We start from the raw sequence: 461,373 nt of genomic DNA, 5'->3' as shown, positions 1-461,373 counted from the left end.
TCTGCACCTGTTGTATAACTGCTGCTGGCGTTAATGTACGTATTGATCAGTGCTGTGTTGCCGGTAATCGGATCCGTCTGACGGTCGATAAAACTTGTGATGGTGTTATCGGTGTGTTTGTAGTACACCGAACCCAGGAAGGTGTGGTTACCCTTGAATGTTTTCAGGTAAGACAGTTCAAGGGACTGCGTGAATTCTGGCACCAGACCCGGGTTACCTTTGGTGATATTGAATTTGTCGGTAGAATCGGCAAATGGTATCAGCTGGAAGAAGTTCGGGCGGTTGATACGACGGGTTGCACTTATCTGTACTTCCTGCTCGTGTTTCAGTTTCTGGCTCAGGAAGACAGTCGGGAACAGGCTGATAGGGTAGCTATTGCTGAATTTCTGACCCGTTTGTACCAGTTCGCCCGTATACTCTGAACTTTCTCCACGCAGTCCTAATTTATAGCTGAAGTTGTGGATGCTGCTGCTGAAGGTAGCATAGGCAGCGTACACACTTTCATTGTTTTTATAGTTGCTGGTATTGCCGGAAGTAAGGTCGTACTGGCTGGTCGCCTCGTTGAACAGGTAATTGTAGTTATTGTTCTCGATATGGCGGAAGGCCGCACGTAAACCGGCTTCCAGTTTACTCTTGGTACCCAGTGGTTTTACATAGTCGGTCTGTGCGGTGATGTTGCGCATCTTACCGCTACCGTTGATCTTTTCCAGTTCGTTGCCGGTCACAGCGCCACCTTTGATATTGTAGTAGTCGGTGCTGTAATCGGAGCTGTTATCACTCTTACCACCGAAGTAGTTAGCGTCCATGGTCAGCTCTTCCCCTTCGTGCGGGAAGAGGTGTTTTAAACCTAAAACCAGACCCGTACCGTTGAAGGTACGTTCACCTTCGGTTGTTCTGCGGCTGAAAGATGTCATTGGCGTGCCGGAGTAGAGGGTATCACTGTTGATATCTAATATGCTGGAAGGTTTGAAGGAACCGTGTACTTTGAGACCGGATACGGATAAAGTGGTACGGTTGGTAGCGAAATAGTCCATTCCGAGACGGCCAAACATGAAACCACCATTTGTTTTGGAGGTGTTTTCCTGCAGGGTATGAATATTCGGATCATCTGCGATATCCAGCCTGTCGGTGTGACCGTTGGTACGATCGCGCATCTGGTTGATCATACCGCTGGCGGTGATATTTACTTTACCCTGGCGTACGTTGAAGTCCAAGCCGCCATTGATACCGCCACGTTTGTCCACACCTGCACGGATATTACCATTATAACCGGTTTTACGGTTCTTTTTCAGCACGATGTTCACGATACCTGCGCCACCACCTGAAGCATCGTATTTAGCGCTCGGAGCGGTCATTACTTCCACGCTTTCGATCGCGTCCGCAGGGATCTGATCGAGGGTGAGGGTAGTCGGACGGCCATCTATCAGCAACTGGGGGGCTGCATTACGCATGGTCATCTTACCGTCGATATCGATGTTTACGGAAGGTACGTTTCTCATGACGTCCTGTGCGGTACCACCGGCGCTGGAAATATTCTGTTCAACGTTGAATACTTTCTTATCCATGTCCACTTTCATCAGTGGTTTGGAGGCGGTAACGGTGACGCCCTGCAGCTGACTGATATCGCTGGTCAGTTTGATATTGCCCAGATCTTTGTCAAAGGAAGGCATGGTACCAGGCGCAGGTTTCTTTGTCAGGAAAGAAACGGTCTGTGCGTATGGTTTGAAACCGGTAGCAGATATTTTCAGGATCAATGGCCCCATTACCGGCAGATCTTCCAGGTTGAATTCACCATTGTTCTGCGTGATAACACCTTTCAGGAGGATATCTTTTCTGGTATTGGTAGCGGAATCAAGTTTGTTCTGGAACACGATCACAGAGGTATAAGGCATTGGCTTCCCTTCATTGTCGAGGACTTTTCCATAGATACGTCCTATACTCGGTGGTTTGGCGCCGGCAAATCCACCCGGGCCGGCTCCGCCTCCAGGGCGCTGCTGCGCGGATACATAAAAGGAGAAGGTCAACATGGCAAATAGCCAGAGAATTCTTTGCATAAGTAACATTCTTATAAACACAAAACTAATAGCGCGGTTCCATTATACATAGCAAATGAGACAATGCAAGGAAATAACGCGACAAAAAACGTGAATAATGGTGTTGGTCGTACTACATGATAAGCTGGTAATGACCTATTTAGTACCTGTCAGCGCTGCTACAGCTTCCCGGTAGTTATCACCTACAGGCAATTCCATAGTACCGATAAAAACGCTGTTTTTACGAATGGCCGTGATGTGGGCAACTGCGATGATATAAGATTTATGAATACGGATGAATCTGGCCGGTGGCAGCTGTTCTTCTACCTGTTTCAGTGGCATGCGTGTCACTACAGGTTTGGCGGTGCCGGTCAGATGGATCCTGATGTAGTCTTTTAAGGCTTCTATCCAGATGATATCGGCCACATTGATCTTCAGCAGACTATAATCTGAATTCACGAAGAAAAACTCAGGTGTGGTACCCGGAGCGGCGGTCAGCTGCTGATGTTTGAGCTGATGCAGTTCTCTGGCTTTATTACATGCTTTGATAAAGCGGGGCAGGCTGACGGGTTTTACCAGGTAATCGGTAACATCCAGTTCAAATCCTTCCAGTGCATATTTTTCGTAAGCAGTAATAAGGATGATCATCGGTTTATGGGCCAGGCTCTGTATGAATTGCAGGCCGGTCAGTCCGGGCATCTGTATATCGAGGAAGATCAGATCAACGGTGGTTTCCTGTAATACTTTGATAGCTTCGAAGGCGTCCGCACATTTGGCCACCATTTCAAGGAAAGGTACCTGGCGGATATTGTCTTCGAGGAGGTCAAGCGCGAGTGGTTCGTCGTCGACGGCTATGCATCTTAAAGTCATAATCAATTAGGAATTAGGAATTACGAATTAGGAATTGGTTAGCCGTCAGTGATGATATGAGTGCTTTATTATCAATGGTGTATTGAGTTGCTTTTATATTCTTAAATAATATTCTCATGGTCTTATTGTGTAAAGCTAAATCTTAATCTTTAATTCCTAATTCCTCAATGTAAATGGAGCTGCAAAGATACCACAAACCATCCCTCTTTTTTACTGATCAGCAGCTGATAATTGTCTTTATACAACAGGTTGAGTCTGCGTTTGACGTTTGTCAGTCCGATGCCGGAGGTCTTATCCTTGATCTCTGTGTACTCAGGATTGTACTTATTCATGACGGAGAACTGGAGTAAGCCTTGTCTGGCGCGGAGCTCGATATCGATGCGGGCATCGGGAATGAGTCCGGTACCGTGTTTAAAGGCATTTTCCACGAAGGGGATCAGCAGCATGGGTTCTATTTCGTAGCCGTGCTCGGGCAGCTGCATGGACACATTGACCTGTACTTTGGCGCCAAAACGCTGTTGCTGCAGGTCGATATAGCTTTGCAGATAGTCTGTTTCCTTATCCAGCGCCACGGTATCTTCATCGGCCTCATACAGCATATAACGCATGAGGGACGATAATTTAATCAGGGAAGGTTCCAGCTGATCTGACTGTTTTCTGGCCAGCGCCACCATGTTGTTCAATACATTGAACATAAAATGGGGGCTTACCTGAGAACGCAGCAGAGAAAGCTCTGTTTTCAGATTTTCATTCTCTTTGTCACTGGCCAGTTTATCCGCATTCATCTTGTCCCGGATCATCCGCCAGGCGGTACTACAGGCCAGTATGAATAACACCGTAAAGAAGGTGAAGAGGATGGTCGGCTTCAGTTCTGCCTGTTTATGTGTAATAAACGACTGTACAAAGAGGTAGCGCAGGTAGATCAGTGCTGCAAAAAGGACCAGCAATACGCCGCCGAATTGCAGGTATTTCTTACGATAGATTAGTTTCGGTATCAGAATATTTGAATTCAGATAGAAAAAGAGCGTAAGCAGGATGGCATTGATGATGAAATGGATATGCCAGTAGCGCTCATCAGGATCGGGTCCTCTGTGCTGATCAGGAGAAGGACGCAAAAGATAAGGCAATGAAAAGAGCGTGATCCAGGCTACGGCGTGCAGGAATACCTGTGCCCATTTCCTGGAATACCAAGCCTGTCTGGTATCGTTAACAAGTGTAGTCATTCCGGTGTGTGACATTAAACAACCTCAAAAGAACCAAAAAAATCCATCATTAAGGGAAATATTGAGATGAATGCCGGTTTTTTGGCGGCAAACTTGTACTTTTCTTTTATATTGCTGTTTATTAGCGAATTAGAAAGCATATCATATCCTGAACCCCGGAGAAACTATTATTAACCGGCTATACCCGCAGCCGGTGTGTCAATATAACAAGTATTGATAAAAATCGATTCTGCAAGCAAAGCAGGCATGGGAATAACGGTGTGGAACATGCTAAGTCCGCAGATTGTTGAAAAAAATGCCCAGTCAACATATAATCTGACGGTACCCGCTATAAATTACGGGAAAGTATATTTCGATTTTTTTTTATTTAATTTGACCAATAATGCAATAACGGACATGTGGTTCGGGATAGTAACCGACACGGAATAAAGCGTATGTTTTACTGTTTTAAGGGATACTGGCATAAGGATTGGGCGTTAAACATTACGAAACACTATTCCGAATATCAGTAACAGTAGACACCGCGGTTACGAATGCTATGGCGTAAGCCTTTAAATCAAAAACCAGGTCCGGACGTAGGAGCAATTTTGTAGTCAGGCGCGTATAAAGAAGGAAGAGGAGCTCTACGTTTATTTTAATAACCGCGATACACCTTACAGCAGATGAGTAAAGTAAAGAATGTTTGCATTGTCGATGATGATGAATTATTCCAGTTTGTAATGCGGCAGCACTTTGAGCGGCTGGATCTTGTAGAACGCGTTCATAAGTTTACAGACGGCGAACAGGCGCTTCATCACATCAAGTCTCACCTTGACAATCCGGATGAACTGCCGGACCTGATCCTCCTGGACGTTAACATGCCTTATATGGATGGCTGGCAGTTTATGACCGAATTCGTACGACTACAACTACCTACGGAAAAACATATCCGGGTATATATCCTTACCAGTTCAACACATGAAAGTGATCTGCAGAAAGCCAGGGAGTTCCCAACCTTATCCGGTTACCTGGTGAAACCTATCGGAAAGAATATGATCCGCGAAATCCTTGTCGGCGCAGAACAACACTAAGTCTTTTCCTGTATCAGTATCAGTATATGGTCTGATGACCGTCATCTGCCTGCTTATGCAGAAGGCAGACCTTTGTCGTACAAGCACTGATTTATGAAAATAGAACAGCTTTACACAGGTTGCCTGGCGCATGGCGCCTACTATATTGAAAGTAATGGCGCCGCCGCTATTGTTGATCCGCTACGCGATGTAGCGGCTTATATCAGCAGGGCACAACAGGATGACGCCGTGATCAGATATGTACTGGAAACCCACTTTCACGCTGATTTTGTGTCCGGACACCTGGATCTGGCGGCAGCTACGGGCGCCAATATTGTCTATGGTCCGGGTGCAACGCCTGCCTTTCCGGCCTATATCGCAACAGACGGCGAAATACTCACACTGGGAGATATAAAGATCAAAGTATTACATACGCCAGGGCATACTATGGAAAGCAGCTGTTTCCTGCTGATCGATGAAGCAGGGAAGGAGACGGCGCTTTTTTCAGGAGATACCCTGTTTATCGGGGATGTGGGCCGGCCCGATCTGGCGCAGCAGGCTTCCGGTAAAACCCGGGACGAGCTGGCGGGTATCCTGTTTGATTCCCTGCGCAACAAGATTATGCCTTTGCCTCCGGAGATTACAGTGTATCCTGCTCATGGCGCAGGTAGTGCGTGCGGAAAACTGATCAGCGGTCAGCGGACGGATACCCTCGGCGGACAATTACGTACCAATTATGCCCTGCGCGCTGATATGAGCAGGGAGGAATTTATAACAGCCGTTACGGACGGACTTACACCACCACCAGCTTATTTTCCTTTAAATGTACAGATGAATAAACAGGGCTATGAAAATGTAGACAATGTGATCACACGTGGTACCCGGCCCTTGTCACCCGAAGCATTTGAAGCCCTGGCAAATGAAACAGGGGCGATCCTGCTCGATACCCGGGGACCGGAACTATTCGTAGACGGTTTTATACCCGGTGCTGTGAATATCGGTCTGGATGGTAATTTTGCGCCCTGGGCAGGTACCCTGATCCCCGGACAACAACCGATTCTGTTCATTGCCGATCCGGGAAGGGAACAGGAGGTAGTGACGCGGCTGGCCCGTATTGGTTTTGATAATACCCTGGGCTATCTGAAAGGTGGTTTTGAAGCCTGGCGGGCTGCCGGACGTACGGTGGACGATATCGTGACGATAACACCGGCGGAATTGGCCGAACGGTTGTCCTGGATACCGGTGCAGTTACTCGATGTACGCAGAAGAAATGAATTCAGCGGCGAACATATTGCCGGCGCGGTCAATATACCACTGGAGTATATCAATGATCATATTGGTCAGCTGGATAAGCAGCAGTTGTATTACGTACATTGTGCCGGTGGCTATCGTTCCGTGATCTTTATTTCTATCATGCGTATGCGGGGTTATCACAATTTTGTGGACATAAAAGGAGGAATGAAGGCATTAAAAGAAAGCGGCCTTTTTCAGCTGAGCGATTACTTTACGCCTTCTTCTACTTTATAGGATGGGCTGGCATGTGTCTTGTTTAATCATCAGTATTAAATCTACAACACATGAAAACATTTGGTCTCATTCTTATCGTAGCTGGTATCGCAATGATTGTCGTTCGCGGCTTCTCTGTAAAAACACAAAAGAAAGTAGTGGATCTTGGTCCGGTAGAGGTAAATAAAACCGAAAATCGCTGGATCGGATGGCCTACCTATGCAGGCGGTATCATTGCTGCTGTAGGACTGGTACTGGTATTGAGCGACAGGAAAAAATAAGGTCAAATAAGCAGGCGAATGGTTATTTTTGAAAAAAAAGTTTCGTATGCCTGAATTAATGAACGATAAGCTACAGGTAGTTGTTGCAGAGAAAGGAGCCGAATTACAGAGCATCGTCCGTAAGGACCTTCAGCAGGAGTATCTGTGGCATGCAGGACCAGAATGGGCTAAAAAAAGCCCCGTATTATTCCCGATAGTGGGAACATTGAAGAACAATACTTACACATATAAAGGGAAAAGCTACACGCTGGGCCGCCACGGTTTTGCCCGTGATAAGGTCTTTACCCTGACAGAACAGGCGGCGGATAAGCTGGTGTTCACCCTGACGGAGTCGGAAGATTCTTTGCAGGTATATCCTTTTCATTTTCGTTTCCAGGTAGTGTATACCATACATGACACTTCCCTGCAGGTCTCTTATATCGTAGAGAATACCGGTAAGGAGACCATGTATTTTTCTGTAGGTGCACACCCTGCATTTAAGGTGCCGCTGACAGAAGAGACGACTTATGAAGATTATTACTTGCATTTTAATGAAGAGGAGAATGATGGCGTATGGCCATTGTCAGCCGACGGACTGATAGAACTGACACCGGAACCATTCCTGGTAAAGACGCATAAACTGGCACTGAAGCACCACCTGTTTTATAAAGACGCACTGGTATTCAAGACCCTGGCTTCTACCGTAATGGAACTGAAAAGTGACAAGTCGCCACGTGGCCTGAAAATGCAATATGAAGGATTCCCTTATATGGGTATCTGGGCGGCAAAAGACGCCAACTTTGTCTGTATTGAGCCTTGGAATGGTATTGCTGACAGCGTAAATGCGACGGGTGATATTACCGGCAAAGAAGGTATTCATATACTGGATGCAGGCAAACGTTTCGAAAGAAGCTGGGCGGTCACACTGTTTTAAGCAGTGGTAATATATTAAAGACGGGGTACTGGTATTAACTGGTATCCCGTTTTTTATTCTTCTTCTGACTGTTCTTTTTTACGCTGATAATAGCGTTTGGATTTATCGGCAGTACCACAGCTACTAGGGCTGCACCAGCGTTTTTTATTGTTTTTCGTCTGATCAAGAAAGATCCATCCACAGGTCTCACATTCTTTGATACGTGTATGCTCTTCCGTAGTGAGTACGTCGTAGGCCGATTTCATCACCGTCCATAAGGGTGTAAGGAGGTCGGCATATTCCTGTTTCAGGATGGCACGTATACCTGTAGGGGAGGACTCAAACTGAAGTTTAGATAGTCCGCTACTCAGTGCTTTATTGAATTTCTCCAATACACCGGCAGTCAGTGTGCTGCCATCATTTTCCGCGATACCGGAAAAGAACTGATACAGCGTTTCTCTTGTTTTCTTCAGTTTCTGCAGGGCGAGGCCGGCAGCCGTTTCATCCTTCGCAGCTTCCTGTAAGAGGGCGCTGCGTTGTGCTTCATCAAGGATGTCCACCTTTTTACACCATTCGATGACTTCCTGATAGCTGCCCAGGTATTCATGCAGGTTGATGCCTCTCCATGCATTTACCGTATTGATAAAATGGAAACAGAGGGCGCCGCCATCCAGGGATAATGTTGCTATTGATCTTTCCTTACTCATTTACGTACTCAAAAATACGATTTTTGATATTATCACTATCAAAAATTAGTTTGCTGGTAATAAAAAATTACTATTTTTATACCAGTAAATACGATTTAACAGGTAAAAACGGAGACATGAATGCTGAACGGAATGCGCCGCAGTGGTTGATCATACTGGCTTTTATGGCGGTGTATATCGTCTGGGGTACGACGTACCTGGCCGTGATCTATGGATTGCGGGGTTTCCCTCCGTTTATGCTGTCCGGACTCCGTTACCTGCTGGCGGCTATTTTGTTGCTGGGATGGTGTGGTATCAGGAGGGTAGCCTGGCCGGGATGGTCAGTGGTAAAGGTGTGTGTAGTCAGCGGTATCCTGATGCTGGTAGGTGGTAGTGGTATTGTGGCCTGGTCAGAGCAGTATATTACTTCCGGACAGGCAGCTATTATGATTGCTACAGAGCCGTTTGTGTTTCTGCTGGCAGACAGGAAGCGTTGGCGGGAATACTTTGGGAACGTATTTATCATTACGGGACTGCTGGTCGGCTTTGCGGGCATTATCCTGTTTTTCGGAGGAGGAGAGGCTGCTGCACAACAGGACGCTGATAATGTGATGCAATGGGTTGGATACGGGGCGATCCTGGTGGGAACGGTGTTCTGGGTAGCCGGCGCCTTACATGCAGAGGGAAAACTGGATAAGCGCACACCTAATATACTAAGCAGTGCCATTCAGTTACTGGCGGCAGCTATTGCCAGTGGCTTACTGAGCGGTATGACGGGAGAGTGGTCCCGTTTCAGGATAGAACAGGTACCGGCTGCCGCATGGGCCGGATTATTATATCTCGTTTTCTTCGGCTCCCTGATAGCCTATATGGCATTTACCTGGCTCATAACAGTGCGTCCGCCGGCATTGGTCAGCACCCATACCTACGTTAATCCCGTAGTGGCGGTGCTGATGGGCTGGGCTTTTGTAAATGAGCAACTTAGCTGGATGCAGTTATTGGGTATGTTTGTCATACTGGTGGGCGTATTGTTAACTAATTTCCCCAACTACAAACTATCTTTTAACAGGCAACGTGCCTGAACATTTTTTAAATACCTTTGCCCGTAGTTTATTAAAAAAGGAAGTAAACGCAGCAAAACTTTAGGAAAATGAATTTTAACCTGGACAAAATTCCTGAACGTACGAAACAACCTCGTTCATTTGGTATTACAATGGTGACTGACAAGGGGCTGAGCCTGCAGGATACAAAAGACTTCCTGTCTGTATCTTCAGCACACGTAGATATGGTGAAGCTGGCTTTCGGTACGGCTTATGTAACGCCTAACCTGGATGAAAAGATCAAAGTATATCAATCATATAATATCCCTGTTTATTTTGGTGGTCTGCTGTTGGAGGCTTTCATTATCCGTAATCAGTTCGATGATTATATCGATGTGGTAAAAAAGTACGGCATCAATTACTTTGAAGTATCTGACGGTTCTCTTTCCATCCCACATGCAGAGAAATGCGGGTATATCGAGAAACTGGCAAAATTAGGCACTGTACTGAGCGAAATCGGTTCAAAAGATAAAGACCGAGAGCATATCACGCCGCCTTATAAATGGATAGAACTGATCAAAGCGGAGCTTTCTGCCGGTTCTGAGTATATCATTGCAGAAGCAAGAGAAACGGGTACGGTAGGTCTGTACCGTGATTCCGGTGAGGTAAGGGAAGGGCTGGTACAGGAAATCCTGACGCAGGTATCCGGAGAGAAGATTATCTGGGAAGCGCCCAGAAAGGACCAGCAGCTGTATTTCCTGGACCTGATGGGTTGTAATGCCAACCTGGGTAATATCGCTTATAATGAGGTGATTTCACTGGAAGCGATGCGCGTAGGTTTACGTGGCGATAGTTTCCATTTTTACCTGGACGGAACAAAATAATGTGGAAGTGGTAGCATAGGACCAGATTCCCGCACAGAAAGTCACAAGTTGGCTATATCAAGAAGTAATCATCTCTCGATGAATAAAAGAAGCCTTCCGGAGGTAACATTCCGGAAGGCTTCTTCTTATTTTATAACATCAATGTCTTTCCTGTACGTAGTAAGTAACCCCGGGCGGAAACACATTGATATTGCGATATGGGGGGGGATATTACCGTGCATTGATCGGCAGATCCGATGTTTATCGCAGGATGTTTTCAATTTCCTGTAATTCTGCTGCGTCAAACTGCACCTTGTGTAATGCACCCAGGTTATTATCCAGTTGTTCTACAGAGCTGGCCCCTATCAGTACAGTGGTCACACGTTTGTCTTTCAGTATCCATGCCAGTGCCATTTGTGCCAGCGTCTGACCTCTTTGCAGTGCGATGGCATTCAGCCGCTGGATCTTATCCAGTTTCTCTGGGGTGATATGATCCGCTTTCAGGAATCCGCTTGGCTTGCTGGCCCTTGACCCTTCAGGAATACCTTTCAGGTAACGATCAGTCAGTAAACCCTGTGCCAGGGGAGAGAATGGAATACAACCTACGCCATTCGCTTCCAGTACATCGAGCAGACCACCTTCTACCCATCTTTCAAACATAGAGTATTTCGGCTGATGGATCAGGCAGGGAGTGCCTAATGATTGTAATACGGCCAGTGCAGCTTTTGTCTGTTCTGCAGTATAGTTGGACAGACCGACATATAAAGCCTTACCCTGACGAACGGCAGTATCCAGAGCGCCCATGGTTTCTTCTATCGGCGTTTCCGGATCGGGACGGTGAGAGTAGAAGATGTCGACATAGCCGAGTTTCATACGACGCAGACTCTGATCGAGGCTGGACAGCACATATTTACGGGACCCCCAGTCTCCGTACGGACCAGGCCACATATGATAACCGGCCTTCGTAGAGATGACCAGTTCATCGCGCAGGTTGCCTGTAAAGTCTTTCTGTAAGATCGCGCCGAAATTCTCTTCTGCAGATCCGGGTACCGGACCATAGTTGTTGGCCAGGTCGAAATGGGTAATCCCTTTATCGAAGGCACGACGTACGATAGCACGGCCATTTTCAAAGTTATCGATAGACCCGAAGTTATGCCAGAGACCCAGTGAAACCGCCGGGAGGCGGATACCGCTTTTACCGCAACGGTTGTATATCATCGTATCATAGCGTTCACTTGCAGGAACATAAGCACTCATAATGTGGTTTTTTTTGGACGTACAAGATAGTGCTATTTGTAAGAAAAACAGCAATGGCGGGAATAGCGGTAATAAATGGCAGGGCAACTATTAAAAAAGAGCGTAAGGAGGGGTATCCGGGGAGAAAAAGTGGGGGAATCAGGAGGAGGAGGTGTCCTGGTATTAGTCGGACTATACTTATCCTACGCTAATGCTGCGTAAAGAACGGCGCACTAAGGCAGGATAACTATAGTCTGACTATATATAGAAAAGAAAGCGCTACAAAAATAACATGATTGGCTGTCAACAGACTTCAGTTGAGCTGTCTTTTAATCCTGCGAAATGCCGGGTGCCTGATAAGTACTTAAACACTCTGGAAATAACTGTTCATATATTCACTGGGGGATCGCTGGGTGACAGACTTAAATACCCGGTTAAAATTGGTGATACTGTTAAATCCGCAGGTATACGCCACGGTAGCAATATTATCATAACTGCCATCCGTCAGTTTTTTACAGGCTTCATTGATTCTTACTTCATTCAGGAAGGAAACGAAGGTATGCAGCGTATGCTTTTTGAAGAAGCGGCAGAATGCCTGCGGCGTCATACATGCCTGTTTGGCGGCGTCTTCCAGGGTGATGGGTTTATCATAATGATGCATGATATAATTGTAGATATTCCCGATACGGATCCCTTCATGTTCGCTGACAGGCTGTGCACGCTGGCCGGAGGCCAGTGGTGTAATATCCGGGCAACCGGATAACTGTTTCAGCAGTTCGACAAACTGCAATAATTGTTCGGTTCCGGAGCTGTTGGTGATCTTCAGCATACGGCTGGAGATCTCCGTGGCATGTTCGGGAGGTACTTTAAAGCCTGACTGGTGTTGCTGGATAAAGTTCTTCAGAACTTTGATTTCCGGCAGATTGAAGAAGCCTGCCAGTTCGCCGTCCGGATTAAAGAATATTACCAGCGCCACTATTTTTTTCCGGCTCTTGGGTTGAAAATAAGATGCCTCGCTTTTGAAAATATGCGGTTGATTAGCCCCCAGCCAATAAATCTCACTGGGCCGGAACGGATGCATATTATTGTCGGCCACCAGGGTACCTTCACCCTGCTGTATCCAGGTGAGCTGGATCTCCTGGTGTCTGTGCAGATGGGGATAGAAGTAAGGCAGTACGTCTTTCTGTACAATAATGGATTTGTCCAGCGGAACAGGTATGGTAAACTGTAACACTTTCATCTGGTAGCAATTTTAATAGTAAGCGCAAGTTGGCTTGCAGGAATGTATTTACAGGTCTTGAATCTTTCTTGCGTAGTAATTACGCGTTATACTGGTTGATACTTCTGACACTAATGAGTGTGAATTTTACAATTATTCACTGTGTACCAATATTACAGATTTTAACCCGGATTTTGTGAAAAAATATAAGATCAGGTCAAAAAAAGGTTAAGTGCCGGTATATATGCCCCAGGCCCTATGAAAACAGGTTAATATCAGGTAATAATTGATTACTATCAGATAGGCGCTCTTTCTCTCTTTCTGATACTTTTGAACAAAAAATTGTTCTTCTATGGCTATTGAATGGAAAGGAATATTTCCCGCATTTACCACAAAGTTTACAGCCGCTGATGAACTGGACCTGCCGCTGTTCGGTAAGAACCTGCAAGCCCAGATCGCTGCCGGTATTGATGGGGTTATCTTGGGCGGTTCACTGGGTGAGGCCAGTGTCATTACTACTGCAGAAAAAGAAACACTGACGAAGTATGCAGTAGAACAGGTAGCGGGGAAGATCCCGGTTGTCATGAATATTGCAGAAGGTGCTACTGCGGAAGCGATCAGACAGGCAAAGCTGGCAGCTGCCTGGGGGGCTAAAGGTTTAATGCTGTTGCCACCGATGCGTTATAAAAGCGATGAACGCGAAACAGCGGAATACTTTAAGGCAGTCGCTGCTTCCACAGAACTGCCCATTATGATCTATAACAATCCTGTTGATTATAAAGTGGAAGTAACACTGGCCATTTTTGATCAGTTGCAGGCGTATAGTAATATACAGGCAGTAAAAGAATCTACCCGTGATGTATCCAACGTGACTCGTATGATCAGTCGTTTCGGTGATCGTTTTAGTCTGCTGTGCGGAGTAGATACACTGGCGATGGAAGAAATGATATTGGGCGCGAATGGTTGGGTCGGCGGACTGGTATGTGCGTTCCCGGCGGAAACCGTGGCTATCTATAAACTGACGAAAGCAGGTCGTATTGCAGAAGCACTGGCTATTTACCGCTGGTTCCTGCCCCTACTGGAACTGGACCTGCATCCTAAACTGGTACAGTATATCAAACTGGCAGAACAGCAGGCAGGATTGGGTAGTGAACTCGTAAGAGCGCCCCGCCTGGCACTGGTAGGAGAAGAGAGAACAAGGATCCTGAAGGTGATCGACTCCGCTATTGCTACAAGACCGGTATTACCTGATTATCTTTCACTTTAACGAGCTATCCATGCAGACAGATGAAATCATGCAGCGCGCAGCGGCTGCTTTTGAGGAGTACAGGTATACGACGGCTGTTGCCAGGGCTGCGTTCCTTGAAGCGATAGCGGCAGCTATTGAAGCACAAAGGGAACCATTGGTTGCAGCGGCACATGCAGAATCCAATCTACCGCTTCCCCGGTTAAATGGAGAGCTCACGCGTACCACTTCGCAGTTACAGCTTTTTGCCACGCTGATCAAAGAAGGTAGCTGGGTAGAAGCAGTGATCGATACGGCAAAACCGGAGGCTACACCGGCTAAGCCGGATATCCGTAGAATGCTGTTGCCTGTTGGTCCGGTAGTGGTCTTTGGCGCGAGTAATTTCCCATTTGCTTTTTCTACCGCAGGTGGAGATACGGCCAGCGCGTTAGCGGCCGGCGCTACTGTTGTAATCAAGGGACATCCTGCGCATCCGCGTACCTCCCAGTTAGCGTTTGAAGCCATGCAAGCCGCAATTAAAGAAAGCGGTATGCCGGTATATACCGTACAACATGTGACGGGAGACGGGAACGCCATCGGGAAAGAATTGGTCATGCATCCGCTGGCGACAGGCGTCGGTTTTACCGGTTCTTTCCAGGGAGGAAAAGCTTTACTGGATTATGCGGCACAGCGGGAAGTACCGATCCCTGTATTTGCAGAAATGAGCAGCATCAATCCTGTGGTGTTTTATCCGGATGCACTGGCTACACAATCGGCGCAACTGGCGCAGACCTTCGCTACTTCCATTACACTGGGTATGGGGCAGTTCTGTACCAATCCTGGTATTCTGATCGGACTGAAGGGAGAAACGCTGGAATTATTTATACAGCAACTGGGAACGGCAATAGCAGCTGTCGCCCCGCAGAAGATGCTGCATAAAGGCATCTGCGAAGCATATGATAAAGGCCGTACCCGTATGCTGACAGAACCAGCCGTGACCCTCGTCAATGAATCAGCTGTTCCGGCAAGCATGGAAGCCTGGCCGGCATTGGCAAGAACGACGGCGAATGCTTTCCTGATTAATCCGGCTCTGAAAGAAGAGCTCTTCGGCCCTTATTCACTGATCGTTGAATGTACAGATAAAGCGGAGCTGATTGCGGTGCTGAAAAGTCTGCATGGACAACTGACGACTACCATCGTTGGTACACCGGCAGATACCGCACAATGGAAAGATGTTATCACCATACAATCGACCCTTGCGGGCCGTGTTATTCTCAATAACCCGCCTACCGGCGTGGAAGTATGTGCAGCAATGGTACACGGCGGACCGTTCCCCGCTACTACCGACCAGCGTTTTACTTCGGTGGGCACGAGTGCTATCCGCCGCTGGGTGAGACCTGTATGTTTTCAGAACTTCACAGATGATATGCTGCCGGATGCATTGAAGGCAGCCAATCCCCTGGGCATATGGCGCCAGGAGGACAATCAGTTTGTGCGATAAACCCAGTACCCTATGTCAGATCAACCAACATCTTTCCGGCGGTCCTTCGGACTGCTGGACGCTACGATGATTGTAGCCGGCTCTATGATCGGTTCAGGTATTTTCCTGGTAAGCGCCGATATTACCCGTAATGTAGGCTCCGCCGGCTGGCTGGTGTTGATATGGATTATTACCGGTCTGCTTACACTGACGGCAGCGCTGAGTTATGGAGAGTTAAGCGGCATGTTCCCACATGCCGGCGGACAGTATGTATACCTGAAGGAAGCGTTTAACCGGCTGACGGGCTTCCTGTTTGGCTGGAGTTTCTTTACGGTGATACAGGCAGGTTCTATTGCCGCAGTAGGAGTGGCATTTGCCAAGTTCTCGGCGTATATGTTTCCTGTATTGAGTGAGAAGCATATTGTGGCAGATCTGGGCTTTATGACCATATCTGCCGCACAGCTTACTTCCATTCTGCTGATCGTATTACTCACCTTCATCAATACACTTGGGGTAAAGGAAGGGAAGCTGATACAGACCGGTTTTACACTGGCGAAGATTGCCGCCCTGCTGGCATTGATCCTGTTCGGTTGTTTTGCGGCGAATAAGACGATCTGGGATGCCAACTGGCGAAGCGGATTCGTATTGCAGCAAATGAGTGCAACAGGTGGCATGACCCATCTGAGTGCTTATGCCGGTGCAGGGTTTGCCGCTTTGGGCGCTATAGCCGGTAGTATGGTGGGCAGTCTGTTCAGCAGTGATTCCTGGAATAATGTCACCTTTATTGCAGGTGAGATCAAACGACCGGAACGTAATATCGGGAGAAGTCTTTTCCTGGGTACATTGATCGTTACCGTGATTTATGTCGCCACCAACCTGGTTTATCTTGGGGTATTACCTCTCCGGGAGATCGCATTCGCAGAAAACGAAAGGGTAGGTGTAGCTGCGGCTGTAAAGATCTTTGGGGCAAGGGGGACGTATATCATTGCCGGACTGCTGATGGTGTCTACTTTTGGCTGTAATAACGGACTGATACTGTCCGGAGCAAGGGTGTGTTATACGATGGCAAAGGATGGCGTTTTCTTTAAACAACTGGCTACGCTGAATAGAAATGCGGTACCAGGTAAAGCCTTATGGATCCAGTGTATCTGGGCTTCGCTGTTATGCCTCAGCGGCAAATACGGTCAGTTGCTGGACTATGTTATCTTCGTCGTACTGATTTTTTACATCCTCACCATCGTCGGTATCTTCCGCCTGCGCCGTAGAAGACCTGAGCTTCCAAGGCCATATAAAGCCTTTGGTTACCCTGTATTGCCATTAATGTATATTATATCGGCCAGCATCATTTGCGTGGCGCTATTGGTCTATAAACCGCTTTATACATGGCCCGGGCTATGCATTGTATTACTGGGTATACCGGTATACTATGCGGTATGGAAAAAAAAGGATTAGCTATTGCTGACCGGAAAACGGTTCTATTGACATTTCGGTTACGCCGTGCAGGTGTACGTCATTGGTTTCTTCGAATACTTTACCGTCTTCATAGGCAACCGCCACAAATACGGAGAGTTTTTGTCTGGCGGGCCCTTTGAAGGTGCCTTTCACCGGACTGCAATCATTGAAATGCCTTCCGACAGATAACTTCACATGCTTATTGGTTACCCAGATATTGTTGGTCGGGTCGATACCTGCCCAGCCGTATCCGGGTATCCATGCTTCCACCCAGGCGTGTGTGGCGCCTTCTCCGCGCATACCATCCTTATTCGGACAGATATACCCGCTGATATAACGGCAGGGAATGCCGCAGGAACGGAGTATGTGCAGCATCAGGTGTGCAAAGTCCTGACATACGCCTGCCCGGTGTTGCAGGATTTCGTCTACGGTTGTTTCGATATTGGTAATACCTTTCAGGTATTTGAAGTTTTTGAAGATGTATTCGCTGCAATGTTCTGTCACAGCGGCTACGCTTTTCTCCGGCTGACGGATCACTGTGAGGATATTGTCTATAGCGCTCTGATTAGTGATCATATCCGGACGGGCCAGTTCCAGCAGAAGGAGGCTGTCGGCCATTTCCTGTTGCAGCTGTGCGAAACCTGAATGGAAATTGATCTGTAACTGGGAAGAAGCGGTGGTGCGTACCAGCAGTTTACTTTCAATGCTCAGCACTTTATGTGGCTGCAGCAGATTAAAGTTGCCCACCTTATTACCAAAGTAGTCTGTGAAGGTATGGATCTCCGGCTGACCGGTAATCAGCAGTTCATGCTGCAGGATCTCCTGGTCGTGACATTGAAAGGGAAAGATCCTGATTTCATTGACGCTTTCTTTGACCGGTCTGTCGTACTCGTACCTGGTAACATGATGTATTCTGAAAATGGCCATATGCTGATTTATGCGTAGGAGAAAAATTTTTGCGTCAGAAGGTTGGTGAAATGAAGGAGATCATGCCGTAAGGTTTCCAGGAATGGCTGGAGGCTCTTGTTGGTCAGATCATCAATTTCCATGTGTTTCACTTTGCTGTGCAGGCGTCCGAAATTACGGATCAGGGCTGCATTCTCTTCAGAAATATGACCTTTGGTCACATCCTGCAAATGACGGTCAATTCTGCCCAGCGAATATATAACGGAATGCGCAAAATCTTCATTAAATAATACCTGGTGTAATACATCATGTGTATACTGATAGGAGCGGTAGGTTTTGAGGTGCAGTTCATATCCGGATAGTGACATCAGCAGGTGCCGCCATTGCATAATATCCTTGGTATCGTCTACCCGGTAATGGTTCAGGGCGTATTGTTTGTCAGTCAGTACGATTGTTTCTGTACAGCGTTCAATGTATTTACCCAGGTTCATAAAGCCCCAGCCTGTTCCCCTCGCCATCGTGATATCCGTGATACCGGTATAAAGCACAGAATGCCGGGTGAAGAGATCGAGTATGTCAGCAGCTTCATAATTGGAAAGGCGGCTGTCCAGTGAAGGCTGATTGATCAGGTGATAGAATGAATTGACTTCCTCCCATACTTCTTTCGTGATATAATCCTGTATACCACGCGCATTTTCCCTGGCTTTGCCGATGATGGCTTTCAGGGAATTGCTGTTGGCCGGGTCCGTCAGTAGTTTCTTCAGGGCAGCACCGCTGTTGTGGGAAATCTGGTTGATTTCTTCTGCGTTGGTGCTGGTGAATGTTTCCAGGACCGGTCTCCAGGTGAGGGGACCGTTCACGTCTTTATCCAGCGAGAGGAGATTATGAGTAGCCGTAACGCGTAGTAAGCTTTCGGCCCGCTCCATATAACGGGCGAGCCAGAACAATGAATCAGCAATCCTGCTTAGCATGTATATGAGTTCGTTTTAAAGGTCAATCTATAATCCAGGTATCCTTACTGCCTCCGCCCTGGGAGGAGTTAACGATCAGGGAGTCTTTCCGCAGGGCGACACGGGTGAGACCGCCGGGAACGATCTGTACGCCCTGCGGACCACAAAGCGCATAAGGGCGCAGGTCCACATGCCGGGCCTGGAAGGTACCGTCTATAAAACAGGGTACGGTAGACAGTCTGATGATAGGCTGCGCGATAAAGCTACGCGGATCAGCTTCGATTGCCGCTTTGGCTTTCAGCCATTCTTCCGGCGATACATTATTGCCCATGACCATCCCATATCCACCGGACTGATTGGTGCGTTTGATCACCATGTTGGTATAATTTTCAAACACATAGTGTCTGGCGTCCGGATTACTCATTTCGTAAGTCGGCACATTGGGCAGGATAGGTTCCTCATTGAGGTAGTACCGGATCATAGCGGGTACGTAAGCATATACGGCTTTATCATCAGCGACCCCGTTGCCGATGGCATTGACAATAGCGACATTGCCCATCCGGTAGGCGCTCATTAAGCCGGGAATACCCAGGGCGCTATCCGGCCGGAACATGAGCGGATCCAGGAATTCATCATCTATTCTGCGGTAGATGACGTGGACCTGTTCCAGACCATCGGTGGTCTTCATGTACACTTTATGGTTATTGACCAGCAGATCCCTGCCTTCTACCAGGGTAATACCCATCTGTCTGGCCAGGAAGGTATGCTCGTAATAGGCGGAGTTATAAATGCCGGGTGTCAGCAATACGACCCGCGGATTGGATATTTGTCCGGGCCCCATTTGCTGTAATATCTCATGCAACATGAGGGGGTAGTTACTGACCCTTCTGACATGGCTGGCGGCCAGCAGTTCGGGGAAGATTCGTTTGGTGACTTCCCTGTTCTCCAGCATATAGCTCACGCCGGAAGGCGTCCGCAGATTGTCTTCCAGTACATAAAAATGGCCATCCTCGCCCCGTATCAGGTCAATACCGGAGATATGGACATAAATATCATGCGGTACCCTGATACCGAATACTTCCCGGGTATAATGCGGACAGGAAGCGATCAGGGAAGCAGGTACGATTTTGTCTTTCAGGATCTGCTGTCCGTTGTAGATATCCTTGAGGAAGAGATTAAGGGCTTTGAGCCGCTGTTTGATACCGGCTTCGATATGTTCCCATTCTTTACCGGTGATGATGCGGGGAATGATGTCAAAGGGAAAAATGCGCTCGATACCGGCATCTTCACTGTACACGGTGAAGGTGATCCCCTGATTCATAAAGAGCTCATCGGCCAGTCTGTCTTTCCGTTGCAGATCGTTGATACTGAACTGCCGGAGGGTGGCAATGACCTTGTTGTATTGCTCCCGTATCTGCTGGCGGTCGCACATTTCATCCCAGGTGCCTGTGCCCTGATCATAGTGTTCTAATAAAGTGGGCAGACTCATTCCAGTGGATTTAATGGGTTAGAAAGAATAAGGGTGACAGCTACAATTTAACGTTTTAGAGGGATAAATGCCAGGGTTTGCTACAAAAAATTGTAGAAATAAGGAGTTTGATCCAATAAAATGTCAGTTTTATGGATAATAATAATCGTATTAGTTTTATTTTAATGTGTTTGGTCTGATGTACAGAAATCCCATTTGTACCCGGTGGCATAGATTGTTTTCAGGTAATTACCTGCGCCGCCTTCCTGTAGTTTCTTCTTGAGGTTTTTGATATGGGCGTAAATGACATTATGGTCATCCCGGAGCCCGGCAATATCGCCGGAAAGTTGTTCGGCCAGTTCCTGTTTGGAAAGCACCTTGTTTTTATTGCCGATGAAATAAATCAGGAGGTCAAATTCCTTGCGCGTAAGCAGTACCGGCAGCTCATTAATGTAGACGGTTTTTGCGAGCAGGTCGACAGTCAAAGCTCCCTGTCTGATAATATTGGAGTTATTGTATTTTCTTCTTCTGATCACTGAGAAGATCCTGGCGCCCAGTTCCGGCAGATAAAACGGTTTAGTAATGTAATCGTCAGCGCCGTTCTGTAAAGCGTGGATTTTATCTTCATACGATTGTCTCGCGGAGATAATAATAACGCCTTCCTGTTTGTCTCTCTTCTTGATTTCCTCCAGCAGCTTGCTTCCATCACCATCGGGCAGGTCCAGGTCCAGTAAAATGCAATCATAGTCATATACTGCGATCTTCGACTGTGCTCTTTTGTAAGTATTGGCATACTCACATATATAGTTTTCGGCTGATAAATAGGAGATCATCACCTGCGATAAAGACAACTCGCCATCAATGATCAGTATTTTCATACCACAATATTATTTCCGAATTCTAAATCAATTTTGAATTTGATGCCCCATTATGGACAAATAATGTCATTATCTACCTGCTGTAGCTTTAGAATAAAATGTTATGTGATGCTGTATTGTCGTATGGTAAAGGCTTTGATTGAATCTGTATAAATTCTGAATATATTTTTTCTTTTGGCGGACTATTCAAAATCATAGTGCTGTTTTTTTCCGGATGCGTCTCGGCAGAGCGGTGTATACATTTTTTCTTTGCAAAAAATTCTACCACCTAGTGAAACATATATACCTGATTCTGATCTTAGCTTTATGTCATCTCGCTGCCTTTGCACAAAATGGCAATATTAAAGGAAAAATAACTTCTGCAGATGGCCATCCGGCCGCATTTGTCACCGTCGGACTGAAAGACACTAAAAAAGGTGCTGTTACCAGCGAAGACGGAGCGTTTATACTGAAGAACGTCCGACAGGGTGAACATGTACTGATCATCTCCTGCACAGGTATGAAAACAGTACAGCAACCTGTAAGTGTGACCGCCGACCAGACCACCGATATTTCCCTGGCACTGGAAGCGACTTCCGCCCAGCTGAATGAAATCGTAATAGAAGGCAGCAGAACACGTACGATCAACAAACGTCCTGTTACTGTAAGCAAGTTGCCGGTAGCGGCGATCGATCTGCCACAGGGTGTTGCGGTGATTGGTCATGAAGTGCTGGAAGATCAGCAGGTACAGCGTATGAGTGATGTGGTGAAAAGTGTGAACGGTGTTTATATGGCTTCCAGCAGGGCAGGTACCCAGGAGTCTTTTAATGCAAGAGGTTATGGATTCTCCAGCACCAATATGTTTAAAAACGGCGCTCGTGTGAATTCCGGTGTAATGCCGGAAATGAGTTCCCTGGAAAGAGTAGAGATCCTGAAAGGCAGTGCGGCCATCCTGTATGGTAACGTTGCACCAGGTGCGGTGATGAACATGGTGACCAAACAGCCAAAGTTTAACTTTGGTGGTGAAGTAAACGTTCGTGCCGGTAGCTACGGACTGTTCAAACCCGCTTTTGATGTATATGGTCCGCTGTCCTCTAAAATAGCTTACCGTGTTAACGGCACTTTTGAAACGACTGACAGCTATCGTGATAAAGTACATTCTAAACGTTATTATGTTAATCCGTCTTTACTCTTCAAATTAAGCGAACGTACAACACTGATCGTACAGGGCGATTACCTGAAACATGATTTCACTCCTGATTTTGGTATCGGTTCACTGGATAATACAAAGATCGCTGATGTACCACGTAACAGCTTCTATGGTACGTCATGGCAATATGCGCATACTCAGCAATCATCTGCCGGCGCTTCTATCAAGCATCAGCTGAACGACAACTGGACCCTCAATGGTATGTTTACTTACCAGCGTTATAGCAGGGACTATTATGCCATTGAAAGAATTCAGGCAGATGCAAATGGTAAATGGGCTCGTCCGCTGAACAGGGCATATAACTCCGAAGATTATTATATCGCACAGCTGGACCTGACCGGTAAATTCAAAACTGGAAGTCTGCAGCACAATGTACTCGCAGGCGTTGACGGCGACCGCTATTATACAAAAGCATTTTCTTACAATCAGCCAACTACTTACGATACGATCAATATCCTGAACCCGGACCTGTACACACCACGTACAGACATGCCGGATGCTTCCAGGATCAAGCGTGTTACTACCCCGATCAACCGTCTGGGTGTATATGTACAGGACCTGATCAAAATCAACAGTAAACTGAACTTCCTGGCAGGCGTACGTTTCTCTTATCTGCAGAATGAAGCGCCTGTCACCCTTGATCTTAAAACCAATGGGTCGACACAGACCAAGGCAAAATATGATCATTCATTCTCCCCGCGTTTCGGACTGGTATATAAACCGATCGAAAGCACCGCGGTATTTGTCAGCTACGCTAACTCCTTTACACCTAACAACGGTTTAGATGTTGACAGCAATGCGCTGAAACCATCTGTGATCGATCAGTATGAGGTGGGTATTAAAAACGACTTCCTGAAAGGTAAACTGTCTGTAAATGTGACTGCTTACCAGATCAGAAATAATAACTACGCACAGACGTCTCCTTTCCAGAAAGATGGTGTGACGCCAAACAATAACGCTAACCTGAAAGCGCTGATCGGTAAAACCCTCAGCCGTGGTGTGGAAGTGGATATCGCAGGCCATCCGATGGCGGGTCTGGATGTGATCGCAGGTTATAGCTACAACAATATCACTATCGAAAGCACCAGTGGTGTTGTAGGTGGTGCGGTGGAAGGCGAGCGCCTGGTAGGTAATCCGAATCATACTGCGAATGCCAGCGTGTTCTATACCTTGCAGCAGTCAGCATTGAAAGGTGTGAAATTTGGTGTAGGTTATTACTATATCGGACAACGTTTCGCGGGTTGGAACAATACTATCAATCAGTCGCAGAAATATAACCGTCTGATCTCCGTACCAGGATTCTCTACACTGGATCTGAGTGCCGGTTATTCTTTCAAACGTTTCGGTGTGATGGCAAAAGTATCCAACATCACGAATACTTATAACTACTACGTACACGAGAACTACAGCATTAATCCGATACCACCGACCCAGTTTGTCGGTACGGTATCTTATAAATTTTAATTGTTGCTATTCCCAAAGCAAGGATGACAGCCGGCGCATTGCAGCGCCGGCTGTTTCTGTTAAAATCCTGTCTGTCTTTCTTCCTGTCTGATCTGATTCTCATATGCTCAGTGTGTTGTGCCCAGTAGTCGCTCCATCTCTATCTTCGCAGCCTCAAAATCAAATACCGCTTCCAGGTACGCTGATCTCGCGCTTGTCAATGACAGTTCCGCATCTACCAGCTCAAGCCTTGTAGCGGCTCCTCTTTCGTAACGGTATTTCGTCAGCCGGTAACTGCTTTCAGCGGTACTGGTCACCGTAGCCTGTGTTTGTATACGCTGATAAGTCTCATTCAGATTGGCGACAATCTGTTTTACCTGACCTTGTAGTTTGTCTGTTGCATCAGTGTATTGAATACTGGCCTGCTGTTGTTCTATCTGTGCTTTTTTGATACGTTCATTATGTCTGCCACCTGTATAGATTGGCAGGGTGATTTTTGCGCCCACAAAAGAAGTGGAAGGATAGTAGGCGTCATAGTATTTAAAACTGTTGGCCTGTGTCTGCAAGAGGTATTGTCCTACACCTGTGATAACAGGTAGTCTGGCATTCTTTGCGGTGGCTACTTCCTTTTGACTGATATCCCGCTGTAATGAAAGTAACTGCAGTTCGGGTCTTTCCTGTAGGGAACGGGCAAACAGCGCAGGTTCGTCCGGCAGCGTATCATTTTCAGGGGCCTGCAATGTGTCAGCAAGACTGATGTGTGCAGCGGGATCTGCTCCCATCAGGATATTGAGTTGTTCCTTGCTGACGTCGATCGCGTAACTGATCCGTAAGAGATCCGGTTCCAGGTTCTTCCAGGAGGTATAGGCCCGGAGTGTGTCTACCAGTAAAGCCTTCCCCTGTAAGAAGAGGGATCTGGCATCCGCGAGTGCACGTTTGTTTCGTTCGATACTTTCCTGTTGTAACTGTTTCCTTTTTTCCAATACGAGTATGCGCAGATATACCTGTTTGACAGCAGCTGTAACGTCTGCCGCTTTCATACGGTATTGCAGGCGACGCTGTGTTTCTTCCAGTTTGTTCTTTTCGATGGTAGATCGCTGCAGCGGACTATATATCGGTACGCTGATATCCAGGGATGCATTTGCCTGGTCTTTACCACCAAAGCGGCCGTATCCGATCTTATCAGCAGGAGTTGTACCGGCGTCGCCAAAACCAAAGAAGAGGGGTTGCTGGAAATAATGATTCACAGCGGAAGAGAAACCTACTTCGGGCCTGAGATAACTTCTGGAAATGATGGTTTGCGACTGTGCACGGTCAATATTGAGCGCATCGGCTTTCAGACTGTTATTGTTCTTTTGCGCTTTGCTGATAACGCTGTCCAGACTGATATCCTGTGCTTTCAGCTGGCTGCCGCCTGCACTCAATAGATAGAGTGCAAGCGTACCAGTAAATATATATCCTTTTAAATGATGATACTGTTTCATGATCTGTTTATTTTAAATCCTCATACCGCTGCGATACTTTCATTTGTTTTTCTTGCATGTGCAGCTGGTTTTTTATGAGCGGAGAAGTAAGAATAGACTGCAGGGATAACATAGAGCGTCAATATACCTGCGAATACTAATCCGCCTACTACCACGATACCCAGTGACTTACGGCTGCCGGAAGACGCGCCCAGTGAAAGCGCAATCGGGAGTGTACCTAAGATCATAGCGAGGGTGGTCATGAGGATAGGTCTGAACCGGGATACCGCACTGGCCCTGGCTGCCTCTAACGGAGAAGCACCTTCCTGTTTGGTATGGTTGGCAAATTCTACGATCAGGATACCGTTCTTGGTAATCAGACCAATCAACATAATGATCCCGATCTGACTGAAGATATTGACCGTCTGTGCGGTGAACCAGAGACTCATTAATGCACCTGCGAGTGCCATGGGGACGGTCAGCAGGATGATGAAAGGATCCCGCAGACTTTCAAACTGTGCGGCCAGTACCAGGTAGATCAGCACGATGGCAAAGAGGAATGCGTACATCAGACTTGAACTGCCTTCTGCGTAGTCGCGGCTTTGTCCGGCGAGACTGGTACGGAAATCTTTGGGCAATACCTTTTTCGTGATCTGGTCCATTTCTTTGATCGCTTCCCCCAGACTGACACCCGGGGCAGGTGTTGCAGAGATCGTAGCACTGTATGCCTGATCATAACGATAAATGGCAGACGGACTGATCGCATCTTTCAGCTGTACGAGATTGTCCAGTGATACCATCTCACCCTTTGGTGTTTTTATGTTCAGGGAACGCAGATCGGTAGGTGCGGAGCGGTCCTTACGGTCCAGTTGTCCGATAACCTCATACTGTCTGTCGTTGTAAATGAAATACCCATATCTCCTTCCGCTCAGTGCCAGTTGCAGCGTACGGCCAATTTCTTCCGTAGAGATGCCTAATTGCGCGGCTCTGTCACGGTCGATGCTGATACCTACCTCCGGACGATTGATCTTAAAATCGGGGTCAGAGAAGACCAGTTTTTTACTCTTATAGACTTCTTCCATCAGCTTCGGCATGAGGTCTGTCAGTTCTTTCAGTCCGGGCGCCTGTACCACATACTGTACCGGTTGTGTATTGTCTCCTGTACTGATGGTAGGGAACTGAATCGGGATGAACAACACATTACGGAACCTGCCGGATGCTGCTACCAGTTTATCATAAACCTGTGCCTGTGTCAGTTTACTTTTCCGGTGTTCCGGTTTCTCCAGGAATATCCAGTGGAAGCCACTGTTCACCGGTTGTTCCAGGTCACCCAATGCACCCGCAGTAACGGCATAGGTGATATCATCTTTATGATCGGGAATAGAATCTTTAATATACTGACCTATTTCTTTCATGGAGGCTTCCATACTTTCGAAAGACGTTCCTTCCGGCGCAATCACGGCGATACCGATACTGGAACGGTCTTCCAGCGGCGCCAGTTCAGAAGGCAGTTTGGGGAGTAAACAGAAGGTTAGTCCGAAGGACGCTGCCAGTAGTATAAACGCTACCCAGCGTACCCGCAGAAACGCGTTTAAGGATCTTTCGTAGGCATTGTTGAAGGCGATGAAATAGGGTTCTGTTTTACGGTATAACCAGTTATGACCGGTGTGTGCTTTCAGCAGATAGGCGCTCATCATCGGCGATAATGTCAATGCCACGAATGCGGAGACCATAACGGAACCGGATACAACTACTGCGAATTCACGGAACAATTGACCGGTTACACCTCCCAGGAAAAGGATCGGAAGAAATACGGTCGCCAGTGTGATTGTGGTAGAGATGACGGCAAAAAAGATTTCATCCGATCCTTTAATGGCCGCTTCTTCAGGTGTCATACCTGCTTCCACTTTGCTGTAGATATTTTCCAGTACCACGATCGCATCATCTACTACTAAGCCAATGGCCAGTACAAGTCCCAGCAAGGTCAGTACGTTGATGGAGTAGTTGGCCACATACATGATGAAGAATGCAGAGATAATAGACACCGGGATAGCCACTAATGGAATGATGGTACTACGCCAGTCACGCAGGAAAATGAAGATGATCAGGGATACCAGCATAAAGGCCAGGAAAAGCGATTCTTCTACTTCTTCCAGCGAGTTACGTACAGGTTCGGTAAAGTCTTTACCTAATGTGATCTCGTAGTCTTTAGGGGCTGTCTTTTTGATCTCTTCGAAACGTTTATTGAATTCATCTACGATCGCGAGTGAGTTAGCGCCACGCTGCGGACTCACATTCGTACCTACGCTGAAATTAGCGGTTGGTCCGCTGAAGGTAATCATGGAGGTACGCTCGTTTTTAGAAGACATGACCGCTGTGCCGATATCCTTGAAACGGATCATGGCGCCGTTTTTCTGGCTGATGATCATGTTATTAAAGTCTTCTTCGGTCACCAGTCTTCCTTTTGTACGCAGGGATACTTCTGCATTTTGCCCTTCAATCCTGCCACTGGGTAGTTCTACGTTTTCACGCTGTAAGGCTTGTTGTATATCGGCGGGCGTCAGACCGTAAGCGCTCATTTTAACCGGATCCATGCGCAGGCGCATAGACCTTTTACGGCCTACATATACATTGACTAATCTTACGCCGGGAATGGACTGTAATCTTTCCTTAATATTAGTATTAACAAAGTCGGTGATATCTTCCAGGCTTTTCGTCTTACTCTGCACGATCAGAAACACGAGCGCTTCGGAAGGGCCGGACTTCTCTACTACAGGCGGTTCAATGTCCGTCGGCAGTTGCATCCTTGATTTGGATACTTTGTCACGTACATCACTGGCAGCGGCTTCCAGGTCAGTATTCAGGTTGAATTCGACAGAGATGACGCTGACCTGTTCACGGGAAACGGATTTGATCGTACGGATACCATTGGCTTCCGCAATTGCTTCTTCTAATGGTTTGGTAACCTGTGAAGCAATCACGTCGGCACTGGCGCCGGGATATACGGTGGTGATCGTGACTACCGGAGAATCGACTACCGGATATTCCCTGGTACCCAGGAAGAAGTAGCCGACGATACCCAGCAGCAGGATCAGTACTGACATGACGGCGGCCAGTACCGGGCGGGTGATACTTATTTTAGATAAAGATGCCATGATAGAGAATTATTTAATAGAAGTAAATTGAACAGCTGCGCCAGGTGAGAGGCGCAACATGTTACTGGTGACTACTGTATCGCCAGCGCTCAGTCCTTCGGTGATATGAATGGTATTGGCATTCCGTTCGCCTGTTTTAACAGTTCTGATAGCTGCCTGGCCATTTTTTATCACAAATACACTGTAGCCGGCTGCTGAAGGCATCAATGCCTGATTAGGTACCATTACAGCGTCTTTTACGTTATGCAGACTCACAGATACCCTGGCGCTCTGACCGGGGAGCAGTTCACCGTCTGCATTGCCGGTAATGGCGCGGAGCAGCAGGGTACGGGTATCATTGTTCAGTTTTGCTTCCTGTGCGATGATGGTACCGTCATATTCTTTGTTGCCGGACTCTACTTTGAAGTGAATCGGATCGCCGGTTTTGAAATTGGCGGCATATTTTTCAGGGATATAGAAGTCCACTTTTATCCTGCTTTTATCTTCCAGGGTAGTGAGTGTCTGGCCCGGTGTGACCAGGGCGCCGGGATGTATATTCACTAAGCCTATTTTACCGGCAAATGGGGCCGTTATACGCGTTTTCTCGATATTCACCCTGATCTGTCTGATCTGTGCCTGTAATACGCGTAAACTGGTCAATGCCTGGTCGTAGTCCTGTTGTATGGCTGCCTGATTGGCGATCAGATCTGCAAGGCGGCGTTCATTGATGATCGCCAGCTTTTCCTGTTGCAGATATTGGTCGAGTTGTGCCTGTAAATCCGCATCATCGAGTTTGAACAATAGTATACCGGCAGCTACCTGTTTACCTTCTGCTGCGTATACCGTGCTGACTTTTTTGCTTAGTTCACTCATGATATTGACTTCCTGTACGGCCGCCAGTGTACCGGAAATCTCCATGTTTTCGGAAAGGTTTTCCGGTTTGAGTATCATCGCATCCACGGGAATACCGGGAGCGGCTGCTATCGTATTGTCCTGTTTTTTGTCAGATGCAGACGTTGCACAGGCGGATAGCGTTATCACAATACCTGCGAATAATAGTAGTGTTTGTTGTTTGATAAGATCGTTGCTCATCGTATTGTATTTTATGTTTTATGGTGATGTACGGACATGACAATGTCACACCGGCATATGGATGCCGGTCATTTCCCTGGCTGCATGGTGATCATGTATGCTTAGCTACGGTAAGACTTAGGTGTTACCTGCACATTCTTTTTAAAGAAATTAATGAAGTGTGGTAGTTCTTCGAAACCAAGACACCAGGAAATTTCCGAGATGTTCCAGTCCGTATACTTTAATAAAGAGCGGGCTTCCTGCAGTATCCGTTGTGAGATTAGTTGTGAAGTGGTTTTGCCGGTAGTTTCTTTCAATGCCCTGTTCAGTGAATTGACATGCACGGAGAGTTGTCCGGCGAAGTCAGTTGGAGAACGGAATTTCACCCGCTGCATAGGAGAGGAGATCGGGAATTGTCTTTCGAGTAGTTCCATAAAAAGGGACGAGATACGTGCGAAGGCATTGCTACTGGTAAATAAGGTGGTAGCAGGTTCCATTTTCATGGCTTCGTGTATGAGTTCGAATACGAGGTTTCTGATGACATCATATTTGTACGTATACTCCGAACCAATCTCGTCAAACATACGATTGAACAGCTCCGTGATGCGTTGTTTTTGTGTGTCGGAGAGAAAATAAATCGGATGACCACCAGGTTGAAATACCGGGTATTCATTGAACTTTGCCGCTCCGAACTGATGAAAGAAAGATTCCGTGAATATACAGACGTAGCCGGATAGTGCATCATCCAACGGTTCCCAGTGATAGGGAATATTGGGATTGCCAAAGATCAGCGCGTTGTTTTCTATCTGGATGGTCTTGTCTGCATATTCATATTTATGCCGTCCGTTAATCAGACTTACCTTAAAGTATTCTTTTCTTACGTAGGATCCGCATTTGGTACTGTTGTGTACAAAATCACTCAGCCGGAATACATTAAAATGACCCAGTTCGTTCTTCAGATTCTCCGGCATCCAGTTCAGTTTGGCGCGGTAGAAATCCTCAACGGTATATATTTGGTCCATGATGTAGAAATTGAATGATGATGATGCAAAATTAGATCGTTTGATAAGGAGGACGGCTACCATATTCAATCCATTTGCTGCAAAAATCAAACATAGCAATGTGGGATCCGTTTTGAGATGCTGGTATTAGTGTGTAAGTTTGTTGAAGCGATCTATGCCTTTAAAATGAGCCTGTTAACGGATTTTGGAATTACCTATGGATACAGCTAAATGGACAAACCTGATTTTTGTTCCTACGGAAGATGTAGACGAAGAAACAACCGACTATTATGAACTTGTAGGCTGGGGCCACCAGCATATAGATCATCCGAATGTGCTTTTATTGGAGATAAGTGATATATATCTGATGGAGGATGTGTGGTGGATTGTCAATGATGAAAATCATAGCAGATCGGAGAAGGGGAGGATGATATCGTCTTTTCAGCCGAAGCGAAAGTAATTATTTTGCAGCATCTGAAAGAATACAGAGATGCCAGACGCTGGTATGAAAATGCAAGGAGCATGGAAATGCTTAGTCGGATTATAGCGCTGTTTGAGTTGGCAATCGCTACAAACAGAGGCGTATATTTCCGTTTTTAGTGTAGGCATCTGTTCTCCGTATAATACCGTTATTACACCGCCATTATGCCGTTATCTCTTCGTTCATGAACGGACAAATAACGGCATAATGGCGGTGTAGTAAGGGTTTAATGGTAGAAATAAGCCAAAAGAACGGAGCGGACGGGCGTTTGCGCCGAAAAGATCATCTTCCTACAGACCGTTTTGTAAGCCATTTTTCAAACACTGCGACCAGATTACTCTCAACAAAAGGTTTGGTGACAAAATCATCCATACCAGCCGCCAAACATTTATCGCGTTCTCCTTTCACATTACCGGCTGTCAGTGCGATAATAGGGATGTGTACATGCGGACTCAGCTCCCTGATCCTGCCGGTCGCTTCATAGCCATTTACAATAGGCATCTGGATGTCCATAAAGATCATATCCGGCAAATGTTGTTCACAGCTTTCCACCGCTTCCCGGCCATTTTTTGCTTCTACGATCTGGGACGCCGGCGCGATTTTCCGGATAATTGTGGTGGCCAGCAGCATATTGATAGGGTTATCTTCCGCAATGAGTATTCTGATATTACCTTTTATTTTTCGGGATTCTTTATTTACCTGTAGTGTATTCTCCATATCTTCTTTCGTGTACAAATGAGACAGGGCATGAAACATCTCCTGTATTTTGATGGGTTTGAGCAGCCGTTGACTTACATGCAGTTCTTCGCAGGCTTTGATCAGCTTTTCGTCGTCAGCCGAACTGTGTAACAGGATGATGGCGGGATCTTTATCGAGTTCGCTGAAATTCTCCCTGATTTTACGGATGGTTTCGATGCCATCCATGACAGGCATATGGTAGTCCATCAGGATGACGTCATAATGCTGTTTGGTCATCAGGAATTGTAGCGCTTCAATACCATTGGCGGCTTCGTCAAAACGGATGTTTTTGAGTTGCAGCATGGTTTTGAGGATCGTACGGTTGTTGATATTATCATCTACGATAAGTACATCCCTGACAAGATCCATGTTCCCCCATTCGATTGGTTGGCCGTCTTCCGTTCTGACATTGAGATCAAAGAAGAAGGTACTGCCTTTGCCGGTGGTGCTTTCCAGTTGCAGCTTGCTGCCCATCAGGGCCAGGAGTTTGTTGGAAATGCTTAGTCCGAGTCCGGTGCCGCCATATCTTTTAGTAGTGGAAATATCTTCCTGGAGGAAGGCTTCGAATATCTTTTCCTGCTTGTTTTTACGGATGCCGATACCAGTATCCCGCACTTCAAAACGGATGGTCGTCATACCAACGGAGGGGTAAGCGATCGGTTTTATTTCCAGCTCGATTTCTCCTTTTTCGGTGAATTTAACCGCGTTGCTTAAAAGGTTCAGTAAGATCTGTTTCAGCCGGACGATATCTGCCCACATAAAACGCGGTAGTTCAGGGGATACGTTCAGCAACATTTCCAGTCCTTTTTGCTGCGCCTGAAAACTTAATATATCACTGGCCTGACTACTAAATTCATAGATATCGCATTTGCTGATATCCAGTTCTATTTTGCCGGCTTCGATCTTGGAGAAGTCGAGTATGTCATTGATGATACTCAACAGGGAATTGGCGGATTGATTGACGATGGCTACATATTGCTGCTGAGTTTCATTTAGGGCGGTTTTGAGCACTAGGTCAGTAAAGCCGATGACGCCATTGAGCGGCGTACGGATTTCATGGCTCATATTGGCCAGGAATTCAGACTTGGCTTTACTGGCATATTCTGCCTGTATTTTGGCTTCTTTCAGGTCGCGTTCTGCCTTCTTTCTTTCGGTGATATCCACGGCAATACCCAGATAACCGGTGATCACTGCATTGTCCCTGATGGGTGTTACGACCATCGATATGATGATCTGTGAGCCATCTTTACGGATATAAGTCCATTCCCGGCGTTCAGAGCCTTCCAGTTCGGGTACATACGTGAATACCTCAAAGCCTTCGATATGCTGTCCGGATAGGGCTGATAATTCAATGCTCCGGTTCATGATTTCTTCTTCTGCATGGAGGATGGTCCAGGATTCTTTTCCGGTGACTTCACCTGCTTTATAACCCAGCAATCTTTCCGCGCCTTTGTTAAAGAGGGTGATAATGCCTTCGTGATCAGTCGCGATGATGCTGACTTCCGACGCAGATTCCAGGACATCTTCCAGTAGTTGCCGGGACTGTTGAATAGCGAGGTCCGCTTTTTTCTTTTCGTCGATATCCTGGAAGGTGCCGTACAGTCTTTTACACACACCGTCTTCAAACTCTGCATGTCCGATGGATCTGACCCATAACTTTCTGCCCCGCCAGGTAGTGATCTGTAATTCTATCTGCCAGGGGGAGCCGTTAGTGATGGCTTGTTCTACGACGGCGTCCAGTAGTATGCGGTTGTCGCCGGTATAAAAAGACATGGCATTATCTGGTGTGAGGTTGAAGTCTTCGGGAACTTCATGGATCTCACAGGTGACGGTCGACCAGTGTAATTGCTGCGTGCCAAGATCAACCTCCCATCCCCCGATGCGGGCTACCTGGTTGGTACGTTCCAGCAGTTCCTTTGTGCGTTTGAGATCTGTTTCCAGTTCGTGTCTTTCTGTGATATCTGCGGCATTGCCTATGACATAAGCGCTGCCTTTGCCATCATTGATCAGTACATTGTTAAACAGCCAGATACGGATATGTCCTTTCTTATGCTGTGTATGCATCAGGCCCGTTATTTTACCTTTGATCCTGATATTGATGAGGTATTGGTCGAGATCAGCATGGTATTGTTGCGGGATCAGCTGATAGAGGTTCATTTGCAGCAGTTCCTCGATGCTGTATCCGACGCTGTCGGCACTGGCCTTATTGACGTAGGTGATATGACCGTCCAGGTCATGCCGGCACATCATACCCAGCGAATTTTCGAAGAAGGTACGGGCATTGGTTTCACTTTCGATCAGGGCCTGTTCCTTGAGTGTTTCGCTGGTGATATCCCGGCCCATGGCAAAGATGTTCCCGGTGTGTGGTTCGGGCGTAGCCACCCATTGTATCAGGCGGTAATCGCCTTCTGCCGTCCTTACACGGTGAGTGAAAGAGATGGTTGATGCTCCTTCTCCCATTTTAGCAAGTTCTTTTCCTGTACTGGCGGTATCGTCGGGGTGTACCAGGTCCAGTGCGGACATTGTTTGCAGGTCTGCTTCCGGCCAACCCAGTACAGTGGTAAATGCTTTATTGAATTGCCATAGTCTGCCGGAGAAATCAGTGATACATACCAGTCCTTCGGAAAGGTCAAACAGTCTGGTGAAATAATGCATTTCCTGTCTCCGCCGGTTGGTCTGTATAGTATCTGAGATCTTTTCTGCCAGGATGGATAAGGCTGTTTGTTCGTTGCTGGTCAGCCGGGCAGGTTCGGTATGCAGGACGATGAATGCCCCCAGCAGAAAGCCTTGTTTATCCCGCAGGGGAAAGCCCGCGAATGCGCGTATATGGGGTGCTGTCACGACCGCTTTGTTATCGCGGGTGAGGGGATCGTTCAGGGTGTCAGTTACTTCGGTGAATAAGCCTTTGTGCAGGATCTGCTGCATAAAGCCCCAGTCAGGAGACGTTTCCTGTATACCAGGTACATCGGTTGCGGAAATGATCAGTTGCTGGTCATTTCCGGCAATACAGATTGCGGAAAAGGGAAATTGACAGATAAGGGGGGCCAGTCTGCAAAACTGATCGAGGGACGGCTGGGGCATGAGTTGCAGCAACCCGTACTCCTGGAGCGCTCTTAACCTTTCCATCTCACTTTTGGGGGCAGCATTCTCATTCATATGGACATGGAACTATAAGTGCAATATAGTCAGATAATCAATACATACTGATTTTCAATAAAAAAGCCTTGGATAGAGAGTGAAACTTATCCTGTGAGATGTTACTTATTTATGTTAATTTCTGCACACCATTGGTGAAAACCTGCAATCTCCTATTCAACCTCAACTGGTATTTTTGAAAAAAGGGTGATCAACCAAATCTTGTTAAACAGAACCAAAAGGACTCGTGAAGAAAACATTTTTTTGCATCGATGCGCATACCTGTGGGAATCCCGTCAGGTTAGTAGCCGGAGGAGGACCTGCGCTCCACGGAAATAATATGAGTGAAAAGCGGAATCATTTTCTGAAAGAATATGACTGGATCAGAACGGGACTGATGTTCGAACCCCGTGGTCATGACATGATGAGCGGTAGCATCCTGTATGCGCCGCATGATCCTGCCAATGACGTGGGGGTACTGTTTATCGAAACCAGTGGCTGTCTGCCGATGTGCGGACATGGCACCATTGGAACGATCACTATTGCCATTGAGGAAGGCCTGATCCAGCCAAAGACGCCCGGACTGGTACGTATGGAGGCGCCGGCAGGACTGGTGCTGATTGAATACAAACAGGAAGGTAAGAAAGTGAAAAGCGTCAAGCTGACTAATGTGGCGTCCTATCTGGCAGCGACGGATCTGGTTGTAGAGTGCCCGGATCTGGGACCACTGACAGTGGACGTTTCTTATGGAGGCAACTATTATGCGATTGTAGACGTACAGGAAAACTTTCCCGGATTAGAGCACTATACTGCTTCTCAGCTGATCGGCTGGGCCAGGGAATTGCGGAAACGCATCAATGAAAAATACACCTTCATACACCCGGACAATCCTCATATAAACGGATGTTCACACGTATTATGGACCGGCGCGGTCATGGACCCTGCGTCTACTGCCCGCAATGCTGTTTTTTACGGTGATAAGGCCATTGACCGTTCACCCTGCGGTACCGGTACTTCGGCACGTATGGCGCAATGGTATGCCAAAGGCAAACTGAAAAAGGGCGACGACTTTATTCACGAGAGTATCATCGGATCCCGCTTTATCGGTACGATAGAAGAAGAAACGACGGTGGCCGGTGTACCTGCTATCAGAACAGGTATCGAAGGCTGGGCAAGGATTTACGGATATAATACCATTACAATAGACCCGGAAGATGATCCGTATGCATATGGATTACAGGTGATTTAAACTACAATATGGAAGTACTCATTATCGGCGGAGGAATTATAGGTCTGAGCAGTGCCTTTTATCTGCAACAGGCAGGATATGCAGTGACTGTGATCGACAGAACGGATATGCAGCAGGGATGTTCCTATGGCAATGCGGGATACATCTGTCCCAGTCATTTTGTGCCACTGGCGACGCCTGGTATTGTCAGACAAGGCTTAAAATGGATGCTCAACGCTAAAAGCCCCTTTTATATCCGGCCCAGTCTGAGTCCGGATATGATCAGCTGGGGGTGGCAGTTCATGAAAAGTGCGACTCGTGCACATGTGGAGCGATCTGCGGTACCGTTGAGGGATATTGCACTATTGAGCAAAAGGCTGTATGAGGAGTGGACACAGACACCCGGACTGGACTTTTCCTATGACCCGCAAGGGATGCTGGAATTATTCAATACGGAGGAGAACGCACATCATGCGGAGGAGACGATAAAAGAGGCCAAATCGCTGGGATTGGACGCCCGGCTGATAGATAAGGCCACTCTACAAAATATGGAGCCGGATACGGCTATAAATGCCTTAGGAGCGGTTTATTTCCCTGGTGATGCACAACTGTATCCGAATCAGCTGATGAATAGTCTGAAAGACTGGTTACGGACACATGGTGTACAGTTCAGGGGCAATGAGGAAGTAACAGGGTTTATTACGGATGGGAATAAGGTAAAGGGCGTCAAAACAAAGACTGCCGTCTACGCGGCTGATCATATTGTAGTGGCGGCAGGTGTATGGAGCCGTGACCTGGCCAGGGAATTACAATTGAAGATCCCGATGGTGGGAGGCCGGGGCTACTCTGTTACCTTTGAAAATGGGCCCTATAAGGTAAGACATTCGGTTATTCTCAGTGAAGCCAGGGTGGCAATTTCTCCGATGAACGGGAATAAGATCCGCTTTGGCGGTACGATGGAAATTACCGGACTCAATGCCCCTCCGCGTATGCAGCGGGTACAGGGCATCCTGGAGTCTGTAAAAAGATATTTTCCGGCTTATGATATCCCTTTACCGGCAGCGGAGGATGTCTGGTATGGATACCGTCCGTGCAGCGCAGATGGACTGCCGCATATCGGAACACTGGAACGTTATCCGAATGTGACAGTAGCTACGGGGCATTCCATGCTGGGGATCAGTCTGGGAGCAGCGACGGGTAAGCTGGTCGGCGAACTGGTGACCCGGGCGCCATTATCCATGGATATCTCACCTTTTAAAGTTGAAAGATTCAGTTAAACGAACTTATGATGAAAGTGATTTACTGCTTGTTAACAGCTGGCTGTCTGATAGCCGGCCGGAGCTTTGCGCAGGAAAAGGACATGCCCGCTCTTCAACAGCATTATAATGCTGACAGGGGGAGTTTGCTGCGTTTCTACCGGATAGAAAATGCGCCGGAAAGAAGAGACCGGTTAAAGGTTTTTTACAACGATTATCTGCAACAGCTGAACGGGCTGGATTTTGATCAATTGTCCGTCGGAGAACGCGTAGAATACGTGCTCTTCAAACGGAAATTACAGGATGAAGTACGGCAGCTGGAGATAGAAGAGACGGAGTATAAACAGGTGGCGGACTGGTTTCCGCAGGCGGATAAGATCTATGCATCAGAGAAGCTGAGAAGGAGAGGAACGAAACAGGATGCACAGGCATTGGCGTTGACACTAAGGGAGATGTCTATCGGCTTGCAGGAAAAGGCGAAACAACTGAGTACGGCAAAAGGATTGAATATTGTCCAGCTCCGCAGAGGCGCGGCGATTACCAGAGGGTTACAGGCTGCTTTGCATAGTGTGCATGAATTTTATGAGGGTTACGATCCGCAGTTCACGTGGTGGATCCCGGCTCCCTACAAACAACTGGATAGTGTGTTAAAAGCCTATGGAGAGATCTGGCAGCAACAGATTAAGACCATGCCGGGAGGTAAAGACGATGGTAGCGGTATAGCCGGTTATCCGATTGGAAGAGCCGAACTGGTGCGGCAGTTGCAAAGTGAGCTGATCCCTTATTCTCCGGAAGAATTAATTGACATTGCCAATAAGGAATTTGCTTTCTGTGATGCAGAAATGCTGAAGGCAAGTGAGGAAATGGGATTCGGAAAGGACTGGCATAAGGCGATGGAGAAGGTGAAGAATACGTATGTGCCTGCCGGAGAACAACCGGATGTCATCATGAAAATATATGATGAATCGATGGCTTTTCTGAAGGAGAAGAACCTGATTACGATTCCGCCGCTGGCGGCTGAGACCTGGCGGATGATCATGATGACGCCGGAAAGACAACTGGTGAATCCTTTCTTTACAGGCGGAGAGGTGCTGAGTATTTCCTATCCGACCAGTGATATGGAAGAGGCGGATAAGCTGATGAGTATGAGAGGGAATAATCCGCATTTTTCCCGCGCTACGGTACACCATGAACTGTTTGCCGGTCATGCGCTGGAAGAGTTCATGAACAACCGTTATAAGACGTATCGCAATTTTGATACACCTTTCTGGATTGAGGGCTGGTCACTGTACTGGGAGATGTTATTGTGGGATATGAAATTTCCTCGTTCACCAGAGGACCGTATCGGGATGTTATTCTGGCGGATGCACCGTTGTGCGCGTATCCTTTTTTCGCTGAACTATCACCTGGGGAAATGGACACCGCAGCAATGTATTGATTTTCTGGTGGACAGGGTCGGGCATGAAAGGGCAAATGCGGCAGGAGAAGTGCGCCGTTCATTTAAAGGCGATTACAGCCCTTTGTACCAGGTGGCGTATATGATTGGCGGATTACAGTTTATGGCGCTTAAAAAGGAGCTGGTAGACAGCGGTAAGATGACTTATCAGCAGTACCATGATGCGGTGATGAAGGAGAATTCGCTGCCGGTAGAAATGGTACGTGTAATACTGACGAATCAGCGGATCGGAAAGGATTTCAAAACGAACTGGCGTTTTTACAAGTTATGAGGGATGTTCTTATAATAAAAACGGGCCTGCCACCTAGTGCAGGCCCGATAATATCGTACAATACGGATGATAAGGAGATGCTTATTTAAAAGCAACGCCTATTCCCAGTGTAATCTGATGTGTCTTCCAATCGTACTGAGGCGCCGGAATATTGTTGATGTTGGTCAGGCCCAGCACGTAGCGGCCAATGAAACGAACATTACCAACATTGATCTGGGCACCGGCAACAGCACCGATATCGCTCTTCTTAAAGGCGTCTCTGTTAGCTTTCAGCAGATTTTCATCGATGAAGTACATGTAAGTGTACTGTGCACCGAGATTAAAGGTCAGCGCCTGGATCGGTGAGTAGCGTACCATTAATGGAATACTTACTGCACTGATCTTGATCTTGTCTCTGCCTTGTGTATTGTGATAGGTCACATATTTCTGGGCAAAGTCATTTCCTTTTTTAGCTGAAGTCTGTGTAAAAAGCAATTCCGGCTGGATACCCCATTTTTTGTCCTTTGACAGGTCGAATTCGAAGAAAGCTCCTCCCTGAAATCCTGGTTTATAGTTCGGATTAATGCCCTCACCCTTAACGTTAGAGAACATTAACGTGGCCTTTAACCCGTAATTTACACGTTGTGCAGTAGCTGCCGTTCCTGTAATTACTGCAAGGATCCCTGCCAGTAATAATCCTTTTTTCATAGATACTAATTGACGATTACAGATGATCAAAAATGAATTACGTCGCTCGTCCGCAATTCAGGCTAAAAAATTCGCGGGCAAACATACGTAATTCATGCTAGATCATAATTATTATGTCCTAAAAGTTTTGTCAGATCTTAGATGTAGTTTAGGGGCAGGGGTTTAAAATGACCTGACACTAACAGGACAGAACCGCTGTAATTATCGACGAACTGCAAAAAAGTGTCTTTTATTGCCTGCCGAACGCCGCTCTTCTTTTTTTATTTATTATTGTTTTCCAGTAACATTGTGGTCGAATATGGACCATCTTATCGTAATAATTTTCGCTTTGATCTCCTGTGCCGCACTGGGAGCGGTTATAAAGGTTGTCATCAGGAGTAATCAGTTAAAAACCAGCATTGCCGTTCTGGAAACTCAATTGTCAGCCCTCCATGAGACAGCAGGGGGCCTGCGTACCCAGGTGCAGGATAAACAATCTGAAATAGGGCAGTTGCATACCCGTCTGCAGATCATGCAGGAGGAGACGATCCGCATTGAAAGTAACGGGGAGGCCCGGTACCGGGAAGCGGAGAACCGTCTGCGTGAACAGCAGGAATTTATCGATCATTCTAATGAGAAGCTGAAAGAAGCCTTCAATTCCATTTCTGCGGAAGCGCTGAAGCACAACAATGCCTCTTTTGTGGCGCTGGCGAAATCGGTGCTGGAAACGCAGGTAACGGATGCTAAAGGTGACCTGGAAAAGCGGCAACAGGCAATAGATGCACTTGTAAAGCCACTGAACGAGACCCTGCACCGCTTTGACGAAAATATGCGTCAGCTGGAAAGCAACCGTCAACAGCAGTACGGCCAGATCAACCAGTTTATACTCGGCATCCAGCAAAGCACGGAAAAGCTGCAAAAGGAAACGCATAACCTGGTGAGCGCGCTGAAGACCTCGCATATCAGGGGCCGTTATGGAGAAATTGCGCTGCGCAGGGTGGTGGAGTTTGCCGGTATGACGGAACACTGTGATTTCAATGAACAGGTGTCTGTTCAGTCGGATGACGGTGTATTACGTCCGGATATGATTATCAAGTTGCCGGAAGGAAAGACCATTATTGTTGACTCTAAAGTGCCGCTGAGCGCTTATATGCGTGCTTTTGAAACAGAGGATGAAGAGGAGCGCAAAGTATTCCTGAACCAGCACGCCGCAGCGGTACGCGATCACCTGAAGAAGCTGAGTGCCAAAGCTTATTGGAGTCAGTGGCAGCATTCGCCCGACTACGTGATCCTGTATATGCAGATCGAATCTTCCTTTGGCGCAGCCCTGCAGGCAGATCCGACCCTGATAGAGGACGGTATCCGCAATAAGGTGGTATTTGCCACCCCGACTACCCTGATCACCTTGTTACGTACGGTAGGATTTGTATGGCAGCAGCTGCATGTGGCGGCCAATATCGAGGATATACGCATGGCAGGGATAGAGTTGTATAACCGTACAAACGTCTTATTAAGACACTTCACTAACATAGGCGGCAGTCTGAAAACGGTACTCAATCACTACAACGATGCCGTGGCCTCCCTTGAAAGCAGATTTGTGCCACAGGCACGGAAATTGTACAGTCTGGGACCAGCGCTGAAGCATCCGCTGCCTGACGTAAAGCCAATAGAGGCGGGTGTCAGATACAGTGCCCTGCAACAGGAAGAATCGCTGCCGGAAGAGGGAGAGGATAACAAGTGAAACAATATTGATTATTTTGTGGCTGATTTTTAATTTGTATTAAACAACAACCACGTAATTAATGGTCCACTCTACTCAAGGTCTGAAAAGAACTGTGGGCATGCTATGCCTGTCCCTTTGTACACTGCCGGCGCTGACACATGCGCAGCAGACAGAAACGATCACCCGTAAAGGCTATACGCTGGAGTATACGAACAAAGCGCCTGATTTCGACACTGCTGTCGGAAAACGGCTGATCGAGGCTTTCTTTGAGGTTTATCCGAAAGAAGCTGCGCGCTACAACAAGAAAACTGCAAAAAAGGTAACTTTTGTGATTGATCCTGCCTATGACGGCGTTGCTGCTACCAGCGGAGATGTAGTTACTTTCAATCCTGCCTGGTTTCGTAGTCACCCGGGAGACATTGATGTCGTAACGCATGAAGCCATGCACATCGTACAGGCTTATCCTCACCGTGCTGGTCCAGGCTGGATCACAGAAGGTATTGCTGATTATGTGAGAAATGAAATGGGTGTAGATAATGCCGGCGCTAAATGGGCTTTGCCTGAATTTAACGAAAAACAGCACTACACACAGAGCTACAGAATCACTGCACGTTTCCTCTTATGGCTCGAAAAGCATAAGAACAAGAACATAGTGAGGAAACTCGATTCCTCAATGCGAGAAAAAAAATACACAGCTGAGATCTGGAAGGAGCTTACCGGAAGCACACTGGATGAACTGTGGAAAGAATATGCTGCCAACCCGGCCATTTAATTCCAAAAGGTCCTGTCTCGCAAGGGGCGGGACCCTTTTGATGATATACACGGCTAAAGTATTTACAGGTATTAACTATAATGGATGAAAGTGAAAGCTACTTTTAAAAGGAATCTGCTGATTGGATTTGGGGTGTCACTGCTACTGCTGGTGGTGAGCTCCGTCGCCTCTTTTTTTAGTATTCGCAATCTCCTGGCCAGTGCCTACTGGGTGGATCATACTAATACGGTGATCCTAAAACTGGAAAATACATTGTCCTTTATGAAGGATGCGGAAACCGGGCAGCGTGGTTTTCTGCTGACAGGAGACGACCGTTTCCTGGAACCCTATAAAGGCGCCTATGACAGTGTACAGGCCACACTCAACAACCTGAAAGAACTCACACAGGACAATAACGAGCAACAGGTAGCCGTCGAGCAGTTGCGCCTCCTGGTAGTACGCCGTCAATCTTTGTTGCGGGAATCCATCCAGGTCCGTAAGGCCGGACAGATAATCAGCTTCGATACCTTACAGAGCGGACGTATTATTATGGATGATGCGCGCAGACTGGTAAGTACTATGGAAGACAGAGAGAAGAGACTACTGGTCATCCGTACGGCCAACCTTAACCGTATTTCCGGCTATACGCCTCTTCTTATCGTGATAGCCGCATTGTTAGCCCTGCTGATCACTTCCGTCTTTTATATACGTGTCAAACGCGATTTTGATGAACGTTCCCGCCTCCAGGAAGCCCTGGAAGAGAAGGACCGTGAGATCACACGACGTATTGATATTATACGAAGTATTGCAGAAAAGATCTCTGCAGGTGATTACAGCATCCGTGTAAGGGATGAAGAAAAAGACGGTCTGGGTAGCCTTTCAGTATCATTGAATAAGATGGCGCTATCCCTGGAAACCTCCTTCAACGAACTGGCTGATAAGGAATGGCACCAGACAGGAGTGGCTGGCCTGAACGACAGGATGGTGGGAGAGAAGAACGTGGAAACGCTGACCGGGCATATCGTCGAATTCCTTGCTGAATATACACACAGCCAGGTAGGTGCATTGTATCTCACTGGTCCGGATAACAGATTATACCTGTCTGGCAGCTTTGCGTTGGCCAACACCGCCAACCGCCGGGAAATTCCTATCGGACAGGGAATGGTCGGACAATGTGCTATCAGTGGCAAAACATTGCTGTTACAGGATATTACCCCTGAAAATATTACCATCAGTTACGCCAGCGGCGAGATCCGTCCGCGGAATATAGTGGCAGTGCCCATCCATTATGAAGGATATGTAAGAGGTGTGATCGAACTGGCTTCACTGACTGCTTATACCCCTAATGACCTGGCATTCCTGGAATCAGTGATGCATAATATCGGACTGTCGATCAATACTTCAGAGAACCGCCGTCGTGTGCAGGAATTGCTGGAAGAAACACAGGCACAGTCGGAAGAGTTGCAGGTACAACACGGAGAACTGGAAAATATCAATACCGAACTGGAAGCACAGGCGCAAAAGCTGCAGGCATCCGAAGAAGAATTGCGTGTACAGCAGGAAGAACTACAACAGGCCAATCAGGAACTGGAAGAACGTTCCCGTTTGCTGGAAGACCGCAACCAGGTGATTGTAGAACGTAACCTGGAAATACAGAAGAAAGCAGAAGAGCTGGAAATCAGCACGAAATATAAATCAGAGTTCCTGGCGAATATGTCCCATGAACTGCGTACCCCGTTGAACTCTATTCTGTTGTTGAGCAGATTGATGGCGGAGAACAATGAAAAGAACCTTTCAGATGATCAGATAGAATCCGCGCAGGTAATCCAGAGTTCCGGTAAGGGCTTACTGAACCTGATCGACGAGATCCTGGATCTGTCCAAGATAGAGGCCGGTAAGATGGACCTGGAATATGCGCCGGTACCGGTACATGAGATCTGTAATGATATGGAGGCGCTGTTCGGACCTATTGCCCGCGAAAAGAACCTGGCACTGAATGTTCAGGTGATGTCAGATGCGCCGGCATTGATAGAGACGGACAAGATGCGTTTGGAGCAGATCCTGAAAAACCTGTTGTCAAATGCGTTGAAGTTTACCGCTAAAGGCGCTGTTACCCTCCAGGTGACGGCGGTTGCGCAGGATCCTTCCATCGTGAGATTTGCAGTGAGAGATACGGGTATCGGTATACCGGTTGAGAAACAACAGGTTATATTCGAAGCCTTTAAACAGGCCGATGGTTCTACCCGTCGTAAATATGGTGGTACAGGATTAGGATTGTCCATCAGCCGTGAACTGGCGAAACTGCTGGGCGGAGAGATCCGTTTGGAAAGTGAGCCTGGACATGGCAGTGAGTTCGTTGTAACGATTCCGCTTCGTCCACAGGAGAACAGGGAACAACCCGTGCAGGAAGCCACACAGCAACAGGCGGAGGAAGTGTATCATGAAGCGGTAAGGGCGAAAGAAAAGAGAGACGATTATATCGCAACGGAAATACCACAGGAAATACCGGATGACAGGGAGAACCTGAAGGCGGAAGATAAGATCATCCTGATCGTAGAAGACGATACCAAATACGCAGGTATCCTGCTGGATTTCACCCGTAAGCGTGGTTATAAAGGAGTTGTGGCGGTACGTGGAGACTATGGTATTGAGATGGCGCAACGTTACAGACCGGCGGCTATCCTGCTGGATATCGTATTGCCGGTACAGAGTGGCTGGCAGGTAATGGAAGCGCTCAAATCCAATCCGGTGACCCGTCCGATTCCGGTGCATATTATTTCTTCACTGGAAGCGAAGAAGGAGAGCTTGCAGAAAGGCGCGGTAGATTTCATCAACAAGCCGATGGCACTGGATAAGATGCCGGAGATCTTCCAGCAATTAGAGAATGCATTGACAAAGAATCCGAAGAAAGTGCTGATCGTGGAGGAGAATCCGAAACATGCAGAAGCACTGGCTTACTTCCTGGAAAACTTTAATGTCAGTACGGAGATCACGGGCAATATCAGCAGCAGCGTTGCGGCTTTACAGAAGAAGGACGTCAATTGTGTGATCCTGGATATGGGGGTACCTGACCAACATGCGTATGAGACCCTGGAAACGGTGAAGAGCAACCCCGGACTGGAAAACCTGCCGATTATCATCTTCACGGGTAAGAACCTGTCCCGTGCGGAAGAAAACCGTATCCGTCAGTATGCAGATTCAATCGTGATCAAAACAGCGCATTCCTATCAGCGTATGCTGGATGAGGTAGCGTTGTTCCTGCACCTGGTGGAAGAAAAAGCAGGACATAACAAGCCGGCAAGAAAACAACAGGCGCCGCTGAAAGAAGTATTACAAGGCAAAACCGTGCTGATTGCAGATGACGACGTGCGTAATATCTTCTCCCTGACAAAAGCGCTGGAGCAGCATAAGATGACGATCGTTTCTGCGCTGGATGGAAAAGAGGCAATGCAGCAGCTGGAAAATAATCCTAAGATAGATATCGTACTGATGGATATGATGATGCCGGAAATGGATGGTTATGAGACGATCCGGACCATCAGGGACATCCCTAAATACAGACACCTGCCGATACTGGCGGTGACCGCTAAAACGATGCTGGGCGACCGTGAGAAATGTATTAAAGCCGGTGCTTCCGACTATATCTCCAAACCGGTAGATATAGACCAGCTGGTATCGTTGTTACGGGTTTGGTTGTATGATAATGCAAGAGGTTGATCATTAAAGACTAAGAATACAAACAGCATGGGATCCTCTTCAAAGAAAGTGCTGATCATCGATGATGATACCAGGAATATATACGCACTGCGTATGGTATTGAAAGCCAAGGGATACGACTGTATCACAGCAATGGATGCACAGACGGGGTTACAATTACTGGCAGATCAGCCGGACATTGGTATGGTACTGATGGACATGATGATGCCTGAAATGGATGGTTATGAGGCACTTGGCAGAATACGCGGAGATGCTCGTACTGCCGCCATACCTGTTATTGCCGTTACAGCACAGGCGATGGTGGGGGACCGTGAAAAATGCCTGGCAGCAGGCGCCTCCGAGTATGTTTCCAAGCCTATAGACCAGGATATACTGCTCGACATCCTGAAAAATAAATTCAATATGTGATAAAGCCCAAATATTATTTATCTTTCACCTGTGAAACAATGCATAATATATGCGTGTTAACATGTAATTAACTCTTTTGCGCTGCGGGAAAACGGATATTTACGTTAACAACTGTTAACGTACCCCAAAACAACTCTTATGCAGCAAATGGATGATTCGGCAATGCTTATTGCGCTTAAAGAGGGCGAAATAAAAGCTTATCAGTATTTCTTCATGAAATATTATAAGCCGCTCTGTTTGAAAGCACGGATGATGCTGAATAATATGGAAGATGCGGAGGGGCTGGTAAGAAGTGTTTTTGTGAAGGTATGGGAAGAGAAATTATATTTGGAAATAGAACATTCAGTTGGAGGCTATTTTTACAGACTGGTACATAACAATTGTGTACTAATACTGAAAAAAGGGTCCAATAACCGTCTGACAAACGATCCGGGGTTCTTACTAATGCAGCAGGTTCTTGTACCTTTACAGGGATTTCTGATGCTGCGAAGGAGACAGGTGTCGATGGACTGTAGTGAAGGAATCAGTTTGTCTTTATTATCAGACGATAGATTTCGACCGGATTTTTCAACTATATTACATAGTATTCAGGTGTTGATAAGCAAAAGTACAGCAGCCCTAAGATCCCTGATACTCCGGACAAGACTATGAGTGCCAACGAAAAACCTATTGCCCAGAACGAGTAAGAACTTTGTTTTTCCCACATGAGTTACAATCAGGAACATATTTTCCAGCTGATACTGGAGAAATTAAGCGGCGATATCAGCGATGAAGACAACCGTTACCTGGAGCAGATGGCCCAGGTGGATCCCAACGTCAAACGTTGTCTTGAAGAGCTGGAAGGCGCACGCGACGTGGCCGGCCCCGAGTTTATGAATGACCTTCATAACGAACGGGCGTGGAGCAGCGTACTCTCCTTATTACACGCAGACAAGGAGAAAAAAGACCCCGAAAAGAAAAATACAATCATTATACCTGCCGCCGTGGACGAAACACGGGTAGTTTCCTTACAGAAAGATGGCAGACCCCGTTCCCGCAACAAATGGTGGCTGGCAGCAGCGATCACCTTACTGATCGCTACCGGCGGATATTATCTGCTGGGTGGCCGTTCAGCAGCCGTGAAGGGTGACAGGGGAACTGAGATCGCCGCTATTCCTGCATGGGGCGATGTACGTCTCTTACTGGAAGAAGGAGATACCGTACGTCTTGCTACCAATACCGCCGCCGATATCAATACACAGAATGCGCTCCTGCACCAGCGGGATGGTATGTTGTCATTTCAGCCGGGAGACGGTGCGGGTGGCTGGAATACACTCTTCGTTCCTACCGGTAAAGATTACAAAGTACAATTGTCCGACGGTTCTGTCGTACACCTGAACGCCTTTTCACGTCTCCGCTTCCCGTTCTCCTTTGATGGCAATAACAGGGAAGTATACCTGGAGGGAGAGGCGTATTTCGATATCGCAAAGAAAGCAGATCAACCATTTATTGTACATACTGCCGGAACTTCTGTGAAAGTGCTGGGTACATCCTTTAACGTGAACGCTTATAATGACTCCCTGATTGTTACCTCACTGGTATCAGGAAGCGTAGTGAGCGATACGGAGGAGAATGACAGCCTTTATCTGAAACCTGGTATGGCCTCAGTATACCGTAAGGGCTACCGCCAGCAACAGCAAAGCTTTGACGAAGCGATCACACTGGGCTGGAGAAAAGGAGAATATGCCTACTATAATCAACCATTAGGTACGTTGGAAGCCGTTATTTCCCACTGGTACGGCAAACAGTTATTATTTGACGATCCGGCGCTGGCCAACAAAATGCTGACGGGTGTGATCGAACGTGATCAGCCGCTTACAGATTTTTTGGAGAGCCTTGATAAAACATCCGGTGTAACGTTCAGAATTACGAATGATAAAATATATCTTAGGACAAAATAAGCCACATCTGAGTCGAAAGCCAGCTATGATATACGTACCATAAATTGAAAAAATGGTAAAGCATGTTTGTAAGGCGATCAGGATCCTATTGATACTGTGCTGTCTGTTGTTTCCAGCTACCCGAATGATAGCACAGGGCACAACGGATGGGGCGAGGGTTACTATTACCGGTAAACACATTCCACTCACTACTGTTTTCAAAAGTATTACCCGGCAAACCGGGTATTTTTTCGTTTTTGATAATGCCATTATCGACGGCAACGAAAAGATCTCTCTCAATTATAAAAATGCCTCCTGGGAAGAAGTACTCACCTATGTCTTACAGAACAGGAATATCAGTTGGCTGAAACAGGGAAAACGCATTTATCTACAGGTTGCAGAACCAGATAAAAAGGCAGAACTGAGCAATACGGTAGAAACGATGGTCACTATCCGTGGCCATATTACGGATATCGGCAATCAGCCGGTACCCGGCGCTACTATTCTTGTAAAAGGGACTTCCCGTGGGGTCACCACCGGGGCTAACGGAGAGTTTGTACTGGCTGGCGTATCGCCGGGAGCCTTATTGCGTATTTCTTCACTGGGTTACCGTCCGATAGATACCATATTGCGCAGCGAGCCTCTGCATGAAATAAAGCTCGGAGATGCTGTCAATACCCTGGATGCGACTGTAGTGATCGGATATGGTTCCAGTAGTCGCAGGAGATTAACGGGAGCTGTCAGCCGGATGACGGCGGAGCAGTTAGCCAATCAACCGGTAGCCAATGTATTATCCGCTTTACAGGGGCAGATTCCGGGCATACAGGTGACCAGTACCAACGGATTACCCGGTGCGCAGATAAAACTGTTTATCCGTGGCCGGAACTCTATTGCTGCGGGCAATGATCCCCTCTTCATCATTGATGGTGTACCATTCGATATTACACCACTGAATAATACAGAAGACCTGTTCGGCGCAGCCGGACGTATCAGTCCTTTTACCAGTATCAATCCCGCCGATATTGAAAGTATCGACGTACTGAAAGATGCAGATGCGACTGCCATTTATGGGTCCAGAGGGGCCAATGGCGTTATATTAATCACGACAAAAAAGGGAGAGGCGGGAGATCCCCGCTTAGACCTGAATATACGTACAGGTATTGGCGTCACAGCAGGACAGATGTCCCTGCTGGGGATCAAAGATTACCTGACCATCAGAAGGGAGGCTTTTCTGAATGATGGTGTACAGCCGACAGTGGCCAATGCCCCGGATCTCCTGCTCTGGGATACGACACTGTCTACCAACTGGTTCAAAAAACTCATGGGAGGTACAGCGCCTGTAACCAATGCACAGCTGGGTTTTTCGGGTGGCAGTAATTACAATACCTTCCTTTTGAGCGGGAATTATTACAGAGAAGGAACCGTATTGCCGGCCGACCTGGGATATCACCGGGGTGGTTTTCATCTGAGTTTTCAGCACCATCATCCGGAGCAGCGTCTGGAAGCCGCTTTTTCAGCGAGCTTTGTGGCAGATAATAACCGGAGTATTGCGAATGATATTTTCGGATTTTATACGCTCCCACCTGATTATCCTTTATACGACAGCAGCGGTCATTATTATTGGGGCTCTTCTTTTGACAATCCGCTGGCATCGCTGCAGCAACAGTCAAACAGCAAGACCAATAATCTGTTAAGCAACCTGGTATTGCGGTACAGGGTATTGCCCGGGCTTATTCTGAAAACCAGTCTGGGGTTGTCCGATATACGGATGAAGCAGTTTTTTTCCTTTCCACAGTCTACCCAACATCCGAATAATGCACCTACCAGTTTTATCCGCGTTGCAAACAACAACCGGGAATCTTTTATTGTCGAACCACAGGCAGATTACAACCTGCGTCTTGGAAAAGGTAATATACATGCATTAATTGGCGGTACCTGGCAACAAACAACCCGTAAAGGTACACAGGCTATTGGTCAGGGATACGCGGATGAAGCCGTGATGGAATCCCTGGAAAGTGCAGATACGATTATATACCGGCCGGACTCTTATGCACTGTACCGTTATGTGTCTTTCTTCAGCCGTTTTACTTATGACTGGAAAAGAAAATACCTGTTGAATGTGAGTTACAGGCGTGATGGTTCTTCCCGTTTCGGACCGGGAAGACAGTTTGGTGATTTTGGCTCTGTCGGACTCGGTTGGGTATTTACAGAAGAGTCATTCGTACGCCGTTTTTCCTGGCTGAGTTTTGGTAAGCTAAGAGCGAGTGGTGGTTTTACTGGTAATGACCAGATCGCGGACTATCAGTATATGCGTAACTACGGCACGAACGGCAATTATACAGGCGATAATACCCTGGCGCCTTTACGGCTGGCAGACGACAGGTACAGCTGGGAGGCCAATAAGAAGATGGAGGCGGCGATAGAACTGGGTTTCCTCAATGATAAACTTTTCTTTTCGGCAGCAAAATATTGTAACCGCAGCAGTAATCAGCTGGTAGGTTATCAGTTGCCCGGTGTGACCGGTTTTACCAGTTACCAGGCTAATCTGCCTGCAGTAGTGGAGAATACCGGCTGGGAACTGGAGGTACGGACAAATAATTTCAAACGGCAGGATTTTAGCTGGACGACGGCTGCGAATATTTCTTTTTTCAGCAACAAACTCAGAAGATTCAATAGTCTTGCTGTATCATCTTATGCGAATGCTTTTGTAATAGGGCAGTCGCTGAATATCAAAAGAGGTTATCATTTTACAGGTGTAGATCCACAGACAGGCGTTCCCCGGTTTGAAGATGTGAATCATGATGGTAAACTATCCTCGCTGAATGATTATGTGACGATAGCTAACCTGGATCCGAAATTTTATGGAGGCATACAGAATGATCTGCACTATAAAAATATCAGCCTTGGTTTTTTCTGGCAGTTTGTAAAGCAAGAGGGAACATTTCCTTCTGTTCGTCCGGGGCAGTTTGCCAACCAGTTGACAGAGAGCCTGGAGCGATGGCGTAAACCAGGAGACGTTACGGATATTCCCCGTGCAACGGCGACTGCAGGTAATACGGCATATGATATGAGCAGTATGTTACCCTTGTCAAATGCCGGGTATCAGGATGCTTCGTATGTGCGGCTGAAGAACGTTTATATTTCTTATACCATGCCTGAAGCGGTATTGAGAAAGGTGCGGCTACAGTTGTGTAAATTTTATCTGCAGGGGCAGAACCTGCTGACCATCACCGGTTATAAAGGCGCTGATCCGGAAACGCAGATCCTGACACCTGTGTTGCGGGTTATTACCAGTGGGATTCAGTTAACATTATAAGCAGAGAAGCGCATGTCGTATCGTGTATTGTATTTTATCATTTGCTGCTTTTCACTCACAGTTTCCTGTAAGAAGCTGATAGAGGTGGACTCGCCTTCTGACGAGATTCCCGCCGAAGACATATATAACGATGATCGCCTGGCAGATGCTGCGGTGGCAGATCTTTATTTTCAGTTGTCTGATTATTTCCCGAGTAATGTATTGCCATTGATTAACGGCATGACAGCAGATGAACTTTCTCCGCTGAACAGCTATCAGCAGGTATATGCCAATAATGCTATTCCACCGGGAGATGTACAGCTGTTATCCTGCTGGAGAAGAATGTACCAGGTGATATATGGCGCCAATGCGATACTGGAAGGCATCAGCGCCAGCAAGGGGGTGTCCACTGAAAAGGGCCGGCAACTGAAAGCAGAAGCCAGTTTTTTAAGAGCATTCTGTTATTATTACCTGGTGAACTGCTGGGGAGAAGTACCATTAGTGACTACGACTAACGTCAATGAGACATCACTGGCGGCGAGAACGCCGGAAGTGGATATCTACAGACAGATCATTGCCGATCTTTCTGCTGCTGCTGCCTTGTTGCCGCCCGCTTATGTAAGCAGTGAAAAGGTAAGGGCAAACAGATGGGCTGTCATGGCATTACTGGCGAGGGTCTATCTGCAACAGGACAGATGGGAGGATGCCCTGGCCTTATCTTCCGCAGTGATTAATTCCGGTGAGTATACCCCGCTGATTGCTGTTGACAGCGTCTTTCTGCGGAATAGTCGTCCGGCGATATTACAGTTGTGGCGTAATGAAGGATATACTTTTGCCGGACAAACTTTTCTGCCTTTAACAGTCGTAGGTGGTTTTTCACTTTATCCATTCACGGCAGATTTTATGCGCACGTTTGAAGCGAATGATAAGCGAAGAACCAGCTGGACCAGTCCGTTTTTCTATGGCGGTGCGCTTTATTATAACAGTAGTAAATACCGTAACCGTACGGCTGCTTTACCCGGAAAAGAGGAATATGTGATGCTGCTGCGTATAGAGGAGCAGTATCTTATCCGCGCGGAAGCGGCGGCCAGACTGGATAATACAGGCAGTGCAATTGCAGATCTCAATGTGCTGAGAGCGAGGGCTGGATTGTCTCCTTTGTCCGCAGGCACTATGAGAGATTCCTGTCTCATGTATGTTGAGCGGGAACGACGCATGGAACTTTTCACGGAATGGGGCGACCGCTGGTTTAGTTTAAAACGAACCGGCAGCATTGATTCCGTGATGCGCATATTAAAGCCTTCCTGGAAAACGACGGCAGCGCTTTATCCGATACCACAGGAGGAACGAAACAGGAACCCTCATCTTACACAGAATGACGGGTATCAGTGAGCCAGTTGTATGGCATAGATATTATCCGCACAGTGTACTACCAGTTTATCTCCCTGTACGAAGAGCTGATTGACTTTTGTATGGGCAGGAATATCAAGATAATAGCTACCCAGGTATTTACCTGAGCTGATTTCATACACATCGATCACACAATGTTCGTTAAATAGTTTTTCGTCTTCATTGTCCGCTTTTAATTTAGCCTGTACATATAGTTTGTTGTTATCAGCGCAGCTGAAACCATTCACCATCTGATCAGGTCCGGCATTTGTATACACCTGTTTGTTTTCATCTTTATTAGCGGCTACTTCAAATCTTGATACGGTAAAAGTATCGATGGTATGACTGTTACTGATACGTTGCAGACTACTGTCAAAGGTGAAAAATCTGTTGCTGTAAAAATGGATGTAAGTCAATAGTCCTGTCTGCCTGTCATATGTCAGTGTACCGTCTGTGCTCATGCCACCATCTCTGTGCAGTTCAGACAAACCGTTTTCAGTAAGGATGCTGTCATTCTCAGTATTGGCGCGTATGAACAGCTGATCTTTTTCGCTGATATTCAGTTTCCGCAGTATAAAATGTTTACCGTCACGCAGTAAATAACCCTGTGAAAAACCGCCGGCAGATAGGTTGGTAAAGGTATGCAGACTACTATCTGTACGCGAAGTATTGTAGATAACAGGCAGGTTATAACCAAACACGGTAATGTGCCTGTTATTGACCTGTGTAAAGAAATATGCGCTGACTGCATTACTGAAGGATGCCTGCAAGGGAATGTTCAGTGTATCGGTTTGCGCGCCTGGATGGAATGATGTGGCGATGACGCCGGATGGTTGTTGTACGATTGAAAAATAGAACAGACTATCGTCGGCACCGACGATATCCAGGATATTGGTGGCGGGTATTGTTCCGATGGCAGGTAAAGGTAATGGGTGCAGATAATACCGGTTGAAGCCATTGGCTTGTTTGTTAGGCGCCGGCGCGATCCATACTAATACTGCAATAATTAAAAATGCCGCTACCAGGAGCGACAACAAGGTATAAATGCTCTTTCTCATAATGGTTTGGTAGTATGGCAGGAAGATTACATAAGTGCTTCCTGCCATAATATGTTATCAGCTCTTTCTGATGATGGTGGTAGGACCGGTGAGGCTTACCGCACATTGAACAGTATTTGCTGCGCCGCAATAGATGATTTTAACTTCAGTGGAAGTTCCGGTTACAACGGAACCATCGTTCAGTAACCACTCAGTGTCAGCCTGCAGTTTGCCGGCAAATGCAGTTCCTGCTGCGCACAGGGCAGCGAAAAACGCTAATGAAAGTGTCTTTTTCATGGTGTGTTTTATTAAATAAAATAAATGCCTACTCTGTTCTGAAGGTTTTCGGCTTCCCCCTATAATAATGCCGTTTATACCGGAAATCAGAAATCAGTTGGCTGGTTGTGCACTTTGTTGTTTTGCGTGCAGCAGTACCCCGATAGTTGATAGTATGACAAAGACGATATTAAAAACAATGTGTGCGTTCCATGAAAGATGTTGTAAAACACCTCCGCAGGAACAAGGAATAAAATAACTAAGCCGCAGCATAGCTACCAGATAAAATGTAAAAAGGCTTAAAAGAAAAAAAGAAAGATAAAACCCCATTAAACGTGTGCGGGTATAGAGTAGTAGTCCCGCAATAATTATTTCCCCCAATGGTAGTGCCCAGACGATAACAGGCGCGTACAAAGTGATAAAAGGCGATTGTCCCAATTGCCGCCGGAATGTATGATAGTCGAGCAATTTACTCATACCGGTATAAATAAAAAGGAATACCAGTAGAGCAGATAGAATGTCTGATAACAATTTTCTTGACATAGGATATAACGCTTGTCTAATATAGGATATTTTTCTAAATCATATAAGTATTTTATCCCGGGGAGATAAAGTATTGAAGAAAATCAATGTGGGTTTATCAGCCATTATTTTTGGATATAGCGGGAAAATGTTCCTGCAGATAATTCAGGAATATGGTCATGAGTTGTTGCAGGTCTGTTTCCATGCTTTTCAGGCGGGACCGGATATGTACCTGGTGGGTGCGGATATTTTCATAGTTGATGGCATTCATGTCGGGTTCGCTCACCCATACCTGCTGGAGGGCGAGTTCTCCGCGCAGGGCTTCAAACCGTGTATCCTGCTGGAGGAAGGCGGTATGGAAATATTCCAGCCTGTCCAGCAGGGAGCGGTCAAAATGATATTGCAGTATGTGAGCGAGTTGCGTCTTGAGTGCGATATTGCGATTTTCAAGCGCCGCCAGTTCTTTTTTAAATGCAGTTAATTCACGCAGGAGATCTTCCATTACTAAAACTATCTTATCTGACGTAAAGATAGTCAGCTGCCTGCGGGCAGCACAGGATGCGCATCAGCGTAAAAACTGATTTTTATCATTAATTCACCAGGTTGGCGAGTTTCTGTTCATTCAGGATGGTGATGACGCCCTGTTTTATTTCCAGTAGTTTCTCGTCTCTGAAGTCGCCCAGTGTACGGATCATGGATTCCGTAGCGGTACCTGCGATGGTAGCGAGGTTTTCGCGGGAGATATCTATGGAGAACGGCTGGTCAGTTACGTGATGGTATTTCTTTTTCAGGAAGAGCAATGCTTCTGCTACTTTTTTACGCAGTGAACTATAGGCAAGGTGCAGCAGTTGCTGTTCTTTTTCTGTGATATTTTTAGCGAGCAGGCGGATGAATTGTTGTGCTACTTCGCGGTTATTATTGATCAGCGTTTCAAAATCCTCTCTGGGAATAGCGGTCAGTTCGCAAGCTTCCAGTGCTTCGGCGTTTTCATGGTAGTTGCTGCCTTCGAGCAGGGCGACGTATCCGAGGAATTCGCCGGCGCTGTACAGATTGACAGCGAGCTCTTTTCCGTCGTTGTTCACCTTATAGGTTTTCACACGGCCTTTCTGGATAAAATAAAGGCTGGTCGGACGATTACCTTCCTGGTAAATCAGTTGTTTCTTTTTGTACCTGTCTGTATTACCCTCTTCCATCAATGTTTTCAGAGGATTAGCGCCTGTAGCTGTCAACAGCAGTTGTTGTACTCCTTCCATATCTGCAGGTAACACCTGTTTTTTAAGTTCTGACTTTTTTAATCTGCTTTCTACTGCATTTAAAAGGTCTGTACCGCTGAAAGGTTTGGTGATATAATCGTCTGCGCCCATTTCCATTCCTTTGCGGAAGTCTCCGCGTTCGCTTTTGGCGGTGAGGAATATGAAAGGGGTATCTTCGACTTCCGGGTGTTTTTGCAACAGGTGCAGTACGCCATAACCATCCAGCACAGGCATCATAATATCACATACGATCAGGTCGGGCAGTTCTTCCAGAGCCATTTCCACGCCGGTTTTCCCATTTTCAGCCGTCAGGACCCTGTAATTGGCAAGTTCCAGTATTTCGGCAGTATTTTCGCGAATATCGTCATTATCTTCTATCAGCAGGATCGTTTTCATTTATAGTACTATTCCTTTTAGTTATAATTGCCTGAAAGTGACGATGAAGGTGGTGCCTTTATTCAGTTCGCTTTCGCAGGTGATGTATCCGTTCATCAGTTCAGCGTATCTGCTAACGATATGTAAACCAAGACCAGTACCCTGGATATTGCTTACGTTGGCGCCCCTGAAAAAACGTTCGAACAGGTGTTGCTGGTCCTCCTGGGATATGCCGATACCGCTGTCTTTCACCCTCAATATTACATCATTTCCGGTATGTTCTGTATGCACCTGTATAACAGCGTGTTTTCCAGAGAATTTGATAGCATTTCCCAGCAGGTTTAACAGAATATGTTTCAGCAGGGAAGGGTCGAGCTGCGCTGCTGTTGCGCCGATGTGTTCATACTGAATACGTTGTCCTTCCTGTACAATATCCTGCATCTCCTGTATGATAGCCGTGACATGTTGCTGCAGATCAAAAGTGCTGGTGCGTACCTGTACGCCGCCTTCTTCGATCTTGCCCACAGACAGAAAATCGTTCAGTACTTCCGTCAGCAGGGTCACGGAAGAGATGATACGTTGTATATGTTTACTGCGTTTCGGTTGTTCAGCTTCTGTCGTATACTGATTGACCAGGAATGCAGATGACAGGATGGTACTGAGTGGTGTACGGAACTCGTGAGAGGCCATCGATACGAAACGGGATTTCAGTTCGCTGAGCTCTTTTTCTTTATTGAGCGCGGTCATGACCTCCTGTTTCGAATGTTCCAGTTGTTCAAGGGCAGTGGTCAGCTGTTGCGTACGTTCACTGATCTTGTGTTCCAGTTCATTGTTCAGTTTTTCGATCTTTTCTTCCGCCTTTTTTCTTTCTGTAATATTGTTGATATAGGCGATCACAAAAGCGCCTTCTTCATGTTCATACTGACTGAGACTGATCTCCACAGGAAATTCCGTACCGTCTTTTTTAACGGCAAAAAGATCCAGGCCAATACCCATCGGGCGGCTTTGCGGATGATGATTGTAATGATCTCTGTGATCCACATGCCGGTGACGGAAGCGTTGCGGCATGAGTTTTTCGATACGGTCACCCATGAGTTCTTCCCGTTCGTAGCCGAACTGTCTGAGGGCGAAGTCGTTGATCAGCACGATCTGGCCCTGCTGGTTGGTCACGAGTATACCGATACTGGCGTAATTGAACAGGGCTTCAAAGCGCTGGAGCTCCTTGTTATATTCTTTTTTGTAAACGCTATTGCCAGAGAACATTGTTGTCAGCTTGGTGATCCACTTCTTCATACTTGATACTTACCGTTAAAAGAATATGCGGTAAATATACTTTATAGGTTGTAAAATTCCACCTAAGCAGTATGTCCTCATATGACGGCGGTCAGCAGAATGGCTGATAATGCTCATTTTTCCCTGACATTCCTTTCCAGCCAGTGGGAAGCGAGGGTGGTCCAGGCGAGTCCGGCTTTATTATCAGGACGGAGGCCATAGCCGTGCCCGCCTTTGGCATAGAGGTGCAGTTCAACATGCACCTTGGCTTCCCGTAATGCGCCGGCCATGATTAGTGCGCTGTTGGCATATGGATCGTCGGCAGTGGCGAACAGGAAAGTAGGAGGGGTATGGTTATCTATCTCTAATTCAGGTGTAATGCTGTGATTGGGGCCCAGGTCAAGATAAGCGGGATAGATCAGCAGGGCAAAGTCGGGACGGGCGGAGGCACTATCGGCTTTGTCGATAGGGGTGTAGCTCTGTTTGTTATACAGGGTGCTGGCACGGGCACTGAGGCTGCCACCGGCAGAGAAACCCAATACGCCGATTTTTGACGGTTGCAGCTGCCATTCTGAAGCTTTGGAGCGTACGAGGCGTAAAGCGCGCTGTACGTCCTGTAAAGCGCCTTCCTGCTTCTGTGGTACCCGGTATTGCAGTACAAAGGCGGTATAACCCAGTCCGTTCAGCCATTGGGCAATTTCATAACCTTCCAGGTTGATGGCAAGAATCTGGTAGCCGCCTCCCGGACACACAATTACTGCTGCCCCATTGGCCTTGCTTTTCTCCGGCAGGAATACCTGCATGACAGGATCGGTTACATCTGTTAGTCTGATGACGCCTTTGCTGCTGTCGCTGGTCGGAACAGCCGGTTTTTTAGGCGCTGTTTCTCCTGGTACGGCGCCTGGCCACAGGTGAATGATGTCTTTTTCCTTGTTTTGCGCAAATGCCTGCATAGCGAACAATGAGAGTAAGAGTGTACACAATGTCGTTTTCATACCGGGACGGGTTTGGGGAACAAATTAACTAAAACGCAGGGCAAAAAAAAGAGGGAAAAAAGCGGGGTTAATTTTGGGGTTAAATTTTGGGGCTAAATAATAAATTAATGGGGCTAAAGAACAATAGTGTAGTGTAGTGGTGCTTGGTGTTAACGGGTACAAAATTATATACAGGAGCTATGCAGCGCAAGCGTAGTTCTACGGAATCTGCTGCTTGCGGAAATAACGTATGAGTATAAACGCAGCAGGATTCCGCCCCGGGAATGCCGGCTGCTATCCTATAGGAGGTTTTTTTATTATATTTGCCCCGACTCAAAATAATCATCGTACCGCCGGGTACACAACCCACTATGCTATGAAAACTGCACGTTTCATTGTCTTCCTATTGCTATGCTGTATGTCCACAGCTTTCTCCCAATCGATTACTGATGTTATCACCAGTGCTGAATGGGATGTTTTATTTCCACATCGTTTTAATCCTGATGACCGTACCGGTAGTGGTACTTTACCCACTACAGCCGCGAAGGATTTCTATTCTTACGCCAATTTCAGAGAAGCCGTAAGACTGATGTCCAACATCAAGATTATTTCTGAAAGACGTTGTGCGACCAATGCCTACAAACTGACCCGTGTGGACAAAACCACCGGCGCTTCAGTGGTAATCCGTCAGGATGCGGATTTCAGCGTTTCTCCTAACGCTATTATCCGCGAGGAGATCGATTATGCCACCTTTGCGGGCGAGGGCGACCTGATTGTCCGTAAAAGGGAGCTGATGGCATTCCTCGCCAATATCTCCCAGGAAACCACCGGTGGCTGGCCTACGGCACCTGGCGGTCAGTATGCCTGGGGATTGTATTTCCGCGAAGAAGTAGGTTATGAAGGTACCAGCAACATCGGTTACCGCGAAGCCAGCACACAGTATCCGCCTGCTGCGGGTAAATCCTACCATGGCCGTGGTCCGATCCAGTTAAGCTGGAACTATAACTACGGTCAGGCAAGTGAATTTATCTTCGGTGACAAGAACGTATTACTCGCTAATCCGGAGAAAGTGATCCAGGATGGCGTGATTGCTTTCCAGACAGGTATCTGGTTCTGGATGGCCCAGCAGTATCCCAAACAGTCCTGCCATGATGTAATGATCCCTGGTAAATGGGAACCTACTGCTGCACAGATAGCCGGTGGCCTGAAACCCGGTTTTGGCGCTACGGTGAATATCATTAACGGCGGACTGGAATGTAACAAGGGAACAGAGAACACGAAAGTACTCAGCCGTATTGCGCATTATCAGCGTTATACCGGTATCAAACAGGTAAGCATGGAGCTGAATGGCGGTAATAATGCGGTTAACTGTGGTTGCGCGAATATGGCTCCTTTTGCCATCGACAACACGGAGTGTTCACAGATCACGGCATTGACCTTCACTTCTCCTGCGAATGGTATTCTCAGTGTGACTTCCCTGTCTCCTGTGACACTGACGGTTGCGAAAAGCGATCCGAAGAATGAGATCACCCAGGTATTCATCAAAATCGGCGGTCTGAGGCTGGCAGGTACCAGCATACAATGGACGCCGACTGCTTATGGTCAGCAAACGGCGACTGCTGTCGGGCTGAGAAATGGTAAGGACTCCATCGTGACCACCATCAATTTCACGGTATGGAACAGCCAGACTTTCGCCGGTTGTGCTTCTCTGCCAGCCTGGGAATCAACGAAGATTTATGAAGCTGCCGGCAATATCGTTCGTTATAACAGCGTGATCTACCGCAACCTATGGTGGGCTGGTAGCGGCGATGTACCAGGTACTAACAGCACCTGGGCCGTTGTAGGCGCATGTAACGGTAATGGCGGCGATGGCGGTGGTACCGGTCAGCCATGTGGTGGCGTACAGGGATGGACGCCAGGCGGTATCTATACCCAGGGCGTGAAAGTGGCTTATGGCAATAAGATCTATCAGGCAAAATGGTGGACACAGGGCGATCAGCCGGATACCAATACCGGAGATGCGAAACCCTGGACTTTTGTAAGTAATTGTCCGGTAGCTTTGGCGGGTGCGATAACAACAGCGGCGGTTCTCAGTCAAACATCAGCCACTGAAAACACGCTGAAGGTTTATCCAAACCCGGTGAATGGCAACACATTGACGGTGACCATAGACGGTAAAGGCAAGGAGAGACTGTTGGTATCATTGCTGCGTGCTGAAACCGGTCAGCCGGTATTACAGCAGATCGTTCAGCCAAATGGCAGTGGGGCCCAACAGGTACAGCTGGATATCAGCCGTGTACCTTCCGGTACCCTGATCCTGAAAGTTGACAGCGGCAGATATGGTGTAATGGGCACTAAGAAGATCATCCGCATAAAATAAAATATTAAATTTTTGAGGGAACTGTAACCAATGGCATATCTTATGCGTTAAGGTTACAGTTCCCTTTCCGTTTTTAGGAGAGGGGTATAAATCAATTTTCATGAGAATACCATTAACCTTTATTTTCCTGGCGACGATTGCCATGACAGGATGCAGTAAAAAAACAACTTCCGGCGCTACAGAGGACTGTATCAAATACAGTAAAGTGCCTGTTAGTCAGATCGACAAAGCATCTGCAGGTACAAGCGGTAAAACTACCGTTTATTTCCAGGTGAACAGTGGCTGCGGACAATTCAGTAAATTTATTGAAAAGAAGAGCGGTAATACGATCACGGTAGAAGTAGAAGCTGTTTACAAGGGATGTATGTGTACAATGGATATTCCTACCCGCCAGGCTGCTTATCAGTTAAAAGAAAAGGCTGCGGGCACTTATTATCTGCAATTTGTATCAGGAGAGAATACGTTTATTACAGATACTGTGATCGTGAAATAAATTAGGAATTAGGAATTAAGAATTAGGAATTTTTGGCAATATTGTACAGCATACTTAAATAGGTTACTATTTTAATAGCTTATATAATAAACGAGTCTGATTATAGTGTTCCTTGTGGTTATACAATTCTTAATTCCTAATTCTTAATTCCTAATTTTTTTAAAGGGATAAGGTGCAAAACCTCATCCCTTTTTTCTTCCATCTTAAATCCCGAAAACTAATAGTTAAATCCCTTTCTTTTGTACATCCAGATGTTTCTCCAGCCATCGCCTTGCTGTGCAAGGGTCAGTTCATCAGCGGTCAGTTTTACGATCACGTAAGTCACTTTTCCGCCGAGCGGAATATCTGCACCTGTTATCTTTAAAGTTCTGTTCAATGTGTCCAGCTCAAACAATGCCTTTTTTGCTGTGCCGGCATGTGTGAGTGAGTAGTTTTTAGCACCATTGAGATCGAAGGTCATCTCGTCGGCAGCAACGCCCTGTTCTGTCAGGTAAGCGATACCATTCTGCCACCATTCAGGCGCTGTTGCGCCACCGGATCCGTTACCATAACAGATACCACCAGGGATATCTGTCGCCCATACCCAGGTCTTACCGGTCTGTTCGTTGGTAAGCAATTTCCATAGCGGACTGGCAAAATATTCCGGGTCATTTTTTGACACGGTAATATCGCTGGAATCAGCTAATGGTCCGCCGGGTGTATAGATCGTATAGCGGATGGTATACTTGCCTGCGAAGGGCAGGTTGATTGTATCCTTCTTATTCTTTGAAAAGCCGCCGGTATATTCCCAGAATGGGATATAGCTACCTGCTGTGAGGCTGTTCAGCATAACGATATTGTCGTGTCCCTGTTCCTGTGTAACGGAAAATTTCAGGTTATCTTTTGATATGCTTGGTCCATCCAGACTTTCTTCATCCTCCTTTGTACAGGAAACCAGCAGTGCAGATAACGCGAGCAGGGATAAGGTGATAAACTTTTTCATGATGCAGTTTTTTGTGGAATGATTCAACATTAGTTAGCCCATCCTGGATTTTGTCTGTAAACGCCGCTGGAGAGATTGATCTCCTGCTCTGGTATTTTGAAAAGTCCCTGTGTTTCTGTACGGAAAGAGACATTGAACTGTGCATCTGAACTGCTGTTGTCGATAGCAGCTTTTGCTACGCTCATACCCTGGCGCAGCAGGTCCCAGTAGCGTAAACCTTCCAGTGCAAATTCCAGTCTGCGCTCCTCCATGATCAGGCTTTTACCGTTGGTAGCAGTCAGCGTTTTTCTGCTGGTGGTATTCAGGAAAGCCCTGTCACGCACCTGGTTGTAATACCCCTGCGCTTTGCCCAGATCAGTACCCAGATTCAGTTCAGCTGCCATTAGCAGTACATCTGCATAACGGATGATAACATCATCAAAATAGTTGTCGATCTGGAAATTACCACCTTTGCTATCCGCATTGCCATCATTAAGTGGCATATATTTTTTCCAGAAGTAGCCGGTATATTGTGACTGATCACCGATTGCATATGCTGTCAGGTTTTCATCTTCAATAGAGATGATAGAGGCATTTCTCCTGGTGTCAGCGCCATCGTAGGCATTCCACAGTTTGCTGTTCACGGTACCGGCGCCCCATCCTTTGTAGTAAGGATTCAGTACCTGGCTACGGATGCCGATATCTACCTGCATACGGTTACCATTGTGCTGATCCCAGTTACCCAGTCCTTTATGCGTAAACTTGATCGACCAGATCGTTTCTTTATTGTCTTCACCAACAAAGGAAGCAGCAGAAGCCTGCCATAAACGCGGGAAGCTGTCTACAAGTCCATAGCCACCTGCATTGATGATATTTTCCAGGTAACTGGCTGCCTGTGCTTTAGTCACGACACCTGCCAGGTCATTCTGGTTATAATAGCCGGTATAATAGAGGAATACACGACCGATTAATGCCTGTGCCGCCCATTTGGTTACGCGGCCGTAGTTAGAGGTTGGAATACCCTGATAGGCCACAGCAGGTAATTTCTCCGCTGCATATTTCAGGTCTTCCGCGATCTGTTTGTATACATCCGCCGGCGTAGCCTGCGGCATGTTGTATTCTGATACGGTCAGCGGTTTGGTGGCTAATGGAACATTTCCGAAGAAGCGGGCCAGGTCGAAATAGAAGTAAGCTCTGAGGAAGCGTGCTTCTGCGACGTAGGTGTTTTTCAGTGTACTGTCAGTACCCCAGTTGACACCATCTATTTTAGACAATAATACATTCGCTCTGTAGATACCCGTATAGTATTTCTGCCAGAGGCCCAGGTTCATATTGGATGCTTCCTGGAAGCGATCCCATTGTTTCCAGACGAGGTCAGAGGTACCACCACCGCCGAAGCAATTGTCACTGGCCAGTTCTGACACGAGGTGAATATTATCATAGTCGCCGATGTTAAGCTGATTGTACACTGCTACCAGTGCCTGCAGGGCCTGATCGGGAGTCTGATAAAAGGAGGTTTCTGTCTGTTCGTCAACAGGAGAGCGCTCCAGGAAATCCTTGCTGCAGGCAGCAAAGAGTGAGATAGCTATAATGGAAGCGAAGATCTTTTTCATGTGGAATGATTTACCGGATTAGAATTTAACGTTCAGACCTACCAGTACGGATTTTGGCTGCGGATAGGTTCCCAGGTCAATGCCGGAAGCCCATCCTGTAGGACCGTAACCTACTTCAGGATCTACACCTTTGTAAGGTGTGAAGGTGAACAGGTTGGTAGCAGAAACGTATAATCTCAACTGTCCCAGCGGCAGTGTATGTAAGAGCTGTTTGAAATCGTATCCCAGGTTGAGGCTCTTAACACGCAGGAAGGACGCATTGTGTACATAGAGGTCGGAAGAACGGATCCAGTTCTGGTTCAGTTCTGCGCCATCAGTGACACGAGGCAGGCGGTTGGAACTGCCTTCGCCAGTCCAGCGGCCGAGTATTTCAGTGGTGTAATTACTCAGCGGACGGGAGAAGTCATGTGTACCATCCCAGATCTGGTTGCCGTAGTTACCATATAAAGAAGCCGAGAAATCAAATCCTTTATAACCCAGGTTGATGTTCAGACCGTAGGTGAATTTAGGATAAGGGTTACCGATCTGTGTCTGATCTTTACTATCAATTACGCCGTCGCCATTCAGGTCCTGGAAGCGTACATCACCCGGCTGTGCATTCGGCTGTATTTTCTTGCCATCTTTGGATACGTACGCTGCCACTTCCTGGTCATTCTGGAAGATACCAGCGGTCTTATATCCGTAGAAATAACCCATCGGGAAACCTACCTGTGCGCGGTAGAATTCAGGCATACTAGGGTAGGTAATAGCGGTAGCGCCGTTGATGATCTTTTCTTTATTGGGAATGTCAGTGATCTCGTTACGGTTGATGCCCATATTACCATTTACACCTACACTCAGGTCATGGAAAGTGTGGTGATAACCGAGAGAGATCTCCACACCCTGGTTGCGTACATCACCACCATTGATCAGCACTGTTGCAGCACCTGATACAGCAGGTACATTGACAGGTACGAGCCAGTCTTTGGTGGTCTTGCGGTAGATGTCAACAGTCAGGTTGAAGTCTTTCAGGAAGTTCGCATCAAAGCCGATGTTCGCCTGTTCGGAAGTTTCCCATTTCAGGTCCGGATTAGATATTTTGATAGGCGCTGCGCCGATAGCAGGTGCGTCTCCGCTGCCGAAATAGTAACCCAGGTATTGTGTAGAAATGGTAGACAGGTATTGGTAATAGCCGGTAGGCAGGTTGCCGTTCTGGCCCCAGCCTGCGCGGATCTTCAGGAACTCCAGCCAGGTAGGTTTGAAGAAGTCTTCATTGGTCGGTACCCAACCCACGGAGAAGGACGGGAAGTAAGCCCTGCGGTTGTTCGGACCGAAGCGGGAAGATGCATCTGATCTTACTACAGCGGTGAACATATATTTATCTGCGTATGAGTAGCTGATACGTCCGAAGTAAGAATAGATGGTGGCAGCGCTGTCTGCACCGTAGATGCGTTGTGTACTGTCTGTCGTACCATTATCGATCACCGCATTATCCAGACCGGTTTTGGTCAGGTCCTGCTTATATCCGTAAAGATAATTTGCTTTTGTTTCATTGGCGTTCATCCCTACGAGTACACCTATATTGTGTTTGCCGAAGTCGCGCTGATAGTTAATGGTATTATCCCAGTTCCAGGAGTTGGTACGATAAATACCCTGTGTTGCACGGGAGTGTTCGTTGATCACATTGGTGGACAGGTTATAGAGCGGTGTATAGCTTCTGGAATCGGTACTGCTGATATCGATACCAAAGTCAGTACGGATGGACAAACCTTTGACAGGAGATATCTGTAAGTAAGTATTCCCCATGATACGGTTTGTTTTATCCTTGTTCTGGTTCTGGTAATCCATCAATGCTACCGGATTGGCTTCTTCTACGTTAAAGGAAGACTTTGCGTAGTTGCCGTTCTCGTCGTATACAGGGAACAGCGGACTGGTACTGAATACGGAGCGGATAGCGTTGTTATAGATATTGCCTACACCGATGCCTCTTTTGCGCGATTGTGTATAGGTCAGGTTTTCTCCGAAGATGATGATGTCCTTGTACATTTTATGCTCGCTGTTCATGCGGAAAGAGAGCCTGTCATACCTGGACTGATCATTTACACCGATGATCCCTGCCTGTTCGGTATATGCGATAGAGGAAGAGAATACAGATGCATCATTACCACCAGCGAAGCTCAGGGAATGATTCTGCATAGGTGCATTCTTATTATAGATAGCTTCCTGCCAGTCGGTGCCTTTACCCAGTTTTGACAGCTGATCTATGGTGAAGTATGGCTGACCACCGGAATTGATGGCCATCTCATTCATGATCACACCATAGTCGTGTGCATTGAGTACAGATACTTTATGAGAAGGGTTCTGGGTACCGTAGTAGGCATCGTAGGCGATCTTCATGGTACCTGCACGGCCTTTACGTGTAGTGATCAATACTACGCCATTCGCTGCTCTTGCACCATAGATAGCGGAAGATGCGGCATCTTTCAGTACGTCCATGCTGGCAATATCGGAAGCATTCAGGTAGCTGATATCATATGTGGGTACACCATCCACGATGTACAGCGGATCTGCATTACCGACAGTACTTGTACCACGGATACGTACTTTCATGCTTTCACCCGGTTGAGCAGAGGTAGCGGTGATCTGTACGCCGGGCGTTTGTCCCTGTAATGCCTGGTCCACGCGCAGGGCATGGTTTTGTTCCAGCTGTTGTGTGTTTACGTGATCGATAGCGCCGGTAACCAGTTTTTTCTTTTCGGTACCGTACCCTACTACTACGATTTCATCAAGGCCGGTGGAGCCTTCACTAAGATTAACCGTCAGGGAGGATTTTCCTCTTGCGGAGATGACTTGTCTGGTGAAACCTACAAGTGTAACTTCGAGCGAGTCGGCGTCGCCTACCTGTAGATTGAAGCTGCCTGTACCATCTGTAATGGCGCCGTTGTTGGTGCCTTTGATGCGTACACTGGCGCCGGGAAGCGGGCTGTTATCTTTACCTGTGGTCACTTTACCGGAAAGTGCCCGTTTCGGAGTCTGCGCCATTGCCACGTTGCCGGATAACATGGTTAATAGCAGCGCGCTGCTCAATCCGCATGATACGGGGATCATGCAGGCAGTCACAAAATCTCTGATTTTGTAAGCAGTTTTCATAATGTTAGAATGTTAGTTACGGGATGTGTTTGTCTGATGGTCGAAACGTGAATTACAATTCACAACGTGTTAGTGTTATTGCTTAGCTATTGCTTTGTTCATGTACGTGGTTAATTTTTAAGTGATATCTTTTTTTCTGTTCCCTCATACTTCATCACTATCGCATCCAGCTTGTCGAGATTCAGGCTTACCGGTTTTTCTTTTCCTGCATGAACGATGCGGAACGTACGCTGTTGCAGCATACCGGAGAATTTACCTTCCCGTTTGCCGATGGTCAGTGTTTTGCTGGCGTCGTCGTATGTGAAAGGAATGGTACTGTATTGTCCTTTTTCGTAGTTATAGTTTATGCCCTCGTCTTCGTAGAGGGTGAATTTGCCGTTGCTGCCGGCATATACATACAATGTGATGGTATCGGCAGGACGTTGTGCGGTGTACTGCATCGCAGGGCCGAACGGAATGATACTACCTGCTTTTGCGTACAGCGGAATCCTGTCCAGCGGCGCATCCACGGTAATATGTTTACCACCTTCTGTATAAGTACCGTCATACAGGTTATACCAGCCGGTGTTAGCAGGAAGGTATAACTGACGTTGGCGTGCTTTGTAAGTATAGACAGGATTGACCAGCAGTGACGGACCAAACATAAACTGATCGCCAATGCGCTGTACGGCGGTGTCTTTACCGAAATCCATTACCAGTCCGCGCATGATCGTGTAACCATTGTGGTAAGTATGACCGGCGAGGGAGTAGATGTACGGCATCAGGCGGTAACGGAGTTTATCGTAGTAGACCATTGAATTGAATTCAACACTGTTATCCGGTGCGATATTGAATGGTTCGCGGTAAGGGTATTGACCATGAGAGCGGAACAGCGGACAGAAGGCGCCGTACTGGAACCAGCGGGTGTTTAACTCTCTCCATTCTTCCAGGTCAGCCCCTTTGGGATCAGGTTGATCGTATTTGTCTTCTACATAGAAACCACCGATGTCTGTCGTCCAGTAAGGCATACCAGACATACCAAAGTTGAGACCTGCAGGAATTTGTCTGGCCAGTTCATCGAAACGGGCGGCGATATCACCACTCCAGGTAGCAGCTGCATAACGCTGCATACCGGCATAAGCAGAACGGGTGAGAATGAATACGCGCTGATCGGGTTTTTCCTGGCGCTGACCTTCATAAATACCTTTCGCGTTCAGCAGTGCATAGGTGTTAAAATATTGGGTAGATGGCCCTAAAGCGGTAGGGTTCATCAGTTGTTTACGGTAGTCGATGGTTGCGTTGGAGAGTACGTCTGGTTCGGTTGCATCCAGCCACCATGCATCTACGCCTTTGCTGAAGAGGTGCCGGCTCAGTAACTGCCAGAAGAGTTTACGTGCGCCGGGATTGAAAGCATCGTAAAAGGTAGATACATAACCTTGTCCGATCCAGTCTCTGATACCATCATTGATGCTTTGTTTATACAGCCAGCCTTTATCGTTAAAGAGATTATAGTTATGAATGTCTTTGTAGAATTTAGGCCATGCAGAGATCATGAAGTGGGTATGATAGATGTTGTGCAGGGAGTCTATCATGCCTTTTGCGTCCGGGAACCGGGCGGGATCAAATTCCTGGCTACCCCAGGCATTTTCCTGCCAGTAGGACCAGTCCATGACGATGTTGTCCAGGGGGATCTGTCTTTTACGGAATTCCTGTACGGTGCTGATGACGTCACGCTGAGTTTTATAGCGTTCACGGCTCTGCCAGTAGCCTAAAGCCCATTTGGGAACGATGGCGGCTTTACCGGTGATATTGCGATAGCCATTGATCACATCATCCATCTGCTGACCGTATACAAAGTAGTAGTCGATCTTCTCTCCGGCTTCTGAGGAGAAGGCCGCTTTATTCTGTAAAGAGGCGGGTGTAGGAGAGAGATGTCTGACAGCAACAAATGCCTGGTCAGATTCCGGGATCCATTCTACTTTGATCTTATGTTGTTTCCCTTTTTCCAGCTGATGACGGAATACGGAAGGACCAGGGTTCCAGCCTTCTCTCCATTTATCCAGTTTCAGTTCACCGTCGATCCATACTTTCACATAGCCGGAGGCGGTCATATAAAACTTCTCCTGGCCACCTGTTTTGGAGGCGATATTGCCTTCCCAGGTAATGATGCCTTTACCCATCGGGAAACCCGCGGGCATCTTTTTCAGGTCAGGCAGGAAAGTAAAGTCGATAGCGGATTCCTGTTTTTGGAGGAAGATGCTGTCTGGTTTATTCCGGAGGGCATAGGTAGCGGTGAGACCACCCGGTTTGCCATTTTTGTCTGTCAGTTCGAGACTGGTTAATTCTTCATAAGGACGGTCATCCCCGAAGCGGGTGATGGAGTAGTTGTCCCAGAGGATACCATAATGATTGCTGGACACCAGGTAGGGGATGACAGCGATCGAGTTGTATTGCGTCAGGTCTACATCCTGGTCTTTGTAGTTCATCAGACCGGTCTGGTGCTGACCCAGGCCATAAAATGCCTCTCCAGCAGGCGATTCAAATACCTGTTGCAGTTTATAGAGCGGTTTACCATCTATAATAGCAGGTGTGAAGGTCTTACCACCTCCTTTTTTCTCCTGTAATATAACATGGCCGCTTGCATCTTTAAATACCACTTCACCGGTACTCAGATCGATGCTGGCAGTTAAGGTGCTGGTTTTCAGTATGATCTGGTTGTTTTTCTCTTCGCTGGTCCATTTTACCTCCCGGGTACCGGTGACGATAGCCATCAGGCTGGGAGTGGTGGAAATGGAGTCCGCAGGACTGGCGGTCACCCGGATAATATTATCCGTGATCACCTGTAGTTTTACCTGTTTTACTCCTCCGGCGGTTGTTTTTTCTAACCTTACCAGTAATCCGTCTTTGAGTCTTTCGATTTTTCCTGCATAGGCAAAATGTATGCAGCATGTAAAGGCAAGGACTGAAAAAAGTCGTTTTTTCTTCATATCGATGGAATTGATCTGATGGTTGTTTGTTGGCTACAAATGGTATATTTTCTTGCTAACGTGTGCTGACAAATTTAACAGTCCGCTATAAGACCGAGGGGAGGGGATTGTTTTAGAATAGGGTAGCAAATGTTAACTGAGGGGTTTTTTGGAGGGGATGGATGTTAAAAGAGGGGTATGATTTGTTAAATTTTATGGCGTAGGTGTTCAGTATGTAAGCCGTATGTAGTCCGTATATAGCGGATGATATACGGCTTATATACGGAGCAGTTACGGGAAAGTGGTGATTTATAATTAGTTAGGACGTGTGGGTAGGTTTAGTTGTCCTGAATGCCCCCTAAAAGGGCAAAAAATGGCTTACACACGAAGTATATACGGCGTATATAGGGAGTATCTACGGGGAAGCTATACTTGAGTGATATAAGAAAAGGAGGAATAGTTGACAGCGTCAATATTGATTAGTAGCTAATCATATTGAGAAAATGATTTATTTAACCGGGCATTAACGACAGAGGGCGAGGTATAGATATTTTAAGGTGAGAGAAAAAATCAGGCATCAGGAATTATCGCAACATACAACATGACAATTCCTGATGTCTGCTGATCAATTGCCATTGGCAGCCTCTTCCAACATGCCGATATCAAGTTTCTCCATCTGCATCATCGCCATTGTCGCACGTTGTGCTCTGCCCGGATCTTTATCCTGTAACAGTTCCTGCAGGCCTTTAGGCACCACCTGCCAGGACAGTCCGAATTTATCCCTGCACCAGCCGCATTTATCTATACTGCCGCCAGCTGTTAATGCGTCCCATAGTTTATCTACTTCCTCCTGTGTCTCACATTTAATGAACATCGATACGGCTGGTGTAAAGGAATAGTGCGGACCGCCATTCAGGGCGATGAACTCCTGTCCATCCAGTGTAAATTCCACCGTCATTACCTTTCCTTCCTGGCCGGGAACACCTGGTGGATAACGGCTGATCTTTCCGATGGAGGAATTTTTAAATAAAGAGGTGTATAGTTCTGCTGCCTCTTCCGCCTGATCATTGTACCACAAGAAAGGAGTGATCTTTTGCATAATAAATGTTTTTGGGTGTTTTGATGAAACAAACTTACACTGCATCGGGCATTCGGAAGCGGTGTGAAGAAGACTTCCTGAAGGGGGATTTGGGACGGGCGATGGGATGGCTTGTATTCCGGGTAAATTCCGGTATTTTGCAATATGCCTCAAACTATGGGAAGTACATTTACACGCATTGCACTCAGTATACACCGGCGTCTGGCGCTGGAAGCAAATCCGGTCAGTATTGCAGAACTGGCAGACGGTGGTTATATCCTCAACTTCAACAAAGATCCGAAGGTTCTGCGATTGGATAAAGAGCTGCAACAGGTGTGGCAGAAAGACCTGCAGGCACAGACGACGGATTATGTGAACTGTATTATCACGGCTAGTCCTGCTGGCAATCAGATGGCGCTTTCATGTATGGAAACCATCCGTATACTGGATATGGACGGCAACCTGAAATGGATCTTTCCGCATGACGGCTGGGAGAAATTCCTGGGATCCTCATGTACCTTTTCTAATGATGGCGCATTGATCTGGTTTATTGTACCGGCCAGTTCGGCATTGGAAAATGATATCCTTTATGCGGTGAGTATGTCAGATAATAAGGTGCAGGATACCTGGATGATGGAGGGGAACCAGGAGTATAATTATGTGATCCATGCTGCACCGGATAAGACAGGCGTACTTATTGAGGCTGCTGCCGGACAGGATAGTAATCTGTTGTATCAGGCTTCCCTGACTGAGGGTAAAATAGTCGTGCAGGAACTGAAGCAGTGTGATGACAGGATTATGGGGAATTTTGCGCCTGACGGACATGAGTTTGTTACCGCACCGCATTACGAGGATGGGATCACTATATATAGTTATCCTGCAGTCCGTGAAATAGCCACACTTGGAGAAGAGAAACTATTCGCAGAAAGAAATGAATACCCGTCTGAAGAAGATACTGACAGTCTGGAGTATGTCGTACAATATATCAGTAATAAAACCCTGCTGGCATTTTCCCGTTTTGGCCGATTGCTGCTGATAGACCGGAAGACGATGCAGTGCACTGGAGAATTATTGCCGGAGGGCTGTGAGATCAGGGCATATGATATGGCAGGAAGGCCCACAAAAGACCCTGGCCAGATCGTAGACTACGCCGGCGAAATTGTTACGGTATGTGTGAATAAACAGCGCCAGCTGCTGCTGACGCATAATGCAGGAGAAGTAAGGCTGTATAACCTGCCGGATGAACTGTTTTAACGTTTCCCTGGTTCTCCGGCAAAATTGCCTTTAGGATATCCATCCGGAGTTTTTACTTCAAAATATTCATCGAAGTCTTTTGGGGCCGTAGTCGCGTACAGCTGATTAATGGAATTGATAAAAGAGGTCAGATCCGGGGCAATCGTATCACGGTCATTATCCGCGTGCCAGAACTCTATCAGCTGTCCTTTGATGCCGGTAAATACACCCGCTGTATCATAACAGATATAATCGCCGCCGCCATTGTGCCATAGTGGGATCCAGGAAGGATGCCACCAGTTTTCCATTTCAAAATCGGTACCTATCATGCCTGTCAGTTCGCTGGCGGTGTCCAGGGCATATTGCAGGGAGAGGAACATGGAATTGTTGACAAATGCCTCGTAGGTGTCTTCCTGTTGTCCGTTCTTCCATTGATACAACGCACGGAGATCAGCGGGGAGTGTCACCTTATATGTTTGCTCAAGGGCCATAATGGCTTCAGCAGATAATCCGGGCTGTAAAGCTGCATAGTAGTCTGCCCGTTTAGTACGGAGGTGTTCGTCAAGTTTGCTCAGGAATGCCTGCATAAGTTCGTTTTAAGTGTTCTTATAAGCTGAAGGCAAGACGCCGTATTCAAGTTTGAAATACTTTGCAAAGTACTTAGGATTATTGAATCCTACTTCATATGCTACTTCGGCTATTGTCAGCTGACTTTTACCCAGCAATTGAGCGGCCCGTTTCAAACGGATGGACCGGATGAATTCAAGCGGTGTTTTACCGGTAATAGACAGTAGTTTTTTATAGGCAGATACGCGGCTCATATGGAGGCCACGGCTGAGTTCTTCTACAGAAAAATCAGGATTTGAGATGTTCTTCTCCACGATCTGTAATGCCTGTTGCAGGAAAAGTTCATCCTGTGAAGAAATGGCGATTTCCTCCGGATGTGCATCAATGTGCTGCTGGAAGGTCTTTTTCAGAGATACCTGCTGAGAAACAATGTTGCGGATACGCGATAATAGCACCTCATAGTTGAAGGGTTTGGTGATATAGTCTGTAGCTCCGTTATCCAGTGCTTCCAGCTGATCTTCTTCCGAAGCGCGGGCGGTGAGCAGGATGACCGGTAAGTGTGCAAGCCGCTGGTTTTGTCTTATCCGGCGACAAAGTTCCAGTCCGTCCATTTCAGGCATATTAACGTCGCTGACAATGAGATTGGGAACGGTATGTTGGAGGATCGCCCAGCCCAGTTTACCGTTGGCGGCATCAATGATATGAAAATGGACACCAAGGTTGTCTTTAAGATAGAACCTGAAATCTTCGCTGTCTTCAATCAGGAGCAGGACCGGTTTTTTGCCTGTGTAAGGTGCAGGTGTAAGGGCTGCCGGCGCTGGCACGGATAGGATATTCGTGCTGACAGGATCCGTTACTACCAGTTGACTGACGAGCCCTTTTAGCGGCAGGAGGATTGTAAAGGTACTACCCATACCAGGAGCGCTGTCTACCGTGATAGTACCGCTATGTAGTTTGACAAACTCCCTTGTAATACTCAGACCAATACCGCTGCCCTGATTCAAGAGGGAACCGGGAATGTCATGCTGGAAGAACCGTTCGAAGATACGTTCCTGCTGTTCCAGCGGAATACCGATACCATTGTCTTTGACGATAATCGCTAAGGTAGATCCGTGTTGTACCTGTACATCCACAGAAATATTTCCCTGCTCCGGTGTAAACTTGAAAGCATTACTCAGCAGGTTGAAAATGATCTTCTCAATTTTATCCGGATCATATAACATGTTGAGTGCTTTCACACTGCTATGAAAGTCCAGGTGAATCTGTTTCTTTTCTGATAAGTCGGAGAAGGAAGTGGTCAGGTCTTTTACAAAGGCAACGATATCGCCTTCACTGGTGTGTAGTTTGATTTCCTGTACTTCCATTTTACGGAAATCCAGGAGCTGATTCACCAGGTTAAGGAGGCGACGGGCATTACGTTGTACAAGTATCAGCTGTTGCTGGATATTGGCTTCCACGCCTTTGCCGAGTATCTTTTCCAGGGGTGTGATGATCAGACTAAGCGGTGTTCTGAACTCATGACTGATATTCGTGAAGAACCGTATTTTCAGTGCATCCAGTTCGTGAATGCGCTGTGCTTCCTGTTTTTCCTGTTCTATGCGTGAACGCAGTCTTTCTCTTTCCAATACCACTCTTCTGGCCAGTATCAGTGCGCCAATGATCAGCAGTATATAAAGAAAGAATGCCAGTGGCGTACGCCAGAAAGGAGGAAGGATAGTGATATGTAATTCCAGTGGCGCAGGCGTCCAGATACCGTCGTTATTGGAGGCACGCACCCGGAAGATATAATCACCGGGATCGAGATTGGTATATGTGGCTTTACGCACGCTGCCATCTGTTGTTAACCATTCATTGTTGAAGCCTTCCAGCATGTAGGCATACTGGTTTTTCTCCGGATGAAAATAGTTCAGTGCTGCGAAGGAGATGGAGAATACGTTCTCCCGGTACTTCAGGGTGATTTCCTGTGTGCGCGTAATAGATTGTTGCAGTAGGATACGACCGTTAAAATGTTCACCAGGTTCCATGCTTTTGTTAAAGACCTGGAAGTCGGTCAGCACGATGGGTGGTACGGTCGTATTGAGGGCAATGTTATGCGGATTGAAGATATTAAAGCCGTTGCCACCACCGAAGATAAATTCTCCCTTACTGGTTTTCAGCGCAGCGTTTTCATTGAATTCGCGGCCTTGCAGACCGTCAGATTCATCGTATTGTTTACAACTGATTTTATAGACAGGGGAGCGTTGTAAGAGGGTGAGGTTGACGATGCCGTTAGCTGTGCTCATCCAGAGGGTGCTGTCACGGTCTTCAAGGATATTCAGGACGGTATTATCCGGCAGCCCATCTTCTTTGCGCAGGATGCTGATCTTCTTAGTGGTGGGATCGTAGATGTTCAGTCCTTCCCGGGTACCGATCCATATGAGACCGCGTTTGTCTTCATACAAGCAGATGACGTTACGGTTGCTGATACCACCGGCCTGTTTGTCGATACTCTCGTAATGCGTAAACTTGCCGGCATTATTCATGACATCCAATCCATCGGCGGTGCCGATCCATATATTACCGGCTTTATCTTCCAGGAAGGCAGATACATAAGGCGACCGGATGGAATTAGGCGCTCCGTTGGCATAGTGTTTAAAATGGCCGGTTGTCCTGTCGAGGATATTGAGTCCGCCACCAAGCGTGCCAACCCAGAGTCGTTGTTTGCTGTCTTCGAATATCTCCCATACGCTGTTATCACTCAGGCTATTTTGATCGGCTGCATCGTGTTTATAATGGGTGAAGCGGTTGCCATTGAAACAATCCAATCCACCGAAATAAGAGCCTATCCATAATTGCTGTTGCTGGTCTATCCACAGACTGACAATGACATTACCGCTGGGTGAATTGGGATTGCCGGCATCATGCAGGTATTGTTTGTAGGTATTATGGTTGCGATCGTAGTAGATCAGTCCTCCACCATTGGTTCCGATCCAGAGATTACCATGGGCATCTTCCGCGAAGCGGTTCACATCATCATAGGGAAGACTACTGGCTGTAAATGCTTCGTGCTGGTATAAAGGGAACTTAACGATGTTTTCATGATAGTAGCAGATACCTTTCTTGTAAGTGCCGATCCATATAATACCGGTATTGTCACGATAGAGTGCATTGATACTATTTTGACTCAGGCTTTTAGGATTTTCACTATTGTTGACGAGGTACTCGATACTTTGTTTTGCTTTATCGATGATATTGATGCCACCATGGTCGGTACCGATCCATATCAGGCCCTTGTTATCCTGCACGATACCGCGCACGATGTTGTTATTGAGGCGGAGTGTACCGGTATTCTGATTATAGTGAGTGAATGCTGCAGTATGTTGATTATAATAATAGACGCCTTGTACATCGGAGTTACTGAATATCCACAGATCACCGTCACTATCGGCCATCATCTGATAGTCCTGCTGACTGTTGCTACCGTTCTGTTCAGGCAGGGATGTATGCCAGGAGATGCGGTGAGTATGTGCATCCATTTTCTGTAATAATCCATCTGTCTGCAGTATCCATATGTTGTCATTATTGTCTTGCGCAATCGCAGCAATGGCGCTGTTCTTCGCTTGCATAATCCTTTTAGCAGAATGCGTAGTTGGCGTATAGGTAAAGAGGCCGTTTTTAGGGACGACGAACCAGTAGGTACCACTTTTATCTTTCATGATCTGCCCAACAGAATCGCCGGGGATTCCGTAATGACGGAGGGTATTGCGGGTATCGCGTTCGAAGTGGCCTGTTTCAGGATGATAGATGTTCTGTCCGTTGCGATGTGTCACCCATAGGATTCCGTCAGGACCTTCCATGAGACTGGTAATAAAGTTGTCAGATAGCGTAGTCGAGTCGCTGAGTATCTGGCGGAAGACTTTAAAGTTATATCCATCAAAACGATTGAGTCCTGACATGGTACCAAACCACATAAAGCCCTGACTATCTTTGAGAATGCAATTCACCTGGTTTGCAGAAAGTCCCTGGGTTAAATCTATTCTGCTTAGCTGATACTGCGAAGACGTGCTTTGTCCCCTCAACAGCACTGGTAAGTATACCAGCAGAAAAAGAATGAGTAATCTTTTGTTCACTTGTGTAATAACGCGGATTTGTCTGCAAATAAATGTCTATGCTACAATATAGACCCTCTGTTGTAAATAAAAAAAGAAAGGTCGAAAGAATTCGACCTTTGTGCTAAAATTCCACGTTATGGTACTCAGGTCCATAAAAAGTTTAGCGTGTATATGCTGTAATGTTATTTTAACTAAGTCTGATGAAATTATGTCTGATGTGTGCTGTTGATTCCTTGTCTGATCTGCTTTTCGCCGGTATTCGTTCACTTCTCGCTTACCAGGGTCAACGCTGTTATAATCGGCAAATATGATTACAAAGCAAATGTAATGCCCCGCTGAGTGATAACCAAGGTTTTATTTGCTTTTTTTGCGCAATCGTTTGCATCCTGCCCTTAAAAAGGCTAAACTTGCTTATTAATATATTTTTTTTATTCTTCACGGATATGAAAAGAACAGGTCTCTCTTTAATGCTGATCATCGCCTTAGGAGCAGGGCGATCGCACGCACAGCAAAGGAATAACAACTTAAAGCTTTGGTATAAGGAACCGGCAATTGAATGGTCACAGGCGCTTCCATTAGGCAACGGACGTGTTGGAGCGATGGTGTTTGGCGGAACAAGCGAGGAACTGATCCAGCTGAATGAAGCTACTTTATGGTCGGGCGGTCCGGTCAGTAAGCAGGTGAATCCGGCGGCAGCGTCTTATTTACCGGCAGTACGCGCTGCGTTATTCAGCGAAAAGTATCATGAAGCGGATAGCCTGCTGCGTAAAATGCAGGGCGCTTTTTCGCAGTCATTCCTGCCATTGGGTGATATACGTATACATCAGCAATTGAAGGATACCCTGGTGTCGCAATATAGTCGAGACCTGGATATAGCGAATGCGAAATCGATTACGCGATTTGTAAGCGGCGGCATTACCTATACACGTGAGCTATTTATCTCTGCACCTGACCAGGTGATCGTGATCAGACTACGTTCCAGCAAGAAAGGTGCGTTGCAGTTTAAAGCCGATCCATCCAGTCAGCTGCATTATCAGAATAGTGTTACAGGTGCAAAGGAAATTGCAATGCGAGGTAAGGCGCCTTCGCAGGTAGATCCGAGTTATATTAATTATAATGCCGAGCCTATTCAGTATGAAGCGGCAGGTAGTTGTAAGGGCATGCGTTATGAACTGCGGATGCGGGCGATCAGTCCGGATGGCACCGTGACAACTGATGCCACCGGGATTACTGTGAAGAATGCTACGGAAGCGATTTTATTACTGACCGCAGCAACCAGCTTTAATGGTTTTGATAAATGTCCTGACAGTGAAGGACTGGATGAGAAAGCGATTGCCGGCGGACAAATGAAAAAAGCCGCTGCATTGTCTTATGCTAATCTGCTGCAACGTCACGAGCAGGACTATCATAAATATTTTAACAGGGTTAGTCTGAATCTGTCAGGTGATGATCAATCAGCACAGCCAACAGATGAAAGACTGCGGAGATATACTGCGGGCGGCAAAGATCAGGCGCTGGAGAGTCTTTATTTTCAGTTTGGCCGTTATCTGCTGATCTCCTGTTCCCGTACGCCATCTGCGCCAGCGAATCTGCAGGGTATCTGGAACAAGGAGCTACGTGCGCCCTGGAGTTCCAATTACACGATCAATATCAATACGCAGATGAACTACTGGCCTGCGGAGGTCTGTAACCTGATGGAGATGCAACAGCCGTTGTACCAGTTGCTGAAAGAACTGTCTGTGACAGGCGCCGCTACCGCAGGAGAGTTTTATAATACGAGAGGATGGGTAGCACACCACAATACGGATATATGGGCGATTGCCAATCCGGTAGGCGATAAAGGAAAAGGTGATCCGCAGTGGGCTAACTGGATGATGGGAGGGAACTGGTTATGTCAGTTCCTCTGGCAACATTACTGTTATACCGGCGATGAAAAATTCCTGAGAGATACGGCTTATCCGATCATGAAATCAGCGGCGCTTTTTAGTCTCGATTTCCTGGTGAAAGATCCTGCTTCCGGTTACCTGGTGACTGCACCTGCTACTTCACCAGAGAATAAATTCCTGCTGGCGAATGGTACACAGGAATCCGTTTCCATTGCCAGCACGATGGACATGACGATCATCCGTGAGTTGTTCAATAACGTGATTAAAGCAGGAGAAGTACTGAAAGTAGATAATGGACTGCGTGACTCTTTACAGGTTGCTGCGGATCGTCTTTATCCGTTTAAGATAGGAAAGGATGGCAGTTTACAGGAGTGGTATAAAGACTGGCCTTCCGGAGAAACAGAGCATCGCCATATTTCACATCTGTATGCGCTGTTCCCTGGCGATCAGATTTCGCCTTCCGCTACACCCGAACTGGCTAATGCGACTAAACGTACTTTGGAGATCAGGGGAGACGGTGGTACCGGTTGGAGTAAAGCCTGGAAGATCAATACCTGGGCAAGACTGGAAGATGGCAATCATGCTTACAAACTCTTACGCGAGTTGCTGACATTGACAGGAAAAGGTGCTGTAGATATGCATAATGCAGGTGGTACTTACGCGAATCTGTTTTGTGCGCATCCGCCTTTCCAGATAGATGGTAACTTTGGCGGTACTTCCGGTATCGCACAGATGTTACTGAACGGACAATCCAACATGATCCGTTTACTGCCTGCTTTACCGGATGCATGGGCAACAGGTGATGTAAAGGGATTACTGGCATATGGTGGTCATACCATCGATATGAGCTGGAAAGAAGGTAAGCTGGTACGTGTAACGATCTATGCGAAGAAGGCAGGTACCTGCTATTTACTGGCAAAGAGCAGGCTGAAAGCAGGCGCCAATGCACAGTTGGCGCCGATGAAACCAAAAGATCCGTCAGCAGGTTATCCTTATGCGCTGAAAACAACGGCAGGAGGCGTATATACATTGCTGGCAGCAGAATAACAACAGAAAGAAAAAGACATCAATATGCCGGATAAGAAATTAGCGCTCATCTGCGAGGATCCTGCCAATCTGTTTGACATGGCGAAGACAGAGGATCGTCGTCTGCTGGAAACATTACAGGCAGCAGGATGGGATGCAGAAAAGAAAGACTGGAAAGACAGCGATACAGACTGGACAAGTTACGAACTGGTGATATTAAAATCGCCTTACGATTATCATAACAGACTGGACGAGTTCAGGGTATGGTTACACAAACTTGCTACCGCAGGCGTACAGTTGCTGAACCCTGTAGAAACCGTGTTATGGAATGCGGATAAACATTATCTGAAAGAGATCGCGGATGCAGGCTTTGATATTATTCCTTCTTTATTCCTGGAAAAAGAAACACCGACTGATCTGGCGTCCCTGTTTGAAAGACTCGGTACAGATAAGATCATTGTGAAACCGTGTGTAAGCGGAGGTTCTAAGAATACCTTTACACTGGTACGTGGAGAAACGGCACTGGACAAACATCCGCTGCAACAGTTGTTGCCAAAGGAGGCATTTATCGCACAACCCTTCATGAAAGAAATCCAGGAAGGAGAATGGTCGATGCTTTTCTTCGGAGGTGTGTACAGTCATACGATCGTGAAGAAACCTAAAGCAGGTGATTTCAGGGTACAACCACAATACGGCGCTACTATTCATTCGGCTACGCCAGCTACCGCTGTGATTGAGAAAGCGACAGCTTTAGTGCGTCGTTTTGCCGGCGGTGCATTGTATACAAGAGTAGACGGTGTTCTGGTCGATGGCCAACTGGCGCTGATGGAACTGGAGCTGATAGAGCCGTTGTTGTACACCGCGTTTGAGGAGCAGAGTTTTGAACGGTATGTGAAAGCATTAGATAAAGTACGGAAATAAATACTGAAATTGATTATTGAAAAGCACTTCGCTACGGCGGAGTGCTTTTGTATTAAAATTGGCGATCCGGTATTGGTGAAGGTATACTATAACGGTAACGTCATTGCAGAACCAGCTTTTTAAAACGATATATGACATTAAGTAGCTGTATTTTTGCGTATGCACAATATCGACTTTTTTAATATTGACTATCTGCAACAGGGGAACGCCGTGCAGCGAGCAGTCTATGCAGTATTGAAGGAGACGGCTGTTTTACAGTTGTTATCTGCTTATGATCCGGTGTTGGCAGGCACAATTCCTATTGCTGTAGATATACCCGGCAGTGACCTGGATATTCTATGTTCCTTTAAAGAGCAAGAAGTGTTTAAACAGGATATGATCACGTTGTGGGGTGAGGCTTCAGGATTCAGTATAAAGACCTTTGAAATATACGATCAGGAATGTGTGGTTATTAATTTTGATAAAGCGGGTTATCCTTTTGAGATCTTTGCACAGCAGTTACCGGTACGTGAACAGATGGGATACAGGCATATGTTGATTGAACATCATTTACTCCAACAGCATGGCGAAGGTTTGCGACAGGAAGTGATCCGCCTGAAGAAAGAAGGGTACAAAACAGAGCCTGCTTTTTGCCTGTGTTTAGGGATCGATGGAAATCCTTACGTGGAATTACTAAAGCTCGAAACGGAGCAATAAAGATAGTATAAAAACAAAGCGAGCTGCATATATGAAGTGTGCAGCTCGCTTTGTTTTATGAAATATTAAAGCATTTATTTTTTCAGATTCTCATTCATTTTCTGTACCAATGCTACTGCCTTTTCAAGATCAGCTACCTTAATACCGTTGGTGGCTTGCTCATAGATCTCTTCTACCCATGGATGCAGGGTCTGCTTCATATGCTTACCGTTTTCTGTAAGGTATATGAGCTTATTACGCCGGTCATTTTCGTCCTCTTTTCTTTCAACAAGATCCCGCTTTGTGAGACTGTCGATAAGATAAGTAATACTGGATTTATCCTTGATCAGGATATCGGCGATTTCCTGCTGATTGATACCATCTTGTCTGTACAATACGCCGAGTATTTCCAGGAGTTCGAATGATACATCTATATTATTCTCCTTGATCCTTACCTGTAAGTGCTGGCGCATATAGTTTCGCATTTCCATCAGTGCCCTGCTCAGATCACGCGCCAGTTCCAGTGTTTGTTCCATAGCCATAGTGCAATATAAGTTTAATGTGCAGCATCCGCCATATTAATCTTATTCTTCGCATTTTTCACAAACAATAGTACGAACGGTACGCAGACGAGGAACATGACACCTACCCAGAGGAATACATCCATGTAAGATAATACCGTTGCCTGTTTCATTACAGCGCCATCCATCATTGCATACGCCTTACTTTTTGCGACTACCATGTCAAAGCCCTTCGCACGCATTGCGCCTGTCATATCGGAAATACGTTGTTGTACTTCCGGATTATTTACGTCAAGATGACTTACCAGGTTACTTCTGTGCAGGTCTGTCTGGCGTGTCATAAAGGTGGAAATCAATGCGATACCAAAAGCGCCTCCCAGTTGACGCATCATACCGGAGAAGGCTGCGCCTTGTCCGATCTCCTTGCCTTTGAGGGTAGAGAGAGACATGGTACTGACTGGTACTGACAGCAGACCCAGACCGAAACCGCGGATAATCAATACCCAGAAGAAGTCTTTTGAACTGGTATCCGGAGAAAGGATCTCGTATGACATATAACTATAGATGAAGAAGACGAGCATACCAATGGCAATCAGATACTTCTGCGGAACGCCTTTTTGTATGAGAATGGCAACCACCGGCATCATGACGGCTACAAAGATGGTACTGGGTAATTGCAGCATACCGGACTGCTGTGCTGTCCATCCCAATAAAGACTGTGTATAGAGCGGAATGACGAAAGTCGATCCGAAGAGACCAAAACCCATTATAAAAGAAAGGATTACGCCTATACGCAGGTTGCCGTTTTTCAATACCCTGAGTTCCACAATGGGATAGGCGAAGGTGAGTTGTCGCCAGATGAAGAAGAATAGTCCGAATACCGCAAGAACAGTCAGTATGATGATCAGCGGACTACTAAACCAGTCTTCTTCCTGTCCTTTTTCCAGTACGAACTGTAAAGAAGAAATACCGATCGCCAGGAGGGCAATACCGAGCCAGTCTACCTGACTGGCATCTCTTTTTTCTTCGTACTGCGGACTTCTCACGTATTGTAGTGTAAGCAGCGCCGCAATGACGCCGATCGGGATATTGATATAGAAGATGTAGGGCCAGCTGTAGTTGTCGATGATATAACCACCCAGCGGCGGACCTAATGTCGGACCCACGATCACCCCCAGGGTATAGATAGCCTGTGCCGTGGCGCGTTTCTCCGGTGGCCAGCTTTCTGTAATAATAGTTTGAGAGGTGACCAGCAGGGCGCCTCCACCAAGCCCCTGTAAGAACCTGAAAAGGACCAGTTCCCAGATGTTGGTGGCATTTCCGCAGAGAAAGAACAGATGGTGAAGATGACAACAGAAACCGCGAAGTAGTTCCGGCGGCCGAACTGTTGGGATAACCAGCTGGTCATGGGTACAACGATCACATTGGCGAGGGAATAAGCAGTAATCACCCAGCTGACTTCATTTAAGGTAGCGCCCAGACTACCCCTCATATCGGGCAGGGCGACGTTGACAATGGTGGTGTCTATAATTTCCAGTAATGCACAGACAACAGCGGTGATGGTGATAATAACCCGGCGGGATCCATATTCTACTAAAGAAGGTAATTGCTCCATGCGTATAATTAATAATACGAAGGTAGAAGTTATTGGTTTGATTTCAAACTAATAATAGATTGAATTCAAACTATTTTCTGGTTGCTGGTATTGACAGGTATAGGGGTAATATTCAAAAAATTCATTATCATGCCGTTCGAAATTTCAGCCTACATGATGGATACTATCAGCTCCCTGTTCAAACGACCTTATCCCTTACCAGAAACCTGGCGCAGGCAATGGACCATGACGATTGCCCTGAGCGGGGCGGTATTCCTGTTCCTTTTTCTGTTCCGGCCTTTTAATGGTCAGCGGGATACGCTGGACGCTTTCTGGGGAAGTCTGGAGGGAGCCGCTACGGTGTTTGGGGTAGTTATATTGTATTATGGACTGGTATTCCGCTTGTTTCCGGCTTATTTCAGGGAAGATAAGTGGACGACCGGCAGGGAGTCGCTCTGGACTCTGGTCATTATCGTCGCCATTGCGCTGGCTAACATAGGAGTAATGGCGCTGAGTGGTCAATGGCGTTATTCCTGGAAAGAAGCCTTACTGATGGTTATCTATACGGCTGTGATCGGGATTGCGCCGGCTACGACCAGTATTATGATCAACCAGGCCCGTTTACTAAGGCGTTATCGTAACAGGGCGGTGGGGCTGAATCAGACCATAGCCGCGCCTGTGATAGAGGAGGAGGTGTCCCCGGCCTCTGTGGAGGCAGAAGTGCTTTCTTTTACAGCGGATAATGGAAAGGACTATATTTCTCTGCATCCAGGACAATTACTGGCGGTCACGTCGGCAGATAACTATGTCAGGCTGTATTTCATGGAAGGAGATGATCTGAAACAGGAGTTGCTGCGTTCCAGTCTGCAGAAAATTGAGGCCAGTCTGAACACCCATATCAACTTCTGGCGTTGTCACCGGACTGCCATTGTTAACCTTTTCCTGGTAGAAGAGGTCAGCGGTACCGCCCAGGGATACCGGCTCCATATCCTGCATTTACCCGACACGATCCCCGTATCCAGAAGTCTGAATACCGCCCTGAGGGAAAAGCTGGCCAATCGTATGACCATGCCATTCACCCCGGCAGCTGCAGCGGTTCAGGCGACCCGTCCCTAAGCGTGCAATTCGCCCCAAATGCCATGCAGATGGCCACTTCCAGAAAATTCGTTGCCGGTCTGCCAGTACTTTTACACCAGTTCCGGATGATCCGGATCGGTCTTTAAAAAGTATTGCAACATGAAAAAAGCCTTCTTTCTGCTCGCCGTTTTATTACTGAGTACCCATCTGCTGAAAGCACAGTTTGATGATAAATTCTATTTCCCTAATAAAACCTGGAAGGCGCTGGACTCATCCATGCAGGTGGAAGAAGTGAATCTGCCGGTAGATACCGTTACCCTGAACGCCTTGTTTTTTAAACCGGTGGGACAGCCTAAGGCGACCGTATTGTTTTGTCATGGGGCAGGCGGGAATGTCACCTTTTATCAATATATGGTAAAGCCGTTGGTCGAACATGGCTACCAGGTCTTTATGATCGATTTCAGGGGCTATGGTAAGAGCAGCGGGAAACCGACACACCTGAATATAGCATGTGACGGACAGGTGGTATTTGATTATCTGCTGGGCAGACCGGATGTAAAGGGAACCAAAATGCTGTTATTCGGTGCTTCTATCGGTACCCAGGTAGCCACCAGGCTGGCCAGGGATAATGGAGACAAAATACAGGCATTGGTATTAGATGGGGCCATCAGTTCTTTTACAGACCTTGCGGCCGCTTATGCACCTGCGGAGCAACAGGCAATGATAAAACAGTATCTGACGTCCCCCTATGCGGCGAAAACGGATATCCCGTTTGTGAAATTACCAGTACTGATTGTGCATAGCAAAGAAGATAAAGAGGTGCCTTTTGCACTGGCGGAAGCAGTTTATAATGCAGCCATTGGTAAGAAGGAATTGTATATATATAGCGGCACACATCTGGCTGCTATGAAGGAGAATGCAGGGGAGTATGTGAATAAAATTGATCGGTTAATTTATTAACGGTGATGAACAATCTGTTCCGCCATCCTCACCTTTGCCCTGTTTAAAGACAAGGAGCTTGTCTATTTTATTCCGAAGCATCGGATAGAAGGCAGGGATGCACACGCGCTTGCCAATGATCTGTTGAGCGTGTTCGGGGAATATGCATGATATTAAAAGAAAATCCCCCGTTAGACTGGCTTCCGGGGGATTTTTATTTTTGCTACGGAGATACTAACGTACCCGTACATATGTTTCGATGATCACATGGTCTACATTCAGACTATCGATTTTTTCCTCTCCACTCTGAATGATCGTATCATTCCTGATCTCCATTTTGAAGGAGAAATCCTGGTTTTCCCATCCTCTGTAACTGCAATACTCCAGGTGTTCGCTGTATTTATCACCTACCAGGGTATAGGTACCGCTACCTGCACCAAATGCGGCGCTTGCTGTATCTGCACCATGGTTCAGGTCATGGTTGAAGAAGGCAAAGTAACTGTCATTGAAGATCTTGATGGTCTCCTGTCCGGGTACAGGAGCCGTTACCGTCGTATCCGTATTCTGGATAGACTTGGCGCTAATAAGTTTCCAGGTACCGGAAAGCGGAGATTTTTCTGTTGTTGTTGCAGGTGATGCGTCCTTTTTGGTATCACAGGACATCAGCAATGTAACAGCTACGGCGATAAGCGAAGCACATTTCATGTTGAGATATTAAATGTTTGCATCAAATATAATAAATGGGGTAAAATCTTCACAGAACAGGCAAATTATTTACAGGTTTATTTATCAAGCACACCTGTCCGGTGGCGCTCATAAAAAGGGTTTGCACTGATAAGACCGCTTTGATGACCCAACGGCACAGTTTTTTAGGTGTTTCTGGTATGAGTACGCATGAAGAACAAAAACAGGAAGCGCAAGTTTTTTACCGGGAGGCGCTGGCATTGCTGGTGGACAGCAAACTTGATTTTATGCTGGGTGGGGGATTTGCCTTATTCAGTTATACGGGCCTTTACAGGGACACCAAAGACCTTGATATATTCTGTATGCCCACACAATATGCGGATATCCTGAAACTTTTTGCATCTAATGGATATGAAATTGAACTGACAGATGTAAGGTGGCTGGCGAAGGTTTTTAAAGGTGAATATTATATAGATATCATCTTCAGCAGTACGAATAACATTTGTATTGTAGATGAAAGCTGGTATGAACATACTACTGATGCCATCGTCATGGACCATCCTGTAAGACTGATAGGTGCGGAGGAACTGGTATGGAGTAAAGTGTTCATACAAAACAGGGAACGCTTTGACGGGGCAGATGTCAATCATGTCTTTCTGAAGTATGGACAAAAACTCAATTGGGAAAGACTATTGCATCGCTTAGATCCACACTGGCACCTGTTGTTATCGCAGATACTGAATTTCCAGTACGTGTATCCGTCAGATTATGCTGATATCATTCCCCGCTGGTTATTTGACGAACTGATGAGACGCGCCAATGAACAATATGACCTGCCGCCTTCCCTGGAGAAGGTTTGTCGTGGACCAATTATTGATCAGACACAATACGCTGTCGATATTACCGACTGGCATTATAAAGGGATGACTATAAAAACGGTTTAATATGGATGCAGAAAACAAGAAAGTGCGTATTGCCGCAGTGGCTGATATTCATGTAACAGATACCGATAAGAACAAGTGGGTAGATTATTTTAAAGAGGTATCTAAAAATGCAGATGTATTATTAATCTGCGGCGACCTGACGAATACCGGTGATGAAAGCGAAGCGCAGATCTTGTGTGATGAACTGAAGGCCTGTACGATTCCGGTCATAGCCGTGCTGGGTAATCATGATTATGAGAAGGGGCGGCAGAAGCTGATCCGGCAGACATTGCAGAATGAAAATGTACATATCCTGGATGGAGAGGCAATCGTGATCAAAGACGTCGGATTTGCCGGTGTGAAAGGTTTTGGCGGCGGATTTGACAACTATATGCTATCCATGTTCGGAGAAGATGCTATGAAAGCCTTTGTACAGGAGGCCGTGGATGAGGCATTACATTTAGACAGGGCGCTGGCCCGGATCGATCAACAGCATGACAAGCTAAAAAAGATCGCCTTACTACATTATTCACCACTGAGAGAAACCGTCGTAGGCGAACCTGAAGTAATCTTTCCTTTCCTCGGATCTTCCCGTCTGGCAGAGCCATTAATACGTCGTGAGGTGACGGCTGTATTTCATGGTCATGCACATATGGGTACCCTGGAAGGCACCCTAACAGGGGGCGTACGCGTGTTTAATGTAGCTAAACCTGTATTGTCGAAAGCAGGATATGAGATCCCTTATTATATACTGGAAGTCTGAATATTGTCTTTATGCAGTCAATAGCCACTGGTTCTGCGGAGGGCTGGCAATGAGTACTTGCGACATAACGATAGCAGTATCACCTATAAAATTGTATTGAGTATAGTCATATTAATTTAAAAACAATATTTTGTTTTAACTTTTTGTTCCCAGAAAAATTATGAGAATTAGCGAAACCTTTCTATATTTATCATGATAGCGATATCACCCAAAACCTAAAAGGAAATAACCAGATAAATCGGCGGAACATTAGCTTGGAAAACCCAGGAACCACACTCGTACCAAAATCGATTTTTTATTGTGTCGGCCCGGCTCCCACAGGAGGATTGTGCGGTTTGTAATTGCACCTGTCCAGTTGTCTTTTACTGGCTTTTTTAATTGAACCAACTTATTGAAATGGGAATAGTATGTATTGGCGACAGTACATGCAAGGCTTGTTAATGATGCGCCTTGGGGACGCGCCAGTGAACATGCATGAGCTATCATTATTATAACCCGGTTTGTGTTGCAGAATGATTACACGGTCTTATTCCGTCATATTAAAACACCTCTATGACAAAGAAAACGCTACTATGCCTGCTGGTATTGTTATGCCATGTCCTTACCAGTTCTGTGAAAGCCCAGTCCTTATTGAAGATCACCGGTACTGTGTACGACGAATCAGGCATACCCGTGCCTGGAACGAGTATACAGATAAAGGGTGGTGGTGCGACGGTATCTGATGCGCAGGGCGCTTTTCAATTGAACGCGGAAAAAGGCCGTAAACTGATATTTACTGCGATCGGTTACGAAACGCAGGAAGTAGTAGTCGATGGTACAGCTATACACATCAAGCTGGCTGTTGACAGAAAGGTATTATCCGAAGTAGTAATCACCGGTGTGGGTACTGCTACCAGTAAAAAGAAGCTGGGTATTTCAGTGGAGTCCGTCACTTCGGAGAAGCTGGTTACCGGTCCTACTTTCTCTGTGGACCAGGCCCTGATCGGTAAGATACCAGGTGCGCAGATATCTTCTGTCAGCGGTAACCCGGGAGACCCTGTCAATATCCTGTTAAGGGGCGTTAATACCGTGCAGAATGGCACCCAACCCCTGATCATGCTGGATGGTGTACAGGTAGGCGCTTCTGACCTGGCTTCCCTCGATCTGAGTACCGTAGAACGTACTGAGATCGTACAAGGGGCCGCTTCTGCTTCTATCTATGGTGCACAGGGCGCCAACGGGGTGATGCAGCTCTTTACCAGGAAAGGAAAGAAGGGCGCTATAGCCGTGAACTATACAACGAACTATTCTGCGAATAGTTATATTAATAGCGGTCATGTAGAAAAGGCGCGTTTCCATCCTTATATGACAGATGCGAATAACAATATCATCGATGCCGCAGGGAATATCCTTGATTATAATGATGTAGGCTCCATAGAGGGCATTTCCTACGCTTATGGCGGCGCTACCCGCTATGGTGTACTCGACCCGCGAAACATCGCTAATAAGCCTTATAATGCGAATCTGAAATATTACGATCACTTCAAGCAGGTATTCCAGACAGGTTCTGTATGGAATAACAGTATTAACTTCTCCGGTGCCACTGATAAAACTGACTTTATGTTTGGCGTGTCCAATAATCATACGGTGAGTCCTGTCATGAAGAATGGATCGGTAGACCGCACCAATCTGACCGCCAATATCGGCATGGAGCTGTTTAAAGGCTTCAGACTACGCTCCAATACACAGGTGATCTATACAAAGAATACCACCGTACCCAGTTTAGGTGGCGCAGGTGGTTACCTGTATGGTAAAGGGGGCAGGGCAGGTAATATCAACAATATCTTCAGCTTTCTCAATACATCGCCATTCTTTGACCTGACCTATAAAATGAAAGACGGCAATGCACCTGCTTTCCAGACCGCCGACTTTCTAAGCATCAACGCCTTTAATCCCTACTTCGTTAAACAGTATGGAAGCGGACTGGATAATAAGATTGACATCCTACAGAGCTTTAATGCCAGTTACCAGGTCAACCGTTTTGTAGAACTGGACGCCAAGTATGGTATCAACTACAGGAATGAAAATGCGAAATGGACTTACCTCAACCAGACGCAGAATGCAAATACCATGTATTATGATGCCTGGTCTTATAACTTTGCCAGTAACGCAGAAGGAGAGATAGATAACTGGGATTACAACACTACTTTCCAGAACTTCCTGGGTAGTGCCTATATCAGAACCGATTTTGAAAAGGATTTTAATATCAATTTCCCTATTCAGACCACTACACAGATTTCTTATGATTACCGGAAACGGAAGTATAAGGAAGAAGATGTCTACGGACTTGGATTACCATTATCTCCGCCAGTGAGTCTGGCGACTGCCTCACAATTATTTGTAGCGCCTTATTCTACAGTTACAAAGACGACCGGGAAATATGATGAAACATTTATTACCTACGGGTACCTGATCAATCAGAAGATAGAATTCGGGGACTATGGCGGTATCAGCGGTGGATTCAGGAGCGACTGGTCTTCTGCTTTTGGTAGCGGCGCCTCTCCGTTTACCTTTCCGAATGTAAATGGTTATGTATTGCCCTCTGCTTTCAATTTCTGGTCCAGACTGGAAGATGCAGTGCCTTATTTCAAACTGAGAGCGGCCTATGGTGAAGCGGGTATTCAACCTGGTCCTTTTGACCGGTATCCGACGCTTGATCAGAGTACAATCGGATCTGAAGTCGTGTATTCCGTACCGATTACCAGCCAGAATCCTGACCTGCAGGTAGAAGTATCGAAGGAGTTTGAAGTAGGTACGGATTTTACCTTCAATGCAGGGAAAGGCAAGTGGCTGCGTGCAATCAATGCCTCTTTTACCTATTGGAAACGGAAGAGCGAAAACGTGATCTATACAGTGAGTGCGCCGTTGTCTTCCGGGGCGACAGGTATCCTGAACAATGCGATTGATATGTCGTCCAATGGTTATCAGTTCCAGTTGAATCTACCCGTATATCAGTCGAAGAATTTTGTCTGGGACTTTACGACCAATTTCGGTCACCAGACCTCTATGATCGACCGTATCAAAGGAGGTGCAGATATCATTCTTACTTCCTATGCCGGCAGCACGGCACTGGTGCTGACGGGTGGTCAGAAGATAGGGCAGATCTACGGTTATAAAGCACTGACCAGTGCTGCTGCTACCCGTAAAAACGGGGAGAAATATATCTCAGAACAGGATGCAGGTAAATACCAGCTGGTAAACGGTATGCTGGTCGATACGGCAACAAGGGGCATACAGTTCTCTTCTGAGGCTTATCCTTTGGGTGATCCTAATCCCAAGTTCAACGCTTCTTTCATCAGTTCATTCGCTTATAAAAGTTTTCTGACATTTTCCTTTCAGTTTGACTGGGTATATGGGGCACATCTGTACAATCAGACAAAAGAGTGGATGTACAGGGATGGTATCCACGGCGATTTTGCAAAACCGATTACACTCAATGGGGTGACGGCTGCTTATACCGCGTTTTATCAGAGTGCTTACTCTTCCTCGTGGGGTAGTTTATACGGACCGGGTAACAATGCTACCAAAGACTATTTCTATGAAGATGCTTCTTTCCTGCGACTCCGTAATATTTCTATCGGATTTGATATTGCGAAGGTGCTGAAGACAAAATACTTCCATAAACTACAGCTGATACTGACCGGCAGGAATATCCTGACGGTAACGAATTATACCGGTTTTGATCCGGAAGCCAGTTCGGGTGCGATTGGTTCTTCCTTTGACAGAGGCGTTGACAACAGTACGATCCCGAACCTGAAATCTTATGCCATCGGCTTAAACGTAGGCTTCTAATGTTTACCAAAAAGAGAACAATCATGAAGAGATATATCATCGGAATTATCGGTTTGTTGATAGTAGGTGTCAGTGCATGTAAGAAGGAACTGAACGTAGGAAATCCTAATCTGCCTACGGTAGATCAGAACGTGAACAATGAAGCCGGACTTGTTTCCCTGGCAATAGGTGCGGTGTATGTAAATGGTTTTCAGAAAGGAGATGTATGGCTGGGAGACAGTTACTTTTCCCTGCCTTACGGCTACCTGGAATTACTGGCAGATATGGTGGGTGCACAGTCTTCCAATCAGCTGGTCAGTACGATCAGTATACCTGAATATTTTGTGCTGGATAACAGTACCAAGGTGACCACTTCCATTTCCAATATCAGTCAGTTAAGGGCCAATAACACCCGTGCACAGACCGGCTCCGGGTATAATCCATTGTATTATCAGTGGCTGAATATGTATGCGATGAATGGTGCTTGTAATAAGGTACTGGGATTGATTGATAATATTCCTTTCAGCGGAGATGCGACCACACGATCTAATACGGTGAAAGCCTGGTGTTATTGGTGGAAAGGCTATGCTTATGCGGCCATTGGTTCCCTGTATTATGCAGGGTTGATCGTTGACCAGGATGGGGTAGGTAGTAATAAGTATGTGCTAAAGGATTCCGTGCTCGCTGCGTCTGATAAATATCTGCAAATGGCGGCGAGTCTTTTGTCAAACGGTATCGCCAGTAATGAAGATTACAATGCTGTATTGGGCAAACTGATTCCTTCATTTTGTCAGGTAGGTAAAGGTGGTGTGCTGACGACAGATATGTGGATCAGGAATATCAATACGATGCTGGCCAGGAACCTGCTGATCAATAAACTTGCGCCTTTTGTCAACGGGAATCCTGATGCAGTGATCGGGAAGGCGTCTACAGGTGTGATGACGGCTGCCGACTGGAACCAGGTGCTGACCTTATCCGGGAAAGGGATACGGAATAGTGACCTCGTATTTACGGGTAGATCTGCTGCCGCCAACGGCTTCTTTACAGCTGCTTTAGGTAGTGTTGCGGCATTATCCACAGGTGTTAATACGGCTGCTACGTTTAAAGTGGGGGAACGCCTGGTGCAGAACTTTAAAGCGGGTGACAAGCGATTGACCAATAATTTCAATACGGCAACGACTTATCGGGATGACCTTTCTTTTGGTAGTCGTTATAGCATTACAGATGGTGGCGCCGGCGCCGGCGGTGTGTATGTATATGGTACGAAAACGACTGGTGCGTATGAACTTTATATCGGACCAAGCTATGAGGAAAATACGCTGATGCAGGCAGAAGCGAATATTCGTTTGGGAAATATCAATGAAGGATTGACCGCGATCGATGCTGTCAGGGCTTATATGGGTGCAGGTGTTCCTGCAGTAACGGGGACAGGATTGACGAAGGCAGGCGCATTGAAAGAACTGGTAATGGAAAGGCGAGTGGCGCTGGTGTTCAGGGGATTGTCTTTTTATGATAGCAGGAGATGGGGATGGACCTATGACGTAGACAATGGTGGCGGTAGTTATGGAAATACTTTCCTGACGTCAGCTGGTGCAGTGAATACCCATGTACTGATCAACTATGATTTCCTGGATTACTGGGATGTACCTGCGGATGAATCAGATATCAATCCGCCGGGAGAGGGAAGTGTACCGGTCACGAATCCTAACTTTTAAATATATCATCCCCCTTACATAAAAAGAGACCGGTGTGCCGGTCTCTTTTTATGTATTATTCCTTTTTGTGTTCCGATGACAGTGCGATAATCTCTTTTATTTTCGCATCCAGCCTGTTTAAGCCTTCTTCCAGCTTCCTGGTATAGATCAGGTCCATATCGCCGTATTCGTCTTTAATAAGCTCTATAAGGCTCTGTACGGAGGTCAGTGGTCCCCGTAGTTCATGGGCCTGCATGAAGGCGATCTTTTCCAACAGGTTATTCTTACGTTCTATCCTGAGCCGGTAGAGATAAGCGTCTGTGATATCTTTCATGACGATGGTCACGCCGATGATATCTCCCGTTCCGTTACGGGCGGGATTAAATGCGATCTGCCACCAGGTTTCCTTAACGGCATATTCCCTCCGGAAATCCAGTGCGATGGTCTCTCCCGACAGGGCCGTATTAAAACCCTGGCGGAAAGATTTTTTATTGGATTCGTGTATGTACTGTTCGATGGGTTGATTAGCTTCGAATGCTTTACCATATTCCGTGATAGAAAGATCGAGGGCGGCTTTATTGAAATAGATGACCTTCATCTCCTTGTCGAGCAATATGAAATTGTCGGACAGGCTTTCAAAAAATGCCTGCAGGCGGATACCATATTCCATCAGTTCTGCGCTGCCTTTTTTCTCCCGTTCGTGTTGTGCTTCCAGTTCGCTTTTAAAACTGTAACTGGCAAAGACAATATATACTAAGGCAAGTAGGTAGCAACCAAACAGGTCAATCGTCTTATCCAGTTTATTATCATACATGCCGCCGATGGCTTCCGGAAAATAAAACTCGGAGAAGATCAGTCCACCGGGAATGATTATACCGAGTATCATCCAGAGGATGTATTTTTTCTTCGCAGAAACATTCAGCGCCAGCTGAAACGTAGTATAGAACAGTAGCAGACTGGGACCATTAATGCCCGCATTCAGGTAATAGTTACAGATCAATCCGCCGTAAACAGCTATTACATACCATACGATGATGCTGCGGTACTGGCGGAATCTGCGGGATAAGACGTAAAAGAAGATTTGCAGACAGAGTAAGCCGGTTACCAGCAGGGCGGCCTGCATCTCCTTGATCAGCAGATTGATACAAACGAAGGTGGAAAGAATGGCGAGCGTGATAACGCAGGTCATATTGAATATCCTATGCCCAAAGGAAAACTCGTCTTCCGAACCCAGGAGGGTAGTCCGGAGAGAGAAACCTGTAGCTGTAGATAATCTTTTGCTTGTGGGCATATCGGATGATTCAAGCGAAAAGATAACAAATTAATTAAATAAACATATTGATTATTACGCCAATAGGTAACTATTTGCAGGGAAATACCTGTTTTCAGGGGTGAAACCTATTTTAAGATGAGCACAGGTTCCTGTGCGTTACGACAGATGGCGTCGGAAATGCTTTTATGTGTCAGATAATAAAGAAAGCTATGTTTGCCGGGCAAGGAGATGATCAACTGGACGGGGGTGCGTTGTGTGAAACTCAGTATACCGTTGATGATGTTTTTGTCGTTGCTGTAGCAGATGTCGTGCGGGTAGTCTTTCAGGCGTTCGTGTACGTGTTGTTCGGCTGCTTTAAGGTGATCGTCGGGATTCAGGTAACGTTCTTTCGGATCGACATTGAGTACCAGTAGTTTACTATCTTTCCATTGCGGCGGTATCTGCAGATTACGCACTTTGTCCAGGGAGTCAAGTGTTTTGTAGTCCGCCGGTACCAGTATTTTCTCTACGCGCTGGTACTGGTAAGTAGACGGTACAATGAGTACCCTTACCGGACTGGCTTTTGCGATGGAGATCAGGTTGCCGGCAATGAAACTGCCGCTGGAATAGCGGTAGTTGTCACTACCCAGGACGATGAGCTCGGGAGATTCTTCACGGACTACTTCCATAATGGCACGCAGTAAAGGCGCTTCGCTGACCATGGAAATGACGTCTACACCGCGTGTTTTGATAGCGATTTCCCTGGACAGGTTTTCCATCCGGTGTGCAGCTTCCTCGCGTTCCCTGGCCATATAATGAGGGCTTACAGGGGCGTATTCCGCAGAAACAACAATATGATCGAATACAGTATCGTAGAAAGTTTTGAGCAGGATAATCCGGTTATAGCTGTAGGCTCTGGCCCATTCGATGGCAAAATTCACTGCATTGTCAGAGGTAGCGGAGAAATCAACGGGAATCAGTAATGTTTTCATAACGATTTCATTTTTCTCTTATACTAAGTTAAGTTTGTCCTGCTTAAATCTGAAAAAAATATACCAGTATCCGGCGTTTTCTGTGGAATAAACAACAAGGTCCGGATACATAAAGTTTAAGATATGAAGATATTCCAGGAATCGTTGGTATTACAGCAAAGAAGGAGAGGATTTCACTTGATAACCGCAGAGGTTTTACAGGTTATTCCGCAGCTCCGGGACATCCGGGTGGGTATGTGCCAGGTATTCATTCAGCACACTTCGGCCTCGCTGACGATCAACGAAAATGCCGATCCGACAGTGAGAAAGGATTTTGAAATGTATTTCAGCAAAGCAGTGCCTGAAAACGATCCTGATTATGAACATGATGATGAAGGTCCGGATGACATGCCTGCACATCTCAAGGCTGCGATGTTGGGTTCGTCTGTGATGATACCTGTCCGCAATGGTAACTTTGCCTTTGGCACCTGGCAGGGAATTTATCTCTGCGAGCATCGTAATTATGGCGGTAACAGAAGACTGGTAATCACCGTCTGGGGAGAATAACAGAAAAGCTACAGATATCATATGAATATTTATAAAAAGCTGTTGGCGGCTCTGCCGCTATTGTTGGGAACGGGTGTTGCGGCCATTGCACAGGATATTAAGGCAGATGTACAACACTACGATATATCCCTTATATTAAACGACAAGACCGATAAAATACAAGGTGTCACGGGTATCACTGTACGTTTTAAGGAAAATGCTTCCGAATTGCTGCTGGACCTGGTAGGACGTAGTACAAAAGATACCGGTATGGCCGTATCCGCTGTAACAGAAGGAAAGGTGCGTATCCCTTTCAGGCAAAATGACCAGCACCTCAGGCTGAATATCCAGGTAAAGAAAGGGGAGACGCATACTTATCGGATCGTTTATAGCGGTATTCCAAAGAATGGGCTGATCATTTCCCATAATATGTTTGGCAAGCGTACTTTTTTTACGGATAACTGGCCCAACAGGGCACACTACTGGTTACCCTGTATAGATCATCCTTCTGATAAAGCGGCTGTCGATATTACTGTAACAGCACCTGCGCATTATTCCTTAGTTGCGAACGGATTAAAAACGGAAGAAGTGCGTTTGCCCGGGAAACTGAAAAGGACGCATTATAAGGAGACCGTTGTATTGCCGACCAAGGTGTTTGCGGTAGGCGTGGCTGATTTTGCCATTGATCATCCTGGTGATGCAGATGGTATTCCGGTATATAGTTATGTATTTCCTGAGAATAAGGAAAGGGGGTTTAAAGACTATGCAATTGCCGTAGATGTACTGCGTTTTTTCATCAACAGACTGGGACCATTTGCCTATAAGAAACTGGCGAATGTACAATCAAGGACGATGTTTGGCGGGATGGAGAATGCCGGCGCAATATTTTATGAGGAAGAGTCTGTAGGACTGAAATCGCTGGAAAGTCTGATAGCACATGAAATCGCTCACCAGTGGTTTGGCGATGCGGTGACGGAGACCAGCTGGGAGCATGTATGGCTGAGTGAAGGTTTTGCTACTTATATGACGAATGTCTACATGGAACAGCAATATGGCGTCGATACGCTGCATGCCGGTTTGCGGGCAGACCGTAAAAGGGTCGTGGCTTTTGCTGAACGCAGACATACGCCTGTTGTTGATACTTCCCGCCAGGGTGGCTATATGCAGTTGCTGAACGCGAACAGTTATCAGAAAGGTGGCTGGGTGTTACATATGCTGCGTCGTCAGGTAGGAGATAGCCTTTTCTGGAAAGGTGTGCGCGCTTATTTCGCGGCTTATAATGGCCGTAATGCCAATACGGAAGATTTTAAAAAGGAAATGGAAAAGGCCAGCGGACAGGATCTGGGTGCTTTTTTCCAGCAATGGTTGTATACGCCGGGGGTGCCGGTATTGTCCGTACACAAGGGTACGGAGCCGAATACGCTGGTCGTTGAGCAACAACAGGAGCACCTGTTTACTTTCCCCTTGGAATACAGGGTAGAAGGTAATCCGGCGTTACAGCGTATTACGATTAAAGATCGTGTGACGGTGTTACCCGTACCCGCGGGACAGCAAATACAGCTCGACCCGGAAACCAATTTATTATTCAATTCCTGACCCATAAATCACGTGCATCTTGCTGAAACGTTCCACACTGCTGCTATTACTGGCAATGTTTACCCATCTTCTTTCCTATAGCCAGGATACTTATTTATTTGTTGGTTCTTATAATGGGGCGAAGGATAAAGACGGTATTTATATCTACCGGATGAATATGCAGACCGGTCAGCTGACTAAAGTATGTACGTATTCCGCCATCCTGAATCCTTCTTATCTCATTCTTTCCCGGGATGGGCAATATATTTACGCCTGTAGTGAAACCCGTACGCCTGGTATGGGAAGTGTGAGTAGTTACACGTTTGACAGGCAGCAGCAAAAGATCACTTTACTGAGTAAACAGGATAGCGGTGGAGAAAATCCTGTCTATCTGACAACAGATAAAAGCGGGGCCTGGCTGGTGAACGGGAATTATACGGGAGGTAGTATCGCTGTGTTTCCTCTAAAGGCAGATGGGACGATTGCACCTGCGGTAAAAGTAATCCCGTTTACGGATCATAGTATTGATACCGGCAGACAAAAAACTGCACATATCCATTCCACCGTATTTTCTCCGGATGATCGCTATGTCTTTTCCCCTGATCTGGGCGCGGATAAAATCAGGCGTTACCGTTTTGAGGCTGCACAATCACAACCTTTGCAACCGGATAGTTCTGTACGTGCCGTGCCTGGCAGCGGACCACGTCATTTTACCTTTCATCCCAACGGTAAATATGCTTATTGTATAGAGGAAATGGCGGGTGCCGTAAGCGCGTATCGTTATGCAGACGGACAACTGGATAGTATCCAGCGCCTGATGACGCATGGTAAGGAACCGTATGGTTTTTACAACAGCGCGGATATACATATTGCGCCGGACGGACGTTTTTTGTATGCGTCTAACCGGGGCGATGAAAATAATATTGCTATTTATCGTATTGGTGATGACGGGCGTCTTACCTTTGTGGCGTATCAGTCAACTTTAGGAGAGCACCCACGTAATTTCCTGATCGATCCTTCCGGTAAATTTTTACTGGTGGCAAATCAGATCAGTGGCGACGTGGTCGTATTCCGCAGGAATATACAGACCGGCCGCCTGACCTATACCGGTGTTAAAGTAAAGATGACAGGTCCTTCCAGTTTACAGATAAAAACATACCATAACTGATCCCTTTACATGAAACGCCTCTTTCCTTTTGTTTTTCTTTTATTACCGGTAATTGTCCGCGCACAGTCTATTGTTACTTTCGCTGATAGTGTGCGTCAGCAACACAAGATTCCTGCACTGGCTTTTGCCGTTGTTGCTTCGGATAGTGTACTGGCCTGTAATACGATGGGTGTAAGACGGTTGGATACGGACCTTGCAGTAAAACCAGGAGATCGTTTTCATATCGGATCAAATACCAAAGCCGTCACCGCTTTTATTGCAGCGATGCTGGTGAAGGAAAAGAAGATTGCCTGGAATACGACTTTCCTGACATTATTTCCTGAGTTACGCTGGCGTACGCGTTATGTATATGATACGGTTACGCTGGCAAATCTCCTGACTTTCCGGGGAAGGGTGCAGGGGTATAGCTATACAACGTCTACACCTACCTTTCGCGACCTGCACGGTGATTATGCCAGTCAGCGGAAACAGCTGGCCGCCAACTTTCTGACCCAGGAACCGATGAAACCGGATGCCAGCGGACTGACACCTTCCAATGTAGATTATATTATGGCCGGACTGATGCTGGAAAAGGCTTCAGGTAAGTCCTATAGGGAGCTGGTAGCAGATCTGGGTAAACAGCTGGATATCGATTTTCGCTTTGATTATCCGAACCTGATAGATACTACGCAGCCCTGGGGCCATGATGATCAGCTGCGACCATTAGGACCGGCGGAGAACTATAAAATGAACTGGCTGCTGGCGGCAGGGAATATCAATGTGTCGCTGGAACAGTATATCCATTTTATACAATTACAATTAAAAGGGTTGAAGGGAAAGAGTGAGCTGTTGCCCAAAAAGACTTTTGAGCAGTTGTTGTATGGGATGCCGGCGTTCTCTTATGGCTGGTTTAATGTGACGGATAAAGAGACCGGGCATCATATTGCCACAAACGAGGGGAATGCGGGTGCATTTATTACGAAGGTACAGGTGATCCGGGAGGCAGACAGGGCATATATCATTTTTACCAATGCAGCCGCTGCTGCAACACAGGAAGGGATTGCTGCACTGCTGGAAGAGCTGCGGCAGCGTTATGGCAGATAACGGCTGCGAAAGCGTATATTTGATATGATACGAATCAATAGCAGCTATGGAATATGTCCTGAATCCGGCTTTGCCCGGCATGCAATTACCTTTTGAATGGAAAGGAACACCTGTCGATGATCACGGCAGATTTGTCAACTATGAATTTCCGCACCATTATTCCCTGATGGAACTGTTGAAATGGAAGTTCCAGCGTAATCCGCAGAAAGCAGCCAAACAGGCAGAAGTATGGAACCCACCCGTTGATCATGATGACTCGTTCATTCATTCTGCAGAGGATTGTATTGTGTGGCTGGGACATGCGACTTTCTTCATTCGCCTGGGTGGTGTGAATATATTGATCGATCCCGTTTTTTATAATATTCCCCTGATAAAAAGATGCGTACCGTTTCCCATTGATCCCGGTCATTTAACCGGACTGGATTATGTGCTGATATCGCATAATCACCTGGATCATTGTGATAAACACAGTCTGCAGCTGGTCGCTAAACAAAATCCTGCTACAACCTATCTGAGCGGTTTGAAAATGGAGGGGCTTTTATCCCGTTTCACCGGTAGTGAAAAGATCCAGACGGCAGGCTGGTATCAGCAATATCATACCGACGAACGCATCCGTATTTATTATCTGCCTGCCCGTCACTGGACGAAAAGAGGATTGCGGGATGAAAATGCACAGTTATGGGGCGCTTTTGTATTACAGGCTGGCGGAAAGACTATTTATTTTGCAGCTGATTCCGGCTATGGCAGTCACTTTGCGGATGTGGGCCGGATATTTCCCGAAATAGATTATTGTATTATAGGTATTGGCGCTTACAAGCCTGAATGGTTTATGTCCCCAAGCCATGTTTCCCCTGCCAATGCGGTAAAGGGTGCAAACGATATGCACGCCCGAGTGATGATTCCGATGCACTATGGCACCTTTGACCTGGCTGATGAACCGATGGGAGATCCGATTGCTGTTTTACATGAACTGGATGGGCAGAGGTCGATAGATGGACGCCTGGAAAGCAGGAAGATCGGAGAAAAATTACCAATCTAATACCCTATGCACTTGTTTTGTTAAGTAATTCGCACTTTCTTTACGGCTCACGAAGTTCAAGATGTTCGAAAAGCATATCAGTGACGGGGACTTGCTACAGCTGCTTAAAGGAGATGATACCGCTGCTTTCGAGACCCTGTACAACCGATACTGGAAATCACTCTATACCAGGGCCTGCCAGCGGGTCGATGCAGACGATGCAAAAGACCTCGTACAGGAGGTGATGCTGAGCCTTTGGCGCAGACGCCAGGAAATACCTGTATTTAAGGAAGGAGAATTCGCAAAATACCTGCACGCCGCTATCAAATACCGGGTGATCAGTCACTATGCCTTTAGTACGGCAGAAATCAAAAAACTGGCCCTCTTTGACGTACTGGATAGCCAGGAATCTACTGACAGACTGGAAACAAAAGAATTAACTGCTAAGATTGCCGCAGTCGTGGCGCAATTGCCTGCCCGTATGCAGCAGATTTTCCGGATGAGCCGGGAAGAAGACCTTTCCATTGCTGAAATAGCCCGTAAACTGAATCTTTCTGAACAAACGGTCAAAAACCAACTGACCGAGGCCCTGCGCAGGATGCGTAATTCGCTGAAAAATAGCTCCTCAGGCGATTGGGCGTTTATTGTGGCTTATATTTTCTGCCATCTGAAATAACCCGTTTCCTCTTATAATGTATTGATTTGTAATGTTGTAGGTGTTAATCTATAGTTAGGCTATAGTTATCCTCCGTTCGTGTTGGCTTTTGAAGGTAGCATTAACGCAGGATGAGTATAGTCTAACTATAGCCAGACTATTTTCTCTCTTTTTTATCGCCGGAAAATTTTTTTTTTCGGGAGGCTAGTACCAAACCCCTTTTTTTCGGATAAGCTATTAAAACGTCCACATTTTGGAAACTGAGAAACTGAAACGCATACTCCGGCAATATCTGTTGGGGCAGGCGAAGGAAAAGGAAAACAACGTTATTGAAAATTGGTATCAATCCTTTGACAATGAGCCTGTAACATCATTAAGTTCCACGGAAGAAGAGCATATCCGGCAGGAGATCTGGGGTAAGATACAGCCAGAGATCCGTACACGTAAGGTACATTATCTGAAAAGAAACCTGGCTGCAGCTGCAGCGGTCGCTTTACTGCTTGCAGGAGGCATTACAGGCTATCTGCTGACCAGGAAGTCGTACGGATCAGCCTATATCACCGTTACCACCGCTATTGGTCAGAAAAAGACCATCCAGCTGGCAGATGGCTCCAGCCTGATGCTGAATGCCGGCTCTACCGTCCGTATACCGGAAAATATGGACCGGGAAAGAAGACTGAACATCGTGGACGGTGAGGTCTTTTTTGATGTAAAAGGGAACCCGGATATACCCTTTATTGTGGAGAGCGGTCCGCTGACCACGACGGTACTCGGTACCTCTTTTAATGTCAGCGCCTATAAATCCCTGAACAGAATGAGCGTAGCCGTAACGGACGGTAAAGTAAGTGTAGCAAGGGAAAATAACAAAGCCGACATATTAGTAAAAAATGAAGCACTGACCTATGACCGACAGCAGGGTACCGTTTCTGTAGATCCGCTGGATAACAGTCTGCTGGGATGGCAGCAGGGCACATTAGTGCTGAATGACGCCTCCTTTGAAGATATGGTTGTCCTGATGCAGAAAAACTACGGTATTACTCTGACAACAGCTGTACAGCGCATACGGGAGACGAGGTATACTACCGAATTGTCGACCGCTATGGAACCTGTGAAAGCCGCGGAAGTACTGGCAGCCATCCACCATCTGAAAATAAAAGTGACCGGCCACGAGGTCACACTCTATGAATAAAAAAAGCGATCAGCATCAGCAAAAATCACAAAGCAAAAACTGTAAGCAACCACTGTGACGTGAGTTCCAACTAACGTAACACTCTAATGCCAAAACTACGTATGAAAAAAATTGCCACGACCTTCAGAAGACGGGCACTGTCCATCGTCTTTCTAGTACTCAGTGCGTCTCTTTTCCTGCCGGTATATGCAGGTAAAGGGCAAATCCTGAAAGAAACCAACGTTACGATCCGGCTGAAAAGCGGATCACTGGAGTCAGCGATACAAGATCTGCACTCCTCCACCAAAGTCGCTTTTGCGTACGACAAACAACTGTTAAGATCATTCCCTGTGTCCGACTGTTCTTTCTCTAATGAAAGACTGGACATAGTATTGGAGCAGCTGCTGCGTAATAAGCAATTAGGTTTTGAAGAAGTAAATAATGTGGTTGTTATCAGCAAGGCTAATAACAACGCGTCTGCTAATGCTCCTAAGAGTATCCGCGAAGACATCGTTGTGTCAGGCGTGGTGAAGGATGAAAGCGGTAATCCTATGCCGGGTGTAAGCGTAGCTGTACGTGGAACCAGCACGATGACGTCTACCGGTGCTGACGGTAAATTTAAACTGATCGTACAATCACGTGATGCGGTGATCGGCTTCAGCTTTATCGGTTATGAAACCGCTGCTGTTACTGTCGGTACACAGACGAGCGTAGAGGTACATATGAAAATAGCGAGCAAGTCCCTCGGTGAGGTTGCCGTTGTAGGTTTCGGTACGCAGCGCAGGGTAAGCCTGGTAGGTGCGCAGTCCGAGATCAAACCTGCGGAATTCAAACAACCTACGGCTAATATCAGTACGATGCTGGCAGGTCGTATCGCCGGTGTGGTAGGCGTACAACGTTCCGGTGAGCCGGGTAGAGGCGCTGCCGATCTGTGGATACGTGGTATCTCCACTTTCGGTAATGGTAATAATTCCGGTCCGCTGGTACTGGTAGATGGTGTGGAACGTTCTATCAATAACATCTCTCCGGAAGATGTAGAATCATTCACCGTACTGAAAGATGCTGCCGGTACAGCGGTATATGGTGTACGTGGTGCAAATGGTGTTATTCTCATCAAAACAAAAACAGGTAAAGTAGGTAAACCACAGATATATCTGGATTATAATGAGGGTGTAAATACATTTACCCGTCGTCCGGAAATGCTGGACGGTATCTCTTATATGCGTCTCGCAAATGAAGCGTTGACTACCCGTAATCAGAATCCTAAATATTCTGAAGAATATATTCAGAACACCATCAGCGGAAAAGATCCTTTGTTGTATCCGAATGTAGACTGGATGGACGCTGTATTCAATAAATACGGCCATACCCGCAGCACGAACCTGAATGCGAGTGGTGGTGTGGAGAATGCACAATATTATGTGTCCCTGGGTTATTACAATGAATCAGGTTTCCTGAAGACGGATGACCTGGCAAAGTACAATTCATCCCTGAAGTATAACAGGTATAACTTCACCAGTAACCTGAATCTGCGTGTTACTAAAACAACAAAACTGGATGTAGGTTTACAGGGATATTTTTCCAATGGTAACTATCCCGGTATATCATCCGGAGACATTTTCCAGAGTGCAATGGACGCTGCTCCTGTCGCATATCCGATCATGTATCCAGGCGGCTTCGTACCCGGCCAATCATCAAACGGAGGTTTCCGTAACCCTTATGCCGATCTCACCCGCAGAGGTTATACCAACGAGTTCCGCAATCAGCTTTATTCCAACATCAGAGCTACCCAGGATATGGACGCACTGACCAGGGGTTTGAAAGCTAGTGTGATGTTCGCGTTTGATTCTTACAACCAGAACAACATTATCCGTTCAAAGAGAGAGGATACTTATTATCCTGACCAGACCAATCCTTACAAACCGGATGGTTCACTGAACCTGGTGAAAACATACACCGGTAACCAGTACCTGGGATTTGATAATAGTCCTGGCAGTCGTCAGACCAGCCGTAAGTTCTATACAGAGGCATCGCTGAACTATGACAGAAGCTTTGGTAAACATCGCGTGGGTGGCCTGGCATTGTTCTATTCAAGCGATAGAACGAACGCACTGGCAGGAGATTTCATCAGCTCTATCCCTGAGCGTTCACTGGGGCTTGCAGGTAGAGTGACCTATTCTTACTCAGACAAATATTTCGTTGAACTGAATGCAGGTTATAATGGTTCTGAACTGTTTGCACCTGGTAACCGTTTTGGTTTCTTCCCTGCAGTAGGTATAGGCTGGATCGCATCCGAAGAGAAATTCTTTGAACCATTGAAAAATGCGATCAACTTCCTGAAATTCCGTTATTCAAATGGTAATACTGGTTTGGGTAGCGCAGGCGACCGATTCCTGTATATCACGAATCTGAATACTTACAACGATGCTTATAAATATGGTCAGGTGCCACAGTTTGTAGGTGGTATCAATATTGACCGTTATGCAACAAATGTAAAATGGTCTGTGTCTAACAAGCAGGACTTGGGCATTGAGTTCCGCACCTTGAATGATCAGTTGTCTGTTATTGTTGATCTGTTCAAGGAACACCGTACCGGTATCTTTTTGCAACGCGCTTCAAGCGTAGACTTTATGGGGCTGCAGAATCAACCATATGCTAACCTGGGTATCGTGGATAACAAAGGTTTTGATGCAACACTCGAATACAGCACACGTTTTGGAGCAGTAGACTTAAAACTGAGAGGTAATATCACCTATACAAAAGATAAGCTGATAGAAGATGATCGTCCGCCGCAGAATTATCCATGGATGGAGCACAGAGGAAACAACGTGCTGGCGCGTTACGGTTATATCGCTGAAGGATTATTTGGAAGCGAAGATGAAGTAAATAAGAGTGCAGTACCTGGAGATAGATCTAAAGTTAAACCAGGTGATATCAAGTATAAAGACCTGAATGGAGATGGTCTCATTAATAATTATGATGTAACGAAGATCGGTCGTGGCGATGTACCAAGCACGGTATATGGTTTCGGTTTCGACCTGGGTTATAAAGGCTTCAGCTTTGGTTTATTGTTCCAGGGTATTTCGGATGCAGATAGAATGCTGAGAGGTTCCGGAATTGTACCATTTAACGGTGGAGGTGGTGTAACCAATGCTTATGCGATCGCTACTGACAGATGGACGGTAGACAATCCGAACCCGAATGCATTTTATCCGAGACTTGCTTATGGAGAATCTGAGAATATCAATAATACGCAAGCAAGCTCCTGGTGGATTAAAGACGTGAGCTTTGTGCGTCTTAAATCGGCACAGCTGGCGTATAACTTCCCGGCAGCGATGATGGGCAGAACAGGTATCCGCGCTGCCTCTGTTTATTTGCAGGGCATTAATCTACTTACTTTCAGCAAATTCAAACTGTGGGACCCTGAATTGAACACAGACAATGGTTCCGCTTATCCGAACATCAGGACTATTTCCCTGGGTATGAATCTGAAATTCTAACGTTACAAGAAACTGATCATGAAAAAGCTAGTATATACATTCCTCGTTTTGGCACTCATGTCCACTTCCTGCTCAAAGTACCTGGATCAGGTACCTGATGATAGGCTTACTATTGATGAAACTTTCAGGACCTGGGCAACCGCAGAGCGTTTTCTGGCGGACGTGTATCGTCGCGTCCCGGACGAATACGGTCAGCGTGATGCAGGTTCTGAAAGCAACCGCGGGGTATGGACCGGCGGCTGTGATGAAGCTGAATTTTTATGGAGCTTTGTAAGGTCCAATGATATCAATATTGGTAACTGGGATGCGAATTCCGGTTTTGTAGGTGACTACTGGCGTAATTTTTACCGTGGTATCCGTGGCGCCAGTGTGTTCATGGAGAATGCAGATAAGATCACAGACCTTTCACCCGATCTGATCAAAAGATATAAAGCAGAAGCGAGAGCGTTGAGAGCGATGTATTATTTCTACCTGATCCGTATTTATGGACCAGTAGTGATACTGGGGGATCAGGTGCCTTCTGTCGATATGAATATCCAGTTACCACGTAATTCTTTTGATGAGTGTGTTGCTTTTATTACCAGTGAACTGGAAAAAGCCGCGACAGACCTGCCAACTATACAGGGTAGAACAGAAGACTATGGCCGTATTACCAAAGGTGTGGCGATGGCTTTCCGTGCAAATGCATTGATGTATGCGGCGAGTCCATTATACAACGGTAATACCGATCTGGCGGATATGGTTAATAAAGATGGTAAACACCTGATCAGTCAGACCTATGATGCCAATAAGTGGAAGGTAGCTGCGGATGCTTATCAGAGTTTCCTGAGCACCTTTGTTCCAGGCACTTATGAACTGTACAGGGAAAATGATGCCAGCGGAAATTATAGCCCATATCTGTCTTGTCGTAATGTAATCCTGAAGGACTGGAACAAGGAAGTGATCCTGGCACGACCAGGTAGCTCTATTGGTCCGAGACAATATGAACTGACGCCTTATCATGCCGGCTCCGCTTCGCGTGATGTAAAAGGAAGTGGTGGCCTGGGTGCTACGCAGAACATGGTGGATGCCTTTTTTATGAAGAATGGCAGAAATATTGATGATCCACAATCAGGTTATGTAAAGACCGGCTATTCCCAGTTCCAGACCCCTTATGATACACATCCGATTGAGGTGTATAATCAATGGGTAGACAGGGAGCCGCGTTTTTATGTAAATATAACTTTTGATGGCAGTACCTGGCTCAATACCTCTTTTGGGGAGATCACAACACGTTTGTACAACACGGGAAACTCCGGTAAACAGACAGGTGGAGGAGACTATTCTCCAACCGGTTATATTGTACGTAAGGCGATGGGTACTGGTAAATGGGATGTAGACAATCGTTCTGTTATCCTTTTACGTCTGGCGGAAATATATCTGAGTTATGCAGAGTGTCTTAATGAAGCAGAGCCAGGTAGCGCAGAAGCACTAAGATACCTTAACCTGATCCGTGAGAGAGCAGGCATACCACAATACGGTTCTGAATCACTGCCAGCGCCTGCAGGACAGGATGCATTGCGTGAAGCGATCCGTAAAGAGCGCAAGATAGAGATGGCATTCGAGAACAATCGTTTCTTCGATGTACGTCGTTGGAAGATCGGGGAGCAAACACAGAACGGACCGATGTACGGACTGAATATCGCCAGCGATTTACCGGATTTCCTGAAGGTAGTGGTGTTTGAAACCCGTGTGTTTAACAAGCGTCATTATTTCTTCCCGATTCCTACCGATGATGTTAACAATGATAAACAGTTAGTACAGAATCCAGGCTGGTAATTACAAAGTTTTCTATCATGCTAACATATACGACTATTATGAAGCGTCTCACCTGTCTGCTGACGGCTACGGTTTTGCTGATAAGCATTTCCTGTAGCAAGAGCAACCCACGGGGGCCGGTTAATGAAGAGCCACCTGTGCTGCCGCCTGTATCTTTTACATCGAAAGATGCTACGGCTGCATTTAACACGTTCAATCAGTACTTCTATAGTACGACGGACAAACTGTATTATTCCAATACAGAAAAAAAAGATATCGGCGCCATCTGGACACAGGCGGTGTACTGGGATCTGATCATGGATACTTACAAGCGTACGGGAGATGCGGCACATCGCAGGATGATCGATGATCTGTACCAGGGAGGTTACAACCGTTATGACAAGTATAACTGGCGTAACAAAGTGGTATGGTTTATTTATGATGATATGATGTGGTGGATCATTTCACTGGCACACGCACATCAGATTACCGGTAACCAGGAGTATCTGACCCGTTCTATAGAAGGATTCCAGTATGTATACCAGGAGTCTTATGACAAGGAACATGGTGGTATGTGGTGGGATTTCAATCATACAGGTAAGAATTCCTGTATTAATTTCCCGACAGTTATTGCTGCGATGACTTTGTATAATATTACGAAGGAGACTGCATATCTTGACAAGGCGAAAGACCTGTATAGCTGGTCGCTGGCGAATCTGACTGACAGTACAACCGGCCGCGCCGCTGATAACAATATCAGGGGTAACAAAGGCTGGTCTGATTATACCTATAACCAGGGTACTTTCATCGGCGCTGCGGTGATGCTGTATAAGGCGACCGGTCAGCAATCTTATCTCGATAATGCGAAGAAAGGAGCTGACTATACGCAGCAGAAAATGTCTGACGCTGATGGCATTCTGCCGGCAGAGGGAGACTGGAATGAACAGGGCGTATTAAAGGCGATCCTGGCACATTATCTGCTGACATTGGTGAAAGACGCCAATCAGCCGCAATATCTGCCATGGATCAGAAAGAATATTAATATGGCATGGGGTAACAGGGATGCTGCGAGGGGGATCATGCACAGGAACTATAAGATACCTTGTCCGACAGGGATCGTACAGTCCTACGAAGCCAGCAGCGCTGTTGAGTTCATGCAGGTTTGTCCACCAGAGAAGTAATCCATATCCTATATGTCTCTATTCCAGGGTGCATCACACGTCCGCTCCACGGCGTTGGTGCACCCCTTTTTAAATTAGGAATTAAGAATTAAGAATTGATCGATTCATGTCTTCTTATTAAGTTAAAGGTTGTATTATTTAATGGAGGGTATATTATTTAATAGAAGAGAATTTTACCAGATAGAGGGTCTAAACCAACGTGCGGCTAACCAATTCTTAATTCTTAATTTTTAATTCTTAATTAATTTATTGTCGTTGTCCGGGAATGGCTAATCCTCCATCTGCTAGTATACTTTCACCAGTGATAAAAGAAGAAGCGGGACTGCTTAACCAGAGGACCAGTTCACCGATTTCAGCTGATGCAGCGAAACGACCGATAGGAGCCTGTTTCTTCACCGGTTCTTTTTTAGCTTCATCACCGGCAGGGAAGAAACGATCAAACATAGGCGTCTGGATATAACCCGGACGGACGTTATTCACCCGGATATTAGCGGAGGCTGTTTCTACAGCTAATACGCGTGTCAATGCATCTAGGGCAGCCTTACTGGCAGAATAAGCCCCTGAGCCAGGAAATGCGCCTACAGAGAGCCAGGAAGAGGTGTTTACAATGACGCCTCCGGAGCCTTGTTTTCTGAATTGTTCGATTTCATGTTTACAGGAGAGCCATATCCCTTTCAGATTGATGTCGATAATGGCGTCGAAATCTTCTTCACTCATGTCATCAATAGGAGCGAAATTACCTTCAATACCAGCGTTGTTGAAAGCAATATCAAGACTGCCGTGGATGCGGACGGTTTCACTGATCAGTCGTTTTACATCTGCTGCTTTGGAAACATCTGCCTGGATAAAGGTAATATCAGGACTGATTTGTCTGAGGGTAGCCAGGGCTGTTTCGCCTTGTTCCTGTCTGCGTCCTGCGATGACTACTTTAGCCCCGTTTTCAAGGTATAGTTTTGCTGTTGCGAATCCGATGCCTGTTGCTCCGCCGCTCACCAGTGCGACTTTTCCTTTTAAGATGTCTTGTGCCATAGTATTTGTTTTTATGGCGTAAAGGTCGGCGTCGTAATTCCCCCAAAATTATGCGGATCAAACGAATGACTATGAAATAGCAACAATGTCATTTTCTTTCCTGAAATGGAGCGGTGTCTGTGAGGTATGTTTTTTAAAGAAGATGTTAAAGTTAGAGGCATGTTCAAATCCGAGGGTATATCCTATTTCGGCGATATCCCAGCGGTTAGCGTGTAAGAGGGCTTTTGCTTCCTGTATAAGACGTGCTGCGATCAGGTCGGTGGTAGTTTTGCCTGTACTTTCTTTCAGCGCCCTGTTGAGGGTGTTGGTATGTATGTTGAGTTGTGCGGCAAATTCTTTGGCTGTTTTCAGTGGGATTGTCTCGTGGGGTGCTTCGATGGGAAACTGCTGTTCAAGTAATTGGAGGAAGAGCGTTGTGATCCTTTCGGAAGCGTTTACCGGTGGGTAATAAGTATCCGGCGGATCCATCTTGATGGCTTCGTGCATGATCAGCTGCAGATAGCTTCTTAGAAGATCGTATTTATTGGCATAGTCTGATTGCATTTCGGTGATCATGTTTTCGAAGAAACCGCTCAGGCGTTTCATACTTTCTTCATTGGGGAAGAAGATGTGATTGCCGCCGGCTTTAAACAGGGGGGATTGAGAGAGTGCTTCCTGTTTCAGGTTAGCGGTCACGAAGTCTTCTGTAAAGAGGCAAAAATAACCTGTCTGGTCTTCGTTTGCCGGTTCCCATGCATAAGGTATCATGGGATTGGTGAACATGATTGTACTGTTCTTTGAATGGATGGTTTTATCGGCGAGGGAGATGGTACCTTCTCCTTTTACCATCAATGATATTTTGTAGAAGTTCCAGCGGCTGACCGGTAAGGCCACGGTATCACAGCCGAATTCTTCTCTGCGATAGATATGAAACTGACCAGAAAGAGGATATGCCTGTTGATGACGGGTATAGAACTCTGTTATGTTGTCTTTTGCTTTCATGAAACGCTTTTTATTCGCTGATACGCATGATCAGTTTATGGCCACGGGTTTCATTGTTTTCCAGCATGGTATGTGCTTTCCTGACGGTGTCTACGCTGAAGTCGCCGAGTACGTTGACAGGTGAAGGTGTGATAATACCTTTTTCTACCAATGATCTTACCCGTTCGAGCAGTTCGCCGTAATAGGAGAAGTTGCCTTTCAGACTATAAGCATAATTGGAAATGTTCATGACTACTGCGCCGATATTAAAGAGGTTTTCCCTGGCTTCTTCGGTGGCGAAGTTGGTCACATCCACATAGGTGCCGTTGAGTCTTACGAGATTGCTGCACAATTCAGACATTTTACGGCCGACGAGGTCGATGCTATAGTCGAACAGCTGGTTGTTATTAGCCTGTATGATCGCCGGGATGACGTTATCTGCTTTATAATCGGTGATTTGTCTGGCGGAAAGTCCGGCGTTGAGCAATTGTTGTCTGCTATCTTCATTACCGGCGGTAGTGACTATCTTACTGATGCCCTGTGAAAGGAGGAGTTTGATCAGTACCAGTCCGACGCCACCTGCGCCACCGCTGATGAACACGGATTCTTCCGTAGATATCTTCAGCCGGTTACAGCACTGTAAGGCGGTCAGTGCGCTGATCGGCATGGCGGCTGCCTGGTCGAAGCTGATATTGGCGGGTTTCTTAGCGAGGATCTGTTGCGGTACTCCGATATATTCTGCATAGGTACCATTGGTACCCATACTGCCAGAAGCGCAGAAAACATCGTCGCCGATGTCAAAGTTTCTGACAGATCTTCCTTTGGCGGTAATGACGCCGGAGAATTCCCTGCCTAATATGGGCGAGTGTATACGTTTGCTTTCGTTAGCGCCGGACCGCATCTGGTAGTCGATGGGATTGAAGGCGGTGGACGAGATTTTTATGAGGACTTCATTGTCGTTGATATGCGGGAGATCGGTATCTGCCAACGCGAAATTATCGACGCTGCCGAGCTGTTTCAGGACTATTGCTTTCATGTGATGTCTTACTGAAACAAATGTAGGCAATTTAGGGGCCAATTATGATCGTCCGCCAGCAATGCACACTGTTGCCTGTAATTTCAGGAATTGGGCCGGAGAAAGGCCTAAAAAGTGGTTAAAATCGTGAATCAGGTGACTCTGATCATAGTATCCGCCTTCATGAACCAGTTCAAACCAGTCAATATTACCGGTTACTGCCTGTTCCTGCAATCGTGTCAGGGTCTTTTGGAAACGCTGGTAGCGGTTCATTTCCTTGGCGCTGTAGCCAAGGTACTTTTTGTGCTTTAACTGGATATTCCTTTCGCTTTGGCCCTGTTTGTCCGCGATGTCTTTTATAGGGTTGACAGCACCGTCGGCTTCACTGGCCGTAATGATGTCTCCGGCGCCTTTATCTCTTTCGCGCAGATAATCGGCGGAGAAATCAAGAATAGCGTCTACACGTTCCTGCATGGTGGCAAATGCTTTAAGGGTATCCCAGAAGGCCGCGAAACAGTGTTCTCCCAGGATTTCATCCGGGTGAAGGAGGAAGTCTGTATAGGATTGTAGGTGTTTGCCGAAAAAGCGGTAAAAAGCGTCGCGTTTGAAATTGGCGACGAGCATTTCGCCATTGGCAGGGATGGTGTATTGATGGGCGAGTTTAATAGGACCAATGACCATGCTTTTATCGATGGTGATCGGAATGTTTTCTTCGATGAAGAACAGGCCGGGGGCGGAGAAGTTGAAGATGAGTATGGTCTGGAAGGTAGGGGAAAGGATTTTTGTGACGGGGGAGGAGGTGTGGTTGTGGATGAAGTAGAAAGGGTCGAATATGTCCTGCCATTCGGGAGGAACGGGAAGATGGCCGGTGATGTATGCGTTGGATGGTTGCATATGGTGAAGGTAAGGTATCTTCCCGTTTGGCACAAATTGTATCATTTATGGCATTTGTGCCATCCCGAAACAATGTTACCTTTATCCTGTTCAAGCAATTATATGTCTCCGAAACATAAAAAACTGATCGTCATTGTACCTATGCCTGGTACTTATATGCTGGACATTGCAGGACCGCTGGACGTCTTCGCAGCTGCCGACAGAATGCTCTGCGAAACCGCGGGGAAAGACGATGTCGGATACGAAATCGTCACAGCGTCTCCACTCAGTACAAAGAAGATCACCACAAAGAGTGGCGTAGAGATTACCTGTCCGACGAAAGTGGATGAATTAGACCGTCCGATAGACACACTGATTGTAGCCGGTTTTTCTATCAGGAACCAGGAGACAGGCAAACGTTTCTGTCAGTGGTTAAAGAATGCCTATCCCGGAATGCGCCGGATTGGATCTGTATGCGTGGGAACTTATGCGCTGGCAGAGGCAGGTATACTGCACGGTAAACAGGCGACTACGCACTGGGAATTCAGCCAGGACTTCCAGCGCCGTTATCCGGATATCAAGGTGGATACAAACCCTTTCTATACGAGAGACGGGAATGTGTATACTTCCGGCGGGGTAGCGTCAGGTATTGATCTGGCGCTGGCATTGGTGGAGGAAGACTATGGAAGGGATGTGGCCCTTGCGGCAGCACGCAAGCTGGTATTGTTCCTGAAACGCACGGGGTATCAATCACAGTTCAGTACCCTGTTGCAGGTGCATTCCATGGAGAACTCCATTGCCGGTAAACTTCAACCCTGGATGATGCAGCATTTACAGGATGACCTGAGCGTCGAAGAACTGGCAGTACATAGCAATATGAGTCTGCGCAACTTCAACCGGATCTTCCAGAAGGAGACGGGAATGACGCCAGGGAAATTCGTAGAAAAACTGCGGATTGAAATGGCGAGGAAATACCTGGAGGACAGTGACCTGAGTATGGAGCAGATTGCGGAAAAATGCGGACTGGGAGGAATCGTATCTATGCGGCGCACCTTTATGCGGCATATGATGGTATCGCCCAGCGATTACCGCAGAACATTCAGAACATCATTACAAACCGTTCATTGATCACCTAAAAATATATTACGATGAAAGTAGCTATTAATGGATTCGGACGTATCGGCAGAATGACACTCAGAGCGTTACAGGACAAAAAAGGAGTGGAGGTAGTGGCTATTAATGACCTTACTGAGATCGGGTTGCTCGCGCACCTGCTGAAATATGATACTTCACATGGTAAGTTTCCCGGTACTGTTACACATGATGATAAACACCTTGTTGTAAACGGGAAAAAGATCCTTTTACTGAATGAAAGATCACCTGAGAAACTGCCCTGGGGCGAACTGGGTATAGACGTTGTGATTGAGTCTACCGGTCGTTTTACACAGAAAGAGCTTGCACAGCAGCATATTACTGCAGGAGCAGGCAGGGTATTGATCACTGCGCCGGCAACAGGTAATGTGAAGACGATTGTCGCAGGTGTGAATGATGACCTGATCACGGATGAAGATGAGATCCTGTCTACTGCATCCTGTACGACGAACTGTATCGCGCCGGTATTATACCTGCTGGATAAAGAGTATGGTATTGCTTCCGGTTATATGAGTACCGTACATGCATTTACCATGGACCAGATGTTACAGGATGGACCGCATAAAGATTACAGAAGAGCACGCGCAGCGACGCAGTCAATTATACCAACAACTACTGGTGCTGCAAAGGCGATCGGAGATGTATTGCCTGCACTGAAAGGTAAGATGGATGGATTCTCTTATCGTGTACCGGTGATTGACGGTTCTATTGCAGATATGTCACTGAACCTGGTAAAACCTGCATCCGCTGCAGAGATCAACGCGCTGTTCAAACAACATGCAGACACGAATCTGAAAGGTGTACTGGAATATACAGAAGAACCGCTGGTATCAGCTGACATTCTGGGAAATACCCATTCTTCTATCGTAGATGCGAGTCTGACACGTACGATCGGCAACCTGGTGAAGGTAGTGGCCTGGTATGATAACGAAGTGGGCATCTCCAACAGGATTGCAGAACTGACTGTACAGATGGCACAACGGCTGACGGCTGCGCAGGCATAATATCAGGAAGACGCCTGTACGATCAGGCTTGTATTCAGAATTTTTCTTTCAAATTCCTTCACAGGCTTTTTACTTTCTATCAGTTGCAATAGCAGGTTCGTAGCAATCTGTCCCATTTCAAAGGCTGGCTGCCGTACAACAGTCAGCGGTGGATGCAGCAATTCTATCAGATCAGAGTTAGAGAATCCCACCAGGGCAATGTCCTGTGGGATGCGTATACCTTTACTCTTCAATACCCGCATACAATTGGTGGTCAGCTTATCTGACGCCGTGAATATAGCATCAGGTCGTGGGCGCAGTTTCAGCAACTGACTCACGGCCTGTTCTACTTCCTGCAGGTGCAGACCGGCATAACGGCTGTATTTGATCAGGGCTTTACCTGGTTTTACTTTTGTCTGGGCCAGCGCTTCACGATAACCGGCAATACGTTCCCTGCTGATAGACAAACTTTCCGGTCCGGCGATAACCGCAATGTGTTTGTACCCCTTATTGATCAGGTGCAGGGTCGCATCATAAGCCCCCCTGAAATTGTCTACCATCACTTTATGCGTCTGGATCTCTTCCACGATACGGTCAAAAAAGACGATCGGGAACCCTCTTTCATGTAAGGCTTTCAGGTGGTCCAGGTTCTCTGTACCACTGGATACGGAGATCAGTAGTCCGTCGATGGAACGGGAGGCCAGGTATTGCAGGGTCATCACTTCCTTGTCGAAAGACTCATGCGTCTGGGAAATCATTACATTATATCCCTTATCCTTAGCGACAGACTCAATACCATTGATGGCCTGGGAGAAAAAGCTGTTGGCAATTTCTGCAACGATCACCCCGATAGAGCGGCTTCGTTTTTCCTTGAGACTGAGCGCAATAGGATTAGGATGGTAATTGATCCTTGTGGCATATTCCAGTACCAGCTGTTTGGTAGCAATACTGATCTCGTGACTGTCCCGTAATGCACGGGACACGGTAGAGGTAGATAACCCCAGCGCAATGGCTATATCTTTTATAGTGGCTGCTTCAAATTTCATAACGTAGTGAGTAAATATACTTATAATTTATTTTATACTATATTAGTGTCATTCTTACACGTATGAAAAACGCTTTGCAGATGAAGGAAAAGCTGCTGTTTATTTTGGCCGGTTTGTGCCTCCCAACGCTGTTTTATGGTCAGCAGCGCTCCCTTTCCTGGGTAGCTGATCTCGGAAATGGATCCTATAAAAATCCTGTATTAAATGCCGATTATTCTGATCCGGATGTTTGTCGGGCGGGTAATGAGTTTTATATGACGGCTTCCAGTTTTAATGCAGCCCCGGGATTGCCCATTTTGCAGTCGAAAGACCTGGTTAACTGGCAACTGGTGGGACATGCACTGTTACGGCAGCCTCCTTTTGCGCATTTCAGCAAGGTACAACATGGCAATGGTGTATGGGCGCCTTCCATTCGTTATCATAAAGGAGAATTTTATATCTATTACCCTGATCCTGATTTCGGTATATACATGATCAGGGCGAAAAATGCAGCAGGTCCCTGGTCTGATCCTGTAATGGTAAAAGCTGGTAAAGGACTGATAGATCCTTGTCCGCTGTGGGATGATGACGGCAAAGCCTATCTCATACATGCCTGGGCGGGTAGCCGCGCCGGTATCAAGAGTATCCTGACACTCAATCGTATGAATGAAACGGGTACGGCTGTCACAGATGAAGGTGTACTGGTTTTCGACGGACATGGTGCACACCCCACCCTGGAAGGTCCCAAATTGTATAAACGCAATGGTTACTATTACATTTTTGCACCAGCCGGAGGTGTGAGTACGGGTTGGCAACTGGTATTGCGCTCCCGGAACATTTATGGTCCATATGAAGAGAAAATAGTGATGGATCAGGGAAGGAGTGTTGTGAATGGTCCGCATCAGGGAGCCTGGGTAGATATGCCTTCCGGTAGTAGCTGGTTCCTGCATTTTCAGGATAAAGGCGCTTATGGTCGTGTGGTGCATTTGCAAACTATGCAATGGGTGAAAGACTGGCCGGTGATAGGTATGGATGCAGATGGTGATGGGAAAGGAGAGCCGGTCATGACTTACCGTAAACCACTGGCGGGTATGCCCGTGATGACACCGCCTGAGTCAGACGAATTCAACAGTGCGACATTGGGATTGCAATGGCAATGGCAGGCTAACCCGGTATCTACCTGGATGATGATGTATCCGGCGAAAGGCGTATTGCGATTGTTTTCTGCGAAAATGCCTGATTCTTCGCGTAACTACTGGCAGGCGCCGAACCTGTTGTTACAGAAATTTCCGGCAGATAGCTTTACTGTGACTGCTAAATGCACATTTACACCGAATCCTGCGCTGGAAGGAGAGCGGACCGGCTTGATTATTATGGGTGTTGATTATGCGGGTATCTCATTGATGAAGAAAGATAATCAACTGCAACTCTTATATGCGTCCTGTCTGAAAGCGGATAAAGGTGCGGCAGAAGAACAGGAAGTCCTGAAGACTATTGATGGTAATACCTGTTGGTTTCGGGTGAAAGTAGATAAAGGAGCGGTGTGTCAGTTTAGCTATAGTACCGACGGTACGAAGTTTGTTGATGCGGGGAAACCGTTTACAGCGCAGCCTGGAAGATGGGTAGGAGCCAAGGTAGGGATCTTTTGTATGCGTAATACACAGATCAATGACAGCGGGTTTGCGGACTATGATTGGTTCAGGGTAGATTAAGTACTGATATTTATAGCGGGAAGCATAGCAATAACAGCTGCTCCCTGCTATAAATTACTATAATGCTGCAAAGATTTTAGCAAGTGCACGTCCTTCCCAGCCTCCGATAACACCGGGCCCCACAGGCTCTCCGCTGTACAGGATTATGTTGTCAAATTCTCCGCCCCGCACATGCGCTCTTCTTACTACTTTGCCGGCATGGGGTTTATGAATATGCACAGTGAATGGGTCGATACAACGGTCAATGCCGTTGAGAGAGGCAGGCAGTGTATATGCGAAAACTCCCAGGGCAGAAGGGCCATGGCCCCATGTTCCTTCATTATGTAAATCTGTGCAAACTGGTTGTACACTGGTAATCACATCCTCAAAATACCGTTCTTTTTTCCGCCTGTTAAGCAAAGCCTGCTCGTCATCCAGTTTCTTAGTGGCCGCTATTACTGCCGCAAGCAGATCTGCTACCGGTAAATCGGCAGTAGACCTGGTTTGTTCTGCCAGTCTTGAGATTCTGGTTGCCGTATTTGTTGCCAGGTTATCGTTCAATGCTTTCCAGCTTCTGTGTGTTGCCGCCACTGGTCCCCACATCGTACCTGCCGGAGGTCTTGCCGGTTCTACAGCAGATCCTCCTGCAATATCTGCATCCAGCCTGGTGATTTCACCAGGTAACGCCGCGAGTCTGGTTTTGATATGTGCTGCGGATTGCATTGGCTGGGTAAAAGTGCGCTGGGCCATGTATTCATCTTTCTTCTCGTCCACTTCCACTACAAATGCATCTAATGCAGTGCGTTTCTGTGTAATCAACGTTTGCCGGGCTACAATACTGGCAGCGGATGCCCAATCCGGTAAGACCGGCATTGCCAGATTCTTTAATGCATCCAGGTCGGTTTGAATCACCGGAATCTCTCTTCTTTGTACGGGCGCTGCGTGATTGATATGTACCATCCGCAAGGCTCCTGCCTGTGGAGCAGGTTTTGCCTGTAACACATTGCTTTCCGCCATGGTGGATTTTTGTTGCAGTTGTGCTGTCAACTTCGGACTGTTACTGATGGCATCCGTCTGCCTTCGCTGCAGGAGCTGCTGAGGACTGGTATCTGCCATCTGCTGTTGCTGTTTTAATTGCTGCACCTGTGAACTGTTATCAGCAATATTCTGCCACTTCCTTTGCAGGGTGTCTTCGGGGCGATCGCTCACGAGCTGGCTTACAGCCGTATTGTTAGTGGTCCGGGATGTATGGCCGGCAATAGATTTGCTTTTCTGCGCTATTGCGGTGTCAGCATGTGTGTTCATGGTAGCTGATTTAGGTACAGGGATTGAACGGTAATATTAGCCTTGTTGCAGGGATTTGTCTCTTAGATGGATCTAAAGATATAGTTTTATTTATAATTTATCAATTGTTCTGTTTCACCCGTCTTCCTGGTAGCTTTTGACTAGTCTGTTTTCTCCGTCTGGCAGCTTGCTGCTGATCGCTTTTCCGCAAACGTTTGCGTAAATAAATACTTCCATTCCTTTCCGTATTAATGAATATCGGCGTAGAATTGTTTCGGGGAGACCCAAAGGATGAACTGAAGAGGAACAGTGCCACAATATATTGCCACTGTAGCAATATCGCTATTTCCATTGCGGACTAACAAATTACCCAATTTTAGAAGACAGATACAACACGTTACGTTATGAAAAAACTACTCATCATCTGCTGGTTTTTGCTAGTAAGTGTCAGTGTGACATTTGCGCAACGCCAGACAATCAAAGGGCGGGTATCCGACGCAGCAACCGGAGAACCGCTGGTTATGGTCAATGTGCAACTTAAAGGATCCACAACAGGCACACAGACCGACGCCACAGGCACATTTTCCCTTACCGTTCCAGATGCCCAGACTGGTGTACTGTTAATCAGTTACCTCGGCTATCAGGCTTTGACACAAAACATTCATGGTAACAGCAACATTGTAGTGAAACTGGAAAAAGATAATAAGCAATTGGATGAAGTCGTGGTAGTCGGTTATGGTGAAGTAAAGAAACGTGACCTGACAGGCGCCGTTACATCTGTGAAAGGTGAAGAACTCAGAAAAGTACCTTCCACCAACGTAATGGAATCCGTACAGGGTAAACTGCCAGGTGTCGATATCACCAAAAGCAATGGCGCCGCTGGTGCAAAGATCAATGTTACCGTACGTGGTAACAGGTCTATCCGTGCGGATAATGGTCCGCTGTACATCGTAGACGGTGTGCAATACGAAAATATACAGGATATTAACCCCAACGATATTCAGTCGATGGAAGTACTGAAAGATGCTTCCTCCACCGCCGTATACGGATCCCGCGGTGCAAACGGTGTTATTATCATCACCACCAAAAAAGGCGCTTCGGGTAAACCACGTGTTTTTGTGAATACTTATGCAGGTATCTCACAGGTAGCCGGCTATCCTGCCATGTCTACCGGTCCGCAGTATGTTGCACAGAAACGTGAAGCGAACCGTACCACCGGCCGCTGGAAAAGTGAAGCGGATGACCCGCTGATCTTCAATGCTGCCGAAGTAGCATCTATTCAGAACAACCTCTGGACCGACTATGCAGACATGCTGATCCATGATGGTTTACAGCAGGATTACCAGGTGGGTGTTTCCGGTGGCTCTGAGAAAACGAAAGTCTATCTCTCGCTGGATTATTTCGACGAAAAAGGCATCTTCAAACTGGATCACCTGAAACGTTATTCTGCCCGATTAAATATCGATCAGACGATCAACGATTACCTGAAAGCAGGTATGCAGAGCCAGGTGACTTACTACAACCAGGACAATCGTCGTGATCCGCTGAACCAGGCCAATAAGATTGTACCGCTGAATCTTCCCTATGATGAAAACGGCAACCTGATCCTGTTCCCGAATATGGGCTCAATGATCAATCCGCTGGCGGACGAACAACCCAATGCCTATCAGAACAATGGTCGTGTAACCCGCACCTTTGTCAATGCCTATGTAGAACTGACACCTTTAAAGGGGCTGTCCTTCCGTTCCAACCTGGGTGTTACTTTGGATAATGCCCGCACAGGGATCTTCGCTTCCAAAAACACGATCGAACGTTCTACGGCATCGGCTTCCAGATCACAGTATAACAGCGGCAATAAACGGTATATCAGCTGGGAAAACGTACTGAACTATACCCAGAAACTGGGAGACCATACTTTCGGTCTGACGGGTGTAGCCAGTTTACTCTCTGATCAGCGGGATTCCAGTTTTTTACAGGGTGAAGGCCAGTTGCTGCCCGCTCAGTTATATTACGCAATGCAGAACAATGTAAGCGGTATCGCAATCCGTTCCAGCTACATGGCGAATAAACTGATCTCGTTTACCGGTCGTATCAACTACAACTATAAAGGAAAATACCTGTTGTCACTCACAGGTCGCTCGGATGGTAGTTCCAAACTCGCGCCAGGAAATAAATGGGCTTTCTTCCCTTCTGTAGCAGGTGCATGGCGTGTCTCCGACGAACCCTTCATGAAATCACAGCGTGTGTTCAGCGATCTGAAAATACGCGCCAGCTATGGTCTTGCGGGTAATGATGCGGTACCGCCCTATGCAACCGCCAGTTACCTGACCAAGATCCCATTCTCTTATGACGATACTAATTCCGCACTGGCATATGGTATCGGTAGTCAGATCGGTAACAGGAACCTGAAATGGGAGCTGTCTGCCACTACAGACATCGGCCTGGATATGAGTTTCTTTGATGGCAGAATCGGTGCTACGATCGATCTGTATGATACGAAGACCAAAGATCTGTTACTGCAAAGAACACTGCCATCTTCCTCCGGTGTAAGTACTGTGATACAGAACATTGGTAAGACCAGGAACAGGGGAATAGAAATCGGTATCAATACCGTCAATGTCAGAGGCAGAAACTTCAGCTGGAATTCCAATATCGTATTCTCCAGAAACAAAGAAGAGATTGTGGCCTTGGCGGATGCAAATACCAATGATGTGGCGAACGGATGGTTTATCGGCTACCCGGTGCGCGTGTTTTACGACTATGAAAAGACAGGTATCTGGCAGACCAAAGAAGCAGATGCCGCCAGTGCCTTTGGTTATAAACCCGGCGATATCAAAGTGCGCGATCAGGATGGAAATGGTGTGCTGAATTCACAGGATCGTGTGATACTCGGAAGACAGGTACCTACCTGGAGTGGTGGTCTGAATAACGATATCCGCTTTATGAATTTTGACCTGAACGTTTATGTGTTCGCCCGTATTGGTCAATGGATCAATTCAGAATATGCAGCGAAATATGATCCGCAGGGCCTTGAGAATAGTGCACCGCTGGATTACTGGACGCCTGAGCACGAGACAAACGCTTATCCGCGTCCGAATGCCAGTGTTTCCAAAGATGGTACACCTTTCATCAGAACACTGGGTTACAAAGACGGTTCTTTCGTGAAGATCCGTAACATTTCCCTGGGTTATACATTGCCGGGTTCAGCTTTGAAGAACCTGCACCTGACCAATCTGCGTGTCTATGTAACGGGTAAGAACCTGTTTACCTTCAGTAAAGTGAAGGACTATGATCCGGAGAGAGGAGGAGACCTGAGTAATCCGCTGACGAAAATGTATGTAGCCGGTCTGAACGTAGAATTCTGATTTCATTCAAATTAACCTTACAAGCCATGAAACGCTATATAAATCTTTTTATACTATTGATTGCAGGGGCTGGTCTGCTGGCTGCCTGTAATAAACAACTGGAAGAATACAATCCTTCCGGACTTACCGTAGATCAGGTATTCAGTACACCGGAGGGTTTTGAAACACTGGTGAGTGCCGCCTATTCCTATAACCGCTGGTGGTATGGGAAAGAAGAAGGTTACAGTATCTCAGAAATGGGTACAGATCTCTGGACCAGCGGTACCGGCGATAAATATCCTGACCTGACACAGTATATCAATCTGCAGGCGAGCAATGGTGTGATGAGTGTGTTGTGGAGACAGTTGTACTCCGCAATCAATCTTTGCAATACCGGTATCGGCAGAATCGGTAATGCCGGGTTTACGGATGAAAAACGAGCTATGCGTGATGCAGAACTACATTTCCTGCGTGCATTCTATTACTGGCATATCGTAGAAATGTGGGGTGGCGTACACTTTACTGTTACTGAAACGGCGGGAGTAGAAACAACGGCTAACCGTACGCCGGTAGACACGTTCTATGCACAGATCTTTCGCGACCTGGACATTGCGGTTCAGCACCTGCCGGTCAGTACCAGCGATTATGGCCGTGCTACCAGACCGGTAGCGCAGGCTTTCCTGGCGCGTATGTACCTGACCCGTGGCATGAATGACCGTGCAGCGGCACTGGCTGATTCCGTAATCACGAAATATGGTTTCTCCCTGGTACCGAAGTATGCAGACCTGTGGAAGATGGACAACCTGCAAAACAAAGAGATCGTATGGGCCGTTAACTATATGAAAAATCTGGTATTTGACGATAGGATCGACGCTACCTTATATCCGAACGGCCACTCCCGTGGTGCGAATAACGGTCACCTGATGTTTGGTATGAAATATGACGATTTACCGGGTATGCAGCGCGACATCCTGAATGGCCGTCCTTTCAACAGATATATGCCTACGCTGTACCTGCTGGACCTGTTCAATGAGAAGGCGGATGCCCGTTATGATGCGACCTTTAAAAGCGTGTGGCTGTGCAATAATACCAAGACGGCTCCGGCAGGTATGAAACTGGGCGATACAGCGGTTATCTGTACCAAATATGTCGTTTCCAATGCAGACACCGCTGGTAAGAAATACCGGGTATATGACAGGAATATCTGTTATTATGCCAACGAGGGTGGTAAAGACCGTACGCGTTATGTTTCCTTACAGAAATTTGATGACCCGAGCCGCGCTTCCATGAATGAAGAACAGAGTGCGAAAGATGCTTATATTATCAGACTGGCCGAAATGTACCTGATCGCCGCGGAAGCACAGATCAAACTGGCTAATCCCGGGAAGGCGGCAGAATACATCAACGTGTTGCGTATGCGTGCAGCTATTCCGGGACATGAGGCAGATATGCAGGTATCTGCCGCAGATATGACCCTGGAATTTATCCTGGATGAAAGAGCCCGCGAACTGGCAGGAGAACAGCTCCGCTGGTTCGACCTGAAACGTACCGGTAAACTGTCTGCACATATTATTGCGCATAATCCGGATGCCGCAAAGAACTTCCGGGAATTCCACAATGTACGTCCGATCCCGCAGGACCAGATAGACGCTGTGACCAACAAAGCTGAATTTACACAGAATCCAAACTATCAGTAATACCATTAAACCGAAAGCTCATGAAGTTGTATCTATTGGCGCTGCTTTTTCCTTTGATCAGTTGGATACCGACAGACGATCCGCCGCGCGTGTTTATGATCGGAGATTCCACCATGGCCGATAAACCCCTCGCTGACAATCCCGAAAGAGGATGGGGACAGTTGTTCCCCTTGTTCCTGCAGAAAGGCGTGACGGTAAAAAACTATGCCGTGAATGGTCGCAGTACCAAAAGTTTCATCAATGAGCATCGCTGGGATAGCGTTTTAGTGCAATTAAAGGCCGGAGACTGGGTTATTATCCAATTCGGGCATAATGACTCAAAAAAGGATGATTCGACCCGTTTTGCGGCTCCCAGGGGCGCTTATAAGGATAACCTGATCCGTTTTGTGAAAGAAGCCCGGGCCAAAGAAGCTAATCCTATCCTGGTTACGCCGGTAATGCGCAGGAAGTTTGATGAAAAAGGCGCTTTTGTTGACCAGCATGGCGAATACCCCGGGGTAGTACGCGAGATTGCCGCCAGTCTGAAAGTACCGCTGATCGATCTGCATAAAAGCAGTGAAGCCTTACTGGTACAGCAGGGCGTACAAGGTTCCGAAAAGCTGTTTAAAACCACTCCCGCAGGGCACTATACAACCCTGCCTAATGGCGTAACGGATAATACCCATTTCAATACTTATGGCGCTACCCTGGTTGCCGGACTGGTAGCCAGAGAGATCAGGGATAAACATATCGGGCTGGAGAAATATCTGCAGGAGACCGGATTCGAAGGCAAATACCGTTTTGACCTGCCCGAAATCTATGAGCCGCATTTCAGAAGAGATACACTCAGTATCGTCGCATTGGGGGCGAAAGCAGACGGTGTGACGCTGAACAGTAAAATCATCAATGCTGCCATTACCAAAGCTAGTGAGAACGGCGGAGGTGTGGTGATGATACCGGCGGGATTGTGGCTGACCGGTCCTATCGTCATGAAAAGTAATGTAAACCTGTACCTCGCACCTAATGCCCTGTTACAGTTTACAACTGATTTTGACCAGTATCCGCTTGTAGAGACGACATATGAAGGGTTAAAAGCCATGCGCTGTCAGGCGCCGATATCTGCTGTAAACGCAGAAAATATCGCTATTACGGGTAAAGGGATCATAGATGGTGGCGGCGATGCCTGGCGCATTGTCAAGAAAGATAAACTGACAGAATCGCAATGGAAGAAATTGCTGGCTTCGGGGGGGATAGAAGGAGAAGACAAAAAGACCTGGTACCCTTCGGCAAAGTCCCAGAAAGGATCGCATACCAAACTCGCCGGTGTGATTGAATCAGGTAAAACGGCTGCGGATTACAACGATATCAAGGACTTTCTCCGTCCTAATATGCTCAGCATCACATCCTGTAAATATGTATTACTGGAAGGGGTGACTTTCCAGAATTCACCGGCCTGGTGTCTGCATCCGCTGCTGACCGAACATATTACTTTAAGAGACGTATACGCTAAAAATCCTTGGTATGCCCAGAATGGCGATGGTATTGACCTGGAATCCTGTCGTTATGCACGTATTGAAGGTTGCACCTTTGATGTGGGTGATGATGGCATCTGTATCAAGTCCGGTCGTGATGAACAGGGTCGTAAGCGTGGTGTAGCTACAGAAGACGTGATCGTCAATAACTGTACGGTATATCACGCACATGGCGGTTTCGTTGTGGGCAGTGAAATGTCCGGCGGTGCGAGAAACCTGTTTGTTTCCAATTGTTCTTTCCTCGGTACCGATATCGGTCTGCGTTTTAAAACAACCCGTGGCCGTGGTGGTATAGTAGAAAAGATCTACGTCAATAACATCAACATGAAGGATATACCGGCGGAAGCGATCCTCCTTGACATGTATTACATGGCGAAAGATCCTGTGCCATTATCCGGAGAGAAACGCGAAGCGGTAAAAGTTGAACTCTTTCCTGTAACAGATGCTACTCCACAGTTCAAAGACTTCCATATCAGCAATGTGGTATGTCACGGTGCGGAGAAAGCCATTTTTATACGCGGATTACCGGAGATGCCAATCAGCGATATCCATCTGAAAGATATCACCATCAAGGCAAAGAAAGCGGGTGACTGTATCGTTGGCAGCAATATCAGTATGAGTAATGTGACACTGATCACGGAAGACAATGGCAAACTTAATGTACAGGATAGTAAACAGGTTAGTATGAAATGAAATTAGGAATTAACAATTAGGAATTAGGAATGGGTTAGCCTTCATATTGAAAGTGACCATTTCGCTTTTGAATCAGAAAGTATCGTGGAAGGCATTTGCAAAAGCGTAATTCCTAATTCGTAATTCCTAATTCCTAATTGAAAAAATAAATAGGGCACTATGAAAAAACTACTGGCTTTTCTCCTCCTCCTCCCTTCTGCCGCTTTTGCGCAATCGGCAAAGATGGCGGAAACCATGATACGCATATGGGGAGATTCTTTACAACTGGCAGGAAGAAATGCACACTGGACATATGATCAGGGTGTAGTACTCGAAGGTTTTACCGGATTGTGGAAGAACACCGGCGACGGCAGGTATTTTAAATTCATACAGACAGGTCTTGATCATTACATTGAGAAAGACGGTACGATCCGGACTTATAAGGCGGAGGATTACAACATAGACAATATCAAAAATGGGCGCTCATTACTCTTGCTATACAAAGTGACAAACGAAGAGAAGTATAAACTGGCGGCCGACAAACTAAAAGCACAGCTGGATAAAATGCCGCGTACGAAAGAAGGCGGCTTCTGGCATAAGAAACGCTATCCCTTCCAGATGTGGCTGGACGGCTTGTACATGGCAGAACCTTTCTATGCGGAATATGCTGCGATGTATCATGACGAAACAGCCTTCAAAGACATCACCCGTCAGTTTGTACTGATGGAAGAACACTCCCGTGATAATAAAACAGGGTTGCTGTATCATGGTTATGATGAATCCCGTGAGCAACGCTGGGCGGATAAAACCACCGGTCGTTCTCCTAATTTCTGGGGACGTGCAATGGGCTGGTACGGGATGGCGCTGGTAGATGCACTGGAATATTATCCTGCCGGACATCCGGGAAGGGATAGTCTGCTGAAGATCCTGAACAGGATGGCAGTAGCCGTTAAGAAATACCAGGATCCTGCCAGTGGTTGCTGGTATCAGGTGCTGGACAAAGCAGGGTCTAAAGGTAACTACCTGGAGGCTTCGGGTTCCTGCATGTTTGTGTATGCACTGGCCAAAGGTATAAGACTGGGTTATTTGCCTGCAAGCTACCGGACGGTAGCTGAGAAAGGCTATAAAGGGATTACTAAACAATTTGTACGCACTGCGCCGGAGGGAGGCGTTAACCTGGAGGGTACCGTAAGTGTAGCTGGTCTGGGGGGAGATCCTTACAGGGATGGCAGCTATGCTTACTACCTGAGTGAGAAAGTAGTGACCAATGATCCTAAGGGTGTCGGCGCTTATATGCTGGCTTCAAATGAGATGGAGCAGGCGGCTATTCCGCAGACAGGTAAAGGACTGACAGTAACTATCGATAACTTTTTTAATAACGAATTCAGGAAAGGGATTACGGGGCAACCCGAATCATGGCATTACCTCTGGAATGAGATGGATAATGGCGGCTTTTCGCTCTGGGGACATATTTTCCATAACAGAGGCGCAAAGACCAACATACTATCAGCAGCACCCACCGCGGCCAATCTGGCCAAATCCGATATCCTGATCATCGTAGATCCTGATACAGAGAAGGAAACGGCAAAGCCTAATTACATGACAGAGGCTCATGCTACGCAATTGGAAAACTGGGTGAAGCAGGGTGGCGTATTGGTGATACTACAGAATGACGCCGGCAATGCAGAGATCAAAACTTTCAATACACTGACAGATAAATTCGGTATTCATTTCAAGGAAGACAGCCGTAATCATGTGGAAGGAAAACAATTTGAACAAGGTGCACTGTTCCTGCCGGCAGAGAATAGTGTATTCTCACATACAAAGAAGATCTACATCAAAGAGATCTCTACACTTGAATTAAAACAACCAGCCAAAGCAGTCTATACCGATAAGGGAGATGTAATCATGGCGACCGCCAAAGTGGGCAAGGGAGCCGTATTCGCCGTAGGTGATCCCTGGTTTTATAATGAATACCTGGATGGACGCCGTTTACCGGCTTCCTTTGAAAATTACCAGGCAGCGATTGATCTGACAGCATGGTTATTCAGACAGGCGTCGCATAAATAATTAGTAAATACTGTCGATGAAAGTGGTGCATTGACGCATTAAATAAGAAATATGCAATTGAACAAACAGTTTTTGACAGGCAAAGCGCGTGCTGTATTGCCCGAAAAAGTACTGCAATTCGGTACCGGTGTGTTACTGCGTGGTCTGCCTGATTATTTCATTGATAAGGCCAATAAGGCCGGTATTTTCAATGGGCGTATCGTCGTGGTGAAATCCACTGATAAAGGCAATACCGATGCTTACAGTGAACAGGATTACCTGTATACGCATTGTATCCAGGGGATCATGCAGGGAAGAAGAGTAGAAGAGTATGTTGTCAATGATGCGATCAGCAGGGTATTGTCTGCTACCGGTGAATGGGAACAAATCCTGGAATGCGCGGCTGATCCGGAGATGGAGATCATTATTTCCAACACGACAGAGGTGGGTATTACACTGACGGCGGATAACATAGATGCTGCTCCGCCGGCTTCTTTCCCGGGTAAACTACTGGCATTTCTTTTACGTCGTTATCGGCATTTCAAAGGAGATATCAATAAGGGAATGGTTATCATTCCTACAGAACTGATCCCTGATAACGGGACTAAATTGCAGCACATCCTTTTAGAGCTGGCGCAACAGCATCAGCTGGAAGCTGCTTTTATCAACTGGTTATCTGCTGCGAATCATATCTGTAATTCACTGGTGGACCGTATCGTTCCGGGCGCTCTTCCGGCAGCTGCACAGGCTGCGGTGGAAGCGCAACTGAGGTATTCAGATCAACTGATGATCATGTCAGAACCTTATGCTTTATGGGCGATAGAGACCTCCAGTGAGCGGGTCAGGAAGGTGTTGTCATTTGCACCTGCGGATAGCGGGGTCGTGCTGGCGCCGGATATTAATATCTTCCGCGAACTGAAACTACGGTTGCTGAATGGTACGCATACGCTTAGCTGCGGACTGGCCGTATTGGCAGGATTTAATACAGTAAAAGAGGCAATGGAAGACACCGCCATGGAAAGCTGTATCTCTGCGCTTGCGCAACATGAAATAGTACCTGCTATTACGGATGTAACGATCCGGGAAGATGCGGCTTTACGTTTTGCCGGCAGTGTGCTGGATCGTTTCAGGAACCCCTTTATCGAACATCGCTGGCAGAGTATCACCATGCAGTATACCTCCAAAATGAAGATGAGGGTGATACCTGTGATCGTACGACATTATCAGCGCCTGGATGAAGTTCCTGCACTGATGGCCTTAGGCTTTGCAGCTTACCTGTTGTTCATGCGCGATGGAGAGGTGACGGATGACTATGCAGCCTATTTTAAAGAAAAATGGCAAAAACTGGAACCAGCTGTACTTGTACAGACCGTGTTGAAAGATACCGCCCTTTGGGGAGTAGATCTTACGCAGTTACCGGGTTTTTCACATGCCGTTACTATCATGATGGGCGCTTTGCTCACAGAAGGAGCACCGTCACTAATCAGACGGGTATCAGAAGAAACAACGATCGCTTAAATAAAACAGCATATGACGGGATTGAAAAGAAAAGTCCTGAAAGTTCATCCGCAGGATAATGTAGTGGTAGCACTGACGGATCTGAAAAAAGGAGAAAGCGTGCAGGAAAACGGACGGGTATACACATTGGCAGAAGATGTACCTGCAAAGCACAAGTTTACCGAAACCATATTGCATCCGGGAGATGCGATTACCATGTATGGCGTACTGGTGGGTAAGGCAAAAGAATTATTGCCCGCAGGCGCGAAGATAGCTGTTGGCAATGTACAACACGCATCCAGTGATTTTCAGCTGGCAGCTACACGTAAGACAGCATGGCATATACCGGATATTTCGAAATGGCAGGACCGCACCTTTATGGGCTATCATCGGGCAGATGGTAGTGTCGGTACGGGTAACTACTGGCTGGTCATTCCCATGGTGTTTTGTGAGAACAGGAATGTAGAGGTCCTGAGGGAAACACTGGTGGAAGAATTAGGTTATGGTCGTCCGAAAAAATATGCTGCCTTTGCACGTCAGCTGGCGCAGCAATACCAGCAGGGTGCAGATGCTTCTGCTATACTGGAAACGGTATATACAGAAGATCCTGCGCAGCAGGGGCAACAACGCCTGTTTGAAAATGTGGATGGTATCAAGTTCCTGACGCATGAAGGTGGTTGTGGTGGTATCCGTCAGGATGCGCAGACTTTGTGTGGATTGCTGGCAGGTTATATCACACATGCGAATGTAGCGGGGGCAACGGTGTTGAGCCTGGGATGCCAGAATGCACAGATTACGATGCTGGAAGAAGAGATCCGTAAACGTTCTCCTGATTTCAGCAAACCCCTGTTTATACTCGATCAGCAGCAGACAGGTACAGAGCAGGCTTTGATCACTGCGGCGGTAAGGCAGACGATGGCCGGATTGATTGAAGCCAATAAAATTACCCGAACACCGGCTCCCTTATACAAGTTGTGTATAGGACTGGAATGTGGTGGTTCTGATGGCTTCTCTGGTATCTCTGCCAATCCTGCTATCGGTTATACTTCTGATCTGCTGGTTGCATTAGGAGGATCGGTTATTCTATCTGAGTTCCCTGAGCTTTGTGGTGTCGAACAGGAAATGAGCGATCGTTGTGTGAATACGACAGATGCCTTACGTTTTATAGAGCTGATGCGCACGTATCAACGTCGTGCAGAAGAAGCAGGTTCCGGCTTTGATATGAATCCTTCTCCAGGTAATATCAAAGACGGGCTGATTACTGATGCCATCAAATCAGCCGGGGCGGCAAAAAAAGGAGGTACTTCTCCGGTAGCCGCTGTGCTGGATTATCCGCAGAAGGTAAGTCTGCCAGGTCTGAACCTGCTTTGTACACCAGGAAACGATGTAGAATCTACTACAGCAGAAGTAGGAGCGGGGGCCACTATCGTACTGTTCACCACCGGACTGGGTACGCCTACCGGTAATCCTGTGACGCCTGTTATCAAACTGTCCAGCAATACAAAACTTTATCAGCGTATGCCGGATATCATCGATATCAATACAGGTACCATCATCGATGGAGAAGAGTCTATCCCAGAGGCGGGAGAACGCATTTTAAATTATGTCATAGATGTTGCCAGTGGAATTACAAAAGCCAGATCCGTCATCAACGGACAGGATGATTTTATTCCGTGGAAAAGAGGCGTATCACTGTAATCTACTAACCATTAATTAAACTGTCTACAATGAAGAAGTTCCTGGATGAACATTTTCTCCTGACTAACAATACCGCAAAACGTCTTTATCACGATTATGCAAAGGAGATGCCTGTGATCGATTATCACTGTCATCTTCCACCAGCGCAGATAGCGGCAGATACCACTTTTGGTACGCTCACACAGGCATGGCTGTATGGGGATCATTATAAATGGAGAGCAATGCGTACAAACGGTGTGCATGAAAGCTACTGCACCGGTAATAAAACAGACTGGGAGAAGTTTGAGAAATGGGCTGCTACGGTGCCATATACCCTGCGTAATCCCCTTTATCACTGGACGCATCTGGAATTACAACGTTATTTTGATATACATGATATTTTAGGTCCGGCGACTGCTTCGGATATTTATTACAATGCCAGTGCGCAACTGGAAACACCTGCTTTCAGTACCCGTAACCTGCTGCGTAAGATGAATGTAGCGCTTGTATGTACGACGGATGATCCGGCAGACACGCTGGAACACCATCAGCAGTTACGCCAGGATGGTTTTGAAATACCTATTCTGCCTGCGTTCCGTCCGGATCAGGCGATGAATGTAGATGATCCGGAGAAGTACAATGCTTACCTGTCAAAACTGGAAGAAGCGGCCGGTATTACCATCGATACTTATACGGATCTGCTGGATGCCTTAAAGAACAGACATGACTTCTTTGCTTCGCAGGGTTGTTCTGTTTCAGATCATGGTATTGAAGAGATCTATGCAGAAGATTTTCTGGAAAAAGATATCAACGTGATCTTCCTGAAAGTAAGGAGTGGCCAGCGATTGAGTCTGTTAGAAGCACGTCAGATCAAGTCTGCCTTGCTCTTGCAACTGGCGGAGATGGACTGGGAGAAGGGCTGGGTCCAGCAGTATCACCTGGGTGCTTTAAGGAATAATAACTCGCGTATGATGCGTGTATTAGGACCAGATACCGGATGGGATTCCATTGGTGATTTCTCTCAGGCGAGGGCGCTGGCGAAGTTCCTCGACAGACTGGATAGTCAGGATAGATTAGCGAAGACGATATTATATAATCTGAATCCGGCGGATAATGAACTGCTGGCTACTATGATCGGTAATTTCAATGATGGTTCGGTGGCGGGGAAGGTGCAGTTTGGTTCGGCGTGGTGGTTCCTGGATCAGAAGGATGGTATGATCAAACAGATCAATGCACTCTCCAATATGGGATTACTGAGCCGGTTTGTAGGGATGCTGACGGACTCCCGCAGCTTTTTATCTTATCCCCGGCATGAGTATTTCCGGAGAATTGTATGTGAGCTGTTCGGGCAGGAAGTAGAGAATGGAGAATTACCCAATGATGTGGAGTGGATCGGTAAGGTGGTAAAAGACATCTGCTATTACAATGCGCAGCAGTATTTCAACTGGAAAGAGCTGGCGGTAGAGGCTGGGGTAAGCCGATAAAAAAAGCCGCTTTCAATAGCGGCAATCATTATAATCCTCAGGTCAGTATAAAATAGGCTTTATCTGTTGGTATTCGCTAAAGCTGTTTTATTAAAAATCCTATCTGTTTGCGTCTTAAAAATCATGCGGCAACAGATGGCCTATTTTATACTTCCGGGACTAGCAGAGAATTGCATTCTCCATGTCACAATCTTCATCTTTCTCCAGGGAGGCTAAATCTTAAACGAGCTAAATATATTTCCTTCACTAAAGTTCCTTATGTTTTGCCTGTAGAAAGCACTTCCGCAACAGGGCTTCCGCTACGGAAGTGTATACAACTAAACAACTCTCAGATTTATAATTAACAATTCGCACAAGCGTAATTGGGCTTTTTTAACGGCTCACTGGAAGTTGTTGCAAACTTACCGGAGAGAGGAGAAGAGACACATGGATTCTCAAACGCGATCAGATCAGCCAGGCCATTCTGCACTGTTTGTTCTGCGCTCAGGGCGTCATAATCACCATTTAAGATCAGTGTTCCGTTGAAGCGGGAACGTATGCCAGCAATCAGTGTGGCGGGAGTTGCCGTTTCAGTCAGCAGGTGTATGTAAGACAATCCGTAAGTATCCAGAGCATCTGTCAGGTATTCGTAAGTAGCGTCTATCTGATTGTGATGCTGCAGGTCATTGACCTGGCTGTAAGGAGACAGGAGGATGCCTGTACGGTGCCTGCCTATTGCGTGACTGACAGCTGCGACGGCTTCGAGTACAAAGCGCACCCTGTTAGGAATACTGCCGCCGTATTTGTCTGTCCGTTGATTTGTATCAGGGTGCAGGAACTGGTCCATTAAATATCCATGCGCTGCGTGTATTTCCACTCCGTCGAAACCTGCTGCTATTGCCTGTGTTGCTGCCTTTACATACTGCTGGACCATTTTTCCTACCTCTGATGTAGTCATTGCTCTTGGAGTGGCATGTGGTTGCCAGCCCAGTTTCTCTGTCCATATCTCACCTTTGGCTGTTATAGCCGAAGGAGCTATTACGTCTGCCTTAGCCGGCATGTTGGCAGGGTGTGATATACGCCCTGTGTGTTTGATCTGCAGGAAGATCCGGCCACCGTTTTCATGTACGGCTTTTGTTACTTTCTTCCATCCTGAAATCTGGTCCTTGCTATAAATTCCTGGCATGTGCGCCTGGCCCATACCGTTTTCTGCAGGACCGGTTCCCTCTGCGATGATCAGGCCGGCTTTGGCCCTCTGGCTGTAGTAGTTGACGGTCACGTCGTTGGGTATACCTGCAGGTACGTGACTTTTACCAGCGGTGGGCGCCATCACCACCTTGTTTGAAATGGCATAATTGCCTATAGTAGCGGATGATAATAATGTTGGATACATGGGTTCTTCAGTTAATTAATTCCAGAATGATTGTTCCAAAAAAATGCAAAAAAATATCAATGCCTGATGCTATACAATATATGGTCTGCCATGCTGTCCAACATTGCTTTATCACCGAATAATACGTCCATCAACCAGATCGAACTGAAGCTTGCGTATAGGAACTGTGCTAGTGTAGCCGGATCCTTTTCTGCTGGTATTTCGTTCATCTTTTGTGCTTTCTCCAAAAGTTCCTGTAATACGCTGATGCTTTGTCTTGCCTGTTCCTGTACAATGTGTCTTATGCCTTCATCCATTGAAGCCAGTTCAAAGGATGTCTTTACCATGAGGCAGGACTTCCCTTCTTTCCTGTTGTGGACCGCTCTTCGTATGATACTATCTATCGCTGAAAGTGGTGATACCTTCTCACAGCATTGTTTGTAATCAAATAGTTTCTCCTTCGCGTAGTTCTGCAGACACTGTTGAAAGAGGGCGTATTTGTCACCGTAAGTATCATATATACTGGCCCGGTTCAGTTTCATTTCCTCACAGAGGTCTTGCATGGATGTCGCGTTGTATCCCTTCTCCCAGAAGAGATCCCTCGCTTTTTCCAGCTTTTCCTCAGGATCAAATGCTTTATTCCGTGCCATGATGCAAATGTAGAATAATAGAATGAATGTTCCAAAATATTTTTAGAATGAGCGTTCCGGAATGCTCATTTACCCGGAAAACGGGGAAAACGGTCTACAAAATAACCTTATATGTCAGCGGTAGGGGCTGATAATCATTATAGTACAGCTCGTGTTACTGAAATGCTTGACTGTCTTGCATTTCGATTGTTTCTATCCTAAAGAAACGTACTCAGACGAGCCGGCATGGTACCCTTTTTGCAAAATGTATCTCAGAACTGGATGACACGTTAGCTGGTACATCTATTTGTTAAACCAAAAAAGGAAGACATGAAAAAGCTCACTTTTATTGCCGCTACAATGCTGGCTGCCTGGATGTTTCAGGCTTGTAATTCAGGAAACACAGAAGCCAAACACGAAGATGCTGTAGATAGTGCGCAGGCAGTAAATAAAGAAACCGCTCCTGTAGATAAAGAATCATCTGACTTCGCAGTAAAAGCTGCTGACGGCGGCATGCTGGAAGTACAGGCTGGTAAACTGGCACAGGAAAAAGGTACAACACAGCGTATCAAGGATTTTGGTGCACTGCTGGTGCGTGATCACTCTAAAGCGGGCGACGAACTGAAGGGACTGGCGACTACTAAGAATATTACCCTGCCAGATAGTGTAGGGTCCGACTATTCTGAACACCTGAGAGACATGAGTAAACTCTCCGGTAAAGAGTTTGACAAACACTTCATCGACATGATGGTAAATGATCATGATAAAGATGTAGATATGTTTGACAAAGCGTCTCAGAACCTGACTGATCCGGACCTGAAAACATGGGCAGGTAACACATTGCCTACGCTGAAAGCACACCAGGATACCGCTAAGGCGATCCAGGATGCGATGAAGAAGAAATAGCACAACGGATAGCGTTGATTGTTAAAATAAGTAGTTGTTAGTTTTCGGATGATTTGTTGTGAGTGTTGAGTTCGGGAATGTCGATCCGGAGGCTAACAACTCTTCTTTATATAAATAATTCTCCAGATTGGAACTTGTGGTTATATTTGTCCGGACGAGTGGAGAGTTATGTATGCAATAGTTGATATAGAAACTACAGGTGGCCATGCCAGTGCAAACGGCATTACGGAAATAGCCATTTATATTTATGACGGACGGAATATTGTACAGCAATACGAAACGCTGATTAATCCGGGTGTACCCATTCCCCGATATATTCAATCCCTTACCGGTATTACGGACGAGATGGTAGCAAACGCACCGGCCTTTGATGAAGTAGCCGGCGATATCTTCGCCCTGTTACATGATAAGATCTTCGTAGCACACAACGTTAATTTCGATTATTCCTTTATTCAATATCATCTTGCCCAGGCTGGATATCAGTTACGCACTAAAAAACTGTGTACGGTAAGGCTTGGCCGTAAGATCATTCCGGGACTGCCTTCTTACAGTCTGGGTAATCTGTGTAAATCACTGGAAATCTCCGTTACACAGCGTCACCGCGCTGCGGGAGATGCAGCAGCAACGGTAAAACTGTTTGGCCTGTTATTACAGCAGGATACTGGTAAGGCCATTGCCCATGCTTTGTCCACCCACTCCAAAGAACAGTTCCTGCCACCGAACCTGCCACCTGAACAGGTAACGGCATTACCGGGTACTCCGGGTGTCTATTATTTCCATGATCAGAAAGGAAAAGTGGTGTATGTAGGGAAGGCGAAGAATATCCGGAAACGTGTCAATAGTCATTTTACGGGTAACAGTGCCGGCAGGAAAAGACAGGAGTTTCTTCGTAATATATACAGTATTTCGCACGAAGTGACGGGCACAGAGCTGATGGCGCATATACTGGAAAGTGTGGAGATCAAACGACTGTGGCCGGTTTATAACTATTCGCAGAAATATATAGAATTCAAATACGGCTTTTATTGTTTTGAAGACCAGGAAGGCTATCTGCGTCTGGTCATCGAGAAACGCCGTAAATATTCCGCCCCGTTGCACTCTTTTCCGTTACTGGTGCAGGGGCATCAGATGTTACGGGGCCTGATCAGGGAATTTGATCTTTGTCCCCGCCTGTGCTTCTTACAAAAAGGGCAGGGCGCCTGTTCACCGATCCCCGATCATACCTGCCGGGGCGCCTGTGAGAAAAAAGAAACGTCCGAAACCTACAATCTCCGGGTAAAAGCTGCCATTATCCATATGCAGCAACAGCAGCCGACATTCGCCATTATTGGTATGGGACGCGATGCGCAGGAGCAGAGTTGCATCCTGATGGAGAAAGGACGTTTCTACGGAATGGGGTATATTCCCCGTGATACCGCTATCACAGAAGGGCCGCAGTGCAAGGAATGGTTGACACAGTATCCTGAAAATGAATATATTCTGAATCTCATTCACCAGCATGCCGGCGCGCATGATCAGGAACTGCTGAAGTTTTCTTAGAGATAAACTGTGGTAATTCCCTCAACCTAAAGTATTTTTGCGGACCTGAATGCAAAACCGGTTATTGATATCCTTGTCAATGGCCTGTAAATGAAGGCTTTCATTTAATCATTTTTAATAGGTAAGTTTTTATTCATGTTAGAGTCAAATTTTAAGCTTCCCGGTCAGACGGCTTTTTATAAGGGAAAGGTAAGGGACGTATACACTATCGGCGATAAACTGATGGTGATGGCGGCGAGCGATCGTATCTCTGCTTTTGATGTCGTATTACCCCGCCCGATTCCTTACAAAGGACAGGTATTGAACCAGGTAGCTGCCATCATGCTGGAGGCGACAAAGGACATCGTTCCGAACTGGGTGAAAAATGTTCCCCTGCCAAACGTAACCATTGGCTTGAAATGTGAAACTTTCCCTGTGGAAATGGTGGTGCGCGGTAACCTCACCGGTCATGCCTGGAGAACTTACAAAAGCGGCAAACGTGAATTGTGTGGTGTAACCATGCCGGAAGGTCTGAAAGAGAACGATTTCTTCCCTTCTCCGATCATTACGCCGACTACTAAAGCACACGAAGGGCACGACGAAGATATCTCCCGTGAAGATATCATCGCAAAGGGGCTCGTTACCAAAGAAGACTACGAACAGCTGGAAAAATACACACTGGCACTGTTTGCCCGTGGTAAAGAACTGGCGGCAGCACGTGGTCTGATCCTGGTAGATACCAAATACGAATTTGGTAAGATCGGCGATACCATTTATGTGATCGACGAAATCCATACGCCGGATTCTTCCCGTTACTTCTATGCAGAAGGTTACGAGGAAAAACAGAAAAACGGTGAACCGCAGAAACAGCTGAGTAAAGAATTCGTACGTGAATGGCTGATGGCAAATGGCTTCCAGGGTAAAGACGGACAGCAGGTGCCTGAAATGACCGACGAATTCGTGAAGACCGTAAGTGAACGTTATATCGAGCTGTTTGAAAATATCACTGGTCAGCAATTTGTGAAGCAAGATGTTTCCAAAGCAGATGCTGAACAGAAGATCATCGACACGCTGAAGACATTATAAGCAAACTGATACAGCGGGAGGGCATATTACAAATATGCCCTCGCTGCTTTCAGAGAAGGACATCTGACTATAGACCGACATGAAACACCTGGCCACACTAAACAAGTATTTTGTAAAGTACAAATGGAGATTCCTGACCGGATTGACCTGTACTGCTGTATCTATTGTATTCAGCGTGTTCCAGCCTATCATGGTGCGGCAGATCTTTGATCTGCTGGCACAAAATCTCGATAATTACAACCTGCTCAGCGACACCGGACTAAAAGCTGCTTTCCGCGGACAATTTACCAGTGTACTGGCATTCTACGGCGTCAGCATCCTGCTGTTTGCCCTCCTCTCCGGATTCTTCCTCTATCTGCAACGGCAATCCCTCATTGTAATGAGCCGTTACATTGAATACGACCTCAAAAACGAAATTTACCAGCACTATCAGCTGCTGGATCTCAACTTCTTTAAAATGCACCGTACCGGTGATTTAATGAGCCGTATTACGGAAGACGTATCCAGGGTACGCATGTACGTAGGGCCTGCTATTATGTATGCTACCCGCACCATCTTTATGATCGTGATCGTGGTGTACCTGATGATAGACGTAAACCCGTTACTGACATTATACACATTATCTCCGCTGCCTGTACTGGCGCTGATCATCTATTATGTGAATCATATCATTCACCGTAAAAGTGAGCGTATACAGTCGCAGTTATCCAATATTACTTCCATTGCACAGGAATCTTACTCCGGTATCAGGGTGATCAAGTCCTATGTACAGGAAGAAGACAGCATTAAACATTTCGAGCAGGCCAGCGAAGCGTATAAGATCAGTTCTGTGAGCCTGGCGAAAACCGATGCTTTATTCCAGCCAAGTATGGCGCTGATGATCGGTCTGAGTGTGGTAATCACCATCTTTATCGGTGGTATCCAGGTGATCCATGGCACGATTACCGTGGGTAATCTGGCGGAATTTGTGATCTATGTAAATATGCTGATGTTCCCGTTCTTTTCCATCGGAATGGTAGCATCCATGATACAACGTGCAGCGGCCAGTCAGCAACGTCTCAACGAATTTCTTGATATCAAACCGGCTATCACGGACTATCCTGGTGCTGTTAACATGGATATCAAGGGTGAGGTAGTCTTTAAGAATGTGTCTTTTACATATCCGCATACTGGTATTCAGGCGATCAAAAACTTCAATCTTACGGTAAAAGCTGGTGAGAAAGTGGCGGTCATCGGTCGTACCGGTTCCGGTAAATCTACCCTTGCACAGCTGCTCATACGTATGTATGACCCGCAGGAGGGAGAGGTGTTGCTGGACCAGCAGAATATCCGGCAGGTAAAACTGGAAAGTCTGCGTAGTCAGATCAGTTATGTACCGCAGGACGTTTTCCTGTTTTCGGATACGATCCAGAATAACATCCGTTTTGGTACGCCGGAGGCGAATCCGGAAACCGTAAGAAAAGCCGCCCGTCAGGCTTCTGTAGAAAAGGACATCCTGAATTTTACGGAAGGCTTTGATACGGTAGTAGGGGAGAGAGGGGTGACACTTAGCGGCGGACAGAAACAACGTATCTCCATTGCCCGTGGTCTGATCAAGGATCCGAACCTGTTAGTATTTGACGATTGTCTGTCTGCCGTAGATGCCCGAACGGAGAAAGAGATCATTGGTAACCTCTACGCTTATCTGAAAGAGAAAACCGCTATCATTATTACCCATCGCATTTTCGCGTTATTTGAGTTTGATAAGATCATTGTCCTGGATGAAGGTAAAATCATTGAAACAGGTACACATAACGAATTATTGGCATTAAACGGTTACTACGCTGAGTTATACGCCCGCCAGCAGTCTGGCGAAGAGGAAACCGTAATAGAATAGTAATCACATTCTTATATATACCTGTGAATCAGTAGGTAAAGCTATATTCTATCATTTTTCAAAATCATTTAAAATTATTTTGATATTTGTAAACTAATAGTATATTTGTTTCTTATTGGAAAAAGGATTTGATTCGTTAACAACTTAAATCTATCAACTGTGGCGTACGAAAATACCAATCAGCAGGAAAGAAATAATGACAGTATCTTTTCTAAACGATTGAAAGCGGGCAAAAGGAGAACTTACTTCTTTGATGTAAAGACCACTCGTGGAAATGATTATTTTCTGACCATTACTGAAAGCAAAAAACGCTTTAACGACAATGGTTATGACAGGCACAAAGTGTTCCTGTACAAGGAAGACTTCAACAAGTTCCTGAATGCATTGACAGAGACCATCAACTACGTGAAAACTGAGTTGATGCCCGACTTCGATTTTGATGCCTACAACCATGACTACGTACGTGATGATGAAGATGGCGAAGGTGCAGAAGCTGCTGTTGAATCAGTAGTAGAAGCTGCTGTTGTTGCAGCGCCTGTTGCCGCATCTGCTTCTTCTCATACTGAGGACGTAGACAAATGGTAATATTACTTTAGATCATTTTTATTTGATGATATATAAAACCTCCGGTTTCTCCGGAGGTTTTTTTATGCCCCTGTATGCATGTGATTGTTCCTTATGAGCTATTGTTTGGAAATGAGGTATGATCGCACTTTAGTTCTTCCTAACTGATTGATTAATATTAGTTTACAGAGGTTCTTCGATCGAATTGCTATTAAGTGTCTGATTGTTAATCTGATATGTCTTTAGTCTTCGATATACAACGTAACTATACCGTTATTATGCCGATATCTCTTCGTTCAGAAACGTAGAAATATGGTCGTAATAACGGCATAATGGCGTTATAATGGTAGGAACAGGTATTATTTGTATCGAGAGCCCTACTGAGCTGGTTTTTCCGCGAAAACTATATGTTGTTGATTCATGATATGTAAGTGGATAGGTTTTTAAACAACAAAGGACTCCTCGCGGAGCCCTTTGTCATTATTCAATTATACAATCAATGCTTATTTCTTCATCTGCTTCCAGGCATTGATCAGGCCATTCGTAGAGGCGTCATGGCTGGTCACAACATCCGCACTTTCCAGTTCAGGCAGAATCTTGTTCGCCAGTTGTTTACCCAGTTCCACACCCCACTGATCAAAGCTGTAGATATTCCAGATAACACCCTGTACAAAGATCTTATGCTCATACAGTGCTACCAGTGAACCGAGGGTTCTTGGTGTGATTTCTTTTACGAGGAAAGAGTTGGTAGGTCTGTTACCGGTGAATACTTTATAAGGCAGTAATTTCTGAATTTCTTCTTCTTTCAGACCGGATTTAACCAGTTCTGCGCGTACTTCTTCTTCTGTCTTACCGTTCATCAGTGCTTCTGTCTGTGCGAAGAAGTTAGATAACAGCTTCACATGATGATCGCCGATCGGGTTGTGACTAATGGCAGGTGCGATGAAGTCAGCCGGAATGATACGGGTACCCTGGTGGATCAGCTGATAGAATGCGTGCTGTCCGTTAGTACCTGGTTCACCCCATACGATAGGACCGGTTTCGTAAGAAACAGCCTGACCGTTACGGTCTACATATTTACCATTACTTTCCATGTTACCCTGCTGGAAGTAAGCGGCAAAGCGGTGCATGTACTGGTCGTATGCCAGGATCGCTTCTGTAGCGGTATCGAAGAAGTTACCATACCACAGGCCGATCAGGGCCATGATAGCAGGAATATTCTTCTCTAACGGCGTTGTACGGAAGTGATTATCTACTGCATGTGCACCTTCGAGTAATGCTTTGAAATGATCAAAACCAACGGTGAGGGAGATACTCAGACCGATTGCGGACCATAATGAATAACGGCCGCCAACCCAGTCCCAGAATTCGAACATGTTAGCCGGATCTATACCGAATGCGGTTACTGCTTTTTCATTGGTAGACAGTGCCGCAAAGTGTTTTGCTACAAAAGCTTCATCTTTTGCCGTATCGAGGAACCACTGACGTGCAGTTAATGCATTGGTCATAGTTTCCTGTGTGGTGAAAGTTTTAGAAGCGATCAGGAAGAGGGTTTCTTCCGGCGTTACTTTTTTCAGTGTTTCAGCGATGTGGGTACCGTCTACGTTGGATACGAAATAAGGCTGAATACCTTCCTTCCAGTAAGGCTTCAGGGCTTCTGTCACCATTACCGGACCCAGGTCGGAACCACCGATACCGATGTTCACGATGTAACGTATAGGCTTACCGGTATAACCTTTCCACTCGCCGCTGTGGATACGCTTAGTAAAGCTCTCCATTTTATTCAGTACGGCGTGTACTTCAGGCATTACGTCTTTTCCGTCCAGTACTACCGGATTGCCGGAGAAGTTACGGAGTGCGGTATGCAGTACGGCCCTGTTTTCTGTCGCATTGATTTTTTCTGCACTGAACATGGCTTTGATACCTTCTTCAACACCGGTTTCTTTGGCCAGTTGCAGTAAATATTGAAGCGTTTCTTCTGTGAGGATGTTCTTTGAGTAGTCGAACAATATTTCTTCAAAAGAAAGAGTAAACTTATCGAATCTGTCAGCATCCTTCGCAAACAGTGTGCGGAGGTGCGTTTCCTTCATCTTGGATGCATGCTGCTCCAGCTGTTGCCAGGCTTTTGTAGCAGTAGGATTAGTCGTTGGGAACATAAAAACGCATTTTATGGTATCAAAAGTAATAAAATAGTTAGATAGTCGCAGGACCAAAAGGCCGGAAAGGAGGACCAATCTTAAAGATAACCTGTTCAGGCAGTGCGGACTATATCTCCGGTAAAATATACAAGGGAAACGCGGATAACGACATCTGTTATGACAATCTACGGTTGGTGATCAGCCGCCATGCGCTGCTGACGGTGATAATGAGCATGGCTCCGATACATGCGCAGGTAATCGGTATTTCGGCTGCGCCACCGGCAGTCTGTCGTTTTACAATGATACCATAAAGAGCCCAGAGTGCCACCAGGCCTACGATAATGTTATGTCTGCGTATAATCAGCAACGTTGAGCCGATGGTACATAACAGAATGAGAAAAATAGTCCCCGGCACACTCATGCCATTCCAGCCGAGATAGACCATAAAGGCGGCAATATTCGCGATCGTCGCCACACAGATCCAGCCCAGGTAAAGACTGAAGGGCAGGTGTACGAGCAGTTTCTCGATCTTGCCGGCAGAGCGGGGGAGGGAGATGTTGAAATTAAGGTGGATGGCCAGCAGGCATACCAGTAATGCTAACATAAGTAGTACGGACAGCGGAAGCAGCTCATAATGCCAGGCAAAAAGCCAGCAGGAATTAGCCATACAGCTGATCAGCCACCAGCCGCGCAGGCGTTCCATGAAGCGCTCCAGTTCTTCCGTACGACCATTGGAAAATGTCAGCCATAACTGATAAACGATGAATCCCAGTAAAGTGAGGTAAATCAGCCCCCAGATGGCGAATGTAAGACCAGCAGGTACAAAGAGGTTATCGTATTTATCTGATACGTCGCCGGTGCTCCTGTTGTTGATGACGTTCAGGTTGGCCAGCAGATTAACAACGATCACCATGATGTACCCTATTGTGTTAAATATCGCACTGTTCTTATAGTAAAGGGTCTTATGGGAGGTTGTCATAGATAGAAAAAGTTTTTAATTGACTGGGAATTAATATGCTAAAAGTCCCGCAAATATTGTTCCCCTTTTTCCTTACATTTGCGCCCATTATGACAGCAGAACAACTCAAAGCTATGAGGGACCGTCTCCATGTCCTGGGAGGTTTTCTTTGACGTCCAGGACCGCATAGCTAAAATCGAAAATGACAAACAATTAACGTTAGCCCCAGGGTTCTGGGACGACAACGCCAGGGCTACGTCAATTCTCAAAGAGATTAAAGTGAATAAGTTTTGGGTTGACCTTTATGAGAACGTGCAAACGTCAATAGAGGACAGCGCAGTCCTGCTCGACTTCCAGAAAGAAGGTGAAGCCTCCGAAGAGGAAGTTGCACAGGCCTACCATGCTGCCACTGAAGCGCTCGATGAGCTAGAATTTAAATCAACACTGAACGAACCGGAAGACGAAATGCCGGCAGTGCTCACCATCAACTCCGGCGCCGGTGGCACCGAGAGCCAGGATTGGGCAGAGATGCTGTTGCGTATGTATCGTATGTATGGGGAAAAGCAGGGTTGGAAAGTATCCGAAATTGATGTGCAATACGGGGATGGCGCTGGTATTAAATCGGCTTCCCTGGAAATGGATGGCAGTTTCGCCTATGGATTGCTGAAAGCAGAAAGTGGAGTACACCGTCTGGTACGTATTTCTCCGTTTGATGCCAATGCCCGCAGGCATACTTCCTTCGCTTCCATATTTGTGTATCCGCTGGTGGATGATACCATTGAAATCGCTGTCAATCCTGCCGACCTGGTATGGGAATTCTACCGTTCAGGTGGTAAAGGTGGACAGAACGTAAACAAGGTAGAAACCGCAGTGCGTTTAAAGCACGTTCCTTCCGGCATTATCATAGAATGTCAACAGGCACGTACGCAGGGTGAGAACCGTGAAAAGGCGCTCACAATGCTGAAATCCCGGTTGTATGAAGAAGAACTGCGTAAACGTGAGGAACTTAAAAATGCCGCCAACGCAAACAAGCGCAAGATCGAGTGGGGCTCACAGATCCGTTCCTATGTATTCCATCCTTACAAAATGATCAAAGATCACCGTACGGATTATGAAGTAGGTAACGTACAGCCTGTTATGGACGGCGAACTGGAGGGTTTCATCAAGGCTTACCTGATGATGTCCAAAGGAGAAGAATAACGTAACTTTGCCCATATGCCATGTGCTGATAAGTTGATCTTATTCAACTTATCAGCACTTTTGCATATTATACAACATGCACCATTGAGAGGCGTGTAGGATATTTACTGCGGATAATGCAGCAGTGCGGCTGCAGTAGGGCGATCATCAGCAGACTTTCAGCTGACAGAAAATGAAATGCCGGCACAGCCAATTGCCAGAGAAAAGACATAGAACTGCTGCTGCGTTATGACGTTACAACATTAGCAACTATACTTACAGCGTGTAGTGGAAACAACAAGATCGAAAACTAAAACATTCTGAGAATGCATAATGCTTATTTTCAATTTGCTGCACCTGCCAACGAGCCAGTGTACAGCTATGCACCAGGTTCACCCGAAAGGGAAGCGCTGAAAAAACAACTGGCCGCTTTCAAAGCACAGGAGTTTGATATTCCGATGTATATCGGGGATAAAGAGGTGCGTACTGGTAAGACTATCGACATCCGTCCTCCCCATGAAATAAAGCATAAACTGGGTCATTTCCACGAAGGAGATGCCAGCCATGTAAAAGATGCTATCGCTGCTGCCCTGGCTGCCCGTACCAAATGGGCGGATACACCATGGGAACAACGCGCCGGCGTATTCATGAAAGCTGCAGAACTGATCGCTACCAAGTATCGTTATCACCTGAATGCAGCCACCATGCTGGGTCAGAGTAAGAATGCATACCAGGCTGAAATCGACAGCGCCTGCGAATTCATCGACTTCCTCCGTTTCAACGTTCACTATCTCACTGATATATACAAACAACAGCCTTACAGTCCGCAGGGTATTCACAACCGTCTGGAATATCGTCCGCTGGAAGGTTTCGTAGTAGCCATCACACCGTTCAACTTTACCGCTATTGCCGGTAACCTGCCTACTTCTGCTGCTATGTGCGGTAACGTTGTAGTATGGAAACCAGCTTATACACAGGTACTGGCTGCGCATGTGATCATGCAGATCCTGAAAGAAGCAGGACTGCCTGATGGCGTGATCAACCTGGTATATACCGACGGTCCGGTACTGGGTGATATCTGCTTCAGTCATCCTGATTTCGCTGGTATCCACTTCACCGGTTCTACCGGCGTATTCCAGCACATGTGGAAGACAATCGGTACAAACATTCACAAATACAAAACATATCCGCGTATCGTAGGTGAAACCGGTGGTAAAGACTTCGTGCTGGCACACAAATCAGCAGATGTTGATATCACAGCGATCGCGCTGGCACGTGGTGCTTTCGAATACCAGGGCCAGAAATGTTCTGCCGCTTCCCGCGCTTACCTGCCATCCAACATCGCAGAAGCCGTGAAAGCAAAACTGGTTGCTGAACTGAAAACCATGAAAATGGGTACTACAGAAGATTTCAGCAACTTTATCAATGCCGTAATCGACGAGCGCTCTTTCGATAAGATCGCTAACTACATCGAGAATGCAAAGAAAGATCCTAAGGCAAAGATCATTGCCGGTGGTAACTATAGTAAATCTGAAGGTTATTTCATCGAACCAACGGTGATCGAAGTAACGGATCCGCGCTATGTAACTATGTGCGAAGAGATCTTTGGCCCCGTGCTGACTATCTATGTATACGAAGCAGATAAATTCGAAGAGATCATGGAGATCGTTGATACAACTTCTCCATATGCACTCACCGGTTCCATCATTGCACAGGATCGTTATGCGGTTGATCTGGCTACTAAAAAGCTGGTGAATGCAGCTGGTAACTTCTACATCAACGATAAGCCAACCGGCGCAGTTGTTGGTCAGCAGCCATTTGGTGGTGCACGTGCTTCCGGTACCAATGATAAAGCTGGTTCTGCATTGAACCTCTACCGTTGGTTAAGTGCAAGAACGGTGAAAGAAACCCTGGTTCCGCCAACGGATTACAGGTATCCTTTCCTGAAGGAAGACAAATAATAATTAGGAATTAGGAATTGAATGCAGCGGAGATTTGTGTTGGTAGATAATTGAATAATTAATTTTTTATTCCTGGATAAAAGGAAGGGCGCTTCAGTATTGAAGCGCCCTTCCTTTGTTATTTGTGAACTAAGATCTGGATACACAATTAACGCTGATGCAAAAATTTCATATTAATTCTTAAATCTTACACCTGATTTCTTAAGTCGTCAATACGTAAACCGACCGGCATTTACGGCCCAATTCTTAATTCTTAATTCTATAGTGTCCGGTAAAAATATGGGATTAAGTCATAAAAAAAGGAGGCCGAGGCCTCCTTTTTCAGTAAGTTTAAGTTACCACACTAGAACTTACTTATGAGCAAAAGTAAATTTTTTTCCGGACAGCCGATTTTTAATCAACTACTTTCTTTTATACCAACCACGTTGATAGATAAAGTCTGTAGAGAGACAAACGCAGATTACTATTATAAGCATTTTAAGGCTTTTGACCATTTGGTAACAATGCTATTTAGTAGTTTTCATCAGTGTACTTCATTACGAGAGCTTCATACAGGATTGTTAGCCAACCAGCATCGGCTTCACCATTTGGGCATTAAACATACCCCGCGTCGAAGCACTATTTCCGATGCTAACAGGACGCGTCCGGTGGCGTTTTTTGAAAAGCTTTATCATCGTCTATATAACCATCATTATCAAGCGTTTTCCCCGGACAGCCGAAAGAGAAAATCGTTGGTTGACCGGTTATTCATAGTGGACTCGACGACGGTCAGCCTATTTTCTAATGTAATGAAGGGGGCAGGTGTAATTAGAATGGACGGCAGAAAGAAGGGAGGAATAAAGGCGCACGTATTGATGACGGCCAAAACAGAACTACCAAGCTTTACTATTCTGACGGAAGCTGCCAAAAATGATAGAATCATTATGCCACAGTTAGAGCTCTTGCCAGGTTCTATAATAGCCATGGATAGAGCTTATGTGAACTATAAACTCATGAAGGAATGGACTGAAAAAGAGATCACGTGGGTAACTCGTGTAACCAAGAGTATGAAAATAAAATTATTGACACGAAACAGATTAAAAATACTCAATAAAAGAAAAGGTATCCTAAAAGATTGGGTTATTCAACTAGGTAACCCTCTAACAGAGGAGAAAAGTCCTGTACAGACGGCGCGTGTAATCAGCATTTACGATAGAAATACAAAAAAGAAAATACATCTGTTAACAAACAATTTTACTTATACGCCGACAACGATCAGGAAATTGTATCAAAAGCGATGGGCAATCGAAATGCTTTTTAAAAGAATTAAGCAGAACTCTCAATTAAACAATTTTTTAGGTGAAAACAAAAATGCTATAAGTATACAGCTCTGGTGCACGCTAATAAAGGATTTACTGACAAAGATCGTAAAAGACAAGCTGACAGAGAAAGGGAGTAAAAAATGGTCTTTTAGTAACCTAACTGGCTTTCTAAGGTTACATCTTTACACTTATATCCACCTAATGAATTTTCTGGCAGAACCCGAGTATGCACTTTTACAGCATAATAAGGGGCCAGATCAGATAAACCTGCAATTGAAATTATTCTCCTTTTAAAAAAAGAGGGGGGCTTACTTTTATAATAGCAGTAAGCCCCTCCCATCTATATTGAGTTTGAAAGGAATAAAGGGGTAATCCCAATTTTAACCGGACACTATAGATTCTTAATTCCTAATTCCTAATTGCCTTCAGCGCCTCCAACGCTTCAGTCACATGTTTCGGCCCATCTGTCAGGTTATTGAACACATACGTGATCACACCCTGCTTATCTACGACATAGGTCACCCTGCCCGGGATAAACATGGTTTTCGGCACCCCGAACTGCTTCCGCACTTTATTGCCTTTGTCAGCCAGTAAGGTGAAGGGGAGCCGGTGATGTTCCGCAAAGCTTTTATGAGAAGCAACATCGTCTCCGCTGATACCGATTACCTTGGCGCCGAGACTGGTAAAATCTTCATAGGCGTCCCTGAAAGAGCAGGCTTCTTTGGTACAGCCGCTGGTTTCGTCTTTAGGATAGAAGTAAATGATCAGTGGCTGTTTGCCAAGAACGGTGTTAATATCAAAGGTCTGACCATTCTGGTCCTGCAGCTGGAAAGAGGGCACTTTATCGCCTGCTTTCAGCTGGCCCTGGGCTTTGCCGAAAAGAATCATAAATAGGATTATAAGTATGGATCTAGTTTTCATTTAAATACGTTAGGATAAATGTACGAAACAGAAAATACTGACGAAACTTTTGTTACCCGCTATTAATCATTATTTTTGGCCCTTTAAATCCGCAAACTTTGAAGACCATATTGAATGGTACGCAAGTGGCCATAACCGTAGACAGACTTTGTCACCAGTTGATTGAAAATCACCTGGATTTTTCCCAGAGTGTGCTGATAGGCTTGCAGCCGAGAGGGATCTATCTGTCAGATCGGATCTATCACACCCTGAAAAAATTATTACCCGGAGTACATATCAATTACGGGAAACTGGACATCACCTTTTACAGGGATGATTTCAATACCTCTTTGCATGTACCCAATGAGACAACGATCGATTTTTCGCTGGAAAATAAAAAAGTGATCCTGGTGGACGACGTATTATATACCGGTCGTACTACCCGTTCCGCACTGGATGCCATGCTCGATTTCGGACGTCCTTCCGTAGTGGAACTGCTGGTACTGATCGATCGTCGTTTTACCCGTCAGTTGCCCATTCAGGCAGACTATACAGGTCGTACAGTAGACGCTATCATTTCTGAAAAAGTGAAGGTACGCTGGTCTGAACGCGATGGTAAAGACGAGGTTATCCTCGAATAACCGATACAGGTGGATGCGTCAGATTGTCCGCATCCTGATTTTGATTTTGGGATTTGTAATCAGGTCATTTATATTTGCATCTTAAATGTCATTATCAGTAAATCATCTTCTCGGAATTCGCGGTCTGCAGCGCCAGGATATTGAACTTATTTTCCAAACAGCTGATCAGTTCAAAGAGGTTTTACAAAGACCGATCAAGAAAGTTCCTTCGCTCAGGGATACCACCATCGTTAATTTATTCTTCGAAAATTCAACCCGTACACGTATTTCATTTGAGCTCGCTGAAAAGAGGCTGGGCGCTGATGTGGTGAATTTCTCCGCATCCGGCTCTTCGGTTTCAAAAGGCGAAACACTGATTGATACGGTCAACAATATCCTGTCCATGAAAGTGGATATGGTTGTTATGAGACACTCCGCCAGCGGTGCGCCTCACTTCCTCTCCAGGCATATTGATGTACCTATCGTGAACGCGGGGGATGGTATCAACGAGCATCCTACACAGGCTTTGCTCGATGCTTTCTCTATCAGGGAACGCTTGGGTAGTGTGGCAGGAAAGAAGATCGCTATCTGCGGCGACATCATGCACTCCAGGGTAGCGCTTTCTAATATTTACTGCCTCAAACAGTTAGGGGCAGAAGTAACAGTCGTTGGTCCGCCAACCCTGATACCAAAACATATGGAAGCAGCGCTCGGTGTGAACGTCAGCTACGATATCCGCGAGACACTGCAATGGTGCGATGTGGCAAACGTACTACGCATTCAGCTGGAAAGACAGAATACGCCGCTGTTCTCCTCCCTCCGGGAATATTCCCTGGCTTACGGGGTGAACAGGAAGCTGCTGGATAGCCTGCAGAAGGAAATCGTCGTAATGCACCCTGGCCCGATCAATCGTGGTGTGGAACTTGACTCAGATGTGGCTGACTCCGGTCATTCCATCATCCTGAACCAGGTAGAAAACGGGGTGGCCGTACGTATGGCAGTACTGTATCTGCTGTCAGGTAAAAAGCCGGGAAAAGTAGTAGAGTAATTACACAACTAAAAAATAAGCAGGGTGGAAGGCTTCGGGCTTTTCACCCTTTTTTATGCCCTGGAAACAGAGACTGACTTAGAAGTTAGCATTCAGCCCCAGTGTAAAGGAGCGGAAGAAAGGATACTGATAACCCATATTGGTCGCCTGCTCCGGATCGAAATACCGGATACGCAGCCGGTTCACCTCCCATAAATCCTGTCCGGAGAAATAAAGACGCAAACTATTGATCAGCGGATGGCTTCCGTTGAAATGGAAAGTATAGCCCACCTGTAGATTTTTCAGGCGGATATAAGCCGCATTCATCACCCAGAAGGAGCTTGGGGTCAGATTCTGGTTATCGCCCGCATACAGCCTTGGAAAGTCTGCATTTTGATTGGCAGGCGTCCAGTGGTCGGCATGGATCAGCCAGGGTTGTTGCCAGCCATCCACAAAAGGCATGGCATATTTACCGGGTACCAGCATTTTCCTGGCGCCGATACCCTGAAAGAAGATAGAGAAATCAAATCCTTTAGAAGAGAAGCCTGCGTCAAAGCCAAAGGAGTAGCGCGGCTGGGAACTGCCCAGGTATACCAGGTCGCCATGGTCATCTTTTGTGTGACTGCCTCCACTGATATTTCCGTCTTTGTTAATGTCCACATACCTGATATCGCCGGGAGCGGTCACATTACCCTGATAGGCATGACCGGCCACGTCCAGGTTGTTCTGGAAATATCCCGCTGCCTGGTAGCCGATGATAGCATTGTAAGGTAATCCTGTCAGTCCGCGGTTATTACCACTCAGCCATGCGGTAGGACCATTGGCGCGTAAGATTTTATTCTGGTCGTCAAAGACGTTTGCATTGATCCAGTAACTGAACGGTCCCCGGTTATCTCTCCAGCCAAGGTTCAATTCCCATCCCCAGGAACGCAGTACCGCATTAAAGAAACGCGGCGCCAGCCAGTTCACTTCCGGAAAGGTCTGCTCGGCAATCTGCATACGTCCGTTGTGTTTCACAAAGTAGTCTGCATTGATATTCAGTCTGCCTTTAAAAAGCGTCAGATCCAGTCCGGCATTGGTGGTAGAAATCGTCTCCCAATTATTATTGCCGGGTATGTAGCGGTCATTGGGTTCAAAAGACATCAGCGGATATGCTGCAGGACGTAGTAACTGATCGCGGTAATTGAAGTCATTCAGTCCGCTGCGCCAGTTAAAGTTGCCCAGCATGCCCCAGGAGGCACGCAGTTTGAATTCATCAAAAAACGGAAAGGCGCTTGCAAACCATTTTTCATTGTTCAGTCGCCAGCCGGCAGAGAAGGAAGGAAACAGGTGTTCCCGCTGCATCTCCCGCTGCTGTGTGCTATTGTAGCTAAGCTGTGAAGCAACAAGATTTGCTTCCAGTAAATAGCGGTCTTTGAAATTATAATTGATACGTGTAAACACAGATGCCAGTGAACCGGCGCCTTTGAAATGTAGCTGTGTTGTCAGCTCCGGATCATTAAAGGAAAGCTGCGATAGTTCGTTTTCACTTAAACGTTCACCTGTTCTTACACGTTGATGCTGATAATGACTTTCATAGGCATATCCACCGAGAATGTGTACGGTATTGGCTTTGCCGGCAGAGAGGTCATAGTCGGCCAGTAACTGCAGACTGTGTTGCACTTCCATCAGGTAACCTCTCTTCAATGTATTCGGATTGTTTACGCTGTTCAGGTATCCGTCACCGTTATAGAAGTCGACAGTACGTTTTCCGAGTCCGTCGTGCGTGGTTGTCAGCTGCGGACTATACACTGCTTTCAGCGTAAGTCCTTTATATAAATTCTCTGCTTTCAGTGTGAAAACGGCATCTGCGTAGGTACTTTGTTCATCCCGTTTACCGGCATCCTTTAACAGTGCATAGCCATTGAAGCCTGCTGTATAATGATTAGTGCCAGGCACGTATACCGGTACGTTGGCAGGCGACTGATACAGGTAATTCAGCAGACCGTAATTACCATCTACACGCCATCCGGGAGATAGGGTATTGCTTTGTGCGTATTGAAGACTTGTTTCCAGGCTCAGTACATCACTGAAGCGGTTGTTGAGATTCGCCTGTAGGTTAGTACGGGAAGTCTTATCAGAGCCGGTATTGAATAAGCCCTGACGGGAGAATTGGCCGAAGGAGAACAGATACTGGTGATCCGCATTCCCTCCTCTGGCGCTGATATTATAAGTGGCAGTGGTACTATTATTACGGGTGACGCTGTTCAGCGGATTGAAGTCGTCAAAGTAGTTGAAGTTCTGTGTGCCGTCGAATCTTGGCAGAAAGTTGACATTCGGATTCTTCAGCAGACTGATATCTTCATCCGTCCATACAGGAGGGAGGCCGGCATTGGCAGCTGCTTCGTTGGCAAGGGGAGCTGCCTGCCAGGAGTGCATCCGTTCAGGCAGGGAGATCGGTCTTTCGAAACCAAACAGGCTGCTGTATTCAACCGCAATTTTACCAGATTTACCTCTTTTGGTGGTAACGAGTACGACGCCACCCGCTGCTAGCGGACCATAAATAGAAGCTGCTGCCGCGTCTTTGAGGACGGAGATTGATTCAATATCGTTGGGATTGAGCAGGGTGATGGACCCGGGCGCACCGTCTATCAGTACGAGCGGTTCACTGTAGTTGCCCGAGGAAAGACCACGGATCTGCAGGTTAAAACCTTCTTTACCGGGTTGACCGTTATTACGCGTTACCAGCAGACCAGGGGCAGTACCCTGTAAAGCAGCCATGACGTTGGTCACGGGACGACTTTTCAGGCGGCGGCCTTCTACTTTTGTGATAGCGCCGGTGATATTGGCTTTTGTATGCAGACCATAACCGATGATCACAAGATCATTGAGGGTTTTGGTATCGCTTTGCAGGATGATCTCCAGTGTTTTGCGATCCCGGAGAGTGATCTCCCTGGTTTCATAACCAATGAGGGAGAACTGGAGGACTGCCTGTCCGTTGGCTACAGGCATACGAAAGCGGCCGTTTTCATTGGTACTGGCGCCGTTATGCGTATCTCTTTCACGGATAGACACACCTGCTAATGGGCGTTCGCCGTCAGTGATCAGGCCTGTAATGACATATTTTTCCGGTTCGGGACTGGTGGGGCGGTGTGTGATACCGGTGGCTAGGGGTACCTCGGTGTCCGGATAGACGATAATCTGTTTATTACGGATCTCAAAAACGTAGTTCGTGCCGGCGAATATGCGGCGTAATACGCTTGTAAGTGGCTGCTGTTGTACCTGTAAGGATACGGATCGGGCATTATCAAGTACGGTGGAGGAGACTGCGAAGGTCAGTCCGGTTTGTTTTTCTATGAGTCGGATAACTTGCCGGAGACTGGCTCTGCTTACTTTTAGTGTAACCTTGATGGAATCACCATCCTGGAAGTCGCTTAGTTGAAGAGTAGGAGGGTGGGCACGGGATAAATAGGAAAATGAGACCCCCGCGCATACTAAAAAAAGTAGTATACACCAGCGTCTATAGTAAGTCGCCTTACGGAATGCCTGTATCTTAAACTGCATTTTCCTCCGGACGACTAATAAATTTCTACAAGGCTATCTTTTTGTACGGCCTTTACCTGTAATGTTTTGGATAGAATGTCCAGAACCTCTGACAGAGATTCTTTATGGAAAGTAGCCAGCAGTTTTTTGTCTGCCAGTCCTTCAGCAACAACAATCTTTACTTTATAGTAATCTTCCAGTACGTCAGCCACTTCTGAAAGCGGAGCATCCACAAAGGTGAGCTGGCCTGTTTTCCAGGCGATTGGATTATTGTTCCGGTGATGACGGGTGCTGATAGTCGTACCTGCCAGCAGCATTTCTGCTTCTTCGCCGGGAGTGAGGACTACAGACTTTTTACCATTTTTATATACGGCTTTTACTTTTCCGCTCTGTACGAAGACTTTTACACCTTGTTTGGTTTCTTTTACATCAAAAGAGGTACCCAATACTTCGATGTCAACGTTTTTCAGGTGGACGGAGAAGGGTTTTTCCGGCATGTGCTTTACATCTACGAATACTTCACCCTGTTGTACAAATACGTCCCTGCTGTTTTTCTGGAAATTGCGGGGGTATTTCACGCTGGTGTGGGCATTCAGGTATAAACGGGTGCCGTCGGGCAGTAAAAGACTGTCTGTATTCTGAGCGGTTTGTTGCGCTATATATAAAGGTTGGCGGTAGATGATGACTGCCGCTGCTATCACGATAGCTGCTGCTGCGGCTGCCCACCAGGTACGGGTAGACAGGGCTCTGACCTTTCCTTTGGCAGGGGCCTGTACTGTCTGTACCGGTTGTACAGGAGGCAGGGTTGCTGTTACGGCAGGGATAGTGGTAGCTGTGAGCTGTGCGTCGATTAACTGCCATTGATGTGCGACATCGTAGGAAGCAGCCGTGGGCAATACGTCTCCTTGCCACAAAGCTTTCGTTTCCAGGAAGATATCCAGATTGGCAGCATCCAGCTGCAACCATTCATCCAGTGAACGTTTGTGCTCCTCATTCCCTGGTTCCTCCAGGTAGCGGATAACGACATCGATATCAGGTTGCTGTTTCATCTCTTAACATTAATACAATCAAAAATACCCTTACCATTAGTCTTTTTTAAAAAAACCTTTTGAGGGCGATAATCTGTTCCTGTCACCTTTGTTAAATAATAATATATATAGATAGTAAACAGATAATATAAGGTAATGTTCCCGCTTACTGCTGGTTTAACAAACCGAGTCTGATTTTTTTCAGCGCGGTGGTCAGGTGTGTATAGACCGTGTTGATGGAAATATTCAGTTGCTGGGAAATTTCGGTAGGAGACAAACCCTTGAACCGGCTCATTTCAAATACCCGGCGGCATTGATCTGGTAATTTCTCAAGGATAGATAAATATTGGGCTTCCAATTCCTTATGCTCCAGCAGCAAGTGTTCGACTGTAGATTCCGTGGAAGTGAATTGCTGCTCTTTCGCATACTGTTGCTGTCTTTGCGCCTTTTTAATCCGGTTAAGGCAGGTATTGACTGTGGCCCTGGCCAGATAATGTTGCACGGGGGCGCGTTCATCCAGGTTGTCAGCTGTGCGCCATAGATTCAGGAACACATCCTGCACAACATCCTGTGCTTCGTCCTGGTCACGCAGGTATCGCAGGGCGATACTATACATGGAGGGTGAAAACTGATTGAATATGACTTCAAAAACCTGTTTATCCCTGTTCCGGACCCCATTAACTATATCTGTATTGTTGAGCGGCAGCATCCTGTAACTTATCTTTTCTAATCTTTTTTGTATTTGCTATTTGCAACGGACTAAAGTCGGCTATCAAAAACAGAACAAGGCAAAATTAGTTTATTATATCAATTAATTAGCTAATTGACGGACCAACGGCGTTCAGAACCAGAGAATTCAGAAAGTTTAAAAATGAAATCCGCTACAGTAGGCGCTTTCCGCCGAAAAGGCCGAAATGCTAAAAAAAAGACAACTTTTTTTTCGAAATGACTAATGGTAAGGTTCAAACTGGTTGTATTGTATATGTAGACAGTGAACAAAGCGGCACTTTGCAGGCGCCTGCTAAACAAGTGCGGTTTAAAAAGTTTTTTATAACCATTTCGATATTGTAAAAAACCTAAAACCAATTTGTATGAAAACGACAAAGTTTGGCCTATCGGCACTTGTCGCCATGGTAATTGGAGCAATGGCCTTCAATTCCTTTGACGGGGGAACCATCAGTGGCAAAGTGACGCCGGTAGACGGAGCAACGGAAGTCTGGGCCATTTCAGGCATGGATACGTTGAAAGCTCCAGTCACCGACGGCGCTTTTTCAGTACAGTCTGCTAAGGCAGGCTCCTATACCGTGATTATCGACGCTAAAGATCCTTATAAAGACGCCACCCTGAAAGACGTGAAAGTCGAAGACGGCAAAGTAACAGACCTGGGTGAAATAAAGCTGGATTAACACCGCTTTAGCGTTTAAACTTACAACTCCTAAGCATGATAGGAAAGTTGAGACCTGTAACAACCGGCCGGCTCTTCTGGGCCGGTTTATTTTTTTTCTAAAAGTCTCAATCAGGAGTTAGCAGCAACTGAAGAACAACCAGTAATTCGTCCAGTTGCTATTCATTATCCCCAATGCTGGTCTATTGTCTTTATCTGCTCTGGTCACATGCTGTGCTAGGTGAATGACTAAATCACAATTAAAATATTGATTAGTAGTTAGTAATCATGGTTACAGATGGTTGATGCATGATAAATGACAACCCTTTTCGTAACAGCTAATGACAGGAATGGTCCCATTGCCCTGCAGCTTATTAATCCACCGTTGTAACTTCGGTGCTCTTTTATCTGATAGTCTGTTCCTCTCTAATTATAAGCCCCCAATTGCGGCAGCTTATTGCTCCCCGTCTGATCACATTCATAAAATCCCGATTCTTAATTGTCAATTCCTAATTCCCCAAGTCCTATCTTTACGCTCTCCAGACTCTAATACGACATGCGTACAGTTATTCTTCTACTGATTTCCAATACATTCATGACCTTCGCCTGGTATGGCCACCTGAAATTCGAAAACGTTCCGCTCTGGAAAGTGATCCTCGTCAGCTGGGGCATTGCCTTCTTCGAATACTGCTTCATGGTACCCGCTAACCGCTTTGGTGCACAGGAAGGTTTTACCGGGTTCCAGCTGAAAACCATCCAGGAAGTAATTACCCTTACAGTGTTCAGCCTTTTCGCCGTCTTTATCCTGAAAGAACCGCTACGGTGGAACTATCTCGTCTCATTTCTCTTCATCCTCGGCGCCGTCTACTTCATGTTTAAGAAGTGATCTTTTTTCCTTTTATCACATTTTCTTTTACGCCTATATTTAATCGCTATTTTTGGCCACTGTTTAATAAGCAAAAGAAATGGTAAAAGGATTCTGTTTAACACTGATTTCAGGACTGGTCGCCGTTACCGCATGGGCTCAACGCTCTCCGCTGATCAATGCGGCAGATATAAAACTGCAACTCAAAAAATTAGATACGCTGGGTAGCGTATTATATATCGCCGCTCATCCTGACGATGAGAATACCCGCCTGTTGGGATACCTGGCGAAAGACAAGTTATATCGTACCGGCTATCTCTCTCTCACCAGGGGAGATGGTGGTCAGAACCTCGTAGGGGACGAACAAGGCGAATTACTGGGACTGATCCGTACCCAGGAATTGCTCGCTGCCCGCCGTATTGATGGCGCAGAACAGTTCTTCACCCGCGCACTGGATTTTGGCTTCTCCAAGAATCCGGCAGAGACATTCACCATCTGGGATAAAGAAAAGATCCTGGGGGATGTAGTCTGGATGATCCGTAAATTCCAGCCGGACGTTATTGTATGCCGTTTCCCGCCGGACAGTCGTGCGGGTCATGGTCATCATACCGCATCTGCTATGCTGGCTGAAGAAGCTTTCGAAGCAGCGGCAGATCCAAAACGTTATCCTGAGCAGCTGAAACAGCTGAAGCCATGGAAAGCACATCGTATTATGTGGAATAGCTTCAACTGGGGTGGTGCGATCGATAATTCCGCCGGACTGCTATACGAACTGAACGTGGGTACCTTCAATTACCTGCTGGGTCGTGGTTATGGTGAGATTGCCGCTGAAAGCCGCTCACAGCATAAGAGCCAGGGTTTTGGTGTTGCTGCAACAAGAGGTAGCTCCTACGAATATTTCGCTCCTGTAAAAGGAGATAAACCTGTGTATAGTCTGCTGGATGGGGTGAATACCACCTGGACCCGTATCGCTGGTGGTAAGCCGATCGGGGAGATGGTTGACAAGGCGCAGGCCAACTTCAATATAGAAGATCCTGCTGCTTCCGTACCAGCCCTGCTGGAAATCCGTAAAGCCATACAGGCCCTGCCGGAAGGTTACTGGCGTACGCAGAAACTGAAAGAGACAGAAGACCTGCTGCTGGCTTGTGCCGGTCTCTGGATGGAAGCCTACAGCAATGCGCAGGTAGTCGTACCTGGACAGCCGATGCAGGGTAGCGTACAGTTGCTGTGCAACAGTAATGCTAATGTTATGGTTGATCAGATCACTTTCGGTGGAAAGGATACCGTATTTAATAAACTGCCACTGGAGTTTAACCGTCTGCGTACTATCAATGAATCTATGACCCTGCCAGCCGGACTGGCGGAGTCACAGCCTTACTGGTTACAGGATCCACATCCGATTGGCATCTATACGATCAAAGATCCGATGATGGTGGGTTATCCGGAGAACAAACCCGCGCTGGAAGCCGTGATCAAACTGCGTATCAATGGAGAGCAGCTGACCGTTACCAGACCGGTACAATACAAATTTACCGATCCTGTTAAGGGGGAATTATATGAGCCATTGGTGGTTGCGCCACCGGTAGTGGCTACACTGAACAACAGCGTATTCATTTTCACCCAGACCCAGTCTCAGCCTGTACAGGTAAAACTGCGTGCGATGGGACTGCCCAATAAAGGCACAATACGGCTGCAGTTGCCTGCCGGCTTTACCAGCCAGGAAGCAGAGCAGTCCTATGAACTGTCTTCCAAAGGAGACGAAACAGCGGTAACTTTCCATATCGCACCGCAGAAAGTGGCCGGTATCAATCGTACCGATACCCTGCGCGTAGAGATCCGTAGTGAAGGAAAAGTATATACACAAAGCATCCGCACGATTGCATACGATCACATCCCTGACATCAATATCTTCCCTGAAGCAATTGCAAGACTGGTAACAGTCGACCTGCAACGTAACGGCCGTAAACTGGGATATATTTCCGGTGCAGGCGATATGGTGGCTGCTTCTCTCAGACAGGTAGGCTACGAAGTAACGATCCTGGATGAAAAGGAAATCATGAACGGCGATCTGCAACAATATGATGCGATCATTGCCGGTGTAAGGGTATATAATATTAATCCACGTATCAAATACTGGCAGCCCCGCCTGATGGAATATGTTAAGAACGGCGGTACCTACCTGGTACAGTATAATGTCAGTTCTCCACTGGTGACCACTGATATCGGACCTTATCCGTTTACGCTTACCCGTGACCGTGTAACCGATGAAAATGCAGCTGTCGGCATCCTGCAACCACAGAATGAAGTCATGCATTATCCCAATAAGATAACAGACCGTGACTTTGACGGATGGATACAGGAAAGAGGTCTTTACTTTACGCAGATGGCGGATGCTTCTTACCAGAAGCTCTTCGCGATGCATGATAAAGGAGAAGAAGACCTGCAGGGTTCTACCCTGGTAGCGAATTACGGTAAAGGCAGATATGTGTACACATCATTGGCCTTCTTCCGTGAACTGCCAGCTGGTGTACCAGGCGCCTATCGCTTATTTGTGAATCTTATTTCAAAGAAGAAATAAAACTGTCCAATGAGCAAAAAACGGGAAAACGGATCAAGGCTCACTATTACGGCGATATTATGTATTGTCGTAGGACTGGTCATCGGATTTGAGATCAAAAGAGTACATATCGGACTTCTGATTGGTCTTGCATTAGGACTGCTCAGCGGAAACATGCTAAAAAAAAGGAATTAGGAATTAGGAATTAGGAATTAGGAATTAGGAATTAGTTCGTTAAGACTTTTTCTACATCCATGGCCTTTAAGAATTTGAAGTCTATAGCAAATGAGTAATATGGGTAATAACCTGATACTAACCAATTCTTAATTCCTAATTCCTAATTCCTAATTTTTCATCAAACATTCACTTATGAAAGAGGATCGCCCACCGTTACTGCCTTCCTGGCCCCTCTGGTATGCCCTGGTCATTGTATGGCTGGCGCTGCTGATTGGAGGTTTTTATTTTTTTACTAAAGTATTTTCATGAGCGTAGCAGATTGGATTGTACTGGTCGTCACACTGGTTGGAATTGTTTTATATGGCATCTGGAAAAGTCGCGGACAACGCGACATGCAGGGATATTTTCTCGACAACCAGTCTATGCCCTGGTACATTGTATTATTATCTATTATCGGTACACAGGCAAGTGCTGTGACCTTCCTTTCTGCGCCCGGTCAGGCTTATACTGACGGAATGCGTTTCGTGCAATATTACTTTGGTTTGCCTTTGGCCATGGTGGTGCTGTGTATCACCTTTGTACCCATCTTTCATAAGCTGAAAGTATTCACGGCTTACGAATATCTCGAACAGCGTTTTGATCTGAAAACCCGTACGCTCACCTCCGCATTATTCCTGGTGCAGCGTGCGCTTTCTACAGGGATCAGTATCTATGCGCCTTCTATTATATTATCCTCTCTCCTGGGCTGGAATATTTATCTGACAAATATTATCATGGGCGGACTGCTGATCATTTACACTGTTTCCGGAGGAACCAGGGCGGTGAGTTATACGCAGACGTTCCAGCTGGTGATCATATTCGCAGCGATGTTCCTGGCAGGGTGGATGGTTGTGCACCTATTGCCGGCTGATATTGGCTTTAAAGAAGCCTTACAGGTATCCGGGAAGATGGATAAACTGAATGTGATCGTAACAGATTTTGACTGGAAAGACCGGTATAATATCTGGAGCGGATTGATCGGCGGTTTCTTCCTGGCCTTGTCTTATTTCGGAACAGACCAGTCACAGGTAGGGCGTTATCTCACCGCACGGTCTGTGACAGAAAGTCGTCTGGGCCTGTTAATGAATGGCCTGGTAAAAGTGCCTATGCAGTTCCTGATACTGCTGATTGGAGCGATGGTGTTTGTGTTTTACCTGTATTTCAGGGCGCCGGTGTTCTTTAACCAGGCACAGATAAAGAAGGTATATAACTCGGAAGAAGGTGTTGCTTTCAAGGCGGTGGAGGATAAATATAAACAACTTGCGACGATCAAGGAGCAGCAGGTAAGAGAAATGGCAGCTGCCATCAAAACCGGTGATGAACAGGTGATTGCAGCGAAGAAAGCGGCTTTGAAAGAGACCGATGTACGCTCAACGGCCACCCGTGAGGAAGCGATTGCTTTGATTAAAAAGGCAGATCCGGCGGCGGATACGAATGATACGAACTATATTTTCCTGCATTTTGTGGTGAACAATCTGCCTAAAGGACTGGTAGGATTGCTGATTGCTATTATTTTCCTGGCAGCATGGGGCAGTATTGCGGCGGCATTGAACTCGCTGGCTTCTACTACCGTGATAGATATTTATCAGCGGATGTTTAAGAAAGAGGAGACGGATGCACATTATTTGTCCGTGTCCCGATGGTGGACGGTATTCTGGGGGCTTTTCTGTATTGTGGTGGCACAGTTTGCGAGTCAGCTGGGTAGTTTGATAGAGGCGGTGAATATCCTGGGCTCATTGTTCTATGGTGTGATCCTCGGTATTTTCCTGGTGGCATTTTACTGTAAGCGGATTGGCGGTAGCGCTACATTCTGGGCGGCGATTGTTTCAGAGATAGGAGTGATTGTGGTCTATCTGCTGAATATAGTGTCTTTCCTCTGGTTAAATGCGATCGGCTGTTTCCTGGTGATTATTATCGCGGCCTTGTTCCAGTTGATAGCGGGGAAGAGGGAAGAATTAGGAATTAGGAATTAGGAATTTGTCCTTTAATAATGTTTTTCGCCGTATTCAAGCCGGAACAAGTTGAAGACAATAGCAAACGAGCACTACTGGTAATGACTTGACGCTAACCAATTCCTAATTCCTAATTCGTAATTCCTAATTCTTTATAAGTTATTGTATAAATGAAAAAGCCTGGCATTTGCCAGGCTTTTTCATTTATACAATAACTTATAAAGAAGCGATAATCTTCTGATTGATCACTACATAGTCATCATTTTTTGCAGTTTTTGCCAGTTCGATGGCTTTCTCTGCAGTAGCTTTAGCCGCTTTTTTATCACCGGATTTAGCCTGGATACGTGCTTTCAGTGTAGCGATCCAGAAGGCAGTCGGATTTTCTTTTACTGCTTCTTCCACCCATACCAGTGCCTGTTTCAGGTCACGGTTGGTTTCATAATAGTAAGAAGCTGCCTGGAAGTAAGGTTTTTTATCACCTTTCATCGCTGCGTCCAGTTGTGCAACTACTTTGCTGTCAACTTCAGCTGTCAGCGGAACAGATACCATGGTCTTTTCCCAGATCAGCAGGAGGTTTGCAGAAGATGATTCAATATCATCAAAAGTGATCATGAAGTTTTCTACAGCGTAAGGCAGTGAAGTTGGTTTCACTTTCACGCGTACCACGTCATTCTCTGGTTTGTAAGCAGCAGGGCTGGTTACATCGAGGCTTTTTGTCAGGATTACTGTCCACTCAGATTTACCTGGGATGGTCAGCAGACCGTATTTACCTGCTTTCACTTCGGTACCGCCAAATTTTACGTCATCGCCGAAGGTGATAACAGTTGCGCCGTTTGCACCGGTTCTCCATACTTTGTCGAAAGGAACGAGGTCACCCATTACTTTTCTGCCTTTGATAGCAGGACGTGAGTAGTTTACTTCAACGAAAGACAATGCGAAATCCTGGTGGATAGTCTGTCCAGGGCTCGGAGCTGGCATTTTAACGCCCTGAGCGAAAGATAACTGAGCACACAGCAGCAGGGAGCAACCAGCTGACAGGTAACGGAATAAAGGTTTCATATGTGTTTGTTTGGTGGTTTAGTGAGGTGCAAAGATGAAGCATCTTTACCAGACCATCAACCCACTTATCATTCAATTATTCCGTTTCTGAAAGCGTGCATGACCAGGCCGACGATATTTTTAGCGCCTGTTTTTTCCAGGAGTTTCTGCCGGAGGCCTTCTACAGTACGCGGGCTCAGGAATATTTCTTTAGATATTTCCTGGGTGGTGTGTTCATTACAGATAAGGCGCAGTACTTCGAGCTCACGGTCGGTGAGCTGCACTTCATTTCTGAAAGTGGGCTTGAAGTGCTGTTTGTTTTTGTGCATGACTTTTTTGAGCAGGGCCAGGTTCACATTTTCATTGAAGTAGAACCCTTTTTCGTAGGTCGTGCAGATGGCTTCGTATATCTCATTAGGTTCTGCATTTTTCAGCAGATAGGCGTTAGCGCCGTTTTCAATGAGGTGTACAATGAAGTTATCGTCTTCGTACATGGTTAGTACGATTACTTTAACATTGGCGTATTTTTCACGCACTTTTTTGGTGGCTTCAATGCCGTCCATATTGGGCATTTTCAGGTCCATCAGGATAACATCAGGCTGTTGCTCTTCCATTATCTCCAGCAGGTGGGCCCCATCTTCAGCTTCAAACACCACAGTTATATTCTCGTAGGGGGTGAGGGTATTAATAACACCGCTGCGGAAGATCTTATGATCATCGGCAATAGCCACCTTAATGTTGTTCACCATAGGGGGAGGCTGTTTAAGTATTTTGATAGAATTGTCCCTTTGCCTGATACAGGATAGTGTGACGGACGACTGTGGAATTAGTTCCCCGGTCATCAATTATCGACTGCTCAGCAGGACAAAGCTAGAAAAATTCGTCTTATTCCTCAGCGCTTTGATAATTTTCCACTCTTATTTCAGCGTTAGTGCCACTATCTATGCCGGGAAAGTAGTTGATTGTGCCGCCAATAACGTTGAGGCGGCTTTCAATATTCTTGAGCCCCAGGCTGCCGGTTTTCTGACGGGAATTATCCAGTGAGCGGAGCAAAAGGCCGTTGCCATTGTCCACTACGTTGATTACCAGAGCGTTTGTGCTACATCGATAGGTTATTTCTATATGGGTAGCCTGGGCATGTTTCAGAATGTTGTTGATGAGTTCCTGTACAACGCGATAGATATTTAAAGCTTTTTCAATGTCGACGTGGAGCGGGCTTCCTTCGTCCTTGAAAGCTATCCTGACCTGTTTATTTTTATTCATCAGGTTACAGAATGAGTCAAGGGCTTTGGAAAGGCCCAGATTTTCAAGAGCCTGGGGATGAAGGCTTTGAGAGATGAAGCGGAGATGCTGAATGATCGTATCAGTAAAGTCTTTGGTTTCCTTTAACTGCTCCGTTTCTCCATTTCCGGTTTTCAATAATGGTTGCAGCTGGTTTAGATTGAGTTTAAGTACGGACAACTGCGCCCCCACTTCATCATGCAGATCTTCTGCTATGCGTTTCCGTTCCTGTTCCTGACCTTGTAGAATAGCCATTAACCTCTCTTTTTGTAATTGGAGGTCTTTATCACGGATGACCAGCTTGTGCTGAATTACCTGTTTCTGCTGAAAGATTACGAGTACGATCACCAGGATACTAAGTAGCAACATCACTGCGGTCCCGATAATAAGCAGGTCTGAAAAGATCATGAACGGACTTTTTTAACTTTTGTGAAACCAATATACAAAAGTACCAGCTGAATTATTCCGGCAACAAAAGTTACGGCCAAAGTCATTCTTGTGGAACCTTTCACACCCTGGTATCCAAAATTCATTAAGCTATAAGCAAGGGAAAAGAGAAAATAACCACAGTGATAAACGAAAATTCCTGAATTATACCAGAAGTCGGGCAATGAGTTAATAAAAACGGATTGTTTGACCAGATCATCGTCTCTCAGCAGCTGATAAAAGAAAATTGCGCAATAGACCATCAGGATAAAAGTCTCCAGTGATGTCGCATATGAGTTGAAGACATTGGGGCCCTCAAGTTTCACATAATCCAGTATGACAAAGGCAAGAACAGGGAAGATCATTCCCAGAACGATCCCCCGCACGATTTTGTATTTGATGACTGCGTGAAAATAAAGAGATAGGATGACGAACGCCAGAAAATACATGGTGTGGTAAAACCATAGATTATTCCCCCATATCTGCGCGATTACTTTTGTGCCGACTGCAAAAACGATACTTGATACCAGGAAATAAAATATCCACTTACTACTTTTATCAAGCCTGCCGAAGTGAATAATAAAGGGGATCAAAAGCAAGCATTCGATCCCCCCCATAATGTAAAACAAAATCAGATGAATAGACACTTAGTATGGGTTTAATTGATGAACCTCTCACGGACAATCAGCAGGGCAAGGCAGACCGTTATCCAGTGCACCACCATCATCATCATCGCTCGCTTTTTTCGCTGACGTTGCCATGAATGAATTTACCTCTGATGTGTTTTGTTTTTTCTTGTACAGGATGTTTTTTCCTGCTTTATCTACTGCGTAGATGACCATTTTTTTGTCGTCTTTTCCATCCTGGTCGCTATCATCACCGTAATAAATACGTAAACCGGCGATATCTTCCTGACAGCTAAGTAATTCGAGCAATTTCTCCTTACCGAAGAAGTAAGCCTGGATAAATTCATTACCATGCTTCTTGTGTTTCTTTTTGAAGTAATTGTCCCTTAATCTGTCGGCTTCCTTTCTGGAAATGAAGTCGCCCGTGTCTGGGGGGAAGTGTTTAGGAATGTCCATGGTTGTGCTGTGGTTTTAAGTTGATGGTAAAATTATTACAAATAATCACTTGGCAAAGCGAATACGTATATAACATCTTTGTACCATGTAGTGTTGTAAAGATGTATAATTATATTGATGATCAATTATTTAATAGAAAAATTGCCCGTTTTAGTACGCCTGAGCCCGCGTAATTACCGATAAAAAATGCGTAGAACTACGCATTCTGATAAAACAGTAGGATAACGCTTGTCTTACTATTAGAACTTCATAATCTTTGCAGGGTGAGTTATGGTTAAGTTCTTTGACTCATACGAGCAATAGCAATGGGCCTTTCTACCCATGTTTGTTCCTCCTTGTTTAGACATGCAGAGAAAAAAGCGGCTATACCATATCGGCCAGAATGAGGTTAAGTATGTTAACCCCTTCTTTTAATTTTTAAAGCTTTGAGCTATGTGTTATCTGTTAATCGGAAACATTTCTGCATTGATCTCTGATGATTGTACAGAGCCTCTGGTAAATGCGCAATTACGTGTATACTTACCGGATGGCCGTTACCCCACGAAAAACCGCCCCAAAACGGATATTTTAAGTGGGCCCGGTCAGCTTACAAAAGCAATGGTTGAAGCAAAGCGTGATCGCTTACTGGCAGAGACAGGACTGGATGAAAGAGGAAATTTTAAGCTGACCTGGGAACAACTACATCTTTTTACGGAACCACTTGAACTGGACATCTGTTTGCAGCATATGCCGGAACAGGCAGATATCAGGGGAGTCGAAACCCATTATCACCTGGGTACGGTAGTACCAAACTGGGCCCGTTCAGGACAGCGATACGTCGCTGCTTATGCCTATATTATCCCAGTGGAATGCTGGAGCCAGATTAGGGCCAATTATGGTACCTGGATTATCGCGGGAACAGTAAAGCGATTGAAATCCAGAGAGGGACAAGCACAACTTAGAATTGAAGCGTACAATGCCGGAAACCATCGCCTGCTGGGCTGTGCGCGTACCGATGAAAATGGTCGGTATCAGCTCCGGTTCAGCAAAAGGGAACTAACCAGCAGGTTAATACTGGTCGGCGAGCCCCGCCAGGAAAAGGGGCCGGATATTTATTTTAAGGTCTACCGCGACAAGCAATTGATTTGGGAAGAAGACGCCCAGACAGGCATGATGCCAGGAAGAAAATCAGTGCCACCCTGCTGTACGATTAATATCAACATCAGGGACACCATACGCAGAAAAGCATCAGGCTATGTACCCGGTTGGTTAAACAACTGGGCGGTGACGAGACGGAAGTCGTCACTGGTCAATCATTAAGGTGTTAGAGTACTATTTAACCTATATTTTGTACTACAAGCCCCAGTCTTCGTTTGGTAACCCACACATACACATTCATTACATTATACAGCTACTCAGGACCTGAGTAGCTGTTTTTTTATGCCCGAATCGTTTTGATAGGATATTATATGCTGGCAGGGCTTTGCAGCTTATCAGCCAAAAAAAGGAAACGCCGGGGATCTTCTCCCCGGCGCTTCCTTTTTTATACCTTAATTATGACGTGCTTAGAAATTAGTATTTACAATCAGGGATGCCCTGTCCGCATTTACAAAATCCATCGGGATAATACCATATCTGCCATGTGTATTGGTAGTGAAATAGGTATTGATCTTTGGATTGATCGCGTTGGATACAGTCGTGATGCTTGGAATACTAAAGATCAGTGATTTGTAACCGCTGGTAAAGTTGATGTACAGGGTGTTGTTGCTCTGTGTGCTGGACTCGGTGAACAGGTTAGTAGCGTTTGTCCACTTTGCGTTATTATCAGGCACTACGTACTGGTCCTGTACTTTCAGGGAAGCATTGCTGTTGTTGATCGTGAAAGTTGTGTTATCAGCCCAGCTGGTAGCCTCGATACCTTTAGGTGTGGAAGTCGCACCAAATCTTCTCAGTAGTACGATCTTTCCTCTTACCTGTCCCAGGGTTGGGATAGTAGCGCCGGTAGACCAGTAGCTGGAATATTTCTGTACATAAGTGTCGAAAGTCTGCTCGAATGAACGGGTATTGTCGGTAGCATCATACTCCTCCTTTACACTCATAACGATGGTTTCTTTCGGATGTGCTGCCAGGAAGCTGGTACAAGCGCCCAGTACATCATCAAAGTTCAGGTTCTGGTAGATAGAACCATGGTGGATCGCGAAGGCGTTACCAATGTGGCGGCAACGGATGTCCAGGAAACGTACACCTGCTTCCAGCTGTTGTGCGATGGTAAGGTCCTGGCATTTTGCGGTACCGGATACAGGTTCATTACGGGCGCCACTGTCGTGTGTACCCGGGATAGACAATGCGGCGAGGCTGGTATTGTCGGCCAGGCTGGTCATCCAGCTGTTCATAGCCACCGCTGCAGCTTGCACTGTTACAGCTACTTCGTTCTCAACACGAAGTGTAGATGCCGGTTGAACGACATCCTCTTTGGAACATGCAGAAAAGAATACAGTAGACAGCAGAATTCCTGCAACGGGCATGAAACGTTGTGTTTTCATCTTGTAGGTTTAATTGTAGGTTTAAGGTTTATATGGAGTAATGATTTATTACAGGTTTTCATTCTGCACGGGTCTTCACATATGAAAGACACAGATAAAAGGCTTTCCAACTATTCAAAAAACAGAGTTAACAATACGGTAATAATAGGGCGCCTGCCTGCGATATGACGGCGTTTATATAAAACAGTAAGACCGGATTGGTGAATGATTGTATTGGATCGGGTAGAGGAGGGGCAGATGCCGTTTAGCTATTGGTCATCCTTCGTTCATCCTCCTATAAAAGATGTAAGATCAATGAAGGATGACACATATCTGAGTACTGTCAAAGGGCTCAGGAAAGGATAAATATACGCATGCCGGGTAGCGTTCCTGACGCAGTCGGGGAGGATTTTTTGATGGCAGACCTAAAACCGGGGGTGAAACCGCTGTAAGGTATCTCTAAGATACTCCCTGTCAAGGTGTGTATAGATCTCCGTGGTGGTAATACTCTCATGGCCAAGCATTTCCTGAACGGCCCGGAGATCTGCTCCGCCTTCTACCAGGTGAGTCGCAAAAGAGTGCCGGAAGGTATGGGGGGAAACCTGTTTGTCAATACCAGCGGCGGCAGTCAGTTCTTTAATGACAAGGAATATCATGACACGGGTCAGCGCGCTGCCCCGGCGGTTCAGGAAAAGGATGTCTTCCTGTCCTTTTTTGACAGGAACATGGACCCTGACCTCATCCTTATATATATTAATGTATTTCACGGCGTCGCTTCCGATAGGGACTAATCTTTCCTTATCACCCTTACCGACCACCCGGATGAAGCCGGCGTCAAAATGGAGCTGGGAGATTTGTAGATTGGTCACTTCGCTGACGCGGAGTCCACAGCTGTACATTGTTTCCAGGATGGCCCGGTTTCTTTGTCCTTCAGGCGTACCAGCCTTTATTTGTCCGATAATCTGCTCTATTTCCTCAAAACTGAGTACATCGGGCAACTGTCTTTTGGTTTTAGGGGCTTCCAGCAGGATAGTGGGGTCCTGGCGGACGACATCTTCCAGTGCGAGGTAGCGGTAAAATGCCTTGATTCCAGAAATAATGCGGGCCTGGGAGGTGGCAGTCATGCCCAGGGTGGCTATCCAGCGTACGCAGGATTGCAGATCGGAGAGTGATACCTGGTCGGGAGGGGGTTGTATATTAACGGATTGCAGGTACTGGACCAGCTTTTCTACATCGCGGAGATAAGCCTCGATGGAGTTGGCGGAAAGTGAACGTTCCAGCTGAAGATATGACCTGAATCCTTTGAGATAAGCGTCCCACATGAGCGGCAAGATAAGAAAGAAGAGGGCTAAAAATACAAAAGGCCGTCCAGCCATATGGCGGACGGCCCCTGATATCTTCTACCGGCAGCGGACTACCGGCACGGTAATTAGAATTTTTCCAGACCGGAGAAGAAGAAATCGCCTTCGATTGCTGCGTTCTCGTCAGAATCAGAACCGTGAACCGCGTTACGACCGATAGATTCAGCGTATTCTTTACGGATAGTACCTTCTTCTGCATTAGCAGGGTTGGTAGCACCGATCAGTTTACGGAAATCTTCAACGGCGTTGTCTTTTTCCAGGATAGCAGCCACGATATGACCACTGCTCATGAATTCAACCAGTTCACCGTAGAAAGGTCTTTCTTTATGCACAGCATAGAATTCGCCAGCTTTCTGAGAAGAAAGACGGGTCATTTTCATTGCTACGATACGGAAACCAGCCGCGTTAATTTTGTTCAGAATGCCACCGATATGACCGTTTTCTACGGCATCCGGCTTAATCATTGTAAAAGTTCTGTTGTTAGCCATATATTTAGAATTCCTAATTAACTAATTTTGCGCGCAAATGTAGCTAGAATTTGTTTAGTGATAAAAAAAAAGAGAACTTCGCACTTCATTTTTTGGTAAAAACGGTTACATTTTATTGTTAATATAAAAGCAGGTCAGCCTGCATATTTAAAGGTTAAGAATGAAGAGGATAGAGGAAATTAAGCCTTTGCTGGAGACCCCTAAAAGAGTGGTAATAACGATGCATCAGAAACCCGATGCAGATGCAATGGGCTCATCACTGGCCTTATATCATTATCTGAGACAGAAAGGGCACGATGTAACCGTGATTTCCCCTACTAATTTCCCGGACTTCCTGATCTGGATGCCCGGTGCAAAGGATGTACTCGATTTTGAATCCATGCAGGAAAAGGCGTTTAAGGCACTGGAAGGTATTGATTTGCTGTTTTGCCTGGATTTCAATGCACTGTACCGTACCAAGAGTATGGAGCCGTATCTGACAAAGATGGCGTGTACAAAGATCCTGATCGATCATCACCTGGAGCCACAACCTACTTTTGAGTATGGTGTCAGCGATACGAGCGCTTCGTCTACCGCACAGCTGGTATACGAAACGATCTATAAATTGGGAGATGAACAGTATATTAACGAGGACATGGCGCAGTGCATCTATGCAGGTACCATGACTGATACAGGTTCTTTCCGTTTTGCCTCTACTTCAGCGAGAGTACACCGTATGGTGGCTGATCTGTTTGACCGTGGTCTGAAACACGAGATCATCCATTCTGCGATCTACGATAATTTCCTTGAAAACCGCCTGCGGTTCCTGGGCCATAGCCTGCTGAACCGTATGGAAGTATACTATGAATACAATACCGCTATGATCGCTATCCCATATACTGATCTGAAGCGTTTTGACCTGCAGACCGGCGATACCGAAGGGGTTGTGAACTTCCTGCTGTCTATTCAGGGTATCAAACTGGCGGCACTGATCATAGACCGTCACTCGGAAATTAAGTTATCTTTCCGCTCTAAGGGAGATTTCGACGTAAACACCTTCGCAAGAAAATATTTCGACGGTGGCGGACATTTCCACGCTTCCGGCGGACACAGCTCTGAGACACTCGATAAGACCGTAGAACATTTTCTCGAAGCCATTAAAGAAAACGAAGAGCAGTTACAGTAAGTTATTCAATCCTACTAATACAGTCAAATGAAAAAGAACAAACAGTTATTGGTTGCAGCATTAGGCCTTTTCCTGGCGAGCTGCGGCGCCGGTGGTGGCGCCAAAAAAACTCCAGGTGGGGTAGATTTCGTTGTTCATAAGTCAGGAAGCGGCGCGCAGCTGAAGCTGGGCGACACTGTACTGTTGAACATCATCCAGAGTCTGAACGATTCAGTTATAGTTGAATCCCGCAAGGTAGCAGGCGGTCCTGTTCCTTTCGTGATCTCCAAATCCGTTAACAAGTACGACCTGATGGATGGTCTGGTAATGCTGAAAGAAGGCGATAGCGCTACTTTTACTATTCCTATCGATAGCTTACCTCAGCGTCCGCCAATGGCGAAAAAAGGTGATAAGCTGAATTTGACTTTTGTAGTAGTAGGTACCTATACCGGCGCAAAACAAAAAGCTGCTGATGATAAAATCATCGCTGAATACGCTAAAACTAACAAACTGAATACTACCACCACTCCTGAAGGTGTTTACGTAGCAGTATCCCAGCAGGGTGCAGGCGAAAAACCACAGGTAGGTGATACCGTTGTAGTACACTACACCGGTAAACTGATCAACGGTACTGTATTTGATTCCAGCCTGGATACTACTTTAAGACCAGGTGCAAAAGTTGAACCTATCAGATTCCCACTGGGTCGCGGTTTCGTGATCAAAGGCTGGGATGCTGGTATCGCAGCGCTGAACAAAGGCAGCAAAGCTACCCTGCTGATCCCGTCTACTTTAGGTTACGGTTTACAGGCAAGCGGTCCTATCCCTGCTAACTCTGTACTGGTATTTGACGTACAGCTGGTTGACATCGTGAAAGGTAAGCCTGAAGCGCCAGCTGCTCCTGCAGCACTGCAGCAAGGAAAGTAATTTCTACGCTTTTTATATAGAAAGAGGTTGTTTACTGAAAGGTGGACAACCTCTTTTTTTTGGGAAATTAGGAATTAGGAATTAAGAATTAGGAATTGCTGGCGGATAGGGAGATATGGAGGGTTAATTGCTGGTAGAAACAGTAAGACAAATTAATTACGAATTACGAATTACGAATTACGAATTACGAATTACGAATTACGAATTACGAATTACGAATTACGAATTACATTGTCCTTTAAATAAAAAAGCGCCCGCAGTTCGGCGGGACGCTCTTTCTTATAATTCTTAATTCTTAATTCCTAAGTCTTAATTGACTCACGCATATCCTTCCACCATTACCTCATACATCTTCACCTTCAGTTCTTCCAGCGAAATATCCTGTACCAGATTGCCATCCTGGGCATAGGAAATAGTGCCTCTTTCTTCTGATACGATGATAGCGAGGTTATCACTGTGCTCCGTGATGCCTACAGCTGAACGGTGACGTAAACCAATACGGGTAGGCAGATTAGGATTCTCGGAGACAGGCAGTATGACCTTCGCCGCGAGGATCTTGTTACCTACAATGATCAGTGCACCATCATGCAGCGGACTGCCTTTGCAGAAGATACTTTCCAGCAGTTTCGCATTGATATTACTATCAATCGCGATGCTGGACGCGGTATCAAATTTTACACGATAAGTATTGGCAATCACAATCAGTGCTCCGGTACGGCTACCTGCCATACGGGCTACTGCGGTGATCACTTCATTAATGATATTCTCTTCTTCTTTATAACTCTTGAACCTGTCCGGCAGAAACAGTTTGGTAAAGAAACTGTCTTTACTCAGCGGCGCCTTCTTGCCCAGTACCAGCAGGAACTTGCGGATCTCCGGCTGGAAGATGATGATGATAGCGATCAGTCCTACATTGATGAAACTCTGCAACAGTGTTGAGAGAATCGGCATCTGCAGATGCTGTACGATAAAGTAAGCAAGATATATCATCAACAGCCCTACGAAAATGTTAAACGCAAGACTTCCCTTCAGCAGACGGTACAGCTGGATCACCAGGAATATAACGATCGCTGCATCCAATATATTCAGCCAGTGGAAACGATATCCGTAAAAACTAAATAAATCCTCCATAGATTGTAAAAATAGTAAATATTTACCAGCTATAACCTATTCATATACTGTGTGATTTTAACCGCTTCCACGGCGGCTTTGACGTCGTGTACACGCAGGATATGCGCTCCCTGCTGCAACGCAAGTGTATGCAGTATCGTTGTACCATTCAGTGCTTCCGCAGGTGTGGTCTCCAATAGTTTATAGATCATGGATTTCCTTGAAATACCTACCAGCAGCGGGCATTCCAGCATATGAAAAACATTGAGTTTTTTGAGTAGTGTATAATTGTGTGCAATGGTTTTACCAAAACCGAAACCCGGATCGATGATAATATCTTTGATACCAGCTTCCAGACATTGTGCGCGTTTGCGTACGAAATAATCCAGTACTTCCAGTGTCACATCTTCATAATGCGGGTGTTGCTGCATATCAGTAGGCGTACCCTGCATGTGCATGGCGATATATGGTACTCCCAGTCTGCCGGCGGTAGGTATCATTTCCGCATCCAGATCACCTGCACTGATATCATTAATGATGGCTGCGCCCGCATTGACAGTCTGTTCAGCTACATTCGCATAGTAAGTGTCGATGGACAGGATGGCCTGTGGAAAATGTTCTTTCAATGTACGTACTGCCGGTAGCAGGCGTTCCAGTTCAATATCGGGTCCGACGGAGACAGAACCCGGACGGGTACTCTGTGCCCCGATATCCAGGATCTGAGCGCCTTCTTTCAATAGTTGTGCTGCTCTTTGCAGGATAAGATCAATATGCTGCGTTCTGCTGCCGGCAAAAAATGAGTCTTCCGTGATGTTGATGATACCCATCACCACTGGTTTGGACAAATCCAGCAAAGTGCCCTGACAGTTGATGGTGGTATATTCGCCGTTCTTCCCTTCCATAGTATCCATTTGCATTTTATTGATTATTTTGCCAGACAAAAATAGAATAATGTGGTGATCTGCAAGTATGTATATCAGCACCGATAAAAAAGTTATCCATGAAACTGCTCCTGAACCTATTAAGAATTATCGTTGGTGTCTTGTTTATCTTCTCCGGTTTGGTCAAAGCAAATGACCCGCTGGGGCTCAGTTATAAAATGGAAGAGTTTTTTGAAGTGTTGCACATGACATTCCTCTCTCCGTATTCACTGGCCTATTCTATTATCATGAACACGCTGGAAATTGGTCTGGGGGCTGCCTTGTTACTGGGTTTCCGTATGCGTCTGGTGTCTATATTGCTGCTGATCATGATCACCTTCTTTACTTTCCTGACCGGCTATGCATTGTATAGTGGCGAGATTAAAGAATGTGGCTGTTTCGGTGACTGTATCAAACTGACCGCTTCACAGACCTTCTGGAAAGATGTGATACTGCTGGTCATGATCCTGATTCTCTTTTTATATAATAAACGCATCAAACCATTGTTCGGCAAGCAGCTGAACCTTATCCTGCTGATCGTATCTATCGTATTTGCAGGCGGTATTCAATGGTATACACTGGAACATCTGCCAATCGTAGATTGCCTGGGGTATAAGGTAGGCAACAACCTTCCTGAGAAAATGAAGCTGCCGCCAGGTGCTCGTCCGGCGGAATATGAGACTGTCCTGATTTATGAAAAGGATGGTCAGCAGAAAGAATTTACCGCAGATAATTATCCATGGTCCGACAGTACCTGGGTTTTTGTAGACCGTCGCGATAAATTAGTCAGAGAAGCGGAAGGAGAGGCGCCTGTAAAAGACTTTATCCTGACAGATGCAGATGGCGTCAATCAGACACAGGCCATCCTGGCAGAGCCGACACCTGTTTATCTTTTCCTGGTAAAGAACGTAAAAGAAGCGGGTAAAGGCTGGGATGCCAAAATGAAGGCCCTGCAGGAACAGTTTAAAGCAGGAAAAGTCTACATTTACGGTGTTACCGCTTCCAGTAAAGAAGATATTTCGGCTTTTACCGCTGCACACGGGTTGCAGTTCCCATTTGTTCAGATGGATGGAACAGCCATTAAAACAGCTGGCAGAAGTAATCCTTGTCTGATTTTGCTGGAAAAAGGCACCGTTAAAGGAAAATGGCATTATAACGATATACCATAAACCGCATGTTCAGATTTCTGCTGCGTAAACTCAGTTATGGCATACTGGTATTACTCGGAGTAGTGGTGCTGGTATTCTTCCTGTTCAACGTACTGCCGGGCGATCCGGCCAGGTTGACACTGGGACAGCGCGCAGACGTTACATCGCTGGAAAATGTAAGAAAGGAATTGCACCTGGATAAATCCTTACCGGTGCAATTCCTTTTATATTTAAATGATCTTTCGCCGATAGGCATACATCCCTTTGCCGCAGCCCAGGGTAATATGCATTATCTGACCCTGGCACATTTATCGGAAGAGCGCATCCTGGTGCTGAAGACGCCTTATCTGCGCCGTTCCTATCAGGGAAAAAAGGAAGTCTGGGAAATACTGACGGAGGCATTGCCCGGCACCCTGGTACTGGCTTTAGCCGCTATGTTGTTTGCAACAATAGTAGGTATCGGACTCGGGGTATTATCCGCAGTAAAACAAAATACCTGGATGGATACGGGCGCTGTTTTTGCCAGTGTGGTCGGCATTTCTGCTCCCTCGTTCTTTATGGGTATTGTGGTCGCTTACCTCTTTGGATTTGTCTTGAGTGATTATACCGGCTTACATATGACGGGCAGTCTGTTTGAAACAGATGCTTTTGCCGGCCGCACGCTCAATCTGCGTAATCTGATATTACCTGCTATCACCCTGGGGATCCGTCCACTGGCCATCATTGTGCAACTCACCCGCAGCGCCATGCTGGACGTACTCCATCAGGATTATATCCGTACGGCTTATGCCAAGGGGCTACCTACCCGGATTGTCGTGTTCAGACATGCTTTACGCAATGCCTTAAATCCCGTTATTACAGCTATTACAGGCTGGTTTGCCGAACTGCTGGCCGGTGCATTTTTCGTGGAATATATCTTTGGATGGAAGGGGATCGGTAAGATTACCGTGGATGCCCTGGAGAAGTTCGATTTCCCCGTACTGATGGGATCTATCTTATTTACAGCCGGCATTTTTGTGCTTATTAACCTGCTGGCTGACCTGCTGTATACCATTATTGATCCACGTATTAAGTTATAAATAGCTTATTTATAGCGAGTTATTATTCTCCGAAAAAAACTTTCCCTTTTTTTGAAACAAAGTATTTTATGGATCGTCTTCTTTATGTAAACGCCCTGTAGCATCCGGGATGAAGAAAAGAGAGAACGGACATGGAAGCAGCAACGGTTATCTGAAACTTAGCAACAAGGAATCTGTTATTTATGTCATTAGCAATATTTCTCTCACAAGTGGTCCCCGTCAGGCAGAAGCTGTACCGCTTCGCTTACAGACTGCTGGAAAATGAGGAGGATGCAATGGACGTAACACAGGATACCCTGATGAAGGTATGGCAACAACAGGAGCGGATGAGTGATCTGCAGAATATGGAGGCCTGGTGTATGCGTATCGTGCGCAATCTGGCGCTGGACAAGCTGAAGGCAAGAAAGTACCGCCGGTCAGAAGACCTGGATACTGTCAGCGAACTGCCAGCTGTACAGCAGGAGAATCCACACATCGTTGCGGAGAAACAGGACGTCATGAAAAGAGTGCATGGTATCATTGCCGGCTTGCCGGAAAAATACCGTACTATTATACAATTGAGAGATATCGATGGGTACAGCTACCAGGAAATAGCAGACATCCTGGTCATCGACCTGAGTGAGGTGAAGACCAATCTTCACCGGGCCAGAAAAGCGGTACGTGAACAATTACAAAAACTGCAAGTGTATGGAGTTTAATAAGATCAGGGAGTTATTGGACCGCTATTGGGATGGCGCCTCCACATTGGAGGAAGAGGAGGAACTGCGCAGTTTTTTCAGCATGGAACACCCTCATCTTCCTGCTGATCTGAAAGAAGCGCAGGCATTGTTCGGCTACTTTGCAGCTGAAGCGGATATTCCGATGCCTGTATTCCCTGAGATCGAAACACTGATTGCACAGGCGCCACCGTCAGCCACAAAGCCGGTTGTGAGAACAATGGTGTGGCATCACTGGATGAAGTATGCAGCTATTTTGCTGATGGCAGTAGGTATCGGTTATGGCGCCAGACAATTCACCAGCAGACATGATCGTGTACTGGCAGAAAGATCGGTAGCTTCAGATACCTACGACGATCCGAAAGAGGCATTTGCCGCGACACAGAAAGCACTGGCTTTATTGTCCCGCAATCTCAACAAAGGAACGGCACAGGTACAGAAGCTGTCTTACTTCAATGAGGCGACTGATAAGATCAGGGCGAATTAATTACGGCCATTCTAAAATCTGACATAAAAAAAAACTTATGAAACGCTTTTTGTTTTTGGTGCTGTTCCTGACAGTCACCGGTACGCATCTCTTTGCCCAACAAGGTAGTGGCATCGACCGTTTTTTTGAGAAATACGAAAATGATCAGACCTTTACACTGATCAGCGTAACCCCCAAAATGTTCAGTATGTTCAGCAAGCTGGACATCAACTCAAACGAAGGAAAACAATTCCTACAGATCGTCAAAAGGATCAAAGGACTGCGGATACTGGCCAAGGAAAATACCAAAGGGGGAAATCTGTTGTTCAAAGAAGCTTCTTCTCTGTTGAGTAAAGAGTTTGAAGAACTGATGACAGTACGTGATGGAAAAGATGACCTTCGCTTTATGGTAAAGGAAAATGCCAAAGGTAATATTGCGGAACTGATCATGCTGGTAGGGAGTGACACAGAGTTTCTTGCCATGAGCCTCATCGGCGATATTGACCTCAACGAGATCAGTCAGCTGGCCAACAGCATGAATATCGACGGATTCGACAAACTGAAAAACATCAAGAAATAATTCATTTATCACCACACATCAACCCGAATAGCATGAAATACTTTTCCATCATTGCAGTAGCACTTTTGCTGGTTGTTAGTCCGGCGATGGCACAAAAGAAATCACTCCGTAAATTCTATCGTCAATACCGCGGAGATGCTGTGGGCGTGAGAATAGGTGTAGGACGTATTCCATTAAAATTCGCCAGCTGGGTCATCCCTAACAGTGCGAAAATGGATAACGGCACAGAATTAAAAAGGCTGATCGGCAAACTGCAGAAGGTGAAGGTATATACACTTGCAGGTGTGAGCAACAGCCTGATCGACAGCAAAGCGATCCACAAACTGAAACAGACCCTGATTGAGAAAGATGGATTTGAATCATTGGTGGAAGTGCGTCATCAGGATGCGAACGTGTATATGATGAATAAAGGGAAAGATGATGAACTGGGAAATGTGGTGATACTGGTGCAGGATGAAGAAGATTTTGTGATGGTGAATCTGAGAACGACACTGCACATGGAGGATGTGAATATGTTGATACAGGGCTTCGTGAAGAATTAACAGTAACGAATTATTTACGATAGCGAAGAAGGCCGGTCTGTTGCAGACCGGCCTTCTTCTTTTATCAGGCGCCCATGAGGTCATCCTGTTTGTCAGCGACAGCTTTCTGTCTTAATATGAGTTCTTTGAAGCGGGCTTCATCCAGTACGGTGTCTTCCTGATTGAAATGACGAAGCAGGTAATAGCGATCATTCTCTTTGCCTTCGGTGTGTAGCCAGAGAGCTTCCAGGTTGAGTGCAGGGAATTTCAGCACTCTCATTTCGCCTTCTATTTTTTTTTCCTGTAAGCTGGATTTGATCTTTTCCATACCGCTTTCGATACGACTGAGATAATCATCATCTGTGCTTACCTGTAATACCTGCGGATCTTCTTCCGTAGTAGCAAGATCATAGAGGGCGACAGGTTTCTTTTGATCCAGTTCAACTACACGAAGAGAGCTGGGTTGTTCGGGGATGGTGATATCCTTATCGATGTCTTTTAGTCCTACGACATATGCGTGGTGCGCAAAGCTCAGTTCCAGTTCGGCAGCGCTTTTGTCAACCTTTAGTTCAGGACGTTGTAAGCGTACCAGCGGACGGATCTCAGGGATAGGTTTGAGCAGTTCCGCTTTGAATGCGAGGTCTTTGATCCACATAAAGTAAAAATGTTTTTTCGTGAGATAACTGTGCGTCCAGGAGCCGCTGCCCTGGTAATTGGTTGAGAACTGACTAACGGTCAGCGTGCTTTTACCGTAGATAGGATCATCGATGTGAAAGTATTTTGTGTTTAATACTTTTGATACGCCATAGATGACCATAAAGTGACCGCCACCACCTGACCAGCCAATGCGGGTACCAACTACAAGACCTTTATCGATCTGTTCTTTCACTGATTCCCAGGTCATTGTACCGCTGATGAATTGTACGAAGTTTTTGGTGCGGGTCAATGCTTTGTCAAGATACCACGGCACGTTACAGGGGCCAGGAACGGGTGATGTACAACAGGTCTGTCCGAGTTCGGCTGACGCGATCTTACACTGTGTCCAGGGGTTCAGCAGTGCTGAATAGAAGAAGGACACGCTTTTGGAAGTGGCTGCCCAGCACCAGTTGGACTGGGTCTGTGCTTCCATGTTAAAGTTAAGTACTGTACTTGAGTAAAATTTGTTCCAGATGGATAATTCCTGGACAAAAGGTTTCTGGATAACCTGCTCCTGAAAATTGATAAAACTCATGATGTATGCAATTTGGGGGTTAAATAAAAAAATGGGTGTAGTGGAATTGTGAGGACAAAATTATCGGCTAACGATGTATTTGAAAAGCGTAGAAACTCCTGATTTGGGTGAGTAGTTATGCGAAATGTTGCGTGGATGGTGTGGCTGGGGCTGGTGTAGGAGATAGGGACAGATCAACGGGCAGTCATGAATGGAGTATATACCTGCAATAAAAAGAGGCTACTCATTAAATTGAGCAGCCTCTTACATTATAAGAAGGTAATGGTTATCGAACGATCACTTCTCTCACCACAGGTTCACCCAGCATTTCGTTCACCAGTTTGATGATACGATCTTTTGAATAGCTCAGTTCCTGTTTCAGTGGAGCAACGGTGGTAACAATGTGTAATTTACCATCGATCAGCTGTAAATTCTCTGTGTAGCGGGAGATTGTTCTTCCCATCAGCTGTTCCCAGTTCTCCTGTATGCGCACTTCGGTGAGCCTCGGTTTTAACCGACTTTTCGACATGAAATCTTTCAGTGCATCCTCCATTGATGTTATTCCGTAGCGCATTCCGCAAAGATACGTATTTCCGCATTACTCCATCTCTACTAATTGAAAGTTATCCGAATTTTCTTTGAATGCTGCAAGTATTCTATCAGCATGTGTATCGGTGATGAAGACTTGTCCGTATACGGGGCTGCTGACAAGATTAATTAAGCGGCTCACCCTGTCCTGGTCCAGTTTTTCGAACACGTCATCGAGCAAGAGGAGGGGAGGGAACTTTTTATGTTCCTTAATCACTTCAAACTGTGCGAGTTTGAGTGCAAAGAGGAAACTTTTACGTTGTCCCTGTGAGGCGCTCGTTTTCATGGGATGATCATCCAGGACAAACTGCAGGTCATCTTTATGGATACCGCCTGTTGTACGCTGCATCATCATATCCTTGTAGCGGTTGGCAGCGAGCAGTTCGGTGAAGGTCTGTTCATGAAGACCGGACTGGTATTGTATATTGACTGTTTCATGTTTACCGGCCAGATAATCATACAGTTTTTGTACCTGTTGGATGAAGCCGGGCAGGAAAGCGCGTCTCCATTCAAATACGGGAGTACCGTGTTTGACCAGTTGTTCATCAAATATATCGAGCAGGGTATCCTGACTGCCACCCTGACCATTCATCGTTTTGAGCAGGGTATTTTTCTGCTGGAGTATTTTCTGGTAGGTAATGAGGTGGTCGAGATAGCCCGGGTGTAACTGGCATAGCAGTGCATCCAGCCATTTGCGGCGTTCCTCGCTGCCACCGAGTATAATTTCAGCGTCATCGGGGGCGATCATGACGGCAGGGTAGCGGCCGATATGTTGGGAAAAGCGTTCGTAAGCTTCATCATTGAGGGCAAATTCTTTTTTGCCGTCTTTGAGGGTGCAGACGATCTTTCCTTCCTGGTGGTCTCTGTCCATGAAACCTTCCAGGCGGAAGCCGTTGGTCTGGTACTGTGTATTCTGGGCTTCGCTGCTGGTAAAGTAGCTTTTAGTGAAACATATATAATATATGGCGTCAAGCAGGTTGGTTTTACCGGAGCCGTTCCGCCCGGTGATGCCAACGATGCGTTTATGGAAGCTGAAACTTTTTCCCGAATAATTTTTAAACTGAACGAGTGATATCTTTTTAAGCGACAGCAAATTAACCTTCTGATTATCAGTTATGAATTAAAAATAAATTTATCGTAATCCGCGCTGATGCCGGGAAAGACTGGAAATCAGACCTTGTTGAAGCGGCGTTCAGGAGCGGTAACTTCGTGCAAAGTTGCAAAGTATTTAGTTTTTAGGATTTTCCTGTTATATTTGCGGACAAATTAAGAAACAGTGGCTACAAAAACAGACGTAAAGACGAAATTCACCAAAGAGACATATTTGTACTGGTATGAATTGATGCTCTTGCTGCGCCGCTTTGAAGAAAAAGCCGGCCAATTGTATGGGATGCAGAAGATTCGTGGTTTTTGCCACCTGTACATAGGACAGGAAGCAATTGCTGCGGGTGCGATGACAGCAACTAAACCGGATGATAAGTTCATCACTGCCTACCGTGATCACGCTCTGGCGATCGCGAAAGGAATGACTCCTGACGAATGTATGGCTGAGCTGTATGGTAAGGCGACAGGTTGTTCCAAAGGTAAAGGTGGTAGCATGCACTTCTTTGCTCCTGATAAGGGTTTCTTCGGCGGTCATGGTATCGTAGGTGCTCAGATCGGTACTGGTGCGGGTCTGGCATTTGCTGAGCAGTACAAAGGAACTGATAACGTAGCGCTTTGCTTCTTCGGTGATGGTGCTGCCCGTCAGGGTATGCTGCATGAGACATTTAACATGGCCATGCTGTGGAAATTGCCTGTAATTTTTATTTGCGAAAACAACATGTACGCGATGGGTACTTCAGTAGAACGTACTTCAAACGTACTGGATATCTATAAGCTGGCGAATGCCTACGATATGCCAAGTGCTACTATCGATGGTATGAGCTGTGAGACTGTACATGAAGGTATCGACAGAGCGGTAAAACGTGCACGTGCCGGCGAAGGTCCTACCTTACTGGAAATCAAGACGTATCGTTACCGTGGTCACTCTATGAGTGATCCTGCGAAATACCGTACCAAAGAAGAAGTAGAAGAGTATAAAGATAAAGATCCTATCAATCAGGTACTGGCTACTATCCAGAAGAATAAATGGGCTACGGACGCTGAGATCGAAGCTATCAATGATAAGGTAAAACAGGAAGTTGAACATTGCGTACAGTTCGCTGAAGAGTCTCCATGGCCTGCAGATGATGAACTGCTGAAAGACGTATATGTACAGGATGATTACCCGTTCATTGTTGACTAAATAATAAGAGAAGGTTAGCGATCCCGGCCGTTTAAGAATAAGCGGATGATTCGCTAACCTTTTTTATATTTGCGGAAATTTACAACAGCCAAACCTGTACCGTAATAAAGAAATAACAATTTAACGACCACAATTACAATGACCGAAACAACAAATAAGACCGCAGCTGAAAATACTCCTGCTCCTGTGTCTAAAGAATTCCAACTGGAAGACTCACTCCACAAAGCGGAAGACTTTTTCAACAAGAACAAAAACAGCATTATCATCGCCCTGCTCGTAGTAGTGGTGGTAGTGGGCGGTACTTTTGCCTACAGCAAGTTCATCAAAGGTCCTAACGAAACGAAAGCACAGAACATGGTATTCCATGCACAGCAGTATTTCGAGAGAGATTCTTTCCGTCTGGCTTTAAATGGTGACGGTAACTATGAAGGTTTCCTGCAGGTAATTGATAAATACGGCAGCACCAAAACAGGTCAGTTAGCAAAATATTACGCTGGCGTTAGCTATGTGAAACTGGGCGAATTCCAGAAAGGTGCAGATCTGCTGACAGCTTTCAATGGTGGCGATCAGGTTGTACAGGCAATGGCATACGGTTTAGCCGGTGACGCTTACATGGAACTGAACCAAACCGATAAAGGTATCGAATATTATAAGAAAGCAGGTCATCACAGCGATAACGAGCTGACAGCGCCAACTTACCTGTTCCGCGCAGGTCTGGCTCTGGAAAAAGCAAACAAAACTGCTGATGCAGTTGCGATCTACAAAGAAATTCAAAGCAAATATCCTCAGACAGCTGAAGGCCGTGAAATTGAGAAATATCTGGCGCGCCTGGGCGAAGTGAGAAGTAATTGATATTAATACAGATCATGTCAATACATAATCAAAGTTTATTGAACGATGCTGGCATTCTCCAATCAGAGGATGCCAGTGTTGTTATAGTGTATACTGAATGGAATGATGCGGTGATCAACGAACTGGTTGCCGGTTGTGACAGGTCCCTGGCACAATACAATGTATCAAAAGTCTCCAAGGTGATCGTACCCGGAGCATTTGAATTACCATTCGCCTGTAAGCAATACTGGGAACGTACAAAAGGAACACATAAACAGCCTGGCGCTATTATTGCGTTCGGTTGTGTGATCAGAGGCGAAACCCCGCATTTTGACTATGTTTGTAAGGGCGTAACAGAAGGACTGATGCAATTAAACCTTGACTTGCCCGTACCTGTTATCTTTGGTATCCTGACTGTTGACAACATGCAGCAGGCACAGGACAGACTAGGAGGCATCCATGGCCATAAAGGGGAAGAAGCCGCGATTACCGCGCTGAAAATGATATCTATGATGCGTCAACTGTAGGAGCAGCTTTTTAGCCCCATTTTTATTACATGTGATGTTCATTGTTGCTACAGTTTTAGCCGAGATACATTGATTCCTGACGCCGGCAGTATTCCACTGCGGCCTCTAATAAAAGAACTAACTCAATGAACGTACAGCTTTTTATTCCATGCTTCGTTGATCAGCTGTTCCCGGAAACAGGCTTCAATATGGTGAAGGTGCTGGAAAAACTGGGATGTAACGTCGAGTATAATCCCAACCAGACCTGCTGTGGCCAGCCGGCTTTTAATGCCGGGTACTGGGATGAAGCCCGCTCCGTTGCAAATAAATTCGTAAAGGACTTTCATACCGTAGATTATATCGTAGCGCCAAGCGGTTCCTGTACAGGGTTTGTCCGCAATTATTACGGCAAACTCTTTGACAATTCCGCCGCTCATAATGAAGTAAAGACACTGCGCAAGAACCTGTTTGAATTTACAGAGTTCCTGACAGATGTTCTCCATGTGACCGACCTGGGAGCTAGCCTGAACGGCATTGCCACTTATCATGACGCCTGCGGCGCCCTGCGTGAATGCGGTATCAAGGAAGGTCCGCGTAAATTGCTCTCCAACGTAAAAGGACTGGAACTGAAAGAAATGAATGATTGTGAGACCTGCTGCGGTTTTGGAGGTACTTTCTCTGTGAAGTTCGAACCGATCTCTATCGGTATGGGCGAACAGAAAGTAAATAACGCCATCGCAAGCGGTGCAGACTATCTCATCTCAACAGACCTTTCCTGTCTGATGCACCTGGACGGTTATATCCGGAAGCACGAACTGAATATCAAAACAATGCATATTGCTGATGTACTGGCCAGTGGCTGGTAAGCAGCAGGAAGAATTTTAAATCATCAGATAATGAACTACTGGCTTGTTAAATCAGAACCATTCAAGTATTCATGGGACCAGTTTGTAAAAGACGGTAAAACCTTCTGGGATGGTGTGCGCAATTATCAGGCGCGCAATAACCTGAAAGGCATGGAGAAAGGAGACCTGGTACTGTTCTATCACAGTAATGAAGGACTGGCAGTAGTGGGTATCGCGAAAGTCGCAAAAGCACATTACCAGGACCCGACCACACCTGATCCTAATTGGGTAGTGGTAGACCTGCAGCCGGTAAAACCTTTCAAAACGCCGGTAACACTGGCGCAGATGAAAGCCGAAAAAAGACTGGAAAATCTCTCTCTTATCCGCCAGGGCCGCCTTTCTGTGTGCGCCGTTACGGAGGAAGAATTTGATACCATCCTGGAAATGGGAGAGACGAAGAAATAATTTTTTTGTGGAATTTTATTCCTGAGCGCATCTTCTTGTTATAGCAATATTTATCACTAAATACTGGTCTATGACAAGAAGATGTTTCTTTTTTAAGCATACCCCGATCCCCATATTTATACTGTTACTGAGCTTGCTCACACTCATGGCCTGCGCCCGTAAGGCTGAACAGAAGACGCTTGCGCTTGCGTTTAAAGAGGAAGCCAAGCCCAGTGCAACAACTTATAGATCTGATGAAGAAGACGTCGTCGCCTATAATGAAGGTCCGGAGGATAAAGCGGCTGCATCAGGTCTGGTGGCCTTTACGCCTCCCGTAATAGCAAAAGATGTATCATCCGCAGCAATACAAAAAAAGATTATTAAAAATGGTGAGGTACGTTATTCAGTAAGAGATTACCATGAGGCAGGAAAGGCCATGAATGCGATCGTTGCCCGTTACAATGGCTATATCACAGAAGAGAATGAGTCCCGCTCAGATCTTAGCTGGGAAATAAAGGTCAGCATTAAAGTACCCGCCCAGAAATTTGACTCCTGTCTGGAAGCCCTTGCCGGCACCGCAAATACACTGATAGAAAAGAATGTATCAGCTACAGATGTAACAGAGGAATACATTGATGTTGCCTCTCGAATGAAGGCAAAGAAAGAAGTAGAGTTGCGCTACCTGGAGATACTGAAACAGGCAAAAACAGTAGAAGGTATTCTGAAAGTAGAAGAGCAGCTGAAGAGTATCCGCGAAGAAATAGAAGCTTCACAAGGTCGTTTGCAATACATCGATCATAATGTAGCGATGAGTACGATCAGTCTTTCGTTTTATCAGACGTTTGCTACTTCTTCTCCGCAGGGACCGGGCTTCTTCTCTCGCATCTTCTTTTCAATAAAGGATGGTTGGAATGACCTGCTGTCTTTTGTAGTAGGGATCGTGCAGCTATGGCCGGGTATAGCGGTTGTGGTGGTGATAGTGTTGCTTGTAACAAGGTATATCAAAAGAAGAAAGAGCAGGAAGATGGTTAGTGTGGCTTAGAAAATTAGGAATTGGGAATTGGGAATTAGGAATTAAGAATTAAGAATGCAGCGAGACGGGGTGGTTCATTGAGACTGGCAATTCGGTTTTATATAAAAAAAGAGGCACTTCGATATACTGAAGTGCCTCTGATTATTTTGAGCATATTGAGTCGCAGAAAGCCGCCTGCTATCAATTCTTAATTCCTGATTCTTAATTGACTTATGGCGCCATATGTGCCTTTAGCGCTTTCTTCCTCTCCAGATCTTTTTGTCTTTTAAAGATACCCTTGGTTACAAAGTAACCCAGTGAAGCTCCTAACCATACATCACTGCTCCAGTGTCTCTCCTGGTACAGGCGGGTGGTACCGGTCATGATGGCGATGGAATAAGTCACCCAGGGTACCCACGGATGTTCATCTCCATATGCTTCAGCTAGTGCTGTTGCGACAGAGGTCACTGTCAGCATATGACCGGAAGGGAAGGAGGTATGGTATTTATCCATAGAGAAAGGCGCATTGTATACAAACGGATCGTCGTAATAGGTCGGACGACCACGTCTTACCACCGATTTGGCGAAAGTATAAATGAGCGTTGACAGTAAAAGTGACTTGGCGGTCATCAGGGACGTATGTTCTAATTTCCTGTCCTTGGCAATCACACCGGCAAGGTACATACCACCTACGAGGTAAGGAGAGTAGGCGTTTCCGAATGGTTCTACCTGACCCGTTACACTGTTCCAGAAATTGGTGTGGTTACGGCCAAAGAATTGTTTGACTTCATAGTCTACACCCATGAGACCACCGGCAGCTCCGAGCACGATGCCCAGTCTGACGAAGTCCTTTCCCTGCCAGTGCGCAGGTCTTGAAACGGTATATTTCAGGTCACTCCAGATGCTACCCAGATAGGCGCCGTTTATACGATAACGTATAGTGGTATCGGCTGCCGTTAATGTACGCGTCTCCGTAGATCTGGTACTATCGGTATAGTGGAGGTTGGTGGTGTCTGTCGTCTGTGCGTTTGCTTTTATTTGTAGTAACAGCATACCGCACAGCATAAGCTTCAGTAAGATCTTCAATTGCTGTTATTTAATTATCCGATAAAGTTACGGGAAATGTTAAAACCCGTATATTTAAAAATCAAAAATGTCTTGTACAAATGAAGCCTAGATTGGTAGTTTTGACAGGCGCCGGGATTAGTGCAGAGAGTGGATTACGGACTTTTCGTGACAGTGATGGCCTGTGGGAGGGATATAATGTTTATGAAGTTGCCAGTCCGCAGGGATGGCAGAAAGACCCGCAACTGGTGTTAGATTTTTATAACCAGCGCCGCCGGGATATAAAAGCGGCGATGCCAAATGCCGCCCATCTGGGGCTGGCTGCTTTACAGGAGCAATTCGATGTGGAGATCATCACGCAGAATATAGACGACCTGCATGAAAGAGCAGGATCAAAGAAGGTATTACACCTGCACGGAGAGATCTTCAGTATGCGTAGTGTACTGGATGAACACCGGAAGTACCGTATTGTCAGTGATATCAATTTAGGCGATAAAGCGGCTGACGGCGGACAGTTACGTCCGGATATTGTGTGGTTCGGGGAGGCGGTGCCAAAGATAGTGGAGGCAGCAGCAGTGGTAATGACCGCGGATGTATTTGCGGTCATTGGTACTTCGCTGGTGGTATATCCGGCAGCGGGCCTGGTAGATTATCTGCCGGAGGGAACCCCAGCCTTTGTGATTGACAGGAAACTGCCGCAGATGCCAGGCATGACTAATCTGATGAAGATAGAGAAGCCGGCGACGGAGGGGATCGCGGATATGATTAAAGCACTGGAAGGATTGATCTGATCAGTTGCTGGGTTGATGTTAGTAAAATAAGACAAGGTCAGTGCATCTGATGGCTGTTGCAGATAAAGAAAAGAGGCAGTCCGCTGTATGCAGGACTGCCTCTTTTTATGTTATTCAAAACTTTCTTCGAAGCGGATATTGAATTCTTCCAGTTCTTTCAGCACCGGGTTATAGATATCCGGTGTGATGGGGATGTGCAGACCCTTTAGAGTGACCTTATCCTGAAGGATAAGTTTCGCCATGATACCCAGCGGGAGACCTACCGTTTTAGCCATGGCAGTGCGTATATTATCTTCGCCCTGTGCGATCATGTAACTGTGGAGGCGGGTGCTCATCCCTCTTCTTTCAAACTCGATTTCATGGGTCATGACGATCATGTCTTTGTCAGTGACTTCCATGCCGAGTTTTGATTCAACGATATGCTGGAGGACGGAGGCGTTTGTTTGTTCGCCGAGATGAATGGTTTCACTATTCAGTAATCCCAGGAACTTCAGCTGACGTAGTATCTTAGACTTGGCGCTGATGCCAAGATAATTAGCGATGTTTTCTTCATGACTGATGGATGTATCCTGGTCGATGTGCTGACTGGTCCATTCATAAAAGGTCATGTTATCGGTCTGGATTTTTTTGGTATCGTCGGTCAGACCTAGTTTCACGAGCGTACCCCAGCCTTCGCAGAAATCGGGATAGCGAAGGGTAGCGCGCATGAAGGTGGGCACTTCTTCCAGTTTATAGGCACTGATATAGTTCAGTGAGTCGCGGTTAGGGTAGTAGGCCAGTTTACCGAGACTTGGAATATGAATCGTTTTTGACTGATCGAAGAGGTGCTGGTAAGAGACTTCCTTTGTTTTTCCTTTTTCCCGGTAGGTAGCGCCTGAGTTACCGGCGAGCACGATATTGCGGGCATTCCAGGAGATCTTGTACTGCCATGGATTGTCGTTGCTTTCGGGCGATACGAGTCCGCCGCAATAGGAGCGGAAAGCCGATATCTGTCCACCTTTCTTTTCGATGGAGTGAATGAGCTTCATGGCGCTCATATGATCTATGCCGGGGTCGAGGCCCATTTCATACATGAAGAGCAGGCCAGCGTCTTCAATTTCTTTTTCCAGCTTTTTAACCTCCGGGTCGATATAAGAGGCGGTGAGCAGGTTTTTACTAAACTGCAGACAGTCTTTGGCGACGAGGATATGCAACTGGGCGGGCAGCAGGGAGATGACGAGGTCTGTTTCCTGTATCAGCTTTTGTCTGGATGCTTCATCCCTGATATCGATAGCTGCTGGGGTAACATAATAAGACTTTCCGGTTTTGGATTTGATGAGCGCGAGGTCATGGTCGGCGACAGTGATATGCCATTTTTGCCGTGGAGCATTTGATACCAGGTAGTCGATCAGGCTCGTAGCCGACTTGCCGGCACCAAACAAGAGTATATTCTTCATATTAATTTGTTCATCTTTAATATGGTTACAGAACAGGGATTTAACATCAGTCGTCTATCTAATGTTCGAATTTTCAGGAAAATTCGTTTTTAACCTACCATGATTTTAGTAAACTGTCCGTGACCCTCTGATTTTCATCGGGTTAAAAACAAAATCTTTGCCAATATTTTATTTTCCCAATATTCCTTTTTTCTATTATATAGAATATTAATTGAAGGAGTTAACGCAAAATAAGGATTAAATAGTCTATCTGTGGAAATTGTTCTTAACGCATATCTTATTTGTTCAATATGACAATTCCTTTTTTATTCACATTCTATGTCAAAAAGGCCGGAATACGGCTTAAAATGGCTATATTTGCGTCTATTTATTTTTTTACGGAATAAATTGTAAACCAACAATATAATGTCAGAAAATACGGAAAATCAGCAAGACGGCAGGATTATCCAGATCAACATTGAAGAGCAGATGAAAACGGCCTACATCGATTACTCGATGTCTGTGATCGTCGGACGTGCTCTTCCGGATGTAAGGGACGGTTTAAAACCTGTACACCGCCGCGTGTTGTTTGGTATGAACGAGTTAGGGAATAACAGTAACAAACCTTACAAGAAATCAGCCCGTATCGTAGGGGAGGTGATGGGTAAGTTTCACCCGCATGGTGACGCCTCCATTTATGATACCATTGTACGTATGGCCCAGCCATGGAGCCTTCGTTACATGCTGGTAGACGGTCAGGGTAACTTCGGTTCTGTGGATGGTGACATGCCGGCAGCAATGCGTTATACGGAGATCCGTCTGCAACGTATGGCTGAGGCGATGCTGGAAGATATCGACAAAGAAACAGTGGACTTCACCCTGAACTTTGACGATACCCTGGAAGAGCCTACAGTACTGCCTACACGTATTCCTAACCTCCTGATAAACGGAGCGTCAGGTATTGCGGTAGGTATGGCGACCAACATCATGCCGCACAACCTCTCAGAGGTAGTAGATGGCCTGATTGCGTACATTGATAACCGTGACATTACAATAGAAGAGCTGATCAAGCATGTAAAAGCGCCTGACTTCCCGACCGGTGGTATCATCTACGGTTATGAAGGCGTGAAACAGGGCTTTGAGACTGGCCGCGGAAGGGTAGTTGTACGTGGTAAAGTGAACGTGGAAACTTCCAAAGCAGGTCGTGAGCGCCTGGTGATCTATGAGCTTCCTTACCAGATCAACAAAGCTGCGCTGCATCAGAAGATCGCGCAACTGGCAGACGATAAAATCATTGAAGGTATATCTGAAGCGCGTGACGAAAGTGACCGTGATGGTATGCGCCTGGTGATTGATCTGAAACGTGAGGCGATTGCCAACGTAGTGATCAACCAGCTGTACAAATATTCTGAATTACAGACTTCTTACGGGATCAATAACGTGGCGCTGGTAAAAGGCCGTCCGCGTGTCCTGAACCTGAAAGATATGCTGTCTGAGTTCGTAGATTTCCGCCACGAAGTAGTTGTACGCAGAACGCGTTTCGACCTGCGTAAAGCGGAAGAGAAAGCGCACATCTTACAGGGTTACCTGATTGCGCTGGATCATCTGGATGAAGTGATTGCGCTGATCCGTGCGTCACGTACGCCGGAAGAAGCGAAAGAGGGCTTAATGACCCGCTTCGAACTGAGTGAAATTCAGTCTAAAGCGATACTGGAATTACGTTTACAACGTCTGACCGGTATGGAACGCGATAAGATCAAAGAAGAATACGATGAAGTCATGAAACTGATCGCTTACCTGAAAGAAATACTTTCCGATGAAGGGCTGCGTTTCAAGATCATCAAAGACGAACTGGAAGACGTGAAGAAACGTTTCGGAGACGAGCGTAAAACTGAAATCCAGTACCTGGCGAGCGAAATGCGTATGGAAGATATCATCGCAGAGGAAGATGTGGTAATTACCATCTCTCACCTGGGTTATATCAAACGTACTTCTGCATATGATTATCGTCAGCAGAAACGTGGTGGTCGTGGTGCATTGGGTGGTAAGACCCGTGAAGAAGACTATATTGAACACCTGTTCGTAGCGTCTACTCACCATACCATGCTGTTCTTCACTGAGAAAGGCCGTTGTTACTGGCTGAAGGTATACGAGATTCCGGAAGGAGAGAAGAGCGGTAAAGGCCGTGCGATCCAGAACCTGATCAACCTGCCTACTGATGACAAGATCAGGGCAATCATCGATATCAAAGATCTGGGTGATAAAGAATTCATCAGCTCTCATTATATTGTATTGTGTACCGCAAATGGTATCATCAAGAAGACCCTGCTGGAAGATTTCTCCCGCCCGCGTCAGAATGGTGTGAACGCAATCACTATCAATGAAGGCGATCAGTTACTGGAAGCTAAACTGACCAACGGTAACAGTCAGATCATGATGGCTATTAAGAGTGGCCGTGCTATCCGCTTCCCTGAAAATACCGTACGTGACACTGGTCGTGGCGCTATCGGTGTAAGGGGTATCGAGGTAGACAATGACAAAGACGAGGTTGTTGGTATGATTTGTGTAAATAAGGAGGATGAAACCCGTACTGTACTGGTGGTTTCAGAGAAAGGTTTCGGTAAACGTACTGATATTGAGGAATATAGAATTACCAACCGCGGTGGTAAGGGTGTAAAAACCATCAATATCACAGAAAAAACAGGTAGCCTGATCGCTATCCTGGACGTGACTGAAAAGGATGACCTGATGATCACCTGTAAATCCGGTATCACAATCCGTATGGCGGTTGCTGACATCCGTGAGGCGGGTAGAGCAACGCAGGGTGTGCGCCTGATCAGACTGGACGATAGCGACGAAATTGCAGCTGTAGCACGCCTGGACGAACAGGAAGAGCAAAGGCTCGATGAAGAAGCACTGGAAGGTATGGAAGGAAATGAGTCAAACCAGGATGGTAGCTCAGCAACCCAGGGAGATGCTCCGGTAGATGAAACGCCTGCAGAATAATTACAAGGAAGCCGCATTTTATTAAAGCGAACTAATGGTTAACCTGCGGAAGATTGTATTTATTATGGTTGAAACAGGCATTAAAATCTAACGCCATACTTATAGAAAACAACAAAATATTGAGCAACATGAAAAAATTACTGGTATCATTTGTCTTTTGCGGTGCAGCAATGGTTGCAGTAGCGCAACGTGCCAAGGTAAGCAGTGCTGACGAGGCGCTGTCCAAAAAAGACTATGATAAAGCGAAAGCCGATATTCAGGCAGCACTGGAAAATGAAAAAACTAAAGGTGAAGCCAAAACCTGGTATGTTAAGGGTAAAATCTTCGAAGCAGTAGCTACTGACAAGAAAGATCCTCAGCAGGCGATTGAAGCATTCGAAGCTTACAAAAAAGCTCTGGATATCAATGCTAAACTGCCTGAAGCTTTACTGGAAATGAACCAGCGTATGTTTAACTTGTATGCTACGGTAGGTAACGCAGGTTATGGCAACCTGAATGACCAGAAATGGGATTCTGCGTTCGTACACTTCAGAGACGCTTTCAGCATTGCTGAATACTATAATGGTAAAAATCTGGGTGGTTCCATCCCTACAGATACTTCCATGACTTTCTACGCTGGTTACGCTGCTAACCAGGCTGGTAAAAAAGATGATGCATTGCCTTTCCTGAGAAAAGCAGCGGATCTGCAGTTCAAAGCTGAACCGGCACTGTACGTAATCCTCGCACAGACTTACGAAGAGAAAGGCGATAATGCTAATTGGATCAAAACTATCGAAGAAGCAAAAGCGATGTTCCCTAAAGACAAGCGTTTCAACGATATGGAGATGATCTACTACTCAAAAACAGGTAAAACTGCTGAGTTGCTGGGTATGCTGGAAAAGAAAATGTCTGAAAATCCTAATGACTTCCAGACTATGCTCGATTACGGTATCCGTGTAGACAACCTGGCAAACCCTCGTTCTGATGGTAAAGAAGAAGCTGCAAAACCAGCTAACTACGATGAGCTGATGACGAAAGCTGAAAATGCTTACAAAAAAGCAATCGAACTGAAAGCTGATGATGCAACTGCTAACTTCCAGTTAGGTGCGCTGTATTTCAACCGTGCAGTAGGTTTCAACAAAGAACTGAATGCAATGGACAGCAAATCCCTGAACACACCGAAAGCAAAAGAACTGCAGACTAAAGTAACAGGTCTGATGGATCAGGCGCTGCCTTTCTTCGAGAAAGCGGACACTAACTTCTCAGCAGCTGGTACCCTGGAGCCAAGCGACAAGCAGACTTTTGAAAGCTGCCTGTATGCACTGCAGAAGATCTATGCTATCAAAAATGAAACGGCTAAAGTTGAAGCAGTAAAGAAAAAGCTGGAAAGCCTGTAATCGTATAGATACAGACATCATAAAAAAAGTCCCGGTTCATAACGAACCGGGACTTTTGCATATAGGTCAATATGTACTTACTTTCTGCCTGACATAAAATGATAGGTCCAGAATGCCGCCAGCAATATGAACAGGATCACTATAACAATGATCGCCAGTTCGGTAAAGTAGGACATCTGGTGTTTACGACGTTTGTTGGTACGGAGCTTACGCAGCATCTGCCACTTCATCTGCCGCAATAATACGGGGATCTTTTCCTTTTCTTCAAAGGCTGATAATCCTTCCACTGCCTCACTGCACATTTCACAATCGGCAAGATGAAGTTCCACTTCATGCTTTTCTTCCGGTGTCATCCTGCCCTGTACATAGTCCAGCAATTGCTGTTGCGTAGGACAGGCCGTCGTGGTGAAAATATCCTGATATTCTTCGTTCATAAAAATGTTTCCTCAATAATTATAAATCCGCCTACTTACTTCGCTATCCCTGTTTGCTCAGCAGGAGCTTCAGGTTACGCTTTCCATTCTGAATATAACTCTTCACCTGTAACAAGGTATACCCCGTCTCGTCTGTAATATCCTGGTAAGAGCGTTTTTGCAGATAAAAAAGTTTGACACAGACACGCTGCTCCGGGTTTAACTGCTCCAGGGCATGTTGCATATTTTCCAGCAAGTTATCCTTTTCTACGAATCGGGCTTTATCTTCTTCCGGTTCTCCGGGATCATTGAGATGTTTCTCACTGACTTCCTCCTGTTTCACCTGACTCTTATGTCTTAACTGCATCAGGCAATGATTCTTGCTCACCTGGTAGATCCAGGCCCTGAAATACTGCACTTTGTGCTTGTTGATATCTGCCAATACTTTTAAAAATATCTGTTGTACACTGTCTCTTGCATCCTCTTCATTTTTAAGGTATTTCATACACATACCCAATAACAGGATCGCATACCTGTCAAACAGGATGCCTACCCAATTGCTGTTTTCATCGGCTTTATACCGTTCCAGCAGTTCTTCGTCTGTTAATTCCTGGCTGTTCTTATAATTCACTGGATAAAGATAAAATACTTATAATATTTAAGATGCAATACCCAGGCAATTCCATAAAATTTAATCAATAAAAAAGTCCATAGAAGACTCCGCTGAGGAAAATTCTATGGACTGTATGAGGAGTGAGATTGATAATATCAGCAGAACGATTTACAGATTGTCTAAGGCCGCCTGGGCTTTGTCTTTCATGCTGCCGTTCATACGTACGACTTCCTTGAACATACGTCTGGCCTTACCTGTTTGTCCTTTGCTACGGTAACATACCGCCAGCTGGTAACGTGAAAGTTCGCCATACTTACCACTGCTGCCGGAAAGGTGTTTATAGCGGGAAATAGCCTCGTTGAGGTCTCCCTGCTGATGATAGACCATGGCTGCCTTATACAGGAATTCATCTGTGCCGCTGGGCGCTGACTCTGTAGCAGGTTTGGGTTTAGGTTTATCATCATCGTCGTCTTTCTTCTCTTTTGCAACCGGTTTAGGATCTGGTTTATCATCCGTCTTCCTGGCGACTGTAGGCGTGTCTTTATGCTCCGGAGCAGGTGTTTTGACTGTTTCCTTTACCTCTGCCGGTTTAGTGGCAGGAGGGGCCTGTTTTTTCGCACTATCCTTATTCACGGGTACAGCTGCCGGTGTTTTTGCTTTTACGGAGTCTTTTACGACCGGCTTGGGTACGGCAGTGGCAGGCGTAGCTGCGGGAGGAGCAACAGGCGCTGTTGTTGCAGCTGACGGTGGCGCCGGATGATGCCTGAGCGTATCGGCTGTTTCTGCCCGTACGGGTGTGACAACCGCTGCCTGTACGGCTGGTGCGTTCACCGCCGGAGCAGGAACTTCCGTATTGCTGGCCATTGCTTTGGTCACAGGCGCCTTGAATTTATCCTGTTGCTGTATAAGATAAATAAGACCTGCGCCGGCAGCGATGGCTGCGACTACCCAGAAATAAATCAGGAAACTTTCCTTTTTCTGTTCCTGGCGCTGATAACGTTCGGCTTTATGTGCATGGGATACCTGCTTGATGCTGTTGCGGATATACTGTAGCATACTAGCTGACAGCGGCTGGTATTTTTCCCTGTATTGTTGTTGCTGGAGTACCTGTAATGCATCAAAACACAGATCGCAGTCCACCAGGTGTTGTTCCACCAGGTGTTTCTCTACATCCGTGAGTCGGCCGTCCAGATAGCGGGGCAGCTGGTCTCTGTTAAGACAGCGGATGTTACTGAAGATCTTCAGTATTTTTTCATTGTTTTCCAAGTTACTCATAGGTTTCGTTCATCAATAAGGAAGCCATTTTTTGCTTTGCCTGTTGCAGTGTCTGTCTGAGTTTCTCAATGGAAATCTTCTTAGCTTCCGCCAGCTCTGCAAAACTTTTATTATTCATGTAGAATTCTTTCAGTAAATATTTTTCTTCGGCAGGCAATTTATCGAGTGTTCGCTCGATCGTAACGATCAGCTGTTGCTGTTCTTTCTGGTTGGTAGCCGCCTTTTCTATTTTAGCTTCTATCTGTTGCTGTTCTCTGGATTCCGTACTTGGAAAAAATGGACTGTTGTTATCTGCACGAGCTTGTTGTGCCCTGATCGTATAGTGGATCCATTCATTGGCTTTCGGGATCGTCTGGGTTTTCAGACTGTCACTGAGACGTTGCAGCAAAGAGGGGTAGATCTCCTCCGGACTGGTACTGGGACCATTGTTGAGGTAGGGTAAACAAACAGCGACCATGAGGTGGCTGTATCTTTCCATGAGTACACCTTCGGCTTCCTGATCCTTGAGCTTTCTTGCCCGGGAAATCAATTCTTTATCTGATAAATTAGTTAACTGCTGTAGCATAGTGTTACCTATATTTACATATAAAAGACAAAAAAGTTCATTTTGTTGTCTTTTGACATATAATTATTTTAGACAATTAATATGCCATACGCGATTACTGTTGTTCCAATTATGCCATTACGGGCGGAACAGTCTCATAAAAGTGAAATTATCTCACAAGCCTTGTTCGGGGAATGCAGTGAAATTATTGCTACCGGATCAGACGGTTGGGTAAGGGTAAAATGTCAGTATGATGGATATGAGGGATGGGCAACTGTAAATCACCTGGAAACGATCGATGAAGCGCTTTTTAATGCGCCGTATACCCATTATACCGCCTCTTGGGTTAACCAGGTGCTCCTGAACGGAAAACTGCTACAGGCGCCATTTGGCTGCGTAGTTAAACACGGAACGACTGACGTTACAAACTGGGGAAAGGTATCGGTACAGTTTGAGGAACCACCGGCGGAGATCGGTAATGGAAATGCAGTAGCTATTACAGCGCTGACAAAGGCATCTTTTTTATACCTGAATACCGCTTATCTCTGGGGAGGAAAGTCTGTGTTTGGCGTTGACTGTTCCGGGTTTACACAAACAGTATTCAAGACGCTGGGGATCCATCTTTTACGTGATGCCTATCAGCAGGCTACACAGGGTATGACGGTGGATTTTGTGCAGGAGGCAAAGACAGGTGATCTGGCTTTCTTTGACAATGCGGAAGGGCGGATCACGCATGTGGGCATTCTGCTGAATGACCATGAGATCATTCATGCTTCCGGAAAGGTGCGGGTAGACCCTATTGACAACCAGGGTATTACTAATACCGATACCGGTGTAAGAACGCATAAACTGCGGATTATCAAACGATATTTTCAACAGCAAACGATTGCCTGATTGCATCAGGTATCCAAATAAAAAGAGGCTGCTCAGTGTTGAGACAGCCTCTTTTCTGTTACGGTTATCCGTAGTAATTATTTATCGCCGAAAGTCTTGTTGTAAAGCTCGATGCTTTCCAGGACGATACGCTCAGCAACTTCTTTGTTCTGGAAGTCAGCCACTTTTACAGTTTTGTGCTCCAGTCTCTTGTATTCTTCAAAGAAGTGACGGATTTCAGCTGTAAAGTGAGGAGGCAGTTCGGAGATGTCGTTGATATGGGCAACGCTCATATCGTTAGCAGCTACCGCGATGATTTTATCATCTGCTTCACCGTTATCGATCATCTGCATAACGCCGATCACTTTAGCTTCCATGAGACACATTGGAACCACATCTACCTGGGAGAGGATGAGGATATCCAGCGGATCATGGTCATCACAGTAGGTTTTAGGGATAAAACCGTAGTTAGCTGGATAGTAAACAGAAGAATAGAGGACCCTGTCGAGTTTCAGCAGGCCGCTTTCTTTGTCCAGCTCGTATTTAGCGCGACATCCTTTCGGAATTTCAATAATAGCATTCACTACATTTGGCGCTTCTGATCCTGTGCTGACACTATGCCATGGATTGTTCGTCGTCATCATCAAACTTTATTTTTTGATTATTTAGTATTTAAGCGCCTGCGTTTATTCAGCATTGCAGAAAGGTATAACGTCGCAAAGTCTTTCGTCGGGACCCTGGCAACTGATTTACCGTAAGCTAATGTGGAATTTAGAATAAACGTCTGCTGGCGCGTGCGCAAAAATAAGGAACTCAACTGTAATTTCGCAATTGCTGCAAAATAAACAGAAAAGAGTTGATTTACAATATCTTATTTATCTGTAGGGAGCGGAGCCGTAGAATCCTGTGGAAGCATGGTGGAGTCTAATGGTGCGCTTGCCGGAGGCAGATAATTCGGAATGATACTTTCAAATGTGAGCGATATCTTCCAACGGCCATTTTCCTTAACCAATTGCAATCTTTCCTTTTGCTGAGAGGATGAGTTCAATACTGTCACGGTTGCTTTGTCGCCGTTTTCTTCTGTATCGATCACCTCTATACCGGCTTTTTTTATCTTATCCCTTTCTGAGTCGTTACGACGGGCATCAAAAAAGGAGTAGAGCTGTATTACCTGTTGCGATTCTTTGGTTGCGTAATCTCTGGCAAGATCAAAGTTCGATTCCTGGATAGCGTGCATGAAATTAAGTGCAACTTCCTGCGGAGTAGCGCTTTTTTTGCAACTGCCAAGTACAGTACCGAAAAATAATACCAAGGTGAGAATGCGCAGATAACTGGTCATGCAATTGTTCATTATAATACAGTTAACAAAAATAGGAGGAAAGTTAGAAAATTACAAAAAGCAGCTAAAGCAGCAGGTTGTAATTTTTTAGCTCCGTACCCGATTTTTGAAAATTGTTGGTTTCCTTGTTGTAAACCGGTATAGGCAAGGAAGTCTTTAACAGTTTACGTTTTAAGGGCGTGAACATACTCAAAACGCTGTTAAGGAAGTGTTAATTGTTAGTGGTCCTCCTTTTCCTTAGCCGCATCATACGCACGTATGATAGCCTTCACCAGTCTGTGTCTTACTACGTCTTCTTCGTCCAGCTGGAGGTAGCCGATACCATCGATATTCCGAAGGATACGGGTCGCTTTTTCCAATCCGGATTTCTGATTTTTAGGCAGGTCAATCTGCGTAAGGTCGCCCGTGATAATAGCTTTGGCTGATGCACCGATACGTGTCAGGAACATTTTGATCTGAAGTTCGGTGGCGTTCTGGGCCTCATCCAGGATGATGAAAGCGTTATCGAGTGTACGTCCGCGCATATACGCCAGCGGAGCAATCTCAATGACACGGTTGGTCATGAAATAACTGAGTTTGTCAGCAGGGATCATGTCATCCAGTGCGTCATACAGCGGACGCAGATATGGATCGATCTTCTCCTTCAGGTCACCCGGCAGGAAACCCAGGTTTTCACCTGCTTCTACTGCGGGACGGGTCAGGATGATCTTTCTGACAGCTTTGTTTTTTAATGCTCTTACAGCAAGCGCCACAGCGGTGTAAGTTTTACCGGTACCAGCAGGGCCGATGGCAAAAATGATATCATTTTTGTCAGCCAGGGATACCATTTTCTTCTGGTTGGCTGTTCTGGCTTTTACATTGCGGCCATTAGGACCGAATACCAGGACCTCATTGGAATTGCGGTCCTTGAATGCATCTACCGTTTCTTCATCACCCAGGATCTGTTCAAAATAGTTTTCGCTCAGATTACCGTTACGTTCGAGATAAGAAATGATTTGTCCGATTTTTTCCTGAGCAGTGGCTACTTCTTCCTGAGCGCCCGAGAGCTTGAGTTGTGTTCCACGGGAGAGGATCTTTAACAGTGGAAATTTCTTTTTCAGCAGATCAAGTTTTCCATTGTTTACTCCGAAGAACTCGATAGGGTTAATACTATCTAAGCTGATGATTGATTCTGTCAAGTGATATTTTATTTAGATCGTTTGAGGTATCTCTGTATAAGGTGTCTAAAGCAATATACCTTAAACGCGTTACATTAAGAAACCTGGAGTTTATAACCTTACCTAAAGGCTTTGCTAAAACTGGCAGAAGGTGTTTGCAGATACCACACCAGGAAGAGCAGTAACCATATTCAGCGCTTCAATAACCACGCCAAAGCATTTTTCCTGTGTGGATCGTAGATGCTGCGGTCATTCACCTTCAATACCAAAGAACTACAGAAAAATAAAGTGATTCCCGTATTATGGGTCTGTCACTTTCAGCTCTCATGAGAATGAATACTTCATTGCTTGTGCATTTAATGTTTGTCTGTCTACTAATGTCCCCAAAGATATTTATCCTTTTACACTTGCTGAAAACGGGAAATCCACATCGGTGGAAAACGCAAAATTAAGGTCTTAAATAATACAAATGACTGTCCTCCCGTCAGATAGTTATTAAGAATAGCTATTTTTAATCATATATTGAGTATTTTTAAAGGGATTATCGTTCGGGATTTATGATGAATGCCATTATGAGTAACGCGCTGACGGGTGTAATACCGGCGCTGTTACTGGATCTGCACGGTAACCTCTTGTATGCCAATCAGCAGGCGTCGGGGTGGCTGCAGATACCGGAGGGGGAATTTCATCCGGCAGGAAATATTACAAGTGTACATTTTAATGATGTCATCGGAAGGAATGCAGGGGTGTACTGGCCTATGCTTTGTCACCTGCTCAATATGGGCCGTCCGGCCTGTGTGGAGATGTATTGCCATACGCGTCAGTGGGTACAATGGAAGTTAAGTCCGGCAGGAGACCATTTCCTCCTGTCAGGTACTGATATTACCGGAAGACGTCCGGCCGAACCGGCATCGGTATTAAACGCCTTGCCTTTCGGCTTGCAGCACTTTGCACCTGACGGTACCCATCGTGGCGCCAACGAATTGCAGCAGCAGATATGGGAAGGCATCGACCCCGTACTCTGTATGCCAGGTTATAACCTTTTTGAAGAACCGGTCTTCCAGGAAACTGGCCTCTGCGACCTTTTTACCGCTGTACAATGTAATTGCGAGCCTGCTACCGGAGAAATACTGCTTGGTTACCGGGAACAGGCCATCAACGGCGTAATCCGTATCCTACCCGCTTATTACGAAGCAACCGTATTTGCCGTCAGCGACCACCAGGGGAGTATTATCGAACTGGTAATGATCATGAGCGACATTACCGAAAAGCAGCTCTCCCGGATGCAACTCCAGAAAAGTGCCCGCCTGCTGGACCTGATCATTGAACACCTGCCCATCGGCTATATTCAGTTTGACCACTTCGGGTTTATCCGCCGTATCAATCAGACGCAGCGGGAATTCTTCCAGTATGAGTACGAGGAAGGAGAAACCCCTTTTAATATCATGAACGATCCGTTCGCCCGGCTCTACGGACTGGACGAGTTGTTCATACACGTCATGGTGCACAATAAGATGCTCCGCGTCGAAAAGCAACTGGACTTCTCGAAAGACAGTCGCTGGACCGCCCAGAATAAAGAAGTCTGGCTGGATCTTACCCTATTCCCCCTACGGGATCCCGTCGACCAGGAACAGATTGTTGTCGTCCTGGTAAATGATATCACCGACAGGAAACTGGAGCGCCAGATGCGCAACCTGCTGCAGCGCAATACAGAACAATTACACCTGTTTTTCGACGCCGTAGATATGGGATATGCCACTATGGAAAGGGACGGCACATTGTCTTTTGTCAACACCAAGGCGGAAGAAATGGCCGGTCGACAGGTATTCCCCGGAGAGAACCTGTTTAGCGTCCTCCCTGAACTTGGACACCTCAGTCCGTTCAGAACCCGTTTCTCCGCGGCCCTGACTGGCACCGTTTCACAGTCTTTCAGCAGTTATTTTCCCCGCCGCTATAAATGGTACGAGTTCCTGATTACCCACATGAGCGACGGGACCGTTTCCGTCTTTATCCGGGATATCAGCGACAGCCGTAATATGCAGAAGGACCTTTTCCGGGCCAATAAGCAGCTAAGTAAGCTGAACCGGAGTCTGGTCAACCAGAATCAGCAACTGGAAGATTTCGCACATATTACCTCGCACAACCTGCGGGCGCCCATCGCAAACCTGAAAGCACTGATGCAGATGCATAATGATTCAGTGTTGCAACATGAAAAGGAACAGTACCTGGGATTGCTACAGGAAGTGATCTTAAAGATAGACGAAACGCTCAATGATCTGGTGGACGTTGTCCAGATCAGGAAAGATGTGGATATGGAACGGGAAGAGCTTATATTTGCCGAACGTCTTCAACATGTGAAAGACGTTTTGTTTGCGGATATTGAAAAGAGCGGTATACAACTCACGACTAATTTTGAACATGCGCCTTCGCTGGAATTCCCGCGCCTGTACCTGGACAGTATCCTGCAAAACCTGATCACCAATGCCATCCGTTATCGTACCCTTGAACATAGGCCCCGTCTGCACCTGAGAAGCTGGCGTGAAAACGGTCATACTATGCTGACCGCAGAAGATAATGGACTGGGTATCGATATGGAACGTTTCGGACATAAGCTGTTTGGTTTCAGAAAGACGTTTCATAAGAATAAAGACGCGAAAGGTATCGGCCTTTTTATCACCAAAACACAGGTTGAGGCAATGGGTGGGAGCATTCGTGCGGAAAGTACACCAGGCCGGGGAACGAAATTTATTATTACCTTTAAAACAGAATAAATCCCTGTATGCAATTGCACAACATGATTTTTATCGTAGATGATGATCCTATTCATCAGCAGATCGCGAACATAATGATCAAACGACAGGGTATTGGAGAGAATGTGAGGGCCTTTTCCGATGCGCAGGACGTGCTGGATTATCTACGTCAATATTCCTTCCAGGCCGAGCAATTGCCTGATCTGATCTTACTTGATCTTAATATGCCTGTTATGGACGGATGGGATTTCCTCAATGACTACGCCGGTTTTTATAAAGACTTAGCCAAACAGATCGGCATTTTTGTACTGACTTCTTCCATTGATGATAAAGACCGCAAAAAGGTAGATAACTATTCATTCGTGAAAGGCTATCTCACCAAACCTTTATCCAGTGAGATCATTACGAAGTTACAAGCCAGCTGAAATGAATCCTCATATATGGAAGAGGGTTATGTGGTATCACATAACCCTCTTTTATTTAATTAGGAATTAGGAATTAGGAATTAGGAATTGCTTTTAAAAATGCGTTCCACGGCACTAAATGTCTTAAAAAATAATCAGTTAATATTCATGAGTGATGCTCGAAATATCAGATTGGCTAACCAATTCCTAATTCGTAATTCCTAATTCCTAATTGTAATTGGTTATGCTTTTCTCAACGCACTGATCGTTGCTTCCGGATCTTTGGACGCAAACACCGAACTACCCGCTACCAGCACATTAGCACCTGCATCCAGTATACTCGCCGCATTATCTAATGTAATACCGCCATCCACTTCAATCAGCGCATGTGCCTTGTAGTGATTGATCATCTCACGTGTCTGGCGTATCTTATCCAGGCTTCTCTGAATGAAGTGTTGTCCGCCGAAACCAGGATTCACACTCATGATCAGTACAAGATCGATATCATTGATAATATTCTCCAGCAGATGCACCGGTGTATGCGGATTCAATGCCACACCTGCTTTCATGCCCAGACTTTTGATCTGTTGTATATTCCTGTGTAAGTGTGTGCAGGCTTCATAGTGCACCGTCAGCAGGTCAGCGCCCGCTTTCTTAAAATCCTCTGCATATTTCTCCGGCTCTTCAATCATCAGATGTACATCAAAGGTCTTTGTGGTCGCCTTTCTGAGCTGTGAGATCACCGGCAAGCCAAAACTGATATTCGGTACGAATCTGCCATCCATTACGTCCAGGTGCAACCAATCCGCCTCACTGCGATTCAACATCTCAACTTCTTTACCCAGCTCCAGGAAATTGGACGCCAGGAGAGACGGTGCGATAAATGTGTTTCTGTTTTCCAATGCCACTCGTTTAAAGATTAAGAATCATGTACAGCCGCCATCATGTCGCCTGTACTGCTATTCATCATTACGAATATAACTGTTTATTTTTTTAGTTTCTCCAATGCAGCTTTCGCCTCCGGATATTCCTTTCTGAAGGTGAGTGCCTTGATATAATCGTCAATCGCATCTTCTTTACGGCCCAGTTGCTCCAGACACTGTGCCCGGTTGTAATACGCCTCCGAATTATTAGGAGAAGTTTTAGCTGCCAGATCGAAATAACGTAATCCTTCTTTCCAGTTCTTTTTCCGCACATTGATCGTGCCCAGGGCCATATAGGCTCTTTCATCATCGGGATCAGTAGAGATACTGCTCATATAAGCAGTAACGGCTGCTGAAGTATTGCCGGTTTGCTCATAATACTGGCCCAGGGCAATATATGGTTCTGCATTCACAGAGTCCAGTCTTGCCGCCAGTTTGTAGTATTTAGGCGTATTGGCAGATCGTCTGGCCAGCAACAGATCCCCCAGTTCCATTACAGCATCGTAATCACTCTGTAATCCTGCATGATCTACTGCTGCCGTCAGGTGAGTGATCGCCAGGGTAGTGTCCTTGTTTTCTTCTGCAATCCTTGCTTTCAGGTAATACGCTTTATCATAGGTCCCGGTAGATTGTGCCAGCACTCCTGCCAGACTATCAGCTGAGGTATACTGTTTGTTCTCAATCAGGGCTGTCGCCAGTCTGTATTGCAGATAAGGATAGCCGGGAGCTGTCTGTAATGCCTTTTCAAAATGCGCAATAGCCTGGGGATAGTGTTCCAGTACCAGTGCAGCTTCGCCCGCGCCCGCCCAGAAATCAGTTACGGCCGGTTTCAGCTGTGCCGCCTTTTCAAAGTCTTTCTGTGCCAGTGCAGGATCTGTATTGAAGAGCAGCAAGGCCCTGCGGAAGTATAAAGCTTCGTTGTCAGAGAATTGTGCGATAGAGTCGGTTAGTGGCAATACCATAGCGGCATAGAGGGCCGAGTCAGCGCCGTTTTTCCGGACAGACTCCCCTTGTTTACCGGAATGGCAGCAAATCAAAAAAGGAATGGATAAGAGGAATAGGTATTTCATAAGACAATTATATAAAAAATGCTGGAAATTCCACTGTTATGATAAATATAGGAGGATAGAAAGGGCTGGAATGAAGAATGGCTGTCGCGCTTATAGCGGACAGCCATCCTGATTGATCGTCTGTTGCATGCCGGATCAATTGGCCATGAGCCATTGTTTTAATGCATTATACTCAGCCGGGAGTTGTATGGATTGTTTCTCCAGGTCATACAGGGACTGTACCCTGTCAGGCGTTACGATCTTATCCTGCAGAGACGCCGGAGCAGTATCTGCGAATTTAACCGGATGCGCTGTCTCCAGAAATACACCGGCAGTTTTTGTATCCGGACCAGTCGTCTGCAAATACTGTTTCAGGCCGAGATAGCCTACCGCGCCATGAGGATCCAGCATATACTGGTAGTCTTTCCAGACCTGTTCCATCGTAGCCGCGGTATCTTTATCGTTGAAGGAAATAGATGTCAGTTTCTCTTTCAGAGCCGGCAAACTATTCGCAAATAATTCAAGGATACGTACAAAGTTGCTCGGATCAGCCACGTCCATCGCATTAGACAGTGTAGCTGTCGCTTTACCTGGCGTATACGCGCCTGTCTGCATGAATCTTGGCACCGTATCATTCACATTGGTACTGGCCACGAAATGTTTTACCGGAAGCCCCATCGCTGCCGCCATCATGCCTGCACAGATATTACCAAAGTTGCCGCTTGGTACAGAGAATACGATATCAGGATAGGCAGCGCTAAGCTGTTTGTATGCCAGCAGATAATAGAACATCTGCGGCAGCCAGCGTGCGACGTTGATAGAGTTAGCGCTGGTCAGCATTACGTGTGACTGCAAAGCTTCATCCAGAAAAGCCGTTTTCACCATCCGCTGACAATCATCAAAAGTACCGTCTATTTCAAGCGCTGTAATGTTGCCATTGAGTGTGGTCAGCTGTTTTTCCTGTAAGGTGCTCACTTTGCCGGAAGGGTAAAGGATCACTACACGTACGCCGGGCACATTATAGAAACCGTTGGCAACAGCACCGCCGGTATCACCGGAAGTAGCTACGAGTACAGTTACCGGACGGCTATCATTTCTTCTGAAATAACCCAGGCAACCCGCCATAAAGCGTGCGCCGACGTCCTTAAATGCCAGGGTAGGACCATGGAAGAGTTCCAGGGAATATACATTCCCTTCTACTTTCTCCACCGGGAAAGGAAAACTAAGCGTATCCGCAATGATCTGCCTTAATGTAGCTTCGGGAATTTCTTCTCCTACAAATGGCTGTATCGCTGCGTAAGCAATATCGAGGTCGTTTTTATGAACGATATCATTGAGGAATGCTTGCTCAAAAGCCGGAATACGCTCGGGGAAGTATAATCCTTTATCGGGTGCGAGACCCTGTACTACGGCTTCTTCAAAAGATACAACGTGTTGTTTATTCTGTAGACTGAAATATTTCATTAGACTTTATGCTTTTGTAATTTTCACACCTTCCCTGTTTATCTGCGACACATGGATCTTGTAATCCACGCCCAGCGGAGCATATACTGTGTCCATCATAGCCGCTACTTTGCGGGCAGCTTCTTCGCCTCTGCTCAACATGAATACAGATGGACCAGAGCCGGAGATACCACCACCCAATGCGCCTGCTTCCTTACATTTTACTTTCAGTTCGTAGAATGCAGGTATCAGTATCGCACGTACTGGTTCTACAATCGCATCTTCCAGTGAACGGCTGATCAGATCATAGTTTTCCTGGTAAAGACCCGCAACGAGTGCACCTACGTTACCCCATTGACGGATAGCGTCGGTCATCAGTACTTTTTGTTTCAGAATTTCACGGGCGTCAGAAGTTTTTACTTCTATCTGCGGATGGATAACGGTAACCCACAGATCAGCCGGTGTATGGAGACCGGTAATATCTAGCGGTTTATAACTTCTCACGAGTGTAAAACCACCCATGATAGCAGGAGCTACGTTATCAGCATGTGCAGCGCCACTGGCCAGTCTTTCGCCTTCCATGGCAAAACGTACCAGTTGCTTAGGTGTAAACGGATTGCCCAGCAGATGATTGGCGCCAACTACTGCACCGGCAGAACTGGCGGCACTGGAGCCGATACCACTGCCCGGAGGAATATTTTTGAAGAGTTCTAATTCTATACCAACATCCGGCTGACCATACTTCTGCAACAGCGCCTGAATAGCCACGCCACATACGTTCTGTGCAGGATCTGTAGAAAGTGATGCGCCGTGTACCGCTGTAATAGTTACACCAGGTTTGTCACTTCTACGCATGATCATTTCATCACCGGGCGCATCCATAGCCAGTCCTATTACGTCAAAACCGCAGGCCACATTGGCGACAGTGGCTGGGGCAAATACTCTTATGCTTTCATTATCCATGAAGAAGGAATTAAAAATTAGGAATTAGGAATTAGGAATTAGGAGTTAGGAATTAGGAATGACGAAAAATTAAGTTGTTGAGTTTAGTTATTGACATACAATAATTGCAGACTTACATTAAACCCGAATCGGTTACTTTAAACAGCCCAATTCCTAATTCGTAATCCTAATTCCTAATTGATGTTATCTCGCTGATCTGATAATGTCAGCAAATATACCGGAAGCCGTTACATCTGCTCCCGCACCGGCGCCTTTCACGATCAGCGGTTGTTCTGCATAACGGTTGGTGGTATAAAGTACGATATTGTCTTTTCCTTCCAGTTTGAAGAAAGGATGATCCGGTGCGATAGATTGCAGTCCTACGGATGCTTTCCCATTTTCATAGCGGGCTACGAACTTCAGGCGTTTACCTTCCGCATCAGCTTTTTCGCGTAATGCCAGGAAATGATTGGCATGCACGTCCAGTTGCTCATAGAAAGCATCTACAGAAGGTGCATTCAGGGCTTCTTCCGGCAGGAAAGAATGATTGGTGATGTCTTCCAGTTCCATCTGAACGCCACTTTCACGTGCCAGGATCAGTATCTTACGCATCACGTCCACACCACTCAGATCTATACGCGGATCTGGTTCTGTATAACCTTCATCCTGTGCTGCTTTCACAACCGTACGGAAGGAAGCGCCGTTGACGAAATTGTTAAAGACGAAGTTGAGACTACCACTTAATACTGCTTCGATGCTGTTTACTTTATCACCACTGCGGATCAGGTCATTCAGGGTGTTGATCACCGGCAGACCCGCACCAACATTGGTTTCAAACAGGAAAGAAGCATTGTATTTACGTGCCAGGTCTTTCAGACTTTTATAATAAGCATAGTCAGATGAACAGGCGATCTTGTTACAGGTCACTACAGAGATACCGTGTTGCAGGAACTCACCGTAGGTAGCTGCTACTTCTTTACTGGCGGTATTATCGACGAATACGCTGTTACGCAGGTTGAGTGATTTGATCTTGTTAGCAAAAGCGATCATATCAGATGCTTCACCTGCTTCCAGCACATTTTTCCAGTCAGCCAGGTTGATCGCTTCATGACCAAAGGCCATCTTACGGCTGTTGGCGATACCGGTTACACGTACGTGCAGCCCCAGTTCGTTCATCAGGAATTTATGCTGCTGATTCAGTTGTTCCAGCAGTTTACCACCTACATTACCCACACCAGCGATGAATACATTCACTTGTTTCAGTGGCTCTTCGAAGAAGGCTTCATGTATCACGTTCAGCGCTTTTTTAACATCTGATTTATTGATCACAACAGAGATATTCTTTTCAGTAGAACCCTGTGCGATCGCACGTATATTCACACCATTACGTCCCAGTGCAGCAAATAGTTTACCACTGGTGCCGTGGTGATTTTTCATTTTATCGCCTACTACTGCCACGATGCTCATATCTCTTTCCACGATCAGTGGTTCGATACGTTTTTCCAGGATCTCCTGAGAGAATTCGCTATCCACCGCAGTTTTCGCTTTCAGCATATCTGCTTCGTGTATACCTACGGTGATGGAGTGTTCAGAGGAACTTTGTGTGATAAGGATAACGTTCACACGTTCGCTGAGCAGGGCTTCAAACAGGCGTTTGGAGAAACCTGGTATACCCACCATGCCGCTACCTTCCAGTGTCAGCAGGGCTATTTTCTGAATGCCGCTGATACCGGTTACCGGGTATACACGACCATCGCCATCCTGTGAGTGGATCAGTGTACCATAATCATCAGGTGCAAAAGTATTTTTGATCCAGATAGGGATACGTTTGTCCATTACCGGTTGTATGGTCGGCGGATAGATAACTTTTGCACCGAAGTGGGAGAGTTCCATCGCTTCTTCATAACTGATGTGTGGGATCGGGATAGCCTGTGATACCATACGGGGATCAGCAGTCATCATACCACTTACATCGGTCCATATATCGAGTACTTCCGCATGGAGTGCAGCAGCGACGATGGCAGCAGTATAATCAGAACCGCCACGACCGAGGGTAGTTGTTTCTCCGTCAGAAGTAGCAGATACAAAACCTGGCAGTACGAAGAAATCAGCAGTCTGTTGCTGGTAATATTGGGCAGTCTGGTGATTGGTAGCGAGAAAGTTCACCGCTGCATTGCCAAAGTTATTATCAGTAACGATCAGTTCACGGCTATCTTTCCAGACGGCATTGAGTCCGGCGGACTTCAACTTTTCCGCCAGCAGATAGGAGGATACGAGTTCTCCGAAACTCATGATCTTATCCAGCGACCTTGCGCTCAGTTCACCCACCTGGAAGATGCCATCGCAGAGCGTTTCCAGGGTATTCAGGCGTTTTTTTACCTGGCTGATGATCCCACTTTGCACGGTGATAGGGAAGAGGGTACGGATAGTTTCCAGGTGTCTGGATTCGATCTCCTCTAATACGTTTCTATATTGTTCCTGTCCTTGTCCTGCCAGCTGACCACATTGTATCAGTTTATCAGTAATGCCGCTCATGGCAGAAGCAACAATGGTAAAGCGTCCGTTGGGTTTCTTGTTACGGATGATATTGCATACCTGTTCTATTGACTGGGCGCTTCCCATGGAAGTTCCGCCGAATTTTAATACTTGCATGTGAGAAGAATGTTAATACGTAAAAATGCCAGATCCCTTTACCGGGTGTACCACCTGAGTGGTCGTTGGATGATATGTGAAATTTAACCCCGCACTGGGGTTGTAATAGATGTAATTGTAATAGTGCTGATACCCGCGCCGGAGATGGTGCGAGAAGCAGAAGTGAAGTATGTAACTATTGGTAGCACTATTTGAAACAATTTACTTTTCGCTAACAAAAGTCTGGAATTAGTTTTGGATTAACAAATGAATTGTCAAAGTTTTGAAATTATTTAAAATTAGGCAGGGTAATTTGAGAAAAATTTCGGGTAACAGGCGGAACAGGACAATAATATTGGTTTTCAATACGCATATACTGTTCCCCGGGTGCATGGATAAGCCTCAGGAGGGCTTTCAGACGAACAAGCGCAAAAGAAGCGACGGCTTAGCCGTGGACTTGATCGGTCTTTGAAGCGTCAAACCCTTATTATTCCTATATTTGTCTTAACCACGTTGGACATGCCTTATTTCCGCAATTTCACATATTATATAGATAAGCGCCGCTGGAAGTACTGCTTCCTGCTGGAGGGAATCGTTAGCCGGTAGGACTTTCCCGGACTTTTTCACCGTCCTGCATACCTGTCAGCGCCAGGGTATATACCTGTCTCCTTATTTTACAGTCTGCATATCCGTAGTTGACAAAAAACAAGTCACCAAAACAACTTATTGTCACAAAATTGTCATTCAATATTCCACGGTCTGTTACCCCGGTAACGGACTGAAAAACCATCCATCATGCCGCATTATCATAAACTGGGAAACGTCCCTCATAAACGTCATACGCAATTCCGTAAGCCAGACGGTACGTTGTATGCTGAACAATTATTTTCAACAGAAGGGTTTTCTTCCAATTCCACCTTGCTCTATCATTGTCATCCGCCTACAGAAATTACAAAAGTGGATGAACCTTATAGCGTCGCTCCCCGTGTAGCAGAAGAGAAGATGCTGAAGCACCGTAGTTTCCAGGGATTCAATATCAAACCGGAAGAAGATTATCTGAAAAGCAGAAAACCTGTATTGGTGAATAGTGACTGTCATATTTCCCTGGCTGCGCCCAGACAAAGCATGTCTGATTACTTTTACAAGAATGCAGATGCTGATGAACTGATCTTCGTACATGAAGGCACAGGGGTGTTGCATACGCAATACGGTCAGCTGCCATTTGGTTATGGTGATTATCTGCAGATACCCAGAGGAACTATTTACCAGATAAAATTCACTGGTACAGATAACAGGTTGTTCATCGTAGAGTCCTTTAGTCCTATTCGTTATCCGAAACGTTATCTCAGTCAGTATGGACAATTGCTGGAACACGCTCCCTATTGTGAGCGTGATATCCGCCAGCCACAAAATCTGGAAACGATCGATGAAGCAGGCGATTTCCTGATCCGCATCAAAAAGAAAGGTATCATGTATCCTATCCATTATGCGCATCATCCTTTTGATGTAGTGGGATGGGACGGCTGCGAATATCCTTTCGCCTTTTCTATCCATGACTTCGAACCTATCACTGGTCGCGTGCACCAGCCACCTCCGGTGCATCAGACATTCGAGGGACATAATTTTGTGGTATGTTCTTTCTGTCCGCGTTTGTTTGATTACCATCCGCAGGCGATTCCTGCGCCATACAATCATAGCAATATTGATAGCGATGAAGTGTTGTATTATGTAGACGGTGATTTTATGAGCCGTAAACACGTGACCAGGGGCATGATCACTTTACATCCTGGTGGTATTCCTCACGGACCGCATCCCGGGGCGGTTGAAAAGAGTATAGGTGCAAAGGAAACGAAAGAACTCGCTGTAATGGTAGATACTTTTCACCCGCTGCAGATTACGCAGGAAGCATTGGAGATAGAAGATGAACGGTACACAATGAGTTGGGCAGAATAAGAGAAATTAAGAATTAAAAATTAATAATTAAGAATTGCAATGCAGCGAAGAGCATTGCAGGGAATTTTCTTAAGATGAAAATACTAAACAAGGGGTGCTTCCATCATGGATGGCGCCCCTTGTTTTATTTATACACGAAGTTACCTGGAGCAACATCATTGCTATTAATTCTTAATCCTTAATTTTTAATTCTTGATTGGTAACTGCGCCTTATTCCTCTGTATTCACACTGATCTCGTCACCATCCTCTTCAGGCCGTTTTCCTTTATCTTTTGCATACTCTTCCGGCGTCTGTAAGGTGTTGTTTTCATCAGGCTGTAAATAGATGGCGTCATCATCTTCTTTCCTGCCATCTTTGGAAATATGTCCATGAGGATGATCTTTATCGTTGGATGCTTGTCCCTGTTTGATATTTGTCATATACTTGTTTTTCAAAAGTGGCACTAAATCTGTGCCATGAGAGCGACTACTATCTTAATTCGTAGTAAAGAGGGCTCAGCAGGATAGGGTAATTTTAATATAAACAGAAAATTAAGATAAATATGGAATACAGGCAATTAGGAGAAAGTGATCTGAAGGTATCTGCCATTACATTTGGCGCATGGGCGATTGGTGGATGGATGTGGGGTGGTACGGAGGCAAATGATGCCGTAAGAGCGATCCACGCATCTATAGACGAAGGTGTTACTTCTATCGACACTGCGCCGATCTATGGACAGGGATTGAGTGAAGAGCTGACCGGCGAAGCGCTGAAAGGACTGGACAGAACAAAAGTGCAGATCCTGACGAAGTTTGGTATGCGCTGGAATCTGGCGAAAGGTTCACTCGCTTTCAATAGTAAGGATAATGCCGGTAATCCGATTGATATTTATAAATATGCAGGGAAGGAAAGTGTGATTGAAGAATGTGAGAACAGTCTGAAGAGACTGGGTACCGATTACATTGATCTGTTACAGATTCACTGGCCGGATGTAACGACACCGATCGATGAAACATTTGAGGCAGTTTTACGTTTAAAAGAGCAGGGAAAAATCCGTGAAGCAGGTGTGTGCAACTATAATGTAGCGCAGATGAAAGAAGCCGGGGCCGTGCTTAAACTCGCTTCTAACCAGGTACCATTCAGCATGGTGGAAAGAACGATAGAGAACGAGCTGGTGCCTTACTGCATTGAGAATAAAAAAGCGATACTGGCTTACAGTCCGCTGCAAAGAGGTTTGCTCTCCGGTAAGATAAAACCGGGTCATCAGTTTGGGGAAGGAGATACCCGTGCGGGCTCTAAATTTTACCAGGCGGATAACCTGAACCGTATCAACGCTTTCCTGGATCAGATAAAACCCATGGCCGAAAGTAAAAGTGTGACACTCGCACAACTGGTCATTCGCTGGACGATTGAACGTCCTGGCATTACAGTTGCACTGGTAGGTGCACGTAACGCAGAACAGGCGATCCAGAATGCAAGAGCGATCAATGTGAAGCTCGGTGCAGAAGAAATCAAGTTTATCAATGACAGATTGTACCAGCTGCAACTGGTATAGAAAATAAGTAACTGTTACAGGTCAATTGAACAGTGAAGAAAAAGAGGGCCGTCCACCATTGGTGCGACGGCCCTTCCTGGTATTAAAAAGGGTTGTTTCAGCGGGAAATGGCCTTTTTTTCGCAGAACTGACTTTTATCATATGCCTGTTTCCTACGATCTGTACTTTTGAGCTACCTATACAAAACTCCTTCCACATGACACATGCAGAAATCGTAAAACAGGTAGCATGGAAAGACCTCAAAGATCTCTCGATCAGAGAGATGCTGATTGAAAATAACCTGACATTACCCTGGTTGTTTTCTTCCTGGCTACTTGCTTATTTCGGCTACTATGCACTGGCCTTGCCGTGTTCGGCTTTCTTCTTTCTGACAGGATTAAGACAGGTACATAACGGTTTTCACAATTCCCTGGGCACGAATAAATTCCTGACCTGGTTTACGCTCTTCTCCAATAGTGTACTGATGATGGCTTCTATTCATGCAGTCAAGTTCAATCATATCAGGCATCACAAGTATTGTTTATCCGAAGAGGATTATGAAGGTAAATCAGCCGGTATGAGCTGGTATGGTGCTATCCTGTATGGGCCGGTGCATATGTTTCTTATCCATAAGGTAACCTTACAGCTTGGCAACAGAAAATATGTGAGAAATGTGATTGCTGAATTGGCAGCAATAGCAGCCTTTGCCTTCATCGTGTTCTATTTTAACATCGCTTTCCTGATGTATCATGTGATCGTGATGGTCTTCGGAGAATTCCTGATGGCTTTCTTCGCTGTATGGACAGTGCATCATGATACGGACGAGCATCCTGAAATGGCCAGGACACAACGTGGCGGCTGGAAAAATAAGATCACGTTCAGTATGTTCTATCATCTGGAACATCATCTGTTTCCGGCTGTGCCGACTATCAAACTACCTGAACTGGCTAAACGAATAGACGAAGTGCTACCTGAGCTGGAGAAGAAAAATACTTTTTAAATATCAGCTGACGATCTGTGTCAGGAATGAGATCGCCTCCGGCGAATGCAGGGCGGCTGTAGATTCCATTGTCATCTGTGCAGTGGCGGATGCTCTTGTGCGCATTGCTTCTTCATATGCAGCGATTGCGCTAAGGGTGTCGGGATAGTCTTGGCTGGTCAGACAAAGGCCAAGTTCCAATGCATCCAGCATGGCCATATTCACACCTTCTCCTGCGTAGGGCGGCATCAGATGTGCAGCGTCTCCCAGCATTGTCAGATTGGGTAATGCTTCCCATGTCTGATCGAATGGCATACAATACAGTGGTCTTGGTATAAAGGCGCCTGTAGCATTTTCAAACAGTTCTTCCCATACAGGGCTCCAGCCTGTAAAACTTGACTTAAACCAGGCGAGTACCTGTGCTTTATCTGTAAAGTCGATGCCTGATTCCTGTGTCCAGTTTTCCGTTGTTTTGAAGCTGGGATAAAAGACGAGACTACCATCCCCTTTAGAGCTTACGATCAGCGTTTTATTATCACCCATGCAGAAGATCTTACCACCATTCAGTAATGCATGTATCTGCGGACTGTTCTTCTCTGAATTGTATACAGCACCTTCCACAGCCGTTACACCGGAATAGAAAGGACGTATGGGGGTGATGTACGGGCGTATTTTTGAGTTAGCACCATCTGCTGCAATAACGATATCTGCGTAGGCCGTCTGACCGTCTTTGAAGTGCAGTTGCCAGCCTTCATTAAAGGGCGAAAGGGAGCTAAACTGACTATTCCATATAACAGTTTCCGGATGCAGGGATTCCAACAGTATTTTCTTTAGCGGTCCACGGTCAATCTCCGGACGATAGGCTTCTACAGGTCCTTCGTCTTTATGATTGTCTTCCAGTAAAATAGTCCCGTGTTGGTCGATGATACGCATTTTGTCGGCGCCTGGACGAAAATTAGCTTTGAAGGCTTCCATCAACCCGGCTTCTTCCAATGCCCGGAGACCTGATTCATGATGCAGGTCGAGAGTAGCGCCCTGTGCCCTGGCGTCTTTGCTGATATCGCGTTCATATACGGTAACATCTGCATGACGCATTTGAAGTATTCGGGCGAGGGTAAGGCCACCCGGGCCACCGCCGACGATAGCAATTTTTTTGTTTTTAATGTTGTTCATACGAAGTGGTTTGAATGATGTTTGTTTATTTCAGCAAACCTTTTATCACTGCTTCGCAGCAATCTGCTAATACTTTATCAGTGATGATTTGTTTAGGCCGCTGTGTATGTTCGAAGTATTCATTAATGAGATCTAAGAGTGGTGCAAACAGGATTGCCCTGAGTGCTTCCATGGGCAATTTTATAATCGTGCCTGCCTTCACATGAAAGGAGAAGAAGGTGTGAATAGGGGCAAAGAAATCGCCTTCCCTGATACCTCTTTCCTGGTAAGCTTTATTCAGCAGGGGAGAGGATTTTCCATACTGCATCAGTGCATAATAGTGCCTGTTTTCTTTAAAGTAGCGGAAGCCGTTGGCCCACAGTTTTTTTACACCTTCCGCGAAAGGCATTTCGGGATCAAACTTTTCCAGCACGGCTTTTTCATAAGACCCGATCACTTCATCAATAAACAGTTTGATAAGAAAATCCTCTTTATTCTCATACTTGATGTAAATGGTACGCGGAGATACATTCGCCGCTTTCGCCAGCTTTTGCATACTCAGATTTTCCAGCCCTTCCTCTGCTATAATCTGTAACGCTATGGAACGGATCGCTTCTTCTTTTTCGAGGTTCTTTGGTCTCATGACAATGTCTTTTTTTATCCTTCCGACAGCACAAAAGTAAGTAAACGTTTGTTTACTTACTAATTTATTTTACCGGAGATGAAAAGAGCAGTGACTGTAAATGGTATTTTGGATATGCCATAGTCTTCTCTTAGTTAGATAATACTTATCCTCCGTTTGTCCTGCGTCGGAAAGGGTAGATAGAACGTTTCGGAACTATCATCAAAGACTTATATAGCTGGTTGTCATATGAAAGTATAGTGTGATCATAGTATATATTATGGCTCTTCTACTGACCGTATTTTTACGCAAAATGAACAGCTGCGGGTAGGTTACCTCTGAAAATTCGTAATTTTAGCTTCTAAACATCACTGATCTATGGGCTGGAAACGTTTATTTTCTTTATCAAATATAAGTACGGCTGTTATGACCGTATTCCTGGTGCTGATGCTGGTAAACCCATCGGTGAAAGCAGCTGTTATGCAGGGTTTGATGAAGGTCGGACTGTTCCAGCCGGGTGTACCGGAAGAAGTGGCACCGGAGAGTAAAATGGCGCCGGATATGGCATTTGCAGATGGAGAGGGAAATACATTTACACTGTCATCGCTGAAAGGGAAGGTAGTATTTCTGAACTTCTGGGCTACCTGGTGCCCGCCATGCCGTGCGGAGATGCCATCGATCAATTCCTTATACAAACAGTATAAGGCAGATAAAAACGTCGTATTCCTGACCGTGGATACAGACGGTAATTACAAAAAGGCAAAACGATTCATCGAAAAGCAGCAGTACGAATTGCCTGTGTATGTGGCTGACAGCCGTATTCCGGAAGAACTGCTAGGTAAGTCGATTCCGACTACCATCATCCTCAACAAGAAGGGGCAGATCGTATACCGGCAGGAAGGGGCCGCTGATTATGGCAACGACAGGTTTATTGACTATTTCGGGAAGTATATCCGGAAGTAAGAAGGACGAGTGCTTTAGCCGTTATCAGCCCTGAATATTTATTTGGATTTCATATTCCGAAATACTAATATTGCATTAGCAACTAATTTATGCTTCACCTGCATACATACCATAAGATTTCCGATCAGCGTCACAGAAAGTACTATTTTCTGATGGCTACGCTGGCAATGGATTCCACTCGCTCCTGAGCGCAGGTATGATTACTGCCTTTACGGGCGTTTCTATTTTTATTTTCCGTTTCATTTAGTCGTTTTTCAGCGCCCATTTTAGTGGTTCTACCTGTCATTTATGCAATGCCATGAAGCATTGTTTTATCATACTATAACGTATAGTCAAAAACCATCGACTCATACACCAAAACTTTCTGTTTTCTAAAACCAATCCATCATGCATACAACTACAGATGCTGCCGTTTCGGCCGTTCCCGCTAACGCGCAGGACTTTTTACCATTGAATGGTACAGATTACGTCGAATTTTACGTGGGTAATGCCAAACAGGCTGCTCATTATTATAAAACCGCATTTGGCTTCCAGTCACTGGCTTATGCCGGTCCGGAAACAGGTGTAAAAGACCGTGCTTCTTACGTACTCGTACAGAATAAACTGCGTTTTGTACTGACCACGCCACTGAATCCTGACAATGAGATTGCACAGCATATACTGGAACACGGAGATGGTGTAAAAGTAATCGCACTGTGGGTGGATGATGCCCGTGCTGCATTCGAAGAGACCGTTAAAAGAGGTGCAAAACCATATCTGGAGCCTGTTACGGAAGAAGATGAATTTGGTGCTGTCGTACGCAGTGGTATCCATATCTATGGCGATACAGTACATCTGTTCGTTGAACGTAAGAACTATAACGGTCCGTTCCTGCCAGGTTATAAAGCATGGAATCCGGCTTATCAGCCAACGGATACCGGTCTGCAATATGTAGATCATTGCGTGGGTAATGTGGGCTGGAATGAAATGAATACCTGGGTAGATTTCTATGAGCAGGTGATGGGCTTCCGCAATTTGCTGTCCTTCGACGATAAAGACATTTCTACCGAGTATTCTGCCCTCATGAGTAAGGTCATGAGCAATGGCAACGGACGTGTGAAATTCCCGATCAATGAGCCGGCAGAAGGTAAAAAGAAATCCCAGATCGAAGAGTACCTGGATTTCTATCGTGGCGCAGGAGTACAGCACGTTGCGATCGCTACCAACAATATTATCCAGACAGTGACCGATCTGCAGAACAGAGGGGTTGAATTCCTGAAAGTACCGGAGTCTTACTATGCTACATTGCTGGACAGGGTAGGGCAGATCGATGAAGACCTGCTGCCGCTGAAACAGCTGGGTATCCTGGTTGACCGCGATGATGAAGGATATCTGTTGCAGATCTTTACAAAACCTGTACAGGATCGTCCGACAGTATTCTTTGAAATCATCCAGCGTAAAGGTGCTAAATCTTTCGGTAAAGGTAATTTCAAAGCGCTGTTTGAATCTATTGAAAGAGAACAGGCGCTGAGAGGCAACCTGTGATAAAAAATGCCCGCCTGGCCGGCGGGCTTTTTTATAATTAGGAATTAACAATTAGGAATTAAGAATTGGCCTGACAAATGGAAGTGCTTGTTTATAAATTTCCTGGTTTTTTTAATCTTAATTCTTAATTCTTAATTCTTAATTCTTAATTCTTAATTCTTAATTTTTTCCCCCTTACTCCTCTTAATTAGCGCCCCAATTCCCTAATCGGCCGTCCGTTTGCCACCAAATTCCTAATTCCCAATTCCTAATTCCTAATTTCCCCGCCTTCTCCCCCCTTCATGGTATTGGAAATGTTCAGGAATTTAAAATAATTTGCATAAGAGATCGTTTACTTATGAGAGTACAAACTTTGTTCGGAGTATTATTTTTGTTGGGAGGAATTTTTCAGATGATAACAGCTGTATTGATCTACCAGGGCCAGCGCCACTACATTTTGCGCTTTGCCAACCGTAAGGTAGGGATGATTATTTACGCGCTTTTTTCCCTGTTATTATTCTTTCTCGCATATTGGACTTTCAACATGCAACCGGTACAAAATGCTCCCGTAAGGTAGATTTCTGAAAATGTGAACTTGTAAAATTGTGTTAAAATATCTATGAAGCAGGTCGTTTTAGCAGTTTTAATGCTGCTGGGAATGGGAAAAGTGCAGGCCCAGCAGATGCAGCAGTCATTTCTGGATAACCAGAAGATGTTTCCGAAAGTAGGCACTGCCTACAGGGATAAGGAAGAGCAACTTAGGGAAGAGTTCCAGAAAAAGGGACTGGCCTACCCGGCTAAATACATTTTCATACGTTCCTTTAAGCTGGACAGTGAACTGGAAATCTGGGTAAAAAACAGTGTTGCCGATACTTTCCGTCTGTTTAAATCCTACCGCGTCTGTACCCTGTCAGGTAAAATGGGGCCAAAACGTAAGGAAGGAGACAGACAGGTACCGGAAGGATTTTACTATATCAATGATTTCAACCCGAATAGCAGCTATCATCTGTCGCTGGGTATCAACTATCCGAACTTTGCAGATAAGATCCTCAGTGACCCTAAAAAGCCGGGTGGCGAGATCTATATTCATGGTAGTTGTCTGACAATAGGCTGTATACCACTGACGGACGATATCATTGAGGAAGTGTATGTAATGGCAGTGAATGCAAAGAATTCCGGCCAGGATTTCATTCCTGTACACGTATTCCCGGTGAAGTTTGGCAATATACGCTCCATGGAATACCTGGGTAATTTCACCCTGAAAGACAATTCTTCCGAAAAATTCTGGGTGGACCTGAAATATGCTTACGACTATTTCGAAGCCCATCACAAGCTGCCGGTAGTACTGGTGGATGAAAAAGGGAAGTATATTATGTAGTTTTCTCAACAAAATGGATAGAAAGGGCGTTCACCGAAGAGGCGGACGCCCTTTCGTTTTCTTACATTTTGGGATTTTAACCTTCCATTTAATTATTTTTTTATGAAAAGTCATTTTTTTTTCGAAACTTAGGGCGAAAGGTCAAATCAATTTACTATTATGAATAGAAGAGAAGCCATCCGGAACGTTGCCCTTTTGTTGGGTAGCGCAATTTCCGCGTCCACGTTATCAGCCCTTGAGGGCTGTAACCCGAAAGGCCCTGATAATTATGCACTACAGGCGCCTGAGACCAAGAGTTTTTTGGCCGAAATAGCAGAGACGATCATCCCGGAAACAAGCACGCCAGGCGCTAAAGCCGCTAAGGTGGACGAGTTTATCGTTGTGATGCTGAATGATTGCTATAAGCCGGAAGACCAGAAAGTTGTCCTGGAAGGGCTGAAGAAGATCGATGAAGCTAGTCAGAAACAATTCAAGAAATCGTTTGTAGACCTGTCTGCGGAAGAGAAAACTACCTTGCTGACAGCTATTGATAAGGAGCGTGTTGATTACAATAAACGAGATAACAAGAAGGAAGGCGATCCTACCCATTATTTCCAGATCCTGAAAGAACTGACCCTGACCGGTTATTTCACTTCAGAACCGGGCGCAACCAAAGCGCTGCGTTACATAGCGGTACCTGGTAAATACGAAGGCTGCATCCCTTACACCAAAGGGGAAAAAGCATGGGCGGTATAAGTACGCCGGTGTGTAGAAAGAAATAAAGTCTCAACAACAAAACAAAGAATTCCATGAATCTGAATACGAAAGCTCAGGAGCAGAATACCTACGATGCGATTGTGGTAGGCTCCGGTGTTAGCGGTGGATGGGCTGCAAAAGAACTCACCGAAAAAGGTCTTAAAGTTTTAATGCTGGATAGGGGAAAGAAACTTGAACACGTTAAGGATTACGAAACTGCAACAAAAGATCCCTGGGAATTTAAACATCGTGGCCGTATAACAGTTGATCAGCGTGAAACGCATCCGAAACTAAGCCGCGATTATCCGTATAGTGAACATAACGAAAAATACTGGATCAACGACTCTCAGAGTCCATATAATGAAGTAAAGCGTTTTGACTGGTATCGTCCTGATATCGTGGGTGGTAAATCCATCATGTGGGGCCGTCAGTCTTATCGCTGGAGCGACCTTGATTTTGAAGCGAACCTGAAAGATGGTATTGCTGTTGACTGGCCGATCCGTTACAAAGACCTGGCTCCCTGGTATGACTATGTAGAGAAATTTGCAGGTATCAGTGGTCAGGCAGAAGGATTACCACAATTGCCGGATGGTCAGTTCATGCCTGCTATGGACATGAACTGTGTGGAGAAAGACCTGAAATCCAAAGTGGAAAAAGCGTTCCCTGATCGCAGAATCACCATGGGACGTGTCGCTAATATCACCAAGCCATTACCTGGCCGTACACAGTGTCAGTTCCGTAATCTGTGTAGCCGTGGTTGTCCGTTTGGCGCTTATTTCAGTACGCAGTCATCCACGCTGCCGGCTGCAATGGCGACAGGCAATCTGACGCTCAGACCGGACAGCATCGTTAACTCCGTGATTTATGACGAAAAACTGGGTAAAGCGACCGGTGTAAAGGTGATTGACAAGCATACCAAGCAGATGACCGAATACTACGCGAAAGTGATCTTTGTAAATGGTTCTACGTTAGGTACCACCTTCGTACTGATGAACTCTATTTCCAACCGTTTCCAGAATGGTCTGGGTAATGATAGTGGCGTATTGGGTAAATACCTGATGGACCACCACTTCCGTACAGGTGCTTCTGGTCGTGCAGAAGGATTTGATGATAAATACTTCTTTGGTCGCCGTGCAAACGGTATCTATATCCCTCGTTACAGAAATATCGGTAGCGATAAACGTGATTATCTCCGTGGTTTCGGTTACCAGGGGGGCGCAAGCCGTGGCAGCTGGGCACGCGGTATCGCTGAAATGGGTGTTGGTAAAGACTTTAAAGATATGCTGTCAGAACCAGGTAGCTGGAGCATGGGGCTGGGTGGTTTCGGTGAATGTCTGCCTTATGAAGATAATAAGGTGACGCTGGACAACTCTGTGAAAGATGACTGGGGACAGCCCGTCCTGAAGTTCGACGCTGAATTTAAAGAGAATGAAATGAAGATGCGTAAGGATATGATGAACGATGCGGCAGAAATGCTGGAAGCATCCGGATTCAAAGATATCAAGACGTACGACAATGGTTCATATCCTGGTATGGCGATTCATGAAATGGGTACCGCACGTATGGGACGTGATCCTAAGACTTCCATCCTCAACAGCTGGAACCAGATGCACGCTGTGAAGAATGTATTTGTGACTGATGGTGCGTCTATGACTTCCGCAGCTTGTGTTAACCCGTCACTGACTTACATGGCGATGACGGCAAGGGCGGTAGATTATGCGGTGAAGGAAATGAAGAAAGGAAATATTTAATCAGATATAGATCAGGGAATTGAGGGACCGCTAATAACAGATTGGCGGTCTGTCATTCCCTGATTTAATTTTTATGCTATGCATCTCAACATTAGAGCGGAGAAAGAAAACACCTATGACGCCATTGTAGTTGGTTCGGGCATCAGTGGTGGTTGGGCGGCCAAAGAGTTATGCGAAAAAGGGCTGAAAACCCTGGTATTAGAGCGTGGTCGTAACGTAGAACATATCAAGGACTATACGACGGCGATGAAAGCGCCGTGGGAGTTTCCTCACCGTTTATCAGGCACACTTGAACAAAAGGAAAATTATCCGATACAGAGTCAGTGTTATGCCTTTGATGAATCTTCCCAGCAATACTGGGTAAATGACAAAGAAAATCCATACAATCAGGTAAAGCCATTCAACTGGCTGCGCGGATATCACGTAGGTGGGCGTTCCCTGATGTGGGGCCGTCAGGTGTACCGTTGGAGCGACATAGACTTCGGAGCCAATGCAAAAGATGGTTTCGGGGTTGACTGGCCTATCCGTTATAAAGATATTGAGTCCTGGTATGATTACGTGGAAACGTATATCGGCATCAGTGGTCAGGCAGAAGGATTGCCGCAATTGCCCGATGGTAAATTCATGAAGGCGATGGAAATGAACTGTCTGGAGAAACATGTGGCTGCAAGGATTAAAGAACGTTATGATGATCGTATCATGACGATCGGCCGTGTGGCACACGTAACAGAGAAACACAACGACAGGGGCCCTTGTCAGTACCGTAATCTTTGTCACCGTGGATGTCCTTTTACCGGATATTTCAGCAGTAACGGCGTTACCTTGCCGGCTGCAGCTAAAACAGGTAATATGACCCTACGTCCTGACTCCATTGTGCTGGAGGTGATCTATGATGATCAGAAGGGCAAGGCGACCGGTGTAAAGATCCTGGATGCACACACGATGCAGACAGTGGAATACTATGCAGATATTATCTTCCTGAATGCGTCTACTTTGGGTACAGCTTCCATTCTCCTGAACTCTGTTTCTAACCGTTTCCCGAATGGTTTTGGTAATGACAGCGAACAGGTAGGACACAACCTGATGGACCACCACTATGGCGTTGGCGCCGGTGGAGAGTTTGAGGGTTTCCAGGATCAGTACTACAGCAGCGGACGCAGACCTAACGGTATTTACATTCCGCGTTTCCGTAATATCAGTACGGCAACGACACAAAAAGACTATGTACGTGGTTTTGGCTATCAGGGCGGTGGAGAACGTGGTCGTGGGGTGTCATTTGACGGCGTAGGCGCATCGCTGAAAGAATCTTTGTCTGAACCAGGGAACTGGAGTTTTGGCATCGGTTCATGGGGCGAGCATTTACCTTATTATGAGAATAAAGTAACCCTGAATAAGGATAAGAAAGATAAGTACGGTCTGCCGACATTGGATATCGACTGCGAATTTAAAGAGAATGAGCTGGCGATGCGTAAGGATATGGCGGCAAGTGCGAAGGAAATGCTGGAAGCGGCCGGTCTGAAAAATGTTGGTACGTATGACAGTATGCCGCCTCCGGGACATTGTATTCATGAAATGGGGACGGCCCGTATGGGACGGGATCCGAAGACTTCCGTACTGAATGGCTGGAACCAGGTACACGCCGCTAAGAACGTATTTATTACGGATGGTGCGTGTATGACTTCTTCCGCCTGTCAGAATCCTTCTATAACCTACATGGCGCTGACGGCAAGAGCCTGCGACTATGCGGTGAAGGAACTGAAGAAAGGCAATCTGTAGTTTGTTGAGATTGAAATATAAAGCCTGCCGCATGTATGCTGGCGGGCTTTTTTGTTTTTGGAGCTGTCTGTATATGAATTTGGTAAATTGATGGTATTTTTTGTTCACTCCGCAGATACAGTGCGTGAGGTTTTGATTTCTTTGTAGAACTTGGTATTCAGAATTATATGAAAAAATGTAGTTAACGCCGTGTGTATGTTTTTATTAACTTTGTTCGAGTAAAAAATCAGATGTTGCCCTATACCTATCAGGCCACTCTTATTTGTTCGTGAATCATTAATTAAGTAAGATCTTAACCTATATATATGAATAGTGGGATTATTATAAGTTTTCTTATAATGAGTCTGCATGGCCCTATTACCGTAACCCAGCCAAATCCATTGGTTGTAGCCGCAGATAGTAGTATGCAGAAGGCAGAACAATTGCCTGGGAAATACTTATCAGAAGTCAAAAAGAAGTCGGATCGTGTTGAGCAGCAGGTAAATAAGCGTGCTGACAAGGCATTGAGTCGTCTATTGAAGCAGGAGAAGAAAATGAAAGCCCGCTTATGGAAAGTTGACTCAGTGGCGGCTAAGAACATTTTTACCCGATCGATAGACAGTATGGGCAGCCTGAAATCAGGGCTGAAGGGTAAAGTCATGAGTAAGTTGCCCATGGGAAACAGTTACCTGGACAGTCTGGGAGGATCGTTGAAATTCCTGGAAGGAAAAGGTGAATTGTTAGGCGCTTCAAAAAAGAAATTGTCCGGCGTGACGGGCAGTATCGAATCGCTGCAGGGTAAACTGCAACAGGCTGACCAGATCAAGGCTTATATCCGTGAGCACAAAAAGGAGTTGAAGGAACAGTTGTCGAAGTACACCGGCTTCTCTAAAGATCTGCAGAAGATCAACAAAGAGGCTTATTACTATGGCGCGCAGGTAAATGAGTACAAAGCGGTGCTGAAGGATAAAAAGAAAGCCGAGGCCAAGGCGATGGAGGTATTGAAGAAAATGCCGGCGTACAATGATTTCCTGCGAAAAAATTCTCAGATAGCGAGTTTGTTTAACCTGGGCGCCGCCGGCAACAATGCAGCGCAGAGCCTGGAAGGTTTGCAGACGCGTTCACAGGTGGAACAGATGATTCAGCAGCGGTTAGGGAGTGATCCTGCAGCCCGGCAGGCCGTTGGTCAGCAAATGGACCAGGCAAGAAGTCAGCTAAATGAACTGAAAGAGAAGTTCCCTGACCTGGATAATGCCGGCGATATGCCTGATTTTAAACCCAATCCTATGAAAACTAAAAGTTTTCTGCAACGATTAGAGTTTGGAGGCAATATCCAGTTCCAGAAATCCACCCGTTATTTTCCGACCACATCAGATATCGCTGCACAGGTGGGATATAAATTTCATAAAAACGGTACCGCCGGTATTGGCGCTTCTTACAAACTGGGATTGGGTACGGGATGGAATAACATCGCGATCAGTCACCAGGGCGTCGGTTTACGATCTTTCGTAGACTGGAAGCTGAAAGGTACCTTCTTTGTGAATGGAGGCTTTGAGCAGAATTATGTATCTACCATCACACATGCGAGTCAGTTAACTGACTGGAGTGGCTGGCAGGGGAGTGCGTTGCTGGGTGTGAGTAAGAAATACAAAGTAAGCGCGAAGCTGAAAGGGAATATTATGTTGTTATATGATTTCCTGGCAAAACGAAATACGCCATCAACAAGCCCTATAAAACTAAGATTAGGCTATACATTTTAAGGTTGACCTATACCATACCATAAATATAAAACAAATGAAAAGAATATTAACCGTTGTAAAAATTGTCATTGCGTTCGTAGCATTGTTCAGCGTTAACCCTTTGAAAGCCCAGCAGGATACCGGTTCCTTTAAAGTAAAAGGGGAATCCAGTAAATTTTATGTAGTAAGATTTAAAGATGCCGCGCTCTGGCAACATGAAGCCGCTGAATTGATACTTAGCAGGATTAACATTCATGAAGACAGTGCCTGGAGCGGTAGTCTTGTGGCCAAATTCAGATTTCGTATTGACGCCTGGGCCAATGGTCCGTCATTCATAGATGCAGATATCAAACAAAAGAGTCCTTATAAGAACACATTCATTGCTGCATGGCGGGATGGAACCTTTGATAATGCCTCAGGTCAGATCATCATCTGGCTTCGTGGTAACACGACCTATCATTATAAGGCGCCTTTCTCTGTAGGTCCGATTTCAATACATGATGGTGTGTCAAATCCAGTAGACTATAAGCCCGGCGCAACGACCTATACCTTCAAAACGGCGGTGGATGCTAACGTGAATACGAACGGTATGACCTATGCCGGTCATGCAAATTTCAATGGCACAGGTTCGAATTATTTTGCGGGAAGCGTGGGCATTGGTGTTATTAATAAATCAGCAACGTATAAACTGGCTGTAGATGGTACCATCGGCGCAAGGAAAATAAAAGTGACGCAGGAAACCTGGGCTGACTTTGTATTTGATAAAGATTATGAGTTGCCGTCTTTACAGGAGTTGAATGCTTATATAAAAGAACATAAGCATTTACCTGGTGTTCCTTCCACAGAAGAGGTTACTAAAAAGGACCTGGACCTGGGTGAGATGAATAAGATCCTGTTGCAGAAAATAGAGGAACTGACGCTGCATCTGATAGAGCAGGATAAGCAGAACCAGGAGCAGAAGCAGCAGATAGAATTGCTGAATAAGAAGCTGGATGCGATGCAGGCTAAATAGACTGTTGTCAAAAGAATAGAATGTAATTGTATTAAGCTAAAGATGATAGCAAGAAAATATCATTCGCATTACCGGCGGGCAGTTTTAACTGGTCCGCTGGTAATGGCGAAGGATCAAAATCAACCTCAGTCTCCGTCGCCAATATAATACCCCTACCACCAAATGAAGATCAAATAACGATTTTACTGAATTATCATGCTTCAGGTATTGTCGTCCAGCATGGTAACCTGTATTTATTTCCCAGTGATTGGGGGGATAAGCAAACGGATGATAAATCTTATAGCATCATCGATGCCATTCAGTAGGCAATAAGGAGGGTAATTTACGTTCAATATTCCCCTTCACATGCGCCAGCGCACTTCTGGTACAAAACGTCTGATAAGGTATCGAAAACACCGGACTTAAAATACGAGCCATCATATTCCCAGGTATCGAATAAGTATGAATTTTGAAGATCAGTTGTTGCTGATCTCCCTGCTCAACAGTAAAAGTAGAAATTCCCTTCTCAACATGACCTTTCAAGGTCTCATAACTAAACCCTTTTTTACCCTGCTGATCTATGATTTCACTCACCCGTACACCAAAGATTATTTTCTGGGAAAAAGACTTTACAGGAGGGACATAAACCTGTTGGACAATAGTATCGCCCACCTGCATACTTCTGTTTTCCTCTTTCCATTGTGTGTAGTGATGCATAATATGCCCCGGGAAGATATCATAATCAAACAGGGTATTTACGTTAATGTCTTCAATAGACTTGCGTGTATTTAATTCGACAAAGCTTATTTTCTCTATCAGCTGGTCTTTGTTATAAGGCATTACCTTTTCACCCTTTAAAAAGCGAAGATGCTGGGGGAAGTTTTTAGCCTGGTCTATCAAGTATAGTTTCATTTCAAATAGGTCTGTTGCTGAATGTGGCAGCTGAGCGTTTAACGCGACGTAAACATTTTCTCTTCTACAAGATACATGCATTGCGTCATTTATGGAAAAACATCCCTGGTGCATCTATTGGTAGAAATAAAACAGATCAAATCAATTTTCCTTACCATACTATGTTGCGTCGCCTTACAACGTCTTTGTGCCCAGATCATTCCGGCTACCAGCGATAGCAGCGTAGTTGTCTGCATTTTTGATCCTGTTAGCTTTGACCGTTCAGCTCAACGATGTGGTAATCTCACTACCGGATAATCTTAATGATAGTAATATAGACAAACTGCTGGTGAAACTCTTCATCAACAAAGCCGCGCGGATCGATCATTTTAAGGTCATAAGAGTGCTCGTTGGACAGGATAAAAAAACATTGATAATCTGGGTAAATTGCCTGAAGACGGACAAACCCGCAGATACTATCCCTTTGTCCGCGAGTTGCTGAAAAAGAAACTACGCATAAAAAAGCTCTCCGAACCAACTGAGCGATACACCGTCATGTTCCTGCCCATCAAAATAACATACCCATCTGATCAGAAGTAGTTCCGCAGTCTGACAATAGATAATACTATTTTCCCTCATCCCCCCATAATATTCCCAACCCTTACCAATTCCGGCCTGTTTTGACTATTTTCCCCTTTCACTCAAGTTTTACAGGCTCAATGAAAAAGGTTCTATTTATCAGCGCAATGGCTTTGCTAAGTTGTATGGGCAGTGTGAACGCGCAGTCGAAACACACCTTCGCCCTTTCTAAAAAAGACTTTTTACTCGACAGCAAACCCTATCAGATCATCAGTGGCGAAATGCACCCTGCACGTATCCCGAAAGAATACTGGCGTCATCGCATCCAGATGGCCAAAGCCATGGGATGTAATACCATCGCTGCTTATGTGTTCTGGAACTATCATGAACAGGAAGAAGGCAAATTCGACTTCACCTCTGAAAACAGGGACATCGTTGCCTTTATCAAAATGGTACAGGAAGAAGGGATGTGGGTAATGCTACGTCCTGGTCCTTATGTATGTGCCGAATGGGAATTCGGCGGATTACCGCCTTATCTGCTGAGAATACCGGATATCAAAGTGCGTTGTATGGATCCAAGATATATCGCGGCAACGGAAAGATATATCAAAGCCTTGTCTGAAGAGGTAAAACCGTTACAAATCACTAACGGAGGACCGATCGTGATGGTGCAGGTAGAGAATGAATATGGCAGCTTCGGTAACGACAGAGAATACATGCTTAAAGTAAAAGACATGTGGGTACAGAATGGTATCAATGTGCCTTTCTACACAGCCGACGGACCAGTATCTGCACTGCTGGAAGCAGGATCAGTACCAGGGGCTGCTATCGGACTGGACTCCGGCAGCTCTGAAGGTGATTTTGCCGCTGCAGAAAAACAGAATCCGGATGTACCCTCTTTCAGCAGTGAGTCTTATCCAGGCTGGTTAACACACTGGGGAGAGAAATGGGCGCGTCCTGATAAAGCAGGTATTGTGAAGGAAGTAAAGTTCCTGATGGATACCAAACGCTCCTTCAACCTTTACGTGATCCACGGAGGCACCAATTTCGGCTTCACCGCTGGCGCGAATTCCGGTGGTAAGGGGTATGAGCCGGACCTGACGTCTTATGACTACGATGCGCCTATAAATGAGCAGGGAGACACTACGGCGAAGTATAATGCACTGCGTGACCTTATTGGCTCTTATAGTAAGAAAAAACTGCCGGCTATTCCGAAGGCCATTCCAACCATCACCATCCCTGACATACCACTGAAACCATTCACCAGCGTATGGGAGAATCTGCCTGCTGCGGTGAAGTCTGTACAACCGAAGACCTTCGAAGCCTACGGACAGGACTATGGTTACATGGTATACAAAACAGTGCTGGTAGGACATAAAAGCGGGAAACTGGATATCCTGGAACTGCACGACTATGCCACTGTATTCCTCAATGGTAAATACGTAGGTAAGATTGACCGCAGACTCGGAGAACATAGTATAGAACTGCCTAAATCAGACGTAAAAGACCCGGTACTGGAAATATTTGTTGAAGGTATGGGCCGTATCAACTTCGCACAGGCACTGATAGACCGTAAAGGTATCACTGACCGTGTAACGCTGAATGGGATGACCCTGATGAACTGGGAAGTATACGGTCTGCCAATGAAGAGCGATTTCGTTCAAAACCTGCCTGCGTCTAAAACCGGACAGGTAAAAGAAGGCGAATTCTTCAAAGGTACCTTCACGCTGACTACTACCGGCGACACTTACCTCGACATGACCAACTTCAAAAAAGGGATGGTATGGGTAAATGGTCATAACCTGGGTCGCTACTGGGAGATTGGGCCGCAGAAACGTTTATACTGCCCTGCACCATGGCTGAAGAAAGGAGAGAATGTGATCGTGGTGTTAGATCAGCATCAGCTGGAAGCAGCTACTATCAGAGGAGAAAAGAAACTTGACTAAATAAAAAGAGAGCCTGTGTCTACTTGATGCAGGCTCTCTTTATTCGCACCTGATAAAATCAGGTAGTTATTTAAGCAATTCTAAGGAGGGTTATTTATTTCAATACTTCCTCTTTCTATTGCTAATATTATTGTTTGCGGATCCTGGCTACATACCCACCGCCTTTTGTCATTTTGATCGTGAGTTTCGAGTGACTGTCAGTCGTACCCGACTCGCGTTTACAATCCTTCGCATTTCTGTCAGCATTAATACCATCTTTCCAGCTGTCTATTTTGAAGCTGCCTTCACCCAGGAAAGAAAGATCCAATGTCAGTTCCCTTGGCGTCCAGTTGGTCATCGCACCGATATACCAGTCGCCGTTTGGCGCTTGTCTGGCAATCGCTACATATTCACCCACTTTTGCCTGTAAAGGAATGGTCTGCTGCCAAACAGTAGGGACTGTCTGCAGGAAATCCATGGCCACGGGTTCATGGTAATAGTGCGTCGGCAGGTCGCAGAGCATCTGTAGCGGACTTTCATACACCACATACATCGCCAGCTGATTAGAACGGGTGCCTAATGTCAGTGGTTCTGCAGGAATAGCAGACCAGCTGTCGCGCTGTACGTTCTGCATACCGCCGGGTGTGAAGTCCATCGGACCAGCAGCCATACGGATGAACGGAATAGTCGTAGTATGAGAAGGGGTGATCCAGTCTTCAAACTTACTGATCTCATTTCCTAAAACACCTTCAGACGTCAGTACGTTAGGGTAGGTGCGTAGCCAGCCGGTCGGCTTGTAGGCGCCATGGAAATCGACCATCAGCTGACGCGCAGCGGCAGCTTTAGAGACTTTTTCATAGTAATTGACCATATCCTGATCATCCCGCTGCATAAAGTCAACTTTGATGCCTTTAACACCCCATTCTCTGAACTTATCCAGGGCCATGTCCAGTTGTTTATCAAGAACCAGCCAGCTGCTCCAGAGCAGGATATTGACATTTTTTGCTTTAGCATAGTCTACCAGCTCTTTTACATCAATACCTGGCGTCAGTTTCATCAGATCGCGGGTATCACACCAGCCTTCGTCCAGCAGCACATACTCAATACCATATTTAGCGGCAAAGTCGATATAGTATTTGTACGTTTCATTGTTGATGCCGGCACGAAAATCAACGTCATAAATGTTGTTGTAATGCCACCAGTCCCACTGTACTTTACCGGGTTTTACCCAACTGTAATCACCTGTCGCAGGAGGGGCTAACTGGTATACCAGCTGATTGCTCAGCAGGTCGCCATCCTGACGGGCAATCATCACCAGTCTCCAGGGAAAAGATTGTGGTCCCTGAATATTGGCGATATAGTTCTCGCGGGCAGTAACCTGTTCATCACGGTCGCTGGTCACCTTTTTCTCTTTGGGATAGTAGGGGAATACCGCCTTTAATTTGCCAGCACCCTGGCCACGCAGCCACATACCGGCATAGTTGAACAGACCGGACTCGGTCAGCAGCAGTTTGGTTCCTTTTACTTCGAATAAAGCCGGCAGACTGGCCAGCTGTTTTTCCCCTATACTGTCCAGTTTATATTGAATGTATTTACGTTCATTATGAGAGAACATAGCGTCCTCCTGTGGGTACCATGCCTTGCCCTCCTTGTCCAGACTGAAACCTGCCTGCTCGTCCAGCACCTTGTATGGCTTTTTGCTGGTCGTCAGCCAATGCCAGGCGATACCATTATCATACGCTCTCCATTCAAGTGCGAGTCCGTTGCTGAAATCCAGGTGCAACTCATTGTACCTGTCAGCGATTGTTTTGGTTTTCTGCATAATGACAGGCGTCAGTACGCCGTCATGCGCCCCCGTTTTGGCTTTACTGACTTTCCATGCGTTTCCTTTGTCCGCATCGGTTTTAAACGATACGACAGACGGGGAGATCAGTTCCTTGTTATCCTGAGAGAGACTGTAGGTAATATCGGCGCCTACCTGGATGGTCAACGTGACCGTTTTATCGGGTGATACTACTGTATATCGCTGTTGAGCGTGGATGCCGGAAAGGCAGAAAAGGAAAATTCCTGTTACAGACAGGCCTTTGTACTTCATTATCAGTGGAAATTTAGTGCTGTTTTGTTGTTATCAGTTGGCTAATAAGGCCGCTGCCGCCCATAATACAGGCGCCTGACCATGCAGATCGCCGGTAACCCGGTTACGGTTCAGATAGTACTGCTGATCGTTCTTTTTATTGGTACCCTCACATACATCTTTCACATCACCTGTTTCATTGATATATTTTACCAGGGTCGTCCAGGCGTTCTTAGCTATGAGACCGTATTCTTTCTCGTCCAGCCAGCCCTTTTTAACCCCTACAATAATCGCGTAAGTAAACATGCCGGTGCAGGATGTTTCTGCGAAAGAAGTCGGATCGTCCAGCAGCTGATGCCACATGTAGTTCTTGTCCTGCAGTTTCTTCAGACCAGCCATCATCTTTTTATAGCTATCCAGGATCTTTGCACGGTCCGCATGGCCGGAAGGCAGTACGCTCAGTAACTCGGTCATACCGGCAGCTACCCAGCCATTACCACGACCCCAGAGAAACTTAGCGTCAGGTGCATGGAAAAAGAGTCCGTCTGGTTGTTGCATCCCGTCCAGGTATACCACCATCTCACGGGCGGCACGGTCCAGGTACTCCTTATTGCCGGTAGCGCGGAATGCTTCTACCTGCAACAAAGTGATCATGTACATGTCATCGATCCACATACGGGTCTGCCAGGAAAGTCCTTTGGACTGGTATTCCTGCTGATTTGCCTGCGGATTGTCCGGTAGTTGCCATTGCTGATCAGCAAATGCTTTTCCTGCCTCCAGGTACTTGGATTGATTGGTCTGGAGGTATAATTCCAGGGGAACCGCACCAAAGACACTATGATCAACGTGGTCAGCTTTGGGAACAAGGCTCTGGGATTGTGCCAGTAAAGGCTCATAACGCAGGGCCAGCTTTTGGGCCAGTTCTTTATTGCCGCTTGCTTCCGCAAACTGGAGTGCGCCATACCAGGTGCAAACCTCCGGATAGGTAATAGATTGTGGTTGACCAGGGTTGCCAAAATTGTAAAAAGGGCCACTTACATAGTGGTTGGCCACAAAAAGACCGATAGCGGCCGGTTCTGTACCCATTGGCCAGTCTTTAAAGATCTTCTGAGCAAATACACTACTGAACGGGGTCAGTAGGCCCGCTAGAGCGACGATTGCCAGGTGTATTCTCAATTTGCGCATACAATGCTAATTATCAGGGTTGTAAATAGTCACAGTTTTTTAACGAACGATTGCGTAAAGTAATATATAAAAATCCTGTATGCAAGATGCCGGCTGAAAATTTATATGGGAAGGGGGAAATTTGGGCATAAAATGTTAACTTAGAAAGAAAGGGCTTGTATTCCTCCATTCATCACACCTAAAATACCTCGTTATGGGAACTGTACGTGACATTCTACGGGTGAAAGGCCATGCTGTTTACTCCGTTCAGCCAGATGATACTGTATTTGATGCCTTAAGCGTGTTAGTGGATAAGAACGTGGGCGCACTGGTGGTGCTCGGCGACAATGAAAAAGTATTAGGTATCTTTTCCGAACGTGACTATGCCCGCAGGGTTATTCTGAAAGGCAGGGCTTCCAAAGAGACATTAATCAGGGAGATTATGACGGAACATCCGTTTACTGTGACAGAGGAGGATAGTATCCAGGACTGTATGGTAAAAATGACGGACAAACACATCCGCCATTTACCAGTTACAGATGACCAGCTAAGACTGGTCGGCATGATTTCCATCGGTGATGTCGTAAAATATGTTATTGACGAACAACGCTATATTATTGACAATCTCGAAGGTTATATAAAGGGTACGCGTTAACCGCCTACCCTTTGTTGTTCAGCACCCGCTTCTCTGTCACGGGCTGCTTTTATGTTGCTGTTACCAAAATTCCAGGTCAGTGCAAGGTTCACGCGCCTGTTCTGCCAGCGGTTATTGATGTACATATCGATATTGTCGAATCTGGCAGTACCACGGAACTGCTCGCGGTTGGTAATGTCAGAGACATTCAGCTTCGCAACCAGCTTCTTATTCATGAAAGATTTCTGTACACCTGCGCCAATGGCGAAGGAAGACCTTATTTTGTATACTCCCCAGACAAACGGACTCTCATAATAACCGTTCAGTTCCAGCTTCCAGTCTTGGGGTAAAGTGAAAGTATGGGTCGTCTGATAGTTCAGGCCCCAGGTATTTGTTGCCAGATTGACCATCGTATCCTTCACATCATATGCCGTACGATTGGCGTTGATGTTATTGGTGATATTCCACCATTTGAAAGGATCTATCGGGATCGTCAGCGTAATGCCGTATACATAACTCCGCTCGAAATTCCTGTCATAGAAAGTGGTTACTTTCGAAGTATCATTCTGGATCATATACTCCAGTACGATGTTCTTGGTCAGTCCGTAGGAGAGAGCCGCCACATACTTCTGTTTGAAGGTATAGCTGATCTCCGCCTTATGCGTGTATTCCGGCAACAGATAAGGATTCCCTTTGAAATAATTGTACTTATCGATGTACCAGACAAACGGATTCAGATCGCCATAATTCGGCCTGGAAATACGCTTCGAATAGTTTACCCCGATCTTATGATTTTCGCTGAGCTTCTGATCCACAGAAAGGCTGGGAAAGAAGTCCAGATAAGAGCGTTTTACGTGTGATTGTAAGGTCACGGAATAACCGTCAGATTTTGTCTGTTCCGCACGCAGACCCGCCTGGATATCCGTATTCCGGATCTGCTTTTTGAAGATCAGGTAAGCGGCGTAAACGGTCTCTGTGTAAATAAACTGATTGCTCTGTGTGATCGCCCGTTCATACTTGCCATTCAGCAGGGAGTCATAGCGAAGGTCATTGTCTGTTTTTACAGAACTGAGCTTAAAACCGGTCTCCAGTTTGGTGGTTTTGTTGAACGGCAGTACCAGGTCGGCTTTGACGCTTTTAATGGTTACATTGTTGATCGGTCTGTTACGGATGGAGTGGTAGTTCAATACCGGGTCCACCAGGTAGGACATGCTGTCGTTCAACAGCATGTTGTTATTGTCTTTAAATTCTGCCCAGTCGGCATCTGCTGATATTTCTGTCCCCAAAGTATCCAGCTGGCCTTTATAATTCAGATTAAAAGAAACATTGGAAAACTTGTTCCTGATCGTTGTATTGGAGTAAAGCGTTGAATCGACTTTCCCATTACTGCTGATTGGATTGGTATTAAAACCATCCTGCGAGAAAGAGTTGCTGTATCCTCTTACAAGCGCACCAACCGTATGTTTGCTGTTGATGAAATAGTCAAATCCTGCCTTGTAATTATTGTTCTTAAAACGACGTCTGTTGTAAACATCTGATACAAACAATATGGGCTGATCGCCGGAGATATGCCGCTCTATATAACGGGTCTGGAAGAAGCCCCTGTTACCGTTGTTATAGTTGCCAAAGAGGTTGAATTTTTCAGTCCGCCAGTTAAGGTTCAACCCTGTTGTATACATCCCGTATTTACCGGTACCAACAGTCAGGTTATAAGAGCCGTTTATACCAGTGATAATGGTCTTTTTAGTCTTGATGTTGATGATGCCGCTTTTACCCGCAGCATCGTATTTTGCGGAAGGGCTGGTAATGATTTCGATGGTAGAGATATTCTCTGCCATAGTAACTCTGGCCATATCTCAATCGGCCGCTGAACTTAGGTTTGTATGATATCTTATAATAATTCAGCAAATGCGGGCCTTGCGGCATATTGACGTTAGTCGCTGTATTCGGACCGTTAATCAGGCTCACCAGTGGATGCCTGGGCGCAGGTAATCCGAGGATACGGTGTGCTTCTGTCAGCGACTCAAATTTAAACGGCGTAATTTCTTCTTTTTTCATTTTCCGGAAAGTATAAAATGATAACCGATTCAAAGATCGGTTATCATTTTCCATTTGTCAAAGATTGTTCTTAACCCTGTGCGGAAACAGAGATGTCATTCCAGGCTTCCCATTCTGCCAGACGTTCTGCATAAGCAACGCGGACTGCCGGTAAATTATGGCTACCCAGGTTAAAGCGCAATGGTGGATTATCCGAGTCTACCACTTTGAAGAGCGCAGCCGGCGTAGCGGCCGGATTGCCTCTTTCCTGTTGGGAAAGTTTCTGTACGAACTGTTGTTTGAAGTCGTTATAGATATCCAGTCCGGGGGCAAATTTCAAAGACTCCTGGCTACCGAACTCCGTTGCGTATGCACCTGGCTCTACGATCGTTACCTTGATACCAAATGCTTTCACCTCAGCGGCCAGGGCTTCGTGAATTGATTCAAACGCCCATTTGGAGGAGCAGTAATAGCCGATCACCGGCAAAGTAAAATGGCCAAGACCGCTGGAAGTACCCAGTATATGTCCACCACCCTGTTTTCTCAGCAGGGGCAGGGCTGCCTTGATAACTGCCATCGGACCGATTATATTCGTTTCGTACAAGGCCCGTACATCATCAGCAGAGCTCTCTTCAATGGTGCCTACCAGTGAATAACCCGCATTGTTTAGTACGACATCCAGTCTGCCGAAATGAGCGTGTGCCTGCTCTACAACACTTTTCACCTGCTCTGGCTGTGTCACGTCGAGCTCAAGCGTCAGCACATTATCGCCGTATTTTTCTTTAAGATCTGCTATCGCGGATAATTTACGTGCAGTAGCGGCTACTTTATCGCCCCGCTCAAGCGCTGCTTCTGTCCAAATCCTGCCAAATCCTCTTGATGATCCTGTAATAAACCATATTTTACTTCCCATATACTTTGTGTTTTAAATTTTGTAACACAAAGATCAGCAAGGGCGCGGTAGGACTTGTAGCCTAATTAGGTGACTTTGTAGCCAAACCGAGTAACTTTGTATTTTGCGGTAAAAACGGCCTGTTCTGACCGGAAAAACAGCATAATTTCAATTATTTTGCCATATTTGCCACAAATCAGGTCTATCTTTCTAATATATGCAGCAACAGCTCCGTGAACATATCGAGAAAATAATCCCCCTCACTGACGAAGAATTTGACTTCATCCTCACGCAATTCACGACCAGAAAGTTCAAAAAGCACCAGTATATTATCCAGGAAGGCGATAACGTAAAATATGCCTATTTCGTGCTATCCGGCCTTTTAAAGCTCGTTTATACCGATAATAGCGGAAAGCAGCATATTGTATCCTTTGCGATGGAAGACTGGTGGGAAAGCGACTATTATGCCTTTCACACCCAAACACCAGCCACCTTGTCCCTGGAATGCCTGGAAGATACCGAAGTATGCTGTCTTTCTCTCGAAGGCTATGGCATATTGTGTGATAAGCTGCAGAAAATGGAACGTTTCTTCCTGCAGAAAGCCAATTTCGGTTTTCTTGCGGCACAGCGTCGTATCCTTTCTTTACTGACAACTGACGCCAAGGAGCGTTATGAGCAACTGGTAAAACAATCTCCCTTACTCGTACAACGTGTGCCTAAAAGTCTGCTCGCCGCCTATCTGGGCGTGTCAAGAGAAACACTCAGCAGGTAAAATTAGGTGTGATGTATATCACTTTTAAATCGTGACGTATATCAAAATTCTTTACATGACTTATCTGAAACTTTGCATTGAAATAAACAATGCAAAATTAAGATAACATGGAAAAGAGAATAATCAATCCCTGGAAATGGCAGGATGAAAGAAGTTATGTACAGGCAGTTGAAGTGAAGAATGTAACAAGTACGCTGTATGTTGCCGGACAGGCGGCAGTATACCCTGATGGGACCTCCAGCAATGATGATATGGAGACACAGCTGAAGCTGGCCATCAACAACCTGGAAACAGTCATCGCGGAAGCTGGTTATGAAGCAAAAAATATTGTACGCTTAACGATCTACACGACTAACACTGCGGAGCTCTGGCCTCAATTTCCGATTCTCCAGGAATGGATCGCCAAACATGGTCTTCAGCAGGTCGTGACTTTGATGGAAGTGGTCAGCTTGTTTGAAACATTGAAAGTGGAGCTGGAAGCCACTGCTGTAAAATAAAAAAACGGTAACAAACAAAACCAGGAGTCTGCTCATTTGAAGGAGTTGGCTCCCGGTTTTTTGCATTATAAACCGTTTTCAAGAAACTGTTCCATCAGCGCATTAAATGCCGCAGGTTTTTCCATCATCGGCGCATGGCCGCATTCCTTCAGGTACACCAGTTTTACGTTGGGTAACATTTTTTCAAATTCTTCCGCTACAGCCGGTGGCGTTATATTATCATCTTCTCCCCAGATCAGTAATACGGGTATGTTGATCTCCGGCAATTCTTTCGTGACGTAGTTCCGTTGTGCTGTCTTTGCTGTTTTTACGATCCTGAAGCACTTCTGGTTGTCGCGTACGATGGCAAATACTTCGTCCACCAGGGCAGGTGTTGCTGTTTTTGCGTCATAAAAAGTATACTCAACGCGTTCCTGTATGTAGGTGCGGCTATGTCGTTTGGGAAAACTACCCAGGGTATTATTTTCATACAAACCGGAACTACCGGTAAGGAGCATACTTTTTACATTCGTTGCATAGCGGTGTGCATATAGGATCCCTACATGGCCACCCAGTGAGTTGCCAACCAATACGATATCTTTCAGCTTATTTGCAACAACATAATCATGTAGCGAAGCCACCAGGTAATCTAAAATATCCTGCTTATGTTCATCATAGATGGGGAGGGGAGGAACGTGTATATCATATTTTTCTCCAAAGTAAGCGATAACATCATTCCAGTTGCTCAGACCACCAAACAGACCGTGCAACAAAATCAAGGGTTGTTTCATGTTTTTCTGACAAAGCTAGAAAGCTGTCAACTGCCAATCCGTGATTTCAATCACAAAAGCGCTGCCCCTTGTTCAGCAGCAGTAATCTGGCCCTGCTAAGGGCTTCCCGACTCACATACAGGTACCTGGCGATATTGGTCAGAGAGATTTTTTTAATGATCGCCGGTCTGTGTTTCAGTAGAAACTGATACCTTTTTACGGGGCTTTTCAAGGATAGAATATATTGATGCTCAAATGTTTGTTCTGCTAGTTCCTGGTAAATCTGCAGGTTTACTGCGGACAGACTCATATGCAGATCATACAAAGGCTGTAACTGTTTAATATTGATCCTCCTGATCACGGCATCTTCCAATGCGGTAATCGCTACTGCGGACGCGGCCATCCGGTAATAACTCTCACAATTGGCCAGAAAATCGTCTGCAAAACCAAACCGGATGATCTTCTCATTCCCTTCATCATCAATGATTGTAAACGCAAACTGGCCGGATACCACAAAAGCCGCATAACGCGCAATTTTACCATAACGTAAAAAGCTGTCGCCTTTTTTTATAGTTTTGACTTTTGTCATTTTATCCAGTAATGCCCATTCTGCATCCGATACTATTGGATACTTCTCTTTCAGCCGATGATACCAGTCAGGAGTATTATGCTTCATGATTTAGCCATTTTAGCGCGCCGAAGTTAAAGATATTTTATTTGTCAATTATTGTCTTAAGTGTTTTTATCCTTCGTTCATCTTTCGTTGTATGAACGAAGGATGAATGTTAGATATTAAGGCACGAATAAAGAACAAGCAATTGCACGTACCCACGTTTTTGCGTCCTGTGCACACGTTTTGGCGTCCTGTGCACATTGTCTGAAATAAGGTAAATAATAGGGTTAATTTTGTAAAAGCAATCATGATAAACAGGGGCTGTGCCCAAAACAGGAGCGGGCGCCTCCTGTTCGGCCCAGGGAATCATGTCTTTATATAACAACTGATTTACACTATGACAGGTGATGAGGATCGTCAGTTGAATGGGTATTAAAATAAAATATTATATTGTCCGATCATTCAACCCAAATATTACTTAACCATGTCAATGTGGCAAATTGAAGCCCTGATAGAATACGGCATTCGTCTTATAGATAAAGCAGCAATTATGAACGAAGAGAAGAAAACGGTGATAGGGAATCTTTACAGCGTTCAGACACAGTACGATTGTAAGTTTACCAACTTCAGGGTAATGCCCATCTTACTCCAAACTGGTTATACGATCACAATCGACTATACTGCACATCCTGATTATAAAGGTAATGAAGCATATTTTGAGAAACTGTTGAAGAAGAAAGATATCGAATTCATTAACAGGGATATTAAGAAGAAGTGGAGTGAGAAAAACGATGTTGCCGCCTACCTGGAACCTGCAACGGGTAAAATATATATTGACTACGGATCGCCGTTGAGGAAAGATGAACCGCCTTTGGCAATAATGGATATTCATGATCTGGGTTTATATCTTATCCGTGAAGCGCATAAACAGCAGGATAGGGACAGGGTGTATGAGTGGACTGCCTACATTCTGAAATTTGGCGCGATCAGTCTCGACGATGATGCAAACGCGGCAGCACTGATTGATCAGTATTTTAAGGAGATCAAAGGCATCTTTTATAGTTATGATTATGCAGACTATAAACCTGTTGATGAAGCGCTGACCATATTTCCACCTGGTGCGAAAGATTCTGATGGTTTTACGGAATGGGCGATCGGTGAAGGACTTGCAGAAGGACAGGTATTGGCATACTTTTTTGAAAAGGTAGCATGATATTAAAGTGATGTTTTGGGTGTATTCCCAAAACATCACTTCAAACGCTTCACGACCTCCATGCATGCTCTCGCATTATGATAGGGACACTTCCATAATCCTACCTTTACTTCTTCTATCGGCTTGCCGTCGAGACCGACGCCCCAATGCCATTCTCCGTCTGTTTTATCCAGCAGGAACTGTTGTATAAATTGCCAGCTGGCCATCGCTTTATCCAGGTAGTAAGGATCGCCGCTTAGTTCCCAGGCATTGACCAGTCCTACCAGGGCTTCCGCCTGTGGCCACCAGTGTTTTTCTGCTATCAGGTGTTGCTCAGCAGTATCGTATTCATACCAGAGGCCACCGTCTTTATCCATGCCTTTCAGGGCGGCTCTTACCAGGTTGATGGCGCGGACACGGAAACGACTGAGCTCCTGTTCATCACCAACTGCAATTGCCGCCTCCAGTAACAGCCATGCTGCTTCTATATCATGGCCATAAGAAATCAAGGTGCTTTTCACCGTCCAGTTGTCCGTGAAGAATAATTGCAAATGGTGTGTAGTGGGATGAATGATCTGCTTGTCAAAAAGCATCAGTAATTCCAGGATATCTGCTTTCAGTTGTTCATCCGGCCAGATCTCATATAAGGTAGTCCAGGCTTCCAGCACATGCAGATGTGTATTCATGGACTTTCTTTCATTCGCATCTTTCAGACTCAGCCGAAGATCAGATAGTGGTTGCCAGTCTTGCGTACAGGCTTCTATATAGCCGCCGTATATCTTATCGTAGGCATACTGACGGATAGCATGGTACCATGCTATCGCAGTTTGTTTAGCTGTTTCGTTTCTGCTTGCCTTAAAGTACTCGCTGCAGGCATATACGCCGAATGCAATGGCATAGACCTGCTTTTTGCCATCGACTGCTTTACCGGTATAGTCCACCGTCCAATAAAGACCTCCATGCACTTTATCAGCGAAGTGAGCATAGAGGTAATCCCAGGCGCGATTAGCCAATGTAAGATACTGGTCAGTCTTTAACAGATTATAAGCTGCAGAGAATGTCCAGAGTATACGGGTATTGAGCACACTTCCTTTGACGGCATAAGGGTCTTTTACATTGTGAGCGGAGATACGGCCTATAAAACCGCCATTGCGCTCGTCTACAGTTTCAGTCGTCCAGTAAACGAGTATACGTTTAAGCTCCTGTAAAAGTTCCTGTTTCAGCGTGTTGACTGGTAGCTGTTGTTTTTCGTCTGATGTCCAATTCACGGGATATTTCATTCATTTTGTTTTCTGATAATGGGTAAGCAGCAATGAATACGACGCTTAGTAAGGAGCCGATGGCCGGGATAAGACTCAGCATACTGATAATCCCGGTCTGTGCGGTTGTATCGAGCGTCGTATCTGCCTGAAAATTGAAAACACCTAAGAGCCAGCCGGTCAGTGCGCCACCTATTGTCCAGCCAAATTTCTGGGACATGGAAGAGGAAGAGAATACCAGTCCGGTTGCTCGTCTGCCGGTCTTCCATTCGGAGTAATCAGCAATATCCGCATACATACTCCAAAGCAAGGGAAAAATAATACCAGCACAGGTACTGATCAGCGCCTGTAGCACGAATATGCCGGTGAGTTGTTCTTTCTGCAGGAAATAAAAGCAGCAACTGCCTGTGGTAGCCAGGACCATTGCCAGGAGATAGGTACGTTTTTTACCGAGCCGGTTAGCTACCGGAGAGGCGAGTATAACACCTATGATATTTGCCAGTTGACCAGTGAGCAGATAAAGTGTGGAATAAGTAAAAGGAATGCCGGCTACATTGAATGCCTGGTTCTGCGTGATATAGTATTTGAAATAATAAACAGTCGCGCCATCCCTGATAGAATTAAAGATCAGTGCAGCAATACCGGCGCCCAATAGTATCCACCAGGGTTTATTGTGCAGGAGGTCGGCAAAGTCGTCTTTCAGTCTGCCGGATTGTTGTTGTATGGGTTGTACTCTTTCTTTCACCCATGCAAAACATAGCAGGAACAGCAAGAGGCAGATCACAGCGATAATACTTACTGCGAATACCCAGGCGGCGCTTAATCCGTAAGGGGTAAAATATTGCACAAGTGGCTCCAGTAATCCCAGTGCCATGAAGCTCCCGGCGAATGCAAAAGACATTCTGAAGGAGGCCAGGGTATTCCGTTCACGACCATCATTGCTGATCACGCCCAATAAAGAAGCATAGGGTACATTGATCAGTGAATAGATCATCATCATGAGCGAGTAGGTGACATAGGCGTAGACAAGTCTGCCGCCACCGGCAAATGAAGGTGTATAGAATGTCAATGTGCCGGCAATTGCAAAAGGCAGGGCCATCATCAGCAGATAAGGACGGAATTTTCCCCATCTGCTCTGTGTCCTGTCTGTAATGATACCCACGAAAGGATCAAACAGGGTATCCCAGACACGGGTGATCAGAAACATGGTGCCGATCGCGGCTGCATCCAGTTTCATGACATCTGTATAGAAAAACAGCAGGTACATGCCAAACAACTTCCAGAACATGGAAGAAGCCATGTCGCCGAAGCCGTATCCTACTTTTTCTTTCAGACTTATTGGTGCAGACATAGTTTATATTTCAGCGGGTACCAGTGCTTTGTTTCTTTCAATGATGTTGTATAAGGTCGCGACGGAAGCAAAAGAGCGCAGGCCGTCAGGAGCTGTATGCATACAGTAGTCGGTCAGCTGTGCAATGGAACTGGTGGCTACATGCAGACGGGTATCGCTGCTTGCATAATAGATAAACACCTGACCATCTTCATCAGCAATCCAGCCATTAGAGAAGAGTACATTGGATACATCGCCGACACGTTCATCACCTTCGGGCGCCATAAAATAGCCTGCTGGTTTACAGATCACTTCTTCCGGATGATCCAGGGAAGTCATAAACAGGTATAGTGTATAGCGTAAGCCCGCAGCCGTATTTCTGACGCCGTGTGCCAGGTGCAGCCAGCCATGCGGTGTACGGATAGGAGCAGGTCCCTGTCCGTTCTTGGCTTCCGCAATGGTATGGTACACTTTATTATCGATCACAGACTCTGTGCTGATCACTGCTTTCTCCATACTATCACAATAGCCTACGCCTATACCGCCGCCTTTACCGGCTTCAATAAAGCCATCCTGCGGACGTGTATAGAGCATATATTTTCCATTGACGAATTCCGGATGTAATACCACATTCCGTTGTTGCGCAGAGGCCGTGACCAGGTCTGGTAAGCGCTCCCAGGTTTCCAGGTCTTTTGTACGTACAATACCACATTGCGCAACGGCGGCTGATTGATCACCGGCGGGAGCTGAAGGATCACGGCGTTCTGTACAGAACAATCCATAAACATAACCATCCTCGTGCTGTACTACCCGCATATCATAAATGTTGGTATCTGGTATCGCTGTTTCAGGAATTTGCAGGGGAAAGTCCCTGAAGCGAAATCCATCGATGCCGTTATCACTCTCTGCCACTGCAAAAAAGGATTTCCTGTCCCAACCCTCTACACGGGCGATCACTATATATTTCCCTTCCCATTTGATAGCCCCCGCATTAAATACGGCATTGATTCCAAAGCGGGTCATGAGATGAGGGTTAGATGCCTGGTTAAGGTCATAACACCATTCCAACGGTACATGTGTCGCCGTGAGTACCGGGTTTTTATATCTGAGAAAAATACCGTTACCGGGTAATATGGCTTCATTGTTCATATGCAGCAGTTGCTGATGTGCGACCTGTAATGCCTGCAGTCTTGCGTTAAAATTTGACATATGGAATTTATTATCCGTAAAACTAGGTCCATATGCTGCCAGACAGGTAATGCTGAAACGACTATTTCCTATGCTCAACTGCTTCCTTTCAAATATCGTTTGAGGATCATGATCTGATAGAATAGCACCAGAAACGCCTTGTAATGCCCATTACTTTTGTTTCATTATTTCTACGTTTTAAAACTGAATGCGTTATGAAAAATTTCATTGCACGCTGTAGTATCGCTTTATTCCTATGCCTGCCAACCATCATTGTGAATGCGCAGCAGCGAAAGATTACGGGAAAGGTTTTCGATGATCAGTCAAAACCACTCCCCGGCGCTACAGTAGTCGTAAAAGAAACAAAGACGGCCACCGTCAGCGACGGTGACGGCAGATTTGTCATGGATGTTCCGGGGGCGGGGAAGACAATCCAGGTAACTTATGTAGGGATGCAGACAAAAGAGATCCCATTGGGTACACAAAATGATTTTACTGTTAACATGCAACTGGCCCCTGGTAGTCTGAACGACGTGGTAGTCGTAGGTTACGGGGCTGTCAAAAAAAGCGACCTCACAGGCGCCGTCGCCACCCTGAAAGGCGGTGATCTGAACAAGACGCCCGCCGCCTCCGTAGATCAGCTCCTTCAGGGAAAGATCGCCGGTGTACAGGTGACTACAGGTGGTGGTGCTCCCGGTGCGGGCGCTACGATCCGTATCAGGGGAGCCAGTTCCCTGAATGGGTCTAAAGATCCTTTAGTCGTAGTAGATGGTTATCCCTGGGGAGATGCGGGTAACCTGAAACAGATCAACCCCGAAGATATTGAGTCTATAGAGGTACTGAAAGATGCCTCCAGTGCCGCTATTTATGGTTCCCGTGGCGCTAATGGCGTGATCGTGGTAACAACACGTAAAGGGAAGCAAGGACAACACCGTATTTCATTTAACACCTTACAGACAATGTCGTTCCTGGAGAATAAGCCGGATGTATGGCGGGATCCTGTAGAAGATGCCACCTTTGCCAATGAAGCTGCCATCAATGGCGGCGCAATTGCCACAGATGTGCCTTATATAGGTATTTACAGACCTGTAGGTACAGGGATGGTATATTTTCCTTCAATTGCAGAATTACGCGGTTTAGACCCCAATAAACCGCAATGGCCTGTTAATACCGACTGGGTCGACCTGATATACCGTCATCCTTACTCGCAGAACTATACGCTGACCGCCGACGGTGGTAGTGAAAAGACGAAATATGCCATATCGGGTAACTATTACAATGAACAAGGTATGGTCATTAAAAATGGGTATGATAAGTATACCTCCCGGCTGAACCTTGAACAGAAACTGACCAACGCCGTTACCGCAGGTACAAACGTAATCCTGGCATATACAAAAGCTTCCGGACAACAGCTTGGCGTCGGCAGATCCAGTATCTGGCCGGTATATGACTCTACGGGTAATTATTTCCGTACCAGCAATACCGACTTCGGTAATCCCATTGCTTTAGCCAATCAGCTATTGAATACGACTAAAACAACTGATTTCCTTGGCAACCTGTACGTCAATTTCAGGATCAACAGCTGGTTACAGTTCCGTACCTCTATCAATGCCAAGTCAGGCAATAGCATACAGGACCTGTACGATCCTAAGAACAGCACGCAGCGGGCGCTGGATAATAAAGGCAGCTACGGGAGTATCGCTAACGGCAGTTATTTTGATCTGCTGAACGAGAACTATTTTACCATCAATAAAGATTTCGGCAAACTGCATAGGGCCACCCTGGTAGCAGGTTTTTCTTACCAGAAAACAGAGAACAGGTTTAGTTCGCTGACCGGTCAGAACTTTGTCAATGACGTAATGCAGAACGAGAACCTGGCTACTGCCGGTACCATGCTGATCTCCAATTCCCTGCAGCGCTTTAATCTCGCTTCCTGGTACGGTCGTGGTAATTATACCTTCAACGATAAATACCTGTTGACACTCACCGCCAGAGCAGATGGTTCTACCAAATTTGGCGCTAATAACAAATGGGCCTTTTTCCCTTCTGCGGCATTGGCCTGGAAAGCAGGAGAAGAGCCTTTTATCAGGCAACTGGGTCTTTTCTCTGAGCTGAAAGTAAGAGGTAGTTACGGCTTGACGGGCAACCAGGGTATCAGTCCTTATCAGACGCTGGACCGTTATGGTTCTAATAAGTATTTCACCGGCTCCGTATTTGAGACTGGTTTCGGTCCCGGACTGGCAGGCGCCAATGACGAACAGGGACGTACCATTGTCGGCGGACTTGGAAATAACAGTCTGAAATGGGAAACAACCCGCTCCCTCGATCTGGGTGTTGACATGGGCTTCCTGGATCAGCGGATTACTATCAGTGCCGATTATTATATCAAACGTACCAGTGACTTGTTGCGGTTGAAAACTATCGCGCCCAGCGCCGGATATGACCAGCAGTGGATCAATGACGGAAAGATCGAGAACCGTGGTATAGAGATCGGTCTGAATGCGAATGTGATCAATAAGGCAGATTTCACCTGGAGCGTAGGCGGTATGTTCACCAAAAACACCAACAAAGTGGTGGCCATGGGAGAGAGTAACCAGGTGTTTATTGGTTCGCTGTATGAATCCGTGCGCCAACAGATCAGCACCTATACCGTAGGGCAGCCGATGTTCTCTTTTTACGGATACAAAACAGCTGGTATTATCCAGACCCTTGACGAAGGTATCAAAGCGGGCCTGACCGGTGTAGATGCGCAACCAGGCGAGATAAAATACCTGGATGTCTCCGGTCCGGATGCTAAGCCGGATGGTATCGTTGACTCTTATGACCGTACAATTATCGGCAATCCTAATCCTGATTTTATTTATAGTCTGAATACCAATGTGCGCTATAAACAGTTCGACTTGTCCATGCAACTCTATGGTGTGCAAGGCGGAGACGTCTGGGATTTCCAGAAAATGACTGCCAGCCGCTGGCTACAGCGCTGGACGCCGGATAATCCCAGTATGGCATATCCAAGGGCAAATGGTACCCGTGGATGGCGAGCTTCCGATTTCTACCTGACAGACGGCTCTTTCCTGAGAGTGCAGAACGTAACATTTGGTTATAACCTGAAAACTGATGCGGTGAAATTTGTGAAGAGTCTCCGGGTATACCTGTCGGGCAATAACCTCTATACCTTCACCGGCTTCAATAAAGGCTTTGATCCGGAAGTAGGGGAGAGTGGTATCAACAACGGCGCATATCCACGTCCGCGTGCTCTATCCCTGGGCGCTAATGTAGTATTCTAATCCGTTAAAATCACAGACATGAAAAAATTCGCTTACAGATATATACTCCCCGCCATGTTGGGCGTTTCCACGCTGGTGGGCTGTTCTAAATTGGATGAGCAACCCTATGGGATGATCAATTCACAGACCTACTATAAAACTGCCGACGACGCACGGGCAGCCATTATATATGCCTATTCCATCCTGCCGGAGGTAGGTTATTACTCAAGAGGTTATTATATCATCACAGAATTACCGACAGAGAATCTGACGCAGAAAGGCGATGCGGGCGTAGGCAACTTCGAACTGGATGAATTGCGTACCACATCCACCAACCCCGATCTCGACAATATCTGGACCTATATGTACAGAGGTATTGCCAGGGCGAATGCGGTGATTGCCAATGTGCCGAAGATCCCTGGTATGACGGATGCAGAACGTAACCAGATCACAGGGGAAGGTTATTTCCTGCGGGCCTTACACTTCTTTAACCTGGTAAGGATGTTTGGAGAAGTGCCTTTACGCACAACGACTATTGATGATGCTTCGCAGATACCTATTGCGAAATCCCCTATCAAAGACGTCTATACACAGATCGTCAGTGATCTGCAGGCGGCAGATTCATTGATTACCCAATCGCGTATCAGTGAAGGTCGTGCCAATCAACCTGCGGCAGAAGGATTACTCGCGAAGGTGTATCTGCATCTGGCATCTTCCAAAGCATCCGGTTCTCCGGGATATGATTTTGTGACTAATCCGGACGAGTTATATGCACAGGCAAAATTATATGCAGAGAAGGTAGTTGCCGGCCAGTCGGCATTTGCATTAACACCTGCATTGCCAGATATCTTTAACATTGATATCTACAAGAAGGCGGCCGTAACAGAACACATTTTTGATGCTGCTGTGGACAGAAGCGGTGACCGGGAAGGTAGTTTTTCAAAACTGCCCAACATGTTCCTGCCTGCCGACCGTCCCATGACGATTGCCTATAACCAGTTAAAGCCGGATAGCGTGAAGATTGATATAGGACAGGGCTGGGGACACTTCCGGACAGAATCAGGTGTTTATTTCAGTTATGCGGATAACGACCGTCGGAAAACACAGTTGATCGTGTCATCTTATACCAACAACGGACAAACCTACCAGCTGGATATCAGCAGCAGTTCCCGTCCTTTCACCCGTAAGTTCATTGATCCGGCACGTATAGGAGATGCCACCAGTGCCAATTCTCCTATCATCCGGTATAGTGATATCCTGCTCACCTATGCGGAGGCCTGCGGACCTACGGCAGATGGATATGCTGCTGTTAATAAAATACGCGCCCGTGCAGGTATTGGCGATTTACAGCCCGGACTGAGTGCTGCTACTTTCCGTAATGCAGTCGTACAGGAACGTGCCTGGGAACTGGCTTTTGAAGGCAGCCGTTTGTTTGATCTGCGCAGAACGAATACCATGGAAAAAGTACTGGTACAGCAATATGGTAAAGTCATCACCAGCGGCGCTTACTTCTTCCCGATTCCGCAAAGGGAACTGGATACAAATCCTTTAATGAAATAATTAATCGTTATGAAACAACTGTCTCTTTATATATCCTTGCTATTGATCATCTGCTGCAGCGCCTGTACGAAAGATCCCTTTGATGGCGTCAGCAGCAATGAAAGATCTATTGAAGCAATTACTTTAGGTGGCGGACTGGTACAGGTAGGACCGGCCGCCATCAACAGAACGGACGCGAAAGCTACGGTGAAAGTACTGGTGCAGGCAGGTACAGATCTGAGTAAAGTAGTGGCACAGATCCAGACTTCCTATAAGGCCGATATCTCCCCTGCGAATGGAGTACCTGTTAATTTTACGGCGAGTAACAACCAGGCGAAATTTACTATTACTTCAGAATCAGGCAGCACCCGCGAATGGACGGTAGAGATCATTCCATTCACAGAAACACTGCTGGGCACTTATTCCATACAATCCCTGGTACTTTATGGCGGTACCGGACCGGAATATGGTGGTGGCGGTGTCATCAACCTGAAAGACAAACCCTGGGTCTGGACGGGTGCTGATACGCCGGATAAGGAACTAGATAATACGATCACGTTTGAATTCGGTGGGGTGACTGCGGATGGGAAAACGACTGGTAAGGTGACCAATAACGCTGGACCAGACGGTGCTTATGCGAGCTTTCTGTACAATAACCCCGTAATGGACCTGAATAATGTATATCGCCTGGTACCAACCGGGGAAAGTACCTGGGAAAGAGATTATGTGAACAATACCGTTACCTTTATCAGCAAAGAAGGTAAAAGGACCAGCGGCGCTTTCCTGGGCGCAATGAGCATTGATCTGGGCAATGGTCTGAATAAAACGATTACAGATAACTCCCTTGATTTTACACTTAGCGGCACCGATGACTGGGGAAATATCTATTCCGATCTTGACAAATTTGTGAAACGTCCACGTCGATTCTGGATAGATATTAAAAAGAACCAGTAACTGCCACAGATATGAAAACTATGAGTCTGCATATTATTATTCTCTCTTTATGGATGGCCTTCGGCGCCTGTTCCAAAAATGCGAACGAAAAAGCCACCACGGGTACGGAAGAGGATACAGTACAAAGTAATTTCCGCACGGTAAAATACCTGTATAGCCTGGCAGGGAAGAAAACATTGTCCGGTATCCATAACCGCGAACCTAACAGTACGCCTGCGAAATGGACCAACGAGATCTTTACGACTACCGGTCGTTATCCGGCGCTATGGAGCGGGGATTTTCTCTTTCAGCAGGACAATATTGATAACCGGCAGAAGATGATTGATGAAGCCGTGAGACAATGGGAGAAAGGAGCCGTTATCAACCTGATGTGGCACGCCTGTAATCCGGCCAACGAAGAGCCTTGTGCGTGGGATGACGGCAAGGGCGTATTAAGTAAACTGACCGATGCACAGTGGAAAGAACTATGTACAGATGGCACTGTACTCAATCTGAAATGGAAGGCGAGAGTAGATGAAATCTGTATTTACCTGAAACAATTACAGGATAAAGGAGTGGAAGTACTCTGGCGTCCCATGCATGAAATGAATCAGGGTAAGTTCTGGTGGGGCGGTCGGCCAGGAGCGGAAGGAACGGTTAAACTGTACCGGATGATGCATGATTATATGTCCAGGATAAAGGGTCTGAATAATCTTATCTGGGTATGGGATATTCAGGATTTTGGTTCGCTCGCCGGGGATGCCGTCAGCTATCATCCGGGGGAAGACTACTATGATATCGCCGCCCTGGATGTATATGATGGTTCCGGCTATACCCAGTCAAAGTATGAGGTCATGTTACGGGCAGCGAAGGGTAAACCGGTTGCCATCGGGGAATGTGATAAATTGCCTACTGTCGCGGAACTCAGGAATCAGAGCAGCTGGATATTTTTCATGAGCTGGTCCGAACTGACTTATGATAAAAATAGTAATGCGGAGCTGCAGCAATTATACAACGCCGATAACGTCATCACGCTGGAAAAAATGCCTGGATGGAAATAAGACAGCGACTGGGGAAATTATTGGTAGCCTGTTGTGCATACGGTGGATGTTTTACATCTGTAGTAGCGCAACAGGCTACTCCTTTTAAGCCAATATTACGTGCGGATATTGCTGCCACCGGCGTCCGCAATCACCTGATCTGGTCTGTAGCAGGGAACAGTCAGGGTACTGCTCCTAATATTATGTCAGAACTGGAATGGTATGCACAATCAGGCATAGGTATGAAAGGTAGTCTGACATACCAGCCATTCCGCAGATGGTTTACAACATTGTCTTTCAGCAGGGCGGGTTATATCAGCGGACATGCTACTGATAATGACTATCAGGAAGATGACAGGCAGTATCCGACCTTTGCAGGTAAGTTTCGTGCAGATAGGGGGCGTATAAAGGAGCTGCATGGTGTGGTAGGTTTTGAGCTGTATACCTCCGGACGAATCAGCTGGAATATACAAACTGGTTATACGGAGCAACATCAGCTGAACTACCTGTTACCTGCAGACGTCCTTACGCCACAGGATCTCCGGACTACCTATTTTAGTAAATGGAGCGGGATGTTGATCAATACAGCAGTGCAATGGCAGACATCAGACAATACATTGTTAAGAGGAACATTGGCTTATAGTCAGTTATGGTATCGTGCGGAAGCCGACTGGAACCTTATTCCCAGTTTTCAGCATCCCCTGAGTTTTCTGCATGTGGCAAAGGGATATGGGCTGCGTCCTGCTGTTGCGATGGAGAAAAGACTTTTAGGTTTTACTGCAGTGCAGCTGGAACTGGCCTGTGACTATCGTATTACGGGGCATGGTTCCGAGCAGTTGTATCTACGGAATGGAGGACTGGCGGTGACCCGTCTGAACAGTGTGAAGAGCCGTGGATGGAGCCTAAGCATCGGTGTTCCTTTCAGCTTTCTGCAATAAAAAAGGGACGTATCCTAAGATACATCCCCTAACGCCCCGGGAATACATAGTATTTAGAAAGTGGTCATGTTGTACATTTCAATCTGCTGACCTGTCGGGCTGTTCCCGCCATACCAGTGATTCGTACCCACGAAGTAATACCAGTTATTGTAGTAGTTACCACTGTTGTTAGTCAGTGTAAATTTATAGGTGCCGTCTACATAAAAGTCAACCTGGTGTGTATTGTTGCTTTTTGCCTGGCATTTGAAAGTGTGATAGCCATTATCATTGACAGAGATGGTCTGGTAGATATACTGACCGCCCCCTTGCAGGTAGCCCTTCAGTACATTATCGTTGAGTGTCTTTACAAATCCCATCTCATTCCCGTTCCATTGGGTCACATTATCGCATACGAAAACGGCCTGTTCGCTGGCACTGCTATTGGCGCTGCTGCCGCCTTTAAAACAACCATAGAACTGGAGGCCGGTAGCATTTTGTCCGCCGTTTTGCTGTGCGGCATCAATATCTGTGCTACAGTTACCAACAGGCACACAGATACCATTCGTGCCTGAGATCAGATAGGGGTGTCCATTACAGGTACCCCACAGGTTGAAGGCGTTCTGTGGCAATGCGGCACGGGGTACTGTTTTGTCTTTTCCGCCATCAGCGGCAACATCTTTTCTGCAGCTGATAGTCGCACATAAAGTGAGTGCAAGGAGTACAATAGAAACGTGTTTCATAACATTTACTTTTTAGTGGAATGATCAATTATTAGGGTGGATAAGGGCGTTCAGCGTTGTGTCAGGGTTTAAATACCAGTATGATCTCTTCTTTTGCGGGCAACACGGTATTGCTGATCTGGACTGTTCCGTCAGCAGTACGCTTATAGATACTTTTATTCCAGGTGTTTTTTAAGGGATGGAAACATTGCAGGGTATAACCGGATGGAATGTTTACACGTATATCGGCAGATTGCTGCTTTGTTGTATTGTTCAGCGCATAAACAAAGATGGTATTGCCGCACTTTATGGCGTAAGATTCCAGTATTGCGGCCTGCACCGGTAATTGTTCGAATTGTCCCTTACCTGCCTGTAACATCATTTTATTGATGGTACTGACGCTTTGCAGATAGGGTGTCATGTGCTGGTCGTCGAATAATTCCCACCACCAGGACATCGGCAGGACAGGCGTCGGACTGAACATACCATACCACAATCCACGGCGATAGTCATAATTAGCTTCCGTAGCATATTTTGGATCCTGGTCTTCCCAGCGATAGCCAAATTCTCCTACTACATAAGGTTTGCCGAAAGTCTGTATGTAATCAGGATAGATGCCCGGTATCTTTTCTGTATGCTTATAGATGTGTTTTTGATTGAAGTCGATATAAGGAATCGCATTCATCCCGATAATATCCCGGTGTGAGATGCTGGTACTGACGAGATGATGGTAAGGGTCAATATCTTTCAGATAACGGCTCATTTCCAGGTGCCATTGCGCAATGACGGGCAGCGGGATCAATATGCTATCCTGTTGTGTAAAGGCGGCATTATCTACCTCATTAAAGAATTCCCATACGGCAATGCTGGAACTATAGCCCCAGCGGGCAATGATATAACGTAGTTTATTCTTGTACTTTTCCTGTGCCTGCTGACTGGTGAAGAAAGCTGTGGGGGTTTCTGCCGGACCGCCATTTGCTTTATTATAACTGCTGTGTTTCCATCCGCCGTGTTCCATCAGGTGACCATGCCAGTCGAGCGTCAGCATGAAGTAAAGTCCGAGTGAATCGCACATATCCACCAGCTGATCCATACGCCGGATAGCGCCTGGATGAAAGTATTCCGCTGAAGGCTGATATCGTTTGGTACTACGTGGCTGTTTCCATTCGAGCGGCAGATTCCAGTAACACATCCAGGTACGGAAGAAATTAGCGCCATTATGAGCCAGCGAAGGCAACAGGTAATCATAAGTCCATTTATCATCCTCAAAGGAGCGGGATTCCCAGGCCACGTTTTCACCGACACCCCGGAACAATTCCCCGTTATCAAAACGGAATGTCCACAGGTCATTTTTATGCAGGAAGCCCTTGCGGGTGCTTTTATAAACGGTAAATACGCTGGGTTTACTTTGTACGGTATCCTTCCCGGCGATCAGTTCGAAGTAATACTGATACTGGCCGGTTTCCTGCGGCGCAAAACGTGATTGCCAGTGATGATTTACCTGGTCGAAATAGGCAGGTAAGAGTAGTGGTTTCCCGGAGGGAGATACCAGGCACATATCCAGTTTTATCTCACGCTGGTCATAAGGGTTTGAATAATTCGCTGTGAGATCAATCGTCCACTCTGCTTTTTCATACAGGTTCACAGCAGCAGCTGGTGGCGTAATACGCTGTAGTTTCGTCGAGTCATTTGCATACACCGTGAAAGTAGCCATCAGCAATGCATAACATGGAATGGCTTTTACATAGTTTTTCATGCTACCAAAGGTAGCGGCAGTGCAGACCGGTGATTAATGCTGGATTGCTTATTTATGATGTTTAACCTATTTGACGCCTGCTTTTTTACGGGTCAGGTATTCCTTAGGTCCCATCCCATATTGTTTGATAAAACATTTATTGAAATAGGAATGGCTGTTAAAACCAACTTCAAAAGCAATCTGGCTGATGCTCAGATCTCCTTCCAGCAATAACTGTACGCTTTTACGTAACCTGATGGCTTTGATGAATTCATGGACGGTTTGTCCGGTGAGTGTTTTGACTTTATTATACAGCAGGGTTCTGCTGACGTAGAGTTTTTTCGCAATGACCGTTGCATCCAGTTCCTGATTGCCCAGTTCTGTATCAATAAACTGGATCAGTTGTTTCAGAAACTCCTGGTCTGTTGCGGACAGCTGTTGCAGTTCAGCCGTCAAAGGCATGTCGCTGAAGATCTGTTCGCGAAGGCGCTGGTAGGTGGTGTCCTGTTTGTTCAGGATGTTCAGCAAAACCTGTGACAGCAACTCCGGACTGACAGGTTTAGCCAGATAGGCTTCTATCCCTGCTTCATAACCGGCAGCCTGCATGGTACTGTTTTCCTGGCTGGTCAATATGACTACCGGAATATGGCTGGTAGCACCATCTGATTTGATCTGTTTACAGAACTCAATACCATTAATGCCAGGCATTAAGAGGTCGGCAATGATAACAGCAGGCATGATTTCTCTTGCGAGTGCATACCCTGCATGGCCGTCTTCCGCTTCAAAGATTTCAAAGATATCGGAGAGGATCAGGCGGAGATAATCGCGCATTTCTTTACTGTCTTCTACCAATAAGAGTTTTCTGCCTTTGAGCTGCATGAATTTCTCCGCAGGTAATTCCTGCCATACCCCAGCTTCCTGTTTTGTAGGTGCAGGCGACTGTGTTGTTGCTACGATATCCGGTATGCCTGCAGGCAGGGTGATGGAGAACAGACTTCCTTTTCCTTCCTGACTTTCGACCGTAATACAGCCTTTATTTGCATACAGGAAATCTCTTACAATCACTAATCCCAATCCCGTACCTTTTTCTCCGGCAGTGCCTCTGCTGACTTCCTGTTTGTCAATCTCAAAGAGATGTTCCAGGGTATTATCAGACATGCCGATACCATCATCCGCAACATCTAGTGTGACCTGCTGGTCCTTTTCATTAGCGCTGATCTTTATATGACCGCCATAGTCCGTGAATTTGATGCTGTTGGATAACAGGTTTCTGATGATCACTTCCAGCATCTGCGGATCGGCATAAATCCAGCAGTCCGTTACTTCATTTTGTAGTTTAATATTCTTTTTATGTAGATCCGGTTCCAGTAAGGCGGCGATATTCGCAGTCATCGCTGCCACATTACAGGCGGCAGGTTGCAATTGCATGTGCCGGGATTGTGACATAGACCAGCTGAGCAGATTTACCAGTAATTCGAATACATGGATAGATGAACTGTGCATGTTTTTCAGGTACTGGCGTAAGGTGCCGGCTTCCATTTCCGGCATGTGACCATACAGGTAACCGGAGAGTTCTTTCAGTGCGGCTACCGGGTTTTTCAGGTCATGTGCCAGTATGGAGAAGAAGTAGTCCTTGGAGGTATTTAGTTTCTCCAGTTGGGTGACGGCCATTTCCAGTTCTTTATTCTGACTGGAGATCTGTTGCTGCTGATCAAGGATCTTGTCCGTCTGCCGCACGATTTCCGCATAAGAAAGTTCCAGTTTTTCCTTTTGTAAGGCAATTTTATCGTGCTGTTCTACGAGAGAGGCGTTAGACTCCTGCAAACGGGCCGTTTGTCTTCTTACCTCTGCTTTCAGTTGACGGTTTCTTCTTTTTACCCTGGCTACACGCCAGTAGAATATACCTGTCACACCCAGTGCTAATGCCAGCAATGCTAACATCCTGAACCACCAGGTTTGCCACCAGTAGGGCAGTATGCTGATGGTAAGGGCTTTGGCAGGAGGAAGCCAGTTGCCGTAGATATCGGTGTAACGTACCTGTAGTTCGTATATGCCGGGCGGAAGATGTGCAAAGGATATCTTTCGTTCATCTGTGACGTTGATCCAGTCCGAGAACTGGTTGACCAGTTTATAACTATACTTTATCTTCTGCGGCGCATACAGATTGATAGCCGCAAATTCAATGGTAAAAAATGACTGTTTCTGGGTAAGGGTGATCGTATCTGTCAGATGCAGGTTCCTGCTTAGCACACTATTGGCTTTACCCGGCTGTTGCTCTTCTCCGAAGATGTACAGGTGACTGAAATAAAAACGTGCGGGTAAGTCCAGGGCCGTGATTGTAGCCGGATTGAAGCGGCTGAGTCCTTTTGGTCCACCGAAATACAGCCAGCCATTGCCCGCACGGGTCGCTGCTTTCTGGAAAAAGGTCTTTTCCGGCAGACCGTCATTCTTGTCATACAGGTGGATTTTCTGTGTGGCAGGTTGGAGGAAGATGAGTCCTTCGTTGGTTCCCAGCCACAGGTTATCCTGCATATCGCAGACGATGGATTTCATGGATGCCGGTAGTTCATATTGCCGGTTCAGGTGCAGGAAAGTCTTTGTTTTTTCCTGGAACTGATCCAGTCCCTGCTCTGTAACGACCCAGATATTCCCTTTACTGTCGGACGTAACCATGTTCACGGAGTTGCTGTTGATACTGCCGGTATCCGCTGTATGACTGAAGGAAGTGAATCGTTGCCGGTCCCAGTGAAATAATCCGCTGTAGGTACTGATCCAGATCCTGTTACGATTGTCTTTATACAGGTGATTGACCCAGGCAGGCAACTGCATATTGAAAGGGTAGGTGTGGTTATTCCTGTAATTGGTGAAGTTACCTGTTGCAAGGTTGTATATGGCCAATCCTTCGCCATGGGTACCTATCCAAAGCAAAGAATCATCTGCCAGTAAAGCTTTTACGTCATTGTTGACCAGGGAATTAGAGTCGGCAGGATTATGCGTAAAGCGCTGTATACGTCCATTACCAGGTGTATAGCGGATAAGTCCGTCGGCCCAGGTAGCCATCCACAGATCGCCCTGTTTGTCTTCCTGTATATCATTGATGGCCAGTTCCCCGGAAAGAGGTGTCTTTTGTAAGTTACCTCCGTTCTCCTGTCCGTAACGTATCAGACCATTGCCGGCGGTGCCTATCCAGATGTTTCCGTTCCTGCTTTCATGTACTGCGCTGATGACTGTAGTGATAAGTCCTGGGAGCGCATTGGTACTTCCCAGCAGGTTCGTAAAGTGGTTCTTGTTTTTATTCGTCGTGAAGATGCCATTCCCCGCAGAGGCAAACCAGGTATTACCGAAATCGTCTTCTGTAATAGAGGTAATGGAGGTTAAGGGTAGATTGCCATTCTGGGAGTGGTTGTTGATAGTGGCAGGTGTCAGCTCGTTTTTCCGGACAAAACAAAGCGGTTCACGGCCAATACCTATCCAGACGGTGCCTGCTTTGTCTTCATAGAGGCAGCGGATATTGCTATGGGAAGAGAGTGTATGACCGCTTATAGGGTTGAAGCCAGCTTTTCGCTTACCCTCGATATCTAATACGGCAACGCCTCTGTCTTCCGTTCCTACCCATACTCTTTGCTGTTTGTCTATCAGGAGCGACTGGATTTTGTTGCTGGGTAATATGTCCGTATTACCGGCACTGTTGCGGAGGTAGTTGAACAGGTGGGTGCGGGTATTAAAGCGGACGATCCCCTTATTAAAGGTACCGGCCCATAAGGTGTGACCGGGACCCTGTGCCAGGCAGAAAAGGATGTTTTCGTCACCATGTCCCAGGTACCATTCGGCTTTTTGTTGTTCCGGGTCCAGGCGGCAGAGGCCATTGGAGGTACCCAGCCAGAGATGGTGATCATCATCTTCCAGTATGGCATTGACCGGAATCTTGTCATGCGTTTCGTTCAGGGGTATGCGGCGGAAGACGTTCCGGGCAGGATCGTAACAATTCAATCCATCGATGGTACCAACCCATAAGCGATGCTGACTATCTTCAAAGATGGCATAGACAATATTATTATTCAGACTGAGAGAGTCGTTTTCTCTGTGCAGATATTTGGTAATGGAATATCCGTCCCAACGGAACAGTCCATCAAAAGAAGCCAGCCAGACAAATCCTTTAGTATCATAATAGATTTTCTGGTAGTCGTTGGTAGGCAGTCCGTTGTCAGTGGAGATGCTGTAGATATTATAGTTGGCTGATTGTCCGGAGGCGTCTATAGACGTTCCGGTCATTATCAGTAGTATCAGGATGCTGATCCGCAAAAAAGCCGGCTTACACTCACTTATTCGCATTGTACTTTCCCGTGGAATTGATCTAATTGAATGAAATATACCTGGTAATCAGATATACTCAAATATATTCACGCGTTTTGTCTTGGCGGGTATATTTTTTGGGTAAATGATAAAGTTATTGATTATTAGGCGTTTAGTGTCCAGGTGTACTATTTTTCAAATACGGTGGACCCTGTTTCAACAGCGAATCTGGCAGTAAGGATAATATTGAGCAGCATGAACGCTTGTTCGGCGTAAATCAGAATTCCATGTTGAACGATACTATTTTACAGAAGAAGGTACTGCGCGAAATCACATCATTAGGGGTACATGATTGTTGTTCTATTTTTTTCCGTCACAAGAGACAGTTTGCCTTCCCTTTGCATACCCATGAAGAACTGGAGTTGAATCTCGTATTGGGAGGAGCTGGCATTCAAAGGATTATAGGGGACCATATCGGGCATATCGGCCATGCCGAGCTGGTACTGGTAGGACCGAATCTGCCACATGGCTGGTTTACCCTGGATGACAGGGAGGAGGATATACTGGAAGTAACCCTGCAATTCCGGAAAGAGCTGTTTACAGAAGGGTTTCTCAATACGGAGCTGCTGCATGCCATCCGGAAGCTGCTGGACAATGCAGGGAGGGGTATACTATTCACACCCGATGTGGCGGAAAGGGTGTATGAGAAACTGCTTGCATTGGATAAAATGAGTGGTTTTGATTCCTTTATTGGTCTGTTATCCCTGCTGCATGAGTTGTCTGTGGCGAAGGATACTACCCTGCTTTCCAGTGTGTCTTTTAGTCGTGAGGAAATCGTGTCAGAGAGCCGGCAACTGGAGCAGGCATTTGAATACATGAACCGTCATTACGGGAATCCGATTGCCCTGACAGCGATAGCCAAAGTGGTGCATATGTCTGAAGCTTCTTTCAGCCGTTTTATGAAGGCGCAGACCGGATTGACCTTTACAGAAAACCTGGTGGAACTGAGATTGGGGCATGTAGCCAGAATGCTGGTTACCACACAGCTGACCATTGCAGAAATTGCTTATCACTGCGGCTTTAATAATATGGCCAATTTTAATAAACTATTCAAAAGACATAAGGGCTGTACGCCGAAGGAATATAGGAGCAATTATAATAGGCAAATGAGTGGAGGAAATTAGGAATTAGGAATTAGGAATTAAGAATTGGTTAGCCCACCATCAACACATTACTTCCAGCCTAATCTATATTCTAAAAAATTTATGCCAGTAACTCTTCATTCCTAATTCCTAATTCCTAATTGTCTTTTGGCCTTCTCGGTCAAGTAAAATCGGCCTTTTGAGTAAAGTGACTTGCCGCCGCACTATCGACATTTGACCTAACAAAAAACTTGAAAATGAAACAAGGTAATTATCAGGGTCAATTGCAACAACCGATAGGTTCAGGATTTGATAGACACTCAACAGCTGCGGACGTTATGCGGGGAATCGATCTGACAGGAAAGATCGCTATTGTTACCGGCGGGCATTCCGGTCTCGGACTGGAAACAACAAAGACACTGGCGGCGGCAGGCGCAACTGTGATAGTGGCGGCACGTGATATAGAGAAAGCGAAGAAAAACCTGGCAGGCGTTGCCAATGTAGAACTGGAAGCCATGGAACTAACTGTTCCTGCGTCTATAGATGCCTTTGCGGAAAAGTTTCTGGCTTCCGGCAGACCGTTACACCTGCTTTTCAATAACGCCGGTATTATGTGGGTGCCATTAGCGCGTGATGCAAGGGGATACGAGAGCCAGTTCTCGACAAACCACCTCGGACACTTCCAGTTGACGGCAAGGCTCTGGCTGGCCTTAAAACAGGCAGGAGGGGCAAGGGTAATCAATACTTCTTCCTGGGGGCATCATGCTTCTCCGCTGGTATTTGAAGATCCGAATTTCCAGCACAGGAAATATAATGCGATGTTGGCCTACGGTCAGTCAAAGACTGCCAATGTGCTTTTTGCACTGGAGCTGGACAATCGTGCTAAACAGGCGGGCGTCCGTTCTTACTCATTACATCCTGGTTTGATCCTGAGCACTGATCTTGCCCGTAATATCTCCCTGGATACGATGAAAGCACTGGGTATGGTAGATGAGCAGGGCCAGGCGGTGCATCGGGAATTTAGTGGCGATAAACGCGTAGAACAGGGTATTTCCACCCAGATATGGTGTGCGGTTAGTCCTCAGTTGGCGGATATCGGAGGCGTATACTGTGAGAATACAGATATCGCCGTACTGGATACAGATTATGATCCTGCCGCCAGCTGGGCAGATGATATGGAAAAGATCCATGGCGTTATGCCGTATGCACTGGATGCAGCAGCTGCCCGGCAGCTCTGGACATTGAGTGAAGAACTGACAGGCGTACCGTTTAACATCGCATAAGCGCATAGTTTTGAGCGGAAGTCAGGTCAGATAATGATCTGACTTCTTTATTTTACATTTGTAGTATGGCGGAAAGACAAGTCAACAGGTATGCAGAGAATGTACTGACATGCAGCGAGAATCAGCAGTACAGGGGAGAGATGGTGCTGGATGACAGCGCGTTGGTCCGTATTATTTCCGGTGAGTTAAAGATGGTACATGGAGATCGTCATTATACTTTCGGCGCCGGGGATACCTTTCTCTTTCCCAGGAACCAGCTATCGACCATGATGAAAAACGGAAAGGACGGGAAGCCTTACAAAGCGGTGATCATGCGTTTGACGACTGCTTATCTGCGTGATTATTATACGAAGAACGAAGTACTGTTGGAGCCGGCACATTCCCCGGAGATGCTGTGTTTTGATAAAACCCCTTTGCTGGATAGTTTCTTTGCTTCCATATTCCCTTATTTCGAACTGGATAATCAGTTGCCGGAAAAGCTGGTACAGATTAAGATGGAGGAAGCTATTGAAATTCTGCGTAGCATCAATCCCCATATCGATCGTGTGTTATCAGATTTCTCTGAAGCCGGGAAAATTAACCTGGCTGATTTTATGGAGAAGAACTATATGTTTAATATACCGCTGGAGAAGTTCAGTCATCTGACAGGACGTAGTCTCACTACATTTAAGCGGGATTTTAAAAAGGCGTTTCAGACAAGTCCACAACGGTGGCTTACCCGGAAACGCCTGGAACTGGCACATTATCAGTTGTCAGAGCAACAGCGCAAACCGGTAGATGTGTATTATGAAACAGGCTTTGAGAATCTGTCACATTTTTCCAGGGCCTTTAAAAGCCATTTTGGATACACGCCGACTGCCTTGCTGCAAGGAAAATAATGCCTGCGGAAGATTAGAATTTACATCCGATACCTATACTCAGCAGCCATGGATTGATTTTCGTGTCTGCATGTACCGTCGCTCCACCAGCTACTTCTGGTACGGTGGTCACCGTATTCTCGGTTTTCAGCCAGATCTTTTTAGCATCCACATTTATGAACCATTTCTTAGTGATGTCTATATCAACACCCAGTTGTGTAGCAAAACCGAAGTTATTTTTATAGGAGATGTCCGCTATAGCAGGACCGGTTTTCTTACCGTAAAAGATGGTGTAATTGATGCCGGCTCCTGCGTAAGGTAATATTCCTTTACCTAAAGGCTGGTGATACAGGAAGGTAAGCGTAGGAGGTAAGAGCCATACCTTACCGAGATCTACCTCACCAAGTGCCGTACCCGTAGCTGTTACTTTATGTTTTGTCGTACCGAGTATAAGATTGGCAGATACGCGGTTAAAAAGGAAATAGGTGAAGTCAAGTTCGGGGATCACCGTAGTGGAGATGTCTGCACTACCACCTACAGTAGTAATGTCTGCGCCTGCTTCAGGAATGACTGCCGTCGCTCTTATACGGGCGCGCCATTCGCCTTTCTGCTGGGCCATTCCTAATACGCTGAGACAACATAATACGTTCAGTAAGAGTAACTTTTTCATAATTGTGTTTTTTGTTCTTGGTTACACAAACCTAGCTGAGACGGCGAACAAAAAGCCTGATGACAGACAGTACTCTTCCTGATTATAATAATATGCCCCCGCAGGAGCGGAGGCGTTATGCAGGGGATCAGTTATTTAAACCGGACGGCTGCCAGTAACATATCACCTTCAGGTAATTCCTGTGCCGCATAATGTAAACTAAGACGGCTGCTGCTGTTTTGTTTTTCTACCTGTAACAGTTCTTTTACAGGTATTTCCATCGCCTGAGTTGCATCGTCAAATGTCCATTTCTTCAGGATATTTCCTTTTTCATCCTGGATGGCGATGCCGCGATTGGTACCCTGCCCTTTATTTGTGCAGTGTATGTAGATAATACGCAGCAGGTCCTTGCTGTCTGCCTTATCCAGTTGCAGCATCCTTAGGTTAAGCGGGGCATTGACGGCCTGTTTCAGGATCAGTTTACTGTTGAGATAGATCTCATATCTGTCCAGGCCCCTGTTCGCAGTAAAGGCTGATAAACTCAGGCAACATGCAACAAGCATGAACAGTTTCAGTAATGATTGTTTGAATACTATGTTTTTCATGGTAGAATGATTTAAGTATCTGTATACAATACTAGCCTATAAATAAAGGAGGTAAAAAAATAGTATACGAACTGCCGGAATAATAGAGGAACCGCTTAATAACCGTCTATGAGTTTATCCAGTGCTGCTTTGTAATTTCTGCCAACGGGAATCTGCTGATCTGCAATCAGGATACTGTTTCTTTCAACCCGCCTGATCTTATCTTTCGCTACGATAAATGATTTGTGTACTCTCATAAAGAGCGTTTCCGGAAAGAGCGCCTGCATGGATTTGACAGAGCCTTTGGTCACAATTTTTCCGCTTGTGGTATGTATGATGGCGTAGTCTTTCAGCCCCTGTATATAGGATACATCTGCAAAGGAAAGTTTGATTTTTTGTACACCACTTTTGACGAAGATGAAAGCGGGGATTTCCTGCTGTAGTTCCAGGTCTGCATTATGCCTTTCAAGAGAAAGAAATTCCGTCACTTTATCAACCGCCCTGGCAAATCGTTCATAGGAGATTGGTTTTAGCAGGTAATCGATCACACCTAGTTCATATCCTTCAAATGCATAGTCCCGGAAAGCGGTGGTGAAGACGGTAATAGGTGGCTGGGACAGACTCCGCAGGAAATCAATACCACTGATTTCGGGGATCTCGATGTCCAGCAATAGCAGATCCGCTACCTGGTGTTGCAGGAATGCCTTTCCTTCCAGTGCATTACTGAAGCTGCCGGCGAGTGTAAGTGCTTCGTGTTGCGTGATGTATCCTGCCAGGATCTCACGGGCCAATGGTTCATCGTCGATGATTACACATTTCAGCATCAGCGCATGATTTTTAAATGTACCAGAAAGCGTTCCGGATGATTCGTGATCTCTAATGTATGTTTACCGGGGAATAGCAGTTCCAGGCGTTTCCTCAGATTAAGCAGACCGATACCGCCGTTTTGCATGGTAGGGGGGATCCTGCCTTTATTGTTGGCTATATTTATGTCAAGTGTTGGTCCTGCATCGATATTGATGAAAAGAAAGGCATTGTGTACTGCTTTGCTGATCCCGTGTTTAAAGGCATTCTCTACCAGGGGAAATATCAGGAAAGGCGGCAGCCAGTATTGCTGTACATCGCCCGTCACCGTTAAACGGATATCCGCCTGGTTATCCTGTCTGATCTTTTCCAGTTCAAGGTAGTTATTCAGATAGCTGATTTCTTTTTCCAGTGGAATAACCGTCTGTTCGCTTTCGTATAACATGTACTCCATCAGCTCAGCAAGTTTTAATACGACTGCCGGCGCTTCATCTGATTTTTTAAGCGTCAGGGCATAGAGGTTATTTAAGGCATTGAACAGGAAATGAGGATTGATCTGGGAGTGCAGATAGTTGACTTCTGCCTGTAGCTTTTCCAGCCGGATCTCCTGGACTATTTTCTTCTGCTCATACCAGTCCATACTGAATTTCAGGGCGATGGTCAGCAGCAGATAAAGCGAGGTATGGGTGAAGTTGTAAATCAGTGAAGCCGATAACCGTGCGTTTCTGCCGGGACCGAGTACATATCCGAACAGATAGAAGTCGTAGCCGCTTTGTACGACCAGATATCCTAACAACAGTAGCAGCACCAGCGTGAAGTAGGCCGCATATTTTTCATGTAACAGGAAGCGGGGGATCAGCCAGTGAATATTCAGCCAGGCCAGCGCTATGAGCAGTGATACCCTTACAAGGGCACAGATAAAGAAATTGGGCAGTCCTGCTTTCTGGATCAGGTAGGTACGGTCATACAGGAAGATAAGGGTGACCATCACCCAGTAGGCGGCGTAAAAGTAGCGTTGCCGGGAGGGATGGCTATTGTTGGTCGTGGAAGGCATCGTTTGATTTTTCACTATATACGATATTGATCAGGAAAGGAGAAATCCGGTAGAGGAACAGCAATAATAGTAGAGGAAAGGTACAAAGAAAAATAAACAGGACTTTGGATGGCTCCTTCGGAAGCGTTATAAAACAAGAAGAGGTCTGGCCAGATATCTATGCTCCTACGAATTTAAGAAGGTGCGTAAGCGATATCTGCAATATATCTCGGAAGAACTGATAGAAGACCTGGTTAAATGTTTTACGGCTATTAAGGCATCGCCCCGCAGCATCAATGAATTACACCAGCTCAGTAACGAACGACGTAAATACTCCTCTCAATAGATTCCCCTGTTTTTTACGGCGCGATATGCCTGATTCGCGCCTGATCTTGTCCGCTTAGCCTTATTCCTCCTTTCCCTGCACCGCTTTCCGGCGGTATCTTTACATCATCAACACAAGAGAGATCCTCGCAACGGTCAGTGGTCCCCCATTATGACCGTTCCGTCCAGCGGGAAAAGTGAGGTAACAATACCTGATCAGGAGATCGGGATTTTAAATGCTAAAAACTGAAAAGATGAAAATTTTACTGACTGCTATCGCCGTATTGAGTCTGGGTGCATTTGTTTTCGCAAAACAGGCCCCTAAGCAGCAACCAGGTACCAAACGTACAGAACTGCAAAGACATGACCTGGATGTTCCGGGAAAGGAAACGATTCAGGCACGTATTGATTTTGATCCGGGAGCAGCGTTTGGTATGCATACGCATCCGGGAGAGGAGATTATCTATGTGCTGTCAGGTACACTGGAATACGAGGTAGAGGGTAAGAAACCGGTAAAACTGAAAGCAGGGGATGTATTGTTTATACCTACCGGCGTGAAACATGCCGCCAGAAATGTTGGTAAGGAAACTGGCGCTGAACTGGCTACTTATGTAGTTGAAAAAGGCAAGCCATTGGTAGTATTGGCAAAATAAAATGTAGTGTGTGATGTTTAATATGAAAAGATCGGGGTTATGATAACTCCGATCTTTATTTTTTATGACAATAGGTAACTATCGTTTACCAGGCACTGATGCCGGTCTCCGGATTATTATCATCACTGTAGAATATACCGGAAGGGCCGTTTTCACCCAAAGTCGCTGCTTTTACTACACGGGCGGCCGCGTCCTGTACGGTACCCGGACCGCTGTGATGATTGAAGTCCGTAGCGGTATAACCAGGATCCACTGCATTCACTTTAAACGCGGTGTCACGCAGATTATACGCCAGTACGATGGTATAGGCATTGAGTGCCGCTTTAGAGGAGACATAGGCGGATGGTTTGACAAGATAGTGTTTCCAGGCAGGATCATTTTGCAGGGTGAGCGAGCCCAGACCGGAAGTCACATTGACGATCCTGGGGGCCGGAGAAACCTGCAACAGATCAATGAATGCCTGTGTTACGGAGATGACACCGAAGTAGTTTGTTTCGAATACTTGTCTGAAGATGCTGATATCCGTTTCCAGTGCAGTTTGTGCTGTCATACTACCGAGTACGCCGGCATTATTGACCAATACGTCCAATACTTTGATTTGTTGGCCGAGTGTGTGACGGGCTGCCTGTATTGAATCAACGTTGTCCACATCGATCACCAGTGCTTCCACCTGGCTGAAGCCTTCTGATTGTAACTGGCTGACTGCCTGCCTGCCTTTTTGCAGATCACGGCAGCCCAGGTAAACGTAATATCCCTGTTGTAATAATTGTCTTGCTGTTTCGAAGCCGATGCTTTTATTTGCTCCTGTTATCAGTACTGTTTTCATGATTGATTGTTTAACAGTACAAAATTACCGGGGAGAGGGCTCCCGGCTGTAACACATCCATCGGAGTTAATGGTACATTTTGCGGATTTCTGTCCGGAAGCCGGCTGGGGTTACCCCTGTTTCTCTTTTAAAGAAGCGGTTGAAGTAGGAGGCATCAGAGAAACCCAGGTCAAAGGCGATATCCTTGAGTGAGTTATTGGTGTGAAAGAGCAGTCTTCTGGCTTCCATTACAAGGCGTTCGTGTATGTGTTTGATAGCGGGTTTACCGCTCTGATTTTTGATCACTTCGCTTAAATGCCCGGCAGAGATGTGTAGCATGGCAGCATAGTCCGCAACTTCATGGTATTGCTGGAAGTACCCGTTGATCTTCGCCTGGAACTGCTTTAATAATTGTCTTTCTGTGGAGGTATCTTTCCCCTTGTACTGTTCTGTATACAGGCGGCTCAGATAGGTCAGCAATACCGTCAGATAAGCCGCTAACATACGTTGTTGCCATTCTCCGGATTGTTCATATTCCAGCCGGATCTTACTGATGATCTCTTCTATAAATAATATATCGGGTGCTGTCAGCGCCAGTTCGTGACCATTATAAGGATTGCGGATGATGGGAAGATTATTCAGGGAGGCATTGTCCTGGGAAGACAGGAATTCCGGTGTAAAAGCGATACCGGTACTCCATAGTTCACTGAATCCTTCTTTTACGATCATGTTATCGGGACCGCTGAAGTAGACGGTGTTGTTCTTTACTTCGTAAGGCGTCATATCTATCCACTGGCGACTATCAGCCTTTCTTATAAAAACGAGCAGATAGTGACTTTTGCGGTGTGGCACCAGCAGGTCGGTCTGATCAGGCAGGCCACCTTCATAGTGATACACCTTAAAGTGTTTATCACCTGTTTTGTCCGGGTTCAGTGAATAAATAGGTACTTTTTGAGTCGTATTCAGTATTTGCATGGCCTAAAGTATCAGGATAATGCTATGTTGAAATGTTATTGCGGATAAGTATAACAGGTCGCGAAATTAACATAAAGGCCCCATTTAAAGAGAAAAACCTCTAAAGTGCCAGGTCCGGCACTCAGAGGTTTTTTACTTATCACTGTTAAATCTTACTATTTAGCGAGATCAAATCTGTCCAGGTTCATCACTTTGTTCCAGGCAGCTACAAAATCTTTGATGAACAGTTCCTGACCATCTCCGGCGCCGTATACTTCCGCGATAGCTCTGAGTTCGGCGTTAGAGCCAAATACCAGGTCAGCGCGCGTGGCGGTCCATTTTACTTCACCGCTGGTGCGGTCGGTACCTTCAAAGAGTTCCTGATCGGCAGATACTGCTTTCCAGGCGGTTTTCATATCCAGCAGATTTACGAAGAAATCGTTGGTCAGTACACCCGGGCGTTTAGTAAATACGCCTTCAGAACCGCCGTTATAGTTTGTGTTCAATACGCGGAGGCCACCTGTTAATGCGGTTAATTCAGGCGCTGTAAGCGTGAGCAGTTGTGCTTTGTCGATTAGTAATGCTTCTGTGGAGGCAGGCACCCTTGATTTGCGGTAGTTACGGAAACCATCGGCGACTGGTTCCAGGAAGCCTACAGATTCAACATCTGTCTGGTCCTGAGAAGCGTCTCCACGACCAGGCGTAAATGGCACGGTAAGTGTCTGTCCGGCGTCTTTAGCTGCTTTCTCTATACCGGCAGCACCTGCCAGTACGATCAGGTCAGCAATGGATACTTTCTTACCACCGTTGTTAAATGCTTTCTGGATGCCTTCCAGTACGTCCAGTACTTTCTGCAGCTGGGAAGGGTTATTCACCTTCCAGTAGCGTTGTGGCGCCAGGCGGATGCGGGCGCCATTAGCACCACCACGTTTGTCGGAGCCACGGAAAGTAGAGGCGGAGGCCCAGGCGGTAGATACCAGTTCAGATACGCTTAATCCTGATTCCAGCACCTTTGCTTTGAGTGCCGCGATATCGTTTTCATCGATCAGCGGATGATCTGTTGCGGGGATAGGATCCTGCCACAGCAATACTTCTTCCGGTACATCCGGTCCGAGGTAACGGACACGCGGCCCCATATCGCGGTGGGTCAGTTTGAACCAGGCGCGGGCAAATGCATCTGCAAATGCGTCTGCATCTTCCAGGAAGCGTCTGGATATTTTCTCATACACCGGATCAAATCTCAGGGATAGATCGGTGGTGAGCATAGTTGGTCTGTGTTTTTTGGAGCTGTCGTATGCATCCGGGATGATGTCGTCTGCATTTTTAGCAACCCATTGGTGTGCACCAGCCGGACTTTTAGTGAGTTCCCATTCGAAGTTGAAGAGGTTTTCGAAGAAGTTATTACTCCATTGAGTCGGCGTGGTAGTCCATATTACTTCCAGTCCGCTGGTGATCGTATCAGCACCTTTACCGGAGCCATAGCTATTGTTCCAGCCGAGGCCCTGTGATTCCAGTCCGGCTGCTTCCGGTTCTTTACCCACATGGCTGGAAGGAGCCGCGCCATGCGTTTTACCGAAGCTGTGACCACCTGCTATCAGGGCGACTGTTTCTTCATCGTTCATTGCCATACGGCCGAAGGTATCGCGGATATCTTTGGCTGCTGCGATCGGGTCAGGATTGCCATCCGGTCCTTCGGGATTTACATAGATCAATCCCATTTGTACGGCTGCGAGTGGTTTTTCGAGGTCGCGGGAGTGGATATCACCGTCCGCATCATCATCGGAAGAAACTACACCATGTTCTTTAGGTACGCCTTCAGAACCGTGGGCATAGCGTATATCGCCACCCAGCCAGGTGGTTTCTGCACCCCAGTATACATCTTCTTCTGATTCCCATTTATCTTCACGTCCACCGGCAAAACCGAAAGTTTTAAAGCCCATGGATTCCAATGCTACGTTACCCGTTAGGATCAGTAAATCTGCCCAGGAGAGGCTACGGCCGTATTTCTGTTTAATCGGCCAGAGCAGGCGACGGGCCTTATCAAGGCTGACGTTATCAGGCCAGCTGTTCAGCGGCGCAAAACGTTGTTGTCCTGATCCTGCACCCCCACGGCCATCAGTCACACGATAAGTACCGGCGCTATGCCAGGCCATACGGATGAATAAGGGGCCGTAATGCCCAAAGTCCGCCGGCCACCAGTCCTGCGAGTCGGTCATGAGTGCGTGAAGGTCTTTTTTCACCGCTTCCAGATCGAGGCTTTTAAAGGCTGCTGCATAGTTAAAATCTCCTCCCAGGGGATTCGATGCAGGCGCGTGCTGCCGCAGAATGTTCAATTTTAACTGGTTTGGCCACCAATCGCGGTTCCTGGTGCCGCCGCCGCCAGTGTTGTGCTTCAAAGTGCCATTGTGGAACGGGCATTTACTGATGTCGTTTAATTCTTTTTCCATTTGTAATAGTAGTTTATGGTATTGAACAAACACTTGCTTGCACGGGGTATTTGTGCAGGTTGCTAAAGTTATGATATTGGGGATAATAATGGGAATTAATTAATTCTATGTTTCAATAGTTTATGTCTATTACTCTTTGATGGCTGATTCTATAAAGAATTAATAATTAACAATTAAGAATTAAGAATTGGAATGCAGCGTAGTTGTCTGTAATTGTTAACTCTTAATTCTTAATTCTTTGGCTCCTGATTGAAATATTAAGTTTAAATGAATTCTCCCTGCAAGCGGAAGGCTGGTGGCATACTATCATCAGAATGGGATAAGCGGCAATTAGTTTATATGATCATTTTGATATATTTGTTATTTCAAACCAATAGCATATACCTATGACCATTAGAATTGCTGTCCTGATAATGGGCCTTATCTCCCTTTCCTTCATCTCATCAGGTCAGGTAAAAAAGTCAATTATTCCAGTATTGAATCCAGGAGAACAGTACATTTTCAGAAACACTGCCATTTCAGACATTCATGAAGACGGCGTACGCGCTATTAATCAGACTGCTTCCACCAGCTGGTTCCTGCGTGTAGTTGGAAAAACAAGCTCAGGCAAATTAATGTTAAGAGCTACTTATCTTAAAATCAACCAGCGTACAGAGCATCTTTTTACACATGATCTGACAGGTTTCAACTCAGATGACTTTAACGAGTTTGTGGTGAAAAGCACATCTGATGAACTGCATAAGCAAAACGATCATCTGCGTAAACTGGGCGAAGGGATGCTGGGAAAATCATTTACTGTATACATCACGCCTGACTGGCAGGTAGATCAGGTAACCGGTGTGGATACACTGATTAACAATGCATTGGCTGGTATGGAAGGAGATGACGCTTCTATTGCACAGGGCTTCGGAAAAACGATGCGCGGAACGATCAGCAATGAAGAGATCAGAAAGGTATTCGAAGACGCATTGTCTTACATTCCGGAATCAGAAGTAGGTGTAGGGGACAAATGGAGTAAAGAGGAGAATCACCAGATAGGTGCATTGCAGGTAGATTACACGGTGAAATCTGATGATGGCAATCGTATGGAGCTTGCAATATCCTCCGGTTCTGCTATTAACACGGACATCCAGGCTTCTTATTCCAGGAAAGGTACTGTTACTGTTGATTGTAAAACCGGCCTGGTGATACAGTCTTCTGTGAAGGATGATATGAAACCAAGAGCAGGTAATATCACCAGATTAGTGGTAAAGACAGTAAAGAATGAAATGCAGAAGAAATAATGCGGCGCGCTCCGGCACTTGAACCGGAGCGCTATTTCTTAATGACAATAGCGGCCGATCAAAACTGTTTAGGTTTTAGCCCCTGCACGCATCATTCCTGCCTGTTTTTTGTAGTAGATCAGCCAGATAGATTATTTCTGCTGATGATTTTTCTGCAACCAATGTCTCCATTCCGAGCGGTTAGCCGGACAAAAAGTCTCCCTGTCTTTTTCCTGCATGACAGTACTATTTCAGTTTTATGATACAAAGCTAAAAGCGGTAAGTGACAGCCCGATGTCAGGAAACCTGCGGGAAATTGTTCTCTTTATCCGCGTGTCCGGAACAAAATAAGCTTACCATCTGTTAGTATATCGATCTGAACTACAGCATTCAGCTGTCTGGTAGGCGGCATTCCTTCGTCTGGCTTTTTTACAACATACACCACTGAACCTGTAATTATTACATTTAAAAAACTCCATCAATGAACCAGCTAAGATTCATGAGCATATTTGCTTATGCAGGCCTTGCCGTATGCCTGATCTCCTGCGGCGGACAGCACCCCGAGAAGAATGCGCCAGATACCACGGTTATTGTAGACAGTACAGTCGTCGTTAAGACAGCAACACCTGCCGCATCCGCCGCTATTACAACACCCCAGCAAATGATGGTGGTAAGACACAAGGTGGCCAATTTTTCCAAATGGCTGCTTTCCTATGAGGAGCATGATTCTATGCGGCAGGCGAACCAGATACACAGCTATGTCATCGGACGTGGGCTGCAGGATAGCAATATTATTGTGGTTGCCGTGAAAGTAGATGATATGGATAAGGCGAAGGCTTTCAGTAAGGATGCGGGTTTAAAGAAAGCCATGCAGAAAGGGGGCGTAACGGGAGCGCCTTCGTTTGCCTTTGTGACGATGACCTATCAGGATACGGTCACAATTGCCTCTGATGTCCGCTCCTGGACGACGTTTACGGTAAAGGACTGGAGCGCCTGGGAGAAAGCGTTTACGGAAGGGCAGCAGGAAAGACTGGACAATGGATTAACTGTAAGGGCGTATGGACATGATGCAGACAATGACAAGAGGGTGGTGCTGGTCGTAGCGGTGACCGATAGCGCCAAAGCGCATGCCTACTGGAAATCAGATATGCTGAAACAAAGAAGGATAGCATCCGGCGTGGTAGATGATCCACAGCGTTTTATTTTCCGGGTGGTAAAGCGATATAAATGAGGAAGATCTTCTGTTACAGATCATTTTTCAACAAAAGCCTTGCAGGATTGCAAGGCTTTTGTTTTATCCCTCTGATCAAGGTTGTGAGAGTACGGTACTACTGCATGTGCCATTAGACTCCAGTTGGAGCAGCTGCAGCGTAACACCAGACAGTGTGACCCGGCAGGTATTAAAGCCACCGGCACAGGAGCCCCGGTATACGCAGGGAGATCCCTGACTAGGCACCTGTTGCAGGTTGGTGTATCCAGATCCGGGTGATTGGGCATTCGTAGCAAAAGCGCCGGCAATGGCCAGGGCAAATGCGCTTACTGATAATCCCATTTTTCTAAAGTTCATGACAGCGAAAATTTTGAATTCGGATGTATGCCTACTATTTTCTACAGGTTTTCGGCGACGCCTGTTCTATTGCAATAGAAATATTATTAATGTCCGGGGATGGTATATGCATGTAAGGTGTGATCATGTAATGTAAACAGCTGGTGGCCCTGTACGATGAAGTCTGTAATACGATCTTCTGTAGGCAGGGGAACGTATAGTGTGTAGATATATTTTCCGTTATCCAATGCATATACGTCTATGATTTCCTGCTCACGTCTGATCTGTTTGTCTTCGTTGTCTGCAATCAGGGTAGAGAGTATGTAGATCCTGTTATCAGCCGTTCTGACCCTGCTGTTGACATAGATAGGCGGCGCAGAAAATTTACTGATACCGGTTGACATACTTGCTACCTGTATTTTGGCTTTTGTGTTTGTATCGAGTGTATGTCCTGTGTATTGTTGTTGCAGGTTGGAGTCCAGCGTAATAAATTCATTCCGGTAGTGATAGGCGTATACCAGTCTGCCAGTTTGTTTATCATAATCAAGTGTACCGTCGGTACAGAATATACCATCTACCTGTTTGGTAATACTATGGGGACTGATTGTTACATATGGAGAATCTGTTTTGATCTTTGCCAGTATGTTTTGTTTGTTTCCCAGGGAATCGACATGAATACTGCGGGAGATAAACGAAGTGGGAGAGACGTTTTGCAGGATATTAAAAAAGCAGCTTTGTGGCAGAAACCGTTGCAGCCGCAAACTGTAAAGATCTCCTTTATACAGTGAGGGCGTATTTCCTTCTGCCATATAAACAGCGGGAGAATCTACCATGATCCTGGCGAGTTTCCAGGCATAGCGTTCACCCGGCGACAATTGGAGGGTGAGTTGTTGTGTGTCCCGGAGTTGCTGATCGACAGTCAGCAGGTGCAGGGAGGCGGAATAATTGGCCAGATACAAATGTTGATCTGTTGCTCCTGCAATGTAGTATGCGGGATATTTCAATTCCAGGGTGTGTTGTAAGACCGCATTTACAGCGGGCATTTTTCGGGAGAATCCATTTTTACTTTCGTTGGGTTTATCTGCAAATGCGTAAAGTATAAGCACAAGCAGGAGGCAGGCGGCCGTACAGACGGCCGCAAAATGAAAGGGCTTTTGCATCATGTCGTGTTCAGTTATACGTGAACGAGTTGTTTGGATGGGCGGATGTTATCGTCAGGTCTGGAGTATAGCCACATACCCAGGAACGCAAGCAGCACAAAGAAAATATTGAAATAAAGGTGTTGTGTCCATGTCATACGGGAAATGACACCTCCGCAGGAGCAGGGGATCTTTTCGGCTAGTGTCATGAGCACAATTATGTAAGTTGTAAACAGCATCATCATCGCAAAGGATGCATAGAGACCGGTACGCCTGTATCGTGGAAGGACCAGGAGCAGTGCAATAATGATTTCTGCTACAGGCACCACTATAGCTAATACGGGGGCAAACCCGGTTAATAATGGAGATTGGCCTATTACTGCACGGAAGTTTTCATAATCGCGGAATTTGCTGACGGCTGTGTAAACGAACAATAGAATGAACAAGAGACGGATAGTCTCAAGAACCGTTCTTCTTAACATGGAATATGGATTTACAGGTTAAAGTGTAATCTCATTCAGTTTGGGCATGATCAGTAAATATAAAATGGAGATTTGAGACAGTTTAAGGATCGTCTCCCCGGTTCTCACGTGTATCGCTGGCTATTTTGAATCCTAATTTAAGGAATTATTCTGAACATTCTGTTAGCGCCCGGTGATATTTTTTATGGCTTTCATGCTCTTCCATTCATGTTCTACCTGTGTCATCAGTAGCGCATTGTCAAATTGAATGCTGCCTTTGGGGAATATTGTTTCATTTTCATAGAAGCTGGAATGTACCTGTATAGCTTCTAAGGGCCGTACCTGCCATTGATAGGTTTCCAGTTTTAGTCCTTCGTATTTGTCACCGTTGGGAGAGTAGCCGACTGCGCCTCTTTCAAAAAATGCAGATACATTTTCCAGTGTTCCGAATATTGAGTTGGGATTGAATACATCCGTTGTACGTGCGTCAATAGAGGTCGTTGTATTGTCGGAGCTGCTAAAGTCAACGTGGTAGTTGCCACCAGCTTCCCGCACATTGAATTTAGCAAAGTAATGTTTACCCGGAAATATTCTTCCGCCAAGGAGCGCGTTCAGTCGGAGAGACGTATCACGGCGTGGAATATAGACGCCTTCTTTGGTAACACCATTTTCTTCCCATTCCACAGCAATGCGATGGGCGCCATTTTCAGAATTGATACCTGTGAAGTCAGGAAATCCTTTCGGCTTGATATGTTTTAGCCGGATGAGGCAGATGCCGACAATGGCCTTTCCGTTATAAATTTTGGGGCGGAATGTTTCCGGAAGAATGTTGCGGACTACTTCGGGTTCAGCTGTGAAATTAATCAGCATTCTTCTGTCAATATAGCCATGTATTGCAGGTAGTTTCATATTTACAGGGATGATGTGTTGTTTGATGAAATCGTATACAATTTACTATGAAAACAAGATAACATAAATGACAGATAGCAGCTATTACAGACAAATTACCAGGATGCGTGAAGTTTGTTTATTTTTACGGCCGCGAAATGAGTCGTTTGCTGACATATAATCCATTTGAGGTAATGACGCCTGCTTTTATAGAGATGCTGTTACAGCATACGCATGACTATGCGGTGTTGCAAAAGTTTCAGTATCCGGGTGTAGCGGCTAACAAGGGGTTTATGACCACGGCTTATACGACAAAGGAGCAGGCATTGGTACATCTGGCGGAGTTGCATCCCGGAGAGGGAAAGATCCTGCATCTGGCGGACAAAGCTGACAGGGAGAAATTACTTGCCTTACTCGATCCTTCCTCAGGATATCAGTTCTTTTATAGCACAACACCGGATGTTGCTGCTTGTAAAAAACTGACGCAGTTATATAAGCAGAAAGTGAGTAATTATATCAAAAGTCAGTTACATATGAAAAGTGACGGAGGGTATGAAGTCATATTAAAGGTGATTACAGGACGGTTTATGGCAGTTATCACTTCCGGACAGCAGCGAAAGGAAGTATTGTTTTATGAAATGATCAGATAATAATATGTGCAGAAGTATCTCTATGCATTGTGAAATAGAATTGACTATTGACGCCTTTCCGGAACTGGAAAACGACAAGCAGGTTGTATTCGATAAAGAGGGACTTGTTTATATTGATTCCACGTCATTTCCGCTGGCGGATGTTATTTCCCGGCAACAGGACAGGATGGTCCTTTCCGAGATGGCCTGGGGAGTGGTACCATTGTTTGAGAAGGACAGAGATAAGGTAGTGTCGAGAAGACTGGACATGGTGAATGCCCGTGCGGAAAGAATACTGGATGAAAATTCTTTCTGGTATAAATCAGGGCTGGTCAGACAGCCTGCGTTAATACCCGTTACCAGTATTTTTGAATACCGGCATATTCACGGATGGAATAATAAGGTACCGTATGCAGTTCGGACGAATCATCAGCCCGAGCAGCATCCATTTTATGTTCCCGGTATGTATCAACTACACCATGAGCACGATGCGAAGGGACAGTTGGTGCAGGTAGGCAGTTTTACGATGGTCACCACGGAGGCGAATGAAGTGATGCGACAGATCCATAATGGTGGGAACAACCCGCATCGGATGCCTTTGTTTTTACCCCTTGATATGGGCAAACAATGGATCTCTTCCAGCAGGACGAAGGGAGATGTAAAAGAAATCCTGCAATACCGGTTGCCGGCTGACCAGTTGAGTTATCATACCGTGTTTACCCTGAGTGGCAAGAAAAGTCGTCCGGATGGCAAGGCAAAGGATGCTTATTGGGAATGGCCGAATCTTCCTGAACTGGGGAATGACTATCCCAAGGGGAGTGCTATGCAGACGTCTTTGTTTTAAACGATATTTTAATCTTCTTACAGGCCACATGTTGCATATTTCAGCAGCATGTGGCCTGTGTGTTTTATAAGGTATAATAGCCCCTGTTAAGCCACAATAATGTCATTTAAATAGCTTATTACTTATATGAGTAATTATTCGAGAGGCGGCAATAGATTGTGTTTCAGACAAAAAGGGTATCCTGAGTAAAGTCATCAAAAAATACACATATAAATATATTTGCTATTTAATTATTTTAATATATTTGTTCATTGGTTGTAGGACTGGTAATCATCATTTTTCGCATAGGACAGATTATCGGAAATCTTTCTACCCCTGTTTTCTTCGCAATGTGTGATAATGTACAGAAAAACCTTTCCCTATACATATGAATCAGTGGTTACATGAGGTAGCCCATCACTATATCTATGAAAACACGTATCGTAAACGTTTTATCAAGCCTGGTCTTGATATTCTGTTCAATGGTGACGTTCGGCCAGATGCCGTTCAGCCCCTGTAACCCCAGTGGGGGAAAGAAGGGAGACATTCTGGGAATTGAGACCAGGTACAGAGCGCCCGGTGGGGCAGCACCCGTATTTAACATCCCTGCAGGTACAAGGTCAATTACAGTGTATATTTCCTCCGAGACGGGTATTACCACGATGTTGGATAATCCGCAGGGAGATGAGGACTTCATGACTGTCAATGCAATTATTGACCTGACCTCCAACACTTCTTCCGGTTACGTGAACTTTGCCAAGAACACTTTTGTGGATGGTTCAGGTACAAACCTGTATGGTTGGCAAAAGGTTCCCCTCGGCGCATATATCCCTAATGGAAGTAAGTTAGGGGATGCTACTCCCAATCTGAACAACGTGAACTTCACGGTGAGCGGCAGTACACTGACCATCACCGAAAGTGCGAATACGATCCATTCGTCGTATTATGTTGAGTATGTGTCTCCGTACAACAACTCTATCAACCCCCTTGACCCGCAGGTCAGGGCTTTGCTGCATGGTACCGGTACGGCGAATACGGACCTGACGATCCCTATTCCGACAGGCGCGAACCTGATTTGTATATCAGGTAAAGGTACTAACTCAAGCGCTGTTGATCTTAATACATCCGCTGGTACAGAGGAAGGTTATTCGAATCTCCGTGTTACCATAGATATGGATGCTGGTTATACGGATGGTTTTGTTACACTGGCGAATGGTGGTTCTGTCGACAGACGATCCACTTATGTCATTAATAACCTCGCGAGTTCGTCGACGATGAATTTCCTTTCATCCGCCGCGATCACAGGTGACTATACTTCTAAACTGACCACTGCCGGTGCCGTGGGTGTGTATAATCCTCAGATATATGTCAGCGGTACCAATCTTGTTATCAGGCGTGATGCGAACTATGCAAGAGACTTCGATGATGCTTATGTGGTAGAGTTCTATCACAGGGTAGGTCAGGGGATGAGTGCGGAGTTTATCAATTCTGATATTCAGCCGATACCGAAGGGCGTGAGTTCTACGACAGGTATCAGCAGAACATTTAATATACCTCCTGGTACGAATGCTATTTACTTCAATGAAACGGGTAACGCGTGTAATACCGACAGAGAAAGTAATGAAAACTCCATTGCGGCATATGCTTACATCGATCTGAATACAGAGACGGCTACCGGTTATTTTTATCAGCAGGTAGGTCTTGATGGCGTTAACAGACGAGATGACAACTTTGCATTCAAAGGCGTATCATTAAATGGCAGCAGCGCCAGAGCGCATGCGAGCACCGTTGGTTTCAAAGGGCCTAATGCTTACGATATCGTTTTCACATTATCCGCAGATAAAACCCAGCTTACAGTGACCAACAGAACGGGCCTGGCGAATCCTGATTACCAGTTCCTGTTGTCAATGGACTATTACGGTGCGAGACCGGATGTTGCTTTTGATGCTTCCAGTATTGCGCTGGCAAAAGGTCCTTCCTGTAATGTGATCAGGGCCACCTTCAACGTGTGTAACCCGGGAGCTGGTAACAGCAGCGGGGGGATGCCGGTATCCTTCTATCATGGAGATCCTACTACGGACCCTGCGGCGGTATTATTATATACCGGTGCATTTGGAAGTGGTTTACTGGAAGGGGAGTGTAAGGTATTTACCTACGATGTTCCGATGAACGGTTTTGATGACCTCAACGTACCGATGACCATTGTCATAAACGACAATGGTAGTTTTGTTACAGGAGGTGTGGGTACAGCCGTGGGTACACCATTTACATTGGCGTCACTGGTGAACCAGAATTCCCTTTATAAAGAATGTAACTACGATAATAACCTCATTACAAGAGTCTTAAATGTAAATAACTGTCCGGTTCCCAATCTCGATGCAGATAACAGTTCCGGAGCGGTTGGCAGATATAACTACCTGAACTATTTCAATGCAGGTACTCCTGGTGGTGTGAAGATCAATGATGCAGATCTTGCCGTGGTGGATCCGGGTGGCACGACAATCGCTTCCGCTACGATTACATTAACGAATAGATTAGATGGAGCTGCTGAGTCGGTTTTCATCAATGGTACATTACCGGCAGGTATTACTGCAACCGGTAGTGGAACAGGTACAATCGTGTTGTCAGGTGTTGCGTCACAGGCTGCTTATGTTGCTGCGTTGAGACTGATAGAATACCAGAACAGCAATCCTTCTCCTAATACGACTAACCGTATCATTACTACTGTGCTGAATGACGGACTGGAGACTGGGCCGGCTTCCACTACCACGATCGTAATATTAACAGATCCGCGTATCAATGTATCAGGTAATGGTACTACGATCGCAGACAATAGTACGATGGTAAATGCGACAGACTGGACAGACTTTGGTAATACGATTTCAGCTTCCGTAACACGTACTTTTAGTATCAGCAACGTTGGTACCGGTGTTATTAATTTAACAGGTACACCAGCGATAAGTATTGCTTCCGGAGATGCAGGGTTTACAATATCAACACAACCAGGTGTTACCGCGCTTCCTGCTGCACAAAACACCAGCTTTGTAGTGAACTTTAATCCGGCAGCACATGCTGTTGGTGTGTATACAGCTGTGATACGTATTGTGAATAACGATACCAATACTGACAGAGCCGACTTTACTTTTACGGTATCAATTACGGTGAATGGTTTACCAACGGTAACGAATTTTACTGTAAATGGGACGGAAGATAATACGCTGGCATTTACTGCGGCAAACTTTACTTCTAACTATAGTGATCCGGATGGCGCACCGCTGAATAGTATCAGAATTACCAGTCTGCCGTTAAACGGTAGCTTCCGTCTGAATGGTACTGTGATCACGGTGGGTCAGGATATTCCGGCTGCACAGCTGGGTAATATCACCTTTATACCTACCGCTAACTGGTCCGGCACTACAGGATTTGACTGGAGAGCTTATGATGGTACTTCCTTCTCAGCAGGGACATCCCATGTGACGATCAATATCCAACCGGCGAACGATGCGCCGCAGATTACTACGCCAACCAGTATCGCGGTAACAGAAGATATTCCTGCATCGCTGAAGGATATTTCCTTCTCTGATATTGATGCCGGTACAGGTGTGGTAACAGTTACATTCTCTGTGCCTAACGGAACGCTGAATGCGACCTCCGGTGCAGGTGTGACTGTTAGTGGTACGCCGGCTGCATTGATATTAACGGGTACAATCGCTGATATTAATGCCTTCCTGGTAGCGAATAGAGTCAATTATTCCTCTACCCAGAATCCGCCACCAACCGTTATACTGACGGTAAATATTTCCGACAATGGTAATACTGGTGCAGGAGGTGCACAACAGGCTACAGCTACCGTACCACTGGGTATTACAGCTGTGAATGATGCACCGACTGGTACAGGTGATACACGTACCACAGCGGAAGATACCCCGGTAAACGGGGCAGTCACGGGTAATGATGTGGATGGCGATGTGCTGACTTATACATTGGGGACGCCTCCTACAAACGGAACGGCGACAGTTAATGCTTCTACGGGCGCTTATACTTATACGCCGAATCCGAATTATAATGGTCCTGATATGTTTACCGTTGTGATCAGTGATGGGCATGGCAGTTCAGTGACTGTGACGGTGAATATTACTGTTACAGCTGTAAATGATGCACCGACCGGAACAGGCGATACGCGGACGACATTGGAAGATACACCAGTAAACGGTGCTGTATCTGGAGCAGATGTGGATGGTGATGCGTTGACTTATACCTTAGGTACAGCTCCGACCAACGGTCTGGCGACAGTAAATGCTACTACGGGTGCTTATACTTATACACCGAATCCAAATTATAATGGTCCTGATGTGTTTACCGTTGTGATCAGTGATGGGCATGGCGGTTCAGTGACTGTGACGGTGAATATTACAGTGACCGCTGTAAATGATGCACCGACCGGAACAGGAGATACGCGTACGACACTGGAAGATACGCCAGTAAATGGTGCAGTATCTGGAGCAGATGCAGACGGCGATGCGCTGACTTATACCTTAGGTACAGCTCCGACCAATGGTCTGGCGACAGTAAATGCTACTACGGGTGCTTATACTTATACACCGAATCCGAATTATAATGGTCCGGATGCGTTTACCGTTGTTATCAGTGATGGTAATGGTGGTTCAATAACTGTGACGGTGAATATTACGGTGACCGCTGTGAATGATGCGCCGACTGGTACAGGAGATACACAGACTACACTGGAAGATACGCCGGTAAACGGCGCAGTATCTGGTGCAGATGTGGATGGTGACGCGCTGACTTATACTTTAGGTACAGCTCCAGCAAACGGTCTGGCGACAGTAAATGCTACTACAGGTGCTTATACTTATACACCGAATCCGAATTATAATGGTCCGGATGCGTTTACCGTTGTGATCAGTGATGGTAATGTTGGTTCAGTAACTGTGACAGTGAATATTACAGTGACCGCTGTAAATGATGCGCCGACAGGAACAGGAGATACACAGACTACACTGGAAGATACCCCAGTAAATGGTGCAATATCTGGTGCAGATGTGGATGGCGATGCGCTGACTTATACGGTAGGTACAGCTCCGACCAATGGTCTGGCGACAGTAAATGCTACTACAGGTGCTTATACTTATACGCCGAATCCGAATTATAATGGTCCGGATGTGTTTACTGTTATTATCAGTGATGGTAATGGTGGTTCAGCAACGGTGACGGTGAATATTACGGTGACCGCTGTGAATGATGCGCCGACTGGTACAGGAGATACACAGACTACACTGGAAGATACGCCGGTAAACGGCGCAGTATCTGGTGCAGATGTGGATGGTGACGCGCTGACTTATACCTTAGGTACAGCTCCGACCAATGGTCTGGCGACAGTAAATGCTACTACGGGTGCTTATACTTATACACCGAATCCAAATTATAATGGTCCGGATGCGTTTACCGTTGTTATCAGTGATGGTAATGGTGGTTCAGTAACTGTGACGGTGAATATTACTGTTACAGCTGTAAATGATGTACCAACCGGAGCTGACCAGAACCTGACTACTCCGGAAGACACTCCGCTCAATGGGGCAGTAGTAGGAGCAGATGCAGATGGCGATGCATTGACTTATGCGATTGGCACAACGACACCAGCAAATGGTAGTGTGACAGTAAATACTGACGGTACATTTATCTATACACCGAATGCTGATTATGTAGGTACCGATGCCTTCACCGTAGTAATCAGCGATGGTAATGGCGGTACAGCTACTGTGACGATCAATATTAATGTTACGGCAGTAAACGACGCGCCAACTGGTACAAACCAGAATCTGACTACTCCTGAAGATACTCCGCTCAATGGGGCAGTACTAGGAGTAGATGCAGATGGCGATGCATTGACTTATGCGATTGGCACAACGACACCGACGAATGGTAGCGTGATAGTAAATACAGATGGTACATTTATCTATACGCCAAATGCTGACTATGTAGGCACTGATGCCTTCACCGTAGTAATCAGCGATGGTAATGGCGGTACAGCTACTGTGACGATCAATATTAATATTACGGCAGTAAACGACGCGCCAACTGGTGCAAACCAGAACCTGACTACTCCGGAAGATACTCCGCTTAATGGAGCGGTAGTAGGAGCAGATGCAGATGGCGATGCATTGACTTATGCGATTGGCACAACGACACCAGCAAATGGTAGTGTGACAGTAAATACTGACGGTACGTTTATCTATACACCGAATGCTGATTATGTAGGTACCGATGCCTTCACCGTAGTAATCAGCGATGGTAATGGCGGTACAGCTACTGTGACGATCAATATTAATGTTACGGCAGTAAACGACGCGCCAACTGGTACAAACCAGAATCTGACTACTCCTGAAGATACTCCGCTCAATGGGGCAGTAGTAGGAGTAGATGCAGATGGCGATGCATTGACTTATGCGATTGGCACAACGACACCAACGAATGGTAGCGTGATAGTAAATACAGATGGTACATTTATCTATACGCCAAATGCTGACTATGTAGGCACTGATGCCTTCATCGTAGTAATCAGCGATGGTAATGGCGGTACAGTTACTGTGACGATCAATATTAATATTACGGCAGTAAACGACGCGCCAACTGGTGCAAACCAGAACCTGACTACTCCGGAAGATACTCCGCTTAATGGAGCGGTAGTAGGAGCAGATGCAGACGGCGATCCATTGACTTATGCAATAGGTACAACGACACCGGCAAATGGTAGTGCGACTGTAAATGCAGATGGTACATTTATCTATACACCGAATGCTGATTATGCTGGAGCAGATGCCTTTACCGTAGTAATTAGTGATGGTAATGGCGGTACAGCTACTGTGACGATCAATATTAATGTTACAGCAGTAAACGACGCACCAACTGGTACAAACCAGAATCTGACTACTCCTGAAGACACTCCGCTCAATGGGGCAGTACTAGGCGCAGATGCAGACGGCGACGCATTGACTTATGCGATTGGCACCACGACACCAGCAAATGGTAGTGTGACAGTAAATGCAGATGGTACATTCATCTATACACCGAATGCTGATTATGTAGGCACCGATGTCTTTACCGTAGTAATTAGCGATGGTAATGGCGGTACAGCTACTGTGACGATCAATATTAATGTTACAGCAGTAAACGACGCGCCAACTGGTGCAAACCAGAACCTGACTACTCCTGAAGATACTCCGCTTAACGGAGCAGTAGTGGGCGCAGATGCAGACGGCGATGCATTAACTTATGCGATTGGCACAACGACACCAACGAATGGTAGTGTGACAGTAAATGCAAATGGCACATTTGTTTATACACCGAATGCAGACTTCAACGGTACCGATGCCTTTACAGTAGTGATCAGTGATGGTAATGGCGGAACGACAACAGTAACAGTTAATATTACGGTTACAGCAGTAAACGACGCGCCAACTGGTGCGAACCAGAACCTGAGTACTCCTGAAGACACTCCGCTTAATGGAGCGGTAGTAGGCGCAGATGCAGACGGCGACGCATTGACTTATGCGACTGGCACTACGACACCAGCAAATGGTAGTGTGACAGTAAATGCAGATGGTACATTCATCTATACACCAAATGCTGATTATGTAGGCACCGATGCCTTTACCGTAGTAATTAGCGATGGTAATGGCGGTACAGCTACTGTGACGATCAATATTAATGTTACAGCAGTAAACGACGCGCCAACTGGTGCAAACCAGAACCTGACAACTCCTGAAGACACTCCGCTTAATGGAGCGGTAGTAGGCGCAGATGCAGACGGCGATCCATTGACTTATGCGATTGGCACAACGACACCAACGAATGGTAGTGTGACAGTAAATGCAGATGGCACATTTGTTTATACACCGAATGCAGACTTCAACGGTACCGATGCCTTTACAGTAGTGATCAGCGATGGTAATGGTGGAACGACAACAGTAACAGTTAATATTACGGTTACAGCAGTAAACGACGCGCCAACTGGTGCAAATCAGAACCTGACAACTCCTGAAGACACTCCGCTTAATGGAGCGGTAGTAGGAGCAGATGCAGACGGCGATGCATTGACTTATGCGATTGGCACAACGACACCAGCAAATGGTAGTGTGACAGTAAATGCAGATGGTACTTTCATCTATACACCAAATGCTGATTATGTAGGCACCGATGCTTTTACCGTAGTAATTAGCGATGGGAATGGCGGTACAGCTACTGTGACGATCAATATTAATGTTACAGCAGTAAACGACGCGCCAACTGGTGCAAACCAGAACCTGACTACTCCTGAAGATACTCCGCTTAACGGAGCAGTAGTAGGCGCAGATGCAGACGGCGATGCATTAACTTATGCGATTGGCACAACAACACCAACGAATGGTAGTGTGACAGTAAATGCTGACGGTACATTTATCTATACACCGAATGCAGACTTCAACGGTACCGATGCCTTTACAGTAGTGATCAGTGATGGTAATGGCGGAACGACAACAGTAACCGTTAATATTACGGTTACAGCAGTAAACGACGCGCCAACTGGTGCAAACCAAAACCTGACAACTCCTGAAGACACTCCGCTTAATGGAGCGGTTGTAGGAGCAGATGCAGACGGCGACGCATTGACTTATGCGACTGGCACCACGACACCAGCAAATGGTAGTGTGACAGTAAATGCAGATGGTACATTCATCTATACACCAAATGCTGATTATGTAGGCACCGATGCCTTTACCGTAGTAATTAGCGATGGGAATGGCGGAACAGCTACTGTGACGATCAATATTAATGTTACAGCAGTAAACGACGCGCCAACTGGTGCAAACCAGAACCTGACTACTCCGGAAGACACTCCACTTAATGGAGCGGTAGTAGGCGCAGATGCAGACGGCGATCCATTGACTTATGCGATTGGCACAACGACACCAACGAATGGTAGTGTGACAGTAAATGCAGATGGCACATTTGTTTATACACCGAATGCAGACTTCAACGGTACCGATGCCTTTACAGTAGTGATCAGCGATGGTAATGGCGGAACGACAACAGTAACAGTTAATATTACGGTTACAGCAGTAAACGACGCGCCAACTGGTGCAAACCAGAACCTGAGTACTCCTGAAGACACTCCGCTTAATGGAGCGTTAGTAGGAGCAGATGCAGACGGCGACGCATTGACTTATGCGATTGGCACAACGACACCAGCAAATGGTAGTGTGACAGTAAATGCAGATGGTACATTCATCTATACACCAAATGCTGATTATGTAGGCACCGATGTCTTTACCGTAGTAATTAGCGATGGTAATGGCGGTACAGCTACTGTGACGATCAATATTAATGTTACAGCAGTAAACGACGCGCCAACTGGTGCAAACCAGAACCTGACTACTCCTGAAGATACTCCGCTTAACGGAGCAGTAGTAGGCGCAGATGCAGACGGCGATGCATTAACTTATGCGATTGGCACAACAACACCAACGAATGGTAGTGTGACAGTAAATGCTGACGGTACATTTATCTATACACCGAATGCAGACTTCAACGGTGCCGATGCCTTTACAGTAGTAATCAGCGATGGTAATGGCGGAACGACAACTGTAACAGTGAATATTACGGTTACAGCAGTAAACGACGCACCAACTGGTACAAATCAGAACCTGACTACTCCTGAAGATACTCCGCTTAATGGAGCGGTAGTAGGAGCAGATGCAGACGGCGATGCATTGACTTATGCGATTGGCACAACGACACCAGCAAATGGTAGCGTGACCGTAAATGCAGATGGCACATTTGCTTACACACCGAATGCTGATTATGTAGGCACCGATGCCTTCACAGTAGTAATCAGCGATGGTAATGGCGGAACGACAACTGTAACAGTTAATATTACGGTTACAGCAGTAAACGACGCACCAACTGGTACAAATCAGAACCTGACTACTCCTGAAGATACTCCGCTTAATGGAGCGGTAGTAGGCGCAGATGCAGACGGCGATCCATTGACTTATGCAATAGGCACAACGATACCAGCAAATGGTAGCGTGACAGTAAATGCAGATGGCACATTTGTTTATACACCGAATGCTGATTATGTAGGAGCAGATGCCTTTACAGTAGTGATCAGCGATGGTAATGGCGGAACGACAACTGTAACCGTTAATATTACGGTTACAGCAGTAAATGACGCACCGACCGGCACAGATCTTAATCTGACCATGGCCGAAGACAATCCGCTCAACGGAACAGTAGTAGGAGTAGATGCAGACAACGATCCACTGACTTATGTTATCGGAGCGACAAATCCTGCAAATGGTATCGTGACAGTAAACACAGATGGAACGTTTGTCTATATTCCGAATCCTAACTTTAACGGCATAGATGCCTTTACGGTAGTCATCAGTGATGGTAATGGTGGTACAGCTACCGTAACAGTTAATATTACAGTTACACCAGTAAATGATGCACCAACCGGTACCGGCGATACCCGTACTACGCCAAGAAATACACCTGTCAATGGTGCTGTTAGCGGAACCGATGTTGACGGCGACGTATTGACCTATACCCTGGGCACACCTCCTGCAAACGGAACAGCGGTCGTAAATACTGATGGTACTTATACCTATACGCCAAATGCAGGTTACAGTGGTCCGGATAGCTTTACAATCATCATCAGCGATGGTAATGGCGGTACAGTGACAGTAACGGTTGATATCACCGTAACAGCTATTAATAACGCGCCTACAGGTACCGGCGACTCGCAGACGACACTGGAAGACACTCCTGTAAACGGAGCTGTGACCGGAAACGACGCAGATGGGGATCCATTGACTTATGTCCTGGGTACTGCCCCTGCAAATGGCGGCGTGATCGTTAATGCTGATGGAACTTATATCTATACACCAAATGCGAACTATAATGGTCCGGATAACTTCACAATCCTGATCAGCGATGGTAATGGTGGTTCTATCACCGTACCGGTAAGTATCATTGTTACACCTGTAAATGATGCGCCAACCGGCACCGGCGATACGCAGTCTACTCCGTTGAATACGCCGGTAAGCGGCGCCGTAAGCGGTACGGATGTAGATGGGGATGTCCTGACTTATACATTGGGTACACCTCCGGCAAATGGTACTGCCATTGTAAATGCAGATGGTTCTTATACCTATACACCGAATACCGGTTATGCCGGCCCGGATAGCTTCACAATCATTATCAGCGATGGTAATGGTGGTACAGTCACAGTAACCGTAGATATCATGATGATTACCGTGGTGCCTAATCCGGCTATTGCACTGGTGAAAGTAGGTGCAAGGGATAAAAATGATATCACTTACATTTTCCATGTTACTAACACGGGTAATGTTCCGTTGCACAACATCGTGGTATCTGATCCGCAGATGGGTGTGACCAAGAATTATAGTGGTACACTGCAACCTGGCGCCTCTGTAACGATGACAGCGGTATATCATATCACCCAACAGGATAAGGAAGCCGGCAGCGTTACAAATACAGCAACGGTGACTGGTCTGACGCCTGCTGATGCAACGGTTACGGATATCTCCGGTACTTCGTTGAACAACGATACGCCTACTGAGACAACTGTTCCGGCTCCACCGCAGGCAAATGATGATCAGGCTGAGACGCGCGCAAGTATTGCTGTTGTGATTCCGGTACTGGATAATGATGATCCGGTAGAATCAACCTTCAGTATTCCGAGCTTAACAATCACCAGCATTCCTAAACATGGTCAGGTGACTATCAACGAAGATGGTTCTATCCGTTATATGCCGGACAACGGTTATACCGGAGAAGATGACTTCAGTTACCAGGTCAGCGATGTAGATGGTTACATCACTAACATTGCTGTGGTGAAGATCACTATCGTAGAAACAGATCTGAGAATACCGCCATTGTTTACACCAAATGGTGACGGTAAGAATGATGTGTTTGAAATACGCGGACTTAACAAGTATGTAGAAAATGAGTTAATAATGGTCAATCGTTGGGGTAATGAAGTATACAGACAGAAGAATTATCAGAATACCTGGAGCGGCAATGGATTGAACGACGGTACTTACTATTACCTGTTGCGTGTTAAAAAGGCCAACGGTGACTGGGAAGTAGTGAAAGGATACACGACGATTATCCGAAAAATGAAAGATTAACATGAAAAGAAGTCTAATATTGATGATGTCGTTGTTGCTGGGCAAACTTGCGTTTGCTCAGCAAGACGCACAGTTCAGCCAGTACATGTTCAATGGTATATACATTAACCCTGCATATGCTGGTTATAAGGAAGTGCTGAACATACACGGTTATTACCGTAATCAGTGGGCGGGCATTGATGGGGCTCCGCGGAGTTTCTCTATTGCAGTAGACAACATCGCTGCTGAAGGTAATGTAGGATGGGGTGTACAGGTAGGTGGCGACAGGTTAGGCGCCCAGACTTCTGAATCTGTGTATGCCAACTACGCCTATCGTATCAGAACAAATGAGGATGGTACCGCCAGACTCTCATTCGGTATCAGTGCCGGATTGGTACAGTTGGGTATAGATGGCCGACAGCTCTGGACACAGGATCCGGAAACGACTATTACGCCTGGCGTTATCAAAACAATGGTCCCAGATGCCAGAGCGGGGATCTATTATGCTGATCAGACATTCTATGCAGGATTTTCTGTTGATAATCTTGTATCGCCTCACGTCAACAAGGCTAAATACGCATATATACCGCAACCAAGACCGCACTATTATCTGACGGCAGGTTTTATGCTGCCGATAAATGACCAGATACAACTGAAACCGTCTTTCCTGATTAAGGATGACAGGGGAGGACCAACCAGTATGGACCTCAACGTCTTTGTACTGTTTAAACAGATGCTCTGGGTCGGTGGTGGTTATCGTACCCGTGTTGACCTTTATAGTAAGGACTATCTGCAAAAAGCACTGTCCACCAGGAACTCTGCTATTGCAGCGATAGAGGTATTCCCATCGGAAAATCTTCGCATCGGATATGCCTACGATTTTTCTACAGGACCACTACAGAGTTATAATAACGGTACACATGAATTGTCTATCGGATATACTTTCGGGTCTATGCTTAGTCCGGAGAGAAAGAAGGCAAGAGTGGACTGTCCAAAATTCTTCTAATAGGATATAGTTTTTCAAAAAAAGTCGGTGTAAGCTACTTACACCGGCTTTTTTCGTTTAAGATCAAATTGCTTCAGCGGCTCAGGTTTTTTCTAACAATGAAACAGATAGCTAATCTGGATATAAACGCAATTAATATGCAGACTGATAAAATATAGCATAGTATCTTCCTACCTTTCTGTCGTTATTATCAACCAATATCTAAATCCGGGAAATGAAGCGATCATCCATTGAAATACTGATGGCTTATCTCATCGCCATGCTATTCCTTACGGTGCGTTGAGCAAAAATCATTTACTTATTCTTTCTTTTTTCATTACCTGCTGTAGAGATTATGCTTGCCTTGTTATTACCAATCAGGAACTTCACTAGGAAGGTAATCTTTGGAGCGCTACAGACCTATCCTGCCCTAGAACAGTGTACAATAAAAGAGGTTCTCTGTGTCAGGGGACCTCTTTATTTATAAGTTCCCGGATGTAATAAAATAATTATATTATATTTATTCTCTTAACCGGGACTAATATCTCATGAAAGCCATTTTTTTAGGGACTATTGTTTTGTTTTTGTTATCATGCCAGCAACAAACCTCCAATAATCAGGAGCATAACGTGACGGATTCTATGCCAACCCTGATGCGATCCGAATCTGCAGCATTGCTTGAGGGTTTCTCCATTCCTTTTAATGAAGATCTGCAAGATACTAACAGCGTTTTCTTTTTTTGCCTTCCTTCCTTTGACACAGCATATGTACTACATCTGCGGAAACGCAGAGATGGTGCGCAAGGTGTTATTTATAAGACTATGCCACAGCATAGAGGTGCTATCATCGGATTTGCAGATCAAACAGAGGATGTGCTCCCTTTTTCGGGATTTGGTTTTCGTATGGATATAGCTGGCTGGGAGAAATTTACGGAGCAGGCTTCCCGTACTGCAGCAAATTCCAGAAAAGATGGCAAAAATAGTGGCTGCTGTGATGGGACCTCTTACCTGTTATTATATAAGGGAAACCAATTTCCAGGCGGAAACCTCGGAGATACGGCTTTTGAAAATTTTACTCAGTATATCAAAGATTCTGTACTAAATAAATATGTGGCCGGTCGGATAAGACGGCCATAGTAAGCGAACATCATTATTGTAAAACCTATCAAAAAAATGCTCCAGTATTTCGAATTACAGGATGGGACATCCTCAAAGTTCTGGCAAATTTCATTAACTGCCCACACCATTGCCACCCGATACGGTAAGATCGGTACCCATGGAAAGACCACAACAAAAGATTTTGATGACCCCGCAAAAGCCCGGCAGGAATATGACAAACTTGTCAAAGAGAAGACCGGAAAAGGCTACATAGAGATCATAAAAGACAGTAAAGCCCTGACTCCCGGTGATTTTTATATTATTTCCGAAAAGGAGGCGGTAGAACGCTTTCAGCTTAATCAGTACATTAACGGTCTGTATGATGACGGCGGAAAGTATATGGTATACGACGGCGATGTCACCTTTGACAGCATGTTGGATACCTATAAATTTTGCATTGCCGCGAAAGACGACATATATGGTATCATCGTGGATGGTAATCTTACCGTCAATGGTGTATTATTCCAGCCGGATATTGATAATGGTGAACATCTGCTGGTTACCGGCAATGTACAGGTAAAAAGCATCAACAAAGGTGGTGGAGAATTTTATGTCAAAGGCGACCTCCTGGCAGAACAAACCATTTATGGTTATTATAACCATGGTGAATTGACGGTGGAAGGTCGTACGCAGGCAACAGCCATCTTCGCAGATGATCATTCGTTTACATTCAAGGGTGGCGTATCCGGAACAATTGTCGGCGATCATGAAATAGAAGGTATAGACGGTGGATATAGTGATATCACTGTATTGCGGCCCGAATTGGTGAAGGAGAAGGAATATGCCGACAGCGATAAGGTTGGTAAATACATTAACAAAGGACAGCACATCCTGAGAGATGAGTTTTTACCTGGTTTCAAAGCGGCTGCAGGCGCTTCTCCTAAAGAAGCCGTAGCTTCCGTTCAGCCGGAGATACTGACTGCTGCTGAAGCAAAGGAAAAGTTTGATTTCAGTAGCTACGATCCTATCGGCGTTATTGATTTTAATCTCGTATTATACTTTGAAAACGGACTGACGATAGATGGAGATCTGAATGCAGATCTGGCCAGGAAAATGCTGGAAGACCAGGAAGAACCTGCTGAGATTGCAGACCTGCTGGTATTCGTAAATGGTAACCTGACAGTAAAAGGAGATATCTCACTGGGTGAAGAAAGTTTCCCTTGTTTGTTTGTATGCGGAAATGTGAAATGTGACGTACTCTATAGTGGCAGTGAGTTTATTCATATCACAGGTAATGCGGATATCAAGTATGCGTTAGACGGTAACTATAATGATGGTGCTATCACTATCGAGGGAATTACCAGTGTGCCGTATGTTCTGAATTCAGACCATGATACGAATATCACGCCCAAAGACGCTGTTTTAATCAATTACTTCGGTGATTCGGATGACTTCTTCATGTATGACTATACTGAAAAGGATTTTGAAGAAGTAATGGCTGCAGGAACTTTCAAGAACAAGGAATTTGACAGGCATGCATTTATTGACATGCTGAAGGCAAAGAAGTCTCCGATGAAAAAAGGCATACAGGTCGGCCGGCTGCTTGTAATGGAGGAGTTGGCGCTGCGAAAGGCGAAGCCTGAAACTGTTCAGGTGCTTGATTTGAGTAATAAATCCCTGAGTAAGTTCCCGAGGATTCTGACAAGTTTCAGTGCGCTGAAAAAGCTGACATTAAGTGGAAACAGTATAAAGGAGATCCCTGTGGAGATAGCTGCGCTTGAACAACTGGAAGAATTACATCTTTCAGGATGTGCATTGGAAACACTGCCCCTGGAACTGGCGCAGCTGAAGCAGCTACGGGTACTGGATGTTTCTAAGAATAAGGACTTGAAGATACCGGAGGGCTTTAGCCAATCGGAATCACTGCGTGTATTAGATGTAAGTAAATGTATCGGTTTCGGATTAACAGCCGGTATCCCTGCACTGGAAGAGCTACGCTGTGATAAATGCACAGAGGTTAGTCCGGTTGATTTTCCTGCGGCTATTCTGGGATGTACAGGTCTGAAACGCCTGTCCATGAACCAGAATTCAATTAAACAGATTCCGGCTGCGCTTACAACATTGAAACAGCTGGAAGAACTGTACCTGGACAGTGCGTTGTCTTATATCAGTGAACTCCCGGATCTGTCGGGACTGACTAAACTAAGGGTCTTACATGCCTCAGGAATATATAATGATGCCAGTTCTCCATTGGTCAAACAGGAGCTGTTGAAAAGTTTCTTTAAGATTACTTCCCTGGAAGAATTGAGGCTGGATCTTTATCGGAGATGGTTGCAGGATCTCGACGAGGATGATTTTGAGGGCATCGCAAAAAATCTTGCGCATGATCCGGTAAGATTACAGGAGATAAGGGACCTGCAGGCTAGTAAAGCAGATTATGGTAATGGAAAAATGGTCGGTCATCTGAGGAAACCAATGACAGCTGAACACCTGGAAGGAATTGGAGCATTGCAGCAGTTGCGTATACTTGATTTGAGTGACAACATGTTGTCCGAATTACCGGAGGAGTTGTATGGTCTACCTAAACTTCGTTCGCTGAGTCTGAAAGGGAATTCTTTCACGATTGACGATCGGTTGAAGATAGCAGAAAGATTACCGGAAGTTGATCTGGATGTAAGGGAGAATTGGGTACCAGATGAAGTCATAGATACGCCAACAGCTAAATCATGGAAAGAGGTGGCCGATCTTATTGAAGCAGGTAATGAACTGTGGTTCAACTATGCAGGAGAGCCACTGAATGCGATAAAGAAATACGACGAGGCCCTGGAATACTTTAATACGGGTAAGGTGAAAGACAAGTACCTGTTCCTGTATCTGCACTATGTGAAAACGAATGCGTATAGCAATATCGCCAGTGATGATGACTATGACGAGATGTCTGAAGAAGATAAAAAAAAGGTGCGACTGGCTTGTATCGAGACGGGGCTGAAAGGACTGTCCCTGATTCCAAAAGAGATGCTGCCGGCTACCAGTATGGGTAAATTTTATAAAGAGGCGATCCGTATTATGGGCAACGCTGTAGCCTGGGACATGCTTGAGACATATGAGGATGCCGCGAAAATGGAAGAAGCCCTGCTGCTTATCAATCAGGCAGCTGCCTGGGTACAGGATAAGAGCGAATACTTTATCTATGATACGAAGATCAGGATACTATTACGTCTCGGTAGAAAAGAAGAAGCCTGGCAGTTGGTGAAGAAAACGTTGGAAGAGAACAAATCTTACACCGATTTGAAAGATATAGAAGATAGCAAAGAGTATAAACAGTGGTTGAAGAAACAGTAACCACAAACGACGTATGCTCCTTTTGAATAAGGAGCATACGTCATTCAACAGTATAGAGATCTTTTATTGTTTGGTATAGGTCATTGTCATTTTATCTCCCGGCAATAAGATACCACCCGCAGAATACACCAGTTTACTACAGTCGAAGCTTTCGATCGCCCCTGTTGCTTCGCCATCTATTACAATTGTCTTATCCTGTAAATTCCATACGCCTTTTTCAGAAGAAGAAGGATCACAGACAGCGCCCAGATCTTTGTATTCATAGACACCATCTTTACCAAAAATGGTGATATTGTCTTTGTCACAGTCATCCAGGAACGGAAGGTAGTCAACAGGGTCTTTGTCACCAGCAGCAGCATAGGTTAACGCCGTCAGTTTGTAAGTGCCGGCAATGCTTGCCATATCTATGCTACAGCCTTTTGGAGGGGTCGGTTTGTCGTCTTTTTTGCAGGAAAAGAACAGGCTAACAGATAACAGTACGAATAAAGTTTGCTTGATTGTTGTTGCTTTCATAAAGTTTGTTTGATAGTAATACCCCTTCATGAAAGCAGAGGGTTGGGTAACCCCAAAAAAAAATTTTATCCCAATGTTCTGATGAAATTGTCCAGATTATCGTCTTTACCTAAGCCCAGTTTTTGTTTGATCCTGTAGCGAGCCATACGAATACTTTTTGCTTCAATATTTAAGCGATTGGAGATCTCTTTATTAGAAAGTCCCATCAATATATAGGAACAGTATTTCATGTCCAGTCTTGTCAGGGAATCGCCTGCGTGTTGCTGTAATTGTTCAAAGAAGGCAGCATGTACTTCTACGAAATCCGTTTTATGGCCTTCATATTCTTCGTCCAGCTGCTGCTGGCGTTTCAGTAGTTTCTTAATCTGATCGTTGCCGGCGGTAGATTTATCGGCCAGCATTTCCATCAGCTGATTTTTCTCCTGTTTTTGCAGTTGTTCGGCCAGCAGTTCTTTTTCCAGTCTTTCCTGTCGTTCCCGCAGGAGGGTCTGTTCGGTGATCAGCTGATTGGCCTCCGCTTCTTTCAGTTTTACCTTCAGAATGACTTCTTCTTTTTCCTTGTCTATCAGTGCCTGTTTGCGGATAGATGCTTTCAGACGGTAGTTGTAGGATACCAGGAGTAAGGTAAGGGCGAGGAATCCTGCGATACCTAATCCGATGTATAACAGGTTCCGTTTACCCCGGAAGGCAGCCTCCTGTTCCAGCAGGACTATTTTTTGTTGCTGTTGCGCTGCCCGGTAACGTGCCTCTATACGTTGGGTATTGTTAATCTTTTCCTGGTTGAAGGCTTTTTCGTTAGCTGCCACAAAACTTTTCATGTAACCCAGTGCTTTTTTCGTATCTCCCTGTTTCTCAGCCACTCTGGCCAGGGCATTGTAAATGCGTGACTGGGTAAGAGGCATCTTGATGGGTGAAGTTTCTGTACGGGCCAGGGCCGTCAGCAGAATGAGTTCCGCTTCGGCGGGATTGTTGTTCAGCAGTTCATATTCACTGCGCATACCATAACAGTTTACCAGTATTTCGGTGAGTCCGCTGGCCGAAGTAACATTTTCTGCCAGGTCCAGATAATGATATACGCTGTCCCGGTAGGAAACGGGGTAATGCTGGAAGTAGATATTTGCCAGATTGAGGGCAATACCGGCTGTGTTGCTTTTTACGAGTATATGTGCCGGATCCCGTTTATTCAGGTCAATAGCCTGCCTGTAAAAAGACAGAGCAGTATCCAGTAGTGGCTGTTGTTTGGGATTCAGTTTAAATAGATCATAATAGTATTGTCCTATTGTATAATAGCCAGTATTCAGTACATCCGCTTCGCCGTTTTGCAATGCCAGGGTATAACTGCGTCGGGCATATTCTCCCTGGCGGGCGGGGTCCGTACCATAGCTGTATATACTGGCCAGGTAATGACAAGTGATAGCGCTATAGGCTATCCCGTCTTTTCCTTTAAAGTAGTCCAGTGCCTTCAGGAACTTCGTTACCGCTTCATCATTTTCATTATCAATCAGATCCAGCCAGCCGCTTCTGAACCAGACCATCCCTTTGGCGATAGGATCCTTTGCGGTATTTACATAGCGCATGGCGCTATCCATTGCTGCGTAAGCGCCGGGTTTATCCTTTCGTTGGACCAGCAGATGGATCCTGGTAGCGTAGAGCCATGCTTTTGCGTCTGCTCCGGGGGCATCGGCGGCATTATTTGTGAGCTGGATCGCTTTTTCCAGGTTTGTCTCAAACAGTGCCCTTGTCAGTTTACATCGGATAACGGTCTTTTCGTAATCAGACAGTTCTTCCCGCTTGAGTTTTGCTTCCAGGGAGTCAATATATCCTTGCTGAGCAAACGTAAAGGGGCTAATGATGAGCAGTAGCGATATGGTTATGAGTTCTCGTAACATCCGGACTAAAGTACAAAAAAGAATCTGGCCGGAAAAGGGCTCAGAATACCAATGCACTGATAATCATGTTATTGTGTCTTTTTGGTAGACGCTTTGTAGACGCGGCAAATTGTAGTCGTAGTCCACTTGTAGCCACTGTTTTCATGGTAAGTCGCTGATCACATGTTACGTTTGCATGGTATCAAAAATCCATATCATGACGAACCGCACGATGGCCATTGTTGCCTACATTACGCTGATAGGATGGGTAGTTGCTTATCTTTCTTACAGGAAGTCTGACGATAAAAGCCCGTTTGTTCAGTATCACCTGAGTCAGTCCCTTGGTATTATTATTTTCTCTATTGCCCTGAGTATTGCCAGTGGCATATTGGTTGGTATACTGCCATCTATGGCGACATTGTTTTACATTATTTCGCTGTGCCCGTTCATTCTGATGCTGCTGGGAATCATTACAGCGTCTAATGAGGCACAGCGCCCTATACCGTTGATAGGGAAATTAGTGGAGGGGAAATTTAACCTGTGAGCCAATGGGCCGCAGGTCTTTCAGCCCGTTGTTGTTAATCCCACTGATTGTCATAACCCGATATAAACAGCAGAGCCGGTCAGGATTCCTGACCGGCTCTCGTTTGTGAAGAAGGATGTTTATTTCCATCCACCCCCTAAGTTCCTATAGATATTTACCACTGCATTCAGTTGTGATTTTTTAGTTTCCACCAGTTCCAGTTTGGCATCCAGTGCATCACGCTGTGTCAGCAGTACTTCTAAATAATCAGCTCGGGCCGATTTGAACAGGTCGTTGGATACGTCAATAGACCTGGTCAGTGCGTCTACCTGTTTGGATTTCAGATCGTAGCTTTTCTCCAGGTTATTAATATTGGAGAGCTGCGTTGATACTTCCACATAGGCGTTCAGGATGGTCCGCTCGTAGTTATACAATGCCTGTAGCTGTCTTGCGTTGGCACTGCTGAACTCAGCCTTGATCGCATTCCTGTTGATCAGCGGAGCGACGATATCGCCTGCCAGTGAATACAGCAGGGATTCCGGCATCTTGAACAGGTAGGAAGGTTTGAAGGCATTGAAGCCCACACCTGCAGATATCCCCAGGGAAGGGTAGAACTCTGCACGGGCCACCTTTACATCCAGTTTTGCCGCTGTCAGTTCCAGTTCTGCCTGTTTGATATCAGGACGGTTGGCCAGCAGTTGTGAAGGGATGCCGGTATTTACCATAGCTGGCAGAACATCCACGAAGTTGCCTTTATCCCTGGCGATTTCCTGTGGATAGCGACCCAGCAGGAAGTTAATCCTGTTTTCTGTTTCTTTGACCTGCTGAAGGACATCATACTCCAGGCTCTGAGATTTCAGTACTTCTGCTTCGAATTTCTTCACCGCCAGTTCTGTCGCTCTGCTTGCCTCTTTCTGCACCTTTACGATTTCCAGCCCGTTCTTTTGCAGTTCGATGTTCTGTCTGATGATCTCAAGCTGGTTGTCCAGCGCCAGGAGTTCATAATAAGAATTGGCGATTTCTGCGATCAGGTTGGTCAGTACGAAGTTTCTGCCTTCTACGCTTGCCAGGTAACGGGTAACTGCTGCTTTTTTAGAATTGTGCAGTTTGCTCCAGATGTCTGCTTCCCAGTTGGCATAGGCGCCGATCATAAAATCGGGCAGGGGATCAGGCATTTCCTTTCCCGGCTCTATCTCCGTAGTTGCGTCACCGGCACCCTGGCTGGTATAACGTCCTACTTTCTCAACGCCTGCTCCCGCCCTTACACCTACTGTTGGCAGTAACTGTGCCTTTCTCGACCTGATATCGTTTCTGGCAATCTCTATTTCCTGTAAAGTGATCATCAGCTCCTGGTTGTTTTTCAGTGCTGTGTCGATCAGGTTTACCAGGTTTTTATCTTTAAAGAATTCACGCCATTGTACCAAAGCAGTATTGGTGGTATCCTGGTTTCCGTTATAGGCGACCGGAACCGATTTATTTTCGGTTGGCGTCGCTACTTTCGGCACTCCGCAACTGGCTACTGCCAGACAAGCCCCCAACACACCGATACTCCTGTTTATCCTGAATTTATACATATACATTATGATCGATTTCCTCGGTTAATGGATTTTCTTCTTCTTCTTTCACAAGCATGCGTTTTTCCGCAATCTTGCCGAATATGTAATATAATCCGGGTATGATCAGTACCCCGAAGATGGTACCGAATAACATACCGCCTGCAGCAGCTGTACCAATGGTACGGTTACCGATCTTACCAGGACCAGTAGCGATCACCAGTGGGATCAGACCCGCGATGAATGCGAAAGAGGTCATCAGGATCGGACGGAACCTTACTTTGGAACCTTCCATAGCAGCCGCCAATACGGTGGAGCCGGAACGGTGTTTCTGCACGGCAAATTCCACGATCAGTACGGCGTTCTTACCTAAGAGACCGATCAACATTACCATGGCTACCTGTGCGTAGATGTTGTTTTCCAGTCCTAGTACAGTCAGCAGGAAGAATGCACCACAGATACCCGCTGGCAGGGAGAGGATTACTGCGAATGGCAGAATGAAGCTCTCATACTGTGCGGCCAGGATCAGGTACACGAATCCGAGACAGATGAGGAAGATATAGATCGCCTGGTTACCCTGCGCCACCTCATCTTTAGAGATACCTGCCCAGTCGATACCAAAACCTCTTGGCAGTGTTTTCTTCGCTACTTCGTCAATTACCTGGATCGCCTGACCACTACTGTATCCCGGAGCGGCGGAACCACTGATCTGGGAAGAATTGTACATGTTGTAGCGGGTGATCTCAGACAGACCATATACTTTTTCCATCTTCATAAATGCAGAGAAAGGCACCATTTCGTCGCGGTCATTCTTTACATACAGTTTCAGGATATCCTCAGGCAGTGCGCGGTATTGCGGAGAAGCCTGAATGATCACTTTATAAGGACGGTCAAATTTGATGAAGCTGATCTCGTAGTTACTACCTATCAATGTAGAGAGGGTATTCATGGCATTGTCAATGCTTACGCCTTTTTGCTGTGCGATATCATTGTCAATTTTCAGCATGTATTGCGGGAAGCTGGCAGAGTAGAAGCTGAATACAGATGCCAGCTCTTTGTGTTTGCTCAGTTCTGCTACAAAATCATTGCTGACAGTTTCCATTTTCTTATAGTCGCCGGAACCTCCTTTATCCAGCAGACGTAATTCGAAACCGCCCGCTGCACCATAACCCGGTACGGCTGGTGGCTGGAAGAATTCGATATTCGCGCCGGTGATGTCTTTACATTTCTCTTCCAGTTCCTCAATGATTTCCTGTACGGAGTGTTTACGTTCTTCCCAGCTTTTCAGGTTGATCAGACAGGTGCCTGAGTTGGAACCGGTACCTTCCGTCAGGATCTCATAACCAGCAAGGGCAGATACGGATTGTACACCATCGATCTCTTCGCATATTTTCTGCAGTTTCTCTGCTACCTGATTGGTTCTTTCCAGGGAAGATCCCGGAGGTGTCTGAATGATACCGTACAACATACCCTGGTCTTCATTCGGAATGAAGCCGGAAGGCACGTGTCCGTTCAGATACCAGGTAGCGGCACAGAAGCCGGCCAGCATGGCGAATGTTACCAGACGTCTGTTGATAATGGACTTCAGGATCCGCATATAGCGGCCCTGCGTTTTATCAAAGCCCCTGTTGAACGCCGCCAGGAATTTATCTACAGGAGATAATTTCTTCTTTTTACCATGATTGTTTTTCAGGATCATCGCACAAAGCGCAGGCGTCAACGTCAATGCTACCACACCGGAGAGGATGATTGCAGTTGCCATTGTGATGGAGAACTGGCGATAGAAGATACCTACCGGACCTGACATGAACGCCACCGGTACAAACACCGCAGACATCAGGAAGGTGATCGCAATGATCGCACCCGCAATTTCATGCATGGCCTTTTTGGTAGCCTTCAGCGGAGAGAGATGTTCTTCCTCCATTTTGGCATGGACGGCCTCAATTACCACGATGGCGTCATCCACCACGACACCGATCGCCAATACGAGGGCGAAGAGGGTGATCAGGTTGAGGGTGATACCAAAGAACTGCATGAATACGAACGTACCAATCAGGGATACGGGTACCGCCATTGCCGGGATCAGGGTAGAACGCCAGTCACCCAGGAAGAGGAACACCACTATACCAACCAGTACGAATGCTTCCACGAGGGTGTGGATCACTTTTTCGATAGAGGCATCCAGGAATTTAGATACGTCATAGCTGATCTCATAGTTCATTCCTTTCGGGAAGGAGTTGCCCTTGATCTCTTTCAGTTTCGCTTTAACGTCTTTAATTACCTGGCTCGCATTACTACCGTAAGACTGTTTCAGTACGATCGCTGCGGATGGTTTACCATTCAGGTTGGAATAGATATCGTACATGGAGCTTCCGAACTCAATCTCTGCCACATCTTTCAGGCGAAGAATTTCACCATTCGGATTAGAGCGCAGGATTACGTTTTCGTACTGCTCTTTAGAGTTAAACCTTCCGGAGTATTTCAGTACATATTCAAAAGACTGAGATCTTCTACCGGAGCTCTCACCGGTTTTACCAGGAGAGGCTTCCAGACTCTGTTCAGCCAGTGATTTCATCACTTCATCCGCAGAGATCTTGTAAGCCAGCATACGGTCAGGCTTCAGCCAGATACGCATGGCGTATTCCCTGTTACCAAGGATGTCCACGAAACCTACACCGTCAACCCTTCTTAATTCCGGCAACAGGTTAATGTCGGCGAAGTTGAAGAGGAATTTCTGATCGGCATTCGGATCTTCACTGTACAGGTTCACGTACATCAACATGCTGGATTCCACACGGGATACCTTCACACCTTCACGTACTACCAGTGGCGGGAGTTTGTTTACCACGGAAGCCACACGGTTCTGTACGTTCAGGGAAGCCTGGTTAGGATCAGTACCTAGGTTGAATACGACCTGTAAGGTGGCCTCACCGTCGTTACCTGCGTCGGAGGTCATGTATTTCATGCCGGGAACACCGTTAATGGCTCTTTCCAGCGGAATGATTACGGATTTGATCATCAGCTCACCGTTTGCACCCGGGTATTCACAGGTCACATTCACCTTGGGAGGGGAGATGGACGGGAATTGCGTTACCGGTAACGAGGTGATGGAGATCACACCCAGGAACACGATAATGAGCGATATTACTATTGAGAGGACCGGCCTCTGTATAAATTTATTAAACATTGATCTACGCTATTAGGAATGATAGATTATTCCGCTTTCAATCGCAGGTGGGAAATCACCTCTTGCGGCGCCAGATATTCATAGCTGATCTTGTCGTCATCTTTTACTTTCTGAATGCCTTCCAGCAGGATCCTGTCGTTTTGGGACAGGCCGCTCTGTACTACATACAGGTCTGGAACTTCGCCACTGATAGTAATGTTTCTTGATTTCAGTACGTTGTTCTTATCAACTACGAACACATACTTTTTATCCTGGATCTCGTAAGTAGCTTTCTGAGGAATGATCAGCGCATCTTTTAATGGCATTGTCATCAATACCTTTCCGGTTTCTCCATGTTTCAGCAGTTTGTCCGGGTTAGGGAACTTTGCTCTGAAGGCGATGTTACCTGTTTCATTATCAAACTCGCTCTCGATCACCTGTACCTCGCCTTTATAAGGCAGGGCGCGGTTATTAGCCAGCAGCAGATTTACATGGTTGTCGCCGCGGCTCTTGGCATTGGTCTGATACTCCAGGTATTCCGGCTCGGATACGTTGAAATAAGCGAACATTTCGCTGTTGTCGGAGAGGCTGGTCAGCAATTCTCCTTCATCGATCAGGCTTCCCAGTTTTTTAGGGATACGATCAATAGTACCGGCGAACGGCGCCTTGATCTCAGTAAATGACAGGTGCAGTTTTGCCAATGCGATTTCAGCTTTGGCCTGGTCGAGTTTCGCCTGTGCCATTGCCTGCTCGTTTTTGGAAACGATGTTTTTGTCAGCAAGTGTTTTTGCATTTTGCAGTTCGATTTCTGCTGCTTTTGCCTCTGCTTCAGCTTTCAGTAATTCTGCTTCATACAGTTTCGGCATGATCCTGAACAGCGTTTGTCCGGCTTTAACGAACTGACCTTCGTCAACATAGATGTTTTCGAGGTAACCTTTTTCCTGTGCGCGAAGTTCAATGTTTCTCACAGAACGGATCTGCGAAACATATTCTTTAGTAAAGGAAGTATCCATGACCATCGGACTGGTAACAGCGTACTTGCTTACTTCTTCTTTTTCTTCTTTGTGTGGCTTGCAGCTGGTGTGCCATAACAGCGCACACAAGCTTGTAAACATGACGATTCTCTTCATGATATTTGATAATAAACGATAGGATGCTTGAATGATAATGGTTGGGTTGAACACATCAGTCCCGGAGATGGGATGAAAAACGACTATGCAGAAGAAAGTAGGGATATGGTACGTCCGACTGGCATGCGTAAAACACCTCCGTTAAACTGAGGTATGCAGCCAATCAGATTCTTAATGCTCTCTGAGTAAGATATTTATAAGATATCTGATCGGAAAAAGTTGGCGGGGCTTTAAAGTACCTGCGCAGGTACCTTAAACTTGTCTGGTATGCGTATGCGTCGCGGCTTTTAGCCAGTAATTTAACTTTGGGGCTGAAGTAGTTGTTAGGATCTTCGTCTTCTACTTCTTCACTGATAATATATTCATCCTCCATAATGGGACGGGTGTCCCTGACTACAGAGCAATCCTCATTTGTTGTGGTGAAGCGGCCGTTATCCTGTTGCTGATCCTGTTCCTGTATGGAAAGAGTGTAGCTTCCGTCGTTTTGATACGCACGTGCAAAGGAACTTTCATTCCCCTTCAACAGCAAGATGCACAGGTATACAAAAATTATTGCTACTCTCATTTGGGAGCCAAAACTAGGATAAAGTTTGAGAGAGAAAAGGGGGGACGATAAATTTTAATCAATTTTTAAAATCCTTGTTTTTAAGGAATGCGGAAGAATGGAATGCTTGTTGTCAGGCAGGATAGGGCAAGAGTGTGGAAATTGCCTGTACTGACCTAGTTAGAGCCATTTCCCAGGGGAATCAGTAATGAAAACAGGAGTAGTGAATGATGTTATAGGATGTTGATTATGAATTTATTATGGACTTGAGGTGGACTTGATGCGTATGTGAGGGGCTTAATGGGGGGAATATTGTATTGATAATGAGTTGATTAGGGCAGGCGGGTGGAGAAAGGAGTGGCCGCTTTATTTTTTAAGCTCCCGATCGATGATGGTAACCTGCCGGGAGCTTAAAATTTGCTTAATAAGTTTGCATTTAACGTTGTACTAACAATACTTTTTTATCTAAGTCAAAAGTGATTTTCTGACCAAACCAGTTGATCCAGATAATACCGTCATAGATCAATCCCTCAAGAAATTGTACAGGAAAGTCTTTTCTGCCTACTGCAGGTTCCTTTGCGGAAGCGATACTGCTTAAAGTAGTAAGATAGATGTGTGATACATGGTTGGTGTCAATCTCGCTTTTCTTTGCAAATTGCTTTACATGGAGGGAGTCGTTGATATCCACTCCCAGTTGTTGAAGGTATTTTGCATTCAGTCTGAATACATCTTTTCCTGCTCCGCTATCCAGGGACAGTTGGAGGTTCAGGGTATCATTGATCTTAAAATAAGAGAATATTGTGAGTGATTTCCCGCGGGATTGCTCCAGTTGTACCGGAACAGTCTTCGCCTTTTTTCTGATATCAGCGAGGGTCTGGGCGGATTCAAAACGGATCACTTTTTTGTCAAAGTCGATGGTAAATGGCAGGGATTCAACCAGCTTCAGAGAAATGATACCATCGATACCACCCAGATTAGCATCTACATAACTGATCTCTTCGTCTGTCTTTTTCAGACTGCCAAATTCGAAGCTTTTTACCCTGAACAGTGCAATGTCCAGTCTTTCTCCCGTTGCTCTGAAGCCGGTATAACCACCATCTTCCCGTGTTACCTGTTTCAGTTTGTCAAAGAATGTTTTGGTGAATACGGTGATCCCTGCGCCGGTATCAAAGATAAAGTTACCGTCCAGACCGTCTACTTTTGCTTTCACGAGAATGTGGCCGGAAGGTAATAAGCTAAAGGGGATTTCATTTTTAGCTGATTGGGAAAACAAGGCGAATGGTATACAAAGGGCCAGGCATAGTGAAAGGAATACTGATTTCATTTTTCTTTTAAAAGTAGCAAATTTTGCAGAATGTCGTAGTTCCGGCAGGGTTATCCCGGGCAGCATAAAAAAGGGGACCATGGCAGGTCCCCGGTATTTTGGATAGTAGTATCAGGCTCCCTTGAACTTAGCGGCGATCTCCGCAACTCGTCTGCCCTGTAGTTTAGCGGCTGTGATGGCAATTTCATCCGGATCCAGTTTACCGTTCTGGGAAGTAAAAGAGGTTCCATAAGGATTGCCGGACTGGAATTGACTGGGTTCTACATAGCCAGGTGAAACGATGATCATTCCCCAGTGATAGAAAGCAGTGTTCAGCGCAAGAATCGTGGCTTCCTGTCCGCCGTGTAAGGTGGCAGTAGAAGTAAAAGAGGAGCCGATTTTATTGGTCAGTGCACCTTTTGCCCATAGTGCACCTGTCTGGTCAATGAAGTTCTTGATCTGGGCTGCCGGTAGTCCGTAGCGGGTAGGAGAACCGAAAATGATGGCGTCTGCCCATTCCAGGTCATCATTGGATGCTTCAGACACACCGGAAGTTTCCTCAATGTGTTGCTTCCATACCGGGTTATTTCCCCAAAGTTCATCGGGCGCCGTTTCCTTTACCTTCAGGAGACGGGTTTCTGCACCGGCAGCCTTTGCTCCCTCTTCAATAGCTTTTGCCAGGAGATGTGTAGTACCTGTTTGACTGTAATAGATGATTGCGACTTTTGCCATAGATGATGCTTTATTATTTGGAGTGATAACAGAGAACAACAAGCAACAGTTGTGCATTGTTGTGTCTGATCCTGGTCCGGATCTATCCGCATTGCCGCAAAGTATATACCATAGTCTTTGAACAGGGACAAGCTGTTATAATAATGGTAGTTTGGTCTGTATTAGACATTTGCGAAACCTTTCGCATTTGCCCCGGTCACGATTTTAGTCATGGAAGCTGTCCCGATTTCAAAAAGTCCCACAATCACGTGTGGAAGCCATACATGATCAGAAAAACTCAATAGTATTGGTGAGAGCGCCAAAAGAAAGCCGCTGAGCACATCTAATGTCAGATGCGTACTCATATTGAGCCGGTGAGAGACGCCTAATTCATAATCTGTTATCAGACTATATAAAATAGTGGCAATACCGAAGCCGATGGGTACCCAGGAAGCAGCTCCTCCATCATAAAAGCCGAAAAGCCAGGGTGCAGCGATCAGGAGAATGGCGACAATATAGTCCAGGAATCCGTGTGTCTTTGTGCTTATAAATTTCATGGTCAATTGTTTTGATGCTAATAGATCCGGAACAGCAATTATGCCAGTGGATTTATAGTTAGAAGTTGGGTAGAGGTGCCGGGGAGCAAGTGTTGACAAAAGTACATGTTAGGAGTATACTAAACCTTACTGATATCGTATCGTAAGTGACAATCGTTACCTGATTGGCAATCGGTACCGGATACCGTTGGCGCTATTTACTAACCTATGCCAGCAGGCAGAGAGATCGATGATGAGTTGAAGCAAAGAATGAGAAAGCAACGTAAGCAGAAGAAGGAAATGCGCAGGCATTAAAAACCCGAGCTCGGGAAATATCGTCAAGTCAACGGGAAATGCAGATAGCATTGTCTTCTGCGTCTTGCGCTAGTTTTGTTCTGTCACTAAAAACGGACCAATACTATGCACAGCAAGCACATTACACTCTGGTTATCCATGGGACTGGCTCCCTTGATTTTAACGTCCTGCGATAAGGATGATGATAATAAAACAATGCCGCCTGCGGTATCTTCCACCATTGTTGTGGAAAATGTACTAAATGCAAAGCCACTGGTACAATCGGGGACTTTCCAACACGAGGGTAGTTCTCCGTTGACCATGCCCGGGGAATCGTTCTCATTAAGTTTCTCTGCGGCGAAAGGTCAGGCGGTATCGTTTGCCACAATGTATGGCTGGTCCAATGACCTGTTCTTTGCACCGGCTAATCCTGGCATTAAACTGTATGCTGAAGATGGTACACCTATCGAAGGGGATGTTTCTGCCCAGATAAAGCTATGGGACAACGGTACGCGCATAAATCAGTTGCCAGGTGCAGCTGTCAGCCATCCGGGAACGGCTGAAGCGGCTGCACAGAATATTTCAGAAGTGAATGGCACAGACGCACAGGGGAATAAATATGCGGCTGCATCTTCCCTGATGAAGGCGGTATTGAAGTATAATGGCAATTCCACCTTTACGCTGACGGTCACTAATGCATCCGGCGCAACTACTAATCCAACTCCGTTCAGTCCGGGCGTATGGGCTATTTCTTACATAGCTGGTGGTAATCTGTTGAATCCTAATCCATTGTATGAGAATGGCAAACCATCTGCTAACGGACTGACCAATATCGCTGAAATGGGCAATAATACCGCGCTGGGTACATATATCCAGGGGCAGACAGGCATCTTCACACCACTTTCTCCTGTATTGGTGGTTGTATATAATGGTATCGACAATCCATTATTCAAAACCGGTGAGAACGACAGAGGCAAAGGGTTAAAGGATTTGGCGCAGAAAGGCGATGCCAATACGCTTGCTGCCTATCTGAAAACGTTATCAGGCGTAAAGAGCGTGTATGTATTGCCTGCGGCAAACACAAACATATTGCTTCCCGGCCTGAACGGACAGGCTGGAGCGAAGGTATCCCAACAATTGTCTGTAACTGAAGGCGATAAAATTGCCATTGCCACTATGTACGGATTTTCAAATGACTGGTTTTTCGCTACGAAAACATCGATTGACGCAACTAAAAAAGGAGATTTCTCATCAGGTATAGGACTTTATGACAACGGTACGGCTAAAGACCAGTTCCCTGGAGCAGGTATCACGCAGTTTAATCTGGCGGGTACGCCACTGCAAGAAAGTAAAGCTATTCAGGAGGTACCCAACCCCAATGCATTTACAACATTACCTTCGATCCCGGAGATCATAAAAGTCACAATTCAATAAGTCAAAAGAGGAAAAGGTGTTTGTTTTTACAAACGCCTTTCCATTTTTACCTGGAATGCCTGCGATACGTATATTATTACATAACTTTCACCGTGGTACCATTAGGCCCTGTGTTTTCGAAAAATGGAGATATGATAAAGGAATTTGAGGAAAAACCAACGCTGGCAAAATTTGTCATGCACATTGGTAACGAGCAATTCAAAGGCGCCGGCATGCGTAACCCGCTACCGAAGCCTGTAAATACTTTCGTTTATAACAAAGGCGACGCTCAGCAGGTAATAATAGATGAAATTGAATACACTATGCCAGCGCAGGCTATCCTGCCGCTGGTATCTAACCAGCATTTTCATTTTGAGCGTCCGGATGAACTGATTGCCTGGCAGTTTAACCGGGAGTTTTACTGTATTGTCAACCACGATGCAGAAGTTGGCTGCGTCGGATTTCTTTTCTATGGTATCAGACATCCAATGTTCATTCAGCTGGATGAATCAACAATAGCTGAGATGATCCAGATGCAGAAGAATTTTGCGGATGAATGGCAGCACAGCGATAACTTTCGTGGTGAAATGCTCCGGATACTACTGAAGCGTCTTATCATTACAACTACCCGGCTGGCTAAATTGCAAAGTGAAAGTTATCAGCAATTCAGTGATGAGAAAATGGACATCGTCCGCAAATTCGCGCTTCTATTAGAGATCAATTATAAATCAGAACATGAGGTGAAGTTTTATGCAGCTGCTTTAAATAAATCCCCTAAAACCCTTTGTAATATCTTTTCATTACTACAGCAACCCTCCCCCTCCAAACTGATACAAAACCGGATTATACTTGAGGCAAAACGTTATTTATATTATACAGACAAGTCGGGAAAAGAGATAGCTTACGAACTTGGTTTTGACAGCCCCGCGCATTTCAGCCGATTTTTTAAGCTTTATTCAGGATGTCGGATCTCTGATTTTAGAGCTGAAAAAGCGCAATAATTTGCATTTTTAAAAGAATTTAATGCAAAAAATTTCATTTATAGTGCAAATTTATTGCCTATATTTGCAATTATGAATAAAGAGGAACGGCACCAACTGATCATCAATAAGCTTCGTCTGCTTGACAAAGTTGATTATGAATCACTCAGTAATGAATTCTCCGTCTCCTCTGACACCATCCGGAGAGATATCAACGAACTGGCAGAAGCGGGGATGATCCGCAAGATTAAAGGCGGAGCGCAGCCCCAAGCACTGATCCCTGTCTCTTATGAGGAAAGAGAACGCTATGGTAATGCCGGTAAACGTATTGTCGCCCAGAAGGCTGCTGCACTTATCAAAGACGGACAGGTCGTGGTCTTCGATGGTGGTACCACACCATTCCTTATTGCAGGTAATCTCCCCCGGAATATACAACTGACAGTGATTACCCACAGTTTTCCGATTGCCAGTCTGCTACTGGAGTACCCGAATGTCGAACTCATTTTCGCCGGTGGCCGTGCGTCTAGGAAATCAAAGATCACTACCGGGTTTGAGGTACTACACAAATACAATCATATACACGCTGATATCGGGATACTCGGTATTCATAGTCTGCATCACGAGGCAGGCGTGACCGATCCTGTATATGAAGAAGTCGAGGTAAAGGCCCGTATCGCTGCCATGTCAGACCAGTTGATCGTAGTTCCAACCGCCGAGAAATTATATGCCGTATCCAATTATACCATCTGCCGGCCCGATGCCATACATACACTGGTCACCGATCTTCAACCGGATGATCCGGTGTTACAGCCATATCAGCAGCTGGGTATACAATTGCGTTGAAACCATTCATCTTTATAATTTATCCACCACATGCAGTCGATATTCGAACATGCCAAAAGACTAAAAGCCATCAGCCATCTCGGACTTACTTATTCTAATAATGAGTATGACAGAGAGCGCTATGAAGAATTGGAGACCATCAGCCTGGATATTATGGAACAACTCACAAACGAGCCTGTATCCAAACTATCGCTGTATTTCTCAGATACCAAAGAATACATCACGCCGAAAGTTGATATACGCGTCGTCATCTTTAATGAAAAAGAAGAGATCCTGTTGGTCAAAGAAAAAGCAGACGGCCTATGGTCTTTGCCAGGTGGCTGGGCAGATATTGGTAGTTCACCAAGGGAGGTTGCTGTAAAAGAAGCTTTCGAAGAAACAGGTCTGAGAGTAGAAACTGTTAAACTGCTCGCAGCAATGGATATGAAATGCCATCCGCATCCGCCGCAGTTGCATTATGCATACAAGATATTTATCCGTTGTAACGTTATCGATGGTACCTGGAATGAAGCGCATGATATCCTGGATAAAGCATATTTTGCGCAGGATGCGCTGCCTCCGTTATCGTTAGAAAGGATCTTACCTCAACAGATCGATCTGATGTTTGAGTTCCTGAGAATGCCGGATAAAGAAACCGTGTTTGATTGATAAGAAATAGATATAAAATGGATTGATATTGATAGGCGATGTGGTCGTCCGGCTGGGTCTTTAACAGAAGGATGGCAACCATAGCTTAACAGATTGATCATTTAAATAAAATGAGAAAGCAGCAGGGACCATCCCTGCTGTTTTCTTTTATCTAGTCAGCGGCTGAAATCGCACAAAGTCTTTAACATGATCCCAGTCGTCTCCTGCCTTCATTTCTTTCTTTTCAATAAATTCGCCTGTCCAGGGATTAAATACATATAAGGTATAGATATACCAGCCACGGTGATCTCCCGGTATGGCTTTCATTTCCTCCTGCGGAACAGTAATATAGTAAACAAACGCTCCGCTCGTCTTTCCTGTTTCAGCAGGTGATTCCCAGGTTAATACGCCATCTGCTTTAATAGTGTCGCTTTCCGGGAATCCTTGTCTGACTGCCTCTTTCAAAGCCTGTTTAAATGTTAGCTGGAAGTGGGCATGTGTATGCTCCGGTAATTGTTCAAGGCCATAAGTATCTTCTTTTACAGGTTCTCCTGCCTTGTTGAAAGTAAAACCTATACGGGCAGGAAATTTTTGTCCGTCAATCTTTATATGATATTCCAGGATATAGTCATTCGGTTGTTGCTTAAAAGGTGCTGTCCAATAACTCCAACCACCATCTTTCTCACCTAGTTTTGACGCTGCGGGATCAAACATGACATTGTTGTTAAAGAAATCCTGTCCGTACCATCTGGCGATGATGCTATCTGCCTTTGTCTGAATTGCCTTTTGCTTTTTGTAGTAGGGATGCGCCTGTGTATTATAAACTGTCCAGATCTGCCGTTCATGGTCTATCGTGTGGTCTAATTTCCCATTATTAAGATATTCTTTGTACATACCGGTGCGGTACCCATTTGCAGTATATTCTGTAATACGCTGTAACTGCGGGCTGTTATGAAAATAGTATTCCTCCCTGATCAGGTGGTAGTTGCGATAAGTACTAATGCGTCTAAGTGTTATTTTCTCCTCTTCATCGTTATATTCAGCCGCTTTTTCCAGGATCAGATCTCCGAGGCAGAGGGAATCATTGAATGACCATAGTACAGGCTTTATGACATCTCCAATTGTATCATAATAGGCGGCGACTTTGATTTCCGTGTGAGGATCTTTTTTAAAATGATCTATCAGTAGACTGTCTTCCCTGCTGAGCTGTTGTCCGAACAAACATTGTATACTGCAAAGCAGTATAAATAATATAGATATAGGTTTCATACAAATTTATACGTATGCCTCAGGTAATCTGCCTGCTGCAAACATTTTCTGATATTCCACAGGTGTTTTCTTTGTCATTGATTTAAACTTCCTGTTGAAGTAGGAGATATTGTTAAACCCGGACTGCATACTGATCTGATTCACACCTAACAGCTGCTGCTGTAGCAATTTACAGGCATGGCCGATACGTACTTCTATCAGGAACTCAGAGAAGGTCTTACGGGTATATTTTTTAAAGTATCTGCAAAATGCCTCCGGCGACAAGCAGGCGACAGACGCAATAACATTCAGGGGAATTTCCTCTCTGAAATTACGCAGGATATAATCCATTACCCTACCCATGCGCTCGGATTCAGCACGGTCTGATTTGCTGCTGAAACCACGACTGGATAACAACTCAAATTCAGCAGATTTTGCCAGTGTATACAGCACGGACAGGAGTTGAATAACAACAGCCGTTTCATCCATTTCTACCATCGCCCGTATCATACGTGTCACTTCCTGCAAGGTCTCCCCCGTAAAGGTGAAGCCCCGTATGGATTTGTCCAGTAAAGCCCGGATGGGTTTAAAAGGCGCTTTGTCAAAGAATCCTTTACCCAGGAAATCTTCATTGAACTGTACTACAATCTGATGGATATCCCTCGGACCGGCAATATGTTTATTGCTATAGGTATGAGGCAGATTGGGCCCGAAAAAGCAGAGGTCTCCGGAAGAGAATTCGGCTATATTGTTACCTACAAAGCGCTTACCTGACCCATTCAGGATCAAAATAAGCTCATACTCCGGATGAAAGTGAAGGGGGAACTCATTCACGGTGAAATGTTCCTCTTTTACCACCAGGATATTGGATGACGGTATAATATTCTCCCTGTACAGTTTCATGGGATTGACCTATTCTGCGGTAAGATAAGTAAAATATCAGCTAAAAAAGGACCTTATATTGGTCAATATAATGCAACTTCAGGCTAACCCAGTGCTAAACTCACTTTGATTTAAAATGCAATTTTGTTCCGTAGCAACTGCAAAACGTAGCTCATTTAACCGAAAAGACAAGTAAATAACATTATTCATGCAAGCTCGCTCCACGATGCAAATACTCAGGTACACACCCTCTATTAAGGTGCTTTCTATCAGCGCGCTGCTGGCCGGCAGCTTTGCTGTTCATGGACAGACGGCTGCACCGGTAGCCCATATTATCCAGCCGGCGACCTTGTCCCAGGTAAAGATCAAGGACGATTTCTGGACGCCGAAATACAAGGTATGGACTACGCATACGGTCTATGATGTGCTGGACAAATTAGAGGGTAGTTATGATCCCGACAGACAGGATCTGATAGATGAAAAACAACGCCAGGGTAAAACGAGGAATGCCTTCCTGAATTTCGACAGGGTGGCATCCGGAGAAAAGAATACACAGGTGTTTGATGGTCCGCCGTGGTATGACGGACTGGTATATGAAACCATCCGGGGCGCTGCTGATCTTCTCAGTCAGTACCCGGATAGAAAGCTGGAAAAGAAACTGGATGCTTATATCGAAAGGATCGCAGCTGCGCAGGCGGTGAATCCCGATGGCTATATCAATACCTATACTACCTTGAACCGTCCCGGACAACGTTGGGGTACGAATGGCGGCGACGACAAGTGGCAGCACGACGTATACAATGCCGGTGCGCTGATTGAAGCGGCTGTACACTATTATCAGGCGACAGGTAAGACGCGTTTACTGAATGTGGCTGTGAAAATGAGTAACTATATGTATGCGCAGATGGGGCCGGCTCCTAAGCTGAATGTCATCCCCGGGCATGGTGGTCCGGAGGAAGCCTTATTGAAACTATACTGGTTGTTTAAGACAGCTCCTTCGCTGAAGGCTAAAATAAGCGTACCTGTACACGAAGAACAATATTACAGTCTGGTGCAGTTCTGGATCGAAAACAGGGGTAACTATGGCAGTGGTAGTTATGCCCGTAAGAGTGACGGCGCCTATAACCAGGACCATATGCCGATATTACAGCAACAAACCATAGAAGGCCATGCAGTCCGCGCTACCTTATTGGCAACCGGCGTTACTGCCATGGCTATGGAAAATAATAATCCGGCTTATTTTACGACTGCTGTTCGTTACTGGGATAATATGACGGGTAAACGCATGTTTGTGACAGGCGGGGAAGGGGCCATTGCTGACCAGGAGAAGTTCGGTCCGGATTACTTCCTGCCGGAATCTGCTTACCTGGAAACCTGTGCCTCCATTGGGGCTGCATTTTTTAGTCAGCGTATGAATCAGTTACTGGCAGATGGTAAGTACATGGATGAATTTGAACGCGTGATGTATAATAACCTGTTATCAGGAGTATCATTGTCAGGTGATCACTACTTTTACGAAAATCCACTCATTGCGAAGGACCATAAACGCTGGGCATGGCACAGTTGTCCTTGTTGTCCGCCGATGATCCTGAAAATGGTGGCAGCCATACCTGCGTATATTTATGCTGCTGATAATACCGGTTTGTATGTCAACCTGTTTATCAGCAGTGAATACAAAGGTGCTGTAGGGGATAAGAAAGTCTCTTTGAAACAATCCACGCAATACCCTTGGAAAGGAACGACTCAGATAGCAGTTAATCCTGCAGAGGAAGGTGATTTTGCAGTAAGCGTGCGTATACCCGGCTGGGCACAAGGCAGGGAAAATTACTTTGGTCTTTATACTTCTCAGGTCACAACGCCTGTTTCCCTGCGTGTAAATGGCGCGGCTGTTCCTGTTCAGCCGGAGAATGGCTATGTGCGTATCAAACGTCACTGGAAGAAAGGAGATAAGATCATATTGGCGTTGCCTATGCAGCCAAGACTGATATTCCCGCATGACTCGATACGGACAGTTCAGGGGAAGGCGACGATTGCCGCAGGTCCGGTTATTTACGGGCTGGAAGGTATTGACAATAGTAAACTGGATAGTTTAACAATCAGCCGTAATACTGCCTTACAACTGGCATTTAAACCAGGTTTCCTGGGAGGCGTGAATGTGGTCACAGGACAGCTGGGCGGAAGTACATTTACTGCTATTCCGTTCTATACGCTGGCTAACAGACAAGTAGCGCCGTATAGGGTATGGTTGCCGGTGGAAAAAGCAGATTAGCCTAGTTTCCTCTTTTTTTAACCATAAATACACGATCATGAAACCGATTACCCCTAACACGGCTAATTTCAGCACTCAACCTGCTGACGCCTCAACTGCCGTATGGCTTTGCTTTATCACTTACAGTACAAACCCCGTTAACGAAATTGGTCAATATCTTCCTGGCTGGCAGATAGTCTGGAATGGTGTGCAGACCTTCGATGGTAACTATGCGTTTATTGCTTCAGACGCAGCTGGAGAAAACTTTGCACTCACTATCCGCGGTTCTCTGCCCCCTAAAGATGTTTTCAGTAACTGGGATGCCTTTGCCAACTGGATACTTGAAGACCTGAATGTGGTAACACAGTCGAAATGGCCTTATACATCCCCCACCGTTTCCGACGCCGTTGTCAGCAGCGGTGCTTACCTTGCATTTACCAATATGGAATGTATGAAGGATTCCCTGGGTTCCGGACAGTCAATCCTGCAATTCCTGCAGCAGCACGTTATCAATGCCGGTAAGAAATTGCTGATCACAGGCCATAGCCTGGGTGGTAATATGGCGAATGTATACGCTTCTTACCTGGTACAACAGATCAACGTGACGGGTTATGTGGCCAGCAAACTGTCCCTCTTTACATTTGCGGCCCCTGCCTCCGGCAACAGCAGTTTTGCCCAGGATCTCGATGGTAAACTACCGAATGCATGGCATTATCAGAATGCCAATGATATCATCCCTAATTGCCCGGTAGCTGCCCGGATCGTCCTGACAGGTCTTTTGTATACACCTCAGCCGGCAGCATACAAGATCACTGTTACATTCAAAGGGTTGACAGTGACATTACAGGAGGCTTTCCTGATGCTGGGAGGTATATTCCTGTTATATGATTATCAGCAGGAGAGTAATCACTACGTGATCTTCGGTACAGACCTGTATCCGGAATATGAGGATAATACCCTGGAGAATTGGTTTGCACAGGCGGGTTCTCAGCACGCGCTGAGTAACTATGCCGGCTTCCTTGGCATAGATCTGCCGGTTATTACCACCAATTCGCTGGTACAACCTTTGGTCGCACCTGCCTTGAGTTAAGGAGATGCCATATAAGTATGTAAAGGGCAGTATCAGCTGCCCTTTTATAATGACAATAACTTCCTGCCAGGTACCTACAGCGGACATGTCTATAATATTATGATTTGTGACAAACAGAAGCCGGTGGAACAACAATTGCGATATATAGAAATGCTGTATGATCTGAGGAATAAGGCGCATTGGGTAATGAAAAGCCCCCGTCATATACACGGAGGCTTTTTCACAATCTAAATCTGAGGGCCATCACTTGACAGTTAGCAGCCGTTTATGTATTATGCTTATGAAAAAAATCAGAAGTCGTATTTCTGGTCCACATTGCGTTCATCCACGCTGATACCTTCCTTCATCCATCTTGGCATAGGTTTGCCTTTCAGATAGTGATCAAAGAACTGTCCCATACGCAGTGTCCAGTCATATTGTGCTGCTTCTCCGTTCAATGTATGGTTCTCTCCCTTATAGTTCAGTAACCAGGCTTGTTTACCAAGTCTGCGCATCGCCAGGAACATATCCAGTCCCTGTGTGAAGGCAACTGCACCATCCTTGTCATTGTGGAAAATCAGCATAGGCGTCTGGATTTTATCTGCATTGAAAACAGGAGAGCTTTGCAGGAATTCTTCTCTGCCATTCCAGAGGTTCTTGCCTATGCGGCTCTGTTCTACTTCATATTTGAACATACAGGGTGCTCCGTTCTGACGGATCGCAAAGTAATTGTAAGTCGCATTGGATACGCCTGCGCCTGCATTCACACAGGTAAAGATATTGGTACGGGTGACGAGATAATATACCTGGAAACCTGACCAGCTGTGTCCTTGTAAGCCTATCCGGCCTTTTTCAGCTACCCCTCTTCTGATCAGTTCTTCCGTGCCACTCACGACCGCGTTATATGTACTCTCACCCGGATGGCCGGTTTTATAATGCACGTCAGGACGAAATACGACATATCCATTGCTGACATAGGTCGGGATATCGATCGTACTGGTGCTGTATTCCGGTGTCAGGTAATTGTGCAGATCGGCACTATGTGTTTCATAGAAGTCTACGATCATCGGATATGACTTTGTAGAGTCATAGTTCTCCGGTACATACAACAGGCCCTGATTCTGTTTACCTTCATAGTTTTTCCAGGTTACCAATCTGGCACTACCCCAGTTGTATTGCTGTTGTTGTGGATTAATATCTGTTAGCCGCTGCTGCTTTTTGAAGTTTTCTTTACTGAACCATATATCCGGGAATGTACGATAATTACTTTTTGTATACAGGAAGGAACTGCCATCACCCGATACGGCATTTACCTGGATGGAATAGTCAGGATTTTCAACCAGTGATGTTACGCTTTTGCCTGTTATGAGGCGGTACAGCCCATTGGATTTTGTACGCTCATTAAAGCTTTGTAAAAGTAGCGGTTTAGACAGATCAACACGGTTGATGAATGGGGTAGACAACCATCTCAGTTGTACCTGGTGGGTACGGCCATAACCGTTTGTCAGACAGCGGGCTGTCTCTTGACCGCTAAGGTCAATCGCCCAGATATCATACCTGTCATAGATGATAGCAGTATTGCCATTATCGGTCCAGCCGGCAAGGCCGTAGGATGCTGCTGCATCTGGTTCGTCGTGATCTTCATTGTACACCGGATAGCCAATGGACTGAGAAATCCCTCTTAACAGGCCGTTTTTGGTATCCAGTACCTGCCATTCCCTGAGGGCCTGGTTGAACAACACGGCGTATTTCCCGTTATAGCTCCATTGCGGATTCTCAGGACTGTCTTTCAAGACCAGCCTGCGCTCACCTGTACGTACATCAACCACATAGATATCTGCATTGGTGTCATATTTCCAGTCCACCATCGGTATGTAAGGGCGCTGGTCTGCGATGACCGCATAGTCATAATCTTCACAGTCAGGCGTGAGTAGCCTGCCTGCTTTTTCCGGTGCTACCTCCACTACCTTCTTCTCGGTAATCAGGTACATGAACTGTGCATCATCCATCTGTGTACGGTTATATACGCCTCTTCGCTGGCGGCGCTGGGATACCTGTTCATTCCAAGTCCAGAGTTCCAGTTCAAATCCGGTATCAGCAGGCTTGTTCATTTTAGGCGACTGATTGCTGCCATTGAAGGAAGCATCCAGTAATATATGTTTGGCAGCTGTAGTGATATCATAGGCTTTAGGTCTGATCGTATATCCTTCCGGCGCTTTGATATCATTGTAATCCAGTATTAGCTGATGTCTGCCTGTTGTTAGGAAGAAAGCGTACAATTTTGAGCCGGACAGTAGTGTCCCTTCCTGTGTGTCCTTATTGAAGATATAATCGCTTACAGGGCCTTCAAATACGGCTTTATAAGGGCCTTTCAAAGGGCCTGCCATCAGTTGGTCCTTCTGGAGGAAGAGAAGGGAACGTTCCTTATTGTATAGGGCATATCTGGACACGCCATTCAGCACAACGCTATCCTGTGTGTCCAGGTTATACAGAAAAGCGCTGGTAGCACCGTCTTTCCAGTCGGTGTATGACAACCAGGGGCTGGTGGCTCCCGTCAACACATAAGGGCTTTTGGTCCAGGCTATCTTTTTACCATCTTTTAAACGGGTCAGTAGCAGTACCTGGTTGCCGTCAATGGTCTGGTTGTATTTCATCCACTTTCCGGAGTGAAAGAATTCCGGGTTATCGTTTCCTTCCAGTCTGACTGCTTTACCGGATTGTGTATTAACCAGGTACCGCTGGGATGCCTCATTCTCCGTATAGCTGTAGCTTACCCATGCGCCATCATAAGAGAGGGTGGCATTCCCCAGCCGTTTCCATTCTTTATAATTGGCAGTATCCAGTGACCTGCGTTGCGACATGGCAGGCTGTATCGTAATACAACCCACCATGGCAGCTAACAAAATAGTTTTTCTCATTAGTTCTCCGCTTTTAATAGTTCAATAACATAGGTCAGTTCGTCGTACAGTTTGCTTGGACTACCCTGGTATCCCTCTGCGGTATAGCGCATCACACCGTTTTTGATGATCGCTTTTCTTGGAATGGCAGATGACTGGAAGACAGGCGCCATACTTTTGAATACCTTATTGTTGACACCATTTTTAGCCGTCTGTTCGTCATACAATACATTGAACCGGTAACCGGAGGTTTTGATATAGTCTTTCACCTTCTGTTTGTAATCCTGTGTCGTTTCCATGGTAGAGATAAAATAGAAGCCTACCGCCGGATCGTTTGCGTATTTATCTACGGCCATCTGCATACCCGGAAAGGCCATTTTACAGGGGCCGCACCAGGTCGCCCAGAAGTCTATTACAACGATCTTATCTTTCCAGTCGGCGGAGTTCACTGTTTTACCATTGATATCCGTCAGCCGGAAAGCCGTAATCTTTTCATTGATCAGTTTTGCCTGGATCTCTGCTTTGGTCTTTGAAATATCTTCTGCAGACTTCAGCGACTCCCTGTATTGCTCAAAACCAGTTGCCTGCCCGTTCTTCTCTGTGTACAATGTCTTCAGCTTTTCGATCATCGCAGGTGTAGCGGTATTGACTTTAATGGCCATTTCCAGCGTAGGTAATACCATTTGCTGATTGCCGGTATTTTCCAGTATAGCAATTCTTGTCTCATTCAGATTGGCGTTGCTGTATTTACCTGCCTCAGATAGCTGTGCCAGATAGGGTGATGCTTCATTGTATCTGCCCATTTTAGCGAGTAAGCGAATGTGCACTGCCAGTTTAGTGTCCAGTTGTCTGGTGGCATTTTCCGTAGCCTGTCTTGGTGTATTGCGGGTACCATCCATGTAGGAAAGGTCTGTACGTTTCTGCAGCATGGCATCGATGAATGCTTTTGAGATCGGGTAAAGCTGGTCCACCGGCATTTGCTTCAGCGAAAAAGCCTTGTGGATATTAGCATGATAGATCTCGTTCAATGCGGCGAAATCCATGTCAGGGATCATTGCCAGCAGTTTATCATACTGGCCTTTATCAAAATAAAGTGAGGCCAGTGTTCTATAGGCATTCAGGTAAATGAACCCCTGTGTAGCTGTGGAGTCTTTGCGGTAGTCTGCCACCGGGAATTCTTTGAGGAAACCCTCCATATCAGCGATCTTCTGGTCGGTAGCAGCATCGCGCGAAAAGGCAGCCGAGTATTTATCAAAACGCATCACACGACCATGTGGATATAGTTGTGTGATCACTTTTTTTACAGAGTCTGCCTTTTGTGTGTCTTTCAGCCCGAACCGGTAAGTATCCCAGATCAGCTGATAACCACTTTCATCAATGCCGGGCAGCCTGGCAAATCTCTCCAGGTTACGGGGAGCTACCACAGGGAATTCGTCGCCTTTGCTGATCTTCAGCATCGTGAGATAGCTGTCAAAGTACTTCGGCATATTCTGCGGATATTGCTCCATCTCCTTTCTTACCCACATTTCCAGTGCTTCATCACTGATATCCTTTTTATCAAAATATCCATCCGGCGCTTTGTGGATGGAAGGTTTACGGAAGATGCCCCAGGCTAATACGCCACCCGGGAGTTTAGCGCCCTGTTTGTCTACCGTAGTCGCTACATATCCAAAGTCATTGTTATTATCGGCTAATACGACGTAGCCATTTTCTTCCGTTACAAACCTGATGGCAACGAAGGCACAGTTGGCCGGTACTCCATATTTACCTTCCAGTATACCTTTGTGTTTCACAAGCGCAATATCATCCACTACCCAGCGATAGTTGTTAAAGAGATAGATGATCCCCTGTATCTTTTCTTTTCCCTGCAGGGGACCACCGGCAGGATTGTAACTGAGTCGGAGGGTATCGCCTGCTACAGGCGTACCGAGTCCTGTTAATCTTACACTGTCTGTCTGACTATACGCCTGGTACGTAACTCCCAGGGATAAAGCCAGTACGCTCATCCATTTTTTCATATTGTTTGTCTGATTTGCAAGGCATGACCCGGAGAACGACCCTATAGATCGTTCTCTGTGGGCAGCCTCAGGTTGTAGTGGGTTATGGTCGGTTTGTGATGGATTTATGGATTCTGCTCAATCTCAGGATTCAGCAGTATATATTTTGTACCGATGGGATACACGTAACGCGGGCTGTTAGGTTCCAGTGTATACTCCACATCTTTGAAGGTGCGTTTGACCGTTACGGCCAACGCGGCATCTTTATTCAATCGTTTCTGATCCAGCCATCGCAGGCCGGTTCCGAAGAATTCCAGTTTCCGCTCTTCTACTACGCTTTTCAGTGCTTCAGCAGCTGTACCTACCGGTAAAGTGGTATAATCTGCCGCCAGGAAACGTTTTTCCCGCAGTGTATTGAGCAGGCCGATGGCAGTATTGGCATTGTTGTCTCTTGCGGCGCATTCCGCTTTGATCAGCATCACTTCTGTTACGGTCAGCCCATTGTTGATGGCCTGCATTTCCCGGCTGTACCGGTAGCGCCAGTAACCATATCCGGTAAAGGCAGGAGAGAAGTTCGCGCCTGGTTTTACAAAGAGGGTATACCGCAGGTCTTTAGTGCCCAACTGTGACAACAGGGCTGTATCCAGCTGTATACCGGTAAACAGATAGCTATTTACGATCTTGGAGAAGATCACTTCCTTATCATTGATCCTGTAGGGGAAGGAAGCAGTACTGGTTGCAAACTGGCGCAGGTCAAGGATATTGCTCTGGATAGCCAGTGCTTTGTCCGCATACAGCTGCGCATTGCTAAAGTCGCGCATACCCAGGTAAGTGCGTGCCAGCAGTGCGTACACGGCCGCTTTTGAAGGACGTGTATTATAATCCGGCAGATCAGATAATGCAGGTTCTGCGGCTTTCAGATCACTGATGATCTGGTTGTAGACAGTTGCAACACTGGCTCTTTTCAGACTGACAAACAGATTGGGTGTCAGTAATACGGGTACACCCGGGTCTGTGGATGCGGTGGCCGCGTCGTATTGTTTCGCATACAGGCTTACCAGGCACCAGTAGGAATAGGCGCGGTGTACCTGTGCTTCTGCGTACAGTTGTCTTTTCAGATCATCGGTCCCTCTTTCGCTGTTCATTACACCATCCATGACTTCATTGGCAGTATAGATAACCTTATAGAGTCTTTCCCAGTCCACATCTCCCTGTATGTCTGACCAATATTGCGGCTGCCAGGTGTAGGCATTGTAATAGATATCAGTCATGGAAGCCTGTTTGGTGGCATCCAGGAAGCGGGTGTCATCACCGGAATAGATCGGCAGACTAAAACCCACTTCCATTATTGCGTTGTTGTCCAGTAAAGCGCGATAATCACTGGTGTATTTGAAGGTACGGGTCCCGATCTGATCGATTTCCACGTATTTGCGGCAACCTGTGGTCAACAGCATAGCCGCTATAAAATATATTACTCTTTTCATGGTGGTCACTGTTAGAATGAAGCATTGATGTTGAACAGATAGCTGGTTACCGGCGGCATACTATAGTAGTTTGCGCTGGAGTTGAGGTATTCAGGATCGTAACCTTCCTTGTTCTTCGCCCAGATCATGCCGAGGTTACGTGCACTGCCACTCAGGGTCAGACTTTTGAATATGCGTTTAGGCAGCATACTGTTCGGGAAATTATACGACAGGGAGATCTGCTGTAAACGGATATTATCTGCGCTGCGTACCAGTTTATCAGAATAGCGGTAACGGGTAATACTATTAAAGTTGACGTTGCCCAGGCCTGGTACATCTGTAAAGGCTTCATCCCCCGGTTTACGCCATCTGTTGGCCAGATCCTTTTGTCTTCCTACGATACCATAGTATTCGCCGGAGAACTGCGGATAGTTATTGATCGAAGGGGCCAGGAATTTATGTCCGAAGTAATAGGTCATCTGTACGTCCAGTTCAAAGCCTTTATAACGGAACGTGTTAAAGAACCCACCATGATAAGGTGCTGTTGACTGTCCCACATATTTGATGTCGTTGATGTCGAAGGCAGATGTCAGGTTGGTGGTGCTTTCGATGATCTTGTTATTCCTGTCGTAGATGCGTGTTTGTCCGGTTTCCGGGTTCAGTCCTGCGGAGCGGTATACAAACATGGCCCCCATTGGATAGCCATTCACCATGTTACTGCTCATTACCAGGGTAGAAGCCAGCGTAGTATTAAATCGGGAATCTGTCACTTCTGTTTTGCCATAAGAGAAGTTAAATACAGAAGTAATACCCCAGTCTTTTTTGTCTATGATCTTCGCAGTGATACCTGTTTCAATACCATGGCTTTTCATGGTGCCGGTATTGTAAGACAGGCTGGACCATCCATAGGTCGGATTGAAGGGGAAGGTGGCGAGGATACCGGAACTTTTCTTGCGATATACATCAATACTTCCTGAGATACGATTATTCAGTACGCCTGCATCCATGCCGATGTTGCCGGTACGGGTCAGTTCCCATCCCAGTTGCTGGTTTGCAGGATTTTGAATGGTAGCGATTGGCAGCTGTGTATTCGGATCTGTTGCATTTAACGTAATGATTGGTACGTTGGTGCCGCCTAATGGTACTGATCCACCGGTACCATAGGTGACGCGCAGACCCAGGTTGGTCATCCAGGTGACGGACTGCATGAATTCTTCTCCGGTGGCGGTCCATTTGAAACCGGCAGACCAGAATGGTTTTGCACGTTTGCTGCGTTCCAGTCCGAGGAGGGTATAATCATCAAAGCGCATACTACCGCTGAGGTTATACCTGTTTTTATAAGTGTAGGCTGCATTACCGAAGTAGGAGAGATAACGGTTCCGTTGTTCTGATATACCACTCTGGTTGCTGCCGAGGGTGGAGGCCCAGCCGTACATGGTCATAAATGGTGTGGTCGGGTTCACCGTAGCAAAGCTGTTGGCATCCGGATCATAACCGTACCTGATACTACTATATGACCTGCTATAGGTTTGTCTGATCTCGCTACCGGCGATGGCTGTCAGCTGATGCGCTGCATTGAACGCATAATTGACATTCAGCATGCCGCGCAGGTTATAGTCCCAGGAGTTGCCATCAGTGAGTGTATATGTACCGCCGTAGGGAACATTGTATACAGGTTTATGCGTGGTGGGCGAAATAACAGTTCCAGTATTGACAGTGGTTCTGCCGGCGTAACTGTTTACTTCGTTGATGGTCTGCATATTGTTAATGTTGCGCTGGTACATACCGGATACATCGAAGTTCATCCAGTTTGTCAGTTTTACATTCAGACCGGTATTCAGGCGAATGGAGTTGATGCTGTTTTTGGTATTGGAATAGTTCAGTTCATCGATGGCACTGTAGGTAAACGGCAGATAACCCAGTTTTACCAGACTGTCATTCGTTTCGGGACGCATGGTAATGCTACGTCTGATCGGCTGACCATTACCATCCACCAGCATATCGTAGGGACGCAGGGATATGAGGGACTGGCTTAAAGCTTCCACCGCTGCGATGTTTGCAGTATTGACGGCGTATTGGTAGTTGAAGCCTGTTCTCAGTTTGACGGTTTTGTTAAACAGGTCATTGGTAAAGTTACCGGTGATAATCGCATTTTGTGCACTGTTACCATGGTAAATCGGCAGGTCTTTATTGAAGTTGCCGGAGATGTAGTAGGTGTTGTTATCGCCGCCACCCGATACAGACAGATTATACTGCTGGTTAACCGCTGAACGCAGCAGGTATTTCCGTATCTGTGACTGGTTATTTCTGGTTCCGATCTCTGCCAGTGCAGCATCTGCTTCTGCCTGTGTGGCGGTGCCACGTTTTACTTTGAAAAGCCATTCTATTACTTCGCTCGGGTTGTTGTTCTGCAGGGGGAAGTACCAGGGAGATTGTGTATTATCAGTAAAGAAACCTTTGTCATACATTTCTCTTTCCAGGTCTACATATTCGGCGCTGTTCATCCATCGGAGCTTAGAGAAAGAAGGTGCTTTGGAGGTACCTATGGTAGCAGAAAAGTTAAGCGTAGGCGCCCCTTTTTTACCTCTTTTTGTTTCAATCACGATCACTCCGTTTGCACCCCTGGAACCCCATATAGAGGTGGCCACGGCATCTTTCAGAAAGGTGATCTGTTCAATGTCGTTGGGATTGAGGGTAGATAATACTGAACCGTTGGACATCTGGGAGCTACCCAGTGCAGTCAGGTTCTGATCACCGGAAGATGCCGATATCAGCGGAAATCCGTCTATCACGATGAGCGGCGCTGTATTGATAGAATAGGTGTTGATAGTACGGATCTGTATTTTATTGAAACGTATATCGAAGCGTACACCAGGTACTTTACCTTCCAGTCTTTCTAATATATTATTGGCAGGAACGTCCTGTAATTCGTCGGCCGTAATGACGTTATAGGCACCGGTTGCTCGTTCTTTGGAGATCGTCTGATAACCGGTGGAGACTTTTACGTTGATCTCATCGATGTTGATGGTGGCGCGTTTTAATACGATGGTGAGATCGGTGCTATTGGAGATCTTCACTTCCTGTGTCTGGAAACCCACAAAGCTGACGATGAGTACATCACCTATGTTGACTGCTATTTCGAAGCGGCCATCCTGCTGGTTGATGATGGAGCGTTCGGTACCTTTTACCTTGATGGTAGCGCCATATAAGGGATTTTTATTTTCGTCGGTGACGATACCCTGTACCAGTACTACATTAGCAGTTTCCAGCACTTTTGACGGATCCGCGTTGGTCGCTGTTTTTTTGCTGACGAAGATTGTCTGTTCGCGTATGAGGTATTGCAGTGACTGATTCCTGAAGATGATATCGAGGAACTGGGTCAGCGGCATATTGTCTGCATTGACATTTACGGGAAGCGCCTCTTTTAATAGGCGGCTGTCGCAGAACACATGATAGCCTGTCTGGGAGCGGACGGTTTCGAACGTTTTCTCCAGCGGAATATTTTTACCGGAGAATGTAACAGCTTGTGAGACACCTTTTGCACTGGCCCCCATGAATGCAATGGTCAATAATAGCGCGGTTAGTTTCATCACTAACAAGATTTTGGTTGATAACCGGTTGCCATGGCGCCTGCTTTCAGGCATGGCATGGCCTTTCCGGTTACAAGAAGCAATTTTTTGCATAACTTGCAATTGGTTAGGTTGATTGAAAAACAGTTTTCCGAAATAATTGTCTATCGTCCACCCTGACTATCGGGCCGCTTTGAATCCTACCTCAAAGCGGCTTTTGTATAGGGATAAAACTCATTGTTCAGGAGGGCAATACGATCAGTCGTTTGCCTTCTATACGAAAATTTACACCTGACATCTTTAGTCCTTCCAGTACCTGTGAAAGGCTCAGGTTCCTGCCGATTTCTCCATAAAACCGGATATCAGGCACGTTCTTTTCATAAACCACTTCTATATCGTACCATCTCGCCAGTTGGCGCATGACTTCTTCGACACCCATTGCATCGAAATTAAAAATGCCGTCTTTCCAGGCGATGACCTGTCCTGTGTTTACTATATTGCGCAGCTGTATTGTCTCTCTGATAGCCGCCTGTTGTCCTGGTTTTAATACAACGGCGCCGCCTGCGGCGTTTACTTTAATGCTGCCTGCCAGTAAGGTTGCCCTGATGCTGGACTCATCTGTATAGGCATTGATATTAAAATGAGTGCCCAGCACTTCTATGGTTGCTTTATTATTGATCTTCACCCTGAAAGGTTTTTCCGGGTCCTGTGCCACTTCAAAATAAGCTTCTCCGCTGATCTCCACAGTTCTGTCATGACCGGTGAAGGCAGTAGGATATTTCAGTGTGCTGGCCGCATTCAACCATACGGCGGAGCCATCTGGTAATACCAGTCTGAATTGTCTGGATACGGGTGTACGTACCGTATTGATGCTGGCAATGGCAGCACCTGAGGCTTCGTAATGCAGACTGCCGTTTTGTAATATCACCCTGCTACCGTTCTGGTTGCTGATCTGGCCGTTGCCGATACTATCCAGGGTGATCTGGTTGCCATCAGCCAGTGTCAGTATAGCGCCGTTCCTGCCAGGCGCTATGTCCTGCACTGGTTTGTTCACTGCCATATCTTGTTTTGCGGCAGGATGTTTCATCACCATCCAGGTACCGGCGGCCAGTACGAGTATGGCTGCAGCTGCCCACCAGAAGCGGGAGATCTTTCTGATCCGTGCACCCTGCTGCTCATTGTCAAGGGCCGTCAGGCGATCATTCAGCTGTGCCAGAAAGGCCGGGCTGGCAGCTTCATATACCAGTGGCTTGCCACCGTCAGAGGTCTGTTGCAGCAGGTGATGAAATTCTTCGGCACGCACATCGTGGTACCAGGAAAAGAAGTCAGCTTCTTCCTGGTCCGTCAATGTGCGGTCCATATATTTTTTTAATAATACTATCTTCTGATCGTCGTTCATGTACGGGATTATATACTACAGACGAACACCCAGCATTTTTGTATACGCTCCGGAGAAAATTTTTTCTGAAGGGGGTTATTTACCCCGCAACCACAATAAAAAGAGAAGGGATACCATGCCTCCGTGTTGTTCCAGGATGGTCTTTAAGACATGGAAGGCAGCATAATAATGTTTCTTTACAGTCACAACCGCCATATTATACCGGGCGGCTATTTCTTCGAAACTGAGACCTTCTTCTGTACGTAACAGGAAGATTTCCCGTTTCCGGGGCTCCAGCTCGTTGATGGCTCTGATGGCCATGTCATGCAGTTCTTTGTATACTAAAGGTCCTTCGCCGCTGCTTTCTTCTATAGCGGCTCGTTGTGCGATAGCTTCAATGGCTTTCAGGTGTACTTTTTTACGCCTGAGCTGGTCGAATAAAATGTTTCTGGCAATCCTGAATGCATAATTTTCAAACGATTTCACCAATACCAGCTTCTCGCGGGTCTTCCATATCCGCAGAAAAGTTTCCTGGAGCAATTCGTCTGTTTCGTCCCTGTCCTGTGTGATAAAGGTGATGGCTACCTGTAGATTGGGGTAGTAATGCGTATATAGCTGTCCATAAGCATCCCGGTCGCCTTCAGCGGCTGCTCGTACTAAAATCTTTTCAATGTCCGGTAGTACGCGATGAAATAGTGGATGGTCCCTCTGCGTCAATAATAATAAGCAAATATTTAGCAAGATACGCAATCAGAACTGGAAGTTTTCGGAATTCTTGTCTGCGTTCCGGTTTTATATTAATATCGACCGTTCAACCATCTATGATTGTATCAATTCAAAAATTTGAATTATATTTTCCACTATGAAAAAATCATTGCAGGCTCTTATCACAGGGACGACATTCGTGCTCGCCTCCTGCGGTTCTCCTTCCGGTGGTCAGCACAATACCACTGACAGTACCGCTACAGACAGCACAATTGGTCCCGTTGAGACGAAAAAACCTAATTCTGATTACAAACCCGCATTTCCCGGTCAGACCCGCATTAACGGTATAAAGACCAAGACTCCTTATGAAGGGACTGTATTGTCCGATAAACTGGAAAATCCATGGGGTATCACCACCTTACCTGACGGCAGACTGCTGATCACGGAAAAGAAAGGGGTACTGCGTATCGCGACAACCAGCGGACAATTAAGCGAACCTATTACTGGTCTGCCGAAAGTAAATCCTGACGGACAGGGTGGTCTGCTGGGCATCAGGGTTGATCCTGATTTCAAAACCAACAGGATGGTATATTGGGTATTCTCCGAACCTCGTCCGGATGGTAATCTGACGGCTGTTGCCAAAGGTAAACTCTCTGCTGATGAAAAGACCATCGAAGACGCTACCGTTATTTACAGGGCTACCCCCGCATTTAAAGGTACCCTGCACTATGGAGGAAGAATCGTTTTTGATAAAGATGGTAACCTGGTGATCAGCACCGGAGAACGTTCCGATCTGCAGACCCGTCCACAGGCACAACAGCTGAACTCTGCCCTGGGTAAGGTACTGCGTATTACCAAAGAGGGTAAACCTGCTGCCGGTAATCCATTTGCAGGACAGGCAGATGCACGTCCTGAGATCTATAGCTACGGTCACCGTAACGTACAGGGATTGGCATTCAACCCTGCTACCGGTGATCTCTGGGAAACAGAATTCGGTCCGAGGGGTGGTGATGAACTGAACCGTATCGAAGCAGGTAAGAACTATGGCTGGCCTACTATTACCTACGGTATAGAATATAAAGGCGATAAAGTCGGCGATGGTATCCAGCAGAAAGACGGGCTGGAACAGCCTGTTTATTACTGGGATCCGGTATTATCGCCAAGTGGTATTACTTTCTATTCCGGTAAGGGAATTCCTGAGTGGAAGGGGAACCTGTTTATCTGTGGTCTGAGCAGTATACATATTGCACGCCTGGTGATCGAAAATAATAAAGTAGTAGGTGAGGAGATGCTGTTGCTGAGTGAGGAACAGCGTTTCAGGGATATTACAGAAGGGGATGACGGTGCGTTGTATGCGGTGACGGATAATGGAAGGCTGTATAGTATTCATAAGAAGTAGTCAGATTTAATCGAATAGGAATTAAGAATTAAAAATTAATAATTAAGAATTAGCACGAAGATTTCGCTGCATTTCAATTCTTAATTGCTAATTTTTAATTCTTAATTTTTTTGTGCCATGGACAAACACTTCCTCTTCCACCTCACCACCATCCTCACCAACCACTGGCATTCCCCGGTCACCATCCACAACTATAGTTCTGTCAGCGGTGGAGACATCAACGAAGCTGCCATCATCGAAACCAGCCGTGGTCCCTGGTTTCTCAAACTTAATCACAGCAGTTACACACGGATGTTTGAAAAAGAGTTTAACGGATTACACTTACTTCAAAGTACCAACACCCTGAAAACTCCTGCGCCTTTATTATACGGGGATTGGCAGCAATATGCTTTTTTGATAATGGAATATCTGCCCAAGGGCCATGCAGGACCACAGAGCGTATCCTGGCTGGCAGAAGGACTGGCTGCTTTACACAGGAACAGTCATGAACAGTTTGGCTTAGAAGAAGACAATTACATCGGCACCCTTGTCCAGCAGAATACCTGGAAAAGTTCCTGGGCAGCCTTTTATGCAGAGAACCGCATTTTCCCCTTGGTAAGGCAGCTGGTAGACATGAAGCATTTCGGGACGAAAGAGATCAGACTGGCGGATGCATTGGCGATACGCTTAGCGGAAATCTTTCCGGTGGAATCACCCGCTTTATTACATGGCGATCTGTGGGGAGGCAATTATATATTTATGGGGAACGGGGATCCGGCTATTTACGATCCTGCGGTTTATTATGGTCATCGCGAAATGGATATGGCTATGACGATGTTGTTTGGCGGTTTTGATGCTTCTTTTTACCAGCGTTACCAGGAGGTGTTTCCTTTGGAGGTGAACTGGCGCAAACGGGTTTTACTTTGCCAGCTATATCCATTGCTGGTTCATGCCATCTTATTCGGCGGACATTATGTGAGGCAGTCTGCCGGTATTCTTGAACAATATGCTTAATCAGACTTATGCTTCCTGGTCATGTGTACACCATACCAGGGCGTCAATATCATACCCCAGTTCCTGTGCCTTCAGCAGATAATTATCTTTTACATGCTCGGGGATAGTTGTTTCCCTGGACAGGATCCAGAGATATTGAAGGTTATTACCGGCAACAAGGGCATACTTATACTCCCTATCGATGGCGATCACGTTATAACCCGCATAGAAGGGGCCAAAGAACGATACTTTCAGCCGGCCAAGGTCTCCCTCTCTGACGAATTTTGCTTTACCGATACTTTCCTTCCACTTGTCCCTTGTGTAATCATAACCACGGTTGTCGACTTTAATCGCCCCATCTTTCCGCAGACTGTAAGTGGCTGTGACGTTGCTGAGGTTACGTTCATATTTGTAGTCCATCCGGGCAATTTCATACCATTTACCCAGGAATTTATCGACGTAGAAAGGTCTTACGGCAATGGCTCCTTTGGGAATGGTAACCGCTGTCGCTGTGCTGAGCATCAGGAGACCGGCACCAGCGAGGAGGGCAACATGGACTTTATTGATTCGTACCATATATCGGGCTTTGCCTGTATTTAATCAAAATGCATGCCTTTCCGCCGCCTCGGTGTCTCTTTTGTCCGTTTCGTATTGGTCCCGTTCAGCCGGCGCTGAAAATTGGGCTACCTTTAAATGATGAAAATGAGTCCGCTCGTCAGGGAACTGATACGCTATTGCTGGGTACTGGCTTCTATTTCGGCAGCATCGGCGATCATGTTTATTATCGTCTTCAGACTGGGTAATGGTGCAATATGGGGCGTCGCGTTTATGACAGGTATACGTTCGCTGATGGCGGGGTTTTCTAATGTCTGGATATTGGTGATGCTGAGAAAGTATTTTCCTTTCCAGACCAAGAAGCAGGAGCGCATCACCAGGTATGTGACGGGATATCTGCTTACCTGTTGTTTATTTTCCCTGACCATTCCCATGGAGGCTTACTTTGATGCGGCAAAAGAACATTTTACTTTCCTGCAACGGCTGCCGGCAGTTTTGTTGCAAGGTTTCTGGAATAGTTTGCTGGTAATTGTTACACATAATCTCGTGATTCTACGTTTCGAAAAAGAAAATATTGAACTGGAAAATTCCCGTCTGAAAGCCGCCAATCTTGAATCGGCCAATCTGCTATTGAAACAGCAGATACATCCCCATTTCCTTTTCAACGCTCTGAGTATGCTGAAAAGCCTGTATAAGACGGATATTCAGGCAGGAGAGGCTTATCTTTCGCACCTGGTAAATTTTCTGCGGGCCTCACTGGCAGAACCGCAATCCCGTGCTACCCGTTTATCTGACGAGATAAAGCTCTGCAACGATTATCTTGAAATGCAGAAGATCCGTTTTGAAGATGCGCTGCATTGTACCATAGATGTTCAGGAAAAGGTATTGTCAACCGGTTTTGTACCTGCATTTTCTCTTCAATCGCTGATAGAGAATGCTATCAAGCACAATGAAGCAACAGAGGCATCTCCCTTGCACATTACCATGTACTACCAGGAGGGATGGATCATTACGGAGAATAATCTGCAGGTCAGAAAACATATTGATTCCCAGAGTGGTAAAGGGCTGATTAACCTGGTAGAAAGGTACCGGATATTGTCAGGAGATGAGGTGATTATCTCACAGGATTTGCATACCTTTTCAGTCAGCATTAAAGTTTTGAGTAATGAAGGTAGTGATCATAGAGGATGAGAAAATAACCGCGCGAGACCTGGTACAGACCATTCAGCAACTGTTTCCGCAGATCGGCATCTTAAAGGTGCTGGGTACAGTGAAGGACAGTATCAGTTATTTTAGTTCAGATCGCAGCGCGGACCTGATCTTTGCTGATATACAGCTGGGAGATGGTCTGAGCTTTGAGATCTTCTCCGCCGTGGAAATAGACGTTCCTGTGATCTTTTGTACGGCCTATGATGAATACGCTTTACATGCATTTAAAGCTAACGGATTTGACTATATCCTGAAGCCTTTTACCAACGAGTCAGTATCCGCCGCAATTAATAAATACCTGGCTTTCAGGGGGCGGATTGCAGAGAATGCCGTTCCCTATAAAGCACTGGAACAGCTGTTTACTACAAAGAAAACAACCGAAATAGGCGCTGTACTTGTATACCAGAAAGACAGGATCATGCCGGTGGCGATCAGTGATATCGCTTTTTTCTATTTGAAAAACGGAGTGGTTAACCTGACTACCTTTGATAAAAAGACCTATGTCGTCAATAAAACGATGGACGAACTAGGTAAATTTACAGAACCGCTTTTCTTTCGCGCTAACAGGCAGTATCTTGTGCATCGTAAGGCAGTACTGGATGCTTCCAGTGCCCTTTCCCGCAAACTGACGCTTTCTTTGTCAGTGCCTGTACCGGAATCTGTTACCATCAGTCGTGAGAAGATGGGGCAATTCCTGGAATGGCTGACACAGCGTTGATATTCATTAATTCCTCTATAACACACTTCAACAGGCAATATGGCTGTTTCACTACAGTTTTGTTGGCTGGCAGCCTTGCATATACGGACATTTGTGTTTGTATATGCGTGATCGTATACACACATACTTCATCTATAAGGTACACATACATATTCGTAACAGAATATGAGAAAAAGGGGCGTATTCATGCGCCCCTAAGTCTTTTCCAGCCAGGGCGTTTCAGCGGGTAATTTGTCCGTTTCAGGGCGTCTGAGTTGAGATTTAAAATGGATTGTAAGATCTTCGGCCCAGCGTATTCAACACGATAAAACGATATTAAAATAGTTTAGTTGCTGATCATCGGCAACAGTTGTAGGTTTAAGGTCAGCCGGGACATTCCTGTTCCGGCTTATTTATTTATCCATCTGTAAATGTGAGTACCGCTTTTGTCTGATTTCCCGGCATGTCCACTGCTATTACCTGTATCTTTTCTACCTGCGCTATTTCCGTAGGCATCGTCGTCGTGTAATCCCAATACATCGGTTTCCATTGCTGGACGGCAAGTCCTTTTTCAATAGTGTCTCCTGCAGCGTTAATGATCGCTACATGTACCTGATAAACCCTGAAGTGATCTACCGCATATATGCTGATCACCTGCCCGCTTTCGCCTGTATAGGTATCGGCATCTATATCCCTGATCACCGGTGCGCTCAACGCATCCTTCATCGCCACATTATACGCACTCTGTCCTTTCCTCGCAAGTGACAGGTAATACAAATTCATCTCCGGATCTTTTATTACCTGCTTTGAATACACTACTGCATCCGCAAAATTATGCTGTGATTCCAGCTGTATGGCGGAAAAATGCAGCTGTTTTTTCTTCTTTGCTGTCCTCAGATACGTCTCGCCATAACGGTTGAAAATATTCATTTGTCTGCCGATGGTACCGGACACATTTTTCAATAAGATGTTGTCTTTTACGTGTGCCATAGTGATATCGTTTTGGTGAATTACAAAGTTACCGAACCGTCTGACACGATTTCGGACAATGTGCATAGGACGCAAAATCGTGTGCACAGGACGCAAAAACGTGTGCACAGGACGCAAAAACGTGTGTACGTGTTTTACTGTTTATACGATAAATGCCCTTATTACAGGGCTATTAAGCCGTTATCTCTTCGTTCATGAGCGTAGCGGTAACGGCTTGATGACGGGATAATGCCGGTGTAATGGGACAAATGAAAGGTGATCAACGGGGGATGTGTTATAAATCGTTGATAGAGAGGACTAACTGAGGATGTTGAATATAAGGGGGGATTTGCGCATATTGGTGGTTGATACTGAGGGGATAAGGAATGATGACAGGAATAGTGTATATAAATACAAAGCAGCGGTTACCGGTGGGCAACCGCTTTGACTATTTCAATAAATTTTCATGAAACGCAATCAGTTCTTTCAATACATCCACGGCTGTTTCATACCGCTCGCGACCGATGACTTTCACATATTCCTTTCTCAAAATTTTGGCTTCATTCTTCGCGATCTCCTGGAATTTATGCCCTTCTTCCGTCAGGTATAGTTTTACCGAACGACCGTCACTATCACTCTTCTCACCCCTCACCAGACCAGACGCTTCCAGCTCACGTACAATCCTGCTGGCAGCCTGTTTGGTCACCCGCATCTTTTCTGCGATCTCATTATTGGAAACACCCTCATTGCCGATATTCATAAAGAACGGCATATAAGTAATATTGAAATTTTCATAACCCCAGTTAGCAATGTTGCGGCTACCCCAGTCGTCCATTGCCCGCTTTAGTATATATAATGTAGCAAACAGGTTATCGTCCTTATCCGTTGATTTATTTTTTTCTTTCATGGCCATGCGCAAAAATAATCTTTTCCCCGTATAAAGACGGGCAAACCCTTGCCAGAATACCCCTTAATAAAAAAAATCAAAAGAAAAAAATAGTAAATAGTGTTTACTATATAGTCAACAATGTTTACTTTTGTACTGCACAAATAACCTAGCACAGGAATGACACAGGAAAAAACGCAGCCATCTAAAGGCCCGGTAAAGTTTATCGTATTGGGCGTAGCCGGAATAGCAATTCTTTATTTCGGAGGAAAGAAGATAATGCACGCCTATACACATGAAAGCACTGATAATGCACAGATTGAGAGCAATGCGATTCCTGTGGTGAGCAGGGTCGGCGGCTACATCGATACATTTGCATTACAGGATTATCAGTCTGTAAAAGGAGGTCAGTTATTGCTGACCATTGATGATAAGGAATACAAAATTGCCGTACAACAGGCAGAAGCAGATCTCTCCGCCGCAAAAGCAGATCTGATATTTGCAGAAGCACAGATCACCAATATCGGCTCGGATAAAAATGTAGCGGATGCAGGTGTCAGTGTAGAACAGGTTAACCTGGAAAAAGCAACCCGCGACCTCGCCAGAGATCAGGCCCTGTTTAACGATGGTTCTATCACACAGCACCAGCTGGATAATAGTCAGTCTGCCTACAAAGTGGCATTGAGTCAGTTGGAATCTTCCAGGAAACGCGTGAGCCAGGTAGTCACACAGCATGGTACCGCCAATGCACAGATCGAAAAAGCAAAGGCGAATGTAGCCCTGAAAGAAGCTGCACTGGAATCAGCTAAGCTGAAATTATCTTATACACAGGTGATAGCGCCGGTAGCCGGTAGAATCGGGAAAACCAATCTGCAGAAAGGACAACTGGTACAGGCGGGTCAACAGCTGTTCAGCGTCGTGAACAATGAACGCTACTGGATCGTTGCCAACTTCAAGGAAACCCAGTTGGAGAAGATGAAAATAGGACAGGTTGTGAAAGTGGAAGTAGACGGTTATCCTGACAAGGAGATCTCCGGTAAAATCGTCGCTTTCAGTGATGCCACCGGCGCTAAATTTTCGCTCCTGCCACCGGATAATGCTACGGGTAACTTTGTAAAGGTGACACAGCGTGTGCCTGTTAAAATTGAAATTGACCGCGCAGAAGAACTGAAAAGTATACTGAAAGCAGGTCTTAGCGTAACTGTAGATGTACAGGTTGATTAAGACCTAAACAGCATAGTATATGGCGGTAAATAAATTTACGCGGGTAATCATAGTCATTACCACAATTTCAGCGGCTATCATGGAGCTCATAGATACCTCTATTGTTAACGTCGCACTCAATAACATCAGCGGTAATCTTGGCGCTACACTGGAGGATACTTCCTGGGTAGTAACAGCCTACGCGATTGCAAACGTGATTGTTATTCCGATGACAGGCTTCCTCAGCCGCTACTTCGGGAGAAAGAACTATTACCTTACTTCTATTATCATATTTACGCTGGCTTCCTACATGTGTGGTTCTTCCTCCTCCTTGTGGATGCTGGTCTTCTGGCGGTTTATACAAGGTGTTGGCGGTGGTGCCCTGCTTTCTGTATCACAGGGGATATTATTCGATGCCTTCGATCCCTCTGAAAAGGGAAAAGCCTCAGGTATGTTCGGAATGGGTATCGTGATAGGACCAACAATAGGGCCGATACTCGGCGGCTACATCGTCGATAACTATGCATGGCCGCTGATATTCGATATTAATATTCCGTTTGGTATTGTTGCTTGTTTGCTGACCTGGAAGTTCATCGATAAAAAAGAAAATGAATACAACATCGACCGTAAATCCATTCCTATTGATTACATCGGCGTGCTCTCCTTATCTGCGGGAATTGGCGCCTTGCAATATATCCTGGAGAAAGGGCAATCAGACGACTGGTTTGAAGACAGCACGATCCGTATTATGACCGCAATAGCGGTAGCCGGACTGGCGGCATTTATCTGGTGGGAACTAAAGACAAAGACGCCTATCATCAATCTGAGGGTTCTGAAAAGCAGGAACCTTATCGGGAGTAATGTGCTCACCTTTGTATGTGGCTTCGGATTGTTTGGCTCTGTATATCTGTTTCCGCTGATGGTGCAGCGCGTCATGGGGTATACGCCTACAGAATCAGGATTATCTATGATACCCGGGGCATTAGTCACGATCATGGTAATGCCTTTTATCGGGGCTTCACTGGGTAAAGGCGTATCGCCCATGTTCTTTGTCGTGACTGGTTTCGGCTTGTTTATCCTCCATGGATATACCAGCGCACAGGCAACACCTGACGCAGATAAATGGTGGTTTATGTATACACAGATCTTCCGCGGTGTAGGTACTGCCTGTCTGACGGTACCGTTGTTAAGTCAGGCGGTCGTCGGACTCAAACCACAGGACATGCCTTATGGTATATCACTCAATAACATGTTCCGACAGATTGGTGGTGCATTCGGTATCGCGATCATGAATACGTATTCTACGCAGCGTTTTGCGGTACACCGTTCTGACCTGGTATCCAATCTGCAAGGGAATAATCCGTTGATGAATGAAAGGGTAGCAGGTGTCGCCCAGGGCCTGATCAGTAAAGGTGTCAACCCCATCGCGGCTAATGCCCATGGCGCCTGGTCTAACCTGGATTATGCCATTACCAGACAGGCACAGATGCTTGCTTATCTCGATGGCTTCCTGTTGGTAAGTGTGTTTTTCGTCTGCACGATCCCATTCATGTTACTGTTAAAAATAGAAAAGATGGATGCCGAAACACGCGCGAGAGTTGCCGCAGAGGCGCATTGATCTTATTTAAAAAATTTACATCATGAGAAAAGTCATTATCATATCCCTTCTCTCGCTTGCGGGGCTACAAAGCTATGCACAGGAAGTCAGCAGTGATCTGAAGGAATTAATCAATAAATCATTTACTTATTTCCCGCGTTTCAGCGAACTGGAACAATCCGTGAAAACAGAGGAGGAAAGAGTTACGCTGGCAAAGGCAAATGGATTACCGAATCTGACATGTAGTGCAGGGTATCGTTATTCGCATCCGGTATCAGAGATGACGATACCTATCAACGGACAGCTATCCACGTTTAAGATTATGCCGAATAGTAATTATAACACCGGTCTGAATGCCAGTTATGTCTTATGGGACTTTGGGGTAGTAAAGGCGAATGTGGAGAGTGCTAAACGTGCGGTGCAATATGCCAAGGATAACATCGAATATAACAGGGCGCAGATGGCTTACCAGGTAGCGGTGATTTACTATCAGATCGTCTATCTGCAAAAAGCAATTGCTATACAGGATAGTGTGCTGGCTTTTCTGAAAGCCAATAAGGAGGATACAGAGATAAAGCTGAAACACGGTGATGCACTGCGCTATGACGTATTATCCATTCAGTCGACTATCGACCAGGAAAACAATACCCGCATTGATCTGGAAAACTCGCTGTTGAAGCAATACAACCTCCTGCAGTATTCAACAGGTAGTACTGCGGCCAATGGGAAGGATTTTGATTTCATGCAGGCAAACGAAAATAAACAGGAGGCATTGAACATCGCACAACAGCATAATCCGGAGTATACACTGCTGAAAGACAGGATCAGTCAGTCGGAAGCAGGATTGGATATCAGTAAGAAAGCCGGATTGCCCTCGCTGTCTTTGAGTGCGAGTACCGGTTTTGCCAATGGATATATGCCTGATCTCAATCAGTTCAGGTATAACTATGCAGGAGGTGTGACATTGAGCGTGCCTATTTATCAGGGTGCGAGAGCCAGGAGGCAACGTAGCCTCGCACAGAGTCAGCTGAAGGAAGCGAACCTGGGTATGCAGACGTTGAACAATACCGTACAGAATGATATTAAACAGGCATATACAGATATTGAAAGTAATCAGTCCAGGTTGGTCAACGCAATGGAACAGGTAGAGGAGGCAAAAGAAGCACAGAAACTGGCGCAGAGCAGATACAGGAACGGAACAGGTACCAACCTGGAACTAACTAATGCCAGTACCAATGTACAGCGCGCAGAGCGGTCAACATTGCAGTACACTTATCAGCTTTGTCTGGCAAGACTGGAACTGGCGAGAGTACTGGGTACAAAGTACTGGTAAGGTTTTTAACAGTTGTAGGGTTAGGTTTCGGGCGTCCGCATATGCGGATGCCTTTTTTGTTTTTAAAAGATGGTTTGCATTTATTCCGGATAATATTTTATGAAACATTGTTTCATATTTTATTTTTACATAGATTGCAACAATGTTTCAATTCCTATTCCCCAGGAAATCCTTCCCTTTTTTCAGGCAGGCAGACGCAATGGATTGCGGCCCTACCTGTCTGCAGATGATTGCTGCCTGGCATGGGAAGACCTATCCTTTACAATATTTACGTCGTCAATGTAAAATATCCCGTCAAGGTGTCACTTTTGCCGATCTGATAACCGCAGGAGAGCAACTGGGTTTTAACACCCTTTCGGCTGAACTGCCTTTTACCGTGTTGGCCGCAAAAGCCCCATTGCCCTGTATACTGCATTGGGACCGGCAGCATTTTGTTGTATTGTACCGGCTGACGGAACATAAAGTATATGTGGCAGATCCTGCATTAGGGCGCCGTATCCGTTATACCATTCCGGAATTCATGGAGGCCTGGCAACTGGCGGATAAACCGGGATTCGGAAGGGCACTATTCCTGGAACCCACAGCGGCATTTCATGCAGCCACCGAAGTAAAAGCACCTGTTACTGATCTGCGTACCCTCTGGCCATATATCAGCAGTCACCGGCGAAAGTTAATTCCTGTAGGTGTGAGTCTGCTGATAGCCGCCGTCTTGTCTTTTATAGTGCCATTACTGACAGAAGCGATTGTAGACCGGGGCATCAATAAACAGGATATTCCCATCCTGTTACTGATCTGTGCGGGGCAGCTGTCATTATTCCTCGGCAAACAGGTTACTGATTTCTTCCGTGCCCGTTTGCTGCTGACACTAGGGGCACAGATGAGTATCATGATGCTGGAAGCATTCCTCCTGAAACTGATGCGCTTACCTTTCTCCTTTTTTGATAACAGGCAATCAGGTGATAATATGCAACGCGTCACAGACAATCAACGGGTAGAAGATTTTCTGACCACTTCCGCTGTTTCCTTTGTGATGTCGGTCATGATCCTGCTGGTCATGGGAGGTACATTGCTGTATTATAACTGGCTTATTTTTATCCTGTTTGCCATTGGCGCTGCTGTAGGTGTTTTGTGGACAGGGGCTTTCGGAGAAAAACGCGGACGTCTGGACCAGAAGCGTTTCCGCGTACTGGCGGCGAACCAGGACACGCTCCTGGAAATCTTTTCCGCTTTCCAGGAGATCAAACTCACAGGTAGCGAACGGCTTAAAATAAATCAATGGACACGCCTGCAACAACAGTCTTTTACCGTCAAACTGGAAAGCCTGAAACTGGATCAGTTTATACAGGGGATCGCATTGTTTATCAATGAGACCCGCAATGTGATCATCACCTGTTTTACAGCAATACTGGTGATCAAAGGACAGCTGACACTGGGAGAAATGCTGGCTATCACTTACATCTGCGGACAACTCAACGCGCCGGTAGCCCAGCTGGCCGAATTCATAAGGGCCATGCAAAATACGAAGTTTAGTCTGCAACGTATTGCAGAGGTTCATCATGAACAGGATGAAGACCCTCCGCAGGAAAATACGATCACAGAGGATATGGGAGGGCGTGATCTGCATCTCTCCGGTGTATACTTCCAGTATGGCAATAAACATTCTCCGCTTGTACTGAATAATGTCAACCTAAGTATACCCGCTGGTAAGATGACGGCGATTGTGGGCATGAGCGGCAGTGGTAAGACAACATTGCTGAAACTATTGCTGCAATTCTACGATCCGACACAGGGAACCATCTTTGCGGGAGATCAGTCATTCACAGCTATTACTGCGCAAGACTGGAGAAGCCAGTGTGGAGCCGTGATGCAGGATGGCTATGTGTTCCGGGATACCATTGCCAATAATGTATATGGCGGTGAAGCAGACAGAGATGTGGAGCGTATGATGAAAGCCTGCAGGATGGCGAATATTCATGATTTCTTTGCAGCAATGCCTTTCGGTTATGATACCATGATAGGAAAGGATGGTTATGGGTTGAGTGAAGGACAGACACAACGGCTACTGATTGCAAGACTGATCTATCGCGATCCCGCCTATATATTCCTGGATGAAGCCACAAATTCACTGGATGCCAGTAATGAACGGGCGATCATCAATAATCTACATGAATACTTCGTGGGAAAAACAGTGGTGGTGGTAGCACATCGCCTGAGTACGGTTAAACATGCAGATCAGATCCTGGTAATGGATAAAGGGATGATCGTTGAAGCCGGTACACATGAAACGTTGACCATAGCAGCCGGCGCTTATTATCGCCTGATTAAAAACCAGCTGGAACTCGGCAGGTAAAAAGACATTGTTACACCTGAAAAATACTTTCCTATGGCACTCAGCATTTTTCCGCATATCCTTGTGCGCTATGCCGGTATGCCGCTTAGCGTACTGCATACAGCGAAAGTGAAAGACATAGCAGACTATCTGCAGGAAACAGCGCAGTCTGCAAAACAATTGGCAGCGCAGAAAGAAGCCGTCTGCGATCTGTTATATACTGCTATCAGTCAGTCGACTGATGATAAAGAACGACGTCAGCTACTGCAATTGAAGCGGGATATTTTTAATGATAAACGACCTGTGAAATTACCTGCATTTGTTCCCGAAACAATGAAAGCATATCTGCAACAGCTTGTTGACAGAGAAAAGGAAGAAGTGCAATGGCGGGATTATTTTGAGGAAAAGCATACAGCTGCCAGACGGGAATTACAGGGTTACGTGCAGGACGAAGCGCTGCGGAAAGGTATTTTATTATCCAGTCCTGTACTGTATGAACAGCTGGATAGTTTTGCTCTTGCTGATAGCAGGCAATTTAAAAGTCGTACGCTGAAGAATGAACATAGCCTTATCCGCTATATAAGTCGTATGGCTGCCAAGACATCCCCGTTCAGCACCTTTACCTATACAGGGTTGGGGAAGATGGGTACGCCGGATGCAGCAGCCGCAACACCGGAGATACATAGCGACATCCGTTTGCATAACGGGTTGTTCAGCTATATACGTCTGCTCATTATATATCATCCGGTATTGAATGAAATCATCACATTACGGTTAAACGTGACCGCCACCATCATACAGGAGGAATTACAGTTTCTTGTCAATTACTTCAATGTAGAGGCCTTTCAACGTTTGCCGGCCCGCAATCTGCCTTTATGGTTATATCATCAGTTACAGGACAGAGAAGCGATAGTGACACTTGGCGGATTGACCGATCAGCTGTGTAGTCAGATAGCAGATACAGATAGAAGTGCGATTAAATCATTCTTACTGCAACTCGTATTTAATGGTTTGCTGGAACCAGGAATAGGGTGTGCGGGTATTGATCCGGATTGGGATGGACAGTTACTGCAATTCCTTACACCGTATGCGGATCAGCAGGCCGTAGCGTTGTTATTGAAGATGTTATCGGAACTACAGCAAACCAAAACCGCTTATGCTATTGCTACGGCAGACAGGCGGCATCGCTTACTGCTGGAAACAGCTGGTAGCCTGGAGGATGTGTTTCGTGTGTTACAGGAAGAGGCGGGTTTGCCAGATGAGATGCCGCTGAAAGAGGGTGTATTTGAATTGTTCCGTTTTCAGGCACGCCGGTTTTTGCCGCAGGACATTTTCTATGAAGACGCTTTTACTGATAGGGCTGACATATTACCAGCGACTGCTCTTTCTGTATTTACAAGGGAAATTAATCAGTTATGTACGCTGCTGGCGCCACTGGATGCTTTAGCGGAAGAACGGGCGCATATGCAGCGATTCTTTGTGCAGCATTATGACGAAGGTGCTGAAGTGCCGGTCACACGGTTTTATCATGACTATTACCTGCAGGAGAAAAAGCAGGCAACAGACCAGCAGGCAAAAAAAGACATAAAGGAGATCCACCTACCGGATACGCTTCAACTGGTATTAGAGCAGGATACAGTACATATTACCCCGGCCATAGAAGTGATCCCTGACAATAACAGCGCAGGCGCTTTTGTACAGTTTTACCAGGAGGGAAGTCATATAAAAGGCGTTATCAATGCCCTGTTGCCAGGTATGGGAAAAGTGGCAGGGCGTTTCCTGCATTTATTGCCTCCTGTAGTGACAGCTGACTTTCGTACCTGGAATAAAAACTTGTATACGGATCATCTCTTGCTGGAACTGAATGACGGATCGGCCTTCAATGCAAATATCCATCCGCCTTTATTGCCTTATGAAGTGGCTATGCCAGGAGGAAATAATATCTATGCAGCAGAGGCCCGGGTCTCCTTAAAGGATCTTGTGGTGAAACATGAGCCGGCTACCAGAACACTGTCTTTGTTTCATAAAGGGCAAAATAAGCCGGTTTACGCCTTTGATCTTAGTCTGGAGTCCTTTTATAACCGTTCGCACTTTTACAGGTTATTAGCCCACTTCAATACGGTGCAACGGGTGCCTCTACGGGCAATGATTACTGCGCTTGACCGTAAACATGCCACGATCTATCCACCTAACGAGCGTATACAGGTAAAACCACGTATTACTTTCGGCGAACAGGTGGTACTACGGCGGAAAGGCTGGCTCCTTCAGACGGCTTTTATACCCTTGTGTGGAAACGAGGAATCTGCTGCGGACTATTTTAAGCGGCTGAATACATGGAGAATAGAAAACGATATACCTGAGCAGTGTTTTCTGTTCCTGCGATCAGCCTATATACCTGTTGTGAATGGGCAAAAGAGCCAGTTACAACGGGACGATTATAAGCCACAGTATATGGATTTCAGTCATCCGCTGCTGGCCACGCTTTTCAGAAAGGTCTTGTCCAGGGCAGGAGAGTGGTGTTACCTGGAAGAAATGTTGCCTGCTGCAACACATGTTGCGGCTGACGGCGGTGTTGTGAAAGAATATTTATTACACTGGTATAATAGGTAATACATGCAGCGGAATTGGTTATCGGCACATCTTTTTTATCGGGGAGATCTGAGATTCCTGTTATTGGAGATGGTGCTGCCTTTTTTACGTGATACCCCTTACAGGGGTTTCTTTATCCGTTATGGCGAAGGAGGACCGCATATCAGGTTACGATTGCTGCCAGGGAGTGCAGATATAGCACTTATACAATCACAGTTGATAGCGGCAGGGCGTGTGATAGAAGGACTAACCATACAGTTTATCGCCTATGAACCGGAAATAGCACGCTATGGTGATGAGGATAGTATTGCCTGGGCAGAAGAACAGTTTATGTGTTCCTCCGCTTATGTGTTGGATGTACTCAATAACAAACGGGAATGGGATGCTTCCGGTGCCTTGCTGGAAGCGCTTAAAATGAATATGGCCATAGCCTGTGCGCTGGATGTTCCTGCTCATGAGATGATAGCAACCTGCCGGCAGTTTATTGATCAATGGTTGCCCCGTTTGTATGATCGCAGTAAGTTTGCTGCCGAACAGAAACAATATTACACAACACAGCTTGATCATCGTTTCAGCCACTATGCTCCACTGTTACTACCTGCTACTGCTACGCTATGGGAAGCGTTACATACAGGAAAAGCAACACCGCGTCTACAGGCATTTATGCAGTCTAACCGGCGGATCTTCCAGGAATACAGCCGTCTGGGATTTGACGATCATAGCATGAGAGATATCACAGGTAGTTTTATGCACATGGGACATAACCGGCTGGGGGTATCGAATCTGGATGAAGCCTATATTATGTTCTTTACTTTAAAATGTTTGGAGAATGTCTATGCCGGCGGTAAATCTGAAAGATGAACAAGTGATAGCGGCTGCTTTGCTGGACCTGGCCGAAAAGCTTTTACCCGCTATCCAGCCGGACACGATTGCTGCTGACCTGCATAATGGCGCACCTGTAGACCTTTTCAATGGAAAGGCCGGTATCATTGTGTTTTACCTGCGTCTGGCTGAATATGATCCGGGGTATCTGCCTGTGTGTACCGCCGCCGCAGATGTATTACTATATCATCCCGCTATTTCTGAGCAGGCGTTTTTTACCTTATATACCGGCGCGACCAGTCTGGTGTATTTGTGTATACAGTTGTATGAGGCCACCGGAGATCAGCGATACCTGGAACGAGGGCTTGCACTGGTAGCGCATTACCAGGAAGGCATCTTGCAGAAAGTAGTACAGGATGATTTCATCAGTGGACATGCAGGTAACTTACTGGTGTTGACGCAACTACATGCCTATACAAAGGATGACTCATTGCGTGTGTTGATCCGGCAACTGGCAGACAAATTAGTGGCACATGCACGGATTGCTGCGCAGGGATTACGCTGGGGGCATCTGAAGCGGTCGTATGATTGTCTGACAGGACTGTCTCATGGCGCAGCAGGCATAGCCCATGCTTTATTACAGGTAGCAGTTTATTTTGAAGACGAAGGCTTACGTTACCTGGCGATGCAGTCCTGGGCGTATGAGATGAAATATTATGATCCGGTATTTAAAAATTGGCTGGACCTGCGGCTCACAAGTACCCATTTACAGGAAACGGATATTATGGGCTGGCAGATTGCTGATTTTCGCCGGTATATCAGTGATGTGAATGCATGGGCACATGGGGCCGCCGGTATCGGATTAAGTCGGATGTATGCCTGGGGAATAAGCGGAGAAGCCCATTTTGCTGCTGAAAGCGAATGGGCATTGACACGTTGTCTGCAGGATGCGGATACCCTGATGCGGGGAGATTTTACCTTGTGTAGTGGTTACGGCGGGATAGGGATGTTCTTAATGGAAGCAGGGGCTGTATTCGATAGGCCGGTTTTACGACAAACAGCACAGCGGATCGCAATGGCCGCCATACGTTATTTTGAGGCACATGGCACTTATAACAGTTACATTAAAGACGCACAAGATGACCCGGGATTATTTTCAGGACTGGCGGGTGTAGGATATCTGTTGGTCAGTGTATTACTGCCATACAAAGAAAATACGGTGATGGCGCCATTGATCAGCAGGAACAGGAAAGATGTGCCTTTGTATGAGAAAGGGGAGGTAAAGCGGGCGCTGTTTAGCCGTTATTATGAGAAGTCCCTGCAGCAATATCCTGCCGCGCTGATCGCTAATGACATGCATGAACTGGAGCAGCTGTTAGAGAAGGAGATGGGGGACCAGGATTGTTTCAGGTATGAGAAAAGTCTGGCAGATGTATGGCGATCGCATAGCGGATGGCTGTGTTACCAGCAACGCAATCGGTTACTGGAAAAGCGGAATAGTTATTTGTTGCAGGAGAATGATAGGGTGTTGTTGCAGACTGTTTTTGTGCCGGTTCCGGAGTTAATGGTATGTGCTACTGATCACGCCTGGCATGGGGAGGCAGTCACCAATCAACAAGAAAGTACAGGATATTACTATGTACATATTGCACATGTGCAGGGAGTAAGTACCTTTCCTGTTAATCAGTTTACAGCAATGTTATTAAAGGCATTCGAGGGGCAGTTACCATTACTGCAATTGATCACTGATATTATTTATCCTCAGGTAGATGTTGGGATGGCTGCTTTGCAGGAAGCGGTACTGTCACAGGTGCGGGTGTTCTTACGGCAATGTATGATTACCCAAAAATAGAAGCGGTTGTTTATGTTGGTAAGGACTTAGCGACGTGCATCATTTGTTATAGATATCGTTCACCGTATACTTTTGCACATATTATATAACTAAGATACAAAAAGCCGTCTCACCTTTGGTGGACGGCTTTTTCATATCCTGCAAAATTATGCACAGATAATGGTCGTGCACAGATGTCCTTCATCATCTGTAGCTACTGTATGCGTTGGATGGCTTTGGCCTGCGAGACCGCCCGCCAGACGCATATTCATTTCGCTGTCGATACTGGTTACAAAACTGTCGATTTTGAGGTCATCGATGCTCAGTTTGATCTGGGTTACCTGATTGTCTTTCATAAAATAGTATTTAAGTATTGATGCCTACTGTTATGGGGTTTCGGCATATCCCCTATTGCGCAATAATGTTATAGTCTGATACCTGCGAATGCTTTGAACGATATGGGGGCGCCTTCTATGTAGTAGTAGGTCTTTACCCCTTCATAGACGGATCCTACCAGCATATCGCCGCTGGAGAAATAACGTTTGTTGGTCAGGTTGTCGGCTACGACACGCAGATACCATTTGCCATGTGTATATGCGATACCGCCATCAAACTTTGTATAACCTTTGAGATCGAAACCGGGTGTATAAGTGGCTGTTTTGGTCACTGTATTGTGGCCCAGGCTCAGGCTCAGGCGGGATCCTGCTTTTAATGGGATGCCATATTGTATCCAGCTGTTGATGACCTGTTCGGGTGTAAAAGCCAGTTTATTTCCTTCATTCTCTTTCCTGCTGTCTTTGCTGACGATAGCGTGTGTATAGGAATAATTGGCTGATATCGACAGCCGGTCAGCAATACGGCCGGTGATATCAAGTTCTGCGCCGGTACTCGTTACCTGCCCGATTTGTCTTCTGAAACCAGGATGTTCCAGGTCAGATACCAGCAGGTTATTCTTGAGGATCCTGTAACCGGCGATGCTGGTCATGAGTTTATGCTGAAACCATTCCTTTTTAGCGCCGGCTTCTAAGCTGTTGCCACGTTGAGGATCGAATCGTTGTCCGTTAGCATTTACACCTGACTGCGGAATAAATGACTGGTCATATAAAGCGTAGACAGCCATATTGTTGTTCAGCAGTCGTGTAATACCCAGCCTGGGGGAAAAGGCCGTTTCATCTTTTTGCGGCTGCCTTGGATTCGTGGTGACGGGCGTATTGATTGTGAGACGTCCGCCGTAATTGAACAACCAGTTGGTATGAATGCGGGTTGTATTATAGGCGAATGCGGAAGTCCAGTTATTTTCTCTGACAATCAATGCAGGCTTGCCCAGCATTTTTACACTATCCGGATGGAGGCCATATTGCGGATGAGTTCTGTCAAACGTAAACGCATATTGACCATAAGCATTCACATAGTTGTCTTTGCTGTAGTTGTAATCGAGTCCGGCAACGAAGTTGTGCGTAATATGCTGACCCGTTTTGAGGTTACCGCTGAGATAAGCTTGTACCGCTGCCACACGTCCGGTGATGCTATTGTTTACCGGCAGGCGGCGGGTAATGTTGGTACTGTCGAAGTTAATCAGCGAGTAGTTATCTGATATGAGGTACCATACGGCAGTAGAGTTGACCGTGTATTTTGATTGTATGGTCAGTCGCAGATGATCATTAAAGCGGTGTTCGAATGCGAGTCTGATGCTTTGCGACTTCGACCCTGACTGTGGCAGGTTAGGATCGCCTGCGTAGTTGTTACCGATGCGGTCTTTCAGTACTTCGGATTCGGTACCGATTTTGGTAACACTGCTGCCACCGTCTGAGAGCATATGAATGAAGTTGTATTCAGCAAGCAGGGAAGTCCGTCGACTGAAATTATATTGTATAACTGGCGACGCCACATATTTCCTGGTTTTCAGGAAATCCAGGAAACTCTGTTGCTGCTGATAGGCGCCATTCAGGCGATATGAGAAACCTTTCTCTTTTACGGCACTACCCAGATCCAGTGATCCGCGCAGGAAGCCGAAGCTGCCGCCTGACAATTCCAGCTGACGGACACGCTGTTGCCGGGGCGTCTTGGTGGTGATGTTGACACTACCGCCTGGATCGCCGGAGGAGATCAGAAAACCGGCGGGTCCTTTGACAAAGTCAACCCGTTCAATAAAAGCGGCATCGTCTGTCAGCGCGCCCATTGTACTACGCTGGGGCATACCATTGACATATGTGTCTGTATAGAAGCCCCGCATCATGACAGTGGCAGAAGCATCAAAAACAGAGCTGTTATAGCCTATTTTAACGCCACTGGCATTACGGATAATATCTTTCATTTCCAGGCCTCCCTGTTCACGTATAAGATCGGCGGTGACACCTGTGATATTTTGTGGTATTTCCAACATACGACCTTCCATCCGGAGTACCGGCGACATACTGTCTGTGCGCATGTTCTTCTTCTTTTCCATGATCTCTATTTCCTTCAGGTGCTGCTTTCGCAGACTGTCGGTCTTTTGTTGCGCCTGTGCACTTATTGCCAGGAGACATAAACTAAAAGGTATGGGTAGTGATTTTTTCATCAGCCTGAAAATTTGAATGATTGATTTAAATACGGTGTCCTGTATGGTTTTTTCGTAGCAGGAAAGTACCTGTCAGTAATAGTCCGCCGGCAAGTAGTAACAGGTGACAAACACCCTGTAGCTGTAGTTTCCGGCTATCCGGGCGATAGGATGGATGATAGACTGGGAGTATACGGTAATCATCGGCGCTGAATTTTTTATCATTGAAATGATAGTAATACAGGAATGATTTCCATTGTTGCCGGAACAGCGCGGTTTGTTGCTGAAAGTAGGCGTAGTCAGCAATGTCGGTATGTGCCACACTGTTCAGGAGAGCCTGTGTATATACTGCCGGATTGTACTGGTATGAATGGTTGATCTGTTGTATTCCCTGTATACGGTTGATAGTCGCCTGTGCCGTGAGCCTTTGCATACGCCGTGATACGAGGTCATAATAGGCCATCATTCTGCGGGTACTGGAAGCGCTGGTGTCATAAGCCTGACTATTACGGTAGACAGGATATACGGCATAAAAACTATCCAGCACCTGTTGCTGGGGCATATCCCATGTATCCCATTCAATCTCCCGTTGCAGGGAGGCCAGGATAGCGGTGTTTTCATCCGTATCCGCATGATTGAGACGGAAGTTGAACAGGGAGGGCAGGACGACAAGCAGGAACATCCAGGCGCAGAGCATAGTAATCAGACTAACAGCCGTACCTGCATTCCAGGAGAGGAGCAGCCAGATAATACCAGTCCATACCGCCAGATAGGCTGCGCTTATCAGCAGCCAACTGAGGGTGTCTGCAAATGAAGCTGTCTGAGTTAATGTGATGCTGAGTAATGTAAGCAGTAGTACACAACACAGGACGACCGCATATCTGATCAGCAGGCGTAAAAATAACAGGTCTGCAATGCCGCCCTTCTGAATGATCAGCAGGGAAAGCGTACCCTGTTCTTTTTCCTGCGCCAGAAGATTGTAACTCGTACAGATCAGGGCCAACGGCAGGAGGTAGATAATGAGGAAGGATACATCAAAATTACCGGTCAGCAGGTGCAGCGGATTATTGATCTTTTCTTCCACAGGTACATAGGTCTCCTTCACTGTAACCGGAACATAATACCTGGTCATATCGCTCATGCCGACAGACAGACCAGAAAAGGCAGCTGGCGGGTGTGCGACAGTTTTGTGCAGACGATAGTCTATTACCGCAGGATGTGAAGCGGATATATAAGCCGCTTTTCCTTCCGGTGTGGAAGTATCAGCGGAAAGCCCTTTATACAGCTTATCATACTGTATACTGTAGTCTATCCGGATGCTATCAAGTGTGTTCAGCTGATGTACCCTGATATGATGACCAAACAGTACTGCTGCCGTTCCTGCGGACAGTATGATCAGCAGGAGCGCCGGGAGTGTGCCTGTGCGAAGTAAGGTGTGCAGTTCGAAACGGATGATCTGCTTCCAGCTGTTGATTTTATTATTCAATACCAGCATGTCGTGCAATGATTTGTAATAAACAGATACTGATGGCCAGCCATAACAAAAGAGCGGCGATCATCATCCACTGGCTTGCTAATACCTGGATCAGCGCAGGGGGCTTGTAATGGAAAGGAGGAATGCTGCTATAAAAGGATGCATTTACTTTCCAGTGGCTGTCATTTGTTTTACTTCCGCCATAGGCCAGTTCGTTATTCAGCCGGCGGATAAAATCGTTCCGGTATTGTCTGGCGGCTCTGTCCAGCTGTTGTTGATGGAGGTAGTCTGTCCCACACAAGGCCATTGACAGATTGCGTATTGCCAGATAGGGATCAACTAACGCCAGGTAATTGCTGTACCTGTTCTGAAGTGTGATGATACTATCTGTTTTTGCGGTGTATATATCATAGACCATCTGGGCATAGTCTTCTGAGGATTGGAGGAGAATGGCGTGCAGGTTGACAGGCAACTGGTCAGCGCTTTTAACATGATATTGTTTAAGTGTGGCATCTGTAAGCTGTTGTATCCTTTCTTCTCTGGAGGAACGACCATCTATGCCCATTTTAATCGCTTTTTCCATCTTTTCCTGTTGCTGGTATTGAGAGGGGAGCGGATGTAGTTCACCGGCAATACCAGCGCCCAATCTTGGTAATAGTATATTCCATATTAACCAGCAGCCGGTGAGCAGTAGAAGTGATTGTCTTGCATTTTTAGCAATGGCAGATATGGCGATCGCAATCATTACAAAGATGCTGCAATAGCTGCTGTAGGCGATGATGAGACATAATATGCTAAGAAGGGTAGTTTGATCCGTAGTAGTAGTGGTAGTGCCGGAAAAAAGTAATGCAGGCAGATAGATCAATAAGCTGGCCAGCAGCATGATATTGACAGCGATCAGATAGTATTTGGTTTTACTCTTCAGAATGACACTTTGTGTGGCTCCCTGGATCAGCAGGAGGCGTAGTGTACCGTTTGTTTTCTCCTGGGTATAGCTGTTGTAGCAGCTGAAGATGATAAACAGGGGAAAGAACAGTTGTAATACGCTGGCAATAGTCAGACTGCCGAAACGGGTGTAGATATCGGCAGGTCGTAAGACGGGCGCCGCCATCGTATGTTGTACATGCGCTTCAATACGCATGGAAGTACCGGTGACGGTTTCCAGTCCGCTGTCGAAATTACTCAGCAGCATAACCGGCTTAAACAGGTATGTGCCAAAGTGTGCCGCACTGTGCGGATCACTGGTTTTAAGTTGTTCCCATTGCTGGCGGAAATGCGCATTTGCAGCTGACCTGTTCCTGCTTATTTGTTCCGAGCGACTGTGTGTGCCGGCAAAGGCAATACCCAGTAATACTAACAGCGACAGTAATACGGCCGGCAAGGCATAGGTACGCAGTCCCCCCAGCCACTCTTTGGTTGTGAGTAGTAGATACATGTTGTGAAATATGGATGATTTGATCAGACGGTACGCATGTGTTCCATGTAGATATTTTCAAGCGTGTAATGATCTACGGCATCAGCTTCCATATCAGCAATGAGTCGTCCGTTTTTCATGATGCCTATCCGGGATGCTACTTCCCGGGCTCGGTACAGATCATGCGTTGCCATCAGCACAGCCCTGCCTTCTTCACTAAAACGGCGGAGCAGATCAGAGAATTCATTACTGGCATGAGGGTCCAGACCGGAAGTGGGTTCATCGAGTAACAGTACCTGAGCATTCTTGGCAGCAGCGATCGCGATACCTACTTTCTGACGCATTCCTTTGGAATAGGTCTTCACTCTTCTGTGGATCGCGTTTTCCTGTAATCCGGCTTTTAACAATAGGGTGGTATAATGTTCCCGGCTATGATGATGCCCTGTCAGTGAGTCAAAAAAGACCAGGTTTTCAAGTCCTGTCAGGTGTGCATACAGCATTACGGTTTCGGGTATATAAGCAATGTGTTGTCTTGCCTGCGGCAGTTGTTGCGCGACGTCAATACCATTGACCAGTGCACGGCCACTGGTAGGTGCAATAAAACCCAGGAAACAATTTACGGTAGTGGTTTTACCTGCACCATTAGGACCAAGCAAACAGAAGATCTCACCTTTTTGTACGGTAAGGTCAAGCGCGTGCAGCGCTGTATGCCGGCCAAATTCTTTGGTCAGCGCAATAGCTTGCAACATAATATAGGAAAATACGGTGATAAAGGATGTATCAGAAAAGTGTGTAGGAAACTAAATAAAGCGGGCAGGAGGGCCTCTGCCGGATACTGTGTCGGATAGATTCACTGAACGATCAGTCGTATCGCATACGTCTGTAACGATATAATAAAATGGCGTCTGTTGTACTACCGGTATTGATGGCAATACCGCATCTTTACAAAGATGGTAATCACAGATAGCGCATTCGTGGGTGCTTTTGAAGAAGAGATCGGATGCCTCAGCATGGTATTTAACTGTACTGACATCATGGCGATGAAAGGTCTTTAATCCCTGTACATACATCAGCACGGACAGCAAGAGGAAGGCTGTCAGTTTTCGCATAAACGTATGTTGGGTTTCACACATGGCATAAAGATATACAAATGTAACAATGTTGCAAAAAATAAAAAGAAAATATTTTATTGCAGACATTCGTCATTGTGCGTTATTGCTGATAAGCCTGTAATCCGTTAAGTGCATCTGTGATCTTTTTCTTCCAGCGTACCTGTGCTTCTGGATTCAAACCATGTTCTGTTTCTGCATCATATAATGCCTGTTGTTCCCTGTATAGCTGATAGGTTTGCAGGAAGGCATCTTTGGAAATCCTGGCGACGTTGGCAGGCGTCAGGTTGGTAGCGGCCAGTGTCTTACGCAGACTTCTTGCATATGCTTCACACAGATCAAAATGTAGTTGTTCGTGTGCCAGGAGGGAGGGTGTTTGCTGGTTGGGTCTTACACTGCTCTGGTAACAGATAAATTCACTGGTGACGATCACCCTTGCTTTACCAGGTGTACTACCTGTATCGATCTTTATTCCGAAACGGCAGGAAGTTCTTGCGCCAACATTGGCTTCGCGGATCGTTGAGGGAGTGCCTTTATAGTCTTCCCAGCTGAGTGTACGTGCAGGATGCCAGGTGAATTTACGTTCGTATGACCTGGGATGGCCCACCTTGTATAAGTTAGCCGTGATCTGTTCACAATTGTTACCAGCGCGCGGTGTGCTATAGCTGGTAATCTTAATAAGGTTCGCACCACGGGTCCTTGCTGCCTGTTGCATACGGGAGATGATATCTTCGTAGGTACAGGCAGGCGCAATGGTATTATCTGACGAATGAATGACACCGGCTTTTTGTCCGCCGCTGAACCTGTCCGCTTCTTCCAGTACCACTACAAATGCTGTATCGGACAGCGGTGTTAAGGTTGCAGGAGGCGACGGCTGTAGTCGGGGAGAACAGGCAAAGAGGCAAATGACCGGAACCGCGTAAAGTATTTTTCTCATGGATGAAATGAATGATCAGACTCATCCTAAACTACAGAAAATATGCCGTATTTCCCGTTGGGATCAGGCTGGCTGTAAATCCTGCTTTGTTCGCCGCCGACCTGTGAAGAATACTAACAGGAATAAGGTCAGGGCGGTACAACCGAACATCACTGCCGCCATAACATTGGCAGTGCCATTGAAAAAGAAATTAACGGTCCAGGAGGCAATCACACCTGCGATCATCTGTATGGACCCTAACACGGCGGAAGCTCTTCCTGCTGCCGCTGTGAAAGGACGTAGGGCCAGTGCGGTGGTATTCGGATTAAGGAAGCCCAGGCAAAAGAGAAACAGGAAAGTAAAGCAGAGTGTCATCGGCGCGCCGGCAATACCCAGGGCGGTGCTGATCAGCAACAATAAGCCTGTTATAAATAACAGGATAGCGGCGTAAAAGGAGATGTGTATGCTGTCATATCTGTTGAGTAATAAGCGATTAATCTGACTGCCGGATATCAATCCACAGGCATTGAAAGCAAATGCCCAGCTGTAAGCAGTGTCACTGAAGCCGAACCGGGTCATAAATACAAAGGGCGATCCGGCGATATATGCATACAGACCGGCATAACTGATACCACCAGCCAGGGTGTAGACGAGGAAAGCCGGGTTTTTCAATACAGCGATATATTCCGGCAGCACGTCTTTGATGCGGAGAGATACATCAGGATCAGGTGTTTTTGTTTCCGGTAATAATGTATAGGTCGCAATCAGTAAGGCGAGTGCGATCAGGGCCATGACGCCGAATAACCATCTCCAGCCGGCAATGGTATTGACAATACTCCCGATAGTCGGGGCAATGATAGGAGCGATACCCATGACGAGTACCAGTAATGATAATACCCTGGCCGTGTCTTTAGGAGGGAAGAGGTCCCTTACGATGGCCCTGGCGGTTACCATTCCTACACAACCACCCAGCGCCATAAAGAGACGTACCGCTACCAGCATATTAATATTCAATGAAAAGGCGCACGCAAACGCCGCGGTCAGGTATATCAACAGACCCGCATATAGGGGCTTTTTACGGCCTAAACGATCAATCAGGATACCGTATATGAGTTGACCCGCACAAAGTCCGGCGTAATAGCTGGTAAGCGAATATCCGACATGTGCAATGTCCGTCTTCAGCGCGGATGCAATGGCCGGAAAAGCCGGGAGGTACATATCAATAGAAAAGGGGCTCAGGGCGATGAGCAGACCCAGGATAAGGATAATGATGGTATGTTGCTTGTTTTGCATATTGTCAGATTACTGTTGCAAAGTTGGGTGTTTGCTAAGGGACGTAAGGAGACTTTTGCGCATATTTCGGATACAAATCGAACATGGTTAACAAGAGATGCGCTTAAAAAGGAGGTATATTTGTATTGAGAGGGATATTTTTCGAACATGAATACCAGCTGTTATGAAGCGTATAGACAAATATGAAGGACTATATGGCGACCGGGATGCTAAACCCGATGCGGGATATATTTTTTCTGAACTGCTGGGTACAAGGAGCTGGAAGTTTGACTGGAATATCGAACCTCATATACATCCGTCTATCTACCAGTTGTTTTTCTTTGAGGAGGGGAAGCTGACTTTTTTTGAGGCGGATAGTCAGCGGGAATTGCAGACTCCCTGTATGTTATTGATCCCACCTATGGCACTACATGGATTCCGGTATGAAACTGTCGCCGGCGGCAGGATATTGACATTGTCGGATGTCATGCTGGATACACTGTTTCCTGAGTCAGCATTACTGGCACCCATGCTGACAACAATACGGTGTTTTGCTGACTTCAATGGTCCTTATTCCGCTGAAGATATAGTAGCATTGATAAAGGCAGTAGATAAAGAGTTGTTTGGTGATCTGCCCGAAAAAAAGGTGATGCTGCGTATCTGTTTACAGCAATTGTTTTTGGCCGTGTATCGTTTATGGCAGGACCAGCAGTCAGGCAATACCTTATCTGACAATCATTCCCTGGGTTATTTCAGGAAGTTTCAACAGCGGATACGGGAAGAAGGTCTTAGGTATACGATTGCACAATTCGCAGCAGAACTGGGGATTACTACCGTGCATCTTAATCGTATTTGCCGGGAGGTGGTGGGTAAGTCTGCCGGTCAGCTGGTACACGATCATATTTTAGAAGAAGCGAAAAAGTATCTGACTTATACTTCTTATACCGTTTCAGAAATTGCCTATCTGCTCAACTTTGAATATCCGAATTACTTTGCGAGGTTCTTTAGAAAGCATGCAGGAGTTTCTCCGAAGGAGTTCAGAACAATTAGGAATTAGGAATCTATAGTGTCCGGTTAAAATTGGGATTACCCCTTTATTCCTTTCAAACTCAATATAGATGGGAGGGGCTTACTGCTATTATAAAAGCAAGCCCCCCTCTTTTTTTAAAAGGAGAATAATTTCAATTGCAGGTTTATCTGATCTGGCCCCTTATTATGCTGTAAAAGTGCATACTCGGGTTCTGCCAGAAAATTCATTAGGTGGATATAAGTGTAAAGATGTAACCTTAGAAAGCCAGTTAGGTTACTAAAAGACCATTTTTTACTCCCTTTCTCTGTCAGCTTGTCTTTTACGATCTTTGTCAGTAAATCCTTTATTAGCGTGCACCAGAGCTGTATACTTATAGCATTCTTGTTTTCACCTAAAAAATTGTTTAATTGAGAGTTCTGCTTAATTCTTTTAAAAAGCATTTCGATTGCCCATCGCTTTTGATACAATTTCCTGATCGTTGTCGGCGTATAAGTAAAATTGTTTGTTAACAGATGTATTTTCTTTTTTGTATTTCTATCGTAAATGCTGATTACACGCGCCGTCTGTACAGGACTTTTCTCCTCTGTTAGAGGGTTACCTAGTTGAATAACCCAATCTTTTAAGATACCTTTTCTTTTATGGAGTATTTTTAATCTGTTTCGTGTCAATAATTTTATTTTCATACTCTTGGTTACACGAGTTACCCACGTGATCTCTTTTTCAGTCCATTCCTTCATGAGTTTATAGTTCACATAAGCTCTATCCATGGCTATTATAGAACCTGGCAAGAGCTCTAACTGTGGCATAATGATTCTATCATTTTTGGCAGCTTCCGTCAGAATAGTAAAGCTTGGTAGTTCTGTTTTGGCCGTCATCAATACGTGCGCCTTTATTCCTCGCTTCTTTCTGCCGTCCATTCTAATTACACCTGCCCCCTTCATTACATTAGAAAATAGGCTGACCGTCGTCGAGTCCACTATGAATAACCGGTCAACCAACGATTTTCTCTTTCGGCTGTCCGGGGAAAACGCTTGATAATGATGGTTATATAGACGATGATAGAGCTTTTCAAAAAACGCCACCGGACGCGTCCTGTTAGCATCGGAAATAGTGCTTCGACGCGGGGTATGTTTAATGCCCAAATGGTGAAGCCGATGCTGGTTGGCTAACAATCCTGTATGAAGCTCTCGTAATGAAGTACACTGATGAAAACTACTAAATAGCATTGTTACCAAATGGTCAAAAGCCTTAAAATGCTTATAATAGTAATCTGCGTTTGTCTCTCTACAGACTTTATCTATCAACGTGGTTGGTATAAAAGAAAGTAGTTGATTAAAAATCGGCTGTCCGGAAAAAAATTTACTTTTGCTCATAAGTAAGTTCTAGTGTGGTAACTTAAACTTACTGAAAAAGGAGGCCTCGGCCTCCTTTTTTTATGACTTAATCCCATATTTTTACCGGACACTATAGAATTAGGAATTAAGAATTAGGAATTGTCGCTTGTTATGGCTGACTATAAAGAAATGCGCCCGGTCTATTACAGATCAGGCGCATTCTTTTTACTATTGAGCAGGTTGAGATAATGGGAGACCCTAATAATTCAATTCCTAATTCCTAATTGTTTTACTTGATCAAGTACTCCCTCATTGAGCCTCATAAATTATTAGTACATTAATTTGGTGGACTAATAAATACTTTCTATTTTTGGTCCCATAACCAGCGTATTCCCCTGTAATTTATTACCAATGACACAAAAGGGATCAACCAGATATCAAACAAATAACAATTGTCGTCAAGAAGCTGACAGCTGTTGTTGTTGTCGCTGTTAATTGAAGTTACATCCTGGCTTTAATCTTCGCCTGAATCTTACCCGCTTATCAGACTGATCACTGAACAATAGTATTTCCTGTGGAGGGAGATGCCATACTATAAACACTAATTTATGTCGTCAGCAGAAATCCTTGTAAAGATCCGCGGCATCCCGCGATAATATAAAAAAGTTGGCCTGTACTGCGGGAACAGCACAGGCCCGACTAAACAAATGCTTTGGGCGTACTACTCTGCGAAAAATCGTGGAGCGGCACTTTATTGTCTAATCACTAATTACAAATTTAATGAAAAAAGTTCTCTTGCTCATCACCTGGCTTTCAGGGATGGCACCTGTAACGTTATACGCACAACAAACCGTCTCAGACCCTGTAATTAATTCTACACTCACTGGCACTGTCATAGACAGCAAAACACAGACGCCGATCATCGGCGCATTGGTACGCATTAAAGGTACCACCAACCAGGTATTAACTGATGCGAAGGGAAACTTCTCTTTTAAAACGGGACAGAAACTGCCATATATTCTCGAAGCAGCTTTCATTGGGTATAAAAAACAGGAGATCAAAGCAGAAAAGTCTCCTTTGCAGATCATATTACAGGAAACGGAGAGTCAGTTGAACGAGGTGGTAGTAGTAGGATATGGTACACAACGTAAAAGTGATATCACCGGTTCTGTAGCCAGTGTATCTAAAGTATTACTGGCGCAACCTGCTGCCGCATTTGATAATCTGTTACAGGGAAGCGTACCTGGTGTGGCGGTTACACAAAGTTCGGGACAACCGGGAAGTACGGCAACCATCCGTATCAGGGGAGGAAATTCTATCAGTTTCGGGAATGCTCCTTTATATGTTATCGACGGATTTATTATCTACAATAATAATGATTACGCTAATACAGGCGCATCCAATGGTACAGGGGTCAACGCATTATCCACTATCAATCCAAGTGATATCGCTTCTGTGGAAGTATTGAAAGATGCTTCTGCCACAGCCATCTACGGATCACGTGGCGCTAACGGTGTTATCATCATCACCACAAAAAGAGGTCGTAGAGGACATGATGAAATCAGCTATAATACCTACGTCGGCACACAACAGGTAAGAAAGAAACTGGATCTGCTTAACGCTACACAATGGGGGGAGCTGATCAATGATATCAATGTCAGTACAAACAGTCCTAAAACATATACTGCGGAACAGCTGGCAGCATTAGGGGAAGGCTCCGACTGGCAGTCCGCTGCATTGCGGAAGAAAGCATTGCAGAACCACGAACTGTCTTTCTCCGGTGGTGACGAGAAGTCAAGATACCTTATCTCCGCCAACTACTTTGATCAGGGTGGTATTATCGTTAATACCGGTTTTAAACGTTACTCCGGACGTGTCAATTATGAGCGTTCTGTAGGTGATAAACTGAAGATTGCTACCAATATTTTTGGTAGTCAGTCGATAGAAGATAAACTATATGGTAATGGCTACAATAGCCTGAATTTCCAGAGTACCGCTTTTGCCAATCTGTTACAGGTATCGCCGGTGGCAAAGATCTGGAATGAAGACGGGACTTATAATACCAGCAGTCCTTATTCGGCAAATCCGACCAACCCGATACAGGATTTTCAATCTACCATCAACAAAACTTATCTGAGAAGGATACTGGCGAATACTTCACTGGAATACAAGCTATTCAGGGAACTCACCCTGAAAGTAACGGGCGGCGCAGATCTGATCAATACAAAACAAAACTATTATTCTCCCAGTTATGCGGGTTCCCCCGGGGGAAGTGCCAGTGGTTATGCAGCAGGTGGTTATGCCGCTGTAGGTAATCTGAGTGCGACCACCTGGATCAATGAGAACACGCTGACCTACGACCATTCAATCAATGAGGAACATTTTCTGAACATACTGGCCGGTTACACCATGCAACACCAGATGGATGAATCGGCAGTGGCCAGTGCCCAGAAATTTCCGAATGATCTGACATCATTCAATAACCTGAACTTCGCCAGTACACCTGTATTGTCAGTGTCTGATGGACATGAGTCTGCCCTGAATTCCTATCTCGCAAGGGTGAATTATTCCTATCAGCATAAATATAATGTAACCGTTTCGCTTCGTTCGGACGGTTCTTCCAGGCTGGGAAGAAACAATCGCTGGGGGTACTTTCCCTCCATTGGATTCTCATGGAATGCCAGCAAAGAAACATTCGCCCAACGCTGGGAACCGACACTTAGTGACCTGAAAGTAAGACTTTCTGCAGGTCGGACAGGTAACTCGGAAGTACCGCCTTATAGTTCGCTGGCGGCCTTATCACCTACCAACTATTATTTCAATGGCGCATTGGTTACAGGTATCGCACCAGTACAGATAGAGAACCCGGATCTGAAATGGGAGACGACTACGCAGTATAACGCCGGACTGGATTTCGGTATTCTGCATAAAAGGGTGAATGTCTCGGTGGATGCTTATTACAAAAAGACGACTGACCTTTTACTGAATGTACCATTTGCCCTGTATACCGGTTATGCCAGCGTATTACAGAATGTGGGCAGCGTAGAGAACAAAGGGATTGAACTGAGCATTACTTCAGATAATATTAAAACTGCAGACTTCAGCTGGAAATCTACCCTCGTACTGGGCGCTAACAGGAACAAGGTATTAGGATTGGGAGACGGTACGGACTACTATTTTCCTTTAGCACCCACAGGCTATGTCTCTCCGGTGATTGTGAAAGTCGGTTTACCCGTAGGTAGTTTCTGGGGCTACAATACAAATGGTCTGATCACGAAGGAAGACCTGGTAAAGGGTATTCCGGTATTATCCGGCGTATCGCAACAGGCAGGGGATACCAGGTATGTTGATACGAATAGCGATGGTGTAATCAGTACGGCAGATAAACATGATCTTGGCAGCGCGCAGCCTAAGCTGACTTTCGGCCTGACCAATACATTGAACTATAAGGCCTTTGATCTCTCGTTTGTATTCCAGGGAAGCCATGGTAATAAGATCTTCAACTTCCTGCAACAGAAACTGGAAATCCCGACATTATCACTGAATGCATCTGCAACCTTGCTGGACAGGTACAGTGAAAGTAATCCGAACGGTAAAGTGGCCCGTGCAACCAATGCACCGGTGGCACAGGTAACAGACCGCTATATAGAAGACGGCTCCTTTGTAAAACTGAAAAACCTGTCGCTCGGATATAATCTGCCTAAATCGGTACTGGAAAGGATCCATGTCAACCAGTTACGCATTTATGTCACTGCACAGAATATCCTGACCTGGACCAACTACACAGGGCTGGATCCGGAGGTGAACTTCTTTGATAGCGACAATACCAAGCAGGGTATTGATTATGGCGCCTATCCTGCTTCGAAAAGTTATCTCGTCGGATTGGGTGTAACCTTCTGATAACCTGTTTTCTTTTAAAATCAACACAATGAAAAGACTAGCTATCATATTACTGGTAACAGGTACTATGGCTGCGTCCTGCAACAAACTGGATGAGTCGGCGTCTTCCCTGATTACTTCTTCACAATTCTATAAAACGAAGGCGGATGCTATCGCTGCTGTTGCGGCGGTGTATAGTACGCTGAATACAGATGCTGCCGGCGACTTTCCGATGTATGGCAGGAATATGAATCTGCTGACCGGTAATGGCAGCGATGATCAGGTGTTTAGTCCGTCGAACACCAATACTGATGTCCGTGCATTAGGAACCGCAACTTATGTACCTGCGAATGACAGGATCAAGAAGAACTGGCAGCAGCATTACTTTGGCATCAGTCGCGCTAATGTGGCGATAGATAATATTCCTTCCATCGACTTTGATACTGCTCAGCGGGCAGGATTGGTAAGGGAAGCGAAGTTTATAAGGGGACTCCTGTATTTCAATATCGTGCGTTTCTGGGGAGATGCGCCTTTGATATTACATGATCCGACCAATATCGATGTAAAGGCGCAACAGGTGAAGCGGTCTCCTAAGGACAGTGTATATGCGCAGGTGATCCGGGATCTGACAGATGCGACTTTGTTACCGAAGACCTATACCGGGGGAGACATTGGCCGGGCAACCAGCGGCGCTGCTCATGCGATACTGGCGAAGGTATATGTGACACGCCGGGAATGGAGCAAAGCCCTGACAGAGATCAATGAAGTGATCAATGGCGGATATGGGTATGCGCTGTTTGATAAATTTTCAGAGGTGTTTCAGCAGGCAACGAAGAATGGGAAGGAGCATATCTTCTCTGTACAATTCGGCACGAACCTGGGGGCCAAGAATAGTACGCAGTCCCTGAGCAGTGGTAATTTCTCCTCATTTAATGCAGCTGTTTATCCTGGCGACCTGCCGGCTGACAGCACCTTGTTCCAGTTATTCGCTGCTACGGATAACAGGAGGGATGTGACCTTCCTGACGCGGATCTACAATGCAGCTACCGGCAATTATGTCACCTTCAGTCCGGCCCGTTTCGGCAAATTCATTGACTATTCCATCACTCCCCTGAATAACCAGGCACAGAGTGGAATTAATTATCCGGTAATCAGATATGCGGATATACTCCTGCTGAAAGCCGAGGTCCTGAATGAAATCGCAGGAAATCCTACTACGGAGGCTTATACAGCTATTAATGCCGTAAGGGCAAGGGCAAGTGTCGCCGGATTGACACAGGGGCTAAATCAGGCTGATTTTCGCGATTCTGTCTTCCTGGAGAGAAGGAAAGAGTTTATACAGGAAGGAAACCGCTGGTTTGATCTGTCGAGAAGAGGGGGCAGTTACCTGTATGATGCTTTAAAGAAGCTGCCGGCTAAAACGGGCGCTGCCTTGAAGGATACCCTTTTCCCGATCCCGCAGGCCGAAATAGACATCAACAATCAACTCACCAATAATCCTGGCTGGTAATCAAAACCATATAAACAACAATTACACGACATGAAATTCTTCACTTTAAGCACAGTGATACTTGTAAGCGGGCTAGCGCTGAAGGCCCAGCAACCTTATCAGGGTACGGTGGGCCGTACCCTGGCGGACTCAAAAGAATGGTGGCCGGCGCCGGTAAAGCCAGCTGCAGGGTCACCCAATGTGATCTGGATACTCCTGGATGATGTAGGTTTCGGAGCCACCAGTACATTTGGCGGTGTGATCAGTACACCGACATTTGATAGTCTGGCGAATAACGGCCTGCGTTATACCAATTTCCATACTGCCGCGATCTGCGCCCCTACCAGGGCAGCACTGATGACCGGCAGGAACCATCATGCGGTGCATATGGGCGGGTTTGCACATTACTTCTCTTCAGCAGGTTTCCCTGGTTATGACGGACGTATTCCTTCCAGTTCAGGGACTATCGCAGAAATCCTGAAAGAGAGCGGTTACAACACCTTTGCGGTGGGTAAATATGGTCTGACGCCTGACGAGGATACCTCTGATGCAGGTCCTTTCGACCGCTGGCCTTCAGGTAAGGGATTCGAACACTTCTTTGGTTTCCTGGGATCGGAGACCGACCAATATAAACCGGCCCTGGTGGAAGACAACGTGAATATCAAACCAGATGGCAGACACCTGAGTGAGCAGATCACGGATAAAGCCATCAGTTATATCGCCCGCCAGAAGAAAGCGGCGCCTGACAAGCCCTTCTTCCTGTATTATGCACCCGGCGCTACACATGCGCCGCACCAGGTGACGCCTGAATGGAGCGATCGTTATAAAGGAAAATTTGATGGTGGATGGGATGTGTTCAGGGAACAGGTCTTTGCCAATCAGAAGAAGCAGGGTATCATTCCTGCGAATGCAAAACTGCCGGAACGAAATGAAGATATACAGGCATGGAATACCCTCAAGCCGGATCAGCAGAAACTGTATGCCCGCTTTATGGAGATATATGCCGGTTATCTGACTTATACCGACCATGAAGTAAGTCGTGTAATTAACTACCTGCGTTCTATCAATCAGCTGGACAACACCCTGATCTTTGTGGTGCTGGGCGATAATGGTGGCAGCAAGGAAGGTACCCAGGAAGGAACGGTTTCAAAGGCTTATACGCCGAGAAGAAACAAAGGACTGACCCGCGATTCGGCCAGGTTGTTCAATGAGGCACATATCAGCGAGATTGGTACACCGGCTTCTGACGCCAACTATCCTTTAGGATGGGCACAGGCTTCCAATACGCCGTTTAAATACTGGAAACAGGATGCCAATTCTGAAGGAGGAACCCGTAATCCGCTGATCGTCTTTTATCCTAAGGGAATCAAGGAAAAAGGCATCCGTACACAATATGGCTATGTGTCAGACCTGCTGCCGACGACACTGGAATTCCTGAAAATACCATTCCCGCAGGAAATCAAAGGAGTCAAACAGGATAGTCTCCATGGTACTTCGCTGGTATATTCTTTTGAAAATGCCAGTGCACCTTCCCGTCATACCGAACAGTACTACTACATATTTGGCTCCCGCGCGATTTATAAAGACGGATGGAAGGCAGGCGCTGCACATCATCCTGATATGGTGGAACTGAATGATTATTCCGGTAGTGCCAAGCAGGTACCTGCAAAAAACTTTGACAAGGATGTATGGGAGCTGTATAATCTGAATGAAGACTTTAATGAGCGCGTGAACCTGGCGGAGAAGTATCCGGAGAAACTGGCAGAATTGAAACAATTGTTTGAAGCCAATGCGAAAAAGTATAATATCTATCCGTTTATCGATTGGGAGGATGTATTCCGCGCAAGGCTAATTAATTCAAAAAAGGCATTCAGTGCCGCTGCAAAATGATAATACTATGATTGTACAGGACATTCTGCTATTGATCAGGAAAATCATTGTAGGGATTATTGTTTTTCTGATACCCTTATTTGTCGTTGGTGGTGTATTATGGCTGATACAACACTGGTTTTTTGCTTAAACAGATTTTTATGAAACTGGATAAAGTCACCCGAAACAAAATTACCAGGGATGCACTGATCAGCATCTTTCTGTTCGCACTACCGGTACTGCTGATGTTACTGTCCTTTAAGATCTCAGGACAGCGGCCCTGGAAACAACAGGCAGCAACAGCAAAGGTGAGCAGGTAAGAATTGTATTTAACAATGCCGCTGAGGCACTTAAAACAACTATGTTATGTTACATTATATTGAATCCATCTTCACACACCTCAGCACCTGGGGCTTACCGGTGATCATGTTGATCGTTGGTATCGTTGAGTTCTCCTTTGGCTTATATGAGCAGCGCTGGACGCGCAATGAACGTGTCCTGGATATTATCTGCTTTGTTGTGCCAAAGGTAGTGGTAAGACCATTTGTGGCTTATGTAGGATTGTTATTATTACCCAAGTTTCTGCCGGGTGCAAAAGGCGCTTTTGCCTGGGTGCCTTTCTGGTGGGGCTTCGCTATTATTGCGGTAGCGGATGATCTGACCCAATACTGGTATCACCGGTTGCATCACCAGGTACCCTGGTTGTGGCGTTTCCATCGTACCCATCACTCTGCGCCTTATATGGGTATGGCGATGGCCAGTCGGCAGAATATTATTTATACGATCTTTTTTTCGCAGATATACCTGACCACAACATTGGTGTATCTCGGGTTAGGATACCCGGTATTGTTTGTAACCGGTGTGAAATCGCTGATCACTACAGCCGCCCATTCCAGCATAAAATGGGATAAACCGTTTTATACAGTGATGTGGCTGAAGCCAATCGGCTGGGTGATGGAGCGGCTGATATCAACGCCCGCAACACATCATGCACATCATGCGGACACGAGTGATGATGGTGTAGGGTATTATAAAGGAAACTTCGGGAATATGTTCTTTATATGGGATATTATCTTTCGTACAGGGATCATTACAAGACAATATCCAAGTGGCTATGGTATTAAACATTATAAAGAAGAGGAGTGGTACTCACAGTTCCTATGGCCGATTTTTAAATCAAAGCGCGAAGGTAGCGAGTTGTCCCTGCATGGACCGATGGTAGGAGATAGTGCAGAAGCAGCGAAATAGAAAAAATATCGGATAAAGACTTCCTGGCAATGTGATTGCCGGGAGGTCTTTATTTAGTCACCGCCTCCTCCGCAACCCCCGCATCCACCACCACAACTGCTTCCGCATCCACTTCCTCCACTACTGCAACTACTGCCACTACAGCCCGATCCACCGCTACTACAACTGGAAGCACCACCAAAGTCTTTATTCACCGGCTCTCCACGTTCATTTCTGAAAGCGCTGCTGGTATATGTAGCAAACATGCCGGTAAGAAATCCTATTTCAGCAAAACCACTGACTGCGGATAATCCGTTCACCGCAAATCCGGGTACGATGTTGTCTGTCTTATCAGGATTCTCCCCAAATTTTTCAATAAAGCAGTCTTTTGCCGCCTGGTACATGGCGAGATCTCTCCGCGCAGCGGCGCTGGTCAGTTTGCTGATCACGAATACGATAACTATTTCGAATATCAGGTATCCGACGGCTTTCCCGTTAATCAATCCCTGTATAAGCCTTGCCCCGGCCATACCATATAATGCGATGTATAGGATGTTGATGAAAGGCCGGTGTTGTACGGCAAATTTGTCCAGTGCAACCATTAACGGATGACTGGCTTCATCGGGGTTGTACCAGCGGGAAGAGATCTCAGTATAGATAACATCTGCATCATCATTTTCTGCTTCAAAGCCAGGTATTAACGGATTTGTTTCGTTTAACCTTGGCATATAGCCCCGCTTATTTAAAACGAATGCATGATCTCCTTGGGGAATGATCAATCCCCGTTTAACAAGATCTACAATCCCGGTCTGTACGGCCCTGGCTCTGCCGTATACGAAGGCTGCTATCTGATAAGGAGATATATCATCCGGGAAGTATCTTTTCAGTACGTCGACCGCCTGCTGTTTACTACTTTCCAGGTAGACGGCCAGAATGGTGAGCAGGCAACTGGCGTATACAAAAAAGAACACCAGGAACTGCGGACCTTTCAGATCGAAAGGGGAGAGCTTTTTGAATATCAGTCCGGAGAAGATAAACGGTAGTACGCATAAGGCGGTAAACCATCCTTTCAATGCAGGCGTCCATTTAATGATAGGATCCTCTGGTACCGGAACGAATTCCTTCGGTGTCGGCCATATATCTTCCGGGGCTTCTGTGCCGAAGGTCCGGTGGTATAATCTTTTAGTGGTCTTATACCAGTTCAGGTGTTTGTAATCTTCCTGCGTACCTCCCATGGAAGGATAGTGATGTACGTCCTGTCCCAGGGTGTTCCGGCAGAAGTCTGTCCAGTAAGACTGGGTGTGAGTCAGGTGAAGGTGCCATACCTCGTCAACAATTTGCGAGGGGGCTGCACCTGTAGGAGAGGTACAGCAGAGCAGCATGAATTTTTTATACTCTTCAATGGCCTTTTGTGTGAAGGCGATTGTCCAGTTTTGTTCTGCTGCCAGTTTTTTAGTAAAGTGATTGACGGGACTTCCGCCATCGAAATTGAATGCCTGGATCTTCGTCCAGAGGGTTTGCTGTTCTTGTGTCATAACTTGTTTGGGTTAAATTGTAAATGTTGCTGTTTCATATGAATGACCTGTTTGATCATTTCTATTGCATAGGCATATGATACCTGTATGGCCCGGTGTGCAGGGCGATAGCTGTTATAGCAGCATTTTTCAATGCAGGCATAATTGAGCGGTGGTATCAGTATATATATTATATAAATGGTGAAGAAAGTAAGGAACTGAGGAGCGTTCAGAATATAGGAAATAAGTTGTCTGATTGCAGGTGCACAGGATAAAAGTGCTATAAAAATAAAGATGACAAGGCTAGGGGCTGGTTTTGTGTTCCACAAAGTAGGTGGAGCGTTCGGGATGGGAAATGATTTCCTTGGAGGTGGCCATATGTCAGCCGGAGGAGCAGTGCTAAAGATACATGGTTTATCTACTTTTTTGGGTGGCGCCGCGCCCGTAGGAGATATACAGCAGACCCGGATAAATCTTTTGTGTTCATCTGCAATGCGTTGCGTAAATTCCGTAGTCCAGTTTTGTGAAGTGGATGATTTTGGGGCGAAGGAGGTATCGGCTGTGCCGTTGTCGAAAGTAAAATCCCTGATCTTTTTGTAGCTTGTTTGATATGTTACTATCATATGTTTACTCAAATACTTTCACGACGTAAATTAAGTCGAATTTTTGATATCTGTTCATTTTTCGATGTTTAATTTTTTGTTACCAGATAGATCATACTGATGGGTAAAATAGGGTGTATACCCTGCTGTCAGGCAGGGTATACACTGGGTTTATTTGCTTTCTGGGTATTGGTGTTTTTTTCAATGATCATTTTATTGATCCTGTGAACGAGATATATACAGAAGACAGTGATGACTACCATCATATAACCTACGATGTTATAATGTTCCAGGGGCTGTAACTTGTCTTTCTGTGTTACGATAATACCGGCAACTGCTGCTGCGATACCGCCGGCTATTTGCTGAAGGGAAGCCGTGACACTCATATACGCACCCCTGTCCTGTGGCTCCGGGATTGCGCTGGTTAACGCACTGCTCGGAATCATTCTGCTCATAATACTAGACATCATCAGCATATTCAGTGCCACAACAATCCAGAAGGGAGTCGGTCCGAGATTGGTATAGATCACGACTATCGCCATCATGAGTATGGAGGCAAGTGTGAATAATTTAAACTTGTCCATTTTATCACTCAGTTTGCCTATTAATGGCATTACGACGAGGGTAGTGATACCTGATGCCATGAATAATCCGGGCAGCTGTGTTTGGGTTACATGCAGATTATTTACAGCGAAAGAGCTGCTGAAGGGCATCATCATGAAACCACCGATTGACATGAGGGCAGTAGCGATATAGCCAATATGGTAGCGACCGATAGAGAGTGCATGTTTGAGATGTAAAAGCGGAGAACGTGTTTGTTGTATATGCAGGTGTTGCTGTAATGGCTGCAGCCTGGTAGCGATCATTATTAGCCCTATCAGTCCTATTGCAGATACCAGTACAAATGGATATTGCCATCCCCATAGATTCGCTATTAATAAACTGAGAGGAATGCCTAGTACCTGGCTGGCGCTAAAGCCCAGTTGCAGATAGCCCATTACTCTGCCCCGCTGTTGCAGGGGGAAAATGTCGGCTATGATGGCCATTGCAATAGAGCTGATCACACCACCGAACAGACCTGTAACAATACGTGCGGCAACTAGATAAATATAAGAGGATGCGATTGCACAACATAATGTTCCTAATATAAAACCTGCATAAAAAAAGAGTAATAATTTTTTACGGTCGTATCTGTCCGCGAAACCTGCAATTAATAATCCCGATATTCCCGCACTAAATGCATAAGCAGATACTGCAATCCCGAACTGTGCTGGTTTAAGCGATAAAGATTTAATTAATAAATCACCTAAAGGAGCAATTACCATGAAGTCAAGCAGTACAGAGAACTGAGCAACTGCAAGCATGAAGATGATAAGTTTTTGATAAGAACTGAACTGTATAGTTTCGTTGGATGTCTTTGTCATGGCTATTTTGAAAGGGTTTAAACAGATTTGGAATTAATTCTGAAGCAGTAGAATGATGTGTGTAGTAATTGCAAGTTCTTAAAAATATTCTGAGAAACAAATCGTTTCAAAATTTGTTTTTATATTTTTTTTACTAATTTTATCAAAACATAAACACTCTATCCATATAATCGTAGACACGAAGTTTTATGCCTTAAATAACCCAAAGACTTTGTTAACTAGCAGTACATTTAAGTAAGTTTTCACCAATTTTTTTGTTTTAATATAACATGCCTGGGGCATAGTCCGGCGAAGCCATGTTTCATCTACAACTGTTTTAGAACTTTAGAACACGGCGTACAGCCTTATGAATGAATTTGTTATAAATGCCAGTTCATTCGTTTCCCTCATTTATACTATCCAGTAACTACAAGATTTATGAGATCATCAATGTCTATTACGCAGCAGCGTGAAAGTAAGTGGTATGTATTGTATACATATCCGCTGTTTGAAAAAAAGATAGGAAGGCAGTTAGCACTAATAGATATCATTCATTATCTCCCGGTAAAAACAGAAGTGCGAAAGTGGAGTGACCGTCTCAAAAGAATGGAAGTACCTTTATTCCCAAACTACATATTTGTTAAAACAAACTTACTAAACAAAACGCCTATACTGGGAATTCCTGGTGTGGTCCGGTTTGTTTCTGTAGAAGGAAGAGCTATTGCTATAAGTGAGGATGATATCAATAAAATCAGGCAGATAGAACAGTCAAGACAGGATGTGGAAATAGAGTCTGTATATAATACGGGCGATAAGATAAGAATACTCAACGGGGTGTTTTCCGGACTGGAAGGAGAATTGTATAAAAGATCAAATCGCCTGCGTGTTTTGATTAAACTGCCGGTAATAGCGCAGGCGGTATCAGTAGAGATCAGCAACTGTGATATAGAAAAAATTGCCTGATATAAACTTTCGCTTGTTATTTAATAAAGTTGTTATGATTGCTTATTTGTTCCCCGGCCAAGGCTCTCAGAAAAGAGGGATGGGCGAAAAATTGTTTGATAAATATACTTCACTGACGGAAGAGGCAAGTGAAATACTGGGTTATAATATCAGGGAATTGTGTGTGACGGACGAGCACCGTTTACTCAATCAGACACAGTATACGCAGCCTGCACTATATGTGGTAAATGCGTTGTCATACCTGGACAGACTGGATACTATGCCTAAACCTGATTTTGTACTGGGGCATAGCCTGGGTGAATATGTGGCATTGTTTGCAGCAGGTGCATTCTCTTTTGAAACTGGTCTGAAGCTGGTTAAACAGCGCGCAGAGATTATGGGACGTGTGAAAAATGGTGGAATGGCTGCTTTGCTGGGATTAAAGATGGATACAGTCAGAAAGATACTTGTCGAAAGTAGCTACACTAGTATTGATATCGCTAATTACAACTCTGCGGAACAGATTGTTATTTCCGGATTACGGGACGATATTATCAGTGCCCAGAAAGTATTTGAAGCCAATGGTGCAAAGCTCTATTATCCATTGAATGTCAGTGGTGCTTTTCACTCAAGATATATGAAGGAAGCGCAGGATGCCTTTGCCCTATGTGTATCCAGTGTACATTTTTCTCCTTTGCAGATACCCGTTATTTCCAATGTGCTGGCTCGTCCCTACGAGGATGGCCGTATCGGGGAATTACTGACGACACAGATTACCAGTCAGGTGAAATGGTATGAGAGTATTTCCTTTTTGTTGCATAATGGTGTAGCTACCTTTCAGGAAGTAGGACCTGGCGATGTACTGACGAAGATGCAGGGATTTATTGCCGCCGCACCTATGTCGGCAGCAGCTGGTGGTTTTGCACCCGTACAACAGCCGCAAAAGCAGGTAGAACAAACTGCGCCGGCAACCACACAGGAAGAGATAATAACGGATGAATTGCCTGCTTATTACAGGCAATTGACAGGGGAAGAAGTGGCGGAAGGTATTGATCCCTTATTTACAGCAACACACCTGGGCAGTGCCGCTTTTCGTAAGCTATATAAGGTAAAGTATGCGTATGCGGCAGGATCGATGTTTTATGGCATCGCTTCGAAAGAGTTGGTGGTAAGGATGGGCCGGGCCGGTTTATTGAGTTTTTATGGATCTAAGGGAAAGAGTCTGGCAGAAATAGAAGAAGCGATCCGTTATTTTCAGACCTTACCAGCGCCTTTTCCTTACGGCATTCACGTCTGGCATCAGCCGGATGATGCCGCGGCAGAGATGGCACTCGTCGCGCTGCTACAAAAGCATCAGGTAAGCGTTGTGGAAGCAGGTGGATACACTGCGCTGAGTGAGGCAATTGTATACTATCGTGTATCTGGTCTCGTAAAGGATAGAAACGGACGTACCACTATCCGGCATCATATACTTGCCAAAGCGGCCCGTCCTGACATCGCAGCGCTCTTTCTCCAGCCTCCACCAGAGAAGACAGTGGAACAACTTGTTGCCGCAGGTAAAATCACGAAGGAACAGGCGCTGATGGCTGTGACGATACCTATGGCAGACGATATCTGTGCAGAAGCGGAGGGAACCGGTATGGGAGGACGTAAAATGCCTTATGCATTGGTAACGGCCTTCAGACAGCAGAGGGACCAGCTCGCACGTCGTTTCGGGTATCAGGAGGCGCCACGCATCGGACTGGCAGGAGGCATAGGCACACCGGAGGCCGCGGCAGGAGCATTCCTCACAGGAGCGGAATTTATTCTGACAGGCTCGGTGAACCAATGTACAGTAGAAGCAGGTACCAGCAGGGAGGTAAAGGATATGTTGCAGGAGACGGGTATCCAGGATACAGATTATGTACCGGGAGAAGAGTTGTTTGAATTTGGTGCACGTATACAGGTGCTGAAGAAAGGACTGTTTTTCCCGGCCAGAGCAGCCCGTTTGTATGAGTTTTACAGGATGTATACCTCCCTTGATGAACTGGATGAAAAAGACAGGACGCAGCTTGAAACGCGTTATTTTGGTGCAACGCTGGAGGCCGTTTTCGAGCAGCTGAAACAAACGCTCAGTCCAGCTACAATTGCCAGTGCTACGCAGCATCCGCGGCATAAGATGGCACTGGTATTCAGACAATATTTTGAGAAAAGTATGAAAGCGGCACTTACAGGCGATCAGGCTGCCCGGCTGGATTACCAGGTACAAAGCAGTTCTGCGCTTGGGTCGTTTAATGAATGGGTAAAAGATACCCCTTTAAGACACTGGAATAACCGGCATCCGGATAGTATTGCCCTGTTGCTGATGACCGGTGCGGCGGCCTATTTATCCCGTTTTTATGATCATGCACTTGTTGCCCGGGAAGGCCGCTCCATGATTCCGGCATAACCCTTTTCAGCTAATTTACCATGCAAGATACTATGTCAGCCCCGCAGCCTGTACTGTTATTTGCTGGTCAGGGAAGCCAGTATTACAATATGGGCCGGGCATTGTTTGACACAAACCCTACATTCAGGAATACCATGCTTGGGCTGGACGAAGTCGCAGTGCGGCTGACCGGCCTGTCTGTCATCGAATATCTCTATGATGGGAATAAGAGATATCCGCTGGACAGACTGCTTTACTCGCATCCTGCCATTTTTATGGTACAGTACGCGCTGGCCCGCACAGTCAGTGAGCTGTTACCAGCTGCTCCGGCATATGTACTCGGATCCAGTCTGGGAGAAACAGTCGCCGCTGCAGTCAGTGGAGCGATCCCCGCTGAAGATATGCTGGAGATCGTTATCCGTCAGGCAGCACTGGTAGAACGCAGTTGCGCAGAAGGTGGTATGATCACCCTGCTGCATGACCAGACGATATTTGAAAATGAACCGGCGCTTTATATGAATGCTGTCATAGCGGCATATAACTACGACGCTCATTTTACTTTAAGTGCAGCAAAAACGGCTCTATCGGGTATCAGCAGTTTTTTGCATACCCGGGAGATCATGTACAGTGTACTTCCGGTGAAATATGCATTTCATAGTTCGGAGATGGAAAAGATCGGTGCTTTATTCCTTGACGGGAACAGGGATAAACACTTTTCATTACCGGTAATACCGTTCTATTCGTCGGTATATGCCCGGGAATGGTATGATATCTCCATCACCTACTTCTGGCAGGTTATACGTCGGAGGATCAGATTTAAGGAAGCGATAGAAAGCCTCGAAAAGAGCGGACCCTATTATTACATTGATTGCAGCCCCTCAGGAACCCTGAAAAACCTAACAGCGAAAATTGCTCCGGCATCCATTTCCGGTCGTCTGTTTGATGTATTGTCTCCCTTCGGTAAAGACGGAGAGAAACTGAAGACCCTACAGACTGCCATTCATCATATCAGCAAACAAATTTCGCTCACCCTAAAAACGTGAAGTATGAGAGACTACAAGCTAATTATTAACTGCGAGTACGTAAACGAAACGGGCATACTTGTAAACCATGTATTAAAGGCCGATACGGCCAGGAAACCCCAGGTATATGACAAATTTATGTTTGTAAGTAAACAGCACTTCAAGCCCATTGTTATTGAGATACGCGATATTGTGGAAGTGGCTATGCTGCCAGGTATGCACGTAGTGTGCGATGGCGAAGAAGTTGATGAAGCCGATGATATCAAGGAGACATTCTACAGTTTCCTGGTTGAAGACTAAAGGATCAGAGTTGTTTACTAATAACCGTTATAATGAACAAACAAGCCATCTTTGAGCTGATAGTACAGCACACAAAAGAGATTATCCCCGAATTGGAAACCCATGCATTTGTTATTACTGATGAGTTGAAAGAACTGGGAGCCAACTCAGTTGATCGCGCAGAAATCATCACCTTGACTATCGAATCTCTCTCTCTGGACATTCCACTGATTACATTTTCCGGGGCGCAGAACATAGAGGACCTTGTGGAGACGTTTTATGAGCAGCAAGTGGTATAAACAACCTGTTATTACAGGAATTGGTATTACTACAGCCAGCGGCCAGGGAAAAACATCCGTAACATCTTCATTGCTGAAAGGACAAACTTCTTTCGGCATTATGCAACGCGAAGGGCGTCAGCATACATCGGCATTTATCGGTGCTGAACTGGGTATGTTATTGCCACCGGAACGTATTGCACCTAAATTATTCAGGAGCGCATCACTTTCGGGAAAGGCAGCATTAATAACCCTGGCTGATGCCTGGGAAGATGCAAAGCTGGATGCAGTACCTCCTGCAAGAATCGGACTGATCGTAGGCGGCTCTAACGTGCAGCAAAGGGAAGCCCTGCTTGTGCATGAAAAGTATCGTGACCGACAGCGGTTTATCACGCCTGCCTATGGCATTTCTTTTATGGATACAGATATCTGTGGTTTGTGCACAGAGCAGTTTGGTATCCGGGGACATGCTTATACGCTGGGCGCTGCATCTGCCAGCGGACAAGCCGCGATCTTACAGGCTGTTATGGCTGTAGAATCCGGGCAGGTAGACGTCTGTATTGCCCTGGGAGCATTGATGGACCTCTCTTACTGGGAACTGCAAAGCTTTAAGAGTCTTGGCGCACTGGGATCGGAACGTTTTGCCAGTCAGCCGGAACTTGCCTGCCGGCCATATGATATCGACCGGGACGGATTCATCTATGGTGAAAGCTGTGGCGCTGTGGTCATTGAAAGCAATGCATCTTCAAAAGCCAGGGGCGTTCGTCATTATGCTGTACTCAAGGGTGGCGCAATGTATATGGATGGTCATAGAAACCCGGATCCTTCTTTTGAAGGAGAGTCTTATGTGATCAATCATGCATTGCAGCAGGCAGGTATTACCGCAGCAGAGATAGATTACGTTAATCCGCACGCTACCGGTTCCCGTATCGGCGATGAAACGGAACTGGATGCCCTCAGGAACTGCAGACTGGAACATGCCTTTATCAATACTACCAAGTCTGTATTAGGGCATGGCCTCACTGCTGCAGGCTGCGTAGAACTGATAGCCGTATTGTTGCAAATGGAGGCCGGTATGTTACATCCAAGTGTTAATCTTGATAACCCGATAGACAATAACTTCAACTGGGTAAGACAACAGGCAGTTACCCATCAGATCACACATGCCATCACGCTTAGTTTTGGTTTTGGCGGAATGAATACTGCATTAGTGATCAGCGCTCCGCTATAATTCATTGTTCAGATATAGCTGTTCCTACACGGGACCATCTCTCTAATTATCTTAAAAAAATACTATTTATGGAAACGACCACTCAGACTGCAAAATGTCCTTTTGCAGGAAAAGCAATTCCTGATATTGATTTTTCAGATTCTGCTTTTATTAAGAATCCGTTTGCTACCTATGCTGCCATGAGAGACGAAGCCCCCGTACATCGTGTGGCCTTCAGCAGCGGCCAGCCCTTCTGGCTGATTACCCGTTATGAGGATGCTATGCTGGTATTTAAGGATCCCCGTTTTACCAAGGATATCAAAAAGACATTGCCTCCCGATCATAAAGCGCCTGCCTCTCCGCTGGCCATGAGTCAGTTATTCAGCCATCACGTGCTGTATATGGATCCGCCTGATCATACAAGAATGAAACAACTGGTGCAGAAAGCTTTTACCCCGAAACTGGTAGAAGGGATGCGCGCTCACATACAGGATATCACCAATAACCTGCTGGATAAACATATACCCTCCGGTCGCATTGATATTATCAATGATTATGCTTTGCCACTGCCGATCAGTATTATATCTGGTCTGCTGGGCATACCAGAGAAAGACCAGCAACTATTCAGAAGATGGTCCAACATTATCCTGAACATAGATATTAACGTTACCCGTGAAGAAAGAATGCAGATGATGCCGGAAGCTATCGGTGGTTTCACCAACTATCTGCGCGAGATATTTGCCAGCAAACAGGTGCATCCCGCAGATGATCTGATCACACACCTCGTGCAGGCAAAAGAAGGTAGCGACAAGTTGAACGAAACAGAATTAATGTCAACGGTATTTCTGCTGTTTGCCGCAGGTTATGAAACCTCTGTTAACCTTATCGGTAATGGCGTACTGGCACTCCTGCAATATCCTGAACAACAGTTGGCACTCCGTAATGATCCGGCGCTTATTAATACCGCAATAGATGAAGTGTTGCGACTGGACCCGCCGGTGAGTCTGGCCAGCGAAAGATACACGCTTGAAGATGTAGAGATGAACGGTGTCACTATTCCGAAAGGCGAACTGGTACATATCTGTATCACGGCTGCTAACAGAGACCCCAGAAGATTTGAGTCTCCGGATGCTTTTGATATCACCCGTAAGGATAACAAACATCTTTCCTTCGGACAGGGTACACACTATTGCGTGGGTTCCGCTCTGGGAAAGTTAGAGGGTGAAATCGCGATCAACACCTTGTTGAAGCGTATTCCTGCTTTTTCAGTAGAAGGAGGTGATATCGATGCGCTGAAGTATAAGAACAACAGTGTCATGAGAGGACTGGAAGCCTTGCCTATTGTATTCTAAATACGTATGCTATAAACAGATAATATGGACAGGTATTTAATGTCTCAATACAACCCGCTGGCAGTGGGTAATTCATGGGAATATCTGAATAATGGTAAATCCACTATCAGTCATAAGGTAGTGGAAGCCGTGAGCCTGAATGGTATCGCTATGGAGAAGGTGATTTCGTCAGACGGATCAATCGTGCTGTTGAAAAACAGGGACGGATTGGATACTTACGAGATCAAAAAGAAAGTAGGTAAGCTATCGTATAGTCCGCCTATCAGCCTTTCACCGGAAATAGTAAAGCCCGGAGTGGCACATTCCTATGTCTCAAAAGTCACCTTCTCGCTCTTTGGCATCAATTTCAACTTTGGCAATATCAGCGGTTCGACAGTGCTGACAGGAGTGGAGGATGTGACCGTTCCTGCCGGCTATTTTCCGGACTGTCTGAAGTTTGAGTCTTATGCTTATCAGAAAAAACCGCTGAAGGCGACAAGTAAGTTGATTATCTGGTTTGCCAGAAATGTGGGAGAAGTGAAATGTGAATTTGAGACGTCGGTGGCAGGATTTAAGACGACACAAAGAAAAGAATTGTTACATGCAACGATCGGCGAAAGGCGTTTTCCGGAAGTACTTGCTGAAAGCCATTATTGACCGGCATCGAATATAGTTACCCTCAAAAGCTGTATGTATGGACCTGAATGAAATCATTGTTTTGTATTCCGCCGGTGAACTTTCCGGATATGAAGTAAAGGAAAGAATCAATGCACTTGGCATCACCCAGACTGAATCCGGCAGAGGTGCTGAAAATGCCTCTCTCTGGACATTACAGGACGAATTACCAGCCACCCAGCCAGACAGATCTCTGCTGCATGGTGAAGTCCTCAGTCTTTTTCAGAAGATATTACTGACTACAGATGGTACAGTCACTGATCTGATCTCATTGTATAAAAATGAGAGCATCAAGGTGGATATCATTGATCAGGAGATCGTATTTGCGGATGCACCGGCCTACCTCCAATGTGGTAGAGAGGCGCTTTTGCTGAAAAGGATCGTCCTGCTGAAAGGGCCTTCCGGTAACCATGTATATGCGGAATCTATTTTTGTGATTGAGCGCTTATCGGAAACTATCAGGGAGCGTCTGCTGGAGACAAACCTGCCGATAGGATTGCTCTGGAAGGAAGAAAGACTGGAATCGCACAGAGAGATACTGACCTACTACATAGAACGAGAAGATAAGGTAAGTGCATTGCTGGGACAACCAGCGGGCAGCGACCTGCTGAGCAGGACTTACCTCATTCACAACAAGCAGTCGGTGTTAGGAGCCATTACTGAGAAGTTTCCGTTAACAAGTTTCAGATAGCCGTATACATGGAGAAGAGAATTGTTTATGCTCCGCTGATCGATGCAGTATTGCAGACGGCAGAAAGGCATCCCAATAAGGTATTATTTGTTTTCCGGGAAGGAAGGAACACCGTGGCTGCGGTAACTGGCAGAGAATTGTCTGAAGGGGTTGCCGCAGCAGGTACCGTTTTGCAACAGTCCCTGTCCGCACAGGAACGGGTATTGCTGATACTACCTCAGGGCATTGATTTCATATACAGTCTGCTGGCTTGTTTTTATGCCAATGTAGTCGCTATTCCGGTGCCCGCAGCTGATCCCCGTCAGCCGGACCTGGTACAACGGACGCTTTCCCTCCTGGAACATGCTGCCGCCAGTACGATCATCACGACTGGTAGTTTTCACGAGCGGCTGGCGGAGAGTATGGAACTGGACAGTGTAACCCTGCTGGATGTGCAGGAGCTGGTTACTTCAGGGAAAGAGCCATTGCCGGCAAAGGAGATCACTACAGATGATCTGGCATTATTGTTCTATACTTCCGGTTCTACTTCCGCACCGAAGGGCGTTATGACGACACATGCGCAGTTATTTGCCCAGGCAGATGCAGGCAGAGAACAATGGAAGATCACAGATCACAGTTGTATCATCTCCTGGATGCCACAGTTTCATAACCTGGGATTGAATTTTGGGATACTGGCTCCATTGATCAGCGGCGCTTCCAGTGTCTTGTCGGCACCAGGTGGCTTTGCCGCATCCCCTGAAGACTGGTTTTACAGTATTACCCTGTTTCAGGGCACACATACGGCTGCGCCGAATTTTGCTTTTGATCTGGCTTGTAATATGGTGGGAGAGAACGTGCTGACGGAAGTAGAACTTTCTTCGCTGGAAGCCATTGTCTGTGGTGGAGAGCCTGTCAGGAAGGCGACATATGACGCCTTTTTCAACAAATTCAGTGCGGCAGGTCTCCGGCAACATGTGTTCTGTCCCCATTATGGTTTGTCAGAGACGGGTTCTGCGTCAACGATTGTACCGGGAGAAGGCATTCGTACGCTCTCTCTGGATATAGCTGCGCTGGAAGAAGGAAAGATCGTATACAGCAATGGAGAAAAGCAGAAAGATATTATCAGTTGTGGTCCTGTACCCGAAGGGGCGATTATACTGTGTGTAGATCCTGTTACGGGTGAACCGTGTGCGGCAGGTGTGGTGGGTGAAATATGGTTACGTACACCAGGAACAGCCAGTGGATACTTTCAGCTTCCGGAGGAGACAACCGCTACTTTTGGCGCTGTAATGCCGGAAAGAGCAGACATTCGTTTTCTCCGTACGGGAGATCTGGGCTTTATTGAAGACAATCATCTCTATATCACCGGAAGGTTAAAGGAAATTATTATCGTCAACGGGAAGAATTATCATCCTGTTGATATAGAGTGGACAGTGAAAAAATATTTATCACAACTGACTTTACCGCTTGCTGTATTTGCAGACGAGCAGGATGGCAGAGAGCGTGTGGTGGTTGTACAGGAGGTGGCAGCTGACAAACCAGCTGCATACTACGAGTCTGTTAGTATAGAGATACTGGCAGCGGTGGCAGAAGTGCATACACTGGATGTAAGCCGGATTATATTAGCAGCTCCGGGGAGTATTCCACGGACAGCCAGTGGGAAAGTACAACGCCGGGCTTGCAGGGAGGCATTTAAAAAAGGGCAGCTGACAGCACTATTTGAATTTACTACCGGACACACGGTGACGGCAGAAAAGGAAACCTCGTATGCTCCCGTGGATCTCCGGCTGGTGACGGAGGTACTGCAAAAGCAGGTATTTCATGACATACCAGGAGTGGATGCAAGCCGGCTTGCAGGATTGAAAATATGGGGAGAGCTGGGCTTGAACTCTTTGCAGTATGTCAGTATCGCACAGCGTATAGCGGCGGCATTTGATAAGCCGTTTGCGCCACCAATGCTTTTTAAATACAGGAACGTCGGGCAACTGGCAAGCTATCTTTATCCACAGGGAATGGAAGCCGTAACTGTTACTGCCAATAGGCATTCTGAACCTCAACACACAGAAAAACACCAATACAATCAGAAAGATATTGCGATCATCGGTATGCATTGCGAGTTACCGGGAGGCGTGAATAGTCCGGCGGACTTATGGCAGCTGTTAACGGAAGGACGGGATGCTATTCGTCCGGAAGGAGCAGGGCAGCGGCTGGAATCTGCATTTAACTGGACATCCGAAGACTTTCCACAGTTTGGCGGATACCTGGAGAATGTTGCTGGTTTTGACCATACATTTTTCCATATATCACCATTGGAAGCAGAGAGCATGGATCCGCAGCAGCGAAAGGCGCTGGAATTGAGCTGGCATGTACTGGAGCATGGAGGATATGACCCATATACGCTTTCAGGAGCGGCAATGGGCGTATACCTGGGTGTACACAATAATGACTATGCAGAACTGGCTGCTACACAAACAGACGCAATGACTACTTATGGCGCATTCCTGGATTCAGGTCTTCATCCGACGATGATTGCCAACAGGGTGTCGAGATGGTTTGATTTCCATGGTCCCAGTGAAGTAATCAATACGGCCTGTTCCAGTTCGCTGGTAGCTGTGCATCATGCCGTAAATGCTATTCGCAGTGGCAATTGTAGTATGGCTATTGCCGGTGGCATTAATATAATGCTGACCCCCAGGATATCCAGAGCCAGTCACCAGGCAGGGATGTTGTCACCCGATGGCAGATGCAAGACATTTGATGAAAAGGCAGATGGCTTTGTTCGTGCGGAAGGACTGGGTGCTGTATTGATGAAACCATTGTATCAGGCCGAACAGGATGGGGATACTATCTATGGTGTGATACGCGGTACGGCCGTCAATCATGATGGGAAATCAAATTCGCTGAGAGCGCCTAATCTTGTGGCACAAAAACAGGTGATCAGTGCTGCATTAACTGATGCGGCTATTCCTGCTGCAAGCATCAGCTATATTGAGACACATGGTACCGGTACTGCGCTGGGAGATCCTATCGAGGTACAGGCATTAAGGGAGGCTTTTGAAGATGATCAGGCGAAAGGTACTGCTTTCTGTGGCTTAGGTACGGTGAAAACGAATATAGGTCATTGTGAGTCAGCAGCAGGTATCGCCGGACTGCTGAAGTTATTGCTGTCTATGCAACATCAGCAGTTACCGGGTATTCTTCATTTCAACCAGCTTAACCCGTTTCTTGATATAGCCGGCAGTCCGTTCTATATCGCCGATACTACACAACAATGGCAACGTCAGCATGATGAGCAGGGAAATGAGTTGCCATTAAGAGCAGGTGTCAGTTCCTTTGGATTTGGCGGCGTAAATGCACATGTCATCCTGGAGGAGTATGTTGGTACAGAAAAACGCATAACAGCGGGCGTCAATGGCATGCAGATTGTTCCTTTATCTGCGCGACATAAAGAACAGGTGCAACTACTGGCGACCGGTTTACTGGAACAACTGAGACATGCTGATAAAGGCACACTGGCCTCCGTCGCATATACGCTGCAAACGGGAAGGGCGGCGATGGAAAGCAGGGTTGTTTTCATTGTATCCGATATGGAAAGCCTGATAAACGGACTGCAGGCATTCCTGCAAGGGGAGCCTTCTCCTTTTTATCTGGAGGGACAACAAACTACCAGTGCGATGTTATCGGCGGATGATGAGGATGTGCTGGCGTTATTGCAGCAATGGTTCCGGAAAGGTAAACCGGAGAAAATAGCCGCTTACTGGATAAACGGAGGTCATGTAGCCTGGAAAGCTTTGTACGAAGAACAGACGCCGCTAAGAACAGCCTTACCCTTATATCCGTTCAGGAAAGATCGGCATTGGTTAAGACCAGCAGAAGTACATACACTGAAGACTACTCAGCTGCATCCTTTGCTGCATGAGAATATATCTGATTTCTATGGACAGCGTTTCCGTTCGTCTTTTACGGGAAACGAATATTACTTCAGTGAACATATTATCCATCAACATAAAACCCTACCCGCAGCCGCTTACATAGAAATGATCCGTGAGGCGCTGCAAAGATCTGCACAGGAAACAGGTGCCGTTGTTATTGAAGATATCTGCTGGCTCAGACCACTGTATGCTACGGATGTCGTGGACGTTATTATCCATCTTGAAGCGGCACATGATACCTTCAATTTTAAGGTGTGCAGTGAGGTAAACGAAGCCATCGTAGTGTATTGTCACGGGAAGGCGCATTTTGAAACAACAGTGGATACCGTAATTGATCTTGGTGAGCTACGCATTAATTGTAACGATGCGATGATCTCTTCAGAAACTTATTATAATACTTTTCGTAAGGCGGGCATCGTATACGGACCAGCATTCAGCAGAATAGCAGTCGCATATGCTGGCCAACGTCAGGTATTCGCTAGTCTGGCTGCGCTGTCATCCGGTCCTGCATCAACAAATGCATATGGTGTGTCTCCTGTAATGCTTGATGCCGCATTACAGTCAGTGACCGCCCTTGATTTTCAATATTTTCTGCCGGAAGGAGCACCCGCGGCGATTCCCTTTGCGATAAATGCGCTTACTGTGTATAAGCCTGCAGATCAGCTGTCATTTGCCTGGGCAAGGTATAATGATGCTGGTACGATTGATATTGACGTCTGCGATGAAGGCGGAAAGGTGGGCATATCGATTCGGGGCTTACAATTGGTAAAGCCTGAAAGCTTGCCGGTTGTTGACAAGGAGACCTTACTGTTTGCTCCTGTATGGAAGGAAGAAACCCGCGTTGTAACGAGCCGCCTACCCGATAGACGAATCGTTTGGCTGTCTCAGGAGATAGGCATCTATGAGGAAGCTGTGAGAGCTGTATTGCCTGAGAGTGAAGTGATCTTACTGGTGTCTCCATCGGCAGATACGGCGGAGCGACTGACTGATTATACCGTGCTGTTGCTGCAACGTATACAACAACTCCTACAAGACAAGGAGACTGGAAAGACGTTCTTACAGATCATTCTTCCGGATGATAATAACAGTCATTTATATAGTAGCCTGGCAGCCATGCTGAAGACCCTACAGGCAGAACAGCCGTCTATCAGTGGCCAGCTAATAATTACAGACAATCCGAAGGAGATCACGAAGGTGCTACAGGTAGAAAATAGTGCAGATGATCATGTAAGTATAAGGTATCAGCAGGGAGTTCGCAAAGTACAAGCATGGGAGGAACAGCCGACGACAGTTGCGCCTATCGTATGGAAGGAACACGGTATATATCTTATTACCGGAGGTGCAGGTAGTATTGGCAGGGTTTTCCTGGAAGAGATCAGTTCGAAATTGCAACAGGCTGTTGTATATATAAGCGGGCGTTCACCAATAGCTGCAAATGCATTGACCGCATTTGAGAAGCCAGGACTCAGCGTTATTTACAAACAAACAGATATTACCGATCAGCAACAGGTGGCTTCCCTGATAAAAGAGATCAGGATGACACATGGTACACTGAATGGCATCATTCATAGTGCTGGACTGATCAGGGATAACTATATTTTCAACAAAGACCTGAAGGAGGTGCCAGCCGTATTGGCGCCAAAAGTAGGCGGAATAATCGCGTTGGATGAAGCCACAAAAGACCTGCCACTCGATTTTATGGTATTCTTTTCTTCTGTAGCCGGTAGTCTTGGTAGTGCAGGGCAGGCGGATTATGCGGTTGCCAATGCCTTTATGGATCAATACGCGGTTTTCCGTAATAGGCTTTGTCATCGTGGAGAGCGTACAGGAAGAACGCTGTCAGTTAACTGGCCACTATGGGAGGCAGGTGGTATGAAGATGGAGGAAGCAGTACAACAACAGCTATATGCTACTACAGGTATGTTAGCCATGTCATCCGCTGTCGGTCTGCATGCCTTTTATCGTGCTATGGAATTACCATACGATCAGGTAATGGTATTGAGTGGCGAGCGCAGGCGTTTGCTGGAGATGATTCATCGTGAAAGAAAAAACCAGGATCAGCGTACAGCGACAACAACAGCACAGGAGATACCTGCTCTTCAATTGGAAGATAAGGCGATCGAATTCTTTACCGGTATCGTAGCAGATGCATTACACCAACCGAAAGGGCTGATAGATGCAGACGCTTCTCTTGATAAATACGGTATTGATTCAGTGTTGATCACCGTATTGACAGGTAAACTGGAGAAACATTTCGGCCCTGTATCAAAAACATTGTTTTTCGAATACCAGGACTTACGTTCGCTCACTCGCTATTTTCTTCAAACATATAAAGAACGGTTGTCAGCATTACTGACGACAGCAGGGGAGGCACATACAGTAAAAGAAATATCTGTATCCCCCGTGTCTGTATCCCCGGGAGCTGGCCGTTTTTTAACCCGTACGCCGCCTTCATCAAAAGAAAAAGACATAGCTGTTATTGGCCTGGCTGGAAAATATGCCGGTGCTGATAACATCAATGAATTCTGGGATAATCTCCGGGAAGGACGTAACTGTATTACGGAGGTACCTGCGGAACGTTGGGACTGGAGAACCTATTTCGATCCTAAGCGGGGGAAAAAAGCATCAATGTATACCCGTTGGGGAGGATTTATAAAAGATATCGACAAGTTTGATCCCCTGTTCTTTCATATTTCTCCGGTAGAGGCAGAAAGGATGGATCCGCAGGAAAGGCTATTCCTGGAACAGGTATATGCTGCCATAGAAGATGCTGCATATACGCCGGCTAACCTGAACAGCAAACGTAGTGTAGGTGTGTTTGCCGGCGTCATGCATGGCTTGTATGCCACCGAAGCCGCTTATTGGTCTATTGCCAACAGGGTATCTTATCTGTTCAATTTTAACGGTCCGAGTCTGGCAATTGATACGGCTTGTTCCGCATCTCTCACCGCGATTCATCTGGCTGTTCAGAGTATTCGTAGCGGCGCCTGTGAATGCGCGATTGCAGGAGGTGTAAATCTTGTTACACATCCGCAGCATTTTATTGGTTTATCAGAGATGACCATGGTGTCTTCTTCAGATGCCTGTCGTTCTTTTGGCGTAGATGCAGACGGATTTGTAGACGGAGAAGGCGTTGGCGCTATCGTGTTAAAACCTTTGCAGCAGGCAATTGAAGACGGTGATCATATTTATGGCGTCATCAGGGGAACTGCTATCAACTCAGGAGGTAAGACGAATGGTTTTACCGTGCCGAATCCTGTCGCACAGGCCCAGGTGGTCAGTGCTGCATTAAAAGATGCGGGTATCTCTGCAAGGTCAGTCAGTTATATAGAAGCACATGGTACAGGTACAGCACTGGGAGATCCCATTGAGATCAATGGTTTAAGTCGCGCGTTTGATCAGGATACGAATGACCGGCAATATTGTGCGATTGGATCTGTTAAGTCTAATATAGGGCATTGTGAAAGCGCAGCAGGAATAGCAGGATTGAGTAAAATACTGTTGCAGATGAAACATGGTTTATTAGTTCCTTCCTTACATGCAACTGCAACTAATCCCAATATTGATTTCAATGCAACCCCATTCTGTTTACAGCAGTCACTCGCCCCATGGACAGGCAAACGGATTGCAGGTATTTCTTCTTTTGGTGCGGGTGGCAGTAATGCACACCTGATCATCGAAGCGTATACGCCTGTTAATTCTACTGTTTTGTCTGAAAATACGCCTGTCATTATTGTGCTTTCCGGACGTACACCTGATCGCTTACAGGAACTGGCAATGAATCTGCTCCTGGCACTCTCCGGAGAGGATGCACCTACAGATCTCCGGGCAATAGCATTCACCCTGCAGACAGGCAGGGAGGCTATGGAAGAAAGACTGGCAATGGTTGTTGCTTCCATTGAAGAGCTGAAAACGCGTTTAACGTTATTCCTGGCCGGAGATACAGCTGAATGTTTTACAGGTCAGGCAAGCAACGGAAAAGTAGCAGCAGATGAATGGAAACACAGGCATGATGCGGATGCAGATCTTCGTCGCTGGATGCAGGACAAGGACTATATACAACTTTGTCAATGGTGGGTGAAAGGATTGGCAATAGACTGGAATGGTTTATACAATACCCAACATCCGGAAAGAATCAGTTTACCCGGTTATCCATTTGCCCGGGAACGCTACTGGTTGGAAAATAAAGAAAACGACCCGCTGGCGCAGTTGCTGGACGATATGTTGAATGACAATATCAGTATCGCCGCAGCCGCAGCAACAATAAGAAACGCCAATTAATTCAAATCAGCACGTACTATGAAAGATTATATCGAACATATACTTGAAGAGATAAAACATAACCGCCTTAGTAAACAGGAGGGACTTGAACAGATCCGTCAGTTCAGAAGTAAAGGTACTGTTCCGTCGCAGACGCCGGATGGTGAACAGCCGACTGGTATGCAGGAAACAGCGCTCATGCTGGCGCCTGTATGGGATATTGCTGATGTGCAGGACGTCCAGTGGCCGGCTACGGATACGTCTGTTGTGTTGATTGGCGGTGACGCCAGCCGGATTGAATGGATGCGGAAGCTTTATCCTTCCTTACAACAACTTCAGTTGTCTGCTACGGCTGATGTTGAACAGATCGTTGTTGAACTGCAGGCAATCGGTAACATCGGGCATATCTGCTGGATCGCACCAGTTACCTTTTCAGGCGACCTGAGTGATGACAGGCTGATAGATGCACAATATGAGGGCGTGCTCTCCCTGTTCAGACTGATAAAAGCTTTATTGCAATTAAATTATGCAATGACTGGCATTGGCCTGACCATTATAACAGCGCAGACACTGGAAGTAAATCTGCGTGAAACCATTTATCCGGCTAATGCAGGCGTACATGGTATTGCCAGTGTGATTGCAAAGGAATATCCATCCCTGAAGCTGCGATTGCTGGATGTGGAAGAAAATGCTGATTGGGAAGAGGCGGCTGTGTTTAAGGTTCGTCCATCATCAGACGGAGAAACATTTGCATATCGTAATACCCGTTGGTTTAGCAGGAGATTCGTGCCGTATACGGCTACTGATACCCAGGATGTGCTGTACAGACAAGAGGGTGTTTATGTTGTCATCGGAGGCGCAGGCGGTGTAGGAGAGGTATGGAGTCATCACCTGGCGGATCGGTATGATGCGCAGCTGGTGTGGATCGGAAGAAGAAAAGCAGATGAGGATATTCAGACAAAAATTAAAAAGTTTAAAAAGAAACAACCCTATTACATCAGTGCTGATGCGAGTGATAGTAATGCATTAAAGGATGCATTACGGAAAGTAAAAAAGCAATTTGGCGCTGTACATGGTATCGTACACTCTGCATTGGAAGTGGCTGATAAACGTATTGCAGATCTGACAGAAGAAGAGTTTCGTCGTGGCGTAAAAGTAAAGGCTGATATAGCCATTCGTATTGCACAGGCAGTGGAAAATGACCGGCCAGACTTTATACTCTTCTTTTCTTCTATGGCGGCATTTACCCGTGAAGCGGGTCATAGCGTATATGCTTCCGCCTGTACATTTAAAGACGCATTTGCGCTCCAATTAGCTAAAAGTACCGGTATCGCTGTTAAGGTAATAAACTGGGGATATTGGGGCGATATTGGCGCCGCCGGACTTGTACCTGCTGCTTTCAGAACAAGACTCAGTAAGGCGGGTATAGGTTCGATTACGGCTGAAGAAGGAATGAAGTCCCTGGATAGTCTGATGGCTGCAAATATCAGCCAGATAGGGCTGACGAAGGTAAATGCAAACTTCACAATGCCACAGCTGTTGCAGCAGGCCAGTGTGACGGCTTATACAACCAGGAGCGCTCCGGTGATTGAGCGGTTGAAACAATCGGCTGACTGGGATCAGGCCCTGGTAGATCGCATGTACAAAGAGGTGGAAGACCCCATGAATGAAATGGGCAGGTTATTGTGTCATTTACTGTTTGGGCAATTACAATCGCTGGGATTTTTCCGTAGCACTACGCAGGATGTGTCCGTGTTACGCGTCGAATCAGGCGTATTACCAATCTATTACCGCTGGTTGGAAGAAAGTTTACTGGTGTTATCCCGTCATAATTTTGTACACCTGACAGATGGCGTCTGGCAGGTGACAGACTATACTCCGGTTGATATGGATGCAGTCTGGGCAGAATGGGATAGCAGGAAAGAAGCGTGGCTTAGCAATCCTCATATCAAAGCCAAGGTAGTACTGCTGGAGGTGTCGTTGAAGGCTTTGCCTGAAGTGCTGACCGGCAAGAAACAATCAACTCAGATTATGTTCCCTAATTCCTCCATGAAACTGGTGGAAGGGATCTATAAATATAACCTGGTGGCCGACTACTTCAATGAAGTACTCGCTGATACCGTAGTGGATTATCTGAATACACGTAGAAAAGATGATCCTGCTGTACGCATCCGTATTATCGAAATCGGTGCGGGTACAGGAGGTACCAGTGCAATGGTATTTAAAAAGCTGGAAGGCTATCATCAGCATGTTGCGGAGTATTGTTATACTGATCTGTCCAGGGCATTCCTCATGCATGCGGACAGAGAATTTGGTGCAGAGAATCCATTTCTGACCTACCGCATATTCGATGCAGGTAAGCCGCCTGCTACACAGGATGTACCGGTGGAAACCTATGACCTGGTAATTGCAACGAATGTATTACATGCGACCAAGAATATCCGTGAGACACTGAGGAATACCAAAGCCTTATTAAAGAAAAACGGCCTGGTATTATTGAATGAGCTGAGTAGCAATAATATGGTTAATCACCTGGCCTTTAGTTTACTGGAAGGCTGGTGGCTTAGTGAAGACGAGGAATTACGCATCCCCGGATGTCCCGGGCTGTTCCCGCATCAATGGCAGGAGGTACTGGAAAATGAAGGTTTTGATCATGTAATATTCCCGGCAGCAGGAACGCATGCGCTTGGACAGCAGATTGTGGTGGCACAAAGCAACGGTGTGGTGAGACAGGCGCTGGCAGTAGCACAAGTAGTCAGGGAAGCAGCAAAAGAGACAAGTAATATCTCTCCACAGGTGAAACCGGCGGAATTAGCAGCATCGGCTGCAACCAACGACAAGCAAAGAGAGGACAAGGTAAAGTCAGCTATCATAGACAAGCTGACTATTTCGCTGAAAATAGACAGGAAACAGATCAATGTAAATGCACCCTTTGCTGATTATGGTCTGGATTCCATCACCGGGGTACATTTTATAGAATTACTGAATCAGGAGCTGGCAATCAGTTTAAGTACAACAACTTTATTTGATCATAGTTCTGTGAATCAGCTGACCAGTTACCTATTAGAGGCTTATTCTTCATTGGCGGCTGCCAGTCAGCTGGCGGAGGCGCCGGTGACTGTGCCGGTTGTTGAAAAAACGACTATGACGGTTGCGGCATCAAAAGAACAGATAAGAAAAGAGGAGATTATACAAAAAGAACCGATAGCAGTTATTGGTATCAGCGGCCGGTTTCCCGGCGCCGATAATGTAGATGAACTGTGGGAACACCTGGCAGCAGGTAATGACCTGGTGGGATCCGTAAAGCGTTGGGATCTGTCCCCATTTTTCCCTGATGGGCGCTATTGTGATAAAGGAGGATTTCTTGATGATATAGCACGCTTTGATCCGGACTTCTTTGGTATTTCCGGATTGGAAGCGACATTTATGGATCCCCAGCATCGCATATTCCTGGAGGAAACCTGGAAGGCACTGGAAGATGCCGGTTATGCAGGAGCGGATATGGAAGGTAAGACCTGTGGTATTTATGTGGGTTGTCATGCAGGAGATTACCAGGATTTATTCAGCGGACAAGAACCTGCGCAGGCGATGTGGGGCAATGCCAGTTCTGTAGTACCTGCACGTATTGCTTATTTTCTGAACCTGAAAGGACCTGCAGTTTCTGTAGATACGGCTTGTTCCAGTTCGCTGATGTCAATACATCTGGCCTGTCAGGGTTTATGGACAGGGGAAACACAGATGGCGATAGCCGGCGGTATATTCGTACAGAGCACACCTAAGTTTTATGTTTTTGCCAACCGGGCAGAAATGTTATCTCCTAAAGGACATTGTCACACCTTTGATGAAGCGGCAGATGGTTTTGTACCTGGTGAAGGTGCGGGTGTTGTCATACTGAAGCGTTTGAGTGAGGCGCTGGCAGCAGGAGATCATATTTATGGTGTAATAGCCGGATCAGGTATTAACCAGGATGGTACGACCAATGGTATTACTGCGCCGAGTGCAATATCCCAGGAGCGCCTGGTGTCAGATGTTTATGCCTCTTTTGGTATAGACGCTGCTTCCGTGCAGATGATTGAAGCACATGGAACGGGTACCCGTTTAGGTGATCCGATCGAGTTTGAGGCGATAACCAGGGCTTTCAGAAAGCAGACCAGTCTTAACGGATATTGTAGCATAGGGTCTATTAAAACAAATATCGGACATACATCAGCAGCAGCTGGTGTAGCAGGATTGATAAAAGTATTGCTCTCGCTGAAGCATAAAAAGATACCGGCTTCTTTACATTATAAACAGGGTAATCCGCGTATCAATTTTAATGATAGTCCGTTTTATGTGAATACGGTATTGCGCCCATGGGATATAACTGCCGGTAAAAAACGTATGGCGGCTGTAAGCTCCTTTGGCTTTAGTGGTACGAATGCGCATCTGGTAATAGCAGAAGCGCCGGCAGCAGATATAATCAGTGTACAACAACCTGAATACCTGGTCGTATTATCTGCCAGATCTGCGGAGCAACTCCGGCAACAGGCAGATATGCTGGCCGTGGCTATCGGGACACAGCAGCATGATGTAGCAGCGATCAGTTATACGCTGCTGAACGGCAGGAAGCACCTGACACACAGATTAGCTTGTGTGGTAACAGATGCAACTGAGCTGAAGGGTTTACTGGAGTTATGGCTGGAGAAAGGAAAAGTTGCCGGTATATATACAGGTATAGTCGCGGACGGAGAAGAAGGTAGTCAAACTGCGCTGAAGCAATATGGTAATGAATGTATTGCCTTCTGTCGTAGTTCACGCGTGCAGCAGGAATACCGCGAAAAGCTGGTCGTTGTGGCGGAATTATTTACACAGGGATATCAGTTGAAATATGGTAGTCTCTTTGAAAAAGGACGCCGTATATCTTTACCAGCCTATCCATTTGTTAAAGAGCATTACTGGCTACCGGATACAGCGGTACAGCCTGTAACACCCTCATTAAACGGCGTATTACACCCGATGTTGCACCGTAATATTTCCAGTCTGTCATTCACACGTTATGAATCTACCTTTACAGGAAAGGAATTTTTCCTGTCAGATCATGTTGTCAACGGAAAACATATCCTGCCTGGTGTCGCTTACCTCGAAATGGCAAGGGAAGCAGTAGCACAGGCACTTACGGATAATGGAGGTCCGCTGCCGGATCTACGTTTGCAGAATATCACCTGGTTACAACCATTCTCTGTAAACGGTCATCCGGAATCTTTGCAGGTCCGCGTGCAACAACTGCCGGATACACAGGTCTCCTTCGAGATATTCAGTAAGAAAGGGAATACGGAGTTAGTGCATAGTCAGGGGCAGGCAGTTCCTGTGGGTAAAACAGTGTTGCCTGCACAGTCCATAGAAGCGCTGAAGGCTGCCTGTCATCTTTATCAGTTATCAGGCGAGCAGTGTTATAATGCATTCAGCGTGATGGGGCTTGCTTACGGACCTGCGCACAGATGTATTGAAGAAGTATATGTAGGACGCGATAAGGTGCTTGCGAGATTGTTGGTACCGGAAGTTATCGCTGCTACAAGTGAGGCGTATACATTTCATCCGGCTCTGCTGGATGCTGCTTTGCAGGCAGCCATGGCCCTGAATACCGATCTCAGGGAGCCTGCCCGTATTGCGCCGGATAGTCTGGCTTTGCCATTTATATTACAGGAGGCTGAGGTCATAGAAAAAATAAAGGGACCCGTCCTGTGGGTGGTTGCGCGTAATAGTGCAGAGAGCAGACCGGGTGAACAAATTGTGAAACTGGACGTAGACATCTGTGATGCTACCGGACATACATTGGTGAGATTACGCGGCTTTTCGGCCAAAATACCACAACGTGGACAATCAGGGGTAGATGTGAATAGTCCGGCAACAGTCACTAACCCGACATCATATACATCCTTGTTAACGCCGGTATGGAATGAACTGCTGCATTGGACTCCCGTGAATAATCTGCCATCATCGGCAGCTAATGTTGCTGTAATAGGTGGTACAGAGGCGGCCATCTCCCAGGTACGCGCATACCTGCCGCAAAGCAGGATACTGGCCATTAAACCTGAAGAGACGGTAAATACTATTGCAGACAGTCTGAACGGGTTTGGGCCGATTGATCATATTGTATGGCTTGCGCCGTATACGCATTTTGCGACGCTTGCGGACACTGGCATTATCGGGGCACAACAAACTACCGTGCTGGCATTATTCCGGCTTATAAAGGCTTTATTAGCTGTAGGATACGGTATAAGGGAACTGCAATGGACGATTGTCACTGTAAAGGCCCAGGCAATTAATAAACATGATCATATACAGGCGGCTGCCGCAGGTATACATGGTCTAGCCGGATCTATGGCAAAAGAGTATGGCAACTGGTCCGTAAGAATCGTTGATGTGGATGACCAGCATCATTTGCCCGTAGGAGATATATTCTCTTTGCCTGCGGATAAAGCGGGCGATGCCTATGCCTTCCGTCAGGGCGCCTGGTATCAGCAGCGATTACTGTCTATTCCACAAACCAGGAATGACGCACCGGTATATCGTAAGGGTGGTGTATATGTCGTAATCGGAGGGGCGAGTGGTATCGGTAAAGCCTGGAGCGAGCACCTGGTACGTGAATATCAGGGACAGATTGTCTGGATAGGAAGACGTCCGGAAGATGCTGCTATACAGGCAGCCATTTCACTACTGAAAGCTGCAGGTAAAGCACCGGTATATATACAAGCTGATGCAACAAATGAAGTGTCGCTTGCTGCTGCTTGTCGGGAGATAGTGCAGCGTTTCGGACAAATACATGGTATCGTACATTCGGCTATTGTATTGCAGGACAGAGGATTGGCGAGTATGGAGGAAGCGCATTTTATAGCGGGATTATCGCCAAAAGTGGATATCTGCGTAAATATGGCAAAAGTATTTAGACATGTACATCCTGATTTCGTGCTGTTCTTCTCTGGTATTATGTCCTTTATCAAAGCTGCAGGACAAAGTAACTATGCGGCCGGTTGTACATTCAAAGATGCATTTGCTTACCAGCTGGCAACAGAATGGCCGGTAAATGTAAAGGTGATGAACTGGGGCTATTGGGGTACCCTTGGCATTGTTTCCTCCAAAGAGTACCAGGACCGGATGACGGCTGCAGGTATTCTTTCTATTAGTCCGGAAGAAGGCATGCGCGCATTGGATCTATTGATGACGGGATCCTTCGGGCAGATTGCTTTTGCAAAGACAACACATGCCGTACCGCTGACAGCTATGCTGCCTTCGGAGAAAGTAGGTGTTTATAATAATACGATTCCTTCATTAATAAGCACTTTGGGTAACGCTGCACAAGCCGCAGGTGTTGAAAGAGATACATTATATACGACTGTACTCAGCGAATTGTCAGACAGGGCCGCATTACTTTTTGGTACTGTCGCCGCTGGCATAGATCCTGATGCACAATTGACGGAGTATGGTTTTGATGAACTGGCGCTTGCAGGCGTATTGAGTCACCTGAATGAGCGTTATGGTTTGCAGCTGGTGCCTTCCATGTTTGCCGAAAACATCACTTTCAGACAGGCTGCTGCACAGGTAGCCGGTCTTCGTACAAGTACATCTTCCATCGCTGCTGCTTATGAAGAGAAAGCAGACCGTATCCGGAAAACAGTATTGCCGAATATGCAGGAAATGGATGACATGCTGGCGAAGATGCTCTGGAATATACTGGGAGGTATGGGTGTATGGCGTGAACAATTAGTGACAGTCGATAGCTTATTACAAACGACTGCGATACGTCCTGGCTTCCGCAGATGGCTGGAGGAGAGTCTGGAAGCACTGGCAAGAAAAGGATATCTCATTTCCGAAAAAACGGGTTACCGCTTGCAGCAGACATTATCTGCCGCTATCGATGTAATCTGGTCCGAATGGCATCAGCGAAAGATCGCATGGCTCAATAACCCATCCTTACAGGCCCGTGTGAAACTGCTGGAAGAAACGCTGAAAGTATTACCAGAGATACTGACTGGTCAGGTAGCAGCTACAAGTGTTCTTTTCCCTGGATCTTCCATGGAAAGGGTAGAAGGCATCTATAAACACAACCTCGTATCTGAATATTTTAATGAAGTACTGAGTGCTACACTGCTTGAATACCTGCGACTAAGGAAAGAGCAGGACCCTGCTATGAAAGTACGTATACTAGAAGCCGGTGCTGGTACGGGAGGTACCAGCTACACCGTGCTGCATCAGTTAGCTCCTTATCGGGCGCACATTGCCGAGTATTGTTATACGGATGTGTCAAAAGCGTTTTTACAGTTTGCAGAGCAGACCTACGGACCTTCATTCCCTTATCTCACCTATCAGCTTTTTGATGTTGAAAAACCAATTGCGGAACAGGGGATACCTGCAGGTGAATTTGATATCGTTATTTCTGCAAATGCCCTTCATGCTACTCATAATATCCGGCAAACGCTGCGGAATATTAAAGCAAGCATGAAAAAGAACGGCTTGTTATTGCTGAATGAAATGTGTGTGAATCCATTGTTCCCGCACCTGACATTTGGGTTACTGGACGGATGGTGGTTGTATGAAGATCCTGCATTACGTATGCCGGGCTGTCCCGGACTATCGCCTGCCTCCTGGAAACGTGTGATGGAAGAGACAGGACTGGATCCGGTAGTATTTCCTGTAGCAACATCTGCAGACCTTGATTTTCAGATTATCGTGGCAGAAAGTGATGGTATTGTAAGGCAACCGGAACACGATCGCCCTGCTGTAGCTGTTACTCCGGTATCAGCTGCACCTGTTGCGATGCGAAATGAATTGCCGCAGCCGGCACCTAAACCTGTACAGCAGGTAACAGCGATAGCTGCAGGTGTTACAGACCAGATGATAGAAGAGCATGTGCGTATGAGTCTACACGAGAGTATCGCCGATGTGCTGATGATCAAAGAAGGTAGGATACTGGATGAAAGAAGTTTCTCTGAATATGGTATTGATTCAATCATCGCTGTAAAACTTATTAACCTGATCAATAAAGAATGTGGTGTGACCCTGCAAACGACGGCATTGTTTGACTATAACAATGTCAATCAGCTGTTACGCCACATTATTGACAAGTTCAAACCAGTACTGGTCCGGGAATTGTCTACAGATATAATAGCTGATGCACCCCCTGTTGCAGTACCCGTTACTGCATCGGAGCAGCCGGTTATTGCTCAGCCCATACATGACAGTATGCCAGAAGTTCAGGTAGCCTTCACACCATTAACTGTAATACCAGTAGCGTCTATGGGTACCTATCATCGGGTATTATTAGAGCGACCAGGAGGAATAGAAGAATTACGGATTGTAGCGGCAGACGTAGCTGCGCCGGGGCCAGATGAGGTGCAGATCAGCGTACGCAGTTTCTCATTGAATTTTGCGGATCTCCTGTGTCTGCGTGGACTATATCCTGGTATGCCGCCATATCCTTTTACGCCTGGTGTAGAAGCCAGTGGAGTGGTCGTTCATGTAGGCAGTAACGTAAAAGCATTCAGAAAAGGAGATGAGGTGATTGCTACGATAGCCGAGACAATGGGCGGACAGGCAACGCTGGTCACCTGTAAACAGAAAGATGTATTCCTGAAGCCTGCTTCTCTCTCTTTTGAGGAGGCCGCCGCGTTGCCGGCAGTAGCCATGACGGCGATTGATACGCTGCATAAGGCGGGCTTAAAGAAAGGAGAACGCATCCTCATACAGACAGCTACCGGCGGTACCGGATTGATGCTGGTACAGCTGGCCTTGCATTATGGTGCGGAGATTTATGCAACAGCAGGCTCACAACATAAGCTGGACTATCTGCGTCAGCTCGGGGTGCAACATGTTATCAATTACAGGGAAAATGATTTTCAACAGGAACTCATGCGTATGACCGGTGGTCAGGGCGTGCATGTTGTTGTGAATACATTGAGTGGAGACGCTATGCAGAAAGGGCTGCAATGCCTGTCGCCGGGTGGAAGATATGTGGAACTGGCGATGATGGCCCTGAAGTCGGCCAGAAATGTAGATCTTTCCGTATTCAGTAATAACCAGGCATTCTACAGCGTCGATGTCAGAAAGCTGGGTATGCTGGATCATGAGCTGATTACATCTTACCGGAAAGAGATGTTGGCGTTGGTAGAGAAAGGCGTATTACGGCCGACGATCTGTAAGCAGTTTTCACTGGAGTCATTGTCTGCCGCCTATGCATTTCTTGATCAACGCGAAAACATCGGTAAGGTGGTAGTAGGTATTCCACTTGCTTACCAATATCAGGCAAACCCGCATATGCAGGGAGTATCTGGTAAGCAGGCTACAGTATCTATGCAGGGTGGATTTGCAAAAGAAGATATCGCCGTGATTGGTGTGAGTGGAAGATTCCCGCAATCAGACAATATACATGAGTTATGGGAGCACCTCAAAGAGGGGCACGATCTTACAGAAGAAGTGAGTCGCTGGGACCTGGAAACCTATTATGCTGACGATCCTGGAAAGGCTTATTGTAAGCGCGGTGGTTTTCTGAAAGATATTGCTTCGTTTGATCCGCTCTTTTTCAATATATCGGGCGCTGAAGCTACATATATGGATCCTCAGCAGCGTATTTTCCTGGAAGAAGCCTGGAGAGCACTGGAGGATGCCGGATATGCCGGTAAGAGCGTGGATGGAGCTGCCTGTGGCGTATACGTAGGTTGCCATGTAGGCGACTATCATCACCTTTTTGATGAGAAAGAACAACCAGCACAGGCCATGTGGGGGAATGCAGGTTCGGTTATCCCTGCACGTATTGCTTACTATCTGAATCTGAAAGGGCCTGCTATTGCGGTAGATACTGCTTGCTCAAGTTCACTGGTGTCCATACATCTTGCCTGTCAGGGTTTGTGGAGCAATGAAACCGACATGGCGCTTGCAGGTGGTGTTTTTATACAATCGACACCATGGTTTTATCTTTCTGCGAATAAAGCAGAAATGCTATCTCCTTCAGGATATTGTCACACATTCGATCAGCAGGCTGACGGTTTTGTACCAGGAGAGGGCGCAGGTGTAGTTGTACTGAAAAGACTGTCAGATGCATTGGCCGCGGGTGATCATATTTACGGTGTGATCAAGGGCTCTGCGATTAACCAGGATGGTACGACTAACGGATTAACAGCGCCAAGCGCCTTGTCACAGGAGCAGCTGGAAGCAAAAGTTTACAGTAGTTTTGATATCAATCCTGCAGATATACAACTTGTAGAAGCGCATGGAACAGGTACTCGCCTGGGAGATCCGATAGAATATGATGCACTGACAAGGGCATTTGCGCGTTTTACGGATGAAAAACAGTTCTGCGCAATAGGCTCTATCAAATCCAACATGGGCCATGCAGCTGCGGCTGCAGGCGTAAGCGGACTTGTCAAATTATTACTTTCTCTTCGCTATAAACAGATCCCGCCATCATTACATTTCCATGATGGTAATACGAATATTTCATTTGCAGATAGTCCGTTTTATGTAAATACGACTCTTCGTGATTGGCCGCAACCAGCTAATCATGCAAGGATGGCTGCCATCAGTTCCTTTGGCTTTAGTGGTACCAATGCGCATCTCATATTAGAAGAAGCGCCGGTCGTAGCCAGGACACATGCCACATTACCGGGCTATCTCTTTGTATTATCTGCCAGAACGGATAAACAACTGAAGGCGCAGGTAAGTCAATTGTTAGAACACCTGAGCCACGATCCGGAGGCAGATGCCGGTAATATCAGCTATACTTTATTGCTTGGCAGAAAGCATTTATTACATCGTATTGCCTGCGTAGCGCGTAATACGCGTGAATTGATGAATATGCTGAAAAAGTACCTGGAAAAGGGTAAGGCGCCACAATTATATACGGCTGTGCTGACGGAAGGTGAATTCAGGGAACAGGCCGCGCTTAGAAAATATGGGAATGAATGTTTACGACAGCTTAGTCATACAGATAACCCTGCTGATTATTTAGAAAGATTGTTTTCTGTCGGAGAGTTATTTATACAAGGGTATAACCTGGAGTATGAGGCTTTATTTACAGCGGGAGAGTATGGGAGGATTCCATTGCCGGTATATCCTTTTGAAAAGGAAATCTACTGGGCGGAAGAATCCGTGCGTCCTCGTGCTATAGAGACACAACTGCACCCGTTATTACATCGTTATACGCCGGTAACAGGTTTACAACAATTCACTTCAGTTTTCCGTGGCAGTGAATATTTCTTTACCGGTCATGTTATACAACAGAAAAAGATACTGCCTGGTGTAGCTTATCTTGAAATGGCCAGGGCTGCGGTAATGCATGTATTGCCACCATTGCCGGCGGGCAGTGCACTTCAGCTCAAAGATGTGATGTTGTCACAGGCGCTTGTAGCAGAGGATCGTACACTGACCGTACATACACGTCTGGTGGAAGATGGTGCAGGAGATAGCTCCTTTGAGATCAGCAGCATAGGGGCTGATGGGCAACCTATATTACATTGTAGCGGACGCTTATCCTTACAAACAAATGTGCAGATCGCTTCCCGTAATCTTGCTGCCGTGGCCGCAGCATGTAATGTGGGTGTGGTGACCGGCGAACAACTATATGCGCTTTTCACAGAGAAAGATAGTGTATACGGACCTTTATTCCGCGCAGTAAAACAGGTGTTGACGGGTAGAGGTGTTTCACTGGCAACGATACAATTACCTGCTTCACTGCATTACACACCCGGAGAATATCAGTTGCATCCGATCGTGATGGATGCCGCTTTACAAAGTACGCTGGCATTATCTCCTGGTGATGATCAGTATGCCGCATTACCATTCCTGTTTGAGGAAGTTACTGTGTTACAAAGTTGTGAGCCTAAGATGAAAGTCGTTGTGACAGAGACATCAGGCACAGGGAATGCAAAGGTGCGTAGTTTCTCGTTTGAACTATATAATGAGCAGGACCAGCTTTGTGTACTGGTGCGCAATCTGCATATACGTATGCTGGCACTAACGCCTGCTGTGGTGAATGAAACCGTTTACTTTCAGCCACAATGGCGTCAGGCAGAGATAGCTGGCAGAGGAGTTGTTGTTGCAGATCGTCAGGTGGTAGTATATGGCCATCATCTGGCAAAAAGCTGGTCTGATATAGCGAATGTAGTATTGATTGAAGATGCGCCTGCAACGCCGGAAACTCGTTTTACAGCCGCAAATCTCGCCCTGTTGCATATTGTCCGCGATATACTGAACAGGAAAAGCCATCAGCAGCAATTGCTGCAGGTGATCATTTCTCCGGAGGATGCCGCCTTACTGATGACGGGTTTTTCTGCCATCTTAAAAACAGCACATCAGGAAAAACCGGCATTGCTTTGCCAGTTGATTGTGGCCGGGGATGGAGCGGAACAGCTAACTGTACTGAATGGCACAGATCCGGAAGAACAATTGATAAAGTATGAGAACGGACAACGTTATGTATCCGGCTTTACCCGGGTTGATAATAACTCCTTAGATGATCGTATGCCGTGGCGCCAAAATGGTACGTATCTGATTACCGGTGGAACCGGTGGACTGGGCCGCATCTTTGCAAACGAGATCGCAAGGGAGGTTGCTGGTACACGTATCATTCTGACTGGTAGAAGCCCGGAAGATGTTAATAAGAGAGAATTGCTGGACACACTGGAGCTGTTGGGTGCAAAGGCCGTTTATTACCAGATGGACGTTAGCAGCGAAGTGGCCGTGCAGCAAGTGATAGCTGATGTACTGCGTGCGCATGGGACAATACATGGTATCATTCATTGTGCCGGCATTACAGAAGATGACTTTATCATCCGTAAAGAAGATGCTTCATTTAAGCGTGTATTGGCGCCAAAAGTAAATGGTATGGTGTGGTTGGATAAAGCCACAAAAGATATTGCGCTTGATTTCTTTGTAGTGAGTTCTTCCATGGCGGGCGTACTAGGCAACATCGGGCAGGCGGATTATGCGGCTGCAAATGCCTTTATGGACGCATATGCAGTGAGCCGTCAACAGCTGGTAGCCTCCGGTCAGCGACATGGACGAAGCCTCGCTATTAACTGGTCACTGTGGGAAGAAGGAGGTATGCGTCCTGACAGTACATCAGAAAAAATTATTAAAGAAAAGACGGGTATGCTGGCACTTGATCGTCAGCAGGGTATCCGCGCATTCTATAAAGCATTGAACAGCGGTTTGTCACAGGTGATGGTAGTAGCCGGTAATGGAGAGCGCCTTGTTGAAGCGATTAGTCATACAGTGAAACCAGCGGTAAACACTGAAAAGAAAAATGCGGTTGCCGGAACAACGCATGAAAAGGCAGTTCTTTTACTGAAACAGCAATTAGCTACTGTACTGAAGATACCGGCGGCACAGATAGAGACCAATGCACAACTAGAGAAATACGGCATTGACTCTGTAATGGTAGTTACATTGACGAATGCCCTGGAACAAACGTTTGGGCCGCTTCCTAAGACTCTTTTCTTTGAATACCAGACCATCGCGCAACTGGCAGGATATTTCCTCGAAGCTTTCCCCGAAAAGATCAACGCATTGACCGGTGAAACTGCTGTGCGTAATGAGCGTAAGCAACCTGTTTTTTCTGCACCTACACAAACTAAGACCCCGGTTATACAACAGCAACCAGTAAAAGCATTGCCGCAACAACAGTTGGAGGATGTAGCTATTATCGGTCTTGCTGGCCGTTATCCTGGTGCTACCGATATCAACGCATTCTGGGAAAATCTCCGCACGGGTAAAGACACAGTTACAGAGGTACCATCAGAAAGATGGGCGCATCAGTTGTTCTTTGATCCGGCAAAAGGGAAAGCCGGCAAAACTTATACGAAATGGGGTGGATTTATTGATGGTGTGGATGAATTTGACCCGCGTTTCTTTAATATCTCACCACGTGAAGCTGTGATGATAGATCCACAGGAACGCTTGTTCCTGCAATGTGTATATAATACGATGGAGGATGCTGGATATACCAGACAATCATTAGCTGCCGCCGGAGATGTGGGTGTATTTGCCGGTGTAATGTACCTGGAATATCAATTATACGGACTACAGGAAACCATCGCAGGACGTCCTATTGCGATGTCAGGCAGTGCTTCTTCTATAGCAAACAGGGTATCATACTTCTGTAATTTCCATGGACCTAGTCTGGCTGTTGATACCATGTGTTCGTCTTCATTAACGGCACTTCACCTGGCTTGTCAGAGTTTACAGCGTGGAGAATGTGTAGTGGCTATTGCTGGTGGTGTGAATGTCTCTATTCACCCGAATAAATACCTGATGTTGGGACAGGGTGGTTTTGCTTCGAGCAAAGGGCATTGTGAAAGCTTTGGGGAAGGTGGTGACGGCTACGTACCAGGCGAAGGTGTAGGTGCTGTATTACTGAAGCCATTGTCCAAAGCAATAGCAGACGGTGATCATATTTACGGTGTTATCCGCGGTAGCGCCATCAATCATGGTGGTAAGACGAATGGTTACACGGTGCCTAATCCACAGGCACAATCATCTGTGATCAGTACTGCATTGCGTAATGCGGGTATTGATGCACGGACGATCAGTTATATAGAGGCGCATGGTACAGGTACTTCCTTAGGAGATCCTATCGAAATAGCAGGATTAACGAAGAGCTTCCGTGAGTATAGTAAAGATTTACAGTACTGTGCCATCGGATCTGCAAAATCGAATATCGGGCATTGTGAGAGCGCTGCGGGTATCGCGGGTATCAGTAAAATATTATTACAGCTGAAGTACCGTGAACTGGCGCCTTCTTTACATGCAGAACAATTAAATCCCAATATAGATTTTACGGGAAGTCCGTTTCAGGTGCAGGTCAAATCCGGTAAATGGGAACGGCCAGTAGTGACAATAGATGGCGCTACGCAGCAATATCCTTTACGTGCAGGTATATCGGCTTTTGGCGCCGGTGGTTCGAACGCACATGTACTGATAGAGGAATATGTGGCTGTACATGAAGCTCCATCTTTCGTTGATGCTCCGTTTGTGATCGTATTATCAACGAAGGATGAGACCCGCCTGAAAGAGTTAGTGTCCCGATTATTGGATAGCATACGTAGGGGTGTCTATACTGACGCTGACCTGCCATCTATCGCTTATACATTGCAAGTCGGCAGAGAGCCTATGGAAGAGCGTCTGGGCATGATTGTAAGCAATCTCACTGAGCTGGAATCGCTGTTGTCCGCAGGAATTACCGGAGCGAATATTTATCGCAGTGAAGGCAGGGGACAGGCAGCGGTATTGTCTGGGTTATTGGGAGATGAAGAAGTGAATGCTTTAACAGACAAGTGGTTACGTGATAGAAATTATGATAAACTGGTTCGCTATTGGGTGAAAGGTGGAACGGTGAACTGGGAGTGGTTATACACGGGCGTACATCCGCAGCGTATCAGTTTACCGGTATATCCATTTGCAAAAGAAAAATACTGGATCGTAAAACAGGAAAATGCAGCTCAGTTGACATTGTCACTTACACAGCAGGAAAATAAGCCTGTTTTACCGCAGGAAAAGCCGGCAATAGTGACACCTTCTCCCGTAGTCAACGAAGCACAGGATCACCGGATTGAGCTGACTCCTTTGTCTGATTTTGAGGAAATAGTGCCGGCTGTGCCTATGTCAGTGACACAGTTCATTGAATTGACGACTGAGGCGGTTCCTTTACCAGCGGAGCCCACACCGGTACCACAGGTGGTAGCAGAAAACGGATTAGCTGCTATAGAAGCAATACTTAGAAAATCATTGGCCGTGGCATTAGGTCTTGAAGAAAGCGAGATCCATGCAGATAAGAATTTTATTGACCTGGGACTGGACTCAATTATGGGGGTAGAGTGGATAAAGTCAATTAATACGGCTTTTGATATCGAACTGGGAGCAGCAAGACTGTATGACTATCCCGAGTTAAGAAAACTGGCGGCATTTATTAAGACAGAACAGCAAAAGCCACGCAATACAACGAACAGACAGCAGGAAATATCGGTAACAGCTAACGCAGTAGTAAAACCTGTTACACCCACACAAGCCCCTGCACAGCCGTCCTCCGGATCTGCGATCATTACGGCGCCTTCTGTGAATATACTCAAGGAGGAGCTGACCAGGAGTCTGGCAGGCGCATTGAGTTTGTTACCCGGAGAGATCAGTCCGGATAGGAATTTTGTAGATATGGGACTGGATTCCATCATTGGCGTGGAATGGATACATCAGATCAATGCCCGTTATGGTACGGAGATCATTGTAACTAAGATATATGACCACGCCACTATTAATGAATTCGCGAAGTTCCTGTCAGCAGAAATGACGAAGGTCAACACCTATGAACCCGTACAGTCATTGCAGCAGGAATTTTCACTGGATGAAGTGGTGCGTCAGGTAGAAAAAGGAGAGATGGATGCTGAAGCTGCTAATCTTCTGCTGGCCGTACTGTCGAAACAATAATATTTAAACATATCACCCAATAATCCCCCGAAGAATGAAGCAAGTCGGAATTGAAGCAATGAATGCTTTTGGTGGCACCTCATGCCTGGATATAGCCCAGTTATCAAATTACAGAGGACTTGACAACAAGCGTTTTGAAAATCTGCTGATGAAAGAAAAGGCAGTGGCGCTGCCTTATGAAGATCCTGTCACTTTTGGGGTCAACGCAGCGAAACCATTGGTGGATAAACTTTCACAGGCAGAGAAGGATCGTATAGAACTGCTGATCACTTGTACCGAATCAGGTATTGATTTCGGGAAATCGATCAGCACATACATCCACCATTATCTCGGACTTAGCAGGAATTGCCGTATGCTGGAAATTAAGCAGGCTTGTTATGCCGGTACTTCCGGTTTACAGATGGCGATCAATTTCATTCTCTCACATACTTCACCAGGTGCCAAAGCACTCGTGATTGCTACGGATATATCCAGGTTTATCGTTACGGATGGCGGCAACGCACATGATCAGGACTGGTCTTTTGCAGAGCCGAGTGCGGGTGCAGGCGCTGTCGCGATGCTGATCAGTGATACGCCTTATACTTTCAGATTGGATCAGGGCGCCAGTGGATACTACGGCTATGAAGTAATGGATACTTGTCGTCCGCTGCCGGATAGTGAAGCCGGCGATGCGGACCTGTCATTGATGTCTTACCTGGATTGCTGTGAGCAGTCATTCAGAGAGTATACGAAGCGGGTGAAGAATGTTTCTTATGATCACTCATTTCAATACCTGGCTTTTCATACGCCTTTTGGTGGGATGGTGAAGGGCGCCCATCGTACGATGATGCGGAAGATGGTAAAGGCAAAACCAGACGTGATTGAAAGTGATTTTCAACAGCGGGTATCGCCCGGATTACAGTATTGTCAGCGCGTAGGGAATATCATGGGCGCTACTGTATTCCTTTCACTGGCGGGTATTATTGATAGCGGGGATTTTAAATCACCCAGAAGAATCGGCTGTTTTTCCTATGGTTCCGGATGTTGCTCAGAGTTCTTTAGTGGTGTAGTGACAGCAGAAGGACAACAATACCTGCGGAATCAACAGATAGGCAATCAGCTGGATAACAGGTATCGTTTGTCAATGGAGGAATATGAGATGCTTATTGCCGGCGGACAGGCACTGAAGTTCGGTACGCGTAATGTAAAACCGGACCGTTCGTTGCAACCACCCGTGCAGGAAGGATTTGGAAGATTACAGTTAAACGAGATAAAAGAGTTTCACAGACGTTATGAATGGGTATCATGAGTTATCAAACGATCTTATTCAAACAGGAAGGGAATGTAGCATTCATACAGTTTTATCGTCCGGAGGCAGGTAACAGTATCAATGACCAGCTGATAGCCGAATTAAACGAGGCGCTGCAACGCTGTTATACGGCTGCTACAGTAGTGGTGCTACAGGGCGATGCGGCAAACTTTTGTACAGGTGCAGATTTCCAGGGCATCAACTCATTATTGAAAGAGGGACAGGCCGTGAATGGTCATGCTGCTTTGTTGTATGATATATGGCGAACAATTGCAGAAGGTCCTTTTGTAGTTGTGGCTCATGTAAAGGGAAAAGCAAACGCCGGTGGCGTTGGTTTTGTTGCGGCAGCGGATATCGTGATTGCGGATACGACGGCCCGTTTTAGTTTGTCGGAATTGCTATTCGGTCTGTTCCCCGCTTGTGTGTTACCCTTCCTGGTAAGGAAGATTGGATTTCAGAAGGCACACTATCTGACACTGATGACAAAACCCATTACAGCGGTTGAAGCATCTGACGCCGGACTGGCAGATGTCAGCGGCGATAATAGTGATTTGTTATTACAGCAGCATCTTGGGCGTTTACGTCTTCTCAATAAAGCAGCTGTAATGAAGTATAAACAATACATGAATGATTTCCTGAAGATAAACAGGGAGTGGCAACCTTCGGCTATCAAGGCAAACACGGATATGTTTGCAGATGCCGCTAATCTGGGACGGATATCCCGGTTTGTTGAAACAGGTTTGCTGCCCTGGCAGGAAAGTAACCCAATACATAAATAACAGGATATGGAACAAGCTATCGTTGATCTGACAGAAATCGCGCCTGGTATTGTTGAGCTGACAATGCAGGACAGGGTTAATAAGAATACGTTCACGATTGGCCTGACTAATGAGCTGACAGCCGCTTTTCGAGTAATTAATGAAAATACCTCCTACAAGGTGGTCATCCTGAAAGGATATGATAACTACTTCGCATCAGGAGGTTCGCAGGAGGCTTTGCTCAGCATATTTGAAGGAAAGATGCAGTTCACGGACTCTGATCTTTACAGCCTTGCCTTAAACTGCCGTATACCTGTTATTGCTGCCATGCATGGCCATGCTATCGGCGGTGGTTTTGTGTTTGGTCTTTTCTGTGATATCGTAGTGCTCAGCAGAGAGTGTATTTATACGACCAATTTTATGAAATATGGCTTCACACCAGGAATGGGGGCCACTTATATATTACCCCGGAAACTGGGATTGGCTTTATCAGAAGAAATGTTATTGGGCGCCTGGAATTACAAAGGCGCTGACCTGGAAAAAAGAGGCATACCTTTTTCCGTATTATCCAAGAATGATGTATTAACCCATGCCCGGCATATGGCTGCTCAATTGGCGGAAAAGCCACGGCATTCATTGATAACCCTTAAAGACCATCTTGTGAAGGATATCCGCAGAGATTTACCCGAAGTGATCCGGGAAGAAGTACGGATGCATGAAACGACTTTTCATCAGCCTGAAGTAAAAGACAGGATACTCCATTTGTTTGGCAAGTAAAAAATTCCGCCATGGATTCTTTAGCAATATTAAAGGCCCTCAGTACCGGCGCTATCAGTGCCGGTGCGGCGAGGGAAGCCCTGAAACAACTAGCAGCGGCGCCAGTTTCTGTAACACCGGAAATTGACCGGCGTCCGACGCCTGAACCAATAGCTATTATCGGTATGTCAGGAAGGTATCCTGATGCACCGGATGTGAAGACATACTGGAATAACCTGGTTGCCGGTAAAAATGCGGTACGGGAGATTCCTTTATCCCGTTGGGATGTACCCTCCTTTTATGACCCAAGACCTTTACAGAAAGGAAAAGTGTACTGTAAGTGGTTAGGAATGCTGGATGATATCGCCGAGTTTGATCCTTTATTCTTTTCCCTTTCTCCCGGAGAGGCGGAATGGATGGATCCTCAGCATCGTATTTTCCTGCAGGAAGCTTATAAGGCATTTGAGGATGCGGGTTATGCTGGGGAAGTGCTGAATGAGCAAAAATGTGGGGTTTATCTGGGGATTATGAGCAATGAATATGCCTTTTTACAGCATCAGCTGCAACCCGGTATTGCAGGTGCAACGGGCAATAGTTATTCTATTGCTGCGGCCCGCATCGCTTATTTTCTGAATCTGAAAGGCCCTGCGATAGCTGTTGATACGGCCTGTTCTTCATCATTGGTGGCGATTCATCTGGCCTGTCAGGCGTTGAGAAACCGGGAAACAGACATGGCGCTGGCCGGTGGTGTTAGCCTTTACCTGACACCAGAGTCTTACATCAGTATGTGTTCGGCCGGTATGTTGTCTAAAGATGGTCAGTGTAAGGCCATGGATAACAGTGCGAATGGTTTTGTACCAGGAGAAGGCGCTGGAGCTGTTATCCTGAAACGTTTAAAAGACGCAGAGGCAGACAATGACAATATTCTCGGCGTGATCATTGGCTCGGGTATTAACCAGGATGGTCGTACAAACGGGATCACTGCCCCCAGTATGAACAGTCAGGCAGCATTGTTACGTGACATTTATGCGGGATATAAGATACATCCGGAAACGATCAGCTATGTAGAATTACATGGCACGGGAACAAAGCTGGGAGATCCTATAGAGCTGGAAGCGCTGTCTACAGTATTCAGAGAACATACCTCCCGGCCGCATTTCTGTGGATTGGGGTCCGTTAAAAGTAATATCGGCCATACTTCTGCGGCAGCGGGCGTAGCCAGTGTACAGAAGGTACTGTTGTCAATGCATTCACAAGCGCTGCCGCCGACATTGCATGTGACAAGGCCCAATGAGCATTTTAAATTTGAACAATCACCATTTTATATATGCGATACACTACGACCATGGGATAGTAGAGGAGAACGGCGCAGAGCAGGGATCAGTTCCTTTGGTTTCAGCGGTACTAATGCCCACCTTGTTGTAGAAGAATATCAGCCGGTTCCGAAGATACGCCCGACAGAAAGTATATCTGTGCTGGCAAGTGTTTTTGTACTATCTGCAAAGACAGAAGAGCAACTGAAAGTATATGCGGGTATTATGCGACAGTTCCTGGAGGCACATACAACGCTCAACTTCACAGACCTGCTGTATACGCTGCAGATAGGTAGAGACGCTATGGACTATAGATTAGCATTCGCAGCTGCGGGTATCGCTGATGCGATTGGTAAACTCAGTGCGTTTTTGAATGGCCATAACAATGGTAGCTTTTTTACAGGACAGTTGAGCGGAAAAGCCGCTCCTGCCAATGGAAACGGCGCTACGTTATCCCGCTTATGGGCGAATGGTGCGAGTGTGGACTGGCAAGTGTTTTATGAGAAAGTGAAACCTCGCCGGATTAGTCTGCCTACCTATCCATTTGCGAAAGAGGTCTACTGGATAGCCGCATCGGAACAAAAACAACCCGTGCAGGAGCGTCCGTATCGTATTATTCATAAGACCTGGGAAGAACAGGTGATAAATACATCCAATGCTTTTCATGGTAAGCTGCTGGTATTAGCAACAACACCGATGCTTTCTCTGGCAAATGAAATCAAACGTCAATACAATGATATAGACATTATCGACCCTGTAAGCAGCGCGTTGCCGGAAGGTGGAATGCCTGCCGCATATACAGGGCTGATAGACCTGACAGGTTGTGATGAAGCGGCGGAACAGGCATTGACAGGTCTTGCATTGCTACAACAGCTAATCAGTGCAGGCAACCGCCCATTGACGATGATCGGTGTTACACAAGGATTGGAGACAATAGGAGGAAAGTCTTCCGGACAAACAGGTGCGCTCCGTGCGGGACTTTTCAGAATGTTGCAGGCTGAATATCGTTATCTGAATGCGATACATCTTGATATTGAGAAAGAGGGCAGTACAGCATTGCAGGCCGCTCATATATTGTCGGAACTGCGTGTTGCGGGAATCCACCCTGAAATTTGTATCCGGGAGGGAAAGCGTTACCGCGCAGTACTTACAGCTAAGAAGATAGAGAAGGATATTAATATACCAGCTTTTCCTGCCGGAGGCGTATTGCTGGTAACGGGTGGTACCCGTGGGATCGGATTGGAATGTGCACGGCATTTTGTGAAAAAGTATGGTGCCAGGAAAGTGGTGCTTACGGGTAGAGAAGCCCTGCCACCTGAAGAACAGTGGAGTGTGCTCTTACAATCGGATTCTGTATTGTCCCGTAAGCTGAAAGCGATACAGGCTTTACGTGCGGAAGGTGTGACCGTGTGGGTAAGAGCAGTGGCGCTGGATGATGCAACCGCAGTAAATACATTGATGGCTGAAATCAGGACGTCGCTGGGTAATATTGGCGGCGTATTGCATTGTGCGGGTATGGTAGACCTGGAGAACCCGGCTTTTATCCGGAAGTCAGTGCATGCTATCAGAGAAGTACTTGTACCGAAAGTAGCAGGTTTACGGTCCTTATTTCAAAGCGTCAGTAAAGACCCTTTACAGTTCTTTGTGTTGTTTTCATCTGTGGCGGGCATCATCCCCACCTTAGGTGCAGGACAGTCTGATTATGCGATGGCAAATGCTTATATGGACTATTTCGCGGCGGCTGCCCAGGCATCATTCCCCGTTGTCAGTATACAATGGCCCAGCTGGAAAGAAACCGGCTTCGGGGAAGTAAAAAGTCCTGCATATCAACAAACAGGATTGATCAGCCATAGTAATGCAGAAGGTCTGTTATTGCTGGAGCAGGTGATCAGTGGCGCTTATGGTCCGGTGATATTACCTGCTATAGTAGATACGAGTCGCTTTAAGCCGGAAACATGGCTTGAATATCCAAAGAGAGTAATGGCAGTTAGCCAATCACAGCATACCGAATATGTAGCTGTGTCGCCAATTAATGAAGGCGATCTTACTACGGTTGTGGAAGGGTGGCTGATGAATTTGCTGGCAGCAGAATTAAGAATGGATGTTTCCAGGTTGCGCAGAGACAAAGAGTTTCAGATATACGGGGTTGATTCGATCATTCTCGCGCAACTGGTTAGCAAGATAGACCATCAGTTTGAAACGATTCACCTGGATCCTTCGGTCTTCCTGGAGTATCCGACAATAGCCGGCATGAGCGCTTATCTGTTGGATAACTATCCGAAGGAAATGGCATCCTTACAGATTGTAAATACGGCTACGCCGGTGGTGGAGAATTTGCCAACAACGCATATAAAGAAACGTATAGCAATAGTGGGGATGGCCTGTCATTTCCCGGATGCAAATGATATAACTGCTTACTGGGAGAATCTTCGCCAGGGAAAAGATAGTATCCGGGAGGTGCCTGTATCACGATGGGACTGGCGACAGCATTATGATCCGCTTGGTCAGCAGCAGGGGAAGAGTCGTAGTAAATGGGGCGCTTTTTTACCAGAGATTGAAGCATTTGATCCTGCGGCGTTCAATATCGCTCCGGCGCTTGCTCCTTATATTGATCCCATTCAGAGACAATGGCTGGAAGTCAGCACTACGGCTATAGCAGATGCCGGATATGAGAAGGAGGCATTGTGGGGAAAACAGATCGGTGTATTTGCAGGAGCAAGGGCAGGCAATTTCGCCTACAAGTATAATAGTCCGGTGAAGGATCGTATTGTAGGAACAGGACAGAATTTTATTACCGCACATTTGGCACATATCTACAATTTTAAAGGCCCCAACATTGTAGTCGACACCGCTTGTTCAAGTACTCTGACTGCTGTTCATCTGGCTGTGAAAAGTATTCTTTCCGGAGAGAGTGAAATGGCACTTGCCGGTGGTGTAGATATTCTGCTGGATGAAGGTGTTTTCATCGGTTTAAGTGATGCCGGCGTACTGTCAAAAGACGGTCGTTGCCGCACTTTTGATGCGGGGGCTGATGGTATCGGATTAGGAGAGGGATGTGGTGTACTGGTGCTGAAACCACTGGATGCGGCTATCCGGGATAATAACAAGATATACGGTGTGATTGATGGTTCAGCCATTAACAATGATGGCAATACCATGGGTGTTACAACGCCTAATCCTGAAGCACAGCGTAGTCTGATTGCTGCTGCCATACAAGATGCGGGAGTGCTACCCTCCACTGTTTCCTATGTTGAAACACATGGAACAGGTACACTGATTGGTGACCCGATCGAACTGAAAGCATTGACACAATTGTTTTCCCAATACACGGATCGTAAACAATATTGCGGTGTAGGTAGTGTGAAAAGCAATATAGGACATCTTTTAAGTGCCGCCGGCGCCGCCAGTATTGTGAAGGTGTTATTGTCTATTGTACATACACAAATTCCTCCCACATTACATTGTGATCATCCTAACCCCCGTTTTAGTTTTGACGCTTCTCCATTTTATCCTGTGCGGGCATTGCAACCCTGGAACGGGCCTGATGGGATATGCAGGGCAGGTATCAGTTCATTCGGATTGGGAGGTAATAACGCCCATCTTATCATCAGCAATGAAGGTGTGCCTGCCAGTCATATCGCTACTTTACAACCACGGTTAAAACCAGTCCGATTCAACAGGAAACGCTATTGGCCGGAAGATGTTGTTAATAATTCCCAACAGCAGATGCCCGCTCCGGTATCGGTAACTACAGCAACAGAAGCTGTAGTAAATGATTTTATGAAACTATTTGAAGTAAAGGAGGTGTAAAATGAGCACTGACATGAACAAAACCAGGACCTTTCTACAGGAGATAACCCATTCTAACTATATAGTCCGCGACCATACCGTGCATGATGTAAGAACATTGCCCGGTGTTGTCTTGCTGGACATGATTTATCGTTTATCAGAATTGGCGATTGGCACACGGTCAATTGTCTTGCAGCACGTATTGTTTAAGCAGCCGGTTGTTACAGATGCCTCATTTGACAAACAACTGCAGATCTCATTTACACCCTCAGGCGATCATTGGAACGTCAACGTTAAGAGTAGAAGAATAAAGAACAATGTGTTATTGGGCGAAGACGCAGATGATAATATGGAATGTCTGCTTTTTAAAGCAACAGCGTCAGCCAGTAATACCCCTTTTGATGTAACAGGGTTTATGCAGTCAGCCACGCATCGCTGGGACATGGATGATGTGTATGCGCTTGTGAGAAGAGCCGATATCCGTCACAGAGCATTCATGAAAACCCTGGGTACCGTTTATCAGACGGGCAATAAGGAATTGATGGCATTGCACCTGGGAGAGGAAGCAGAGCAATTCAGGACTAATTTCTATGCACATCCGGCTTTCCTGGATGGATCAACATTAGCCGGCCTTTCAGCGCAGCTGACCGGAAATGGGATTATCATGGATAATACGCCCTATATCCCGTTTATGATAGCGCGTTTCTGCATCCACCAGCCATTGCCCGCAAAAGTCTATACTTATTCTGAATTAAAGTCTCTGCCGCTTCCTGGTAGTGAACCGGCAGATATTCTCCATGCAGATATCACACTTTATGATGAAGCCGGAGCCGTTTTGGTAGAATTTACTGATTTATCTGCCAAAAGAATACGAGATCCCAAACTGATAAAGAAACTGGTCACAACACAGATTGCCGGGCAACAACAGGAGAAAGTGCTTGTCACGGCTGAAGTGCCTGTAGCGAATGACAGCATGGGCATTATTATTCAGCAGTTGCGTACACAGATCGGCAGACTGTTAAGTACAACACCGGCTACACTTGATATTCATACCGGGTTTTATGACCTGGGACTGGATTCCGCGCATCTTTTACAGGTGGTACGTGAGTTGGAAAAAACAGTACAGACGCAGTTGTATCCTACCTTGCTTTTTGAATATGCGACTATTCAACGACTGGCAGAATATCTGCAGGAGCACCATGGTGCGGCTTTTATGGCCGGCGTTACAAAACAGGTAGTGGCTGAGGTACAGGATGATGCAGCGAAGGCAGCAGCCGAACTTTTGCAGTTTACACCTGTTTGGCATACAGCACCAGTTGTTCAGACGAAGACGCCTGTTGCTATTGATAGACGAGTCCTGGTTTTGCATGATCTGGCAGACAATCTTGCAGGATTTGTAAAAGCACATGTAGATGACCAGGTGATCGTGTTGCCTGCATTTGATGAAATGGAGACACCAGATAGTATCAGACAACAGTTTATTGTTATGCTGGGACATGTCAAAGCATTCCTGACACAAACAGGCCCGGGACTGGTACAATTTATTACTGGAAATGATCACTACAGCGCTGTATTTGCATCGTTGTTAAAAACAGCGGTGCAGGAACAGCCGGCAGTCCACGCACAGGTGATCAGTTTTTTACAGGAAAAGGCAGATGCAGCTGCTGTGTTGTCACTGATTAATAAGGAAGCGACACAAGTTCAAAAAGGTTGTAAAGAAATAAGATATAACCAAGAACAGCAGCGGCAGGTGAGATACTGGGAGGAAAAAACGGCATCGGCTGTAAAACAGACCGTATTCAGAAATGGAGGGGTATATGTGATCACTGGAGGCGCCGGTGGACTTGGTTTACTTACAGCAGCACATATCACCAATCAGGTGAATGCCCATGTGATCCTGTTAGGTCGTTCTCCATTGAATGAATCGAAAAAACAAGCCCTGTTATCGTTGCAAAAAAATGGAAGCAGGGTTGAATATATATCCGTTGATATCAGTGATGGTGTACAGGTACTTGCTGTTTTTGAAAAGATAAGAACGGATGTTGGAAATGTTCATGGTATTATTCATGCTGCAGGAGTGGTAAAGGACCAGTTCATTATACGCAAAGATATATCGGATGTAGACCATGTATGGTTGCCCAAAACGAATGGTATCCAGCATATAGATTATGCCAGCCGTTTACATCCGATGGATTTCTTTGTAGTCTATTCTTCCTTATCTGCCGTAGCAGGTAATCCGGCACAATCGGATTACGGCGCGGCTAATGCTTTTATGGACGCTTATTGTGCCCTGAGAAACGAGCAGGTACTTGCAGGTGTACGTTCAGGTAAAACGCTTACAATTAACTGGCCTTTATGGGCAGAAGGTGGTATGCAGATAGCTGCCGCATCGGCGGCATTTATGCGGGAGCAGACGGGTATGGTTCCTTTGCCATCAGCAAGCGGCATGGCCATGCTTGAACGCCTTTTGCAGGGTGAAGAAAGGCAAGGGATTGTATTATATGGTGAGGGAGAAGTAGTGCGCCGTCATTATAAGGACTTCCTTATTCCGGCGGAAGAAAAGATAACAGGGCCAGCAAAAAAAGAACATTCTGCCGGCACTACGAATGATGATATCGCCATTATAGGGGTCGCAGGTCGTTATCCAGGTGCAGAGACCCTGGATGAGTTTTATCATAACCTGCTAAACGGAGTAGACAGTATCAGCGAAATGCCCGTTGAGCGATGGAAAGGGTATGATTTCGGTTATGATATTACCAGGCTATACGGGCATGGCGGATTTCTGAAAGAGATTGCTGATTTTGATCCCCGGTTTTTTAATATATCACCACACCAGGCGGAGATCATGGATCCGCAGGCGCGTTTGTTTCTGCAGACTGCCTGGCTGGCGTGCGAAGATGCGGGCTTCAAACCTGATAAGATAGGGCATCATTTCGCCGGAAACGGCGAGCAAAGTGTAGGTGTATTCGCTGGCATCTTCTGGAGCCATTATGAGCTGTTTGGTGCTGAAATGTCCCGCGCGGGACAGCCGGCGGCATTTGGTGTAAGCGCAGCTGCAATTCCCAACATGGTATCATATTGCATGAATTTCCATGGTCCGAGTATGGCGGTGGATACGATGTGTTCTTCTGCACTGACTTCTATTCATCTTGCCGTAGGTAGTATCAGAAAAGGAGAATGCAATTATGCGATAGCGGGTGGTGTGAACCTTGTTACCCATCCTCATAAATATCAGTTCCTGGGACAGGGCGCTTTCCTTTCTTCAGACGGACGGTGTCATAGTTTTGGCGAAGGTGGAGATGGCTATGTGCCAGGTGAAGGAGTAGGAGCTGTGTTGCTGACCAGTCTGGAACTGGCTGAAAAAGAAGGATATCCTATTTATGGTGTTATAAAAGGTTCTGCGATTAATCACGTAGGACGTACTTCTGGGCCTACGGTACCGGATCCTGTTGCACAGGCCGAGGTGATTAAAGCGGCATTGCAGGATGCTCAGCTGGATCCCCGTACGATCAGTTATATCGAAGCCCATGGTACTGGTACTTCACTGGGTGATCCCATCGAGATACAAGGGTTAAAAAGGGCCTTTGAAAGCTGGACAAAAGAGAAGCAGTTCTGTGCGATAGGTTCCTCTAAATCCAATATCGGACACCTGGAGGCAGCTGCAGGAATTGCCGCATTGACGAAGTTATTGTTACAGTTCAGACACGGGCAACTATTCCCGACTTTACATGCTGAGAAACTTAATCCGCATATTCCATTCAAGGATACGCCTTTCTATGTACAGCACGGTCTGAGGGAATGGGATCGTCCGCAGATTCACGTAGCAGGTAAAGACCTGACCGTACCAAGACGTGCAGGACTAAGCTCTTTCGGTGCAAATGGAAGTAATGCACATCTTATCGTTGAAGAATATATACCAGCTACAAAAAACAAGGAGCAGGATAATCAGCAGACAAGCTTCCTTGTACCGCTGTCTGCGCGTGATGAAGATCGGTTGATGGCGTATATCAGAACCTTACATGATTTTGTTTCAAAACAGACAAACAACGATTCTGCTGATCGGTTGAAAATCACTATCAGAGAACAGTTACTGGAGATGGTATCTCAACTGATACATATTCCACAAGCCTCGCTGGATCCTGGTCAGGAGTTTTTTGAGTTGAATGCGGATATTGTACAACTGACAACGCTGGCAGATCAACTCTGGCAACAGTGGGGGATTCAACTTGCAGCAGATGTACTTATGCGCCTGCGTTCCGTGTCGGGAATAGTGGACTATCTGCTGGAATACCATAAAGTAAGCCTCGGAAATATATTTGCCAATGAAGATCGGTCGGACGTGCATGATAGACAACTTGCTTCATTAGCGTATACATTGCAGACAGGCAGAGAGGCCATGAGTAGCCGTGTAGTTTTTCTAGCCCGGGATTATGCATCCCTAAAAAGGATGCTTGCGGATGTTATTGAAGGACGAACGCCTGTTGCAGGATACTTTGTGGATGTTAGCAGAAAAGATGCCGCAAAGCTGATGAATGCTATGTCTGCGGAGAAGATTAATATTGCTGTATCAGACTGGGTAAACAGTGGTGAACTGGATAAAATAGCTGCATTATGGGTAGCAGGGCATACAGTGGACTGGCAAAAATTGTATACAGCCACTTCACGTCCGCGTAAGATCAATGCGCCGGGATACCCCTTCGCGAAAGAACATTACTGGTTCCCTTATTCGCCCTCAGTAGCACCGGTGTTGCAGGTACCCCCGGCTTTATCGCCGGTAACAGTTGCTTCTCCCGAAACACCTGCTGCATTTGACTTACTGACATTTGAAGAAGTTTGGGTAGAACGTCCTTTATCAGACATTACACCACAACCGCTGAAACGTCTGTTGTGTTGTGTGGAGGATCAGGAGGAAATGATCTCTCTGTCGGCTTCTCTGCAATCCCTGCTACCCGGTATTTCATTGCTGTTTATTATTACGGATGGTGTGGAGGAACAGGGAGAGTATGTATTTGTTGCCGGAAAGGATAAAGCAGGCGCTTATAAGGCCATTTTAAATCAGATCAGCGCACGGTATAGTGCTGTGGATGGAATATTATACACAGGTCCGGGTGATGATGCGGCTTATGAAGATATTTTTTACCTGTTGCAGGGGATTCTTTCCTCAGGATTAAAAGCTGGACGCTTATTACTGGAAGGTCGTTATAGCTCGGCACTTGAGAAATGTTATGCGCTTTCATGGTTAGGTTATGCGCGTTCGCTGGGCTTTGTATTTCCAGGTATGGATATACATGTTGTATTGCGTTCGGCAGAAGATTTATTAAGTATACAGGCATTCCTGGGCGAGTTGTGGCATAAAGGAAGTCATGTCGTTCATTATGAAAATGGGGTTCGTACTATGCCACAATTGGAAGAGCGGAAGACGCAGGCGGCAGCACCTTTATTGAAACAAGGTGGGACTTATGTGGTTACAGGCGGATTCGGCGGACTAGGGTTATTATTCAGCAATTATTTAAGCAATACCTGGAATGCGAATGTGGTGATGACAGGACGTCGTCGTTTGTCAGTAGAAGAGGAGGCGAAAGTAGCCCTTATGCAAGCACGAGACAACCAGGTGATTTATATACAGGCAGATGTGAGTGATGCCGTTTCCATGGAAAAGGTACGTACTGCTGCCAAAAAGATTAGCGGTGAGATATCAGGTATACTGCATATCGCAGGTATACAAGGACATACGACCATAGGCGATAAGCATTATGAAGATTTTAAAGCGGTGTTGTCTGCGAAGGTACGGGGCAGTCAGGTACTCGACGAAGTTTTTGGTCTGGAAACGCTTGATTTTGTTTCCTACTTCTCTTCTTCATCCGCCATATTGGGGGACTTTGGTTCCTGTGACTATGCTATTGCTAACCGCTTTCAAATGAGTTATGGCGCTTTGCGTCGGGCAGCGGGTTTTAGTGGTGTTACGACTGTTATCAACTGGCCTTTGTGGCGTGAGGGGGGTATGAGCACTGGGGAAAGCGGTTCGCTGGATCTATACCTGAAGACCAGTGGTCAGGGGTACCTGGAATCAGCATTGGGATTATCTGCCTTTGAAGCATTATTAAATGAAGGAGATGTGACACGGTTGGTGATGTATGGAGATAGATCCCGTATCTGTCAAATGCCATTGCTGTCAGGAGATACAGCATCAGCTGCATTAAATGTCGTATCCGTGAATAGCCCTGGCCTTCATGCGGCAATGCATGATTGGTCAGCAGAAGAAAGTCTGTTGTGGGATTTACGTCGTCAGGTAAGCGAGCTATTAAAGCTCAGTATTGAAAATGTGGAAACGGATGTTAATCTGGCGGATTTCGGTTTTGACTCAGTGAGTCTGATGCAGTTATCCAAACGTCTGACTGCTTACTATGATATAGAAGTGACGCCGGCAGTTTTCTTCGGATATGCCACCCTGGATAAATTACAGTCGTTTTACATGACTGAGCATAAAGAAAGTATAGAACGCTTTTACTCAATTGAGAATGAACGTCTGCAGGCTACTTTACCCAATCCACGGGTAACACCGCTAAGTTTGAGAGAAGACAATGGATCTTCAACAGCCTCTCTGGCACAGGGAGTACCGGAACCGATTGCCGTAATTGGTATGAGTGGCCGTTTTCCACAGGCTGCTAATAAAGAAATATTCTGGCAACATATACTGGAAGGCAAAAGTGGTATTACGGAAATACCAGCGGATCGTTGGGACTGGCAGGATTACGCTGATAACACATCTGGTAATTTCAATTGTAAGTGGGGCGCCTTCCTGGACAGGATAGATACATTTGATCCCCTGTTTTTTGAAATATCGCCTGCAGAAGCAGCTCAGATGGATCCCAAACAACGCCTTTTCCTGGAAGAAGCATGGCATACGCTGGAAGATGCCGGATACATGGGGAGCCGGATAAGAGGGACCGATTGTGGCGTGTACGTAGGCGTTGAGGAAAGCGAAAATGGTTTTGCCATTGATGATAGCGGAAGGGTCAGCAGCAATCAGAATGCTATTCTGGCTGCCCGTATTGCTTACACGCTTGACCTTAAAGGCCCTTGTATGGCGTTGACAGCTGCTTGTTCCTCCGGACTGGTAGCCATTCATCAGGCTTGTCAGGCAATCAGAGCAGGCGACTGTGAAATGGCTTTAGCCGGAGGTATTAATCTGTTGGCTTCTCCAATGATATACCTTGGTCTCGGTAAAGTAGATATGTTATCGCATGACGGCGCTTGTCCGGTATTCGATCAGGATGCAAATGGTATGATACCAGGTGAAGCAGTTGCCGTTGTATTATTAAAACCCTTATCCAAAGCAATTGCTGATGGCGATACGATCTATGGTAGCATCAAGGCTACAGGTGTCAATTACGATGGTACTACAAATGGTATCACAGCACCGGATCCGGTAAGTCAGGCGGCATTGATCAGAAAGGTATATGAGCAGTACGATATTAATCCCCGGGATATACAATATGCCATTGCCCATAGTGTAGGCTCCAAACTGGGTGACCCGGTAGAGATTATGGGTTTAAACAACGCTTTCAGTACTTATACGCAGGACAGGCAGTTTTGTCATCTCAGCAGTATTAAACCGCTTATAGGACATACGTTTGCTGCCTCAGGCGTTGTAAGTCTTGTTACGATGCTGATGGCCATGAAGCACGGCACAATACCAGGGAACCATCATTATGAGCATAGTAATGAGTATATAGATTTTAATAAAACACCTTTTGTCGTTGCAAAACATAATATCACCTGGGATACTGTAGATGATAAGCCAGGATTGGGTATTATCGGCACTACGGGTATCAATGGTACCAACGCACATGCTGTTATCGAAGCATATGTTCCGGTAGTAAAGCAGTCCGGAGCAAACAGCGGACAGCAATTGTTTGTGTTCTCTGCAAAAAGTGGGGAAAGTCTTGCGGCATATGCAGCACAGATGAAGCATTTTTTGTCTGGACAGGAGGATAGCTTACTCACAGATATTGCTTATACCCTGCAAACAGGCAGAGAGGCCATGGAATATCGTATGGCCTGTATTGCCGGTTCACGGGAAGAACTATTAAGTCAATTAGAGGCTTTTCTGTGTAGCAGTGAGGGTGGCGCATATCTGACTGGAAGGGTAAAGCGGAATACTAAAAAGCAACACATGCAACGGAGACCGGAATTGAGAAATGGTTATGCATTGTTGCAGACGGCTACAGACTGGTTAAACGGTGAGGTGATTGACTGGAAGCAATTATACAATGGTGTACAGCCGTCAATCGTTCATCTGCCTGGATATGTATTTGTGAAAGATGTCTTTCCAATACCGCGTGTCTCGTTCAAGCCTTCCGATAGCCACAAGGAGATTCAGTTACTACATCCATTGCTACATCAGAATATATCTACGCTGTCACAACAGCAGTTCGTTTCGCATTTTACCGGGAAAGAAGTATTTCTTGCTGACCATGTAATCAATGGACAGAAGATACTGCCCGGAGTAGCCTATATGGAAATGGTACATACAGCTATTGAGCGATCAGTGGAAACAGCAGACCGGACTATCAGTATACACAATGTGATCTGGGCCCGTCCGCTTGTAGTGGATGCAGAGGGATCAGATGTCTACGTTACACTTGATGCGAAGTCTGACACTAGTATCGACTTCAGTATTCATAGTTTTACTTCCGAGAAGATTGTACATAGCAAAGGAACTGTGCAGATAAATCCATTATCCGAAGATCCCCGTATAGATGTCGCCTCATTACAAGAGGGATTCAATGAGATCAACCGGAATGCAAAGGCATACTACGATATATACCGTGAGCTGGGTATTGTATATGGCGCCTTCTATAAAGGTATCAACCATATCTACAAAGCAGATCAATCTTTGTTGACAAGTCTGGTGTCACAACAGCCCAAAGGTATAAGCGATTATATGATGCATCCGGGAATGATGGATGCCGCACTCCATGCTGCTATAGGCTTTAGTGTAGGTGCTGATGCAGGATCTGCCTTGTCTCTTCCGTTTGCCCTGGAAACACTTCGCGCTTATCGTCCATGTGAAGAAGAAATGTGGAGTTGGATCAGGTTCAGCGAAAGTAGTGGGGATAGTGAACGGGTACGTAAACTGGATGTCGACATTTGTAATAAAGAAGGATGGGTATGTACAAGTATCAGGGGCTTATCATTAAGGGAAGTGAAAGTAGATGGCCATTTACAGGCGCCTTCGCAACCTGTACAGCGGAATATACAGGAAGATAAAGCAGCGCCTGTATCTGATGTGTTGCTGGAAAAAACCATTAAATTTTTACAGCAGCAGTTCTCTGTTGTGATTAAGTTGTCGGCTGACAGGATAGAAGCAGATGCGCCGCTTGAAAAGTATGGAATTGATTCTGTGATGGTGATGGCGCTTTCTGAACAATTGGAGAAAAGTTTCGGTTCCATTCCTAAAACCTTGTTTTTTGAATATCAGACGGTATATGAACTGGCAACCTATTTTGTAAAGACCCATCAGCAAAAACTCCAGGAACTGACAGGTGCAACTGCTACATCAAAACAGACCGGTACGGGATCAGATACACAGGTAAAGTATAAGCATAAGGTAGCAACCTCAGTACCGCATCAGAAAAATGAAGAGGAAATTGCGGTGATCGGTCTGGCAGGACGTTATCCGGGTGCTGTTGATATCAATGCTTTCTGGGAGAACCTGCGAAATGGTGTAGATGCCATTACAGAAATACCTGCTGAGCGTTGGGATCACCGGCAGTTCTTTGAACCTGTAAAAGGTATACCAGGGAAAACCTATGCCAAATGGGGCGGGTTTATTGATGGAGTAACTGAATTTGATCCCCTCTTCTTTAACATTTCTCCTTTGGAGGCAAGCGTTATAGATCCACAGGAGCGCTTATTCCTGCAATGTGTGTATAATGCCATGGAAGATGCCGGGTATACCCGTCAAAGTCTGGCTGCAGCCGGAAATGTGGGCGTATTCGCCGGTTCTATGTACCTGGAATACCAGCTTTATGGCGTACAGGAAACTATGAAGGGAAGACCGGTGGTGTTATCAGGAAACGCTTCCTCTGTTGCCAATAGGGTATCTTATTTCTGCAATTTTCATGGGCCTAGTCTGACGGTAGACACCATGTGTTCTTCTTCGCTGACCGCATTACACCTGGCTTGCCAGAGCCTGCAACGTGGAGAATGTGTGGTGGCCATCGCAGGTGGTGTGAATGTGTCTATCCATCCTAATAAATACCTGATGTTAGGACAGGGTGGTTTTGCCTCCAGTAAAGGACGTTGTGAGAGTTTTGGCGTAGGTGGGGATGGGTACGTACCAGGTGAAGGGGTAGGAGCCGTGTTGTTAAAACCATTATCCCGCGCAGTAGCGGATGGTGATCATATTTATGGTGTTATACGCGGAAGCGCTATTAATCACGGTGGTAAGACGAACGGATATACGGTACCCAATCCACAGGCACAGTCTTCTCTGATCAGTCATGCGTTGCAGAATGCTGGTATCGATGCACGGACGATCAGTTATATAGAAGCGCATGGTACAGGTACCTCTTTGGGTGATCCGATAGAAATAGCGGGACTGACCAAGAGTTTCCGGGAATATGGAGATGATGTGCAATACTGTGCCATCGGATCCGCTAAGTCAAACATCGGTCATTGTGAAAGCGCTGCGGGTATAGCCGGTTTCAGTAAAGTACTGTTACAATTGCAACACCGCGAACTGGTTCCGTCCTTACATGCTGAAACCTTGAATCCTCATATTGCGTTTCATGAGAGTCCTTTCCGTGTTCAGCACCACCTTGAGAAGTGGGAGCGGCCGGAAGTAACGATCGACGGTCATACGCAGCAATATCCTTTACGGGCAGGTATATCAGCTTTTGGCGCGGGAGGATCTAATGCACATATACTGATAGAGGAATACGTACGGCAGCATACAGAACAGCCATCTGCTGAAGGACCGTTTGTGATCGTATTGTCAGCAAGGAATACGGCCCGCCTGGAAGAGCAGGTAGCCCGTTTGCTGGATCGTATACGTCGGGGTATTTATAGTGATGCGGACTTACCTGCTATTGCCTATACGTTGCAAACAGGCAGGGAGGCAATGGAAGAACGCCTGGGTATGATCGTTAATAATCTGGCTGAATTAGAAGAGCTGTTAGCTACAGGTTTGTCCGGAGACAAGCGCTATCGTAGTGAAACAAATACACAAGGCACAGGACTGTCCGACCTGCTGGGATACGATGAGATTGGTGCTTTAACAGATAAATGGATCAGTGAACATAACTACGAGAAGCTGTTACGGTATTGGGTGAAAGGCGGACAGGTGAACTGGACGTTGTGTTATACAGCGATACGCCCCGGCCGTATCAGTTTACCCGTATATCCTTTTGCAAAGGAGAAATACTGGTTCCCTTCAAAAGACGTACATACGCCCGTGTTGGGAATGGGCGGTACGCCGTCTGTCCTGCATCCCTTGCTGCACCAGAATATTTCTGATCTCTCAGGATTGAAGTTTACCACATTGCTGGATAAAAAAGCCTTCTTCCTGGCAGATCACGTTATCAACCGAAATACAATGTTGCCGGGTGTCGCCTATCTGGAAATGGCACTGGCAGCTTGTAATACGATTGCTGGTCGTAGAGTTGCTACAGCAGGGATCAGTATCAAACATGTTACCTGGTCGAAGCCGGTTGTGGTGAATACGCCAACATCCGTAACAATCTCCCTGACGCCGGATGAAAATGGAGAAACAGACTTTATTATCAGCAGCGGAGAAACGGATGCTGCTACGCATTGTAGCGGAACGGTGACAATGATGGAGGATGTGCCATCGCTCATATTAGATCTGGAAGAATTACAATCAGTATGTAGTGAAGGTCTCTTATCAGGAGAGACCTGTTATGAGGTATATCATGCTGTCGGACTGACATATGGTCCTGCTTTCCAATGTATACAGGAAATATATACAGGGGAGGGACAGGCATTGATCCGACTGGTGCTGAAAGAAGATCTCTGGAAAACCCTGTCGGATTTCGTTGTTCATCCTTGTATCGTAGATGCAGCCGTACAGGGAGCCATTGGTCTTAATGTAGCTGTTGATGAAAACGGCAATACGACCATACTGCCCATGAAGTCTGCTTTGTTGTTTGGTATGCAGGAAATGGAAATTCTGAGAGCCTGTACTAAAGAAATGTGGGCCTGGGTCCGTTTTGCAGAGGATAGTGGTAGTAAGGTACATAAGCTCGACATTGATCTATGTGATGAAGAAGGCAATATCTGTATTGTGATGAAAGGTTTTTCTTCAAGGATAATGGAGTCCCCAGCAGAAATGCCGGCAGCAGCTGTTCCGGCGGCTTCTGGTAATGGATATGTCACTTCGGAAGGCGCCTATGTATTTGCAGAAGATGTATCTATGCTGACGCCTGTATGGGATCCCTTGTTCCCTGACTTTAATGAACTATCTCCTGAATCAGCTACAAGATTACTGGTAGTTGGTTGTGAGGATCATGAACTGGCGCTTATCAGTGAAACATATCCTAATGCCGTCTTATTTAATGCGCAGTTCACGGATAGTATAGCGGATATGGCCGGTAAACTGCGGACTTTTGGTACTCCTTCCTATATCGTTTGGTTTGCCGCTCCTTCATCTTTTTCTGCTGTAGCAGATGAAGCGATTATCACAGACGAACAAAAGGTTGTACACTACTTTTTCAGAATGATTAAAGCGCTCTTGTCCGAGGGATATGGTCATCAGCCAATCGGCTGGACCATCCTTACCCGTCAGGGGCAGAATATAAACAAAGACGAAAAGGCGGACCCTGTACATGCCTCCCTGCATGGCCTGATTGGATCTATGGCAAAAGAACATCCTGAGTGGCGGGTACGCTTGCTGGACCTTGGTTATGATGATACCTGGACGGTCAATGAATTATTCAGTCTTCCGTATGATACACAAGGGAATGCCCTGTGTGGCAGAAATGGACAGTGGTTCAGACAGGAACTATTACCGGTCATTCCTCCTGCGGGTGAAAAGGGCTTGTACAGGCAAGGAGGCGTATATGTAGTCATTGGCGGAAACGGTGGGATTGGAGAAGTATGGACGGAATACATGATACACACCTATCGCGCAAATATTATCTGGATAGGACGCCGGCCGCTGAATGAGGAAATCAGCAGTAAGCTGGATCGTCTCTTGCTGGATGGTGTAAGACCGAAATATATCGCTGCAGACGCTTCCAGCAGAGCGGCTTTGCAAACGGCCTATCAGCAGATTAAACAGGAATATGGTCATATACATGGTATTATACATTCGGCAGTCGGATCGCTGGATCAGAGTCTGGCGAAAATGGACGAGACATTGTTTTACGAAGGACTGTCCGCCAAGGTAGATATCAGTATCCGTCTTGCGCAGGTCTTTGCCAATGAGCCACTTGATTTTGTACTCTTCTTTTCCTCTATCGGTGCTTTTGGAAAGGCACTCGGACAAAGCAGTTATGCGACCGGGTGTAATTTTAAAGATGCATTTGCCCGTAGACTCGCTCTTGAATGGCCATGTGCGGTGAAGATCATGAACTGGGGCTACTGGGGTAATATCGGGGTGGGCGGCGTTGTACCGGCCGCCTTCAAAAAACGCCTTGCGCAGGCCGGCATTGGTACCATAGAACCCAGGGAAGCCATGGAGGTACTTGAGATGCTGTTACGTGGCCCTGTTGATCAGATGGCCTTTATGAAAACAACAATAACTACAGACACGCTGAACTAATCTATTGTCGCGGAGCAGACGCTACACTCCGCAGTTAAACCTTATTGTATGAATGTTAATCTTGGTGTAAATAAAGCGGAAATTATCACAGCTTTACCTGCAACTGTTATTACTGTAATTGATAAACTGGAAGAACATATACCAGACACAAATGAAGTGGTGAGCAATATGAAGACGGAAAGCGCCTCCTATCTTTCCGTACTGGATAAGCTGCTGACAGAATTGTTATGGTGGCAGCTGAAAAAATCAGATGTACTGAAAGCCAGTGGCCTTATCAGGAGCGAATACCACAGACCACAACAATTGCCCGCTTTTTATGAACGCTGGTTGGATGAAACTTTACGCGTACTGGTAAGTGCAGGTTATCTGGAAAAGGAGGGTAACAAATTTACCCCGACAGGAAAAGGAGGTGCTTCAAAAGATGCCTGGTCTGCCTGGGAAACGGCAAAGGTGACTGACTTGTCTGATGTGAATGTCAAGGCGCAGGTGGCTTTACTGGATGCTACCATGAAAGCCTTACCGGATATTCTTTCAGGAAAGGTGCCGGCAACCGATGTGCTGTTTCCGGAAGGTTCGATGAAACTTGTAGAGGGCATTTATAAGCACAATAAGGTAGCGGATTATTTTAATGAAGTGTTGTCAGAAACCCTGACTGCTTATTGTCAGGAGCGAATCAGACAAGACAAAAATGCACGTATTAATATCCTTGAAATAGGCGCAGGTACAGGTGGTACCAGTGCCATCCTGTTTAAGCAATTGGCGCCGTTCCGTGAGCATATTGAAAGTTATTGTTACACGGATCTCTCCCGCGCATTCCTGATGTATGCGGAGAATACCTATGCACCTTCTGTTCCTTATCTGCAATGCCGCATTTTCGACGTAGAGAAACCGGCAATCCCCCAGGGAATAGAACAGGGTAAATATGATATTGTGATTGCGGCAAATGTCCTGCACGCTACCCGTAACATCCGCAGAACATTGCGTAATGCAAAGGCGGCGATGAAGAACAGGGGCTTGCTGATGCTCAATGAAATGAGTCACAATACCCTGTTCACACACCTTACTTTCGGTCTGCTGGAAGGATGGTGGTTGTATGAAGATGCACCGGTACGTATGGCAGGATGCCCCGGATTGTCTCCGGAGTCCTGGAAAAATGTATTTACTGCGGAAGGTTATGACAAGGTATTTTTCCCTTCAGCTTATGGGATTGCGCTTGGCCAGCAGATCGTAGTGGCGGAGAGTAATGGTATTATCAGACAGCCAAGACCCTCGTCTGTTACCACTAACAGTGATTCCTCTTCTCCGGCGCCCCGTTTGCCGGCAGGTAAAGCCGTTGCGGATACTACCAGCGTCCCTAATGGAGACGGTGACGGATTAAAGGGGAAAACAGTTGCTTATCTGCAGCAGATCATCGGAGAAACATTACGTATCCCGGCAGGTAATATTAAGCCAACTGTTGCGCTGGAAGACTATGGCATAGATTCGATCATCGTGGTGCAACTGAATAAGGCATTGGGAGAAGTATTTGCAGATCTCAGTAATACACTCTTCTTTGAATACCAGACGGTCAATGAACTGGCCGCTTATTTTATAAAAGCCTATCCTGATCAACTGAAGGCGAAACTACAGCTGGATGCAGAGCAGGATGAAACACCTGTTTTATCTGAAAAGGTAACAAAGCCGGTGATCGCTAAAAAAGGCCCTGTTTTTAAGGGAGTAAAGAAAAAAGAAACGGTAGCAGCGGTTAAAGAAACAACAGACCTTCCTGTAAGAGAGCCCATTGCTATTATTGGTATCAGTGGACGTTATCCTGGAGGAGATAACCTGGCCGCTTTCTGGGAAAGCCTTAAAAACGGTAAGGACAGCATCAGCGAAATACCGGCAGACCGCTGGTCGTTGGATGACTTTTATGTACCTGATAAAACGGCTGCACTGGAGAATGGAAAGAGTTATAGTAAGTGGGGCGGATTTATCAACGGACATGCCGATTTTGATCCGCAGTTTTTTAATATTTCCCCAAGGGAAGCCGTGAATATTGATCCACAGGAGCGTTTGTTCTTACAGGCGTGCTGGGAAGTGATGGAAGATGCCGGTTATACCCGGCGTCAGATCGCAGAGCAGTTCGCCCACCGCGTAGGTGTATTCGCTGGCATTACCCGTACGGGATTCGATTTGTACGGACCGGAATTATGGCGCAAGGGTGCTGCTTATTTCCCACGTACGTCTTTTAGTTCGCTGGCCAACAGAACGTCTTATTTACTCAATCTGCGCGGCCCCAGTATGCCGGTGGATACCATGTGTTCTTCCTCACTGACGGCTATACATGAGGCATGTGAGCATCTGTATAGGAACGAGTGTGAAATGGCGATCGCCGGTGGGGTGAACTTATACCTGCATCCTTCCAGTTATGTACTGTTCTGTTCACAGCAAATGCTGGCTGCAGATGGTAAGTGTAAGAGTTTTGGGGAGGGAGGTGATGGTTTCGTACCTGGTGAGGGAGTGGGGGTTGTACTATTGAAAAAGCTGTCGCTGGCAGAAAGAGACAATGATCATATCTATGCTGTTATAAAGGCTTCGGGTGTAAATCATGGCGGGAAGACCAATGGATATACCGTGCCTAATCCTGTGGCACAGGCTGCATTGATCAGTGAAACAATTACTAAAGCTGGTATTGAGGCAGAAGCAATCAGTTATATAGAAGCGCATGGCACAGGCACTGAATTGGGAGACCCGATTGAGATCACCGGTTTAAGCCAGGGATTTGCTTCAACAGAGAACCAGTTCTGTTCCATAGGTGCTGTCAAATCCAATATCGGACATTGTGAAGCTGCTGCAGGTATTGCGGGCATTACAAAAGTAGTGCTGCAAATGAAACATGGATTGATAGCGCCTACATTACATGCAGAGACACTTAATCCTAAGATAAGATTTGAATCGACTCCCTTTGTCGTGAAGCGCGAATTGACGGAGTGGAAACGACCCGTAAGGGAAAAGCATGGCCTGATGCAGGAAGTGCCGAGAATAGCAGGTATATCTTCTTTTGGCGCTGGTGGATCTAATGCACATGTATTGGTGCAGGAGTATATTTCGCCTGCAAGAGAACAGGTGGTGTATGACCAGTTGTTAATCGTATTATCTGCCCGCACAACAGCACAATTGCAGGAAAAGGTCCGGGATCTTTTACAATTTATTGATAGTGAGGGCCAGTCCGCAGAACTGGCTGATATTGCCTATACACTTCAGACGGGGAGGGAAGAAATGGAGCAGAGAGCTGCATTTGTCTGTTCGTCTGCAGATACACTCAGGCAGACACTCGCTGGTTATCTGCAATCAGATGGACAAGCTGCCGGTATTTATCGCGGACAGGTGAAGAAAGGGCAATCATCAACAGTCACCTTTACCAATGATGAAGATTTCAGAGATACGCTGACTACATGGATCAGCAAAGGTAAACTGGATAAACTGGCTGAGCTATGGACTGGTGGTCTGGAGATTGACTGGTCTTTGTTGTATGAAGAGGGAATGCCCCGTAGGATTAGTCTGCCAGTCTATCCATTCGCCCGTGAACGATATTGGTTCCCTGAGTTGGATAAGCAAGATAATGGTCAGATAGCGGATAAGCCCTCGATTATAAAATCAGCTGTTAAAACAGATACCCATGAACTGCTGACCTTTGAAGAGCTTTGGGTACCAGCAGGTCTTTCAACTCAGATACTGCCGACAGCCGGCGTATTAATATGCTGTGTGGATAATGCCGCCAGTATAGCAGCAATATCCACATCTGTAGTATCACTATTGCCTGCTGCAAAATTGTTGTTTGTAAGCAATGATAGTATAGCGGGGCAGGAGCATGTATACCAGCTTGGTAAGGATAAAGCAGCTGGTTATAAGACCGTATTCCATAAGATCAAAGAAACATACGGTGCTGTAGACGGCATATTATATACAGGCGCTGGTAATGAGGCTGCCTATGAAGATATTCTCTACCTGTTGCAAGGCATACTTTCATCGGGATTAAAGACCAGCCGCTTATTACTGGAAGGACGTTATTCCTCAGCGCTTGAGCAATGTTATACATTTTCCTGGATAGGTTATGCGCGGTCACTGGGCTTTGTATTGCCGGGTATGGATATACATGTTGTATTACATGCTGCAGCGCATAGCCTGAACATGCAGACATTACTGGGAGAATTATGGTATAACGGAAGTCATGTAGCACATTATGAAAATAATGTCCGTACTATTCCTCAGCTGGAAGAACGCACGACAGAAACATCCGCAGTGCCCTTGTTGAAACAAGGTGGGACTTATATTGTTACAGGCGGTTTCGGCGGACTGGGATTATTATTCAGCAGTTATTTAAGCAAGACCTGGAAGGCGAATGTGATAATGACGGGTCGTCGTCGTTTATCGACGGAAGAAGAGGCGAAAGTAGCTGCTATACAGGGTAATCAGAATAAAGTTGTCTATGTACAGGCAGATGTGAGTGATGCGGCTGCTATGCAAAATGTACGGACTACTGCAAAGCAGATTACGGGTGAGATATCAGGTATATTACATATAGCCGGTGTACAGAGTCATACGACTATCGGTGACAAACAGTATGAAGACTTTAAGACAGTATTGTCTTCAAAGATCAGGGGAAGCCAGGTATTAGACGAAGTGTTTGGCCAGGAAGCTCTTGACTTTGTATGTTATTTTTCTTCTTCCTCTGCTGTATTGGGTGATTTTGGTTCCTGTGACTATGCCATTGCTAACCGCTTTCAGATGAGTTATGGCGCCTTACGTCGGGCAGCTGGTTTTAATGGTGTTACAACTGTCATCAACTGGCCATTGTGGCGTGAGGGAGGAATGAGTCTCGGTGAAAGTAGTTCGCTGGATCTATATCTCAGGAGCAGTGGTCAGAGTTACCTGGAAGCGGCAATGGGATTATCAACTTTCGAATCATTGTTGCGTGCAGGTAATGTAACGCGTTTGGTGATGTATGGGGATAGATCCCGTATTTACCAGATGCCATTGTTGTCAGGCGAAACGGAGTTACCTGTATCAACGATCGTATCGGAGAATGGTGTTGGCCGCAGTGCAGAGATGCATGGCTGGTCAGTGGATGAATGTTTGCTGTGGGACTTACGCCGCCAGGTGGGTGAATTACTGCAACTAGGTATGGAAAAGGTGGCAGCAGATGTAAACCTGGCTGATTTTGGTTTTGACTCGGTGAGTTTAATGCAGTTATCCAAGCGCCTGAGTGCCTACTATGATATAGAAGTGACACCGGCCGTATTTTTTAGTTATGCTACAATAGAGAAGTTACGGGAATATTACTTAGGCGAACACGCAGACAAGATCAATGCTTTCTACAGTGAAGCCCAGACAGTAGTAGTCCCAGGAAAACGTTCCATACCAGTACGTCCGGTATCTCATACTGCTGCTACAGCCAGACAAACGCCTGTTTCAGGTAATACTACAGACGAACCTATAGCGGTAATTGGTATGAGCGGCCGTTTCCCACAGGCAGCTACTATCGCTGAAATGTGGAAATTGGTGGCAGCAGGAAAAAGTGCCATTGAAGAGATACCGGCTACAAGATGGGACTGGCGGGAGTATCACGATGAACAGGTGATGCCTGGTAAGTCTAATTCCAAGTGGGGTGGTTTTATCCCGGATGTAGACCAGTTTGATCCTTTGTTCTTTGAGATCGCACCGCTGGAAGCTACCTATATGGATCCGCGTCAGCGTTTATTATTACAGGAAGCCTGGGCTGCATTGGAAGATGCGGGTTATGGGCCGGCGCAGATCAATAGCAATAAGATTGGAATGTTTGTCGGTTCTGAGGATGGTGAATACCAGATACTGACCGGCGGACAGGGGAGTATTACTTCCAACCATGCGGCTATCATGTCGGCAAGACTCTCTTATTTCCTAAATCTCGATGGACCCAATATTAATGTCAATACAGCCTGTTCATCAGGGCTGGTCGCTTTACATCTTGCCTGCCAGAGCTTACGTAGTAATGAATGTGATACGGCTTTAGCGGCAGGGGTGAACCTCTTGCTGACACCAATGTCTTATGTGCAGATGAGTCAGGCTGGAATATTATCGCCTGATGGAAAGTGTTTCACTTTTGATAAACGGGCTAATGGCATGGTACCCGGTGAGGCTGTTGCGGTAGTGGTATTGAAGAAACTCTCTGCTGCCATCGCAGATGGAGATCCGGTGTATGCTGTTATCGATGGCAGCGGTGTAAACTATGATGGAAAAACAAACGGTATTACGGCTCCTAATGGTAATTCCCAACGGGCATTACTACAGGATGTATATAGCCGGTACCATATCGATCCTGCAGCAATTGACTATGTCGTGGCGCATGGAACAGGTACTAAACTGGGTGACCCGATTGAAGTAAACGCCTTAGCACAGGCATTCAGGGGGTATACGGATAAACAAGGCTATTGTGCGATCAGTTCTGTCAAGACAAACTTCGGACATACATTCGCAGCTTCCGGACTGGTAAGCCTTATTTCATTAGTGAAAGCGGTACAGGAAAAGGTAATCCCGGCAAATCTGCATTTTGAAGAACAGAATGAGTTCATTCACTGGAATGGCAGTCCTTTTTACGTACCTCGTCAGGCAGCGGCATGGCCGGAAGTTAATGGGAAAGCAAGAACCGGCGCCGTAAGCTCATTCGGTATGAGTGGTACGAATGCGCATGTTGTGGTAAGCAGTTATTCAGGGGTGAATGTTCCTGCAGCTGTTAGTACAGCTCCGGTATTGCTGCTGTTGTCTGCAAAGACAGAAGAAGCATTACTGCGTAAGATGGAAGATATGATCGCCTATCTGCAATCCGGTAGTGAAAACCTTTCCCAGGTCGCGTATACTTTACAGGAAGGTCGTCACCATTTTATCTATCGTGCAGCGATTGTTGTTCAACATCAACAGGATGCGATACAGACATGGACCAGGGCTTTGAACAAGGAGCAACTACCACAGCTGTTCAGTAATAAGGTATCCCGTGATTTTAAAGCACAGGCAGCCTTAATGAGTTATGGTACTGAGTTGTTGCGTAAATGCGCCGACAATCAACTGCCGGCACAACAGTTTCGTGAGTCTTTATATGCGCTCGCAGAACTTTACTGCCAGGGCTACGATTTCCCTTGGCGTGAATTATACAGCGATGTGCCGCAGCGTTTACATCTGCCGGTATATCCATTTGAAAAGGAGCATTACTGGGTAGCAGAAAAACAGACAGGCAGTGGCAATACGGGTGTTTCCCATATCGGCGGCTTGTTGCATACCAACACATCTACGCTGGATGGTCTTACGTTTAGCTCCTCCTTTAAAGGAAATGAGTTTTTCCTTGCAGACCATGTCGTAAAGGGTAAGAAGATCTTGCCAGGTGTGGCGCATATAGAGATGGCATATGCTGCGCTGAAGCAGGTGGCTGCGGAATATGCGGCATCAGGCACCAGTGTGGTATTGAAGAATATTACCTGGATGCGTCCTGCCATACAGGAAAAGGAACCATTACAGATGAAGATATCACTGACCGCCAATGAGGACGGACAGATCGATTATCAGATTCAAAGCATGACTGCTGATGGCCGTGAAAAGATCCTGAACAGTACCGGTACCGCTTATATTGTACAAGAGACAGTGCCATCTTCATATGATCTTGCTCAGTTGAGAAAAGAACTGGGTAATGCCATTGACGGAGAGATGGTATACAATACATTCAAGGGAATAGGACTTGACTATGGCGCTTCCTTCCGGGGTATCAATGAACTGTATACGGATGGTGTACAGGTATTGGCTCGCCTGTCATTACCCGAAAACCTTTTCTCTGCAGCATACAACCTGCATCCGGGAATGATGGATGCTGCTTTGCAGTCATTTATAGGGTTTGTATTTGGCAGCATCGCTGATCCCAAGGAACTGGATATCCGGTCATTAAAACCAGCCTTGCCATTCGCGTTGGATAGCATCAGTATTTTTGGCGCCTGTCAGCCGGAAATGTGGGCATTGACCCGTTTTAGTGAAGGTTACAGCGCAGCTGGTAGTATTCAGAAACTGGATATAGATATCTGTGACAATGCGGGAAATGTATTGATTAGTCTCAGCGGTTTTACAACCAGGACATTAACAGAAGACGCCGGAACTGATCATAAGCAGGATACCGGTACACCAGTAGGTAAACTGTTGCTCCGACCAGTATGGAAGACTAATCGTCAGCAGCAGGCAACTTTATATCCGGCGCTGGATGCAAAAGTACTTGTAGTGCATAATGGCGCTGAGCCGAAGGCGGTACTGGATGACTATCCGGATGCCCTTTTCCTGGCAATCAGCGGTCAGGAGTCAGTGGCTGTTCTGGAAGAAAAATTGGCCGCTATCGGAAAGATAGATCATATCATCTGGCAATCTGCTTCATCCACCTCTTACACTGTAGATGCGGATGCCCTGATAAGTGCACAGGAAGGTATCGTCTACGCATTATTCCGGTTTGTGAAGGCGTTACTAAAAGCAGGCTATGGCGCAGAAAAACTAGGTTGGACCATTGTTACCAAACAGAGTCTCGCTGTTGCTGATGATGAAGAGGTAAACGCTGCCCATGCTGCTATACATGGCCTTGCAGGCGTTATGGCGAAGGAATATCCTAACTGGAAAGTAAGACTGGCAGATATCGATAAGGACAATGAACTACCACAAAGTCTTTTCCGGATGCCTGCCGATCCGCATGGAAATGCACTCGTTTACCGTGGCGGACAGTGGAAGCAACAGGAGCTGATTGTTTATGAACAACAACAAAATGAAACGACGTCTTACAGACAGGAAGGTGTATATGTAGTGATCGGTGGTGCAGGTGGTATCGGGGAGGTATGGACCGATTATATGATCAGTAAATACAAGGCGCAGGTAATCTGGATCGGAAGACGCGCATATGATCAGACCATAGCAGCGCGTATCAGCAAACTGAGTATAAAGGGACCTGCTCCTGTTTATTATGCGGCTGACGCGGCCAGTTATGCGTCATTACATGCTGTATATGAACAGATCAAACAGCGTTTTGGAACAATAAATGGCATTATCCACTCTGCCATTGTGCTCCAGGATCAGGGGCTGGGAAATATGACAGAGGAGAAGTTCCGTGCCGGACTTTCTGCAAAGCTGGATGTAAGTGTCCGGCTGGCGCAGGTATTTGCCGCAGAGCAACTTGATTTCGTGTTGTTCTTCTCTTCCATGACCACTTTTACCAAAGCACCCGGACAGAGTAATTATGCGGCCGGCTGTACGTTTAAAGATGCCTTTGCATTACAGCTTGCCCAGACCTGGGATTGCCCGGTGAAAGTCATTAACTGGGGTTATTGGGGTAGCGTCGGTATCGTAGCTGATGATACCTATCGAGAACGTATGGCCTTGGCGGGATTCGACTCGATTGAACCCGTAGATGGAATGGCTGCCCTGGAAACATTACTGGCGTCGCCAGTTGCCCAACTGGCCTTTATTAAAACCTGTAAGCCTCTACAGATGGAAGGGATTAAACTGTCAGAAAGAATGACGGTATATCCAGCTTCCATACAAGTTAATGCCACACATACACCGAATGATGTTACAGGTACCTTGAAGGAGATTGTAGCAGCTGCTACGGGTATTATGGCTGAAAATATAGACATGCAGACGACATTTGGTGAGTATTGTGCTGATCCGGAGGTATTTGCTGCAATAGCGGCCGGTATCAGCGAACAGCTGGATATTCATCTCAATGCGGGTCTGTTGATGTCTTTTACGGATCTTGCAGAGTTGTGTAAATATGTACAATCGCTGACAGGGGTGAATACGATTGATTATAGTTCACCGGAAAGACTGGAACAGATCTGGCAAAAAGTGGGCGCGCTGGCACTGGAAATGGAACAACTCCTCGCCAGACTACTATTTGTACATTTAAGAGACCTGGGCTGCTTTACAAGCCCCGGAACCTGCACGGTGTTGATGGAAAATGGCCGGATCGTCCCTGCTTATAAAAGATGGATGGAAGAAAGCCTGGCTGCATTAGTAAGAGCCGGACTTCTTACAACACAGACCGGACAATATACAGTCGCTCAAGGAGCGGCACAATTACCAGCGGAAGCTGTTCACCAGGAGTGGGCGGCGAAACGGTTATTATGGTTAGAGAATCCGAACCTGAAAAACCAGGTAGTATTGGCTGACGCTACGATGGGTGCACTGCAACAGATCATTACAGGACAAGTTCCGGCAACAGCAATCATGTTCCCTGGTTCATCCATGGAGATGGTACAGGGTGTATACAAAGACAACCTTGTGGCCGATTACTTTAATGAACTGATGGCAGTTGCACTGGTGAATTACCTGGAACAACGAAAGTCAACAGATCCGAATCTCCGTCTCCGTATACTGGAAATTGGTGCAGGTACCGGTGGAACCAGTGCCATGATCTTCGGCAAACTCAAGCCTTATCAGCAGCACATCGCTGAATACTGCTATACAGATATTTCCAGGGCATTCCTATTACATGCAGAAAAGGCGTATCTGCCAGATAATCCTTATATCAAGACCAGGATATTTGATGTAGAGAAGCCGATACAGCCACAGGACATTGAAGCAGGTGTGTATGATGTGGTGGTCGCTACGAACGTATTACACGCTACTTCCAACATTAGTAATACCCTGCGTAATGCCAAGGCGGTCTTACAGACAGGAGGCTTGCTCTTGTTAAATGAGTTGGCTGCAAGTTCTTTATTTACACACCTGAGCTTCGGATTATTAGACGGCTGGTGGTTATATGAAGATCCGGAGGTGAGACTGTCTGGTAGTCCGGTACTGGTAGCAGACAGCTGGAGAAAACAGTTGGCCTATGAAGGTTTCAAAGCATTGCAGTTCCCTGTAAAGGCAGCACATCATCTTGGTCAGCAGATTATCATTGCTGTAAGCGATGGTATTGTTCGTCAGCTTGTTAATAAACCAGCTGTTGCCGCTCCTGCTGCTGCACCGGCGAAACCGCCTGTAAAGAAAGCAACCCCAGTACAACAATCTGTAGCCAGCAACAAACGCGCTGATAAGAAAGCGGGTCTGGAAGAGAAAGCCCTGGCTTATTTCAAAGACCTGGTAGGTGGTGTGCTGAAGATTCCTGCACACAAAATAGATGTCAATGCTTCGTTCGAATCTTATGGTATAGATTCCATTCTTGTTGTACAGCTGAACAATGCATTAAAAGAAGTATTCGGAGAAGTATCAAGTACGCTGTTCTTTGAATACCAGGATATCCGCTCCCTCAGCGCTTATTTTATAGATACACAGAGAGAAGCGCTCACAAGCTTACTGGGAGATGATATACCGTCTGGTATTCATAGTCCGCGGGAAGTATCCCCGGTGAATGATGCACCAATTGCTATTCCGGTAGCATTTGGGCGGAAAGCAGGTACAACACCTGTGCCATCAGCCAATGGTTTTACAGAACAGGTAAACACGACCATGCCCATTGCTATTATCGGTATCAGTGGGAAATATGCACAGGCAGCTTCGCTGGATGCTTTCTGGGAAAATCTGCAGACAGGTAAGAATTGTATTACGGAGATACCGGAAGAGCGCTGGAACTGGCGTACACACTTCGATGAAGAAAAAGGCAAATGGGGTACTACTTATTCCCGTTGGGGTGGTTTTATTCCTGATATAGATCGTTTTGATCCTTTGTTCTTTAATATATCTCCTATAGAGGCAGAACGTATTGATCCACAGGAAAGACAGTTCTTAGAGACGTCCTACAATGCGATTGCTGATGCAGGGTATACGCCCGCTAAGTTGGCGGCTGATCGGAAAGTGGGCGTGTTTGCCGGTATTATGAACGGCAATTACATCACCGGACCGAGCTATCATTCTGTAGCTAACCGTGTGTCTTATGTGATGAACTTTCAAGGGCCAAGTCTGGCGGTAGATACGGCTTGTTCGTCCTCACTGACAGCTATTCATCTGGCGATCGACAGTATACGCGGCGGCTCCTGCCATTGCGCGATAGCAGGTGGTGTAAACCTGATCGTAGATCCTGTACACTATATGCGATTGTCAGCCGCAGGTATGTTGTCGGCTGGCGATCAGTGTAAGGCATTTGGTGATGGGGCCGATGGCTTTGTAGACGGAGAAGGCGTAGGCGCAGTGGTACTGAAACCTCTGGCCAGGGCAATAGCAGACGGAGATCATATCTATGGTGTGATACAGGGCTCCGCTATTAATGCAGGTGGCCGTACGAATGGCTATACCGTACCTAATCCTGTAGCGCAGGCACAGGTCGTGGCAGATGCACTGGATCGTGCGGGTATTGATGCCCGGACAGTCAGTTATGTAGAAGCACATGGCACTGGTACTGTGTTGGGTGATCCTATAGAAGTAAATGGTCTTACACGGGCATTTGCAGCAACGACGGATGATAAACAATTCTGTGCCATTGGTTCTGTAAAAACAAACATCGGCCATTGTGAAAGTGCTGCAGGTATTGCGAGTCTGACGAAAGTACTGTTACAGATGAAACACGGTAAGCTGGCCCCATCACTCCATGCGGCTCAGCCTAATCCCAATATCAATTTTGCCAATACGCCATTTAAAGTACAGGCACAGTTGTCAGATTGGTCTTCACCAAGAATAGCAGGTATTTCTTCTTTCGGCGCTGGTGGCGCTAATGCACACCTGGTTGTTACTGAGTATATACCGGAACCAATAGTTGAGACACAGCAAATGCCTGTGATGATTGTACTTTCTGCCCGCACAGCGGAGCGTTTACAGGCACAGGTGAGTCAGCTGCTGGATGCCATATCCGTTGATGGTTTTAATGAGCCTCTTGCTGCGATTGCTTACACATTACAGGTGGGTAGAGAAGCATTGGAAGAAAGGCTTGCATTGGTCGCAGGTTCTGTCGAAGCGTTGAAGCAACAATTACAGGCGTATCTGCAGGGAAATCATACGGCGATCTTCAGAGGGCAGGTAAAGCCTAACAAGGATATTGTCGCTGTTTTCTCTTCGGATGAAACGCTGGCTCAGGTAGCCGATCAGTGGTTGTTACAACACAATGATGCAAAGGTGCTGGAATGGTGGGTAAAAGGATTACAGATCAACTGGGAGATCCTGTATACAACGGATCGTCCCCGCAGGATATCATTACCAGGTTACCCATTTGCGGGTGAAAGGTACTGGCAGGCTGCGTTGCCGCTTAGTGTTAAAGCCACAGCTCCCCTCCCAGCGAGAGATGATAAAGACTATTACGATTTGCTTGATGCTGTGCTGAGCGATGAGCTGAGTGTACAACATGCCACTAACGAAATTGTAAAAATGCTTAACTGACAAGACATGAAAGAACTGGTAACATACATATTGAATGAATTAAAGGCAGACAGGATATCCCGGTCTGAGGCAGTCAGATTACTTAAACAGGCGGCTACAAATCCATCTGCGAATGATACTGAGTTGTTACATCCGCTGATTCACCGGAATATATCTACACTCGAAGGACAGGTATTTGAGTCAGTATTCAGGGGCACAGAATTCTTTCTTACAGATCATGTGGCCGCTGGAAGAAAGATACTGCCAGGAACGGTATACCTGGAGATGGCAAGAGCGGCGCTTGTTTTGTCAACTGGTGTGGCGGAAGAAACAGTTGCTTTATCGCGTGTCAGCTGGCAACAGCCTATGGATGTCAGCGAAGGAGCGATAAGGGTGTATACTGCTTTGCAGGTACAGGAGGACGAGAACGTTTTCTTTGAGATATACAGTGAAGAAGAAGGCGTAAAAACAATCTACAGCAACGGATGGGCCACCCTGACAGGGTGTAAGGATACAGCTGTTCCTGATGTCGCTGCATCCGCAGATGAAATGCCTTTACTATTACAGGGAACGGCATGTTATCAGCTGTTTGAGGAAGCCGGTATGGTATACGGACCAACGTTCAAGGCGATTCAACAGATCAGGGGAAATGGGCAACAGGTATTTGTGGATCTGGTGTTGCCGGAAGCCTTACAGGCTTCTGTAACAGACTATCTCTTACATCCGGTAATACTGGATGCGGCACTACAGGGAAGCGTTGGTCTGACTATCGGCGATGCGATGATGAAGAGTAAGGCGCCTTTTGCACTGGAAGCGTTGAAGGTGTATCGTCCCTGCACTACACATATGCAGGCTGTTATCACACATAGCAAAACGTATAAAGGAGACAGTAATATTCAACAGCTGGATATACAGCTGAATGACCTGCATGGGAATGTATGTGTGTTGCTGAAAGGCTTTACTTTCAGACTGCTGGATATGGGCACAAACGAACAACTCTTATTGCTGGAGAAAAAAGAACAGCCATTTATTGCAGCAAATGCGCTGGTGTCGACGGCGTATGAAAGACATGTCATCCTGTTATGTGGAGATGCGGTATCCTTCGCAGGAGTAATACAGGAGGTATTTGATAAAAGTAGCGTACTTACGGTTACCGCTGGCAGCGATATGTTGCCGGATAATTTTATGTCATATGCGGAGCGTTTGTTTATCGAAATAAAAGATTTACTGGAGGTCCGGGTGACGGGCAAGAGCCTGTTGCAGGTAGTGATGTCAGGTGCGGAACGTACGCTACTGGCAGGCGGATTAACAGGCATGTTGCAGACGGCAGTACTGGAATATCCATTGCTGGATGCAAAACTGATTGAAACAGATGAAACCGGAACTGCACTTGCAGCTGTCTTAAAACAGCATATGGGAGCGGGACCATTATATGTTAAATATCGTGATGGAAAAGGATGGCAGGATAGCTGGGAACCATTGTCTGTCAGCCAGGATGCGATGCCATGGAAAGATCAGGGCGTATACCTGATAACAGGTGGTGCTGGTGGTTTGGGGCAGCTATTCGCCCGGGAAATACTGTCACGTACGAAGAATGCCGTTGTCATACTGGCAGGCAGACGTGCCTTGGATAATGATATTGCTGCAATACTGGAAGCCTTGAATAGTGAAACAGGAAAAGTAGTCTATCGGCAGCTGGATCTTGGAGATGCAGCATCTGTAAATACGCATATCCAGGAGATCATATCCCTGTATGGTGGTTTGCAGGGTGTTATACATAGTGCAGGATTGACAAAGGATGCCTATATCACCAAAAAAGAGATAGCAGATTTCAGAGACGTATTACTACCGAAAGTGACGGGCACTGTTCACCTGGAGAATGCCTGTCGTGACATAGCGCTGGATTTCTTTATTTTGTTCTCCTCAGGATCCGGGGTTACCGGTAATGCCGGTCAGGCTGACTATGCAACAGCAAATGCCTTCTTAGACGCTTTTACTCGTGAACGTTCAACCTTCGTTGCGCAACGAAAGATCAATGTAAGATACTTATCTATTAACTGGCCCCTGTGGGAAGCAGGAGGAATGGACATCAGCAGAGAGGCGCGACAGTTGTTACGGCAGACTACAGGTATGACACCCATGAGCACCGCAAATGGTTTGCAGGCTTTTTATACAGCATGGGCTTCGCGGAAAACACAGGTACTGGTCATGCAGGGCGATCCGCAAAAGCTACAGGCTTTTTTCCGTCAATCGGAAAAGCGTACAGAGAAACCACAGACAACTTCACAAAAAACTATTGTAAGCGTAAATAATGACGTTGATATACAAGCGGCTGCACTAACCTATTTCAGTCGTCAGTTAGCAGACTTTGTCAAACTCCCTTATCATGAAATCGAGTCTGATGTGACGCTTGATAAGTATGGTATTGAGTCCATCCTGATGATGCAGCTGGTATCACATTTTGAGAAACAGTTTGGTCCTTTACCGAGAACATTGTTTTTCGAATATCAGACGATAGCTGAGTTGACAGGGTATTTTATCGCTGAACATAATGCACAGTTACAAACCATATTGGGTGTGGGACGGAAGGAACGTGAAGAGAAGGTACCTACACCGGTTGAAAGACCTGCTGTGCGTATGAAGGAAAAGAAGCCTTTAAAGATAGCGCCGGTAAAGGCAATCAATCCCGCTTCCGATCAAAATAAAGAAGCCATTGCCATTATTGCCATTGAGGGTAGATATCCGCAATCAGCCAATATCGCGGCATTCTGGGATAAGCTCCGTACAGGAAAGGACTGTATTACGACGGTACCAACTGAGAGATGGGACAATAGTCTCTATTTTGAACAGCAGCCGGCAGCCCCCGGAAAAACATATTGCAACTGGGGTGGTTTTATCCCGGCAGCAGATCAGTTTGATCCGTTGTTCTTTAATATCTCTCCGAGGGAGGCTTCGCTGACAGACCCGCAGGAAAGGCTTTTCCTGGAGACGGTGTGGCAGTTGCTGGAAAGTGCGGGTTATACAAAAGATACCTTGAAACGAAAGTATAACAGTGAGGTGGGTGTATTTGCAGGGGCGATGTATAATCATTATCAGTTACTGGGCGGCGGAGATGCTCAGGAGGCAGTAACAGCCTTATCCAGCCATAGCGCCATCGCCAACAGGGTATCTTATTATTTCAATCTGCATGGGCCTTCCCTGGCCGTAGATACGGCTTGTTCTTCTTCTTTGGTGGCCTTACATTATGCCTGTGAGAGTATCCTGAAAGGAGAGTGCCAAATGGCCATTGCCGGAGGCGTAAATGTGACCGTGCATCCTAAGAAATATACCGGATTGAGTCTGACAGGGATGATTGCCAGTCATCCGGACAGTCGCAGTTTCAGTGCAGGAGATGGCTATCTGCCTGCGGATGGCGTAGGCGCTGTTTTATTAAAACCCCTGTCGGCCGCAATAGCAGATAATGACAACATACTGGCCGTGGTGCTATCTACGGCTATTAGTCATAACGGTCAGTCTAATGGCTTTACCGTACCTAATTTAGCGGCGCAGGCACAGCTGATAGAACAACATTTCCGTCATGCCGGTATTGACCCTGCTACCATCAGTTATGTGGAGGCTGCGGCCAATGGATCAGCTATGGGTGATGCGATTGAATTTGCGGCACTTTCCAGGGCATTCAGGAAGTTCTCTGATCAACAGGGATTTTGTGCTATAGGGGCCGTTAAGTCGAATATCGGCCATGCAGAAGCTGCATCGGGTATGTCTCAGCTGAGTAAGGTGGTCTTACAGCTGCATCACAGGCAGTTGGTCCCTACACTCAGGAAGGGTGCATCGAACCCGGATATTAGCTGGGAGGGCTCTCCGTTTTATCTGCAGGATCATCTGGCGGATTGGGACAGACCTTTCCCGTTGCGGGCAACGGTGAGTTCATTTGGCGCGGGAGGCACAAATGTGCATGTGATACTGGAAGAATTCCGGCATGAAGTTATAGAGGATACTACGAACAATGGCACCTTTATTATTCCCCTTTCAGCCAGAAGTTCCAGAGAGTTACAGCGTATGAAACATGCCTTATCTGCTTTCCTGGATACAACTGCTGACGTATCCCTGGAGAATATGGCGCATACATTACAGACGGGCCGCGAAGCAATGCCTTACCGTTGGGTGGCTGTTGTAAAAGATATAGCTGCATTAAAAACAGCCTTGCAGGATTCGCCGGAAATACCAGCGGATATACCTGTCTATAACGGTGAGCCAGGGGATACGGATGCCACTATCAAGCGTATTTTATCTGGTAGTTCGCAGCAAGTATTACTGGAAACAGCGGCACAGGAACAGAACTATGATTTATTAGCATTATACTGGGCCAAAGGGGCCTCGCTCAACTGGTCGGATCTCGCATTATATCCTGCGGCCAGGAAAATGGTATTGCCAGGATACCCCTTTGAGCAACGCCGTTGCTGGATAGAAAACACCGCTACGCCGCATCCTGTGGTATCGAAGCCTGTGCAGACAAACGGGATCAACGGACAGACGAAAGAGTTGTCTGATCTGATAGCGGCAATATTGGGCGTAGCGAAAGCGGATTTAGATAAAGACCAGCCCTTAGAAGCATATGGCATGGATTCTATGCAGATGATGCAGGTCGTACAACAATTACAGCTGCATTATAATCCGGCCATACATCCGGGGCAGCTGGTAGCTTGTCGTACGATAAATGATATCAGCGCTGTATTAGAAGAGGTGGGCGGCATTGCGCCGGTTCCTGCTGACTGGTCGGCATTTCCGGAGCTGGTCAGACTGAACGGCAAACAGGAAGGACGTCCCGTATTCTGGTTTCATGCGGCGGCTGGAGGGGTAGAGCCTTATCAGGCCTTGGCGCAGACCATCGAACGTCCTTTTTACGGTTTACAGGCCAGGGGTTATATGACTGAGCGGCAACCACTGAAAGGTGTGAGTGCCATGGCTGCTTATTATATACACATTATCCGATCCGTACAGGCAACAGGGCCATACGACCTGGGAGGGTATTCTCTCGGTGGTGTGATTGCTTACGAAGTGGCCAGGCAGCTACAGGAAATGGGGCAACAGGTAAATACCATCGTAATGCTGGATTCGCTTTATGGAGCCGAGGTATCTGCTGAACGTTTTGATAAACGGGATGCCATCTTACAGGCCGTAAACATGTCACTGTTCTCCGGAATCGTGAATTCTCCGGAACGGTTTAAAGAAATACTGATAAACCGGTCACTTGTAGCTGATATAACGGATACGGATGCATTGATCTCAACATTAATGGAACATTTTAAGGAGCGGGGAGGTACACAGCCGGTTGCCAGACTGGAGGAATTCATCCGGCAGAGCGTCCGGGTGCAGGAAGCATATGTGGTAGACCAGTATGAGGTATCTCCGCTACCGGATCCTACAGGGCTACACTGCCATTACTTCCGGAACGGGAATGGTTATTTCCTGGGAGAGCTGGCGCCGTTCTTTATGCTGAGTAAGGAGCAGCCAGCCTATGATCATATTAATTACTGGGCTGAATGGGAGCAGCAGATACCGGATTTCGAGATCACAGATCTGGATGTGGCGAATCACATGATGCTGCTTTCTGATGAAACTGCGTACCATATTATTACTGATTATTGCCGGAAAATATATGCGGCAGAGGGTGCAAATGCTTCAACAGCAGCAGGTAGTACGATAAAAAGACGGCCTTTACTGCTGGAAGAAAAGATTGCCGTGACGGAGAATGAATCGTAAAAAGGCTTCGGTTTCTGAAAAAAAAGAAACAAATTTGTCAGTATATAACCATTAAATCATGAAGACGGCTAATTTAGTCAGCGAAACACTTGAGCAGTTTTATTCAGAAACGTACGAGGAAATCAGACTTGAAGTAGGATTAGGCCCACTTGAATTTGAACGTAATAAAGACCTCATTCAGCGTTTTTTACCAAAGAACGGTGTAGTGGCAGATGTAGGTGGTGGACCGGGTGTCTATTCTGCCTGGATGGCTAAAGCAGGGTATGAAGTTATCCTGTTTGATCCGGTGCCGAAACACATTGAGCAGGCAACGAAGAAGGCGGCCAAATTCAAGAAGAATCCGTTTAAAGCGATATTGGGTGAAGCCCGGAAACTGGACCTTCCTGATGCATCTGTAGATGTGGCGATCCTCCATGGTCCGCTGTATCATTTGCAGGAAAAGCAAGACAGAATTGCCGCGCTGCGCGAAGCATACCGTATATTGAAGCCAGGAGGTGTGCTGCTTGGTTTTGCCATTAACTACACTGCTTCCACACTGGTGGGCCTGACCAATGGTTATATCCATGATAAGGCATTCCTGAAAATGTGTCAGCAGGAACTGGCTACAGGTGTACACAATGCACCGGGCAGCTGGCCGGGTATTCTGCCGGAGGCTTATTATCACAGACCGTCTCAGCTGGCGGCAGAAGTGAAGGAAGCAGCGTTTGAGCATATCGATACTTTTGCCGTAGAAGGTGTGATCTGGCTGGATAGTAAATATTTTGAAAACAGGTCAGATGCTGAAAAAAAACAACAGCAGTTTGCCTTGCTGCAGGCCACTGAAAATCATCCGGAAATGCTGGCTATGAGTCCGCATATGATGATTGCTGCGAGAAAGAACGCATAAATATCATTGCATATAAAAACAGGAAAGGCTGTTTCGCGATCTGCGGAACAGCCTTTCCTGTTTTTATCAGATGAAGGGACGTATTATTGATCAGGATGCAGCTGCCGGCGCCTCCGGAGCAGTTGTTGATTGCTGCAAGGCTTCATTATGCGCTATAATGGTGGCCGCTGCCTTTTTCTTGTCTTTTTGCTGCTGTTTTTTGAGGACTTCTTTATAGAAATCAGCTACCTTATCCAGTTGTTTGTCCAGGTAATCCTGTAGCTTTTCCCTGCCTTTCTCGTTTAATCCATCAAATTGAGCCATCATGACAAAGGACAGACGTTTTTTTAAATCCTTTTTATCCACTTTGTGTTTCATACAACAAAAATAACTGATATAAGTGCATTGATCAACGCATGGACCCCGGAAAGAAATGTATAAACCATGGTTTTACTCGTTGATTATCTGCCAGGCTTGTGTTGACAGGGATAGTCAGCTGGATATTTTTCAACGGTTTATGGTTATTTTAGTAGAAAGAAACGCATATGTGTTGCCCCCAAATCCACAACATGCTCAGAACAGGCATCCTGTCTGTCCTGTTACTATTTGCCGGAGGTTGTTACTCTTATCGCGTAGCCACCCATGCATTACCTGCTACCGGCGTATCTCCCCGTAACAAGATAAAAACCTGTAGTCTCTTCTGGGGATTGCTTAACAAACCGCAGGTAATCCGGACACTGGTATGCGACTCGCTGGGCGTGAACGGCATGGCGGAAGTAAGGGTAAAGAACAATTTTGGCAATGCCCTGCTGACTGTCTGTACCCTGGGTATTTATTGTCCGCTGACATTAGAGTGGCAGTGTGCGACTCCCTGTCCGCCGCCAGTTGACTCCCTGTAATTCTTCCACCCCCAATTTCTTCCCGTATGAAAATTATCAAGAACGGCTCCTTCACCTGGAGTAATGAGCACCGCACTTTTTCCCTGCCGGTACAGGACCTGTATGATCTCGCCAATGAGACGACAGGGTCTGCGCTTGAGATCTATAATGATACGACGAAGGGTGTCCAGCAGATCATCCGGGAGGCCATCCAAACTAATACGCCGCTAAGGGCGCTGGGTGGCAGCTGGTCGTTTACCCCGATAGCTGCCTCAAAGGGTATTATTCTGAATACAAAACCACTGAATATCCGTTTCCCGGTATCCCAGGGGAGTATTTCCCCGCAGTATAAGGGGAATCATAAGTATCTCTGCATGGCGCAATGCGGGAACCGGATATGGGAACTGAACAAGTTCCTGAATGAACGGGGTTTTTCTCTGTCCTCCAGCGGCGCCAGTAACGGACAGACCATTGCAGGGGCGATAGCGACGGGTACGCATGGCGCCGGACTGGATTTTGGTGCTTTACAGGAGAATGTGGTCGGGCTTCACCTGATTACCGGACCGGATACACAGCTGTGGCTGGAACGGTCTTCTTATCCGGTGATGGCAGATAACTTTGCGGACAGGCTGGGGGCGGACCTGCTAAGAGACGACGAAATATTTGATGCGGCACTGGTTAGTATAGGCGCGATGGGATTTGTACATGGCGTGATGATAGAGACCGTAGATGATTTTCTGCTGGAATCATATCAACGTCGGGTACCATATGACGACGCATTGATCCGGCAGCTGACTACCCTGGACTTTTCCAATCCAAAGTTGCCTTATCCCGGGGAGCGTCCTTTTCATATGCAGATGATGATCAATCCCTATGATATGAAGAAAGGAGTGTATGCAACGACGATGTATAAGCGGCTTTATCGTAATGACTATACGCCTCCTGCACCCAATGGGGCCGGGATAGGGCCAGGAGATGATGCGCCCTGTTTCGTAGGTAAGCTGGCAGGTATAGTGCCGGGAGCGGTGCCGTTGATGGTCACCAAAGTACTGAGTGAGAGTCTGAATATACATGAAAGCAGTTCGGCAGACTGGGAGAGGTCTTCAGTAATACAACCCTCAGGGGGAAGATTGCCAGTGCGGCGATAGGGCTTCCCGTTACGGCAGTACCACAGGTAGTGGAGGCGTTGATGGAGGTGAACCAGGCGGCAGGGCCCTTCGTAGGAATGTTTGCATTCCGGTTTGTCAAGTCTTCCCGTACGACCATGGCATTTACAAGATTTGCCCCGGTGACCTGTGTAATGGAACTGGATGCGGTCTTGTCCAGGGAGACGCAGCGGTTTTATGACGCTGTGTGGGACAAGCTGGATCAGCTGCATGTCCCTTTTAGCTTCCATTGGGGGAAAATGTCTTCTATCACACCGGAACGCTTGCGTCGTATGTACGGAGATAGTCTTGATAAGTTCCTTATAGCCAGATCCAAAATAATCGACCCTGCCACGGCGGGTATTTTCAGTAATGACATTATGAAAAGCTGGGGAATAGATGCGCTCAGCTGAGAGAGATGGGCCAGTTACCTCATGGAGAATGCTTTTATGGTCGTAGTCAAAGTTGCACAATGCAAACCGTTTTGTGCAACTTTGACTACATGTTTCCGGACATTACGAATCTTTCAAATACACCTGCATTTAATTTTTTATTATTAAATACTAATATATGCAATCCCATTGCGGATAAGTCCGTATCTTGGAATTTTACTTTTGATTTGCAATGCAATAGGCGCTGATTTAACAAACGAGAACTAAAATTGTATTTAGTAATGAATATCAGGCGACTTATCTTCGCAAATTCTTAAACACAGAGAATGGACTCAAATATCGAACAGCCGGAGAAACCACTCATATCGAAAGGTATTGATGGGTTTTTTAAAGACATCTTTAACATCGTTTTATTCATCGGCAGAATCTTTAAGGAAGCCTTTAAGCGACCTGTTGAAATACGCGAGGTTATCCGTCAGTGTTACCAGGTTGGCTATAAGTCTCTGGCGCTGATCACTATGACCGGCTTCATTACCGGTCTCGTATTTACGAAACAATCCAGACCTTCCCTGTCCGAATTTGGTGCTACTTCCTGGTTACCTTCCCTGATCGCTATTGCTGTCATCAGGGCACTGGCGCCATTGGTAACGGCCCTGATCTGTGCCGGTAAGGTAGGTTCCAGTATTGGTGCGGAACTGGCATCCATGCGTGTAACCGAACAGATAGACGCGATGGAAGTATCTGCGATTAACCCGTTCAAGTTTCTGGTTACGACCAGGGTCATGGCGACGACCATATCCATTCCCATCCTCGTCGGTTATACCGGACTGGTAGGTTTACTGGGGTCTTTCCTGGATATTCACCTGAACGAGCAGACTTCTTTTACCAGTTTTTTCCAGGAGGCATTCAAGAATATATATTTCCTTGATTTTATCACAACGGGCGTGAAGGCGGTTGTTTTCGGCTTTACGATCGGAGTGGTAAGCTGTTATCAGGGATACCATGCTACCCAGGGTACACAGGGTGTAGGTAAAGCAGCGAACATTTCGGTGGTTATCTCCATGTTCCTGATATTTATTGAAGAGATCTTTATTGTTCAAATTGCCAATTCTATCCGATAATATGAAGTCATTTACGCCGGAAATAAATATGGACGAGAAGGTGATTGATATCCATGACCTTTACAAGTCATTTGGGACCAATCATGTGTTACGCGGTATTGACATAAATGTACACAAGGGTGAAAACGTGGTGGTATTGGGCCGCTCCGGTACGGGAAAGTCTGTATTGATCAAGATCATTGCAGGTTTGCTGAAACCGGACTCCGGTAATGTCAATGTACTGGGTAAGGAAGTCGATAAACTGGGCACGGTTGATCTGCGGGAACTCCGCCTGAAAGTGGGGTTCTGTTTTCAGAATGGCGCGCTCTATGATAGTATGACTGTTGGTGAAAACCTGGCATTTCCCCTGAAGCGGAACACCCCGGGTATCAGTAATGAGCAGGTGAGAAAGAGTGTCAATGTTACCCTGGAGGCAGTCGGTCTTTTAAAGACAATCGACCAGATGCCCTCTGAACTCTCCGGTGGCCAGCGTAAGCGTATCGGCATTGCCCGTACCCTGATCCTGCGCCCGGATATTATGTTGTATGATGAACCCACAGCAGGTCTTGATCCAATTACCTGCACCGAAATCAATAATCTGATCAACGAAGTACAACGCCGTTTCCATACAAGTTCCATCATTATCACGCATGACCTTACCTGCGCCAAAGATGTAGGCGATAAGATCGTGGTAATGAAAGAAGGAAAGTTTGTGAAACAAGGCACTTTTGATGAGGTATTCAGCACCAAGGATGAACTCATCAATGAATTTTATGACTATAATTTTATACAGTAAGATATGAAAGAAACAAGCAACAGACGCGCGGTAATAGTAGGCATTTTTATCACTCTAGGTTTGCTTATTGTTATAGCAGGCGTACTTACACTTGGAGGACAAAAAAAGGCTTTTGTAAGCGCGATACATGTCAGTGCTACCTTCAGTGATATCGGAGGGGTGCAGACCGGTAACAACATCTGGTATTCAGGTGTAAAGGTAGGTACCGTAAAAAAGATCACGTTTATAGAGCATAATAAGATCAGGGTTGATCTGAACATTGAAGAGAAATCAGCACAGTTCATACATAAAGACGTATTGGCGAAGGTAGGTTCTGATGGTCTGGTAGGTAATAAGATCATTGCTTTATCCGGTGGTTCTGAGAACGTTCCGGCTATCCAGGATGGCGATCAGCTGAAGGTAGCGGTGAACATCAGCCCTGATGAAATCATGACTACCCTCCAGGAGAATAACAAGAAGCTCCTGCTGATCACCGGCGATCTGAGCACACTCAGCAAACGCATAGTTAACGGAGAAGGCTCTGTTGGTAAGTTAATGACCGATGAGTCCCTTTATAATAATCTGTCGCAGACAGTCGCCACGTTTGAAAAAGCAGCGGCTAATACGGAACGCCTTACCCAGGGGCTGGCGGACTATGCATCCAGTCTACGTAAGAAAGGTTCACTGACCAATGATCTGGTAACGGATACTACTGTATTCAACAATCTCCGTGCTGCTGTAGCCCAGATGAAAGACGTGGCAGGTAATGCGAATGTAGTGGTGGAAAATTTGAAGAGTACAACACGTAGTCTTAATGACAACCTGAATGATGCGAAGTCGCCGGTCGGAGTGTTGCTGAATGATCAGCAGTCAGGGGAAGACCTGAGACAAACACTCAGGAACCTGAATGTAAGTACTGCGAAACTAGACGAGGACCTGGAAGCGGCGCAGCACAATTTCCTGCTGAGAGGATTCTTTAAGAAGAAAGCAAAGAGAGAAGAGAAGGCGAGGAAAGATAGTATCAAGAATGCGCAGAAGCAGCAGTAGGAATTAGGAATTAGGAATTAAGAATTAGGAATTAAGAGTTCAGAGTTAAGAGTTCAGAGTTATATTATCACTATAATATAGACCCGTGCAGCCGTCAGGTTTGCACGGGTTCTTTCATTGATAGCGCCCTGTGTTTCAGGACAAAAAATGTCCGGTAGAAAATATCCATTTAAGTTAACAATTACTTAATCCAAACTTAACATTCGCGCTCTAATTTGCGGCCTGAAAATTAACACGTACAGCTTACCACGCTATTGTCAGTGAATATCATGTTCTTAGGAGGTCTCTACACAATGTTTGCTGGATATTGTTCAGACAGACTTAACATTACCTTTACAATGGCGGTGTAATTTTGTTCGTAAACACCAGGTTAAATAAAGATGCGAATTAATAGTAAACATAGTCCTTCATCTGACCCTGAGATGTATTTTGATAGGTTATTCAAAGAGACCTACGCTAATACCGTCGCATACCTGGAAAAAATCAGCAGTGATAAAGAGCTGGCCCTTGACCTTGCACAGGAGGCTTACCTGAAGGTCTGGCAGAAGCTGGATTTACTGCCGGAAGACGGTGAAGAGATGCTGAGATATATTCTGATCATCGCACGTAACTGTTTCCTGGATCACCTGAAAGGTATGCTGAAAGAAAAGAAACAACAGGACGCCTACGCCACTGTATATATTGAAACAAGTGCCGCCGCTAACTACATGGAAATAAAAGAGCAGCAGCAGATTATCGACCATACCATTAATACACAGGAAGCCTCCGCCCGCCGTTTCTATCTCCTGAACCGCGAGGAAGGTCTTACTTACAAAGAGATCGCCCTGCAGGAAGGCGTATCTGAAAAAACCGTGGAGCGCTATATCGGAAGAGTGCTTCGTACCCTGCGTACCCGCCTTGCCAGTTTTCTTTTTCTTTGGTAACAATTCCTTAACCTTGATTGCTGACGGTGACCTGTTTGTTTTGCTGTTCTTATTATAAACACAATAAACAAAGTCAGCTAAATGGACCTGCAGGATATCCGGAAAAGATTGGAAGATTTCAGAACTGGTAAATTAACCTCCGCACAAAAAGAGGAATTACAGCACTTGCTTGACGCTCTCTCAGAAGAGGAGCAGACGGCTTTATTTCCCGTGGATGCTTATTTACAGAAAGGAGATCACCAGTTACCGGATGAAGAAGTAGCCGCTGCGCTGGCTCGCCTGAAACAAACCGTAAAACCAGGCAAAGTAGTATTCCTGGGTGGCTGGAGAAAAGTGAGCAAGTATGCCGCTATCCTGGTACTCGTAATGGGAAGTACTTTCCTGCTGAGAAAACAGACCGGTCTTTTTGTAAAAAAAAGCGGACAGACAGCCAAACGTTACCAGGTCATGAAAGTAGCAGATGGCAATCATGCTACCCTGATGCTGAAAGACGGTACGCGTATCGTTATCAATGGCGGTAGTGAATTGTTATATCCGGAGAACTTCGAAGGCGCTGAGCGTATGGTCGTATTGAAGGAAGGGGAGGCCTATTTTGATATCGCAAAAGATGCAGCGCATCCGTTCGTCGTAAAAACACAACAAATGAGAGTGCGGGTACTGGGTACCTCATTCTCTGTAAGAGATTATAAGGAAGAAACACGCGCCTCCATCTCTGTGAACAGTGGAAGGGTCGCACTTGAAAGCCTGTTAAAGACAGGACCATGGCTTGAACTCAATGCCGGCAATGGATCAATAACAGATAAATACGAAGGGACAATTACCAAACACGATATCGATGTTTCAGCCACCACTGCGTGGATAAGAGGAGAGTTTAATTTCCATGACGCCGCTTTACAGGACGTATTACAGGTACTGCAACATAAATATGCAGTACGCTTTGAAGTAAGAGATTCAACATTGCTGAAACGCAGATTTACAGCAACATTCAGAAACAACAGTATTCAGAACATCATGCAGCAGTTGAAGCTCATGGGTAACATCGATTATACTATTACAGACAACCTAATATTAATACAATAACAACCACCCATTAAGGGATCGAAAAAATTCGGTACAAAAGCTAAATTTTAAATGAATGGACAAAAGTACAAATAAGCGGGGAGGCCCGCTAGGGAATTGCTGTCCGCAACTGAAAGGGATCATCAGGAATGCGGGGCTGCTGGTACTGTTATTCTTTACTGCATTTATGCCTGCTGTTTATGCGCAAACAGGCGAACAGAAGCTGGACATCTCCATTGAGGCACAGCCACTGAAAGATGTATTTCAGTTTATTGAGAGGAACACTTCTTTCGTCGTGAATCACAGTGAAGACGAAATAAATACCGCTGTGCGCGTGTCGGTAAACCTGAAAGGCGCTACTGTAACTGAAATATTGAGAGGGGCACTGCGTGCTACCGAATACGAATTTGTACGTAATGGTAACACAATTGTTATCATGCGCAGACAACCGGATATCGTTATCCGTGGTAAAGTAACCGATGAAAGAGGTGAAATTCTGATCGGTGTGAATGTTCGTCCGAAAAATGGCGCCAGAGGTACCATTACCAATAAAGATGGATTTTATACCATCGCTGTTCCGTCTCCCGGCACATCCCTGGTATTCTCTTTTATGGGTTATAGCATCCGTACTATACCGGTAAAAGAAACCCAGACGCTGAACGTACAGCTGTTACCGGATGCAAAAGCGCTGAAAGAAGTGGAGATTACTACAGCACTGGGTATTAAACGTGATGAGAAAGCCCTGGGTTATGCTACTACTGTTGTAAAAAACGAACAGCTGACCGATGCGGTATCAAATAACTGGACCGATGCATTGTCCGGTAAAGTAGCGGGTCTGAATCTCGTGAGATCGAATGCGGGTCCTACTGGTTCCAACAAGATTATCCTGCGTGGCGAAAATAACCTGAATGGAGATAACGAAGCACTCATTGTAGTAGATGGTGTGGTGATCAACCAGAGCAGTGGTCGTCGTACTGCAAACAGTGGCGAATCGCCATATGGTACTGCCAGTGACAACCTGCCGGCTGACTATGGTAGTGGTCTGAACGACATCAATCCTGAAGATATTGAGTCTGTTACCGTACTGAAAGGCCCTGGTGCTGCTGCATTGTATGGTCAGCGTGGTGCGAATGGTGCATTGATCATCACGACCAAATCAGGTAGTCCGAAGAGAAAAGGACTGGGTGTGACCGTTAACTCAAATGCTGCTTTCGAACAGGTTAACCGTTGGCCTTCTCTCCAATATGAGTATGGACAGGGCCTGGATGGCGCCGCTTATTATTCTTACGGTGCATCTGCTGACGGCGCCAGCACCAGTGGTACCAGCTCTGCTTATGGTCCACGTTTCGAAGGACAGAAATTCTTCCAGTATGATCCTGTGACACAGACACAGGGTAAGGAGAGAACGCCATGGGTGGCACATCCTGATCAGATACAGAAATTCTTCCAGACTGGTCAGACTTACACTAACTCTGTGAGCCTGGATGGTGGTACTGATAAAACTACTGCGCGTTTCTCTTTTACCAATGTGAAGAATTCATGGGTCGTACCGAATACAGGCTATGGCCGTAATACGGTGGCGATGTCTGTGAATTCAAAAGTGAACGATAAACTGCAGATATCTTCCAAGATCAACTACACGAATAAATTCAGCGATAACCTGCCGGGAGCCGGGTATGGCAACCAGTCACTGATGTACTGGTTTATCTTCTGGCAGCCCAATGCGGATCTTGACTGGCTGAAAAACTACTGGACAAATGGTCAGGAGGGAAAACAGATCAAATATCCTTTCAGTTCCTTTCCGGAGAACCCATATGCGGTTTCTTATGAGTTCCTGAACTCCACCAACCGTAATGGTATTACCGGTAATGTACAGGCGACATATAATATCGTAAAAGGATTGAGTGTACAGGTAAGAACCTCTATTGACTTTGCCAACGAACATCGTGAACAGAAACGTCCTTACGATGCTGGTGCCAAGTTCCAGCGTGGTAGCTTCCGTACACAGAATATCTTCGGTATGGAGTCCAGCACTGACTTCCTGGTGAGATACAATGGTAAGATTGCCAAAGATCTTGAGCTGTCAGTAACGGCAGGGGGAAGCACCCTGAGAAACAACTACAGAAAAGATGAGGTACGTGCTGACTCCCTGATCTATCCCGGTATCTATAGTATGGCGAATGCTGCCGGTCCGCTGGTAACAATGCCATACACGTCCGGTTATAAATTCAACAGTGCATATGGTTTGCTGGCGTTGGCCTATAAAGAGTACCTGTTTGTGGACTTTACCGCCCGTCAGGACTGGGCAAGCACATTGGCTACGCCTGCACGTACTGGTAACGCCGCGTTCTTTTATCCTTCTGCTAACCTGAGTTTCGTTCCTTCTGAGTATTTCAAATTACCTGCTGCCGTAAACTATGCGAAAGTAAGGTTCTCTGCATCCGGTGTGGGTAGTGGTGGTACTACACCTTACCTGACCGCTTATACTTATCCATCTGCGGGTAGTCTGTATAGTGGTGGTTTGGAAAATCCAGCCGTACTAGCTAATCCGAATCTGCGACCACTCAGGACTATTTCCTATGAAGTAGGTGCAGCAGGTAAGTTCTTCAATAACCGTATCGGATTTGACCTGGCATTATACAGAGGCATGTCCAAAGACCAGCACCTGTACCGTATCGTAGACCGTGCTTCGGGTTACAACCAGGTTCTGGTAAATGCCGGTGAGGTAAGCAATAAGGGTATTGAGCTGGCGCTGAATGGTACGCCCGTTTCCACCAAGAATGGTTTCAGATGGAATACCAATATCGTATTCTCTTCTAACCGCAACAGGATTGAGAAGCTGGTAGACAGTTCTGTGGTATTGAAAACCGGTTATGTTGGCGGTGGCCAGATTGTAGCGCAGGTAGGCGGTAGCATGGGAGATCTGTATGGGCGTGGTTATCAGCGTGCTCCTGACGGACAGGTGATCTATGATAAAACAACCGGTGTAGCATTGCTCACTGAAGGTGTAAAATACTTGGGTAACACGATCCCTAAATTCAAATTGGGCTTCACCAACGATTTTATTTTCAAACAATTCCATCTGGGTATACAGTTCGATGGTCAATATGGCGCGGTTGCACACTCCCTGACGCATTACAAACTGGCAGAGCAAGGTAAAACGACCAATACGCTGCCTGGCCGTTACAATGGTATCATTGGTAATGGTGTCGTACAGGAAGGCGATGGCAAGTTCCGCAAGAATGACGTAATCGCTACAGATATCGATGAATACTATCGTTCTCATTATGGGGTGGATAACGCAGAGGGTAGCACTTTCCGTACTGACTTCATCAAATTCAGAGAAGCGCGTCTTGACTACACCCTCAATCCAAAGGTGGCAAAACGTATCGGTTTTCAGCGTGCAACATTTGGCGTATACGGCCGTAACCTGTTCATCTGGTCTCCATGGCCAATATTCGATCCTGAATTCGGTACCATCACCGGCACTGATATCGTACAGGGCTTTGAAGTGGGCCAGTTCCCTTCTACCCGCTCATTTGGCTGTAACCTGGTACTCGTACTTTAATCTTAAAAGCAATGAAGAAAGTTATATATAAATTCTCCGCTGTCGTATTGATGGGTAGCCTGCTTTTCTCATCCTGTACGAAAGACTTTACAGAGATCAATACTGACCCGAACGGTACACCTACCGCATTACCGGAACAGCTGATGGCGCCTGCACTGGTAGGTACGCTAGGCTACAACATGCTGCGTAACCGTAACTTCAACAATGAACTGATGCAGGTGACAGTGGATGCGAGTGATGCAGAAGGTAAAGTATTCAGATATGATTATCGTGCCACCTGGGCTGATTACCTGTATAATGGCCTGTATTCTGAACTGACCAACTTTAAGGATATGTACAAGGTGGCTAATCAGCAGCTGACCTTCAACAAGTCTTATAAAGGTATTTCTGTTATCTGTCAGTCATGGATCTATTCCATACTGACAGATACCTACGGAGACATTCCATATTCTCAATCCAACGAAGCAAGAGACAGCGCTATCTATGAGCCGGCTTTTGATGCACAGAAGGATATCTATATGGACATCTTCGATAAACTGGATTCTGCAAATACCTGGTTATCTGCAGGTACGGCTATCAGTGCCAACAGCGATCCTGTGTATGGCGGCGCTGTCGCTAACTGGCGTAAGTTTGGTAACTCACTGTATTTACGTTTACTGCTGAGGGTATCCGGTAAGCCCGAAATGACGGAATTCTGTAAGGCCAGAATTAAGAAAGTGGTGGAGACTTATCCGATTATGGCCAGCAATGCGGAATCAGCTATCCTGAGATGGACGGGTGTGGGCCCGCTGAGTTCTCCTTACATCGGTGTAAGAGAACAGGACTTCAGAGCGCCTGGTATTGCCAGCTATTTCATTGACAACCTGAGTTCCTGGAATGACCCGCGTATCGATATTCCTACCTATGGTACCAGCAGTATCAACAGATGGGGTATTGCGCCGTACTCCGGTTCTTACCAGGGTATTCCGAGTGGTTATGCACCAGGTGAGAACCCGGTAAAGAAATGCTACTTCTACTCCAATACTTCTGCGGTATCACTGATGACAGAGCCAATGACGGGTATGATGATGAACTATGCGGAACTGAAGTTCATACTGGCAGAATGTGCGATCAGGGGATGGATCACCGGTTCTGCTGAAACCTATTACAATGATGGTGCGCAGAACAGTATCACGTTGTGGCTGCCTAACTGGACTGTCCCTATCAAGGATTTCCTGACAGCGGCAGATATCGAGTGGGATGAAAAGTTGTCATTCGATGATAAAATGGAAAGGATCCACAAGCAGAAATATTATGCGCTGTTCCTGACAGATATGCAGCAGTGGTTTGAATACCGTCGTACCGGTCACCCGATCCTGCCTAAAGGCGCGGGACTGAAAAACGGGGGTGTGATGCCTGCAAGGATGACTTATCCTGTATATGTACAATCCACTAATCCGACAAATTATAAACTGGCAGTTGCCAGACAGGGGGCAGATCAGATCTCTACCCAGGTTTGGTGGCAAAAACCATAATTGATATTTCATACCAAAATACTGTCATGAAAAAGATATTCATCTATACTTTCTTATTATCCTCACTCATCTCTTCATGGGGATGTGAAAAGGAGACTTATCCAGGCGCACAGATAAGTCCTTATGTCGCCATATTTGACGTAAGAAACCTGTACAGAGGTCAGGACCTGGTACTGAACAATGACAATCTGAAAGGTGGTCATAGTCTGGCTGCAATGGTTGTATCTGACCATTCCGGCGGTAACCTGCCGGAGGGACTGCTGGTGGTGCAGGATGCCCGTCGCCTGTCGACACTGCGTGGTATTTCCATTCCTTTAGGAGCAGATGCAACGTCTTTTGTACCTGGTGATTCCGTGATCATCCACATTGACGGGAAGACCCTGTCGAGAGTGAACGGTATCCTGGAGATCAAAGGCGTTAGCAAGGGCGATATCCAGAAGGTATCGTCTGATAATGTGATTCCCATCAACCGTGTGACGATCGGTCAGATGCAGACCAATCCGGATGCATACGAGAGTGTGTTGTCAGTAATCGTGAAAGGTACTTTTGATCCGCTTCCGCAGCCAACGGATGTTTTGGCAGGGGATAAGACACTGAACGATGGTTTTGGTGATATTATCCTGCATACAGAAGCAGGTGCTGCATTTGCAAACAATGCTGCTTTTGTGAACGCCAACTATTTCGGGATTGCCTTCAATTCGGAAGTGAAAGAAGGACAGCTGATCCCACAGTTCAGGGTGCGTACCGGCAGCGATGTAAGGGAACTGAGTTCACAGATCCAGGTAGCGCCGGTACTGATTACTGGTTTCATGAGCGATGTGGCCGGTGGTGATGGTAACTACGAATATGTGCAGCTGATGGCGACGACCGACATTGATTTTGCACAAACGCCGTATGCAGTAGTCGTAACCAATAACGCCAATGCCTCGACGCCAACCGGCTATCCTTCTAACGGATGGGCCACCGGTAACATGCGTACCTATAAATTCAGTCTGAGTACAGGTACTGCGAAGAAGGGCACTTTCTTCTATGTGGGGGGCGCCGGTAAACTGATCAATGGTTCCGGTTCTACCAATATAAGCAGCTCTAACTGGATCAGGGCATTCGACTATACCAAGAATGACGGTGACGGATTTGGTCTGAAAACAGGCGGTCTGTTTGCCAACAGTGGTAAC

At 46.1% G+C, this 461,373-nt stretch carries 314 protein-coding genes and 1 pseudogene (2 of these 315 only partly in view); 178 read left to right on the top strand and 137 right to left on the bottom strand.

Annotated features, from left to right (window positions below; translation table 11 throughout):
* The 3 genes from CPIN_RS27705 to CPIN_RS27695 all read right to left on the bottom strand — a co-directional run.
* Positions 1-2,054: the 5' portion of an outer membrane beta-barrel family protein gene (locus CPIN_RS27705; protein WP_012793192.1), read on the bottom strand. The gene continues 547 nt to the left of window position 1, outside the view; 2,054 of the gene's 2,601 nt are visible here — the first part of the coding sequence; the start codon lies at positions 2,052-2,054; its stop codon lies off the left edge, out of view.
* Positions 2,055-2,189: 135 nt separating this feature from the next.
* Positions 2,190-2,903, bottom strand: coding sequence for a LytR/AlgR family response regulator transcription factor (locus CPIN_RS27700; RefSeq protein ID WP_012793191.1), 714 nt, complete (start codon positions 2,901-2,903; stop codon positions 2,190-2,192).
* Positions 2,904-3,067: 164 nt separating this feature from the next.
* Positions 3,068-4,126 (bottom strand): sensor histidine kinase, encoded by a 1,059-nt coding sequence (locus CPIN_RS27695; protein WP_012793190.1) that lies wholly within the window; start codon positions 4,124-4,126, stop codon positions 3,068-3,070.
* Between the two features lie 662 nt (positions 4,127-4,788).
* Here CPIN_RS27695 and CPIN_RS27685 point away from each other — a divergent pair.
* The 4 genes from CPIN_RS27685 (at position 4,789) to CPIN_RS27670 (ending at position 7,875) form a co-directional block, all read left to right on the top strand.
* Positions 4,789-5,196, top strand: coding sequence for a response regulator (locus tag CPIN_RS27685; RefSeq protein ID WP_012793189.1), 408 nt, complete (start codon positions 4,789-4,791; stop codon positions 5,194-5,196).
* A 93-nt stretch (positions 5,197-5,289) separates the two neighbouring features.
* Entirely contained in the window at positions 5,290-6,702 is a 1,413-nt protein-coding gene (locus CPIN_RS27680) for an MBL fold metallo-hydrolase (protein WP_012793188.1), read from the top strand.
* A 50-nt stretch (positions 6,703-6,752) separates the two neighbouring features.
* Positions 6,753-6,962 carry a hypothetical protein gene (locus CPIN_RS27675; RefSeq protein WP_012793187.1) on the top strand — a complete coding sequence of 70 codons (210 nt, stop codon included), beginning with the start codon at positions 6,753-6,755 and terminating at the stop codon, positions 6,960-6,962.
* 46 nt (positions 6,963-7,008) lie between these two features.
* Positions 7,009-7,875, top strand: a complete 867-nt coding sequence (locus CPIN_RS27670) for an aldose 1-epimerase family protein (RefSeq protein WP_012793186.1) — start codon at positions 7,009-7,011, stop codon at positions 7,873-7,875.
* Between the two features lie 53 nt (positions 7,876-7,928).
* Here the strand turns inward: CPIN_RS27670 and CPIN_RS27665 are convergent, their stop codons facing one another.
* Complete coding sequence (locus CPIN_RS27665) at positions 7,929-8,561, bottom strand: CGNR zinc finger domain-containing protein (RefSeq protein WP_012793185.1); 633 nt, start codon at positions 8,559-8,561, stop codon at positions 7,929-7,931.
* A 116-nt stretch (positions 8,562-8,677) separates the two neighbouring features.
* Between CPIN_RS27665 and CPIN_RS27660 the strand changes: the two genes are divergently transcribed.
* A complete protein-coding gene (locus tag CPIN_RS27660) occupies positions 8,678-9,622 on the top strand; it encodes an EamA family transporter (protein ID WP_012793184.1) in 945 nt (314 codons plus the stop codon).
* A 68-nt stretch (positions 9,623-9,690) separates the two neighbouring features.
* Positions 9,691-10,464: a phosphosulfolactate synthase gene (locus tag CPIN_RS27655; RefSeq protein ID WP_012793183.1), complete on the top strand. Its 774-nt coding sequence runs from the start codon at positions 9,691-9,693 to the stop codon at positions 10,462-10,464.
* A gap of 240 nt (positions 10,465-10,704) precedes the next feature.
* Here the strand turns inward: CPIN_RS27655 and mgrA are convergent, their stop codons facing one another.
* Positions 10,705-11,700, bottom strand: coding sequence for an L-glyceraldehyde 3-phosphate reductase (mgrA, locus tag CPIN_RS27650; protein ID WP_012793182.1), 996 nt, complete (start codon positions 11,698-11,700; stop codon positions 10,705-10,707).
* A 343-nt stretch (positions 11,701-12,043) separates the two neighbouring features.
* Positions 12,044-12,919 carry an AraC family transcriptional regulator gene (locus CPIN_RS27645; RefSeq protein WP_012793181.1) on the bottom strand — a complete coding sequence of 292 codons (876 nt, stop codon included), beginning with the start codon at positions 12,917-12,919 and terminating at the stop codon, positions 12,044-12,046.
* Between the two features lie 331 nt (positions 12,920-13,250).
* Between CPIN_RS27645 and CPIN_RS27640 the strand changes: the two genes are divergently transcribed.
* Genes CPIN_RS27640 through CPIN_RS27630 form a run of 3 tightly spaced genes read left to right on the top strand, consistent with a single transcriptional unit; the run spans position 13,251 to position 17,055 of the window.
* Positions 13,251-14,165: a dihydrodipicolinate synthase family protein gene (locus CPIN_RS27640; RefSeq protein WP_012793180.1), complete on the top strand. Its 915-nt coding sequence runs from the start codon at positions 13,251-13,253 to the stop codon at positions 14,163-14,165.
* 10 nt (positions 14,166-14,175) lie between these two features.
* A complete protein-coding gene (locus CPIN_RS27635; protein ID WP_012793179.1) occupies positions 14,176-15,624 on the top strand; it encodes an aldehyde dehydrogenase (NADP(+)) in 1,449 nt (482 codons plus the stop codon).
* Positions 15,625-15,636: 12 nt separating this feature from the next.
* Positions 15,637-17,055 (top strand): APC family permease, encoded by a 1,419-nt coding sequence (locus CPIN_RS27630; protein ID WP_012793178.1) that lies wholly within the window; start codon positions 15,637-15,639, stop codon positions 17,053-17,055.
* Here CPIN_RS27630 and CPIN_RS27625 read toward each other — a convergent pair whose 3' ends face one another.
* The 4 genes from CPIN_RS27625 to CPIN_RS27610 all read right to left on the bottom strand — a co-directional run bounded on the left by CPIN_RS27625 (position 17,056) and on the right by CPIN_RS27610 (position 21,257).
* Entirely contained in the window at positions 17,056-17,982 is a 927-nt protein-coding gene (locus tag CPIN_RS27625; protein WP_012793177.1) for a transglutaminase family protein, read from the bottom strand.
* A gap of 8 nt (positions 17,983-17,990) precedes the next feature.
* Complete coding sequence (locus tag CPIN_RS27620) at positions 17,991-18,932, bottom strand: alpha-E domain-containing protein (RefSeq protein WP_012793176.1); 942 nt, start codon at positions 18,930-18,932, stop codon at positions 17,991-17,993.
* 22 nt (positions 18,933-18,954) lie between these two features.
* Positions 18,955-20,400, bottom strand: a complete 1,446-nt coding sequence (locus tag CPIN_RS27615; RefSeq protein WP_012793175.1) for a circularly permuted type 2 ATP-grasp protein — start codon at positions 20,398-20,400, stop codon at positions 18,955-18,957.
* Positions 20,401-20,561: 161 nt separating this feature from the next.
* Entirely contained in the window at positions 20,562-21,257 is a 696-nt protein-coding gene (locus tag CPIN_RS27610; protein ID WP_012793174.1) for a response regulator transcription factor, read from the bottom strand.
* Between the two features lie 271 nt (positions 21,258-21,528).
* Here CPIN_RS27610 and CPIN_RS27605 point away from each other — a divergent pair, with 271 nt between their 5' ends.
* The gene (locus CPIN_RS27605) at positions 21,529-23,910 is read left to right on the top strand and encodes a TonB-dependent siderophore receptor (protein ID WP_148230657.1); all 2,382 of its coding nucleotides are present in this window, start codon (positions 21,529-21,531) and stop codon (positions 23,908-23,910) included.
* 107 nt (positions 23,911-24,017) lie between these two features.
* Here the strand turns inward: CPIN_RS27605 and CPIN_RS27600 are convergent, their stop codons facing one another.
* The 4 genes from CPIN_RS27600 to CPIN_RS27585 form a co-directional block, all read right to left on the bottom strand.
* Positions 24,018-25,373, bottom strand: coding sequence for a TolC family protein (locus CPIN_RS27600; RefSeq protein WP_012793172.1), 1,356 nt, complete (start codon positions 25,371-25,373; stop codon positions 24,018-24,020).
* Between the two features lie 20 nt (positions 25,374-25,393).
* Positions 25,394-28,507, bottom strand: coding sequence for an efflux RND transporter permease subunit (locus tag CPIN_RS27595; protein WP_012793171.1), 3,114 nt, complete (start codon positions 28,505-28,507; stop codon positions 25,394-25,396).
* Between the two features lie 9 nt (positions 28,508-28,516).
* Positions 28,517-29,578 (bottom strand): efflux RND transporter periplasmic adaptor subunit, encoded by a 1,062-nt coding sequence (locus CPIN_RS27590; protein ID WP_012793170.1) that lies wholly within the window; start codon positions 29,576-29,578, stop codon positions 28,517-28,519.
* A gap of 101 nt (positions 29,579-29,679) precedes the next feature.
* A complete protein-coding gene (locus tag CPIN_RS27585; protein WP_044219850.1) occupies positions 29,680-30,579 on the bottom strand; it encodes a helix-turn-helix domain-containing protein in 900 nt (299 codons plus the stop codon).
* A 196-nt stretch (positions 30,580-30,775) separates the two neighbouring features.
* On the opposite strand from CPIN_RS27585, the gene CPIN_RS27580 reads away from it, so the two are divergent.
* Positions 30,776-31,018, top strand: coding sequence for a hypothetical protein (locus tag CPIN_RS27580; protein ID WP_012793168.1), 243 nt, complete (start codon positions 30,776-30,778; stop codon positions 31,016-31,018).
* A gap of 303 nt (positions 31,019-31,321) precedes the next feature.
* On the opposite strand, the gene CPIN_RS27575 is transcribed toward CPIN_RS27580, so the two are convergent.
* Complete coding sequence (locus tag CPIN_RS27575; RefSeq protein ID WP_012793167.1) at positions 31,322-34,933, bottom strand: PAS domain S-box protein; 3,612 nt, start codon at positions 34,931-34,933, stop codon at positions 31,322-31,324.
* A 226-nt stretch (positions 34,934-35,159) separates the two neighbouring features.
* On the opposite strand from CPIN_RS27575, the gene CPIN_RS27570 reads away from it, so the two are divergent.
* Genes CPIN_RS27570 through CPIN_RS27560 form a run of 3 tightly spaced genes read left to right on the top strand, consistent with a single transcriptional unit; the run spans position 35,160 to position 39,123 of the window.
* Positions 35,160-36,161: a 4-hydroxyproline epimerase gene (locus tag CPIN_RS27570; protein WP_012793166.1), complete on the top strand. Its 1,002-nt coding sequence runs from the start codon at positions 35,160-35,162 to the stop codon at positions 36,159-36,161.
* Positions 36,162-36,169: 8 nt separating this feature from the next.
* Complete coding sequence (locus tag CPIN_RS27565; RefSeq protein WP_012793165.1) at positions 36,170-37,417, top strand: NAD(P)/FAD-dependent oxidoreductase; 1,248 nt, start codon at positions 36,170-36,172, stop codon at positions 37,415-37,417.
* Positions 37,418-37,425: 8 nt separating this feature from the next.
* Positions 37,426-39,123, top strand: a complete 1,698-nt coding sequence (locus tag CPIN_RS27560; RefSeq protein WP_148230656.1) for a DUF885 family protein — start codon at positions 37,426-37,428, stop codon at positions 39,121-39,123.
* 81 nt (positions 39,124-39,204) lie between these two features.
* Here CPIN_RS27560 and CPIN_RS27555 read toward each other — a convergent pair whose 3' ends face one another.
* Positions 39,205-39,810, bottom strand: coding sequence for a porin family protein (locus CPIN_RS27555; RefSeq protein WP_012793163.1), 606 nt, complete (start codon positions 39,808-39,810; stop codon positions 39,205-39,207).
* Between the two features lie 298 nt (positions 39,811-40,108).
* On the opposite strand from CPIN_RS27555, the gene CPIN_RS27550 reads away from it, so the two are divergent.
* The 7 genes from CPIN_RS27550 to CPIN_RS27515 all read left to right on the top strand — a co-directional run bounded on the left by CPIN_RS27550 (position 40,109) and on the right by CPIN_RS27515 (position 52,994).
* Complete coding sequence (locus CPIN_RS27550; RefSeq protein ID WP_012793162.1) at positions 40,109-41,530, top strand: DNA recombination protein RmuC; 1,422 nt, start codon at positions 40,109-40,111, stop codon at positions 41,528-41,530.
* A 100-nt stretch (positions 41,531-41,630) separates the two neighbouring features.
* A complete protein-coding gene (locus CPIN_RS27545; RefSeq protein ID WP_245552039.1) occupies positions 41,631-42,284 on the top strand; it encodes a basic secretory protein-like protein in 654 nt (217 codons plus the stop codon).
* An 84-nt stretch (positions 42,285-42,368) separates the two neighbouring features.
* A complete protein-coding gene (locus tag CPIN_RS27540; RefSeq protein WP_012793160.1) occupies positions 42,369-45,980 on the top strand; it encodes a response regulator in 3,612 nt (1,203 codons plus the stop codon).
* 27 nt (positions 45,981-46,007) lie between these two features.
* Positions 46,008-46,388: a response regulator gene (locus CPIN_RS27535; RefSeq protein WP_012793159.1), complete on the top strand. Its 381-nt coding sequence runs from the start codon at positions 46,008-46,010 to the stop codon at positions 46,386-46,388.
* Between the two features lie 704 nt (positions 46,389-47,092).
* On the top strand, positions 47,093-48,328 hold the full coding sequence (locus tag CPIN_RS27525; protein ID WP_012793157.1) for a FecR family protein: 1,236 nt from the start codon (positions 47,093-47,095) through the stop codon (positions 48,326-48,328).
* A gap of 52 nt (positions 48,329-48,380) precedes the next feature.
* Positions 48,381-51,623: a SusC/RagA family TonB-linked outer membrane protein gene (locus CPIN_RS27520; RefSeq protein ID WP_012793156.1), complete on the top strand. Its 3,243-nt coding sequence runs from the start codon at positions 48,381-48,383 to the stop codon at positions 51,621-51,623.
* A gap of 12 nt (positions 51,624-51,635) precedes the next feature.
* The gene (locus tag CPIN_RS27515; protein WP_012793155.1) at positions 51,636-52,994 is read left to right on the top strand and encodes a RagB/SusD family nutrient uptake outer membrane protein; all 1,359 of its coding nucleotides are present in this window, start codon (positions 51,636-51,638) and stop codon (positions 52,992-52,994) included.
* Here the strand turns inward: CPIN_RS27515 and CPIN_RS27510 are convergent.
* The 7 genes from CPIN_RS27510 to CPIN_RS27480 form a co-directional block, all read right to left on the bottom strand.
* A complete protein-coding gene (locus tag CPIN_RS27510; protein WP_148230655.1) occupies positions 52,988-54,049 on the bottom strand; it encodes a hypothetical protein in 1,062 nt (353 codons plus the stop codon). The two genes, CPIN_RS27515 and CPIN_RS27510, sit on opposite strands and share 7 nt — an antisense overlap.
* A 57-nt stretch (positions 54,050-54,106) precedes the next feature.
* Entirely contained in the window at positions 54,107-54,325 is a 219-nt protein-coding gene (locus tag CPIN_RS27505) for a hypothetical protein (RefSeq protein WP_012793153.1), read from the bottom strand.
* Between the two features lie 93 nt (positions 54,326-54,418).
* Positions 54,419-54,847, bottom strand: coding sequence for a MauE/DoxX family redox-associated membrane protein (locus CPIN_RS27500; protein ID WP_012793152.1), 429 nt, complete (start codon positions 54,845-54,847; stop codon positions 54,419-54,421).
* Between the two features lie 97 nt (positions 54,848-54,944).
* Entirely contained in the window at positions 54,945-55,328 is a 384-nt protein-coding gene (locus CPIN_RS27495; RefSeq protein ID WP_012793151.1) for a hypothetical protein, read from the bottom strand.
* An 88-nt stretch (positions 55,329-55,416) separates the two neighbouring features.
* Entirely contained in the window at positions 55,417-56,475 is a 1,059-nt protein-coding gene (locus CPIN_RS27490) for a response regulator (protein WP_012793150.1), read from the bottom strand.
* A 21-nt stretch (positions 56,476-56,496) separates the two neighbouring features.
* The gene (locus tag CPIN_RS27485; protein ID WP_012793149.1) at positions 56,497-57,747 is read right to left on the bottom strand and encodes a PAS domain-containing sensor histidine kinase; all 1,251 of its coding nucleotides are present in this window, start codon (positions 57,745-57,747) and stop codon (positions 56,497-56,499) included.
* Between the two features lie 113 nt (positions 57,748-57,860).
* Positions 57,861-58,721 carry an alpha/beta hydrolase gene (locus CPIN_RS27480; RefSeq protein ID WP_012793148.1) on the bottom strand — a complete coding sequence of 287 codons (861 nt, stop codon included), beginning with the start codon at positions 58,719-58,721 and terminating at the stop codon, positions 57,861-57,863.
* A gap of 355 nt (positions 58,722-59,076) precedes the next feature.
* Between CPIN_RS27480 and CPIN_RS37125 the strand changes: the two genes are divergently transcribed.
* Both CPIN_RS37125 and CPIN_RS27470 read left to right on the top strand, forming a co-directional pair.
* Complete coding sequence (locus CPIN_RS37125) at positions 59,077-61,080, top strand: glycoside hydrolase family 19 protein (RefSeq protein WP_148230654.1); 2,004 nt, start codon at positions 59,077-59,079, stop codon at positions 61,078-61,080.
* A 100-nt stretch (positions 61,081-61,180) separates the two neighbouring features.
* Positions 61,181-61,573 carry a hypothetical protein gene (locus CPIN_RS27470; RefSeq protein ID WP_012793146.1) on the top strand — a complete coding sequence of 131 codons (393 nt, stop codon included), beginning with the start codon at positions 61,181-61,183 and terminating at the stop codon, positions 61,571-61,573.
* Positions 61,574-61,790: 217 nt separating this feature from the next.
* Here the strand turns inward: CPIN_RS27470 and CPIN_RS37120 are convergent, their stop codons facing one another.
* The 5 genes from CPIN_RS37120 to CPIN_RS27445 form a co-directional block, all read right to left on the bottom strand.
* Positions 61,791-62,555 carry a hypothetical protein gene (locus tag CPIN_RS37120; protein WP_012793145.1) on the bottom strand — a complete coding sequence of 255 codons (765 nt, stop codon included), beginning with the start codon at positions 62,553-62,555 and terminating at the stop codon, positions 61,791-61,793.
* A 29-nt stretch (positions 62,556-62,584) separates the two neighbouring features.
* Complete coding sequence (locus CPIN_RS27460) at positions 62,585-64,147, bottom strand: RagB/SusD family nutrient uptake outer membrane protein (protein ID WP_012793144.1); 1,563 nt, start codon at positions 64,145-64,147, stop codon at positions 62,585-62,587.
* An 18-nt stretch (positions 64,148-64,165) separates the two neighbouring features.
* On the bottom strand, positions 64,166-67,276 hold the full coding sequence (locus CPIN_RS27455; RefSeq protein WP_012793143.1) for a SusC/RagA family TonB-linked outer membrane protein: 3,111 nt from the start codon (positions 67,274-67,276) through the stop codon (positions 64,166-64,168).
* 110 nt (positions 67,277-67,386) lie between these two features.
* Positions 67,387-70,242, bottom strand: a complete 2,856-nt coding sequence (locus CPIN_RS27450; RefSeq protein ID WP_012793142.1) for a TIM-barrel domain-containing protein — start codon at positions 70,240-70,242, stop codon at positions 67,387-67,389.
* Between the two features lie 604 nt (positions 70,243-70,846).
* A complete protein-coding gene (locus tag CPIN_RS27445; RefSeq protein ID WP_012793141.1) occupies positions 70,847-71,320 on the bottom strand; it encodes a VOC family protein in 474 nt (157 codons plus the stop codon).
* Between the two features lie 156 nt (positions 71,321-71,476).
* Between CPIN_RS27445 and CPIN_RS27440 the strand changes: the two genes are divergently transcribed.
* Positions 71,477-72,553: a WD40 repeat domain-containing protein gene (locus CPIN_RS27440; protein ID WP_012793140.1), complete on the top strand. Its 1,077-nt coding sequence runs from the start codon at positions 71,477-71,479 to the stop codon at positions 72,551-72,553.
* Here the strand turns inward: CPIN_RS27440 and CPIN_RS27435 are convergent.
* The gene (locus CPIN_RS27435; protein ID WP_012793139.1) at positions 72,550-73,119 is read right to left on the bottom strand and encodes an SMI1/KNR4 family protein; all 570 of its coding nucleotides are present in this window, start codon (positions 73,117-73,119) and stop codon (positions 72,550-72,552) included. The two genes, CPIN_RS27440 and CPIN_RS27435, sit on opposite strands and share 4 nt — an antisense overlap.
* A gap of 9 nt (positions 73,120-73,128) precedes the next feature.
* On the bottom strand, positions 73,129-77,208 hold the full coding sequence (locus CPIN_RS27430; RefSeq protein ID WP_245552038.1) for a hybrid sensor histidine kinase/response regulator transcription factor: 4,080 nt from the start codon (positions 77,206-77,208) through the stop codon (positions 73,129-73,131).
* A 425-nt stretch (positions 77,209-77,633) separates the two neighbouring features.
* Between CPIN_RS27430 and CPIN_RS27425 the strand changes: the two genes are divergently transcribed.
* From CPIN_RS27425 to CPIN_RS27415, 3 genes are all read left to right on the top strand, one after another.
* Entirely contained in the window at positions 77,634-80,123 is a 2,490-nt protein-coding gene (locus tag CPIN_RS27425) for a glycoside hydrolase family 95 protein (RefSeq protein ID WP_148230653.1), read from the top strand.
* Positions 80,124-80,147: 24 nt separating this feature from the next.
* Positions 80,148-81,023 carry an ATP-grasp domain-containing protein gene (locus CPIN_RS27420; protein WP_012793136.1) on the top strand — a complete coding sequence of 292 codons (876 nt, stop codon included), beginning with the start codon at positions 80,148-80,150 and terminating at the stop codon, positions 81,021-81,023.
* Between the two features lie 159 nt (positions 81,024-81,182).
* On the top strand, positions 81,183-81,719 hold the full coding sequence (locus CPIN_RS27415; protein ID WP_012793135.1) for a DUF4269 domain-containing protein: 537 nt from the start codon (positions 81,183-81,185) through the stop codon (positions 81,717-81,719).
* Between the two features lie 74 nt (positions 81,720-81,793).
* Here the strand turns inward: CPIN_RS27415 and CPIN_RS27410 are convergent, their stop codons facing one another.
* The gene (locus tag CPIN_RS27410; protein WP_012793134.1) at positions 81,794-82,240 is read right to left on the bottom strand and encodes a MarR family winged helix-turn-helix transcriptional regulator; all 447 of its coding nucleotides are present in this window, start codon (positions 82,238-82,240) and stop codon (positions 81,794-81,796) included.
* A gap of 14 nt (positions 82,241-82,254) precedes the next feature.
* A pseudogene (locus tag CPIN_RS27405) lies at positions 82,255-83,711 on the bottom strand (DHA2 family efflux MFS transporter permease subunit).
* Positions 83,712-83,963: 252 nt separating this feature from the next.
* On the opposite strand from CPIN_RS27405, the gene CPIN_RS27400 reads away from it, so the two are divergent.
* From CPIN_RS27400 to CPIN_RS39690, 3 genes are all read left to right on the top strand, one after another.
* On the top strand, positions 83,964-84,929 hold the full coding sequence (locus CPIN_RS27400; RefSeq protein WP_012793133.1) for a LytTR family DNA-binding domain-containing protein: 966 nt from the start codon (positions 83,964-83,966) through the stop codon (positions 84,927-84,929).
* A 120-nt stretch (positions 84,930-85,049) separates the two neighbouring features.
* Positions 85,050-85,850, top strand: a complete 801-nt coding sequence (locus CPIN_RS27395; RefSeq protein ID WP_012793132.1) for an alpha/beta hydrolase — start codon at positions 85,050-85,052, stop codon at positions 85,848-85,850.
* Between the two features lie 12 nt (positions 85,851-85,862).
* Entirely contained in the window at positions 85,863-86,000 is a 138-nt protein-coding gene (locus CPIN_RS39690; protein WP_148230819.1) for a BrxA/BrxB family bacilliredoxin, read from the top strand.
* 63 nt (positions 86,001-86,063) lie between these two features.
* Here the strand turns inward: CPIN_RS39690 and CPIN_RS27390 are convergent, their stop codons facing one another.
* Positions 86,064-86,534, bottom strand: a complete 471-nt coding sequence (locus CPIN_RS27390) for a hypothetical protein (protein WP_012793131.1) — start codon at positions 86,532-86,534, stop codon at positions 86,064-86,066.
* Between the two features lie 143 nt (positions 86,535-86,677).
* On the opposite strand from CPIN_RS27390, the gene CPIN_RS27385 reads away from it, so the two are divergent.
* The 4 genes from CPIN_RS27385 (at position 86,678) to CPIN_RS27370 (ending at position 93,724) form a co-directional block, all read left to right on the top strand.
* A complete protein-coding gene (locus CPIN_RS27385; RefSeq protein ID WP_012793130.1) occupies positions 86,678-87,457 on the top strand; it encodes a hypothetical protein in 780 nt (259 codons plus the stop codon).
* Between the two features lies 1 nt (position 87,458).
* Positions 87,459-88,199, top strand: a complete 741-nt coding sequence (locus CPIN_RS27380) for a metallophosphoesterase family protein (RefSeq protein ID WP_012793129.1) — start codon at positions 87,459-87,461, stop codon at positions 88,197-88,199.
* Positions 88,200-88,751: 552 nt separating this feature from the next.
* Complete coding sequence (locus CPIN_RS27375; protein WP_012793128.1) at positions 88,752-92,030, top strand: SusC/RagA family TonB-linked outer membrane protein; 3,279 nt, start codon at positions 88,752-88,754, stop codon at positions 92,028-92,030.
* Between the two features lie 23 nt (positions 92,031-92,053).
* A complete protein-coding gene (locus CPIN_RS27370) occupies positions 92,054-93,724 on the top strand; it encodes a RagB/SusD family nutrient uptake outer membrane protein (RefSeq protein WP_044222632.1) in 1,671 nt (556 codons plus the stop codon).
* A 55-nt stretch (positions 93,725-93,779) separates the two neighbouring features.
* Here the strand turns inward: CPIN_RS27370 and CPIN_RS27365 are convergent, their stop codons facing one another.
* Positions 93,780-94,994: a PAS domain S-box protein gene (locus CPIN_RS27365; protein ID WP_012793126.1), complete on the bottom strand. Its 1,215-nt coding sequence runs from the start codon at positions 94,992-94,994 to the stop codon at positions 93,780-93,782.
* A 107-nt stretch (positions 94,995-95,101) separates the two neighbouring features.
* Positions 95,102-95,947, bottom strand: a complete 846-nt coding sequence (locus tag CPIN_RS27360) for a universal stress protein (RefSeq protein WP_012793125.1) — start codon at positions 95,945-95,947, stop codon at positions 95,102-95,104.
* A gap of 123 nt (positions 95,948-96,070) precedes the next feature.
* Between CPIN_RS27360 and CPIN_RS27355 the strand changes: the two genes are divergently transcribed.
* From CPIN_RS27355 to CPIN_RS27310, 10 genes are all read left to right on the top strand, one after another.
* The gene (locus CPIN_RS27355; RefSeq protein ID WP_012793124.1) at positions 96,071-96,493 is read left to right on the top strand and encodes a secondary thiamine-phosphate synthase enzyme YjbQ; all 423 of its coding nucleotides are present in this window, start codon (positions 96,071-96,073) and stop codon (positions 96,491-96,493) included.
* A gap of 21 nt (positions 96,494-96,514) precedes the next feature.
* On the top strand, positions 96,515-98,068 hold the full coding sequence (locus tag CPIN_RS27350; protein WP_012793123.1) for a M1 family metallopeptidase: 1,554 nt from the start codon (positions 96,515-96,517) through the stop codon (positions 98,066-98,068).
* 19 nt (positions 98,069-98,087) lie between these two features.
* Positions 98,088-99,215 carry a lactonase family protein gene (locus CPIN_RS27345; RefSeq protein ID WP_012793122.1) on the top strand — a complete coding sequence of 376 codons (1,128 nt, stop codon included), beginning with the start codon at positions 98,088-98,090 and terminating at the stop codon, positions 99,213-99,215.
* Between the two features lie 9 nt (positions 99,216-99,224).
* Positions 99,225-100,298 (top strand): serine hydrolase domain-containing protein, encoded by a 1,074-nt coding sequence (locus CPIN_RS27340; protein ID WP_012793121.1) that lies wholly within the window; start codon positions 99,225-99,227, stop codon positions 100,296-100,298.
* Between the two features lie 46 nt (positions 100,299-100,344).
* Positions 100,345-101,337 carry an MBL fold metallo-hydrolase gene (locus CPIN_RS27335; protein WP_012793120.1) on the top strand — a complete coding sequence of 331 codons (993 nt, stop codon included), beginning with the start codon at positions 100,345-100,347 and terminating at the stop codon, positions 101,335-101,337.
* A 61-nt stretch (positions 101,338-101,398) separates the two neighbouring features.
* A complete protein-coding gene (locus CPIN_RS27330) occupies positions 101,399-101,992 on the top strand; it encodes an RNA polymerase sigma factor (RefSeq protein ID WP_012793119.1) in 594 nt (197 codons plus the stop codon).
* A 232-nt stretch (positions 101,993-102,224) separates the two neighbouring features.
* Positions 102,225-103,160, top strand: a complete 936-nt coding sequence (locus CPIN_RS37115; protein WP_012793118.1) for a FecR family protein — start codon at positions 102,225-102,227, stop codon at positions 103,158-103,160.
* 101 nt (positions 103,161-103,261) lie between these two features.
* Entirely contained in the window at positions 103,262-106,639 is a 3,378-nt protein-coding gene (locus tag CPIN_RS27320) for a SusC/RagA family TonB-linked outer membrane protein (protein WP_148230652.1), read from the top strand.
* A gap of 18 nt (positions 106,640-106,657) precedes the next feature.
* Positions 106,658-108,457 carry a RagB/SusD family nutrient uptake outer membrane protein gene (locus tag CPIN_RS27315; protein WP_012793116.1) on the top strand — a complete coding sequence of 600 codons (1,800 nt, stop codon included), beginning with the start codon at positions 106,658-106,660 and terminating at the stop codon, positions 108,455-108,457.
* 38 nt (positions 108,458-108,495) lie between these two features.
* Entirely contained in the window at positions 108,496-109,617 is a 1,122-nt protein-coding gene (locus CPIN_RS27310) for a glycoside hydrolase family 76 protein (RefSeq protein WP_187294698.1), read from the top strand.
* 246 nt (positions 109,618-109,863) lie between these two features.
* On the opposite strand, the gene CPIN_RS27305 is transcribed toward CPIN_RS27310, so the two are convergent.
* From CPIN_RS27305 to CPIN_RS27290, 4 genes are all read right to left on the bottom strand, one after another.
* Positions 109,864-110,646 (bottom strand): SDR family NAD(P)-dependent oxidoreductase, encoded by a 783-nt coding sequence (locus CPIN_RS27305; RefSeq protein ID WP_012793114.1) that lies wholly within the window; start codon positions 110,644-110,646, stop codon positions 109,864-109,866.
* 69 nt (positions 110,647-110,715) lie between these two features.
* Positions 110,716-111,627, bottom strand: a complete 912-nt coding sequence (locus CPIN_RS27300) for an AraC family transcriptional regulator (RefSeq protein ID WP_012793113.1) — start codon at positions 111,625-111,627, stop codon at positions 110,716-110,718.
* A 10-nt stretch (positions 111,628-111,637) separates the two neighbouring features.
* Positions 111,638-112,642 carry an NADP-dependent oxidoreductase gene (locus CPIN_RS27295; protein ID WP_012793112.1) on the bottom strand — a complete coding sequence of 335 codons (1,005 nt, stop codon included), beginning with the start codon at positions 112,640-112,642 and terminating at the stop codon, positions 111,638-111,640.
* Between the two features lie 42 nt (positions 112,643-112,684).
* Complete coding sequence (locus tag CPIN_RS27290) at positions 112,685-113,515, bottom strand: helix-turn-helix domain-containing protein (protein WP_044219839.1); 831 nt, start codon at positions 113,513-113,515, stop codon at positions 112,685-112,687.
* 102 nt (positions 113,516-113,617) lie between these two features.
* Here CPIN_RS27290 and CPIN_RS27285 point away from each other — a divergent pair, with 102 nt between their 5' ends.
* Positions 113,618-114,622, top strand: a complete 1,005-nt coding sequence (locus tag CPIN_RS27285; protein WP_012793110.1) for a GlxA family transcriptional regulator — start codon at positions 113,618-113,620, stop codon at positions 114,620-114,622.
* Between the two features lie 20 nt (positions 114,623-114,642).
* The gene (gap, locus tag CPIN_RS27280) at positions 114,643-115,650 is read left to right on the top strand and encodes a type I glyceraldehyde-3-phosphate dehydrogenase (protein ID WP_012793109.1); all 1,008 of its coding nucleotides are present in this window, start codon (positions 114,643-114,645) and stop codon (positions 115,648-115,650) included.
* A gap of 2 nt (positions 115,651-115,652) precedes the next feature.
* Here the strand turns inward: gap and CPIN_RS27275 are convergent, their stop codons facing one another.
* Entirely contained in the window at positions 115,653-116,675 is a 1,023-nt protein-coding gene (locus tag CPIN_RS27275) for a LacI family DNA-binding transcriptional regulator (RefSeq protein ID WP_012793108.1), read from the bottom strand.
* A gap of 62 nt (positions 116,676-116,737) precedes the next feature.
* Between CPIN_RS27275 and CPIN_RS27270 the strand changes: the two genes are divergently transcribed.
* Positions 116,738-118,366, top strand: a complete 1,629-nt coding sequence (locus CPIN_RS27270) for a glycoside hydrolase family 43 protein (protein ID WP_245552037.1) — start codon at positions 116,738-116,740, stop codon at positions 118,364-118,366.
* Positions 118,367-118,423: 57 nt separating this feature from the next.
* Here the strand turns inward: CPIN_RS27270 and CPIN_RS27265 are convergent, their stop codons facing one another.
* Positions 118,424-119,650 (bottom strand): hypothetical protein, encoded by a 1,227-nt coding sequence (locus CPIN_RS27265; RefSeq protein WP_012793106.1) that lies wholly within the window; start codon positions 119,648-119,650, stop codon positions 118,424-118,426.
* Between the two features lie 383 nt (positions 119,651-120,033).
* On the opposite strand from CPIN_RS27265, the gene CPIN_RS27260 reads away from it, so the two are divergent.
* The 7 genes from CPIN_RS27260 (at position 120,034) to uxaC (ending at position 133,560) form a co-directional block, all read left to right on the top strand.
* On the top strand, positions 120,034-122,994 hold the full coding sequence (locus CPIN_RS27260) for a SusC/RagA family TonB-linked outer membrane protein (protein ID WP_012793104.1): 2,961 nt from the start codon (positions 120,034-120,036) through the stop codon (positions 122,992-122,994).
* A gap of 26 nt (positions 122,995-123,020) precedes the next feature.
* Positions 123,021-124,670 (top strand): RagB/SusD family nutrient uptake outer membrane protein, encoded by a 1,650-nt coding sequence (locus CPIN_RS27255; protein WP_012793103.1) that lies wholly within the window; start codon positions 123,021-123,023, stop codon positions 124,668-124,670.
* Between the two features lie 20 nt (positions 124,671-124,690).
* Positions 124,691-126,874 carry a glycosyl hydrolase family 28 protein gene (locus CPIN_RS27250; RefSeq protein ID WP_012793102.1) on the top strand — a complete coding sequence of 728 codons (2,184 nt, stop codon included), beginning with the start codon at positions 124,691-124,693 and terminating at the stop codon, positions 126,872-126,874.
* Positions 126,875-127,033: 159 nt separating this feature from the next.
* Positions 127,034-128,923: a DUF4350 domain-containing protein gene (locus tag CPIN_RS27245; RefSeq protein WP_012793101.1), complete on the top strand. Its 1,890-nt coding sequence runs from the start codon at positions 127,034-127,036 to the stop codon at positions 128,921-128,923.
* A gap of 51 nt (positions 128,924-128,974) precedes the next feature.
* Positions 128,975-130,420 (top strand): tagaturonate reductase, encoded by a 1,446-nt coding sequence (locus CPIN_RS27240; protein ID WP_012793100.1) that lies wholly within the window; start codon positions 128,975-128,977, stop codon positions 130,418-130,420.
* 12 nt (positions 130,421-130,432) lie between these two features.
* The gene (locus CPIN_RS27235; RefSeq protein WP_012793099.1) at positions 130,433-132,097 is read left to right on the top strand and encodes a UxaA family hydrolase; all 1,665 of its coding nucleotides are present in this window, start codon (positions 130,433-130,435) and stop codon (positions 132,095-132,097) included.
* Positions 132,098-132,126: 29 nt separating this feature from the next.
* The gene (gene uxaC / locus CPIN_RS27230; protein ID WP_012793098.1) at positions 132,127-133,560 is read left to right on the top strand and encodes a glucuronate isomerase; all 1,434 of its coding nucleotides are present in this window, start codon (positions 132,127-132,129) and stop codon (positions 133,558-133,560) included.
* 340 nt (positions 133,561-133,900) lie between these two features.
* Here uxaC and CPIN_RS27225 read toward each other — a convergent pair whose 3' ends face one another.
* Positions 133,901-134,932: an alkene reductase gene (locus CPIN_RS27225; RefSeq protein ID WP_012793097.1), complete on the bottom strand. Its 1,032-nt coding sequence runs from the start codon at positions 134,930-134,932 to the stop codon at positions 133,901-133,903.
* Between the two features lie 56 nt (positions 134,933-134,988).
* Complete coding sequence (locus CPIN_RS27220) at positions 134,989-135,561, bottom strand: TetR/AcrR family transcriptional regulator (protein WP_012793096.1); 573 nt, start codon at positions 135,559-135,561, stop codon at positions 134,989-134,991.
* A 309-nt stretch (positions 135,562-135,870) separates the two neighbouring features.
* Between CPIN_RS27220 and CPIN_RS27215 the strand changes: the two genes are divergently transcribed.
* The 5 genes from CPIN_RS27215 to CPIN_RS27195 all read left to right on the top strand — a co-directional run bounded on the left by CPIN_RS27215 (position 135,871) and on the right by CPIN_RS27195 (position 141,511).
* Positions 135,871-136,446, top strand: a complete 576-nt coding sequence (locus CPIN_RS27215) for a DUF4142 domain-containing protein (RefSeq protein ID WP_012793095.1) — start codon at positions 135,871-135,873, stop codon at positions 136,444-136,446.
* Positions 136,447-136,614: 168 nt separating this feature from the next.
* Positions 136,615-137,985 (top strand): exonuclease domain-containing protein, encoded by a 1,371-nt coding sequence (locus tag CPIN_RS27210; RefSeq protein ID WP_012793094.1) that lies wholly within the window; start codon positions 136,615-136,617, stop codon positions 137,983-137,985.
* A 135-nt stretch (positions 137,986-138,120) separates the two neighbouring features.
* The gene (locus CPIN_RS27205; protein ID WP_012793093.1) at positions 138,121-139,050 is read left to right on the top strand and encodes a phosphoribosylaminoimidazolesuccinocarboxamide synthase; all 930 of its coding nucleotides are present in this window, start codon (positions 138,121-138,123) and stop codon (positions 139,048-139,050) included.
* 79 nt (positions 139,051-139,129) lie between these two features.
* Positions 139,130-140,926 (top strand): ABC transporter ATP-binding protein, encoded by a 1,797-nt coding sequence (locus CPIN_RS27200; RefSeq protein WP_012793092.1) that lies wholly within the window; start codon positions 139,130-139,132, stop codon positions 140,924-140,926.
* Positions 140,927-141,085: 159 nt separating this feature from the next.
* Entirely contained in the window at positions 141,086-141,511 is a 426-nt protein-coding gene (locus CPIN_RS27195) for a DUF3276 family protein (protein ID WP_012793091.1), read from the top strand.
* Positions 141,512-141,993: 482 nt separating this feature from the next.
* Here the strand turns inward: CPIN_RS27195 and pgi are convergent, their stop codons facing one another.
* On the bottom strand, positions 141,994-143,646 hold the full coding sequence (gene pgi / locus CPIN_RS27190) for a glucose-6-phosphate isomerase (RefSeq protein ID WP_012793090.1): 1,653 nt from the start codon (positions 143,644-143,646) through the stop codon (positions 141,994-141,996).
* Positions 143,647-143,803: 157 nt separating this feature from the next.
* Positions 143,804-144,607, bottom strand: a complete 804-nt coding sequence (locus tag CPIN_RS27185) for a TspO-related membrane protein (RefSeq protein ID WP_012793089.1) — start codon at positions 144,605-144,607, stop codon at positions 143,804-143,806.
* A gap of 89 nt (positions 144,608-144,696) precedes the next feature.
* On the opposite strand from CPIN_RS27185, the gene prfB reads away from it, so the two are divergent.
* The 3 genes from prfB (at position 144,697) to CPIN_RS27170 (ending at position 149,321) form a co-directional block, all read left to right on the top strand.
* Positions 144,697-145,786 (top strand): peptide chain release factor 2 gene (gene prfB / locus CPIN_RS27180; protein WP_012793088.1). Its coding sequence is split into 2 segments (ribosomal slippage): positions 144,697-144,756 and positions 144,758-145,786, totalling 1,089 coding nucleotides; the frame shifts between segments, so codons are not numbered across the junction.
* 305 nt (positions 145,787-146,091) lie between these two features.
* On the top strand, positions 146,092-147,726 hold the full coding sequence (pruA, locus tag CPIN_RS27175; protein ID WP_012793087.1) for an L-glutamate gamma-semialdehyde dehydrogenase: 1,635 nt from the start codon (positions 146,092-146,094) through the stop codon (positions 147,724-147,726).
* A 356-nt stretch (positions 147,727-148,082) separates the two neighbouring features.
* Entirely contained in the window at positions 148,083-149,321 is a 1,239-nt protein-coding gene (locus CPIN_RS27170) for an IS4 family transposase (RefSeq protein ID WP_012792032.1), read from the top strand.
* Between the two features lie 114 nt (positions 149,322-149,435).
* Here the strand turns inward: CPIN_RS27170 and CPIN_RS27165 are convergent, their stop codons facing one another.
* Positions 149,436-149,915, bottom strand: a complete 480-nt coding sequence (locus tag CPIN_RS27165) for a peroxiredoxin (protein WP_012793086.1) — start codon at positions 149,913-149,915, stop codon at positions 149,436-149,438.
* 131 nt (positions 149,916-150,046) lie between these two features.
* On the opposite strand from CPIN_RS27165, the gene pyrR reads away from it, so the two are divergent.
* Together pyrR and CPIN_RS27155 are read left to right on the top strand one after the other, a co-directional pair.
* Positions 150,047-150,568 carry a bifunctional pyr operon transcriptional regulator/uracil phosphoribosyltransferase PyrR gene (gene pyrR, locus CPIN_RS27160; RefSeq protein WP_012793085.1) on the top strand — a complete coding sequence of 174 codons (522 nt, stop codon included), beginning with the start codon at positions 150,047-150,049 and terminating at the stop codon, positions 150,566-150,568.
* 85 nt (positions 150,569-150,653) lie between these two features.
* Positions 150,654-151,595, top strand: coding sequence for an aspartate carbamoyltransferase catalytic subunit (locus CPIN_RS27155; RefSeq protein WP_012793084.1), 942 nt, complete (start codon positions 150,654-150,656; stop codon positions 151,593-151,595).
* Between the two features lie 78 nt (positions 151,596-151,673).
* Here the strand turns inward: CPIN_RS27155 and CPIN_RS27150 are convergent, their stop codons facing one another.
* The 3 genes from CPIN_RS27150 to CPIN_RS27140 all read right to left on the bottom strand — a co-directional run bounded on the left by CPIN_RS27150 (position 151,674) and on the right by CPIN_RS27140 (position 156,833).
* Entirely contained in the window at positions 151,674-155,117 is a 3,444-nt protein-coding gene (locus CPIN_RS27150; RefSeq protein WP_012793083.1) for a SusC/RagA family TonB-linked outer membrane protein, read from the bottom strand.
* A 14-nt stretch (positions 155,118-155,131) separates the two neighbouring features.
* On the bottom strand, positions 155,132-156,145 hold the full coding sequence (locus tag CPIN_RS27145) for a FecR family protein (protein WP_012793082.1): 1,014 nt from the start codon (positions 156,143-156,145) through the stop codon (positions 155,132-155,134).
* A 145-nt stretch (positions 156,146-156,290) separates the two neighbouring features.
* Complete coding sequence (locus tag CPIN_RS27140) at positions 156,291-156,833, bottom strand: RNA polymerase sigma-70 factor (protein ID WP_012793081.1); 543 nt, start codon at positions 156,831-156,833, stop codon at positions 156,291-156,293.
* A gap of 382 nt (positions 156,834-157,215) precedes the next feature.
* Here CPIN_RS27140 and CPIN_RS27135 point away from each other — a divergent pair, with 382 nt between their 5' ends.
* From CPIN_RS27135 to CPIN_RS27120, 5 genes are all read left to right on the top strand, one after another.
* Positions 157,216-157,530 carry a carboxypeptidase-like regulatory domain-containing protein gene (locus CPIN_RS27135; protein ID WP_012793080.1) on the top strand — a complete coding sequence of 105 codons (315 nt, stop codon included), beginning with the start codon at positions 157,216-157,218 and terminating at the stop codon, positions 157,528-157,530.
* 534 nt (positions 157,531-158,064) lie between these two features.
* A complete protein-coding gene (locus CPIN_RS27130) occupies positions 158,065-158,394 on the top strand; it encodes a DMT family protein (protein WP_012793079.1) in 330 nt (109 codons plus the stop codon).
* Positions 158,395-158,473: 79 nt separating this feature from the next.
* On the top strand, positions 158,474-160,951 hold the full coding sequence (locus CPIN_RS27125; protein WP_012793078.1) for a PIG-L family deacetylase: 2,478 nt from the start codon (positions 158,474-158,476) through the stop codon (positions 160,949-160,951).
* A 9-nt stretch (positions 160,952-160,960) separates the two neighbouring features.
* A complete protein-coding gene (locus CPIN_RS39075) occupies positions 160,961-161,125 on the top strand; it encodes a hypothetical protein (RefSeq protein WP_012793077.1) in 165 nt (54 codons plus the stop codon).
* A 287-nt stretch (positions 161,126-161,412) separates the two neighbouring features.
* Positions 161,413-163,119 carry a sodium:solute symporter family protein gene (locus CPIN_RS27120; RefSeq protein WP_012793075.1) on the top strand — a complete coding sequence of 569 codons (1,707 nt, stop codon included), beginning with the start codon at positions 161,413-161,415 and terminating at the stop codon, positions 163,117-163,119.
* 195 nt (positions 163,120-163,314) lie between these two features.
* Here the strand turns inward: CPIN_RS27120 and CPIN_RS27115 are convergent, their stop codons facing one another.
* From CPIN_RS27115 to CPIN_RS27095, 5 genes are all read right to left on the bottom strand, one after another.
* On the bottom strand, positions 163,315-164,157 hold the full coding sequence (locus CPIN_RS27115) for a DUF2911 domain-containing protein (protein WP_012793074.1): 843 nt from the start codon (positions 164,155-164,157) through the stop codon (positions 163,315-163,317).
* A 68-nt stretch (positions 164,158-164,225) separates the two neighbouring features.
* Positions 164,226-164,885: a response regulator transcription factor gene (locus CPIN_RS27110; protein ID WP_012793073.1), complete on the bottom strand. Its 660-nt coding sequence runs from the start codon at positions 164,883-164,885 to the stop codon at positions 164,226-164,228.
* Between the two features lie 136 nt (positions 164,886-165,021).
* A complete protein-coding gene (locus tag CPIN_RS27105; RefSeq protein WP_012793072.1) occupies positions 165,022-165,825 on the bottom strand; it encodes a sensor histidine kinase in 804 nt (267 codons plus the stop codon).
* Complete coding sequence (locus CPIN_RS27100; RefSeq protein ID WP_148230650.1) at positions 165,822-166,490, bottom strand: hypothetical protein; 669 nt, start codon at positions 166,488-166,490, stop codon at positions 165,822-165,824. Before CPIN_RS27100 ends, CPIN_RS27105 begins: the two co-directional genes overlap by 4 nt.
* Positions 166,491-166,517: 27 nt before the next feature.
* Positions 166,518-166,925 carry a hypothetical protein gene (locus tag CPIN_RS27095; RefSeq protein ID WP_012793070.1) on the bottom strand — a complete coding sequence of 136 codons (408 nt, stop codon included), beginning with the start codon at positions 166,923-166,925 and terminating at the stop codon, positions 166,518-166,520.
* A 432-nt stretch (positions 166,926-167,357) separates the two neighbouring features.
* Between CPIN_RS27095 and CPIN_RS27090 the strand changes: the two genes are divergently transcribed.
* The gene (locus tag CPIN_RS27090; protein WP_012793069.1) at positions 167,358-168,224 is read left to right on the top strand and encodes a hypothetical protein; all 867 of its coding nucleotides are present in this window, start codon (positions 167,358-167,360) and stop codon (positions 168,222-168,224) included.
* Positions 168,225-168,469: 245 nt separating this feature from the next.
* On the opposite strand, the gene CPIN_RS27085 is transcribed toward CPIN_RS27090, so the two are convergent.
* The 3 genes from CPIN_RS27085 to CPIN_RS27075 all read right to left on the bottom strand — a co-directional run bounded on the left by CPIN_RS27085 (position 168,470) and on the right by CPIN_RS27075 (position 171,275).
* Positions 168,470-169,447 carry a phosphatidylinositol-specific phospholipase C gene (locus CPIN_RS27085; protein ID WP_012793068.1) on the bottom strand — a complete coding sequence of 326 codons (978 nt, stop codon included), beginning with the start codon at positions 169,445-169,447 and terminating at the stop codon, positions 168,470-168,472.
* A 404-nt stretch (positions 169,448-169,851) separates the two neighbouring features.
* Positions 169,852-170,748, bottom strand: coding sequence for a site-specific tyrosine recombinase XerD (gene xerD / locus CPIN_RS27080; RefSeq protein ID WP_044219830.1), 897 nt, complete (start codon positions 170,746-170,748; stop codon positions 169,852-169,854).
* Positions 170,749-170,855: 107 nt separating this feature from the next.
* Positions 170,856-171,275, bottom strand: coding sequence for a nucleoside-diphosphate kinase (locus tag CPIN_RS27075; protein WP_012793066.1), 420 nt, complete (start codon positions 171,273-171,275; stop codon positions 170,856-170,858).
* Between the two features lie 160 nt (positions 171,276-171,435).
* On the opposite strand from CPIN_RS27075, the gene CPIN_RS27070 reads away from it, so the two are divergent.
* Both CPIN_RS27070 and CPIN_RS27065 read left to right on the top strand, forming a co-directional pair.
* A complete protein-coding gene (locus CPIN_RS27070) occupies positions 171,436-172,440 on the top strand; it encodes a DHH family phosphoesterase (RefSeq protein WP_012793065.1) in 1,005 nt (334 codons plus the stop codon).
* Positions 172,441-172,467: 27 nt separating this feature from the next.
* Entirely contained in the window at positions 172,468-173,343 is an 876-nt protein-coding gene (locus CPIN_RS27065; RefSeq protein ID WP_012793064.1) for an FKBP-type peptidyl-prolyl cis-trans isomerase, read from the top strand.
* A 318-nt stretch (positions 173,344-173,661) separates the two neighbouring features.
* Here the strand turns inward: CPIN_RS27065 and cdaA are convergent, their stop codons facing one another.
* On the bottom strand, positions 173,662-174,474 hold the full coding sequence (gene cdaA / locus CPIN_RS27060) for a diadenylate cyclase CdaA (protein ID WP_012793063.1): 813 nt from the start codon (positions 174,472-174,474) through the stop codon (positions 173,662-173,664).
* A 29-nt stretch (positions 174,475-174,503) separates the two neighbouring features.
* Positions 174,504-175,370 (bottom strand): dihydropteroate synthase, encoded by an 867-nt coding sequence (gene folP / locus CPIN_RS27055; RefSeq protein WP_245552036.1) that lies wholly within the window; start codon positions 175,368-175,370, stop codon positions 174,504-174,506.
* An 83-nt stretch (positions 175,371-175,453) separates the two neighbouring features.
* On the opposite strand from folP, the gene CPIN_RS27050 reads away from it, so the two are divergent.
* The 6 genes from CPIN_RS27050 (at position 175,454) to CPIN_RS27025 (ending at position 179,904) form a co-directional block, all read left to right on the top strand.
* The gene (locus CPIN_RS27050; protein WP_012793061.1) at positions 175,454-176,542 is read left to right on the top strand and encodes a BT_3928 family protein; all 1,089 of its coding nucleotides are present in this window, start codon (positions 175,454-175,456) and stop codon (positions 176,540-176,542) included.
* A 5-nt stretch (positions 176,543-176,547) separates the two neighbouring features.
* Positions 176,548-177,600 (top strand): ABC transporter permease, encoded by a 1,053-nt coding sequence (locus tag CPIN_RS27045; RefSeq protein WP_012793060.1) that lies wholly within the window; start codon positions 176,548-176,550, stop codon positions 177,598-177,600.
* 182 nt (positions 177,601-177,782) lie between these two features.
* Positions 177,783-178,298, top strand: a complete 516-nt coding sequence (locus tag CPIN_RS27040; protein WP_012793059.1) for a GFO_1088 family ECF-type sigma factor — start codon at positions 177,783-177,785, stop codon at positions 178,296-178,298.
* Complete coding sequence (locus tag CPIN_RS27035) at positions 178,288-178,803, top strand: PG0215 family putative anti-sigma factor (protein WP_012793058.1); 516 nt, start codon at positions 178,288-178,290, stop codon at positions 178,801-178,803. Before CPIN_RS27040 ends, CPIN_RS27035 begins: the two co-directional genes overlap by 11 nt.
* 37 nt (positions 178,804-178,840) lie before the next feature.
* Complete coding sequence (locus CPIN_RS27030) at positions 178,841-179,362, top strand: DUF4252 domain-containing protein (protein WP_012793057.1); 522 nt, start codon at positions 178,841-178,843, stop codon at positions 179,360-179,362.
* A gap of 32 nt (positions 179,363-179,394) precedes the next feature.
* Positions 179,395-179,904: a DUF4252 domain-containing protein gene (locus tag CPIN_RS27025; protein ID WP_012793056.1), complete on the top strand. Its 510-nt coding sequence runs from the start codon at positions 179,395-179,397 to the stop codon at positions 179,902-179,904.
* Positions 179,905-179,968: 64 nt separating this feature from the next.
* Here the strand turns inward: CPIN_RS27025 and CPIN_RS37110 are convergent, their stop codons facing one another.
* The 3 genes from CPIN_RS37110 to recF all read right to left on the bottom strand — a co-directional run bounded on the left by CPIN_RS37110 (position 179,969) and on the right by recF (position 182,774).
* The gene (locus CPIN_RS37110) at positions 179,969-181,114 is read right to left on the bottom strand and encodes a papain-like cysteine protease family protein (RefSeq protein WP_012793055.1); all 1,146 of its coding nucleotides are present in this window, start codon (positions 181,112-181,114) and stop codon (positions 179,969-179,971) included.
* Between the two features lie 265 nt (positions 181,115-181,379).
* Positions 181,380-181,667 (bottom strand): DciA family protein, encoded by a 288-nt coding sequence (locus tag CPIN_RS27015; RefSeq protein ID WP_012793054.1) that lies wholly within the window; start codon positions 181,665-181,667, stop codon positions 181,380-181,382.
* A 24-nt stretch (positions 181,668-181,691) separates the two neighbouring features.
* A complete protein-coding gene (gene recF, locus CPIN_RS27010; RefSeq protein WP_012793053.1) occupies positions 181,692-182,774 on the bottom strand; it encodes a DNA replication/repair protein RecF in 1,083 nt (360 codons plus the stop codon).
* A gap of 183 nt (positions 182,775-182,957) precedes the next feature.
* On the opposite strand from recF, the gene pdhA reads away from it, so the two are divergent.
* The 6 genes from pdhA to CPIN_RS26980 all read left to right on the top strand — a co-directional run bounded on the left by pdhA (position 182,958) and on the right by CPIN_RS26980 (position 187,636).
* Positions 182,958-183,968, top strand: coding sequence for a pyruvate dehydrogenase (acetyl-transferring) E1 component subunit alpha (gene pdhA / locus CPIN_RS27005; RefSeq protein ID WP_012793052.1), 1,011 nt, complete (start codon positions 182,958-182,960; stop codon positions 183,966-183,968).
* Positions 183,969-184,106: 138 nt separating this feature from the next.
* Positions 184,107-184,820: a tetratricopeptide repeat protein gene (locus CPIN_RS27000; RefSeq protein WP_012793051.1), complete on the top strand. Its 714-nt coding sequence runs from the start codon at positions 184,107-184,109 to the stop codon at positions 184,818-184,820.
* A gap of 14 nt (positions 184,821-184,834) precedes the next feature.
* Complete coding sequence (gene ribH, locus CPIN_RS26995) at positions 184,835-185,326, top strand: 6,7-dimethyl-8-ribityllumazine synthase (RefSeq protein WP_012793050.1); 492 nt, start codon at positions 184,835-184,837, stop codon at positions 185,324-185,326.
* Positions 185,327-185,451: 125 nt separating this feature from the next.
* The gene (locus CPIN_RS26990) at positions 185,452-186,171 is read left to right on the top strand and encodes a (Fe-S)-binding protein (RefSeq protein ID WP_012793049.1); all 720 of its coding nucleotides are present in this window, start codon (positions 185,452-185,454) and stop codon (positions 186,169-186,171) included.
* A 30-nt stretch (positions 186,172-186,201) separates the two neighbouring features.
* Positions 186,202-186,615 (top strand): EVE domain-containing protein, encoded by a 414-nt coding sequence (locus CPIN_RS26985; RefSeq protein WP_012793048.1) that lies wholly within the window; start codon positions 186,202-186,204, stop codon positions 186,613-186,615.
* 70 nt (positions 186,616-186,685) lie between these two features.
* On the top strand, positions 186,686-187,636 hold the full coding sequence (locus tag CPIN_RS26980; RefSeq protein WP_012793047.1) for a DUF4349 domain-containing protein: 951 nt from the start codon (positions 186,686-186,688) through the stop codon (positions 187,634-187,636).
* 201 nt (positions 187,637-187,837) lie between these two features.
* On the opposite strand, the gene CPIN_RS26975 is transcribed toward CPIN_RS26980, so the two are convergent.
* Positions 187,838-188,659, bottom strand: coding sequence for a phosphatase PAP2 family protein (locus CPIN_RS26975; protein WP_187294697.1), 822 nt, complete (start codon positions 188,657-188,659; stop codon positions 187,838-187,840).
* A gap of 113 nt (positions 188,660-188,772) precedes the next feature.
* Between CPIN_RS26975 and CPIN_RS26970 the strand changes: the two genes are divergently transcribed.
* Positions 188,773-189,462, top strand: a complete 690-nt coding sequence (locus tag CPIN_RS26970; RefSeq protein WP_012793045.1) for a Sir2 family NAD-dependent protein deacetylase — start codon at positions 188,773-188,775, stop codon at positions 189,460-189,462.
* Positions 189,463-189,572: 110 nt separating this feature from the next.
* On the opposite strand, the gene CPIN_RS26965 is transcribed toward CPIN_RS26970, so the two are convergent.
* Positions 189,573-190,898, bottom strand: coding sequence for a saccharopine dehydrogenase C-terminal domain-containing protein (locus CPIN_RS26965; protein WP_012793044.1), 1,326 nt, complete (start codon positions 190,896-190,898; stop codon positions 189,573-189,575).
* A 405-nt stretch (positions 190,899-191,303) separates the two neighbouring features.
* Between CPIN_RS26965 and gyrA the strand changes: the two genes are divergently transcribed.
* Both gyrA and CPIN_RS26955 read left to right on the top strand, forming a co-directional pair.
* Positions 191,304-193,883, top strand: a complete 2,580-nt coding sequence (gene gyrA / locus CPIN_RS26960) for a DNA gyrase subunit A (RefSeq protein WP_012793043.1) — start codon at positions 191,304-191,306, stop codon at positions 193,881-193,883.
* A gap of 128 nt (positions 193,884-194,011) precedes the next feature.
* Positions 194,012-195,259, top strand: a complete 1,248-nt coding sequence (locus tag CPIN_RS26955) for a tetratricopeptide repeat protein (protein WP_012793042.1) — start codon at positions 194,012-194,014, stop codon at positions 195,257-195,259.
* A 77-nt stretch (positions 195,260-195,336) separates the two neighbouring features.
* Here the strand turns inward: CPIN_RS26955 and CPIN_RS26950 are convergent, their stop codons facing one another.
* The 4 genes from CPIN_RS26950 to CPIN_RS26935 form a co-directional block, all read right to left on the bottom strand.
* On the bottom strand, positions 195,337-195,693 hold the full coding sequence (locus tag CPIN_RS26950) for an anti-sigma factor family protein (protein WP_012793041.1): 357 nt from the start codon (positions 195,691-195,693) through the stop codon (positions 195,337-195,339).
* A 43-nt stretch (positions 195,694-195,736) separates the two neighbouring features.
* Positions 195,737-196,303 carry an RNA polymerase sigma factor gene (locus tag CPIN_RS26945; protein WP_012793040.1) on the bottom strand — a complete coding sequence of 189 codons (567 nt, stop codon included), beginning with the start codon at positions 196,301-196,303 and terminating at the stop codon, positions 195,737-195,739.
* 150 nt (positions 196,304-196,453) lie between these two features.
* Entirely contained in the window at positions 196,454-197,560 is a 1,107-nt protein-coding gene (locus CPIN_RS26940) for a tetratricopeptide repeat protein (RefSeq protein ID WP_012793039.1), read from the bottom strand.
* Positions 197,553-198,125: a sigma-70 RNA polymerase sigma factor region 4 domain-containing protein gene (locus CPIN_RS26935; RefSeq protein ID WP_012793038.1), complete on the bottom strand. Its 573-nt coding sequence runs from the start codon at positions 198,123-198,125 to the stop codon at positions 197,553-197,555. The genes CPIN_RS26940 and CPIN_RS26935 overlap by 8 nt, the downstream gene beginning before the upstream one ends.
* An 81-nt stretch (positions 198,126-198,206) precedes the next feature.
* On the opposite strand from CPIN_RS26935, the gene CPIN_RS26930 reads away from it, so the two are divergent.
* Entirely contained in the window at positions 198,207-198,998 is a 792-nt protein-coding gene (locus CPIN_RS26930) for a C40 family peptidase (RefSeq protein ID WP_012793037.1), read from the top strand.
* Between the two features lie 77 nt (positions 198,999-199,075).
* Here the strand turns inward: CPIN_RS26930 and CPIN_RS26925 are convergent, their stop codons facing one another.
* The 3 genes from CPIN_RS26925 to CPIN_RS26915 form a co-directional block, all read right to left on the bottom strand.
* On the bottom strand, positions 199,076-199,621 hold the full coding sequence (locus CPIN_RS26925) for an inorganic diphosphatase (RefSeq protein ID WP_012793036.1): 546 nt from the start codon (positions 199,619-199,621) through the stop codon (positions 199,076-199,078).
* Between the two features lie 227 nt (positions 199,622-199,848).
* Entirely contained in the window at positions 199,849-200,328 is a 480-nt protein-coding gene (locus CPIN_RS26920; RefSeq protein WP_083781157.1) for a DUF4878 domain-containing protein, read from the bottom strand.
* 206 nt (positions 200,329-200,534) lie between these two features.
* Positions 200,535-201,494: a PhoH family protein gene (locus tag CPIN_RS26915; RefSeq protein ID WP_012793033.1), complete on the bottom strand. Its 960-nt coding sequence runs from the start codon at positions 201,492-201,494 to the stop codon at positions 200,535-200,537.
* Positions 201,495-202,030: 536 nt separating this feature from the next.
* On the opposite strand from CPIN_RS26915, the gene CPIN_RS37105 reads away from it, so the two are divergent.
* Both CPIN_RS37105 and CPIN_RS26905 read left to right on the top strand, forming a co-directional pair.
* On the top strand, positions 202,031-204,244 hold the full coding sequence (locus CPIN_RS37105) for a sensor histidine kinase (RefSeq protein ID WP_012793032.1): 2,214 nt from the start codon (positions 202,031-202,033) through the stop codon (positions 204,242-204,244).
* Positions 204,245-204,252: 8 nt separating this feature from the next.
* Positions 204,253-204,648: a response regulator gene (locus CPIN_RS26905; RefSeq protein ID WP_012793031.1), complete on the top strand. Its 396-nt coding sequence runs from the start codon at positions 204,253-204,255 to the stop codon at positions 204,646-204,648.
* A 221-nt stretch (positions 204,649-204,869) separates the two neighbouring features.
* On the opposite strand, the gene rpe is transcribed toward CPIN_RS26905, so the two are convergent.
* The 5 genes from rpe to thrA all read right to left on the bottom strand — a co-directional run bounded on the left by rpe (position 204,870) and on the right by thrA (position 211,636).
* Positions 204,870-205,535 (bottom strand): ribulose-phosphate 3-epimerase, encoded by a 666-nt coding sequence (gene rpe / locus CPIN_RS26900; RefSeq protein ID WP_411914105.1) that lies wholly within the window; start codon positions 205,533-205,535, stop codon positions 204,870-204,872.
* 77 nt (positions 205,536-205,612) lie between these two features.
* Positions 205,613-206,620 carry a tetratricopeptide repeat protein gene (locus CPIN_RS26895; RefSeq protein ID WP_012793029.1) on the bottom strand — a complete coding sequence of 336 codons (1,008 nt, stop codon included), beginning with the start codon at positions 206,618-206,620 and terminating at the stop codon, positions 205,613-205,615.
* A 135-nt stretch (positions 206,621-206,755) separates the two neighbouring features.
* Positions 206,756-208,063 (bottom strand): threonine synthase, encoded by a 1,308-nt coding sequence (thrC, locus tag CPIN_RS26890; protein ID WP_012793028.1) that lies wholly within the window; start codon positions 208,061-208,063, stop codon positions 206,756-206,758.
* Positions 208,064-208,069: 6 nt separating this feature from the next.
* The gene (locus CPIN_RS26885) at positions 208,070-209,005 is read right to left on the bottom strand and encodes a homoserine kinase (RefSeq protein WP_012793027.1); all 936 of its coding nucleotides are present in this window, start codon (positions 209,003-209,005) and stop codon (positions 208,070-208,072) included.
* A gap of 183 nt (positions 209,006-209,188) precedes the next feature.
* Entirely contained in the window at positions 209,189-211,636 is a 2,448-nt protein-coding gene (thrA, locus tag CPIN_RS26880) for a bifunctional aspartate kinase/homoserine dehydrogenase I (RefSeq protein WP_012793026.1), read from the bottom strand.
* Positions 211,637-212,410: 774 nt separating this feature from the next.
* Here thrA and CPIN_RS26870 point away from each other — a divergent pair.
* On the top strand, positions 212,411-213,568 hold the full coding sequence (locus CPIN_RS26870; RefSeq protein ID WP_012793024.1) for a homogentisate 1,2-dioxygenase: 1,158 nt from the start codon (positions 212,411-212,413) through the stop codon (positions 213,566-213,568).
* A gap of 210 nt (positions 213,569-213,778) precedes the next feature.
* Here CPIN_RS26870 and CPIN_RS26865 read toward each other — a convergent pair whose 3' ends face one another.
* Positions 213,779-213,988: a hypothetical protein gene (locus tag CPIN_RS26865; RefSeq protein ID WP_012793023.1), complete on the bottom strand. Its 210-nt coding sequence runs from the start codon at positions 213,986-213,988 to the stop codon at positions 213,779-213,781.
* A 122-nt stretch (positions 213,989-214,110) separates the two neighbouring features.
* Here CPIN_RS26865 and CPIN_RS26860 point away from each other — a divergent pair, with 122 nt between their 5' ends.
* Both CPIN_RS26860 and CPIN_RS26855 read left to right on the top strand, forming a co-directional pair.
* Entirely contained in the window at positions 214,111-215,103 is a 993-nt protein-coding gene (locus CPIN_RS26860) for an aldo/keto reductase (protein WP_012793022.1), read from the top strand.
* A gap of 196 nt (positions 215,104-215,299) precedes the next feature.
* Positions 215,300-216,082: a fatty acid desaturase family protein gene (locus tag CPIN_RS26855; protein WP_012793021.1), complete on the top strand. Its 783-nt coding sequence runs from the start codon at positions 215,300-215,302 to the stop codon at positions 216,080-216,082.
* A 3-nt stretch (positions 216,083-216,085) separates the two neighbouring features.
* On the opposite strand, the gene CPIN_RS26850 is transcribed toward CPIN_RS26855, so the two are convergent.
* Together CPIN_RS26850 and CPIN_RS26845 are read right to left on the bottom strand one after the other, a co-directional pair.
* Complete coding sequence (locus CPIN_RS26850; RefSeq protein ID WP_012793020.1) at positions 216,086-217,234, bottom strand: FAD-dependent oxidoreductase; 1,149 nt, start codon at positions 217,232-217,234, stop codon at positions 216,086-216,088.
* A gap of 25 nt (positions 217,235-217,259) precedes the next feature.
* Positions 217,260-217,856, bottom strand: coding sequence for a TetR/AcrR family transcriptional regulator (locus tag CPIN_RS26845; RefSeq protein ID WP_012793019.1), 597 nt, complete (start codon positions 217,854-217,856; stop codon positions 217,260-217,262).
* A 405-nt stretch (positions 217,857-218,261) separates the two neighbouring features.
* On the opposite strand from CPIN_RS26845, the gene CPIN_RS26840 reads away from it, so the two are divergent.
* From CPIN_RS26840 to CPIN_RS37100, 8 genes are all read left to right on the top strand, one after another.
* Positions 218,262-218,798, top strand: a complete 537-nt coding sequence (locus CPIN_RS26840) for a TlpA family protein disulfide reductase (protein WP_222838153.1) — start codon at positions 218,262-218,264, stop codon at positions 218,796-218,798.
* 387 nt (positions 218,799-219,185) lie between these two features.
* Positions 219,186-220,322 carry a 4-hydroxyphenylpyruvate dioxygenase gene (gene hppD / locus CPIN_RS26835; protein WP_012793017.1) on the top strand — a complete coding sequence of 379 codons (1,137 nt, stop codon included), beginning with the start codon at positions 219,186-219,188 and terminating at the stop codon, positions 220,320-220,322.
* 598 nt (positions 220,323-220,920) lie between these two features.
* A complete protein-coding gene (locus tag CPIN_RS26825) occupies positions 220,921-221,679 on the top strand; it encodes a L,D-transpeptidase family protein (protein ID WP_012793015.1) in 759 nt (252 codons plus the stop codon).
* Between the two features lie 159 nt (positions 221,680-221,838).
* Positions 221,839-222,414 carry a gluconate 2-dehydrogenase subunit 3 family protein gene (locus CPIN_RS26820; protein ID WP_012793014.1) on the top strand — a complete coding sequence of 192 codons (576 nt, stop codon included), beginning with the start codon at positions 221,839-221,841 and terminating at the stop codon, positions 222,412-222,414.
* 53 nt (positions 222,415-222,467) lie between these two features.
* Positions 222,468-224,165, top strand: coding sequence for a GMC oxidoreductase (locus tag CPIN_RS26815; protein WP_012793013.1), 1,698 nt, complete (start codon positions 222,468-222,470; stop codon positions 224,163-224,165).
* Positions 224,166-224,243: 78 nt separating this feature from the next.
* The gene (locus tag CPIN_RS26810; RefSeq protein WP_012793012.1) at positions 224,244-225,941 is read left to right on the top strand and encodes a GMC oxidoreductase; all 1,698 of its coding nucleotides are present in this window, start codon (positions 224,244-224,246) and stop codon (positions 225,939-225,941) included.
* Between the two features lie 338 nt (positions 225,942-226,279).
* Positions 226,280-227,680: a hypothetical protein gene (locus CPIN_RS26805; RefSeq protein ID WP_012793011.1), complete on the top strand. Its 1,401-nt coding sequence runs from the start codon at positions 226,280-226,282 to the stop codon at positions 227,678-227,680.
* A gap of 34 nt (positions 227,681-227,714) precedes the next feature.
* Positions 227,715-228,671, top strand: a complete 957-nt coding sequence (locus CPIN_RS37100; RefSeq protein WP_012793010.1) for a hypothetical protein — start codon at positions 227,715-227,717, stop codon at positions 228,669-228,671.
* A gap of 285 nt (positions 228,672-228,956) precedes the next feature.
* Here the strand turns inward: CPIN_RS37100 and CPIN_RS26795 are convergent, their stop codons facing one another.
* Positions 228,957-229,562, bottom strand: a complete 606-nt coding sequence (locus CPIN_RS26795) for a DUF1990 family protein (protein ID WP_044222594.1) — start codon at positions 229,560-229,562, stop codon at positions 228,957-228,959.
* A gap of 698 nt (positions 229,563-230,260) precedes the next feature.
* Between CPIN_RS26795 and CPIN_RS26785 the strand changes: the two genes are divergently transcribed.
* Positions 230,261-232,066, top strand: a complete 1,806-nt coding sequence (locus tag CPIN_RS26785; RefSeq protein ID WP_044219810.1) for a glycoside hydrolase family 35 protein — start codon at positions 230,261-230,263, stop codon at positions 232,064-232,066.
* Positions 232,067-232,193: 127 nt separating this feature from the next.
* Here CPIN_RS26785 and CPIN_RS26780 read toward each other — a convergent pair whose 3' ends face one another.
* Both CPIN_RS26780 and CPIN_RS26775 read right to left on the bottom strand, forming a co-directional pair.
* A complete protein-coding gene (locus CPIN_RS26780) occupies positions 232,194-234,140 on the bottom strand; it encodes a glycoside hydrolase family 97 protein (protein ID WP_012793007.1) in 1,947 nt (648 codons plus the stop codon).
* 33 nt (positions 234,141-234,173) lie between these two features.
* Positions 234,174-235,304 carry a glycoside hydrolase family 88/105 protein gene (locus CPIN_RS26775; protein WP_012793006.1) on the bottom strand — a complete coding sequence of 377 codons (1,131 nt, stop codon included), beginning with the start codon at positions 235,302-235,304 and terminating at the stop codon, positions 234,174-234,176.
* 193 nt (positions 235,305-235,497) lie between these two features.
* On the opposite strand from CPIN_RS26775, the gene CPIN_RS26770 reads away from it, so the two are divergent.
* Positions 235,498-235,938 carry a CBS domain-containing protein gene (locus CPIN_RS26770; RefSeq protein ID WP_012793005.1) on the top strand — a complete coding sequence of 147 codons (441 nt, stop codon included), beginning with the start codon at positions 235,498-235,500 and terminating at the stop codon, positions 235,936-235,938.
* Here CPIN_RS26770 and CPIN_RS26765 read toward each other — a convergent pair.
* The 3 genes from CPIN_RS26765 to CPIN_RS26760 form a co-directional block, all read right to left on the bottom strand.
* Complete coding sequence (locus CPIN_RS26765) at positions 235,935-237,755, bottom strand: outer membrane beta-barrel protein (protein WP_044219806.1); 1,821 nt, start codon at positions 237,753-237,755, stop codon at positions 235,935-235,937. The two genes, CPIN_RS26770 and CPIN_RS26765, sit on opposite strands and share 4 nt — an antisense overlap.
* A complete protein-coding gene (locus tag CPIN_RS38750; RefSeq protein WP_148230649.1) occupies positions 237,688-237,975 on the bottom strand; it encodes a hypothetical protein in 288 nt (95 codons plus the stop codon). The genes CPIN_RS26765 and CPIN_RS38750 overlap by 68 nt, the downstream gene beginning before the upstream one ends.
* A 70-nt stretch (positions 237,976-238,045) precedes the next feature.
* Positions 238,046-238,867 carry an SDR family NAD(P)-dependent oxidoreductase gene (locus CPIN_RS26760; RefSeq protein ID WP_012793003.1) on the bottom strand — a complete coding sequence of 274 codons (822 nt, stop codon included), beginning with the start codon at positions 238,865-238,867 and terminating at the stop codon, positions 238,046-238,048.
* Between the two features lie 196 nt (positions 238,868-239,063).
* Here CPIN_RS26760 and CPIN_RS26755 point away from each other — a divergent pair, with 196 nt between their 5' ends.
* Positions 239,064-239,618: a Crp/Fnr family transcriptional regulator gene (locus CPIN_RS26755; RefSeq protein WP_012793002.1), complete on the top strand. Its 555-nt coding sequence runs from the start codon at positions 239,064-239,066 to the stop codon at positions 239,616-239,618.
* A gap of 107 nt (positions 239,619-239,725) precedes the next feature.
* Complete coding sequence (locus tag CPIN_RS26750; protein WP_012793001.1) at positions 239,726-240,115, top strand: RidA family protein; 390 nt, start codon at positions 239,726-239,728, stop codon at positions 240,113-240,115.
* 65 nt (positions 240,116-240,180) lie between these two features.
* On the opposite strand, the gene CPIN_RS26745 is transcribed toward CPIN_RS26750, so the two are convergent.
* Positions 240,181-240,885, bottom strand: a complete 705-nt coding sequence (locus tag CPIN_RS26745; RefSeq protein WP_012793000.1) for an alpha/beta fold hydrolase — start codon at positions 240,883-240,885, stop codon at positions 240,181-240,183.
* A gap of 46 nt (positions 240,886-240,931) precedes the next feature.
* A complete protein-coding gene (locus CPIN_RS26740; RefSeq protein ID WP_012792999.1) occupies positions 240,932-241,540 on the bottom strand; it encodes a Crp/Fnr family transcriptional regulator in 609 nt (202 codons plus the stop codon).
* A gap of 421 nt (positions 241,541-241,961) precedes the next feature.
* Here CPIN_RS26740 and CPIN_RS26735 point away from each other — a divergent pair, with 421 nt between their 5' ends.
* A complete protein-coding gene (locus tag CPIN_RS26735) occupies positions 241,962-242,690 on the top strand; it encodes a hypothetical protein (RefSeq protein WP_148230648.1) in 729 nt (242 codons plus the stop codon).
* A 35-nt stretch (positions 242,691-242,725) separates the two neighbouring features.
* Here CPIN_RS26735 and CPIN_RS26730 read toward each other — a convergent pair whose 3' ends face one another.
* Genes CPIN_RS26730 through CPIN_RS26720 form a run of 3 tightly spaced genes read right to left on the bottom strand, consistent with a single transcriptional unit; the run spans position 242,726 to position 246,467 of the window.
* Complete coding sequence (locus CPIN_RS26730; RefSeq protein ID WP_012792997.1) at positions 242,726-243,937, bottom strand: AGE family epimerase/isomerase; 1,212 nt, start codon at positions 243,935-243,937, stop codon at positions 242,726-242,728.
* Positions 243,864-245,279, bottom strand: coding sequence for an MFS transporter (locus CPIN_RS26725; RefSeq protein WP_012792996.1), 1,416 nt, complete (start codon positions 245,277-245,279; stop codon positions 243,864-243,866). Before CPIN_RS26725 ends, CPIN_RS26730 begins: the two co-directional genes overlap by 74 nt.
* 3 nt (positions 245,280-245,282) lie before the next feature.
* A complete protein-coding gene (locus tag CPIN_RS26720) occupies positions 245,283-246,467 on the bottom strand; it encodes a glycoside hydrolase family 130 protein (protein WP_012792995.1) in 1,185 nt (394 codons plus the stop codon).
* A gap of 194 nt (positions 246,468-246,661) precedes the next feature.
* Here CPIN_RS26720 and CPIN_RS26715 point away from each other — a divergent pair, with 194 nt between their 5' ends.
* Genes CPIN_RS26715 through CPIN_RS26695 form a run of 5 tightly spaced genes read left to right on the top strand, consistent with a single transcriptional unit; the run spans position 246,662 to position 254,162 of the window.
* Positions 246,662-249,733: a SusC/RagA family TonB-linked outer membrane protein gene (locus CPIN_RS26715; protein WP_012792994.1), complete on the top strand. Its 3,072-nt coding sequence runs from the start codon at positions 246,662-246,664 to the stop codon at positions 249,731-249,733.
* 18 nt (positions 249,734-249,751) lie between these two features.
* Positions 249,752-251,272 carry a RagB/SusD family nutrient uptake outer membrane protein gene (locus CPIN_RS26710; RefSeq protein ID WP_012792993.1) on the top strand — a complete coding sequence of 507 codons (1,521 nt, stop codon included), beginning with the start codon at positions 249,752-249,754 and terminating at the stop codon, positions 251,270-251,272.
* Between the two features lie 9 nt (positions 251,273-251,281).
* Positions 251,282-252,205, top strand: coding sequence for an SGBP N-terminal domain-containing protein (locus CPIN_RS26705; RefSeq protein ID WP_012792992.1), 924 nt, complete (start codon positions 251,282-251,284; stop codon positions 252,203-252,205).
* Positions 252,206-252,216: 11 nt separating this feature from the next.
* Positions 252,217-253,245 carry a glycoside hydrolase family 26 protein gene (locus tag CPIN_RS26700; protein WP_012792991.1) on the top strand — a complete coding sequence of 343 codons (1,029 nt, stop codon included), beginning with the start codon at positions 252,217-252,219 and terminating at the stop codon, positions 253,243-253,245.
* Positions 253,236-254,162 (top strand): hypothetical protein, encoded by a 927-nt coding sequence (locus CPIN_RS26695; RefSeq protein ID WP_012792990.1) that lies wholly within the window; start codon positions 253,236-253,238, stop codon positions 254,160-254,162. The genes CPIN_RS26700 and CPIN_RS26695 overlap by 10 nt, the downstream gene beginning before the upstream one ends.
* A 53-nt stretch (positions 254,163-254,215) precedes the next feature.
* Here the strand turns inward: CPIN_RS26695 and CPIN_RS26690 are convergent, their stop codons facing one another.
* From CPIN_RS26690 to CPIN_RS26680, 3 genes are all read right to left on the bottom strand, one after another.
* Positions 254,216-254,881, bottom strand: a complete 666-nt coding sequence (locus CPIN_RS26690) for a hypothetical protein (protein ID WP_012792989.1) — start codon at positions 254,879-254,881, stop codon at positions 254,216-254,218.
* 61 nt (positions 254,882-254,942) lie between these two features.
* Positions 254,943-256,616, bottom strand: coding sequence for a DUF5060 domain-containing protein (locus CPIN_RS26685; RefSeq protein ID WP_012792988.1), 1,674 nt, complete (start codon positions 256,614-256,616; stop codon positions 254,943-254,945).
* A gap of 66 nt (positions 256,617-256,682) precedes the next feature.
* Positions 256,683-260,867, bottom strand: a complete 4,185-nt coding sequence (locus tag CPIN_RS26680) for a two-component regulator propeller domain-containing protein (RefSeq protein WP_044219800.1) — start codon at positions 260,865-260,867, stop codon at positions 256,683-256,685.
* 308 nt (positions 260,868-261,175) lie between these two features.
* Here CPIN_RS26680 and CPIN_RS26675 point away from each other — a divergent pair, with 308 nt between their 5' ends.
* The 3 genes from CPIN_RS26675 to CPIN_RS26665 all read left to right on the top strand — a co-directional run bounded on the left by CPIN_RS26675 (position 261,176) and on the right by CPIN_RS26665 (position 264,191).
* Positions 261,176-262,072, top strand: coding sequence for an AraC family transcriptional regulator (locus CPIN_RS26675; RefSeq protein WP_012792986.1), 897 nt, complete (start codon positions 261,176-261,178; stop codon positions 262,070-262,072).
* 215 nt (positions 262,073-262,287) lie between these two features.
* The gene (locus CPIN_RS26670; protein WP_012792985.1) at positions 262,288-263,313 is read left to right on the top strand and encodes an SDR family NAD(P)-dependent oxidoreductase; all 1,026 of its coding nucleotides are present in this window, start codon (positions 262,288-262,290) and stop codon (positions 263,311-263,313) included.
* A 65-nt stretch (positions 263,314-263,378) separates the two neighbouring features.
* Positions 263,379-264,191, top strand: a complete 813-nt coding sequence (locus CPIN_RS26665; RefSeq protein WP_012792984.1) for an AraC family transcriptional regulator — start codon at positions 263,379-263,381, stop codon at positions 264,189-264,191.
* Between the two features lie 13 nt (positions 264,192-264,204).
* Here CPIN_RS26665 and CPIN_RS26660 read toward each other — a convergent pair whose 3' ends face one another.
* The 4 genes from CPIN_RS26660 to CPIN_RS26645 form a co-directional block, all read right to left on the bottom strand.
* Complete coding sequence (locus tag CPIN_RS26660; RefSeq protein ID WP_012792983.1) at positions 264,205-264,840, bottom strand: OmpW/AlkL family protein; 636 nt, start codon at positions 264,838-264,840, stop codon at positions 264,205-264,207.
* 131 nt (positions 264,841-264,971) lie between these two features.
* Positions 264,972-265,424, bottom strand: a complete 453-nt coding sequence (locus tag CPIN_RS26655) for a hypothetical protein (protein WP_012792982.1) — start codon at positions 265,422-265,424, stop codon at positions 264,972-264,974.
* Between the two features lie 95 nt (positions 265,425-265,519).
* On the bottom strand, positions 265,520-266,227 hold the full coding sequence (locus tag CPIN_RS26650; RefSeq protein ID WP_012792981.1) for a LytR/AlgR family response regulator transcription factor: 708 nt from the start codon (positions 266,225-266,227) through the stop codon (positions 265,520-265,522).
* Complete coding sequence (locus CPIN_RS26645; RefSeq protein ID WP_245552035.1) at positions 266,227-267,276, bottom strand: sensor histidine kinase; 1,050 nt, start codon at positions 267,274-267,276, stop codon at positions 266,227-266,229. Before CPIN_RS26645 ends, CPIN_RS26650 begins: the two co-directional genes overlap by 1 nt.
* A 542-nt stretch (positions 267,277-267,818) precedes the next feature.
* Between CPIN_RS26645 and CPIN_RS26640 the strand changes: the two genes are divergently transcribed.
* Positions 267,819-268,217 (top strand): cupin domain-containing protein, encoded by a 399-nt coding sequence (locus CPIN_RS26640; RefSeq protein ID WP_012792979.1) that lies wholly within the window; start codon positions 267,819-267,821, stop codon positions 268,215-268,217.
* An 85-nt stretch (positions 268,218-268,302) separates the two neighbouring features.
* Here the strand turns inward: CPIN_RS26640 and CPIN_RS26635 are convergent, their stop codons facing one another.
* The 3 genes from CPIN_RS26635 to katG form a co-directional block, all read right to left on the bottom strand.
* Complete coding sequence (locus CPIN_RS26635; protein ID WP_012792978.1) at positions 268,303-269,043, bottom strand: SDR family oxidoreductase; 741 nt, start codon at positions 269,041-269,043, stop codon at positions 268,303-268,305.
* Positions 269,044-269,109: 66 nt separating this feature from the next.
* Positions 269,110-269,997 carry an AraC family transcriptional regulator gene (locus CPIN_RS26630; RefSeq protein ID WP_012792977.1) on the bottom strand — a complete coding sequence of 296 codons (888 nt, stop codon included), beginning with the start codon at positions 269,995-269,997 and terminating at the stop codon, positions 269,110-269,112.
* 155 nt (positions 269,998-270,152) lie between these two features.
* A complete protein-coding gene (katG, locus tag CPIN_RS26625) occupies positions 270,153-272,423 on the bottom strand; it encodes a catalase/peroxidase HPI (RefSeq protein WP_012792976.1) in 2,271 nt (756 codons plus the stop codon).
* Between the two features lie 386 nt (positions 272,424-272,809).
* On the opposite strand from katG, the gene CPIN_RS26620 reads away from it, so the two are divergent.
* Positions 272,810-273,706, top strand: a complete 897-nt coding sequence (locus tag CPIN_RS26620; RefSeq protein WP_012792975.1) for a DUF6263 family protein — start codon at positions 272,810-272,812, stop codon at positions 273,704-273,706.
* 460 nt (positions 273,707-274,166) lie between these two features.
* Positions 274,167-274,916 (top strand): hypothetical protein, encoded by a 750-nt coding sequence (locus tag CPIN_RS26615; RefSeq protein WP_012792974.1) that lies wholly within the window; start codon positions 274,167-274,169, stop codon positions 274,914-274,916.
* A 75-nt stretch (positions 274,917-274,991) separates the two neighbouring features.
* Here CPIN_RS26615 and CPIN_RS26610 read toward each other — a convergent pair whose 3' ends face one another.
* The 4 genes from CPIN_RS26610 to CPIN_RS26595 all read right to left on the bottom strand — a co-directional run bounded on the left by CPIN_RS26610 (position 274,992) and on the right by CPIN_RS26595 (position 277,740).
* Positions 274,992-275,252 (bottom strand): DUF6520 family protein, encoded by a 261-nt coding sequence (locus CPIN_RS26610; RefSeq protein ID WP_012792973.1) that lies wholly within the window; start codon positions 275,250-275,252, stop codon positions 274,992-274,994.
* Between the two features lie 86 nt (positions 275,253-275,338).
* Entirely contained in the window at positions 275,339-276,394 is a 1,056-nt protein-coding gene (locus CPIN_RS26605) for a hypothetical protein (RefSeq protein WP_012792972.1), read from the bottom strand.
* 11 nt (positions 276,395-276,405) lie between these two features.
* Positions 276,406-276,852: a MauE/DoxX family redox-associated membrane protein gene (locus CPIN_RS26600; protein WP_012792971.1), complete on the bottom strand. Its 447-nt coding sequence runs from the start codon at positions 276,850-276,852 to the stop codon at positions 276,406-276,408.
* A gap of 162 nt (positions 276,853-277,014) precedes the next feature.
* Positions 277,015-277,740, bottom strand: a complete 726-nt coding sequence (locus tag CPIN_RS26595; protein ID WP_012792970.1) for a DUF2071 domain-containing protein — start codon at positions 277,738-277,740, stop codon at positions 277,015-277,017.
* Between the two features lie 107 nt (positions 277,741-277,847).
* Between CPIN_RS26595 and CPIN_RS26590 the strand changes: the two genes are divergently transcribed.
* The 7 genes from CPIN_RS26590 (at position 277,848) to CPIN_RS26560 (ending at position 296,786) form a co-directional block, all read left to right on the top strand.
* Complete coding sequence (locus CPIN_RS26590) at positions 277,848-278,369, top strand: hypothetical protein (RefSeq protein ID WP_148230647.1); 522 nt, start codon at positions 277,848-277,850, stop codon at positions 278,367-278,369.
* A 4-nt stretch (positions 278,370-278,373) separates the two neighbouring features.
* Positions 278,374-279,192 (top strand): SOS response-associated peptidase, encoded by an 819-nt coding sequence (locus CPIN_RS26585; protein ID WP_012792968.1) that lies wholly within the window; start codon positions 278,374-278,376, stop codon positions 279,190-279,192.
* A gap of 367 nt (positions 279,193-279,559) precedes the next feature.
* Positions 279,560-279,691, top strand: coding sequence for a hypothetical protein (locus CPIN_RS39495; protein ID WP_272867904.1), 132 nt, complete (start codon positions 279,560-279,562; stop codon positions 279,689-279,691).
* Complete coding sequence (locus CPIN_RS38745) at positions 279,654-291,383, top strand: Ig-like domain-containing protein (protein WP_052306882.1); 11,730 nt, start codon at positions 279,654-279,656, stop codon at positions 291,381-291,383. Before CPIN_RS39495 ends, CPIN_RS38745 begins: the two co-directional genes overlap by 38 nt.
* Before the next feature lies 1 nt (position 291,384).
* Complete coding sequence (locus CPIN_RS26570) at positions 291,385-292,368, top strand: PorP/SprF family type IX secretion system membrane protein (protein ID WP_012792966.1); 984 nt, start codon at positions 291,385-291,387, stop codon at positions 292,366-292,368.
* A gap of 527 nt (positions 292,369-292,895) precedes the next feature.
* Complete coding sequence (locus CPIN_RS26565) at positions 292,896-293,483, top strand: hypothetical protein (protein ID WP_012792965.1); 588 nt, start codon at positions 292,896-292,898, stop codon at positions 293,481-293,483.
* Positions 293,484-293,519: 36 nt separating this feature from the next.
* Complete coding sequence (locus CPIN_RS26560) at positions 293,520-296,786, top strand: leucine-rich repeat domain-containing protein (protein ID WP_012792964.1); 3,267 nt, start codon at positions 293,520-293,522, stop codon at positions 296,784-296,786.
* Positions 296,787-296,849: 63 nt separating this feature from the next.
* Here CPIN_RS26560 and CPIN_RS26555 read toward each other — a convergent pair whose 3' ends face one another.
* Both CPIN_RS26555 and CPIN_RS26550 read right to left on the bottom strand, forming a co-directional pair.
* The gene (locus CPIN_RS26555; protein WP_012792963.1) at positions 296,850-297,299 is read right to left on the bottom strand and encodes a lipocalin-like domain-containing protein; all 450 of its coding nucleotides are present in this window, start codon (positions 297,297-297,299) and stop codon (positions 296,850-296,852) included.
* A 65-nt stretch (positions 297,300-297,364) separates the two neighbouring features.
* Positions 297,365-299,188: a LuxR C-terminal-related transcriptional regulator gene (locus tag CPIN_RS26550; RefSeq protein ID WP_012792962.1), complete on the bottom strand. Its 1,824-nt coding sequence runs from the start codon at positions 299,186-299,188 to the stop codon at positions 297,365-297,367.
* A 196-nt stretch (positions 299,189-299,384) separates the two neighbouring features.
* Here CPIN_RS26550 and CPIN_RS26545 point away from each other — a divergent pair, with 196 nt between their 5' ends.
* Positions 299,385-299,711 (top strand): magnetosome magnetite crystal formation protein family, encoded by a 327-nt coding sequence (locus CPIN_RS26545; protein WP_012792961.1) that lies wholly within the window; start codon positions 299,385-299,387, stop codon positions 299,709-299,711.
* 119 nt (positions 299,712-299,830) lie between these two features.
* Here CPIN_RS26545 and CPIN_RS26540 read toward each other — a convergent pair whose 3' ends face one another.
* The 7 genes from CPIN_RS26540 to CPIN_RS26510 all read right to left on the bottom strand — a co-directional run bounded on the left by CPIN_RS26540 (position 299,831) and on the right by CPIN_RS26510 (position 308,654).
* On the bottom strand, positions 299,831-301,270 hold the full coding sequence (locus CPIN_RS26540; protein ID WP_245552034.1) for a TolC family protein: 1,440 nt from the start codon (positions 301,268-301,270) through the stop codon (positions 299,831-299,833).
* On the bottom strand, positions 301,257-304,430 hold the full coding sequence (locus CPIN_RS26535; protein ID WP_012792959.1) for an efflux RND transporter permease subunit: 3,174 nt from the start codon (positions 304,428-304,430) through the stop codon (positions 301,257-301,259). Before CPIN_RS26535 ends, CPIN_RS26540 begins: the two co-directional genes overlap by 14 nt.
* A gap of 26 nt (positions 304,431-304,456) precedes the next feature.
* On the bottom strand, positions 304,457-305,539 hold the full coding sequence (locus CPIN_RS26530; protein WP_012792958.1) for an efflux RND transporter periplasmic adaptor subunit: 1,083 nt from the start codon (positions 305,537-305,539) through the stop codon (positions 304,457-304,459).
* A gap of 163 nt (positions 305,540-305,702) precedes the next feature.
* The gene (locus tag CPIN_RS26525; protein ID WP_012792956.1) at positions 305,703-306,104 is read right to left on the bottom strand and encodes a hypothetical protein; all 402 of its coding nucleotides are present in this window, start codon (positions 306,102-306,104) and stop codon (positions 305,703-305,705) included.
* Between the two features lie 415 nt (positions 306,105-306,519).
* Positions 306,520-307,407 carry a retropepsin-like aspartic protease gene (locus CPIN_RS26520; protein ID WP_012792955.1) on the bottom strand — a complete coding sequence of 296 codons (888 nt, stop codon included), beginning with the start codon at positions 307,405-307,407 and terminating at the stop codon, positions 306,520-306,522.
* 111 nt (positions 307,408-307,518) lie between these two features.
* Positions 307,519-308,118 carry an NAD(P)H:quinone oxidoreductase gene (gene wrbA / locus CPIN_RS26515; RefSeq protein ID WP_012792954.1) on the bottom strand — a complete coding sequence of 200 codons (600 nt, stop codon included), beginning with the start codon at positions 308,116-308,118 and terminating at the stop codon, positions 307,519-307,521.
* Positions 308,119-308,279: 161 nt separating this feature from the next.
* Positions 308,280-308,654, bottom strand: a complete 375-nt coding sequence (locus CPIN_RS26510) for an SPW repeat domain-containing protein (RefSeq protein WP_012792953.1) — start codon at positions 308,652-308,654, stop codon at positions 308,280-308,282.
* A 399-nt stretch (positions 308,655-309,053) separates the two neighbouring features.
* Between CPIN_RS26510 and CPIN_RS26505 the strand changes: the two genes are divergently transcribed.
* The 4 genes from CPIN_RS26505 (at position 309,054) to CPIN_RS26490 (ending at position 312,811) form a co-directional block, all read left to right on the top strand.
* A complete protein-coding gene (locus tag CPIN_RS26505; RefSeq protein WP_012792952.1) occupies positions 309,054-310,361 on the top strand; it encodes a spondin domain-containing protein in 1,308 nt (435 codons plus the stop codon).
* Between the two features lie 131 nt (positions 310,362-310,492).
* Positions 310,493-311,341, top strand: coding sequence for an AraC family transcriptional regulator (locus tag CPIN_RS26500; protein ID WP_012792951.1), 849 nt, complete (start codon positions 310,493-310,495; stop codon positions 311,339-311,341).
* Between the two features lie 72 nt (positions 311,342-311,413).
* Positions 311,414-312,163: a DeoR/GlpR family DNA-binding transcription regulator gene (locus CPIN_RS26495; protein ID WP_012792950.1), complete on the top strand. Its 750-nt coding sequence runs from the start codon at positions 311,414-311,416 to the stop codon at positions 312,161-312,163.
* Positions 312,164-312,193: 30 nt separating this feature from the next.
* Complete coding sequence (locus tag CPIN_RS26490; RefSeq protein WP_012792949.1) at positions 312,194-312,811, top strand: NUDIX hydrolase; 618 nt, start codon at positions 312,194-312,196, stop codon at positions 312,809-312,811.
* Positions 312,812-312,958: 147 nt separating this feature from the next.
* On the opposite strand, the gene CPIN_RS26485 is transcribed toward CPIN_RS26490, so the two are convergent.
* Together CPIN_RS26485 and CPIN_RS26480 are read right to left on the bottom strand one after the other, a co-directional pair.
* Positions 312,959-314,059, bottom strand: coding sequence for a hypothetical protein (locus CPIN_RS26485; RefSeq protein WP_012792948.1), 1,101 nt, complete (start codon positions 314,057-314,059; stop codon positions 312,959-312,961).
* A 6-nt stretch (positions 314,060-314,065) separates the two neighbouring features.
* On the bottom strand, positions 314,066-314,941 hold the full coding sequence (locus tag CPIN_RS26480; protein WP_012792947.1) for a helix-turn-helix domain-containing protein: 876 nt from the start codon (positions 314,939-314,941) through the stop codon (positions 314,066-314,068).
* A gap of 187 nt (positions 314,942-315,128) precedes the next feature.
* Between CPIN_RS26480 and CPIN_RS26475 the strand changes: the two genes are divergently transcribed.
* Together CPIN_RS26475 and CPIN_RS26470 are read left to right on the top strand one after the other, a co-directional pair.
* Positions 315,129-317,189 carry a glycoside hydrolase family 127 protein gene (locus CPIN_RS26475; RefSeq protein WP_012792946.1) on the top strand — a complete coding sequence of 687 codons (2,061 nt, stop codon included), beginning with the start codon at positions 315,129-315,131 and terminating at the stop codon, positions 317,187-317,189.
* A gap of 37 nt (positions 317,190-317,226) precedes the next feature.
* On the top strand, positions 317,227-318,258 hold the full coding sequence (locus CPIN_RS26470; protein ID WP_012792945.1) for a lipase family protein: 1,032 nt from the start codon (positions 317,227-317,229) through the stop codon (positions 318,256-318,258).
* A 290-nt stretch (positions 318,259-318,548) separates the two neighbouring features.
* On the opposite strand, the gene CPIN_RS26465 is transcribed toward CPIN_RS26470, so the two are convergent.
* The 6 genes from CPIN_RS26465 to CPIN_RS26440 all read right to left on the bottom strand — a co-directional run bounded on the left by CPIN_RS26465 (position 318,549) and on the right by CPIN_RS26440 (position 330,258).
* Positions 318,549-321,155, bottom strand: coding sequence for a S9 family peptidase (locus CPIN_RS26465; protein WP_012792944.1), 2,607 nt, complete (start codon positions 321,153-321,155; stop codon positions 318,549-318,551).
* Positions 321,155-323,152, bottom strand: coding sequence for a TlpA family protein disulfide reductase (locus CPIN_RS26460; protein WP_044219782.1), 1,998 nt, complete (start codon positions 323,150-323,152; stop codon positions 321,155-321,157). Before CPIN_RS26460 ends, CPIN_RS26465 begins: the two co-directional genes overlap by 1 nt.
* 104 nt (positions 323,153-323,256) lie before the next feature.
* Positions 323,257-324,615 carry a RagB/SusD family nutrient uptake outer membrane protein gene (locus tag CPIN_RS26455; RefSeq protein WP_012792942.1) on the bottom strand — a complete coding sequence of 453 codons (1,359 nt, stop codon included), beginning with the start codon at positions 324,613-324,615 and terminating at the stop codon, positions 323,257-323,259.
* Positions 324,616-324,626: 11 nt separating this feature from the next.
* A complete protein-coding gene (locus tag CPIN_RS26450) occupies positions 324,627-328,184 on the bottom strand; it encodes a SusC/RagA family TonB-linked outer membrane protein (RefSeq protein ID WP_187294695.1) in 3,558 nt (1,185 codons plus the stop codon).
* A gap of 220 nt (positions 328,185-328,404) precedes the next feature.
* A complete protein-coding gene (locus CPIN_RS26445) occupies positions 328,405-329,562 on the bottom strand; it encodes a FecR family protein (protein ID WP_012792940.1) in 1,158 nt (385 codons plus the stop codon).
* Between the two features lie 75 nt (positions 329,563-329,637).
* Positions 329,638-330,258 carry an RNA polymerase sigma factor gene (locus CPIN_RS26440; protein WP_044219779.1) on the bottom strand — a complete coding sequence of 207 codons (621 nt, stop codon included), beginning with the start codon at positions 330,256-330,258 and terminating at the stop codon, positions 329,638-329,640.
* A gap of 145 nt (positions 330,259-330,403) precedes the next feature.
* Here CPIN_RS26440 and CPIN_RS26435 point away from each other — a divergent pair, with 145 nt between their 5' ends.
* Together CPIN_RS26435 and CPIN_RS26430 are read left to right on the top strand one after the other, a co-directional pair.
* Positions 330,404-331,645: a PQQ-dependent sugar dehydrogenase gene (locus tag CPIN_RS26435; RefSeq protein WP_012792938.1), complete on the top strand. Its 1,242-nt coding sequence runs from the start codon at positions 330,404-330,406 to the stop codon at positions 331,643-331,645.
* 117 nt (positions 331,646-331,762) lie between these two features.
* Complete coding sequence (locus tag CPIN_RS26430; RefSeq protein WP_012792937.1) at positions 331,763-332,638, top strand: fructosamine kinase family protein; 876 nt, start codon at positions 331,763-331,765, stop codon at positions 332,636-332,638.
* A gap of 6 nt (positions 332,639-332,644) precedes the next feature.
* Here the strand turns inward: CPIN_RS26430 and CPIN_RS26425 are convergent, their stop codons facing one another.
* Entirely contained in the window at positions 332,645-333,193 is a 549-nt protein-coding gene (locus tag CPIN_RS26425) for a lipocalin family protein (RefSeq protein WP_012792936.1), read from the bottom strand.
* A gap of 126 nt (positions 333,194-333,319) precedes the next feature.
* On the opposite strand from CPIN_RS26425, the gene CPIN_RS26420 reads away from it, so the two are divergent.
* The gene (locus tag CPIN_RS26420; protein ID WP_012792935.1) at positions 333,320-334,363 is read left to right on the top strand and encodes a sensor histidine kinase; all 1,044 of its coding nucleotides are present in this window, start codon (positions 333,320-333,322) and stop codon (positions 334,361-334,363) included.
* Entirely contained in the window at positions 334,338-335,099 is a 762-nt protein-coding gene (locus tag CPIN_RS26415; protein ID WP_012792934.1) for a LytR/AlgR family response regulator transcription factor, read from the top strand. The genes CPIN_RS26420 and CPIN_RS26415 overlap by 26 nt, the downstream gene beginning before the upstream one ends.
* 396 nt (positions 335,100-335,495) lie before the next feature.
* Here CPIN_RS26415 and CPIN_RS26410 read toward each other — a convergent pair whose 3' ends face one another.
* A complete protein-coding gene (locus tag CPIN_RS26410; RefSeq protein ID WP_012792933.1) occupies positions 335,496-336,068 on the bottom strand; it encodes a hypothetical protein in 573 nt (190 codons plus the stop codon).
* A gap of 427 nt (positions 336,069-336,495) precedes the next feature.
* Positions 336,496-336,954, bottom strand: coding sequence for a MarR family winged helix-turn-helix transcriptional regulator (locus CPIN_RS26405; RefSeq protein WP_187294694.1), 459 nt, complete (start codon positions 336,952-336,954; stop codon positions 336,496-336,498).
* Between the two features lie 159 nt (positions 336,955-337,113).
* On the opposite strand from CPIN_RS26405, the gene CPIN_RS26400 reads away from it, so the two are divergent.
* The 7 genes from CPIN_RS26400 to CPIN_RS26370 all read left to right on the top strand — a co-directional run bounded on the left by CPIN_RS26400 (position 337,114) and on the right by CPIN_RS26370 (position 348,658).
* Positions 337,114-338,157 (top strand): HlyD family secretion protein, encoded by a 1,044-nt coding sequence (locus tag CPIN_RS26400; RefSeq protein ID WP_012792931.1) that lies wholly within the window; start codon positions 337,114-337,116, stop codon positions 338,155-338,157.
* Between the two features lie 19 nt (positions 338,158-338,176).
* Entirely contained in the window at positions 338,177-339,754 is a 1,578-nt protein-coding gene (locus CPIN_RS26395; RefSeq protein WP_012792930.1) for a DHA2 family efflux MFS transporter permease subunit, read from the top strand.
* Between the two features lie 22 nt (positions 339,755-339,776).
* A complete protein-coding gene (locus CPIN_RS26390) occupies positions 339,777-341,066 on the top strand; it encodes a TolC family protein (RefSeq protein ID WP_012792929.1) in 1,290 nt (429 codons plus the stop codon).
* A 142-nt stretch (positions 341,067-341,208) separates the two neighbouring features.
* Entirely contained in the window at positions 341,209-343,416 is a 2,208-nt protein-coding gene (locus tag CPIN_RS26385; RefSeq protein WP_012792928.1) for a peptidase domain-containing ABC transporter, read from the top strand.
* 33 nt (positions 343,417-343,449) lie between these two features.
* The gene (locus tag CPIN_RS26380) at positions 343,450-346,005 is read left to right on the top strand and encodes a lantibiotic dehydratase (protein ID WP_012792927.1); all 2,556 of its coding nucleotides are present in this window, start codon (positions 343,450-343,452) and stop codon (positions 346,003-346,005) included.
* 3 nt (positions 346,006-346,008) lie between these two features.
* Complete coding sequence (locus CPIN_RS26375; RefSeq protein WP_012792926.1) at positions 346,009-346,845, top strand: thiopeptide-type bacteriocin biosynthesis protein; 837 nt, start codon at positions 346,009-346,011, stop codon at positions 346,843-346,845.
* On the top strand, positions 346,820-348,658 hold the full coding sequence (locus CPIN_RS26370) for a lanthionine synthetase LanC family protein (RefSeq protein ID WP_044219766.1): 1,839 nt from the start codon (positions 346,820-346,822) through the stop codon (positions 348,656-348,658). Before CPIN_RS26375 ends, CPIN_RS26370 begins: the two co-directional genes overlap by 26 nt.
* A 146-nt stretch (positions 348,659-348,804) precedes the next feature.
* Here CPIN_RS26370 and CPIN_RS26365 read toward each other — a convergent pair whose 3' ends face one another.
* The 8 genes from CPIN_RS26365 to CPIN_RS26335 all read right to left on the bottom strand — a co-directional run bounded on the left by CPIN_RS26365 (position 348,805) and on the right by CPIN_RS26335 (position 357,379).
* The gene (locus CPIN_RS26365) at positions 348,805-348,993 is read right to left on the bottom strand and encodes a pinensin family lanthipeptide (protein WP_012792924.1); all 189 of its coding nucleotides are present in this window, start codon (positions 348,991-348,993) and stop codon (positions 348,805-348,807) included.
* A 68-nt stretch (positions 348,994-349,061) separates the two neighbouring features.
* The gene (locus CPIN_RS26360; protein ID WP_012792923.1) at positions 349,062-351,194 is read right to left on the bottom strand and encodes a TonB-dependent siderophore receptor; all 2,133 of its coding nucleotides are present in this window, start codon (positions 351,192-351,194) and stop codon (positions 349,062-349,064) included.
* A 25-nt stretch (positions 351,195-351,219) separates the two neighbouring features.
* Positions 351,220-352,668: a DUF3526 domain-containing protein gene (locus CPIN_RS26355; RefSeq protein ID WP_012792922.1), complete on the bottom strand. Its 1,449-nt coding sequence runs from the start codon at positions 352,666-352,668 to the stop codon at positions 351,220-351,222.
* Positions 352,652-354,082, bottom strand: coding sequence for an ABC transporter permease (locus CPIN_RS26350; RefSeq protein WP_012792921.1), 1,431 nt, complete (start codon positions 354,080-354,082; stop codon positions 352,652-352,654). The genes CPIN_RS26355 and CPIN_RS26350 overlap by 17 nt, the downstream gene beginning before the upstream one ends.
* A gap of 23 nt (positions 354,083-354,105) precedes the next feature.
* Entirely contained in the window at positions 354,106-354,810 is a 705-nt protein-coding gene (locus tag CPIN_RS26345; protein ID WP_012792920.1) for an ABC transporter ATP-binding protein, read from the bottom strand.
* A gap of 51 nt (positions 354,811-354,861) precedes the next feature.
* Positions 354,862-355,170, bottom strand: a complete 309-nt coding sequence (locus CPIN_RS38740) for a hypothetical protein (protein WP_148230646.1) — start codon at positions 355,168-355,170, stop codon at positions 354,862-354,864.
* Positions 355,171-355,273: 103 nt separating this feature from the next.
* Complete coding sequence (locus CPIN_RS37090) at positions 355,274-356,107, bottom strand: DUF922 domain-containing protein (protein WP_012792918.1); 834 nt, start codon at positions 356,105-356,107, stop codon at positions 355,274-355,276.
* A 63-nt stretch (positions 356,108-356,170) separates the two neighbouring features.
* Positions 356,171-357,379: a multidrug effflux MFS transporter gene (locus tag CPIN_RS26335; protein ID WP_012792917.1), complete on the bottom strand. Its 1,209-nt coding sequence runs from the start codon at positions 357,377-357,379 to the stop codon at positions 356,171-356,173.
* A 163-nt stretch (positions 357,380-357,542) separates the two neighbouring features.
* Here CPIN_RS26335 and CPIN_RS26330 point away from each other — a divergent pair, with 163 nt between their 5' ends.
* Complete coding sequence (locus CPIN_RS26330) at positions 357,543-358,415, top strand: helix-turn-helix domain-containing protein (RefSeq protein ID WP_012792916.1); 873 nt, start codon at positions 357,543-357,545, stop codon at positions 358,413-358,415.
* Positions 358,416-358,522: 107 nt separating this feature from the next.
* Here the strand turns inward: CPIN_RS26330 and CPIN_RS26325 are convergent, their stop codons facing one another.
* Positions 358,523-359,761: an IS4 family transposase gene (locus CPIN_RS26325; RefSeq protein ID WP_012792915.1), complete on the bottom strand. Its 1,239-nt coding sequence runs from the start codon at positions 359,759-359,761 to the stop codon at positions 358,523-358,525.
* A 741-nt stretch (positions 359,762-360,502) separates the two neighbouring features.
* Here CPIN_RS26325 and CPIN_RS26320 point away from each other — a divergent pair.
* The 5 genes from CPIN_RS26320 to CPIN_RS26305 all read left to right on the top strand — a co-directional run bounded on the left by CPIN_RS26320 (position 360,503) and on the right by CPIN_RS26305 (position 368,207).
* Positions 360,503-363,622 (top strand): SusC/RagA family TonB-linked outer membrane protein, encoded by a 3,120-nt coding sequence (locus CPIN_RS26320; RefSeq protein WP_012792914.1) that lies wholly within the window; start codon positions 360,503-360,505, stop codon positions 363,620-363,622.
* 28 nt (positions 363,623-363,650) lie between these two features.
* On the top strand, positions 363,651-365,111 hold the full coding sequence (locus CPIN_RS26315) for a RagB/SusD family nutrient uptake outer membrane protein (protein WP_012792913.1): 1,461 nt from the start codon (positions 363,651-363,653) through the stop codon (positions 365,109-365,111).
* 30 nt (positions 365,112-365,141) lie between these two features.
* The gene (locus tag CPIN_RS26310; RefSeq protein WP_012792912.1) at positions 365,142-366,980 is read left to right on the top strand and encodes a sulfatase family protein; all 1,839 of its coding nucleotides are present in this window, start codon (positions 365,142-365,144) and stop codon (positions 366,978-366,980) included.
* Positions 366,981-367,120: 140 nt separating this feature from the next.
* Complete coding sequence (locus CPIN_RS39070; RefSeq protein ID WP_012792910.1) at positions 367,121-367,279, top strand: hypothetical protein; 159 nt, start codon at positions 367,121-367,123, stop codon at positions 367,277-367,279.
* Between the two features lie 46 nt (positions 367,280-367,325).
* The gene (locus CPIN_RS26305; RefSeq protein ID WP_012792909.1) at positions 367,326-368,207 is read left to right on the top strand and encodes a sterol desaturase family protein; all 882 of its coding nucleotides are present in this window, start codon (positions 367,326-367,328) and stop codon (positions 368,205-368,207) included.
* Between the two features lie 53 nt (positions 368,208-368,260).
* Here CPIN_RS26305 and CPIN_RS26300 read toward each other — a convergent pair whose 3' ends face one another.
* The 3 genes from CPIN_RS26300 to CPIN_RS26290 form a co-directional block, all read right to left on the bottom strand.
* Positions 368,261-369,721: a TIGR04222 domain-containing membrane protein gene (locus CPIN_RS26300; protein ID WP_012792908.1), complete on the bottom strand. Its 1,461-nt coding sequence runs from the start codon at positions 369,719-369,721 to the stop codon at positions 368,261-368,263.
* The gene (locus tag CPIN_RS26295; RefSeq protein WP_044219761.1) at positions 369,718-370,323 is read right to left on the bottom strand and encodes a hypothetical protein; all 606 of its coding nucleotides are present in this window, start codon (positions 370,321-370,323) and stop codon (positions 369,718-369,720) included. Before CPIN_RS26295 ends, CPIN_RS26300 begins: the two co-directional genes overlap by 4 nt.
* Positions 370,324-370,451: 128 nt before the next feature.
* Complete coding sequence (locus CPIN_RS26290) at positions 370,452-371,726, bottom strand: MFS transporter (protein ID WP_012792906.1); 1,275 nt, start codon at positions 371,724-371,726, stop codon at positions 370,452-370,454.
* A 417-nt stretch (positions 371,727-372,143) separates the two neighbouring features.
* On the opposite strand from CPIN_RS26290, the gene CPIN_RS26285 reads away from it, so the two are divergent.
* From CPIN_RS26285 to CPIN_RS26195, 19 genes are all read left to right on the top strand, one after another.
* Entirely contained in the window at positions 372,144-372,668 is a 525-nt protein-coding gene (locus tag CPIN_RS26285; protein WP_012792905.1) for a UpxY family transcription antiterminator, read from the top strand.
* A 34-nt stretch (positions 372,669-372,702) separates the two neighbouring features.
* The gene (fabD, locus tag CPIN_RS26280) at positions 372,703-375,075 is read left to right on the top strand and encodes an ACP S-malonyltransferase (RefSeq protein WP_012792904.1); all 2,373 of its coding nucleotides are present in this window, start codon (positions 372,703-372,705) and stop codon (positions 375,073-375,075) included.
* Between the two features lie 32 nt (positions 375,076-375,107).
* Positions 375,108-376,097 (top strand): acyltransferase domain-containing protein, encoded by a 990-nt coding sequence (locus tag CPIN_RS26275; protein ID WP_052306878.1) that lies wholly within the window; start codon positions 375,108-375,110, stop codon positions 376,095-376,097.
* A gap of 3 nt (positions 376,098-376,100) precedes the next feature.
* Positions 376,101-376,376, top strand: a complete 276-nt coding sequence (locus CPIN_RS26270; RefSeq protein ID WP_012792902.1) for a DUF5952 family protein — start codon at positions 376,101-376,103, stop codon at positions 376,374-376,376.
* Between the two features lie 32 nt (positions 376,377-376,408).
* Positions 376,409-376,654, top strand: coding sequence for an acyl carrier protein (locus CPIN_RS26265; RefSeq protein WP_012792901.1), 246 nt, complete (start codon positions 376,409-376,411; stop codon positions 376,652-376,654).
* The gene (locus CPIN_RS26260) at positions 376,620-377,864 is read left to right on the top strand and encodes a beta-ketoacyl synthase N-terminal-like domain-containing protein (protein ID WP_272867903.1); all 1,245 of its coding nucleotides are present in this window, start codon (positions 376,620-376,622) and stop codon (positions 377,862-377,864) included. Before CPIN_RS26265 ends, CPIN_RS26260 begins: the two co-directional genes overlap by 35 nt.
* Before the next feature lie 68 nt (positions 377,865-377,932).
* Positions 377,933-379,195, top strand: a complete 1,263-nt coding sequence (locus CPIN_RS26255; RefSeq protein WP_012792899.1) for a cytochrome P450 family protein — start codon at positions 377,933-377,935, stop codon at positions 379,193-379,195.
* Between the two features lie 24 nt (positions 379,196-379,219).
* On the top strand, positions 379,220-379,831 hold the full coding sequence (locus CPIN_RS26250; RefSeq protein ID WP_012792898.1) for a hypothetical protein: 612 nt from the start codon (positions 379,220-379,222) through the stop codon (positions 379,829-379,831).
* A gap of 37 nt (positions 379,832-379,868) precedes the next feature.
* Positions 379,869-380,540 (top strand): chorismate--pyruvate lyase family protein, encoded by a 672-nt coding sequence (locus CPIN_RS26245; protein WP_012792897.1) that lies wholly within the window; start codon positions 379,869-379,871, stop codon positions 380,538-380,540.
* An 8-nt stretch (positions 380,541-380,548) separates the two neighbouring features.
* Positions 380,549-388,732: an SDR family NAD(P)-dependent oxidoreductase gene (locus tag CPIN_RS26240; protein WP_012792896.1), complete on the top strand. Its 8,184-nt coding sequence runs from the start codon at positions 380,549-380,551 to the stop codon at positions 388,730-388,732.
* A gap of 18 nt (positions 388,733-388,750) precedes the next feature.
* Positions 388,751-406,159, top strand: a complete 17,409-nt coding sequence (locus CPIN_RS38735; RefSeq protein WP_012792895.1) for an SDR family NAD(P)-dependent oxidoreductase — start codon at positions 388,751-388,753, stop codon at positions 406,157-406,159.
* A gap of 34 nt (positions 406,160-406,193) precedes the next feature.
* Entirely contained in the window at positions 406,194-407,447 is a 1,254-nt protein-coding gene (locus tag CPIN_RS26225) for a hydroxymethylglutaryl-CoA synthase family protein (protein WP_012792894.1), read from the top strand.
* The gene (locus CPIN_RS26220; protein ID WP_012792893.1) at positions 407,444-408,226 is read left to right on the top strand and encodes an enoyl-CoA hydratase/isomerase; all 783 of its coding nucleotides are present in this window, start codon (positions 407,444-407,446) and stop codon (positions 408,224-408,226) included. Before CPIN_RS26225 ends, CPIN_RS26220 begins: the two co-directional genes overlap by 4 nt.
* Positions 408,227-408,232: 6 nt before the next feature.
* Positions 408,233-408,982 (top strand): polyketide synthase, encoded by a 750-nt coding sequence (locus tag CPIN_RS26215; protein WP_012792892.1) that lies wholly within the window; start codon positions 408,233-408,235, stop codon positions 408,980-408,982.
* 11 nt (positions 408,983-408,993) lie between these two features.
* Complete coding sequence (locus CPIN_RS26210) at positions 408,994-414,084, top strand: beta-ketoacyl synthase N-terminal-like domain-containing protein (RefSeq protein WP_012792891.1); 5,091 nt, start codon at positions 408,994-408,996, stop codon at positions 414,082-414,084.
* 13 nt (positions 414,085-414,097) lie between these two features.
* The gene (locus tag CPIN_RS37080) at positions 414,098-427,852 is read left to right on the top strand and encodes an SDR family NAD(P)-dependent oxidoreductase (RefSeq protein WP_187294693.1); all 13,755 of its coding nucleotides are present in this window, start codon (positions 414,098-414,100) and stop codon (positions 427,850-427,852) included.
* Positions 427,853-427,900: 48 nt separating this feature from the next.
* The gene (locus CPIN_RS37075) at positions 427,901-441,190 is read left to right on the top strand and encodes an SDR family NAD(P)-dependent oxidoreductase (protein WP_012792889.1); all 13,290 of its coding nucleotides are present in this window, start codon (positions 427,901-427,903) and stop codon (positions 441,188-441,190) included.
* Positions 441,191-441,196: 6 nt separating this feature from the next.
* Complete coding sequence (locus CPIN_RS26200) at positions 441,197-446,932, top strand: SDR family NAD(P)-dependent oxidoreductase (protein WP_012792888.1); 5,736 nt, start codon at positions 441,197-441,199, stop codon at positions 446,930-446,932.
* A 58-nt stretch (positions 446,933-446,990) separates the two neighbouring features.
* Positions 446,991-447,818: a class I SAM-dependent methyltransferase gene (locus CPIN_RS26195; protein WP_012792887.1), complete on the top strand. Its 828-nt coding sequence runs from the start codon at positions 446,991-446,993 to the stop codon at positions 447,816-447,818.
* Between the two features lie 90 nt (positions 447,819-447,908).
* On the opposite strand, the gene CPIN_RS26190 is transcribed toward CPIN_RS26195, so the two are convergent.
* Positions 447,909-448,175 carry a hypothetical protein gene (locus tag CPIN_RS26190; RefSeq protein WP_012792886.1) on the bottom strand — a complete coding sequence of 89 codons (267 nt, stop codon included), beginning with the start codon at positions 448,173-448,175 and terminating at the stop codon, positions 447,909-447,911.
* A 191-nt stretch (positions 448,176-448,366) separates the two neighbouring features.
* Between CPIN_RS26190 and CPIN_RS26185 the strand changes: the two genes are divergently transcribed.
* The 11 genes from CPIN_RS26185 to CPIN_RS26140 all read left to right on the top strand — a co-directional run.
* Positions 448,367-448,696 (top strand): Bor family protein, encoded by a 330-nt coding sequence (locus tag CPIN_RS26185; protein WP_012792885.1) that lies wholly within the window; start codon positions 448,367-448,369, stop codon positions 448,694-448,696.
* Positions 448,697-448,722: 26 nt separating this feature from the next.
* Positions 448,723-449,823, top strand: a complete 1,101-nt coding sequence (locus CPIN_RS26180) for an FAD-binding protein (protein WP_012792884.1) — start codon at positions 448,723-448,725, stop codon at positions 449,821-449,823.
* A 41-nt stretch (positions 449,824-449,864) separates the two neighbouring features.
* Positions 449,865-450,233: a D-arabinono-1,4-lactone oxidase gene (locus CPIN_RS38730; protein ID WP_012792883.1), complete on the top strand. Its 369-nt coding sequence runs from the start codon at positions 449,865-449,867 to the stop codon at positions 450,231-450,233.
* A 305-nt stretch (positions 450,234-450,538) separates the two neighbouring features.
* Positions 450,539-451,333 (top strand): MlaE family ABC transporter permease, encoded by a 795-nt coding sequence (locus CPIN_RS26175; RefSeq protein ID WP_012792882.1) that lies wholly within the window; start codon positions 450,539-450,541, stop codon positions 451,331-451,333.
* Between the two features lies 1 nt (position 451,334).
* On the top strand, positions 451,335-452,108 hold the full coding sequence (locus CPIN_RS26170; protein WP_044219753.1) for an ABC transporter ATP-binding protein: 774 nt from the start codon (positions 451,335-451,337) through the stop codon (positions 452,106-452,108).
* Positions 452,109-452,111: 3 nt separating this feature from the next.
* On the top strand, positions 452,112-453,134 hold the full coding sequence (locus CPIN_RS26165; protein ID WP_012792880.1) for an MlaD family protein: 1,023 nt from the start codon (positions 452,112-452,114) through the stop codon (positions 453,132-453,134).
* Between the two features lie 380 nt (positions 453,135-453,514).
* Positions 453,515-454,057 (top strand): sigma-70 family RNA polymerase sigma factor, encoded by a 543-nt coding sequence (locus CPIN_RS37070; protein ID WP_012792879.1) that lies wholly within the window; start codon positions 453,515-453,517, stop codon positions 454,055-454,057.
* An 81-nt stretch (positions 454,058-454,138) separates the two neighbouring features.
* Positions 454,139-455,137 carry a FecR family protein gene (locus CPIN_RS26155; RefSeq protein WP_012792878.1) on the top strand — a complete coding sequence of 333 codons (999 nt, stop codon included), beginning with the start codon at positions 454,139-454,141 and terminating at the stop codon, positions 455,135-455,137.
* 55 nt (positions 455,138-455,192) lie between these two features.
* Positions 455,193-458,684 (top strand): SusC/RagA family TonB-linked outer membrane protein, encoded by a 3,492-nt coding sequence (locus CPIN_RS26150; RefSeq protein ID WP_012792877.1) that lies wholly within the window; start codon positions 455,193-455,195, stop codon positions 458,682-458,684.
* Positions 458,685-458,695: 11 nt separating this feature from the next.
* Positions 458,696-460,198, top strand: coding sequence for a SusD/RagB family nutrient-binding outer membrane lipoprotein (locus tag CPIN_RS26145; protein ID WP_012792876.1), 1,503 nt, complete (start codon positions 458,696-458,698; stop codon positions 460,196-460,198).
* 26 nt (positions 460,199-460,224) lie between these two features.
* Positions 460,225-461,373 carry the 5' portion of a DUF5689 domain-containing protein gene (locus CPIN_RS26140; RefSeq protein WP_012792875.1) on the top strand. 366 nt of this gene lie beyond the right edge of the window, so the window shows 1,149 of its 1,515 coding nt (coding positions 1-1,149); it begins with the start codon at positions 460,225-460,227; its stop codon lies off the right edge, out of view.

Source organism: Chitinophaga pinensis DSM 2588 (genome assembly GCF_000024005.1).
Taxonomy (GTDB): domain Bacteria; phylum Bacteroidota; class Bacteroidia; order Chitinophagales; family Chitinophagaceae; genus Chitinophaga; species Chitinophaga pinensis.
Note: the sequence above shows the minus strand (reverse complement) of the source record. Positions and strands in the feature narration are given on the sequence as shown.

Excerpts from the sequence above, each read along its gene's own strand:
- CPIN_RS27700 (WP_012793191.1), bottom strand. The coding sequence starts at position 2,903 with ATGACTTTAAGATGCATAGCCGTCGACGACGAACCACTCGCGCTTGAC.
- CPIN_RS27695 (WP_012793190.1), bottom strand. The coding sequence starts at position 4,126 with ATGACTACACTTGTTAACGATACCAGACAGGCTTGGTATTCCAGGAAA.
- CPIN_RS27685 (WP_012793189.1), top strand. The coding sequence starts at position 4,789 with ATGAGTAAAGTAAAGAATGTTTGCATTGTCGATGATGATGAATTATTC.
- CPIN_RS27680 (WP_012793188.1), top strand. The coding sequence starts at position 5,290 with ATGAAAATAGAACAGCTTTACACAGGTTGCCTGGCGCATGGCGCCTAC.
- CPIN_RS27675 (WP_012793187.1), top strand. The coding sequence starts at position 6,753 with ATGAAAACATTTGGTCTCATTCTTATCGTAGCTGGTATCGCAATGATT.
- CPIN_RS27670 (WP_012793186.1), top strand. The coding sequence starts at position 7,009 with ATGCCTGAATTAATGAACGATAAGCTACAGGTAGTTGTTGCAGAGAAA.
- CPIN_RS27665 (WP_012793185.1), bottom strand. The coding sequence starts at position 8,561 with ATGAGTAAGGAAAGATCAATAGCAACATTATCCCTGGATGGCGGCGCC.
- CPIN_RS27660 (WP_012793184.1), top strand. The coding sequence starts at position 8,678 with ATGAATGCTGAACGGAATGCGCCGCAGTGGTTGATCATACTGGCTTTT.
- CPIN_RS27655 (WP_012793183.1), top strand. The coding sequence starts at position 9,691 with ATGAATTTTAACCTGGACAAAATTCCTGAACGTACGAAACAACCTCGT.
- mgrA (WP_012793182.1), bottom strand. The coding sequence starts at position 11,700 with ATGAGTGCTTATGTTCCTGCAAGTGAACGCTATGATACGATGATATAC.
- CPIN_RS27645 (WP_012793181.1), bottom strand. The coding sequence starts at position 12,919 with ATGAAAGTGTTACAGTTTACCATACCTGTTCCGCTGGACAAATCCATT.
- CPIN_RS27640 (WP_012793180.1), top strand. The coding sequence starts at position 13,251 with ATGGCTATTGAATGGAAAGGAATATTTCCCGCATTTACCACAAAGTTT.
- CPIN_RS27635 (WP_012793179.1), top strand. The coding sequence starts at position 14,176 with ATGCAGACAGATGAAATCATGCAGCGCGCAGCGGCTGCTTTTGAGGAG.
- CPIN_RS27630 (WP_012793178.1), top strand. The coding sequence starts at position 15,637 with ATGTCAGATCAACCAACATCTTTCCGGCGGTCCTTCGGACTGCTGGAC.
- CPIN_RS27625 (WP_012793177.1), bottom strand. The coding sequence starts at position 17,982 with ATGGCCATTTTCAGAATACATCATGTTACCAGGTACGAGTACGACAGA.
- CPIN_RS27620 (WP_012793176.1), bottom strand. The coding sequence starts at position 18,932 with ATGCTAAGCAGGATTGCTGATTCATTGTTCTGGCTCGCCCGTTATATG.
- CPIN_RS27615 (WP_012793175.1), bottom strand. The coding sequence starts at position 20,400 with ATGAGTCTGCCCACTTTATTAGAACACTATGATCAGGGCACAGGCACC.
- CPIN_RS27610 (WP_012793174.1), bottom strand. The coding sequence starts at position 21,257 with ATGAAAATACTGATCATTGATGGCGAGTTGTCTTTATCGCAGGTGATG.
- CPIN_RS27600 (WP_012793172.1), bottom strand. The coding sequence starts at position 25,373 with ATGAAACAGTATCATCATTTAAAAGGATATATATTTACTGGTACGCTT.
- CPIN_RS27595 (WP_012793171.1), bottom strand. The coding sequence starts at position 28,507 with ATGGCATCTTTATCTAAAATAAGTATCACCCGCCCGGTACTGGCCGCC.
- CPIN_RS27590 (WP_012793170.1), bottom strand. The coding sequence starts at position 29,578 with ATGAGCAACGATCTTATCAAACAACAAACACTACTATTATTCGCAGGT.
- CPIN_RS27585 (WP_044219850.1), bottom strand. The coding sequence starts at position 30,579 with ATGGACCAAATATATACCGTTGAGGATTTCTACCGCGCCAAACTGAAC.
- CPIN_RS27580 (WP_012793168.1), top strand. The coding sequence starts at position 30,776 with ATGGATACAGCTAAATGGACAAACCTGATTTTTGTTCCTACGGAAGAT.
- CPIN_RS27575 (WP_012793167.1), bottom strand. The coding sequence starts at position 34,933 with ATGAATGAGAATGCTGCCCCCAAAAGTGAGATGGAAAGGTTAAGAGCG.
- CPIN_RS27565 (WP_012793165.1), top strand. The coding sequence starts at position 36,170 with ATGGAAGTACTCATTATCGGCGGAGGAATTATAGGTCTGAGCAGTGCC.
- CPIN_RS27560 (WP_148230656.1), top strand. The coding sequence starts at position 37,426 with ATGATGAAAGTGATTTACTGCTTGTTAACAGCTGGCTGTCTGATAGCC.
- CPIN_RS27555 (WP_012793163.1), bottom strand. The coding sequence starts at position 39,810 with ATGAAAAAAGGATTATTACTGGCAGGGATCCTTGCAGTAATTACAGGA.
- CPIN_RS27550 (WP_012793162.1), top strand. The coding sequence starts at position 40,109 with ATGGACCATCTTATCGTAATAATTTTCGCTTTGATCTCCTGTGCCGCA.
- CPIN_RS27545 (WP_245552039.1), top strand. The coding sequence starts at position 41,631 with ATGCTATGCCTGTCCCTTTGTACACTGCCGGCGCTGACACATGCGCAG.
- CPIN_RS27540 (WP_012793160.1), top strand. The coding sequence starts at position 42,369 with ATGAAAGTGAAAGCTACTTTTAAAAGGAATCTGCTGATTGGATTTGGG.
- CPIN_RS27535 (WP_012793159.1), top strand. The coding sequence starts at position 46,008 with ATGGGATCCTCTTCAAAGAAAGTGCTGATCATCGATGATGATACCAGG.
- CPIN_RS27525 (WP_012793157.1), top strand. The coding sequence starts at position 47,093 with ATGAGTTACAATCAGGAACATATTTTCCAGCTGATACTGGAGAAATTA.
- CPIN_RS27520 (WP_012793156.1), top strand. The coding sequence starts at position 48,381 with ATGGTAAAGCATGTTTGTAAGGCGATCAGGATCCTATTGATACTGTGC.
- CPIN_RS27515 (WP_012793155.1), top strand. The coding sequence starts at position 51,636 with ATGTCGTATCGTGTATTGTATTTTATCATTTGCTGCTTTTCACTCACA.
- CPIN_RS27510 (WP_148230655.1), bottom strand. The coding sequence starts at position 54,049 with ATGAGAAAGAGCATTTATACCTTGTTGTCGCTCCTGGTAGCGGCATTT.
- CPIN_RS27505 (WP_012793153.1), bottom strand. The coding sequence starts at position 54,325 with ATGAAAAAGACACTTTCATTAGCGTTTTTCGCTGCCCTGTGCGCAGCA.
- CPIN_RS27500 (WP_012793152.1), bottom strand. The coding sequence starts at position 54,847 with ATGTCAAGAAAATTGTTATCAGACATTCTATCTGCTCTACTGGTATTC.
- CPIN_RS27495 (WP_012793151.1), bottom strand. The coding sequence starts at position 55,328 with ATGGAAGATCTCCTGCGTGAATTAACTGCATTTAAAAAAGAACTGGCG.
- CPIN_RS27490 (WP_012793150.1), bottom strand. The coding sequence starts at position 56,475 with ATGAAAACGATCCTGCTGATAGAAGATAATGACGATATTCGCGAAAAT.
- CPIN_RS27485 (WP_012793149.1), bottom strand. The coding sequence starts at position 57,747 with ATGAAGAAGTGGATCACCAAGCTGACAACAATGTTCTCTGGCAATAGC.
- CPIN_RS27480 (WP_012793148.1), bottom strand. The coding sequence starts at position 58,721 with ATGAAAACGACATTGTGTACACTCTTACTCTCATTGTTCGCTATGCAG.
- CPIN_RS37125 (WP_148230654.1), top strand. The coding sequence starts at position 59,077 with ATGAAAACTGCACGTTTCATTGTCTTCCTATTGCTATGCTGTATGTCC.
- CPIN_RS27470 (WP_012793146.1), top strand. The coding sequence starts at position 61,181 with ATGAGAATACCATTAACCTTTATTTTCCTGGCGACGATTGCCATGACA.
- CPIN_RS37120 (WP_012793145.1), bottom strand. The coding sequence starts at position 62,555 with ATGAAAAAGTTTATCACCTTATCCCTGCTCGCGTTATCTGCACTGCTG.
- CPIN_RS27460 (WP_012793144.1), bottom strand. The coding sequence starts at position 64,147 with ATGAAAAAGATCTTCGCTTCCATTATAGCTATCTCACTCTTTGCTGCC.
- CPIN_RS27455 (WP_012793143.1), bottom strand. The coding sequence starts at position 67,276 with ATGAAAACTGCTTACAAAATCAGAGATTTTGTGACTGCCTGCATGATC.
- CPIN_RS27450 (WP_012793142.1), bottom strand. The coding sequence starts at position 70,242 with ATGAAGAAAAAACGACTTTTTTCAGTCCTTGCCTTTACATGCTGCATA.
- CPIN_RS27445 (WP_012793141.1), bottom strand. The coding sequence starts at position 71,320 with ATGCAAAAGATCACTCCTTTCTTGTGGTACAATGATCAGGCGGAAGAG.
- CPIN_RS27440 (WP_012793140.1), top strand. The coding sequence starts at position 71,477 with ATGGGAAGTACATTTACACGCATTGCACTCAGTATACACCGGCGTCTG.
- CPIN_RS27435 (WP_012793139.1), bottom strand. The coding sequence starts at position 73,119 with ATGCAGGCATTCCTGAGCAAACTTGACGAACACCTCCGTACTAAACGG.
- CPIN_RS27425 (WP_148230653.1), top strand. The coding sequence starts at position 77,634 with ATGAAAAGAACAGGTCTCTCTTTAATGCTGATCATCGCCTTAGGAGCA.
- CPIN_RS27420 (WP_012793136.1), top strand. The coding sequence starts at position 80,148 with ATGCCGGATAAGAAATTAGCGCTCATCTGCGAGGATCCTGCCAATCTG.
- CPIN_RS27415 (WP_012793135.1), top strand. The coding sequence starts at position 81,183 with ATGCACAATATCGACTTTTTTAATATTGACTATCTGCAACAGGGGAAC.
- CPIN_RS27410 (WP_012793134.1), bottom strand. The coding sequence starts at position 82,240 with ATGGCTATGGAACAAACACTGGAACTGGCGCGTGATCTGAGCAGGGCA.
- CPIN_RS27400 (WP_012793133.1), top strand. The coding sequence starts at position 83,964 with ATGCCGTTCGAAATTTCAGCCTACATGATGGATACTATCAGCTCCCTG.
- CPIN_RS27395 (WP_012793132.1), top strand. The coding sequence starts at position 85,050 with ATGAAAAAAGCCTTCTTTCTGCTCGCCGTTTTATTACTGAGTACCCAT.
- CPIN_RS27390 (WP_012793131.1), bottom strand. The coding sequence starts at position 86,534 with ATGAAATGTGCTTCGCTTATCGCCGTAGCTGTTACATTGCTGATGTCC.
- CPIN_RS27385 (WP_012793130.1), top strand. The coding sequence starts at position 86,678 with ATGACCCAACGGCACAGTTTTTTAGGTGTTTCTGGTATGAGTACGCAT.
- CPIN_RS27380 (WP_012793129.1), top strand. The coding sequence starts at position 87,459 with ATGGATGCAGAAAACAAGAAAGTGCGTATTGCCGCAGTGGCTGATATT.
- CPIN_RS27375 (WP_012793128.1), top strand. The coding sequence starts at position 88,752 with ATGACAAAGAAAACGCTACTATGCCTGCTGGTATTGTTATGCCATGTC.
- CPIN_RS27370 (WP_044222632.1), top strand. The coding sequence starts at position 92,054 with ATGAAGAGATATATCATCGGAATTATCGGTTTGTTGATAGTAGGTGTC.
- CPIN_RS27365 (WP_012793126.1), bottom strand. The coding sequence starts at position 94,994 with ATGCCCACAAGCAAAAGATTATCTACAGCTACAGGTTTCTCTCTCCGG.
- CPIN_RS27360 (WP_012793125.1), bottom strand. The coding sequence starts at position 95,947 with ATGAAAACATTACTGATTCCCGTTGATTTCTCCGCTACCTCTGACAAT.
- CPIN_RS27355 (WP_012793124.1), top strand. The coding sequence starts at position 96,071 with ATGAAGATATTCCAGGAATCGTTGGTATTACAGCAAAGAAGGAGAGGA.
- CPIN_RS27350 (WP_012793123.1), top strand. The coding sequence starts at position 96,515 with ATGAATATTTATAAAAAGCTGTTGGCGGCTCTGCCGCTATTGTTGGGA.
- CPIN_RS27340 (WP_012793121.1), top strand. The coding sequence starts at position 99,225 with ATGAAACGCCTCTTTCCTTTTGTTTTTCTTTTATTACCGGTAATTGTC.
- CPIN_RS27335 (WP_012793120.1), top strand. The coding sequence starts at position 100,345 with ATGGAATATGTCCTGAATCCGGCTTTGCCCGGCATGCAATTACCTTTT.
- CPIN_RS27330 (WP_012793119.1), top strand. The coding sequence starts at position 101,399 with ATGTTCGAAAAGCATATCAGTGACGGGGACTTGCTACAGCTGCTTAAA.
- CPIN_RS27320 (WP_148230652.1), top strand. The coding sequence starts at position 103,262 with ATGAAAAAAATTGCCACGACCTTCAGAAGACGGGCACTGTCCATCGTC.
- CPIN_RS27315 (WP_012793116.1), top strand. The coding sequence starts at position 106,658 with ATGAAAAAGCTAGTATATACATTCCTCGTTTTGGCACTCATGTCCACT.
- CPIN_RS27310 (WP_187294698.1), top strand. The coding sequence starts at position 108,496 with ATGAAGCGTCTCACCTGTCTGCTGACGGCTACGGTTTTGCTGATAAGC.
- CPIN_RS27305 (WP_012793114.1), bottom strand. The coding sequence starts at position 110,646 with ATGGCACAAGACATCTTAAAAGGAAAAGTCGCACTGGTGAGCGGCGGA.
- CPIN_RS27300 (WP_012793113.1), bottom strand. The coding sequence starts at position 111,627 with ATGAAAGCAAAAGACAACATAACAGAGTTCTATACCCGTCATCAACAG.
- CPIN_RS27295 (WP_012793112.1), bottom strand. The coding sequence starts at position 112,642 with ATGAAAGCAATAGTCCTGAAACAGCTCGGCAGCGTCGATAATTTCGCG.
- CPIN_RS27290 (WP_044219839.1), bottom strand. The coding sequence starts at position 113,515 with ATGCAACCATCCAACGCATACATCACCGGCCATCTTCCCGTTCCTCCC.
- CPIN_RS27285 (WP_012793110.1), top strand. The coding sequence starts at position 113,618 with ATGTCTCCGAAACATAAAAAACTGATCGTCATTGTACCTATGCCTGGT.
- gap (WP_012793109.1), top strand. The coding sequence starts at position 114,643 with ATGAAAGTAGCTATTAATGGATTCGGACGTATCGGCAGAATGACACTC.
- CPIN_RS27275 (WP_012793108.1), bottom strand. The coding sequence starts at position 116,675 with ATGAAATTTGAAGCAGCCACTATAAAAGATATAGCCATTGCGCTGGGG.
- CPIN_RS27270 (WP_245552037.1), top strand. The coding sequence starts at position 116,738 with ATGAAAAACGCTTTGCAGATGAAGGAAAAGCTGCTGTTTATTTTGGCC.
- CPIN_RS27265 (WP_012793106.1), bottom strand. The coding sequence starts at position 119,650 with ATGAACACACATGCTGACACCGCAATAGCGCAGAAAAGCAAATCTATT.
- CPIN_RS27260 (WP_012793104.1), top strand. The coding sequence starts at position 120,034 with ATGAAAAAACTACTCATCATCTGCTGGTTTTTGCTAGTAAGTGTCAGT.
- CPIN_RS27255 (WP_012793103.1), top strand. The coding sequence starts at position 123,021 with ATGAAACGCTATATAAATCTTTTTATACTATTGATTGCAGGGGCTGGT.
- CPIN_RS27250 (WP_012793102.1), top strand. The coding sequence starts at position 124,691 with ATGAAGTTGTATCTATTGGCGCTGCTTTTTCCTTTGATCAGTTGGATA.
- CPIN_RS27245 (WP_012793101.1), top strand. The coding sequence starts at position 127,034 with ATGAAAAAACTACTGGCTTTTCTCCTCCTCCTCCCTTCTGCCGCTTTT.
- CPIN_RS27240 (WP_012793100.1), top strand. The coding sequence starts at position 128,975 with ATGCAATTGAACAAACAGTTTTTGACAGGCAAAGCGCGTGCTGTATTG.
- CPIN_RS27235 (WP_012793099.1), top strand. The coding sequence starts at position 130,433 with ATGACGGGATTGAAAAGAAAAGTCCTGAAAGTTCATCCGCAGGATAAT.
- uxaC (WP_012793098.1), top strand. The coding sequence starts at position 132,127 with ATGAAGAAGTTCCTGGATGAACATTTTCTCCTGACTAACAATACCGCA.
- CPIN_RS27225 (WP_012793097.1), bottom strand. The coding sequence starts at position 134,932 with ATGTATCCAACATTATTATCATCCGCTACTATAGGCAATTATGCCATT.
- CPIN_RS27220 (WP_012793096.1), bottom strand. The coding sequence starts at position 135,561 with ATGGCACGGAATAAAGCATTTGATCCTGAGGAAAAGCTGGAAAAAGCG.
- CPIN_RS27215 (WP_012793095.1), top strand. The coding sequence starts at position 135,871 with ATGAAAAAGCTCACTTTTATTGCCGCTACAATGCTGGCTGCCTGGATG.
- CPIN_RS27210 (WP_012793094.1), top strand. The coding sequence starts at position 136,615 with ATGTATGCAATAGTTGATATAGAAACTACAGGTGGCCATGCCAGTGCA.
- CPIN_RS27205 (WP_012793093.1), top strand. The coding sequence starts at position 138,121 with ATGTTAGAGTCAAATTTTAAGCTTCCCGGTCAGACGGCTTTTTATAAG.
- CPIN_RS27200 (WP_012793092.1), top strand. The coding sequence starts at position 139,130 with ATGAAACACCTGGCCACACTAAACAAGTATTTTGTAAAGTACAAATGG.
- pgi (WP_012793090.1), bottom strand. The coding sequence starts at position 143,646 with ATGTTCCCAACGACTAATCCTACTGCTACAAAAGCCTGGCAACAGCTG.
- CPIN_RS27185 (WP_012793089.1), bottom strand. The coding sequence starts at position 144,607 with ATGACAACCTCCCATAAGACCCTTTACTATAAGAACAGTGCGATATTT.
- pruA (WP_012793087.1), top strand. The coding sequence starts at position 146,092 with ATGCATAATGCTTATTTTCAATTTGCTGCACCTGCCAACGAGCCAGTG.
- CPIN_RS27170 (WP_012792032.1), top strand. The coding sequence starts at position 148,083 with ATGAGCAAAAGTAAATTTTTTTCCGGACAGCCGATTTTTAATCAACTA.
- CPIN_RS27165 (WP_012793086.1), bottom strand. The coding sequence starts at position 149,915 with ATGATTCTTTTCGGCAAAGCCCAGGGCCAGCTGAAAGCAGGCGATAAA.
- CPIN_RS27155 (WP_012793084.1), top strand. The coding sequence starts at position 150,654 with ATGTCATTATCAGTAAATCATCTTCTCGGAATTCGCGGTCTGCAGCGC.
- CPIN_RS27150 (WP_012793083.1), bottom strand. The coding sequence starts at position 155,117 with ATGCAGTTTAAGATACAGGCATTCCGTAAGGCGACTTACTATAGACGC.
- CPIN_RS27145 (WP_012793082.1), bottom strand. The coding sequence starts at position 156,145 with ATGAAACAGCAACCTGATATCGATGTCGTTATCCGCTACCTGGAGGAA.
- CPIN_RS27140 (WP_012793081.1), bottom strand. The coding sequence starts at position 156,833 with ATGCTGCCGCTCAACAATACAGATATAGTTAATGGGGTCCGGAACAGG.
- CPIN_RS27135 (WP_012793080.1), top strand. The coding sequence starts at position 157,216 with ATGAAAACGACAAAGTTTGGCCTATCGGCACTTGTCGCCATGGTAATT.
- CPIN_RS27130 (WP_012793079.1), top strand. The coding sequence starts at position 158,065 with ATGCGTACAGTTATTCTTCTACTGATTTCCAATACATTCATGACCTTC.
- CPIN_RS27125 (WP_012793078.1), top strand. The coding sequence starts at position 158,474 with ATGGTAAAAGGATTCTGTTTAACACTGATTTCAGGACTGGTCGCCGTT.
- CPIN_RS39075 (WP_012793077.1), top strand. The coding sequence starts at position 160,961 with ATGAGCAAAAAACGGGAAAACGGATCAAGGCTCACTATTACGGCGATA.
- CPIN_RS27120 (WP_012793075.1), top strand. The coding sequence starts at position 161,413 with ATGAGCGTAGCAGATTGGATTGTACTGGTCGTCACACTGGTTGGAATT.
- CPIN_RS27115 (WP_012793074.1), bottom strand. The coding sequence starts at position 164,157 with ATGAAACCTTTATTCCGTTACCTGTCAGCTGGTTGCTCCCTGCTGCTG.
- CPIN_RS27110 (WP_012793073.1), bottom strand. The coding sequence starts at position 164,885 with ATGGTGAACAACATTAAGGTGGCTATTGCCGATGATCATAAGATCTTC.
- CPIN_RS27105 (WP_012793072.1), bottom strand. The coding sequence starts at position 165,825 with ATGATCTTTTCAGACCTGCTTATTATCGGGACCGCAGTGATGTTGCTA.
- CPIN_RS27095 (WP_012793070.1), bottom strand. The coding sequence starts at position 166,925 with ATGGACATTCCTAAACACTTCCCCCCAGACACGGGCGACTTCATTTCC.
- CPIN_RS27090 (WP_012793069.1), top strand. The coding sequence starts at position 167,358 with ATGTGTTATCTGTTAATCGGAAACATTTCTGCATTGATCTCTGATGAT.
- CPIN_RS27085 (WP_012793068.1), bottom strand. The coding sequence starts at position 169,447 with ATGAAAACACAACGTTTCATGCCCGTTGCAGGAATTCTGCTGTCTACT.
- xerD (WP_044219830.1), bottom strand. The coding sequence starts at position 170,748 with ATGTGGGACGCTTATCTCAAAGGATTCAGGTCATATCTTCAGCTGGAA.
- CPIN_RS27075 (WP_012793066.1), bottom strand. The coding sequence starts at position 171,275 with ATGGCTAACAACAGAACTTTTACAATGATTAAGCCGGATGCCGTAGAA.
- CPIN_RS27070 (WP_012793065.1), top strand. The coding sequence starts at position 171,436 with ATGAAGAGGATAGAGGAAATTAAGCCTTTGCTGGAGACCCCTAAAAGA.
- CPIN_RS27065 (WP_012793064.1), top strand. The coding sequence starts at position 172,468 with ATGAAAAAGAACAAACAGTTATTGGTTGCAGCATTAGGCCTTTTCCTG.
- cdaA (WP_012793063.1), bottom strand. The coding sequence starts at position 174,474 with ATGGAGGATTTATTTAGTTTTTACGGATATCGTTTCCACTGGCTGAAT.
- folP (WP_245552036.1), bottom strand. The coding sequence starts at position 175,370 with ATGCAAATGGATACTATGGAAGGGAAGAACGGCGAATATACCACCATC.
- CPIN_RS27050 (WP_012793061.1), top strand. The coding sequence starts at position 175,454 with ATGAAACTGCTCCTGAACCTATTAAGAATTATCGTTGGTGTCTTGTTT.
- CPIN_RS27045 (WP_012793060.1), top strand. The coding sequence starts at position 176,548 with ATGTTCAGATTTCTGCTGCGTAAACTCAGTTATGGCATACTGGTATTA.
- CPIN_RS27040 (WP_012793059.1), top strand. The coding sequence starts at position 177,783 with ATGTCATTAGCAATATTTCTCTCACAAGTGGTCCCCGTCAGGCAGAAG.
- CPIN_RS27035 (WP_012793058.1), top strand. The coding sequence starts at position 178,288 with ATGGAGTTTAATAAGATCAGGGAGTTATTGGACCGCTATTGGGATGGC.
- CPIN_RS27030 (WP_012793057.1), top strand. The coding sequence starts at position 178,841 with ATGAAACGCTTTTTGTTTTTGGTGCTGTTCCTGACAGTCACCGGTACG.
- CPIN_RS27025 (WP_012793056.1), top strand. The coding sequence starts at position 179,395 with ATGAAATACTTTTCCATCATTGCAGTAGCACTTTTGCTGGTTGTTAGT.
- CPIN_RS37110 (WP_012793055.1), bottom strand. The coding sequence starts at position 181,114 with ATGAGTTTTATCAATTTTCAGGAGCAGGTTATCCAGAAACCTTTTGTC.
- CPIN_RS27015 (WP_012793054.1), bottom strand. The coding sequence starts at position 181,667 with ATGCGCTACGGAATAACATCAATGGAGGATGCACTGAAAGATTTCATG.
- CPIN_RS27000 (WP_012793051.1), top strand. The coding sequence starts at position 184,107 with ATGACCGAAACAACAAATAAGACCGCAGCTGAAAATACTCCTGCTCCT.
- ribH (WP_012793050.1), top strand. The coding sequence starts at position 184,835 with ATGTCAATACATAATCAAAGTTTATTGAACGATGCTGGCATTCTCCAA.
- CPIN_RS26990 (WP_012793049.1), top strand. The coding sequence starts at position 185,452 with ATGAACGTACAGCTTTTTATTCCATGCTTCGTTGATCAGCTGTTCCCG.
- CPIN_RS26985 (WP_012793048.1), top strand. The coding sequence starts at position 186,202 with ATGAACTACTGGCTTGTTAAATCAGAACCATTCAAGTATTCATGGGAC.
- CPIN_RS26980 (WP_012793047.1), top strand. The coding sequence starts at position 186,686 with ATGACAAGAAGATGTTTCTTTTTTAAGCATACCCCGATCCCCATATTT.
- CPIN_RS26975 (WP_187294697.1), bottom strand. The coding sequence starts at position 188,659 with ATGCTGTTACTACAAATAAAAGCAAACGCACAGACGACAGACACCACC.
- CPIN_RS26970 (WP_012793045.1), top strand. The coding sequence starts at position 188,773 with ATGAAGCCTAGATTGGTAGTTTTGACAGGCGCCGGGATTAGTGCAGAG.
- CPIN_RS26965 (WP_012793044.1), bottom strand. The coding sequence starts at position 190,898 with ATGAAGAATATACTCTTGTTTGGTGCCGGCAAGTCGGCTACGAGCCTG.
- gyrA (WP_012793043.1), top strand. The coding sequence starts at position 191,304 with ATGTCAGAAAATACGGAAAATCAGCAAGACGGCAGGATTATCCAGATC.
- CPIN_RS26955 (WP_012793042.1), top strand. The coding sequence starts at position 194,012 with ATGAAAAAATTACTGGTATCATTTGTCTTTTGCGGTGCAGCAATGGTT.
- CPIN_RS26950 (WP_012793041.1), bottom strand. The coding sequence starts at position 195,693 with ATGAACGAAGAATATCAGGATATTTTCACCACGACGGCCTGTCCTACG.
- CPIN_RS26940 (WP_012793039.1), bottom strand. The coding sequence starts at position 197,560 with ATGAGTAACTTGGAAAACAATGAAAAAATACTGAAGATCTTCAGTAAC.
- CPIN_RS26935 (WP_012793038.1), bottom strand. The coding sequence starts at position 198,125 with ATGCTACAGCAGTTAACTAATTTATCAGATAAAGAATTGATTTCCCGG.
- CPIN_RS26930 (WP_012793037.1), top strand. The coding sequence starts at position 198,207 with ATGCCATACGCGATTACTGTTGTTCCAATTATGCCATTACGGGCGGAA.
- CPIN_RS26925 (WP_012793036.1), bottom strand. The coding sequence starts at position 199,621 with ATGATGACGACGAACAATCCATGGCATAGTGTCAGCACAGGATCAGAA.
- CPIN_RS26920 (WP_083781157.1), bottom strand. The coding sequence starts at position 200,328 with ATGAACAATTGCATGACCAGTTATCTGCGCATTCTCACCTTGGTATTA.
- CPIN_RS37105 (WP_012793032.1), top strand. The coding sequence starts at position 202,031 with ATGATGAATGCCATTATGAGTAACGCGCTGACGGGTGTAATACCGGCG.
- CPIN_RS26905 (WP_012793031.1), top strand. The coding sequence starts at position 204,253 with ATGCAATTGCACAACATGATTTTTATCGTAGATGATGATCCTATTCAT.
- CPIN_RS26895 (WP_012793029.1), bottom strand. The coding sequence starts at position 206,620 with ATGAAATACCTATTCCTCTTATCCATTCCTTTTTTGATTTGCTGCCAT.
- thrC (WP_012793028.1), bottom strand. The coding sequence starts at position 208,063 with ATGAAATATTTCAGTCTACAGAATAAACAACACGTTGTATCTTTTGAA.
- CPIN_RS26885 (WP_012793027.1), bottom strand. The coding sequence starts at position 209,005 with ATGGATAATGAAAGCATAAGAGTATTTGCCCCAGCCACTGTCGCCAAT.
- thrA (WP_012793026.1), bottom strand. The coding sequence starts at position 211,636 with ATGCAAGTATTAAAATTCGGCGGAACTTCCATGGGAAGCGCCCAGTCA.
- CPIN_RS26870 (WP_012793024.1), top strand. The coding sequence starts at position 212,411 with ATGCCGCATTATCATAAACTGGGAAACGTCCCTCATAAACGTCATACG.
- CPIN_RS26865 (WP_012793023.1), bottom strand. The coding sequence starts at position 213,988 with ATGACAAATATCAAACAGGGACAAGCATCCAACGATAAAGATCATCCT.
- CPIN_RS26860 (WP_012793022.1), top strand. The coding sequence starts at position 214,111 with ATGGAATACAGGCAATTAGGAGAAAGTGATCTGAAGGTATCTGCCATT.
- CPIN_RS26855 (WP_012793021.1), top strand. The coding sequence starts at position 215,300 with ATGACACATGCAGAAATCGTAAAACAGGTAGCATGGAAAGACCTCAAA.
- CPIN_RS26850 (WP_012793020.1), bottom strand. The coding sequence starts at position 217,234 with ATGAACAACATTAAAAACAAAAAAATTGCTATCGTCGGCGGTGGCCCG.
- CPIN_RS26845 (WP_012793019.1), bottom strand. The coding sequence starts at position 217,856 with ATGAGACCAAAGAACCTCGAAAAAGAAGAAGCGATCCGTTCCATAGCG.
- CPIN_RS26840 (WP_222838153.1), top strand. The coding sequence starts at position 218,262 with ATGACCGTATTCCTGGTGCTGATGCTGGTAAACCCATCGGTGAAAGCA.
- hppD (WP_012793017.1), top strand. The coding sequence starts at position 219,186 with ATGCATACAACTACAGATGCTGCCGTTTCGGCCGTTCCCGCTAACGCG.
- CPIN_RS26825 (WP_012793015.1), top strand. The coding sequence starts at position 220,921 with ATGAAGCAGGTCGTTTTAGCAGTTTTAATGCTGCTGGGAATGGGAAAA.
- CPIN_RS26820 (WP_012793014.1), top strand. The coding sequence starts at position 221,839 with ATGAATAGAAGAGAAGCCATCCGGAACGTTGCCCTTTTGTTGGGTAGC.
- CPIN_RS26815 (WP_012793013.1), top strand. The coding sequence starts at position 222,468 with ATGAATCTGAATACGAAAGCTCAGGAGCAGAATACCTACGATGCGATT.
- CPIN_RS26810 (WP_012793012.1), top strand. The coding sequence starts at position 224,244 with ATGCATCTCAACATTAGAGCGGAGAAAGAAAACACCTATGACGCCATT.
- CPIN_RS26805 (WP_012793011.1), top strand. The coding sequence starts at position 226,280 with ATGAGTCTGCATGGCCCTATTACCGTAACCCAGCCAAATCCATTGGTT.
- CPIN_RS37100 (WP_012793010.1), top strand. The coding sequence starts at position 227,715 with ATGAAAAGAATATTAACCGTTGTAAAAATTGTCATTGCGTTCGTAGCA.
- CPIN_RS26795 (WP_044222594.1), bottom strand. The coding sequence starts at position 229,562 with ATGAAACTATACTTGATAGACCAGGCTAAAAACTTCCCCCAGCATCTT.
- CPIN_RS26785 (WP_044219810.1), top strand. The coding sequence starts at position 230,261 with ATGAAAAAGGTTCTATTTATCAGCGCAATGGCTTTGCTAAGTTGTATG.
- CPIN_RS26780 (WP_012793007.1), bottom strand. The coding sequence starts at position 234,140 with ATGAAGTACAAAGGCCTGTCTGTAACAGGAATTTTCCTTTTCTGCCTT.
- CPIN_RS26775 (WP_012793006.1), bottom strand. The coding sequence starts at position 235,304 with ATGCGCAAATTGAGAATACACCTGGCAATCGTCGCTCTAGCGGGCCTA.
- CPIN_RS26770 (WP_012793005.1), top strand. The coding sequence starts at position 235,498 with ATGGGAACTGTACGTGACATTCTACGGGTGAAAGGCCATGCTGTTTAC.
- CPIN_RS26765 (WP_044219806.1), bottom strand. The coding sequence starts at position 237,755 with ATGGCAGAGAATATCTCTACCATCGAAATCATTACCAGCCCTTCCGCA.
- CPIN_RS38750 (WP_148230649.1), bottom strand. The coding sequence starts at position 237,975 with ATGAAAAAAGAAGAAATTACGCCGTTTAAATTTGAGTCGCTGACAGAA.
- CPIN_RS26760 (WP_012793003.1), bottom strand. The coding sequence starts at position 238,867 with ATGGGAAGTAAAATATGGTTTATTACAGGATCATCAAGAGGATTTGGC.
- CPIN_RS26755 (WP_012793002.1), top strand. The coding sequence starts at position 239,064 with ATGCAGCAACAGCTCCGTGAACATATCGAGAAAATAATCCCCCTCACT.
- CPIN_RS26750 (WP_012793001.1), top strand. The coding sequence starts at position 239,726 with ATGGAAAAGAGAATAATCAATCCCTGGAAATGGCAGGATGAAAGAAGT.
- CPIN_RS26745 (WP_012793000.1), bottom strand. The coding sequence starts at position 240,885 with ATGAAACAACCCTTGATTTTGTTGCACGGTCTGTTTGGTGGTCTGAGC.
- CPIN_RS26740 (WP_012792999.1), bottom strand. The coding sequence starts at position 241,540 with ATGAAGCATAATACTCCTGACTGGTATCATCGGCTGAAAGAGAAGTAT.
- CPIN_RS26735 (WP_148230648.1), top strand. The coding sequence starts at position 241,962 with ATGTCAATGTGGCAAATTGAAGCCCTGATAGAATACGGCATTCGTCTT.
- CPIN_RS26725 (WP_012792996.1), bottom strand. The coding sequence starts at position 245,279 with ATGTCTGCACCAATAAGTCTGAAAGAAAAAGTAGGATACGGCTTCGGC.
- CPIN_RS26720 (WP_012792995.1), bottom strand. The coding sequence starts at position 246,467 with ATGTCAAATTTTAACGCAAGACTGCAGGCATTACAGGTCGCACATCAG.
- CPIN_RS26715 (WP_012792994.1), top strand. The coding sequence starts at position 246,662 with ATGAAAAATTTCATTGCACGCTGTAGTATCGCTTTATTCCTATGCCTG.
- CPIN_RS26710 (WP_012792993.1), top strand. The coding sequence starts at position 249,752 with ATGAAAAAATTCGCTTACAGATATATACTCCCCGCCATGTTGGGCGTT.
- CPIN_RS26705 (WP_012792992.1), top strand. The coding sequence starts at position 251,282 with ATGAAACAACTGTCTCTTTATATATCCTTGCTATTGATCATCTGCTGC.
- CPIN_RS26700 (WP_012792991.1), top strand. The coding sequence starts at position 252,217 with ATGAAAACTATGAGTCTGCATATTATTATTCTCTCTTTATGGATGGCC.
- CPIN_RS26695 (WP_012792990.1), top strand. The coding sequence starts at position 253,236 with ATGGAAATAAGACAGCGACTGGGGAAATTATTGGTAGCCTGTTGTGCA.
- CPIN_RS26690 (WP_012792989.1), bottom strand. The coding sequence starts at position 254,881 with ATGAAACACGTTTCTATTGTACTCCTTGCACTCACTTTATGTGCGACT.
- CPIN_RS26685 (WP_012792988.1), bottom strand. The coding sequence starts at position 256,616 with ATGAAAAACTATGTAAAAGCCATTCCATGTTATGCATTGCTGATGGCT.
- CPIN_RS26680 (WP_044219800.1), bottom strand. The coding sequence starts at position 260,867 with ATGACCGGAACGTCTATAGACGCCTCCGGACAATCAGCCAACTATAAT.
- CPIN_RS26675 (WP_012792986.1), top strand. The coding sequence starts at position 261,176 with ATGTTGAACGATACTATTTTACAGAAGAAGGTACTGCGCGAAATCACA.
- CPIN_RS26670 (WP_012792985.1), top strand. The coding sequence starts at position 262,288 with ATGAAACAAGGTAATTATCAGGGTCAATTGCAACAACCGATAGGTTCA.
- CPIN_RS26665 (WP_012792984.1), top strand. The coding sequence starts at position 263,379 with ATGGCGGAAAGACAAGTCAACAGGTATGCAGAGAATGTACTGACATGC.
- CPIN_RS26660 (WP_012792983.1), bottom strand. The coding sequence starts at position 264,840 with ATGAAAAAGTTACTCTTACTGAACGTATTATGTTGTCTCAGCGTATTA.
- CPIN_RS26655 (WP_012792982.1), bottom strand. The coding sequence starts at position 265,424 with ATGAAAAACATAGTATTCAAACAATCATTACTGAAACTGTTCATGCTT.
- CPIN_RS26650 (WP_012792981.1), bottom strand. The coding sequence starts at position 266,227 with ATGCTGAAATGTGTAATCATCGACGATGAACCATTGGCCCGTGAGATC.
- CPIN_RS26640 (WP_012792979.1), top strand. The coding sequence starts at position 267,819 with ATGAAAATTTTACTGACTGCTATCGCCGTATTGAGTCTGGGTGCATTT.
- CPIN_RS26635 (WP_012792978.1), bottom strand. The coding sequence starts at position 269,043 with ATGAAAACAGTACTGATAACAGGAGCAAATAAAAGCATCGGCTTCGAA.
- CPIN_RS26630 (WP_012792977.1), bottom strand. The coding sequence starts at position 269,997 with ATGCAAATACTGAATACGACTCAAAAAGTACCTATTTATTCACTGAAC.
- katG (WP_012792976.1), bottom strand. The coding sequence starts at position 272,423 with ATGGAAAAAGAATTAAACGACATCAGTAAATGCCCGTTCCACAATGGC.
- CPIN_RS26620 (WP_012792975.1), top strand. The coding sequence starts at position 272,810 with ATGACCATTAGAATTGCTGTCCTGATAATGGGCCTTATCTCCCTTTCC.
- CPIN_RS26615 (WP_012792974.1), top strand. The coding sequence starts at position 274,167 with ATGAACCAGCTAAGATTCATGAGCATATTTGCTTATGCAGGCCTTGCC.
- CPIN_RS26610 (WP_012792973.1), bottom strand. The coding sequence starts at position 275,252 with ATGAACTTTAGAAAAATGGGATTATCAGTAAGCGCATTTGCCCTGGCC.
- CPIN_RS26605 (WP_012792972.1), bottom strand. The coding sequence starts at position 276,394 with ATGATGCAAAAGCCCTTTCATTTTGCGGCCGTCTGTACGGCCGCCTGC.
- CPIN_RS26600 (WP_012792971.1), bottom strand. The coding sequence starts at position 276,852 with ATGTTAAGAAGAACGGTTCTTGAGACTATCCGTCTCTTGTTCATTCTA.
- CPIN_RS26595 (WP_012792970.1), bottom strand. The coding sequence starts at position 277,740 with ATGAAACTACCTGCAATACATGGCTATATTGACAGAAGAATGCTGATT.
- CPIN_RS26585 (WP_012792968.1), top strand. The coding sequence starts at position 278,374 with ATGTGCAGAAGTATCTCTATGCATTGTGAAATAGAATTGACTATTGAC.
- CPIN_RS39495 (WP_272867904.1), top strand. The coding sequence starts at position 279,560 with ATGAATCAGTGGTTACATGAGGTAGCCCATCACTATATCTATGAAAAC.
- CPIN_RS38745 (WP_052306882.1), top strand. The coding sequence starts at position 279,654 with ATGGTGACGTTCGGCCAGATGCCGTTCAGCCCCTGTAACCCCAGTGGG.
- CPIN_RS26570 (WP_012792966.1), top strand. The coding sequence starts at position 291,385 with ATGAAAAGAAGTCTAATATTGATGATGTCGTTGTTGCTGGGCAAACTT.
- CPIN_RS26565 (WP_012792965.1), top strand. The coding sequence starts at position 292,896 with ATGAAAGCCATTTTTTTAGGGACTATTGTTTTGTTTTTGTTATCATGC.
- CPIN_RS26560 (WP_012792964.1), top strand. The coding sequence starts at position 293,520 with ATGCTCCAGTATTTCGAATTACAGGATGGGACATCCTCAAAGTTCTGG.
- CPIN_RS26555 (WP_012792963.1), bottom strand. The coding sequence starts at position 297,299 with ATGAAAGCAACAACAATCAAGCAAACTTTATTCGTACTGTTATCTGTT.
- CPIN_RS26550 (WP_012792962.1), bottom strand. The coding sequence starts at position 299,188 with ATGTTACGAGAACTCATAACCATATCGCTACTGCTCATCATTAGCCCC.
- CPIN_RS26545 (WP_012792961.1), top strand. The coding sequence starts at position 299,385 with ATGACGAACCGCACGATGGCCATTGTTGCCTACATTACGCTGATAGGA.
- CPIN_RS26540 (WP_245552034.1), bottom strand. The coding sequence starts at position 301,270 with ATGTATATGTATAAATTCAGGATAAACAGGAGTATCGGTGTGTTGGGG.
- CPIN_RS26535 (WP_012792959.1), bottom strand. The coding sequence starts at position 304,430 with ATGTTTAATAAATTTATACAGAGGCCGGTCCTCTCAATAGTAATATCG.
- CPIN_RS26530 (WP_012792958.1), bottom strand. The coding sequence starts at position 305,539 with ATGAAGAGAATCGTCATGTTTACAAGCTTGTGTGCGCTGTTATGGCAC.
- CPIN_RS26525 (WP_012792956.1), bottom strand. The coding sequence starts at position 306,104 with ATGAGAGTAGCAATAATTTTTGTATACCTGTGCATCTTGCTGTTGAAG.
- CPIN_RS26520 (WP_012792955.1), bottom strand. The coding sequence starts at position 307,407 with ATGAAATCAGTATTCCTTTCACTATGCCTGGCCCTTTGTATACCATTC.
- wrbA (WP_012792954.1), bottom strand. The coding sequence starts at position 308,118 with ATGGCAAAAGTCGCAATCATCTATTACAGTCAAACAGGTACTACACAT.
- CPIN_RS26510 (WP_012792953.1), bottom strand. The coding sequence starts at position 308,654 with ATGAAATTTATAAGCACAAAGACACACGGATTCCTGGACTATATTGTC.
- CPIN_RS26505 (WP_012792952.1), top strand. The coding sequence starts at position 309,054 with ATGCACAGCAAGCACATTACACTCTGGTTATCCATGGGACTGGCTCCC.
- CPIN_RS26500 (WP_012792951.1), top strand. The coding sequence starts at position 310,493 with ATGATAAAGGAATTTGAGGAAAAACCAACGCTGGCAAAATTTGTCATG.
- CPIN_RS26495 (WP_012792950.1), top strand. The coding sequence starts at position 311,414 with ATGAATAAAGAGGAACGGCACCAACTGATCATCAATAAGCTTCGTCTG.
- CPIN_RS26490 (WP_012792949.1), top strand. The coding sequence starts at position 312,194 with ATGCAGTCGATATTCGAACATGCCAAAAGACTAAAAGCCATCAGCCAT.
- CPIN_RS26485 (WP_012792948.1), bottom strand. The coding sequence starts at position 314,059 with ATGAAACCTATATCTATATTATTTATACTGCTTTGCAGTATACAATGT.
- CPIN_RS26480 (WP_012792947.1), bottom strand. The coding sequence starts at position 314,941 with ATGAAACTGTACAGGGAGAATATTATACCGTCATCCAATATCCTGGTG.
- CPIN_RS26475 (WP_012792946.1), top strand. The coding sequence starts at position 315,129 with ATGCAAGCTCGCTCCACGATGCAAATACTCAGGTACACACCCTCTATT.
- CPIN_RS26470 (WP_012792945.1), top strand. The coding sequence starts at position 317,227 with ATGAAACCGATTACCCCTAACACGGCTAATTTCAGCACTCAACCTGCT.
- CPIN_RS26465 (WP_012792944.1), bottom strand. The coding sequence starts at position 321,155 with ATGAGAAAAACTATTTTGTTAGCTGCCATGGTGGGTTGTATTACGATA.
- CPIN_RS26460 (WP_044219782.1), bottom strand. The coding sequence starts at position 323,152 with ATGAAAAAATGGATGAGCGTACTGGCTTTATCCCTGGGAGTTACGTAC.
- CPIN_RS26455 (WP_012792942.1), bottom strand. The coding sequence starts at position 324,615 with ATGAAAAGAGTAATATATTTTATAGCGGCTATGCTGTTGACCACAGGT.
- CPIN_RS26450 (WP_187294695.1), bottom strand. The coding sequence starts at position 328,184 with ATGAAACTAACCGCGCTATTATTGACCATTGCATTCATGGGGGCCAGT.
- CPIN_RS26445 (WP_012792940.1), bottom strand. The coding sequence starts at position 329,562 with ATGAACGACGATCAGAAGATAGTATTATTAAAAAAATATATGGACCGC.
- CPIN_RS26435 (WP_012792938.1), top strand. The coding sequence starts at position 330,404 with ATGAAAAAATCATTGCAGGCTCTTATCACAGGGACGACATTCGTGCTC.
- CPIN_RS26430 (WP_012792937.1), top strand. The coding sequence starts at position 331,763 with ATGGACAAACACTTCCTCTTCCACCTCACCACCATCCTCACCAACCAC.
- CPIN_RS26425 (WP_012792936.1), bottom strand. The coding sequence starts at position 333,193 with ATGGTACGAATCAATAAAGTCCATGTTGCCCTCCTCGCTGGTGCCGGT.
- CPIN_RS26420 (WP_012792935.1), top strand. The coding sequence starts at position 333,320 with ATGAGTCCGCTCGTCAGGGAACTGATACGCTATTGCTGGGTACTGGCT.
- CPIN_RS26415 (WP_012792934.1), top strand. The coding sequence starts at position 334,338 with ATGAAGGTAGTGATCATAGAGGATGAGAAAATAACCGCGCGAGACCTG.
- CPIN_RS26410 (WP_012792933.1), bottom strand. The coding sequence starts at position 336,068 with ATGGCACACGTAAAAGACAACATCTTATTGAAAAATGTGTCCGGTACC.
- CPIN_RS26405 (WP_187294694.1), bottom strand. The coding sequence starts at position 336,954 with ATGAAAGAAAAAAATAAATCAACGGATAAGGACGATAACCTGTTTGCT.
- CPIN_RS26400 (WP_012792931.1), top strand. The coding sequence starts at position 337,114 with ATGACACAGGAAAAAACGCAGCCATCTAAAGGCCCGGTAAAGTTTATC.
- CPIN_RS26395 (WP_012792930.1), top strand. The coding sequence starts at position 338,177 with ATGGCGGTAAATAAATTTACGCGGGTAATCATAGTCATTACCACAATT.
- CPIN_RS26390 (WP_012792929.1), top strand. The coding sequence starts at position 339,777 with ATGAGAAAAGTCATTATCATATCCCTTCTCTCGCTTGCGGGGCTACAA.
- CPIN_RS26385 (WP_012792928.1), top strand. The coding sequence starts at position 341,209 with ATGTTTCAATTCCTATTCCCCAGGAAATCCTTCCCTTTTTTCAGGCAG.
- CPIN_RS26380 (WP_012792927.1), top strand. The coding sequence starts at position 343,450 with ATGGCACTCAGCATTTTTCCGCATATCCTTGTGCGCTATGCCGGTATG.
- CPIN_RS26375 (WP_012792926.1), top strand. The coding sequence starts at position 346,009 with ATGCAGCGGAATTGGTTATCGGCACATCTTTTTTATCGGGGAGATCTG.
- CPIN_RS26370 (WP_044219766.1), top strand. The coding sequence starts at position 346,820 with ATGCCGGCGGTAAATCTGAAAGATGAACAAGTGATAGCGGCTGCTTTG.
- CPIN_RS26365 (WP_012792924.1), bottom strand. The coding sequence starts at position 348,993 with ATGAAAGACAATCAGGTAACCCAGATCAAACTGAGCATCGATGACCTC.
- CPIN_RS26360 (WP_012792923.1), bottom strand. The coding sequence starts at position 351,194 with ATGAAAAAATCACTACCCATACCTTTTAGTTTATGTCTCCTGGCAATA.
- CPIN_RS26355 (WP_012792922.1), bottom strand. The coding sequence starts at position 352,668 with ATGCTGGTATTGAATAATAAAATCAACAGCTGGAAGCAGATCATCCGT.
- CPIN_RS26350 (WP_012792921.1), bottom strand. The coding sequence starts at position 354,082 with ATGTATCTACTACTCACAACCAAAGAGTGGCTGGGGGGACTGCGTACC.
- CPIN_RS26345 (WP_012792920.1), bottom strand. The coding sequence starts at position 354,810 with ATGTTGCAAGCTATTGCGCTGACCAAAGAATTTGGCCGGCATACAGCG.
- CPIN_RS38740 (WP_148230646.1), bottom strand. The coding sequence starts at position 355,170 with ATGCGAAAACTGACAGCCTTCCTCTTGCTGTCCGTGCTGATGTATGTA.
- CPIN_RS37090 (WP_012792918.1), bottom strand. The coding sequence starts at position 356,107 with ATGAGAAAAATACTTTACGCGGTTCCGGTCATTTGCCTCTTTGCCTGT.
- CPIN_RS26335 (WP_012792917.1), bottom strand. The coding sequence starts at position 357,379 with ATGCAAAACAAGCAACATACCATCATTATCCTTATCCTGGGTCTGCTC.
- CPIN_RS26330 (WP_012792916.1), top strand. The coding sequence starts at position 357,543 with ATGAAGCGTATAGACAAATATGAAGGACTATATGGCGACCGGGATGCT.
- CPIN_RS26325 (WP_012792915.1), bottom strand. The coding sequence starts at position 359,761 with ATGAGCAAAAGTAAATTTTTTTCCGGACAGCCGATTTTTAATCAACTA.
- CPIN_RS26320 (WP_012792914.1), top strand. The coding sequence starts at position 360,503 with ATGAAAAAAGTTCTCTTGCTCATCACCTGGCTTTCAGGGATGGCACCT.
- CPIN_RS26315 (WP_012792913.1), top strand. The coding sequence starts at position 363,651 with ATGAAAAGACTAGCTATCATATTACTGGTAACAGGTACTATGGCTGCG.
- CPIN_RS26310 (WP_012792912.1), top strand. The coding sequence starts at position 365,142 with ATGAAATTCTTCACTTTAAGCACAGTGATACTTGTAAGCGGGCTAGCG.
- CPIN_RS39070 (WP_012792910.1), top strand. The coding sequence starts at position 367,121 with ATGAAACTGGATAAAGTCACCCGAAACAAAATTACCAGGGATGCACTG.
- CPIN_RS26305 (WP_012792909.1), top strand. The coding sequence starts at position 367,326 with ATGTTACATTATATTGAATCCATCTTCACACACCTCAGCACCTGGGGC.
- CPIN_RS26300 (WP_012792908.1), bottom strand. The coding sequence starts at position 369,721 with ATGACACAAGAACAGCAAACCCTCTGGACGAAGATCCAGGCATTCAAT.
- CPIN_RS26295 (WP_044219761.1), bottom strand. The coding sequence starts at position 370,323 with ATGATAGTAACATATCAAACAAGCTACAAAAAGATCAGGGATTTTACT.
- CPIN_RS26290 (WP_012792906.1), bottom strand. The coding sequence starts at position 371,726 with ATGACAAAGACATCCAACGAAACTATACAGTTCAGTTCTTATCAAAAA.
- CPIN_RS26285 (WP_012792905.1), top strand. The coding sequence starts at position 372,144 with ATGAGATCATCAATGTCTATTACGCAGCAGCGTGAAAGTAAGTGGTAT.
- fabD (WP_012792904.1), top strand. The coding sequence starts at position 372,703 with ATGATTGCTTATTTGTTCCCCGGCCAAGGCTCTCAGAAAAGAGGGATG.
- CPIN_RS26275 (WP_052306878.1), top strand. The coding sequence starts at position 375,108 with ATGTCAGCCCCGCAGCCTGTACTGTTATTTGCTGGTCAGGGAAGCCAG.
- CPIN_RS26270 (WP_012792902.1), top strand. The coding sequence starts at position 376,101 with ATGAGAGACTACAAGCTAATTATTAACTGCGAGTACGTAAACGAAACG.
- CPIN_RS26265 (WP_012792901.1), top strand. The coding sequence starts at position 376,409 with ATGAACAAACAAGCCATCTTTGAGCTGATAGTACAGCACACAAAAGAG.
- CPIN_RS26255 (WP_012792899.1), top strand. The coding sequence starts at position 377,933 with ATGGAAACGACCACTCAGACTGCAAAATGTCCTTTTGCAGGAAAAGCA.
- CPIN_RS26250 (WP_012792898.1), top strand. The coding sequence starts at position 379,220 with ATGGACAGGTATTTAATGTCTCAATACAACCCGCTGGCAGTGGGTAAT.
- CPIN_RS26245 (WP_012792897.1), top strand. The coding sequence starts at position 379,869 with ATGGACCTGAATGAAATCATTGTTTTGTATTCCGCCGGTGAACTTTCC.
- CPIN_RS26240 (WP_012792896.1), top strand. The coding sequence starts at position 380,549 with ATGGAGAAGAGAATTGTTTATGCTCCGCTGATCGATGCAGTATTGCAG.
- CPIN_RS38735 (WP_012792895.1), top strand. The coding sequence starts at position 388,751 with ATGAAAGATTATATCGAACATATACTTGAAGAGATAAAACATAACCGC.
- CPIN_RS26225 (WP_012792894.1), top strand. The coding sequence starts at position 406,194 with ATGAAGCAAGTCGGAATTGAAGCAATGAATGCTTTTGGTGGCACCTCA.
- CPIN_RS26220 (WP_012792893.1), top strand. The coding sequence starts at position 407,444 with ATGAGTTATCAAACGATCTTATTCAAACAGGAAGGGAATGTAGCATTC.
- CPIN_RS26215 (WP_012792892.1), top strand. The coding sequence starts at position 408,233 with ATGGAACAAGCTATCGTTGATCTGACAGAAATCGCGCCTGGTATTGTT.
- CPIN_RS26210 (WP_012792891.1), top strand. The coding sequence starts at position 408,994 with ATGGATTCTTTAGCAATATTAAAGGCCCTCAGTACCGGCGCTATCAGT.
- CPIN_RS37080 (WP_187294693.1), top strand. The coding sequence starts at position 414,098 with ATGAACAAAACCAGGACCTTTCTACAGGAGATAACCCATTCTAACTAT.
- CPIN_RS37075 (WP_012792889.1), top strand. The coding sequence starts at position 427,901 with ATGAATGTTAATCTTGGTGTAAATAAAGCGGAAATTATCACAGCTTTA.
- CPIN_RS26200 (WP_012792888.1), top strand. The coding sequence starts at position 441,197 with ATGAAAGAACTGGTAACATACATATTGAATGAATTAAAGGCAGACAGG.
- CPIN_RS26195 (WP_012792887.1), top strand. The coding sequence starts at position 446,991 with ATGAAGACGGCTAATTTAGTCAGCGAAACACTTGAGCAGTTTTATTCA.
- CPIN_RS26190 (WP_012792886.1), bottom strand. The coding sequence starts at position 448,175 with ATGAAACACAAAGTGGATAAAAAGGATTTAAAAAAACGTCTGTCCTTT.
- CPIN_RS26185 (WP_012792885.1), top strand. The coding sequence starts at position 448,367 with ATGCTCAGAACAGGCATCCTGTCTGTCCTGTTACTATTTGCCGGAGGT.
- CPIN_RS26180 (WP_012792884.1), top strand. The coding sequence starts at position 448,723 with ATGAAAATTATCAAGAACGGCTCCTTCACCTGGAGTAATGAGCACCGC.
- CPIN_RS38730 (WP_012792883.1), top strand. The coding sequence starts at position 449,865 with ATGGAGGTGAACCAGGCGGCAGGGCCCTTCGTAGGAATGTTTGCATTC.
- CPIN_RS26175 (WP_012792882.1), top strand. The coding sequence starts at position 450,539 with ATGGACTCAAATATCGAACAGCCGGAGAAACCACTCATATCGAAAGGT.
- CPIN_RS26170 (WP_044219753.1), top strand. The coding sequence starts at position 451,335 with ATGAAGTCATTTACGCCGGAAATAAATATGGACGAGAAGGTGATTGAT.
- CPIN_RS26165 (WP_012792880.1), top strand. The coding sequence starts at position 452,112 with ATGAAAGAAACAAGCAACAGACGCGCGGTAATAGTAGGCATTTTTATC.
- CPIN_RS37070 (WP_012792879.1), top strand. The coding sequence starts at position 453,515 with ATGCGAATTAATAGTAAACATAGTCCTTCATCTGACCCTGAGATGTAT.
- CPIN_RS26155 (WP_012792878.1), top strand. The coding sequence starts at position 454,139 with ATGGACCTGCAGGATATCCGGAAAAGATTGGAAGATTTCAGAACTGGT.
- CPIN_RS26150 (WP_012792877.1), top strand. The coding sequence starts at position 455,193 with ATGGACAAAAGTACAAATAAGCGGGGAGGCCCGCTAGGGAATTGCTGT.
- CPIN_RS26145 (WP_012792876.1), top strand. The coding sequence starts at position 458,696 with ATGAAGAAAGTTATATATAAATTCTCCGCTGTCGTATTGATGGGTAGC.